Below are 461373 nucleotides of genomic sequence, written 5' to 3'. Positions count from 1 at the left end.
AAAGTGATGGCAAATGCTGCACATTATGGGGTGCTGTTAGGGCAAGGGCCACAAGCGATTGAGAGCCGTATGCCGACCATTCCCACTCGTAGTACACCTTAAATATTGGCCGTGACAACGTATCAGGTGTGATGTAATTCATGAAATTAAGCACAAGAGTCGGTCAACAGATTAAAACTGCATTGATGTTCATCAGTGCGGGATTGGCTGTGTCATCAAACTCATCCTATGCATCGCCTGTGGGTTTAAAAGGCTATGTGATGCAGGTGCAAATGACACCTGCTATTTGTACCATCGATACGAGCAAGAAAAAACAGCGTAAATGTTTGGAAGGCTATTCGTTGACCATTACGGGGCTTGTGCCTGAGATTTCAGCGCGCGATTGTAGTAGCCGTTCATCTGCAAAGTTGTCGCCTTTGCAAGCACAAGTGGTGGCGCGGGTGATGCCTGATGAATCTGCACGTTATTCGCTTTGGTCCAGTATAGGTGGGTGTACGCCCTTAACAGCCAGTCAATATTTCCGTGATATCATCAAAAAGGCCGAAAACTTAAAAATTCCTGCTGACTTAAGAGGGATGGAAAATAAAAGCATTCAATTGAGTAGCTTAAAAACACAATTTTTTAGCCTCAATCCGCGCATGCCGCGTGAAGCTATTCGTTTTAATTGTCAAAATCATCAAAATACCTCGGTGCTCACAGGTATACAAATTTGTTATAGCGCCCAAGGTCAGTACAAGCAGTGTTCGAATCAAATTGTAAACAGTTGTCCAAGTTTGGTTACAATTCGAGGTGCATACTGAGTTTTTTTAAATATTTAATTTATTTTTCCTATCATACTTTTGTGGAAATGCGTGGTGTTTTGCATGCATCCCTTGAATGATTGGAGTACAATCTTTCGCGTTTATGATCATTAGATTAGATAGAAACGCTATTTAATCGCATTGAATATCCTCAATTGGAGATAATTAGATGAAGCAAGCCGTTCGTGTTGCCGTTACAGGTGCTGCAGGTCAAATTGGTTACAGCTTACTTTTCCGTATCGCAAGTGGCGAAATGTTAGGTAAAGATCAACCCGTTATTTTGCAATTGCTCGAAGTTCCATTTGAGAAAGCTCAACAAGCGCTTAAAGGCGTGATGATGGAGCTTCAAGACTGCGCATTCCCTCTTTTAGAGGGTATGGTAGGTACTGATGATCCTAAAGTTGCATTTAAAGATGCTGACTATGCGTTGTTGGTTGGTTCGCGTCCACGTGGTCCAGGTATGGAACGTGCTGACTTATTGAAAGTGAACGGTGAAATCTTCATCGGTCAAGGTCAAGCATTAAATGAAGTTGCGAGCCGTGACGTTAAAGTTCTTGTCGTAGGTAACCCTGCAAACACGAATGCTTACATCGCAATGAAATCTGCTCCAGATCTTCCAGCGAAAAACTTCACTGCGATGTTACGTCTTGACCACAACCGTGCTGCATCTCAAATTGCGGCTAAAACGGGTAAAGCAGTTAAAGACATCAAAACACTTACAGTTTGGGGTAACCACTCTCCAACCATGTATGCAGACTACCGTTTTGCAACCATTAATGGTGAAAACGTAAAAGACATGATTAACGATCAAGAATGGAATGCAAACACATTCCTTCCGACTGTGGGTAAACGTGGTGCTGCGATTATTGAAGCACGTGGTTTGTCTTCAGCTGCATCTGCTGCGAACGCTGCAATTGATCATATGCGCGATTGGGCTCTTGGCACCAATGGCGAATGGGTAACGATGGGTATTCCTTCTGACGGCTCTTACGGTATTCCTGAAGGCGTGATGTTCGGTTTCCCTGTAACGACTGAAAACGGTGAATACAAAATCGTTCAAGGTCTTGAAATCGACCAATTTAGCCGTGAGCGTATCAACGTAACGTTGAATGAACTTGAAGAAGAGCGCGCAGCAATTGCTGACATGCTTAAATAATTTGATCATGTAGATTAAGTTAAAAAGCACTCCATTTTGGGGTGCTTTTTTTATGTAAACTAAAAACTTAGAACAAAAAATAACATCTGGTGATAAAGACGCAACTGAAAGCTGAAACAGATCAGTTTAGGGTAGAGGTGAACAATAAAAGCGAAAAGGATACGTCCATGTTTGATGAACAACCGACCTTAGAATTATTATTTCAACAACTTGGTTTAGATTCAGATCAAGTTGCAATTGAACGCTTTGTGAAAGAACATCAACTTGATCAAGACACGCCACTACACAAAGCCAGCTTCTGGACCAAGAACCAACACGATTTTATTCTGGATCATTGGAAAAAAGATGACGAGTGGGCCATTGTGGTCGACACCTTAAATGCGCTATTGCATCAGCATGATGGTGTAGATCATTCATAAAACAAATTGATACAAGAAACCTAGCCAAAGTGCTAGGTTTTTTATGCAATGTCTTATAAGTTAATTCAATAATAAGATACCAATTCGCTGATATAGGGGTGAAAATCATGACCAATAAGCCATCTTTAGCGTTACTGTTTTCTCAGCTCGGTTTAGCCAGTAGTCCAGCCGCAATGGAGCTGTATATCCGAACCCATCAACTTCCAGCGCATGTGAATTTGCACGAAGCACCTTTTTGGAATGTTTCGCAACGTGATTTTCTCATTCGTTACTTGGTGCAAGACGATGATTGGGCGATTTGGATTGATGAGCTCAATCAACAATTGCACATGGATGCCTATCACAAACTACAAATGGCTTACTCCTAGCTGTATCCATAGAGATCAAGCTAAATACTTAAAATTTATATTAAAAAAGCGTCCTAAATGGCGCTTTTTTAATATGTCTAATTACTGCATTTTCTGAGTAATCAGTTCTTGAAACCAGTCTTGTTGATGCAGAGACTCAAATGCATGATGTTCATTAAGTAAGAGTACATCGCATGCCTGTGTTTTACTGTACTTGGTGAGCCAGTGTCGGGTTAATGCTTTTTCTTCTTTCGACATCGTCGCATAAGCCAGAAAGAAATAAATGTCACCGAACTCGTCACTTACCCAAGGTTTTAAAATCTGCTCAGTAATAATTGCAAAACGTTTTTCGCGTGTAAGTTCAAAATACACCATATACGTTTTAGCAAGGTGCAATGAAAGATCAATAAACAACGCTTTCGAGATTTCATCAAATTCAATTCGAGCTTGTTCGAGAATGACAATGGCTTCTTGTAAGAAATGAATCTGCTCTTGGCGCAAATGACTTAAAGTCACCAACTCTAAACGAAGCTCTGCGCGTTCTATGGCGAGTTGTGGGTGGTTACCCTGCAGATACAGTTGATCGGTTTCACCAATACGCTGAATAATCTGTTGAGTGTTGGGTCGCATCGGTTACATCCTCATCGTGAATGTGCATTATATGAGGATGTTATGCCGAATTTAAAGCTTTACCAAATTGAGTTGTGACTACGTAGCCATGCGGTAATCGATAAACGCTGCTGTTTGGACAGCAAAACCTCATGTAGTAAATCACTTTGAAAGAGTGCAATACGATTCGGTTTCGGTTCGATGATATGCCACTGTTCATGTTTATCTTGCAAGCGCAGTTCACCACCCCAATCCGATTGCCAGTCTTCATGTAAATACAATACTGAAGAAATCATTCGACCATTTTTACCTTGAGGGTTGTCGCGATGTAAGGCATAAAACTCACCTGCGTTATAGCAAGCAAAATGCGCTTCAACCTCTTTAATACCGAGATAAAAATAACGATTAAATTCTTGAGCCAGCCCATTTAATTGTTCGATATGATGCTGAGCATGAACCAATTCATCATTGATCCAGAGTATATGATCGCTGCGAATATTGCTGACCACGCCATTTTGAATAGCCGCATCTCGAAAACGATCGAGATTAGATGTGCATTCTGTAACTAAATCACTTAAATAAGTTGATGAATAAGCTTCATCAATAAGGGCATAGCCGTGTTGATCTAAACTGTCGATAATCCTTTCAATATTCCAATTTGAAGCAAGGGCTATCGTTTCCATAAAATGGGTCAACATGATTAAAAATAATGTCCATACATTTTAGTGCAATCGATGGGCAGTGAAGAAATATTTTTTCGTGCTAAAATGCATATTGAACTTAGGAATTAATCTGAACATGAATTACCGTCACCATTTCCATGCAGGCAACTTTGCCGATGTCATGAAACATGTGTTATTGCTGCAACTATTGAACCGTTTTAACGCTAAAGATAAACCTTATCGCTATGTAGATACGCATGGTGGCGCGGGTAAATATGATTTGTCGACTGCTGCTGCGCAAAAATCAGGTGAGTTTTTAAATGGTATTCATCGTTTAGTTAAACTGGATGACTCAATTACACGTCAGGCTCCTGAAGGCGTTCAACAATATTTAAAGATTGTTGAAGCGATGCGCAGCACATCAGGTAAAGGTGCATACCCAGGTTCACCTTGGTTTGCCCTTGAAGGGATGCGTGAAATTGATAAAGCCACTATTTTTGAAATGCAGAAAGACGTATTTCAACAGCTTTATATGAATATTCGTGATCGCCGTGCAGGTCTTCATGAGCGTGATGCATATGAGGGTTTGTCAGGTGTGATTCCACCAGCAGAAAAACGTGGTTTGGTGATGATTGATCCGCCTTACGAACTTGAGCGTAAGGATTTTCCACAATTGGTTGAGTTATTGACCCTTGCGCATCGTAAATGGCCTACAGGTTGTTTTGCAGTTTGGTATCCAATTAAAGATCGCGCCATGATTGATCGTTTTGAAAAGAAAATGAGCAAAACAGGCATTCGCCGTCAGTTGGTCTGTGAAATTTGTGTATGGCCAGATGATACTCCAGTGGGATTGAATGGATGTGGTTTGTTGGTGATTAATCCACCTTGGAAATTCTCTGAAGATGCTGATGAAGCATTGCAGTGGTTATTTCCACATTTACGCATGACTGAAAATGGTGGTCATGCTGCAGTTCGCTGGTTAGTGGGCGAATAAGTTTAATTAACGGACAAGGCTACAGTTAGGACAATGACATGACAAATATAAATAAACCTGAAAGCGAGTCTTCTACACGTGATGTACCAGGTTTTGATGGCATCACTTTTGAAGTGGAAGAAGAGGAGCATACCCAAGAAGGGCAGAAGGTTAAACGTCGTGGTATCTATCTGTGGCCGAATCTCATCACCACAGCCGCATTGTTGTCGGGATTTTATTCCATCATTGCCAGTATGAATGGTGAATATACTCAAGCGATTTATGCCATTTTTATTGCAGCACTCTTTGATGGTTTAGATGGTCGTGTGGCGCGTGCCATTGGCGCGCAAAGCCCATTTGGTGAACAGTTCGATTCACTCTCTGATATGTTGGCTTTTGGTGTTGCACCTGCAATTTTAATGTATAGCTGGAGTTTGCACGATCTAGGCCGTATCGGTTTAGCCGCATGTTTTGTCTATACCGCGTGTGCTGCCTTTCGTTTGGCGCGTTTCAATGTGCAAATTGGTGTTGTCGATAAACGTTACTTTATTGGTGTTGCAAGTCCGCTGGCAGCCGTTATGATTATTTCATTGGTTTGGGTTGGACTAGATTTTCCAGACATTTTCGATTTACGAGAAAAGGGAATTCAAGCCATCAATGCCGCTGTGATTATTGCGGTTGGTTTATTGATGATTTCGAATATTAAATATTATTCATTTAAGACGGTAGAACGTAAGCGTGTACCTTTTGCAGTCCTACCAATTATTGTATTTATCTTCGCAGCAGTGACTTATAACATTCCTGTAGGTATTTTAGTGATTTCAATTATTTACGCATTATCTGGTTTTGTGACCACATTTATGGCTCGAAAGAAGCTTACATAAAATGAGATAAACATATAGAAAGGAGCTTGCTATGCAGTTGTTAATGAATTTGGTCGATGACTCTAAACAGCTGAATCAAGCTCAATTTCCTTTTAAGCTCAATTATCATGGACCGAAAGGTCGCTTTAAAATTATTCATCAAGGATTGATGATTCCGGGTTTGCCCGCACCGCTGCATTATTTTAATTTTTTGACCATTATTGGTCAGCCCAACGCTCCCATGCTGCGCAATGAATACGCCATTAAACACAGCGCACTTGATACAGTTTCGTTAATCAGTAGCATAAGCCCGCATATGGTGGGTCATTTTAATGCCTATTCGGTCGCTGATGATTGTGACTTTGAGCAAAATCAATTCAAATTTGGAGAGCGCGAATGCCTCAAGGGCAGTATTCCTCATTTTCAATTGATTCGCAGTGATGAAGAGCTATCGGTAAATCTTCATATAAACACCCAGCCAATCATTTCACATTTTACCAAATCTAAATTTGGACTTTTTGATCATTGGTCTTTGATGTGCCACTGCACAGGTGAAATCATCTATAAGGGGCAAAGTTATTCAATTAATCATTTGGGTAGTTTCGAATATGCCCGTGCAATGAATTTGCCTTATTTACCACTTTGCTTTTTCACCTATCAAATCATCAATTTAAACAATCAACGACAATTACTGTTGGCGCAGATTCGCAATAATTTCAACCAAATTATGCAGTCAAGAATTTATCTTCGAGATTTAACGAACCATACTTCGGAAATGTTTGATGAACAGGTCTACTTTAAAGTGCATCGTGTTTATCCCAAAGTGACTACGCCCAATCAACAAGACATGTATTTGCCGCGAGAGTTTGAATGGAACTTTAAAAATTCAAATCGAAGCATTGTAGTAAATGCGCAAAGCCGTGGAGATTATAAGTTTGGTTTAGCGGCGGGTTATGTCGGAAGTTTTAAATATCAAGTTGAAATTGATGGCATTCAAGAAAGTGGTGAAAGTGGCTACTGTGAATACATTGATTGTCGGCCTTTAAAGTGGCAAGAAAGGAATAATCAAGAAAAAATCTTGGATAAAATTCTCAATCCAGTACCGTGTACACTCAAAAAATAGAAAAAAAGGGCTATTTTGACTAATAAATAGCCACTCAGCGCACTTTTCTTAAAATAATTGAGAAAGGGGGTTGTATGGCGTTAGAAATGCTGTAGAATGCACATCCATCGGCGGTGATGTTGATTAAAACTTGTTGATAAACAATAGCTTAGTCCAAGTGGTTAAATTTAAGTTTATTGAACGAGTTAAAAAATAATTAGCAAAACCTGTTGACTATTCTTCGAAAGAGAGTAGTATAGCCGACCTAGCTTGCTGGTGACGAACCAACAAGAAGATCATTAAGAGATTATGAAGAACAACTTGTGTGGATTTTTACTGATTGATCGATCGAAATTATTTTCATTGATTTACTGGTAGAAATTACTCGAAGTTTATTTGAGAAATATTTGTCAGAAGATTGATGAGCCAAGATTGGTACCCTTTAAGGTACTAAGCAATATTAAACTGAAGAGTTTGATCATGGCTCAGATTGAACGCTGGCGGCAGGCTTAACACATGCAAGTCGAGCGGGGGAAGGTAGCTTGCTACCTAACTTAGCGGCGGACGGGTGAGTAATACTTAGGAATCTGCCTATTAGTGGGGGACAACAGTTGGAAACGACTGCTAATACCGCATACGCCCTACGGGGGAAAGCAGGGGATCTTCGGACCTTGCGCTAATAGATGAGCCTAAGTCGGATTAGCTAGTTGGTGGGGTAAAGGCCTACCAAGGCGACGATCTGTAGCGGGTCTGAGAGGATGATCCGCCACACTGGGACTGAGACACGGCCCAGACTCCTACGGGAGGCAGCAGTGGGGAATATTGGACAATGGGGGGAACCCTGATCCAGCCATGCCGCGTGTGTGAAGAAGGCCTTTTGGTTGTAAAGCACTTTAAGCGAGGAGGAGGCTACTTGGATTAATACTCTGAGATAGTGGACGTTACTCGCAGAATAAGCACCGGCTAACTCTGTGCCAGCAGCCGCGGTAATACAGAGGGTGCAAGCGTTAATCGGATTTACTGGGCGTAAAGCGTGCGTAGGTGGCCAATTAAGTCAAATGTGAAATCCCTGAGCTTAACTTAGGAATTGCATTCGATACTGGTTGGCTAGAGTATGGGAGAGGATGGTAGAATTCCAGGTGTAGCGGTGAAATGCGTAGAGATCTGGAGGAATACCGATGGCGAAGGCAGCCATCTGGCCTAATACTGACACTGAGGTACGAAAGCATGGGGAGCAAACAGGATTAGATACCCTGGTAGTCCATGCCGTAAACGATGTCTACTAGCCGTTGGGGTCTTTGAGACTTTAGTGGCGCAGCTAACGCGATAAGTAGACCGCCTGGGGAGTACGGTCGCAAGACTAAAACTCAAATGAATTGACGGGGGCCCGCACAAGCGGTGGAGCATGTGGTTTAATTCGATGCAACGCGAAGAACCTTACCTGGTCTTGACATACAGAGAACTTTCCAGAGATGGATTGGTGCCTTCGGGAACTCTGATACAGGTGCTGCATGGCTGTCGTCAGCTCGTGTCGTGAGATGTTGGGTTAAGTCCCGCAACGAGCGCAACCCTTTTCCTTATTTGCCAGCGGGTTAAGCCGGGAACTTTAAGGATACTGCCAGTGACAAACTGGAGGAAGGCGGGGACGACGTCAAGTCATCATGGCCCTTACGACCAGGGCTACACACGTGCTACAATGGTCGGTACAAAGGGTTGCTACCTAGCGATAGGATGCTAATCTCAAAAAGCCGATCGTAGTCCGGATTGGAGTCTGCAACTCGACTCCATGAAGTCGGAATCGCTAGTAATCGCGGATCAGAATGCCGCGGTGAATACGTTCCCGGGCCTTGTACACACCGCCCGTCACACCATGGGAGTTTGTTGCACCAGAAGTAGGTAGTCTAACCTTAGGGGGGACGCTTACCACGGTGTGGCCGATGACTGGGGTGAAGTCGTAACAAGGTAGCCGTAGGGGAACCTGCGGCTGGATCACCTCCTTAACGAAAGATTGACGATCGGTAAGAATCCACAACAAGTTGTTCTTCATGAAGATGTATCTGAGGGTCTGTAGCTCAGTTGGTTAGAGCACACGCTTGATAAGCGTGGGGTCACAAGTTCAAATCTTGTCAGACCCACCAATCTAACGAACGAAGATGAAGCAATTCATCGGAGTGAAGGATAAGAAGATATATCGAATCTATATGATAAGCTGGGGACTTAGCTTAGTTGGTAGAGCGCCTGCTTTGCACGCAGGAGGTCAACGGTTCGACTCCGTTAGTCTCCACCAAATTTCAAGACAAGAAAAGCATGCTTTTCCTTGAAATTTAAAGCAAGAAGCTATGCTTCGCGCAGGCTTTAATCAAACGAAGCGATGTTCGAATGCAAAACAAGCAAACAGCTAGATAGCTTATAGAGATTAACAAGTACAAGCATTAAGATATGCGGACTTGGTAATCTCTGTGATTTATCACAGTTTCTAGACCTGACGAAGGCTAGAGCAATCATTAACAGAATATATTTGAGTTGAAATAAATTGTTTAAGGCTCAGAACTAAATTGACATTGAATTGTTACACGCAAGTGAAACGATTGAATGAAAGTGAAGTGATGAGAAACTAGCGATTAACTGAATCAAGCGTTTTGGTATATGAATTAGATTGAAGCTATATAGTGTTTAAATACACGAAACAACGAACTGTATGAAGTAACGTAAGTGACTTCTGTCCTAGTACTGCTTGTAAAGTACTACGACTGTTTGGGGTTGTATAGTCAAGTAATTAAGTGCATGTGGTGGATGCCTTGGCAGTCAGAGGCGATGAAAGACGTAATAGCCTGCGATAAGCTCCGGGGAGGCGGCAAATATCCTGTGATCCGGAGATTTCTGAATGGGGAAACCCACTTACCATAAGGTAGGTATTGCAACATGAATACATAGTGTTGCAAGGCGAACGAGGGGAAGTGAAACATCTCAGTACCCTTAGGAAAAGAAATCAATTGAGATTCCCTTAGTAGCGGCGAGCGAACGGGGAAAAGCCCATTAAGTCATATAAGTTCTAGTGGAATGCTCTGGGAAGTGCAACCGTAGTGGGTGATAGTCCTGTACACGAAAGGGCTTATATGATGATGTCGAGTAGGGCGGGGCACGTGAAACCTTGTCTGAATATGGGGGGACCATCCTCCAAGGCTAAATACTCCTGACTGACCGATAGTGAACCAGTACCGTGAGGGAAAGGCGAAAAGAACCCCTGTGAGGGGAGTGAAATAGATCCTGAAACCGCATGCATACAAGCAGTGGGAGCCGGCATTGAGTCCGGTGACTGCGTACCTTTTGTATAATGGGTCAGCGACTTACATTCAGTAGCAAGGTTAACCGAATAGGGGAGCCGTAGAGAAATCGAGTCTTAATAGGGCGTTTAGTTGCTGGGTGTAGACCCGAAACCAGGCGATCTATCCATGAGCAGGTTGAAGGTTGGGTAACACTAACTGGAGGACCGAACCCACTGTCGTTGAAAAGCCAGGGGATGACTTGTGGATAGGGGTGAAAGGCTAATCAAGCCTGGTGATAGCTGGTTCTCCCCGAAAGCTATTTAGGTAGCGCCTCGGACGAATACCATTGGGGGTAGAGCACTGTTTCGGCTAGGGGGTCATCCCGACTTACCAAACCGATGCAAACTCCGAATACCAATGAGTACTATCCGGGAGACAGACTGCGGGTGCTAACGTCCGTAGTCAAGAGGAAAACAATCCAGACCGCCAGCTAAGGCCCCAAAATTATAGTTAAGTGGGAAACGATGTGGGAAGGCATAGACAGCTAGGAGGTTGGCTTAGAAGCAGCCATCCTTTAAAGAAAGCGTAATAGCTCACTAGTCGAGTCGGCCTGCGCGGAAGATGTAACGGGGCTAAAACTATATGCCGAAGCTGCGGATTTGCAATTTATTGCAAGTGGTAGGGGAGCGTTCTGTAAGCCGATGAAGGTGGATTGAGAAGTCTGCTGGAGGTATCAGAAGTGCGAATGCTGACGTGAGTAACGACAAAACGAGTGAAAAACTCGTTCGCTGAAAGACCAAGGGTTCCAGTCCAACGTTAATCGGGGCTGGGTGAGTCGACCCCTAAGGCGAGGCCGAGAGGCGTAGTCGATGGGAAATTGGTTAATATTCCAATACTTCTGTGTAATGCGATGAGAGGACGGAGAAGGTTAAGTCAGCCTGGCGTTGGTTGTCCAGGTGAAAGGTAGTAGGCATGCATCTTAGGCAAATCCGGGGTGCTCTATGCTGAGAACTGATAGCAAGCTAATTTATTAGCGAAGTGGCTGATACCATACTTCCAGGAAAAGTCTCTAAGCTTCAGTTACACAGGAATCGTACCCTAAACCGACACAGGTGGTCAGGTCGAGTAGACCAAAGCGCTTGAGAGAACTCTGCTGAAGGAACTAGGCAAAATGGTACCGTAACTTCGGGAGAAGGTACGCTGTCGACGGTGATGGAATTTACTTCCTGAGCTATTGATAGCCACAGAAACCAGGCCCCTGCAACTGTTTATTAAAAACATAGCACTCTGCAAACACGAAAGTGGACGTATAGGGTGTGATGCCTGCCCGGTGCTGGAAGGTTAATTGATGGGGTTAGCGTAAGCGAAGCTCTTGATCGAAGCCCCAGTAAACGGCGGCCGTAACTATAACGGTCCTAAGGTAGCGAAATTCCTTGTCGGGTAAGTTCCGACCTGCACGAATGGCATAATGATGGGGGCGCTGTCTCCAGCAGAGACTCAGTGAAATCGAATTCGCCGTGAAGATGCGGTGTACCCGCGGCTAGACGGAAAGACCCCGTGAACCTTTACTGCAGCTTGACATTGAACTTTGATCTTACTTGTGTAGGATAGGTGGGAGGCTTTGAAACTTGGACGCTAGTTCAAGTGGAGCCAATCTTGAAATACCACCCTGGTAATATTGAGGTTCTAACTCTGCTCCATAATCTGGAGCGAGGACCATGTCTGGTGGGTAGTTTGACTGGGGCGGTCTCCTCCTAAAGAGTAACGGAGGAGTACGAAGGTGCGCTCAGCGTGGTCGGAAATCACGCGTAGAGTATAAAGGCAAAAGCGCGCTTAACTGCGAGACCCACAAGTCGAGCAGGTACGAAAGTAGGTCTTAGTGATCCGGTGGTTCTGTATGGAAGGGCCATCGCTCAACGGATAAAAGGTACTCTGGGGATAACAGGCTGATACCGCCCAAGAGTTCATATCGACGGCGGTGTTTGGCACCTCGATGTCGGCTCATCTCATCCTGGGGCTGAAGCAGGTCCCAAGGGTATGGCTGTTCGCCATTTAAAGAGGTACGCGAGCTGGGTTTAGAACGTCGTGAGACAGTTCGGTCCCTATCTACCGTGGGCGTTGGAAATTTGAGAGGATCTGCTCCTAGTACGAGAGGACCAGAGTGGACGAACCTCTGGTGTACCGGTTGTGACGCCAGTCGCATCGCCGGGTAGCTATGTTCGGAAGGGATAACCGCTGAAAGCATCTAAGCGGGAAGCCTACCTCAAGATTAGATTTCCCTAGGACTATATGTCCTCTAAAGAGCCGTTGAAGACTACAACGTTGATAGGTTGGATGTGGAAGCATAGTGATATGTGAAGCTGACCAATACTAATTACTCGTGAGGCTTGACTATACAACACCCAAACAGTTGGTGTTGTTGATCTAATTGATACAAAAACCTTGATTTAGTAATCGCAAGTACCTAAACTGCAACTCAAATATTATTCTGTTAATAACTCTTTTGGTAGAACGCCTTGGCATCTAAATAAGACCAATGCAAGTATCCATAAACAGTTGTGCTGGCGACAATAGCAAGAGTGAACCACCTGATCCCTTCCCGAACTCAGAAGTGAAACCTCTTCGCGCTGATGGTAGTGTGGGGTTACCCATGTGAGAGTAAGTCATCGCCAGCTCATTAATTCCTAAAACACCCCCTTCATCTTAATGATGAAGGGGGTGTTTTTTTTGGACGAAATTTTGACGTATCAACTATAATCTTTCTTGTCCTTTAAGCATCGCCAAAGTCTCCCCACGTTCTACATAAACAAGAAGAGCCTGATCGGTGAGGATAGGCTCTTCTGTAAAATTTGGTAAATAGACTGTATCTTGAGTTCTAAGTGGATAGATCAGCACTTAATCCAGCTGTCTTTGAGCATGTTTTAAGGCTGTACGAATACCTTCTTCAAGGGTAGGGTGATAAAAAGGTTGTTCCAATATTTGATCAACCGTTAAATCATGAGCGACTTGCCAAGCCAGTAAGTGAGCCAGATGTTCTGCATGATCAACAAAAAGTTCTGCACCGAGTAACTTACGTGTAGTTCGATCCACATATACTTCTGCCGCCCCCACATTTTTCCCATTCACAATGGCTCGGCCTTGTTTCGCATATGAAACTTCGCCAACGACAAAATCAATTCCATGCTCTGTTAAGGTCTTATACGTTTGACCTAGACCTGCCATTTCAGGTGAACAGAACATAATTCCTAGGGGTACCAGTGTTGTTACTGAATTTGAATTTGCATAGTTTAAGCAATTTTTAACTGCTTTACGTCCTGCATGTGCAGCTTCGTGCTGGATAGGTGAGTCGGTATATGCATCTCCAGCCACGAAAATAGGATAGTCAGCCAGCTGATTCGTCTCTGCATCAAAAAGAAGATGATCTGCATCTTTAAATGCGGGGGCTATATTTTCCAATTGAAGTGTAGAGAGTAATGATTTTCGACCAGTTGCATTGAGAATATAATCCACCTCAATTTCTTTAAGTTCGTTATTTTCTTTAAAGGTAACTTTAACTTTATCATTTTCAAGGCTAACCTGTTCAGGCAACACCTCAAATTTGATTTTAAGTTCTTGGCTGAGTACATCTACTGCCAAGGCTTGTAGATTTGGGCTCGACAATGATCCAACTTTGCGGCTACGTGCAAAAACAGTGGTTTCTACGCCTAAACGATGCATTGCTTGTGCCAGCTCGATTGCGATAACACCACTGCCTATTACAGCTAAACTTTTTGGAAGTATTGGAATTTCAAAAACTTGATCTGAGGTGAGTAAGTGTTCTCCAATGTCTTTTTTCCAATCCCCATTGATTGTTGGCTGAGATCCGACTGCTAGAATAAAACTTTTAGATTGATAGTGTCGATCATTCACTTGAATGGTGTTGTGATTGATAAAGTGTGCTTTACCCGTGATTTTGTGAGACTCATCCCATGAGTTGACATCTTTTAGTGTTGCTTGAGTAAAACGATCTCGCAAAGACCTTACATGTTGCATGACATTTGAAGTATCGATTGTCGCATCAATGTGCAAACCTACCTTTGATGCTGTCTGTGCTTCATGCATTCTGTTTGCTGTAGAAATTAATACTTTGCTTGGCATGCATCCCACGCGGGCACAGGTCGTATCCCAGGGGCCTTCATTTATAATCAGAATATTTTGAGTATGTTTAATGGCTTCTTTATAGGCCGTGATCCCTGCCGTGCCTGCACCAATAATAATAATGTCGTACATGATATTAAGTTCTAAAAAATAAAAATAAATTAACATAGTATGAACATTTCGTAGCCTTATGTTTACACAAAGTCACAACTATGGTTACATAGTGGCTAATAACGAGTAGATCAACAGCTCTATATCAATAATCTTTCGGGGAAATTATGAATAATCATTTGGGATTAAAAATATCTATAATAGCTTTATCTATTATGCTTGCAAGTTGTGGTGGTGGTGGTGGCTATTATAAAGAAGAGTCTAATGATAATATCGATATTGAAGAACCCATAGAAAATTCAGAACAGGTTGCAAATTCTTTAAAAATAGAGCTTTCCAAGTTATCTTTAGCAGCAAGTAATGATAGTTTAGTGGTTACAGTCCGCGCCTTGGATGCAAATAAAGGTGGTCTAGAGGAAGTCGATATCAGTTTATCAATTATTGACTCAACAAATAATGTGGTAATAAATGGTAAATCAGTAGTAAGTAGTGATGAAAATGGAAATGCTATATTTATTATTAATACGCCAACAACCTCATCTAATATTACAGAATTAATCAATAAAGGATTCACGGTCAAGGCTTCTGCAAATGCTGGAAAGTTATCACAAGAACAGACGATTACTGTAAATGGTAATAAAGATACTACTTTAGATACTACAAGCATCGTGTTATTTGAAACTACGAAGTCGACATTAAATGTACGTGGGGATCAGACCACTCTTATTTTAACGGCAGTAGATGACAATGGTGCAGTATTACCCAATCAAGCTATTTCACTGAAAATTAAAGATGTTGCTCTTAATGGTGTTCAATATGTAGCAGAGGCTAGTCAAACTGACTTAAATGGTCAAATTCGATATACGTTAAAAATGTCGGAAAGTGCTCGTAGTGCAAATTACTCAGCAGAAAAGTTTATTAGTGATGGCTTAAATTTGGAGGCCAATTTTGGTCAATCTACAACTATTTATAAGTATAAATTGAACATTATTAATTCAGATGTACCTAAGCCAGTGGGTGCTATAACAGTGGCATACAATCCAACTACCATTGCCGACTCAGCTAATGGAGTTTATTACTATAAAAATATTTCTGTTCAAGTAAATGATATTGACGGAAAACCATTACCATATCGTGATGTTAGAATGGGTATAAATTCACTATTGTATGTAAAAGGTGGCTATAGTTTTGATGAGGTAGATGGCACTGTAAAATATGTTTATCATCCTACAGCAGGTTGTAATTCAAATAATTCTTTAAGTGAAATAGTTAATTTAGATGGTCAAGAAATCACGCAACTTAAACCTCTAAATGGGCAAACAGTGCAAGTTGTTTCATATATTAATAGGGAAGGTCAACCTGCCACAGATAATAAGTATACGACTGATGGAAATGGACGTTTTGATCTACAAATTCAGTATCCTAAAATATTTTCGAGCTGGTTAAATATTCAATTAACGGCGAAGTCACTAGTTTCAGATAATTTAATCGTAGGTACCACATCTTTAGGATTATCTTATCTATCTAACGACGTTGATATTACCTCTAAGAATGGACCTAATATGACCAGCCCCTTTGGTACAAGCTCAAGCTGTAATGACGCTAACTAAATTAACAGTGTGTGAAAAATAAAAAACAGCGCTTCGGCGCTGTTTTCAAATGAAGATGGGAATGAAAATTTAAATCGCAGTTCCCATGCTAACACCAACTGTAGGTCTTACATTCATTGAACTACAACTGGCCAATAAAACGACACTAAGTAAAACCAATAACACTTTATTCATGTAACAGTCCTGAAGATTTGGCGTGATTAAAGAGTACTGTAGAACGGCTTCCAGACTTGCATACTAAAAGTATAGGTTTTGGTAGGCTGTTGTAATATTTTGCAAACTCTTCAACATCTGAAGAGCGAATTTGACCAGAAATCACGGGCTGATAAATCAAACTAATCTGTGATTTTTCAGCCAAGCTACGCAGCTCGCTTGCTGTGGTCAAATTGCCTTGTTCCTGATCTGGACGGTTCACAATGACTGACTTAAAGCCTTGCTTCATCAGTTGTTTAAACTTTTCCGTGGTCATCTCACCTGACACGCTTACATTGGTATTGAGCGTTTTACTCAATCCATCTATGCTCGCATATGAGAATGATCCTGTTAAAGCCAATGCCATTAGAAATATGGAGCGAATGAAATATTTAGTCATCCAGCAAATCCATTTGTTTGGCAAGTTGGTATAAGTTATTTGAGCGATTACCGGTACGGCAGAACATTAAAATAGGTTTGGGCAATTCATTATAATGATTGGCAAAAGTACGCACATCAAGTTCCGTAATTTGTCCTGCAACCACAGGCTGATACACATAATCTAAACCTTGCTGACGTGCTTCTTCTTCTATTTGAGCGCTCGTCGGTTGTTCAGGACCACCTTCCATATCTGGACGATTATTAACGACAGATTTAAAACCTTTTTCGACAACTTGAGTGAGTTGTTCAGGACCAATTTGACCTGCAAAGCCAATATTTTCGCTCATGTGATCACTCCTAAAATAGTGAATTCAATAATGCCAATATCATAGCATCTCGAATAAATTTGGGTTTAAACGGACACAATAAATTTAAAAAAAACCATAGACGTAAACTGTGAGTATGTCGTTTGATCAATGTGTTTTTCAAACTAAAATTAGAGTTTAAGCGGATGACATTTCACTTTTTATTTACGATTTTATCTAAGTATTAGGGCTTGCTCTAATAAACTGTTTTGGTTGTTATTTTGAGAAGAATTAAGGACAAGTAATCTGAACTGAACTAAAATTCTCAATCAGTCTATTGGAGTATGTGAAATGATTATTGTCTGTCCATCATGTAATGCGAAAAACCGTGTACCTGAAGATAAGCTAGATGGCCAACCGAGTTGTGGCCAGTGTCATCAGTCACTCATTCCACTCGCACCAATCGATTTAAATGAGCAGAATTTCAGTAACTTTGTCAGCAATAGTGATTTGCCCATTTTGGTCGATTTATGGGCTGAATGGTGTGGGCCGTGCAAAACGATGGCACCACACTTCGCTGAAGTTGCAAAAAATAATCCTCAGGTTGTGTTTGCAAAGATAGACACTGAAGCTAACCCAAGATTGAGCAGCGCTTTTAATGTTCGAAGTATTCCTACATTGGTGTTGATGAAAAAAACCACTGAAATTGCTAGAATAAGCGGCGCGCTTCGTGCAAACCAACTGCAAGAATGGTTGGATCAACAATTGAGTGCACATCAATAAATGCCAATATGTGGAGTGAATGTGTCAGATTCTCAAGTAAAACCTGAAGGTACTCTATCCCTTCAAACCATCGCAATGCCTGCAGATACTAACTGGAGTGGGGATGTTTTTGGTGGATGGATCGTCTCACAAATGGACTTGGCGGGCGCAATTCACGCGGAGCGCTATACTAAAGGGCGCTGTGCAACCATTTCAATTAATCAGATGACTTTCTTGGTTCCTGTGAAAGTCGGAGATGTGATTAGTTGTTATACCAAAATTATAAAATTGGGCAATACCTCCATCCAGATGCAAATCGAAGTATGGGACAGTCATGACAGTTCACGTCCTGCAAAACGGGTCACTGAAGGTGTATTTACCTTTGTTGCGGTCGATGTCAAAGGTGGTAAGCGTCAAATTCCAGAAGATGTAAAGCAAAAGTTTCTAGCCGTTGAGTCACTTGGCTAAATCCGAAACCTAAAAAATCCCAACTTGTTTGGGATTTTTTTAAATTTTAATGGATGATTGTAGTTAAAACATCGTATTGGTATTGGCAGATTGTTCAGGAATATCTTGAATCACATCCCAATGTTCAATAATTTTGCCTTGTTTCAATCGAAAAATATCCACGATCGCTACACCGCGATCTGTTTTATTTTGCTTTGAATGTACATGCAGTACCACTAGGTCATTCTCTGCCACCACACTTTTGATGATATTCTGCGCTTCAGGATTTTCTTTAAAATAGCCTGTGAAATAATCAACAAAGGGTGCTTTGCCATCCGGTACATGTGGGTTGTGCTGAATATATTGTGAACCAATATATTGATCAGCATAGGCTTGGACTTGATGCTTGATAAAGACGCCATTATAAAAATCGGTAACGATTTTTTTATTGTGTTCAGTCGTATTGTGTTTGGATAAAGTAGACAGTGGTGCATTTGGATGATTATCTATCGTAGAAGGATTCTTCGCATACGCATTCAATGCCAATGATGCCAACAGTAAAACAATGAGTCGTTTTTTCATGGTGAAAACCTGAGATCTAAGAATGATTCAGACATCATCGGTTAATTTACACTCATGGCAATAGTGTAGAAATGTGTGCTATTTTTTGTAATATGGTTAAATTAAAACTTACCTAAAGGTAAGTTTTAAAAGAATTTATTTACTTATTTTTTTAAGTGTGATTTAGAAATCCAAGCCCACAGCATTTCGCATTGGATCGGTTCTTCGCCTGTTTCATCGGTGACGCTGACCTGAACCAAGGTTTCACCTTTTTCGGACTCTCGCATTTGTTTTTGCTGTTGATCGGTCAGTGTGGCAACTGCCGTCATGGCACCCTTGGTCGGGCGCTTAAAATCGACATGTAAGCTTTTAATTAACATAATCGAGCTGTCAGGTACATTCATTCCAGTCACAAAGCCTGTTGCAGTTTCTGCAATCAATGCCATGGCACAGGCATGAATTTGCCCAATGTGGTTCTGCATCGCTTTGTGGTTTTCAATTTTCACCACCACTTTTGCATGCGTTACCTCTAAATAACGCAGCTTTGCAGAACCCACCATAGGAACGACACGGCCAAAAGCTTTGCTCCATAACGCACTGCGAATCCCTTGTGGAAACTTAGACGTTGCTTTTACAAGTTTAGATAAACGATTGCCTTGAGCCATAATCCATTCCTATGATTGTGTACAAAGAGAGTTAGTCTTTGAAGTTATTAAATTGTAGCGGAACACCAAACTGTTGTTCTTTTAAGAACGCCATGACTTGTTGTAATGTATCGCGTTTTTTGTCCGTGATACGAATTTTGTCGCCTTGAATAGAAGATTGCGCTTTGATGCCGCTTTCTTTAATGGCTTTATTAATTTTTTTTGCAGTATCAGAGTCAAGTCCATCTTTCAATTTGATGACTTGAATCACATTTTTACCGGAAGCGGTCATCTTTTGTGGATCAAGGGCTTGAATGTCGACTTTACGTTTAAAGAAATGATTTTCAAGCATGTTATACACTTGTTCACATTGGAAATCACTTTCAGTGCTGATTTTGATTTCTTTATTTTTTTCGCTAATTTCAATTTTTACGTCGTGTCCACGGAAATCGAAACGCGTTGCGATTTCTTTTTCAGTGTTTTGAACTGCATGATTAACTTCAAAAATCTCTAATTCTGAAACAATATCGAAAGAAGGCATAGTTTAGACCTTTACAAAGGGAAAGAATATCTGAGATGCTAGGGATGTTTTCTTCATTTGCCAAGTGTTGTTTACATCAAAGGAGTGCACAATGATCCGTAAACAGGAAATTACGACATTTGAGTTCCCAGAAAATGCAATTATCTGGGATGTTCGCGATTCAAAAGCCTATGCTGAAGGGCATGTTAAGGGGGCACAGCATCAGCCCATTGACAGCTTAACTGCAGAGAGCTTGACTCAAGTGGCCTCGGATCAGTCGATATACATATTATGTGGTGGTGGAAGTAAAGCTCCACGTGCAGCTGAAAAGTTAGAAGGCTTTGATAGTTCACGTGATTATGTTGTGCTGATGGGCGGAACACGTGCAGTTCGTGATGCAGGTGGAACACTCGAGCAGGGTGCTTAAGATAAAAAGCGCCGAAAGGCGCTTTTTTATGATTCCAAATGTTATATATGAAAATATTGAACATCGAAAACAGCACGATCCGTTAAGAAATAGTGGATTCGTTCGCTTTAAAGTAGGGTTTCTTGGCTTTAAGTTTTTTTTGAAAACGTCTTGGATTTAACTTCTCTCTTAAGCGCATTGGCACAGGGCAAGCCTCACCTAATACTTCAGCTACTAAAATTTCACTACATAAAGGCGCAAATAAAAAGCCTTTTGAACCTAAACCTGCAAAAGTATAAATTTCTGCATCATCCTGCATTTTCCCAAGTAACGGAAAATAATCCAAACTTTGTGCACGTACAGATGCACGGCCTTGCCACTGATCAATCTTAGGCAGTGTTTTAGCATAGCTTGGAAATACGCTACCCATGAGCGCCAGATTATGTTGATGGTCTGCCATAAGCACTTCATCGTCATCACGATTGGGGTAAAACGATGCGCCCAAAATCAATTCTTGTGGATTTAACTGCATGCAATAACCGCCATAACTATAGGCATGCTTTAAGTCGAGTGGGGCGGTTTGATTGTTCACCCAACTCACTTGTCCACGAATAGGCTTCAATACAGGAAAATCTGCAAAGAATGTTTGACTTGCTTTGGCACAGCACACCACCACATGATCAAAAGTACCCAAAGCGCTGTGTTGAAGATCCATTAGCGTTAAATGATTCGATTGATCTGTTTCAATGCAATCAACATGCGCTTGTTTAAACTCAATCAGTGGATGTTCAAGAATTTGATCTTTAAGCTGATGGGGATAAATTGAACCCGCTTGAGTCAGTGTCACACTTGGAAATGTGGTTTCGACTTCTAAAGCATCATTATTTTGAGCATGGAGTACATTTTCGGGATATTGCTCAACGAGAGCCAAAAGATCAGTCGCATTCTTAAGCGCAAGCTGATGAACGGCAATAGGCCGAAAAGCTCGAAATTTTGAATAATGATTTAAGGCGTGTTGCCAAGCCAAGGTCATTAGATGCTCAGCACTTTGTTCAATCGGACATAGTTTAGGATTGAGCAGTGCCAAAGGATTGCCCGATGCTCCAGCCAATGGCGAGGATTGATCGAAAATAGTCACTTGATGACCGCGCTGTGCAAAGGCATGGGCACAGCTTAAACCCGCAATTCCTGCGCCTATAATTGCAATATGACGCAGCTCATTCTTGGATTGAGCAGGTGAACTTCGCGTATCAGCTAAATCTGCATTTTCTTGATCATTTTTAGCTTCAAAAATACCTTTTAACATTTCCCGTTTGTGTAAAAAACCACGCGGCCGTGAGACTTGAATGCCTTGCTCTCGCAGACCACGTTTGAGTACACCTGCCACACTAAACGATGTAAAGGTTGTACCAACTTTGGATAAGCGAACAATATTTTTCAGCACCTGTTCTTGCCAGATATCTGGATTACAGGCAGGTGCAAAACCATCTAAAAACCAAGCATCCACGGCGCAGGTTTTTGGTATGATCGGAAAAATATCATGAGCATCGCCTAACCACAGGTCAATACTGAAACGATCCTCTGGAAATGCTAAACGATGACAGCCTGAAATTGGTAAAGGATATTGAAGGATTAGCTGATCCGCTAAGGCTTTTAGTTCAGGCCAAACCTGTAAGGCACGGATTAAATCAGTTTGACTTAAAGGGAATTTTTCAACTGTGGTTACATGCAAGCGACTGTGATTATTGGGGTGAATACGCTGCCAAAGTTGCCACAGTGCCAGAACATTGAGACCTGTTCCAAAACCAGTTTCACCAACATGAAAGTAGGCATAATCCTTTAATTCAGCGAGACGCGCTTCCAGATCATTGGCGTTGATAAACACATGACGTGTTTCAAGTAAACCATTGTCTTGGGAGAAGTAGATATCTCCGAATTGCTTGGCATAGGGAATTTCAATTCCATCAATGCATTTCCACTCGAGATCCGCATTTTCAATGGCTTGGAACACAGCGATAAACCTTTAAATGCATCGAGTCAGCGGATTACCACTGACGGCGACGTTTGGTGTAAATATAACTGGCAATCAGAAAACCGAGGAAAATTCCCACAGCAATCGTGGCTGCACCGTAGAGAAACATTTGTGCACTACGCTCACTTTGTAGAACTTGCACCTGTACGCCTAAATTGTCATTTTTAAGTTGCAGTTCTTGGTTTTGCGAAAGCGCCTCAAGATTGGCTTTCTCTAACTGTTGTAAGCGAGTTTCTTGATCCTTCACCAAGGCTTTAACTTTAGCATCAGCCGCGGCTTTTTGTTTGGCCAATTGCTCAGCGGTGAGTGGTTTGGCAATCGGGTTTGCTGTTGTTGCTGTAGCCGCCTGTGGGGAAGCAGGCGCTGTCGTAGCAGGGGCAACTGCCGGCGCAGCATTGCTTGGTGTTGGCGCAGTTTCCACCGCCCAAGTGCTTGGACAGAGCAGGATACTCAATAAGACTGAAGCGACCAGTAGAGGATGCTTATTTTTCATGAGGAAGCGCTTTATTAAAAGGTTTAACATCAATGTGCGCATAGATGCCTTCTTTTAAGAAAGGTTCTTCTGCGAGCCACGCATCTAACGCTTCACGACTATCAAAGTCTAAAATTAGCGTGCTGCCATAAAATCCTGATTGTAGATCATCGCGGTCCTTAGGCATTGCACCTGCCACGATCACACGACCTTCATCTGCCAGTTTTTCAAGGCGAGCCAAATGCTGAGGACGTACGGCAAGGCGTTTTTCAAGTGTACCTTCATGGTCGGTACAGGTAATCACAAATAATGGCATCGGACTCTCTATTTCTTCATCTGCATGTTCAGCGGAAAATTATTCTTCTGAAGTTTTGAAATATTTACGCAATATTACAAACTGAATAATGATAAATGAAAACATCACCAGCATGTCACCAAATGCAGTGAATTCACCCCAGTATTTTCCTTCCATAAAAATAAAGGCAAAGAAAATATGCAGAGATGCCATACCGACGAACATGACCGCCCATGCCAAGTTGAGTTTTTTCCAGCCTTGTTCGGTCAAATTCAGTATAGGGCCAAATAAACGTTTGATGAGGGGCTTGCGCTCTTTACCAAAATACGGGGACACCAAGAATGCCCCAGCAAAAACAAAGTTCAAAATGGCTGCTTTTAAGCGAATATAGAAATCATCGCTGAGCATGAGGGTGATACCACCGAAAATCACAGTCATGAACAGTACAATCCACTGCTGTTTGTCCAGATGGAATTTTTGACGCACAAATAATGCACCATAGACCACTAACATTGAAATGATTAAACCTGTAGTAGCCACAAGAATATTATTGTTATCAACACCACCTGTAGAACCAATCCATTGTAATAAAGGATGTTCAGCATCTTTAGGGTCTACAGTTTTATATAACCAAAAGAAAATTATGAGTGGCACAAAGTCTAAAAGTGCTTTCATGTTAAAGTATCTATTCTGTTCAGGTGAATGGGGTAGTATAAGAGATGCAAGGCGTAGATTTACACACACACAGTAATATTTCTGATGGAACTTATTCGCCAGAATTACTGGTACAGGCAGCCCTTGAAAAAGGCATTCATACACTTGCATTGACTGACCACGATAGCATGGATGGTTTGGTTTTAGCTGAAAAAGTTGCAAAAAATCAACCGATTCAAATTATTTCTGGGGTCGAAATTTCAAGCCAATGGTCACGTCCTTCGACCAACAAAAGTTATGGCGTACATATTGTGGCGCTGAACATGCAAAATTTGGCTTCGTTGAATCTGTTGCTAGAAGAACAAAAGCGAATTCGCGCTGAACGAGCGAAACACATTTGTGATTTGCTCACGCCACTGATCCATATCGATATTTATCCAGATGTGTTGTCGAAAGTAGATGGTGAACCCGATCGAATTACGCGTACCCATATTGCCAAAACTTTGGTTGAAAAGGGTATTGTGGCAAGACCTCAGCAAGCGTTTGATAAATATATCAAAGAAGGCAAAAAAGCCTATGTGAAGTTTGATGGTTTAGGCTTGGCTGAAACCATTGAGGTGATTCATCAGAGTCAAGGTTTCGCCGTACTGGCACATCCAACACGCTATGATTTGTCTGCCACCAATGTACGTTATCTGATTGAGCTATTTGCAGAATATGGCGGTGATGCGGTCGAATTACCGCCTGCAATTGAACCTGCATCGACCCGCCAAATGGTCGATCGCATGATTGAACAATGTAACTTAAAAGTTTCCGTCGGGAGTGACTTTCACGGAGATAATATGCCTTGGATTCGTTTGGGCAATATTCCACGGGTCAAAGACGGACAAGTGGGGATTTGGGAAAGCTTTAAATAAAAGTTTTAAATAATCGATTCCCTCTCCAGTGAGGAGAGAGATCGTTCAGCGTGTGTTCGCCTGTTAAAGCAGGTTATGGTCTTGCGCTTGAATCGGCGGAGGTGTGGGTTTACCCAAAGTTCCTAAAAGCTCAATTTCAATGGTTCGAACCATTGAATCAAGCGGCAAGTCATTGCTTTGTGTACCAAATGGCTCCTCGATTTCAGTGCTGAGTGCATCAAGCCCCAAAAACGTATAAGCCAATATACCCACCAATAATGGCGTGGCTAAACCCAAAACCGAACCCAAACTAAAGGGTAATAAAAAGCAGAAGAAATAAACGGTACGGTTCAGTAGCACTGAATAGGCAAAGGGTAAGGGTGTGGTCGCAATACGATCACAGCCGGTTTGCACCAAACTTAAGTCAGTAACGTGCTGATTCATCTGGGTATAAATGATGTCAGAAATTTCACCTTCTTTGAGGGCCAGCATCAGCTCCCATTGAATTAAGCTTAAAGTGTACTGCGGTGCATTGGCTTGTTGATACAGTTGGGTCAGTGCTTGCTGGCTCATGCCACTGGTTTTATGTAGTGCATCGGGACTTACAGTTTGATGGCGCAAACGATCACGTAGTACGTTGGCAAAGACAATCACATGTTGTATTACGCGCTCACGTCGACCTTGCGGTAAAATACGACAATCTCGGTCAAAGTGACGCGCATTAGCAATTAAACTTCCCCATAGTTTACGTGCCTCCCACCAGCGGTCATAACAGGCGGTATTTTTAAAACCAAGAAAAATAGACAATACCACCCCAATCAGCGTAAAACCGACCAATGGGATTTCTGGAAAACGGTACAAGTCAATATATTCAATGCCACCGACAATGGCGGAGATCAACATCACCAGACCCAGCGGAGGTAAAACTTTAGGAAGAATGGTGCCACGCCATGAAAATAATAATTTTAGCGTGTCGTTTTGGTCACGAACTATCATTAAATTGGATCTTTCATTTTTTCAACGATCTTCTCGACTTCGCTCTCGCTTGTCAATCTACTTTACGCTTTTAACTCTATATATTCACAATATTTAAAATAACCATACCGCATAGTTTAGCCAAGCTGCTGATGCTCTGCAAAAGAATAGGTTTGCTCAGTTGAAATAATCAGATGATCAATCAGTTTTATCTCTAAAAGTTCGCAAGCTGTTAAAATTTGCTGCGTCAATTTCAGATCCTCTAAAGAGGGTTTAGCAATGCTTTTTGGGTGATTATGTGCAATCACAATGGCGGTCGCTTGATGATGTAGCGCATGTCTGAGCAGTTGATTGACTGAAATATTGCAATAATTCATTGAGCCAAAGAATAATTTTTTAAAATTGATTTTGCGCAGTTGGGCATCTAGGCACAGCACCGCAAAAACTTCTTGTTGTTCACCCACCAGTTCATAACGTAAATAATCTCGAATCAGGTCAGATCGGCTCAGATCCATGTTTTGATTTAAATTGTGTTTTAGATAACGCCGTCCTAGTTCTTTTACGGCCATGAGCTGTGAATATTTGGTCTGTGCAATGCCATGAAATTGGCTGATCTCATCGAGTGACGCATCAAAAATGGCATTTAAACTGCCAAAGTGTTGAATCAAGATCCGTGCAAGTTCAACAGCAGAATGTTGCTTGGAGCCTGAACGTAAAAAGATAGCCAACAGCTCTGCATCAGACAAGCTATGTGCGCCTTGTTGTAATAAGCGTTCTCTTGGTCGCTCATGTTCTGGCCATTGTTTAATGGATGGTTTAATGGATGGTTTAATGGATGGTTTGATAGATTGATTCATTATTATTCTCGGTTGCCCGTAATTCGGGCATTTAAGTTATTTTATTTTTCATTTTTTGCTGCTTGGGTCGCCGAATATTTAATGCTATTGTGAGCCCGACTGCAATAGAAAGGTGGCTTGATCGTGAGTTTCGATCTTAGTGTATTTTCCAATAAAAATATTATTCTTGCTGTGACAGGGGGGATTGCTGCGTATAAAAGTGCAATTCTAGTACGCCGTTTAAAGGATTTCGGCTTTAATGTGCGCGTGGTCATGACCCATGGTGCGCAAGCCTTTATTACCCCATTAACCTTTCAAGCACTGTCTGGAAATCCTGTGCATACTGCGCTTTTAGACACTGAAGCTGAAGCAGGCATGGGACATATTGAATTGGCACGTTGGGCTGATTTGGTCTTGGTTGCACCTGCAAGTTGCGATACGCTTGCCAAATTTGCAGCAGGTCTGGCAGATGATTTACTCAGCACCTTGTATTTGGCCACCAAAGCACCTGTGTGGGTTGCGCCTGCCATGAACCAACAAATGTGGGCGGCAAAAGCAACGCAGCGGAATTTAAATACTTTGGTTGAAGATGGTGTGCACGTGATTATGCCAGAAGCAGGTTCACAAGCCTGTGGTGACGTCGGTCTCGGGCGTATGCCTGAACCAGAAGATTTGGCTGAACAGGTACGCGAATACTTCCATAAAGCGCAGCGTGCCATTGCAGAAAAATTTGGTCTGTTGGCTGGAAAGCGCGTGACCATTACCGCAGGCCCAACACGTGAAGCGATTGATCCTGTACGTTATATTTCTAATCACAGCACTGGGAAAATGGGCTTTGCCATTGCGGCAGCCTGTTACTCGGCAGGAGCGAAAGTGACGCTCATTTCAGGTCCTGTGACTTTAGATACCCCAAATGGTGTGCGCCGTAAAAATGTATCGTCTGCCATTCAAATGCTTGATCTGAGTATGCAACAGCTACAAGAGGGTTGTGATGTATTTATTGCGACTGCCGCAGTGGCTGATTATCGTGTTGCAGAAGTGGCAGAACATAAGATTAAAAAAGCAGGCGATGAGCTTGCAGTCTCTTTGGTGAAAAACCCAGATATTGTGGCAACGATTGCTCAACAAGAAAAGCGCCCATTTATGGTGGGTTTTGCTGCTGAAACACGTAATGTCGAAGAGTATGCCGCAGCAAAATTGGTTAATAAAAAGCTTGATATGATTGCATGCAATGATGTATCACGTGCAGATATTGGATTTGCTTCGGATGAAAATGCGATGATTGTATTTTTTGCGGATCAATATGACATGGAAAAACGTGATTTAGAAAAAGCATCGAAACAGGAAATTGCACAGCAATTGGTAGAGGCGATTCATGATGCGATCACACAGCAGATTAAACCTGTTTGATCAACACAGCCAATAAAAAAGACCGTATCAGCGGTCTTTTTTATTGAGATTTATTAATAATTTCATTTTTCATTATTTGATCGTTCTGTTCTATCGTTAAAAATTCTGATTATTGAAATGATGCCTCCAATCAATAGACTCAAAATGCATCCCCAAAAAATCACATTATAATCTACAAGGTGAAGCATGGGATTGCTCATACTGAACGGGAAGAATGGATACATATCATGATGCATAAACGCATCCAATAAAACATGACTTAAGCTTCCAAAAACTGCACTTGAAATGGCAACCTTCCATGTGATTTTCCAATTTTTATAACTCAATTTTTTTAAAACAAATTGGCTACTTGGACGCCCGAATAGAGCGGCAATTGCTGCAATCAGTACTGCACCTAAAAGGTTGTGCGTGTAGAGGTGTAATGTATTCCACTTTAAAATAAGTCGCAACAATGGTTCGATATCCATCAGAACTTGAGTGCCTGCGAATACCATCAAACTAAATCGCTGAGTTTGAACTGCTTTTAAACTGGCTCCAATTCCTAGATGTAATGGCGTAAAAGGCATGTTTTTACTTTTTTGAGATTTTAATCTGTATATATGAAAGCATAAAGAGTAAAGCGTAAATCCGATATAGGCATTCATCATAAAATAAGAGATAAAAAAACCACAGTCTCGACTGTGGTTTTTTTGCAAGGCACAAAGCTTAAGCTTGACCTTCACCATCAGCGCCTTGAACGCGCTGCAAATTTGCTTCAAATTCCGCATCAAAATTGATTGGGGTAAGAAGCAATTGAGGGAAGCTACCTTTAGTCACAAGATCATTTACTGCTTCACGAAGGAAAGGGAACAAAATGTTCGGGCAGTAAGCGCCAAGAATATAAGGAAGACGTTCTTCTTCAACGCCATCGATCAGAAAAATACCTGATTGAGTCACATCAACGATGAACGCAGTCTCGCCCACATTCGTCGCTTGAACAACCACTTTTAAAGACACTTCAAAATGTGTTGCATCAACTTTTTCTGCAGCAGAAGATAAGTTAATGTTTAACTCAGGTTGCCATTCTTTGGTAAAAACACTTGCCCCAGGTACTTCAAAAGATAAATCTTTGGTGTAAATACGCTCTAAAGCAAGTTGCGGTTGAGCTTGTTGTTCTTCACTCATTCTTTATTCCTTCAATTTTAAAAGTGATTTATGCCAATAATTCGTCTAGTTTACCTTCACGCTCTAAAGCATAAAGCTGGTCGAAACCACCGATGAATTGATCTTTAATAAAAATTTGTGGCACAGTACGATGGTTGGTCTTTTGCATGAGTTCAAGACGAACTTCTGATGCTTCTTTGGATAAATTTACTTCTTTATATTCAATGCCTTTACGTTCAAGAAGTTGCTTTGCACGAACGCAATATGGACACATATTTGTAGAATAAATAGTCACTTGAGCAGTCATATTAAATTCCTTAAGCTTTCTTGGCTTTAACCAATGGCAGGCCTTGTGCTTTCCAGTTACTAATTCCGCCATCTAAGCGGTAACTGTCAGCATGACCCACTTGTTGAAGTGCAGTACCCGCAACTTGACCTAAGTTACAAATGAAGACCAAAGGACGGTCTGCAGTTTTTAATTCTTCAATATGGCTTGAAATTTGGCTATAGGGAATGTTGCGGCTACCGCTGACATGACCTTCACGGAAGTCTTTGGCATCACGTAAATCAATCAACATCGCATTTTTAGCTTTCACTAAAATGCCCAGCGATTGTGGTGAAATTTTACGACCATTACGTTGGCCTTCGAATACGAAGAACAAAACAATTAAGCCCGCTAAAATTGCAAACAAAAAGGGGTGATTCCCCATAAATTCGAACAAACGTTCCACAAATCACCTAATTACAAATTAAAAACTGCGCTGAGTATAGCGTATATATATGGTGATCAAAATCACTGCTTCAAGGCTTCCAACAAAGAAAACTAATTTTTTTGTTGCGCCTCAGTAATTTCATCGACCAAGCGTAAATAACTGTCCAAGCGTCGAGCTAAAACCTCGTTCGCTTCAACGGCCTGTTTAATCGCACATTGCTTTTCATGCGTATGCGTACAGTTGCGGTATTGGCAATGTCCAATTAAAGCTGAAATTTCAGGGAAACCGTGGTCAATTTTATGGTGATCTAAATGCCACAAACCAAATTCACGAATTCCGGGTGAGTCAATTAAAGCGCCATTTTCACCGAAACGAATGAGACGTGTTGACGTCGTGGTGTGTTGACCTAGAGCTGAGTTTTCAGAAATGATATTGGTCTTCTGCGCAGCATCTGGAACGATGGCATTAATCATGGTGCTTTTACCCACCCCTGACTGACCCACAAAAGCGACGGTTTCATTATCTAGACGTTGTTTTAACTCAGCAAAATCACTGTCAGCTTGGGTGAGCATACACTCATACCCCAAAGCTCTGTATTCTTCGAGCAGTTTCAGTCTCGGATCATCATTTTCCAGCAACAAGTCGCACTTGTTTAACACCAACAGAGCCGGGATATCTGCATCCGCACATGCCACCAAATAGCGGTCAATCAGCGTTGGCGCGGGTTCAGGTAAGGGTGCAATCACAATCACGATTAAACTGATATTGGCGGCAACAGGCTTCACTTTATGATAACGATCAGGCCGGGTCAGCAGTGAACGACGAGGCTGAATCGCGGTAATAATACCTAAACCGGTATTGGGGTCGGCTTGCCATTTAACCCGGTCACCAGTCACCAAAAGCTCTAAATTGGTCCGCGTGTGACAACGCCAGACACTGCCCAGTTCAATCGATTTCCAGAACGGATCGGGTTCACCGGCTTTGACTTCAGGCTGTAGCGGATGCTCTTCTGGAACTGAAAGTGCTTGTACTTCGAGTTGGCGTCCATAATGTTGTACGACAAGACCTTCTAAATCATCAGACGTATCTAAGTCTTCTTGACGTGTCTTATGTTGCTTCTGAATGCGGCGTTGCTGCTGTTCAGTCAAGCGACGTTTACGAATTAAAGCCATTCATAACCTGATAAAACCATGAAATTGAGATGGCAAAAATAGCATGATGAGCCATGGAATTACAGCCAAGATCTGTTTAATTTGCTAGTATTCATCTTTATTTAATTCCATAAGATTGTACTTTATGAGCAGCACGCCTGATACACGCTTAATTTGGATCGACCTTGAGATGACAGGTTTAGACACAGACAATGACAAAATCATCGAAATTGCGACGATTGTCACTGACGACAACTTAAATATTCTTGCTGAAGGTCCAGTGCTTGCCATTCACCAATCGAACATTACTTTAAATGCGATGGATGAGTGGAATACCAAACAACACGGTCAGTCGGGCCTCATTGAACGTGTTCGTCGTAGTAAATTGACAGCGCAAGATGCTGAGCAACAAACTATTGATTTCTTAAAGAAATGGGTTGATCCGAAAACATCACCAATGTGTGGAAACTCGATTTGCCAAGATCGTCGCTTTATGCACCGTTTAATGCCTGAGTTGGAACAGTATTTCCACTATCGCAACTTAGATGTATCCTCTGTAAAAGAGCTTGCAAAACGCTGGCGTCCAGAAATCATGAGTGGTTTAAAGAAAAATGCATCGCACTTGGCGATGGATGATATTCGTGACTCAATCGCAGAATTGAAATACTATCGCCAATATTTCTTTATCATGAATTCATAAGTTTAAATGTGTTTACGCCACACGATAAACACGGTTAAAAATTGAATTGAAAGTTAAATAGCGAAACAGTAGTGTTCTTTCATGAATCCGTTTGTTTGATCCTATAGGGGAGAATAAACAGGCCGTATCAACAAGGAAAGAATGCTCATGTTGCTCTATGTGTCAAAAATAAGGAGACTCTCGGGTCTCTTTTTTGATTTTGCCCAACTTCAGTTATAATGATTGAGCACAATATTTTTTTAAATCCAATTTACAAAAACAACTGGGGTATGGCTTCAATTCATGATGAAGTAGATCCAATCTTCCTCAGTGCCAGTTTTCCTCTATAAATGATAAAAAAGAGATCAATATGCAAAGTAATAACCCCATTTTAACCCGAGTTGAAACCTATAGTGACTTGAGCCAACCGATGACGGTTCAGGGTGCCATTCAAAAATCTATTTTACTCACCTTGATTGCGGCGGCCGTCGGTCTATCGTTATTTGTGTATTGCCTACTCAGCATGAACGTGTCGCTGGCTTATGGCGCAGCATTGGTCGGGGCAATTGGTGGTTTTGTTTTGGCTTTAGTGACCACCTTTAAGCCGAATACTGCACGTACGCTTGCTATTCCTTATGCATTATTCGAAGGTGCATTTTTGGGTGGTATTTCCATGATTTTTCAAATGAAATACCCAGGCGTTCCAGTCAAAGCATTGCTTGCCACTTTTATTACCACCTTGGTGATGTTCGGTCTGTACCGCGCGGGCATTATCCGTGCCACTGAAAAATTTAAATCGGTCATTATCTCAGCATCGATTGCCATTGGATTGGTGTTTATTGTTCAGTTCATCATGAGCCTAGCATTTAGTTCAAGCATTCCTTATGTGTTTGAAAATAACTGGTTGGGTATTGGGTTTGCAGCTTTTGTTGCGATTATTGCGTCACTCAGCTTAATTTTAGACTTCGACTTGATTGAATCTGCAGCAGCTCAGCAAGCGCCTAAAGCCATGGAATGGTTGTGTGGTATTGCATTACTGGCAACATTGGTCTGGATGTATTTTTCATTCTTACGGTTGCTGGGCTTTTTAGGCAGTGATGACTAATTTTTAGCTATGTTTTATTTATAGGCTAGCTTAAGTTATTGTATTATTTTAAAGCATTTATAAAAGACCAAGTGATTGATCATTTGGTCTTTTTTACTTTTTTGAGTTAAATTAAAAGAGTATTTGAATGTAGCCCACAAGACAGCATTTAACAAATTTTTGAAAATAGGCGCATTATGCAATTTCAGAATTGCTTTAGACTTGGCATGATGCATGAAAATTATTTTTGAGTGAGAGTCACATGGCACAAGGATTATTGGCGGGTAAGCGTTTTCTCATCGCAGGTATTGCAAGCAAGCTATCGATTGCTTTTGGTATTGCACAAGCTTTACATCGCGAAGGTGCGGAACTTGCTTTTACTTATCCAAATGAAAAATTAAAAAAACGTGTAGATGACTTTGCTGAACAGTTTGGTTCAAAACTGGTTTTTCCATGCGATGTTGCTGTGGATGCTGATATTGAGCAAGCGTTTACAGAACTTGCAAAACATTGGGACGGCTTAGATGGTGTGGTGCATTCTATTGGTTTTGCGCCAGCGCATACCTTAGATGGTGATTTTACCGATGTAACGGATCGTGATGGTTTTAAAGTGGCACATGACATCAGTGCCTATAGCTTTATTGCGATGGCTCGTGCTGCAAAGCCACTGCTTCAAGTGCGTCAAGGTTGTTTACTCACTTTGACTTATCAAGGTTCAGAGCGCGTCATGCCGAACTACAACGTGATGGGTATGGCAAAAGCCTCTTTAGAAGCAGGTGTACGTTACTTGGCATCAAGTTTGGGTCAGGACGGCATTCGTGTAAATGCAATTTCGGCAGGTCCAATCCGCACGCTTGCAGCATCTGGCATTAAATCTTTCCGCAAAATGCTTGACGTCAATGAAAAAATTTCACCCTTAAAACGTAATGTGACCATTGAAGATGTGGGTAATGCGGCATTATTCCTCTGTTCTCCATGGGCGAATGGCATTACGGGTGAAATCATGTATGTTGATGCGGGTTTTAATACCGTAGGTATGAGTGCTGAGTTAATGCTCGAAGATTAAAGTTAAAGATTAAGGTTCAAAAGTGATGTTTTAAAGATTAATATTTGAAAACTCATGTTTAAAATCAGGATTTAAAAATGAATCTTTGAACGTTAGTACTTGGCCTTTAAGTATTTGATTTGAATAAAAAGTCGGCTAAATATTGTCGACTTTTTTACATTTTAAAACAATTTAAGTGATTTAAAACCTATTTTTTAAGTCATTTTTTTGATTAAATAACGAAGATTAAACACTTTATTTGATATAGATAATAATTATGATTGCCAATATATTTTCAGCATTAGAGCAATTGGGGTTAAGCGCTCAAAAACGTGCCATTCACGTACAATTTTCTAATCCTGCATTAAACACTGAAGTATTTTTACAGCGTATAGACGGACAGCATGCATTGAACCAAGGTTCAACTGCCGAACTGATCTGCCTGTCCACCAATGCGACGATTTCTCTAAAACAGTTTATAGGCTGTCAAGTCGCAGTCGACCAAGTGACCGACCAAGGCATACTGTTTCGTAGCACCGGCATCATCACTGAAGCCGCTCAAGGGCAAAGTGATGGATCTCTCACCCTTTATAAACTAACGCTGTCAGACCCCACCGCACTCTGGCATAAACGCCGTAACAGCCGCGTGTTTATGAATAAGTCTGCGGTTGAGGTGGTCGAAACTTTGTTCCAAGAATGGCAAAACAAAAGTCCACTGTTTGCATCGAGCTTAAGTCTAGACCTCAGTGGTCTGCAGCAACACTACGATGTCCGTCCCTTCATCATGCAAAGCAATGAAACGGATTATGATTTTATTACGCGATTGCTCCGAAGCGAGGGTATCAATTGGCTTATTGACGAAGCCCAAGCCATCGTTGCCACATCAGCAAGCCCGATTGAAGCGCAGAAACTCCGCCTAATTGACGACAACAGCCAATACCAAGCGCTTGAACGTAGAAACATCCGCTTCCACCGCAGCAGTGCCACAGAACAACAAGACAGCATCACCAGCTTTATCGGACAACGCACACTCCAACCCACTGCTGTGCATGTACAACGCTGGCAATCTGATGTATTAGAACAAGAAGAAGGCGCAGGCACCGTCCAAAGCAAACACCAACACAGCAACAATCAAGACAATGCCAGTCTGGGCTTAGAACAAGCATGGCACGTCAGCCCAGCCTGGATGCAAGACCTGAAAGGTGAAGATCAAGCGACAGCTTCAAACAACAGCCAAATTGAGAAACTGAACCAAAACCTCAGCAACTACTACGATGCGCAAAGCAAACAATTCATTGCCCAATCTACAGTACGCGATACCCAAGTCGGCTACTGGTTTGAACTGAGCGAACACCCAGAGATTGATCAACATAGTGGTTCAGACAAAGAGTTTCTGATCACAGCGAAGCACTACTACAACCAAAACAACCTGCCCAAAGACTTGAATGAACAGATCAACCAACTGATCAGCCAAAGCCACTGGAACAGCAACTTCAAACGCGAACACCACCAAGCAGAACGCCAAGGCAACAGCTTAACGCTCCAACGCCGCAACATTCCCACTGTTCCAGAATATAACCCGCTCGAGCACCGCCCAGCAGCGCATCCACAACGCGCCAAAGTGGTGGGGCCAAGTGGCGAAGAAATTCATGTCGATGAATGGGGACGCATCAAAGTCCGCTTCCTGTTCTCAAGAGCCGAGGACAACCAAGCCGATGGTGGCGCAGGCTCCAACAACAACGACACCGATTCAGCCTGGGTGGATGTCTTAACCCCATGGGCAGGCGAAGGCTACGGGGCACGTTTCCTACCGCGTATAGATGAAATCGTGGTCATTGACTTCTTTGACGGCAACATCGACCGACCCTTTGTGGTGGGACGGATTCACGAAGCACAACGCAGCCCAACGAAGTTTGACATCAAAGGGCAACTCCCTGACACGAAAAAACTGGCAGGCATCCGTTCCAAAGAAGTTCAAGGCGAAGGTTACGGCCAACTCAGATTTGATGACACCACTGGACAAATCTCAACCCAACTACAAAGCAGCCATGGCGCAAGTCAGCTTAACTTAGGTAATCTCAGTCACCCCAAAGAGACCGAGACCAGTGAAGGACGCGGAGAAGGTTTTGAGCTGAGAACGGATCAATGGGGTGGAATCAGAGCAGGGCAAGGTTTACTGCTAAGCACACACGCCCAAGGTGAAGCCAGTGGCCATCACTTGGCTGCAAGTGAACCGAAGAGCCAACTTGAAAGCTCACATAACAACGCTAAAGCCTTAAGTGAAGTGGCGAAGAATCAGCAGACTGATCCGCTTGAGGTTTTAGAAAATATCCAAGGCTTTATTGAGAATTTGGCAAAAGAAGATCAAGCGAAAGCCGATGCATTCAAATCTGCGGTTATGGTCTTAGCCTCACCAAATTCGATTGCTGTAAGTTCTAATGAAGACATTCATCTTTCAGCAGATGGACAGATTAGCCAGAGTGCAGGGGATAGTATGAATATTTCCACGCAAAAATCGTTAATTGCTCATGCGAGTCAAAAGATCAGTTTATTTGCAGCACAAGAAGGTGCGCGGCTATATGCAGCTAAAGGTAAAATAGAAGTACAAGCACAGGGTGATGCACTGGATCTGATTGCCCGCAAAGGGATTCAGATTATTTCAACGGAAGACACGGTTTATATTACCAGCCCGCAAGAGATTAATTTAACCGCGGGTGGCTCACAGATTAAGATCAATGCTTCAGGTATATTTCCAACCACAGGTGGAAAGTTTGAGGCAAAGGCGGGGCAGCATAAGTTTATTAGTGGGGCTAAAAAAGAGTATAAAATTCCTCAATTACCATTAATAGATAAAGAAACAAAAAAATATAGTAATCGAATTGATTTTTCTTCAGCTGTTTTAGCACAAGACTTTTTAAATACTAGATACAGAGCTTATAAAAAAGATGGAAGTTTTTATGAGGGGTATTTAGATGAGCGGGGTAGGACGGCAAGATTTTTCACTAATGAAATGGATGAGCTAGAAGTTATTCTTGAAATTGATGATATGGATTTAGAAAATGAAAGATAGGTTTAAAATAAGATTTAAATATCATAAGGGTAATGGTGCTGTTCAGGGGATTGCTTATAGAGTTACTTTTCGTAAGAATCCTAATGCAATTTATAGTTCGATAATTCATTATAAAGAACATGAAGGGAAATTAAGCAATCACTTAGGAGAGACAGTTGAGTTTTTAGCACCAAGTGATTATGGAATTGTGGTAATTTCAGTTAAAGGAAAATCAAATAAATATAAAAATTGGACAATTGTTAGATTTGCGGTTTGGGATGAGACTAATGATGAATATAAACTAAAAACAGTGTCAGCATCTGTATTACGTGAATTTGAAATTGAGCTCCCTTTAATTAATACAAAATTTGAAACAAAAGTAAAAGAAACTAATGGAAATAATAAGAGCGATTTTTATCAAGTTAAAAATGGGGATACTTTGTTAACAATTTCTAAGAAATTTAAGAAAAATATTTCTGAATTGATGGAAAATAATAATATTAAAGATGCATCTCAGCTCCGCGTAGGTCAAAAAATTTATATTGGAAATAAAAAAGCACCGGAAATACAAATTTTTAAACCTGATAAGCAATATTATTTAGATCTTGATTATATTGTTAATTCTGAAGATACAGTCTCTAGTATTGCAAAAAAATTCTCACTATCCGAAGGGAATATAATAAAAGATAATAAACTTGCGAACGGAAATAACCTCAAAGCTGGTACATTATTAAAGTTAATAAATCATAGTGCCAAGTTATTTTATAAGACTGAAGAGGCAAAAATAAAACATGCCCTAACTTTGAAGGGATATCCTTCAATTTCTTTTCAAGCTGAATTCACACGTCAGATTGGTGTATCAATAGGCGCTTCAGTTTGGGAATTCCTAGGATCTTCCTTTGAGCTAGGCATTGCTTGGGATCAAAGGGGAAACTGGATGTTATATTATACAACGAGTGCTGCTGGAAACTTAGACAAAAAAGCTGTTAATTTACATGATGGTGAAAAGAAAAAAATTAATGAAGAGCTTTCTTTTAGCGTAACGGGTAGCAATGTGCGTGTCAATGCAAAACATGTGTCGGAGTTAACAGGAGCAGGAAAGAGTTTTTCAAATACTGTAAATATGGATATTTATGAAGCTGGGTTTGTGAATGTTGAATCTAAGACTAAAGATATAGATACGGGAGAAACAAAAGATTTAAAAGGACGAGGAGGGGTATCTAGTTTTGAACTTGGCAAAAAAAGTAAAGGCGATTTAATACCAAATCCTAAAGCCCAAAAAGCCATTGGGATTACTGTTCCTATTTTTATTTTAGAAACAGGAAAGCTCAAAAAAAATCCTAGTAGCTTTAAATAGTTAAAAAAGCACATTTAATTTTGCATTTTAAATGTGCTTGAGAAATTATTCTACTTTTGGGTTAGTGGAGTAAACTTCTTTCCAATAATTAAATTTATCGAGGTTGTTTTCGTTTTTATAAAGAATAGCTAAATTATACTGGGCTGTAGGTTCACCATTTTTAGCGGGTTTTTCCAGTAGTTTAATAGCTTTTGATATGTTTGTAGGAACTAGTAGGCCTTTTTCATAGTATCGGGAAAGTTGGATATAAGCTAAATCATAACCTTGATTAGCAGCCTTTTGATACCAATCAAAAGCAACTTTATAGTCTTGGCCAACCCCTTCACCGTAATAGTATGCTTGCCCCATGTTGAACTGACCTGAAGCATTATTTTTATCTGCAGCTATCTTATAACTTTCAACGGCTTTTTTGAAATTTTTAGGATAAATTAAGCCTTCATTATAGTAATTTCCGATAAAATTGTATGATTCATAATGGTTTAAAGTTGCAGCTTTAATAAATAAGTTGAGAGCTGTTTCAAACTCGCCATCAGTAGTTGCTTCCTTGTAAATCAATGCCGCGAGATTGTGAATCGCAACTGGATAATTTTGATTTACAGCTTGTTCTAGCCAATATTTTGCTTTAACAAGATCTATTGTGCTTTGTTGATTTATTCCGTACCCATATTGATACATTAAACCTACTTGATTTTGAGCTTTAGGATTACCAGCATTAGCTAACTTTATTAAAATAGGTAGAGCTTGCTCTTCTTTACTAGCGTTGATGAGATCAGTAGCCTGTTTAATTAAAACATCCTGTTGTGATTCAGAAATTGATTGTTTTACATTTAAATCAGTACCAGCAACAGAATTACTGTCACTACAAGCAGCTAAGAAAAAGCAAAATAACAAAGGATATAATTTTTTCATAGTTTAATTACTAGTTAACTTTTTCCAATAATTTTACATTAGATTGGATGTGTATTTGGTTGTTTTTTTATAAATGTTAAGGGATTTGTGTGTTTATTGAGATTTTTTATTGAATTATTGTATATATTTGATTTTAAATCATCTTTTCAGTTGGGTTGCTTAAGAATTTTTACTTTAAATTAAAGCCCTTTCGGGCTTTTGAAAATATCAAGGCAACTGTTGAATCGGGCTTCCACCCAAAGCTTGCAACAAGGTCACATAAGCATTGTATTGGGTCTGTTTAGTTTGAACTAAACTCAAACGTGCCTCACGTGTGGTACGTTGAGCATCAATCAAATTCTTCAGTGCCACAGCACCATTTTTATAACGTACTTGGGTCAACTGTTCAGTCTTTTCAGCAAGCTGAACATTACGCTCTTGTAGAGCCACTTGCTTATCGATTTCATTACGGGCAGACAAGGCATTTTCCACATCTGCAAAAGCTTGATACAGCGTTTGACGATACTGAATAATCGACTTTTCATACTCAAGTTCATTCACTTTCAAATCACGCTTCATATCATTCCACTGTAAAAATGGAAGAGATAAACCCGCACCTAATATTGCAGCAGGATTGGACAACACATTACTCAGTGAGGTACTTGAACCAGCCGTTGAAATACTACCTGTCAGACTAACAGAAGGGTAATAACTGGCTTTATTGGCATCTTTATTGGCAAGTGCTTTACGTAAACGTAGTTCAGAGGCATTTAAGTCAGGTCGGCGTGACAATAACTCCGCAGGTAACCCTGAAGCAATCCGTGGTAATGCATTGCGTGGCAGGCGCTGCGGTTCAGCCATATTTAGTTGCTGTACAGGTTGATTCAGCAATACTGCAATCGCAGTTCGAGTTTCAACTTTCTGCTGTTCAATTTGACTTAAGGTTGCACGTTGGCTTTGTACCGCTTGCTCAGCTGAGGTTAAATCCAGTCCAGAGACTGCACCTGCACGGTACTGAATGCGAACCAACTCATAGGTTTTTTGGGTACTGGCTAGGTTCTGCTGTGCAACGGCATAGCGCTCATTTAAATAACCCAACTGCCAGTACAAATTGGCGGTGGTGGCAATTAAACTTTGCGCTGTAGCTTGTAAGTCTTGCTCTGTGGCAAGCGCTTCCCACCGTGAAGCTTCGGTTTGATTGGCAAGCTTGCCGAACAAATCAAGCTCATAGCTTAAGCCCGGATAATTCAGCGAAATGCCATTGGATGAATCTCCATCGCCATCTAAGCTAAAACGATGTCCGACAGAAGCACCCGCAGATCCAATCCGAACCCCTTGCTGACTTTGGCTTTGTCTGGCTTGAATCCGTGCCTGCTGTAAATTGATTCCCGCCACAGCTAAATCTGAATTCACGCTTAAGACTTGATTCACAAGGCTATTCAACTGAGCATCATTAAACAGTGTCCACCACTGATCTGCATAGGCATCTGCATGTACTTGTTTCGCGGTCACTTTGCTATTTTCAAAGCCTTGCGGAATATTGACGGTCGGTTGTTCATAAGGCGTTTTGACCATAGCCACACACCCTACTAGAGAACTTGTGAGGATTAAGGCAGTGACAAGTTTCGTTAAATTCATATGATGATGCATAGTATTTTCCTTATTCTCTAGACAGGGCGTCGACTGGGTTCAAGCGTGCAGCATTACGTGCAGGAATAAACCCAAATACAATTCCAATCAGGCTAGAGCAAATAAATGCAGCCACAATCGAGGTAGTTGAATACGCCATTTGGAATGTTCCACCTGCAAAATGCGTAATCAGCTGACCAATACCTAGAGATAACAGCACCCCTAAAATACCGCCCAAAATACACACCAGTACCGCTTCAATCAAAAACTGTTGCAAAATGTCACTTTGACGGGCACCTACCGCCATGCGTACCCCAATTTCTTGCGTACGTTCTGTCACAGACACCAACATAATGTTCATCACCCCAATACCACCGACCACCAGTGAAATCACTGCAATTGCAGAGACCAATAGCGTCATTGTCTGGGTGGTTTGTTGAATGGTTTCACGAATACTGTCTGAGTTCTGGGTAAATACATCCTGTGCGCCATGACGCTGAACCAATAAATTCAAAATGGCATTTTCAGCAGCAGCACTCGGGTATTCATCTTTGACACGGACAATAATGCTACGCACATTCGATTGACCGAGCATACGGCTCATGACAGTCGAGTAGGGCAGATACACGTTTAAACTATCAGAATTACCCATCATGCTCTTTTGCGCATCAATCACCCCAATAATACGGCTTGGTACGCTACCGAGTAGAATCACTTGACCAACAGGATTACTGCCATCGGCAAAAAAGGTGTTCTTGGTGTTGTCGTCAATCACCACATCTTGTGCTTGCTGCGTTACGCTATGCCTATCAAAGGGTTGACCTGATTGAAAGGTTAAACCTTTGACATAGAAGAAGTCTTCGCTCACACCGTTAACAGTAGTCGAGGCTTCAATGTCTTTAAAGCGACCCGTGACACTGCTGTTGACCGAAGGACTGACACCATCGACATAGGGTTGTTCAGACAATGCGTCTGCATCGGCAGGAATTAGAGTTTTACTTTGAGAGGATCGTGAATTATCACCAAAACCACGACCTTGATACACGGTAATGGTGTTCGTTCCCAGACTGCTGATATTTTCTAAAATTTGTTTCTGTGAACCATTGCCCAGTGCAACGACAGACACCACCGAGGCGATACCAATAATAATCCCGAGCATAGTCAAGAAGGTCCGCATCCGATGCGCATTCATGGCAAGGAGTGCCATACGGAAAGCTTCACCTAAGCGATCAAATGCCGAACGCCAAGATGAGATTTTCTTTTGCTCGGTTCGCACCAGTGCGTGTTTTTCAAGTGGCGCATCATCTGTTTCGGGAATATTCGGTTCATCTGAAATGATATTACCGTCAGAAATTTCAATAATACGCGTGGCATTTTTAGCGACGTTATGGTCATGGGTCACCAAAATAATGGTATGACCCTTGGCATTGAGTTCACGCAAAATACGCATCACTTCTATACCGCTGTTCTTATCCAATGCACCTGTCGGTTCATCGGCCAGAATCACGTCACCGCCATTCATCAAAGCACGGGCAATAGAGACACGTTGCTGCTGCCCCCCCGATAACTGACTGGGACGGTTTTGGGTTTTATCACCCAAACCTAAATCGGTCAGGATATCTTTGGCACGCTGTTGACGTTCAGACGCATCTGCACCGGCATAAATCGAAGGTACTTCAACGTTGCCAGCGGCATTTAAGTCACCCAGCAGATGATAACGCTGGAAAATAAAACCAAAATACTCACGGCGTAACTTTGCCAGTTCATCGGGCTCAAGTTCGAGTGTTTCACGACCTTTGACTTTGTAACTACCGTGGGTTGGTTTATCGAGACAACCCAAGATATTCATGAGTGTTGATTTACCAGAGCCTGATTGACCCACAATGGCAACCAACTCTCCGGGGTAAATTTCTAAATTTACGCCTTTTAGAATTTGAACCGTAGATTCGCCCGCAGGGAATTCACGAATCAAATTCTTGACCTCAAGCAGAGGCTGCTGATGTTGAGTCATGATTACATTCTCATTGGACCAGCGCTACCACCGCGAGCACTACGTTTAGCGGCATCATTTGAGGTATCAGAACCATCTGCAATCACCACTTGATCGCCTTCTTTCAAACCACGAATCACTTGTGCTGTTGCGCGGTTGTTTAAACCAATTAAGACAGGCGTTGCTTTTGCTGATCCATCTGCTTGTAAAACGCGAACCATAGATACAGACGCTTTACCTTGTGCAACCAACTGTTTTTCCTGATCATTCAATTCTAGACGTTTTGGACGTTCCCCCACAGCACGTTCAGCGCTTTGCTCAGCATTACGTTCAGCGCGAGCTGGGCGTTCGGTACGTTCTGCATTTGAACCTTCTGTGGAATTTTGACCGCGTCCACGTTGTGGGCGATTTGATGTCTGTACTGCCGCTGATGGAATGGTCAAAGCATTTTTAGCTTCTGCCAACACAATATAAACCTGAGCAGTCATATCAATACGTAACTGACCATCTTCATTTGGCACATCAAATAACGCGTTGTAATATACGGCAGTACTTGATGAGGTTGAGCTGTTGTTGGTTTCAGTATTGATTGAATTCGGTGCAGGTTCAACTTGACGCAAAGTGGCATAGTGTTTTTTGTCATTGTTACCCAGTGTAGTGAAATAAACCGTTTGGCCTTCTTGCACACGCATCACGTCGGCTTCAGAGATTTCAGCTTTTACGGTCATGGTGTCAAGCTTCGCCAATTTTACAATGGTCGGTGCGCTTTGGTTGGCGTTTACGGTTTGACCTTCTTCAGTCACAATCGCAACGATTGTACCATCCATAGGTGCCACAATTTGGGTGTAGCCCAAGTCTTCTTTGGTGGTCGCTAAACTTAAACGCGATTGCTCGATCTGCGCGTTAATGGCCACAATATCAGCTTGCGCAGTTTTATAGCTTGCCAGAGCAGACTCGAGTTCTGCACGAGAGGTTGCATCTTGTGCATACATCGCTTGTTGACGTTTGTATTCTGCTTCCACTTTCGCCAAATTGGCTTGTTTTACAGTTAACTGCGCTTGTTGATTTTTAATGCTGGCTTCTGCTGTTTTTAAGTCATTTTCTTGACGAACCGAATCAATCTGAGCAATCAATTGACCTTGTTTGACTTGGTCACCCAATTTCACATACATCTTTTTGACTTGACCCGATACCTGCGCACCGACGCTCACCATTTTGGTGGCTTCAAGGATACCCGTTGCCAGCACAGAGTTTTCAATATCCCCACGACTGACCTCTGCAGTAATGTACTGCGGTTTTTCATCTTTAGGTTTGAAGAAATACCAAGCAGCAAGAGCCACAGCAACGACGACGGCTGCAATAATCAATTTCATTGGTTTTATTTTTTGCATGGCAATATTGAAAACATTAAAAAATTGTTCAAATTATAAGGTTGAAATAAGGATTAAACGTGAATTTTTTTAAATATCGCAATGAAAATTAATATGAATGTGTTTGGAGGTGTTTAGGATCTTTTACGCGGGAAATAAGGTTTTGCCACAGAGTTCGGCAATGCATTGCTGAATCAAATGTGCTGGATTTTCTTGGCTTTTGCCTTTAATTGCGGCATCAATTCGGAGTAAAAGCGCGGGCCAGCTTAAGAATTGCTGCGGGTTTAAACGTCTCAAGGCTTGTTGATACGTACTGACTTTGTTTTTCCAAATGCCCAGCTGTAATGCATTGTGCGGCTGCTCAAAAAGTTGCATCAATAAACGCATCTCTTTACTCAAGGTCCACAAAATCAGGCTATAGGGTTCGCCAGATTCAATCAGATATTGAAAGGTTTTAATCGACTGCGCAAGATTACCTGAAATCATGGCATCACTTAAGTCAAAAGTCGTATAGCGAGATTGATCCTGCAAACATTCGTGCAACTGTTCAATCTGAATCTGAGATAGCTCAGGAAAGGTGTCTGCCACACGCATCAGGCTATTTTTCGCGGCCAGTAAGTTATGCTCATGATGGGCTTCAAGCCATTGCCATGCATCTTGATTCAGCTGAATCCCCAGTTTTTCAGCTTCTACTGCCAAGATTCTTTGACGGTCTTGGGCGTAGTTTGCTGTGAGGGCAACCACCACGCCATTGGCTTCGACCACTTGAAAAAAAGCCGACTTTAAACTACCGCTGTCTTGCTTCGGCATAATGATCAACAGCAAATTGTGTTCATTATGCTGAATATAGTGTTTAAGCAGTTTGAGTGTGCTGGCATCGGGTTTGATATTGCCATGCACTTCAATGGCTAAATTTTGTGAAAACAGCGACAAGCTGTTAAGTGCATGAAACACATTTTTCCAATCACTGACGCTGTTAATGTCATAGCGTTCACGCTCAATTTGATGTGTGGCCCAGTTTTTACGAAAAGCATCCAGCAAATTTTGCTCAAGCAATGGCTCTTGACCATGTAAGATCCATGCGCCACGGGCTTGATCTAAGCGTTTCAGCGCTTGGAGATAATCTATTTTCATGCTAAATCGAACTTATGGGTTTTCAGATTGAGCAGGTTGAAAATTTTGCTGTACGGGCAGTTGAACATTCACCTGAGCTTTTGGTAGACGGTTGGCTGCAATTTGACGTGACATTTGCTGTGCAATGTCATCAATTAAAATCTGGCTTAAATATTTATTTTGTTGATCATCTGTGTTGACCGTTGCAACGTCGTATTGGTAACTGCGTGAAGCGGTTAAAGTACGTGGCTCGGTAATAGGGTTGCCTTGGCGGTCTTCAATTTGGAAGGTTACAGACAAACGTAATAACACTTCAATCAAACTGCCGTTCAACTCATGACGTACAGGCTTGTAGTCTAAAACACGCAGTACATAGGTATCATTGGCATTGCTCAATTGAACACCTGTTGCGGTTAAATACACGCTGAGTTTCTTTTCAAGCTCTGAGGTGTTGGCAGGCAAAATGAGTTGTAATTTGGTATAGACCAAGGGTGTAGCTGTTGGATTGGTTCCTTTTAAATGGAAGCCACAGCCGACAAAGCCCGCACTTAAGCCCAAAGTTAAAACAACAGCTGCTAAACGTTTGCCCAAATGCATGTTTGATCCTCTGTATATATTCCCAAAAAGGAAGATAAATTTATATCGTGATTGTATGTGCAAAGCCCGTTGGCTGGCAACGGGCTTTGTTTGGGAATTGTGAAATCACCCCTAACCCCTCTTTAATAAAGAGGGGAAAGCCTCCCTTTTTAAAGGTGAGAAGCGATGCTTCGCAAGAGGAGGGATTCCTAAACCACCAAATTCACTAACTTATTCGGCACCACAATCTCTTTCTTGGTCGGACCCGTCAAGAACTGCTGAATTTCAGGTAATGCTTTCGCAAGTGCTAGAATCTCATCTTTCGAGATATCAACTGCAACGTCTAATTTGCCACGAAGTTTGCCATTCACCTGAACCACAATGGTTTGCGTATTGCGTGTTAATGCAGACTCATCCACCGCAGGGAACAATACATTTTCTAACTCAATACCAAATTCAGCCAATAATGTTTGGCTTAAATGCGGTGCAAATGGGGCAAGTAAAGTTAAAAGCGTGGTGATTGACTCACGCGCAACAGCCACGTCATTGTCATCGTTTGCTTCAAATTTATTGTTCGCGTTGAGAAGTTCCATCATCGCTGCAATCGCAGTGTTAAATGCATGACGACGTTCGATGTCATCACCTACTTTCTGGATGGTTTCGTGCGTTTTACGACGTAAATCTTGTGCAGCAGTTGAAAGTGCAGCTTTGTCGATATTTGAGGCATTGTTAGCTTTTTCAAGGAAGCCTGTCGCCAAACGCCATACACGTTTCAAGAAACGGTTTGCGCCTTCAACGCCTGCATCTGACCATTCAAGCGATTGATCTGGTGGTGCTGCGAACATCATGAATACACGTGCAGTGTCTGCGCCGTACTGGTCAATAATCGATTGCGGATCGATACCATTATTTTTCGATTTCGACATTTTTTCTTGACCGCCAACGACAACCTCTTGATTGTCGCCTTGGTATTTGGCAGACAGAATACGACCTTTTTCATCACGCTCAAGATCAATATCCGCAGGGTTAAACCATGTTTTCTTACCTGATTCTGCTTCACGGTAGTAGGTATCTGCAAGCACCATACCTTGAGTCAGCAAATTGGTGAATGGCTCGTTGCCTTGTACCACCCCTTCATCACGCATGAGTTTATGGAAGAAGCGTGCATAGAGTAAGTGCAGAATTGCATGTTCAACACCACCGATATATTGGTTTACAGGCAACCACGTTTGACCCGCAGCAGGATCAACCATACCACCCGTAAAATCAGGTGATGCATAACGTGCGTAATACCAAGAAGATTCTACAAAGGTATCCAATGTATCGGTTTCACGACGTGCATATCCACCACAGCAAGGGCATGTGGTTTCATAGAATTCAGGCATTTTATTCAGTGGATTACCTGAACCATCTGGTACCACATCCGTAGGCAGTACCACAGGAAGTTGATCTTCAGGTACTGGCACTTGACCACATTTGTCACAGTTGATCATTGGAATCGGACAACCCCAATAACGCTGGCGAGATACACCCCAGTCACGTAGACGGAATTGAACTTTAGAATGTGCAAGTTCAGTCGGTTCTAGTTTTGCAAGGAAAGCATCATACGCCCCTTGTAAATCTAAGCCGTCAAATTCACCTGAATTGACCAATTTGCCATCTTTAGAGCCATACCATTCTTGCCAAGTGGTGGCATCAAAATCGCTATCTTCTGCGCCTTTGGCATCAATCACTTGCTGAATGCTTAAGCCATATTTGTTGGCAAATTCGAAGTCACGTTCGTCATGAGCAGGAACCGCCATCACTGCGCCTGAACCGTACGACATGAGGACGTAGTTGGCAATCCAAACAGGTACGTCTTCGCCTGTGACAGGATGCTTCACAGACAAACCGGTTGCCATGCCTTTTTTCTCAGCAGTCGCAAGATCTGCTTCTGCCACAGAACCCATACGGCATTCTTCAATGAAGGCAGCAAGTTCAGCGTTATTCTCGGCTGCTTTAAGCGCCATTGGATGTTCTGCTGCAACCGCAACATAAGTCACACCCATTAACGTGTCAGCACGAGTGGTAAATACAGTTAAGCTATCTTCATACAGGTCTGGGTTCGCTGAAGGGAAGGTGATGTCCATCCCTTGTGAGCGACCAATCCAGTTGCGCTGCATGGTCAGCACTTGTTGTGGCCAACCGTCTTTGAGCGTGTCTAAATCGTCCAGTAATTCTTGCGCATAATCTGTGATGCGGAAGTAATACATGGGAATATCGCGTTTTTCAACCAGTGCACCAGAGCGCCAGCCACGACCATTTTCAACTTGTTCATTTGCCAAAACGGTTTGATCGACTGGATCCCAGTTCACGGTTGAAAGTTTACGATAGATCAAGCCTTTTTTATAAAGCTGAACAAATAACCATTGTTCCCAGCGGTAGTATTCTGGGGTGCAGGTCGCAAATTCGCGATCCCAATCCACCGCTAAACCTAATTTTTTCAGCTGATTACGCATGTAATCAATATTTTCAAAAGTCCACTTTGCCGGAGCAACTTGATGTGCAATGGCAGCGTTTTCCGCAGGTAAGCCAAACGCATCCCAACCCATCGGTTGCATGACGGTTTCGCCTTTTAGACGGTGAAAACGGCTGATGACGTCACCAATCGTATAGTTACGCACATGACCCATATGCAGCTTGCCACTTGGGTAAGGGAACATAGAGAGGATATAGCGACGCGGACCTTCTACAGTGTCGGCAACTTTAAAGGTTTTGCGAGATTCCCAATCTTGTTGGACTTGAGGCTCAATCGCACTCGCTAAATATTCAGGGTCAATGTGATTAGTCATAAACGTATTAGTGAATTACGGTGAAAAGTTTGTTGCACAGCATAGCGCAAAACGCACCTAAAAGTGAATTTTGCAATGCGGATTATGTTTAAAAAATGAATTAAACGAGCCAATCGCATCTATTCAAGTCACATCGGGTCATTGAGGTGCTTGGATGGATCTTGAATCCGTGACAGGGTTTGCGCGTTGCAAGGCTTCATTGGCCTCACGTTGCTGCTGATCCATTGGAGGGATCGAACTGCCAGTTGGCGCAGGAGTTTGTTGATTTTCTGGGTTAGGACTAGAACTAGTAGGGCTAGGCGTGGTCGTTGTTTCTCCTCGCCAGCCATAAGTGTCGACCTTGCCCTTCTTTTTGGCAGTTTTGGGTGGTGGTGTGGTGGTGTAATGGTCGAACCCTTACTGTCGACCCATTTATAGTATTCTTTAGCTGAGCTGCTGGCGATGCTGAAAAAAGCGAGGCCAGTAAAGCTGGTGCTTAAGGTAATTATTTTTATCCAGTTGTTTATTTTCATCTGTATGACCTTAAAAATGCCAGAACGGCAGGGATGAGAAGCAAATCTAAAAACCATTATAAGATGCTTTCTTTGTCTGTGAATTCTGATTTTATTTTAAACGATTGAACGCAGTGAATTATAATTCCTTTTTAAATTTATAATCTTATAAGTCATTGAATTAATTTTTATAAATCATTCAATAAAAAGTTATAGGTTGTAAATCAGCCGCTTGGTAAATAAACAATAAAAACCACGATTGAAACCTTGACTTTGATCGTCAAAATAACTAAAAATGCTGCTCTAGTTTTATATATTTTATTCGATCACCCTTCGAATGAAGTCCATAGCTTGTAATAACATCTGCTCTAAGCCGAGAAGATGAAATCGCAGCAATATGTTTATCCCAACATCTTGATTATGCAGTCGCAACTCAAACGGTTGTGCACCAGAAAATTTTTTTATTACAGCAAAAACTAAGAAATATGTGTGCTATAACATTGCATACAAATGATTAATGAATCACGGTTTATGTCTCCCATAAACATCGTGGAAAAGATTAAGGGTGAATACGTTGGAACTTTTATCTGGTGGTGAAATGCTGGTTCGTGCATTAGCGGACGAAGGCGTTGAACATGTTTTTGGGTATCCAGGCGGCGCAGTTTTACATATTTATGATGCGCTTTTTCAACAAGAAAGAATTAATCATTACCTCGTGCGTCATGAGCAAGCTGCCGGTCATATGGCAGATGCATACTCACGCGTAACAGGTAAAACAGGTGTGGTTCTTGTCACATCTGGTCCAGGGGCAACCAATACCGTAACGCCAATTGCAACGGCTTATATGGACTCAATCCCCATGGTGATTTTGTCTGGGCAAGTTGCATCGCATTTAATTGGCGAAGATGCATTCCAAGAAACGGATATGGTGGGTGTTTCTCGTCCAATCGTAAAACACAGTTTCCAAGTTCGTCATGCAAGCGAAATTCCAACCATTATTAAAAAAGCATTTTATATTGCATCTTCAGGTCGTCCGGGTCCTGTGGTGGTTGATATTCCTAAAGATGTGACCAATCCAATTGATAAATTTGCTTACGAATATCCAGAAAAAATAAAGATGCGTTCGTATCAACCACCGCATCGTGGTCATACGGGTCAAATTCGCAAAGCAATTGATGAGCTGATCAACGCCAAACGTCCGATTATTTATTCGGGTGGTGGGGTGGTTCAAGGCAATGCCTCTGCTTTACTGACTGAACTTGCGCACTTACTGAATTACCCTGTGACCAATACCCTGATGGGTTTGGGTGCATTCCCGGGGAATGATCCGCAATTTGTGGGTATGCTGGGTATGCATGGCACATATGAAGCCAACATGACCATGCACAATGCAGATTTGATTTTGTGTGTGGGCGCGCGCTTTGATGACCGTGTGACCAATAACCCTGCAAAATTCTGTCCAAACGCAAAAGTGATTCATATTGATATCGACCCAGCGACGATTTCAAAAACTATTATGGCGCACATTCCAATTGTGGGTGCAGTTGAACCTGTGCTACAAGAAATGCTCGCGCAGTTAAAACAATTAAATGTATCTAAGCCGAATCCTGATGTAATCAGTGATTGGTGGGCGCAAATTAATGAATGGCGCAAAGTGCATGGTTTACGCTATGAGGCAGGCGTTGATGGGGTAATAAAGCCACAACAAGTGGTTCAAGCATTAGACAAAATTACCCATAGCCAAGCCATTATTACTTCTGACGTGGGTCAACATCAGATGTTTGGTGCGCTTTATTATACCTATACACGTCCTCGTCAATGGATTAACTCAGGCGGTTTGGGCACGATGGGTGTAGGTTTGCCGTATGCCATGGCTGCGAAGCTTGCATTTCCAGATCAACAAGTGGTGTGTATTACGGGTGAAGCATCGATTCAGATGTGTATCCAAGAACTTTCGACCTGTAAGCAGTATGGCTTAAATGTCAAAATTTTATGCTTGAACAACCGTGCTTTGGGTATGGTTAAACAGTGGCAAGACATGAATTATGAAGGTCGTCACTCTAGCTCTTATGTTGAGTCATTGCCTGATTTTGGCAAGCTTATGGAAGCGTACGGTCATGTGGGTATTCAAATTGACCATTCCGATGAGTTAGAAAGCAAACTTGCTGAAGCAATGGCGATTAACGACAAATGCGTATTTATTAACGTGATGGTAGATCGTGCTGAGCATGTGTATCCAATGCTCATTGCAGGTCAGTCTTTACAAGATATGTGGTTAGCAAAAGGGGAGCGCACTTCATGAGACATATAATTTCAGTTCTCATGGAGAACGAAGCAGGTGCGCTGTCACGTTTTGTCGGGTTATTTTCTCAACGTGGCTACAACATCGAAACGTTGAACGTTGCACCCACCGAAGACCCAACGATGTCGCGTTTGACTTTAACCACTTATGGTGATGACCATAAAATTGAACAAATCACCAAGCAACTCAATAAATTGGTTGAAGTGGTGAAAGTGGTTGATTTGTCAGAAGGTGCGCACATTGAACGTGAACTGATGCTGGTTAAAGTCAAAGCATTGGGTGCTGCACGTGATGAAATTAAACGCACTGCGGATATTTTCCGTGGACAAGTGGTTGATGTAACACCAACGACCTATACCATTCAGGTAGCGGGAACGACTGAAAAAATTGATGGTTTTATTGATGCTCTGGCAGAGAACACCATTTTAGAAGTTGTGCGTTCTGGTGTTTCAGGCATCGCACGTGGTGAAAAAGTTTTAACACTTTAAACTCATATTTTGAGATTAAAAAAGATTCAAAATTCTATTAACAGATTCTACCTCTCTTTTAAGGCGAGGGTTTAGCAAAGTGAATAACAAAAAATCACTGGGTTAAATATAAAGGAAACAAAAGCATTTTAGCGGAGACAGCAATGCAAATTTTTTACGATAAAGACACTGACTTATCTATCATCCAATCTAAGAAAGTAGCGATCATTGGTTACGGTTCACAAGGTCACGCGCATGCGCTTAACCTTCAAGATTCTGGCGTTGACGTAACTGTTGGTTTACGTGCGGGTTCTACTTCTTGGAAAAAAGCTGAAAACTCAGGTCTTAAAGTTGCTGAAGTTCCTGCTGCTGTAGCGCAAGCTGACGTCGTGATGATCTTGACGCCAGATGAATTCCAATCTCAACTTTACCGTGACGTGATTGAGCCAAACATCAAGCAAGGTGCAACGCTTGCATTTGCGCATGGTTTCTCAATCCTTTATAACCAAGTTGTGCCGCGTGCTGACCTTGACGTCATCATGATTGCGCCTAAAGCACCAGGTCACACAGTACGTTCTGAATACCAACGTGGTTCAGGTGTACCTGACTTAATCGCAATTCATCAAGATGCTTCTGGTAATGCGCGTAACCTTGCACTTTCTTATGCTTCAGGCGTAGGTGGTGGTCGTACCGGTATTATCGAAACCTCTTTCCGTGAAGAAACTGAAACTGATTTGTTCGGTGAGCAAGCCGTTCTTTGTGGTGGTGCGGTTGAACTTGTGAAAATGGGCTTCGAAACTTTGGTTGAAGCGGGTTATGCACCAGAAATGGCGTATTTTGAATGTCTACACGAGCTTAAATTGATCGTTGACTTAATGTTCGAAGGCGGTATTGCGGACATGAACTATTCAGTATCGAATAACGCTGAATACGGCGAATATGTAACGGGTACTGAAGTCATCAACGAACAGTCTCGTGAAGCGATGCGTAATGCGCTTAAACGTATCCAATCTGGTGAATATGCAAAAATGTTCATCCAAGAAGGTGCGCTGAACTACCCATCTATGACTGCGCGTCGTCGTCAAAATGCAGAGCATGGTATTGAAGTAACAGGTAACAAGTTACGCGGTATGATGCCTTGGATTCAAGCAAACAAAATCGTTGATAAAGAGAAAAACTAATTTCTCAAATCAATTGATTTGAATGCGAAAACCCACTCATGTTGAGTGGGTTTTTTACATTGAGCATTAGGTGCTTTACGCTTCACTCAAAGTAAATTCTTTAAATGAAAGGGTGTCAGCGAAATAAAACTTCGCTCTTGCACTCGGGCAGAGCAGTGCTCTGCTGACTCTCCTTCATTCCCTGGATTCAAGCGAACAAGATGGTAGACAAAGAAAAGAACTCAGCTCATACGTTTTAGACTTGAGTAATGAAAAAAATGGATTTACTTGAACAAGCTCATCGACAAACACAAAACGGCTGTTTCGATTGATTTGAATTAAATTGTGAATTGAAAGCCCACTCAAAAGAGTGGGTTTTTATGATTTTAGCCAATCCATTCCTGCATATATATTCCTGCATATATGACAGCCATGCTTCCATGCTCTTGATACTTCATAAATAACAGCTCTTATAGCTGGCTAACGAATATATAGCTGCTTAGCAAATCGTATAAATCGAGAAAGTAATGGCGAGTGAATAGCTTGTTTGCCTCGACCTATTTTGGTGTAGCATTACTTATTTACATGTTCGATCAAAAAATAACAGAAGAATATTTTACACTCATATTTCTAGTTTAATAAATAATCAATATTTATATATTATTCTTTTTAAATCGTTTAAAGAGTATTCACATAACACGTAGTCTAAGTCAAAACAAACGAGAAGAACAATGCCATGAGTGTCTCAACCACAAAACCACGGAAGAATAAAAACAGGATAGCGGTAGGGTTAGGGATAACCGTTATTTTTATTTTAGGTTTTTTACTGTTTTTTTATTTAAAACCCAATGTGTTAAGCGGTTCAGAGCAAGGAGGTTCTGTTCAACATAAAGCGAAGTCGCAGAGTGTAGATCCACCTCAAGACATTGCTCTAAAGCCTCAGCAGAATAGTCTGCTTGAAGTGAAACTTCCCACACCGTCAGCAAAGGGATCAGAAGCAATCGTTTTATATGATACGAAAAGCGATATGACCCAACAACCCGTGGATCCAGAAACAGATCCTGCCAATAAAATAGAGAATACTGAGGGAAAATATGAAAGCCAATAAAATACTCGCGATTTGTGTAGGCGCATTGCTGTTTTCAAATGCGGATGCCGCCTCACTAGACAGCGCACACTATAAAAATCTAAAGGTCGATGCTCGACAAAAAGTTGAAAAAGCACATATTAATCTGGAGGCTTTGCTGAGCAACACATCCAATGATTTGATTGTTGAATTAAAAGATCCTGCAATCAATGTCACTTTTGGGCAGCAGAAAAGAAATCAAATTGCAGATGATAAAACCCGATTTAAAAGTGCCTACAAACAGTTGCCTGGTCTGACGGTACTTAGAGATTATAATAGCCTGCCGATTACCACTTATCGCATCAGTAATCAGGATACTTTGGTTAAATTATTAAATGATCCAGAGGTCAAAGCGGTTTATCCCAATTTAATCAATAAAGCGAGTGGCGACTTAGAAAGCTTACCATTGATTGGCCAGCCACAGGCGGCGGTCAAAGGTTTTGATGGAGCGGGAACCAGTGTGGTGATTGCGGACTCGGGTTTGGATTATCGGCATGCTGATTTTGGTAACTGTACTGCAGTTGCAACCCCGTCCACCTGTCGGGTCATTCAAAACTTTGATACAGCTCTTGCGGACAACCAACTCGATGACAGTGTAAAACATGGAACCAATGTGGCAGGAATTGTGGCCAATGTCGCACCCAAAGCCAAATTGATTGGGATTGATGTTTTTAGAGGCAATGGCGCTTATGATTCAGATGTTATTGCTGCAGTAAATTGGGCCATCAATAACGCACAAACTTACAATATCAAAGCCATCAATCTGAGTTTGGGGACGCCAGGTCGACAGTTCACCAATGAGTGTAATAGTTCTTACACAACCGCATTTGCCAATGCACGAAATTCAGGGGTAGTACCTGTCGTTGCAGCGGGTAACGATGGATTCACCAATGGTGTATCGACACCAGCCTGTACGCCTGGTGCAGTTCGTGTTGGGGCTGTGTATGATTCAAACCTTGGTGGTGTGAGCTGGTCAAACTGTACCGATTATGCCACTGCCGCGGATAAGGTCACTTGTTTTAGCAATAGTGGAAACCTATTAACTTTACTTGCACCTGGTTCTTCAATTGTGGCTGCAGGTGTCACGCAAAGTGGTACATCTCAAGCTTCTCCGCATGTAGCAGGGGTGATCGCAGTCCTCAGATCCAACAAAGTGTCGCCACAAGAAAGTGTCGATCAAACCATTAAGCGTCTGCAAACCACAGGGAAACCGATTACGGATCACCGAAATGGTGTCCTAACCTCTAGAATTAATTTGTTGGCAGCAACTGCAGCCCTGAGTGTTGTAAATTAGCACGGGCTAAAGAGGGGATTACATTGTTGTCTAATATTATGATTGTCTAATACATTGTGGCTGTCGAACACAATACTCAGGATGATTTAATGCGAGCTATGACTTGAGGGTGATCCTGAGTAAATACCTTAATCTCTACTTTTAAGCGAAAAACCTCACCTATAGTGGGGTTTTTTGTGTCAGGACTTTGTGGATTGGATTGAGCATAGATTTGAAAACCATAGATTCCAAAACTATAAATTTGAAGATCATAGATTAAAAACCATAGATTAGAAATGTAGCTTTAAGATGTTGTTAAAATTCATTCTTATGCTGTGTCTTGTTCCAGATGTACTTGGTCTAACCCTATATGATTCGATCAAGCTTGAATCGATGCACAATGCGCAGTTTATACTCTGGAAATATTTGCCCTAGGGTTGCACTGAAATCAGTGTAGATTTTCAGTACTTGAAACACTTACCAACCCATTAAAGCAGCATGTTCCTTGGCGACAGATTGAAAACATTATATTAAACAAGCGCTCTGGCATTTTTCATGGATTGTACTAGGATTTTTAATGCTATGGATTTCTAGATTGGGCTGAATGCGAATGACGACATTGTTTCCAGATTGGGGGGTAAAAATGAGCTGTGCTCATATTCAACAACTCAAACGTCATTTTAATAAAGCTTAGCATGCGCTTATTTTTATCTGGATTTTTGCTACTGCACAATCTTAAATAGGATTGATTTGAGTGCCAATTGAGTTGTGATACAGTGGGGCTAATTTATTTTTTATAACATGTGGGAATTGATGAATTTCAAACGCTTACTTTCGATAGCTGCTTTATCGGTTTCTTGCTTAAGCCATGCAGAAGAGACCAGTCGCCCTGCATTGAATTCCTTAAAACCATTGAACAACGTGCGCGTTTCCATGCAGCGCATGTTGAAATCGACAGATGAACGCTATTTCCTCAGCATCTATGCGGGCATTGCTCAGCCACACGGAACGCTGTATGACCTGAGTGAAAACAAGAATATTGAGTTGCGTGGGACACAAAAAGGTCATGACCTCGACTTAAAAGCGTTGCAAATCGACTCGCTCGAAAAACATGATATTGCGCAAATTATGGGAAACCTCAATGTGAATTCAGGAGTGCTCAAGTCAAACCTGATTGATCAAGCAGGAACGAACCATCTTGTGCAGTTTGAGCCAGCATTTAAAGTTGAAAATAAACCTTTGTTCACTTTTAAATTTTATGGGGTAAAAGCCGATACCGAAGCACAAGAGCAATTACTGACTCGTGTCGATGTGATAGATAAAACCAACAACACCGTTGCGCAAACACTGACCGGATTTTCAGCTTATCCCAACAGTATTGGCTATCTGGATATTAATTTTGATGGTCATTATGACGTGATTTTGTCAGATCTGTCTCAAGATCGTAAAGTCACGGATAAGCGCTATATTTACTGGATGTATAACCCTAAAACCACCAAATATCAGCGTTCACCACAGCTTGAAAAAATCGTGGGCTTTCCAAAGTTACAGGGTGAAAAACAGCAGATTGATTTTGGTGGTCAGCGATACCAAGTCAATCAAGGGTTGCTACAAAAAATTGAATAAAGCGATTGGAAGGGCAAAGTGATCAGTAGTCTTTATTTTGGATAGGTCTTGTCATCATTTTTTAATCAAATGATCATTTTATTGACATTGTGATCTTGTATATTTTATGAAAAGATCATAATGAGCTGTTTTGATGGGAATCATTAAGGCTATATATACAAAACAAAAACAATACCTAGAATCACAATTGGAATCACAATTTTTTAGAAAAATGAATAAAACGCAATTTCAACTGTTGAGGCCATCTCACAACGTTCAGCTGAACGCTCGAAAGTTAGCACCGCAGATCTTAAGGCCTACGCATTTAAAAATAACGATAGTCACTGAAACTTGGGCACCAGAAATTAATGGGGTTGCAAATTCGCTGTTAAATTTATGCTTAGGCTTACAGTCTTGGGGACATCAGATTCAACTGATTCGACCCAAGCCGAAACAGCAATGTATGCGTTTTAAGCCAGAGAAAGAATGCTGGGTCAGGGCCCAAGCCATACCTAAATATCCAACATTACAATTTGGATGGCCTCAAATTTCCAAAATCTCAAATGCACTCGATGACTTTCAGCCAGATATCGTTCATATCGTGACGGAAGGGCCTTTGGGTTGTGCCAGTCTATTTGTCGCAAAGTCAAAAGGTATTCCAATATCAAGTGGTTTTCATTCCGCCTTTCAAGAGTTTAGCCGATATTTTGAGTTTCCATTATTGGTAAAACCCATTGCTCGATACCTGACATGGTTTCATAATCGAACCCAGATCACTTGCGTACCCAGTCAAGATACAGCTGTTGATTTGAAAAATATGGGAGTGCGAGGTCGGCTCCAAGTGGTCGGGCGTGGTGTGGATACCCAGCTTTTTAGTTCAAATAAACGATCACATGCTGTTAGGGCATCGTGGGGTGTTTCTGAGCAAACGCGAGTCTTACTTTCAGTCGGACGTTTATCCCCCGAAAAAGAAGTTGGATTGATCATAGAAACGTATAAAAAGATGTTCGATCAAGGCATTCAAAACATGGTGTTGGTGATTGTTGGTGATGGCCCTGATCGTGTCCATTTGGAAAAATTAGCAGGGGCGGCTCGGGTTATTTTTACAGGGAGTTTAGTTGGGGAAGCGTTAGCACAAGTGTATGCAAGTGCAGATGTTTTTGTTTTTCCGAGTCAAGTAGAAACCTTTGGGAATGTGGTATTAGAAGCATTGGCGAGTGGTTTACCTGTGCTTGCTTATGACTATGCGTGTGCCAAATTACACGTTAGACCTGAGCAAACAGGGTGGTTGATTCCGTTTGGAAACCAATCTGCGTTTATCCTTGCCTTATATGGTCTTCCTGAACAATCGGTTTTACAAAGAATGGGTCAACAGGCTGAGCAAGAAGTGGCTACAGCAGGATGGCGACAACCGATTCAGGATTTTGAGTCAGCGTTGTATATTGCCGTTGAGCATTTGCATGCTCATAAAAAGCTAAAAAGCTAAAAAGCTAAAAAGCTAAAGAATGTGATTATTTTTACCCACCTATACAGCGCGTTGGCTAATGTGACAAGAATTTAATCAAATCATCATCATAATGAAATTTTTGTCAGCTACAGTCTCAAGTATTAGAAAAATATATTGAGCTGTGGTGATGAGAGTCATGGACACTGCATTATCTAGACAAAGAAGATTATTTGAAAACAATCGGTTTCATTTCAAACGTCAAAATCATGCGGATTCAGAAGTACAGGTGGTTGAAGGCCTTGTTCGAGCAAGATTAAAAATCGCGATCGTCACCGAAACGTGGCCACCGGAGCTAAACGGTGTGGCGCTTTCCTTACTTCAGATTTGTAAAGGCTTACAGCGTCTGGGTCATAAAATTTTACTGATCAGACCTGATCAAAAACAAAAATGCTTAGATTTCGCCCCCAACAAAGAATGCTTGGTTACGGGACAGGTGATTCCCAAATACACTCAAATGCAATTTGGTTGGCCGCAGTATCGAAAAGTCTCGAAGGCTTTTGATGAATTTATGCCAGACATTGTGCATGTGGTGACCGAAGGCCCACTTGGTTTGGCAGTGCTGCAATCTGCAAAATCTAAAAATATTCCTATCAGTAGCGGCTTTCACTCAGCTTTTCAAGATTTCAGTCGGTTTTATGATTTGGCTTTTTTGGTCAAGCCGATTCAACATTATTTAAAGTGGTTTCATAACAATACTCAGCTCACATGTGTACCCAGTCAAGACACGGCACAGGCCATTCTGGATTTTGGAGTGACTTGCCCGATTGAGGTGATTAAAACAGGTGTAGATGTAGAGAAATTCTCACCGGTTTTTAAGTCAAGCGCACAACGACGAAAATGGGGTGCATGTGAAAATACCACAGTGATGCTTTATGTCGGGCGCATCTCTCCTGAAAAAGAAATACAACTGTTAATAGACACGTACATCAGTATGCGCCGTGAACCTGAAAGAAAACTAAAGCTAGTGATTGTGGGAGAAGGTCCAGATCGAGTGCGACTGGAAAAATATAGCCAGACGGCAGGTGTGATTTTCACAGGCAGTTTAACTGGTAATGTACTTGCGGAAGTTTTCGCCAGTGCAGATGTGTTTGTGTTTGCCAGTCAAGTGGAAACCTTTGGCAATGTGATATTGGAAGCGATGGCAAGTGCATTGCCCGTAGTGGCCTATGATTATGCCGCAGCAAAACTACATTTGGATGCAAACACTGCATGGCTCTGTCCTTTGGGGCAGAAACAGAATTTTATACAAAATATGCAGCAACTACCGAACAATAAAACCTTGCATGCCATGGGACAGCAAGCCATGAAAAACGTCCAAAGTGTTGGATGGAATCACTGTGTTCAACAGCTTGAGCAGGCATTTTATCGTGTCGTACAGGAGACTGAGATTACGGCATAAACCTATGGGAGTAGGTGAAATGAACTTTAAAAATACCAAAATAAGAATATTGGATCTAGACCTTAAAGGTTGTCTTTACCTGAATCACTTCTCACACCGTCAAAACATCGCACTATTTTTCAAAGTCATCAGCCGTTTAGGCGATGGTGCATTTTGGTATGCCATGCTGTCCATTGTTTGGGTGATGCAAGGCATAGCGTACAGTCTGCAAATTGTATATTTGCTGGTGGGTTCATCGCTCGGTACAGGTATATATAAACTGCTTAAAACCAAGACTACGCGACCCCGACCTTATCAAGTCCATCAAGTGATTCATTTGGGTGAGCGACCACTGGATCATTTTAGTTTTCCCTCAGGTCATACCTTACACGCCGTTATGGCAACCGTGGTGTTTGGTTCTATTCAACCCATGTTACTGCTACTGATGTTGCCTTTTACGGTATTGGTGGCACTGTCGCGTATGGTTTTAGGGCTGCATTATCCCACGGATGTCATTGTCGGTGCGTTGATCGGTGCAAGTGTGGCTAGCGCCATTATTTTGGCTGCGCCTTTTTTTCATATTCTGCTTTAAATAAAGTTTATCAATTAAATTAGGCGATAGCCTCTGATTTAATGAATGGGGATCATATTCAACTCGACAATAGCGCTATACGTTGGGGCTGGCTTTTTGCTAAAGTGGGGCCATAGATCACGACTGTATATAGAGGAATTGAAATGGGCTTACGTTGGACGGATACCTTAGATATCGCCGTTGAATTATATGAAGCGCATCCAGATGTAGATCCGCAGTGGATTCGTTTTACAGACCTACATGCATGGGTTTGTGCGTTGCCTGATTTTAGTGATGATCCTACAAAATCGACTGAAGGTCTGCTTGAAGGGATTCAAATGGCATGGATTGACGAAGCACGTTAATCTCGAATGTGAAAAAAACCATTTTTTTACACATCAAACGCAGAAAATAGCCCATTATTCGGTATAATGCGCAAAATTTTCATCTCAATTTGATCTAAGGAGCCAATCATGGCTATCGAACGCGCTTTATCTATCGTTAAACCAGACGCAGTTGCTAAAAATAACATCGGCGAAATCTTTGCTCGTTTCGAGAAAGCTGGTCTTAAAATCGTTGCAACTAAAATGAAGCATTTGACTCAAGCTGAAGCTGAAGGCTTCTACGCTGAGCATAAAGAACGTGGTTTCTTTGGTGACCTTGTTGCATTCATGACTTCTGGTCCTGTTGTTGTATCTGTTCTTGAAGGCGAAAACGCGATTCTTGCTCACCGTGAAATCTTGGGCGCGACGAATCCTAAAGAAGCTGCTCCTGGTACAATCCGTGCAGATTTCGCTGTAAGCATTGATGAAAACGCTGCTCACGGTTCTGACTCTGTAGCATCAGCTGAACGTGAAGTGAACTACTTCTTCGTTCAAACTGAGATTGCTCCACGTACTCGTTAATTCGAAGTATTGAAACCAGATAAGTGTTATCATACTTGTCTGGTTTTTTTATTCTCTCAAAATTTTATTGCTCAATTATTGAGCAGCTTGTTTAAATTAAACTTTTTCATCCCCCGACATGGTCTAGGTAATCCTCATGAATTCTGAAGTTGTCGCTTCATCCGCACATTTAGATGAACAACAGCCATCATCTTCTCATCCTGTTCAAGTTGATGCTGTGCAGAAAGTGAATTTATTGGGTATGTCACGTCCGCAAATGGAAAAATTCTTCGAAGAGATTGGAGAAAAGAAATTCCGTGCTGGGCAGGTGATGAAATGGATTCATCAGTTCTTCGTGACTGATTTTGCCCTCATGACCAATGTGTCAGGCAAATTGCGTGAAAAACTGGCAGAAATGTGTGTCATTACAGCGCCAGAAGTGGTGCATCGTAATTATTCAAAAGACGGTACCCGTAAGTGGGTGTTTCGTGTCGGTGAAGGTGCAGGCTCTTTGGTTGAGACGGTACTCATTCCAGCTGAACACAAATCAGGTTCACGTAAGACGCTGTGTATCTCTTCGCAAGTCGGTTGTGCGCTGGATTGTTCATTCTGTTCAACCGGTAAACAAGGCTTTCAACGTGACTTAAATCAAGCCGAAATTATTGGTCAGCTTTGGGTGGCAAACTACTCCTATATGGAAGATGTCCCTGTGGCAGATCGCGAGCGTTCGGTGACGAACGTGGTGATGATGGGTATGGGGGAGCCTCTGCTCAACTATGATGCAGTGCTTAATGCAATGCGGATTATGCTGGATGACTTTGCCTATGGCATGTCTAAACGCCGTGTGACGCTTTCAACTTCAGGTGTTGTGCCAAAAATCGATCAAATGATTAAGGACATTGATGTTGCACTCGCAATTTCACTACATGCACCCAATGATGAGCTTCGTAACGAGCTTGTGCCAATCAATAAAAAATATCCATTAGCACAATTGATTGCGGCATGTCAGCGTTATATTGCTAAAGACGGCAACGAAAGTGCGCGCAAACACGTGACCATTGAATATGTCATGCTTGATGGCGTGAATGACCATCCTGAACATGCTCAGCAAATGATTAAGTTGCTGAAAAACTTGCCAAGTAAAATTAATTTAATCCCATTTAATCCTTTCCCGCATGCGCCTTATGGTCGTTCAAGCCGAAATCGTATTATTTCTTTCCAAAAAACTTTGTCTGATGCCGGTTTTGTGTGTACGATTCGTCAGACACGCGGTGATGATATTGATGCAGCCTGTGGTCAATTGGTGGGACAGGTGGCTGACCGTACCCGCCGTGCAGAACAGTGGAAAAAGAAAGTCGAAGAAAAAAATGTGATTATGCGATCACCAGGCTGAATTATTATAAGTGCGAGATAAGGGGGGCGGTATTGAAACAACCTATGTATAAAAAATCAGTCGCTGTGATGGCACTGTGTTTGTCTGCATTGGTGTTACAAGGATGCCAGAGTACAGACTCAGGCACGATTGTTAAAAAAGACCCTGAAAAGGCAGCCAAAGTTCGAACACAAATGGCTGCTGAATATATTCGCACAGGTGATTTAGATGCCGCCAAGCGCGCATTGGATCAAGCCTTAGCCGCAGATTCAAAAGATTCAACGGCCAATATGATGATGGGCGTTTTACTCCAACAAGAAGGCAGTCAAATTAGTTTAGATCAGGCAGATCGCTATTTTAGTCGTGCCATTTCACTTGATCCAAAAAATGCGCAAGCGCGTAATAATTATGGAACATATTTATATCAAGCAAAACGTTATAATGATGCCATTCAACAGTTCAGTATTGCCGGTGCAACACTGGGCTATGAGCAGCGTTTTCGAGCTTTAGAAAATTTAGGTCGTATTTACCTGATTCAAGGTGATGTGGCGAATGCTGAAAAATCATTCAAACAGGCACTACAAGTCAATCGTGAATCGACCATTTCAATGATAGAGTTGGCTGAGATTTTTTATCTGCAACAAAATCATGTGGCAGCGCGTCAACTTTACCAATCTTTTGTTGGTAATGTCGGCCAAAAAAATCAAGGTGCGAGAGCGCTATGGATTGGTTTACGTATTGCGCGTGCCAATGGGGATAATATGGGAATGCATGTACTTGTGAATCAATTGCGTGCTTTGTTTCCAAATAGTCAAGAATATCAACGTTATTTGCAATTACAGTACAATACTGAGGCCGTATGGAAGTAAATCCTAATTCACAGCAACCTGCTGGTTCAAGCGTAGCACCTAATGCTTTAGGAGATATTCAACGCCCTGGCGAGTATTTACGTCAAATTCGTATATCACAAATGCGTGATTTGAAAGACGTTGCAGCAGATCTCAATGTGCCTGTGAAAACCTTGGAATCGCTTGAGCAAGATGCCTATACTGCTTTGCCAGAAGCCACATTTATTAAGGGTTATTATCGCTCGTATGCGAAATACCTGAAAGTGGATGCGACTGCGATTATCCAGCGTTTTGATGAAATTTATGAAAATGATACTGGCTTACTTCCCAATCATGCGTTGAATAATTCCCCGATTAAAATCATGGGTAAACTTTCAGGCTCCAATAGTGACCGTAACCGTAAATGGTTAAAGCGTTTATTGATTGCGATTGTTGCCATTGCTTTGATTTGGCTGGTGATTGCAGGCATTCAAAAATGGTCTGCAAAAGAAAGTTCAAACAACAACGCACCTTCACAATCTGATCATGTTGAAGTGTTAACCTTAGACAATGGTGCAAATGCAGGTGCAGTTGTTGCAAGCACTGGTGATCAAATGACCTTAGGCTTTAGCCGTCCGACCTCCGTACATATTGTGGATAGCACGGGCAAAGTACTGGCAACAGGTCGTCAAGCCACGACGTTGAATATCCAGGGTGAATCGCCTTTTCAAATTCGTTTGGATGATGCGCAAGCGGTGTCACTGCGTTTAAATAATGAAAGTATTTCATTATCACCATACACAGTAAACGGAAAAGCAGAATTCCGTTTGTCACGCTAATGGGATAAAGGTAATACAATGTTTGTAAATCCGATTAAACGCCGTCCTACACGTAAAATTCGCGTGGGTTCTGTTTATGTGGGGGGCGATGCGCCCATCAGTATTCAGAGTATGACCAACACTGAAACTTGTGATGTCGATGCAACTGTTGCGCAGATTCAACGCTGTGCGGACGTCGGTGCAGACATTATGCGTGTGTCCGTACCGAGTATGGAAGCCGCAGCTGCATTCGGTGAAATTCGTAAACGTGTCACTGTACCTTTGGTTGCAGACATTCACTTTGATTATAAAATTGCCTTGGCCGTGGCAGATTTGGGTGCAGATTGTTTGCGTATTAACCCAGGTAACATTGGCTCCGAAGCAAAAATTCGTGAAGTGGTGGCAGCCGCACGTCATAACGACATTTCTATGCGTATTGGGGTTAACGCTGGTTCCCTAGAAAAAGACATCCAAAAGAAATATGGTGAGCCGACAGGCCAAGCGCTGCTTGAATCTGCAATGCGTCATATTGATATTTTAGACCGTTTAGATTTCAACGAATTCAAAATTTCGGTCAAAGCATCGAATGTATTTTTAACCATGGATGCCTACCGTTTACTTTCAGCGCAAATTGATAATCCATTACACTTGGGTGTCACTGAAGCGGGAATTTACCGTACAGGTTCAGTCAAGTCTGCGATTGCGCTAGGTGGTTTGCTCATGGAAGGCATTGGCGACACCATGCGTATTTCATTGGCTGCTGAACCTGAAGAAGAAATTAAAATCGGTTTCGATATTTTAAAATCCTTAAGTCTTCGATCCAACGGAATCAACTTCATTGCTTGTCCAAGCTGTTCACGTCAAGAATTTAACGTGATTTCAGTGATGCAGCAATTAGAAGAGCGTCTTGAAGATATTCGGACCCCAATGGATGTCTCTGTCATTGGCTGTAAAGTGAATGGTCCGGGTGAAGCCAAAGAAGCGGATATCGGGATTGTGGGCGCAGCACCACGTTCATTGGTGTATAAAAATGGTGAAAAAAGCCATTTAGTTGATACTAATCAACTGGTTGACGAAATTGAAAGCATGGTTCGTCAGCGTGTGATTGAGCTTGAAGAAGCCAAATCCAAAGAAATTATTCGTACAAGTTTTTCTGAGTAGATCATGAGTTCAATAGTCGCAATTAAAGGTTTTAACGATACCCTTCCAACGCAAACAGCAGCGTGGAGACGCCTTGAGCAACATTTGGCCTCCATTATGGATGCTTATGGTTATCAACAGATTCGTTTGCCAATCGTTGAGCAAACCCACTTATTCAAACGTTCTATTGGTGATGCAACAGATATCGTTGAAAAAGAAATGTATACGTTCTTGGACAAGGGTAATCCGCCTGAGTCTTTGACTTTGCGTCCAGAAGGTACGGCCGGTTGTGTACGTGCCATGCTTGAACATAACTTACTTCGTGGTGCGACTCCGCGTGTTTGGTATGTGGGTCCTATGTTTCGTTATGAGAAACCGCAAAAAGGGCGTTATCGTCAGTTTCATCAGTTTGGTGTAGAAACCTTTGGTGTTGCAACCCCAGATATGGATGCAGAGCTGATTTTGATGACCGCACGTTTGTGGAAACGCATGGGTGTAGCAGACAAAGTTCAACTTGAACTGAACACTTTGGGTGAATCTGAGGAACGTGCTGAATACCGCGCTGCGTTGGTTGATTTCTTGACTGCACATAAAGCCGATTTAGATGAGGACTCGCAGCGCCGTTTGGATACCAATCCACTGCGTATTTTAGATTCAAAAGATGCCCGTACTCAGCAAATTCTTGAAAATGCGCCAAAATTGCATGACTTTATGGGCGATGATACCATGGCTCACTTTGCACAGTTACAGCAGTATTTAACCGATGCTGGGGTGAGTTTTGTCATTAATCAAAAACTGGTTCGAGGTTTAGATTACTACAACAAAACAGTATTTGAATGGACCACCTCGCATTTGGGTTCACAAGGCACCGTTTGTGCAGGTGGACGCTATGATGGTTTGGTCGGTCAACTTAAGGGTAAGCCAGATCAGTCTGTCCCTGCGGTGGGTTTTGCGATGGGAATGGAGCGTTTACTGCTTCTTCTTGAACAAGTCGGCGACAACGTGCCAGTCCGTGATTGTGAAGTCTTTTTGCTGGCTGACCCTGCAACTCAAGGTAAGGCCTTGCAAATCGCTGAGCAGATTCGTGACCAACTTGAAGCAACCAATAGTCATATTCGCTTAAAAACAGGTTCACAAGGGTCGATGAAAAGCCAAATGAAAAAGGCAGATCAATCCGGTGCTTTATTTGCTGTAATTTTGGGCGAACGTGAGTGGGATGCACAACAATTTGCAGTCAAAGATTTGGCAACAGCAGAACAAACAGAAGTTGCGGTGAAAGAGATTGTACCGTTTCTGATTGAAAAATTTTCTTCAAAATAATCCAAGAACATAAGGAAAGGGTAGTCGCATGAGCGCAATGAGTGATGAAGAGCAACTTGATGGTGTAAAGTCGTTTTTTAAGAAATATGGTTCTTCCATGATAAGTGCTGTACTGATTGCGTTGATTGCCTTTTTCGGATGGGAATATTGGCAGAAGAAAACGATTGCTGAAGATCAGATTCAAACCGCGAAAGTACAGTTGTTTATGGATGAAGCGAATCTGGCGAAAACGGATCCTAAAGCGGCAGCAGCGCTTGCTGTGTCTGCTGAAAAAATTGTGAAAGAAAATCCAGATTCTATTCATACGGTACAAGCTCAGTTTATGATGGCAAAGCTTGCGTATGATCAGCAAGATTATGCCAAAGCTGAACGCGAGTTGAAAAAGATTGAAAATACTCAGCTTAAAGATGAAGGTTTAAAGCATATTATTAAAATTCGCTTAGCCGATTCACAGCTGGCACAAAAGAAATACGATGAAGCCTTAAAAACATTATCAGGCCTTACTCTACCGGCATTTAAAATCACGGTAGAAGAAGCGCGTGGTGATATTTACGTGGCTAAAAATGACATTGAAAATGCAAAAAAAGCCTATCAAAGCGCATGGAACAGCTTAATTGAATCAAAACAGGAACGCCAAATCTTACAAATTAAATTGGAAAGTGTTGGTGTGTTGGTAGATGATCTTGAGCTTGAGCGCCCAATTATTGAAGTTCAAATGGATGAGCCTCAAATTAATCGTCCCGTAGTGGCTAAACAAATGGATGAGTCTTAATGCAAAGCAAGTATAAAATTCCGTTCACGATCGCAGTATTGGCATTTGCTATAACGGGTTGTTCTAGCAATAAAATTAAAGTGGAAAAGGTGAAACCTAATCCATTACCAAAACTTGCCCAATCGATGAGTTTGGCTCAAGTTGTTTCACACAAGGTTTCAGCGACCGATGCTGAAGATCCATTACGTTTAAAAATCGCCTCTGAACAAGGTGTGCTGTTTATTCTTGATCCAAAAGGTACAGTCAGTGCTTTTCAGGGCAAACAGCGTCTTTGGGAAAAAAAAATCAGTAAGCAAGGCCTAAGCTCTGGTGTTGCAGCAGGCAACGGCATTGTGGTGGTGGGCAATAAAAAAGGGCAAATTTTTGCGCTAGACCAAGCCACAGGTGCAGAGAAATGGACAGCTCAGCTTTCAGGTTCCCTGATTAGTTCAGCCTTGGTTCAATCCAATCGAGTGATTGTGGTTGCCAATAATGGCACAACTTACGGTTTAGATGATGCCACAGGTCAACAGGTCTGGACTTATAAATTACCTGGTGAACAGTTTAGCCTACGTGGTCAAGCATCTCCTGTGAGCCTCGATCCACGGACGGTACTGATTGCCTCTTCAAATGCGTATTTATATGCAATTGACAGCTTGTCAGGCACGCTTCGTATGCAGCGCCGTGTTGCAGTCAGTGATGGTCGTTCGGATATTCAGCGTTTAATCGATATTGATGGCGAGCCAACAGTTGCAGGTCAGTTCGTGGTGACCACGAGCTATCAAGGTCAAGTGACCGTGACTGACTTGGCATCACAGCGTGTGGTCTGGAGTGAAGACTCGAGTAGTATTCAGCGTCCTGAAGTTGCGGGTCGTCAGGTCATCGTTTCACAGACCGATGGCAAAGTCGTGTCTTATGACTTGCTCACTGGACAAGTGCTGTGGAGCAATGATCAACTGTTGCATCGTAATTTGAGTAATCCCGTGGTATTGGGTCAGCATATTGTGGTCGGTGATTTAGACGGCGTATTGCATCTTTTAGAGCCGAGCACTGGCAATATTGTCGGTCGTTCGAAAAGCAGCGGTGAAGTGCGTAATTTGCGTGTTTTAGACAATCAGCTTTATGCGGTGACGCGTACTGGTGCATTAAGCATTTGGCAGAATCGTTAATTTTTCTTCCGCTTATGTTAAACTAGACGCAATCTATTATTTTTAGCCTCGGGGTCTTTGATTTTTTCAGACCCCGAGCTTTTTATTCAGGTATTTTACCTATATTTCTTCCACAGTTTCTGATGTTCTGGCCACTTGAGTTGGCTGATCTTGAATAAAGGTTAATCTATGAAACCCGTAATTGCGCTCATTGGTCGTCCGAACGTCGGAAAATCAACGCTATTTAACCAGATTACCAAAAGTCGTGATGCACTTGTAGCAGACTTTGCTGGTCTTACTCGCGACCGTAAATACGGCGATGCGACTTATGAAAATAAATCATTCATCGTCGTTGATACTGGCGGTATTGGCGAAAATGAAGGTGGTATTGATACCTATATGGCTGAGCAGTCTAAAACGGCCATCCATGAAGCAGACATTATCGTATTTGTGGTGGATGCACGTGCAGGGCTGCTTGCATCTGATGAGCAAATTGCACGTGAAATTCGTACTTTAGGTAAAAAAGTGTATTTGGTTGCCAACAAAGTCGATGGTGTTCACGCGGAAGCTGCCGTGGTGGAATTCTACCAATTGGGCTTTGGTGAACCGATTCACGTTGCTGCAAGTCATGGTCGTGGCGTTGCACAAATGCTCGAAGAAGTGCTTGAAGACATACCTGAAGATGAAGACGACTCTGAGTTCGATAAAAACTCAGGTTTACGTCTTGCCATCATTGGTCGTCCAAACGTAGGTAAATCGACACTGGTGAATCGTTTACTCGGTGAAGAACGTGTGGTTGCATTTGATGAACCCGGTACAACACGTGACTCGATCTACATTCCGTTTGAACGTGATGGTCGTAAGTACACGTTAATTGATACCGCCGGTGTACGTCGTAAAGGTCGTGTAGATGAAATGATTGAGAAATTCTCAATTGTGAAAACTTTACAGGCGATTAAAGATGCACACGTGATTGTGGTGGTGCTGGACGCGCGTGAAGGCGTGGTTGAGCAAGATCTACATTTGATCGGTTATGCGCTTGAAGCCGGTCGTGCGATGGTGATTGCCATCAACAAATGGGACAACATGAGCGACTATGACCGTAAGCAATGTAAGTTAGACGTCGATCGTCGTTTTGACTTCATTCCTTGGGCTAAAGTTCATTTGATTTCTGCATTGCATGGTACAGGTGTTGGTGAGATGTATCCGTCGATCCACCGTGCTTATGACTCTTCACATTTGAAAGTGTCTCCTGCAAAAATCACACAAATTTTGAATGATGCAACTGAAGCCCATCAACCGCCAATGATCAGTGGCCGTCGTATTAAAATGCGTTATGCGCATATGGGCGGACAAAACCCACCGACGATTGTGGTCCATGGTAACAAAGTAGATAAAACGCCTGCGGATTACCGTCGTTATTTAGAAAACGTGTTCCGTAAAGTGTATAAACTTGAAGGTACGCCCGTGCGTATCGAATTTAAAACCTCTGAGAACCCATTCGAAGGTCGTAAAACGGCTATGGATGAGCGTATTGCAGCGCGTAAACGTCGTTATGTTCAGAAGTTTAAGAAAGCCGAGAAGAAATTTAAACGCTAAGGTTTAGATGAATCAATACGTGAAAAGCCCAAAGTGATCTTTGGGCTTTCTCTATATTTTAATTCTATATTTATTTTTAAATGTATATAGGATTTCTGCCCTCAAATGTTATAATTAGTTACAAGAGGACATTCTTTTTAACCAATAAATACATCGAAATTACGCTTTTAGGATCTGTATGATTCAGATTAATTTATCACATGTAAATTACTGTGATGTTCACGACAAACTAGATGCGATCGATATTATTCCCGCCATGCAACGCAGACGTTTGTCCAGTCTTGCAAAAATTGCGCTCAATAATTTGATAAAAACGAAACAGAATTGCGCGATCAACTCTATTGTTTGGGTCTCTCAATATGGCGAAGAAGAAAAAACACTCAAAATTTTAGATGATGTATTACAAGATCAAACCCCATCACCAACACAGTTTTCCACTTCTGTGCATAATGCAATCTCGGGTTTATATTCGATTTTATGTCAAGACAGTACGCCTGCGACAAGTTTGGCTGGTTCTTGGAATGATGCACTGGTTGAAGCTTATGCTTGGCTGAGAGCGACATCACATCATTCGGATGCCAAGGTCATGATTGTTTATTATGAAGCGCCGTTACCAGATGTGTATAAGGAGTCACAAGCTTTTGATTCTTTTTCCTTGTCAGCAGTGGTGGGTTTAGCACAGCCTAATCTTCAAGTGAATGCTTATGATTTTACTGATGAAGGGTATCACTTTAAGCAGGCCAAGCAATTTTTAAACTTTTGGCAGGGTGATCAAAAAAATTTTAAGGTCTGGTCAAAATGTTAAATCTCAACCAGCTCAAAAAAAATGGCAACTATATGTGGCGTGTTGCTGCAACAGGTTTGAGTTTTGCAAGTTTTGGTGTGGGCGGGGTCGTCATTGGAAGTATAATCACACCAGTGGTTAAACTGACGACCCAAGACCCTGTATTACGTCAAAAAAGAACACAAAAAGTGATTAAACATAGTTTCAAAGGTTTCACTGAAATGATGGTGAAACTGGGCATTATGACCTATGACGTACAAGGTTTAGAAAAATTAGAAAGTAGTCGGCAAGAGCTGGTGATCGCCAACCATCCAACGCTGATTGACGTGGTGGTCCTCATTGGCTTAATGCAAGAAGCAAATTGTGTGGTGAAACAGGCATTGTGGGCCAATCCATTCACCAAAGGTCCTGTGCAAAATGCAGGCTACATTTTAAATTCTGGATCAGAGCAATTCATTCAGGATTGTGTTGTCCGTTTGAAGCAAGATCAAGCTGCATCATTGTTGATTTTTCCGGAAGGAACACGAACTGAAAAGGGCTATCTGCTAAATCAGTTCCAGCGTGGGGCTGCCAATATTGCGTTACGTGCTCAAGTCCCTATTCGACCTGTATTGATTCGCTGTACACCATCGACTTTGACCAAAAATGAGAAGTGGTATCATATTCCATCTCGACCATTTCATATTCAAGTTAAAGTTTTAGATCCAATTTATTTAACTGATGTATTGGAAGACATGACGATCAACCCTAAAAATGTCCGTCATCTGAATCATTACCTACAACAGTTTTTTAACCAAGAGTTATTGAAAAAATGAGCAATCTTGCTGAAGAATTAAAGCAAATGATCATCGATGTTTTAGTCCTAGAAGACATCACTTGCGATGATATTGATACTGAAGCGCCATTATTTGGTGACGGTTTAGGATTAGATTCGATCGATGCTTTAGAGCTCGGTTTGGCATTAAAAAAACGTTACAACATTCATTTAAATGCCGAATCCGCAGAAACAAAACAACATTTTAAGTCAATTCAAAGTCTTGTGGCTTTGGTTGAAGCACAAAGAACAGTGTAAGAGGCCAATATGCTTAGCCAAGATCAAGTACTGAATCATCTGCGTGAATGGATGGAAGAACTGTTTGAAATTGAAGCTGAAGATGTTCAGCTTGAATCAAACTTAGCGACTGATCTCGATGTAGACAGTATTGATGCCATTGACCTAGTGGTTAAAATTAAGGCACTCACAGGAAAACAAGTCAACCCAGAAGATTTTAAGAGTGTGAGAACCGTTCAGGATGTCGTGACAGTCATTCAAAATATGACGACTGAATGAAAACTGTCTTAAAAGGGATTGGCGTGGTTGGATTGATCCTCTATCCCTGTGTTGTGGGGTATGGTTTATCGCAGGGTTACATGTTTTGGGTGGCTGTGTTTCTCATGATCATGGGTGGCCTTCGATGGGTAAGTGGGGGTAACACACTCATGTGGCCACTGACATTATTTGCTATTTTGTGTGGTGGACTCAGTCTTCTATTTAAAGATCAGGCCTGGTTAAAGTTGTATCCCGTACTGATGAGTATGGGTGCATTTTGTATTTTTACGATGACCTTGTTCAAGCCACCTTCCATGATTGAGCGTTTTGCACGACTGATTGAGCCAGATCTACCGCATGACGGGGTAATCTGGACCAAGAAAGTGACCCAAATTTGGTGTGTTTTCTTTGTGGTAAATGCTGTGATTGCTTTATATACAGTGTACTTTGCCAGCACTAAAATGTGGGTGATTTACAATGGTTTGATCTCCTATGTGCTGATGGGGATTTTACTGTTGGGTGAGTATCTTTTACGTAAACGTCAACAACGTTTAAATCAAATGCAGCACTAGAGGTGCTGTATGTATATGGATCACTATGTTTTGTCATTTTAAAAACTATTTGAACTCTCCGCTGACCTTATGCCTGAAAGCTGATCTGAGTGGTGTGAGTTTTCAAAAATTTTGGCAGGACGTGGCTCAGCAAGCAGCAGGTATTAAGCAGACGTCAGCTCCTGTTTGGGCACTTTGGGAGCAGGATAGCTATACATTCCTCGTGTTGTTTTTTGCTGCACTGAATGCAGGAAAAAAGCTGCTACTGCCTCCGCATCGTATTCGTGATTTAGAACAAGAATTAGCCCAGCAACAGATTTATTTTTTAAGCCGGACTGAACCACAATCAGATATTGAGCCGATTAAAATCAATATTGATGATCAGTTTTTAAAAGACGCTGAAGTATGTTTTTATACATCAGGTTCGACGGGGCAAGCCAAAAAAATACCTAGAAACTTAATGCAACTCTTCAATGAAGTGACAGGATTAGAGGCAAGTTTTAAGCTCGCAGAACACAGTATTGCGCTAGCAACAGTCAGTCATCAACATATTTATGGCTTATTGTTTAAGCTGTTATGGCCTTTGGCGAGTGGTCGGAGTTTTTATCAGCCACAACTGGCATTTCCAGAAGATGTAGTGGATGCGCAACAGAACATCGCGCATTTAAATGTCCCGAACTATGTTGTATCGAGCCCAGCATTACTCAAGCGATGGACGGCTGACGTGTTGTTGAAAGACTGTATCAACGTGTATTCGTCTGGCGGTAAGCTTGATTCTGGTATTCGTCCTCAACTGAATCGACCGATTATTGAAGTTTTAGGCAGCTCTGAGACTGGTGGAATTGCATATCGACAACAGGATGAGGCCGCATGGACACCTTTTCAAAATGTCGAAATCAAGTCAAGTGAACCAGGTGAGCTCGCTGTCAGAAGTAATCATGCGTGTGATCAGGATTGGATTTTGACTGGTGATCGAGTCAAAGTATTGGATTCTCGAAATGTTCAATCTGCATTTGAATTGTTAGGTCGTTTAGACCGAATAGTGAAACTCGAAGAAAAACGACTGAGTTTGGATGCGATTGAACAGGTATTAATGTCGCTGACAGAGATTGAGCAATGTCATGCCTTGCTCATCCAAAAGGAAAATCGTCAGATCTTGGCAGTCGTGGTGAAGTTGTCTACACAGGCTCGGCAAGATTTAATCGGGTTAGGAAAAGCCCGCTTTGTTCAAGGTCTCAAAACACAGCTGGCAGATAAATTAGAAGCACTTGCGATTCCAAGGCAATGGCGTTTTTTAACTGAAATGCCGCAGAATGCGCAGTCTAAACTCAATAAGCACTATTTAGCCTCTTTGTTTGCTCCGCTTTATGTGCCTGTCGTGTTATCTCAATGTTTTGAACAAGATAAAATGCAAGCACGGTTAGAAATATGTCCTGAACTTGAGTGTTTTAAAGGACATTTTCCCAAGCATCCTATTTACCCAGGGGTAGGACAAATTGGGTTTATACAACATTTTGCAAAGCAATATTGGGCGGATTTAAAGTGGTGTTGTGGATTTGAGCAGCTGAAGTTTCAAGATTTAATCCGACCTTATGATCAGCTTGAAATGACACTGACGCGTAAGGCAGACAAGGTCATTTTTGAGTTGGTCAAAACACAGAAAATAGTGGCATCGGGTCGATTGATCTTTGTTTCTGACACTCAAACCACATCGGAGTAAGGTATGCGCGCATGTTTTGTGATTCCGGTATACAACCACCCGCATTATTTGCAAGCGTTGGTAGAACATTTAAGTGGCTTTGACTTGCCGATTGTAGTCGTCAATGATGGAAGTGATGCAGAGTGCACGACAATCTTACGTCAACTGCGTTCGCAGTATAAGCAAGTTGATTTGGTTGAGCATCAAGTCAATCAAGGTAAAGGACAAGCAGTCATAACAGGGCTTATACATGCCTATAATTTGGGTTATAGCCATGCCCTACAAATCGATGCAGATGGTCAGCACGATTGGTCCGATATTCAACGGTTTTTAGATACAGCGAAACAAAACCCAGAAGCCATGATCATTGGGCAACCGATCTTTGATCAGTCTGTACCAAGAAAACGGTTGTATGGTCGTTATGCGACTCATATCTGGGTCTGGATCAATAGTTTATCTTTTGAGATTAAAGACAGCATGTGTGGCTTCCGTGTTTATCCTTTAGCACAAACGGTCAAGGTGCTGAATTCGGCAAAATTTCAGCCGCGTATGGGTTTTGATTCAGAGATTTTAGTGCGTTTAAAATGGGAGCAAGTTAAATTTATCAATGTTCCCACGCAGGTCATTTACCCAGAAGATGGCATTTCACACTTTAATGTTTGGCGTGACAATCTGGGGATGACACAGGCACATTCTCGTTTGTTTGCTGGCATGCTCTATCGTTTACCCACCTTACTGTATCGTAAAGTTAAAGGTGAGTAAGATGCAACGCAGCCAAGCTGAGACATGGAACACCATCAAAGAGCGTGGAGGTATGCTTCCGCTCATGTTGGTGCTGTTTTTCTATCGCTTGGGTGGTCGCTGGTTATGTCGAGTTGTGCTGTATTTTGTCATTTTGTGGTATTGGGTATTTTCAACAACAGCACGTCAAGCCTCTTTGTTGTATTTGCATAAATTACATCACTTTTCGGGTGTACATTCGCCCTTCGCAGCGTTGCCGCAGTTACCGCATACCTTTACCCATCTAATGCAATTTGGTGAATGCATTCTTGACAAAATTGAAGGTTGGTTGGGGCGAGTCTCTGATCAAAACTTGCAGTTGCATGGACATGAGCATTTTCGTGAACATTATCAAAAGGGGGCGATTATTGTGGTGTCGCACTTTGGTAATATTGAATTGCTACGAGCAATTAAATCTGAGCATCCACAAAAAATCAATGTGTTGGTCTATCAGAAACACGCGACTCAATTTAATCAGTTTCTTAAAAAGCTCAATCAACATGCCGATGTGAATTTGCTCTCAGTCGATGAATTGGGCATTGAAACCGCTCTGATCTTGCAACAAAAACTGGATCAAGGTGAATGGATTATCATCGCAGCAGATCGTGTACCGATTCAGTCTGATCGTATACAGCCAATTGAGTTTTTAGGTGAACATGCCGATTGGCCGGAAGGGGCATGGATTCTTGCCCATCTTTTAAAAGCGCCTGTGTTGGCAGTGTTTTGTTATCGTATACAGCATCATTTCGAAGTGCATATTCATAAAATTGCAGCACAACTTAATTTTCCTCGCAAAGATCGAGCGACAGCAATACGTCAAGTGATGCGTGTCTATGTCCATTTGCTCGAACAACATTGTATTCGGGCACCATACCAGTGGTTTAATTTTTATAATTTTTGGAATAAAAGGTGAGTTTAGTGTTAATTGTTGGGGAAGCACCACTCAGTATTGAAGATGTGATTGCTGTGGCTCGTAAAGAAAAAATGGTTTCATTACCGTCTTCTTTGACATGGAAAGAATTAATACAAAGAGGGGCTGATTTTCTTGATCAATTATTGCAAGACGAAGGTGTGATCTATGGGGTAACCACAGGCTATGGGGATTCTTGTCTGGTCGAAATCCCACCGCATCAAGTCAATGAGTTACCTTTGCATCTGTCACGTTTTCATGGCTGTGGACTCGGTCAGAATTTGGATATTATCACAGCACGGGCTGTGGTCGTGGTTCGTCTATGTTCATTGGCTCGAGGCTATTCAGGTGTTTCACTGGCACTCCTTGAACGATTGGTATGGATGTTAAATGAAGATGTGATCCCTGTGATACCATCTGAAGGTTCTGTTGGTGCCAGTGGTGACTTGACCCCATTATCCTATGTTGCAGGTGCTTTGGTCGGTGAGCGAGATGTGTACTATGGTGGAGCGATTGTTCCCGTTGCTGAGGTCTATGCTGAAAAAGCCATGCAACCGCATGTGATGCGACCTAAAGAAGGTTTAGCATTGATGAATGGTACTGCAGTGATGACGGCCATCGCGTGTATAAACTATAAGAAAGCAGAACAGATTAGCTTTGCCAGTACCTTAATTACGGCGTGTAATGTATTGGCGCTCGAAGGCAATCCAAGTCATTTTGACGAAGTGCTATTTGCCCAAAAACCGCATTCCGGGCAACAACATATCGCAGCCCAACTACGTGATTGGCTCAATACTGAAGTACAAACAGCCCATCAAAGTTCACGTTTACAAGATCGTTATTCATTACGTTGTGCACCACATATTATTGGCGTTTTTGAAGATTCAAAAATCTGGTTACGTCAGTTTATTGAAAATGAATTGAATTCGAGTAACGACAATCCATTGATTGATCCTATCAATTTACGCGTTTTACATGGCGGTCATTTTTATGGCGGTCATATTGCGCAGGCGATGGACAGTTTAAAGATCATGATTGCCAATATTGCAGATTTACTGGACCGTCAACTTGCGCAATTGGTTGATTATAAGATGAATAATGGATTGCCTCGTAATTTAACAGGTTCAAGCAGTGAACGCTTAGCACTGAATCATGGGTTCAAAGCGGTACAGATTGCAGTTTCTGCATGGACAGCTGAGGCCTTAAAACATACGCTATCTGCATCTATTTTTTCACGCTCTACCGAATGTCATAATCAAGATAAAGTCAGTATGGGAACCATCGCAGCTCGTGATGCTACTCGTATTATTGTGTTGACTGAGCAAGTGGTTGCCGCTTTGGCATGTGCGTGTGTACAGGCTCTTAAGTTGAAAGGGCTGAATACACAATTAACCCCTGTATTAACCGCTTTTCAACACTGGGTTCTTCAGAGCTTCACGTATGTCGAAGAAGATCGTCCTTTACAAAATGAGCTACAGTGCTTGGTGGATCGTTTAGAACAGTTTGAACTTTTAGGGCATCTAGATCAGCATCACGGTGAAGGAAGAGATTATGCATAGCGATGTCATCATTGAAGTGCCATTTCATGATGTCGATACCATGAACGTGGTCTGGCATGGGCACTATTTAAAATATTTTGAAATTGCACGTTGTAAGTTACTGGATCAATTTCATTACAACTATAATCAGATGCGGGATTCTGGTTATGCATGGCCAGTGATTGAAAGCCATGTACGCTATGCACATGGCATTGTGTTTGAACAGAAAATTCGTGTTCGTGCAATTTTAAAAGAATGGGAAAATCGTCTAAAAATTGAATATCAAATTTTTGATGATGTTTCTGGGAAAAAATTAACCAAAGGCTATACGACTCAAGTCGCTGTCACTATTCAAACGCGCGAAATGTGTTTTCAATCCCCTCAAGTTTTGTTGGATTGTTTAAATGCATGGTCTGAATTTAAAGCCGACTAGGTGATCAATATGTTAGATAGAATGCTCAGAAAAATTGGCGCGATTGCAATGCTGGTTCTGTGTAGCGCCATGCCCATCGTTTCATCAAATGCACAAACGCAAAACATCAAGCCTATCTTTACGCAACTTGCAGCAGTTCCCATGGTTCGTGCGCACTTTGAACAACATAAAAAGTTAGCGTCTTTAAATAAGACATTTATTTCGCAAGGCACGGTTTTGTTTCATCAAAAACAAGGGGTGTTATGGCAAATTCGTAAACCTGTCCAAGCAGAATTAATTGTTACCCAAAAAAAACTAGTACAGAAAACTCAACGTACCCAAAGTCAAATTGAGGTGGATCAGGCTCCCTATGGTTCAGTTGCGACGATGTTTTTGCAATTAATGTCAGGCAATGAAGCTGGATTGGCTCAGAATTTTAATATCGTTTCAGCACAATATAATCCGACCCAATGGAAGATGGTGTTAACACCTAAATCAGCCCTATTTAAAAAACTATTCGTACGAGTCGAAGCGCAAGGTCAACGCTATGTCGATCGAATTGTGATTTACGAAAAAGCCAATAACAGCACCACCATCCGCTTTAGTCAGCACACGGCTCAACCTCAATCTTTAACGGCAGCTGAAAGTGCACTTTTCCAACTGGCAAAATAAACTCAGCGCAATCTGGCTGGTGATCTTGTGTGTCATCGCGATTGCGCTCGGAATGGCTTGGTTGAAAAAAGATATTCATATCGAAACCAATATCTTTGCACTATTGCCTAAAGCTCATCAAGAGGATGGACTTGAAAGTATTCAGACCTATGTCAGTGATCAACTGAATCAGAAAGTTTTCGTGGTGGTTGATGCAAAAACAGATGCGCAGCTTGAGCAAGCGACCCAGTTGTTGAAAGATTCTGTCGCCCAGAGTGGGTTATTTGAAACCGTTCAGCCACAGTTAGATCAAGATCAGTTTGCACAAACACTGTATCAACATCGAGCGGGGCTGCTTTCTGCATCAGACCGTCAGCATTTACAACATAAAGATTACCAAGCACTGACTGAGCAAGGTATGTTACAGCTCATGAGTCCCGGAATGACTATTACTGCTGATTTGCTGAAATACGATCCTTTATTGTTGTTTCCACGTTATGCAATGCAACTCAGTGCATTACAGAATCATCCAGAGATTCAGTTAGAACAGGGCTTAGCCACGATTAGAGATGATCAAGGCATTTCTCGTTTGCTGGTGTTAACGCTCAAAAATAGCCCTTATAACATCGCTTATCAGCAACAGACTGCGGAATTTATTGACCTATTGAATCAAAAATTAGAGCAGATTCAGGTCAAACCGCATTGGACGGGAACCTTACTCTTTGCTCAATTTGGGACGACATCTGCCAAAAATGAAATTTCAACGATCGGCTTAGGGTCTACACTGGGTATTTTGCTGTTAGTGTGGTTTGGTTTTCGCTCAATTCGCCCGATGTTTACAGAGATGATTGCTGTAGGCAGTGGATGTCTTGTGGCTTTTGCTGCAACGTTCTGGCTGTTTGGTGAAATACATCTGATGACCTTGGTATTCGGTGCAAGCCTGATCGGAGTTTGCGTTGATTTTTCATTTTATTTTATGGCGATGCAGTCTCAGCATCGAACGGTTGATGGGTTTACAGTTTTAAAACCACTATTACCGAGTTTGTTTGTCGGGTTGATGACGACGTTATTAGCCTATGTGGTGCTCAGTTTTACCCCATTTCCAGGATTTAAACAGATCGCGGTATTCTCGATGGTCGGTTTGGCTTGCGCATGGGTGACAAGTATTCTGTTACTTCCACGTTTAAAGGCCTTAAATGCTGAACCTGCTATTCGTCGCCTTGGATTTATTGGTCGAGCACGTTGCTATATACAAGAGCGTCGCAATTTGCGAGTGGCTTTAATCATTGGCATTCTCGCGCTGACCAGTAGCAGTTTATTGTTCTTGAAAAGCAATGATGATATCCGTAATTTGCAAAGTATGGATGAAGGCTTGAAGCAGCAGGATCATTATATTCGTGATCGATTTATGCAGCAACAAGGCAGTGACTACTTCGTTGTACGTGGAAAGAGTGCGCAAGATCTACAACAAAAAGAGCAGCAATTGCTGAATGATTTGTCTAATTTACAAGCAGCAGCGAAGTTAGAGCATTTTCAGGCATTAGGTCAGTGGCTTGTTCCACAACAGCAACAGCAGCAAAATATTGCACTCCTGCAAGCTATTCCAAAAGCCGTATTGATCCAGTATGCCCATGACATGCAATTGGATGTAGATGAGGTCTTACAATGGCACAATGAATTGTCTAAACATGCATTGTTAACCGCAGATGCATTTGCAGATCATCCATTGGCCTTTTTGCAGATTAGTCCTACCGAGCGTTTAGTGATCTTACAGGACATTCATGATTTAGCGTCTTTGCAAAAGCTCAGTAATGAGCATGTTCAATTATTACGCCCGGTAAGTGAGTTATCAGCACTTTTTCAACAGCACCGACAACATGCTCAACATTTACTTCTAATCGCATTGGTCATGCTGGCTATGGGTTTAGGGCTATTGTATGGTCGAAAATCTATTTTGCCTCTTATACTTCCGGTAAGTTTGGCATTGCTAAGTACCTTTGCGGTTCAGGCGTGGCTAGGGGTTGAAATCAATTTATTTAGTATTATGGGGACGTTCTTAATTATCGGTATCGGAGTCGATTACGCGATCTTTTATCGTCATGGTCATGATCATCCTCAGGTGGTCGGTATGGCGTTATTTTTGTGTATGATGTCGACTTTGTTTGGATTTGGCTTGTTATCGTTTAGTCAAACTTATGCCATTCATTGTTTTGGTTTAACCGTACTCTTGGGCGTTATATTCGCATTTATTTATGCCACACTTTTTACATCTTCGGATGCAAGCCAAACTGTGGTTCAACAGATTCAGCACAAGGCTGAGTGATGAGGATCAAGTGCAATGAGCACCATGCAACAGACTGATGTCGTGATTATTGGGGCGGGACCTTCAGGGAGTTCAGCAGCCGCTTTACTACGAAAAAAAGGCTATCAAGTCACGATGATTGAAAAGCAATATTTTCCTCGTTTCTCCATTGGTGAGTCGCTGTTGCCACAATGTATGGTGTTTTTAGAAGAAGCTGGGTTATTAGAGACAGTAAACGCGCATGCTGAAGAATACGCCTTTCAGTTTAAAAATGGTGCAGCATTTTTGAGAGGTGAGCAACGTAGTTTTTATGACTTTAGACAGAAATTTAGCGATGGTCCAGGGACCACATGGCAAGTACGGCGTGCGCAATTTGATCATCTTTTGGCACAACAAGCCGAAAAAATGGGTACAGACATTCGCTTTGGACATGAAGTCACTGCAGTCAACATTGAACTTGAGCATCCTATCCTGGACGTAAATGACGAGCAGGGTGAGCATTATCAAATTCAGGTAAAATTTTTATTAGATGCCAGTGGCTTTGGTCGAGTATTACCTAAACTCTTAGATTTAGAAAGTCCTTCTAATTTTCCAGTACGCCGTGCTGTGTTTACGCATATTCAAGATGGCATATTGGATCAGCCTGATTTTGATCGGGAAAAAATCCTGATTACAGTTCATGCCAAAGATCATCGTGCATGGTATTGGTTGATCCCCTTTGCAGACGGACGTTGTTCATTTGGTGTAGTGGCCGAGCAAGATTTCTTCGACAAATATGGTTTTGAACACACTCAGGATATCGACCTAGAACAGCTATTTAAACGAATTTTAGCAGATGATGAAAGCTTATCTAGGCTTTTAAAAAATGCTCAATTTGATACGACTGTCCGTACATTGGTTGGATATTCAGCCAATGTTAAATATCTGGCAGGAAGAAATTTTGCCTTATTGGGCAATGCTGGTGAGTTTCTAGATCCTGTATTTTCATCAGGGGTTACGATTGCGCTGAAGTCTTCAAGCTTAGCAGTGCCATTGGTTGATCAGGTATTAAAGGGTGAATCTGTCGACTGGATGGAACAATATGAACAACCTTTACGTCGGGGGATTAAAGTATTTCGTGCTTATGTAGAAGCTTGGTATTCAGGGGAGTTTCAAGATGTTGTATTTTCACAGCGTCAAGATGAAAAAATCCGTGGAATGGTGTCTTCCTTATTGGCAGGTTATGCATGGGATGACACCAATCCAATTCATAAAAATGCCAAACAACGTTTAAATACATTGGCTGAGTATTGTCGTGAAGCAGAATCTCTTGAAGAAAAATCTCGTGAAACAAAGTAACGGGAAAATTCAATCCATGTTGATCTACCCTCGTATTCAACTCTTGATACTGCTGATGTGTGGCACTTTATTCTTCAGTGCTTGTCAACATGTTGTACCGCCAGCTCAAGGCTTAATTACGCCAGCATGGCAGGCAAAAAGCTATCAGCGTCAAGATCAAATTGAAGTGCAATGGAAAAATCAGGGCTTAAGTTTTTTACTATATCAACAACAGCGCGGACACACGCTTGAAATGTTGGCACTGACCCTAACAGGCCAGCAGTTGTTCCAGTTAACTTTCGATGGAAACAAAGTTAAGGTTCAACAACGTATTGATCCAATGAAGCGCTTACCCTTTGATTATGTGGTTCGAGACATTTTGTACGCAACCTATCCTGATTTTATGCAATTGCACAATAAACAAGTCATTCTCAAACAAGTGGATGATATCACTCAAGTTTATATCAAAGGAAATGCCGTTCTAAACATTCAAAAACAAAATGGTGTGATTGAACTGAATAATATTCAAGTGCCTTATCAGATGAATATTAGCCCTGTCAGCGATACATTGGAAAATAATGAGGCACAGCATGTCGAATAATGTTCAGCAGTCAACTCATGCGGTTGGCATTCAATGTGCTGTAGGATTATCGGCACTCGGTTCGCAGCAAGACGACATTCGAAATCATCTGACCAGAGAAACCAACACCTTAACGCTCATGCCGAATCTTTTAGCCGAACGAGAGGTCTGGGTGGGGCATTATCCACATGAGCTGGTCGAGGGTATCGATGTTCTCAAAGAGAGCATGTCACGTAATTTAAGGTTTGCGCTCACCGCACTCAAGCAGATCGAGTCGCAAGTGAAAGAAAAAACAGTCAATATCGAAAAACAGCGCCTTGCGATTGTGATGGGAACCTCGACATCAGGGATTCAAGACAATGAACAACCGCTAAAAGCGCATTTTCTTGGACTTTCGGACGAATTAATCTCATATCAAAAACAAGAAATGGGTTGTTTGGCGAAAGCGCTGCAACACTATTTGGGTTGGCAAGGACCAGCGTACACCATTTCTACCGCCTGTTCATCCAGTGCCAAAGCCATGGCAGCAGGACAACGGCTCATCAATGCAGATTTGGCAGATGTCGTTTTGGTCGGTGGTGTCGATACGCTGTGTAAACTGACCTTAAATGGTTTTAATAGCTTAGAAAGTTTATCAAATGGAATTTGTCGGCCCTGTGGCACACAGCGTGATGGCATTAATATTGGTGAAGCAGCGGCTTTATTTTTACTTTCAAAACAATCAGCGCCTGTGATGTTGTTCGGTACTGGTGAGTCCATGGATGCTTGGCATATTTCTGCGCCACATCCTGACGGAAAAGGGGCTGCTGAAGCCATGCAAAAAGCTCTGAATATGGCGGGTTTAAAAGCTGAAGATATTGGTTATTTAAATCTGCATGGTACTTCTACCCTTCAAAATGATGCGATGGAAATAAAAGCAGTTCAAACGGTCTTTAAAGATTATGCTGTGCCTTTAAGCAGTACCAAACATAAGACAGGGCATTGCCTAGGTGCGGCAGGTGCGATAGAAGCCTTTATTTGCCATCAGATTTTACAAGATCAGCTTTCACAAGATCAGCTTTCACAAGGGCAGTGTTGGTTGCCTGTACATCAATCAGGTGATATTGATCCTGAATTATCCGGACAAAATTATGTCCTTGAGCCATCCTCCACTTCCCGTATTCGCTATGTCATGAGTAATTCATTTGCATTTGGTGGAAGTAATATAAGTTTGATCTTAGGTTGTTCACAGTCATGATGGATGCTTTACCTTTTATACCGCATGTCAAGCCTATGGTATTTGTAGATCAGCTTATCGAAGCCAATGATGATTTTGCGATTGTAGAACTCAAAATTACACCTGATTTAATGTTCTATGAAGCAGAAGGTCTACCGACATGGACCAGTATTGAACTGATGGCGCAAACAGTCAGCGTCTATGCAGGCTATAAGGGGCATACCCGAGGAGAGTCACCTAAGGTGGGGTATCTATTAGGCACGCGTAAATTACAGTTGCCGCTTACATATTTTGGTCTGGGTGAAATTGTGAGAATCCGCGTGGAACAACATTATTTACATGATGGATTGGGTCAATTCAACTGCGAAATTCAATATCAAGCATATTGTTTTAGTGCGATATTAAGCGTGTATGAGCCTGCAAGTGATTTAGAACAGATAGGGATGTAAAAGTGAATAGAAGAATTTTAGTGACAGGTTCAAGCCGCGGAATCGGTAAGGCAATTGCCTTGGCATTGGCACATGCAGGGTTTGACGTGACTGTTCATGCGCGAACAAGACAGCAAGAAGCAGAGCAGGTTGCAAATGAAATCAAACAACTGGGTCGACAAAGTCATGTACTGATGTTTGATGTGAATGAAAGACGTCAGATTAACGATATTCTTGAACAAGACATAGCGCAATACGGTGCATATTATGGCGTTGTACTCAATGCAGGCTTAACCCGTGATGGCGCATTTCCAGCTCTGACTGATGATGATTGGGATGATGTAATTTCGACGTCACTGGATGGTTTTTACAATGTGCTCAAACCCCTGGTGATGCCCATGATTCGATTGAAAAAAGGCGGTCGAATCGTGACGCTTTCATCGGTATCAGGCTTGATGGGAAATCGTGGACAAGTCAATTATAGCGCTGCGAAAGCAGGATTAATTGGAGCAACCAAAGCGCTTGCCCTGGAGCTTGCCAAACGAAAAATCACAGTCAACTGTGTCGCACCTGGTTTGATTGAGACAGAAATGGTCACCGAAGAAGTCAAAGAACATGCCTTAAAAATGATTCCCATGCAAAGGATGGGGCAGGTCGATGAAGTGGCCAACGTGGTGAAGTTTCTATGCAGTGATGATGCGAGCTATATCACTCGACAAGTAATTTCGGTGAATGGGGGGTTAATCTAATGAAGCGAGTCGTGGTCACAGGCATGTCCGGTATCACCTCATTAGGTGAAACGGCGGATCAAATTTTTGCACAATTTGCGTTGGGTAAAAGTGGTGTGACATATATGCCAGATTGGGAGGTGTATACCGATCTGCGCAGTAAATTAGCCGCGCCAGTCAAGCATTATACGATTCCTAAACACTTTAATCGCAAAGTGACTCGCGGTATGGGAAGAGTCGCTTTAATGTCGGTGGTGTGTGCTGAAAAGGCACTTGAAGATGCAGGACTCTTGAATTCTCCATTACTGAGGAATGGAGATGCTGGGGTTGCATTCGGGTCATCCGCGGGGAGTGTAGACGCGGTGCGTGAGTTTGGTGCCATGCTGATTGAGAATCATATGAATGAGCTGAATGCCACCACTTATATTCGCATGATGTCTCATACCAGCGCAGTGAATATGACCGTTTACTTCGGTTTAAAAGGATTGACCTTACCCACATCAAGTGCTTGTACCTCAGGTTCTATGGCCATTGGGCAGGCGTATGAAGCAATCAAATACGGTAAACAAACCTTAATGCTGGCAGGCGGTGCAGAAGAACTCAGCGCAGCAGGTTCAGCGGTATTTGATGTGCTTTTGGCAACAAGCACCCAAAATGAACATCCTGAAGCTACACCACGCCCTTTCGATGCGAAACGAGATGGATTGGTGATTGGTGAAGGTGCAGGCTGTTTAATTTTAGAAGAATATGAGCATGCCAAAGCACGTGGTGCTAATATTTACGCGGAAATCGTTGGCTACGGCAGTAATACGGATGGTCAGCATGTGACACGGCCTGATTCTGAAATGATGGGGCGTTGCATGCAGTTGGCACTCAAAGATGCACAATTGACTGCAGAAGATATCGACTATGTGAACGCTCATGGTACTTCGACTGACCAAGGTGATATTGCGGAGTCGCAAGCCACAGCTCGGGTTTTAGGATATAAGCCGATCAGTTCCTTAAAAAGCTATTTTGGTCATACACTTGGCGCGTGTGGTGCAATCGAGGCATGGCTCAGTATTGAGATGATGTTACGTCAAGAGTTTATACCCACCTTAAATTTGGATGAGATTGATTCAGCATGTGGGGATTTAGATTATATTCAGCATCAGTCTAGACAGCTTGATGCAAATCTCATCATGAGTAATAATTTTGCCTTTGGTGGAATTAATACATCACTGATTTTAAAAAATATTTAAAATCATTATTAGACTCGTTTAGCATTTATTACATGACTTTAATCAAAGAATTACATTAGTTTAACCAAAGAGGGGGGGTCTCATGAGTTTAAAAAAAATGGCAATGACATTTACATTGTGTATTGGCGCGGCAATGGGGGTACATGCTGCTGATGATATGCACAATTTTAATTTTAAAGAAGCAGTTGATCGTGCAGTTGCCGATGGTTTTTTAGATGGTAGTGTGAAATTTTATTTGGCAGGGACAAAGTCAGGTGGACAGGTGATTGAAAAAGATTTAGTCACCAATAAAAAGACCAATGGTTTTGCAAAGCGTGCCAATAAGGCATGTGATCACGTACTTCGTTCAGCGCTGATTCAATTTCAGAATACTGCAAAAGCAAAAGGTGCAAATGCAGTCACCAATATTGTGAGTTACTATAAATCCAATGAAAACAAAAGTACGACCACTTACCAATGCGCCAAAGGAACTGCCCTTGCAGGTGTTGCACTCAAAGGGGATATTGTTAAACTATAAGTTGTCTTTATAGTTTATCCATTGAGCCGATGAAACACGTGGTCATTCAAATTCATGTTCAGCCATTGGCTCAATTTATTTTAGAACAAAAACAGCAATTTTCAAATTTTGCTGAATTTAATCAATATAAAAAAAATACCATTTACGCACAGAGAAATAGATTCATCTCGGATTTCTTACATCGAACAATTTGCAACCACGATATAAAGCATACCGAGTTTGGAAAGCCCTATTTGGCTAATGCGACACAATTTTCATTTAATCATTCCCATAGTCAACATCATTATGCCTTAGCTATATCAACCAACATCGTTGATTTAGGTGTGGATATCGAAGATTTGGATCGTCAAGTTCGCTTTGATGCTTTAGCGAAACATGCCTTTCATCCGAGTGAATATGAGACATGGCTAGCATTGGAATGTGATCCAGCGTATTGGTTTAAAGTGTGGACCACCAAAGAGGCGGTACTCAAAGCCAGTGGTTTAGGTATTCGGATGGATTTAAAAGATTTGAATACTCATGCTCATCCTTTACAAAATGGGGGATGGTGTGAACATGAAAAAATTGGCATATTCGCCTATCAGAATTTTAATCTGCAAAACTGTATGTTGACCATCGCTTGGCGCGCTGAGCATTCTTGTCAGGGGTTTGCATTTCCCAAAATTGAGATTCTTCAACATTAAATTGAGAATAAGCTTCAGAATATAAAACGGGCATTAAAAAAGCCCATCAATCGATGGGCTTTTTCTGAGTCAAAGCTTATTTGGGAATGTCGCTCTGTTGAACATCTTCTTCATCAAACTCAGGTTTCACTTGTACAATAAAGTCGTGACGGTTCAGACCACGCCATAATGCATAAGCAGTACCAATGTAAATTGAAGAGTACGTTCCGACGAAAATACCAATAAACATCGCAATTGAGAACCATTTCAGACCATCACCGCCCACAATCATCATGGCAAGGACGACCAGCATGAGGGTCATAGAGGTATGAATCGTACGACGTAAAGTCTCTGTTAAAGCAATGTTGACCACTTCAACTGGGCTTGCGCCACGAATTTTACGGAAGTTCTCACGGATACGATCCGATACCACGATGTTATCGTTGAGTGAGAAGCCAATAATCGAGAGCAGGGCAGCCAGTACGGTTAAGTCGAATGGCCATTGCATCAATGCAAAAATACCCAACGTCACCACAATGTCATGGAACAAAGACAGTACCGCACCAATTGCAAGTTTAAACTCAAAGCGAATAGTCACATAAATCAGCATAATCAAAAGTGCCAGTGCGACTGCACCCGCAGACTTCAGATACAGCTCATTGCCGACTTGACCACCTACCGCATCGACTTTAGACACTTCAGCAGCGTTGTTGGGCAGCTGTACTGCTTTGGTGATGGCATTGCTTAAGTCTTCAACAGCCACGTCTTGTTCAGGCATACGAACCAAAAGGTCTTTATTACTACCGAGGGTTTGCACCACAGCATCTTTAAAGCCTGCTTGATCGAGTGTCTTTACCACATCCGCTTGAATCACTGCTTTTTCGTAATTCAGCTCAGCTGAAATACCACCCGTAAAGTCTAGACCTAAGTTTAAGCCTTTGGTTGCGATAAAGAACACACTGACTAGGGTCAAAATAATCGAGAAGATTGCAGCAGGTTTTGCAATCTTCATGAAATTTATGACACGTTCATTGTCATCGCGACCATATTTTTTTGAATCATCAGGTTGAGTCATATCAGTCATCTTCGATCTCCTTATATGCTCAACTTTTTCAAGTTGCGACGTTTACCATAGATGATCTGTACAATACCGCGCGTGACTGTAATGGCAGTGAACATAGAGCACACCACACCAATCATCAAGGTTACAGCAAAGCCTTTAACAGGACCTGAACCAATCGCAAACAGAATAAATGCCACCAAGAAGGTGGTTAAGTTCGAGTCAAAAATGGTGTTATAGGCTCGATCATACCCCGCCACAATGGCTTGTTTGGGTGATGCACCCCACTTCATCTCTTCTCGTATTCGCTCACAGATGAGGACGTTGGCATCGACGGCCATACCAATACTGATCACGATTCCGGCAATACCTGGCAACGTCAACGATGAGCCAATCCACGACATGACGGTCAAAATCATCGCAAGGTTGATTACCAATGCAACGTTTGCAATCAAGCCAAAGACACGGAAGAAAATCACCATCCAAATCGCCACCAACAAGAAGCCCAGTTGAGTCGATAGGACACCTTTATCGATGTTTTCTTGACCTAAACTTGGACCAATTACACGCTCTTCAACGAAATACATGGGCGCAGCCAGTGCACCGGCACGAAGCATCAATGCAAGTTCAGCGGCTTCTTGCGGTGAATCTAGACCCGTAATACGGAACTGTGAGCCCAATACGGCTTGAATGGTAGCGGCATTGATCACCACAGATTCGGTAAACGGTGTACGTACTTCAGTTTGTGTGCCCGTTGCAGGATCATTCACATAGCTAATTTTTTGTTTATTTTCAATAAACAATACTGCCATGCGTTTACCCACTGCTCCACGTGTCGCATCTGACATCAGCTTGCCGCCCGCCGTGTCTAAAGTAATATTTACTTCAGCACCACCGCTGTCTTGGCTAAAGCCACTTGATGCATTTTGAACACGCTCACCGGTCAAAATGCGACTACGGTTAAGCAATAACTCACGACCACTGTCTAAAGATTCAAAAGCGAATACTTCAGTACCCGGTGGTAAGGGTTGACCATTCGATTTACCCGTAAAGGAATCGATATATTGATCGTTTAAATCGGATACCAATCGGAATTCTAGGTTTGCAGTACGACCCAAGACACGTTTTGCTTCAGCTGTATCTTGTACACCCGGGAGTTCAACCACAATACGGTTGCTGCCTTGGCTTTGTACCAGCGCTTCGGCTACACCTAACTCATTAATACGATTACGTAATGTTGTTAAGTTTTGATCTAAAGCATAGCTTTGAATTTCTTGTTTGGTCGCATCGTTATACGTCAAGCGAAGGGCTGCACCAGATTCAGAGGCAAGCGCTTGCTGTGTGTATTTGTTGCCATCACGGCGCAACTGATCCATTGCTGCTGCACGATCTTCGCTATTGGCAAATTGCACAGTAATGGTGTTGTTGGTTAATGAAAGACTGTTGAATTTGATTTTATTGTCACGAAAGTCACGGCGTAAGTCTGATGCAGATGTTTCCATACGCTGTACAATAGCTTTGTCCATATCCACTTCAAGTAGGAAATGAACACCACCACGTAAGTCTAGACCCAACTTCATGGGTTTAGCACCAATTTTTTGCAACCACTCAGGCGTGGTTGGCGCAAGGTTCAGTGCGACCACGTAATCATCCCCTAGACCTTGTCTAAGTGCTTCTTTTGCTTTTAATTGCGCTTCAGATGAGCTTAGACGGAGTAGGGCTGCATTTTTGGTGAAACTATTATCATGTGACGCAATATTATCAGTTTTTAATATTTGCTCTGCTTTTTGAATCACTGTCTCATCAATGAGAGTCCCTGCTTTAGCGCCAGAAATTTGAACAGCAGGTTCGTCAGGATACAAACTTGGCAGGGCATATAAAGTACTGATCACCAATACCACGAGGATCAGTAAATATTTCCATGCTGGGTAACGCATTTGATTTCTTCTTAAAATGAAAAAGTCGTACTTTCGCACGACTATTTGTGATTAAAGGTTATTTAAAGTGCCTTCAGGAAGCACAGAAATAACGCTTGCACGTTGGATTTTTACTTCGTTGCCGCGGTTCAGTTCAACCACTGCAAAGTCACCTTCAAGTTTAGTGATACGGCCCATTAAGCCACCCGCAAATACAACTTCACTGCCAACACCTAAGCTTTCAACCAAGGTGCGATGTTCTTTTGCACGTTTAGCTTGAGGACGCCAAATGAGAAAATAGAAGATGGCAACGAATACAGCAATCATCAAAAGGTTGGTCACTAAACTCGGTTGTTGTGATGCTTCACCAGCCGCATGTGCTGTAGCAATAAAAAGGCTCATTTCAATTTCCTAAACTAAAAAAAAGATATCAAAGACATAACAATAAATAGGTTTGTTCAGCAATTTACCTTGTCTTTTTCTTCAGCGCAAATGCTGATGAATTAATCTTGTGGACAAGGCGGCACTTCTAAGCCACGACGTGCGTAAAAATCTTCAACAAATGCATCAAATGTGCCCTTATCTAAGGCATCACGCATTGTTTCAGCAAGACGAAGGTAATAGCGTAAGTTATGAATCGTACCCAACATTGATGCTAGCATTTCTCCGCATTTTTCTAAATGGAACAAATACGAACGGGTAAAATTGGTACAGGTATAACAGTCACAATGTGGATCAAGTGGACCTTGATCATGACGGTACTGTGCATTACGAATACGCACCAAACCATCGGTCACAAAATAATGACCATTACGTGCATTACGTGTTGGCATGACACAGTCAAACATATCGACACCGCGGCGTACCGCTTCGACGATATCTTCTGGCTTACCCACACCCATCAAGTAACGCGGTTTGTCGGCGGGCATTTGCTCAGGCAAATAATCCAATACCTTAATCATTTCTTCTTTTGGTTCACCCACCGACAGTCCGCCAATGGCATAACCATCGAAGCCAACATCAAGTAAACCTTTCAAAGACTCTTCACGCAGGTCCTCAAACATACCACCTTGAATAATACCAAACAGCGCATTACGGTTTTTGAGTACATCATGATGCTGCGTCTTACAACGTTTTGCCCAGCGTAATGAAAGTTGCAATGATTTTTGCGCTTCTTCATGCGTGGCAGGATATGGCGTACATTCGTCAAAAATCATCACAATGTCAGAATTCAAGGTATGTTGAATATCCATTGAAATTTCTGGTGACAAGAATACTTTTGAACCATCAATAGGAGAGCGGAACGTTACACCGTCTTCTTTGATTTTGCGCATAGCACCCAGACTGAAGACTTGGAAGCCGCCTGAATCGGTCAGAATGGGCTTGTTCCACTTCATAAAACCATGTAAACCGCCGTGCTCTCTAATGACATCTAAGCCTGGGCGCAAATATAAGTGGAAGGTATTGCCCAAAATAACTTGAGATTTAATTTCCTCAATATCACGTGGCAACATGCCTTTAACCGTACCATAAGTGCCGACAGGCATGAACATTGGCGTTTCAACCACACCATGTTCAAGGGTTAAGCGACCACGACGGGCACGACCCGACTGCGCTAATTTTTCAAACTTCATAGAATGTCCAAATCGAGGCGAAAAAACAGTTCGCTGATTGATTGCGTTAAAGCGCTCTATTTTCCTAGATTACAGCTGTAGATGCTAGAAAAATTACAATAAGCTTAAGCAGTAGAGTTGGGGTGAACAACATAAATTCAATCTAAAATCGTATTTTTAAACCATTATTTTAAGAATGGAACTGTTTCATACGTTGTAAAATGTCATGTTTGGTCATCACCAAAATCCCTGCATCCATAGCGGCAATATCGTTGATTAAGCGCTGAATAGATGGACTGGTTTCTAAAAAATAAGGCTCTAACGTTAACATATAAGCCTGCTGAGCCACTTGAAGATCATCATAAGGCTCAATTTCGAGCAATTGTCCCAAGTCAATCAACAGGTCTTTATCAATTTGGCTTAAACGTGTTTTGCTTCTGCCTTTGGAAATCAGACTGGATTTCAAATGGGCAATCGCTTCAAACAAATTTGAAGAGGGTGGATTTAAACGCTCAAGAGAGCTCAACGCAATCTGTGGATTTGAGGACAAATGAATCAAGAAGGTGATTTTATCTGCACCCAGATTAAATTGATCTAAAATATGATCTTTGACTTCTTGCATGCCATGGATATAGAAGTTCAGCGCATTGTCATTAAAGCGCTCTTTGGCACTGATCTGGGTGGAATTTAGCCGTGTTTTTTGGAAATATTCACTCATTTTACGGGAAAATAAGGCCACGCCCTGTTGGGTTTGAGCGCGATAATGCCATTTATCGACGTTCCACTGATCATTTTCAGACAAATATTGAAACTTATTTTCGGCTTCACTGAGTAAACTTTGCCTGGTCGAAACAGTGGTGTACTGGGCAACCAATAAGCCATCTAAAACCAATGCGAAAGCGTAAATTCCCTGATTTTGATGCTTTTTGTACAAAGCGTCAAACTCATTCAATAAAGCCATTTTTAAATCCGATAAATACTCAGATTGGCTCAAGTTCAAATCAAACATGTTGTTCTCAATTTTGATTATTTTTTATTGTGTTAAATGAATTGTGGATTACTCGATCAATAAAGTAAATCCTACTGCACGATGCTTTTTAGAAATTTGGTCGGTAATCAAAGTTTTGTGTTATCACTGCATCAGAAAAAGGACGAATCGCCTTTTTTGAAAGTGTCAGACTGTTGACTAAATTATTTGGAAAAATCTGGATCAGGTTATTAAATTCCTCAACATTGCGGTTAAAGATGCTAATGGCAGCACCGACATTTTCATTCTGTTCTTGAATATCATCCATCATTTTTGCATAGAGTGTATCGGCTTTAAGTTCAGGGTAATTTTCAACCACAACATTTAAGCTTTTCATCAAGTCTTGATTGAGTTTTTCAATGTATTGTAATTGCGAGATATCTGCATGATTCAGGTTAAGATTTAAAATTTGCTGACGGAGTTCAGTCACTTTTTCTAAGGTCGATTTTTCAAACTGTGTGTATTGTTCTAAGGTGCTTTCTAGGCTGTTTAGCGTTTGCACTTTTTGACGTTCAAAGTTTGCTACTTCCGACCAAGCACGTCGTGTTGCATTAAAATAACGCACAATATGATTGCGAACGGATACGCCCCAAATCACGATCAAAACAAAAATCGCCAAAAAAATAAGTAAGCCCATCGGATTGATCCAATATAGTTATTATGAAAGAAATTTTAACATGCTCTGCTGAAATTGTTGATATGCCGGCATGTTTAAAGTGCGTAAATATCCACGCAATTCTGAAATATTACGAATATCATCGGCTTGTTTTTTATTGCTTCGGCGTAGCAGATTATTTTCACCCATAAAAAAAATGATACTTTCTTGAAAATGAGATATCAGATCACCTGAATTTTCTTCAAAAAAATCAGCCAATTTTAAAGTCATGCTTGGGCTAATGTTTCTTGCCAAGTGCTGCTGAGAGTCACCAAACAAATGAATTTTTTGATTGAGTAAAATGTCACTACTTTGCCATTTAAAATGATAAGGATAAAAAAAAGTTTTTCGTTTATCGCTAGCTGCAAAAGCCAGTGCTGGGGTTTGAAAAATAAAAGCGCCCCAGAGGTCTTGATGAATTTCTTTGATTTTTTGCAGTTTACCGTCTGTACTCGGCATTTTAAAGTCTGAAACATAATGATATTGAAACAACATCACAGGACGTGAAACACCAGTCTCATCTACCCAAGTGGTCGAAGCGTATAACCCTATTTCATTGGAAAGTGAACCTTGCGTAAACAGCGGGAAAAGCTGTTTCAGTTGACTGAGCATTAAGGTGGAGTTTGAGGTTTTTGCAAAAATACTCGGCATACTTTGAAAATGCAGATCAAACTTTAGCAACATGATGCGTTGTTCTAAGTATTCAATCACTTCTTCAATGGGATCGTGAGATTCATAAATTAAAAATGCCAGAAAAAAACAACCTGCGCCAGACAATGCGCTCAATACATAGGGTAGATAAGGATGTAAAAACCAACCCAAAAGAATACTGCAAATACCCAGTATGACCAGAATTTTGGGCAGGGTATTGTAAAACTTCAGTTCGTTATGCTTTCCCCAAGGATGTAAGCCATCCAAGATCTCTTGTTCAGTTTGGGCGTGGCGCCCTAGTTCCCACAGCCGAGCAACATTCTGCAAAATCTGCTGATTTTTTTGGGTTCTCAGATGAATCAGTCTTTGTACAGTTTTGATCGGCATGGGTTATTTTATCGAGTAGGACTAAATTGAGTTTATAGTTCGGCCTTATCGATCAACATCGCATCGCCATAACTAAAGAAGCGGTACTGGCTCTCCACTGCATGTTGGTAGGCATGCATAATATGCTCGCGATTTGACAGTGCAGACACCAACATGAGTAAAGTCGATTCAGGTAAATGGAAATTGGTAATTAAACGATCTACCGCGCAGAACTGATAGCCTGGATAAATGAAAATTTGCGTATCACCTGTCCAAGCGCCAATTTGACCACCACATGCTTGTGCTGCGCTTTCTAAAGCTCGTGTCGCCGTTGTACCGACAGCAATCACTTTATTGCCACGTGCTTGGGTTTCTCGAATCAGTTGTGCTGTTGCTTCAGGCACATCACACCATTCGCTGTGCATGATATGGTTTTCAATATCATCAGTACGAACTGGTAAGAATGTACCTGCACCGACATGCAAAGTGACGAATGTGCGCTGAATGCCTTTGTCATGTAACTTGTTCAGTAAAGCTTCGTCAAAATGTAAGCTGGCTGTTGGCGCGGCCACACTGGCAATTTTAGTGGGATCATGAAACACGGTCTGATAACGCAGCGTATCAATCTCTTCAGCTTCACGGTTAAAGTAAGGTGGAATCGGTAATGCGCCGTATGCGTCCAAAACCGCTAAAATGGGCTGCGAAAATTCAACCACAAACAAATTTTCATGACGTCCTGTCACGGTGACTTTAACGTCATCGACACCGATGAATAGCTCTGCACCCGCTTTCGGCGAATTACTTGATTTGATGTGACAATGTGCAATATAGGGATCTAGCATCCGTTCAACCAAAACTTCAACTGCACCGCCGGTCGCGCGCTTGCCTTTCAGGCGGGCTTTCATCACTTTGGTGTCATTGAGCACCAACAGATCACCTTCATCGAGCAGGTCGACTACATCGGTGAAATGTAAATTTGCATATGTTCCATCCGCTTTTAAGTGCAATAGGCGTGAAGCACTACGACTTTCCAAAGGGTAACGGGCAATCAATTGATCTGGGAGTTTAAAATTAAAATCTGAAAGTTGCATCATGAAATAGGGCTTAAACAGCAAAAAAATCTGTGCCTAGTATAATCTTTTTTGGTTTTTTGGGTTGGAATTGATGTTTATTAAGGCAAAATCAAAGTGATTGTTTTAAAAGTAAACACTTGTTGAAACATGTTGTTGACAAGAAAAATAAAATCGCTAATATACGGAGCACAACCCCGAGGTGGTGAAATTGGTAGACGCGGTGGATTCAAAATCCACTATCAGAGATGATGTGTCGGTTCGAGTCCGACCCTCGGGACCAAATTCAGAATCGTAAGATTCTCCAAAACCCCGAAGCCTTTATATATAAAGGCTTCGGGGTTTTGTCGTTTCAGTACATATGGTTTATTTAAGGTATTATTTGGAATATTGAGGTATAACAACCCACACTTTTTCCACATTATTATTTGTGGGATTTCTTATTTAAGTTATTGGGATTAATAGCTTTATGAGTTTGTCTATTTATAAACAAGATAATGGTAGTTGGAGAGCGGATCTCGATTCGTATGGCCAAAGAAAAAGTAAGGTTAAAAAAACAAAAGCTGAAGTGAAAAAATGGGCTGAAGAGCAGGAGCGTGAATTATTTTTAAATTATTCTACTCAAGTCGCTTTAAATAAGAAAATTATTCTCACGATGGATGAAGCTTTAAGCCGTTATGCTAAAGAAGTTTCTTTGTATAAAAAAACGGCAAAAAAAGAATCACAAAGAATTAAATATTTTCAAAACAACCTACCTCATGCGGATTGGCCACTATCTGAATATCGTCCTGAGTTTCTGAAGGAATGGGAAAATTCAGTGATGAAACGGTCTATACGACCGTTAAAGGCTTCAAGTGTATTAAGAGATTATTCAATGCTTTCAGCCTTTTTTAATTGGTGTAGGAAGGACAAAGGTTGGATTGATTTCAATCCTGTTGAAAATATTCGAAAGCCTAAAAAGCCTGACCATAGGGAGCGTCGTACCGAACTAGATGAACTTCATGCAATTCTTGCTGCTTTAAAATATTCCCCTGGTTCTATTCCCACAACCAAAATGCAAGAGGTTGGTTTGATCTGGCTTATCGCGATGGCTACGGGCATGAGATCTGGTGAAATCGTGAATAGACCAATGCATGATGTATTTTTAGCTAAAAGATTTATTTATTTGCCTGATACAAAAAATGGATCTGCTCGTAAGATTCCTTTAGATGATTTTGCTCTACATCTCTGGTCTTTGGCCATGAAAATTGATCGTAAAAACTCACCAAAAGTTTTTACAGTTTCAGATGCTTCAAGGGATGTATTATTTAGAAAGGCTCGAAGTCTTGCAGGTTTGGATAATGCAGATATTACGTTTCATGATTCACGTCATGAAGCTGCTTCACTTATGGCCAAGCGTATAAAAAATGCTTTAACGCTTTGTAAAATATTTGGATGGAAAGATCCTAAACAGGCATTGGTTTATTACAATCCGACCAATGACGAGATTTTAGAAGAGTTAAATCAATCTCAAGGACTCAATAAACTTATTTCATAACAAAAAAAGGAGCTATTTATGCTCCTTTTACTGATTACTTTATTCAATAATGAATACTTGCTTTATCAAAAGCCATTGCAAACTTTATAACATCTGTGGCTTTCCAACGGGGTACGGTTCTTTCACCATTTACAGACGTGGGTAACTGCCGACTTGGAGGGAAATGATGATTCTTAATGATGTGCTTTTTAGTGTAATCTTCTGAATATTTAAAATATTGTGCAATATCTTTTTCATCCCAAAGTTGATGCTCGATAGGGATGATTGGCTTATTAGTAAGTAGTTTAGCCATTTTTAATAAATATTTATCTAAAACGGATTCATTCATGCTACTTGCTCCATCTTTTTTGATTTCTTCGACATTGTGCATTATTTAGTCCCTCTGGCTATGTACTTTAAAATTATTTGGTTGGGGTTTTTTGTTGATAATAAGGATTGGTAAATAGCCAACATTTCACAACACGTTCACGTATGTCTGACGTGGCATTTTTAACTTCATCTGCAGGGAAGTTTTTTGACTTCACTGGTTTATTCATTTCTAAAAATTTATAGCGTCGACTTGAGCGGAGTAGGGTTCGCATCTCATTGATATCAGGTAGCGATTGATAGTTTCGAGCTGCTACTTTGTAAACTTCATTGAGATTGATTGCGATGCACTGGGCATCGTGATCATGATGGTTCAAATTGAATGATGCACTACGGCTGACATTCATATATTCAAAGGCATCCCAGAACTGCTGTACCATCGGATGATCGCTTCCCAATTGCTCTACACGCTCTCGTGCCATTAATTCTAAAATGCGTTTTGCATCGCAGATTTCTTCTAGATCGATCACACCTTTTAAAACGTGTTGTTCAAGTGCATCGATCATGGCTGATACTTGGGCATGACACAGAGCAATACGAGTATGGGTGATACCTTTTTGATGAAACTCTTCTTCGAGCACCTGAATATTTTCTGTATAGGTTTGCAGAATTTTGGCTTCATTTTTTAAGCAGTGCGTCATGTAGGTACATGCGTCTTCTAAGGAAATACGGGTTAGACCATCGGCAATTCGTTTCTTTTCTAAATTATGACCTTTGGTCGTCACTGTAATGTGTAAGGTACGGGATAGAATCGCTTCAGAGGCTTGAATTGGCGTGTTTTGGCTAATCATGATTGCACCCACGGAAAGGAGGCTCATAGGTCTCATTACCTGCTGTTTTTAAGCCCTTAGAGCGAATTGCTCGACCGTTGAAGGCATCTTTAAGTTCATCCCAACTAAATTTGGCTTTTTGGACATTGCCATTTGAATCATTACGATCGCCCTCAATCAGGACAATAGGCATATTTGAGGCTTGAGCAAAGTTACGATAAATTGCCACACTGGTTGATTTGTTAGGGTCAAAGCCCTCATAAGCTTCACGACCGCTAAACTTCCATAACAATTCAAGTAGCGTCGATTTACCTGCACCGGCTTGACCCACAAATTCAAAAATGGATATGAGGAGTTAAGTGCACGGATCTGCTCTGCAAAGTATGTTCCTGTCCACCATGCGAGAATGATCAGGCCATTTGCACCATTTAAGCTGTAGAAGTCTTTCCACCATGTGGCTTGAAATTCTTTCTTTGGATTGAGGTGAATAACAGGGGAGTTGGCTAAAGATTTAAGCTCTTTCTTTCCTGTTTTATAAAAATCATGTTCATTTTTGGGGATAACTTGCCCGTTATGCACAGCGTATTGGTCAAAGATATAGGCTTGATAATCTTTACTGTAGCCAATGAAATCAATTGTTTTAACTTCTCGTAATTTTTCAGTTTTACGTTTAATAAATGTTTCTAGCTGTTGATCACTGCCTGTCCACATGGCACCTGAAAGCACAGACATGACACGGGGCTTAAATTTACTGCGTGAAGCCATGTGTTCTGCAGTAAACGTCGTTTTGGTTTCACCCCATGGGCTTTGTAGGTGGAAGTAATACCAAGATTCATCTGTGATTTCATTGCGTTGAAAATATAGGGGTTCAAGCTGTGCATTACAGATTTCTTTGGCTGAAGAACAGGTTTTTAATGCCTGAATGCGTACTTCCTCTTCAGAGAGCATTTGTTCTTGTTGGGTTTCCTCAACGTATTGGACAGCTTTGTTATATTTTTCATAATCGAGTTCCCACCAGTAGGTACGGAACTTATGATTAAAAAAGAATTTACTGAGGTTGCTACCATAAAAATTGTAGATGAGTAGTCCTGCTTCTTCAGGTGTTTCTACAATTTGAAGCTTGCCAAAATGGAGATATTTCTCCTGGTCTTTTTCGTTGAGTTGATCACGCTGAAAAAGATCATTCCAGTCGAGTGATTTTCCATTGATGGGTACAGGTGGTAGGGCAGCGGTTGAGATCCAACCTTGATCGATGGCATGTTTATGGTGTTTAGGTAAAAACTTTTTACCTGCTTGATCATTGTCTAATGCCCATACCAAACGTGGTTTAGCTTTATTCAGTTCATGACAGCGTTTATTGATGGCATCCAATATTTGCGATGGATAATTGCCACTGTTCATATTACTCATGCTGATAATGCCTGACTGTGAAAGGGCAATACTATTGAATATACCTTCTGTAATCCAAATACTACCTGCATGACAGAGTTCATCTAACTCATGTATTGACCATGCTAAGCCTGTCCATTTTCCTATGAAATTGGCTTTCTGACGACCAAAGCGATCTGGACGGTCGATGATACGTTCCCAATAAATACCTTCAGCTAATTTAAAGCGAACTGTGGCACTGACCAGGCTTCTATTTTTAGGGGATTGGTAAAGTTCCTGTGTGTATCTGCCTTTTAAGTTTTTGAGGTCGAAGCTACGGCCATCTCTCAAATATGCATCTGCAGCCGCATTTGGATTCTCAGGTGTTTTAGGGTGATATTCTGACCAATCTTTAAAAAATTCTTCACAGATATCTTTAACGTATTCTTCATAGCCACATTTATTGATTCGTCCACATTTCACCATGCGTGGTGTTTCTGCATGGGTGTAGAGTTCTTTTTCATGACAGTTTGGACAGCGACCTTGGCGATACCATTCACCGACTCTTTTAAAGTTAAAAAGTTGGTTGAGTCTGTCATCGATACGACGTTGAAGATCCATTTAAAAACCTATAAGAGTTTAATTTGTTGAAGGCGATTGCGATATGTCGATGCTCTGGTCAAATCAATGGTTGATGAATGAAATAGCGCAGAGATAAAGCCTTCAACATAATTTTTTTGATGTTCATCAATTTGGGTTTGTATTTCTAAACTTGTTAAATGATGTTCGAGTTCCGTCTCCCATTGACGTTTGTGCTGTGGGAGCCCTGTTTCAATTTCAGGGTTTGGGTTGATGCTGTTTTGTATTGGTCGAGTCATTTCTAGGCTTGCTGCAAAACTTGCAAGACATTGATCATTACGACAAGACACAATGAGTTCATGAAGAAGAGGGGATGGTCTTTTACGACTTGATACGTGCATACGAATGCCACAGTGGGGGCAATAAAAACCAATTGATTTACTCATCGTTCAATTCCTTAACTGTTTTGATTAAACGACTTGGAGCAATCACATTTGTTATTTGAATGTGAAAATGAACCAGAGTCATGCATGTCAGCTCCCGACACTCACCTACATAACCTTTGGGATTTTCCAAATAAACCACCGTTCCCAAAATCTTTAATGGCTTGTCACAGACTGGACAGCAAATTTTTTCATTAAAAATGTGTCCATATGTTTCAGAAAGGCTACTTGGCATGAATCCCCCAGAACCCGTAATTTATGATTGTTTTTGAGCAGGGGAAGAAATTTTAGTTGTAGTGAAATTTGCTTCGACTAAATGTTTGATCCACTCATTTAGGCTCATGTCTTGTTTAGCTGCTTCGATACGGGCAAGTCTTTTGATTTCGGGAGTAGTCCGAAAGCTAATTTGAACTTCTTTTATTGGGTCAGTTGAGATCATGATTTTTTTACCTTTTTTAATCTGTTGACAGGTTTTTAACTGTGGTTAAGTTAGAACTTTGTTAAAATGTTATATAGATAATATTACTTCGATATACAGAAGTTTACAATGGTGATTATTCGATGAATGATAATTTTTCTACAAAAAATCGTGCAAATCGTCTGAAAGAAGAAAGAAAGCGTCTTAAACTTCTTCAAGTTGGTGCTGCTGAAATTGTGGATGTGCGTGAGGCTTCATGGATTCGTTATGAAAAGCATGGGGATCCACTTAATCAGGATCAAATTTATGCTTTGGCAAATGTTGGCTTCGATATGTCGTATGTTTTGTTTGGTGAAAAAGAAAATATAAATTCTAAAAACATCTTGACCGAATTATATGAGTTAGTAGCTGATGATCAGAAAGAAGGGCTTGTTTATTTAGCTAAAGCATTTGTAGCTGCTTATCCAAAATGCTGATTATTATAGTCTGTGCATCAATATGATTTTTATTCTTATTACTAGGAAGTAGCTATTATGTCACCAGAATCTATTGCTGCATTGGTGAGTGCGTGTGCGGCTATTTCAATGGCTTTATTAAAGAGCAAAGAATTAGCTAATTTTCATGAAAATAATTTAGAGAAACGATTTAAATCTAGCTTGGAATATGATGAAAAATTTTTTAAAAAAAATGATCATCAATATTCTAAAATAGTTAAAGATAATGCTGCACGTGATGCGGTAGGAAATAAAAATGTAGATTCTTTTTTGGTCGATTTGCTATTTATGTTTCATGAATACAAGCTGATTGAATTGGATGAGATGATATTTTTATTTGAGTCTGGGTTTAAAAAAGGTTACTTAAAATATAATCGAACTGAGGACCTACAGAATTGTTTTGAATTTCAATTTAGTAATAAAAATAGTCTTTATTATTTAGATAATAAATTAAAAATAAAAAAGACAAAAAGAACTTCAAAGATTTTATTTGTTATTTTATTTTGGTTGTTGATGTTTTTAAGTATTTTCTTTGCTTATATGATGTCAGTTTCTACAAATATTTTAGACTTTATTTTTTCCTTTATTTTTTATGATTATTAGTTTTCCAACAGGTTTTCTATTTTTAAATTTGAATTATACTATGGATAATACTGAACTATTTTTAGAGAAATTTTATAAGGCAGAACAAGAGCATAGAGTATTAAAGATTGAAAAAGAAGCTAGGGTTTCAGCTAGTCAAAAGAGCGGGGGGATTTCGAATTATAGTGATTATATTCGGTCAAAAATTTAAAGTAGCTCCCTTAAAAGGAGCTTTTTTATCGACTTATATTTTGCTTAAAATTGAGTGAGCATCATCTGATAAGCTTTCAAATATTTTTTCTATTTCAATTGGTTTGATTGAAGGATCAATAGAACATTTTGATAAAAAGTTAAGTTTAATGAGTAATTTCTTGATTTCATAAATTGTTTCTTCATTGATTTCATTATTCGGTAGTGCATGAATACGACGTGATAAAAATAATAAGTTATTGATATTAAAATATATAAATGAATTATTACACGTTGGTTTTTAGCACTACCCATTATTCATTGCGTTACCCTGATTTGATTGTTAATTAATGGTTGAAAAACCAATGTTTATGAGATCGGATAATTCATTGAAAAGTGACCAACTTCTTTCCGTATTTTCAAGTATTAGAATGGCTTGAACTGCGCTGATGCTTAAATTGTAGCAGTCAAATTGTTGATTATAATGGTAATCAATTTTTGCTCTTAACTTTGACCAGGTAACATTGGTTTCAATAAAGGTTTTATAAGACACATCTGGATTGATGAGATTATAAAGTTTTTTTGAAGAAACAAAGAGTTGTCGCTTATTGTTGTGCGGATTTTTAACTCTAAGAATTATTTTTGAAATTGTCATTTTTAAATCCTTATCAAATGTGCAGGCATGACTTGTTCAGGCGTGTGCCATTGCCATCTATTGATATTGAGTCGGTTACTTGCTGAGGCTACATAAGCAAGTACTTCCCGATGATGATTTTGCCAATCTAAGAGCAGGGGATTGTCATAAGCAATGTCGAGTTTGAACTTGCGTAATTGGCGGTAAAGCTGACGATTGATTTCAGGCATGGTGCTGATTTGTTCAGATGTCGCTTCAGGAGTTTGTGGTTGGTCAGTGCCCTGAGGTTTTTCAGTCTGAGGAACTGGCCTAGGTTCATGTTTTGATTTGGCTACACAGATCCCGAATAAATCTTTTAGTTTTTTATAGTTGATTGCGTAGTAATTGACTCGCATAGATTTGTTTGAATCTAGCTTATTGATTTCAATTAAACCCAATTCTTTCAGCTTTGCCACGGCACGTTTGATGGTTGAAAGGCTGAATAAACCGAGTGTTGATGCCCATTCCTCAAATGTATGAAACCACCACTTGCGGTTGTTGTGTTGGGTTAGATTTTTCTTACGTTTGTATTTGCCTGTTTCATTGAGTAAGTAATAGAGCTTTTGTAAGAAAGATGCAGCAGGCAAGCCTAGCTCTTTGCAGAGCATAGGCGAGGCAATAATGGGATATTCTTTGTTTTGAAGGAGTATGTTTTTCATATGTCATACCCCGTACGATAAGACTGCATGTAGCAGTCTTTGCAGCGAGCCGCCCACTTTTGAACACCGTTTTTAAAGCCATTTTTAAAATAAAATTCTTCGTCAAAAGGGAAGTAGTCGTTACACATGGGGCAACATTTTTCAGTGCCTAGTTCGGTTTGAATATAGATTTTTCTAGGCATGATTTAACCTCGTTTTTTAGAACGAAGAAATTTCAAAATTTGAGTGCTGAGTTTTTGAGGTTGGGCGAAATCAGACGCATGTAAGCGTTGAATGCAGAGGGTGTCTAGGTTTTGATATGCAGGTGCTGAATGCACACTTTTGTTTTGAGTGTTCATGGTCATTTTCCGTTTGATAAGTTTTAAAACCCATCATCATTACTTCTCACGGTAATGGTGACAGACTACACAGGGGTGAGAATATCGCTCAAACGGTTGCGACCAGCACAAGGCTGCCCTGCATAGCCTGTCATAACGACTGACTAAACAGTGGGCAAAAAAATGCCGCTTAGTGCGACTTTATTTTGCACCGTTTGATGATAAAACAGGTTCTCACGCCCGTTCACAGTTTCGCTGTGATGTTTGCAATATAACGATGATTTTTTTTTAAGTCAACTCAGGTGTGAAAATTTCATTCTTTTATATCTCTATTCTTTATTCTATTTATATAAAGAAGAAAGTGTCAAAATGAGCTCATGCATAGTGTCATGATGACCTTATCCATTGGTTCATTTTGAGCTAATGCATAGTATCAATTTTAATTTAGTTGTTGTAAATTCAACATTGTTATAAATCGTGCAAAGTTAGAAAAATGACAAAAAAACAAATAATAGATAGCTATATGGCAAATGCCATTAAAGATAAAAATATCAACTCATTTTTAGGCTTTATTGAGGGGATTGCGATTGATGGAAAAATAAATGTTAAGGAAATTGAGGCAATAATCGAATGGCATAATAGTTTGGCTGAGCTGCATGACCCTCATTTTGAAAGACTATTTAAAAAATTGTCCGAAATAACAACTGTTGATGGTATTTCCGATGAAGAAAAGAATAATTTTTTTAAAGTTTTACAGCTATTCAAGTCAAACGAATTTTATAAGAAGCATACGGCTGATGTGCAAAGGTTGCATGGCATCTTAGCAGGCTTGGTTTGTGATCGGAGCCTGACAATAAGTGAGTTATCTTTTTTGAATCTGTGGTTAAAAGATAATGATCACTTGGAAGATGATTTACTTTATCAAGAAGTATTTACCGCATTAAAACCTTTACGAATTAATAAGGATTTAACTGATGCTCAGATCAGTTCGATTAATAAACTCATTGCTCGTTATGTTGATGTTGACAATCATGGTCAGCTAAAAAAAGTTGTTGAAAGTGAGGATAATCCTGATTTTTATAAAGGTCAGTTACAGCTTGAAGATGCTGTGTATTGTTTTACAGGTGCTTCGTCACGGTTTAAAAAGAGTGAATGGAAGGATTTGGTTCAGAATAATGGGGCTAAGTTTGTTGATGATATGACCATGAGTGTGAATTACCTTGTGATCTGTAATAAAGGTAATACAGCATGGGCGCATGTAAGCTACGGTCGTAAGTTTGAACAAGCAAAGAAGTGGCAAAAGGATGGAGTGAATATCAAGATCATTACTGAAGATGATTTTGTAAGATGGGTTGGAATTGAATAATGAGAGAAAAATTACAAGAATGGATGGAATTTCATTCTGCTGTGATGAGTAGATTCCCTGGTCCTGGTTATTTGATGATATTGAGCTGTTTGATTGTGATGGGAGTAAGTTGGCTTTATCCAAAAATTATTTATGCAATTGCTAATTTTCAAATTATGGGGACTACACCTTATCAAAATTTTATTATTAAACATTCCAATTACGTAGGCTTGGGTATGTGGATTGTACCTATTGGTATTTTAGTTGTGTTAATGTTTATTAGTTGGAAAATTCATCAAAAGAATGTTGAAAAATATTATAAATAAGCCCTCAAATATGAAGGCTTATTTATAATGGAATAATTAATTTTGAATTTTTACTATGGCTGATGGAATAGCGCCATAGAGTGGATCATCATTTTGATTGGGATAAACCCCCCATGTATCCTCACTGGATAAACACAATAAAATATTACCCGTGTGTGCACTCAATGCGAAATATTTTTGTTCTGCTACAACGTCATTACTTGAATTAATGAGCTTTGAAACAATTCCATTTTTGATTACTTTAAATGATATTTTATAGTCTTTAAGTTCTTCATTGGTTAAGTCACCAAAAAATCCGTTAAAACTTTCACCGTAACGACTACCAGATTCAATAGATCTTGAAATGTGTAACCCGTTCCAACTTAAGTAAATTGGGCTTTCAAAAAAAATCAATTCTGCTGCGGATGCAGCCGATATAACAAATGACATATTCCGAATGCTTGAGAGTCCGAGCGATAAATCAAGAATAATTTCTTTGTTAATTGCTGCTGTTACATATAAATAAGCACTTTGTTTCCCTGTATAAGGCTTAGAAATTTCCGTCGGTGCATATGTTAATAGTTGGTCAACATAGGTGGCATTGATTGTTTGAATAGTACCTTCATTAATTTCACGACCACTGACCAGCGCATCAACTTCTGACTTATTGTAATAATTTGAATAATCAACTTCAGGAAGCTCAAACCACTTTGAGTTCTTGCGACAATACAGTTTGTTGTCAGCAGGTGTGTCTTCGATGTTGTTTGAATTCATAATTAAAACGTTGCCGAACGGAACACTTAAAACAATATCAGGATGATCAAGTTTCTGATCCACAGGCATTGGACTATTTGTCCAAAACAATTTAAGTCCAATATTCATTATGCTGTGATACTCCGCAGAATCTGAAATTGAATATTTTCAGAGTGACGAACACGATCATTTATCTCTAATTTGATATCAAGCTGTGCAGTACCGATTTTCCAATCTTTAGTAATTGAAACAGGTACTTCAAGCAAGATCATGCCAGCTTGTTCAAGTAAAGTTACGACTGGCTTTGCAATAACGTGTTGTGAAGAATTGATAATTGTTGCCGAAATTTTCATATCATCATTCAGCATCATGCCGAGATTAGTTTTAGTGTCGTAGAATTGAATGGGTACAGCAAAACTATCACCTATTTTTATAGTGGCCTTCATATTGGTTTACCTCAATTTAAATTTGATTCAAGTTCTAATTGCGTGATTAATCCTTTGGACTTGTTGTATGTATGCGTAGCTTTTTCAACGATCCATTCCAATCGATCAATTTCCTTTTTAAAACCATCTAGTTTGACAGGGGACTCTGTACTGATTTCAGGCATGCCCAATGCAAGGTTGATGCTGAACTTTGCCATTTGGCGTTTAATCTCTGCCATTTTTGCTTGTGCTGCACGTTCAGCTTCGGCTTTATTGGCAAACGTACCTTTAATTCTTTTTACTTTTCCTGCCTGACCTGAATGAGCGATTTCACGTTTAGCCTTGCCAGTATTCTGATAACCTGCAGTCACACCGGTGTAATCTGATTCACGATCGTGTTCACTGTATCTGAACTGATCTCCATCGCTCCTGGTCAAAGTGATCGAAGCTAAATCTTGACCTGAAGCGGATTTGGCTGTACCTGCTTTAAATATCAATAAACGATCTTTCTTCACCGCCATTTCAGCACCATTGAGCTTGGCTAACCGTGCCAGTAGATTGAGATCTGATTCATTGGTTTGGTCAATATGATGTAGATTGATGGCTTTTAATTCGCTGGTCATGATCAATTGCAAGCTATGTTTTTGTGCAATATTAGTGGCAACTTCACCAAAGGTTTTACGGTGATAAGATTTGGACTGAGCGACTTTGATATCACTTTTAAAATTGGCACTCGATGCTTTGATGGTGATTTGATCGGGTGAACCTGACCATTCTGTCTCATCAACAATAAAGTCGCCTTTATCGTGCAGTTCTTCACCGATAAAACCCATTTTACAATTGAGTCGTACGCCACGTTTTGGTAACTCTAAAATGCCATCACTGTCATCAAGCACAATGCTGAGCTCATCGGCCTCATTTGCACGATTATCCGTTACAGTTACGCTGATAATTCGACTGAGAATTAAATCATTTAAAGGCTTATTGTCTGCAGTAATCAGGCATGTTGGCGTCTTGATCATGTCACCACCTCATTGGTGGTTTCAGGTGCGGTTTGCTCCTCGATGCGCTCATCATCGGTTCGAGAAAGTTTTATAGTGAAATCGACTTTTCGAGGAACGCCATTGTCTAAAAGATAACTCTTGGTTTCATCAATATTGTCGATGACGTAGACACCGTATAAATATCCACTGCCATCCATGAGTACAAAGCCTTGACCTGTACTGGCCATGCTTGCAAGTTCATCAATCGCATATCGACGCCCGAATCCATATTCTTCATAAATGAGACCCGGTAAAGTAACGGTATCTGAGCCTACACCTGTGTATTGCTTTTTGGCTCTGCCTGTAGCCACTTCATTTTCAGCATATGTCCACGCACGTTGCCGCTGAATTTCGGTGAAACTCAATGTATCGATTTTAAATAAAAACTGTCCGAGGCTCATTAACATGGTATGTCCTTAATCATTATCGCTATAACTGCGGTTTTGCGCTGCGCCTACAGATTGTTGCCATTTATTTAGTTTTTGATCCATCAATACAGCAACGGCTTGCGTATCTGCTACACCTGAAATATGAATTTGTGCAGGGGCAAAATGATTGACGGATGTCTTAGTTTGAGGCAAGCGTAAAGGAGTAATCGGTTGAGTCTGAATGGTTTTAGTTGGGACACCCGTTTGAGTCGTTGCAGAATTACTAAACTGGGGTATTTGTGGAATCTTTGGAATATTCACAAAGGGGATTTTATTCAGTCCCGTAATGAGCATATTGACAGCGCCAATCACTAATCGGATGGGTGAAAGTAAATGATCGACAATGGTTGCGCCAACACTGACTACACCATTTTTAAAGCTTTCCCAAGCGACCATGGCAGCACCTACAAATATCACAATTTTGGCTGCAGTCTCACCAAGCCAAGTTCCAATGCTCATAAATGCTTCAGCAAAAATTCCGACTAAAACGCCAATAAATTGACCTAAGGTTTGACCATAACTGGTGGCATTTTGAAGTTCTTGATTGGTGGCTTGCATAGGTGTCAGCATTTCGCCCAAAACCCCTTTAAAGATACTCCATGCCCCAACTAGGGCATCCCAAATAGGCTGTAAAGGCGAAAGAGTTGTTTTAAGATTATTAAATGCAGTACGAAGGCTATCCATGAGTGGTGCAAGACCAATTTTGAGTCCATCCCAAAAACCTTTGAAAAATGCTTTGATGGGTTGCCAATAGCGATAGATCGCAAGTGCTACTGCTGCAATCAACACGATTACACCTGTAAGTGGGTTAGTCAGCAAAGCTATCGCCATTGCACGTAAACCAGTTAGAACTAAGGGGATAGCTCGACTGGCCAAGAAAGTAAACGCACGACTGACCAATTGAATGGTTTTTGCAATTAAGGTAAATCGAGTTGGTAATCCAATGCCGAGTTTGTCTGCCACAGTCCGAATGACAAACATTAAAATTGCTAACTTGGTAATGCCTGCAATTACGCTGACGATTGCCCCGAAGAAAAGGTTAGTGGTATATCGAACCCCGAGTAAGGCAACTTTAAATAGAAGTAGCTGCATCGCAATTTTGGCAAGTGAACGTACTAATTCTGGATTGGCTTTTGCCCATGTACTGATTTTTTCGGCGATGGCACTAATATGATTTACAAATATTTTTAAATCAGGTGCGATCGCTGCTACTAAGTCAACCATGACATTGGTCATTGCACCTTGGGCTTGTTCCCAGAGGTTTTTTTAAGTGCCGAGCTGTTCATTAATCCGTGTTTGTAGATCTGCTTGACGATTCATTTTTTCAATCGTGTCGTCATAACCTTTTTTATTTTTATCAATTAATAAATTCAGGATCTGCATATTTTCAGCATCATTACCGAAAATGTCTGAAATGATGCCATTTCGTTGTTGGGTGGTCATCGATTTGAGTTGATCGAGTTGCTTAAACATCTTGTCTAAACCACCAAACTCGCCTTTGCCATCACTAAAATTGAGTTTTAATTTTGTGCCCTTTAATGCTTTATCTATTTTGGATTGATCTAACATGGCTTTGAAGGTTTTAGTTAAGGCATTACCTGCGCTACTTAAATCTGTCATGCCACTTTGATCTGCCATGACCAAAAGGGGAGCCATTGCTTTAGAACCCTCAAGTCCTGCTTGCTTGATCATTTTCATGCCTGCACCAAGTTTGGCGAATCCACCAAGCATATTGGTTGGATCTACACCTAAGTAGGCAGTACGTTGAATGGTGTCCATTAAACTGAGCATGTCTGATTCTGCGGTTTGAGTCGCATCTTGCATTTTGGCTGCAAAGGTTGCTGCTTCATCAAATGGCATTTTGAGTAGAACTGCTAAATTACCCGCAGCCTCACCAGTTCCACCTAAAATTGACTTAAAACTAATGCCTTGTTGAACCAAGTTGGTCATCATATTTTGAAAGTCGGCATTTGAACCAGGGAGTTGTGCTCCAAGCTTTGTTGCAAGTTGATTGATTTTTTCAAATTCAGGTGCAACTTTTCCAGTGCTATCCATCATTGATACTTTAAGTTTAGTGCTCGCCTCTTCAGCATCAGCAAATGCTTTGATGGGTACAGAAGCCGCAAAACCGATGCCCACTAAACCCATAGCCGTGTTTTTAAGTTCGGCATGCATGGCTTGGCGACTTTTTTTGAGTTGAGCATCCCATTGTTTGGTTTTATTAAGAAGTGTAGATAATGCATGATCGGCATGACCATATTCAGTGGCTAACATCTTGGTTACTGAACGGACAGCATGAGAGTTTTTTTCAGTTTGTTGCAAGGATTGGTTATAGCGCTGTGCATCTGAACCACCTAGAGTTCTATTTAGATGGTCAATACTACGAGTCAGATCCTCAATTGAGTTTTCAGTATTATCTGAAAACTGACGAATCATTTTAAGGGGGCGAGTAGCTTCATCTACGATGGTTAAAATGGCACTTAGACTTAGACTACTCATATATTGACCTGTTTTATTGGCTTACTTCTGATCGAACTCGGGCACGTTCATTCCATTGCATGAGTTCCTCTATTTCCCAGTGTTCACATTCTTTCGGTGTCCAATGAAAAACCACGGCAAGATTGGCTATGACGTCATCAACGCTGCTTGGGATTTGGCTTTCGCACTGACTAAAAAACTCGTCAGTTCTACGGTTAAAGTGGTGTAGTCCGATACATCCATGGCGTTTAATTCAGCGACATTCAGGGTGGGTTGCGTGACTCGAGTCAGCACGGTATTGACTGCGTTAATGTCCCACTTGAGCACATCTTGTAGACTTAAATTTCGTAATGTACCGACATTCGGTTTACGAATTTGAATCTCTGTAATCGCAATTTCACCTCGCATAATCGGATTTTCTAAAGTCGCTGTTTTGACGTTCGGATCAGCAATCGCTGAAGTATTCGTTTCTTGAGATGCTTGTCCAGTTGGTTTACTCATGATTTTCTCTGATTTAAATTTTAAGATAAGTGAAGCTTGGTCTGATTAAAGACCAAGTAGTTTTTTGATATCTGCGACAAGATCATTGCTGCCGAAGCGTTCAATACCTCGAATGAAATCAAGTTCAACTTCGACTACGCCATCTACTTCCATACGGAAATAGGTATAGTTGTAAGTCATTTTAATTTCAGTTTTATCGCCATTTTTTGATGCACCAGGATCAAGCTCAAGTGCCTGGCCACGCATATAAATTTCGATGTTTTGAATGCTGCATGTATCTTGGTTCTCATAAATACCGACATAGCGCACGGGTAAGTCATTGGTACCGCAAACCCCAAGTTGACGATATTGTTTAACGTCAAAACCTGCATAAGTCACTTCACCTTCTAGTTTTTCATAACCCATTGCTAAAGCAATATCACCGATCATGCCTGCACCACGGAAGTCTTCAGTTTTTTTAGTGATTTTCGGAATATTGAAGCTTTCTGCTACAGTTGCCCACGAATGCATATTGACGAAGACATTAAAATTTTTAAGCGTTCTTGGTAGCATGTTTAAACTCCTTCAGTGGTTGAGTTGGCGCCATTAATCATTTGGGCGAAGTCCACTAAGTAACGACCTGTAATACGTTGGTTCAAGCCAAGATTTTCAAGTGGCGGAACAGGGGTGTAGTTATAATCGACCCACATTTGTCCTTGTTGTAACTGGGTCGTTGAGTTTTCATTTGGGTCATACCACACTGAAGCACCTAACAAGCGTTTAGCCCCGACGTGCTCTTGAAGTTCAGCATCAATTGAGTCAATAATGTCTTTTGCCAAGAACGGAGTTAAAGGCTCATCAACAAAGGGGAAGCAGCCATTAATAATCGTATCAAGCAGAAACTGTGCTGTTCGGGTTGAGACTTCAAATGCAAAATCGGGATCTGCAGAACAGGTGCGATTGCCCCAAAAACGAAACCCTTGATGTTGTATGAGTGTCGTAATTTCTTTACTGTTGAGATAACCTGCATCTGTGTCAGGATCTTCTAAGTCCCAAGTAATAGGGCGACTGATACCTGTCGGTCCAGTTAGTGGAATATTAGAAAGGGATTTGTGCCATCCCACTTGTTTATCTGTTTCAGCACGAAGGGCAGCAGCTGCAACAACAGCGGTCAGAATGCCTGCGCCATATAGATAGGTCATTGATAAGACTCCTCGGTTACATGGGATAAAAACAAGAAATATTAGGTTTACCACGCGTCAAGCTAGCCGCACTGAAAGTATTGCCTTCATCTAAAATATAAAAATCAGGTATCTGGGATAATGTTGAAAGCCCACGGTTATAAGGAATACCAATTTGAACCGCTTCACCGTGATTTATCCCTGTTTCAGCATATAAGCCATACTGTGCGAGCTGTGCCGTCAAATTATTTGTGATGGTGAGGTGAGGTTGTTCACTCCCTGCTCCTGAAAAATTGACGGTAAATGATTGTGTAATAGAGGGACCATTTTCAGTTAATGCAATCGGTACATAAACCTGCTGTATCCCTGTTAATTGATCCCAATAGGCATTTAATTCGCTAAAACATAAATAACCATCTGTACAATTCAATTCAGTCGCTGCTAAACACACGCCCACATGACGATGATTAAATTGCATAATGCTTGGGTTCTCGAAAGCAAAAACTAAAAGATCTTCGGTAGTAGTCTTAATTTCAATTCGATGGTTTTCTAAATCCGTATTTGTACAGAGAAGTCCTACATCAACCCACTCATAGCCCAGCGGAGGTGCAGTATCAATCAAGTGCAATACTTCAACTTGAAGCCAGATCGGTTGGACATTAATCTCATTAATTTCTATACCATCAATCAATATTGTCGGCTGAGCAGGAGTTGATGGAACTTCAGATGGATTAATTTTTCTAGCAAAGTGAAATCTGAATGAAGAAGTAGCCCCTACACAACTGATGTTGCTAAGGCTAACTGCTTTCCCAGAAAGACATTCCCACTGGTAAATTCAGGCCAAATCAACATAATTTCACGGTCTGAAAGCGTGTCACGGTAAGCGCTAACAAGCTGCATGGTTTCTAACATCACGCCATACTGATCACGTGGAGTGACATAAGAAAAGGCACGAAGTTTTTTATTGACAGCAGCGAGGGCTTGCACCACTGAAGGGCTTTCTACATCCGGTGCAATGTTAATTTTTGGCGTGATTCCCAAGATTGATTTTGCAGTCAGTAATGCTTGGATACCTGTACGCTGACCTGTTGGCAATGTTGTACCAATGACCAAGCTTTGGTTAAAAACCTCGCCTTTAAATGGGTCTTGAATACGAATAACCACCAATGTTGGAGAAGTAATAGCAGACATGGTTTCTAAACAAGCTCTTAAATTACCTTCAGTGCCTGAAGCTGCAAGTGCTCGATTGATTGATGTCACTAAAGTCGGCGTATCTAGTGGGAAAATATCTTGATCTGCATCGTCTGAAAAGGCAATCAGTCCGATGATATTGGTATCCGCATCACGCATTGGAATGATGCCTGAAGTGGGTTCTTTTTTAGATATTCCGTGATGAAATTCAGCCATGATGACTCCAAATTTGTGATGTAACAGTTCTGGAATCATCATGCTGTTTCAGATTTTATTATTCTATAAGGAGAATCCTGTTTAAGTCTTAATCAGGATTTTGGTTTTATGTGGTACGAATCCAAACATCGATTACAATTGATTTCTGAACGATGTTATGGGCTTGATCAGCTCCAATTTCCTCTGTTTTTAAATTGGCAGGAGCATCAGTTGTAAAATTAAAAGAGGGACGTGCGCTACCTCCGCTATCGCTGGTTGTCGCATCGATTGGGAGTCTATGTTTTGGTAACTCTTCAATGGTTAGTTGATGCTTAAATTTACCACCGGTACTCCCCATGATTTTCATAAATGTTGGTGCTTCTTCATTACTATCCAATGCACGGCTGACTAATGCATGACCATCACCATATTTTTGCCATGAGCCGTAACCCTTGTGTTCTGCCACTTCATCAGAGTTGTTGAACAATAGGGTGGTGATAAAAGGGTCACCAACAGCAATATCATGGCGACTGAGCATTAATTCTTTGATGCTATTGAGTTGGTCTAACACCCATTGTTTATTTGCAGTGACTACATTTGAGTCGATTTGAATTAAAACTTGTGCACCTGCATCTGCCTTGATATCTGTGACAATTTCAAGTTCACCGCCTGCACCTTCGGAAATGATAGGCTTATATGCCCCATGAAAATTGGCAATATAGACCAATTGGCCCGTGGTATCGATAAAGCCATATTCATGCATATTGAAGCCACCAATATGAGCTTCTAATGTTGCTGATACACGAGCAATTTGACCCTCAATTTGAACGGACTGAATGGGAACTCGGGCACGTTCATTGACTAAAGTTGTTCGGTTTTTTTGATCAATCGGTTCATAAGGTTGATTATTCGCATCCCCAATCACCATAGCAGTGAGTTGAATACTGACAACATTATGAGCTTGTGCAATTAATGATGAACCGTAATCAGTCAAAGTGACATAGTATTTTGCAGCCATAATTCGAACCTTATTAAATTGTAGATAAATAAACGGTTTCGCCCGTATGTGACGCACCGACAACATTAAAATGACTTTCTGTTTTAACTTTTGCGGTGATTGAATATGCATCTCGTGCAGATTTTGTGGCTTCAAGTGCAGTTAATACTTGAAGTAATTGATCGATGCTAAGCAGATAACTGGTGGGGATATTTACTATAAAAGTAAAAGGCGGTTGCTTTGGTGTGAGCTCATGCCAAGAGATTAATTGGAATTGTGGGACGACAGTTGAAAGTAAACTTTCAATGGAAGACCGGGTGCCACGTTGAGCATTGAAAGCCTTACTTTCTGTGATGGCATTGCGTTTCTGTGACTCGGCCCAATTCGGTTGCCAATACTCGACCCGATGCTCCCATGCAAGCCATGGTAAGTGAGGAACCGGGCAAAGATGAATGCGATGTAAATCAATAAAAGGGACTGGAAGTGCAGTCATTTTTTCACCAAGTTGCTCAATATTTTTTTCAAGTTTTGTAGCATTTGGAGGCAAGAGTTTAGACATCTCGGAACTCCGTAATGGTTAGTGAAATGCCTATGCATTTGGCATAACGGCTTTTGGCTAAAATGATGTCATTTGCAGGCGATGCCAAAATCACATTTTGTACGCCTGCGACATGCAGTGCATGATAAATTCCGCTACGAGTAACGTCATAGCCCAAAGCATTGACCATTTTGATGTAAGTATTTAAAGCCTCTTCAGCAGCCGTTTTAACCACAACAGAATCGGGACCAGGGAACAAAACCAAGGTGGCTGCTACAGTCCATTCAAATGGTGTCGCTGCTTTTACGGTGACGAAGTCTGAAAGGGGGCGTCTTGTGGCTGGATCCAGTTCGAGATCGACAATATTGAGTAAAGCTTGAGGTGCAACATCATCAATATGACTTTGCACAAATATGTCTACATGACCTGACAATGGTGTTTCAACCGCAATGTCTTTGACATGACCATGCGCACCCAAACCCCAAAATTGATATGCGCCGACTGATCCTGCAGATTTACTTTCTGGTTCTAATTGAACTCTACGACGCAAATCCTCATCGCTTTCCATGACCGCTTCGACTGGTGGATTGGTTGTTGGATTTGCTTCAATAATGGTTTTACGGTAAACATTTCGGTTTGCAGCTAAATGGTCTAAATCTGCACCTTTTGCATATGCCAACATGAGGGCTTTAGCTTTGGCATTAATTTGAGAAGTTTTAAGCAATAAGCGATATGCAAAGGTTTCCAATAGTTTAACGATTGGCTCACTTTCAAAATTTAATACTGGCGCTAGTTCAGGATCTCTTACTATGAGATCTTGTTTGCATGCATCTAATTCAGCTTCAAAGTCGAGCTGCTCTATAACATTAGGGAAGGGTAATGCAGAAAGATCAATACGATTTGAGCTCATGCAGCTGCTCCAATTAAAAATTCTTGTTTAACTGTCTGAGTACCTACCATGGTCTTAATATTGCCTAGAATGGTAATCAGCCAATATCCGACAACGGCAGTGGCTTGACTCACTTGTACTTGGCTAATCTTGATACGAGGCTCAAACCGAATCAGTGCGGTCGCAGAGGCATTCATAATTTGAAGTTTGGTAAAGTCATTACAGGGTTGATCGATCAGATGCGGAACAAGAGAGCCGTAATTTCTTCGACATAATCGAGTGCCGATTAAGGTGCTGAGAATGTCATGGATAGATTGGTATAAATGTTCGGGAAATGAATCATGATCTGTAATTGTTTTACCCGTACTGCGATGCATGCCTTTCATGGAATGGGTCCTCCAGAATTTTCTGATCCACCTTTGACACCTGATGTTTTGTGTTTGGTTAAGCTAATATTTTGAGCAATTACATCTGTATCAGAGGTGATATCTGCATTCGATGAAATGGCTTTTTCGGCATGCAAAGTGCCAGTAAAAACAGTTTCAAATACATCAAAAGTGCATTTATTGAGTTTAAAAACAGCCTCACCTGAAGCAATATTCACCACAAAAAAATGTTCACCTAACTGGATATACACCTCGTCAGGGTCGGTACTTGGGGGAGGGAACTCTTCAGAAAAAAGGCTGATTTGTGGTACCGCACTGGTGAGCTCACCACCTTGGGCTGAAACTGAAAACTGTTCTCCGATGGATGGACAGCGCCAAACTTTGACGACACCTGCAGCCATCGTCGGAATGGGTATCCAATCTGTTTCATTTTCATCAATTTTTAGACGAATTTTCCATGCTGAAGCATCGACTGCGATCACGGTGCCGATACTTGATAGGTTTTGAAATTGTCTTAAAAGTTGACTACTCATAATGATTTAAACGTAAAAATGCCCATGATTGAAAGCATGGGCATTTTGTTTTTAAAGTGCGAGGAGTTGAATCCTGTTTAGGGCTTAATCAGGAATTTCATAATTGGTGATGATCAGTTCTTTGCCATTATTTTCATCATGTGTTTTGCTGTTTAATGACCAACGGATTTGCTTTGAGTGAAAATAAAAACCATCAAATAACTCGCGTACTTCAGGTATATCATTCAGGCTTAAGATAAATTTGCCTTTAATATTTTTCAGTAATTCACGTAATTTAATAAAATCATCACGGCTGAATATATCTTTGCCATAGTATTTTTCGCAGTTGTAATACGGTGGATCTAGATAGAATAAGGTATCATCACGATCCATTTTTTGAATCAAAACGTCATAATTTCGATTTTCGATATTCACTTTTTGCAAACGCTGATGAATTGCAGAAAGCACAGTCTTTAAGTCATCACCCAATTTCAAATGCGGTTGACGCTCTACATGAGAAAAGAAATTCGGTTCTGCAACTTTTGCTCCAAAGCAGGTGCGTAGCAAATAATAAAAACGCGCTGCGCGTTGCACGTCAGTCAGTGAAGTATTCTTTTCAGCTTTTAAGCGTTCAAACTCTTCACGGCTAATCAGTTGTGTCTCAAATTCTTTTTCTAGTGCATCAGGATGGTATTTAAAGACACGGTACAGATTAATTAAATCCCCGTTCACATCATTGATGGTTTCGAGGGGAGAGCTTGATTTCTTAAATAGAACCCAGCCTGCACCGCCAAACACTTCACAGTAATGTTTATGTTCGGGCATCATGTCGATGATGGTTCGTGCCAGTTGAGATTTACCGCCCAACCAACCTGAAAAGGATCGGCCTGAAGCGTTATAAGTGGGTTTTGTTAAGGTGTTAGGGTTAGTTTTCGGGGACATAAGTCAACTCCGTTGGTAGCTCTGGGCTATCTAACCTGACGCTCTAGGCGTTCCAATGATTAAGTACTCGACATCGAGGACATTTTATTTCTAGTTTTACTGTGAGTTTTTCAATGCGACACAGTAATTTTCCGCATTTACATCTGAGTTCGATCATATTATTAAAAACTTTTGTATTTCAGATTCAATCCATTTTTCATCGTCTTTGCTAAAACCGACCAATGCACGAATAGGATACTTGGTGGCTTTGGCATAACGACTAGGCTTAATGGTTTTACCTTCTTGATGGACTTCCGCAATTTGTGCAGTACGTCCACCAAAACCAACTGCAGCATGATCTGCAGAATATTCAGTTTTTATGTCTCTACCAATCTTTTGAAATAATGCGCCTTGACGCTTTTTACTTCCAATTTGATTGCGTTTACGTGGAATAAAACGATTACCGTCTGGATCTCGCTGCTGATTAATTCTGTCTTTAGAGCGTATTCTTAATCCTTGTGAAATACGACGCATCAATTCTCGACGTTGTGCTGGTTCAAGATGCTGAAGAAATTGATCAAGCCAGTGATTTAATCCAGAATAAGCATCCATTATTCAGTCCCTACAGGGATAAATTTTCCAGATATATCGCTCCACTCCAGTTCTGGGCAAACATGGTACCCATCTTGGTCCATCACGATTTTATCGCGCTGTGGAAAATCAACTTCAAGATCAAAAGTATCGGTATCAATAATTTCAGAGCTAAATGAAATTTGAACATCATTACCTGTGACGTCTAAATGCAGCTTTTTAAGCTTGAGCCATTCCCGAATCTGCATAATGACTTCAATCGGATCACCGCGATAATCCAAAAACAGCAATCGAGCCGTATATTCCATATAGCCTTTTGCCTGTGTACCATTCACAATAAATAGATGACATTTATCTGCAGTCATTAAAGGCAATTTTTCTTGCAAATAAGGCTTTAATGGAATTAAGGCTTTCATGATTAATTGTCCATTGCTGCATAATTAAGTTGACCTGCGACACGTAAAGTCCAACCTTTGCCGTAGCGTGGCCAAGTGCTTAAACTGGTGTAGTATTTCAACCGTTCTGCATTAAATTTCAATAAAATATCATTCAATTCAGCTTTGTTGATGGCTTTGATGGTGAGATTACCGATGATGCCATCATCCAATACACCAACAGCCAATTGTAGTTTTCGTTTGGCTGTTCCCATACCTGCATTAATGGCAAAATCCCAAACTTGAAATATGATCGCTGAGTGGAGTGATTCAGCATTGATCTTGTCCCACCAATCTCGCTTATAGATATTTTTGGCTTGAACAAGGCTTAAATTTTTGATATCCAGATCAGGATAAGTCATGGCAGAAATACCATACTTTGTGCCTTTGAGTTCTCCTTTACCAATAACACCCGTCGTCCAGTTACCACGGTCTTGTCGATCATTGGTAAATTTACCTTCATGACCGATGAGACGTTCAAAGGCTTGATCAAATGTGAGTGACATAATGATTTCCTTATTTGTTAAACATCGCTGCAAATGCAGCTTTCACTTCAACAATAATTTCACTGAAAGTTTTACCTTTGAGTAACTGCATGGACTGATACCAAATCCCAATCAGTAACATGCCAAATACTGCAAAAAGCAACATCACAAAACCTTGAGTCATGTGTGAATATTGCTGTAATTGGTAATATTCAATGCATGCAGCTCCACCATATAAACTGATGGTTACACTAATCGAAAATTTTAAAATCACACCGATGGTGATTTTTATACGGCCTTGGGTATCGATATCACCACTTAAGATGAGAGCGAGAATTGCACCCATGATCGCTGCAATAATTTTTAAAAGCCAAGGTAATCCCTTTATTGACAGCGGATCATTCATCGGGTTCCCCTTGAGGAAAGTTAAGCGTTCAAACATAACTAATCCCATAATTTGATGGTCTGTGGTCGTTGAGCTTGAACCAGTTCAGGTAAATTAATGACTTGATGTTCTTGTAAAATGACTTGTTGCAAAGTTGAGTTTGCTTCAAGTAGGGCAGGTAACATCACCACTGACTGATTGCCGTAATAGCGATAAGCAATTGAATCAAAGGTATCGTTTTGCATGGCTTTGATTTGATTCATATCAAGCTCACTCGATTTCGTCTTGGTCTGCCTTTACTGATTAATTTACCGATGCTGTAATTCACTGTTCGACGTAAAGCCTGTGTTTTGACTTGTTGATTTTCAGCACGAGTTTGCCCAGTGGTGGTGGTGTCAAAATCTAGATTATCTTCACAAATCAATGCAGCTGCTTCATAGCACACTGCACGTCTGTAATATCTAATCTGAGTTTCAGTTTCGATATTGAGTAAAAGTGTTTGGTCATTAATGTTATCCATCGCAAGCATGATTTTTTCAGTCAGCAGAACTTCACCCTTGGATTGATCTAAACGCACCTGTCCTAACAAATCTGAAATACTGATATTGGGACGTATTGGATCAGGATTTTGCACTTCACTATCGGTTACAGGTGCGTTGAGTAGCATTTAACTTACTCCGTAGCTGTGGAGTCGGTGGACGCAGGTACTGAAGCATCCGCAGTTTGATCTGCAGATGTATCAGCCTGCGAGCCGACAGTGGCGTCGGGAGACGACTCGGTTGTTTGCTTCGTTAATAGTTTTTCAAGGGCTGTCATGTCTTTTTTACAACCCACTTTACTATCAAGTCGCAAAGCATTTTTATAAGCATTGAGCGCTTCAATCGGTTGTGCTTCTTTTAATGCATCCCCTAATGCACGGTAAATTTTGGCGCGGGCTTGATCCACCATTTGTTCACCGACACCGAGTTCAATGATTTTTTTAATCAGTTCAGCATGGGCAATAGCAAGGTCGGAATCATCACAAAAATCTATCGCACATTGCTCTGTTACAAATTCTGCAATGCCTCGGCTATAACCTTCAGGCATCACCATTTCATTTAAGATTGCATATTCAGCAATACGAACTGCAAGTTCATATTCGCCTGCATCGACTGCCCAAATCATTAAATTCACTAATGTTGTATTTTGAGCTGATGGAGAAACTGCTAGGCAACCATCGATGTAACCCAGATATTCAGGCAACCATTGCTTTTTCTTCTCAATACGATCTTGAATAGATTTAGTTTCTTTCAATTGGTTCATGTGACTGAACAAGCGCAATTCAATATTTGCCGTTGGTGAAGGTGGAACGGTTGCGGTTTTATCCGCTTCTGCCGTTGCAAGATCAATACCCATAAACACTTTTTTATTTTTCAAGCGTGGGTCTTGGCTTTTTGCTTGGTTTTGCGCTTTAATTGCGAGCATTTTTTCACGATGCTCACGCATTGAATTTGTTGACATTAGGCCTGCACCTCAATATTTTCGATCAATACACATTTGGTGTAATCTTCAACTACGAAATCTTCATTTACTGATTGAAAATCGACTGCACGATCCCATTCAGGCTGTTCTGCAATAGAACGGACCAAAGTGCCTGACTGAAGATAAATCGACAGGTTTTTAGGATGAGTGATCAGAATTGTTTTTGCAGGGAAGTTAGGTACATGTAGCGCAGGTAAAGTTCCGAGCTGCTTATTGGCGTAAATGGTACGTGCTGCCAATTGTTCCGTTGGATCTTGAATGGTATTCAGCAATGGCAAGTATTTATCGCTCAATACACCACGACCACAAATAGCGACTAAGCCACTTTCACGGTGTTGTACAGCAATATATTCTTCAACGGCATATTCGACTAAACCATCAAGCGTTTTGAACTCATTGCCTGCACCAATTTGGGTGACCAATTTGCCCGTACCGTCATCGATCCCTTCGTAATGTTGCTCAGGGGCAATTTCCCGAATTTTTTGCAACCAACCTTTTTTAACATCTTGTAAAAGTGGATTGACTACTCGGTCAGAGGTTGGAGCACGATATATACCGTTCCAACCAATACAAAGCTTATCTAATGCAACGGCATTGATGACCATTGCTTGAAGCTTGGCTTTGAATTCTGGGTGGTGTTTCCATGCATTGAGTAGTGACCAATAATAAGCAACGTCATAATTGGTTTGAGTACAGTCATATTCATCCAGTAAATCGAGCGTACCGACTGCTGTAGGTGTACGTGGTTTGACACGGGTGTCTGTGGTACCTGCAATGGTGGTACCGATCAGTAAGCCAATTTTTTGACCTTTGGCATTATCGACGGGATAAACATTAATTTGCTTTAAAAAGTCCGCAGACTCTTGATAAGCAGCAATGATTTTTTGTTCAGGTACAGGCTGAACGGCAAAACTATGTTTAACATCTTCTACTTGATTGGCACGGGCAATATCAGCCATATAAGCGGATAATTTTGTACGTGCGATGGGACTAAGAACGACTGCCATAATTGAAAAATTCCTTATTTAATAATCAACACGGTCAGCATCACCGCCTGCAGCTACAGGTGGATTATTGACTGGAGTCGTTGAAAGTTGAGTGAGCTGAGTTTGTAAGCCTTGAATCGATTGCAAAATAGGTGTGAGTACTTGGCTCAACGCATCTGATGACGTATTTGACTGTTCTGTATTTGGGGTAACAGGTGCGGGCTGACTTACTGGTGCTGTGGCCACAGGAGGTGTTGCATTTAAGGTGCTAAATTTTTCATTGAGGTCTTTAATACCATTTAAAGCCGTCACTAAACCTTGAGTCACGACTGCTTTAAAATCTTCTTCAACTTCAGGCAGCTTTGCTGTGGGTGTAAGTAAAGTTTTTAATTGTTTGAAGAAACCTTTTTGATCGGTTGGAACTGAATGGTTTGGTTCAGTGGGAGCTGTCAGTGACATGTAAATCTCCGAATCGGGTTGAGTGCGTAATGAAAATTGATTTGATGAAAACTTAATGGCTTGGGTTCCCAGTGATGCAGGTTGATCAGTCATGCCAAGACCGACTTGATAGGCTTTATTTGTGCCTGCAAAATTGCGATAAAATTCAATTGAAGGAAATATTTTCTGTCCATCTTTATTCATGGCCACAAAATTGGGCAGTGCAGAAATAGTGTTGTAAAGACAAAGTTTTCCACCTTCTTCAACTGCCTCAACTTTGATGATGTCGCCATACGCATTGAATGGTGGTTCAGGCGACCAGCCAGCAAAATGCTCAATGTTGATGCGCCCTGCATAGTGTTCAGTATTGTATGTATCCGCCATGTCTTGAATTTCTTGACGACTCAATTCACGACCATCGACCGTTTGACCTTCACGGGCAACACGAAAGCGTTTTTCTACACGTCCTTCTCCTGGTAGTCCCATTATTTAAATTTCCGTCTATGTTTCTGATATATGCAGTCTGCTTGTGAAGACAGTGATGTCGCAACGACTTGAATCCTGCTTAACGCTTAAGCAGGATTTTGTTATTCGTTGAAAATGAGCACATAGCGCTACATTAAGCGCATGAATACAGCACATCCTTTGACTTTTGAGAATCTAAACCCACGCCAACATGGACGAATCCTATTTGCCATGGGCATGACTGTGTCTGAAATTGCCAAACAAATTGATGAAAATCGGGCGACAGTTGAAAGTTGGAAACAACGTGAAGGATGGGAGAAATCTGATTTATTTGATGATGTAACACTTGGGCTTAAAGTTCGATATTTAGTACTGACTTTTATGGAAAATAAAAGCAATGCAAATTACAAAGAAATGGATTTTATTGGTGTTCAATTTGAACGATGGGCGAAAATTGAAAGATACCGTCAAGGGGGAACTCAAGCGGATCTCAATCCAAAACTTGAAAATCGTAACGATAAGCCGAAGAAGAGAAAGCTTAAAAACCAAATTACTGAAGAAGATTTAGTTTTACTTGAACAAGCATTTAATGATTTTCTATTTTTATATCAACAAGAGTGGATGGATGCAATTTCATGGTCAAGAATCTTTATTTTGTTGAAATCACGCCAAATTGGGGCGACCTATATTATTGCGTTATGGGCATTTATTGACTTACTTAAAACAGGCAAGAATAAAATCTTTATGTCTGCTTCAAGAGCACAAGCCTTTCAGTTTATTGAATACATCAAAGCGTTTTGTTTAGAAGTGATCGGGGTTGAACTGACTGGAGATCCAATCGTTGTCAACGGACCAAATGGCCAAGCAAGTTTATATTACTTAGGAACAAATGCTTTAACAGCACAAGGTCGTCATGGTGATGTCATCATGGATGAATTTTTTTGGATTCGCAGTTTTTTAAAGTTCAAAAAAGTCGCATCTGCAATGGCATCGCAGAAGATGTATAAGCAAATATACATGTCTACACCTTCCAGTATTTTGCATGAAGCCTATGCATTTTGGACAGGTACAGACAGTAAACGTAAATTGCCGATTGAAATTGATGTCAGTAAAGTCGCTTTAAAATTACCTTTGAAATGCGCGGATAGAAAGACGCGTCAAATTGTGACTCTGGATGATGCTGAAGCTAAAGGGTGTGACTTATTTGATCGGGATGACTTATTCGCAGAATATGGCGACGAAGAATTTGCCAATTTATTTGATTGTGATTTTATCGATGATTCTGGTTCTTATTTTCCACTAAAGGACATCATTCCTAATATGGTGGATTCATGGGAAATCTGGAACGATTTTAATCCCAATGAAACACCGCATTATCAAGGCGAAGTCTGGATTGGCTACGATCCATCTTTCACAGGAGATAATGCTGCACTTGCCGTGATTGCACCACCGCCCACGTCTTTGTCACCGTATCGAGTACTTGAAGTAAAGCAATTCAAAGGCCAAACGGCACAAGAGCAATCCTTATATATTAAAAAAGTCTTTGGACGCTATAACGTTACCTTTATTGGGATTGATAACACAGGGAATGGCCTTGCTGTTTCAGAGTATGTTTCTAAATTTTTTCCTGCACTCACTCGACTGAATTATAACCCCGAATTAAAAATTCGAATGGGTCTTAGAGCGAAAGAATTATTTCAAAAACGACGACTTAATTTTGATGCTGGCTTAACGATCGTAGCAAAAGCTTTTCTTTCAATTAAAAAAGCCATGACCAGTGGAGGGGGCAACAAAACCTTAGTCACCAGTCGCTCTGCGGAAAATGGCCATGGTGATATAGCTTGGGCAATTATGAATGGTTTAGAAAAAGCACCGATTATCGATATTACAGATCCATCTCAACAAGGCGCAGCACGTAGCCGAATCAGAGTATTTAAATCATGAATATAAAATCAATGCTACATCAGCAATTGGATCGGTTTGGTTTGTTGCAAAATCAAGAACGGGCTGCAGCTGCTCCTAGAAGCAAAGTGATTTGCAGAAATTTTGGGGAAGCAGAACCAGTACTGGATGGCCATGCTTTGTTTGAATATGGCTATTGTCCAAAATGGTTAGATTGGTATGAATTACCTTACGATATGTTGGCTACGGCAAAGTTGTTTCGAGCAACCAGTCACCACACTAGTGCCTTGATTGTGAAACGCAATATTTTGACCAGTGATTACATTCCTCATCCGTTGTTAAGTCGACATGAATTTAATGCCTTAGCTCTGAATCTTTTAACCTTTGCCAATTGTTATGTACATGTAAAACGTAATCGTTTTGGTGGGATTGTCGGACTTGGATCTAGACCGGCACTGAATATGCGAAGGGCATTGGACTTATCAAGTTATTATCAATTGGGCTATGACCAGATCAATAACCATAAATTTGAATCTCAAGATATGATTCATATTTTTGAAACTGATATTGGTCAAGAAATTTATGGCATCCCCAATTATTTGAGTAGTGTGAATGCAATTTTACTCAATGAGGCTGCAACACTGTTCCGTCGTCGTTACTATAAAAATGGTGCACATGCAGGTTTTATTCTACACATGACTGATGCGCTTCAAACTCAGCAAGATGTAGACGATTTAGAGGACTCGTTAGAAAACTCAAAAGGCGCAGGCAATTTTAAGAATTTATTGGTGTATACACCAGGTGGAACTAAAGATGGAGTCAAAGTCATTCCACTGGCTGAAGTTGCGGCAAAGGATGAATTTTATAATATTAAGATCGCCAGTCGTGATGACCAACTTGCAGGGCATCGAATTCCACCGCAACTCATTGGAGTTGTTCCACAAAATGCAGGTGGATTTGGTGATATTGAAAAGGCTGCAAAGGTTTTTTATTACAATGAAATAGTTTTTTATCAAAACTTACTGAAACAGATTAATGAAAGATTGGGGATTGAAGTCATAAGGTTTAAAGAATACGAGCTTTTATCACTGAGTGAGTAGTCTAGTTATTTATCTATAGAAATTTTTGAAAATAAAAAAGCCCAACATCCTGTTGGGCTTTTTTACATATTTGATGCTTTCGGTATAACTCCTGTCGTACCTGCATTCTCCGTTGCTGTCTTTTCTTATTCTTATCTGGAGCATCCTGCTCTCTATGTCCTCATGATAGGAAATAAGGGGATGGTCGTATAGACGCAAAACCCCTAAATCACTGTACGCTTTGGCGTACAAAATTGAGTAAAAACTATCCCTATTTTATCCGCGGAAATTGGGGATATTTTTGGCAATGGATGGATTGATAACATAGAAAAAAACTTAAAATTGATTAAATGGTGATCATTTTTATTGGCAAAAGATACCAGTTTTGCTTAAAAAAAACCGACTTGTTTCTAAGTCGGTTGAACGAGGTCGTTCTAGAGGATATGACTCAATGTAAGCTACTGATCTTAAATAAATCTTAAAGATGCGTTTCGTATAATGCCCGTTATATTAAATGGAACCAAAATTAGTGGAAATTTCACTAAACTCTAAAGCTGTAGTTTGAGTATTGGGAATATGGCCAAACACGTATTCATCTTTGCTTTGAAAGAAAATATCGAAGCTCTGACTCATCAAGGAATCTTGTAGGCTTTGCTTTTGATAGATCGGTGCAATTCGATTGATGTAATAATTCATCCAATCTATTTTGTTTGAAAAGGCTGAGTAATCTTTAAGATCGAGATATAAGTTTTTTAAATCTGCTGTAATTGTTTCCACATTAGGATTGAACATCCATACAGTAATATCCATGGGCTCTATAGCTGTCATCGTATAGCTTTTATCATTATCGATCCGTTCGATTTTATAAAGCTGAGCACCACGGTTGCTATAGCTGGAACATAGCAGCTTAGTAATCTCAACCTGAAAGTAGCCTGCACCTATTTCTAGCTCTCTTATTTGCCTTGATATTTCTAAACATTGAGGCAATTTATCAATATCTGAATGAGCTAATTTCTTAAATAGTTCCATAGATCGACTGATCACATAGCTTTCACCTGTACCAGTGATGATCCCATTGCCCCAAGCATTCAGTTTCAATGTATGCCGTTGGTTAAAATTGCCTATTTCTTCTGCCTTTAAAACGACTTCTTTATTGTCTGCAGCAACAACGATGCTATCATTCAGTTGAATGGCGATAATGAAAGTCATATTTAAGTTAAAAGCATTGAATTGATAGGTGTTTATATTAAGCCAAATTTGCGCTTAATTTTTGAATTTTATAAAGATAGGTAGACCTATGGCTGGTGGTTCTCAAATTATTATTAATAAAAATGGTATTACAGTGATTACACCTGGAAAGTTCGAGGCTAAAGCTGGACAGCATCTTTTTAAGAGTGGCGAACATACAAATTACGAACTTCCTATATTACCCAGTGTAAAAGAAATTGACAGAAAAAGTATGAGATTTGATCTAAGTCAGTTAGATTCTTTATCTGATTTTTCCAATACAAAATATAGGGTTTATAAGAATAATGGTAGTTTTCATGAAGGACTTTTAGATTCTAGAGGAAGAACAAAAAGAATATTTACTGAAGATACACAAGAGCTAGATCTTTTTATCGATCATCCTAATTTTATTGTTGAAGAGGAATTTTTTGTAGAACCAAATGATGATCAAGGAGATTAAACAGTGGCAGATTTAAATTGTCGTATCACATTTTATTATTTTGGTTCTAAAGATATTGTTCCTAATTTAGAATATAGAATTCAAACTAGTAAAGATCTTCTGAAGTGGACGCCAGATTTTGATAAAAAATGGCCAACTATAAAAAATATTCCTTTAAAATTTATAAAAAAAACAAATATAAAAGGGGAAACAGAAGCCCTTAAGGTACCAGGAGTATGTACCATTGAAGTGCTAGTTAAAGGAAAACCGACACCATTCAATCAATGGACATTAGTGAAAAAAATACACGTGAATGTAAATTTCCTTAAATTGAAAAGCATTGAATACCCTTTAATAGTAGAAATCCCTGTTAGTAAACTTGGAAAGGCTGTAACAGTATCTAATAGTAGTTCTAATCATGTATCTGATTATTATCAAGTGCAGTCAGGAGATACTTTAGAAATTATTGCTAAAAGGTTTAACAAGAATCTTCAGCAGCTTATGAGGAATAACGATATAAAAGATCAAAATAAGGTTAAGATTGGGCAAAAAATTTATATTGGTAACTTAAAAAAACAAGAAAAAGTATCAATTAAACCTAGTAATCCGAATGATTTTGTAGATATCAAATATGAGGTTCAATCAGGGGATACTTTATCAAGCTTAGCAAAGAAATTTAAGGTGAGTCCAAGTTTGATTGCAATGCAAAATAATATCCTTTTATCTGAAATGAATAAACTTCAAGTAGGGAAAATATTAAAAGTAAAAAATAATCGATCCCAATATATTTCTGAAATTATGAAAAAAGAGCTCCTTTTTTCCAAAAACGATGGATTAGCAATCACACAGTATCAACCAAAAGAACCATCAGCAAAACAGATTTTTATAACTTTTAGTGGTGCTCTATATTTTATTGGAAGTGCATTGGATATAGGTATTGCTTATGATGATAATGGTGATTGGATGTTATTTGCCTCTGTTGGAGCTAGTGGTGAAATTGATCCAAGTAAAATGCCTCATTTAACTAATAATGGAAATGCTAAGGAAATAGCTGAATTACTTAAAGATGAAAAAAAACTTAAAGAAAGTTTGAAAAAAGATGTGAGTGTTTCAATGGGAAGCACAACATTGAATGTAAAAGCCAAGCATGTCTCAGATTTAACTGGAAGTGGTTTAACTTTGACGAATACATTAAATGTGGGTAATTACTCTATTAGTCGGGTAAATGGTTACGCTACAGTAGATGATGTCGACACTCACGGAAATGCGGTAAAAAGGGATGTTAGAAGTAGAGGAATTCAGGACACTTTTGATGTAAGTGCTAAAAAAGTTAAAAAAGTAGTGGAAGGAAAACCAGTTTCAATAACTCACTCTGTCGCCAAATCCTATACTATTCCTATTTTATTATATGATCGAAATGAGCGATTGATGAAAGGTCAAGGAAAGGGGATTGAATATGTGGATTAAGACTAAAAAGAATTTTTTTTCCATTTTTATTATTTTGGTTTTATCTTTATTTTTTTCAGTGGCTTGTAGTAACTCTACTAATACGGAAAAATTACAAAATAATAGTAATCAACAAGAAGTAGATGCCTTATTTAAAAAAGCACAAAATTTATTTGATCAAGATAAAAATGATGATGCTTATAAAATACTTAAGCAACTTGCGGATCAAGGTGATACTAAAGCCCAAAATGCCTTAGGGAATGGATACCAACATGGTTTTTGGGGTGAGACTGATCTAAAACAGGCTAAATATTGGTTTAGTAAAGCAGCAGATCAAAATTATGCTGGAGGGATACACAATTTAGGAATACTTGAATTTTTACAAGGGAACTATAAGCAAGCTTTACCATATTTTGAAAAAGCGGCAAGAATGAATCATGCTGATTCTATTAATTTGTTAGGGACTTACTATTCAGAGGGGATTGTATTTCAACAAGACCATAAAAAAGCATTAGAATATTTTTCTCAAGCTATAGATATTGATACTAATAATGCAAGTGCTTTATTTAATATTGGACAAGCCTACTATTATGGTGAAGGTGTTGAACAAGATTATAATAAAGCTTTTGTGTGGCTCACTAAATCTGCAAATCAAGACTATAGCTTAGCGCAAATTCAATTGGCCGAAATGTATTTTAGTGGCAAAGGTGTGAGTAGGGATGTGGCTAAAGCAATTGAAATGGTTAAACCTTTAGCTGAGTTAGGTGACCCTAAAGCACAAGAAAATCTTAAATGGTATATTGAACATCCAAATGAATATTAATTAGCTTATCTAAAATTAACATAATACACCTCATACGAAATCAAAAATGGGAGATTTAATCTCCTATTTTTGTGAATCTTGTTAAACCTTGAATTTAATTTTCTCAATCTAAACTTAAAGAGTTTTCAATTTTAACAGCATTTTTCCAACTATCTAGCTTTGTTAAACCATCTACATAACGGTTAATATACGGATAATTTTCAGCCTGATTTAGTTGGTAAATTAGACTATTTAATGCGAAGCCCATCATAAAATCAGCACCAGTTAGACGATCTGCAACGAAGTATTTTTTATCTTTTAAATAGCCATTTAAAAAACTAAAAACTTTGTCAAATTCTACTTGGGCATAATTTTCTAAAAATACTAATTTAGTACCATGCTGACTCTCAATAGAATTAAATATTTTTAACAAGTAGGGCACCATTGCCGAACTTTCTGAAAAATGAATCCACTGTAAATAGTCGACATAATCTGGGTCATCAAGATCAGGTGCTAGCTGAGGCGCTAATTTTTGAATTAATAATTCAACAATTGCACCAGACTCAATAACTACTTTTCCATTCCATTCAATAACTGGAGATTTACCTAACGGGTGAATAACTTTTAAAGATTCTGGTGCTAAATGTGTGATTAAATCTCGATAATATTTTTTTAATTCATATGGTTGTTTAATTTCTTCCAACAACCAAAGTATGCGAAAAGAACGTGACTGGTCTAAATGGTGTAATGTAATCAAAACAATTTCTACCTTTTAAAACTTGAGTGGTGTAATTAGCTAGATAATTTTTACAAGTCGATCGATTTTTTATAAAAATATTTTAAATCATGGGCTTGGGTAGTAAATAGATGGAATATTTAAGTGGCTTTTGCTAAGGATTGCACTAAAGACTGTATTTCACTTCTTAATTCACTAATATCAGATATATTTAACTGTTCAGAAAGTTTATTAGGGATATTTACAGCCAGTTCTTTTATCTCTGATCCTTTAGCCGTAAGCGAGACTAGAACTCTTCGTTCATCATTTGAATCTCTTCGACGGTTAATAAAACCTGAGTTTTCCATCCGCTTAAGTAATGGTGTCAAAGTTCCACTATCTAAATATAAGCAATGGCCAAGATCACCCACACTTACAGAATCACGTTCCCATAACACAAGCATTACCAAATATTGAGAATACGTAAGACCCAAAGGTTCCAGTAAAGGTCTATATACTTTTACTAGCAAGTTTGATGCAGCATATAGAGGAAAACATAACTGCTTATCTAGCTTTAGATGATCATTAGACATATAGAAATCTTTATCGAATTTTTACAGTGATAGTAACTTCTATATTACCCCGAATTGCATTGGAATAAGGGCAAACCTTATCGGCTTCACTGACAATTAACTCTGCAGTTTCTTGATCTAGATCTGTAATCGTTACTTCTAATGCTACTGTTAGGGCAAAGCCACCATGGTCATTTGATTTCAATCCAACTGTGGCAATTACTTCAATATCATTATCTCGAACCTTATTGTTTTTATTTCGTGATACATGAATAACAGCATTACCAAAACAAGATGCATAACCTGCTGCAAATAATTGTTCAGGGTTTGTTGCATCACCTTTACCACCTAGTGCTTTTGGTAAAGCAAGACTAAGATTTAATAAATCATCTTCGCTATGTACATTTCCGTTACGACCGCCAACTGCTTTAACTTGTGTTGAATATAGAGTACTCATTATGGTGCCTTATTTAGCTAGCAATTAAATTGATAGCAATATAATTGCTTAATATTATAGCTATGTCAAATTTTAAAAACTATGCTTTATAAATTTTCTTTAAGTTCAAGGTTATATAACAAAAACTTTGGAGTTAATCCAAATGCAGTTCCCTCTCGCCTCCACAGTCTTTCTAAAAGTCATTATTTTGATGCAGAAGAAAAAATAGTCTAAACCAATAGTACATAAGCCTTTAAAGACATATTTAGGGATTAGATTTGATGCAAAGTGATGCGATCTGATGCACTTAAAATGACTTTAATTAATTTGCGACATTTGATCAATTTAATAAGTCTAAAAATAAAAGTTCAATTTAGGTTACCAATATTTGAAACAGTACATAAGTTATTAATATTTAATAAAATAAGTGGTAACCTTTATAAGGTTACCACGGGTTACCAAGACGATTTTAAAATTAAATAATTATTAATAATCATAGGGTTAATAGGTTACTGATGGTAACCTAAAAAACGGGTTACTGGTAACTCGGAAGTAACCTAAAAGTAACTTTTATAAATAGTAAATAATCTTATTATATTCATATAGATAACTGTATAAAATAATATTGGTAACCAAAGTAACCTATTTTTTTTATGACCTGAAATTTTAAAAAGTTTTCTTACTCATCTTTGACAATAGCCTCATTCTAATTGTCAATTTGATGCAGTTATCTACAATTTACGTCCACGTATTTCCACAATAATGTGATAATTCTTTGATATTAATATCTATTAAGGTTCTGACCCTCGGGACCAAATTCTAAAAAACCCCAAGCACTTTCAGTCTTGGGGTTTTTTATTGCCGATTAAAAATGGATGGATATAAAGGGTCACTTTTTAAATCAGTCGGTTGTGCATTGATATCGATTAAACGGACCTCATCTTTATGGCGCAGCGCTTAATTGTTCATCTTTTTTAAATACAGTTATTTAAACCATTTGATAAATTTCTTTGGGTTTTACAAACAAATGATTTCAATTTAAATTAATAAAAATCAATAAGATAAAATGGGTAAATTGGACAATGTAAAATGTCTTTAAAAATGTAATTTTATGTATTAATCTTAGAACAATTCGTACGCTTTTTTTTGCTTGGTTTTAACAGTCGCAAAATTGGACAAGACGCGTGGCGTTGTATCAGTTTGTCATATCAATCTGTATTTTCCTTATAGGTTCAAGCATGAAATTACAACTCATAGAAGTAGATCAAGCGGATCAACTCAGTGCTTGCAAATTATCTTTGTTATTGGGCGTATTTACGCCAAAAAATCAAATTGATGGTTTTTTAAAGTTTACCCGAAGTATTTTAAACGCAGACTGTGCTGTTTTGGCATTTCATCATGAACCTTATATTTGGTATTCTTCATCAAACGGGTTTAAAGCATTTCATGCAAAAAAATCGGTTGATTTGCTCCAGTATTTTGATGGACAAACGACGCTTGGCGCACAACATCAAAATTATGCCAAATTTTCAGCGTATATCACGCAATTAGGTGTTAAGCATTATCGTGTTATTGCCTTTGATTTAAAACAAGAAGACGGACATTCTATTGGTCAAGTGCTTTTATTTGATGACGCCATTGAACCATTTTTAGAAGATAAATTAGAAGTGGTACATGAGTTTGCAAATAGTTTGATTCGAATTATTGAAATTCGTTTGGAAAATGAAGAGCTTAAAGAGCTTTATGAACAGCAATCTGCGTTAAATTTTAGTAAGACCAAATTCTTTCAAATTATCGCGCATGACTTACGTGCTCCGTTTCATGGTCTATTGGGTTTTTCAGAGGTTTTGGCCCAAGAACGTGAAACCTTAGATGAGTCCAGCATTCAAAATATTGCAGATTATTTAAATGACACTGCGCATTCAACCTATAACTTGTTGGAAAGTTTACTCAATTGGGCCATGGCAGAAGGCGGTCGATTTGTTTATCACCCGATTAATTTTGAGTTGAAGCAAGCCACGCGTATTGTTTATGAGGTGTTGAACACATTAGCAATGAAAAAAAATATCCAGTTGATTGAAACCACGCCCAGCCATTTAAAAGTCTATGCAGATATCAATATGATCACCTCAGTGATTCAAAACTTGGTGTCGAATGCATTGAAATTTACCAATGTGGATGGCAGTGGTTGTGTCTATATAGAAGCAGCCGAATGTGTTGAAGGTATTGAAATTACCGTACGAGATACAGGTTTAGGGATGACGCAGCAGCAAATCGATGGTTTGTTTCAACCCAATTTACAGGTCAGCTTAAAAGGTACATCGGGTGAGAAAGGTGCAGGCTTGGGCTTGGTGTTATGCAAGCGCTTTGTCGATTTGAACAAGGGGCAAATTGAAGTGATTTCAAAAGAGGGAGACGGAACCACCTTTAAAGTCATTTTACCCGCAGCAATGAATGCTCATCAAAGTCTGATGCCATCAAAAAAAATGATGAACAATTAGATTTAACCTGCGTGGAAATCTTGAATTAATTTTTCCAAAACTGCTTTTGAGCTGTTATAAAAGATTCATAAATACAATCGAAGGCAATTTTGGATGAATGCTGCACAATTGCAAAAAACATTAAGAGCCAGTCAGTATGCTGAGCAGGTTCTGAGTTTACATCGAGAGATATTGGAACAAGATTATGCAGTTGATCAGTTTCAAAGTTCGCTTTCAACTGACCATATTCATCAGTGGGTGCACACTGAGTTGTTCGATATTCAGAATGAAACCCAATGGATGCGCAGTTTACGTCTACTTCGTGCGCGGTTAATGTTCCGCTGGATTTGGCAAGATGCCAATGTGCTAATCGATGTGGTCACACTGACTCGTGAGCTTTCAGATTTTGCCGATGCCAGTATTAATGCCGCGAAAGATTTTGCTCGTATTCCTTTGGTCGCCAAACACGGTGAGCCGATCAGTGTTAGCGGTCATGTTCAAGATTTAATTGTGGTGGCTATGGGGAAATTGGGCGCACAAGAGCTCAACTTGTCCAGTGACATTGATTTGATTTTTGCTTTTGATGAGCAAGGTGAAACCAATGGTCGAAAATGCATTGATGTTCAGCAATTTTGTATTTCTTGGGGGCAAAAAATCATTTATCTGCTCGAGCATATAACCGCCGAAGGTTTTGTGTTTAGAGTGGATATGCGACTTAGACCATGGGGTGATGGCTCTGCACTCGCCATTAGCCATGTGGCACTTGAAAAATACTTAAGTCAGCATGGGCGAGAGTGGGAACGCTATGCATGGATTAAAGCGCGGATCGTATCAGGAGGTCAGCACGGTAAAGATTTACTGAGCATGACGCGACCTTTCGTATTTCGTAAATATGTGGATTACACCGCATTTGAAGCCATGCGTGAAATGAAGGTCATGATTGCGCGTGAAGTGGCACGGCGTAATATTGAAGATGATATTAAGCTGGGTGCAGGCGGAATTCGTGAAGTCGAGTTCATTGTACAAGTCTTTCAGCTTATCTATGGTGGATCTAAATTAGAGCTTCAAGATCGCCAATGCCTAGTCAGTCTTCAACATCTGGGTGAAGTCGGTTTGCTCGATGAGCAAGCAGTGATTGATCTTAAAGATGCTTATCTATTTTTAAGACGTGTCGAGCATGCAATTCAAGCGTTGAATGATCAACAAACCCAAAGTTTGCCGACGGAGCCAGATTTACAAGCACGTATTTTTGAAACATTAGGTTTTGAAAATTGGGATGCCTTTAAAATTGATTTAAATGATAAACGTCAAAAAGTTATTTACCAATTTGAGAACTTGATTAAAGACAAAGCGCAAGATTCACCGACAGAGGGCTTTGAGCATTTAGAGCAAAAACTGAATGATCTTTTAGATGATCATGCCAAGAACTTGATTCATGAGTTTTGGTATGGTCATGCCATTAAAAAATTACCTGCTAAAGCGGTTCAGCGCTTAAAAGAGTTCTGGCCACATTTGATTGAAGCGATTTTACAGTCCAATAAACCTCAAGTTGCGTTACTTAGACTAATGCCTTTGGTTGAATCTGTCATGCGCCGTACGGTGTATTTGGTGATGTTGATTGAGAGTAAAGGTGCATTACAACGCTTGGTGAAAATGTCGACCGTGAGTCCTTGGATTTGTGAGGAACTCACCCATTATCCAGTGTTGTTGGATGAATTTCTCTCGATGGATTTTGAACTGCCTAAACGCCAAGACTTGGAAGACTCTTTAAGACAACAATTGCTGCGTATTGAAATTGATCAAGTCGAAGATCAAATGCGTGTGCTACGTTTATTTAAAAAATCCAATGTATTGACAGTTGCAGCCAGTGATGTTTTGGCAGAAAGTCCACTCATGCGCGTCTCAGATGCCTTAACCGATATTGCTGAAGTATCTGTTCAAGCCAGTTTGAATCTGGCTTATCAAATGATTGCCAAGAAGCATGGTTATCCGCTGGATGCTGAGGGGAAACGCTGTACACTTGATTGTACTGCATTTGCTGTAATTGGTTATGGTAAGCTCGGTGGAATTGAGTTGGGCTATGGTTCAGATTTGGATTTGGTGTTTATTCATTATATGGATGAACAGTCCGATACAGATGGTTTAAAGCCAATTAGTGGTTTTGAATTTGCCATGAAAGTTGGACAGAAACTCATGTCTCTGATGACCACGCAAACACTGGACGGGCGTGTCTATGAAATAGATACACGCCTTCGACCATCAGGTGAGGCGGGACTGCTGGTCACCAGCTTAAAAGCATTTGAGCAATACCAAATGAAAAATGCGTGGGTGTGGGAGCATCAAGCCATTGTACGTGCAAGATCGATTGCAGGTGAGCAAAGCTTACGCGAAAAATTTGAGCAATTAAGATGTCGAGTTTTAACATTGCCACGCGAAGAAGAAAAAGTACGTGCTGAAGTTTTAAACATGCGTCAAAAAATGAAAGATCATCTTGGCTCATCTAAGGAGCAGAAAAAAGATGGAATTTTTCATTTAAAACAGGATGCAGGTGGTATCGTTGATATCGAATTTATGGCACAGTATATCGTGTTAGCCTGGAGTGGGACGAATCCTGATCTCGCCCATTATTCCGACAATGTACGAATCTTAGAAGATGCTGCCAAAGCACGTTGTTTATCCAGTGACGATGCTTCAGCCTTGATTCATGCCTATCTGAGTGAACGAGTCGAGAGTCACAGCCTAGCCCTTGCAAACCAAAATATGCAAGTCAGTGCTGCGCAGTGGTTTGATACCCGAGAGGTCGTTTGTAAATTGTGGCAAAGATTAATTGATCCAACTGCGGTGTTCGCATTGGATAGTGAATAATTCAGTATACATTTGGAGTTTAAGTCATGAATTTGGCTGATCGTGATGGTTTTATTTGGCAAGATGGACAATTGGTTGACTGGCGTGAAGCGAAAACTCACGTCCTAACACATACTTTACACTATAGTATGGGTGTGTTTGAGGGTGTCCGTGCTTATGAAACTCCTAATGGAACGGCTATTTTCCGTTTAAAAGAACATACCAAGCGCCTACTTAATTCAGCAAAAATTTATCAAATGAAAGTTCCATTTGATCAAGCAACATTAGAACAAGCGCAAATTGATGTGGTACGTGAAAATAAACTCGCATCTTGTTACTTACGTCCAATTATTTTTATCGGTTCAGAAAAACTCGGAATTGCCGCAACAGATAACACCATTCATGCCGTGGTTGCTGCATGGAGCTGGGGTACATATTTGGGTGAAGAAGCAATGGAGAAGGGGATTCGTGTGAAAACCTCTTCATTTACCCATCACCATCCAAACGTGACCATGTGTAAAGCAAAAGCGTCGGGTAACTACACGCTGTCTATTCTTGCACATCAGGAAGTGGCACATTCGGGCTATGACGAAGCCATGCTTCTCGACCCACAAGGTTATGTATGTCAAGGTTCTGGCGAAAACGTCTTCTTGATCCGTGATGGCGTCATTCATACTCCAGATGTTGCAGGTGGTGCGCTAGACGGTATTACTCGTCAAACCATTATCACCATTGCAAAAGATTTGGGTTATGACGTAATTGAACGCCGCATTACTCGTGATGAATTTTACATTGCAGATGAAGCATTCTTCACAGGTACTGCTGCCGAAGTGACACCAATCCGTGAATATGATGACCGTCAAATTGGTGAAGGTACACGTGGCCCGATTACCACACAAATTCAAAAAGCGTATTTTGATGCTGTGCAAGGTAAAGATCCGAAATATGCACATTGGTTGACTTACGTGAAGTAATCCAAATTGATTAAAAAACCTCTCATTTGAGAGGTTTTTTAATCAAAATAATAAATGATTAAACATCAATAATATTCTAAAAATCCAATCATTGCGTATAATGCTTGCGCTATTCCTATGAAATCTGAATTCATGTTTGAAAATATAATTTATAAATTTAAGTCATTGAGGGTTAATTTTGTTTCTGATGAAAAATATCTAACAAAACGTTTTATTCAAAAATTAGGCTATGTACCAAATTTCAATCAACCGCAGAGCTTCAATGAAAAAGTAACAGCACGAATGATTTTTGATCGAGATGCTACGCATACCCAACTCGCTGACAAATTGGCTGTTCGACAATTCGTCATTGATAAAATTGGTGAAAATTATCTTGTCCCGTTACTTGCGGTTTACAAAGATTGCAAAGAGATAGATTTTGATGCTTTACCAGATCAATTTGTTTTAAAGTGTAGCCACGACAGTGGAAGTGCGGTCGTGTGCAAAAATAAGAATAACTTCGCATTTGATTGCTCGAAGCAGAAACTTAAACAGCATATGAACATGAATATGTATGTCATGAAACGTGAATGGCATTATAAGAATGTTCCAGCAATGATTATTGCTGAGACCTATATTGCGCTTTATCGAGACGCTTCAAAGCTCTATACCATAACGACTTGTCGCGTACATTGCTTTGAAGGTCAGCCTGAGTTCGTTGAGATTGATATTGAAAAGGCTGACTCAGAGTGTTATTCAAATATTTATGATACCCAGTGGAAATTGCAATCGTTCAAGGTTGATCTTAAAAATAATGCACCAGATGAGATTGCTAAACCTTCGCAATTTGAAGAAATGATCGGATTGGCTAAAAAACTCTGTTTCGAATCAGGGTATAGCCGAATTGATTTTTTACTTTCCCAGGATAAGGTCTTTTTTAGTGAAATTACGCTGACACCCAATGCAGGTCGTATGGTGATTGAACCCAAAGAGTGGGATTTAAAACTGGGACAATATTGGAAAAATCAATAATTTAACTTTCTAGACTTTGTCTGAGAATTCAAGTCATAAAAAAAGTCCAATAAGAGAATTGGACTTTTTTATTGCAATGTAAATTGGTTTTAAACCTTATAAAAATCTCGGTACCAGTCAACAAATTGTTTGACACCATCATGAACAGATACTGATGGCTTATAGTCTACGGCTTGTTCAAGGGCAGTACTGTCTGCAAACGTATCAGGAACATCACCCGGTTGTAATGGCAATAAATCAAGAATAGCGTCTTTGCCGACCGCTTTCTCAATGGCATGAATATATTCAATCAGCTTCACTGGATTATTATTGCCAATATTAAAGATTCTAAAGGGCGCATGACTGGTCGAAGGATCTGGATGCTTGCTGTTCCAATCCGGGTTGGGCTGAGCAATTTGATCGCTAGAACGGATGACACCTTCGGCAATATCAGCAACGAAGGTAAAGTCACGCGTGTGATTGCCGTGATTAAACACTGGAATGGATTTATTGTCGATAATATTTTTAGTGAACTTGAACAGCGCCATATCAGGACGCCCCCAAGGACCATACACAGTGAAGAAGCGTAAACCTGTGGTGGGAAGCTGGAACAGATGACTATAACTATGCGCCATCAATTCATTGGCACGTTTGGTTGCTGCATAAAACTGAATGGGGTGGTCAACGCCATGATTTTCACTAAATGGCATGGTGGTATTGGCACCATATACACTGCTGGTGCTTGCATAAGTTAAATGCGGTGTTTTTGCATAACGAGAGGCTTCAATAATGTTGGTAAAGCCAATAATGTTGCTTTCTACATAACTTAACGGGTTTTCGAGCGAATATCGCACACCTGCTTGCGCGGCAAGATGAATGACACGGTCAAATTTATGTTGTGTAAAGCAGTCATCGATTATCGATTTATCTGCAATATTGCCTCGGATCAAGGTAAATTCACCGATGTTACTTTGGGCAGTCAGTTGAAGAAGTTCAGCACGAGCTTCTTTCAACGCAGGATCGTAATAAGCATTAAAGTTATCAATACCGACCACGTCATCGCCACGCTCAAGCAGTTTTTTTGAGACATGAAAACCAATAAAACCCGCGGCACCTGTCACTAAGACTTTCATTCGTCTCCTCCAAAAATATCTCGTGTGTAAATTTTATCAGCCACATCACTTAAATCTTGCGATAGTCGATTAGCAATAATCACATCGCTGCGTTTTTTAAATATATTCAAATCGTTTACCACCTCAGATTTGAAGAAGTCAGCATCGCTCAAAGTCGGTTCATAAACAATAACGTCAATCCCCTTGGCTTTAAGACGTTTCATCACGCCTTGAATCGCTGAGGCACGGAAGTTGTCTGAGCCACTTTTCATCACTAAACGATAAATCCCAACGGTGGATGGGTTTCTTTCTAAGATAGAATCCGCGATAAAGTCTTTACGAGTTCGATTCGAGTCTACAATCGCTTGAATCAAATTGCTGGGGACTTGATTGTAGTTTGCGAGGAGTTGTTTGGTGTCTTTAGGCAGACAATATCCACCATAACCAAAAGACGGATTATTATAATGATTGCCAATTCTTTGGTCTAAGCACACACCTTCAATAATTTGTTGGGTATCAAGTCCAAAGGTTTGCGCGTAAGTGTCTAATTCATTGAAGTAAGCAACACGCATGGCCAGATAGGTATTGGCAAATAACTTGATGGCTTCAGCTTCAGTCGAATCGGTAAATAACACCGGGCTATCTTTCTTAATCGCACCTTCAATCAACATGTTTGCAAAAATTTGTGCACGCTCAGATTTTTCACCCACAATAATCCGTGAAGGATATAAATTATCGTGTAATGCTTTACCTTCACGTAAAAACTCAGGTGAAAAAATAACATTATGGGTTTGATACTGATCTTTGATTTTTTGCGTAAAACCGACTGGCACTGTGGATTTAATGACCATGATGGCATCAGGATTAATCTTAATCACATCACCAATAACACTTTCGACACTTTGCGTATTAAAATAATTGGTCTTTGTGTCGTAGTCGGTCGGCGTTGCCACAATGACAAAATCCGCATTTTGATAGGCGAAATGTTTGTCAGTGGTCGCTGTGAAATGAAGTTGTTTTTGTTGTAGAAAATTTGAGATATCTTGATCTTGAATGGGTGAAATTTTATTGTTCAGCATCTCAACTTTGCTATCTAAAATATCCAAGGCAACAACCTCATGGTGCTGCGCAAAGATCATGGCATTAGATAATCCAACGTAACCGGTTCCTGCAACTGCTATTTTCATATTAACCTGATGGCAATGATATGTATGACCTGTATGGCACATGATGACTTATGTGCTGAAAAAGGCGGATCTCTTCATAATATCATATTCTTTTCGTGCAAATTATGATGTGAGTAAATCGCAAGGCAATAACTTTTCCAAACTTAATGGTATGATATTGGCAGAAGATTGGCGGATGAAAAATACATGCAGGTAAACGACAATACCACACTGTCACATAGCGCAGATGACCAAGAGCAAAATATTGTTCTTTGCATGAAGTGGGGAACCAAATACGGGGCAGATTACGTCAATCGTTTATACAACATGGTCAAACGCCATACCACTGTTGATTTTAAAATGGTCTGTTTAACCGATCGTACTGAAGGTATCAATCCCGAAGTTGAATGTTTTCCTATTCCACCACTTGCATTACCAGAAGGTAGTCCTGAGCGGGGTTGGAATAAACTTTCTACCTTTGAGCCAGATTTGTATGGTTTAACAGGCAACGCTTTATTTTTGGATTTAGATGTTGTGATTGTTGATAATATTGACAGTTTTTTCACACACCCTGGTGAATTTTTAATTATTCATGACTGGAAGCGTCCATGGCGTATTACGGGCAACAGTTCAGTCTATCGATTTAAGCTCGGTGCATTTCCAGGGTTAATGCCTTATTTTCGTGAGAATTTCGATGAAATTCGTCAAAGATTTCGCAATGAGCAAGCTTATCTGTCTTGGTATGTAGATCGTGAGAGCAAACAAAGCTATTGGCCAGATAGTTGGTGCAAAAGTTACAAGTATCATTGTTTGCAAAAAATCCCGCTGGCATTTTTTAAACCACCGATTAAGCCAGAGGGCGTTAAAATCATTATATTCCATGGTGAAATCAATCCACCTGATGCGATTAATGGCGGAGGCGGTAAGTGGTATCGTTACGTACTTCCATCGCAGTGGATCAAAGATGCTTGGCAATAATTGATTTATTTTATTAAATAAAGTTTGAGAATCCTATCGATGCAAAATCTTGATATCGTGATTGCTTGGGTCGATGGCAATGATGTTGAGTTAAAACGTAAACGTCACAAGTATCTTACCGGTCAAGATGCCTCAGATGCGGTGAGTGATACGCGTTTTGCCAGTAATGACGAGATTTATTACAATATCGCATCGATATTGAAATATGTGCCTTTTAGTGGACATATTTATATTGTCACTGATCATCAGCAGCCTGAATTTTTAAATGAATTCGTCACCCAAGGTTTGTGTGCTGCTGATAAAATCCGTGTGGTTGATCATCATGAAATTTTCGCAGGGTATGAGCAATATTTGCCGACGTTCAATACCCGCTCGATTGAGAGCATGTTGTGGAATATCCAAGGGCTTTCAGACTATTTTATCTATTTAAATGATGATTTCTTTTTTAATGCTCCCGCTAAAATCGAAGATTTTTTGCAAGGAAATAGTATTGTTACTTATGGGCATTGGCAATCGAATTTGATCTTAAAGGCCAAATTAAAGTACCGCCAGTTCCTCCAAGCCCAGTTCTCTAAACCGATTCAGCCGAAACACATGATTGCACAGATGTTAAGTGCAGACATTTTGGGGATGCGTCAATTTTTTGAAATTCATCATTATCCACATATCGTAGACCGTAAAATACTTCGTGACTACTTGCTCAGTCATCCTGAATTACTTGAAAACCAAATTAAATTTAAATTTCGCAGTGTTGAACAGATTAATCCGATTACCTTGATGAATCATTTGAAAATTCAGCATCAGCAAGCGATCTTAAAAGCAGATATTGAATTGGCTTATTTAAAAAATGAACAAAGCGTAGAAAGCTTTGTGGCGACATTAAATAATGATGCGGTGCAGTATGGTTGCATCCAAAGTTTAGATCAAATCACTGCAGATAAGGCTGAATTAGTACGGCAAGCAATGATTAAAAAATTTTGTGATTATTTACCGCAGTCTGTTATTTCAGCTCAAGCAGTGTCATAGGAAAGCGTATGAAAGTTGAAACGTATCTGATTAATTTAGAAGGTAGTCACGATAGACTCGCGCGGGCAACTGAGCAATTACAGGCAGTGAATTGGTCGTTTGAGCGCTTTGCTGCTTATGATGGTCGTGGTAAGGCATTGTCTTCATTTGACGATTATGATGATGCAGCCACCCAACAAAACTTAGGCAGAAGATTACTCAATTCAGAAATAGGCTGTTATCTCAGCCATTACGGCTGTGCGGAAAAATTTTTAAAAAGCGATGCCGATTATTTGGTCGTACTTGAAGATGACATGAAAATTTCAGCTGATTTTAAAAAATCAGTAGATCAACTCATTCACTATTTACATAGTCATCCAGAATTAGAGTGGTATCTGATTAATTTAGCGTCTAAAAAGAAAAAGTTTGCCAAAGATATTGTTCAGTTGAATGATTTTTCGTTATGGCATGCCTATTATTTTCCTATCCGAGGTTTGGGACTAATATGGTCAAGACAAGGCGCTCAAGCTTTCGTTCAAGCTGGTCGAAAAATTGAGATGCCAGTCGATGTCTTTTTCCAAAGTTGGTTGAGCCAAAATGGCAAGGGCTTAGGCGTATGGCCGCCATTGGTTAAACCAGCAGGTATTGATAGTGATATTCTGGGGACGGTTGCAATCGAGGGTATCTCGCGCAAGCAAAAAGAAAATAGATCATCATCTTATGGTTTTAAAAAGCAAAAGCGGATGTGGCGTGATCGTTATTATGCGCTCAAACATATGTTAAATTCTTGAAATTCAGGGTATATCTTCATCACTGAATATTATTTATTGATCAAATCCCATTGATAATAAAATATAATATTCATTATTCAAGGAATAAGCCAATGCGTATCTTGGACATAATTAAATGAAAATATTTAAAAAAACTTATTATATGCTTAAGTTTTATCTGATGTATTTTTACAAGATTAGAGGCACGAATTCAAACATTCATAACTATGCAAATATGATTACCCTTAATCCAAAGCCCACAGCGGCGAAAATACCGAAGCTGATTTGGTTGTATTGGGAAGGGGATGTACCATTATTTGTTGAAAATTGCATAGAAAATATAAAGCAAAGAAATACAGATTATACGGTTCATTTTTTAACACCAAAAACTGTTGAGCAATTTATACAGATAGATTTTGATGCGTTAAATATTCATCTACCACAGCATAAAGCTGATTTAATCCGATTCAAATTACTTCATGTTTATGGAGGAATCTGGTTGGATGCAAGTATTATCGTGTATGAAAATTTGGACTGGATTCAAGAGTTAGTTTCTCAAAATCAGACCGAAAGTTTTGCCTATTATCGTAAAAAAAACACCACCAATATTGATTCTCCAGTCATAGAGAATTGGCTTTTAGCCACGATTCCCAATAATCGTTTTTTTAAAGACTGGTTTGATGAGTTGGTGAAGGCCATGCAGGTTGGTCCTAAAAACTATATTCATGAAATTAAACGTACTGTACCAAATCATGAAAAAATATTTCAAAAGATTAGTAATTTAGAGTACCTGATTTCCTATGTGGTGTGTCAGGTGATCATGCTGAAAACATTGCCTAGTATTACCTTGATCGACTGTGATCAAAATGCTTTTTACTATCAGGTAAAAAATAAATGGGTGAAGGAAAAAACCTTAATTGAAATGGCAATCAATCATCATTCAGGTGAATATCCTAAATTGATTAAATTTGCCGGTAAAGAGCGTAAACATGCAGGCGAATTTTATGAAAAAGGAATGTATTTTCAAGATTCACTGCTAGATTTCCATCATGATCCGAGTAATCCCTTACCTTAACTTTCAATCAAATTGGATGATCTGAACCGTTTAGAGGATGGTGTCTTGGTCGAGTGTTAATTTCTCAAATGATTCGATGAGACTGTATGGGGAAAGATTATAAACAGACACATTTTGAATTTTAAAGAAATAAGCTGCTGTTTCAAATGCTGCTAAGATTGATTGGGTATGTTGGTTTAATAGAGTCGGTTGTTTTGCATCTAAAGTTTCATAAAAGCGTGGTAAGTTAAAGTTATTCATATCTAAACCTGCGATATAGATATATGGGTAATTTAATCCAGACATAATCTGTAATGCGGTATAAGCCACGGTGTAGTAGTCAAATACTGTGTCATACATCTGCGTTGAAAAACCATAACCATTGTAAAAGTAAGGGCTTTTAACTTTTTCATCAACAAGAACGGTGTTTCCCATAAAAAGTTCATTTTTACCGTGACTTGTGATTTCAATAATTTTAAATTGACAGCGAATCTGTTCAATTTTTACTTTTCTTAAGATGTAATCTAAGCAACGTGCAGTGGTAAAAAAATTACATGCTGTGTCTAAAACCCGCTCAACGAGATCAAAACGGTTTTGTACAAAATCATGATCAATAATGACATAATGCTGAAAAGTGACCTCACTTAAAGCGATTGCGCCGTTGACGCCAATGTAGTCTAGTTGCTCATGTTTAAAAAAATGCTTAGGGATCTTTTTAATGGACGGGCCTGTTGCGATCAGCATGCATTTTGAATGTCTATTGTTTAGTTTAAGCCTATGGTCTGCAATTAAGGTATTCCTAAAGAAAACCTGATCAATATGTCCCGCTGTATTACGAACCACACGGTAAAAAGGCCAATAGCGCCTGTTGTGTTTATATGTAGCTGGTTTTAAAATTTTGTAGGCATATTTTGTCAAATTTCGAACAAAATAATTAAACACTAAATCACGCATGCTCCTGCCTCTTTCATCGCTTATCTTTATGATTCATATCAAGTTAATGAGTCAAAAATCTCATTAAAACCTAAATTGATTCAACTCATTAGCAGATTATTGATCTAAATGAAATGAATTACGCTTGCTTCTAAACTTGTTCAGGAATTTCTTAAACCAAGGCTGAGATTTTTCTGAACGAGTAATGCTGTTGCCTGAGTATTTTTTTTGCGATGCTTTATGAAAGTTACCATAAGGCGTAATTGCATAATCTTCAAGTTGGTACCCAGCAGAAAGGGCTTCTTGATAATATTGATCAAAAAGTGCTGTCAGATCAGCTCGCGGGTGAGGAAAAATTTCGCCATCAAACCAGTGTGTTGCATGATTCTGTTGCAGACGAGGAATTGAATATTTGTGACTAAACTGGGTGCCCATATCCGAATAGTGCAAAATTTTAATCTCATTAATACTTAAACCTTCACCATCGATGCAATTAAAATGATCATTATAGGGTTGAACCAATGAAGGTTGTTTTTGAATCTGTTTCATCAGATTTTGATGACTTGCAGGATTACTTTTTAATTCCTCAATTTTGGGAAGAAAACTTTTGGCTTTTTCACAATCCCAGACACAGGTGCACAAACGTGCTGAGCTTTTCCCTCCTTTGGCTGCCACAATCGCATTTGCTTCAATAGGATGCTCCCATAGGAGTGCAAGATCATCGAGTACAATCACATCGGTATCCATGTAAATGGCTCTACCTTGAAATTGACAAAACTCTGGAATTGCCCAACGAAACCCGGAAAAAGGGGTCGCCCAGTTTTCTGTTCTCCAGCCTTGATTTGATTTCGGGTCGGAATACCAATAGCTAGAGGGATCATGCGAAAGCTGCATCCAGATGATATCTACAGGCTGTTGGGTATGTTTATTTATACTGTAGTCTAAAACCATCATTTGTTCTAAATCACAGTTATTAGGATCGCAACCTACAAATATTTTAAGAGTATCATTTTTCATGAGAACTAACACCAGACATATCTAAACTTCAAATTTTAATAAACTCATTTCTAGAATTGATATTTTAAAAACATCTTTATAGCATAAGTTTAGTTTACGGTAATGCATGTTACATATTCATATAATCACTATTTGCTTGGTAATGAAAACATATATGCAATTATTTTTCGATAATTTTATGATAAGACTCTGGTAATTCTATTTGTTGATAGGAGGAGTGGTCTAGCAGGTTATTGATCCAGTTGCTAAAACTATACTTTTCTAGAATCTTCTTACTCAGTGAGACAAAAGGAGTGGCTAAGAATTCTTTAAGACCAGCAAGATCCTGACCATTCCATACGAAAATATTATTCGGATGGTAAAAATCGTAGTTTTTTATTGTAGTGTTATTGGTTATTAATTTTTTCTTATAATATAGTGCTTCAAATGTGCGAAATGAAAGACCATTATGAACCGGATTAACTACATCAACTAAAATATCTGATTGGTTAATTCGATTTATATTTTCATCGAAATCAATATTTCTTTCTATAAACTTAATATTTTTATTTGTATATCGAGCTTGTGCATTCTGTTTATCACGTAGACATCTAATATTGAAATCTAATGATACTCCAAGCTTTATTAATTTTTGTGCACATAAGTCGACTGATAATGATCGTTCATCGAAATGCAAACCTACAAAATAAGCGGTTATACCTTGATGGGCTATGGGGTGAGGTTGAAACATATCAAAATAAAAATTAGTTGTTCCTAATAAATTATATTTTTTATAATCGGGATTTGATATATCCATTTGATCAAAAACGAAAAATCGATCGAATTGATCAATACATGGGAAAGTATTAGGAAAGCGGCTCAAGCCATTCCATTGATAACCTATAAACTTTCGATCAGTTTTACTCCTTAAAAGTTTTAAATGTTCCAAAGAGAATAAATCAGGTCTAATGACTAGTGTGTGATCAAAACGTTGATTACCCATTTTTTCTTGAATTTCTTTATAGATAAGTTGATCCTTAAGTTCGCTCCTAACTTTATCTTTTAATGAGGAGTCACCAAAGAAAAGATTTCTTAAAAAAATGTAAGCAGATGTTTTAAATGGAATTTTTATGCGTCTTAAGTGTTCTGGCGAACTATTGATAAATGTTATATCAAAATTATAATGCAGGATATTTTTTTGAATGGGAGTTGCGAAATTACTATGACTAGGCATAGCTAGAACAATTTTGATTTTTTTCAAAAGGGGCTTCCCTGAATTTTAACTATGATTTTTTGGATGTGTGACTGTAAATTTCTTTGTTCTGAGGGCTGCCTCTAAACCGTTTATACGTCCATAAATATTGTTCTGGGGCAGCATTAATCATCTGTTCCATTTCTTGGTTTAAAGTATCTACCGATAGTTGAAGATCTTTGGATAAAACATCCTGTGAAATTTGATTCACAAAGATTTCAAAACCATCGAGCTGATTTGTTCTTCTACAACTTAACCCAATGACTGTACATTGCGTTTTCGAGGCTAGCTTAGAAGCTAAGGTAGAAGAAAGTGCATTTTGACCATAAAAAGTCGAGTAAATACCTCCAGACTTCTTTGGTACATGATCAGGTAAGATTACGGTTAATCCGCCTTGTTTTAAATGTTTAAATATTGCTCGGACACCTGTTTCATCCGTTGGAACCAATTTCGCATGGAGTCGTTGGCGGGCTTCTAACATGAAGCGATCCAAATCTTTTTGCTTACAGGGTTTGTACATAATCACGGGCGATGAATGCTGGTTTAACCAAACATTGAGCAACTCCCAAGTTCCAAAATGTGGAACCACCACAATCACGCCTTTTCCTGCATTGATTGCATCAAAAAAGATATGTTTGTCATGTATTTTTGTAATGAGTGACAATGCATAATCTGTACTCGAACCCCAAATCTTAATGGATTCTGCGTAGGTCATACACTGGCTTTGTAGACTGTCTTTGATGAGTTGTTCGCGCTGCTGATCATCCAAATGTGGATAAGCAATTCGCAAATTCGTTTCTGTGGTTTTTCTCGCAGATGAATGGGTACTAAATAAAAGACGTCCAACGACTTTTGCAAGGGACTGAATGGCAACCAATGGAAGCTTAGAAAAAGTTTTTAAGGTTAAATACATCACGAGAAATTTGGCTACTCTAAAAAATCAGAAGGCAGAAAAAATTAAGATTTATCAGAATTACCTTTAACCACCATATATATGAGAGCTGAAATCACACCAAAACCTGCAACAAAACTACTGCCACTAAAATAAACGATGCGCTCATAAGTCGTTAAATTAAACATTTGCTCATTTAAAATGTAACGCATGAAGGCCCATTGTGCAACTGCGAAGACAATAATAATAATTGTATGACGACGGACATCTGGACGCATAGCCATGAGATTACACCTTTAACTGAATATCGCTATTATGCCATTGATGAGGATTTTTCTCAATTTTGTTATTCAGTTAACAAAAAAAAGCCCTACACGAGGTAGAGCTTTTTGACTTAAAACGAAGGATTATTTCGCTTCTTCTGCTTTTGGTTTTTCACGTAAGCGAATACCTAAATCACGTAATTGATTCGCTTCAACTGGCGCAGGCGCTTGTGTTAAAGGACATTCCGCAGTTTTGGTTTTCGGGAATGCAATCACATCACGAATAGAAGATGCACCGGTCATCAGCATTACAAGACGGTCAAGACCAAACGCCAAACCACCGTGTGGAGGTGCACCGAATTTAAGTGCATTTAGCAAGAAGCTGAATTTTTCTTCTGCTTCTTCTTCATTGATGCCTAATGCTTCAAAAATTGCTTTTTGCATTTCAAGGTTATGAATACGTAAAGAACCACCACCTACTTCAGTACCGTTCAAGACCATGTCATACGCCACAGACAATGCTGCGCCTGGATTGCTCTTTACTTCTTCAACACTAGATTTTGGTAGCGTGAATGGGTGATGCACAGAGGTCCATTTGCCATCATCAGTTTCTTCAAACATTGGGAAATCAACCACCCAAAGTGGCGCCCACTCGCAAGTCGCAAGCTTCATGTCGTGACCGACTTTAATACGTAACGCACCCATCGCATCATTTACGATTTTGGCTTTATCCGCACCAAAGAAGACGATGTCACCATTTTCAGCACCCACACGTTTCAACAAATCAAGCACGATTGGTTCGATGAATTTAACGATAGGAGACTGAAGACCTTCGATGCCTTTTTCAAGTTCATTGACTTTAATATAAGCCAAACCTTTCGCGCCATAGATACCCACGAATTTAGTATATTCATCAATTTGGCTACGTGGCAGTGAACCAGCACCGGGTACGCGAAGTGCAACAATACGGCCTTTAGGATCTTTGGCAGGGCCTGCGAATACTTTGAACTCAACGTCTTGCATCATGTCTGCAACGTCAACCAGTTTCAAAGGAATACGCATATCAGGTTTATCAGATGCGTAATCTCGCATAGCATCTGCATAGGTCATACGTGGGAATTTATCAAACTCAACGCTTAAAAGTTCTTTAAACATCTTAACAGTCAACGTTTCCATCAAATCCATGATGTCATCGTCACTCATGAACGATGTTTCAACGTCGATTTGGGTAAATTCAGGCTGACGATCCGCACGTAGGTCTTCATCACGGAAACATTTAGCAATTTGGTAGTAACGATCGATACCGCCCACCATTAACAACTGTTTAAACAATTGTGGTGATTGTGGCAGTGCATAGAAGCTACCGTTAGATACACGGCTTGGCACTAAATAGTCACGTGCACCTTCAGGCGTTGCACGTGTCAAAATTGGCGTTTCAACATCTAAAAAACCATTCTCTTCGAAGTAGTTACGAATCAGGTTGGTGAGTTTAGAGCGGAAACGCAAACGATCTAACATTTCTGGACGACGGATGTCCAAGAAACGGTACTTCAAACGAATTTCTTCTGAAATATTGGTATTTTCGTCATTTAATGGGAATGGCGGCGTTTCAGATTGAGCCAGCACTTCAATCTCTTTGCCTAAAACTTCAATTTGACCACTGACCATATTTGCATTTTCTGTACCTTCGTAACGACGACGTACGCGGCCAGTGATTTTTAATACGAATTCTGAGCGTACTTTATCTGCAGTTGCGAATGCTTCTGGGGTATCTGGATCAATCACCACTTGTACTAGACCATCACGGTCACGCATATCGAGGAAGATCACACCACCGTGGTCACGGCGACGATGAACCCAACCGCATAATGTTACGGTTTGGTCAATTTGAGTTTCGGTTAAAGAACCGCAGTAATGAGTGCGCATCATAGCGTATAAAATCCAACTATATGGGTTAAAGAAAGCGGCTACGTAAACAGCGTAACGCCTTTATTCGAAGCCTGAATTATGCCTCTTTGAGAACTTTGTCACAAGCGCAAGATCAAGAAACAACAAGAATTCAAGCCAATATCCTTTATATCGAGCTTGATCCGTTCTGATTATTCAAAATAGGCTTTACGATCTAAAATTTGAAAAATAATACAACCGAGTGCAAACACCATTAAAAATGCACTAAAAGAATGATTAATCGACTTTCCAATAAACCAGTACAGATCATTTTGCCAAGCTGCTGGGCCTAAAGGCTGTGCAAATGAAATATAGCCAAAACATCCCGCAAAAAATGAAACAGCTAGTAGGCTCAGAGCATAGATTTTAATTTTAGGATGAATCGGTGGGTTTTGTGCATATCTTTTTTGATGTTTGAGTGCCATCCATAGCAAAACAGGTAATGCTAAAATAGATGTACCCACTTGCAAGACTCGATGCATGGAGTAGGTGTGATTAGCCAATAAGATATTTTGACTTAAAAAATCATGAAAAGCCAATGTGCGAAAGTCGACATGGGTTAAACCATCCCATATAAGATGCGTGGCTGTGCCAATGATGAGGGATAAAATAATCCAAAAAATAAAAATGATGGATTGTTTGAATGATGAAATGTTAATTGGCTTTTGAATACCTATAAAACGAAACAACGCTGGACGAAAAACCAAATACCACAGTAGACAAAACGCGATGCCGATCAGTAGGTTTGGATACAGCCAAGCACTCCACAGATGTGTGCTGTTAATCTGTTCTGAGGTAAATAATCGCACCAGATCAGGTACCATACAACCAATGGCAAGAGCAGAAATAGGTAGTCGTTGCCCAGACCATTTTGAGATGGGCGGAGCAAGAACGGCATGAGAGATGGTAAAAGGCATTCAAGAAAGTGAATCAATGAGTATGCTAGATTGTTGATTTGAAGCTGAATTAAATCAATGAAAAATATGTAAACATGCAGTAAAATGAATCGATTTGGGTAGAGATGACAGTGATTGCTGATAAGAGCCTCTTATTCAGTTTAAAAGACCATTTAAAAGACAATGCTTTAAAAATCATAATTCTGGTGTTGTTTGCTCTCGTTTATATGCATTATTTCTTTAATGCGTCTTTTAGACATTTTAATATTTCAATTGTTTTCATTTTATTATCTGCATACTGTATTTTTAAATCAAAATTTATTAAGCCGAATCAATATTTAATTCTGTTTTGCAGTATTGGTTTTTTAGGGGTGACCCTGATGAACCACCTGACCATCAGACTTGATCTGATTCCTGAGCATTTGTATCGTACATATAAAGCGATCATCAATCAGTACCTTTGGTTTATCCCTTTTATTTTGTTGCCGACCATTTATCACTACAGCCGTTTTAAAGTCACAGACTTTTTTAATATCATTGCCGCTATCATTTTCATACTGATTTTATATTTGGCTTATTGGGGCATCGCTTTAGAGTTTGATCGTGGTCGATTTGCTGAATTTTTTAATCCGGTGATTAGTTATGATATTGGCTTTATATCCTTAAGCCTGCTGTTACTGTGCTATTCATTTGGTTCATCATCTAGAAAGTCTTACCTTTATTTAATCTTAAGTATGTTATGCATATTTTTGCTGGTTTTACATGGCTCAAGAGGAACCTGGGTCGGGCTACCTTTTGCCTTTCTTGTCATTACGATCCTGTATTTAAAATCACAATTAAAGAAGACCCTATTGATGTGGGTATTAGCCTGTACTTTTATTTTAGGAAATTTAATTACTCCAAATTCTCCCGTGGTTCAAAGAATGAATCATTTTCAAGATGATTCGCAGCATATTCAAAACAATAATTATCAAAATAGCTCAGGAATACGATTATACCTTTGGGAAAATGGCTTAGTAATGTTTAAGCAAAATCCTGTGATTGGCATCGGTATGCATGAAATTGAGTTAGAAAACTGTCGTCTTTATGAGCGAGGTGATTTACCCCATTGTTTTCAGCATTTACATAGTATTTATGTCCATGAATTGGCAGCCAATGGACTCATTGGGTTACTGACTCTTTTATCTACTTTCTTCGTAGCAATAGCCTACTTTCTAAAAAATATGTGGGTTAAAGACGAATTGACTAGGAATCTGTCGGTAACGGGAGTAGTGTTTGTAGTCTATTATATGTTCTGCGGCTTAACAGAATATTATCTATTTTTTAATAATACGACATACATTTTCTATTGGGTTGTCGCTTCAATTATGAGCTTTATTTTGATCAGGGATAAAGTTTGACGGAACTGAAATAATAAAAATGACAACATAAGTTGTCTTTTTTATTGCAAAAAAAATGGAATGTTATATTATAACATTATTCAAAATTCAGCCCTTTGAGCCAACCTCATGTCATTTCATAAGAATTTAATTACGCTTTCGATTTTCTCAATCTTAAGCCCTATTGCTTTTGCAGAAGATCAAGCCACAAAACTAGAAACCATTCAATTACAAGCACATCCTTTGGTACAAACCGCCGCAGATTTCGCAGTTGCCGATCATGTGATTGACAGCAAAAAACTGAAAGAACGTGCCACCACCATCGGTGATGCTTTGGCAGATGAACTTGGGGTCTATTCAAATCAATATGGTTCAGGCTCAAGCCGTCCAGTGATTCGTGGTCAAGATGGCCCACGTGTGAAAGTTTTACAACATGCATCTGAGACCGCAGATGTTTCAACCTTATCACCCGACCATGCCGTGACCGTTGACCCCATACTTGCAAAACAAGTAGAAGTGATTCGTGGTCCCTCAACCTTGCTGTATAGCGCAGGAAATGTGGGGGGGCTTGTGAATGTCACAGATCAAAAGATTCCCACTCAAATGCCGCAAAATGGGTTGGAAGGGCAAGTCGGTCTACGTTACAACTCTGGTAATGATGAAAAATTGGCAAGTGCAGGTGTAACCGCAGCGGTAGGAGACAGTTTTGCTTTACGTGTCGAAGCTTTAAAAAATAAATCGAATGATTATATTGCACCAGACTATGCTGTAGAACATCCGCATGGTGATCATTCGCATTTTGAAAAAGAACGTCGAGTAGGCAATACCTTTGCCGAAGGGCAAACAGTCAATGTGGGTGGGTCATGGATTCATGATCGTGGCTTTGTCGGTCTGTCTTATAGCAATCGTCAAGATCAATATGGTCTGCCAGGACATAGTCATGAATATCATGGCTGTGAATTACATGGTGATCATTTTCATTGCCCTGAATCTGATGAAGATGCTCATCATGATGAAGAACATGGTGGACCATGGGTAGATTTAAAATCTGAACGTTATGATCTTCGAACTGAACTCGATCAGCCTTTTAAAGGGTTTGAAAAATTACGTGCGCATGCCAGCTTTACCGATTATGAACATGATGAACTGGAAGAAAACAGCGTTATCAGTAATTTTAAAAGTAAAGGCTATGATGGACGCTTAGAGTTGGTTCATGTTCCGGTTGCTGGGTGGGAAGGCGTGATTGGCACACAAATCTCACAGCAAAAAATTAGTCTTTCTGCACCTGAAGCTCATGCCCATGAAGACGTTGATTTAGATGATCACAATGATCATGAACATCAAGACCACAATCATGATGTATTGATGGCTGACACCAAAACGCAAAAGTACAGCCTATTTGCACTTGAACACACGCAGATCGGTGATGTGCATGTTGAACTCGGTGGACGTGTAGATCATCAAAAAATTGAGGTTGATTCAAGTCAAAAAAATTATTCGGGAACTGGTGTATCCGCATCAGCCACTGCCAATTGGGCCTTTGCACCCAACTATAAATTGTCCATTGTGGGGTCGCATCAACAACGCTTGCCGCTCGCTCAAGAGTTATATGCAGATGGTTTGCATTTTGCCACCAATACTTATGAATTGGGTAATGATCAACTCGATAAAGAAACCTCAAACAATCTAGAGCTGGGCTTACACTATGAAGGTGCTAAGCTTGATTATCATGCTCATATTTATCATAACTGGTTTGATGATTATATTTATGGTGCGACGGTTGCTCAAACAGGAAACTTGAGAGGCGTAGAATATACTCAGGATAAAGCCAAGTTTTATGGTGCAGAGGCTCAGATTGGCTATGCCTTTAGTGACTGGTACAAGATGAGCGTATTTGGTGATTATGTCCGCGGTAAAATTGACGGGCAGAATGCACCTCGCGTACCTGCGGGTCGTTTAGGAAGCAAAATTGAGGCAGATTTTGCCGATGGTTGGTCAGGTTCGGCTGAGTATTATCATGTGTTTAAGCAAGATGATATCGCAAGTTATGAAAACCAGACTCAAGGCTATAATATGGTCAATGTTGGTGTGTCGTATGCAGGTCAACTCAATAATCGCAATGATTATCGGGTCTACTTAAAGGCAAACAATTTACTGGATGATCAGGTGTATTCGCATACCTCATTCTTATCCAATATTCCTCAAATGGGACGTAACTTCAGTATTGGTATGGAGTTTGGTTTCTAATTTAGGGTAGTTCAGCTTGGTGTGATAAACACAATTCCCCTTGAAAATGAATGCAATAAAACCTAGTCTGATGCCATTGGACTAGGTTTTTTGTTATGCGTATTTTTCAGCGAATTCATCGAAAATTGAACTGGTCAGGTCGTCAATACTTTGGCTTGATAGTGGGTATGTTGGCTTTGGGGTATTTATCTTCAGCGCTTTATCATATGTATAAGCCTTTGCCTGAAGGTTTAGATTATACAGGCAAGCTTCGACATGCCGAAGTGAAGTTTATTGCAGACTCAACTTACTTAGATGCAAATGGCAAGCAGCAACAAGATCATCATATTTTTAATGAAATGTTGAGTTTGATCGATCAAGCGCAAACCACCATTGTGGTGGATATGTTCTTGTTTAACCAAGCATTGGGAGAGTCTAAAATTCAGCATGATGCTTTGACTCAAAAGCTCACCGATGCCTTGGTGCAAAAGCGTAAGTTTAACCCCCAAATTGAGATTAAATTTATTACAGATCCGATTAACTCAGTCTATGGGGGCATTGCGCCTGATCATTATCGTGCCTTACGCCAAGTGGGTGTCGAAGTAATTGAGACAGATTTGACGCCACTACGCGCATCGAACCCACTTTGGTCAGGTCTATGGTATTTGTGCTGTCAAGGCATTCCAAATAATCCTGAAAAGGGTTGGCTCCCCAATCCATTTGGTGATGAGAAAATCACCTTACGCAGTTATTTGACTTTATTCAATTTTAAAGCGAATCACCGCAAAACGATGGTGGTGGATAGTGTTGATGGTTGGAAGGCATTGGTAACCTCAATGAATCCACATGATGGCAGCTCACGTCATTCTAATGTTGCACTGATCGTGAATGGTCATACTGCAATAGACGTTTTAAAAACCGAACAGGCCGTCAGCTTAATGTCTAAAGGCTCAGTGCCGGGCATTGTTGCGGGCGAGTTTGAAGGTGAGAAGACCTTGCCACAAGTGCAAGTGCTAACTGAAAAAGCGATTTTAGATGCCACCTTGAATTTGATTGAAACTGCCAAAGCCAAAGAAAATATTGATTTGGCAATGTTTTATTTATCTGAGCGCAAGATTATTAATGCTTTAATGGATGCCAAACAGCGCGGAGTCAAGGTACAGGTTTTACTGGATCCCAATAAAGATGCATTTGGGCGCCAGAAGAATGGTATACCGAACCGCCAAGTGGCTTCTGAGCTCAATGATGCAGGGATAAGAGTGCGTTGGTGCAACACCCAAGGCGAGCAATGTCACAGTAAAATGATTTTAAAATCAAATGCTCAACGTAGTGAGTTAATTTTAGGTTCAGCGAATTTTACTGCACGTAATTTGAAAAATTATAATTTGGAAACCAATTTGCGGGTGGTTGGCAAAACAGATGCAGCCGTGTTTACAGATGCACAGCAGTACTTTAATACCGCTTGGTCAAACCTCAATGGTAAAAATATGAGTGTGGATTATGTGCAATATGCAGATGAGTCCAAACTCAAATATGGCGTTTATCGCTTTATGGAGTGGAGCGGTTTGTCGACCTTTTAATGAATAACATAATCTCCCTAAGTCCCTCTTTGATAAACAGGGACTTTTAGCCTTGTCACAAAAGGGAGGAAGATTTCCCTCTCTTTACAGAAGAGGGTTAGGGAGAGGTGTAAACGGTCGTTTGGAAGGGATTTTAACGATCAGGATGAATAAGTCAAAATTATGTCTCAGGATGCGGTGGAACTAAGGCATCTAAATCTTTATCTGTCATGCTGTTTAACTCGTTTTCCAGCTCTTTAATATCGGTTTTGATTTTCCAGCTATTTTCATCTTCAACAGGTTGTGGTAAACGTGCCTCAAGCCAATTGCAGACGACATCTGGTGAAAAGTCAGCATGATTACATTGAATCACCCAAGCCAAGAATTGTTTGGCTTCACCATTCATATAAGGTGGTGGAGACACCGGTAAAAACTGTGTCGGTAGACGTTCATTTTTAGAAATATAGTTCAGCACATGACCCAGTTCTTGCACCGTTTGCCATGCCAGGGGATGCTCAATATTGATTTGAAATTTAAACCACCATGCATGTTTGCCATCTGAACCATAGCTGTCAATAAATGCTTTTTGCACACTGGGTACTTTACAGAAAAATTGATGCAGACGATCGAAACTCATTTCAGGCATGATTTAAATTCCCGCAAAATGTAAAAAAGCTATTTTAACAGAAGCGTGCTCCCCAATACCTAATCTTCTCTATATCTGCATGTGCTTGGTTAATAATTGTATAATTACCATCCATGCTTTATCTTTAATTGAGCTGTAAATTTGGCAAAGACTAAGACACTCTAGAGCTGAAATGGGGGAGCGATGAACCTTAAATATACGAGAAAATACATTCAGCCGATATTATTAGGCGCTATAGCTATGGCTGTGATGTCCATATCGATGTCGTCTCTCGCTGCCAATGATTGGGCAAATTATACAAGTGGGGACAGGAAGTCGTATGCGCCGTCTCGACTTCATGCACCGAAAAGTCCGTATGGCTACTCAACCTATAAAGGCTATGCAGATCCATATGGCACGCCGTTACCGCCACAGCATTATCCCATTCGTCCGCCTGTTCAGCAGTATCCAGCTTATCCAAGCAGACCGTATCCAAATCGAGGAGCTTATCCAAACCAGCATCAGCATCGAGCTTATCCGCAGCAAAGCTATCCACAACAAAATGGCATCAGTATTATCTATCAGCAGTCCTTTCCTCAACAAACGCAGTACCATTCAGAGCAAAAAGGCTTTGTTTACGGGGATGCAAACAGTCATATTGAAAGTTCAAATTATATGTTGATCTCGGACTGGCGCCGTTATCATTTGCCAGATCCAGCGGTGGGCATGCACTGGATTTACCAAAATGGGCGTTATTTACAAATTCCCAATGATCGTTAAAAATGAGGACCTTTCATTCCAAAGTAATGATTGTCGCTTGCAATGCGTTTAAATACTAAGCCAATTCATCGTCTTCAGGGCGTGGGGTTTTTCCGATAGGCACTGGTTGCTCATTGTGCTTGTCGCGCATGACCGACGGGAAGTTCCAAGATCCGAAGCGCACCACTAAAATGGCAAAAGCCAGAATTAAAATTGAACCTGTTATGATCACCAAATCCATATCGGCTTTATGGTCGTGTTGGATGTCAGAAATCAGCAGACGGGTCAGCGCCGTAATGGCGATATAAATCAAAAAGCGAACAGGCATATGATTGGTCTTGAAATAAATACCGACCATTGCACCAAGTTCTAAATAGATAAATAACAATAAAATATCATCAATGGTCGCATATTGTTTAACCGTTAAAATGTCAAATATAGTATGTGTAGCAGACCAAATGACCATACAGCCAATAATAAACAGCGCAACGTAGTGAAAGCTTTCCACGGCAGTATTGCCGAAACGATCTAAGAGGGATTCTATTTTTTCAACTCGTGGGCTTTTATTGCTCATACTGTCCGCCTAATTGTTAGGGTGGAATGATGAAATTGTACTAACTTTCATGACTATGCAATTTTCATGCACATTACATAGCAAATACCTTTAAAATTATGTGAATATTTGATTTATAGTATTTTTTTTATTCAAAAATCATGTTGAGTGTTGTTTAACTATAAGGAAGAAATCATGTTAAATAAAATTCAAACAAAAATTGATAGCTTAGAGCATGGAAAGAAACTTATTTTGGGCTCAGGCATTGAAGCAGAGGAATTACACAAAGTGATTACACTGTGTGAAGAGCTACATTCGAACGGACAGATTAAAATTGTCAAAATTAAAAAAACACCTGATTCAGCTCAAGGTTTAGTGACGGGGATTATTCTCGAAAAGCTTTAAAGTGAATGAAAGTATGTAGGGTTTCAAGCGTAGTGTCATCATACATGCTTCATTGAAAATATAAAAAAATGCCTGATCCTCAAATATGAAGATCAGGCATTTTTATGATGACCCGATTAAGACTGCTGTGTAAAGTAGTCTTCACTAAAGCCCATCACCGTATCTGAGCTGGCTTTAATACGTGCAATACGTGTATTTAAGTCAGGCAGAATACGCTGGATAAAGTAAGCAACTAAAGCCAATTTGTTTTGGAAAAATTCGCCTTGTTTCGCATTGGCTGCTTTAGCAATTTTAGCAAACATATAGCTAAAGCTAAGTAGACCCACTGCGTGTAAATAATCTACTGCTGCGGCATTTGCGTAGTCTGGGTTTTCACTCGCACGTTCTAAAACGATTTGAGTCATCACTTCAAGTTCAGTTGCTGCATCTAAAGTCGCGTCTTTAATGAAATTCAGCTCAGAATCCAAATCATTGGCAAAGTCACGAATTTCAGCGATATATTCAGCAATGAATTGACCTTGACACTTAATGGTTTTACGACCAATTAAATCTTGGGATTGAACGCCATTGGTGCCTTCATAAATCTGGGAAATACGTAAGTCACGGATGCATTGCTCCATACCCCATTCACGAATATAACCATGACCACCAAACACCATTTGAGCATCTAAAGTTGCGTTAAATGCAGTGTCGGTTAAGTATGCTTTGGCAATGGGTGTAAGCAGCGCGACACGATTGTTTGCTGCAGCGACTGCTTCTGGGTCAGTTGAGTACTTGGTAATATCAAGCTGTTGACCCACATAGACGGCAAAGGCACGTGATGCTTCGTTATTGGCACGTGCATTTAATAGCATGCGACGCACATCACCATGAACTAAAATACTGTCTGCTGGCTTCTTAGGAGTTTTTGCACCAGTTGCACTGCGACCTTGCAAGCGATCTGTCGCGTATTGCGCGGCATTTTGATAGGCGTATTCAGAAGCACCTAAGCCTTGAATACCCATCGACAAACGCTCGTAATTCATCATCACGAACATCGCTGCCAAGCCTTCATTTTCTTTACCGACCAAATAACCCTTGGCTGCATCGAAATTCATCACGCAAGTTGCAGAGGCTTTAATTCCCATTTTGTGTTCGATTGAACCTGGGCCTGCAGTATTACGCTCGCCTAGAGAGCCATCTGCATTCACGATAAATTTAGGCACGATGAACAGTGAAATACCACGTGAACCCGCAGGCGCATCTGGTGTTTTTGCCAAGACCAAATGAATGATATTTTCAGCTAAATCGTGATCACCACCCGTAATAAAAATCTTGGTGCCTGTAATATTGTAAGTACCATCTTCATTGCGTTCAGCTTTGGTTTTGATAATGCCTAAATCTGTACCCGCATGCGGCTCCGTCAAACACATCGTACCTGACCATTCACCTGAATAAATTTTAGGTAAATAGGTTTCTTTTTGTTCTTGCGATGCATAGCTGTTTAACGCCATACCTGCGCCTACAGAAAGCAGCGGGTAGAGCATGAAAGAGGGGTTGGTGGCAAATAGCATTTCATCTGCAAGGACAGTGAGCATTTTTGGCATGGCTTGACCGCCCCATTCCTCATCTGCTGCTAAGCCAATCCAACCCCCATCGGCATATTGTTTAAATGCTTCTTTAAAGCCAGCAGGGGTGGTAACTGCACCATTATTATAGGTTGCACCTTCTTCATCACCCGTGCGGTTTAAAGGCAGTGTGACATTTTGAGCAAATTTTGCCATTTCTTCTAGAATTGCTTCAGCTGTTGCAGCATCGACATGGTTTAGATTTTCATTGGCTTGCCAGAATTGTTCTGCATTGAATACATCATTTAAGATGAATTTCATGTCTGCAAGAGGCGCATTATAAATTGGCATTTTCCGTCACCTATTTTTTGTTAAATCTATTTTGAATACTCAGCAGTCTAAACAAGCAAATCGGTTGTGGTTAGACGACCAAAGGTTAATGTCTTGAATCATTTATAAAGAAAAAGGACGGCCAAATCTATGACTGTCCCTTTCTTTTTTACGCTTTTTGATCAGCGCCCATTAGAATGCGAAATGTTCTGCATCTAATGACATGAGTGGTTCTAAGCCACTTGCAATCACGTCTACATGCGAACGTACACGTGGCAAAATTTTCTTGAAGTAGAATCGCGCAGTCGCAATTTTAGCATTGTAGAAATCCACTTCAGTTGAACCGGCAGCCAATTGTTGCTGTGCAACAAGTGCCATACGCGCCCATTGGTATGCAAGCGTGATATACCCTGAGAAATACAGGTAGTCGACTGCTGCAGCACCCACTTCATCTGGATTTTGCATGGCACGCATACCAATCTGCATGGTCAAATCGCCCCATTCTTTGTTCAGTAAAGCAAGCGGCTCAACAAATTCTTTCATTGCCGGATTGTCTTGATTTGCTTCATTGAATTTGTGAATGATCTTGGTGAAATCTTTCAGCATTGCGCCTTGAGTTTGCAGGACTTTACGACCCAATAAATCAAGTGCCTGAATTTCAGTTGTACCTTCATACAAACATGCAATACGTGTATCACGTACAATTTGTTCCATGCCATGTTCTGAAATAAAGCCATGACCACCAAACACTTGTACACCATGTTTCGCAGCTTCTGAGCCGGCTTCAGTTAAGAATGCTTTAGCAATTGGCGTCAGGAGCGACAACAAGTTGTCTGCCACTTTACGCTCTTCTTCGGTTTCGCCTTTTTCAGCAGTATCTGCATACAAGGCTAAGTTATAAACCAAAGCACGCGCGCCTTCTGCAAATGCTTTTTGAGTCAACAGCATATTACGAACAGCAGGGTGAACAATAATTGGATCAGCTTCTTTTTCAGGCGCTTTCGGACCTGAAAGGGCACGCATCGCTAAACGATCTTTAGCATACGCCAGCGCACCTTGGAATGAACTTTCAGATGCAGCCAAACCTTGAACCGCAGTACCAATACGCGCGGTGTTCATAAAGGTGAACATTGCATTTAGACCGCGGTTTTCAGGGCCAATCAGATAACCCGTGGCACGATCAAAGTTGATGACACAGGTCGCATTACCATGAATACCCATTTTGTGTTCAATCGAACCACAACGCACTGCGTTACGCTCACCGACCTCACCATCAGCGGTTAAGTTGAACTTCGGTACGATAAACAGTGAAATACCTTTAGTGCCTTTAGGTGCACCTGGAAGACGTGCAAGTACGATGTGGACAATGTTGTCCGCCATGTCGTGCTCACCAGCAGAGATAAAGATTTTCTCACCCGAGATTGCAAAGCTACCATCAGCATTGGGTTCAGCTTTAGTACGGATAATGCCTAAGTCAGAACCAGCATGGGATTCTGTTAAGCACATGGTACCTGTCCACTCACCTGAAACCAATTTGGTCAAATAGGTTTGTTTTTGCTCATCTGTACCATGATGCTCAATCGTACGCACCGCACCATGAGAAAGACCTGGGTACATACCCCAAGCCCAGTTAGATGAACCTATCATTTCAGAAATGATGATGCCGAGTGAGTTCGGTAAGCCTTGACCGCCGTATTGTTCTTCTGCAGCAAGTGAAGGGAAGCCAAGCTCAACATATTTTTGATAAGCTTCTTTAAAACCTGTTGGCGTGGTGACAATGCCATCATTCCAAGTACAACCTTCACGGTCGCCCACTTGGTTCAGTGGTGAAAGTTCATTTTCACAAAAGTCAGCCGCAGCCTCTAAGTATTGATCAACCAATTCACGGCTTACGTTTTCGGAGAATGCAGGGAGCTTTGCATAGTGATCTTCAGCATTTAATAATTCATGCAACACGAATTGCATGTCACGTAAGGGCGCTTTGTATTGTGGCATATCGGTTTCCTCAATACTGGTTAGACCAGATTTATAATCTTAATAAAAAATGTGTAGTGTCTTCAATGACACCTATAGTTCTACTACATCGTGCAATAACTTATGGCTTGCTACAAGTTTTATAGCCACTTTCTGTGTGACTGTAAAGTCAAAGAAAAAATGATAAAAAAAGCTAAGTATTTAGAGTATATAAATATTTGAGGTAATTCATGTGAAACATATGGTCAAAAACGTAAAAAGATATGTCCATAAAAAAAGGCGCATTCAGCGCCTTTTTAAATATTCAGAATTTATGCAGCTTTGGTGCTGGCTTGATTGTGCATTTTTTCAGGGTGAAAGCGTACCAGACATTGACCATTTACGGTTTTTTCACCGACTTTAATCTGTACAGCTTTGCCATGACTTTGACCCACACAAGCTTTAGCCAGCGCTTGTTGCTGTGCTTGACGTTGTGCCAAACGTTGATCATAGGCTTTGGTCAATTCCGCACGTTTTGCATCTGTTAATGCTTCGCCACGGTTTTGTTTAAAACTGCGTACTTCACCTTTCATCACGCCGTGATGTTCGCCTTTCATGCTACGGTGTTCACCGCGCATGTGTTTCATGTCTTTACGGTCTGCTTTAAAATGAATTTCACAGCTGCCGTTGATGACTTTTTCACCCGCTTTAATTTGTACTGCAGTGCCGACAGCTTTGCCATCACAGGCTTTTTTGACTTGCTCAAACATCTGCTGACGATCAGCACGCTTTTGCTTATATAGCTCGCGTTGTTCTGGTGTCATACGATCTTGTTTATGATGGGCTTTCACGTGACCTGAATTTTGCTCTTGAGGTGCTGTCGTGGTTTGACAGGCGGTTAATGCACCCATCGAGATGAGTCCAGTGGTGAGCATTGCGATTTTAGTCATAGCATTCATTGTTGTTATCCCCATTGCTGTAGATTTGATTTCAATTACATCAGCACACAAGACTATATAAAAAAAATGAAGAAAGGATGGAGTTGGGTTAAATCGCTGTAGGCGCACAGGCTGCACGGATAGCCATCTCAATCATTGCAATCACTTAAATATAAACTTGAAACAAAGATGAAGAAACAATGAAGGGTTTTTTATCGATTGCTTCTATACAATAGTTAAAATGAGCTAAAAATGATGAGTTAGATTTTGAATATACGCCGCGTGCCGATCGCCTTACGCTTATTTTTAACTGTGCTATTAACCACATTGTTAATCACCACAGTCAGCTTAAGTGTGTTGCATTGGACCATGCAAAAAAACTTCACCCAATATGTGGCGGATGTTGAAATGCAAAAGCTGGATTTTATGATTGAAAATTTGGCAGGGGTCTATGGCGTATATCAAGATTGGGGTAATGCTGTTCAAGCGCAAATTTTACAAATTGAAGGGACTGCTGCACCTGATGACTATGATCGACTGTCACGCTGGTGGCTGCGTCGTCAATATGACATTGCACTGCAACAACGGTATTTTAAAGAACATACCTTAATGAGTGAAATTGAGTCACAGCGCACGCAAACGGTTAGCCCTGAAGAACTCAAAGTTTTAGAGGAAAATTTACCGTCAGCGTATCAGCCTTTCGAAGGCTTAAAATTTCCCCTGAGCTCCAATCAAAACCAATTTAGATCGACTTATAAAAAGTCTAAAAATTCAGCCATTGCCGGTATTCGTACCTCAGAGCAGCATGAAGGTAAGAAGTTATTTATCTCGATGTCGGATCACTTGGGATTGAGTTCACGGTTATCACTTTATGATGCTGATAAACAATTTATTTTGGGTGAGCCATCAGAAAATCCGGTGTCTTTTAGAGCGGTTGAAGTGAATAACAAAGTCGTGGCGTATTTGGGTTTACGTCCGGTATTGGATCAAGATGATGCGTTGAGTATTAACTTTTTTAGCAATCAAAAACGTTATTTATTACTGATTTATATTTTATCGTTTTTGACCAGTTTAGTGGCAGCATCGTTGCTTGCGACCTACTTTAAAAAGCCGATTCAACGTCTGCTGAATGCGACACGTGAGCTGACCAAAGGTAATTATCAGCATCAAGTTAAAGTGAATCGTAATGATGAGCTGGGCGACCTATCTACTGAAATTAACCAGTTGGCAGTGATTCTAGATCAACATGAACATTCACGTCGTCAATGGGTGGCAGACACCTCGCATGAACTGAAAACCCCACTTGCTGTTTTACAGGCGCAGATTGAAGCGATGCAAGACGGCATTCGTAAACCGACGCCAGAGCACTTTGCATCGATGCTCGGTCAAGTGAACAGTTTGAAAAAACTGACCCAAGATTTAGCAGATTTGGCACAAGCGGAAGCCCAGCAATTGAGTTTTTATTTTTCAGAGATTGATCCTTGGGTAGTGGTTCTACAGGAAGTTCAAAATTTCCAACCGAAATTTGAACAAGCCAATCTAAAGATCACGACACAGGGTCAATCTGCCGATTTACAATTAGATGTAGATCGCTTTAAGCAAATCATGGTCAACTTATTGGGCAATAGTATTCGTTATACCCAAGCAGGCGGTGAAGTTCATGTGCATACGCTTCAAGATGAGCGGACATGGTCTGTGATTGTAGACGACAGTCCATTTGGCTTGACCGATGAACAATTGGCGCATTTGGGTGAACGGTTTTATCGGGTGGATGATTCACGTACACGAAGTACTGGTGGCACAGGTTTGGGCTTGGCATTATCCGTTAAAATTGCGCAAGGTCTACATGGCACACTGAGTTTTGATCATTCACCATTGGGTGGTTTGCGTTGCAAATTGACCTTTCCAAAACAGAGCAAGATATAAAAGGAAGATACATGAAGCACATAATGCTGGTTGAAGATGAAGTTGAACTTGCACAATTGGTACGCGATTATTTAGAAGCAGCAGGCTTTGAAGTCAGTATGTTTCATGATGGTCAAGAAGCCTATGACAGCTTCCAACAACGTAAACCGAGTCTGATGATTTTAGACTTAATGGTGCCACGCATGGATGGCTTGACCATGTGCCGTAAAATACGTGAACAATCTGACTTACCGATTATTATGGTCACAGCCCGTACAGAAGAAATTGACCGTGTTTTGGGTCTTAATATGGGTGCAGATGATTATTTGTGTAAGCCTTTTAGTCCCAAAGAATTGGTCGCGCGTGTTCAAGCAGTACTCCGCCGTTTAGCACGTAAAATTGAACCTGAAGAAAACAATTTATTCCGGATTGATAAAGCCCAGCAACGTATTTGGTATCAACAAAAAACCTTAAATTTAACGCCAACAGAGTTCCGATTACTCGAACTATTTTTAGAGCATGTCGGTCAAGTGTACTCACGTGCGCAACTCTTGGATCATATTAATCCAGACAGTTTTGAAGTGGCGGATCGTGTGATTGACAGCCATATTAAAAATCTACGTCGTAAAATTTCTGATGCAGCCGAAACAGGCAACCGTCATGAGTGGGTTCAGGCGGTGTATGGTGTAGGGTATCGCTTCGAGTATCCTGAAGACTGATCGGTACCAGTGCCTAAAAAAAGCGGATAGATTATGTTTATCCGCTTTTTTATGATTAAAATATTAAGGGCTAATTTTAGTAATTTATTTCAATCAATCAGATACTTAATCATTAAAAAACCTAGATATGAACAAAAAATATTCTCCTATAGTTCAGACTCGCAATACGCTAACTAGGCTATAGATTATAAAGCGACTACAATCCCCTTTTTTATAAACGAAGAGATTATGTTTTGAACAGCGAGACGCCTACATTACAGCGCCGTTTAAAGAATCGTCATATTCAGTTGATCGCTTTGGGGGGCGCAATTGGTACAGGACTATTCTTGGGTTCAGCACATATTATCCAATCGGCAGGTCCTTCAATTATTCTGGGCTATTTGATTGGTGGTTTGATTGCGTTCCTGATTATGCGCCAATTGGGTGAAATGATCGTGCATGAGCCTGTGACGGGTTCATTTAGTTATTTTGCCTTTAAATATTGGGGTAAATTTTCAGGATTTCTAACCGGTTGGAATTACTGGATTCTTTATATTTTGGTCGCAATGACTGAGCTCACTGCTATTGGGAAATATATCAATTATTGGTTGCCGGAAATTCCAGCGTGGGTATCGGTCTTATTTTTCTTTATCGTGGTAACGCTTGCTAATCTCGCCAATGTCAAACTGTATGCCGAATCTGAGTTTTGGTTGTCGATGATCAAAGTGCTCGCGATTATTGCGATGATTATCTTTGGTGTGTATTTACTCATGACCGCAGATGTGGACTCTACGGTATCGATCAGCAACCTTTGGTCGCATGGAGGATTTTTCCCCAATGGCTTCGAAGGCTTATTTTATATGCTTGCCTTTATGATGTTTGCCTTTGGTGGGATTGAATTGATCAGTATGGCTGCAGCTGAAACCGAAAATCCAGATCAAAATATTCCCAAAGCCATTAATCAAATTGTGCTACGGGTATTTCTATTTTATATCTGTTCTTTAGCTATTCTTTTGTCTCTTGTGCCGTGGAATCAGCTGAACTTAGGTGATTTAGAACATAGTCCTTTTGTCATGATTTTTAGCCAAATGGGGATTGGTTGGGCAGCACATTTGCTTAATTTTATTATTCTCACTGCATCGCTTTCAGTGTGTAATAGTGGCATGTATGCCAATAGTCGCATGTTATTGGGCTTGGCAGAACAGGGCAATGCACCGCAAATTTTTAAACAGCTCAATAAGCAAGGCATTCCGATTCCAGCCGTTTTATTCTCAGCATTGTTGATTTTTGGATGCGTACTACTGAATTACTTCTTGCCTGAAAAAGCACTGAGCTATTTAATTTATATCGTGGTGGCAGCAGCGGTGTTGAATTGGATGATGATCAGTTTGATTCATTTGAAGTTTAGAAAAGCCATGCAGAAAGCAGGGATAAAAAGTAAGTTTCCAGCTGTGTTCGCGCCTTTCACGAACTATCTCGTTTTGGCCTTTATGTTGATGTTGCTTTACATCATGTGGACGCAAGGCTTTATGTTGTCGGTATTAATGTTACCCGTGTGGATTGCAGTTTTGTTTGGTGTGTTTAAGCTTGTGAAGAAACAGGCTTGATCATTAGTACTCTTTAGTAGAATAAATCATGATTGTTGTGGTAAACCAGTCGTTTTCTATTTGTAAAGTATGAAAAATCTGTTAAAGCGCCCAAGTAAAACTGCTTGGGTGTCTTTTTGTGTCAAAAATTATGATCTATATTAGGTAGTGCATGAATACGACGTGATAAAAATAATAAGTTATTGATATTAAAATATATAAATGAATTATTACACGTTGGTTTTTAGCACTACCAATAAAAAACAATTTTGTATAACGTTTATTATGTTAATTCTAGTAAATCTTAACTTCTTAATGCGACCAAAACCAAAGTGTTTAGGTATTTTAAATCTGAATAGGTGAAATTTCATTCCTCATGAGCTTGTCAAAATTTCTTTGTGATATTTCTTTAGCTATTTGTTGTCCCTCAATTCGACCTTTCCACATAAGTAGAAAATAGTGATTATCTAATTGATACAAAATAAATGGATCAGTTTCTCTTGTAAGCTTTGGATAATTTTTCAATTCTGGGAAATCAACTGGAAATTTATCTCTACCCACCATATATTTATAGTATATAACATCAGTAAATTTTAATGGATTACTAAGCAAAGTTCTAAAGTCTTCTTTACTGATTCCATGAATCCTTTCCCCTCCCATAAAACCAGAATCAAATTGATAGCTTATATAGAAATAAGTATCTACTTTATATAAATAGAACTGGTATTTCGGGTCCAAAAGTTGTCTGATTTTAATATCCATATTCTGTGCTCTAATATCCATTTCTAACATAAAGCCTCCTATTCGAAATGATTTCCTACTTTTAAATCAGAGTATTTCGACATTTCTCAAAAGCTCAACCCGCATCCTTTCAATTTTACCTAACTTCTTCACCACCAATGCATAAGAGTCTTTCACTAAATCCTCAACCAAAAGTACATCTATTTTTTCCCCTGCATAAACTGAAATCCAATGCTTTTTATTCATGTGATAACCCGCTCGAATCGAAGGGTAGAGCGTTTTGAGTTCTTCTGCATAGGATTGGATCGCATTTCAAATTGACCAAAGGCTGTTGCGAATATTCAGTGGAGAGTAAAAAGACTTTATCCATTACTTTGATTACATCACAGCCTTCACCAAAAGGCTGGCTTAAGCGAGTTTCAGGTAAAGTTAACGCAATCTTTAAAGCAAGTTTTTGAATCTCTAATCCATTCATTCTTTAGTTCCTCTTTGCCATTTTAATTTATTGTTATGGAGCGATTTCAATAGCAGTTCCATTGTCCACCAATCTCCAAAGTTCATCCATATCGATGTTTCTCACCGCCACACAGCCCCAAGTCCAATCGCTTCGAGGCATATAATCCATCAATTGAGGTAAGGCTTGGAGTTGCTTGTTGTTGGCTGAACCATGAATCATCACGTCACCCCCAGGTGATACGCCCAGCGCTTTAGCAGTGGCTTGATCTTGAGCATTGGGGTAGGAGATGTGCAAGGATTTATAAAATTGACTCTGTGGATTGCGCCAATCAATGACATAGCTTCCTTCTGGTGTTTTACCATCACCTTCTTTGACTTTATGACCGATAGGGTTGAAACCTAAACGCATTGAGTAGGCTTTAATGACCTGATCATCATGCAGCAGTTCAAGTGTGCGCTTGGCTTTGAAGACTCTAATCAACGTAATCGGCGTTTGTGCTCGAATTTTTTCAATTTCAAGTTGCGATAAAGTGGTAGCTTGAGATTGATCAAGCATGGGTAAATAGCGATTGTATTTAAAATAAGCGTAAGTGATACCGACTGCAATAATCAGTAGTAAAAAAATACTCCAGCTTATTTTTTTAGACATTGTGTGCGATCGTTTCTTGTTATTTATGTCGATTATTTTAATTGAATTAAATAATCGTGCGGTATTCATTTTGAAAATCACTGTGAATCATATTTCAAATGATCCACAGTGATTTAGATATATTAAGAAGAACAACTCACCATCACCTCTGGTACATCACTCGGTAATGGTTGCAGATCCGCAGAAGTTTCGAATTTAACTTGCTTTTTAAAAGGTTGACTGAGCAAAGTAAATAAACGCTCTACTTCTGAAAAGTCATTTTTTTCAGCCAACTCAATCGCTTTCTGCATCATATGGTTTCGTAAAATATAAACAGGATTGGCTGTTTGCATGGCCGCATTGAGTTCAACTATATCTTGTCCCTGACGAATATGTTCATACTGGCTCAAAAAACTTTCAAACTGACGACGGTCTAAGCAATCATCTTTAATCACCTCATATTTTTTATTTTGCAGACGAATAAAGCTTTGCGTATAGTCCAATTGCTCTGTTTGCAAAATTCTCAAGAAAGCCATTGCACAATCAAAACTATCTTTATGAAAACTTGGTAATCCCATTTTCTGACTTAAGCCTAGTTTATAGTGCTCCAGAAATGTGGGCTCATAATGTTCCAAGCATTCAGTTAAAGCCTCTTTCCATTGTTCTTTTTCATAGTTTTCTGGTCGAAGCGGAGCAAGATTATTCAGCCAATTCCATAGGTTCCAATGTCCAATGCTGGGCTGCTGCTGATAGGTATAGCGCGCATGATGATCGGAATGGTTATTGATCCAATTGGGGCGAAAACGTTCCATAAAACCATAAGGACCAAAATCTAGCGTTGAGCCTGTAATATTCAAATTATCCGTATTCATCACGCCATGAGCGAAACCCACCAATTGCCACTTTGCAATCATTACCGCCGTGCGTTGAATCACTTTATGGGCAAAAGCTAAAATTGGCTGTTCTGCTTCAAGACATTCAGGATAGTGCCATTCGATACATTTTTGGGTAAATTCAGGCAAAAGCTCTGATTGATACTGATTGATCCATTCAAAATGTCCTAAACGAATATGACAATCTGATGTGCGTAGTAGCATTGCACCACGTTCTAATTTTTCACGTTGCACACCTTGCTCTGAAGAGGTAAATCCAACGGAGTGACTCGAAGGTACACCTAAGTTATTTAAGGCATGACCTGCCAAATATTCACGAATCGTAGAGCGTAAAACCGCACGACCATCGCCCATACGAGAGTAGGGCGTTGAGCCAGCACCTTTTAAATGTAAATCTATAGTTTGATTATTTCGATCTAAAATTTGAGCAATCAATAGTCCACGACCATCTCCCAATTGACCGGCCCATTGACCAAATTGATGACCTGCATAGACCATCGCTAAGGGTTCAAATTCAGCAAAGGTTTTTTGACCACTACAAATTTCGATCCACGATTGCTTATCTTCTTCTGACCAATTCAGTTGATTGGCAAGTGCTTCATTAAAATGACCCGATTTAGCGCCTTTGAGTGGGACGGGTTGCTGATGGTGAAACAACTTTGGGCTGAGCGTAGGGTAGCGTGGATTAAATTGCATAGTGATTGAAAGCTTTTAGAAACTTAATTTCACTATAGCAAAGTTCTGTTATGAACAGTGTGTGCTTCGTTTTACTTAATCGACAATAAACAATTTAGCACCCAGAACAGTAGATGAACGGTGCGCTTCGGTATTGTCTGCAACTTGGTAGCTCATCCCAGCTTTTAAGGTAAACGAAAGTCCATGATCAAGTTCGGTAAAAAGTTCACCCTCTAAGCAAAATAGGATATGACCCTTGTTACACCATGAACGAGAATAAAGTTCGCTTTATTCAAAGTGCAAGGGTTAAATATCCTGTAGAGTATTCCACAATTCTTACCCGTATATTGTCAAACTGTTGAGTACGCCAAAGTGCATAACCTGTTTCACCTAAATGTTTAATTGTTTTTATTTCAGCCCAATCCGTTGTGCCAAATGGAAAATTATTGAGGTTCATGGACATGCCTTTGTCTTATTAAAATGATCTAATCTGATACTACCTACACAGAATAAAAGCTCCATTTGGAGCTTTTATTCTGTGTTTAAACCATTAGTTTGAAACGGCATTCTTCTTGATGGTACGCATCAAAATTTGCAAGGTATTGCGATGATGCGCAAGACGTTGTTCAACCAATTGGAAATCAACTTTGAGTTTACTGTCCATTTGATGGAATTTTTCAGCAACTGAAGCTTTCTTGGCTTGAATCTCTTGCTCTTTCAGTTTCGTCCAATCATTTAAGGTCTGGGTAAAAGCTTCATATTCCTGCGCAATACGGTCTTTTACAGTCGCAATATCATCATTTACGTTGTGACCGTACACTGCTAAATCTTGTTGTGCGTATTTAAAACGCATCGCAAGTTCCGCTTTTTTAATATTAAAGCTTGGAATACGGCGTAAATTTTTTGCTAAACCGAGTTTAGAACAACTCCAAATTAACCATTTGGTTGGGTCGTATTGCCACCATTTCACACCATTACGATAGTCGTATTGGAAAATGTGGTGGTAGTTATGATAACCCTCACCCCAAGTGGCAATGGCAAGCCAAAAGTTATCACGGGCAGTATTTTCGTCGGTATAAGGACGTTTCCCCCACATGTGACACAGTGAGTTAATGAAGAAAGTCACATGATGGCTCAAGATTAAGCGGACTAAACCACCCAATAATAAAACACCCCACATATCGCCTACAGCCCAACCGACAGTGGTCAAAATAACCACATGTACGGCAACCACTAAAGGCACATAGTATTTGTCTTGAAACATCACCACTTTATCATTTAACAAATCTGGTGCATTTTTATAATTCGCTTCTGCTGCTGGATAGTTACGAAGCATCCAGCCAATATGTGCATACCAAAACCCGTTATTAATTGAATACGGATCTTGTTCAATATCATCTACATGACGATGATGCGTACGGTGACCTGAAGCCCAAAACAGAATACTGTTTTGAACGGCAAAGGTACCCATAACCATTAAAATAATTTTTAAAGGCAAAGTTGCTTCATATGCACGATGTGCCCATAAACGATGATAACCCGCTGTAATACCTAGACTACTAAATCCGAGTAAAACAAACATGCTGATCCAAGCACCAAGACTAAAATCATGGTGATAGGCATAAAGTGGAATCGCAATGATGGCAACGATAGGTAAAAAAACCAATGCAAAAACTGCAACCCAATTTATTGGGGCTTTGGGTAAGGGAGCATTCATCTCCAACAGCACTCCTAGAACCTAAGAAGGTAGGTATTAACGAAATCTTAACCATCGTATTAATAGGTTAAGATTTGGGCATATTAGCATGAGCGAACAAATGTTCACTAGCATTATTGTACAGATGTATTGTACCAAACCGTAACAGAATAAATAGACTGCTGAGTTAGATTTTTTGTGGTTAAATTTTGAGTTGAAATAGGTGTCCGATGGTCAATCATAGTCGAGGTTGTAGTTGAGTTTATAATGTAGGTCAAAACTATAGATTAAAAATGAAGGCTTGGTCGCGCTATTGCAACCAAACGTCAAATCCTGAAAATGGTTTTAGGTCTGCTTACTCTGACGGAGCATGCTTATAAGTGTTGCAGCATGAGTTTGGGTACATCGGTAATTAAACCTGTAATCCCTAAGTCTTTGAGTTGTTTAGCGCGTTCCACGTCATTGACGGTCCATACACTAATATCTAATTTGACCGCTTGAGTGGCTTTTATGATTTCATCAGTCGCCAATGGATTCATCCATCCAATTTGACAGCATCCTAAACTCAAGGCTTGATCAATGGCTTTAAACTTCACGTCATGTTCAATGAGTAAACCACGTTTAAAACTTGAATTTTGCTGTTGTAGAGAGTGATGGATTTTAGGATCAAAACTGGTAATAACTGCAGTGTGTTCAAACCCTTTAAGTTGTTGTTGTAAGCTCAATGTGAGTCGATCTGCTTCTTGCTGTGTTTGAACCGCTTTTACTTCAACTTCTATATGATCAAAATTTTCAATGATTTTTAAAGTTTGAGCGAGCAGGGGTGTGGTTTCGACCTTATTCCATTCTGACCATGTCACCGCATGGTTATAGTGCTCTAAGTCTTCACTGGCGCATTCATAGACATATTTGTCTTGACCTGTGGTTCGAATAAACTGGTCATCATGCATAACAATCAGCGCATGATCTTTAAGCTGGCGCACGTCAAACTCAACTGCGCGAATACCTAAATCTTGAATGTACTGAAAGCCACCCAAGGTATTTTCTGGTGCTTCGCCACGCGCACCACGATGTCCAATTATACGCATATTGCGTTCATCAGTTGAAAAGCTAAGCCTATTGTTGACATAGAATGTTGCATTGAAATGACATGCTTTATTTTCGTCGGATGAAACGGAAAAACAAGCCCCAACCGACGAGAATTTTCAGATACAAAATCAAATCATGATTTTAGTTTTCGATGGTGTCATTGATGTTTTTCTGCCACAGCACTTCAGAACCACCTTCCGCACGTTGTAATGCACGTGATGCAACGAACAACCAGTCGGAAAGACGGTTGAGGAGTTGTAGTGATACCGCTTGAATATTTTGATCACGTGCATGTACGGTCATGAGGCTGCGCTCTGCACGGCGACAGACTGAACGCGCTTGATGTGCATAGCTACATGCCAGTGTTCCTGCGGGAAGAATAAAGTCTTTTAGCATGGGTAAATCTTCATTCATACGGTCAATTTCTTTTTCCAGAAATTCAACTGAAAGGGGCAAAACCATATTGTAGTTTGGAATGCACACCTCACCACCTAAATCAAAAAGCCAATGTTGAATTAAGCTCAGTGATTTATCCCATTTGGCTTTATCTTCAATCGAACTCAACGCAACTTGTGAACGCAAAGTACCAATACATGAATTCAGCTCATCTACATCGCCTAAGGCATGAATACGCAGGTCGTCTTTAGATACGCGTGAACCATCCCCCAGTCCAGTTGTCCCTGAATCGCCTGTACGGGTATAAATTTTACTTAAACGGTGACCCATGATATTTGTTCCTTAAATTGTTAATGTATTTGTCTAGAGACTAAAAAGGATAATGCCATTTTCATGACATTATCCTCAAATTTTATGTACTTAGATTGTGCTTTAAAATCTCAGCATTTATCTTAGTACTTAAAGGTCACACCAACAGATGCTTGACGTCCGCTATTGATATACCAATCTGTTGTTGGATAAGTATTGAGTACTTCACGATATTCTACATCGCCGATATTTTGAATATTGGTAAAGAGTTTTACATTCGGTGTCGCATTCCAATACGCATTCAGGTCTATAGTGGCATAACCTTGTACACGTGTTATATTTGCCGTATCAGCATAAGCATGGTTACGTGCAATCAGTGAAGCACTAATACCATAGATTTCATTTTCTAACCCTGTGGTCAGTGTCAGTGTTTGGCGTGGACGATAGGCAATTTCGTTACCTGTTTTTTTATTTTCAGATTTCACATAGGCATAGCCTGTAGAAATAAATAAATCATCTTGATGCCATTTTACTTCGGCTTCACCACCGGTGAATTCAGCTTGATCTACATTAATATTACCTACAGGGTAGCTATAGCTAATTAAGTTTTTGACCTTGGTGTGGTACGCAGACAGGCTTGTGCTGAGTTTTGCATTGACATCATAGTCGAAACCAAGTTCATACGATGTGCTTTCTTCAGGGTCTAGATTTTCATTTCCACCCCATTGTGAATAAAGCTCATTCAATGTTGGTGCACGGAATGCACTGCCGATATTGGCATAAATACTTGCATTTGGAAGGAAGTGATATCGCACTGCACCTTGTCCAACGGTATGTGTACCAAAGCGCTCATTGTCTTCTGTACGCACACCCACTTGGGTATCAAAAAGATCATTTTTGAATTGGTGTTGTAAGTAATAACCTGTGCTTTCTACACTTTGCTCATTATTTTTAATGGTATTGGTTTGGTAGTTAGCATCATTGTATGTTGCACCAACCAAAATGTTTTGGTGAGGTGTAAATTTCCAACGTAGATTAAAATCACTTTGATTATTTTCAGTATTGTACTCTGTACCATATGAAGGCACATTTTGCTTATCTTGAACATTGGCGAATTGAGCACCTAAAATCAAGTTATCCAAAATGTTGTAGTCGACTTTGGCATTGATGACACGGTTTTCAAACTCGCGTGGTGCTGAATTGACAATATAGTCATTGCTGAAAATACTTATGCCTTTATTTTCACTGATTGACGCAGAAGCATTTATATTATTTTCTTGGTAATAACCAACTTTTGCATTATAGCCTTTTTGGTCGTAACTTGCGTTTTCGCTTTTCGGTTGGCTTTCAAAGATGCGTGTACCATCGCTTTCTAAACGTTGACCACCAACTTGAGCGTAAAAGCCTTGATCAGAAACGTAATCTACTTTTGTAATGGTTTTATAGGTATTATTTTCCCCATAAATACCAGTCAGTTCAGCGCCTGTTTTTACAGGTTTTTTTGAAAGTAGTTGCACGACACCACCAATCGCATCACTACCGTATTGTACAGATGCAGGTCCTTTCAAAATTTCAATTTGTTGAATGTCTGAGGTATCTAAAAATGAAGGGTATAACGGACCGAGTTCATTTTGGCTATTTATGCGAGCGCCATCTTTCAATACAAGTGTATGAACGGCTTTCATACCTCGTAAACCAATTTCTGAAATTTGTCCCATGCCACCACTTTGTTTAATATAAACAGATGGATCTCGTTGAATAATATCAGAAACATTGAGTAGAGGATTTTGTTCAAGGGTTGCTTGATCAATAACAGTAATTCGGACAGGTACGTTTTTTAGATTTTCTTCAGAGCGTGTCGCCGTAATCACAATCGGTTGTAATTTACTCGAGCTATTTACAGAAGATTCAGCAGAAACGGTGGTAGAAAATCCCATTGCAAGCGCAATAGCACCTACAAGTGCGGTAGGTTTAAAAAGAGTAGACATGTTTTGCTCCATACATTCACCCCTCGTGAATGATTGAGTTAAAGAACACAATAAGCAGGTATCCGGACTTAAATATAAATGTTGCAGCATAGATGGCTTCAACATTGGTATATCCGCCTTCCCACACCGTGGTGCAGTGGCGTAAATCTAAAGATTTAAAGCGATATACGTTTCATTTTTACCGTTGCGAGGGCAGTGTTGGATTCGCATCAACTTCCCTAAAGCCGTAGCTTGAACTCATTGCAAGTTGCGCGCAGTATAGTATTTGAGCCTCATTTAAACAATGCGTCGCTATAAATTTCAGGATGAACTTTACTCAAGCCAAAAAAATTGCATTACAATGCTTTTCGCCTATAGTGATCCATTGCCTTTAAATCAAATTTTTTATTGCGCCATAGTTGAGCCAGTGTATATGCGAACGCGTGCCAAAATTTGTGGAATAACCCGTGTAGAAGACGTTTACTCAGTTGTTCATAGCGGAGCAGATGCGATAGGATTGGTGTTTTACCCGCCCAGTCCACGTCATGTTTCCATCGAACAAGCAGAACGTCTCATTCAACATATTCCTGCCTATGTGCAAACTGTCGGATTATTTGTCAATGCATCACTTGAGCAGATTCAAGAGGTTTTAAAGACCGTAGCGCTTGATCTGATTCAATTTCATGGTGATGAAACACCAGAACAATGCCAATATATTGCTCAGCAAGTACAGCGTCGTTGGTATAAGGCCATTCAAGTCAAACCTGATTTAGATTTAATTCAAACAATTGAGCAATATCAACAGGCCGGTGCGAGTGCTATGCTTTTAGATGCTTGGCATCCTGAGCTTAAAGGTGGCACAGGGCATGCATTTGACTGGGCACAATTTCCAAAACTCGATATCCCTTTAATTTTGGCAGGCGGTTTAAAGCCTGAAAATGTTGAAGACGCTATAACGACGACAAGCGCATATGCAGTCGATGTTAGCGGAGGTGTAGAATCCGCAAAAGGTATAAAAGACCAACAACTCATTGAACAATTTATGCAAGGAGTCCATCGTGGATCAGCAAACTGACTATACCCAATTCCCAGATCAAAATGGGCATTTCGGTATTCATGGCGGACGTTTTGTGTCAGAAACGCTTATGGCAGCATTACAGGATTTAGAGAAACTCTATTTCCGCATGAAAGATGATGCTCAGTTTTTGGCAGAATTCGACCGAGATTTAGCCCACTATGTAGGTCGTCCGAGTCCACTTTATCATGCTGAACGATGGTCAAAAGAGTTAGGTGGTGCGCAAATTTATTTGAAACGTGAAGATTTAAACCACACGGGTTCACATAAGGTCAATAACACCATTGGTCAGGCGCTACTTGCAAAATTGTCGGGTAAAAAACGAATTATTGCGGAAACAGGCGCAGGTCAGCACGGTGTAGCTACAGCCACCATCGCAGCGCGTTTGGGACTTGAATGTGTGGTGTTTATGGGTGCAGATGACGTTAAACGTCAAGCCATGAATGTCTATCGTATGCGTCTACTCGGTGCAACCGTTGTTCCTGTAGAAAGCGGGTCTAAAACACTTAAAGATGCCATGAACGAAGCCATGCGTGATTGGGTGACCAATGTCGATTCAACTTATTATGTGATTGGTACTGTGGCAGGGCCGCATCCGTATCCACAATTGGTTCGTGATTTCCAATCAATCATTGGTCGTGAAGCACGCAAGCAAATTCAAGAGCAGGCAGGGCGTTTACCTGATGCGCTTGTGGCTTGCGTGGGTGGTGGTTCAAATGCGATGGGCTTGTTCTATCCATTCTTAAATGATCACGATGTGAAAATGTATGGCGTTGAAGCTGCGGGTCTGGGAATCGAGTCGGGTAAACATTCAGCACCACTGAATGCTGGTCATGTTGGCGTGCTACATGGCAATCGTACGTATCTCATGTCAGATGAGCAGGGTCAGATTATTGAAACACATTCAATTTCTGCGGGCCTAGATTATCCAGGTGTTGGACCCGAGCATAGCTTCTTAAAAGACATGAACCGTGTGCAGTATGTGCCCATTAATGACAATGAAGCGCTGCAAGGTTTCCGTGATTTAACCCAAATTGAAGGGATTATTCCAGCGCTTGAAAGTGCACATGCGATGGCATATGTGACTAAGCTTGCACCGACCATGTCGAAAGATCAAATTATCATTGCGACTGTTTCAGGTCGTGGTGATAAAGACTTGATGACTGTTGCGCGTATTGATGGCGTGGAAATGGTTGAGATGTAAAATATTCAATTAAATCTCTGTGAAACCTGAAAAAGCCCCATTGATGGGGCTTTTCTACGAATGGAGTTTAACAATACAAACAAAAATCATATAGATCGAAAAGCTCACGATCGACACAATACGCAAAATTTAACACTTATTCGATCTATAAAATGACTTTTACCGATGTGGTACGTGCCGAACACTTTCCAACACATATTCATTGGCAATGGAGAGACACATTTGCCCTATGTATTATTCCACTTATTTTTCTCAATGGTTATTTGCTGGAGTCCATGTTTGGCAGTTCAGTCAATACTGCAATAGGTGATACTGTTTTTCGAGGCATACTGTTTATCATCGTCTGTACGTTGTATAAGACCATGTTGATTGAACATTGGCAGAAGTATAAGCAGGCATTCTGGCGGTCAAATCTGTTGGTTATCGTTGGTGCTGTGATGCTTCAAATGATCATTTCTTTAGCGCGAAGTGTACTACCCGTGGGCACAGTTGAGCCAAATCAAAATCAACTTGATCCGAGTCAGATCGCCTTTGTCAGTTTGATTATTATTAGTTTGGGACCCTTATTTACGGCGCTGCTAGAAGACATCATCTTTCGCTATACACTGTTGCAAAATTTGTTTGTAAAACCCTGGCTTTGGCGTGTGGTTTTAGTACTGATGAACTCAGTTTTATTTGGGCTGATTCATTATCATAATTTCGATGGCAATTTAGTCGCTACAGTGAGCTTTATGGCAGCAGGATTATTTTTAAATCTCATTTATTTATGGACACGTAATATTTGGCATGTGCTGTTGATTCACTTTGTGAATAATGCCGTATTATCTTTGGGCGCTGTGATTGTTTTAGAAATACTACAAACTTTAGCTGCTGTCTGATGGAAGTTATTAGGGGAATATGATGCCAAGTCTTTTTATCGTCATGCTGGGTGGTCGTCATGCACGTGCCAATACAGAAGTACATGATGTGGTTATTGCTGTGGGTGAATCACTTGAACAGACTTACCCACAACTAAAAAATGCATGGTTTGGTGAGCGAAAAGGGTTACATATTGATGCTTGGGCGCAAATTCATGGTGTGGCCTTTGAAGGTGTAAAATACCGCTTACAGTTTGTCGACGCAGCACCGAATCCATCCAATCAAAAACTCTTTCTCATTAATTTAGGCGGTTATGACGCCCGTGAATTTGGCGAGCTGCATCGCTACGTGTTGGTGGTTGCACAAAATGCAATGGTCGCAAAACAGCGTGGCAAAGCCTATTTTGCCACACACTGGCAAAAACAACATACTGATCGCGTGTTAGAGGTCGATGATTGTATTGCGATTGATCAAGTCTATGGGCGTTATGTCGAATTGGTGGAAGGTGAGTTTGAGCCGAACCATTGGGAAAATACTTATCTGCAAATTTAACTTTTGAGTGCATAAGCATAGTGCATTACATCTGTGTTCAATATTGGATTTTATCGGCAGTTGGCTTAGCTGAAATCGTGATATCTAATTGAAAATTGGATCAATTGCTCGAATCAAGCAGCGTTTGGCTAAAAAGACCTTGTAAAATAAACAGATATCGAATCCTTATCAATAAAACAGCTATTAAATATGTAAAAAACACATTTTATTGATAGTTGATTAATCGTTATGCTGTGAGCCGTTATAATTAAACTACTAGCTGTACGCCATGTATTTATATACTGATTTCGACCAGCAACTGGTCAATGAACGTGTTGCACAATTTCGTGATCAAACGGAACGTTATTTAGCTGGAAAACTCACGGAAGATGAGTATCGTCCATTACGTCTGCAAAATGGTTTATACGTGCAGCGTTATGCACCGATGCTCCGTGTTGCAGTACCTTATGGTTTGATGAACTCAAAGCAACTGCGCAAAATCGCAAGTTTGGCAAAAGAGTTTGACCGTGGCTATGCCCATGTCTCAACACGTCAAAACATTCAGTTTAACTGGCCTGCACTAGAAAATGTACCGGATATGCTAGAAGAACTGGCATCTGTTCAAATGCATGCGATTCAAACGTCTGGTAACTGTATTCGTAATACCACCACTGACCAATATGCAGGTGTTGTGGCGGGTGAAATTGCTGACCCACGTCCAACCTGCGAATTGATTCGTCAATGGTCAACCTTCCATCCGGAATTTGCTTTCTTACCGCGTAAATTTAAAATCGCGGTGTCGGCATTGGCAGAGACCGATCGTGCTGCGGTGTCATTCCATGATATTGGTGTGTACATTGTCAAAAATGAAGCGGGCGAAATAGGCTATAAAATCAAAGTCGGTGGCGGTTTAGGTCGTACTCCAATCATTGGTAGTTTTATTCGTGATTTCTTACCACGCGAAGATTTGATTGCTTACCTTGAAGCGGTACTTCGTGTGTATAACTTACATGGTCGCCGTGACAACAAATACAAAGCGCGTATTAAAATTCTAGTGAAAGCTTTAACGCCTGCGGTGTTTGCTGAGAAGGTTGAAGCTGAGTTTGAACATACGATTAAGACGTTGAAAATTCAGCCTGAAATTCTGCAAAAATTAGATGAGGAATTTACCCCGTTTGATTATCAAGATTATGCAGATGAAGACTTCACGGAGCAGTTTGCACAATATCCGAAATTCAAACAGTGGTTCAATATCAACACCAATGCGCATAAAGTCACAGGTTATCGTATTGTGACCATTTCCCTAAAACGCACTGGTATTGCACCGGGTGACATGACCACTGAAGAAATGAACTTGATTGCAGATCTTGCAGATCAATACACATTCGGTGAGCTACGTACCACGCACGAACAAAATATTTCACTTGTCGATGTTCCACAAAAAGATTTATTTGCGGTCTGGCAAACGCTTGAAGCCAATAACTTGGCACGCGCGCATATTGGTTTTATTACCGATATCATTTGCTGTCCAGGAGGGGACTTCTGTTCACTTGCAAATGCAAAATCAATTCCCATTTCAGAAGCGATTTCACGTCGTTTTGATGACTTAGATACCATTTACAACTTAGGTAAATTAGATCTGAATATCTCAGGGTGTATGAATGCCTGTGGTCATCACCATGTCGGTAATATTGGCATCTTGGGTGTGGACAAAAAAGGCGCTGAGTTCTACCAAATCACTTTAGGTGGCAATGCCGACCATGATGCTTCAATTGGCGATATTTTAGGCCCATCATTTGCAGCAGATCGTATACCTGACGTCGTAGAAGAAATTTTAAATACCTATCTCGATTTACGTCAAGAAGGTGAAGAATTTGTTGAAACTTATCGTCGTGTCGGCATTCAACCCTTTAAGGAGCGCGCATATGCTTAATATAGCACTTCAAGTCCTGTCTAAAGATGGAACGATTGCAGACAATACCTATCAAGTGATTGCTGAAGATAGTGTGCTACCACAAGGTGATGTGGTTTTAACTACTGCGCAATTGGATCAATTGGCCAATATCTCAGGTAAAAAGGGTCTTTTGATCACGGTTGATGATTCGCCAGAAGTCAATCAATACCCACTCGATCAGTTAGATACCATTTTTATTGAATTTGCAGGCTTTAACGATGGTCGTGGTTATTCTTTTGCTGCGCTTTTACGCCGTCAAGGTTTCCAAGGTGAACTTCGTGCAATTGGTGATATCTTCAAAGATGTTTTGAACTATTTAAAGCGTTCAGGCTTTGATAGTTTTGTGATTAAAGAAGGTAAAGACATTCAAGAAGCTGCTGCGGGCTTAAATGATTTTAAAAACCCATATCAAGCGTCAACCGCGGTTGCACAAGCAAGTTATCAAACTGGGGCTTAATCAGCTTGAGTTATAAGTATGAAAAAGCCTCCGATTGGAGGCTTTTTCATCTTTTTAGTGAATGAATTAAGTTTCTTCAAGCTGACAGTTAATCATCCATTTAATGCCAAACTGATCGGTAAAAGCACCGTATAGCGCACCCCAAAATGTTTTTTCTAAGGGCATTTCAATTTGACCATTGATCGATAAGGCGTCAAATAAACGTTGTGCATCCTCTTGTTCATGGGCATTAAGATTAATCGAGATAGAGTGATTATTACCTTTGCTGAAACCGATATTGTGATTTACACAAAATTGATCATTGATATCGGAGCCCATCAATTCAGTAAACTCATTGATAGGAAGTGATACATGAAGAATAAGATTTTTCTCTGCTTCAGATAGCGTGATGCCTTCTTCAGGCGGTATTTCACCATAACGAGTCAGATTAGAAAATTGACCACCAAACACTGATTTATAAAATTTAAAAGCGACTTCAGTTTCGCCTTGAAAATTGAGATAGTGATTGAGCTGCATAATGTAAACCCATTTTTATTCTCTGAAAGATTGAATCTAACAAAACAAGACGAAAATAAATGTGGGCAATACATATGAATTTGTAAGTAAAAATCCCCACCAATGGGTGAGGATTTAATTGCAACAATTTATAATTTAAAATGAAATCAGACCTAGATCAACTCAATCGCTACAGCAGTTGCTTCACCACCACCAATACATAACGCCGCAATACCACGCTTACCACCTGTACGTTTTAGGGCATGGATCAAGGTTAAAATAATACGAGAACCTGTAGAGCCAACAGGGTGACCGAGCGCACACGCACCGCCATGAATATTGACTTTTTCAGCATCGAGTTTGAAATCATCAATTGGACACATGGTGACCATGGCAAAAGCTTCATTGATTTCCCAAAGATCAACCTCAGAAGCCGTCCAGCCTGCTTTGTCCAGCGCTTTTTGAATAGCGCCCACTGGCGCAATGGTAAACTCAGATGGATGTTGAGAGTTTGATGCGTAGGCTACAATCTTCGCTAAAGGCTTTAAACCTTTGGTTGTCGCATTTTCAATTGACGTTAAAACAAGAGCAGAGGCACCATCTGAAATTGAACTTGCATTGGCTGCGGTAATGGTTCCGTCTTTGGCAAAGGCAGGGCGGAGTGTCGGAATTTTATCGATATTGGCATTAAACGGCTGTTCGTCTTTATCAACAATCACATCGCCTTTACGACTTGAAACAGGTACAGGCACGATTTCATCGGCAAAATAGCCTTCAGTAATTGCGTTCTGTGCACGTTTTAATGAACGAATGGCGAAATCATCCATTTGCTCGCGTGTGTAGCCGCGTGTATTCGCCATATCTTGGGCAAATGAACCCATTAAACGACCTGTTTCAGCATCTTCCAAACCATCTAGGAACATGTGATCTTTAATTTCACCATGACCCATGCGGAAACCGCCACGCGCTTTTGGTAATAGATACGGAGCATTGGTCATGGACTCCATACCACCAGCAACCACAATACTTGCAGAACCTGCTTTAATCATATCTGCCGCTTGCATCACAGCTTTCATGCCAGAACCACAGAGTTTATTAATGGTTACCGCACCTGTTGAATCAGGTAGTCCAGCAAGCCGCATGGCTTGACGTGCAGGGCCTTGCTTTAAACCCGCAGGCAGTACGCAGCCCATAATCACTTCTTCAACATCGGATGCTTGCAAGCCCGAACGTGCAATCGCTTCTTTAATCGTAATAGAGCCGAGTTGTGGGGCGGTCACACTGGCAAGACTACCTTGAAAACCACCCATTGCAGTACGGGCACCATTGACAATCACGATGTCAGTCATTGTTATTTCTCCAATATTTTCTAATCAATTTTTAATCTAATTGTCCAAACACTAGCAGTATATTGAAAATTGCAATTGAATAAAGCCTATTCTGGATCTAGATGTAGACTGATCAGTTAAGCTCTATTCACACGTACTGATATTTTCAATACGGGTATGTCCCATAGGACTAATTGGAATACGGCGATGGTTATGATTGGTTTTAAAACTGCAATAACGATATGAACCTGGTGAACCCAGCGGTAAGCCTGTATCACCTTGAAATGTGACCGTTTTAGGACTGGTTGCTCCGCCATCCCACCTTAAAGATCCGTATTTAAAATTGGTCTGAGTGACTTGATGAACACGCTCAGTGGCATCAATACTTTTATTGTTGTTTAAATCTGAAAAAACCAGAATGCCGCTATTCCACTGATCATTTTCACATTGAGTCATATTGGATGTTGAACAGATGACCACGCGGGTCTGATAAACCTTCGCTGTATTTTTGGCAAGTTGAACATGCTGACGGATCACAGCGTGCAGTTGAGAGACTTCTTGTTTCTCTCGAAAGTTATGAAAATTGGGCAGGGCTATCGTGGCAATAATTGAAATAATAGCGATAATAATGACCAGTTCAATCATCGTAAAAGCGCGTTGTTTACAATCTAAATACATTTTTGGCTACTTTTATTTTTTAATTGTTTGAATTTAATAATAATTTTTTTATTTTTTATCCGGAGATAACACCGTAAAAAATGATTACTATCGTTTCTGATTGCTGTTAATATAACAGCAATGAAAAGATAAGTTATTCACAAGAAGAAATTGAGTGAAAAATTACCGAATTACAACGGAAATTGTAAGTAATTTTGTCAATAATTTACTTGATTAAAGTAATCAAGCACTTGGAAAATGTTTCCAGTGTTTGTATGATTCAACGTGAGTAGCTTAAAAAAAATACTGGGGTATAAAAAAGCTTATCTCAGGAAGCCCTAATATTTTAGGCTGAGCTTGAACAACAATTTTTATCTCTGGAGGATATCCATGAAATTGAGTCGTATCGCACTTGCTATGCTTGTTGCTGCACCTTTAGCTGCTGCTAACGCTGGCGTAACCGTTACACCATTAATGGTCGGTTACACTTTTCAAGACTCTAAACACAACAACGGTGTTGACCATTTAACTTCTGGTCCTGAGTTACAAGACGATTTATTCGTTGGTGCTGCACTTGGCATCGAATTAACACCTTGGTTAGGTTTTGAAGCTGAATATAACCAAGTTAAAGGTGATATCGATCCTATCGCTGGCGCTGAGTATAAACAAACTCAAATCAATGGTAACTTCTATGCTACTTCTGATTTGATCACTCAAAACTATGACAGCAAAATCAAGCCATACGTACTTTTAGGTGCTGGTCACTACAAATACGAGTTTGATGGCGTTGCTAAAGGTGACGACGAAGGTACTTTAGGTAATGCAGGTCTTGGTGCTTTCTGGCGCTTAAACGATGCTTTGTCTCTACGTACTGAAGCGCGTGCAACTTATAACATCGATGAAGATTTCTGGAACTACACAGCTTTGGCTGGTCTTAACGTAGTTCTTGGTGGTCACTTGAAACCTGCTGCAGCTGTTGTTGAAGTTGCTCCTGTAGAGCCAGCTCCAGTAGCTCCAGCTCCACAAGAGTTGACTGAAGATTTGAACATGGAACTTCGTGTGTTCTTTGATACCAACAAATCAAACATCAAAGATCAATACAAGCCAGAAATTGCTAAAGTTGCTGAAAAGTTAGCTGAATACCCGAATGCGACTGCTCGTATTGAAGGTCACACAGATAACACAGGTCCACGTGCACTAAACGAACGTTTATCATTGGCTCGTGCTAACTCAGTTAAATCTGCTCTTGTAAGCGAATACAATGTTGATGCTGCTCGTTTAGCAACTCAAGGTTTCGCATGGGATCAACCGATTGCTGACAACAACACTAAAGAAGGTCGTGCTATGAACCGTCGTGTATTCGCGACGATCTCTGGTAGCCGTACTGTTGTTGCTCAATAAGTTTAACTCAAGTTTTTGAGTAAAACTGAATAAAAAAACGACTCTTCGGAGTCGTTTTTTTTCTCTCTATTTTGCGTGAATTAGAGTTATCCAATTAAGTTTAAAAATAATCTATGCTATATTTTCCATAAATACATTTTAAGATCAAAAATAAGAGTTTATTATGAAAAAAATTATATTTACCATTCTGGCTGCTACGATTATTTCCGCAGGCTGTACCTCTAACGTTGTTGATACTCAGGTGTCGAAGCAGGATGCTGCATCTCAACAAGTGCTGAATGAATTAAAGAATGGTGTGTCTATTTATTTTGATCGCAACTCAAGTCAAGTTGAAGCAAGATATCATGCGTATTTAGCAGCAGCGGCTCAAGGTCTTGCACAAAACAGTAATTTTATTTTGGAGCTTGAAGGGCATACTGATAGTACAGGTTCTGTAGCGCGCAATAAAAAAGTCTCGCTTGAGCGTGCAAATTCGGTACGCAATAAACTGGTTTTAGACTATAACGTGAATCCGCAGCAGGTGAGAACACTGGGTGCTGGCTCTGCAAAACCGATAGACAGCAACGACACTGCTGAAGGGCGTGCTAACAACCGCCGTGTGAGTGCGACTTTAAAAATTCAGTAAGATATTTATAATTCAAATTTTATTGCAAGCGATTGACTCTTATAAAATAAAGTCACAAAAAAACAGCCCGCAGGCTGTTTTTTTCTAAATGACTTATTCTTTGTCGATGTTCATGGGTTGAACATCCATTTGATCATAGGGAATAAGCTTGGTTTTATGCTTCCATTTATAGCTTAACCAAATGACCAAGAACAAAGGAATGCTGATATAAGTCGATAAAACACTCAGCCATTGACCTTCCATAACCGCTTGGTAGTTTTGACCTAATACAACGATGGTACATAAAATGAATGCAAACCACGGAGCAAATGGGAAGAACTTTGCAGTATAGGCCAAATCTTCAAGTTTATTGCCTTGCGCAAGATAGCCCTTACGAAAGCGGTAGTGTGAAATGGCAATACCGAGCCAAACAATAAAGCCGCACATGCCTGACATATTGAGTAGCCAGTTGAAGACTTCTTGTTGACCAATAAAAGTCGTGAGGAAACACAGTGCAGCAACAGCCGTCGTTGCATATAAAGCATTCATTGGTACGCCGCGCATATCGAGTTTAGCGAACCATTTTGGAGCACGACCTTCACGCGCCATATCAAACAGCATACGGGTTGATGAATACATGCCCGAGTTACCCGCAGATAAGATAGCCGTTAAAATAACCGCATTCATTAAACTGGCTGCAAAGGCAAAACCTGCTTGTTCATAAAGCAAAGTAAACGGTGAAAGTGCAATATTTTCATCTGATGCAGCTTGCAATAGTCGTGGATCATCATAAGACACCAATGTCCCGATAATGAAAATACACACCACGTAGAACAATAAAATACGCCAGAAGATTTGCTTGATCGCAATCGGAATGGTTTTCTTCGGATCTTTAGATTCACCTGCCGCAACACCAACCATCTCAGTACCTTGGAATGAGAATCCAGCGATCATAGCTACACCAATCAGCGCTTGGAACCCCCCAACAAAGGGTGCTTCACCTTTGGTCCAGTTACTAAATGTCACCATACCGGGTGTCATCATGATTTTGGCAATCATTGCGATACCAATCACAATGAAGATCACAATCGCAATAACTTTGACCAAAGAGAACAGGAATTCACTTTCGCCAAAGCCTTTAACCGTTAAGGCATTAATCCCAAAAACAATCGCAAGGAATATGGCACTCCAATAAACACCGGGAATATCGGGGAACCAAAACTTCATGATGAACTGGACGGCAACCAATTCGAAAGCCACGGTAATCGCCCAGTTATACCAATAGTTCCAACCGAGGGCGAAACCAAAACCACCTTCAATGTACTTTGTACCATAGGTGAAAAAAGCACCTGAAGTTGGATTGTGCGTTGCAAGCTCACCTAAACTGGTCATCAAGAAATAAATCATGATTCCAATTAAGCAGTAGGCCAGTAGTGCACCGCCAGGACCTGCATTAGCAATTGTTGCGCCTGAAGCGAGGAATAAGCCCGTACCAATAGAACCACCAATGGCGATCATATTGAGATGGCGCGCTCCAAGCTTGCGCTTAAGTTGACCTGTTTCGCTCATCGTGTGTTCCTTATGATTTCTTTTGAGTACTTGCGAATAGCACTTTAAAGCCTTGTTGATCCGCCTTGGTCACACACTGACCAAAGTTTTGCTCAATTAATGTTGGGTAATTTAAAAAACGGTTTGCCACAATCCATAGCTCCCCACCAGATTTCAAATGACGGCGTGAAGTCTTGCATAAACTTTCGCTTGCATTATAGTCGGTTTGGATTCCAGAATGAAAAGGGGGATTACTTACAATGGCATGAAGAAACAAGGGGGCATCTTCAATACCTGTAACCGCTTTAATTTCCAGTTGTTCGGGTGCTAAATTATTTTTTTCAAAAGTCATTCGGGTTGATGCTAAAGCAAATGCATCGACATCCATCGCAAAAATTCGATTTTTAGGGTTTAGCTTGGCTAAAAATGCACTAATTACACCAGAACCGCAACCGAAATCTGCAATCTTACCCGAAGTCATTTTGGTCAGCTCCGGCAGTAAAACGGCTGTGCCTATATCTAAACGATTTTGGCTAAATACACCGGGTAATGAACAAATCTCGATTTCACCATTGGGTGTTGCTACAGGATACACTTGCGCCCAGTCCGCAGTCGTACGAGCTTTAGGTAGTGTTTCGACCTTCAAATGCCACATTTGACAGTGACGCGCACTGTCAAGTTTTGTGGTTTGTCCATACGGGGTTAACTGCTTCGATGCACGTTCAACGCCCGCTTTTTTCTCGCCGACCAAAAACACTGATGCACCTAAGCCTAAGCGCTCGACCGCATAATGCAAAATATAGTTCAACAGCTCTTTTGATTTTGGTACAAAAATAATCGCTTGATTAAAATCATGTTCAGGTAACTCAATACCAAAATGAACATTGGCTTCTAGCTTTTGAAAATACTGATATTCGTTAAAATTCCAAGTCCATACCGAGGCTTGGATATTTTCGCCTAGATTAGATAATAAATCATCGGTCGGTGCATTAATCAGTAATACACGCCCAGAAAGATAATCATGCTGTCGAATGACAACTTCACTTCTAGGATCCATATTTTATCTCTCCATTGAACAACGATGCCCAGACAATGCTGGGCAGTGCTGTAACTGAAATGAAATTATTTCTTCGTTTCAGGAAGAATAATATTTAAAAGTAATGCAGCAATACCGCCCGTCGCAACGCCCGAACTAAAGATGTTGCGGAATAGTTCAGGAAGGTGCTCTAAAATCTGTGGAACTTGTGCTACACCTAAACCCAGTGCCAATGAAATCGCAATGATGAGAAGCGCACGGCGATCTAAATGAACACCCGAAAGAATGTTAATCCCAGAGGCGGCAACTGCACCGAACATCACCATCACAGCGCCACCAAGAACCGCTTGAGGCACAGCTTGAATCACGCCAGCAACAGCAGGGAATAACCCTAAAATAACCAAAAGCACTGCAATCCAAATACCAACGTAACGACTGGCAACACCTGTCAGTTGAATCACGCCATTATTTTGCGCAAATACTGAACTTGGGAAAGTGTTGAAAATACCCGCTAATAATGAATTTGTACCGTTCACTAACACACCGCCTTTAATACGTTGCATCCACTGAGGACCGTCTACAGGCTGATTTGAAAGTTTAGATGTTGCAGTGATGTCCCCAATGGCCTCTAAAGAGGTGACGAGGTAAATAAAAGCCATAGGAATAAACAAACTCCAAGAGAAGTCTAAACCAAAGTGCATTGGTGTGGGCACTTGAATTAGCGGTGCATCATGAAGACCTGAAAAGTCCAAATGCCCCATAAAACCCGCTACCGTATAACCGACAATCAATGCAATTAAAATGGCTGAGCTTTTTACCCATGTCACACGAATACGATTTAAAATAATGATCAATGCCAAAACAGTACATGACATGACTAAGTTGTCGGCATTGGCAAAGGTATTATTGCTCATGGCTTGATAGCCACCGCCCATGCTGATTAAACCTTCCTTAATTAAGGTTAAACCAATCAACAACACCACAATGCCGGTCACTAACGGTGTAATCAGCTTTTTAATCCACGGCAAAATCTGAGATACACCCATTTCAATGAACGAGCCTGCAATCACTACACCAAAAATAGCCGCCATGACCGATTCAACAGGTGTGCCTGCTGCGACCATTGCTGAACCAATACCAATGATTGGACCAATGAAGTTAAAACTGGTGCCTTGAACAATTAAAAGACCTGCACCAAATGGACCGATTTTTTTACATTGTAGGAAGGTTGCGATGCCTGAGATCACCAATGACATGGAAAGAATCATATTGGTGTCTTCTTTTGAGACACCCAAAGCCAAGCAAATCAGTAAACCGGGTGTAACAATAGGGACAATAATCGCGAGGAGATGTTGAAAAGCGGCTAAAAATGCAACAAAAGGTTTCGGACGATCATTCAGACCGTAAACCAAATCTAATTGCTTATTTTGCTCTGAAGGTGTGTTTAAATCAGACATTAGTCATCATAGTTTTGGCAGAATGGCGCTATTCTAATCGAGATACACAGCTTTACAAAACGAAAAGGATGTCATTTGTCAAAAAAAAATGTGATTGTCAATAAACTGTCACTGTCAAAAGTCTGGAATTTTCTGTATAATTTGCCCTCAAATTACATACGCATTGAATTTACATGTCAGATATTAAAACTCTCCGTAACATCGCCATTATTGCGCACGTCGATCATGGTAAAACTACTCTTGTAGACAAACTTTTGCAACAATCAGGTGCACTCGGTGATCGCGCGGGTGAGATTGAGCGTGTCATGGATTCTGGCGCTATTGAAAGTGAACGTGGTATTACCATTCTTGCAAAAAACACTGCAATTAAATGGACAGACGCGCGTACAAACACGGAATACCGCATTAACATCGTGGATACCCCAGGACATGCTGACTTCGGTGGTGAAGTTGAACGTGTAATGTCAATGGTTGACTGTGTATTGCTTCTTGTTGACTCTCAAGAAGGTCCAATGCCACAAACGCGTTTTGTAACGCAAAAAGCGTTCGCACGTGGTTTAAAACCAATCGTTATTATTAACAAAGTAGACAAGCCAAGCGCACGCCCTGATTGGGTAATTGACCAAGTTTTTGACTTGTTTGATAACTTAGGTGGTTCTGACGAACAGTTAGATTTCCCAATTGTTTATGCATCTGGTCTTCGTGGTGTTGCTGGTCCTTCTCCAGAAGAACTTGCTGATGACATGACGCCATTGTTCCAAACCATCGTTGATATCGTTGAGCCACCAAAAGTTGACGTTGATGGCCCGTTCCAAATGCAAGTGTCTTCACTTGACTATAATAGCTTCGTTGGTGTTATAGGTATTGGTCGTATTCAACGTGGTTCAGTAAAATTGAACACACAAGTGACTGTGATTGATAAAGAAGGCAAAACACGTAACGGCCGTATCTTAAAAATTATGGGTTACCATGGTTTAGATCGCGTTGATATTGAAGAAGCAAATGCAGGTGATATCGTTTGTATTACCGGTATTGATGCACTTCACATTTCTGACACGATTTGTGATCCGAAAAATGTTGAAGCTTTACCGCCATTGTCTGTAGATGAGCCTACAGTGACCATGACATTCCAAGTAAACAACTCACCATTTGCTGGTAAAGAAGGTAAATTCGTGACTTCACGTAATATCCGTGAACGTCTAGACCGCGAATTGATCCACAACGTAGCTTTACGTGTTGAAGACACTGATTCTCCAGATCGTTTCAAAGTATCTGGTCGTGGTGAACTTCACCTTTCAGTTCTTATTGAAAATATGCGTCGTGAAGGCTTCGAGATGGGTGTTTCTCGTCCGCAAGTGATCATGAAAGAAGTTGATGGTCAAACTCAAGAGCCTTTTGAGAACGTGACTTTTGATGTTGAAGAACAACATCAAGGTTTCGTAATGGAACAAATGGGCTTCCGTAAAGGTGAAATGACCAATATGGAAGTTGACGGCAAAGGTCGTATCCGTATTGAAGCAACTGTTCCTTCACGTGGTCTAATTGGTTTCCGTTCTGAATACCTAACCATGACTTCTGGTACAGGGATTATGACGTCAAGCTTTTCGCATTATGGTCCAGCGAAAGCAGGTACTGTTGCGCAACGTCAAAACGGTGTCTTAGTGTCAATGGTTCAAGGCGTATGCTTGGGCTATGCATTGTTTACGTTACAAGACCGTGGCCGTCTATTTGCTCGTCCACAGTTAGAAGTTTACGAAGGCATGATCATCGGTATTAACTCACGTTCTGACGATATGGCTGTGAATCCAACGAAGGCGAAGCAGTTAACGAACGTACGTGCATCTGGTACAGACGAAGCTTTAACTTTAGTTCCAGCAATTGAATACACGCTTGAACAAGCACTTGAATTTATTCAAGATGATGAATTAGTTGAAGTAACACCTAAATCAATCCGTATCCGTAAACGTTGGTTGACAGAAGGCGAACGTAAGCGTAACCGTGGTAAATAATTTTTAAAATTATGAACATGGACTATGTTTAGTCAAAAAAGCCATCAATTCGTTGATGGCTTTTTTGTTTAGAATTGGCAATTAACCCTATTAAAAAAATTCAATTCTGAGTAAATTACATGGGATTTTTGGGGAAATCTGTTCTGTGCTTAAAATGAACAATTCCTTGTATAAAATTTAAAATAATGAGCAAAATATTTTTTGGAGTATTAGATGAGTATTGTTCAAGAGTTTAAAGAATTTGCTGTAAAAGGCAATATGATGGATTTAGCCATTGGTGTCATCATTGGTGGTGCGTTTGGTAAGATTATTGATTCATTGGGTGAAAGACATTATTATGCCTTTAATCACTGTGATCACCGGTGGTGGTGTTGATTTCACTCAGAAGTTTTTTGTATTGGGAGATAACCCAAATAACTTATCTTCGCTCGATGAGTTAACCAAAGCAGGCGTAAACGTTTTAACCTATGGTAGTTTCTTAACAGTGTTATTGAACTTCCTTATTTTGGCATGGGTGGTTTTCTTATTGGTTAAAGTGTTGAATCGTATGCGTAAAACTGAAGAAGCTGCACCAGAAGCGACTCCAGCAGATATCGAGTTACTGCGTGAAATTCGTGACGAATTAAAAAAACGTCCTCAAATCTAATCATTAGGTTTTGAAGTTTAAAAAACGGCACCTAAAGTGCCGTTTTTTTAATCCATACGAAATTTGATTTCGAGTAAATGCCAGCCAAATTGGCTCTTAATGGGTCCATGAAGTTCACGCTCAGGTAAAGTAAATACAGCTTTATCAATCGGAGCGACCAACTGACCTTTTTTAATATCCCCCAGTTCTCCACCCTTTTTATTTGATGGGCAAGTTGAATATTGTTTAGCAATTTTAGAAAAATCAGCACCTGCTTTAATTTTCTTTTTGAGCTGCTCACACAAGTCTTTGTCTTTGACCAAAATATGTCGAACAATGGCTGATTTCATGCTTTTTTACTCTTAATTGCTTTCTTGCTGGCGATTTTAACTTGTTTTAAGGGTTGGCACTGCGGACAAAAAACCGAAGCACGTTGTCCGAGTTTTAAATTTTCCATAGTGGTTTCGCAGTTCACACACATTTCACCCGCCCGGCCATAAGCAAGTAGCGTTTGCTGGAAATACCCATTTTCACCCATGGCATTGGTATAATCTCTTAAGGTGGAGCCACCCAAATCAATCGCTTGTTTTAATATCCGTTTGACTTCAACAACAAATGTTTCAATTTGCTGTCGACTTAAGCTCGAAGCGGGTTGTGCAGGATGAATACCTAAATTGAATAAGCTTTCTGTGGCATAAATATTTCCAACCCCCACCACAATATGATTGTCCATAATCGCAACTTTGGCACCCACATTTTTATTCTTAAATTTAGCTTCCAAATAGTCAGCATTAAAGGCATCACTTAAAGGCTCAGGTCCCAGTGTGTCGATGAGTTTGGTTTGCGATGATTCATCTAACCATAAGATACAACCAAAACGGCGTGGGTCATGATAACGTAGTTCAGTGTTTTCGAATTGAATCACTAAATGATCATGTTTACGCAGTTCAGTCTGTGTATCACATAAACGAAAGCTTCCAGACATTCCCAAATGCCAAAGCATGGTGTCCTGTTCAAACTCAGCAAGAATATATTTTGATCTGCGGGTGAGTCGAATCAGTTTTTGCCCCACCAATTTATTCAGGTCATGGGGAATGGGCCAGCGCAAACTCGAGTTATTGACTTCAGCACGACAGACGGTTTGATCAACCAGCGGTAACAGACTGGTCTTGGTGGTTTCAACTTCAGGTAATTCAGGCATGCGCTTTTATTTGCAAAAAGGATGTGTTTAATATCGGGTTCAGCACTTGGAATTACAAGTCTGGTTCATAACCCTTTAATAGAATTTATTCGATTTCTCTCTTATGAAACACTCATGAGAGGAATAAGGATTTCATTTTTAAATTTTAGTCTCTGGTTTGAGATGAGATATTTTCTAAAGAGCGTTATAAATGAATATTAAAGTCGATCATTCACAGTAACTGGGTCTGAAATATTTAGGATTGGTGGTTTCATCGCCGAATGATATCTTGGGTTTAGCGTTGAACTGCGTATATGTGAACGAGTGTTTTGCAGCAGGCAAGGCTGTTTTTGATGTCAGTGCGGATATCATATTGAGCTTAACTAAAGCGATAACCCAATGCCGTGGTTAATGCTACGCTCATCATATTCAATATGTGATTAACACAAGCCCAAGTCACAAGGTGAATAATGAGTTGGTATTGGGTTTGGGGTCACGTATTATTTTAATGTAGTCTTCAAAAACATTACATTTTTAGCACTCAAACACAGACTCATAAGCAGGTCTGTTTCTTTTTTGCCGTTGAATGAGGTGAAGAGTATTTGCTATAGATTGAATACGCACAAAGGAGTCATCGCATGTCATTATTATTTCAACCGATTCAGCTTGGATCGCTTCATTTAAAGAACAGAATCATTATTGCACCTATGTGCCAGTATTCGGCATCTGAGCAGGGCGAATCGAGCTACTGGCATGAACAACAATGGGCGAATTATGCATTGTCTGGTGCAGGCTTATGCATTGTTGAAGCAACTGCGGTACAACCTGAAGGACGGATCAGCTATGCAGATTTAGGGCTTTGGAATGACCTACAACGCGCCCAAATCAAAGCCTTATTGGTCAAAGTTAAATCTTTGTCTCCCATGCCGATAGGCGTGCAACTGGCGCATGCTGGTCGTAAAGCTTCTACAGATAAACCTTGGGATGGAAAAGGCCAATTTTCTCCAGAGCAGACCCATGGCTGGCAGACTGTTTCAGCAAGTGATTTACCGTTTAACTCTTCCGACAGTGCACCGCATGCATTAACGTCTGCTGAAATTGATGAATTGATTGCTGATTTTGCCGATTCAGCTGTTCGTGCCGTAGATGCAGGTTTTGATTTGATCGAAGTACATGCCGCACATGGTTATTTGTTGCATCAATTTTTATCACCATTGTCGAATCTGCGCAGTGATGAATATGGCGGCAGTTTGGAAAATCGTATTCGACTGACCTTACAAGTGGTACAAGCCATTAAAAATGTTGTTCCTGAAGGCTACCCAGTCGGGGTTCGAATTTCAGCATCGGACTGGATGAATGAACAGGGGGGATGGGATATAGACTCATCCATTGGTTTGTCTAAAGCCTTAGAGCAATTGGGCGTGGCTTATATTCATGTATCGTCGGGTGGCTTACATCCTGAGCAAGACATTAAAATCGGGGCGAATTATCAAGTGCCTTTTGCTGAAGCGATTAAACGAAATGTGAGCATTCCTGTGATTGCAGTCGGACTGATTACAGAAGCTCAGCAGGCTGAAGATATTTTAATACAGGGTCAAGCAGATGCGATTGGACTGGCACGGGCAATGCTTTATGATCCAAGATGGCCATGGCATGCAGCAGCCAGCCTAGGCGCAGAGATTGAAATTAGTCCACAGTATTTACGCTGTCAGCCACATGGTTTGAAAGCGCTATTTAAAGCTTTTTAAATTTAGAGTACGACTTACCACTTTTTAAAACTCGCTTTTCCTTATGAATTGGATCAGACTGGGTTTTAAAGTGGTTTTTTATTATCGCTTAAATTGAATATTTTGAAGGGGATCGTTTTACATGGTTTTTGCAGTCATCATGCCTATTTTTTTGTTACTGGCTCTAGGCTATTCTTCTGTAAAATTCCATTTTCTCTCTAAAGAAAACGTTGCGACTGTGGGTGCTTTCGTAATCAAAATTGCATTGCCTGCGCTATTTTTGCAGTCACTCGCCTCTAAAGATTTACATGAAATTTGGTATCCCGGATATTTCTTTGTTTATAGTATTGTGACCTTGCTGCTCTATGTCGTGGCATTTTTTCTGGTCTCGCATTATTTTAAAAATAATCAATCTCAATCTGCGGTGTTGTCTTTGGGCGCGTCCATGTCCAATACAGGACTGATCGGAACGGCTGTCTTGACCTTGCTGATGGGTCAAAAAGCCATGACATATACCTCATTGGTGGTGATTATTGAAAGTTTACTGCTGATACCGACTGTATTGGTCTTGGCAGAGCTGAGTAGGCAAAAACAAGCCAATCTTTGGTCTATTTCAAAACGAACGGTTTTGACTTTGCTTAAAAACCCCTTGTTTATGGGCGTCATCATCGGCATTGGCTGCGCCATTTTACAGATCAGAATTCCGCGTTATCTCGATGATGTATTGGCACTGCTTGGACAAACCGCCTCACCATTGGCTTTATTTTCTATCGGCGGTGGCATTGTTGGACTCACGCTAAAATACGTCAATACACAAAGTCTTTATTTGGTAATCTCAAGTAATTTGATCATGCCTTTATTGGTATTTTTAGGTTTGACCTATTTAACCGATGCCAGTCAGGAAATGATTTATGCAGGGACCATTATTGCCTCCTTACCGATGCCGACCATTTTTGGCATGCTGGGGCAGGCCTATGGTCTAAAGGATCAAGCGCTTACGCCACTACTCATGAGCACGATTTTCGGCTTTATGGTTTCCGCCTCACTCATTACCTTATGGTGGAGTTGAGATTTACTCTTGTTTGAATTTCAAATCGCTGTAAAGAAGATGATAAGAAAGCCCTGATTTAATCAGGGCTCTTTTTTAAGATCAGGCTGGTATTAATCAAAACATGAATTTAAGATTTCGCTTTAGCCACAGGTTTCTTGGCATTTTCAGCGATCATTTTATTCACCACATCTAGGCCTTGTTTGGCTTGTGGGACGTTTTGTTGAGCCAAAGCAGTAAATATTTTTTTCGCTTCAGGCAGATTTTGCGGCACGATATTACCATTCACAAACATATTGCCAATGGCCATGAGCGCTGGAATGTAACCTTTTTTTCCAAGATCTTGAATGCTAGCTAAGCCTGTTTTAATCGGCGCTTCTTTTTTGGTTTTAAAACCAACTGAAATGTCATACAAGGCTTTGGCATGAATGGCAGGGTAGCTGCCTTTTTTAATTAAAGGGTCAAGCTTTTGTAGCGCAAGCTTATCTGAGCTGTCTTTGCCTTCTGAGAACAGTATCACTGCCAGTTCTACAATGGCATCATCAAAGCCTTGAGCCGCGGCTTTTTCTAAATACTCGCGTGATTTTTTCTCATTTTTTAGTAGCCCTAAGCCACCCGTTGCGTAGTTTTGAGCCAACACATAGTTCGCAAGTGCATAGCCTTTAGCGCCTGCTTGTTCATATAGTTGAACGGCTTTTTTATTGTCTTGTTTGGTACCTTGACCTGCTTGGGTGAGGTACGCCAAATTATAAGTAGCTTGTGCATTGCCAGATTTTGAAAGGCGTTCAAGCTCCTGATAAGCAGCATTAAAATTTTGAGCTTTAATGAGTTCTTGAACTTTCGTGAATTCAGGTCCAACACTTGGCGCAGCAGAAAAAGTCACTGAACTTGCCAATGCCAGCAAAGCACCACATAGAATTTTTTTCATATTTTTATAACCTTATATACGGCAACCTATTCTCATGCATAAACACAATATAGGCGTTTAAATTTCACTTTCATCATAGTATCTATTGTGTGAATGTAAATATACGATATGTACTTAAACTGAGTTATTTGTTCATTTTGTCTTGTTTGAATATGTCTATACTGCTCAGATGAGTTTTATGTATTGCATCAAATGAGTGAAACCGACTTTCAAGAGCAATTGTATAAATGAAGGACTATGTATAGCTCAAACAGATCGATGAAATGTTGCTTTAAGCTTGGTTTAGCAAGCAGAGTCTGATTAAATTGTCAGGTATATCATCTGTGAGAAAACCATGTTTATTAAAAGTATTAAACGTAACTATTTAAGAGTTCTTGAGGATGAATCGATTCCTGAGGAAGAAAAAATTGATGCACTTTTAATGAAGTTGGGTGGTCAGTTTTTAGTGAGTAAAGATGATCGCGTTTATATTTTTAAAGATGGTGAAACTGAAGCGAAATTTGATGCAAAGCATGCACGTGCTTATCATTTTAAAGATTATGTTTGTAAAGACATGAATAAGCTTTTTCATGATTTTTGATACTTAATATTCATTGAAAATGAGTGAACTGTTCAATAAGGCTCTAAAAATGGTTTAAGTACTTGGATGAGTCTTTTATCCAAGTACTTCAAAAAAAGAAGGTTACTGTTCATAATATGAATAGAGATATACTCTAAAATGATAAAAATATTCTTAAGCTTATTCATATGTTTAATGGGGTCAATGGCCGTTTTAGCTGAACAGCCAGATCTTGTTCCTCATCAAATCAACTTGAAAAATGGCAAGCGCTTTTCTTTAAACCTTCCAGCAAATTACGACATCATTCCTGCGGCTGAGGGTTTAAAACGCGTTCGTTTTTTTACCAAAGCGCCCGATGGTAGAATGTTTGTCACGGATATGCACGATTTGACCGACAATAAAAAAGGCATCGTTTATAGTTTGGATGAATGGAATGCTGAAACTGGGAAATTCGGCAAAATAACTCCTTATATGGTGGATTTGAAAAATCCAAATTCAGTCCAATTTTATACCGACTCGAATGGGCAAGATTGGTTATATATGGCTGAAACTCATCAGTTAACCCGGCGAAAATTTACCCGTGGCGAAATCAAACCAACGACTCAGGTCGAAGTTTTAGTGAATTTTCCTGATTATGGCTTAAGTTATAAATATGGTGGTTGGCATTTAACACGAACCATTGCAGTTGGTGGAAATGGAAAAATTTATGTGTCCGTGGGTTCAAGCTGTAATGCATGTGTGGAGAAAGAAAAGATTCGAGCGACAGTGTTAGAGATGAACCCTGATGGTTCTGAACAAAAGATTTACGCCACAGGGTTACGAAATGCCGTTGGTTTGAAGTGGATTGGGAAATTTTTATTTGCCACCAATCAAGGTTCAGATCATTTAGGTAAAAATAAACCTGATGAGACTTTTTATGCACTGAAACGTGATGCTGATTATGGTTGGCCATCTTGTTATTCAACCAATGGTAAGGTTTATGCAGACCAGAAGTTTAAACGTGCCTCACGGTGTAAAAATGTACCATCACCTTATGCTTATTTTTCATCGCATTCATCTGCACTAGGTTTTGATTATTTTGATGATCCAAACACAGACGACACAATCAAAAATGCTTTTTTAGTCGCTTTGCATGGTTCAACCGATGAGTCGATTGGTCATGGTTACAAAATTGTGATTATGCGCAAAGGGCAAAAATTAGAAACCTTTATGGATGGTTTTTTAGTCGGTAAAAAAGTGAATGGACGACCTGCAGACATTTACCGTATTGATGCAAATTCCTTTTATTTTTCAGATGATAGAAGTGGTGTGGTTTATTATGTCAGAAAGAAAAATTCTTCCTGACATGTATGGACTTATTGCGGTCTCGCCACATCACCATTTAAATATTCAGGTAAATCCAAAACTCTAACATCAAGTTCAGCTAATGCATCAGGACGTGCAACCACCAGTGCCACATAACCATTTTCAAATGCTGCACTGTTTACCACTTGCACGCTTTTATGCAATTGTTCCGCTTCTACAGGAACTGCGCCAGTGCCCTGAATCACATGCAACCACGCTTTTGGCTTTGCTTTAAACCATAAACGTGCAATGACTTCCTGACCCAAATAACAGCCCTTGTCATAGTGAACGCCTTCACGTTGATGTAGGCGTAGTTCTTGTGGTTGAAACACATGCTCAATGGCTTGATCTATATAGGCTTGCCCGTTTTGAATGGCTTGAACTTGCCATGCGTCAAGATCGGTTGTTTCCGCTGAGAAAGTGGTCGTGCCATCTTGAACAGTAGGGTAAACCTGACCAGTTTCTTCAAGCTTCATTTTTGAAAATGCACCAAATTTCTTAATGTGTTTAGCAAATTCTTCTGCTTGATCTTGTGTGGTCACAATTTCAAAATGTTCAGGATTGATTTTGGTCAGCCATAAACCAAAGTGAATACGACCTTTTAAATCACAGATCGCGGTATAGCGGGTGAGATTTTCTGCAAGGCGTTCAACATGTAAGGTCACTTGACCTTGAAGGAATTTTTGCGCATCTACACCAATTAAAGTGAACTGAGCAAAACCAAGTATCTCTTGAGACATATTCAAATCCAAATTGATATCAAGTGATGAGGAACTATCTTATTTTACGACAGAGTCAATAGTATAACTTGATTGTGCGATTGGGGTTAACGAATCTGTCATTTGATAAAATTTAACGTCATATCTGCCAGGTTGCCAACCTTTACTAGGAACAGCACTGACCCAATTCTGTTGTGAATTCTCAACAATGTATTTAGGTGAAAATAAAACAAGTTCTTGCGTATCCTGATTGACCCATTTCACAAAAACTTGCGTGTTAGGCGGGACTTTTCCAAATGTATCAAAATGTGCATAAATGAACTGTTGTTCATGAACTTCGTTGAGTGGCGTTGAAGCATTTGGCAGTGTAGGCGTGGTTGAAATCAGGACTTTACCCGATAAAGTATTCGATTCATCCTGATCTTGATTCATTTCTTCAAGCAATCTTTCGGCGAATTTTCTTTTATTACCAATGCCTTCAAAATGCTGATCAGGGAATGCTTGTTCCAGATAATGATCAATTTTGGATTCAGGTAAATTGTTTAAAATTTCAATAATTTTTTCTTGGTTGTTTTGACTGAGCATCACCACATTCGATGAATTTACCTGATTCAAATTATTACTCAGTTGATTGATTAAACCTGAGTCTGCGGTTGGTAAGTCATTGTTTGCGTTTGATGGGAATGCAGATTCTAAAGTTGGAGAAGACAATGTTGACGTAAAATACCCCAAGCTAAAGCTTACAAGAGCGATTATTATTATTGTTAGTGACTTTGACATACTCGGTTCAATTTTAAAAAATAGATTTAGCGATCAGTATTATTTCAATCTTTATTCAACCCCTATCCAACCATCATCGGAAAAACCAAGTCAATCATTGGATAGGAGGGATGTTGAGTGCTGAATTTAATGCTTAAAGATTAAGCGCAGACATATTTCATGCCATTGATTGAAATAGCTGTACCACTAAAGCTACTGCCGCCATTGATCACTTCGCTTGCAGTTTTGTTGGTTCCGGTCAGCATTTTAAGTGTTTGTGAACTTCCAGATGCTACGCAAACAGCAGTTTTAGGATTGGTTCCAGAAGTCACGCAACCTGTAGCGGTCACTGACAAAGTGGAATTTGCTTCTACACACTGTGCAGTAACCACAGCGGAGTTGTTATTATTTGAGTTGTTACCCGTGTTAGAGCCAGTAGTGGTACCTGAATTACTGCCACTATTATTGCTTTGAGCAGTGCCTGAAGAACTTGAATTACCATCCCCACCACCACAAGCACTCAGCACTGAAGCTAAAATAAAAACACTAAAAAAACGCATTGAATTTGACATAAATAGACCTATTATTTCTTAAATTTTGTTATTGAGTGTTAAAACTATATTTCTTGAAAAATGATATTAACATAAATTAATACAGAGTAAACACGTCGTAGGTCATTATTTTGGTTGATTGTTGTGACCTAATTTGCATTTAGATTGGGGTTCAAATTGAGAGTGATTTTTACAAAAAATCAAATTAAATGAGCATAACGATATTATTTTTAATCCGAATAAGGCTTTTAATACTAAAGAATTAGCCTAATTTTCCACTATTTTAAGAAAAAAAGCACATTTAGAGCAATTATTCCAAAGTTTATGTAACAAATTATGTCTAAAACCCCATTTTTTATATATAAGTATATGAAATATATATGATTTGGGAAATGCTATTTTGACAGCGTACAATGCCCCAACTGTGATTGAAATCAATCAACAATAAATACAGTAAAGAAAAAAGGCAGGATCGCGATGAATAACAATTACCGTAAACCGTTGCAAGGCACCCAGCTCGAATACTATGACGTGCGTCAAGCCGTTGAAGATATCCAGCCAGGCGCATATGCAACCTTACCCTATACGTCCAAAGTCTTGGCTGAGCAATTGGTACGCCGTTGTGATCCTGCGATTTTAGAGCAATCTTTAAGAGAACTGATTTTTAATAACCAAGACCATGATTTTCCATGGTATCCCGCACGTGTGGTCTGTCATGACATTCTAGGTCAAACCGCACTAGTCGACCTTGCAGGTTTACGTGATGCGATTGCAGAGCAGGGCGGTGACCCATCCAAAGTCAATCCTGTGGTTCCTACTCAGTTGATCGTCGATCACTCGCTAGCAGTCGAGTTCGGTGGTTTTGACCCCGATGCATTTGAGAAAAACCGTGCGATTGAAGACCGTCGTAATGAAGACCGTTTCCATTTTATTGAATGGACCAAAACTGCTTTTGAAAATGTCGATGTGATTCCTGCGGGTAACGGCATCATGCACCAGATCAACTTGGAGAAAATGTCTCCAGTGATTCAAAACCGTGGTGGTTTGGCGTATCCAGATACCTGTGTGGGGACAGATTCACATACACCGCATACTGATGCGTTGGGTGTGATTTCGATTGGAGTCGGCGGTTTAGAAGCTGAAAACGTGATGCTGGGTCGTGCTTCTTGGATGCGTCTACCTGACATTATTGGTGTGGAATTCGTCGGTCAGCGTAAGACTGGCATTACCGCAACCGATATCGTGTTGGCTTTAACCGAGTTCTTGCGTAAAGAACGTGTCGTGGGGGCATATTTAGAATTCTTTGGTGAAGGTGCAGACAGCATGTCAGTCGGTGACCGTGCCACGATCTCGAACATGACACCGGAGTACGGCGCAACGGCTGCGATGTTCTACATCGACCAAAACACCATTGATTATTTAACGCTGACTGGTCGTGAGCCTGAGCAAGTCAAACTTGTTGAAACGTATGCTAAAGAAATTGGTCTTTGGGCGTCAAGCATGACACAAGCGAAATACCCACGTGTACTTCATTTTGATTTATCGAGCGTAACACGTAACATTGCAGGGCCATCGAATCCACATGCACGTGTATCAACATCCGACTTAAAAGCCAAAGGCATTGCAGGTAACTTGGATGCTGCTCGTGCGCAAGAAGCTGAAGGCTTAATGCCAGATGGTGCCATCATTATTGCAGCCATTACTTCGTGTACCAATACCTCTAACCCACGTAATACGGTTGCAGCAGGTTTGCTTGCTCGTAAAGCCAATGAACTGGGTTTAATACGTAAACCTTGGGTAAAATCATCGTTTGCACCGGGGTCTAAAGCAGCTGCGCTTTACTTAGAAGAAGCAGGCGTGTTGAAAGATTTAGAACAGCTCGGTTTTGGGATCGTGGGCTATGCTTGTACCACCTGTAACGGGATGTCGGGTGCTTTAGATCCAGTCATTCAGCAAGAAATTATTGATCGTGATTTGTATGCGACTGCGGTACTTTCGGGTAACCGTAACTTCGATGGTCGTATCCATCCTTATGCAAAACAAGCGTTCTTGGCTTCACCGCCATTGGTTGTGGCTTATGCGATTGCGGGTACGATTCGCTTTGATATCGAAACGGATTCACTAGGAAACGATAAAGACGGTAATCCAATTTACTTAAAAGACATTTGGCCGTCGGATGAAGAAATTGATGCATTGGTGAAGGTTGCGGTTAAGCCTGAGCAATTCAAAAAAATCTACATCCCAATGTTTGATTTGGGCGTGAATGCCAAATCTGAAAGTCCGCTTTACGACTGGCGTCCGCAAAGTACTTATATCCGTCGTCCGCCGTATTGGGAAGGTGCACTTGCAGCACCACGTACACTCGCCAATATGCGTCCACTTGCGATTTTAGGTGATAACATCACCACAGATCATTTATCTCCATCGAATGCGATTGTGCTCGACAGTGCTTCGGGTGAATATTTGAAGAAAATGGGCTTGCCTGAAGAAGACTTTAACTCATATGCAACGCACCGTGGCGACCATTTAACCACGCAACGTGCGACATTTGCCAACCCGAAACTGTTTAATGAAATGGTAGTCCGTTCTGATGGTACGATCAAACAAGGTTCGAAAGCGCGTGTAGAGCCTGAAGGCGAAGTGATGCGTATGTGGGAAGCGATTGAAACTTATATGAACCGTAAGCAACCACTGATCATCATTGCAGGTAAAGACTACGGTCAGGGTTCTAGCCGTGACTGGGCTGCGAAAGGTGTGCGTCTTGCAGGAGTTGAGGCGATTGTGGCAGAAGGCTTTGAGCGTATTCACCGTACTAACTTGGTCGGTATGGGCGTGTTACCGCTTGAGTTTAAAGCGGGTATTGACCGTAAAACCTTGAAGTTGGATGGTACTGAGCTGTATAGCGTGATTGGGAACATTGCACCGCGTTCGACCTTGACTTTGGTGGTTGAGCGTTCAACGGCGGATGGTCAAAATGAAATCTTAGAGATTCCTGTGACCTGTCGTTTGGATACCGAAGAAGAAGTGCATGTGTATGAAGCGGGTGGGGTATTGCAACGCTTTGCACAGGATTTCTTGGAAGGGAATGTGGCTTGATAAATTAAGCTGAAAGTATTTGATATTGTTTTAAAAAGACCCTACATTTGTGTGGGGTTTTTTGTAGGAAATATTGAGAGATAATAGATGAATTACGATGATGATATAAATGAATTAAAATTGAGTGATTTTGACAAGAATGGATTACAAGTATATAGAAATTATAAAACTAGCTTTCACAAACATGAAATAAAACTATTTATTGAAGAGTGTGATAGAGGTATTTACGAAAATTTAAAAGATTTAGAACAAGTTTTAGACTTGATCATTCAAGAAGATATAAAATATTTACCAATAATTTTGTGCTCTTTTGCTGATGAGTGTTTTGAAAGACTTCTTAAAAGAATTATACCTGAAGGTGTTCCTGGAGGTTCAAAGTCTATTTTAGATGGCTTTGGGAGTGTATCTAGTTTTTCCAACAGAATTCAAATTGCATATATTTTTGATCTTCTTAGTAAAGATATTTTACTTGAGCTTAATAGCTTTAGAAAAATAAGAAATGATTTTGCTCATCAGTGGAATTTTGAAGAAAGTAAGAAAAAGTTAAGGACTATAATTAACTCTAGATCTATAAAGATTGAGGAACTGCTAATAGAAAATGGAAAAATTAGTGGCGACTTGGATGAAGATGAACAGTGGAAGTGCCATCTGGTTTTTTTTGTTGGAAGAATCTATTACGAATCAGAGCTTTATTATAATTGTATAAAAAAAGGGTTAAATCCAAGTACTGTACTTTATAGTGGTGAACAAACACCTAAACTCTTTAAAGAAGTAACAAAATTAGTTCATGAGTGCTTACAGAAGCATAAAGTTTAATTATATAAATAATGTGCGATTTAAAGTGCTAATAGGAATAATAATTGGTTGTAATTTAAACTTTTGGTACTTGGCATACGATATACCCCAAAACTAATGGAGTAGTTTCATGACTACTGCAAAACTTTTTATGACAGGTCTCAGTTAAATCACTTGTTTGCCTAAAGAATTTCGCTTTGAAGGCAAGGAAGTCGAAATCTTTCGTCGTGGTGATGAGATCATACTGCGAGAAAAACCAATCATAGTAGATCATCTATTTAAAGTTTTGTCACAAATGCCAGACGACTCTTATGAAGAAACAACAGTAGATGAAACAACACAATAACGAGAATTTATCTAAATTGAAAAATAAAAAGAATTTTTACGAGTAGAAGGACTTTAAGTAGAAAATCGGATCAGCAAATCTCTAAAGTAGTAAAATTTTATAGCGAAATAATCGTTAACCGATCTGCCATCATCTTGTAACAATTAGGTCAATTACAATCCATTTGCCTAAGTTATACTCGATGCACCATTTCTAAAACAACACGGAGAACGAAAATGGTTATAGCTGGCTCTAAACCTGGAACAGGCTTCTATTTTTGCGTTCAGTGCGGTCACCGCGCTTACTTAGAAATTGGTACAGACCGTTTACCCCCGTGTACCAAATGCCAAGGCAATCAATTTAACAATAAGAATGTCTAAGCGAAATATAAAAAACAGATAACCCTGTTTTTAAACAAAAGCCCTATTATCCAATAGGGCTTTTTTGTTACCCTCAGTTTATATTAACACCCAATAATCAACAATAAAGAAAGGTCAGCACATGGAAACAATCTTAGGTTTATGTATTGGCATTGGACTTAGCGCAGCATGTGGATTTCGCGTATTTGTACCCTTACTGGTCATGAGTGTGGCATCTCTCATGGGGTGGTTCGAACCGATGACAGGTTTTGAATGGCTCGCGATGCCATCGGTATGTATTGCACTGGGTATTGCCACATTCTTTGAAATAGGTGCTTACTATGTCCCTTGGGTGGATAACTTGCTCGACACCATTGCCACACCTGCGGCATTGGTGGCAGGGACACTTACTACCATGGCGGTCAGCACAGGGGAAATGTCACAGTTTGCTGGTTGGGCATCTGCACTGATTGTCGGTGGTGGAACAGCAACAGCGGTGCAAATGAGTACGGTGGCAGTGCGTGGACTGTCTACCGCAACCACAGGCGGACTTGCAAACCCTGTGGTGTCTACAGGGGAATGGGTCAGTGCATTGGTCATCTCGATTTTATCGTTCATCGTACCCGTGTTGGTGGTCATCGTCTTTGTGATTGCTTTAATTTGGGTGGTACGCTGGATTAGCCGAAGAAAACGTGAAAATACTCAGACGGATCCTATTTAGCTTTTACTATTCAATTTTGTGAAATCATGCTGTGATAGTCGATTGTTTCATGGGTGCAAGGGTATTTGGGTGTAGGGGAGTAATTAAGATCATGTTGAGATGGTTTTAAATTCCATTATTTTCCATATTTACTCTTTAATTTTTTCATAAAAGACAAGATTTGGTAATTTTTATTGAAATATGGTTATATTTGGAAAATATTTTTTAAAAATAAATAGAATCAATCGATCTTAGGAAATTAATCCCGATCACGATTGGCTACTATATATCTCAAGGGTGTGACGGGAATCGAAAAGAGTAGCATGCTGTGAGCGGCGCAAAACGCGAGTGCAGTACTTACCCAAAAGGTCTCGATTCGGCTTAGGACGCTATAGATTATCCATTTATAGGCACATGGTTATAACTTACAAAGTTAGACTCGTTGAAGTAAAACATGATATGTTTTTCCCAACACCCTTAAAATTCTCATAGAAAAATAATAATTTCTCAAATCTCAAATCTCAAATCTCAAATCTCAAATCTCAAATCTCAAATCTCAAATCTCAAATCAAATAAGCGATGTAAATTGACATGCACAGACTCAATTGCTATTTTTCCGCATCTTTTTTAATGTGCTGGATCTAATGGCTCGAAACGGTAATTTTGTCTATATGCCTCAGCAAGAACCACTCAAAATAATCTATGAAGATGAGGATTTGGTGGTGATTGATAAACCTGCAGGATTATTGTCTGTACCTGGACGTTTACCTGAACATCAAGACAGTGCCTATTTAAGAGTGTTGGCAGAATTTCCTGAGGCAAAAATCACGCATCGTTTAGATATGGCGACGTCCGGCATTTTGATGTTTGCCAAGCACCGCGATGCAGAAGTTGCGGTGAGTAAAATGTTCCAAGCGCGCAGCGTCCATAAAAACTATATTGCGTTGGTACAAGGTCATTTAAAAGGCGAAGGACGTGTAGAAGTACCCTTAATTACCGATTGGGAAAATCGCCCGCGTCAAATGGTACATTTTGAACTGGGTAAACCCGCGCAGACGCTTTATCAAGGGCAGTCTTATGATGAAGATCAGGATATTACGCGGGTATTATTGACACCTATCACCGGACGTTCACATCAGCTGCGTGTACATATGCAATATATTCGGCATCCGATCATAGGAGATCAGTTTTATCATCCTGATTATCGCCAGTCAGCATTAAAACGGATGGCATTGCATGCCAGTGATTTGGCATTTAAGCAGCCACTCAGCGGAATTGATGTTGCAATAAAAGCGCCTGTGCCTTTTTAATCACATCTCACACTATTCTATGCAGCACTACGCCGATTTTGGCTATCCTTTATTTTTCTAGATTGCATCTGCAAACTGATTCTAAATGATGATTACAAGGTTTAAGAATGAACCTAAATGACGCGGATTAAAAAACCCAAATCGTAAAATTGAAACAATTGTGATTTAATCTAAGTAGAATGCTCGTGCCGCATAATGATGAAGATAAGGAATCCCACATGAATCGTGACTTTAAACTGTATCCAGATGATGACAATGGCAATGTACTTTGGCAAATGGCGCAAGATGGTGACGACCTGACCGAAGCGCATGAGATCGAATACTCCATTGCCTTTACCAGCAAAGAGCAAGCTGAAAAATGTGCACTGTTTTTACTCCAAGAAGAACAAAAAATCAGTTTGTTTATCGATGAAGAAACGGATGTTGCAGAATGGATTGTGACCATTTACGTGTATATGGAACCTGAGTATTCAGACATTGTAGATCTAGAAGAATGGTTCACCAAAATCGCCAATGATCATGGCGGTGAGTATGATGGTTGGGGATGTATGGCCTATGTCTATGATGATGAAGACGAAGATGATTCGACCGCTACAAATGCAGAGTTTCAAAGTTAATTGAGCTAGACCCTGATTCAATGCTTTATGCATGATTAAACCTGATATTGTGAAAAAACCTAAGCCAATATTCGACTTAGGTTTTTTTTGAAGTCTAGCCAATATTGATGTGTCTCAATTAATCCTTAAATTTAATAAGGGTATGGGCTGCTTTTATACGGAAAAATGCTATATTGCACGCAAGTGTAAATTTAATGTGGATTTTTTATGTCTTTGCCTGGTTGCCCAAAATGTAATTCAGAATATACCTACCAAGATGGTGAGCTGCTGATTTGCCCAGAATGTTCACATGAATGGAAAGAGGATGAAATCTCTGAAGATACCGTGATCATTAAAGATGCTAACGGCAACGTCCTCGCAGATGGTGATACGGTCACTGTGATCAAAGATTTGAAAATTAAAGGCTCATCTTCAGTGGTGAAAGTAGGTACGAAAGCCAAAAATATTCGTTTGCTGCCCGATGCTTCAGATGGTCATGACATTGACTGTAAAGTCGATGGCTTTGGCGCGATGAAGCTTAAATCTGAATACGTCAAAAAAGCATAATTTTCAGGATGATTTAAGCGCTAAATTTTCTAAAAATTTAGCGCTTTTTTATGTAAGTTATAGTTTTGAAAAGGTATCTTTGATCAGTGCAAATAGGATGAAAAGTGAGAATAAATAAATCTTTAGATAGATTTTAGAATTTAAATATACATGGATATTGAAGCATAGAGCAAAAGACAACAATATTTTGCTTAACTTTAAAATTTGCATCTGAAAACCATAAATCCACTGCTTCAATCACTCAATTTTAAAATAATTCACTATGGTTAAGATTCCAAGAAGAACATGAAATAAAACTTCTATTGATTGAGTCTAAATGTATTAGTTTTAATTTTTATTAATTTAAACGGCATAAAAGCCCATAAAAACAAATTAAATTAAAATATAAGTAAAATTCTCTTATCAAAAATATTAAAAAATGCTAACTTCGTCACAGTATAAGAGCGAGAGGCAGTGTTTAATGTCTATTCAAATTGATGGCGATCCAATTGCGGCAAAAGAGGTTTTAGCGCAAGTCAAAATTTGGGACAAAGTTATTATTGGTCATAAGGTTTCAGACCTTGTCCAACAGTGCGCCAATGATGTGAGCATGTTTGACATCAGTACTCAGCAAAATGGTGTGGAGGAATATAAAAGTGCATGGGAAAAATTTAGTCCTTATTTTATAGAAGGCACACAAATCACTCGACGTGATGTAAAAATTTATGCCAGTGAAGAACTTGCTGTCATGCATTGTCATTCAAAAGTCGAACATGAAGCACTCAAAGGCAAACTTCAAATGCCTTGGTGTCGCACCACATTGTGTATGCAAAAACGAGACAATCAGTGGTGTGTTGTCCATCAACATATTTCAATACCAGTCGATCTGACTACAGGAAAAGCCATTGTGCTTAAAGATAAACCGAAATTAAGATTATTAACCTAAGGTCTGTTTGCCTTGATGAGAAAACTGATGGTTTTATAAATCGACACCTTTAAAAGTGATGCTTTTAAAAGTAATGCTTTTAGAAAATGATCATTTGAAAGTTGTGAGCTTTTAAGCTTTGTTCTTCAAACAAAGCTTTTTTTATACCTATAGTATTTTAATAGCGATAGGCTTGGTTTGAGTGTGCTGCAGATACTTCGGTTTTAGACACCATTTTATAGCTGGATTTAAATTTTAAGCTACATTGCCTTCAAGCCTAAATCGAGCGCTTCTTCTATGTTTTTGTCAAAACGGACAGCGATACTTTTAACTTTGGATTTTAGCACTGACCATGCTTTTTCAATTGGATTTAAATCTGGACTGTAAGCAGGCAAGTACATGATTCTACAGTTAAAGTCTTTGGCTAGTTTTTTGATATCTCCGTTCTTATGAATCGAAGCGTTATCTAGAATCAGCAGATGTCTTTTGGTCTTATCTTGATTATCTTTGGTTAAATTTTCAAGTAGATATCTCAACCATCCCGTGAACATTGCTCGATCGCATGAACCTTGAAAAATCAAAGGGTAAAGGAACTGATACGCTGAATTAGACCTCACAGCACTGATGATACTTAATCTTTTACCATGACCACCCAATTTTAAAGCAGCGCAACGACTGCCTAGTTTAGACCAACCATATTGCGCTGTATCTGTGGTGTTTATCCCAGACTCATCAATATAAAGAATCTGATCTTCCCCAAACTCCTCTTTCCATTGCGGAAGAAACCAGTTGAATACAGCCCTTGTTATTTTGTCGGCTTGCTTATAGAGAAAACTCTTTTTTTACGTGTCCAACCAAGTCTATGAATGGCTTTTAACAGGGTTGAGTAAAGGATTGGATACCCAAACTTTTGTTCAAATAAAGGGATGAGATCTTTCACTTGAGAAAATTCAGTAGTTTCAATAAAGTGTTTGAAAGCATCCATATCCTTGATTTTAGTGGGTCGACCTGCATTGATTTTAGGCTGTTTCAATTCTCCAGTGGTGTTTTGAAGAAGAATCCAATCATCCAAAGTGGTTCTAGATATTTTAAAGGTTTTACATGTATATGATTTGTGATTATTTTCTTCATAAAACTGCATGACTTTTTCACGTAAATCCACTGAATATACTTTAGGCATGATCTTGAACAAATTAATTTTTTATCATTGTATCCTAAAATAAGATTGCAGCTATATCTTGTTTAAGTGAGCAATGATCGGCACACTTTGAGTTGATCTTTTACTGAGCGTAAATAGCTTATGGCATTTGATGATTTTTATCGCATGAGTTCACATGCAGTCATCCAAAATGAATTTGGTCAGATTCTATTGCTTAAAGCCAATTATGCTGATGCCTCTTGGGGTTTACCGGGTGGTGGTTTGGATCATGGAGAAACCATTCATCAAGCCCTATACCGTGAATGCTTTGAGGAACTGGGTTGTCACGTAGACATTAAATATTTGTCTGGGGCTTATTTTCATGCAAATGTGAATGCGCATGCTTTTATCTTCAAATGTCAATTAAAACCGCCGTATCAGATTCAGCTGAGTCTTGAGCATTCAGCCTATGCATGGTTTGAACTTGATCTGCTTTCTGAAATACAAAAAATACGCGTGCTGGATTGTTTAAAGCATGAGGGCACTGTGATCAGCCGAAGTTTTTAGGTTTTTAAATTTCTAGATTTTTAAGTTTTTAGCTTTTGAGAGAGGCTCATCTTATGATTTCAACAATAAACGATTTAAATGATCAAGAGGCATTAGAGATTGCCACTCAAATGATGAATGAGGTAATGGATGCATCGACCCAAAAGGACTATGCACGACATATTCGGCATTTCTCTAAACGTGCGCAAAGTATGTTGGATGAAAAGCAGTTTGAAATTGTCTGCGAGGTCTACCAAAAAAAATACGGCTTCTTTCAAGATCGAGAGTTTGTCGCCTTATTTCGTCGAGCTGATTCGATTGCTTTTATTTGGCGGCAGCGCTATAGCAAAGCACAAGGAGATTTTGTCGCAGAGATGGTGATGATTCTTGAAGAGGGTGAATATAAGGTGGATCATGCCTATGTATTTTAAGCTGATTTCATGATTGACATGATTAATCTACAGTGCTGAGCTTTTACACTTTAATACAACTTAGTGACCATTATCACTATTCAAAGCAAGCTTAATTCTGATTAAATGTGAAGTTAAATTAAAGAATTTATTCATAAAGATAACAATGATGATTGCTAATATATTTTCAGCATTAGAGCAATTGGGGTTAAGCGCTCAAAAACGTGCCATTCACGTACAATTTTCTAATCCTGCATTAAACACTGAGGTGTTTTTACAACGCATCGATGGACAGCATGCATTGAACCAAGGTTCAACTGCCGAACTGATCTGTCTATCCACCAATGCCACGATTTCTCTGAAGCAATTTATTGGCTGTCAAGTCGCAGTCGACCAAGTGACGGACAAAGGCACACTGTTTCGTAGCACCGGCATCATCACTGAAGCCGCTCAAGGGCAAAGTGATGGATCTCTCACGCTTTACAAACTAACGCTGTCAGATCCCACTGCACTGTGGCATAAACGCCGTAACAGCCGCGTGTTTATGAACAAGTCTGCGGTTGAAGTGCTCGAAACCCTGTTCCAGGAATGGCAAAACAAAAGTCCACTGTTTGCATCGAGCTTAAGTCTAGACCTCAGTGGTCTGCAGCAACACTACGATGTCCGTCCCTTCATCATGCAAAGCAATGAAACGGATTATGATTTTATTACGCGATTGCTCCGAAGCGAGGGTATCAATTGGCTTATTGACGAAGCCCAAGCCATCGTTGCCACATCAGCAAGCCCGATTGAAGCGCAGAAACTCCGCCTAATTGACGACAACAGCCAATACCAAGCGCTTGAACGTAGAAACATCCGCTTCCACCGCAGCAGTGCCACAGAACAACAAGACAGCATCACCAGCTTTATCGGACAACGGACACTACAACCAACAGCTGTACACGTGCAACGCTGGCAAGCCGATGTTTTGGAACAAGAAGAAGGCGCAGGCACCGTCCAAAGCAAACACAAACATAGCAACAACCAAGACAATGCAAGTTTAGGTTTAGAACAAGCATGGCACGTCAGTCCAGCCTGGATGCAAGACCTGAAAGGTGAAGACCAAGCCACAGCTTCAAACAACAGTCAAATTGAAAAGCTGAACCAAAACCTCAGCAACTACTACGATGCGCAAAGTAAACAATTTATTGCCCACTCAACGGTACGCGATACCCAAGTCGGCTACTGGTTTGAACTGAGCGAACACCCAGAGATTGATCAACATAGTGGTTCAGACAAAGAGTTTCTGATTACAGCGAAGCACTACTACAACCAAAACAACCTGCCCAAAGACTTGAATGAACAGATCAACCAACTGCTCAAACAGAGCAATTGGACAGTAGGCAACAGCACAAACACCCATAACTCAAATCAAAAACCGAATCAACAAGAACGCCAAGGCAACAGCTTAACGCTGCAACGCCGCAATATCCCGACTGTTCCAGAATACAACCCACTCGAGCACCGCCCAGCAGCACATCCACAACGCGCCAAAGTCGTCGGTCCAAGTGGCGAAGAAATTCATGTAGATGAATGGGGACGCATTAAAGTCCGCTTCCTGTTCTCAAGATCCGAGGACAACCAAGCCGATGGTGGCGCAGGCTCCAACAACAACGACACCGATTCTGCATGGGTGGATGTACTGACCCCATGGGCAGGTGAAGGTTACGGGGCACGCTTCCTGCCACGCATTGATGAAATCGTGGTCATCGACTTCTTCGACGGCAACATCGACCGACCATTTGTGGTGGGTCGTATTCATGAAGCACAGCGCAGTCCAACCCAATTTGACACCAAAGGCCAACTGCCAGAGACCAAAAAGTTGGCAGGCATCCGTTCCAAAGAAGTTCAAGGCGAAGGTTATGGACAACTGCGCTTTGATGACAGCACAGGACAGATCAGTACTCAACTGCAAAGCAGTCATGGCGCAAGTCAGCTTAACTTAGGTAATCTCAGTCACCCTAAAGAGACCGAGACCAGTGAAGGACGAGGTGAAGGCTTTGAACTCAGAACCGATCAATGGGGTGGAATCAGAGCAGGGCAAGGTTTACTGCTGACGACTCATAGTCAAGGCGAAGCCAGTGGCCATCATTTGGATGCCAACGAAGCGAAGAGTCAGATCGAAAGTAGCTTAAACAATGCCAAAGCCTTAAGTGAAGTGGCGAAGAATCAGCAGACGGATCCGCTTGAAGTACTGGAAAATATCCAAGGCTTTATTGAAAGTCTTGCAAAAGAAGATCAAGCTAAAGCGGATGCGTTTAAGTCTGCTGTCATGTTACTTGCTTCGCCAAATTCGATTGCGCTTGCGACCAATGAAGATATTCATATCTCAGCAGATGGTCAGATCAGTCAGAGTGCAGGCGATAGTATTAATATTTCTACACAGAAGTCACTTGTGGCTCACGCAAGCCAAAAGATTAGCCTATTTGCAGCGCAAGAGGGTGCAAGGTTATATGCAGCTAAAGGTAAAATAGAGATACAAGCGCAAGGTGATGGCGCTGATCTTATTGCACGTAAAGGTATTCAGATTATATCGACGGAAGATACCATTGAGATTAAGAGTCCTAAAGAAATTATTTTGACGGCTGATGGCTCGCAATTAAAGATTAATGGATCTGGTATTTTTCCTACCACTGGTGGGAAGTTTGAAGTGAAGGCAGGGCAGCATTTGTTTGTGGGTGGAGCTAATCAAACATTACGATTACCGAAACTACCTCAATTAGTCCTTGCTGAAGGCCCTTTCTCTGGAAGATTTCAGCTTTTTAAAACAAACGGTCGAAATTTCGAAGGTTACAAATATTTTATTAAAGATAAGAATGGAAATGTTTTAAAAGAAGGTATCACCGATAATCAAGGTTTTACAGAACAGGTCGTGACCGAGAAAAGTATAAAAATAGAGACTTATAAATCTGTTATGAGAGAAAGTGAGCGTATTACTGAAAATTGGGAAAGCAAATTGGATTCAATGGTTAAACGCACAGGAGAAGATTAATGGCAGTTCCTGTTATATTAGGGATTATTAAAATTGCTGGTTATGCGATTGCAGCCTATGAGCTTTATCATGTGGGAATGAATATATATACGGAAGTTGAAGCATATAAAAATAATATTAAAAAAGCTAAAGATGAAATGAAAAAAATGATGAAATCTTTAGATTTAGAGATTTCAGATAATATTGATAAAAGAACTGAATTAGCTCAACTTAATGCTATAACAGGATCAGATAAACAAAGTCCAGTTACAAAAAATCCTTCAGGTCGAGGTGCAAGTGTGGCTGGTATACCTGTTGCGATTATGCAAAAAATTCCATTTAGACCTGTGATTAGTAAAGTATGTGAAACAGCTGATCAATTACCTATGGTTCAATTACGTGCGAAGAAAGGTCAAAAATTTAAGGATGCTATTCCAAAAAGCAAAGTGACTATTGTCGCTAAATTATTGAGTATGACTGTCGAAGAATTCACAGATGCTTCAATTGAAGAATTTACCATTGTTAGATTAAAGCAGCTGGCTGTTAATTTCATGATTGAATGTATGGATGAACTACTGACATGGCGCGGTCCTTTAAAAGTTGAAGTTTGTTTTCCTTTTAATGCGAGAATGAATCAATTTCAAAACCCACCTATGGATGGAACAACACGTCTAAAACGTTCTGGTAGTGATATTAATCCATTTTGGCCGATGCCAAGTCGCGCACGTGGCACGATCAGTGCTGATATTGCAATACCAGAATATAGGGCTGAAGCACTTTCACTAACGAATATTTTTGCTTTGGTGGAAATTAAATTTCAAGGGGATAGAATTCAGGAAGAGCAATTTAATAAATATAGACAACTAAATGTACAATGTAAAAGTGCTAAATATTTGAGTGGCGTTACAACAAGCGAAGGTTTTAAGCTATCGTTATTTCGGTATCCTGAAGACAAGACACCAGAAGGATCAAATAATGAGAAACCACAAGCAGGTTCATCTAATAATCGTCGTGGAAGAAACTAGCTGGTTAAAAAATAAGGATCTATAGATGAGCACGTCAAATTCATATTTAAATGAACAAGAAATTATAGAATTAGTTAGGGATATTCCTCTTGATACATCCATACTTTACGGGGAGGAAAATAATGAATTTGGAGTTTGTCCATATATCACATTTTATATTTATCATCAAAATGAAAGTATTGATCAGATAGGCAATAAAATAATCGAAATTTATGAAGAATTTGAAAATTTAATTATAGATAAACCATTTAAATTAAGGTATCAAAGTGATCCAAGTGACTGGAAGGATGCTATTAAAACCAAAAAGAATAAACAACAACTTATTGAGATTATGAAAACTAGTCTATATAAGCATATGGTTTACTTCATTGGAGCCACTACTGCTGATTCTAATCTTCAAAGTCCACGATGGGGTTTTAAAGGAAGTCTTCAAGAAATCAATACAATGTATTCACAAGTTAAATTTAATTTTGGAGATAAATGGTATAAATCCAATCAGGCAATTTGGAATTCGTTTATTAAAAAATGCCTAGTTAAACTTAATCCAATTCAAGCCTATAGTGGATATGAGATTGGTAATGTTGGTCAGTTTTCTTTCATTTCACCAGAATTTGAAACGGTTGAACGAACCTTTTCAGAATTTTTTTATGGACTAGATATTGATCATCAAAATATGGACTTATCTCATGAAAATATGTTTGTAGAAGAGGATCGCGATGCTTTAGGTGGTGGTATTCGTACCCCTACCTGGTGCTTTTTACTTTCACCGTATTGGTTAGCAAAGTTGGGTTTAAGTGAAGAACAAATTCGAGAAAAGCTGAATGATCCACGTATTGAAATAACGAAAATAGAGGATTCAGAAAATCCTAATCAATATAGTTTATGGATACATTTGGGCGAACTCTCACTTTATCCAGTTGAAGAGGGTGTACCTGATTTATTAGTCATGGCGAATGAACTCATTAAACCTATTCGTTGTGACAATTTAAAACTCACGACTTTAGACGCGTGGGATGATGACCCAAATCCACGCTTTGATGCGGTAAGTGCGAAACAGTGGATTGCACGATTTGATGAAGACAGTACTTGGCCCGAATTAAAACGAGTGGACATCGAAGTCCAAGAACAAGAAAGAATTGATATTGTTACAGCAGGAAGCCCATGCCCACACGAAGGCTATTGGCACACCTTTGCCAAAGAAAACACACGTCAATACTTTAAACAGGGAGATATTTTCCCTAACTTTGAAAGTGATTGGGGTGATGTTTATTGGCAGTTTGATGCGGAAGAATAATTAATGACCCTCCAAAAACTCTTCACCCAAACTCAAGAAAACTATGAGCTTATTCCGCAGTTTCTCGACCAACTTTTGGAATCTGAGGTTTACTGCCTCGGGGTTCAAGACGCTGACAATACCATCCAATTTCAAGTTTTAGAAACTGCTGATGGTGAACAAGCCATTCCCTTTTTTCTAGGACTTGAAAGCATTTACAGTGCCTTTGGTTCACAGGTGGAACATTTCACTATCAATACTCGAAAAATGTTGGAAATGACCCAAGGTGCCACTTTAGTTTTAAATCCTACATCGGAACTCTCTAAAGAATTTTCTCCAGAAGAAGTTCAATCGATCCTGAATATGGATACTGAATAAATGATTTTGAAAAGCCTTTGAACACGTCAAAGGCTTTTGTTTATAGCAAAGTGATAATCCATGACTATTGAGTTGCTTTGAGCTTTTCAAGAATTTCAGTCAACTGCTTAATTCGCTTTACTTCATTCCAAAGCAATTTCGCTTCAGGGTAATGCTTCGACATCATCCCAATCCATTGCTTATAGCGCCCAACCATATTGATTTCTTTTTTATAGGGGCCACTCAAAAAGCGCACTTGAAGTGCGACCAATTCATCCCAAGTGATCAATGGTTCATTGGTATTTTGACGGATACATTGCGTGATATCTGGGGTGGTTACAGCTGCTCGACCAATCATTAAATCTTCACAGCCTGACTCATTTTGGCACTGTTTCGCATCGGCATTGGTCCAAATTTCACCATTGGCAATTACATTAATTTTTAAAGCGTCTTTAATCGGTTTGAGCTGATCCCAAAATGCCGGTGGCGTATAACCCTCGGCTTTAGTCCGTGCATGAACGGTGAGCCATGAGGCGCCTGCATCTTCAATGGCATGGGCATTGTCCAAGGTATAGTTTCGATCCATATAGCCCAAGCGCATTTTTGCCGAAACTGGAATATGATTTGGAACTGCATCACGCACGGCTTTGACCAACAGATGTACCGTTTCAGGCTCATCGAGTAGAACCGAACCCCCACGGTGTTTATTTACGGTCTTGGCAGGACAGCCAAAATTTAAATCAATTGCGGGCGCACCCAATGCCACAGCACGTAATGCATTGGCAGCTAGCATTTCAGGATCATTACCTAAGAACTGAACGTGTACAGGTGTGCCTGCCGCTGTTTTACCGCCAGTTAAAAGTTCAGGACAATAACTATGATAAACATGATCAGGCAGCACAGAATTGGTCACACGAATAAACTCAGTTACACACCAATCGAAGCTGCCCACATGCGTCAACACATCACGCATAATTGGGTCGGTTAAACCTTCCATGGGGGCAAGGATGAGTTTCACAGCAATTACCTGATTAAATCAAAAAGAGGGTTATACGTTTTTTTGCAGATGAAGTCTAGAAAAGGCGTTTAAATAAGCTAAATGAACTGACGCCCTGAAGCATCAAATTATCTAAATAAAGCCAATTTTAAAATATAGATACGTGAGAATAAAACTTAATATTTAAGGTTTATTTTTTAGGGAGATGTATTCAATCTCATCGACTAACCATGATCGCGTTAATTTTACATTGATCTACGATTTAAGATTAACGTCATCAAAAGCTTGCTGATTTTGGCAAAATGGCATGGTTTGAGTACCATCTACATACTTGACTATCCACTTCCTGCATCCACCTCGGCTCCCATACTTTCTATCGACTAATTCAACAGTCGCCACTTCAGATTTCGACAGCGTCAGACTGACTAAGGCTAAGTAATATAAGCTCATATTTACCAAAAGCATGATCACTAAAATTAACCCTAAATAAGCGAAAAAATTCTTGAAAAGACTGCGCCAACCGTTGAACATTATTGCAATAATGAACGTTAATAGTATGCACAAACCTGTAATAATTTTAGCTACAAGTAGCGTGTTTTCATGAAAGGCATAGGGTGGAGGCGCAAATTTAGTGATGAGTGCCCATACTACGGGCAAAATGAGCGCAAGTGAGGTAGTCATAGTTATAATTACTTTTTTTAAATTAGAGGTCATTCTGATTGCTCAATTCAGTACTTTTAAGTGTTTTTATTTTTGAATAAAAGATAAATAGACGTTTCAATCTGTTTTATTGGACTTTATTTATGATGAGTTAAGTCAGAAATATAGGTGAAAATAGTATTTTAGTGTATGGCTCTGGGTATTTCTTTTATCGAACGAGATGAATTTAGATGTGATCTAAACTCATCTGCCGATGACCATTTCCAAAATAAACTTAGAGCCTATAAAGCCAATAGCCAATAAAATGAAACCAACGATGGTAAAACGTCTGGCTTTTTGCCCCCGCCAGCCAAATTGATAATGACCAAACAGTAAAGCGCCATACACAAACCACGACACAATACTAAATGCCGTTTTATGCGCTAGGTGTTGGGCAAAGAAGTTATCAATGGTGAAGAAGCCAAACAGCAAGGCAGCAGTTAACAGCGCAAAACCGGTAATGAGCATATCAAACAGTAGAGATTCCATCGCTTGAAAAGATGGAAGCAGATTGACCCAAACGCGATGTTTTTGTTTATTGCGTAATTCACGGTCTTGTAGCCATAACAGCACAGCATGGATGGTGGCCATGAGTAAAACCGCATAAGCCGATAAGGACAGAATAATATGTAGATCTAAACCGAATGAATTTTGTTTTAATTCTAAGATGGGTTGGCTCATCGCGAAGCCAAAGATTAGACCCAAAGCAGCCACAGGAATGCCAATCAGATTCAGTGCAATCACAGGTCGATAGGTGCTATAGAGCAAACTCAGTAACAGCATTAATGCCGAGGTAAAGGACATCAAATTGAAGACATTATAGTTAATGCCCAGCGGTGTATTCAAGTCAAAATATAAAACCACCGCATGTAACAGCAGACCTAAACCAGAAATAAGACCGATAAACCAATGGTTTGGTGTACGTTTTGACATTAAGTGTAAAAACAAATACCAAAAAGATGTGGTATAAGCAAATAATGCTAAAATTGTGTAAACCAAAGGGAGGCTAATCATGTCAAACCTTTTTCTGGATGCTGAATATTCATGTGATGAGATATAAATTCCATGTGAACTACAGTATCCTATAGCATCTTATGCATAAATTTTCTATTTTAAGAAAGATTTTTTTGCAACAACCATTTTAAGCGGATTTTGCAATGTTTGATACCTTAACAGAACGACTCACGCAGAGTTTAAGAAATGTTACTGGCTCAGGGCAACTGACCGAAGACAACATTAAAGATACGCTACGTGAAGTACGTATGGCCCTGCTAGAAGCTGACGTTGCCTTACCTGTAACTCGTGAGTTTATCGCGAAAGTTAAGGAAGAGGCATTGGGTCAAGAAGTGATGACTCAGCTTTCTCCCGGGCAAGCTTTCGTCAAAATTGTTCATGATGAACTGACCAAAATGATGGGCGCGGCGAACGAAAGCCTAGACCTTGCTGCGAAACCACCGGTTGTGGTGTTGCTTGCAGGTTTACAAGGTGCGGGTAAAACCACGACGGCGGCCAAACTTGCACGCTTCTTAAGTGAGCGTCAAAAGAAAAAAGTGGCGATGGTGTCTGCCGACGTATACCGTCCAGCGGCGATTAAACAGCTACAAACGGTTGCGGGTGAAGTCGGTGCAATTTTCTTAGCATCCAGCGCGGATGAAAAGCCAATTGACATTGTTCATCGTGCGATTGAACAAGCAAAAATCCAATTTGCAGATGTGCTCATTGTCGATACTGCAGGTCGTCTGCATATTGATGATGACATGATGGACGAAATTAAAGAACTTCACGCCGCAATTAACCCGACTGAAACCTTGTTCGTGGTCGATGCCATGACGGGTCAAGATGCGGCAAATACTGCCAAAGCCTTTAATGATGCATTACCTTTAACCGGTGTGATCCTGACCAAAACTGATGGTGATGCACGCGGTGGTGCTGCACTTTCTGTGCGTGCCATTACCGGTAAGCCAATCAAATTCTTGGGTATGGGCGAAAAGCTCGATGCCTTAGAGCCATTTCATCCTGAACGTATCGCACAGCGTATTTTGGGCATGGGTGATGTCCTGTCTTTGGTCGAAGAGCTTGAACGCAAAGTCGATAAAGAAAAAGCCGAAAAAATGGCGCAGAAATTGCAAAAAGGCGGAAGCTTCAACTTTGAAGATATGCTGATGCAGTTTGAACAAATGAATAAAATGGGCGGCATGATGGGCTTCTTGGACAAGCTGCCGGGCATGAGCAACTCAGGTATTCAAGATGCGCTTGCGCAAGCCAACCCTGAAAAGCAAGTGAAAAAGATGGAAGCGATTATCCAATCGATGACCATTAAAGAACGCCGTAATCCAGACTTGATGAACCCAAGCCGTAAGAAGCGTATTGCTTCAGGCTGCGGTATGGATGTGGTGGAAGTGAATAAACTGATTAAACAGCATGCTCAGATGGCAAAAATGATGAAGAAATTCTCTAATCCATCAGGTATGGCGAAAATGATGAAATCATTGACGGGCATGCAGAAGAAATTCGGTGGCGGTGGGGGTATGGGTCCGTTATTTGGTGACAACACACCTAAAAAATAAGCGGATACATTAGCCATGATAAAAGGTGCCTTGTGCACCTTTTTTTATGATGAGCATTCTATGATGGCTATTATATGAGTCACATTGTATGAGGGATATAAAAGGGCGAGTCACTTACAGTTTTTAGCAAAGTCCCCACATTTTCCGAAGACGGGTTCAGGCAAGATAGAGTCTATTCAGGATGATGAACAGGAGTACCCATGGCGCAAGTGAATGTCATACACGGTTATACCGCAAGTCCAGAAGAAAACTGGTTTCCATGGTTGCAAGCGAAGGCTGATCTCCACGGCATTGATCTGAATGTTTTACGTCTTGATCCTTCAGAACGGCCAAAATTACAGGTCTGGGATCAGCAGATTCACGATCAGCTGGGATCTTTGAATGAAGACAGTGTACTGATCGCGCATAGTTTAGGCTGTCTAGCGACATTGCATTATCTGAGTCATGAATTACAGCAGCAACGCATCCGCAAGCTGATTTTGGTGGCCGGTTTTAATGGTCGTCTGGGGCGGCTAAATGAAGTCAATGCTTTCATTGATGCAGCGGTCATCGATTTTGAGTTGTTAAAGCAACAGATTGCAGAGCGGGTGGTGATTTATTCCGAAGGGGATGACCGAGTCTTGCCAGATTTTAGTCTGGAACAGGCACGAAGTCTGAATGCCAGAGTGATCGCTGCACAGCACCAAGGACATTTTATTGACTCGGAAGATTGCACTGAATTGCCTGAAGTTTGGCAGGAAATTATGGGTGTGATTCCTACTGAGTAATAGGTTTAATGATCCTATGCGCGCAGCACTCAGTCTCTGTATCGGACACAGCTTGAATGCGCACATGATGGCAATGAGGCAGGCAGGATATTTTGCAAGCAGTGATGGTGATGAGGCGTTCCCTCAGTCATCGCAATACGTGCAACCTATTTTATTACACGCCAAGCCATGACAAAGATTAAAAAAAAGCAGCGATTCGACGCTGCTTTTTTAAGAATCTAAGAATGTAAACATAGAGATGCTCAGGTTGAAGATGAGTTGATCTCTTCTTCTAATTCGGCATAAATCGCATTGATGATTTCAGATTTTTGTTCATCATCCTCGACCAATTGACCTTGCTTATCCCAAATTTTGCTCTCGACCCACTCATAGTCTTCATTATTTTTTAAGCTAATTTCAGCCGCTTTTGTACCTGATGAATACCAAAGACGCTGTTTGATCAGTTCCGCTGTGGTTTCACTTTCAAGTCCGAGCTTACCATTGCTGTAAAAAGATTGAGAGGGGCCAACTTCTTTGCCGTCTTCAAATGTACCTGTGTAAGAGACTTTCCCATTTGGATGATATAGCGTTACAGGACCACTCACATAGTCGTTTTCAAAGCTGAATAATCCGATCGGATCTTTAATCCAAAGTGGAGAAGACTGCTGAGTTTGCGTCTTTTGATAGAAGTCTTGAACCAAGAAGCGTCCGTCTTTATCACGGCCCAATAGCTTACGGTAATAGCCATCTTCAATAGGAATAAGTGAATAGCTTGGGTCAATGGTGGATGCACAGCCACAATCTTGCTCATTCGGGGTTTTACTAAAATAGGAAATGATGGGCTGATTCGTGCTGAGCTGTTGTTGAACAGCTGGCGGAATTTTTTGCGCATTCGGCGCCATACTGGTACAGCCGGTAAATAAGACATTCATACCTAGAAGGACAGATGAAAAGATGGTGCTTTTATTCATAATTATTACTCGTAAGTCTTAGATTAAGTACACTATTTTTGGATTATTGTGCTGTACTTGACAAAGTATAAGTGAAAAAAAGCGATCAACCTTTTAAATCATTTAAAAATCACAAAAATTCAACAATTTCGTGGCGCAATATTTGGCTGGTTTTACGTGGGCTGCTGTGCGATATAGATTTTTAAGCCTTTAAGCAATAAATCTGGCTCAATCCTTGGATTAAAATCATTCAGATAGGCTGCAAATAAAGCAGCATCGCCTCCAGTGAGGATCAACTGGCGTGGGGATTGCAACATCACTTGACGAATGGTACTGAGCAATCCAAAGAAAATGCCATGATGAACTGCATCAATGGTATTCCTTCCAGGACTGAGTTCAGAGAAGGCCATATCGGGAATTTTAATGCCTTTGGTGTTTTGAATGAGCGAGTTACGCTGTAAATACAGATTGGGTAAAATATAGCCACCCAAGTGCTGCAAGCCTGCAGTCAAATCAATCGTCAACGCTGTACCACAGCTCACCACACATAAATTCTGCTCAGCGCTCGCCACCGCCAAGACTTGTAACCATCGGTCGATACCGAGTTGACCGATATTGTCGTAACCACAAATTAAACCTGAATATTCAGCATGTACTTTGGCAAAGGTCACAGGCACATCTAACATTCTTAAAATGCGCAGAATACGATCATTGTTTTTTTTGTCTTGAACTGAAGAAATACCCACATGATCCAGCTCTAAGGATTTGAAATGCTGAATCAAACCCAGCATTAAATCTGCAGGGGACTGAAGATGAAGCTCAGCAGCCTGTTCAATCACCTGTTGGTCTTCAGTGATCCAGTATTTTAGACGGGTATTACCAATATCAAGCCAAAGACGTTTCATGCTGTATTCCCTAGATTTATTGCGCTACTTTAAGCCGTAGGCGACCTTGATAAAAGCCTTCCAGGCTTTGGTTGATCAAAATATTGATGCGACCATCGTCTGAGATGCCCTTAAAGATACCTTCAATGGTTTGATGACTTTGCTCAAATTCAACCGCTTGATTCATAAAGGCAGCATAATGATTAAAGCGAGCTGACAGGTTGTAGCTGCCGTGCTCAAACCATTGTCCAGCTTGTTGAATGGCCAAGTAAAGCTCACTGATGATTTGAATCCGATTCGGGTACTGCACACCCAGTTGCATCAATGAGGTGGTGTGCTGATCGGGCAGTGGTGTTTCTAAAGGAAACAGATTAATCCCAACACCAATGATCGCCTGATTCGAACCAATCGGTTCAACCAAAATCCCGCCCCATTTGCCTTGTGAGCTGTACAGGTCATTGGGCCATTTGATTTGTATGTCGCTGAGGCTTTTTAAGCTCGGGGTCTGCAAAATATTTAAGGCAATTTCAAGAGACAAGCGCCCGTCTAAGGGTGTTCGTGTTTCCAGTAATGTGCTTAAATAAATATTGCCTGCAGGCGAGACCCATTCTCTTTGATGCTGACCCCTACCTTGGGTTTGCATTTCACTACACACCAAAATGCCTTGAACACCACGATTGGCCAGCGCTCTGACTTCATCGTTGGTGGATGTGGTGATTTGTTTGAGCAAGAGAACTTCGGGAAGTTGCTGTGCATCACTGAGCAGTTGTCGAAGATGACGAGTCTCTAAATCCATATTGAATATGAGAAGAGTAAAAGATTGATGGAGTTAATCATATATTTAGCCATTGGTGCAATTGCTGGATTTGCCGCAGGTCTATTTGGCGTCGGGGGTGGATTGATTATTGTACCCATTTTATATGTGGTGTTTACCCAAATGGGCTATGACCCGAATGTAGTGATGCACATGGCACTAGGGACCTCACTTGCGACCATTATGGTGACCTCTATCAGTTCTGTGACTGCACACCATAAAAAAGGTGCGGTACTGTGGTCTGTTTTTAAAAATTTAGCACCGGGTTTGATCTTGGGTTCATTTTTGGGTGCGGGTATTGCTGGTCTACTGTCAGGCAACAATTTACAATTAATCATTGGTGCTTTTGCGCTTTGGGTGGCTTATCGCATGTTGCGAACGGCGAATGTGCAAGTGGATGAGTCGAAACGCTTACCTTCTGCTGTAGCACAGACTTTAGCGGGTGGGGGAATTGGCGTGGCGTCTGCCATTTTTGGTATTGGCGGTGGAAGCTTGACCGTACCATATTTGAATAAAAATGGCGTGGTGATGCAAAAAGCGGTGGCGACCTCTGCGGCCTGTGGTCTACCGATTGCGATAGCAGGTGCTTTGGGCTTTATGTACTTTGGGGCAAAAGCACAAGCCCCCATTGAAAATGCGATTGGCTATGTGCATATTTATGCATTCATTGGCATTAGCGTCATGAGTTTTATCACGGCGAAATTCGGTGCAAAAGTGGCACATGCTTTATCCCCTGCACGTTTAAAACAATGTTTTGCCGGGCTACTCTCAAGCGTGGGACTGTATTTCATTTATCAGGGAATGATTGCTTTTTGGGTTTAAAATTTAGCTCCATTTTCCTGTAATTGACTTAAATTTTCTAAAATTGTCCGACAAGGACATAGTCAACGCCTAGCCTGATCGTATAAAAACAAAGATACACGCTCAGGTTGGTTTGAGCAAAACTAGAAAAATAAATAGGAATATTATGCAATTGGAAGATGTGGATAGCCTTTCAGAGCAAATTGCCAAACATATAAGTGAACAAATTATCAGTGGTGAGTTGGTCGAAGGTGAGCGGATACAGGAATTAAGGATTGCCAAAGAGCTTGACGTGAGTCGTGGATCTGTACGTGAGGCGCTTTTGCTTCTGGCGCGTACGCATTTGATTGAGATTTATCCGCGTCGTGGTGCAATTGTCTCTGAAATGTCCGCACAGCAAGTTCGTTCACTGTTTGATACCAGTGCATTATTGTTGGGTCAAATTGTCTATCGCATGGCTGAAACGTGGCGCAGTTATGAAGCTGAAGCGTTGCAACAACTCATGCAGCAGTTAATTGAGCAAGTCAAGCAGGCCAATACTGAAAAATTTTATGATGCAGTATTTCAGTTTCTAGCGCAGCAACAAGATATGGTCAGCAATCCCTACCTGATGAAGTTCTACAAAGAATTGCTTCCGTCTATTCGCCGCTGTTATTTTTTAACCTTAAATACCTCAAAGCGTGAGCTTCAAGAGGCTTTAGATTTAATAAAACTGGTGATTGATGCAATTTTAATCCGAAAATCACAACAAGCCACTTTATTTATGGATGATTTTTGCCGACACTTGCGTAACCTAGTGTTAGAGTCTTTAACACGTATGAAACAAATTGAATTGGCTTGGGCGCGGAGATCGCGCAGATAATTAGGACACTATGCGTTTAAGCAGCTTAAAACTTTCTGGCTTCAAATCTTTCGCCGACAGCAGCACCTTACAATTTAAAGCCAACCGGACTGCGGTGGTGGGGCCAAACGGCTGTGGCAAATCCAATGTGATTGATGCCATTCGTTGGGTGATGGGGGAGTCAAGCGCACGCCAACTGCGTGGCGGCAGTATGCAAGATGTGATTTTTACAGGGACAGCCAAGCGTAAACCTGTGGGCATGGCCAGTGTAGAGCTACGCTTTGAAAACACCTATGGAAAATTGGGTGGGGCGTATAATGCCTATAACGAATTGGCTGTTCGACGCCAAGTCAACCGTGACGGTAAATCTGAATATTTCTTAAATGGCAGCAAATGTCGCCGCCGTGATATTACCGATATTTTCTTAGGTACGGGACTCGGTCCACGTTCATACGCGATTATTGAACAAGGCATGATTAACCGCTTGGTCGATGCCAAACCTGAAGAAATGCGGGTCTACATAGAAGAAGCAGCAGGGGTTTCTCGTTATCAGGCACGTCGCCGTGAAACCATGCAGCATTTGGAACATACCACACAAAATTTAAGCCGTTTAGATGACATTGCGCTCGAGCTTAAATCTCAGCTTAAAACTTTAAAAAGACAAGCCGAAGCGGCCATACAATACAAAGCTCTAGCGTCTGAAATTCGAACCTTAAAAATTGAAATATTATCTTTTCAATGTGAGCAAAGTCAGCGTATTCAACAGGAATATAGCGCTGAAATGACCGATTTAGGTGAAAAGTTTACATTAGTGCGTTCAGAGTTGACCAAAGTTGAGCATGATTTAAGTGCCACCAGTGAACTGTTTCAGCGCCTAATTCAACAGTCAACGCCCTTACAAAATGAATGGCAGCAGGCAGAGAAAAAACGCTCCGAATTGAAAATGACTTTAGAGCAAAAACAAAGTCTATTTCAACAAAATACCGAAACTTTAGCGCAACTTGAACAGCAAAAAGGGCAAACCAAAGAACGGATACAGTTGATTGAGCTGCAACTTGAAGGTTTGTATAATCAACAAGAATTACACACTGAACATTTGCAAAGTAGTGAAAGTGATGGACAGCAGTCGCATCAACAATGTGCCGATCTCAAAGCACAACATGCTCAAGCACAGCAGCGCTTTAATCAAATAAAAGATCAAGTTGAAAAACAGCAACAACAAAAAGCACAGATGCTGGCGCAAAGTGAGCAACTGGCTAAAAATATCCTGCGCATTGAACAGCAAAAAAACACCCTAAAAGCGCAATCCACTCAGATTCAACAGCAGTATCAAGAGCAAGATCTTGAAGAATTGAATTTGGACAAAGCCAAGGTTCAGCTGCAATTAGAATCGCTTGAACAACAGCTTGTTCAAGTTAAAACGGCGTTAGAGCAACAACAGCTCAGCATTCAAGAACAAAAGTCAAAAATTACGACCTTAAAATCTGATCTACAGGTGTTGCTGTCTGAGCAGAAAAATTTAAATCAGTTGTTGGTAAAAACCACAAGCAAAGGGCAAGCTGATCTCACACCATTGATGAATGTGTTGAAACTCAATGATCAGGCCAAACCACATGCCAATCTCATCGAAAAATTTTTGGCAAAATGGTTATCCGCGCATGTTGTGGAAGATGCTGAATCTTTCCAAGAGCGTATTGCGCGTCAAATTAAAGCCAATACCACTACAGATCGCATTGCGATTTCGGATTTGCATTGTTTAGCCGATTGGATTGAAACACCCCAACATTCACTTTGGCAGAGTGTCGCTGTCAGCACACATTTAAAATCAGCTTTAGATCATCAACAAGCGCTTAAAAATGGGCAGTCTATTTTAAGCCTCGATGGGTATCATGTCGGGCGAGATTGGGTGATTGGCTTATTCTTTGATGAAGCCAGTCAGTCTGCACAAGGCGCGCTGAGTCATCGCATTCGCTTAGATGAGATTGAGCAGGCTTTACGCGAGTTAACACCACAAGTGCAAGAGGCCGAATCACGACTACCTCAGCTAAATGAACAACTTGTCGAACAACAACAGCAACTCAATACAGCACAGCAGTCGCTGAAACAATACCAAACGCAGTTACAAGGCTTAGATGTTAGCATTGCCAAACAACAGGCGGCAATGCAGGCCTTCGATATACAAAAGCAACAACTCCATTCGCAACTGGCACAGCTCGATGCTCAGTTTGAAGAAGATGCAATGCAAAAAGATGATCTTGAAATTGATTTGCATGCACTGAATTTAAAGCTAGAGCAAAATTTACCTGTCTTTAAAACCGCACAGTGCCAATTGGATGAGTTCACTGAACAGCTTGAACAGTTGCAACAGCAGATCCAGCAAAAACAAACTGATTTAAACGCATCACGCCGTCTAGCCGTGCAAAATCAACAGCAAATTGAATTGCTTGAAAAAGATCTATCCTTCTTAAAATCACAATATCAACAGATTGTGTCGCAAATTGAGCAGGCGAAAAAATTGATTGATCCGATTCAGCTTGAATTGCCCAGCTTACACAGTCAGTTTGCTGAGCAAGACCAGATCACCGAAAAGTTGCAAAAGACCTGGTCAGAATGGCAAGTCGAACTGAATAATGTTCAAGCCAAGCAGCAAAATTTGACTGAACTTCGTCATCAGCATCAGCAAAATGATGAACGCTTAAGAGCCCAGTTAGAAGAAAAGCGCTTGGCGTGGCAAGTGGCAAAATCTGATCTACAGCATTATTCAGAACAGCTCAATGAGTTGAACAGCGAGATTGTTGAACATCTTCATATTGAGCTGACAGCGCATCAGGCCAAGCTTGAAAAAGCTCAGCACAGTTTTGATAAACTGGGCGCAGTCAATTTAGCCGCATCAGAAGAATATGAAGATGTGTCCAAGCGTTATGAAGAACTTAGTCATCAAATGCAGGATCTTGAACAGACCGTGGGTCAATTAAAAGATGCCATGAAAAGTATTGATCAGGAAACCAAAAAGCTCTTCATGACCACCTTTGATCAGGTCAATGCAGAGTTGCAACATCTATTTCCAAAAGTCTTTAATGGGGGTGAAGCACATTTAAGTCTAGAAGATGACTGGCAATCAGGTGTTAAACTGATGGCACGTCCACCCGGAAAACGAAACAGCTCTTTGGCGCTGTTGTCAGGCGGTGAAAAGGCATTAACTGCATTGGCATTGGTCTTTGCCATTTTTAGATTAAACCCTGCGCCGTTTTGTGTGCTCGATGAAGTGGATGCCCCTCTTGATGATGCCAATGTAGGAAGATTCTGTAATTTGGTAAAAGAGCTTTCTGATCAGGTGCAATTCATTTACATTACCCATAATAAAGTCGCAATGACGATGGCCACTGATCTTTTGGGCGTGACCATGCCTGAAGCCGGTACATCGAAACTCGTCACTGTGAATTTGGAAGAAGCAAAAGAATACGGTCTAGCCGCGGAGTCATAATATGGAAACCACCACAATTATTGGTATTGTAGTCGCAGTCATCATGTGTTTAGTGGGTTTAAAAATGATGTTGCGTAAGCCGAATGACGCTGCACCTTCTTTAGACTCTGAACTGCATATCAATCAAGATACTCAAAAGCCAGTGATTCCGCGTCATGTACGTCATCAATTACAGGCTGAAGAAAAAAGTATTGAGCCAAATGCGAGCAAGCGGGTTGAACCGAGTTTAAATACAGCAGAGTTACACAGATCTGATGCTGAGCTTAACGCTGTCACTGCACAGCCAGAGCCGACAGCTGTACTGCAAAATGCAGATCAGGATCAAGCAGATATAGCATCGAATCAAACTGAAAATATCTCAATAGCTGCATCAGATCATGATTCAGTTGACGCTATCTCAGCGGACACTTCGGCACCGTTGGGTGAGAAGTCGGTAGATAGTGAAGCGGATAGCAACGCAAATAACCCAGTAAATATCCAACTAAATAACCAGGCAAATCATAAGCCATCAACTGATTCAAAAGATCAGCCAAAAACTGAGCCTGAGTTTGTCCTGAATTCAAATATTACTCCTGCTGAAATTCAAGATTTTGATGAAGAAAGCAGTATCTTGGATGTGCATTTACATGAACAGCAGCGTTTTGATGACGAAAGTACCTTAGCCAATGCTGAAACCATTATTGCTTTAAATGTTTATCCCAATCCCCGTAAAGCATTGTCTGGCGATAAAACCCTGAAAGTATTACTCAAGTATGGTTTACGTTTTGGTGAAATGAATTGCTTCCATCGTTATGAAGACCCTGAAAACACCAGTCCACTGATGTTCTCTGTGCTTCGTATTACCGATCAAGGGCCAGCAGGTTTTGATTTGGAAGCTTTGTCCGTTGAGCAGGTTCAGGGTTTGGCATTCTTCTTGGCATTGCCGCATCCAAATGTGCAAAAAGGCTATGACAGCATGGTCAGTATTGCAGGCTTAATCGCACGCGAAACCGATGGTACGGTCTATGATGAAAACAACTTAGAGTTCACCCCACAGCTCAAAGAACATTGGCGTCATAAGGCGATTGATTATCGCCCAGGTCAAGCGATTTAATGAGTAGTGACTTTATAAGCGAGGCTTCTTTCATTGGTCCTCGTTATTTTTATTTATGCAAAAATGTAAAAATGAAAAAAATAAAGCGGGCAATACATCAGGATGAAAGAAGTCTACGATAAAAATTGATTTATAATGTGTGGTCGAGAAACTTTGGGCGGAATTTTCCGCCCTTTTATATGGTGAAATTTTCATGGATCAAACTGCTGTAGTGGCGCAAATGCGTCAGCTCATTCAACTGCTGGCGCAACATAATCATGCCTATTATGTGATGGATCAGCCGACAATTGAAGACAGTGAATATGATCAACTCTTTCATCAGCTCAAAGCTTTAGAACAACAATATCCAGAATTTACGCAGTCAGATACACCGACCCAAACTGTCGGTGCAAAAGCATTATCTAAATTTGAAAATATCACCCATACCGTTCCGATGTTGTCATTGGGCAATGTCTTTAATCAAGATGACCTGAATGATTTTGCCCGTCGGATTGAAGAGCGCTTACCCAATCAAAAGATTCAATATGATGTCGAACTCAAATTTGATGGCTTGGCGATTTCGGTGTGGTATGAGCATGGTGTATTGATCCGTGCAGTAACACGAGGTGATGGAGAAACAGGCGAAGTGATTACCGAGAATGTGAAAACCATTCGCAATTTGCCTAAAGTATTATCGTCAAAAAATGGATGTGTACCTGAACTTTTAGAAGTGCGCGGTGAGGTTCTAATGCCTAAAGCGGGCTTTGAAAAGCTTAACACTGAAAACCAAACCAAAGGTGAGAAAACCTTTGCCAACCCACGAAATGCCGCAGCAGGCAGTTTACGTCAGCTTGACCCAAACATCGCTGCATCACGTCCTTTGGCATTTTATGCCTATGGCATTGCTCAATGTGAACCGCATCATGCTCAAAGCAGCATGTCCGCAAGTCTTAAATGGCTGACCCAATTTGGGTTTGCGATAGGTGAACAACACTTTGTCTGTGACAGCATCCAAGAGGTGCAAACGGCTTATGAAAAAATTAATCTCGAGCGTCCAAATTTAAGCGTAGACATTGATGGCATGGTCATCAAAGTGGATGATCTGAAACAACAAAAACAATTGGGCTTTTTAAGTCGTGAGCCACGCTGGGCGACTGCATATAAATTTCCTGCGGTGGCCGCTTTAACTACCGTCGACAATATCGATTGGCAAGTGGGGCGTACAGGGACCATTACTCCAGTGGCGCGTTTAAATCCTGTCGCGGTGGGTGGGGTAACAGTCTCCAATGTGACATTACACAATATCGGCGAGATCCACCGACTTGATGTGCGTATTGGCGATACAGTCAGCGTGTATCGTAGTGGAGACGTGATTCCCAAGGTTGAAAAAGTCTGGCCAGAGTTTCGTCCTGTGGATGCCTTGGAAGTGCATTTACCGCAGCACTGTCCTGTCTGTGAATCACCAGTGGTGATGCCTGAAGGTGAGGCCTTGGCACGTTGTTCAGGCGGGTTATATTGCGCTGCACAGCGTATTGAAGCGATTCGCCACTTTGTTTCGCGTAAAGCCATGGATATTGAAGGTTTGGGCGATCGTTGGGCAGAATCATTACTTCATCTGGATTTGCTTAAAAATGTGGCTGATATTTATCAACTGCATGAACACCGTGAAAAACTTCTCAGCATTGAAAAGATGGGGGAGAAGTCCGTGCAAAACCTCATTGATTCGATTGAAAATAGTAAGAAAACCAGCTTTGCCAGTTTTATTTTTGCTTTGGGTATACGCGGAGTGGGAGAAACCACTGCACGAATGCTGGCCAATACCTTCCAAACCTTAGAGGCTTTAAAAGCAGCTGATCTAGAAGCTTTAAAGAAAACCCCAGATGTCGGTGCGATTACCGCAGAATGGATTTTAGACTTTTTCCAAGCTGAACATAATGTCGAAGTGGTTGATCGTTTAATCGCTGCGGGTATTCATTGGGATGCACCGATTGCTCCAACACGTCAGCCTTTAAATGGCGAAAGTTGGGTGGTCACGGGAACGCTAAGCTCAATGGGGCGTGATGATGCAACGCAAATGTTGCAAGCTTTAGGTGCGCGCGTGAGTGGTAGTATCTCGAGTAAAACCAAATGCTTAGTCGCGGGTGAAAAGGCAGGATCAAAGCTTGATAAAGCTGAAAAATTAGGCGTGAAAGTGCTCAATGAAACTGAATTTTTGGTCTTAATGGCTGAATATGGGCAGACCTTGGAGTCTTAATTTTAGTTGTTGAAATATAAATTTAATCACAAACTAGTTAGGCATCTTCGGATGCCTTTTTTAATTTTGAGCTTAGGATTAACATTATCTTTGAGACCGTCATCTTTAGATCAAATCAGAAATGATTGGTGAGGTATGGGCTTTCTTTACATCATACGCAGCGTTAAATTTATATAGGATTAACACTAGCGCTAAGCGCGCATGATGGTTCCACTGTATGTAAAAAAAGCCCACAGGATGGGCTTTTTTACATGTGAATTTAACTGCGTTTTTTCACAATACCATCGTCAATCAACTGCTGAAAATGCTCCACCAAACTGCCTTCAACATCACGATATTGCACATCCAATTCATCCATACTTTTTTGCGCATTGAAATAAATCGGATAGCCAACATTGAGCTCAACATATTTACGTGAATGTCCAAATAAAGGGCCAAACAATTTAAATAGTGGTTTTGGTGCATGCATTTTCGGGAATGGGTATTTGTTGCCAAAATGCCGTGCCAGCACTTGACCCATTTCCAGTAAGGTCAGTGATTTTGAGCTGATAATATAACGCCCCTTGGCATTCGGCTGAAAAGCGGCACGTAAATGTGCATCTGCAACATCGCGTACATCGACCAAAGCACTCCACAGCGGTGGAACACCAAAACGCGTCATGCCATTACCAAACTGTTGTAACACTTCGACACTGCCAGACTGCGTTGACGGGGTAAGCGATGGACCAATCACCAGTGCAGGATTAATACAAACCAAATCCCAACGTGATTGCTTCTGCTGCATATCCCAAGCCTTACGTTCCGCTGCAACTTTTGAATAGTAATACGGCTGATGTTCAGCGCTGCTGGTGGTATTCCAGTGACTCTCATCAAAGGCATTGTTTTCAGTTTTTAAAATATCAATCGCATCACCATAGGTCGAAGCAATACTTGAAGTGAGCACCACACGTTTAACTGATTCCGTGCGATTGACACTGTTCAAAACATTTAAGGTGCCTTTCACCGCAGGATCGACGAGGTCTGCAATCGGATCTTTAAAATTGGTCACCAAAAAAGGCGATGCCATATGAATCACCACTTCACAACCTTGCATGGCTGGTTCAAATGAGCCTTCATCAAGTAGATTGGCTTGGAAGAATTTCAATTCACCACTACTTTGCACTGCAATTTTCTCTAAATGTTGCACACTGGCTTTTTTATTTAAGTCGCGCACTGTGGCATGTACGGTGTGGCCTTGTTCAAGCAATTGTTTAATCACCCAACTGGCAATATATCCTGTTGCACCCGTGACCAAAATGGGGGTTGTTATTGTCTTGGTATTCATATTCTTTCAACTTTGATCCATCAATTTTGTTTTTATCATATTGAGAATCTCAAGATTTGTCTTTGACTAATTTGATAAAGCTTTAACATTTCTAAAGGGATTTATAATTGAGTGAAGCTCTGGGATAGTCGACTTCAGACGAGCCAGCATACTTCATTATGGTGCAACATCCTTGATATGTCTGGTTCACTGAGGTGGGCCTTTGATACGCATTTGCTCGCCATCTCTGAATTTAATTCACGTACAATGCCAGTTCTTATGCAGGACTAAATCCTGCATAACCAAGATATTCTCGTTCTCAGTTAATGATTGGCATAAAAATGGCGCAACCCAAGAAATCCTTTTCGAAGCAAAAGTCGGAATTACATCCACGAAACCTGCATCGCAGTCGTTACGATTTTCCTCAGCTAATTGAGAGCTGTCCAGAACTTGCTGCTTTTGTATCGCTGAATCAATATGATGACCTTTCCGTTGATTTTTCTGATCCTGAAGCAGTGAAAATGCTCAATAAAGCGCTACTTAAGCACTTTTATCATATTCAGTACTGGGACATTCCTCAAGATTTTCTTTGCCCTCCTATTCCTGGACGGGCAGACTATATCCATTATTTGGCAGACCTACTCAGTGCCTGTAATGGCAATCAGATCCCACGAGGCAATGCCGTTCAGGTACTGGATATTGGCGTTGGGGCGAACTGCATCTATCCTATAATTGGTCATCGTAGCTATGGCTGGAAATTTGTCGGAGCAGATATTAATCCTACATCGGTGAGTAGTGCTAAGCTGATTACACAAGCGAATCCTCGTCTGACGAAAGCGATTGATATTCGTCTGCAAAAATCTCCGAAGAACATCTTTAAAGGCATGATTAAACCGACAGATCGTTTTGATCTGACCTTGTGTAATCCACCGTTTCATGCTTCGCAAGAAGAAGCCGATGCCACAGCAACAAAAAAACTGCGTAATCTCGGCAAGCACGAGCACGGTGCTAAATTGGTATTGAATTTCGGGGGCAAAAAAACAGAGTTATGGTGTGAAGGCGGAGAAGAGCGTTTCGTATGCCAAATGGTCGAAGAGAGCGTGGATTTTGCTGGGCAATGTTTCTGGTTTACCACGCTCGTCTCGAAGAAAACCACCTTGCCGGCTCTGTTGCATGCCTTACGCTCTATGGGTGCAAAGGAAGTCAAAACGATTCATATGACTCAGGGGCAAAAAGCGAGTCGATTTGTGGCTTGGACTTTCCTTGATCCGCAGCAACAGAAAGACTGGATGCGTGCTCGCTGGATGCAGGCCTAAGTCGTCGATTTTTGACCTGATGAAGTGGGTGTTCGCGGGTTTTTGGGCGCGACTTCGCTAACTTAAGCTAAGTTCTATGAAAATAGTGCCGAGACGCTATGATGTCATGGATCAATTTGAAGTGATTCGTGTAGGACGCGATAAACGGAATATGGCAATCATTTTGAATTTGGTTACAAAAAATCCATACAACCTAAAAGTGCTTTTATGGGTAAAGGCTTGGTGTTGTGCTTGATGCAAGATGTTCTTTTATATATGTTAATTGTGTGGTTGATCTATGTAAATGCGTATGTTTCTCATTTTAATTCCATATAAATCATAGATTTACACTAATTAATCTTTGCAAAGCTTGACGCCTTTCTTCATAATGATCACAAAGAAATGGAGATATTGAAATGCGTGGCAATCCAGAAGTAATAGATTATCTAAATATGTTGATCGGTGGTGAGCTGGCTGCACGTGATCAGTATTTAATTCATTCTCGTATGTATGAAGATTGGGGCCTGACCAAAATTTTCGAACGTATTGATCATGAAATGCAAGAAGAAGCACAACATGCAGATGCGATTATTCGCCGTGTACTTTTCCTTGAAGGCACACCGAATATGAACCGCGAAGACATCGATGTCGGTCAAGATGTGGTGACATGCCTTAAGGCAGATTTGAAACTTGAATATGAAGTGCGTGAAAAATTGGCCCAAGGTGTGAAGCTGTGTGAAGAGAAGGGTGACTACATCACACGTGATATGCTTCGTCAGCAAATGTCAGATACCGAAGAAGACCATACCTATTGGTTGGAAAAACAACTGCGTTTGATTGAGCTGGTGGGTCTGCAAAATTATATCCAATCACAAATGTAAGTTTTGTACTTTAATTTATAAGCGTTAAGCTTTAAAAAAACCCAGTGAATACTGGGTTTTTTATGCTTTCAATTTTATCCATATTTGTCACATTAGAAAGCATTGAGTTCTTGAGGAGCTTTAGGAATACTTTTGAATATCTTGTAAAACTTTTTGCGCATGAGTTTGCGTGTTCACACTGGTGTAGTGAAAGACAATATTGCCTTTGGGATCAATCAAAAAGGTCTCTCGTTTTGCAATTTTTGTGATGCCTAGATTTCGTACTATTCCAAATGCATGCGCAAGTTGTTGCTGGTGATCCGCCAAAATAGGAAAAGGCAGTGCCAGTTTGTCAGAAAATTTTCGATGTGACGCAATGTCATCTAAGCTTACACCCAACACCACGGCATTATTTTTAATAAATTGGGGGTATAAGTTTTTAAATTGACGGGCTTCTTCGGTACACCCTGGAGAATTATCTTTGGGATAAAAATAGAGAACGACCCATTTACCTTTATATTGTTTTAATTCATGCCATTTAGCGTGTTGATCTTGCAGTTTAAAGTTCGGTGAAGGTTTACCGACCCACTGTTTTTGATTATTTTCATTTTGAGTAAAAATATTTTTTTCAGCATGACTTGCGCTCATTACGAAGAGCGTAGATACGCAGAGTAGGCAAATGCGTGCAATTTTTATATTCATGATCCTTCGACACTGTAGGCGAGTTTGGTCTTGATCATCCTAACAAAAATGATGCTTATAAAATGTAGTTGTTGAAGTAATCTTGATCGAATCTTATAAAAATCAATGAAAGGATAAGAATATGGATGTCGGCGCTGTGTTGATCAAATTAAAATCAAATGCCTTGGATCATGTTGATTCGTGGAAAAATGAATTGAATGAACGTAAGCAAGAGGCGATTGAAACATTACGCGCAGAAAATGTTTCTATAGAATCGTGGTTTCATGTGTCATTGCAAGGACAGGATTATCTGATTGCGTACATGAGAGCAGAAGATATTCCTCGCGCACAAGCAATAGGCAGAAAAAGTCAGTTTCCTATCGATCAGGTTCACAAAGCCTTTAAACAAAACTGGGAAAAAGTGATTCCTGCGACTTTACTCATTGATCTGATTCATCCCAAGTGACCTTAAAAAGCCCATGACGATATTATAAATTTAGCTTTTATATCAATTAAAATCCTGTATTTTGTCGCATTTTCTCAATGTGGTTTCAGTATGAGCTTTATATACTGCAACTTAAACCACAGCTAAGGAGTGGCACGCGTGCAGAAAATTTTATTGATGAGTGGGTGGGGAGTGGGAACTCGTCCGCTTGAGGAGTTTCAAACGACATTGACCGATCAGGGTTTTCAAGTCGATTTAATCGATATTTTTGATGCTTTAGATACTATATGTTTGGCGAAGCACATCGATTTAGCCGAAGGTTATGATGTGTTAATGGGCTGGTCATTGGGTGGACAACTGGCGACACTTTTGGCTCAAGGTGTTTTTGAAAAAACAGGTAAAAATAAAATCTTAATGACCATTGCATCAAACCCTTGTTTCGTTGCGAATGATGCATGGGATGTCGGCATGTCAGCATGGACCTTTTCAAACTTTCAGCAATCTTTTGAAAAAATGCCACTTATGACCTTAAAACGGTTTTGTTATTTAGTCACACAAGGGGGCACAAAATCCAAGCAAGATTGGCAATCCTTGCAAACTTTAGTGAATGAAGATAATAAGAATCTTAAAATTCAAGGCTTAGAGATGCTGCAACGCTTAAATACGGTCAGTATCTTAAAAAATTACCAAGGACAGCAGTATCATCTCTTTGCTGAAAATGATGGACTGGTTGATTACCAAATTATAGAAAATATAAAGAATTTAAATGCAAAGTTTTTAAAAACTGAACTGGTTACTGGTTCTCACGGTGTTATTATTTTTCAAGCCAAAGCGATAACTCACAAAATAGTTCAATATTTAAAGAAAAATTAAAAATTATAGAAAGAATGTCCGATCAGGCAATTAATCTTTTCACTCAAAATGGTTAAGATAAAGACAAGAAGGAGCTTGGTTTGGTCACAGCCAAATCATGAGTCAGACTTTCGTGCTCTGTTATTCAGGTAGCTGCGAAATGCTGAACATTTAAAATTGAATATTGAGGCATGAATGACGGATACATTCGATCTAGAACATATTTGGCATCCCTATACATCCATGACCCATCCACTACCGACCTTTAAAGTTAAAAAGGCCTATGGTGCGATGATTGAGTTAGAAGACGGACGTCAGTTGATTGATGGTATGTCTTCATGGTGGTGTGCAATTCATGGCTATAACAACACCGCTTTAAATCAAGCCGTGACGGATCAACTCCAGAATATGTCCCACATCATGTTTGGTGGATTTACTCATGATCCTGCAATTGATTTGGCTAAACTGCTGTTAAAAATCTGTCCGCCCAAGCTCGATAAAATTTTTTATGCAGACTCAGGTTCTGTAGCGGTTGAAGTGGCTTTGAAAATGGCCGTGCAGTATTGGTCAGCACGAGGCAGAACAGAAAAAAGCAACTTTGTGACCACACGCTCAGGCTACCATGGTGATACATGGAATGCGATGTCGGTGTGTGATCCTGTGACAGGAATGCATCAAATTTTTGGCAAGAGTTTGCCCAATCGTTTCTTCGTACCTGCGCCAAGCGTAGGTTTCTATGATGAGTGGGATCAGGCAGATATCGCTGAGCTTGAACGTCTTTTGGCAGCACAGCATGCATCCATCGCGGCTTTAATTATCGAGCCGATTGTGCAAGGTGCAGGCGGAATGCGCTTTTACCATCCTGAATATTTACGCCAAGCGAAAAAGCTTTGTGAACACTACCAAGTCCTCATCATCTTTGATGAAATTGCCACGGGCTTTGGACGTACTGGAAAGTTGTTTGCTTGGGAACATGCACAGGTTGAACCCGATATTATGTGTATCGGGAAGGCATTGACTGGCGGTTATATGACACTCTCTGCAACACTGACGACGAAGCATGTGGCAGAGGTGATTAGTCAGGGTGAGGCAGGTGTATTTATGCATGGTCCGACCTTTATGGCCAATCCACTGGCATGCGCAGTGGCATTAAAAAGTACGGAACTACTGTTGGCACAAGACTGGCAGACCAATATTCAGCGCATAGCACAGCAGTTAAACCTGCATTTAGCCCCTTTGATTCAACATGACCATGTTCAAGATGTTCGGGTTTTGGGGGCAATAGGCGTGGTGGAACTTAGTTTCAATGTGGATATGAAAACGCTGCAACAGCAATTTGTTGACCGAGGAATTTGGATCAGACCTTTTGGAAAATTGGTCTACGTGATGCCACCGTATGTGATCACTGAAGCTCAGCTTGAAACCTTATTAATTCAGTTGGTTGATGTGGTCGGATCATTGCAAGAGGTGGCTGCATGAGCTTGCTTGATCACTTTGCACAGCAAATAGATGAGCTGAAACAGCAGGGCAATTTACGCCAATTGAGCGCCTATACTCAACAAGATCGGCATATCTATATCAATGGTCAGCAGATGCTCAATCTATCTTCTAATGATTATTTGGGCTTGGCATCAAATGTATTATTAAGAGAAGAATTCTTTGACCTAACGCCGCTTAACCAGCGTCATATGAGTTCTTCTTCATCACGGCTTTTAACGGGAAATTTCCCTGAATATGAGCAGTTGGAAGCCAGCCTCAGCCATGCTTTTGATGGACGGGCAGCGCTGCTGTTTAACAGTGGCTATCATATGAATATCGGGATTTTACCCGCAGTCTGTGACAAACGAACACTAGTGCTGGCAGATAAACTCATTCATGCCAGCATCATTGATGGAATTCAGTTGTCGAGTGCTAAATATATTCGTTATCGACACAATGATTTAGAGCATTTAAAGCAGTTGCTTAGTCAGTATCATGCGGATGAAAATTTTGATCGGATCATTGTGGTGACCGAATCCATTTTTAGTATGGATGGTGACGAAACCAATTTGACCGCATTGGTTCAGCTCAAAAAGCTTTACGCTAAAGTGATGTTGTATGTCGATGAAGCCCATGCCATCGGTGTGCGTGGAGAGCAAGGTTTAGGCTGTGCTGAACAACACCAAGTGATTCCAGAGATTGACTTTTTGGTAGGCACTTTTGGTAAAGCGATGGCATCGATTGGGGGTTATTTGATTTGTCATTCTATTATTCGAGAATTTTTAATCAATAAAATGCGCCCCTTGATTTTTAGTACCGCACAGCCCCCCCTATGTATGGCTTGGACAAACTTTATCTTACAGAAAATATTGAGCATGCATGATCAGCGTGAATACTTAAAAGGTCTGAGCGAAAATTTGCGTACTCAAATTCTCGCAAAAAATTATCACTGTCCATCGAGTAGCCAAATTGTCCCTGTGATTGTGGGTGATTCTATGCAAACAGTGGCATTAGCAAAGCACATCCAACACGCCGGATTTTATATCATGCCCGTGCGTCCACCGACTGTTCCACAAGGTGCATCTCGTTTAAGAATTTGTCTCAATACGCGGATTGATCAGCATGATCTTGATCGCTTCGTTTCATTGCTCTGAGGTTTGAATGGAATTACTGCATATTGATACGTTTCAAATCGCACGTCGCTTTGCGCAAGCAGGGCAAAGCTATGATGAGCATGGGGTGATTCAAAAAAAAATTGCGCATCGATTGATGGAGCTGATTGCTGAATATGATGCTGCTGATGAAAGTAAGGTTCAAAACCCTGATCAAGCTCATGATCAAAAACGTGTGTTTGAGATTGGCTGTGGCTCAGGTAATCTGACTAAGCTTTTGATTAAAAATCAGTCCTTTGAAAAATTGTACTTGAATGATTTGTACCCTGAAGTCAAAAAACATTTTGATGCTGATCAGTTGGAAAATGAGCAAGTGAATACTCAGGAAATGAAAGCTCAGGAAATGAAAGCTCATGATGCAATTGAATGGCGCATGGGTGATGCTGAGGTCATTGAATTTCCACAACAACTGAATCTGATTATCTCAAGTTCAGTCATGCAGTGGATGCATGATTTAGACGGTCTTTTTGGGAAGTCCAATCAGGCTTTATTGAATCATGGCTTATTGTGTTTTTCGACTTTTGGGGAAAATAATTTAAAAGAAATTAAGGCCTTAACCAAAAAAGGTTTAGTTTATTGTAACCTCGCCGACATTCAACAGAAACTTGAGCAACAAGGCTTTGAAGTTCTCTATATTTCAGAGCAGGTCAGTGTGTTAAATTTTAAACATCCAAAACATGTCTTACAGCATTTAAAAGCGACTGGTGTCACTGCAACGGCTGCGAAATTTCGCTGGACCAAGCAATCCTTAGACAATTTTTATCAGGGTTATCGTCAATTTATCAGTACGGATGAACATGAAAATTTAGTTTATCCCTTAAGTTATCATCCGATTTACGTGATTGCACGGAAGCAAGCCCAATGAAAAATGTTTTATTTGTGAGTGGAATCGATACGGGCATTGGTAAAACCTACGTTACAGGCTATTTGGCAAAACTGTGGTTTGAACAAGGTCAGTCTGTTATCACACAAAAATTGATACAGACCGGTAATGTTGGTATTTCAGGGGATATTGAAAAGCACCGTGAGATTATGGGGCGAGGATGGTTTGAAGAGGATGAATTGAAGCTGACCATGCCTGAAATTTTTAGTTATCCTGCATCACCGCATTTAGCCACACAAATTGATGTTCGAGAAATCGATTTTCAAAAGATCGAATCTGCAACCCAGCAGCTGGCGGAAAAATACGAGATAGTTTTGCTTGAGGGTGCGGGTGGACTCATGGTGCCGTTGACGAAAACGCTGCTGACGATTGACTATTTGGTCGAGAAAAAATATCCGATTATTCTGGTCAGTTCAGGACGTTTGGGCAGTATTAATCATACTTTATTAAGTTTAGAGGCTTTAAAAACGCGCGGTCTTGAACTCTTTGCTTTGGCATATAACTTAAATGATGAATCACAAGATCCGATCATCTCAAACGATACATCAGCGTACCTTAAGCATTATCTAGCGCAAAACTTTCCTCAAGCGCAGTGGATCGATATTCCAATCATTTAATCGTGAAGCTTTAATTAAATGATGCTTGATGTATCAGATCAAAAAAGCCACTCAACAGAGTGGCTTTTTTGAATGCTAAGCTAAGAATTAATTACTCATTAAAACTTTTTAAAACCTTTGTTGGTGCCAAAAGGTTTGCGTGCACCAAACTTATGTTCTTTCGGACTTTGGTAATCAACTGAGTTACCGTTGACTTCTTTACGTTCAGGACGATTACCGCGATTTTCATCGGTATTACGATTGTTATAACGGTTTTCTTGACCTTCAGGACGCGGTGTGCGGTTGTTGAAACGATTGTCTTGACCTTCAGGACGAGGTGTACGGCTGTTGAAACGATTTTCTTGACCTTCAGGACGCGGTGTACGGTTATTGAAACGATTTTCTTGACCTTGACCTTGGGCGCGAGGCGCACGGTTGTTGAAATGGTTTTCTTGACCTTCAGGACGCGGCGCACGAGGAGGGAGGCGGTTGTCGCTGCGACCTTGTTCTGCACCCGCTGGACGAGTATCACGGCGCTGTTCAGGTTGAGCATCACCTTCGTCACGGCGCTGTTGACGTAAATAACCGCCACGACGTGCAGCCAATGGCTTATCTTGCATACGTTCGTTACGACGCTTCGCCATACCAAACAAGCCAGTTCCTTGACGTGGCTTAAGCTCAACCGCTTTGGTTAAGTTGTCGATATCGTTTTTGTCCAATTCTACCCAACGACCTGTACGAAGTTCACGTGGAAGAATTACGGTGCCATAACGGGTACGAAGTAGACGGCTCACTTTCAGACCTTGTGATTCAAAGATACGACGTACTTCACGGTTACGACCTTCTTTGACCACAACTTGGTACCAACGGTTAATCCCTTCACCACCAATTTCAGAGAACGATTCGAATTTCGCAGGACCATCATCAAGGACTACGCCCTGAGTCATGTTCTTTTTAATCTGAGGTGTCACTTCACCCATCACACGCACTGCATATTCACGTTCAATTTCGTTCGATGGGTGCATGAGGCGATTCGCCAACTCACCATCGTTTGTGAACATGAGTAGACCGGTTGAGTTAATGTCAAGACGACCGACCATGACCCAACGATCACCTGGAATCGATGGCAGTTGTTCAAATACCGTTGGACGGTTTTCTGGATCATTACGTGAACAGATTTCGCCTTCTGGTTTGTAGTAAATCAACACACGACGACGAATTTCATCTTCAATTTCAAACGCAACTTTACGACCATCGATGCGAAGCTCATCTGTAGGTTCAATGCGTTCGCCCACTTGAGCAATTTGACCGTTGACACTAACACGTCCAGCCGCAATGACCTCTTCCATATAACGGCGAGAGCCCAAACCAACGCGTGCCAATACCTTTTGCAATTTTTCACTCATAACAGCATAACCTTAGAAATAATCATCAACAGTTCACCTATTTAAGACTTGGGTGCTTGCACATCCAAAGCCATAAAAGCTTCCTTGGCATCCTGAAGGGGAGGCAATTGACCTAAAGAATTTAGACCAAATGCGTTCAAAAATTGTGGCGTTGTAACTAACAACGCAGGTCTTCCTGGAAGCTCACGAAACCCAGATTCTTTAATCCAGTTCCACTCGAATAACGTTCTCAGTAATTGACTGTTATTCGTCACTCCACGAATTTGCTCAATATCGGCACGGGTTACGGGCTGATGGTAAGCAATCACTGCCAGAGTCTCTAACAGTGATGGTGATAATTTGGTTGGACGCTCTGGCCAAACTTGTGCAATGGTATTTCTATATTTTGCACGTACTTGAAAACGAAAACCTTGAGCAATTTCGACCAGCTCAATAGAACGACCATGTTGTAAAACCGCGAGCTGTTGTAAATAAGCCCGCAGCTGTTGTTTCGAATATTGGTCTTGAAACGCTTCTTTTAAGCGAGCGACCGATACCGGTGCATCGCTTGCAAAAATAATCGCTTCCATTTGCATTAAAACTTCATGATGAAGTTCATCTGCATTAAATACCTGTGTTTGATCAATCGTCACGCCGTCATTCCTTGAATCATGAGGGGCGCTTCAATACCTGAAGCCACAATATGAACTTTCTGCTGTCGAGTTAATTCCAGCACCGCCATAAATGTGACCACGAGACCCATACGACCTTGACTCGGTCTTAACAATTTTTCAAAACTCAGCACTTCACCTGATGCCACCATCTGCTCAATATAAGCAATCCGTTCTTCAAGTAGCACAGGCTCTTGAGGAATATGATGCATCAGCGGTTCTGGCCGGTTAAAAATACAAAACAAAGCATCACGAAGCATGTCGGCTTCATAACCTTCATAAACGGTAGCTGTTTGGCCAATCATGACATTGGTCGCAAATGTATCACGCTCTAAAATGGGCATTTGCCCTAAGCGTTCAGCTGCTTGTTTAATCCGTAAATAGGTTTCTAAACGGTCGATCAATTCTTGCTTTGGATCTTTTTCAAGATGCACCGCTTTTGGTTTAGGCAGTAATAAACGCGATTTTAAATCTGCCAAGAGTGCAGCCATCACCATATAGTCAGCAGTCAGTTCAATATTTAAAGATTTCATGCTATCGATATACGATAAATACTGTGTAGCAATGGGTGCAATATCCACTTGTAAAAGATCAAAGCCGTTTTTTTGAATCAGGTAAATTAAAAAATCGAGTGGTCCTTCGAAATGTTCCAAAAGGATTTCGAATGCTGCAGGCGGTATGTACAAATCCGCTGGAATGCTATCTTGCCACTCATCCAATACACGGATGTGTGAAGAAGGTTCCATCGAATTATGGATTGCTTGAGTCATTACAGTTATTAGCCACGCGAATTTTCAAAAGCATGTTGGGCGATTCAGGAGATCACTTATCGAAATCAGTACAAAAGACAGTGATTCGAATTGCATAAAAATATTAAGCCTATTCTAAAGGAAAACGAGGTGTGAATAAATTGCTAAAACCGTTATTACGAAAAAAAAACAAAATAAAGAGACATTTTGTGTCGAGATCAGCATTTTGACTAAATTTTATTCATTTGGTTCGGCCTGATAAAAAAGTCCAACCGATGTTTCAAGCGATTGGACTTAATAAGTAGCTTCTAAATAAGGAGCTTCTAATTTAATGTCATGCTCATTTATTCAAAAGCACTGACGTCACCTACACCCCGACGGATAATTTCTGGATTTGCACCCGTTAAGTCCACAATACTGGTGGTGGTGAGTGTACCTAAGCCACTATCAATAAAAACATCTATGCGTTTTTCAAGTTGTTGTTCAATATCATAGGGATCATCTAAGGGATCAGTATGACCCGGTAAAATCAGGGTGCTGGTCAAAAGTGGTTCGCCCAATTCTTTGAGCAACATTTGACAGACTGTATTGCTGGGAACACGTAATCCAATGGTTTTCTTCTTAGGATGCATTAAGCGACGTGGTACTTCACTGGTGGCAGGTAAAATGTACGTGGTCACCGCAGGGGTATTGGATTTCAATAAACGATAGGTGGCATTATCGACTTTGGCATAGGTGGCAAGGTCGGATAAATCGGCACAGATAATCGCGTACTGATGTTTTGCACCCAAGTCACGAATTTGCGCAATGCGCTCCATGGCATTTTTATTTCCAATTTGGCAGCCAATGGCGTATGCAGCGTCCGTTGGATAGACCACAACATCGCCAGCACGAATTCGTTCAACCGCTTGACTAATGAGTCGTAGTTGTGGATTTTCAGGATGTACTCTTAAATGCAGCATAATTCTTCTCTCCTGATGAGTGTTGTTGGTATTTTCAACATTATCACTTGAGTCAATCTATGGTTTCAATGCGCGAATCTTGCTTTATGTAAATTAATCCAGCATTTCTCTATGAAACTCATCACTTTGTAATGTTTTGCCACCACGACAGCACATACAAATGCAGTCAATGAAGTATTTTGCATCACGAGGAAGTTTGGTCTCACCCTTGAAATAGCGCTGCACTTGAGCAAAGACCTGATCTTTAAAGCCTGACCCATCGCCACCTTCACCATTGAGGTTGTCCAGTGAGATACGGAATTTGCGACCAAACGCGGTGGCAAATAACCATTCTATGGCTTGGGGTTTAATTTCGACCTGTTCAAACAGTGCCTGCTGTTCGGCTGTACGACCATCGGGTGCATACCAATAGCCTAAATCAGGAAGTCGTCGGCGTTTGTCACCGGCAATGGTCCAATGGCTAATTTCATGTAGAGCGCTGTTGAAAAAACCATGTGCAAACTGAATTTTTGCAGAAGTATTTGATGTTGCAGGGAAATATTCTGGCTCAAAATCACCTTTTAGCAAAGTCACATTTAGGTGGGAAAACCAATGATTAAAGTGTAAGATAAGCCAATCTACCTGTTGAGCTTCAGTTTGAGAAATTACCCAAGGTGCGAGTTGCACGCGGTCTAAGTAATCTACTGAATTGGAAGTCGAAAGATAGTTTAACTGTAATGAAGTGGTGACTTCAGGTTGCGGCTGCAACTGATGCATGACTTGTATTACCCAAATGATCTGTCTGAATAAGTGCAAAATTGTATCTTAATCTTTGACAGAGTACTTATGAATTTGTAGAATTGCCGCCTTAATTATGTCAGCAAATACCTTTCCGGCACAGATTGAGCCGTTTAAATGGGCAGAGCAAGGCTTTACATGGGCAGGAACCCTGCCGTTGTCACGTTTTGTTCGAATTTCCCGTGAAGCTGTTGGATCAATTGATAATCAATTGATCAACATAGACTGTAAGCTATCAATGGATGCGTATCATCGTATCGTTTGGTTAGATGGCAGCGTCGAAACGAAAGTACCAATGGAATGCCAACGTTGTTTGGATACTGTTGAAATTCCTCTCGTTTTAGATTTTCATTTAGCCTTGGTCGATGATGAGTCACTGATAGAGCGCTTGGATGAGGATGCTGATTTCATCGTTTTAGGTGAGAGTGAAGCAACGACTAAAGGAGCATTTAATGCACCTGCAACCGCTGATTTGCTCGCACTGATAGAGGATGAGTTGTTATTGTTGATGCCTTTGTCACCTAAGCATGACGCTTGTGTGCATAAGCATCAGCCTACCGCAGAAGAGCTTGCCGAAGAAAAACGGGATAATCCGTTTGATGTTTTGGCAGGTTTGAAGGGTAAACTTAACTAATTTTTGTGTTATACTGTTTAGTATAAGACAACTGAATTTGTTCTGATCCATTTTTTCGATCTTTGTAAGGAGCCATCATGGCCGTTCAGCAAAACCGTAAAAGTCGCTCTCGCCGTGACATGCGCCGTTCACATGACGCTTTAACCGAGAATGCATTAACTGTAGACCAAACTACAGGTGAAATCCATCGTCGTCACCACGTGACTAAAGATGGTATTTACCGTGGTCGTCAATTATTCGCTAAAGCATCTGCTGAATAATATACGGTTGTATTAAGCGTCAAGCTTAGTAGAAAAAATGGGGGCCTTAGCTCCCTTTTTTTTGTCTGCTTAGATTAGCACTTGAAGTGCAACACCATGTTCTTGGAGTAATACCTGACTCGGACTTTTAAATCCGAGTCTTTTTCTTGGGCGATGATTCAAACGCTTAGTAATCTCTGAAATATATTCATCCGTGTAGTTATTTAGATCACTTCCTTTTCTGATGTATTGCCTGATCAGACCATTCGTATTCTCATTTGTGCCTCTCTGCCATGCACTGTAAGGATCTGCAAAGTAGAATTCTATTTCCAGTTCATTCGCGATTTGTTCATGTAGGCTAAATTCCTTGCCATTATCAGCAGTAATCGTCTTTAACTTCTCTTTGATTGGAGCCAGCAAGTCAACAGTGGCTTCACAAACCGCCTGACTCTTGCGAGTGCTACATTTCTTTAACCAAAGATAGCCTGTTTTCCTATCTACAATTGAAACTAAAGACTGCTGCTGATTTTTGCCCACAATCGTATCTATTTCTAAATCACCAAAACGTGATCGCTTCTCAATGATGTGTGGCCTATCGTGAATGCTTTTACGGTTACTGAGCATCCCACGAGTTTCTGGTTGTCCATACTTTCTTTTTCGTTGATTTCTAAAACGTAAATGAAGATAAAGACTGCCTCCTTTGAGTTTATCTTGCTGAATATATCGATAGATTGAATGCATACTGATAGCTACGTGAGAAGCGATTTGTTCGGGACTCCATTGCAAAGCAAGATAGCTTTCGATCTGTTGCAATAGGGAGGAACTTACAGTTCTATGATTCGAGATATGGCGTCTTTTAGCCAGTTTATGAGCATGTTTAGCAAAGTAGCCATTTCTATTACGATTACGTTTGATCTCTCTACAAATTGTAGAGGGAGCACGAGCCAATCTGAGGGCAATATGACGCGTAGAAAAACCTTCGCGTAGTAATGTATAAATCTGATATCTTTCTTCTTGGGTAAGATGAGTATAGTTCATGATGCAACTTTGACTTTGGTCGGTCTGGAAGCAGAATGCTATCTCATTTTACTTCCTACCTAAAATTAATCTCTGTTGCACTTCGTTTGAGAATCTAAGCTGTAAAAAAGTGAGAAGAAGTGCGGTAAATAATGAAAAAGAGTAACTAAAGCAAGGAACAAAGCGGACCCTTTAAGTTAATGAAAAAAATAAGATTAAATAGCGCTGCCTAAAAAATGAGTATAAAAATGAATAAAATTTTAACATTGGGTTTGTGGTTGTTGACATGCATGGGGCTAAATATGAGCCTGAATGATCCCGTTTTTGCACAAGTTTCTGAAAAAATCTCACAACTTTCTTCTCATGATTATGTAGCTCGAGCAGAAGGTGAGGCGTCTCAGACTGTATTGTTGGGAAAAGTGCTGAGTACAAACCAGTTTCGCAAAACCACACAATATTCAAACAGCAAAGCCATTTCGAATCCAATCGATTTTTGTGTCGGGATCATCGATGATGAAGAGCAAGCCCTGAGCCTAGAGGGCATAAACTATCGTCAATATCAAAACCAATATGCGATTGATCAAATTATTTTTGTAAGTAGAACACAAAACTTTAAAGTGCTTTTTGACTCGATGGTCTTGGATAAAAACACCCGCACCAATCATATTAAAAAACTAAAGGCTGAAGTGTTTGCTCATTCTGAAAAGGGACATTTAATGGATGGATTGAGCCACCATCAATATCCGTATACGTCGAGTTATAGCATTCGAAAATGGAATCAAGATGAGTTAATTTATGCGTATTTTAATCACGAAAAATTGATTGGATTAAAGCATATGATGCAATGTTAATAATAAAAAATTTTAAAAGATAAGGGTTTAGCATTTGAATATATCGACATTCCTTAAGTTGTCTGGCATCTGAACAATCCCAAAAAACGGTATTTTTTGCGATAGCGACAGCCAATCAAGCTTGTTAAGCTATGCCTCAATTCAGTTTAGACAAACAAGATGGAAAACAGATGTCCATTTTAGAAGGTTCAAATTTAGCAGTAGCAACGAAAACTGCTTTTATATTTCCGGGTCAAGGCTCTCAAAAAGTGGGTATGTTGGCTGAACTTGCAGAACAATTTAGCAGTGTGGAAGCGACTTTTGCTGAAGCATCAGAAGCGGTTGGTTTTGATTTGTGGCAGATTGCACAAACAGGTGAAGGCTTAAACCAAACTGAATTTACTCAACCTGTACTCTTAACCGCAAGTATCGCTTTATGGCGCGTATGGTTGGAATTGGGTGGAGTTACACCAAAATATCTCGCAGGTCATTCACTGGGTGAATACAGCGCATTGGTTGCAGCTGGTAGCTTAAGCTTGGCTGATGCAGTTAAGCTGGTCAACTTACGTGGCAAGCTGATGCAAGATGCTGTTCCGCAAGGGCAGGGCGCAATGGCGGCTATCTTAGGTCTAGATGACGCGAAAGTGGTTGAGCTTTGCCAACAAGCCAGTGCTGAAGGTAAAGGATCTGTCGAAGCTGCGAACTACAATGCACAAGGTCAGGTGGTAGTTGCTGGTTCAACTGCACACGTTGAAGCAGTCATGGCTCTTGCAAAAGAAAATGGCGCGAAAGCGATTGCGCTGCCTGTCTCTGTTCCTTCGCATTGTTCACTGATGAAACCTGCTGCTGAAAAGTTTGCAGAAGCGTTAGAACAAACAAATATTGTAATGCCCAACATTCCAGTCATTCAAAACGTCAATGCTGAAGCGGCTAAAGATGTAAATGCGCTGCGTCAAGCATTAACCGCACAGTTGTATCAATCTGTGCAGTGGACCAAAACATTGCAATATTTACAAGACCAAGGCGTTGGCTTTGTGGCTGAATGTGGTCCAGGCAATGTGCTGAGTAATTTGGCTAAACGTTTACCGAATATTGAAAAAGCACTTCCACTAGACACTAAGTCGCGTATGGAAGACGCCTTAAATACGATTTTAGTTGCAGAAGGGAAAATTGCATGACACAAGAACGTAAAGTCGCACTGGTGACAGGTGCGAGTCGAGGGATTGGTGCTGCTGTTGCCAAGCAACTGATTTTAGATGGATTTTTTGTGGTGGGTACCGCGACCTCTGAATCAGGTGCTGAAAAGCTATCTGCAAGTTTTGCGGAGCAAGGTACAGGCGCTGTGCTTGATGTACGTGATCTAAGCGCGATTGATGCTTTGGTGAGTGACATTGAGCAGAAGTATGGTTCAGTGATGATTTTGGTGAATAACGCGGGTATTACTAAAGATAACTTGCTGCTACGTATGTCAGAAGATGATTGGGATGACATTTTAAATATTCATTTAAAAGCAGTGTTCCGTTTATCTAAGCGTGTATTGAAAGGCATGACCAAGGCGCGTTTTGGTCGCATCATTAATATTAGTTCTGTGGTTGCGCATTTTGCAAACCCAGGACAGGCAAACTATTCCGCTGCCAAAGCAGGCATTGAGGCATTTAGCCGTAGCCTTGCTAAAGAGATGGGCAGTCGTCAGATTACGGTGAATAGTATTGCACCGGGCTTTATTGCGACAGAAATGACGGAGCAATTGAGTGAAGAAATTCGCAAGAAAATGAGTGATCAAGTGGCCCTAAGCCGTTTCGGTCAACCACAAGACATTGCCAATGCTGTAAGTTTTTTAGCTTCTGACAAAGCTAGTTACATTACAGGTACGGTTTTACATGTGAATGGAGGTTTATACATGGCGTAATGCGATGTATAAACTTTTAAAAACTTTCAGATTCAATTAAACTATAGGCATTAAAAAGCCGCCACGAGCAATGAGGAGAATTCCTGTGAGCGATATCGAACTTCGTATCAAACAAGCAGTAGCTGAGCAACTTGGTCTTAAGGCTGAAGAAATCAAAAATGAAGCATCTTTTATGGATGATTTAGGTGCTGACTCTTTAGACTTAGTTGAGCTTGTTATGTCTTTCGAAAATGATTTTGACATCACTATTCCAGATGAAGATTCTAACGAAATCACAACGGTTCAATCTGCAATTGACTATGTTTCTAAGAAACTAGCTTAATTGTTGATGTTTCAGCTTTGCTGAACATGAAAAGCCATCCTTTGTGATGGCTTTTTTATGAGCATTCATTTGTATCTTTACATATAGTTACGTTTAATTCACCAAAGACAACCTTATCTCGTATAAATTTTAGGTATAAAAATAGAGTTCTAATTTTTAAAGCATGTTTTACAACATGCGATTTAAAACAATAGTCATTTTAATCATAACGGAGAATAACAATGGGTCTTTTTGATTTTGTAAAAGGCATTGGCAAGAAAAATACAGCACCAGCGGAACAACAAGCAGCGCCTGCAACACCAACTGAGCCATCTGCACAAGAAGTTGCAAACAAACTATTGGGTCATGTAAAAGCTTTAGGTTTGCCTGTAACAGGCTTGTCTGTCGGTTATAACGGTGATTCAGACCTTGCGACCATTAAAGGTCAAGTACAGACACAAGCGGATCGTGAGAAGATTATTCTGGCTGTAGGGAATGTTGATCATGTTGCAAAAGTGGATGATCAATTGACGGTGGCAACGCCTTCAGCTGAAAGTAAGTTTTATACGGTTAAATCTGGCGATAATTTGTCAAAAGTAGCTAAAGAATTTTATGGTGATGCGAATCAATACAATAAAATTTTTGAAGCAAACCGTCCGTTGTTGAAAGATGCAGATGACATCTATCCTGGGCAAGTGCTTCGTATTCCTGCTTAATTAATTATTATAAAAAAGGCGCTTAGTGCGCCTTTTTTTTTATGTGGGAAAAACTTTTAACCCATAGCCTAGGAAATTTTTACCAACAGAGTGACGACCACCTTTACAATAAAATTTTGACTCTAAGCTTTTGAAATTTTGATGATTTTTTTCAGGTCTCATGAACCGGTATTTGATTGGTTCTGCAACTAAATCTGCAATTTGTAAACCAGTAGAATTAGACTTTTTACTTATAAATTCGATTTCAAATTGGAATTGTGTTTGATTCCAATTTTCGCCCTTCTTTATAAGGTTAAAGGCATTTTCTAGTTTTTGATTTGCTTTTTTATCTCTACTCTCAATTGTGATGTGAGTGGTTTTGTTTGACTGATTTCTCTCTTGCATGAATTTATGAATTCTCTCCAGTGAATATTTTAAAGCTAAGTCATAAGGATTCTGTGCAATTGGATATCTTTCAATTAGTAACTTTTATCAATCACGGCTTTGTTGCACAAATATTTAAAAATTAAAGTTTCCCATATCGCCTCAAATTTAAGTGACAACTTGGGTATGAGGTCGACCTAATTCAGTGAATTTATTAAGGACTGCTACACGTGCATGAATCTCATTGACTTGGCTTTGAAAATTTCTTGCACCCAGTTTATCGCCCAATAATTTAATGCAATGCATCTTGGTTTCTACCAAACTTCGACGGTGATACCCAGACCACTTTTTCCAAATGGTTCTTCCTAGGCGTTTGACTGTTTTCAATAATTCATTTCTCTGTATAGATCTTAGAGTTTTATCTTTCCAGAGCTTCGCATTTTTTCTTGGCGGAATCACCGCATGTGCTTGTCGATCTGAAATGACTTGTCTTCAGTATTTTGTGTCATAAGCGCCATCTGTATAGAAAGAATCAATTTTCTCATCTGGTGGGATTTGATCAAGTAAATCCCCAAGTACTTGCGAATCACTGACATTGTTCGTAGTCAACTGAACAGCCCTTATTTGCAGGGTTTTAGCATCTATACCGATATGGAGTTTGCGCCATTGACGACGATATTCAGGCTAATGTTTCTTGCGGTTCCATTCGCCTTCACCTAAAAACTTCAAGCCCGTAGAGTCCACAAGTAGATGAAGTCCATCACTACTTTTCTGATAGCTAATCGCAATATCAATATGCTTTTGCCTTCTACAGAGGGTGGAATAATCCGGAGCTATCCAATCTAACCCACTGAGTTTAATGAGGCTCTGAACAAAACCTGTAACCATGCGTAAAGAGAGTCGAAATAGAGATTTGATCATGAGACAGCATTGAATAGCTGTATCAGAATAAGTTTGGTTTCTCCCTTGTTTACCTTGTAGCTGAGCATACCATTGAGTAGTAGGATCAAACCAAATCGAGATATTTCCTCGATTTATTAAGGCTCGATTATAAGAAGACCAATTCGTTGTACGGTAGATTTTAGGTGTAGGCTTATTCATTTGGAAATTATATTGTTGAATAAGCCTTCGATGGTAGGTTTGTGCAACAAAGCCGTGTAAAACTCACATCTTGCTATATAACTTATTGGACATTTTAAAACTAAGCCTAGATCAATCGTGTAGATATTATAATACGATTTTTTTCGAGAAAAACTGAGACCTAGACTTGGTAGAATAAGCACGCTTATTAGGAGTTTACCATGAGCAAAAAATCGAAATTTTATATAGCTGAATTTAAAACTGAAACAATAAAAACGGTCGAAAAAATAATGACAATATTTCAGAAATAGTTAAGGGAGTCAATATTGCAGTCATGAATATCAAAGTATGTTTGAAAAGTATTGTTTTCAAAGTTCAATGAGTAAAAAGGGTGATTATTACGATAATGTACCAATTGAGATTTTCTGGGGCGTACTCAAAATGATTTTTTCATCATTGTAATTGTAAAACAAAGGAAGAAGCCAAAGCAGATATTACAAAATATGGTAGTGCATGAATACGACGTGATAAAAATAATAAGTTATTGATATTAAAATATATAAATGAATTATTACACGTTGGTTTTTAGCACTACCCAAAATATATTGAGCTATCTTATAATCTTTAAATAATTTAAAAGGATTAGGTATTTAAAATACCAAATGAAATGATAGAGCGCTTTCATAAGTTAGCTGCCTAGAGTTTCCTAAGTGAAAGTATCCTGTTAACTCAGACACATCAGCGCAACGTATTATGTCAATATGGAAATGAGTAAAAATGATTTTGTGCGAGAGGTCTAGTAGTCCCATATACTTAATATGGGACTACTTTTTTATATTAAATCAATAACTGTAGAGGCAATCACATCAATTTCTACAAGAGTACCAGGAAGCGGCAGTGAAACAACTTGAACAGCTGTTCTTGTTGGCTTGGTCTGCACATTGTGTTCTGGAAAGAACTCTACATACGCTTCTTGAAAGCCTTTAAAATCAAGTTTTCCATCAAGTTCAGGTATACCTACCAAAAAAACACGCATTTGAATGATGTCTTTCATTTTTAAATTTTTTTTCGCTAGAATATTCTGTATTTTCGTTAAGACTGAATGGGCTTGAACTTTGGTATTACCATAAGAATAAGTACTTCCAAGTTCAGCGTTGTCGTCGTATATGTTTGGAAGAATTCCACTAACATATACTAACGAAGCATTACTTGGAATTGTAATTGATTCGGCATATTGAGCTTGATCAGAACCCATTCGTGTAATTTTATTCATATAATTTACCGTTTTATATTTAATGATTAGTAAAAGATTCTATTGACGTTGTAGCGAATGCAATGATACATTAATTTGAACGACTGTTCCAGAATTGGATTAATATGAGACCTAAAGAGTTTGAATTAGAAGCCATAGCCGAATTAGCTATGAAAGTTTTTTGGCAACGTGGTTATGCTGCTACTAGCATTCAGGATCTAGTAGACGCTACTGGTATTGGTCGTGGCAGTATTTACAATGCCTTTGGTAGTAAACATGGCATCTATCAGTTTTCTTTGAAGCAATATTATAAATTAACGGCTAGCAATATTGCCCTTTTATCGGAAGAAGGCACTGCCAAAGATTTAATTCGCCGCTTACTTATGAAAATAGTATCGGAGGAACTAAATGATATTGAAAATATTGGTTGTATGGTAGCGAATGCATCACTAGAGATGGCGAGGCATGATCAAGGTATTGCAGAATTAGTAGCCAAGAATTTAATGCGAATGGAAAGAGCTATTAGTACTTTAATAATACGTGGACAAGCTAACGGGGAAATCGATTCTAATAAAAATTCAGACGCCTTAGCCCATTTTATTGTTAGTACAATTCAAGGAATTCGTGTGGTAAGTAAAGGTGCGGGGGAAGAAAAGCAAGCATCTCGTTTAGAAGATATTGTAGAAATTGCACTAAGTGTAATTTAAAGAATTTATTTTGAGTATATATCTGAATGTGAATGATATTTATATTCAGATATATACTTGGGTAATGACACAAATTTTCACTGCTTAACAAATGTAATTTTTTTTGCAAAGTATTGGAATGGTCGTTACAGGTGTGTATTTATTGGAGATATTTTTTTAATTTATCTAAATCAAATTTTAATATTTAACAAACATTGGAGGTAAAAATGAACAAGCCGGTAAACGTAAATGATTTGACAGTTGCAGTTTTAGGTACTGGAGTTATGGGTGCTGCAATAGCAAGAAACTTACAAAAAAATGGTTTTGAAGTTAAAGCTTGGAATCGTAGCTTAGACAAAGCTAAAGCATTGTTGGATTCTGATATTTCAGTTTATGAACATGCTAGTGATGCGGTTCGTGGTGCAGATATTGTTTTGACTATGCTTACTGATGGTCCAGCTGTACTAAATGCAATGAAATTAGCTTTGCCTGCTTTGGCAAAAGGGACCATTTGGATCCAATCAAGTACAGTTGGGATTGAAGGTAATGCTGAACTTGAGAAATTTGCTTTAGACAATGGTTTGAAGTATTACGATGCTCCAGTGCAAGGTACAAAAGGGCCAGCAGAGCAAGGTAAATTAATTATTATTGCTTCAGGTCCTAATGAGGACAAAGATATTGCTCAGGGTGTCTTTGATGCGATTGGTCAACGAACTGTATGGGTATCAGATAAACCAGGCGAAAGCAGTAAGCTTAAACTTGCATTAAATAGTTGGGCTTTTGCACTGACTCATGGTATTGCAGAAGCATTATCAATCGCAGAGGCTCTTGATGTAGATCCTGCTAATATCATTGAAGTAGTTAAAGGTGGACCAATGGATAATATGTATTTTCAATTAAAGTCAGCCGCAATTTTATCTGGAAATTTTGACGCAAGCTTTTCACTAGATAATGCTGTCAAAGATGCTAATTTAGTGATAGATGCATCTAAGAAAGCTGGTGTAAAAGTTGATGGTGTTGAAGCTGGCTTAGCTCGTTTCAAACGAGCTCAAGATGCAGGACATGGTGATAAAGATATGGCAGCAACTTACTTCGCAAAATAAAAATAAGCACCAATCTTTTTAATAATTATATTTTTAAATGATGCCGATATTATATATCGGCTTTGAGAGATTTTAATGAGCTTTTCACTAGGTTTTCGTTTAAAAATGGGTTTAATCCTACCCTCGACAAATACCTCTATGCAACCTGAAACTGAGGCATTACGTCCTTATGGTGTAACTAATCATACAAGTAGAATGTTGATTAAAGATCGATTGATGGAACAACAGCCTGGTTTCCAGAATGTAATTAAAGATATCAGACTTTCAACTGAAGCTGCTATTGAAAGTTTAGCTACATGTAAACCAGATAGAATTATTGTTGGGGTATCTCCAGAAAGTTATTGGGATGGATTCGGTAGTCATGAAAAGACTGTAGGGTCTTTTGAGTCTATGAGTAAAGGTATCCCCATTACAACTAGTCCAGATGCATATAAAGCGGCCTTGAATGTATTAGGCAATATAAAGCGTATTGCTGTATTAACACCCTATTTACCTGTAGGTGATAATACAGTTAGTCGTTTTTTTACTGAAAATGGCTATGATGTTGTAGCTATTAAAGGTTTGGGGGGAGCTAGTCCTGAACGTATTTCACATATCACTGAGCAACAAATATTTAGTGCAATTAAAGATGTTGATACGCAGTCTGTTGAGGCAATTGTTCAAGTTGGAACGAATGTGACAATGGCTAGAGCTGCCATGATTGCTGAAAAGTGGTTAAATAAGCCAGTGATATCTAATAATGTCGTCTTATATTGGCATGCGTTACGCGAAAGTGGAATTCAAGATAATTTAAGTAATTTTGGTAGTTTACTTGAGAGACACTAATTTTTTTGCCAAGTACTGGAATGATCATTCCAGTACTAAGTAGAAATTATCAAACATAAATATTACCAATATAGGAAGTATCGGTGTTTGTCATTCAATTATTAATTGACAAAATAAATTAGGAAACAATACCTATGTCAAATAAAGTTTTACTAGAGCAAGAAAGTTCCCTAAATATTGATTATAAAGATGAAAATCTTAATATGTTATACCCAAAAACAGTTATGGATTTATTTGAAATCCAAGTGCGATTAACTCCACAAAAAACAGGAGTCATAACAGAAAATGGAAATTTAACGTTTAAGGAATTAGATGATCAAAGCAACCTAGTATCACAGGCGTTAATAGCAAAAGGTGTAACACAAGAAAGTTGTGTTGGAATTTATGTAGAGCCCTCTATTGATATGATGGTTGGTACATTTGGAATACTTAAAGCAGGATGCTCATATCTGCCTTTAGCTCCAGAATATCCGGAAGATCGTATTCGCTACATGATTGAAGATTCAGGTTTAAAAATTATTTTTACACAGTCAATTTTTCTAAAAACCCTGAAAAATCTTGGTCTAAAAGATGTAATCTTTTTAACAATAGAAAGTTTAGCAACTAATAGTGAAATAAACGAAGAAAAGCAGTTTACTGACACTGAATCACTTGCTTATGTAATTTACACATCAGGAACGACAGGCCGACCTAAAGGAGTAGAAATTCAGCATAAAAGCATAGTTAATCAACTGCTTTGGCTAAACACAGTATATCAAATTAATAGTCAACAAATTATTTTGCGTAAAACCCCAATGAGTTTCGATGCGGCACAGTGGGAATTATTATCTGTTGTTCTAGGAGCAACGGTAGTAATGGCTGCACCAGGAGCTTATCGTGATCCGTTTGCGCTGATTGAAACCATAAAAAAACATAACGTAACCGTTTTACAGTGTGTTCCTACATTGCTTCAAGCATTAATCAGTGAACCTGAATTTACAGAATGTAATTCATTGAATTATATATTTAGTGGAGGAGAGGCTTTAACAAGAAAATTAGCTAGATCTTGTCTCAATATAATGCCCGAAACTATTCTTGTTAATTTATACGGACCAACTGAGTGTACAATCAATAGCTCCGCATTAACTGTAACTTCAGAATATTTAGATAAATCTCCCAAAGTAGTGTCAATTGGCTTTCCAGTTTCCAATACTCATTACTATATTCTTGACCAAGAAAATAGAAGTTTGGTAGAGGATTTCAATACTATTGGTGAATTATATATTTCTGGTCTTCAAGTTGCTCGCAGTTACTTAGCTAAACCTGAACAAACTGCAGAAACTTTTATTACAATAAATATTAATCAAGAAACAGTAAGAGCTTATAAGACTGGGGACTTAGTTAGTAAAAATACTGATGGCACTATTCAGTTTATTGGTCGTGCAGACAATCAAATTAAATTACGTGGACATCGGATAGAGCTAGATGAAATTCGAGTTGCTGTCGAAAACCACGATTGGGTTAAAAGTGCTGCTGTTTTTGTCAACAAAGATGATGATACTCACATTGAAAATTTAGTTGCTTGTATAGAACTTAATCCTCGTGAAGCAATACTTATGGATCAAGGCGATCATCATCTCTCTAAGACTAGTCGTACCCAAGTAAAGGCTCAATTAAGCCAACTAGGAATACGCCATACTAATAATTTAGATAATTTAACGATCCCACTTTCAGGAAAACAAGCTAATCAAAAACAACATTCTCGAGCATTTGCTCGAAAATCATATAGGTTCTATGAGGGAGATGAAATTAGTCAAAAATGTATAACTGACTTACTTAATTTCGAAATTAAAAATAAGAACTTAATAGGAACGCAACAAATATCTTTAGATCTATTAGGTGAGATTTTAAGGAATTTAGGACCATTCTACAGTGAAGAACGTTTATTGCCAAAATATGCATATGCATCACCTGGGGCATTGTATGCAAATCAAATGTATCTACAGATTGAGGGCTTAAATGGTATTGAAGCAGGGATATATTACTTTAATCCACTATCTCATGAACTGATACAGATTAGTAAACTAACAATGAACAGTAATTTTGAAAAAATTACTGTTCATTTAGTTGGTAAAGAAAGTGCCATCGAAGCTGTCTATAAAAATAATGTAATAGAAGTGCTAGAAATGGAAGCTGGTCATCTTTTAGGTCTATTAGATAATGTATTACCAGAATATGGCTTAGGTGTTGGAACGGGTTTTCTAGCCCCGGAAATCATGGATACGCTATATTGTGGAGCTGGACATAAATATCTTGGTAGTTACCCATTAATTCAATATGAACATATTGATAATTATTCAAATTTAGATTTTTTTGTTCAAGCAGATACAGTCAGTGATTTGCCAAAGGGTCTTTATCATTATGATCAAGGTAAATTAAAAAAAAATTCTGAAGACGTAATACAAAAAAAACACGTTATTGCAATCAATCAAAGAACTTATGAGCAGGCAAGTTTCGGGGTCGCTATAGTCAAATTAAATGAATCGAAATGGGATGATTATATTCAGTTTGGACGGAGTTTACAGACATTACAAATGAATGATCAAAGAATTGGTTTGATGTCTTCTGGATATAGCTCCAAAACTGGAAATGATTTGGCAACTGCTAAACGCTTAGAGCATTTACTAAGTCAGAGTGGGTTAAAACACCATGCTTCATATTTTGCATTGGCTGGAGGCGTTAGTGAAAAACAACTGCTTAACGAATGTATGAAAGAAGATTCGATTCATGCAAAAGGTCCATCTGAGATATTAAAACAAGATTTAGAAAATATACTTCCAACTTATATGGTGCCTAGTCAGATCGTTATACTTGATGAAATCCCCCTCACTGCGAATGGGAAAGTCAATGTCGAGCAATTGAAGGCGAACATTAAGTACGTGCAGCTTAAGCGAGATATAGTTCTACCACGGAATACCATAGAAAATAAAATTGCCGATATTTGGAGAAAGGTAATGGAGATAGAAGAGATTTCTATTTTGGATGATTTCTTTGAAATTGGTGGTGATTCATTGTCAGCTGTATCAATAATTCATTTTATTAATAAATCCCTAAATATCAAACTTCCTCTTCAAACTATTTTTAGTAACTCTACTATTGAATCTTTAGCTATCAAAGTAGATGAGACAACCCAAAATCAAACTTCTCGACTTGTTAATCTCAATAATGGGAAGTATTTAAAGCGTCCTATATATTGTTGGCCAGGTTTAGGTGGCTATCCTATGAATCTTCGATCACTTGCTTTTAAGATTGGAAGGAATAGATCTTTTTTGGGTATTCAAGCATTTGGTATTAATGATGGTGAAGAACCCTATTCATCTATCGCTGATATGGCAAAAAATGATGTAGCAATGCTTAAGCAACATCAGCCACATGGTCCCTATACACTATGGGGGTATTCATTTGGAGCTCGTGTTGCATTTGAAGTAGCTTACCAGTTGGAAGCAATGGGGGATATTGTAGATAATCTTCTATTGATCGCACCAGGTTCTCCAAAAATCAGAACAGCAGCTTTTAAAGAAGACGGACAATACTGTTATTCAGATGATGCTTTTTTATCGATTTTATATTCAGTATTTGCAGGCAGACTACCCGATAATAAAATAGCTGAAACTTTAGAAAAAATAGATACCAAAGCTAAATTTATTGAATTAATTATTGATCAATTATCTGGTCTAGATCGCGGCCTAATTCAAAAAATTTCTAACATTGTCGAACTTACATATGAGTTTAAATATACCTTTACAGAAATGTTAGAACATAAAGTGAATGCGCCTATAACTATTTTTAAAGCCGTAGGTGATGATTATTCATTTGTTGAGCAAGTCATAGAGCATTTAACAGAAAAGCCACTTGTACTAGATATTTTAACAGATCACTACAAAATTTTAAAACCAGATGGTGTTGATGAGATTATCGATCTAATCGAAGAAATTGAAGTTTTTAAAAATCAAAAAAATAAATTAGCTTAGAGAATTAATTAATGCCACATATCAACATTAAATATTTTGAACAACCTTTAACGGATGATCAATTACTAAAAATCAATGAGGGAATCTCTCAGGTATTTTTAAGCATTTTTGAATGTGAGGCTGGTGCTATCTCCATTGCACTTGAACCAATCAAAGCAACTGAATGGAATCAAAAAGTTTATATACCTGAGATTCTTAATCGTGCAAATTTATTACATAAATCTCCAAATTATTAGGATTGCTAAATGAGTACTCAAAATAATACTTTGGAAAGTAGTGGAGCAGAAAATAGTTTGAATGGTAAAGAGAAATTACCAATATTAAAATTATTAGCCTTTGCTTTAGCTGGTTTTATCACCATTATGACTGAAACCATACCAGCTGGCTTGTTAAGCTTAATAAGTTCAGACTTAAATGTATCGGAGGCTTATGCAGGGCAATTAATTTCAGTGTATGCATTAGGGTCCGTAATTGCTGCAATCCCTGTTGTCGCCTCAACTCGTAGTTGGTCACGTAAACCTTTATTTTTATTTGCAATAGCTGGTTTACTAATTTTCAATACGATAACAGCCTTGTCCTCTAGTTATACCGTAATACTAATAGCTAGGTTAATTGCCGGAATGGCTGCAGGCATTATTTGGGGGTTACTTGCCGGATATGCTCGGAATATAGTTTCACCAAACCTACAAGGAAAGGCTTTAGCAATTGTTGGAGTTGGGCAACCTATTGCTTTATGCATGGGAGTTCCACTTGGAACATGGTTGGGGAGTCTTTTAGGATGGAGAGGGGTATTCTGGATAATTTCAGCCTTAGCTATACTTTTATTGGTATGGGTTCAGACGATTATTCCAAATATACTTGGGCAAAAAGTTGAAAAAAGACCATCTGTTAAAGATGTATTTTTACATCCGGGTATTCGCTCAGTATTAGCTGTAATATTTTTATGGATATTTGCTCACAATATACTTTACACCTTTATTTCACCATATTTAACATATGTTGGACTAGGTGCGAAACTTGACTTAATACTTCTATTGTTTGGTATCTCATCAATTTTTGGAATTTGGGTTACAGGTGCTTTTATCGATAGTTCTTTACGTGCTCTTACGATAATAAGCTTATTTGGCTTTGCTTTATCGGCTATTTTAATCGGCATCGATATAACTCAAACTTGGTTTGTATTAGCTGGCATTGTATTGTGGGGTGTGTCATTTGGTGGAGCACCTACACTGCTTCAAACAGCAATGGCAGATACTGCTGGAAGTGAAGCCGATATAGCACAAGCAATGCTTGTTACCATTTTTAACCTTGCAGTTGCTAGTGGTGGGATTTTAGGGGGGATTTTACTTCAGAAAGTGGGTCCATCTTCATTCACAATAACAATGAGTATTCTATCAATAATTGCTATTTTTATAGTATTTAAAAATAGGAAGCATGGTTTTAAGATAGGCCATAGAGCTTAAAAGTTCACAAGGCCTCACACTTAAGTGAGGCTTTTTCTTTGATAGAACTTTTCTGTTCTGAAATAAGTTTACACATGATCTTGAATCAAAATTACACTTAATTGAATCGTAAATCTTACATACTGATAGAAGTTATGACTTTAAAAGCTTTACAAATCATAATGGATTTATTGCACAAACTTACCCTTAGAGATAATTTAATATGAATTTAGGCTTAAAAGAACTTATAGCTGAAATTGCTATTTCCTCATCAATAAAAGAAGCAGCAGAATTATACAAAATGTTTGAGGGTATATTAAAAAACTATGTTTTCATCTTAAGTTTTGACAAAACTTCAGCTGCTATTCCTGGTCTTGCAGTAGATAAAAATTTGGTAGTGCATGAATACGACGTGATAAAAATAATAAGTTATTGATATTAAAATATATAAATGAATTATTACACGTTGGTTTTTAGCACTACCAAAAATATTAATGTTTCACTTTTACTCGGCTTTGTTGCACAAATGCTTGAGAGGCAGAGCTATCCCAAAGGATCCAAATTTAAGATACAATTTGGGTATGAGGGCGGCCTAATTCCGTGAATTTATTCAAGACTGCTACACGTGCATGAATCTCATTCACCTGACTAGAGAAACTCCTTGCCGTTAATTTATCTCCCAATAATTTGATGCAATGCATCTTGGTTTCTACCAAACTTCGACGATGATAACCGGACCATTTTTTCCAAAGGGCTCTTCCTAGCCGTTTTGACTGTTTTCAATAACTCATTCCGCTCTATAGACCTCGCTTGTTTGTCTTTCCAAGGCTTTGCATTCTTTCTTGGCGGAATCACAGCATGCGCTTGTCGATCTGAAATGACTTGTCAGCAGTGTTTCGTGTCATAAGCCCCATCTGTATAGACAGAGTCAATCTGCTCATCCAATGGAATTTGAGCAAGCAAGTTGCCAAGAACCTGAGAGTCACTCACATTGTTCGTCGTGAGCTGAACAGCACGTATTTGCAGGGTTTCAGCATTTATACCGATATGAAGTTTACGCCATTGGCGACGGTATTCAGGCTGATGTTTCTTACGTTTCCATTCACCTTCACCTAGAAACTTTAAGCCAGTGGAGTCTATAAGTAGATGCAGTCCATCACGGCTCTTTTGGTAACTAACCGCAATATCAATGTGCTTTTGTCTTCTGCAGAGGGTAGAGTAATCTGGTGCGGTCCAGCCTAATCTACAAAGTTTAATGAGGCTTTGGACAAAGCCTGTGACCATACGTAAAGAGAGTCGAAATAAGGATTTGATCATTAAGCAGCATTGAATAGCTGTATCGGAATATGTTTGATTTCGACCTTGTTTACCTTTTGGCTGAGCATACCATTGAGTGTTAGGATCAAACCAAATGGAGATATTTCCTCGGTTGATTAAGGCTCGATTATAGGAAGACCAATTGGTTGTCCGATAGATTTTAGGTGTTGGCTTATTCATTTAGAAATTATATTGATGAAGATGCCTTTAAGAACAGCTTTGTGCAACAAAGCCCTCTACAGTCGATAAAGAAATTTTTGATCATAAGCAAGTGCAAAAGTTTTCTAACAGTATAGATAACGATAAAATTGCATTAAAACTTCATTCTCCACCTTCTGGAAATCATAGCCATGCCAAAGTGTTGGCTTGGGATAAAAATCATATTGTTGTCACAAGCTTAAACTGGATGTCTTCTGATTCTTCAGGTAACTATAAGAATAACGATCTCTATCATGAATTAGGTATTTATTTAGAGGCTGATAAAATTGAACAGAAATTTTATTCAAATTTTTTTAATAATTTAAATCATGCATAAGTTTTAACTAATATAAGGGTTGTTAAGTTAAAAAAACCGCCATTAATGGCGGTTTTCTCAATGACAACTTATGTGTCGTGTGACGTCATGCTACATAGTTTTATGACAAACAATGTGTCGTTTATGACAAACCTTGTGTCGCGTGACGCGCGTGACGAAAAACTTACCAGCTTAACGCACCACCGGTTTGATAATCCGTCACACGCGTCTCAAAGAAATTCTTCTCTTTACGCAAGTCCATCATCTCAGACATCCACTGGAATGGGTTATTCACGCCAGCAAACTGCTCAGGCAAGCCCAACTGCGCCAAACGACGGTTTGCAATGAACTTCAAGTATTCTTCCATCATCGCAGCATTCATACCGAGTACACCACGTGGCATAGTGTCACGTGCATATTCGATTTCAAGTATTGTACCTTCAAGAATCATTTGAACGATTTCTTCTTGGAACTCAGCAGTCCATAGGTGCGGGTTCTCAATCTTGATTTGGTTAATCATGTCGATACCAAAGTTCAAGTGCATTGATTCATCACGTAAGATGTATTGGAATTGCTCAGCAACACCATTCATCTTGTTACGACGACCCATAGATAGGATTTGAGAGAAACCACAGTAGAAGAAGATCCCTTCAAGTACACAGTAGAACGCGATCAAGTTGCGCAGCAAAATTTGATCGTTTTCAGGTGTACCTGTTTTGAAAGTAGGGTCACACAAAGATTGTGTGTACTTCAAGCCCCAAGCTGCTTTACGTGCAACTGATGGCACTTCACGGTACATGTTGAAGACTTCGCCTTCATCCATACCTAGCGACTCGATACAGTATTGGTAAGCATGGGTATGAATCGCTTCTTCAAATGCTTGACGCAAAATGTACTGACGGCATTCAGGGTTGGTAATGTGACGGTAAATCGCAAGTACCAAGTTGTTTGCAACCAAAGAATCCGCAGTCGAGAAGAAACCAAGTGAACGCATCACAATGGTACGTTCGTCTTCAGTTAAGCCATTCTCAGACTTCCAAAGCGCGATGTCGTGGTTCATGTTGACTTCTTGAGGCATCCAGTGATTTGCACAACCATCTAGATACTTCTGCCAAGCCCATTCATATTTGAATGGTACAAGTTGGTTCAAGTCAGCACGACAGTTAATCATCGCTTTGTCGTCAACTTGCACACGCTGTGCGCCCATTTCTAGTTCTTCTAGACCAGGTGCGACATCTAGCGTTTCTAAGGCGTTAGATGCTCTTGCCAACGGATCGGTTTGATCTGTTGATCGACTTGAAGCGGTGCGAGCGGGTTGTGTAGCTGCCACACGCGTCGGTTCGTTGCTTGCATTAGGTACCACCTGCGAATGAGCCGCTTTTTGCGGTTCGACGGGCGCAGACTGGTGTTCAGGTGTAGCCGGTTTTTGCGAATCATCTTCGAAATCGTCCCAACTTAGGATAGACATATCAATTCTCTCTTCGTTGCTTATATCTGTTTTTGCGACATCTCGCAAACGAGGGTGTCTTTACTATACGCTTTTGTTTACGAATGGCCAAAAATGTATAGACCATTGGGGTGTAAAAGAAAATAAAGCAAAAGACCAGAACAGCGAGTCCTAACGTGTAGTTATGGGTCATATGTAACATGGTCTTTTCCTTGTATTTATTTTTAATCTCCCTAAATCCCTCTCTTAAAAAGAGAGTTGGGGAGGATTTAAAACCTGTCAGATTACTGACACGCCTCACAATCAGGATTGTCAATTGAACATGCCAACGGCACTGGTGCAGCTTGTGCGAAATCTTCATCAGCAGTTTCAGCTTTTGCTTCAACTACAGGTGCAGCCGCTGCAACAGGTGCAGAGGTTACAGCACTGTTTTTAACGGCATTTAATGCGCCAGTGTTAATGGTTGATTTCTCAGCAGATGTTGCACCCAATGCACGAAGGTAATACGTCGTTTTAAGACCACGTAACCATGCCATTTTGTAAGTCATATCGAGTTTCTTACCATTTGCACCAGAGATGTAAAGGTTAAGCGACTGTGCTTGATCGATCCATTTTTGACGACGAGACGCAGCATCTACAATCCAACGTGGCTCAACTTCGAACGCGGTTGCAAAGATGGCTTTTAACTCATCTGGAATACGAGAAATCTTTTGAACAGAACCTTCAAAATGTTTCAAGTCATTCACCATCACAGAATCCCAAAGACCACGATCTTTTAACGCACGTACGAGGTACGGGTTGATCACTGTGAATTCACCTGACAGGTTAGATTTCACATACAAGTTTTGGAAGGTTGGTTCGATAGACTGAGATACACCACAAATATTAGAAATGGTTGCTGTTGGTGCAATCGCCATCACGTTTGAGTTACGCATACCGTCTTTTTGAACTTTGGCACGTAACGTATCCCAATCCAAACGAGTGGTGCGGTCTACTTCAAACATACGATCTGGACGCGATTTCGCCACGATTTCTAAAGAATCAATTGGGAGAATACCTTGATCCCAAAGTGAACCTTTAAATGTCTCATAAGCGCCACGTTCAACAGCCAAATCACTTGATGTCGAAATTGCATAGTAAGAAATCACTTCCATTGATTCATCTGCAAACTCAACCGCCGCATCAGAACCATAGGCAAGATTCATTTCATACAATGCATCTTGGAAGCCCATGATCCCCATACCCACTGGACGATGCTTCATATTTGAAGTACGTGCTTGTGGAACAGCGTAGTAATTGATGTCAATCACGTTATCGAGCATACGAACCGCAGTTTTTACTGTGCGTGCAAGCTTTTCACGATCGAGTACACCACCTTTAACGTGTTGTACTAAGTTGATTGAACCCAAGTTACAGACTGCAATTTCATCTTTATTTGTGTTTAAGGTGATTTCAGTACACAAGTTAGATGAATGCACCACGCCTACGTGTTGTTGTGGTGAACGTAAGTTACATACGTCTTTGAATGTGATCCACGGGTGACCTGTTTCAAACAACATCGACAGCATTTTACGCCACAAGTCTTTCGCACGAATAACTTTGTGTAGCATGTTGTTTTCTTTGGCAATGCCTTCGTAGTAAGCATAACGTTCAGCAAATTCTGCACCCATCAAATCATGGAGATCTGGCGTTTCAGAAGGAGTGAATAGTGTCCACGCGCCATCTTCAAATACACGTTGCATGAACAAATCTGGAACCCAGTTTGCTGTGTTCATGTCATGGGTACGACGACGGTCATCACCGGTGTTTTTACGTAGCTCTAGGAATTCTTCAATGTCCAAATGCCAAGTTTCAAGGTATGCACAAACAGCACCTTTACGCTTACCACCTTGGTTTACGGCAACTGCAGTATCGTTCGCCACTTTCAAGAATGGAACAACACCTTGAGATTTACCGTTTGTGCCTTTGATGTACGAGTTTAAGGCGCGAACAGGTGTCCAGTCGTTCCCTAAACCGCCTGCCCATTTAGACAACATGGCGTTATCACGCATTGCGCCATAGATGTCATACAGGTCATCATCAATCGTGGTTAAGTAGCAGCTCGACAACTGAGGACGTAAAGTTCCTGAGTTAAATAGGGTCGGGGTAGACGCCATATAGTCGAAACTTGACAAGAGGTTATAGAACTCAATCGCACGATCTTCACGGTTTTCTTCGTTGAGGGTTAGACCCATCGAAACACGCATGTAGAATAATTGCGGTAATTCGAAACGTACGCCATCTGAATGGATGAAGTAACGATCAAATAAAGTCTGTAGACCTAAGTAGGTAAATTGGTTTGAGCGTTCAGGTTTGATCGCAGCAGCCAATTTTGCAAGGTCAAAGTTAAGCAGTTCTGGAGATAAAAGATCAAGCTCGATCCCTTTATTCAAGAACGTTTCTAAAGCTTCGCCTTCAGGGGTATCTGTCGCTAAACCTAAGAACTCAAGACCTGTTGCAACCAAGTTGTCACGAAGTAAACGTGCAGTCACATAGGTATAGTTAGGTTCTTGTTCAATACGAGTACGCGTTGCCATCATCATGGTGGTTGAGATGTCTGTCGCTTTTACACCGTTATAAAGGTTCTTGACCGTTTCATCAATAATCGCTTGAACGTCAATACCTTCTAAGTCTTCACTGGCTTTAGAAATCGTTGCTTCAAGACGGCTTAAATCCAGCGGCTGTAACTGACCATCTGTACCCGTGATTTGTAAGGTCGGGTGATGATGTGCACCCAACTGTTTACGCGCTTCAGAACGTTGTTCACGGTAAATGACATAGGCACGAGCAACTTTTTGTTCGCCAGTACGCATGAGTGCCAATTCAACTTGATCTTGAATTTCTTCAATATGAATCGTGCCGCCAGACGGTAAACGACGGTTGAACGTGTTCATCACCATATCTGTTAATTGCTCGATACGATCGTGAATACGGCTCGAATCTGCACTCGGTTGACCTTCAACAGCCAAAAAAGCTTTACCAATGGCTACAGAAATTTTCTCTGCATCAAAAGAGGCAACGTCACCAGTGCGTTTAATCACTTGAAGTTGACCAGGGGTTGTATTAGCGCTCATTGTCAGCGGTGCTCCATTGTCTTCATTATTATGTTTATAGACCATTTTAATCAGACAAAATCGGTAGATTTTAGATCATGACTTTTCACGGGTAAACACAAGACTTAGTGGTTTAATTTAATATAAGGCACAAGATACGGTAAATTTCAGAGTAGATCAATATTGACATTTTGATATTTTTTTTCCAAAAAATTTGGTTCTATTTATTGGTGTTTTTTAGAGCGAAAATCCGTTTCGGTATCGTTTGATTCTACGGGTGCTCAGCATAACAGAGAGTTCATAGAGTGCTTATAGATAAGATTGTGGATAACTCAAAAACTGATGAAAGCGTCACTCAAATAGATTTTATGAAACAATTTGTTTAAAAGATGCTCAAGACAAATCGAACTAAGTGTTCTTCAGTGTTGTGATCAAATTGGCAATTCAGTAAAAGCCTCTATAATTCAATGGCTAATAAAATTTAACAAAATGCTACGCTCGTGTATCAGTTTGGTGAATGGGATCTTGTTTACAATGTAAACGTGTGTATATTGCATATCATAGCGTGTTAAATCTGTGAACGAAATTCAACGGATATCTAAACAAATACAGGGGCAGCATATGAGCCAAGAAGAAAAGTTACCTAAAATTCTGATCGTTGAAGACGATGAGCGCCTTGCACGCTTAACGCAAGAATACTTAATTCGTAATGGGCTTGAAGTTGGGGTTGAACCTGATGGTAATCGTGCGATTCGTCGTATTATTGCTGAGCAACCAGATATGGTGGTGCTTGATGTGATGCTTCCAGGTGCAGACGGTTTGACAGTTTGTCGAGAAGTTCGTCCACACTATCATCAACCAATTTTAATGTTGACCGCACGTACTGAAGATATGGACCAAGTTTTGGGCCTTGAAATGGGTGCAGATGACTATGTAGCGAAACCTGTGCAACCACGTGTACTTTTAGCGCGTATTCGAGCATTGCTTCGTCGTACAGACAAAACCCCTGAAGATGAAGTAGCACAGCGTATCGAATTTGATGACTTGGTCATTGATAATGGTGGTCGTTCAGTCACCTTAAATGGTGAATTGGTCGATTTCACCAGTGCTGAATATGATTTATTGTGGTTATTGGCATCAAACGCAGGTCGAATTCTTTCACGTGAAGATATCTTTGAGCGTCTTCGCGGTATTGAATATGACGGTCAGGACCGTTCAATTGATGTACGCATCTCGCGTATTCGTCCAAAAATTGGCGATGATCCAGAAAATCCTAAACGTATTAAAACCGTACGTAGCAAAGGTTATTTATTTGTTAAAGAAACCAATGGAACTTAATATCCCTTTGGGTTATTTGCAGTGCAACTTGCTAAGGTTAAACTTACGTGTCTAAACACAGTATTTTCTTGCGTATCTATGCAGGACTTGTCATTTTGGTTGTTCTTGTGGCAATTTTTGGTTATTTGTTGGTACAAATTATCAATTATCAGCGCGCGCAGGAGTATCGAGAGTCTTTAACCGATGGTATTGCTTTTGTCATTAGTGAAGGCGTTGCACGACAGCAAAATACTCAACAAAAAATGGATTGGATATCGGATGCTTCAGATCTACTGGAGCTCCCGATTTATTATCTCGAAGCCGCAAAAGTCGATTTATCTCGTGCTGAAGTCAAGCGGGTAAAAAACCAGCAGGCCGTGGTACGTTATGATGCCAAACAGGGTGTCGCTTTTGTGGTGATGGGGATAAAAGATGATCCTTCTCATTTTTTATATTTAAAAATTGATGGAATTGGTGAGCGCCAAATGAAAGCGCTGCCAATCTTTATCTTAGATTATTTGGTTTATTATCCGGGCCAAGAAAAAGAATACTTAGAAAAAATTCAAAAGCATTTCTATTATAAAGTCGATATTCAAAATATTTCGCAGTTAACTTTAGATTCCGAGCAAATTGGTCGCTTGCGTTCAGATCAGGGCGTGATTTTATATCAAGATAGCGCCAGTGTTCGAGGAACCACCATTTCGATTCTTTCTCCAATGCCTAATGCACCAGGTGAGGTTTTGGTGATGGGTCCAATCCCGATGTTTAACTGGATGCCATTTCAATTAGCAGCGGGTATTACCTTACTCAGTATGTTTATTTTGTGCTTAGGCGTATACGGCTTAATCGTACCGATGCAGCGAAAACTAAAACAGGTGAATAATGCGCTGAATGTAATGCAAAAAGGTGATATGTCGATTCGTGTTCCTGTAGAAGGGAATGACGAAATGGCAAGTTTGGCATCGAGCTATAACAGTATGTCGGATCATATTCAGCGTTTAATTGAAGCACAGCGAGAGTTGATGCGTGCGGTGTCTCATGAACTGCGCACACCTGTAGCGAGAATTCGTTTTGGTATGGAAATGTTGGTGGATGAAGAAGAGTATGAGTATCGCCAGCAACAGGTTGAAATGATTGATAAAGATATTGAGGAACTGAATACTTTAATTGACGAAATCATGACTTATGCCAAACTTGAGCAGGGCATGCCCTCACTAGACCTTGAAGAAATTGTACTCTTTGAGGTTTTAGATCAGGTTGTGGTTGAAACCGAAGCCTTAAAAACCAATAAGAATATAGAACTACTGTCACCGCCGCTCAATTTAACAGTAGATGCTGAGCGCCGTTACTTACACCGTGTGGTGCAAAACCTAGTCGGAAATGCGGTGCGTTACTGTGAAAATACCGTGCAAGTCAGTGGTGGAATTAACGCGCAGGGTATGGCTTATATTTGTGTGGAAGATGATGGAGCGGGTATTCCAGAGGAAGATCGCGCACGTGTCTTTGAAGCCTTTGCGCGACTTGATGATAGTCGTACCCGTGCTTCAGGGGGGTATGGTTTAGGACTTTCTATTGTGAGTCGAATTGCATATTGGTTCGGTGGGAGTATTTGTGTTGATCAAAGCCCGAAACTCGGTGGGGCGCGTTTTGTTATGGAGTGGCCTGCACAGCGCTTTAAAAAGAAAAAATAAGCAGTACCTCAAATCATCGCTCTGATTTGAAAAACATCAAACCTTAGTGTCACAATATTAAAAAAAGCGCCATAGGCGCTTTTTTTTCTTTTGGATAGAGCTTATTCATAGTTATTTGCTTCAGGTTCGATAATGCGTTTGCCATCTTTAATGGCAGCTAAAGCATCTGCGTCAAAGTCAATCAATAAGCTATTGTTCGTGGCATCAATTTTATATTGGCTAATCAGTTTTTTGTCCCCGTTAATTGTTTCAACGGCATATTCATCGGCAATATTTAAAATACCGTCTAAATTGGTCGTGGTTGAAGCAAGATCTTGACGAAAAATTTGATAAATATCGCGTAAATCGAAAATCGCATTGCTCGCATCTGGATGTTTTTTGATATAACTTTCAAGATGGCGAATAATGAGTTGAGCAAATAAAAAATAATTGGGTTTATGTGTAAATTCTAGGCTCATATATGTGCTCCTTATTATTGGTTTTTAGCATACACTGATTTTAATGTTCAATTGTATAAAGTTAATTAAAAAAGCGCACAGTAAAACAATTCATTTGAAAACGATAAGATAAGGCTTGGGTGTCTTAAATGAATCCGATAGCACTTCAAGAAGCAAATTTTAAGAAGCGAATTTTGTTGATGCAGGTCAATATAATTTTAAAATCATGAAACAGTATTTGCATCTAATCCTGCTTAATTTAATGAATGCAGAATTGATCGTTTGATTAAAATATTGCTTATAAAAATCTAAGATGTTCGGAAAAAATAATTAATAAGATAAAAGCGATCATGTTTCACGATTAGGTAGGCGTATATTGGCTTGTTTTAACTGAATCAAGTGAAAAAGCCTAAAATTCATCCTAAAGACTTAGAGTGATTGGCTAGCAAGAGAAATCATAAATCAGGTACAATTGGCGGGATTAATTTTGTGTTTGGTGTATTTAAAGGCCAATACATACATTCTTTTGTTAATACATAGGCCTGCCAGGAGTTATCCCCGCATGAGTGCCATTACTCCATACGATTGGGCGATTATTGCCTTCGTGATCGGCGTTACATTTTTATGCGTCTTTATGCTCACTGTTCCATTACTCCTTGGGGGTAAATCATGGGGCCGTGCTAAGCAAGAGCAGTTCGAGTCAGGCGTAGTAGGTGCGGGTGGCGCACGTATTCGCTTGTCTGCAAAATTCTATTTGGTTGCAATATTCTTTGTCGTTTTCGACTTAGAAGCACTCTACCTATACGCATGGTCGGTTTCTGTTCGTGAAGTGGGTTGGGTCGGTTTTGTAGCCGCTGCTGTATTTATTTTAGTTTTGCTCGTTGGGTTAATTTACGAACTATCGACTGGCGCGCTGAATTGGGCACCATCAGATAAACGTAAAGCAGCTGGGATTAAACCTAAAGTAGGTTCACCAATGATGGACCTTGCTGAAATTACTCGCTTTAACACTATTGAGGAGTTGGTGATTGACCCTACAGGTCAAATTCCAGCGCAATCATCTGGTCGCGTGAAGACTTCACCGACTACATCATCTGACAAGGAGTAATACGGGATGAAATATACATTAACCCGTGCGAATCCGGATGCTGACCAATATCCACTTCAAGAGCGTCAAATCGTCACCGATCCGCTTGACGAAGAAGTGAATAAAAATGTGTTCATGACTCGTTTAGAGGACTTGGCGCATACAGCAGTAAACTGGGGGCGTAAGAACTCGGTTTGGCCGTTTAACTTTGGTACATCTTGCTGTTACGTAGAGTATGCGACGACTTTAACTGGTGTGCATGACTTGTCTCGTTTCGGTGCTGAGGTTATTCGTGCATCACCTCGTCAGGCGGACTTGATGATCGTTGCAGGAACCTGCTTCGTGAAAATGGCACCGGTGATTCAACGTTTGTACGAACAAATGCTTGAGCCTAAATGGGTGATTTCAATGGGTGCGTGCGCTAACTCTGGTGGTATGTACGATATTTATTCTGTTGTACAAGGTGTGGATAAAATCATTCCTGTCGATGTGTATATTCCAGGTTGCCCACCACGTCCTGAAGCACTCATTCAAGCGTTAATGTTATTACAAGACCAAATTCAGTTAGAGCGCCGTCCGCTTTCAGCGGTCATTGGGGATGATCTTAAGCCAATTTATAAGCCAAAGATGCAGCCTGAACGTGATCGTAAGAATGCTGAACGTATAGCTGTAAAAAACTTACGCTCAATGGATGAAATTAAATAATCTAAGCGATGCAGTATTGATGCGCCCATAAGGGTGTAATTGTCGTTTGGGTTGAATGAATTTGTATAAAATAGGAAGCCAAGCCAATGGCTGAAACTGAAATTGCTATGCCAGAGTCAACGCCTGTTGATTCACGCCCTGCATTTGCGATTGTAGAAGATCTCAAAACCAAATTTGGTGAGAATTTCTATGTGCAAAAGACGTTTGAAGATTTTCCAACAGTTTGGGTTGAGCGCGCACGTGTACAAGACGTCTTAATGTTCCTACGCAAAGTCGCACGTCCTTATGTGATGTTGTTCGACTTGTCTGCGACAGATGAGCGTTTACGTACCCATCGCGACGGTTTACCTGCGTCTGACTTTACAGTGTTCTATCACTTACTGTCATTAGAGCGTAATTCAGATATTCGTATTAAAGTTGCCTTGTCAGAGAGCGATCTCAATCTCCCGACTGCAACCAACATTTGGCCGAATGCCAACTGGTACGAACGCGAAGCTTACGATATGTTCGGGATCAATTTCGAAGGGCATCCTATGCTCCGTCGTATTTTGTTGCCAACCTATTGGGAAGGTCATCCACTTCGTAAAGAATACTCTGCACGTGCAACTGAATATACACCGTACATGCAGAACCAAGCGAAGCAGGACTTTGAGCAAGAACACTTGCGTTTTGTACCTGAAGATTGGGGTCTAAAACGCGGCAATGAAGATGAAGACTTCATGTTCTTGAACTTGGGTCCGAACCATCCATCTGCGCATGGTGCATTCCGTATCATTTTGCAGCTTGATGGTGAAGAAGTGAAAGACTGTGTGCCTGACATTGGTTATCACCACCGTGGTGTGGAAAAGATGGCTGAACGTCAAACGTGGCATTCATTCATTCCGTATACAGACCGTGTTGACTACTTAGGTGGTTGTGCGCAGAACATGCCTTATGTGATGGGTGTGGAGCAAATGGCGGGGATTACAGTTCCTGACCGTGCGCAGTGTATTCGTGTGATGATGTCAGAATTATTCCGCATCAATAACCATCTCTTGTTTATAGGTACGGCAATTCAGGATGCTGGCGGTATGACGCCTGTATTCTATATGTTTGCCGATCGTCAAAAAATCTATGACGCGATTGAAGCGATCACAGGTTACCGTATGCACCCAGCATGGTTCCGTATTGGCGGGACTGCGCATGATTTGCCAAACAATTGGCAGCACCTGATTCGTGAAATTCTCGATTGGATGCCGAAACGTATGAATGAATACTACACGGCTGCTTTACGCAACTCAGTATTCATGGGTCGTACTCAAGGTGTTGCGCAATATGATGCTAAATCTGCATTGGCTTGGGGTGTTACCGGTACAGGTCTACGTGCGACAGGGATTGACTTTGATGTTCGTAAATACCGTCCATATAGTGGTTATGAAAACTACGACTTCGACGTTCCTTTAGAATACGAAGGCGATGCCTATGCACGTGTCATGGTTCACTTCCGTGAAATCGAAGAATCATTGAAAATCGTGAAGCAATGTTTAGATAACATGCCGTCTGGTGCGTATAAAGCAGATCATCCACTGGCTGTGCCACCACCAAAAGACAAAACATTACAAGACATCGAAACGTTGATTACGCATTTCTTGAGCGTATCTTGGGGTCCTGTGATGCCAGCAGGCGAAGCGTCTGTGATGGCGGAAGTGGTCAAAGGTGCGTCGAACTACTACTTGACTTCAGACAAGTCAACCATGAGTTACCGTACCCGTATTCGTACACCAACTTTCACACATTTACAGCAAATGCCTTCTGTGATTAACGGCAGCTTAATGTCTGACTTAATCATTTATTTAGCGACCATTGACGTCGTAATGGCTGACGTGGATCGCTAAGGGGTAAACGCATTATGATGATTTTGACTGATAAAAAACCACGTGTGAACGTTGAAGGAATTTTGACTGCGGACGAAATTCACGACATCGAACATCACATGGGTCACTATCCGTATCCACGTGCTGCGTCGTTAGATGCGCTCAAGTGTGTGCAACGCCGTAATGGCTGGGTAGATGATGCACAAATGAATGCAATTGCGCAGTTGTTAACAATTAGCCTTGCAGATTTAGAGGGTGTTGCAACCTTCTATAACCGTATTTACCGTCAACCTGTGGGTCGTAATGTCATTTTACTGTGTGACTCGATTGCATGTTTCTTGATGGGTGCGGAAACTTTGGCTGAAGCATTCCAGCGTGAACTCGGTATTCAATTTGGTCAAACGACTGCGGATGGTCGTTTTACGATTTTACCGATTTGCTGTTTGGGGAACTGTGACAAAGGTCCAACCTTGATGATTAATGAAGACACTCACGGTTTGGTTGAGGTTTCATCGGTTAAACAGCTCTTGGAGAAGTATGTATGAATACTGAACCAAAACCAATTTATGGCGACGGTAACCCAGAAACACACCCACTCACTTGGCGTTTGAGCAAGCAAGAGCATGTGCGTAGTGCAGATGACTACGAAGCACTTGAAGGCTATGCAGGCTTTAAAAAAGCGATTGAGCTTAAACCTGCGGAAGTGTTGGATGTGATTAAAGCAGCGACTGTGAAAGGTCGTGGTGGTGCAGGTTTCCCAGCAGGGATTAAATGGTCATTGATGGCGCCAAATGATGGCGGTCCTCGTTACCTGATCTGTAATGCTGATGAAATGGAACCAGGGACCTTTAAAGATCGTTTGTTGATGGAGAAACTTCCACATCAATTGATCGAAGGGATGTTGATTGCAGGTTATACCCTAGAGGCAACTCAAGGTTATATCTTCATCCGTGGTGAATACATCGAAGCGGCTAGCTACTTAAATGAAGCGCTTGAGCAAATTCGTGCCAAAGGTTACTTGGGTGAAAACATCCTTGGAACAGGTTGGAACTTCGATATGCATGTGCATACTGGTGCGGGTCGTTATATTTGTGGTGAAGAAACTGCATTGATTAACTCGCTTGAAGGTCGCCGTGCAAACCCGCGGACTAAACCACCATTCCCACAAGTTGCGGGTGCTTGGGGACGTCCTACGATTGTCAACAACGTAGAGACCTTCAATAACTTACCTGCAATTATTTTACGTGGTCCAGAATGGTACGTCGGTTTATCTGAAGGTAAGTCGAAAGATCCAGGCACAAAAATTTACGGCGCTTCAGGCAAAGTGAAATTCCCGGGTCTATGGGAGCTTCCTTTTGGTACCACTGCACGTGAAGTGATCGAAGACTATGCCGGTGGCATGCGCGATGGCTTAACGCTTAAAGCATGGTTACCAGGTGGCGCTTCAACAGACTTCTTGGCGGCTGAGCATATTGACCTGCCTATGGATGCTGAAAGCATCATGAAAGCAGGTTCGCGTTTAGGTACGTGTTTGCTGATGGTGGTCGATGAAACTCAGTGTATGGTTTCTGCAACACGTAACTTAGAAGAATTCTTTGCACGTGAATCGTGTGGTTTCTGTACACCGTGCCGTGATGGTTTACCTTGGGCAGTTAAAGCGCTTAAAGCAATTGAAACGGGTGAAGGAAAGATGGAAGACATTGAACATCTCCAAGAGCTCACCAAGAAATTGTGGATCGGTAAGACATTCTGTGCGCATGCGCCGGGTGCGATGGAACCATTAATGGGTGCACTCAAATATTTCCGTAGCGAGTTTGAAGCAAAAGTGACGAATAGTCCGATTGCACAAGCAAGCCACGTAGAACAAGCTTAAGGAATTCGACTATGGCTACAATTCATGTCGATGGCAAATCGTATGAAGTCGATGGCTCAGAGAACTTGCTACAAGCATGTTTGTCTTTGGGTATTGATATCCCGTACTTTTGTTGGCATCCGTCCTTAGGTTCTGTTGGTTCTTGCCGTCAGTGTGCCGTTACTCAATATGCGAACCCTGAAGATACTCGCGGTCGCTTAGTAATGTCATGTATGACTCCAGCATCTGACAATACCTATATTTCGATTGAAGACAAAGAAGCGACAGATTTTCGTGCATCGATTGTTGAATTCTTAATGACCAATCACCCTCACGACTGTCCAGTCTGTGAAGAGGGTGGTCACTGTCATTTACAAGATATGACGGTCATGACTCAGCACGATCGTCGTCGCTATCGTTTCACCAAACGCACCCATTACAACCAAGAGCTTGGCTCATTTATTTCTCACGAAATGAACCGTTGTATCGCGTGCTACCGTTGTGTTCGTTACTATAACGATTACGCTGGCGGTACAGACTTTGGTGTGTATGCAAGTGCATCCCGTGTTTACTTCGGTCGTCCAGAATCAGGCACTTTAGAGTCTGAATTCTCAGGTAACTTGACTGAAGTCTGCCCAACAGGTGTATTTACCGACAAAACCCATTCAGAGCGTTATAACCGTAAATGGGACATGCAGTATGCGCCAAGCGTATGCCAAGGCTGTTCTTCAGGCTGTAACATTTCTCCGGGTGAGCGTTATGGCGAATTACGCCGCGTCGAAAACCGTTACAACGGTGAAGTGAATCAGTACTTCTTGTGTGACAAAGGTCGTTTCGGCACGGGTTATGTGAACCGTGCAGATCGTCCACGTCAACCCCAGTTCCGTAAAGGTTCAACTGTAGATACTGTTTCAGTCGATACAGCGCTTGATACCGTGATTGCAAATATCCAAGGCAAAAAAGTCTTAGGTATTGGTTCACCACGTGCATCTATCGAGTCAAACTTTGCACTTCGCGAACTGGTGGGTCAAGACAACTTCTCGACTGGCTTGTCTCAAAAAGAGCAAAACTTGGTTGAGCTTGCAGCGTCAATCATGCAAACCGAGGGTGTTTACAACCCGAATATGCGTGAGATTGAAAGCTATGATGCAGTGCTGATTTTGGGTGAAGATTTAACCCAAACTGCACCACGTATGGCTTTATCTGTTCGTCAGGCGTCAAAGAACAAAGCCAAAGAAATGGCAGCAGAACGTCGTACGCAAGAGTGGTTGGCTGAACCAGTTCAACGTATTGGTCAAGATCATAAGTCTCCAATCTTCATTTTGGCTGCAACACAAACCCGTTTAGCGGATGTTGCAACAGGTGAAGTGGTTGCCTCTCCAAATGACATCGCACGTTTAGGTTTTGCCGTGGCTGCTGCAGTGAAAGGCGAAAGCATTTTAGGTCTAGATGACGATGCCAAAGCATTTGCTCAAGGCATTGCAGATACCTTAAAAGCTGCGAAAAAGCCACTCATTATCTCGGGGACTAGCTTACAAGATCCTGCGATCATGGAAGCTGCTGCACAAGTGGCACAGAACCTTGGCCATGCAGGTCTGACTTTGACGGTTCCTGAAGTGAACTCAATGGGTATGGCAATCTTCGGTGGTCAAAGCTTAGAACAAGTATTCGCCAAAGATTACGATGCCATTATTGTGGTTGAAAATGATCTTTACCGCCGTTTACCTGCGAAACAGGTTGATGCTGCACTGGCTAAAGCCAAAGACCTGATTGTTCTTGATCACTCAGAAACTGAGACTGTGAAAAAAGCAACGGTTGTGCTGTCTGCTGCAAGCTTTGCTGAAGGTGACGGTACGGTGGTATCACAAGAAGGCCGTGCACAACGTTTCTACCAAGTGTATGACCCAAGCTACTACAAACCAGAACTTGCGATCAAAGAGTCTTGGCGCTGGTTACACGCTATTGAAACAGGTCTTAAAGGCCAAGCAATTTCGTGGACACTACTGGATGACGTGATTGAGGCGGTTGCGAAAAATGTGCCTGCTCTTGAGGCAATTCAAGATGTTGCACCTGATGCGGGCTTCCGTGTCCATGGTTTAAAAGTGGCACGTGAACCACGTCGTTACTCTGGTCGCACTTCGATGCGTGCACCACTGTCTGTACATGAACCGAAACAACCCGTGGATAAGGATTCTGCATTAACTTTCTCTATGGAAGGTTACGTCGGTAATCAAACACCATCTCCGCTTGTACCATTTGCATGGTCAGCAGGTTGGAACTCACCACAAGCTTGGAACAAATTCCAAGATAAAGTGGGCGGTCACTTAAAAGGTGGTGATTCGGGTATTCGTTTATTCGATCGTTTAGCGAAGCGTCCTGTACGTACCTTTGTTGCACCTGCACCCGTCCTCATCAATGCTGAAAGCTTCCGTTTAGTTCCGATGCACCATATCTTCGGTTCTGGTGAATTTACCGTGAAAACCCCTGCGATGGAAACACGTATTCCTGAGGCAGTGTTTGCGGTAGGTGAACAAGATGCAGCACGTTTGAATGTTCAAGACGGTCAGACAATCACTGTGAAAGCAGGCGATACATCTATCGTTCTTCCTGTTCAAGTGATTGAATATTTACCTACAGGTTATATTGGTTACCCAGTTGGTCTTGCACCGACGGTATCTCTTGCTGAGCCTGTATCAGTCGCGGTAGGAGCATAATTCATGGAACAAGAATTAATCCGTCAAACGCCGTTTTGGGCTGAGAACTGGCCAGTTGCCTACTCAGTTGTTCAAGCGATTGTGATCTTGCTGGTTGTGGTATTGATCGCTGCGTTGATGTCTTTTATTGAACGTCGTTTACTCGGCCTCTGGCAGGACCGTTACGGTCCTAACCGTGTAGGTCCAGGTGGTATGTTCCAGATCGTTGCAGACATGCTGAAAATCATGTTCAAAGAGGACTGGACACCAAAGTTTGCAGATAAGCTGACGTTCCGTTTAGCGCCAGCAGTTGCGATGGCAACTGCGGTACTCTCGTTTATGGTCATTCCTGTATCGCCTTATTTAGGTGTTGCAGACATGAGCATTGGCCTGCTGTTCTTTATGGCAATGGCTGGTATTGCAGTGTATGCAGTGCTGTTCGGTGGTTGGTCGTCGAACAACAAATATGCATTACTCGGTGGTTTACGTTCTGCAGCTCAAACCATTTCGTATGAAGTGTTCTTGGGTATTTCCCTGATGGGTGTAGTTGCGATTGCAGGCTCATTCAACATGCGTGAAATTGTAGAAGCACAGCGTGATGTTTGGTTTGTGATTCCACAGTTCTTAGGTTTCTTAATCTTTGTGGTTGCGGGTGTTGCGGTTACGCATCGTCACCCATTTGACCAACCCGAAGCAGAACAAGAATTGGCGGAAGGTTACCATGTCGAATACGGCGGTATGAAGTGGGGAATGTTCTTCGTTGCGGAATACGTCAACGTGGTTCTGATCTCAGCACTGATTGTGACCTTATTCTTTGGTGGCTGGCTTGCGCCGTTCAACCTAGAAATTCCATTTATCCCACCAACTTTCTGGTTCGTGATTAAAACAGCATTCTTTGTGATGATGTTTGTCTTGGCACGTGGTTCGCTTATGCGTCCGCGTTATGACCAAGTCATGAACTTTGGTTGGAAGATTTGTTTGCCTTTGGCGTTGGTCAACTTGTTGGTGACTGGTGCTGTGATTCTGATGAATCAAGCGGCCTAAGACAGCAAGGAGTAGGAAATGTATAAAATTCTAGCTGGGTTCGGGTCAATTGTACGTTCACTGTGGATGGTCTTCTCACATGTGACACGTAAACGTGACACCATTTTATATCCAGAAGTCAAAGGTGAAGATATCGTTCCACCGCGCTTCCGTGGTCGTATCGTGTTAACACGCGACCCAGATGGCGAAGAGCGCTGTGTTGCATGTAACTTATGTGCAGTTGCTTGTCCTGTGGGTTGTATTTCTTTACAAAAAGCAGAAAAAGAAGATGGTCGTTGGTATCCGGAGTTTTTCCGAATCAACTTCTCTCGTTGTATTTTCTGCGGTATGTGTGAAGAAGCGTGTCCAACGACTGCGATTCAAATGACACCAGACTTTGAGCTGGGTGAATATGTTCGTCAAGACTTGGTCTATGAGAAAGAAAACTTGCTCATTTCAGGTCCGGGGAAATACCCAGATTACAACTTCTACCGCGTAGCCGGTATGGCTGTAGCAGGTAAAGACAAAGGTCAGGCTCAACGTGAAAGCGCGCCTGTGGATGTACGGAGCTTATTACCATGATGTGGCCATTTTATTTGATGGCACTTGTGGCCATCGTATCGACGATTCGCGTTGTGACCAACGCGAACCCTGTACACGCTTTGTTGAGTTTAATCGTATCGCTTCTTGCTGTTGCGGGTATGTTCATGATCGTGGGTGCGCCATTTGCTGGCGCGCTTGAGATTATTGTGTATGCGGGCGCGATTATGGTGTTGTTCGTATTCGTGGTGATGATGTTGAACCTCGGTGAACATACGGTAGAGCAAGAGCGTAAATGGTTAACCTCAGATGCCTGGGCGTATCCAGCGCTGATGAGCTTCTTGATGGGTCTGGTCCTAGTTTGGACCATGACTTCAGAATACAGCATCTCTGGCCCGCTTATGGGGACTGAAGTTGTTGGTCCAAAAGAAGTGGGTATAGCACTCTTTACACAATATTTATTATTGGTTGAAGTTGCCGCGATGTTATTGCTTGCAGCTTTAGTTGCAGCATTTCACTTAGGCAAACGTGAACCAAGTGCAGAAGGGGAAAAAGAATAATGGGTAATATCCCTTTAGAACATGGTTTGATTGTTGCAACCATTCTTTTTGCACTCGGTTTCTACGGTGTGATGGTGCGACGCAACCTTCTATTTATGTTAATGAGCCTTGAAATCATGATGAACGCAGCAGCGCTTGCGTTCGTACTGGCTGGTAGTGCATGGGTACAACCAGACGGTCAAATTATGTTTATCTTGATCTTGACTCTTGCTGCGGCAGAGGCATGTATCGGGCTTGCGATCGTCCTTCAGTTCTATCATCGCTTCCATCATTTGGATGTAGATGCTGCTAGTGAGATGCGCGGATGAGTTTATTAGCATTAACAATTTTATTCCCGCTCATTGGTTTTATCCTTTTAGCGGCAGGGCGTAACAAGCTGCCTGAATCTGTTGCTGCCATTATTGGTGTTGGTTCAGTAGGTCTTTCTGCATTATTTGCTTTACTTGCTGGGATGCAGTTTATTGGCAGTGGTGAGACTGCTCAAGTCACTCATCTTTGGACATGGTTCAATGTAGGCGGTTTCGCACCGGGCATGAGCTTACACTTAGATGGTTTGTCTTTACTCATGCTTGGCATGGTGACAGGTGTGGGTTTCTTAATTCACATTTTTGCATCATGGTATATGCGTGGTGAAGAAGACTTCGCGCGTTTCTTCTCTTACTTCAACCTATTCGTTGCAAGCATGTTGCTTCTGGTACTTGGCGATAACTTAGCGTTATTATTCTTGGGTTGGGAAGGTGTAGGTCTATGTTCATACCTGTTGATTGGTTACTACTACCAAACCCCATCCAATGGTGTTGCAGCAATCAAGGCATTTACCGTAACGCGTATTGGTGACGTATTCTTACTGATCGCTTTGTTTTTAATCTTCCAACAATTTGGAACATTGAACATCGCTGAAATCGTAGCTGCGGCTCCGACAGTCATGACGCAAAGCTCATCACTCACCATTTGGACAGCACTGATGTTGTTCTTGGGTGCTGCGGGTAAATCTGCACAAATCCCATTACAAACCTGGCTTGCAGATGCAATGGCAGGTCCGACACCTGTATCAGCATTGATCCACGCCGCAACAATGGTGACCGCAGGTATTTACCTGTGCTGCCGTATGTTCTCTGTTTTTGAAATGGCACCAGAAGTCATGGTGTTTATCTCAATTACTGGTGCAGTAACATTGCTTGTTGCTGGTTTTGCAGCCTTGGTTCAAACCGACATCAAACGTATTTTGGCTTACTCAACCATGAGTCAGCTCGGTTATATGTTTATGGCAGTGGGCGCAGAAGCGTACCAAGCGGGTCTGTTCCATATGTTGACTCACGCATTCTTTAAGGCGTTATTGTTCTTGTCATCAGGTGCAGTGATTCTTGCCTTCCATCACGAACAAAACATTTTCAAAATGGGTGGCTTGTTCTACAAGAACAAGTTCTTATTTGCTTGTTTCGCGATTGGTGGCGGTGCGTTGGCGGCGATTCCATTCTTAACGATTGGTTACTTCTCTAAAGATGCGATCTTGGCAGCTGTTTGGGTTCAAGGTAATGCAATTCCAGTATATGACTACTTATATTGGGCTGGTGTTGCTGGTGCATTCTTAACATCAATCTATACGTTCCGTCTGATTTGGATCGTATTCTTCGGCAAAGAAAACACACCGTATCACGAAATTAAAGGGGCAACCTATTGGGCGCCTTTAGCGATTCTTGCGGTGCTTTCTACAGGTCTTGCGATCGTACTTAAAGCTCCTGTCATGAGCATTTTAAATGCGGCTCAAATTCCAGCATTCGTTATTCCGCCACAACATATAGCTGGTGCACATGGCGCTGAATATATCGCAATTGCCGTTGCATTGACTGGTTTAGTCGTAGGTGTGGTGTTATTTGCCTTTGCTTATGGTGCAGTTCAAAAGTTTGCCAAGACTTGTTTTGGTGCAGGACTGGTCAACATCTGTCGTAACGCCCTCGGTTTTGATGCGCTATATGACATCATCTTTGTGAAACCTTATTTACTTATTGCGAAGCTTCTAGGTCGTGATCCAATTGATAGTTTCTGGTTAGTCCTGCCTGCACTTGTGAAAGGCGGTCATAGCTTTACCAGCTCACGTCAAACAGGTTCTTTGCGTAATTACGCATCGAGCATGGCATTCGGTATCATTGTGTTAATCATGATTCTGATCGTGACTCAGATCGTGGGGAAATAAAATGGAAATCACAAACAACTGGTTTTTACCCGCGCTGATCCTTGTACCGTTCATTGCTGGTTTTATTTGTTGGTTGGTCGATAAAGTCGACCAACATCTTCCACGCTACATCGCTTTATTTGGCATGCTCATTACTTTGGGTTTGACATTAGCGTTATGGCAAAGTGGAACGTATAGCTACGAAGTGGGTGCTGCGACACCTACTTGGTCTGCAGAATTTTTAGTGCCTTGGATTCAAACCCTCGGCATTAACATTCACTTAGCGGTGGATGGTTTATCTTTACTCATGGTTGGTTTAACTGCATTACTGGGTGTACTTGCAGTGGGTTGTTCATGGGGTGAGATTCAAAAGAACGTTGGTTTCTTCCACTTAAACCTTTTATGGTCTTTGGGTGGTGTGATCGGTGTGTTCTTAGCGATTGACATGTTCCTGTTCTTCTTTTTCTGGGAGATGATGCTGGTTCCAATCTACTTCTTGATCGCACTTTGGGGTCATAAAGGGGCAGATGGTAAATCGCGTGTGTATGCAGCGACCAAATTCTTTATCTATACCCAAGTTGCTGGTCTGATCATGCTAGTGGGCATCTTAGGTTTGGTTGTCTATGGTTTCATGATGACCGAGACCATCAGCTTCAGCTATAACCATTTACTGGGTGTGGCGAACGCACTTGATGCAAACCCACAAACAGCTTCAATTGCATTTGCATTCATGCTGTGTTTATTCGTTGGTTTTGCGGTGAAACTTCCAGTTTTCCCATTGCACGGTTGGTTACCCGATGCACATGCCCAAGCGCCTACAGCAGGTTCTGTAGACTTGGCAGGGATCTTGATTAAAACTGCGGCATACGGCTTACTGCGTTTTGTGATTCCGTTCTTCCCAGCGGCTTCTGCACAATTTGCAGATGTGGCCATCATTTTGGGTCTCATCGGTATTTTCTACGGTGCGTGGTGTGCATTCCAACAAACAGACATGAAACGTCTTTTGGCGTATACCTCGATTTCGCACATGGGCTTCGTGCTCCTTGCGATCTATGCAGGTAATATCTTAACCTTCCAAGGGTTGATGATCATGATGTTGGCGCACGGCTTGTCATCTGCTGCATTGTTCATTATGTGTGGTCAAGTGTATGAACGTCTTCATACCCGTGATTTACGTTTGATGGGCGGGATTCGTGGTCAATTCCAATACTTATCTTTCTTCTTAATGTTCTTCGTTGCAGCACTTGTGGGTATTCCAGGTCTGGGTAACTTTATTGGTGAATTCCTGATCCTCATGGGTTCATTTGCGAAGTTCCCAACCTTCACCATTTTGGCTGCAATCAGCTTAGTCTTTGCAGGTCTGTACGGTTTAATTCTGATTCATAAAGCTTTATTTGGTACGCCAAACGAAGAACAGAAACAGCACTATACAAGCCCACTTAAAGATTTAAATGCGCGTGAACTGGTGATTTTACTGTTATGTGCGTTTGGTCTTTTATGGCTCGGTCTATATCCACAAACCTTCCTTGATATGTCAAATTCAAGTATGGCGTGGATTGCAAACAGCTATATTCCAGTACAAGAGGTTGTAGATGTGACAGAACAAGTCGTATTACAACAAACTGTGGAGATGCAATAAGTCATGAACTTCACACTTTCTTTTTCTGAGCTAATGCCTTTAGCTCCCGTGATGATTGTTGCTTTGACAGCAATCGTCGTGATGATCCTGACTGCGATTAAACGTCATCATAATTTGATTGCAACCGTTTCAGTAGTGGGTCTAAACCTTGCTTTACTGAATATCTTGTTCACTTTGTTTGGCGGGACTCAAGCTTCGCCAAACGTGATGAACTTGTTTATGGTTGACGCATTTTCACTGTACTACCAAATCATCATTTTATTGGCTGCTTTGGCTTGCTGTACTTTGTCTCATGCTTATATCGAAAGCTATAAAGACAACCGCGAAGAACTTTATCTATTAATGTTGATCTCTGTTTCAGGGGCAATGTTAATGGTGTCAAGTTCACACTTTGCATCACTCTTCATCAGTTTAGAATTGATGTCGATTCCTGTGTATGGCTTGATTGCATATACGCATCAACGTGCTAAGTCTTTAGAAGCTGGCGTAAAGTATTTGGTACTTTCAGCTACCGCTTCTGCGACGTTGTTGATGGGTATGGCTTATGTTTACTCAGTGCTCGGTTCATTGTCATTTGCAGGTCAAGTCGATGAAATGTTCTGGGAATTGGCAAAGACTCAAGATCCACAATTGGCAATGGCGCTTCAAGCGTATATTCCACAGTTCGCTGACAAGCTCACAACTGTATTTGGTATTTTAGGTTTAGGCTTAATCATTGCAGCTATTGCATTTAAATTGTCACTTGCGCCATTTCATAAATGGACACCTGACGTTTATGCCGGTGCACCAGCGCCAATCGCAACATTTCTTGCGACGGTGGCTAAAGTTGCCATGATTGGCGTATTCGTACGTTACTTGTTGTCTTCTGGCGTCATTGGAGTTGAGTCAATTAAAACGATCTTGATCGTGATTGCCGTGATGTCTATTTTGGTGGGTAACTTACTTGCGGTGAAGCAAGTCAATGTTAAACGTATTTTGGCATACTCATCTATTGCACATTTTGGTTACTTGATTTTGGCTGTGGTGACCACGTCATTCTTAAGCTTAACCTCGGTAAATCTTTACATACTGACGTATGTATTGACGACCATCGGTGCGTTTGGTGCTGTAGCATTGATGTCGAGTCCATACAACAACACAGATGAAGCTGAAACACTGGCGGATTACCGTGGTTTATTCTGGCGTCGTCCAGTATTGACTGCGACTTTAACCGTGATGATGTTGTCATTGGCAGGTATTCCTTTAACTGCCGGTTTCATTGGTAAGTTCATGCTGGTGATGACCGTTGTCTCTGAAGCACACTGGTTCTTTGCAGCAATGATCATTGTTGGTTCGGGTATTGGTCTGTACTACTACTTGCGTGTAATGATTGTGATGTATATGACACCACCTGAAACACCACGTATCGATGCTGACAAGCATTGGGGCCAAAAAGTGGGTGGGATCATGGTGTTACTTGCAGCGCTTGCAGTCTTAGTGATTGGTATTTATCCAGATCCTGTGATCGCAATCGCCAATCAAGCACAAATGATTGCACCTTTACACATTGTGTTGCAGTAATCTAAAAAATCTATAGTGATTAACAAAAAAAGCCCTCATTGATTGAGGGCTTTTCTTATTTCTTATATAAAAAACATTTATAATAATGAAAATTTACTTTTATGTTTTAGGTGTTCTCCCGTGCCCATTCAAGAAATCCGTCATCCGCTCATTCGTCATAAATTAGGTTTATTGCGCCGTGCAGATATCAGCACCAAGAATTTCCGTGAACTTGCACAAGAAGTGACCATGCTTCTGACTTATGAGGCAACCAAAGACTTGCAAATTGTTGACCATGAAATTAATGGTTGGAATGGTAAAGTGACTGTTGACCGCATTGCGGGCAAAAAAATAACGGTTGTCCCGATTTTACGTGCAGGTATTGGCATGTTGGATGGTTTCTTGAATCTCATTCCAAGCGCAAAAGTGTCTGTCTTAGGTCTTGAACGTGATGAAGAAACACTAGAAGCACGTACTTACTATAAAAAATTAGTCCCCGATGTTCAAAACCGTTTGGCCATGATCATTGATCCAATGCTTGCAACAGGTTCATCGCTAGTTGCAGCCATTGATGTGCTTAAAGCAAGTGGCTGTAAAGATATTCGTGTCATGGTTTTGGTTGCTGCACCAGAAGGCATTAAACGTGTTGAAGCCGCGCATCCAGATGTCATCATGTTTACTGCGTCGATTGACCAAGGTTTAAATGAACAAGGCTACATTATTCCAGGATTGGGCGATGCAGGCGATAAAATTTTTGGTTCAGTGCAAAAAGATTAAGATTAGATTTTGAGCAAAAAAGGAGGCATCGAGCCTCTTTTTTCATATAATGTTATTGAAGTGCTTAAAGAATAGGGCAAAGATCATGAAGTTTGAATATCAATTCGGTAAAGTGGTTAAATATAACCCAGAGAAAGGTTTCGGGTTTATTTCTATGGCTGGAGAGGATGTATTTTTCCATATTTCTGATTTTACAGAAGGCGCTGAAGAAGAGCCGAAAAGAAATGATAAAGTGAAATTCGTACTTGAAGAAAATGGTGAAAAACTCAAAGCTACACGCATTGAGAAACTTGATCCAAATCCTGCGAAAACCAAACAAAGAAAAATTTTGCAGCACAATGAAGCCATTACCACGGATTTATTATCGAAGTTTTTAAAATAAAAGCTTAACTTTCTAAAAAATTAAAACGACTGGACCTGGCTTTTGATGATGGATATTCTTATCACCCGTTAAGATTTTGTTATCAGATTGTGATGGAGTCGATATTTCTGATTTTATCTGTACAAAATCACTGAAAAGTGATTAAAATAAAAAGGAGACTTTAAGTCTCCTTTTTATTTTAATATTTTCAATATGTTGTCATGAGGAATTGGTCATAAATATAAATCAAAAAATTTAAAATGGGGGATCAATATGTTTTACAAAGGCATACTTAAAACCTATGATGCCAAAACCAAGCGTGGCAGCATTTTTTTAACAGATACTGAAATTGATGTTCAGTTTGATGCCGATGATTTGTCTAGTTTGGCGCTAGAGCCTGTCATAGGAGAGCGTGTTAAATGTAGGTTCTGTCGCATAGGACTAACTTAGCTACTATAGGATTTTATAGGAGCGAAATATGTTGATTGCCGGTGCGTTTAAACGCTTACATTATCCAATTGATGTGATCGCCCAATGTGTTCGATGGTATTTGGCTTATTCTCTCAGCTTACGAAATTTAGAAGAAATGATGTCAGAACGAGGAATTGACGTTGATCACTCGACTTTGCACCGTTGGATCCTCAGAGTCACCCCTGTCTTCAATAAAATCGCTGCCAAATATAAAAAACCAGTTACTCAATTTTGGCATATAGATGAAACCTACATTAAAATTAAAGGGAAATGGCATTATCTGTATCGAGCCATCGATACAAACAGTAAAACGATAGACTTCTTACTGACAAAACGTCGTGATCTGCAGGCTGCTCGTAGATTCTTTAAAAGTGCGATCAGCAAACATGCTTGCCCAATTAAAGTGACGATAGATAGAAGTGTAGCAAATAAAAAGGCTGTCGAAAGCTTCAATACCGGGTTTACTCGATTTAAGCCAATTACGATCAGACAAAACAAATACTTAAATAATCGAATAGAACAAGATCACCGGTTTATTAAAAAAAGAGTCAGAGCAATGCTAGGTTTCAAGTCGTTTAGAACTGCAAAGATTATTTTATCAGGGATAGAATTGATGCATATGATCAGGAAAGAACAATTCAACTTATCAAAAGAATTTCAAAATACTCTAGGATTCTTTTGTCTAAAATTTAGATAACAGAAGTGTTCAACTCATGATTGCGACTAGTATTTCTTAATGCGACAGAACCTTAAAAAAAGCCCCTTTTCTAAGGGGCTTTATGATTATGCATCACAGAATTTCATAAAAGCTTTTAAGCCAGGACCTTGGTATTTTTGACGATGCACCAACATGTACAATGGACGGGTCAATTGCCAGAACGGTGTATTGATAATCACCAATTGCTTTTTTTCAAGTAAAGGATCAATTGCGAGTTTAGAAATGCACGACAGACCTAATCCCCCTGCGACAATTTTTAAAATCGCTTCGTTATGACCCAAGGTTAAACGAATATTGGCATCTGGCACATCTTTTAAAATGGCATTGTCAAACACTTCGCGTGTGCCCGAACCCTCTTCACGTAAGACCCATTCAGCATCAATAAAATCGTCTATCGTAATTGGGCGATTGATTTTTGCCAAAGGATGGTTTGGCGAACAGCACACAGCCAATTCATCATCACGCCAATGAATCGATTGTAATTGAGGTAAATGGCATGAACCTTCAATTAAGGCTAAATCAAGTTGAAACTGATTGACTGCTTCAATCATCTGGCGAGTATTGCCCACCTGAAGCTGTAAATGCGCCTGAGGCTGTGCTTGTAAAAACTCTGCCATTAAGTCAGGCATCAGATAATCACTAATGGTGAGTGTCGCCCCAATACGCAAGTCAATGCTTTGTAATTCACCTTTAGCGGCTTGCTCAAAAGATTCACAGCGACCCAAAATTTCGAGTGCTTGCGGAAGCAAAAAACGTCCAAGATCATTTAACTGTAAGCGTTTGCCTAAACGATCGAATAGCGGTGCGCCTAAGCCATCTTCAAGATCTGCCAATGCCATACTTGCAGCACTTTGAGTCAGTCGAACAGCGTCGCTCGCCTTCGTAACTGTGCCTTCTTGAGCTACGGCCACGAAAACAGCCAGTTGGCGTAATGTCATGCGCATGGATGAAGCCTTAATGTGAAAAAATATTAATAAATTACCCGGTCATGCTACCATGAGCGCAGTCAGTCGTGCCACGTAGAAATTATGTCAATTGAGAAATTTAGCCTAGAAAAAGTGTTGTCTGTACATCGCTGGACTCATACATTATTTAGTTTTACCTTAACGCGTCCTGCTCATTTTAAGTTCACAGCAGGTCAGTTTGCGCGGATTGGATTAAAAGTAGGGGATGAGTTAGTGGTACGCGCTTATTCTGTGGTGTCTTCTCCCTTTGACGAAACCTTAGAGTTTTTCTCGATTGTAGTGCCAGACGGCGCATTCACTTCTAATTTACAACACCTGCAAGTGGATGATGAACTTTATTTAGAAAAAGCCCCTTATGGCTTTTTGACTTTGGCACGTTATCAACAGCCTTTGCCACAAGATCTCTGGTTACTTGCAACGGGCACTGGTTTAGCACCCTTTCTTTCGATGTTACAAGACTTTGAAACTTGGCAGAAATATAGCCATATTCATTTGGTCTATAGCGTACGCACAGCTTCAGAACTGGCTTATGCAGATCGGATTCAAGAGATTGCAGAAAGCTTTGGCGAAGAGCATACCGGCTTTAAGTTTATTCCGATTATTACCCGCGACCCCAATGCAGGCTTACACGATCGTCTGCCTATACTCATTGAAAATGGCGAACTCGAAAAAGCCGCAAACTTAAACTTTAATGCTGAAACCACCCATATCATGTTATGTGGTAACCCAGAAATGGTAGAAGACACCAAAGAAGCCTTAAAAGCGCGCGGACTCACCATGAACCGCCGCGGCGAAGGAAACATTGCCGTTGAAAATTACTGGTAAGTACTTTGGTATTTGCTCTCTTTGAAAGTAGGTGAGCATCGGTTTTAAGTGCATTTTCCTGAGAGTTTTTGCACCAATCCTCTTTCGAATCGTCACTTACATAACCTAAGTTACTTCTTGTAAAAGAAGAGATCTAGTTGTAAAAGAAGAGATCTAGATAGGTGTGGTATGCAAAGATGTCCTCTTGCTTTTTCGAAATCATTTGCTTAGCCCTAAGAAAGAAGGAGCTTTCAATACTCATTTAAATAGTAATCAATGATCGTCATTTGACCGATGAAAGAGATATATTGAATCCCTCTAAATCGCAGCTTAAAAAGCAGGATTTAGACCTCTCGAATTCATCTAGAACAAGAATCATAAAAAAACCTCCAAATAGGAGGTTTTGCTGTATTGGAGTGTTTAAAGGTTAATGCACAAACATATCCACAAATTGACGGATTTCTTGGATCGCGGTTTCAACATCACTGGTCAGCCAAGTCGGCTCAAAGAGACCTGCATAATGCTCTAAACGATCATGCGGAACCACCAAGCGAATAGGGCAATCCTCTTCCAGTAAACGCCATGGAATAATGGGCACTTCATTGTCTAAAAATGCCGCGATATTACGAATGTCAATAATCATCGCACCCACGCATTCAGGAAAGGGCATCACAGAAAATTCTTCAGTTTTTCTGCGGAAGTATTCTAAATCACCCCATTTCAAAATATAGCTTGGTTTATTGAATTCAATAATTCCAATCAAATGCTCATCGCGAGTGCTATGTAAATAACATTGATGAGTGACATCTGTGTCTAAATCTAAAGAGACACTTTGCCGAGGATAGGTCATAAAGTTCAACAGCGAAAAGATCGGGGAGCATATTATAGCCCATTTTTTGAGTGAACCTAGCAAATTTGCAATGCTACGAATGGATAATGATTATTCACACAAAACAACATAAGTGCTTGTTATTATAAAAAGGGTAAACATCATAATATCAACGCGGGGGAAAGAAATATGACACATGATTTTAATAAGCCACCCCATGTGAATAGTCCTGAAGACACCAATAGAAAAAAACGAATCCCAGTATTTATCTTAATTATCGTGGGTATTTTTCTAGCTTCATTGATTTTTTACATGATTGCAGATCGAGATACGCCACCAGTCGATCAATCTATTCCAGCGACCTCATCTAATAGTCCAAATACAGCAACAGCGACTGCAAACGATGATTCATCTGTTGCCAATACCACTGAAGCAGTCGCACAAGATACTGCAACCGCTGTCGCTAAAGATGAATAAAGGTGATTCGAAGCACCTGTTTTTAGAAAAGCCTTAGAGTTTCTAAGGCTTTTTTTATGCTTAAAACCTTGATGTAGATGAAATGTAGTTATTATGCTATTAAAGGTTGAATGGAAATTATACTAAAACTATGGTGTATAAATACATCAAAAACGAGTTCAGTCATAACAATACCAAGATCACACCATCAGTACAGTACCAAGGCAATTCTAACGAATCAAATATCATAAGAAGAGGGTTGAGAATATGAATGACTTTATCAATGACCATCCATCTCGTGGAGGTTTTGATGCCATGTATTATTGGGAGCAATTCCATCCTATTTTAGCCGCTGTGGCTATTTTAATTGTCGGTTGGATCCTTGCTTTAATTATTGCAGCAGGCGTTAAAAAAGTATTGGCTAAACTCAATACAAACAATAAATTATCTAATGCAACAGGTCATCGCTCAAATATTGAAAATATCCTGTCCCGAGTGGTTTTTTGGGTGGTGATGATCATTGCTGTGATTGGCGCACTCAACATACTCAATTTGACCAGTATCAGTGGTCCATTTAGTAACATGATCCAACAGTTCTTGTTGTTTATTCCACAACTATTGGCTGCACTTGCTGTGGCTTTTATTGGTTGGATCGTGGCCAATTTGGTCAAAGTCGGTCTAACCAAACTACTCAGCCGTACACAGTTGGATGAAAAACTGAGCCAAGATGTCGGTGTCAGTGCGGTAAGTCAAAATATAAGCGAAATAGTCTATTGGTTGATTCTACTTTTATTCTTACCGATAGTACTGTCGATTTTAGGACTCAATGGTCTGTTGTATCCTGTACAGAATATGGTGAATGAAGCAGTGGGGTATTTACCGAATATCTTCATGGCGGGCATCATTATTTTCGTCGGTTATATTTTGGCGAAAATTGTACGCGGCATTGTAGAGGGTTTGTTGGGTAGTTTAAATGTACAACAGCAAGCTGAAAAAATTGGTCTGTTCAAAAGCTCAAATTTGCCCAAAGTCTTGGGTTCTTTTGTCTTTGCCATTGTCATTATTACGTCATTGATTATCGCATTTGAAGCTTTGGGTGTAGACGCGATTTCTCAACCCGCAACTGCCATGCTGTATGAAATTATGAATGCGATTCCGCATATTATTGCGGCGGGTTTAATCTTAGTTTTATCTTATGTCGTGGCACGTTTTGTGGCCAATTTAGTGGTAGAAGTGGTTTCGGGTACAGGCGTGGATGAGATTCCTGCCAAATTAGATCTACAACGTTTCTTGGGTACAACAAAAGTATCCTGCATTGTCGGTTATCTGATTGTATTCTTTACCATGCTGTTTGCTGTATCTGAAGCTGCAAATCGTTTAGGTTTCCAACAAATCAGTGAACTGATTGCAATGTTCATCTATTTCGGTGCCAATATTTTGCTGGGCGCTGTGATTTTAGTGATCGGTTTTTGGTTGGCAAATATTGTGGCGAATGTGGTTCAGCGTGGTGAAAACAACAGTTCGCGTTGGTTAGGTAACTTGGTTCGTGTCTTGATTATGGGCCTAGTGGTTGCGATGGGTTTACGTGCCATGGGCATCGCAGATTCAATCGTCAACTTGGCTTTCGGTCTCACCTTAGGTGCAGTCGCGATTGCATTCGCTTTGGCATTTGGTCTCGGTGGTCGTCAGCCAGCAGAGCGTTTACTCAGTGATTTGATTGATAAAGCTAAAAAAGAAGCAGACCAGCCAAATCCACTGGCGCAACAAGTAACGAAAACTGCTACAACGGCGTCAAATCCAGCAGCGACTTCGACAACAGCTTCAACCGCAGCACCTGCGGCTGCACCGATTCAGGAGCAGATGGACGCTGTGCCAGTCTCAGAAGAATATTCTCACACAGATGTTCCTCCGACTCAGTTGGATATAGATCCTGAGCATAAACCTTTAAACAATCCGTTTGGATCGACGGGTGAGACAGAGCCTGAAATTGACTCACATTCACCGAAGGATGACCCAAAATAACTTGAATCTTTAACCCAGAATCATCCACTATACGGTGGATGATTCTTTTTCAACTGGAGCATAAAAATGAATAAACCATCCAACTCATCATCAAATACTCAATCAAACGCTCAATCAAATAATGTATTTCACGAGACATCTCAAAATCAGGTCAGGAAAACACCAAATAAATTTTTAGCCCCTGTAGTCATTGCTGGGGTAACCATTGGCTTCTTGGCCAGTGCCTACAAATTCGTTTTTACAAAGCCTAAGCCTGTTAAAAGCTTGCAGGACAAACCACGCATAGATCAAAAAACAACTGCAAACCATTAAGATGGATTGCATATATCCCTATCTCCTGAGGCATTTTCTAAGCTATACCTTTTTATAAGTTGTATCTTTTTCGAGTAGATAAATGGGTTTAAAAGGGATTTTAATCAAATTTTGAAAGAAAAATGCAACACTGCAAACTTTAATAATATCTAAATCTAAGATGAAAAGAGCGTGTTGATTAGGTATACAGTTTTAAGGACATTAAGAGCAACACTAAAATCAGTTCAATTGAAGTCACTGAATGACTTAATTAAAACTACGTGTGTGCAGCTTATGCGAATCAACGTGACGACAATAAACAGTACGAAACATATCGCTTTATTTCGTACTGATTATTGAGACTAAGCTTCATTGAGATATAACACGACGCTTTCTTAAAACGTTTTAGATTATCGTCTTAAACATATTGCGATGCGGCATGCGCAGATGACCATGCCCATTGGAAGTTAAAGCCGCCTAAATGCCCAGAGACATCAAGCACTTCACCGACAAAGTACAGACCTTTTTGCTTTTTACTTTCCATGGTTTTAGAAGAGACTTCAGTGGTATCTACACCACCCAAGGTCACTTCCGCGGTGCGATAGCCTTCAGTGCCTGAAGGTTTCACTTCAAAAGCCTGTAAACGTGCGGCAATCTGTTCTAGTTTTTCATCGCTGATATTACCGAGTGAAATTTCTGCGCTCTCTAACCAAATCAGGTTTTGTAGCTCTAGCACCACACTTTTCGGCAAATGCTCAACCATTAAAGTCCGCAATAAAATTTTCGGTTGACTGGCTTTTTTAGATTTAAAAATTTCCAATACATCGACATAAGGCAGGAAGTTAATTTTAAAGCTCTGTCCTGCTTGCCAGTAGTTCGACAATTGTAGTGAGCTTGGGCCACTCAAACCACGATGAGTAAACAGCAGTGCTTCTGTAAAACTATTGAGTTCATTTGACAGCGTTGCATCCACAGCATTGCCACTTAAGCGCGTAGTGACTTCTTTAAAACCATCCGAGAAGGTAAAGGGCACTAGTCCTGCACGTGTCGCATACAGATGATGGCCAAACTTTTTTGCAATCTCATAGCCTATGCCTGAACCGCCGAGTGTGGGAATAGACAAGCCACCTGTCGCTACCACCACAGATTCACATTCAAAGTAACCGATCGACGTGGCTACTTGAAAACCTTGATCAGCAACCGCATTAACTGCTTTAACTTCAGCGCCCGTTTTGATCTCAACCAGACCTGTTTTTTCACACTCTGCCAACAGCATGGCTAAGATTTCTTTAGCGCCGTTTAGGGTAAACAGTTGACCGTGTTTGCGTTCTTCATAGGCAATCCCATGTTCACAGACCAAACCAAGGAAATCCCAGTGGGTATAACGGGTCAGGGCGGAAATCACAAAATGTGGATTATGGGAAATGAAATTTTCATGTTCAACATACAGGTTGGTAAAGTTACATTTACCGCCGCCCGACATGAGGATTTTTTTGCCGACTTTATTGGCTTTTTCTAAAACAACAACTTTACGTCCACGCTGAGCAGCCATATACGCAGTCATTAAACCAGATGCACCAGCACCCAAAACAACAACATCATACTGATTGGAAGACATGACACACTCACGGGTACTAAAAGCCAAGCATTATAGACAATAACATCCGTAAATAGATAACTTTAACTGCTTTTTAAATATCGACTACAGCGAAGCTAAACGTCCTTGTAAACCACCGGTATGCATCACTAAAATTTTGCTGTAAGCAGGAAAATGCTGCTGATCAATTAAATCAAAAAGACCAAAAAAGAGCTTTGCAGTATAAATATGCTCAAGCGGAATGGCATAAGTTTGCTCAAAGCCTTTAATAAATTGAATCAGTTGATGCGTGGTTTTGGCATAACCGCCCTGACAATAATCATCTATCACGCGCCAATTGCTTTTTGGCTTGATCAAAAGCTGCGCAACCTCCTGCTGCAAAAAGTCTCCCTTTAACGCTGAAAAACCCAGCACGTGTTGATGAGGCAGACTTGCTTCAATCATCCCCGCTATGGTTCCGCCTGTACCGACTGCACAGCAAATCACATCAAAGTTTTCCTGATCATACTCGCTTAAAATTTCTTTACAGCCTTGAATCGCAAGCGCATTGGTACCACCTTCTGGAATGACATAATGCTCAGGAAATTCTGTATGTAGTTCAGCTAAATACTCTACCTGTTGCTTTTGTCTATAGACCTCACGGCTCACAAATACCAAACGCATGCCAAACTGCTCTGCGGTACTCAATGTTGCATTTAAAGGCTGGTTTGCCAGTTCCTCACCGCGAATAATACCAACACTCTTAAAACCAAACAGATGAGCTGCATATGCCGTTGCTGCGATATGATTTGAATAGGCACCACCAAAGGTCAGTAAGCGAGTCCTTCCCATGTGCTGTGCTGCCAACAAGTTGTATTTCAATTTAAAAAACTTATTGCCTGAAATCTGCGGATGCACCCGATCTAAGCGTTTGACCGTTATAGTTATATTTTTATATTGGAGGTGTTGATAGGGGATGTGCTGTGCTATCTGGTCAAACATACAATCAAGTAATAAGAAAGAATCTACGAAGTGTATAGAATAGCGTAACAGATTCCAAAATAATTAAGACTTGAAGAGAAACATGACCAAAAATAATAAAAACAAAAGCTGTAAAATCCATCACTATAAAATCAATACTATACTGCTGTTTATGGCCTGCTCAAGTCTCATGGCCTGCCAACCCCAATCGACTACAGAATCATCAAGTGATACAGAAAATACTTCCAAGCAGGCGAGTCAGCCCTCCGACCAAAAATATTTAGAACAATTTGAGCAGTGGAAGAAAACGCAAGATCCAGAGAAATTACAGCAGTATCAGCGTTATTTTTCATCTCATTTGAAGCAAGCACCTACTTTATATGAGCTGACTTTTAACTCGCATCCATTAAACGCTGACTGTGCTCAGTTTCGATTTAGTTTGCCACCGCAAGACTATTGGAAAAATTTGCTGCCGACCTTAGAGTTGATTGAAAAATTACAGCTCAATGGGCTATTTGAACACTACAAAATCGTGTCAGTTTATCGAAGTCGCGAAGCCAATGATTGTGTACATGGCGCAAAAGGCAGTCAGCATTTAAAGAACTACGCAGTAGATTTTCAAACCCTAGATGCGCATAAACAGCCCTATGCAGATAATCAAATGATTGAGCAACAGCTCTGTCACTTTTGGCGTAAAGAAGGCAAGCGTCATGCACTCGGTTTAGGCATTTATGGCAAGCAAAGATTTCATATTGATACTCAAGGCTATCGAACATGGGGGATCGGCTATAAGTCAATTTCATCACCTTGTATCATTCAATCTAAATCATAAGATCACGCATGTTGATTAAATATGGTGAAAAAACAAACAAAGGTGCTATGCTGAAGATGTAAAAGAATAAAGAGGGTGGAATATGCAAAAGCGATCCCGAATACTCATACAAATATTCATGCTGATGTTTGTCGTGTTTATTACAGGCTGTGATGCAAAAGACAGCTTAAATAAACCCAAAACTGAGCTAAGAACCATGATTATTGGTGGAGTGCCAGTCCATGACCATGACTATATATTAGCAGATCCACATCAGGCCCTGAATGCGGTTCAGGTGAATTCAGTACCTTAAACTTTATATGATGATGGTTTAGCTGCCTTTAATTATTTGTGCACTAAGACGAGAAAAATAGGGTGGGCATATTGTCAGTACGTGGTCGTGAAAAGTACCTTGTAAAAGATAACAGATGCAGTGTGCGACGTCAGCGTTGTAAGCTTTTGAAGTAGACGTTTTACTTCTGCAATCGTTTGTTGAATTAAAGCCTTACAAACGAATAAAAGGCTGTGTACTCGCCCAATATGCCCGAACTGGTTACAGAGATAAGCTCTGAATTTGAGTGATCTATACTAATTCAACTTGCCAATTGGAGGCTTGAATTTCCAAGTTGTTTTTTCGGAGTTGCTGACTGATGGCATCGGCTTGCTTTTGTAAGTCCGCAACCGAAATGGTTTTCACCCAACGGATTTCACTGGAGCTATAACGACCATTTTCACGTCGAGAGCTATCAATCGCTTGCTGTAATACACGATGTTGCTGGGTGAGCAAATCTCGTTGATTCAGTACCGTCAGTAAATCATTTCCTTCAATCGATTTTGCCTGTGTATTTGTGAAATGAATCCGCTGAATCAGTTGATGCAATTGTTGATTGACTGCGAATGCTTCTTGAATCAATGCATTGGCATCTTCACTGGGTTGGTCACCCTCTTGAATTAACACATTGTTATTAATACGTTGTTGTAAGGATGCCAATTTGGTTTGAAGGTCACTACGGAGCAATAAAGCTTCGGCTAATTTCATCTTTGTTCTAATCTCAAAGTTCTAATCTAAAAATGCTGTAATTCATTGATCATGCATTGAATGAATAGGCGATTCAATCAATTTTTAGTGAAATACTCGGTAAAATTGTAAAAATGAATTGAAATATAGCGAGATATTCAATTTTTAAATCTATAGAATTGCCAGAATCAAATCGGGTTATGGTGTCGCGGTGGAATCATTTTGGATTTTAGGATCAATTGCATTTGCCCTCATGTTAGGTGCGATGAGTCCTGGGCCGACCTCTATTTATGTGGCTAAAAATTCAATTGCGATTTCGCGTAAGCATGGTTTATATACCGCATTTGGTACAGGTACTGGCGCTGCGATATTTGGACTACTTGCAGTACTGGGCTTACAGGCTTTATTGCTGGCTGTGCCTTCAGCGTATTTAGCGTTAAAGATATGCGGTGGTCTATACCTCTTATGGCTTGCCTATAAAATCATTAAACATGCTAAAGAGCCGATTGAAGTGGATCAAGCTGTATCATCGCAAATGTCTTTTCGTCGTGCATTCACCACGGGTTTAATCACGCAATTGGCAAATCCTAAAATTGCGATTGTCTTGGCTAGTATTTTTACTGCCTTGTTACCCAAAGACATTCCGACCTATTATTACTTCGTATTGCCATTGTTATGCTTCTTTATTGATGCTGGATGGTGCTCATTGGTTGCTGTGGCATTGTCTGCAGAAAAACCACGCCGTGTTTATCTCAAGTTTAAAGCGGTATTTGATCGTGGTGCAGGTGTAGTGATGACGGTGCTGGGTTTAAAGCTGATCTTTGGTATGAAATAAGTAATATGAAATGAACGTTATGAAATAAGCGTTACCAAGTCAGTGGCATGGAATACGCCTTATGCAATCATCGCTCTTCAAATTAAAAAAATGAAATAAAACCAGCTCGTTTCAAATGCTTGTGACTGGTTTCTTAGATCAGAAAAAGTGCATCCATTTAAAAATCTGTTCTGATTTAAATGTTCTAACTTAAAAAAATTGTCCTACAAAAACTAGAGTATGACCCCTAATCACATTCTCAAGTCCTGATTGGCTATGAACATCAAATCATCATATAAGTACTGTATAAGTATCTCATTCTCCCTGAGCAATACATGCATTCACTTTTAAGCAGTACACCGTCAAACAGAACTGCACAACAAAAAATAAAATACCGTCTTGGGCAATTGGGTACCAAGTTATTGGGCGCTGTGCCTGCACATCGGCAGGCCTCTCTGTCACGTGATTATAATTTTGATGCGCACGTGTTTCATGCTCAATTTGCCAGTACTCATTATGGAATTATGATTCCTGACTTGCCTGAGCCTTATCGTTATTTGTCCTATGCTTCCGTGATTGGCGATGTTGGCGCCAAGATCACCCAAGTTTCGCCAAAGCTGACGAGTTTAGCGCCTGAAAATACAGCAACTTTGGTGCATGGTACAGCGCTGTCTCAAACAAAAGATGCGTATAAAATTTATGACATTGAGCATCAATTAAAGTTCCAGCAGTCACCATTTCGGATCGATTTTGCTGAAGACTCTGCTTTATATGGGGAAGATGGCAATTATCGCCTTGTCTCTAACTTGGAAGATTTAAAAGTTGATCTGACCTTAACTCCAACTAAAGCGCTGACGTGGTTTGCGCATAGTTCGTTGTATCACCATTTTAGTGTATTGATGCAGTATGAAGGCACGCTGATGCAGCAAGGCAAAACCATTTCAATATCGGGTTTGTGTACGCTTGAGCATTGGAAGGCTTTCGCTGTGTCTATGCTACCCAAAGCATTTGTACCGGCTCAATTTCGCTTGCCTTTAAACTCATTTAGTTATCAGGTGATTAATTTGAATGCTGAAGAGCAGTTGGTTTTAGCATTTATTGGTTTTGCGGGTGAGCCTGCATATACCGCCGTGTCGTATCGTCATGTGGATGGTACGTCGACTCAGTATGAGCAAGCTGACTTTGAAGTGATCGCTTTAAAAGTACAGCCTTTGATGACGCCTGATGGTCATGCCATGGAAGTACCGCAGTCGTTTCGTTGGTTGGTGCATCATGAGGGGGAGATCGTCTTAGATATTCTTGCTGTGGTGGACACGCCGTATTGTTATGGTTTGGCTGCGGGTTATGTTTCTTCGTATCAATGGATTGGTGAGTTTAAAGGGCAGAAGGCTGAGGGTAGAGGGTATTTGGAGTTTATTGATCGGCGTTGATAATATTTGAGCGTTTAAAATTAATTCGAATAATTAATTTATTTTGCTGACGTGGATTGTTATTATTATGTTTAATTATAATGTAATTATGAAACTGAGTGAAAATGAAAAATCAATTACTAGCTGTCTTTTCTACAAGTTTAATATTATCAGCATGTACAACGACTGAGACATCAAGAACTATCCAAGCTCCTCAAGTGACAGCAGCAACCGCGACTGTTAAATATACAGGGGTCAAAACACCGGTATCGATTGGTAAATTCGACAATCGTTCAAGCTATATGCGTGGTATTTTCTCAGACAATGTTGATCGTTTAGGTGGTCAGGCAAAAACGATTCTAGAAACGCATCTTCAACAAACAGGTTATTTTTCGGTTTTAAACCGAGATAACCTATCGGAACTTCAACAAGAATCAGGTTTCAGCAAATCAGCGCAATCGATTAAGGGTGCTCGTTTTGTATTAACAGGTGATGTATCTGAGTTTGGTCGTAAAGAAGTCGGTGATCATCAACTGTTTGGTGTATTGGGTCGTGGAAAAACTCAAATTGCTTACGCTAAAGTCAACTTAAACATTGTTGATGTAAAAACTGCTGAGATTGTACATTCTGTGCAAGGTGCTGGAGAGTATGCGTTAAGCGAGCGTGAAGTATTGGGATTTGGTTCTACCGCTTCTTATGACTCAACGCTAAATGGTAAAGTTTTAGATTTAGCTGTACGTGAAGCAGTTAATAATCTTGTACTTGATTTACAAACTGGTAAATGGTCAAACAAGTAATAGGATTATTCTGTGAAATCTATTTTTCTAATAATTAGTGGACTTATTTCGCTAAGTTTAGTGGGTTGTGCAACTGCTCCAAAGCCTTTGTACAGTTGGGGGGCGTTTCCACAGCAAACTTATTTATCATTAAGTTTACCTGAGAAAGCGATGCCGCAAGATCAAGTGTTAAAACTTGAAAAAGATGTTGAAAAAGCAAAGGCTAAAAACTTGGCGGTTCCGCCGGGACTTTATGCACATTTGGGTCTGCAATACTTAAATATGAATGATGCTCCGCGTGCGATTCAATATTTTGAGCTTGAGCGTCAGGTCTATCCTGAATCGACCGTGTTGATGGATCGTTTATTGCACAAAATGACAGGTCAAACCTCAACAGGAGCGCAAAAATGAAGAATTTAAAAACTTTATTTGCAATGGTTACTGTTGTGGGTTTATTAACAGGTTGTGCTGCGACACCTAAAAATACACGTGACTTAAGTACCTATACTGCAAACATGCCAAAATCTATTTTGGTGATGCCACCTGTGAATGAGTCACCTGATACTCGTGCAACCAATAGTTGCTGGTCGACTGTGATAATGCCTGTTGCAGAAGCAGGTTACTACGTGTTTCCAATTACTGTTGTAGATACCATGTTCAAAGAAAATGGTGTTTATAATGGAGCAGATGCACAAACGGTTAGTCCAAAAAAACTGCAAGAGATTTTTGGTGCTGATGCTGCCTTGTATATAAAAGTGAAAGAATACGGTTCGAAGTATCAAGTTATTCAAACGGTTGCAACGGTTGCTGTCGAAGCGAAGTTAGTTGATTTAAAAACTGGTGAACTACTTTGGGAAGGTACTGAAAAACAAGTGCTTTCCAATGGCAATAACAATGCTGGTCTAGTCGGTATGTTAGTGGGTGCTTTGGTTGACCAAATCTCGAATCATTTAAGTGATAAAGCTTATGTGTTGTCGGGTACAGTCAGTCATTTATTGTATTCACCGCGTTTAAGTCAGCAAAAAGGTTTGCTGTATGGGCCTCGATCTCCAAACTTTGCACAGAATACATTAACTCCTCAGAGATAATAAAAAGCCCCTCACTTGAGGGGCTTTTTATTATCCTTAGATTCTCAAACGAAGTGCAACAGAGATTAATTTTAGGTAGGAAGTAAAATGAGATAGCATTCTGCTTCCAGACCGACCAAAGTCAAAGTTGCATCATGAACTATACTCATCTTACCCAAGAAGAAAGATATCAGATTTATACATTACTACGCGAAGGTTTTTCTACGCGTCATATTGCCCTCAGATTGGCTCGTGCTCCCTCTACAATTTGTAGAGAGATCAAACGTAATCGTAATAGAAATGGCTACTTTGCTAAACATGCTCATAAACTGGCTAAAAGACGCCATATCTCGAATCATAGAACTGTAAGTTCCTCCCTATTGCAACAGATCGAAAGCTATCTTGCTTTGCAATGGAGTCCCGAACAAATCGCTTCTCACGTAGCTATCAGTATGCATTCAATCTATCGATATATTCAGCAAGATAAACTCAAAGGAGGCAGTCTTTATCTTCATTTACGTTTTAGAAATCAACGAAAAAGAAAGTATGGACAACCAGAAACTCGTGGGATGCTCAGTAACCGTAAAAGCATTCACGATAGGCCACACATCATTGAGAAGCGATCACGTTTTGGTGATTTAGAAATAGATACGATTGTGGGCAAAAATCAGCAGCAGTCTTTAGTTTCAATTGTAGATAGGAAAACAGGCTATCTTTGGTTAAAGAAATGTAGCACTCGCAAGAGTCAGGCGGTTTGTGAAGCCACTGTTGACTTGCTGGCTCCAATCAAAGAGAAGTTAAAGACGATTACTGCTGATAATGGCAAGGAATTTAGCCTACATGAACAAATCGCGAATGAACTGGAAATAGAATTCTACTTTGCAGATCCTTACAGTGCATGGCAGAGAGGCACAAATGAGAATACGAATGGTCTGATCAGGCAATACATCAGAAAAGGAAGTGATCTAAATAACTACACGGATGAATATATTTCAGAGATTACTAAGCGTTTGAATCATCGCCCAAGAAAAAGACTCGGATTTAAAAGTCCGAGTCAGGTATTACTCCAAGAACATGGTGTTGCACTTCAAGTGCTAATCTAAGATCTAAAATCTAAATCTTAAGAAACTTTATCACCCGGTTTAGCACCAGATTCAGGTGAAATCACCCAAACGCCGTCACCATTACCCGCAGCTAAAACCATACCGTTAGAGATCCCAAAACGCATCTTACGTGGTGCAAGGTTTGCCACCATCACCACCAATTTACCTTTAAGGTCTTGAGGCTCATAGAACTCACGAATACCGCTAAATACGTTACGTGGTTCAGCTTCACCTACATTTAAAGTGAGTTGTAAAAGTTTATCAGAACCTTCAACCGTTGCAGCCTCAAGAACTTCAGCGACACGCAGGTCGATTTTCATAAAGTCTTCAATCGTGATGATCTCAGCTTCACCGACTTTAGGTTCAGGTTTCTTATCTTTAACTTTCTCTTTTTTCTTTTCCGCTTTTGGTGCTTCAGCAGGCGCAGCTAAAGAGTCTTTAGATGCATCCACCATCGCAGCCATAGCTTTCGGATCAACACGTTGCATGAGTGGTTGGAACAATGCAATTTCATGACCGATTAAGATTTGCTTACGAGATTCAAAGTTAAAGCTGTCTAACTGTAAGAAGTCTTGAACTTGCCCGGCAAGCGTTGGCAATACAGGCGCAAGGTAAATTGCCAATTGACGGAACAAGTTAATCCCAACAGAGCACACGTCATGCACTTGTTGTTCTTCGCCTTCAATTTTTGCTAAAGCCCAAGGCTTTTTCTCATCAATATATTGGTTGGCTTTATCCGCCAAAGACATTATTTCACGAATCGCAGCAGAGAATTCACGTGCTTCATATTGAGCGGCGATCGAGCTACCCGCATCAATAAAGCTTTGTACGAGTTCTGGTTCTGCACAAGTAGCACTTAACTTGTTATCAAACTTAGTGTTGATGAATTTTGCACAACGACTGGCAATGTTCACCACTTTACCCACCAAGTCCGAATTTACTTTCTGAACGAAATCATCAAGATTTAAGTCAGAATCTTCAACTTTGTCAGAAAGTTTAGATGCAAAATAGTAACGTAAATATTCTGGGTTTAAATGCTCTAAATACGTTTCTGCTTTGATGAATGTACCGCGAGACTTCGACATCTTCTGACCATTCACCGTCAAGAAACCATTGACGAATAAACCAGATGGCGTACGGTAGTTGGCACCTTCAAGCATTGCAGGCCAGAACAATGCATGGAAATACACGATGTCTTTCCCAATGAAGTGATAGACCTCGTTCTTCGAGTCTTTTTTCCAGAAATCATCAAAGCTCAGTTCTGGACGTTTGGTTTTAATATAGTTTTCAAAACTCGACATATAGCCTATAGGCGCATCGACCCAAACGTAGAAGTATTTGTTTGGTGCATCTGGAATTTCAAAACCGAAATAAGGCGCATCACGGGAGATGTCCCAATCATTTAAACCAGCTTCAAACCATTCATCTAACTTGTTCGCAATCGACACAGGCAGGCGACCTTCGTCACGGGTCCATTTTTGTAGATATTCACCAAAGTTAGGCAGTTTAAAGAAGTAGTGATCTGAAGATTTCTCTACAGGTGCAGCACCGCTTAAAGTCGATTTAGGATTCAACAATTCGGTGGCATTGTAAGTTGCACCACATACTTCGCATGAGTCGCCGTACTGATCTTCAGCTTTACATTTCGGGCAGGTGCCTTTAATAAAACGATCCGATAAGAACATGCTTTTTTCAGGATCAAATAACTGGGTAACAGGGCGAACTGCAATATTGCCTGCTTCACGGTTTTTGATATAAATCTCTTGTGAGCGATTTTTATTTTCTTCGCTATTGGTCGAGTCATAATGATCAAAATGAACACCAAAACCGTCAAAATCACGAATATGTTCTTTTTGTACATTAGCGATTTGCGCTTCTGGTGAAATACCGTTGGCTTCAGCACGCAGCATAATCGCCGTACCGTGAGCATCATCCGCGCAGACATAAGTCACGTCATGACCCATTGCACGCATGGCACGAACCCAAATATCTGCTTGGATATAACCGAGTAAGTGACCCATATGGATAGGACCATTGGCGTATGGAAGGGCGTTAGTGACTAAGATATTACGCACGGATATAACTCTCTCATTCGTCTTTTATGCAAGGTGAATGATTTTACATGACTTGCATGACAGATGCACAACGGAATAGCTGAATTCTGTTTAAAACTAAATTTTTATATATTCAACACGCATTAACAGCGATAATACTAAGCTAAAATGATGTAGATGAGTAAGCAGCCATGATCAATGACAATTTTGATGATTTTAAAGCAGATAAATTTGAGGAAGATGAATTTGATCGTGAAGTGACCCGTATTCCGCAGCATCAGCATGTTAAGCCACTGGGTAAAATGATCTTGGCGGAAGCCAATGACTATTTAAACAGCTTAAATGCCACCGAGCATGGTTATGTGATCAAAACTTTAAATGCATTTTCTCAGAATGAACCTTATTTTAAAGTGTTGATGGAGGAGCTGGATCAACCGACCGATGCCAAAGTTGCCAATGATGCATTAAATTTTATGCATTTTTGGAAGTTGATTGAGCAAAATGAAGCAGATTTAAACCGCTTTAACCTATTAGATTTGATCAATACAGATTACTTCCAAGCACAACTTTTGACGGCTTTTGATGCCTTAGAAATTGGTGAGCATAAAGCCCAGCGCCGTGTAGTCCTTCAAGAAGCATTTAAACTGTACGAGCACCATTATTTTGCAGGCTGTATTCCACTTTTATACGGTCAGTTAGAAGGTTTGCTGACCGACGTTTTAATTGCGCAAGAGTATTTAAAGCAAAACGACACCAAGTTTGTCGATGTTTATAAAATTGTACCGGGTTTGAAAGGCAATGAAATTAAAAGCTTGTGGCATAAAGCCAAAATTGCCTCTGAGCTGAATCGTTATTTTGCAGAAATTGCGGCTTACAAAATGGACAGTAGCTCAACGGTAACTATGACGCGCCATAATATTTTGCATGGTACAGATGTGAATCATTTCACTCAAGAACGAAGCTTTGTTTTGTTTATTTGGTTGTTCTCTGCGATCAGCTTTATGAGTACCTTAAGAAAGTAATGGTATGACGCAAGTCATAAAATAAGAGAAAAAATGAAGTGAGACCACTAAGTTCACTTCTTTTTTTTTGGAAAATAAAAATTTCGTTTCAGCTTTTATCCATAACGCTACGTTCTGTAGCTCAATTGTGTCTAATTGATAGTTTTGCACTTCATCTTTAAAAATCACTGTACTGTGTACATATTGTTAGACAATATAACTAGCGCTGAGGGCAAAATAATGACAAACGATAAACCATTAAATGACTTAAAGAACGACGTGAAGAACAAAGCATCAGAACTCGGTGACGACATTAAGCATAAAACACAAGAAGCAAAACTCGGTGGTGAAAAAGCGTTGAATGATTTAAAACATTCGGCTAAGGAAGCCAAGCTTGAAGGCGAGAAAAAGCTAGATGAGTTAAAACGAGACACTGAAGCTAAGCACGCGGAAAACAAAGCTGCAACAGAAGACAAAGTCGATCAAGCAAAGACCAAAGTCGATGAGGCAAAGATCAAGGCCGCTGACTTGAAAGACCAAGCACATGAGAAATTTGATCATTTAAAAACTGAAGCCAGTCAAAAATTGGATGAGGCAAAGCTTAAAGCCACTGAGCTTAAACATGATGCTTCGGTGAAACTCGATGAGCTTAAAGTTCAAGCCACAGAAAAATTTGATGATTTGAAGAAGAAGGCAACAGAAACATTAAACAAATTCAAAGGCAATGACAAAGCTTAATGCTTGAGCTGTTAGACTTTATTTTACCATTTAGACTTAAGTTGAATAATAAACAGGCTTAAGTTGAATGATAAAACTCAAAAGGAGTGATTGAAAAATCGCTCCTTTTTCACATTTCATACGGACACTTATTATCCACTTTATTTTTTATTTCATCGCCAGATGAATATCGCTGCGTGTCTTAACTGGCTTTTTGTTGCCCTTTAATGTTGCGCCTTGATCTTAAAACACTGTGGTGGAATAAAAAATTGAATAATATCATTGGCATAGGTCATAACATTGAGCTTTTGATATGCATACGTCCCAATGGTTGATTTCATCGCGCTAGAAGATTGCTGAGTTTTAATTCTGAAAAGACTCAACTAAACCAACCTTTTTGCTCGGATTAATGAATCCATTCGAGATTTAAGCTGCAAGTTGATTTAAACTGTGTCAAAGAGCCGTTAAACGAACGGTTTAAACTGTATGTTGGTTTTGGAGCAAAATTATGTCGTGGCTTTCTTCCCTAAAATCTGTGTTTTCACCTGCTCAAGAAGTGAATGAAGAAGAAGTCCAAAGCATTTTGCAAAGCTATTTATTGCCAAATTCCAACGACGCACTCAAAGATCGAATTACTCAAGTCAACGTTGAAGGTCGTGTATTACAAATTACGATCAACACATCGCCGTCAGAAGCAAACGATTTGCAAAAAATCCATGATGATTTAGCAGATGCTTTAGAGCCCTTTGGTATTCAAGAACTCAACATGCATGTCATACAGCAGAAAACGGGTCAAAAATCAAGCAAAAGTACGACAGGTGGTTGTGGTCATCAGCATGCTGCAGGGGAAAGTTGCGTAACGGAACCTCAAGCGCAAGTAGGATCAGAAAAACCACATTTACCTCCTGTAGTGGATGCATCTGCAACTACCGCACCTACTGCAGTGAAGGTAGAAGAGCCTGATCCAAATAATCCACCTATTCGAAAAGCCGCACCACAGCAGCGAGATGTGCCTAAACATCCTCGGATTAAACATGTGGTTTTGGTGTCTTCGGGTAAAGGTGGTGTAGGTAAATCGACCACTACTGTGAACCTTGCTCTTGCACTTCAAAAACAAGGTTTGAAAGTGGGAGTACTAGATGCAGACATTTATGGTCCAAGTATTCCGACCATGCTCGGCAATGCTGGGCGCACACCCATGATTGAGGCTGAACAGTTTGTCCCAATTGAAGCATATGGTATGGCGGTTCTCTCAATTGGACATTTAACAGGTGATAACAATACCCCTGTTGCATGGCGTGGACCAAAAGCAACGGGCGCACTGATGCAACTGTTCAATCAAACCTTATGGCCTGACCTTGATGTGTTAATGATTGATATGCCGCCGGGCACAGGGGATATTCAGCTGACGTTGGCACAACGTATTCCAGTGACGGGAGCTGTGATTGTAACCACGCCGCAAAACGTTGCATTACTTGATGCTGTTAAGGGTATTGAATTGTTTAATCGTGTGGGCATTCCCGTGATGGGCGTGATTGAAAACATGTCAACGCACATTTGTTCAAACTGCGGTCATGAGGAACAAATCTTTGGTACAGGGGGAGGAGACAAAATCTCTGAACAATATGATATTCCATTACTCGGTCGTCTACCGCTCAATGCACAAATTCGTGAGCATGCCGATGCTGGCAAACCTTCTGTCATTGCAGGTGATGATGCTGCTGAAAGTTATATGGCGATTGCGGAGAAAATTGCAGCACAATTACCGCAAGAGACTAAAGATCAAAATCGTATTTTCTAATGCGGCATACATAAAGACTTCATCGAGAATTGATTCAACGTTGATAACGTAATGGAATCTGCTACTTTTAAGCTCAATTTCGATTGGGCTTTTTTAAACTAAAATTTAAATCCAATTTATCTACTTTCTCTGATGAACGGTTGCAGATTTAATCATTTTAGGATTATTTACTCTAATTTTAATTCCTACAATACAGTACTCCCAGTGATCAATGTTTGAGAAATGATATGCGTATTCAAAAATATTTAGCAGTTGCGTTGTTTGCTTTAACATCAGTTTCTGTTCCAGCGACTGCTGCGATTATCAATCAAGTTGATTTCCCTGAAGCATTTACAGCGAATGATAAAGCTGTGGTGACAGAGCAAGAATCAATGACGGCTGCCGATACGCAAAAATAAGATTCTTAAAAGATCAAAAAAGAGAGCTTAACGTTCTCTTTTTTATATTCAATATATTCAATCATATCGGTTTAATCTGCTTTTAAGGCTCATAATGATCTTGCCTATACCCATAGATGACTGAGTCGTATAAAATAAATTAAAAGCTCAAGTGTTTGTAATATTTAAAAATTCAGGTTTTTTTAAACTCTTGAAAAATATGCTCACAAAGAATATTTTGCTAAGTGAAAACAACTGAATTAATCTGCATGGATTCTATAGTGAGGTCAGTTATGATTTCATGGCTATTTGTCGGCTTAGTGGTGACAATTTTACTCACCCCTGGCCCAACCAACACCCTTTTAGCTTCATCTGGTATACAGGTGGGCATGCGTAAATCTACCGCTTTAATTCCTGCAGAAGCAATTGGGTATCTGATTTCAATTACCTTTTGGGGCTTCTTAATTGGTAAAGTCAGTGGCCATTTACCGCTTCTTCCTACGATTTTAAAATTATTCAGTGCAGGCTATATTTTATATCTTGCGATTAAATTGTGGCGAACGGCCAATGTTGAACAGAGTTTTTTACAACCCAGTATTCGTGCACGCGAACTTTTCTTCGCTACACTGTTAAACCCCAAAGCCCTTTTATTCGCGTCAGCCATTTTCCCTACGATTGCATGGCGAAGTGCAGATTATTATGTATCGCATATGCTGACCTTTTTGCTTTTGATTGTGCCGATTGCCTTTTTTTGGACATTTATTGGTTCAATACTGGCCAACAATAAAATCAAATGGCTGAATCAATCCAATATGCAAAAAACTGCATCTTTGGTACTCATGAGTTTTTCAATTCCCTTAAGTTATTCGGCTATTTTAAGCCTGTAATTTGTGCAGAATAAAAGTAGGATACGGCCATATAGAATTAAGCGACATGCAGTTATAGACTTGCTTATTTCTATTCCTTAGAAATTCAGTTAAAGTACAGCGCAGTAATTGAAATCAGTATTTTGGGAATATAAACATGGCAATTAAGTCTGATCGTTGGATTCGCGAAATGAGCGAAAATCACGGCATGATTGAACCGTATGCAGAAAACCAAGTTCGTTTAGATGGAAATGGTCAAAAACTCATTTCCTATGGTGTTTCAAGCTATGGGTATGATGTTCGTTGTGCGCGTGAGTTCAAAGTGTTTACAAACGTTCATTCTGTGATTGTAGACCCTAAAAATTTCGATGAAAAAAGTTTTATCGATATTGAAGCAGACGTATGTATTATTCCACCGAATTCGTTTGCTTTGGCCCGTACAGTCGAGTACTTCCGTATTCCACGTAATGTATTGACAGTATGTTTAGGTAAATCGACCTATGCACGCTGCGGTATCATTGTGAATGTGACGCCACTTGAGCCTGAATGGGAGGGTCACGTGACTTTAGAGTTTTCAAATACCACCAATCTGCCTGCGCGTATTTATGCAGGAGAGGGTGTTGCACAAATGTTATTCTTTGAATCAGATGAAGTGTGTGAAACCTCGTATAAAGACCGTGGTGGTAAATATCAAGGTCAAACAGGTGTGACTTTACCAAAGACCTAATTCAACGGTTAATCGTGTGAATATTGCAACAAAAAGCAAACTTTCGAGTTTGCTTTTTTATTTTATTAATTTAAGCTTTTGAAATAAAGAGAGTTTTCATTTGTCGGAAAAATAGAGAACTAAGTGTCATTATTTTGCTTATCGAGTTTAAGTTCTATATTATTATAAAGTGTGATCTATTTTTAAAATTATTAGAGAAGCATGGATTTCTTCTCGCTCGAATCTACTTGAATTGTACTAAACTGAAATATCTAGAAATTAAAAAATATAAAATATGGTGCGGAGCATCGTATAAATAAGGAAGGTCAAGATGACTACACTCCATTATACGTTTAATGTAAAAAAGGCTTTATTTGCAGGGCTAATCAGTTGCTGTGCCTGTCAAAATGTACTGGCTTTACAGCCACTGTCTGATGAAACCTTAAGTTCGACCACTGGTGAAGGCATTGCTTTGGTACCGCAAGAGGCTTTTTTTGTATTTCAGGGTGAAAATTCATCTGCTTCAGACATTATGAATCGTAGTCAAGACACTGGTTATATCCATTTGGTTCCAGTAGGACCACTCACTACAGCTGCTCGAGACACCAATAAAAATGGGGTAGTGGATAGCGGAGATTACTCGGTTGGGAAAGCAGATATCTTTATCTATGGCTTGGCACTGTCTAAGTCCGATAATAACCATAATAACCGTCTAGCAGCATCTGACAGCAATGCAAAAATCGCTTCATGGGGTACAGCAACGAACCCTTGGCTCATTCGTGTGGGAACAGAAAACCAAGTCCCTAACTTTGATTTGACTAAAAACTGTGCCCAAGCTGATGTCAGTTGCCAAGTGCCTTACTTAGCGTTTGAAGCACCGCTTTATAACACCACATTACCGACCACAGTTGCAGATGGTGCAGATGCTTATCGTTTGAAACTTGCCATGTGGGCAGATGCTTTTGCACTTGATCCAAGTAAAAAAGAAGGTGCTACTGATCTATACCATTTGGGAGAGCGTGCTGGCGTGTCCGATGCTTCTCGTGCCAATCGGATACGCTTACAAGCCATTTGGAATGACTTTAGTATCAATGGCACGCGTCTACAGGTCTTTCAGACCCTTGCAGGCGCTCAAAACTCAGCAGGCATGAGTGAGTTTTATAACAATACTTTAGGGATCGCAGGCTTAGTTCGTCTCAATAGTGGTGATTCTGCAAATTTAAGAAGTTCAAGTCCTGGGACTAAAACCCTTCGCCTCAGTACTCGAGAAACCACCGATACTTCATTACTCAGTACACCGGCAATTAATAATTCATCTGCCGCTCCGATTTTTGATGCTAATGAAGGGTTATTTATTCATAACTTGAATACCAATTTGGTTTTAGGGTCACTGTATCAGCCCCTTATTTTAGGCTCCGATGGAACTAACTTTAGCTTAGAGCTGACGCGTATCCCAAATAAACCTGAAATTTATCAAAAGATTTATACCGACTATGACAATCCCAATTCGACAACCTATGCAGGATCAACCTGTAATGTCTACAAATGCGGCAATAACGGTTTAGCAGGCTATCAGGGAACCAATGCCACCCACAGTAGCATCACGATTGGTTCAACCATTTATGACCCACAAAAAAATAGCCTTCAAGCCTATAAAGGTTCTGATGCCATGGGTATTTCTTTTGGTGCAATGAATCCTGTAGCGCAAACTCCAAATGCTGCAGTACCAACAGCATCTTTTAAAAATTTAGGTTCAGCTGTGATTGATGGCGTGTTGATTCAACATATGAAAATCACCACCAAAGGACTGTAAGGAGCAATATGATGAAAAAGGCACTATTCCTTCTTCTTGCAAGTACTCTGCTTAGCCCTGCGTATGCCATGGATGCATTAAGTGATGAAGACTTGAAAATGGTTCAAGGGCAGTCAGGCGCTGATTTGTCGCTGAAATTGTCACTCAACCAAAAATATGATGAAACCAAAGGCAAATATGTTCTGGATGATGTCTTGTGCAAAGACGTTGAATACTGCCGATTGGCAGTGTCTGTCAATAATCGATATATAAAGAATGGACAAGCAAGCAGTTCCGATGGCAATAAACTTTGGCTGGTATTTAAAGGCATTCAAGGCACCATCAATATTGAAAAAATTGGTTTAGATGGTGTGGACTTAAGCTATAAAGCCAAAGGTGGGGCAGAAAAAATTAAAGCGGCCATGCAACTGAGTTTTGATGCCACCAAAGCCATTCAGATTCGTAATTTTGGTTTCGATGCACTTGCCTTTGGTCAAGACAAATTTAGCAGCAGTGCAGGTACAGAAGTGGGCAGTTCGGTGGCAGCAGATTATGGTTATTTGCAAGTTAAAAAATACGATGCTACCAATGCGCCAGGCTCAGTTTATGATCATGGTCGTGAAACAGGCTTTATGGGCGTACAAATGAATGGAAACCTTGCCTTACAAGGTAAGGTCATGGTCTTTGGGTGTGATGCTACGCATCCGCGCTGCTAATTGAGTCTGATTTACAAGGAGGCGTGATGAAAAATAAAAAAAACAGTCACAACAAAACACTTATGCTGAACACATTGGCTTTGAGTGTTTTTATGGCGAGTGGACATGTGTATGCACTGCAAGTCATAGCTGATGAAGACTTACGTTCGATCAATGGTCAGGATGGCGTACAAATATCGACCAGTCTTGCTGAGGCAAATATTGATCAATTGTACTGGGCAGATGAAGCAGGACGAGGTACCGCAGGCGCAACGAATTCAACGCTGAAAGCTACAGTAGATCAGGTCAAAATTCGCCAAAGTAATGCATCAGTTTTGCCCTTAGGCGCGGATATCAGTATCAATACTGGAAGTCAGGCCAATAATGCTGGGCTTGATCTTCTCATCAGTGCATCGCCTGCTTTAATTACTGCAGATTCCTTTCGTATTTGTAATAACGAAGCATCGAGTGCGTGTGGCCCAGCTATTGGGAATTTTGCGATTCAAACCAGCTCAAATATTGATTTAAGTTTAAAAACGATCAATGGGCTGTTTAGCAAAGAGAACTTGAGTGAAATGGCGATGGGCATTAAAAATGCCAACATTTACTTGGGTCAAACTGATGTTAAAAATGAAATCAATCAATTGGTTTTGAAAAACTTTAACTTCAATTTTGTGGGGCGTGGCGCGCTATTTGTAGATGCTGTTGAAGGTTTAAGGTTGCAGACCAACACACGCACAGGCAATGCAGACAATGTAGCAACGTTGAGTAGTAGTCCAAGTGACAGTTTGGGTTATGTAGATTTGAACCGTGTGGATGATTCTGCGTCAAAAAATACTGGATTCGTCAATACAGGAACCTATGGCAATACCAAATCAGGCGCTGAAGGTCAAACTACAACATCAGGTTTGAACCTTGAAATCATGCTAAATAAAAATGTCTCAGCCAGTAATCCTTATGCGATTAATGCCACTACGAATAGTCCAGAAGGTGCTAAAGGCTTAATCCGCGTGGGTGCAAGTGGACGTATGGTCAATTCATCTTTACAATTTCGCGGCTTGAAAGGCCAGGAAAGTGTTTTAGGAAATGCCAATAGTGCAGCAGGTGTAAGCTCCAATAGTAGTGTGATGGGCGACTCTGGTCTGGCATTTAGGATGAAAACAGAGTTCACCAAAGACAATGACGCCATGCTCGCAGGCGGTGGACAAGCCACCACTTTAGAAATTGGTGGGGCTGGTCTGAATGCTTATGGGTTTGAATTTGGCAATCTAACGGGCTTAATGCCCAGTACTAGAGCATCTTTTGACAGCGGTAATGTATATTTAAACTTAGCTGACACCAAGACACTCAGCCTACCTGTGAATAGCGTATTCCAAAGTAGCCGTTTTGGTAATGGTTTGTTCCTTACCTCTGCGTCAGATTACATCCAGAATATCCATAATCTCACTACGGGTGAAAACCCTTACAGCTTGATTGCAGCCATTCGCGGAGCAGAGTTCCAGTCAATTTCTAGACGTGGGCGTTTTACTACAAGTGCAGGCATCGCCAATAGTATCAACTTGTTTAGCCAAAGCGGGCTTGATAATCAGTGGGGGCTAGCACTGCCATTTTACAACCTGAATGCGAACCTTGCGATGTATGGCACCAAGGTGAAAGCGGATCAAGCCTTTTACTATACGCTTGCAGGTTCAAATGTGATTAAAAACATGATTGCAACCTCAGGTGAAACAGCACGTTTAGGGTTTTCTTTGGCCATGAGTACCGAAGGTATAGATAAGGTGAATGGCGTTGCTGCAGGGAACAAGACTACCTCGATTATGGTCATTGACGGCGGAAAAGTAGGAACGGGGGGCAATACAACTCCAACTGACTACTATATGGGCCTACGCAATATTGACATGCTACTCAAAGGTACAGGTAATTTGGGTGTGGAAAATGGCAGTTTGAACGTGAGCTTACGCGATATGCTCATTGTGATGTCTACAGAAGTTGCTGCGGGTTACTTACCAGGCACCATGTATAAAACCTGCAAAATGAACGCTGCTGCAGCAGGTTGTTCTACACAAAATTCAGCACCCTTGAATAACTTTGCACTGGCAGATGATGTACTTTTTGGCTTGAAGCTTAGGGTAGGTGGGGATATTGATTTCTCCTTACTTCCAACAAACTCAATTGATGAGGGTAGTCGCTTGACCGTCGTGGGTGATTTAGAGCTAAAAGGTGATGGCAACACCATTCAAATTAGTGATCCGCAAAATGGTTCAACCCTAGGTTTAGACCGTATTACGGGTAAAGTAGGTTTTAATAACGCCATTGTGGTCGCAAAAGATCAAACTTCAGGTCAAGGTAAAGTCGGATTCAATACCAGTTTATTTTTGAATCCACAAAAAACCACCACAGGTGTCTTTAGAGCGCGAGATATTAACTTTTATCCACCCAACGCAGGACCTGGAAAGCGCTTAGGTGAGCTTGCCATTACTGGTGGACGTCTATCAAGTGAACTTAGCATTATTCCTCGTAACTAGTTTTTAGAGCCTGCTTTTAGAGACTGATTTTGCGAGCTTTGAACTGTATGCTTTGAATTGTATACAAAATTTTTGATTAAATTTTACACAAAATCACAACCTGTTTTGGTGTTATTGTTTATAGTGTGATCGAGATAATACTTTGATAGTTTTCAGCCATATTGTCATAAGGATTATGCACAATGTATAAAAATATAAATGAAAAAAATAAAGCGCTCATGCTTTTGTTGGCATTGTGCCCAACAAGTTTGGCTTTGGCGATGCAGCCGCTTGATGATCAGAGCTTAGCGACGACCACGGGTCAAGACGGCATTCATATTGGTGTGGGTTTCAATAAAATTGATGTTGAACAAATCTCGCTGATTGACAAAGATGGGATTACAGCGCCGATAATGAATAAAGACTATAAAAGCCCTGCGGCTTTAGTGGTTGCTGGTGCTGTAAACAGCCCGATTAATGTGAGTTTTGTCGGTGCAGATGCTTCACCGACTTTGAATATAGTGATGGATACGGATGCTGGCAATGGTCAAGCGTTTGCCAATGTAGGCTTAAGTTTTGGCAATCAAATCTCTGCCCTTAAAGTCAGCCCATTTGCAGTTTATTTGGCCAGTACCAACTCGGTTTCAACAGCAAATGCATCTAAATCTATTTTTACTATCGCTGGTGCATTAAATACAGGTGTGAGTAAAATTTTTGAAGTAGGAAGTGCATCAAATAATTTTGAAATCACTTTTAGCAACACTAACCGTCCACAAATGAACGTGCAATTGGGTCATGTGCCACAAGGGCAAATGATCCAGTTTAGTGGTGCAATTCAAGCAATTTGTGGAACAGGTTCAGGTTGCCCAATCTCGATTATCTCAGGTGATACTGCTGCCAAATTTGATTTTCAAATGAAAGCGACAGATGCAGCCAATGGCTTTGCGCTGAATGGGTTCTATGCGGGTGTTGAGCCGACTGGTGCTGTGTTTGGTCATACAGGCAGTTCGAGTAAAATGAATGTCGCGCTAAATAATGTGATGCTGGGTCGTGAGGGCGCAAATGCAGCCAATACCTTTAATGGTCTAAGCAATGGCTCTATGGGAAGTTTTGGGGCAATTGGTACGTCCGTGAAAGATTTGAAAGTCAATATTCGAGGCTTGTGAAATTTAAATACAGGCTAAAAAATCCCGCACTTGGCGGGATTTTTTAAAGGAAGCTGATAATGAAGACGCCGTAAGAATTACTTGGCAATTTTAGCCAATTTAGCCAAAACCTCTTCTTTGCTGATATTGACAGATTCAGCATCACGGCGACCTTTGTATTCAAAGGTACCTGCATCCAAACCTTTTTCACCAATCACGATGCGATGTGGAATACCGGTAATTTCTAAATCCGAGAATTTGACACCTGGACGTTCATTACGGTCATCTAAAATCACATCATAACCAGCAGCTTGCAGTTCTGCATATAAGGCTTCAGCTGCTTCTAAAGTACGTGGTGATTTGTGTGCATTCATGGGAACAATCGCAACATCAAATGGCGCAATGGCTGCAGGCCAGATAATTCCCTTGTCATCAAAGTTTTGCTCAATCGCAGAGGCCACCACACGCGTTACACCAATACCGTAACAGCCCATGGTCACGGTAAATGGTTTACCGTCTGGACCCAATACTTTACAGCCCAAAGCTTCAGAATATTTTTGACCCAATTGGAAAATATGACCGACTTCAATCCCGCGTTTGATCAAGATCGTCCCATGACCATCTGGAGATGGATCGCCTTCAACCACATTACGTAAGTCATAAACTTCAGTGTACTTCGCATCACGTTCCCAGTTCACACCAGTCGCATGTTTATCTGCTTCGTTTGCGCCTGCCACAAAGTCAGATAACACAGATGCTGCACGGTCAACAATCACGCTCAAGCCTTTTTTAACCAGTCCTTGAGGACCAATGAAACCCACTGTTAAGCCCAGTGCTGAAATTTGTTCTTCAGTGGCAAAGGTCAGAGGAGAGGCAATTAAAGGATGTTTTTCAGCTTTAATTTCATTGAGCTCATGGTCGCCACGAAGGAACAGTGCCACCACAGGTGCCGCTTGACCTTCTTCAGTTGCTACACCTTGAACCAACAAAGCCTTAACAGAATCTCTCGCTTCGGTGTTTAAAAACTGTGAGACATCTGCAATCGTTTTTTGATTTGGCGTATAGACTAAAGTCAGTGCTTGAGTCGGAGCAGCGCGTTCGCCCACAAGCACTGCTTCAGCCATTTCGACGTTGGCAGCAAAATCAGATTCTGTTGAGAACGCGATATCGTCTTCACCGCTAGATGCGAGCACATGGAATTCGTGAGAACCTGAACCCCCAATCGAACCGGTATCTGCTTGCACTGGACGGAAATCCAAACCTAAACGGGTAAAGATGCGGCAGTAAGCGTCATACATCACATCATAAGTTTCTTGCAGAGATTCTTGATCTGCATGGAACGAATACGCGTCTTTCATGATGAATTCACGAGAACGCATGACACCAAAACGTGGACGAATTTCGTCACGGAATTTGGTTTGCACTTGATAGAAGTTTGCAGGCAATTGCTTGTAGCTTTTTAATTCGTTACGTGCAAGATCAGTAATCACTTCTTCATGCGTAGGTCCAAGCACAAAGTCGTTGTTATGACGGTCTTTAAAGCGTAGCAGCTCAGGACCGTATTGAACGTAACGACCTGATTCTTGCCATAAAGATGCAGGCTGAGTGACCGGCATCAACACTTGAAGTGAACCTGCACGGTCCATTTCTTCGCGTACAATCGCTTCCACTTTATTTAGCACACGAACGCCCATTGGCAGCCAAGAATAAAGTCCTGAAGCCAATTTACGAATCATACCCGCTCTTAACATCAGCTGATGAGAAATAACTTCAGCATCGTTTGGGGTTTCTCTTAACGTTGCAAATAAAAAGCGACTCGCGCGCATGGAAACTGTCCTAATAATAAGTGTTAAAGCATAAGATTATACGATAAAAAATGAGGTGCACATTTAAAATGTCACCTCATTATAAGCGCCAATATTATGACATGAATTTTCGTGTTTGACGCAGCATAAAATTCTTAAAGTCATCTAAGTAGGTAAAGATCACAGGAACCACCACCAAGGTCAGCAGGGTCGAGGTAATCACCCCCCCAATCACGGCATGGGCCATGGGTGCACTTTGTTCACCGCCTTCCCCTAATCCTAGTGCTAAAGGCACCATTCCCATCACCATAGCGCTGGTGGTCATCAAGATTGGACGCAGACGGGTTTTGCCTGCAGCAATGATGGCATCATAGCGCTCTTCACCGCGATCCATGGCTTTCTTAATAAAGTCGATGAGCAAGATAGCATTCTTGGTCACCAGTCCCATGAGCATGATAATCCCGATAATGGAAAATAAGTTCATGGTCGAATTAAATAAGAACAACGCCAAGAATACGCCGATCAGTGACAATGGCAGGGAAGCCATAATCGCAGCAGGGTGAATGAAGCTGTTGAACTGCGAACCCAGTACAATATAAATAAACACAATGGATAGGGTAATCGCAGTCATGGCATAGCCCGCAGATTCGGCCATATCCGCATTGGATCCTTGGGTATCAAAGCTATAACCCGTAGGCATTTCAAATTGATCTTGGAGTGCTGAAATATCTTTACCAATATCACCCGCGGGACGACCAGAAGTATTGGCTTCAACCAAAACTTCACGTGCCAGATCTCGGCGGTTAATTTGAGAAGCACCTAAACTTTCTTCAAATGTGGCAATGGTGGCCAGTGGAATCAAAATGGGTTGATTGTTGGCATCCATTTTCTGTGAACTTAAATACAGATTTTGAATATCGCTCGGTAAGCTTCGGTTATTTTCACTCAAGCGCAAATTCACATCGTAATTTTCACCCTTTTCATCTTTCCAAGTGGTGACATCATCACCTGCCAATAACGGTCGAATGACATTTGCTACTTGGTTAACTGAAAGGCCAACGTCGTTGGCAAGTAAACGATTCACATGAACTTCAAGGGTCGGTTTCGGCTCTTTCAGTGAACTTTCTAAATCGACAATGCCATCGACTTTAGCAATTTCAGCCATGAAGCGATCTGAGATTTTCTGTAATTCATCTAAGTCAGGGCCTTTGATCGAAATCATCACCGGTTTTTGACCGCCAGAAACGGTTTCATCCGCAGAAGCCACAGAGGTCACCGTAATTCCTGCCACGCTTTTTAAACGTTCACGGAATTCATTGTTTAACTCAGATAGGGTTTGAGTTCGTTCCTGACGGGGGGTCACGCTAACGCGAATACTCACATGGTTTTTACCGCGGTCGGTTACGCCGTTAATCACGGCATAGGTTGCACGAACATGCGGATGCTGACGAATAATTTGATCCACTTGCTTGAGTTTGGCTTGCGAATATTCAATCGAAGCATCAACAGGGGTTTCAAACTTGATCCGAATTTCGCCTTTATCAGGCACAGGGACAAACTCCGTCCCAATTAATTTGGAGAGTCCGAGCGCACCGACCAATGAGGCTATGGCAATTGCCAATGTAATCACTCTAAAACGCAGCGCCAATTTCAGCAACTTTTCATAGACCACTGTTAAGCGGTCAAGCTGATTGGAAATAGCGCTAAAGAAACGTTTTAACCGTCCTGGTTTTTTGTTGGGGTTTTTCTTCTCTGCCCAATGTGCAGAAAGCATCGGATCGAGAGTGAAACTGACAAACATTGAAATGAGGACTGCGGTACTGACCGTTACTCCGAACTGATAGAAGAAGCGCCCAATAATACCGCCCATAAACGCAACAGGCAGAAACACTGCCACAATGGTTAAGGTGGTGGCCAATACAGCTAACCCAATTTCTTTGGTACCGTCGAGTGCTGCGGTCACATGGTCCTTGCCCATATCTGCATGACGGACAATATTTTCTCGCACCACAATCGCATCATCAATGAGTAGACCAATACTGAGCGACAGTGCCAATAAGGTCATCATATTGATGGTGAAACCAAATATCCAAATAAAGGTCAATGTGCCAAGTAAGGCAATAGGAAGCGTCAGTCCTGTAATAGCCGTCGAACGGAATGAACCGAGAAAGAGCAGCACAATCAGTACCGCTAAGACACCGCCCTCAACAATGGTGCGCGCCACATCTTTAATGCTGGCACGAATCCCTTTAGACGTGTCGACCACCACTTTAAGTGTCGTGCCTTCTGGGAGTTGCTGCTTAACTTTATCGAGGGTTTTATACGTTGCATCCACCACATCAATAACATTGGAATCTGAACTACGCAGAATATCCAATGCGATCGCAGTCTTGCCATTTAAAAAAGCGCTGGATTCCAGTTCGGCTTGGCTATCCTCAATTTTTGCCACTTGCTTTAAATAAATCGGAGCACCATTTTTGGTTGCAACAATCAGGTCACCAAAGGCTTGTGGGTGAATCACGCGTGATTTAATTTCAACGACCAATTCTGAATTGGGCTGTTTAAGTGTGCCACCCGGCACTTCAATATTTTCACCCTTTAAGGTGTTCATGACTTGATCAATACCAAGACCAAAGCTTTGTAATTTTTGAGGATCGGCTTCAATACGAATCTGGCGCTGAGAGTCGCCCAAAAGGTTGACTGTTCCGACCCCAGTGACCGTTCTAAACTGCGGCACAATCCGCTGATCTAAATACGAGCTGAGTTCGCGTAAGCTCATGTTTTTCGACTCAAACACCACCGACATCACCGCACTGGCAGTCGGGTCATAGCGCTCTACAATCGGATCTTGAATATCGTCACGAAACTCAGCCGTAACGGGTGCGATTTTGTCACGCACATCTTGGGCTGCAAGGGTAGAAGGGACGTCTAAATTAAACTCGGCAATAATAGTCGACAAGCCTTCACTCGACTGTGAAATGACTTGTTTTAGACCCGAAATGGTATTGATCTGATCTTCCATTTTCTTGGTAATTTCTGATTCAACTGTCTCAGGAGATGCACCTGGATAATTGGTATAAATCACCACAAAAGGGAAGTCGACATCGGGAAACTCTTCAACACCCATACGCTGCCAAGAAGCAAGACCCAATACCATGAGACAAAACATCATCATAATAGTGAAAACAGGATATTTGACGCTAATTCGGGTGAGCCACATCGTAATAGTCCTGTTTATTCAGCTGAGATAACGACGGTTTTATTGATATCTTCAGGCACGAATTGAATGCGACTGACCCAATCCGTTGGATTTAAACCACTGACAATGGCAATGTTTGAATTCATTTGCTGATCGAGTACACGAATAAAGACTTGCTGAATTTTTTTTTCACGCACCACCCATACATAGGCTTTGTTTTGGCTATCTTGAATCGTATCCAGCGGAATTTGTTGCCCCTGAACCGTATTTGAACCGAGGATGAAACCCTCTACAAATGCCCCAATACTGAGCGAGTTGATGGTTTCATTCGGTCTTGCAAAAAATTCAATCTGACGACTCGTAGGGTCTGCAATTGGTGAAACTCGGGTCAAGGATGCACTTAACTTAGCTGGATTGCCTTGAATAGTATATTCAACTTTATTGCCCAGCTTTAAAGCGCTTTGCTGTTCAGCAGGTAGGCTGGCTTGAATCTCTAAACGTGATGGATCGACAATATCAAATAAGGTCTGTCCAGCCGCCACTGTTTGACCCGGCTCAACTTGACGCTTGGTAATGACGCCGGAAAGAGGACTTCGAATCAGTCCATCTCGATCCGCTTTCACTGCAATATCGACATTGGCTTGTTGTGCTTTAACCGTTTCTAACTGACCCGTGTAATCTACCTGACTTTGTTCATACTCTACTTTTGAAATAAAGCCTTGGTTGTATAAGCGCTTTTTGCGTTGCACCATATTGTTGGCTTGTTGTGCCTGCGCCTGTGCAGATGCTAAGTTGGCACGCGCTTGGGCTAAGCGTGAAGCATTATCTTGGTTATTCAGCTGAACCAAAATTTGTCCTTGACTGACATTCTGACCAACTTGTACATTGACTGCACTTGCTGTGGCCGTGACCTGTGCTTGAATGGTACTTTGGTTGACAGCACGTATAGTGCCCGAAAAAGCAGCTCGACTGACCGCCTCACCTTGTTTGACTTGAATAATATCTTGTTGGATCAGTTCAATGTTTTGATCAGATTTCGGTGCTTCAGTGACTTGTTTTTTTTGTTTTTGACATGCATTTAAACTTAAACTCAGGCACAGTACTGCCAAAGTTGGCATGATGATTTTAAACGGCGCCCTAGTGTTTTTGATCTGCATGTAAATATCCTTTGATCATAATAAAGCCCCATTATTCAAAGGCTTTTAGTCGTTTGATAATTGTGTCGTATTGTGCTTGCGTATTTCGATAGTTGCTTTGTAACGAATAAATATTTTTTTTGGTGTTGGTCAAGTTTTGCATGTTGTAATTTAAGCGATCTTTTAAGTCATTAGGCACAGGTTTGCCTTTACGGAAAAATTCCATTTCTTGGCGTTTAAAAAGAATTCGATCTTTTTGGATTTGTTGCAGTTGCTGCTTTTGTAGTGCAATCTGTTTGTTAATATTTTTTAAAGAATCTTCGCGTTTTTGTACCGCAGTTTGGCTTGAACCATAAGCTTTTTTAAGCTTTAAATCCGATGCTCTTTGACGGGATTGCTGTTCACGTTGCTTCGATTGACCAATGTCTTTTTCTATACTATAAGCGCGATTTCGGTTGATGACTTGCATGTTGCTATCCAGCGCTTCATAGCCATTTCGAATATGAGCAGGGGTCACCGAACTGCTGATATTCGCGACACCGCTCTTATCATAATAGCGATACCATGTCGCTTTCGGTGTTTGCGTCGATGCTATAACGTCTGTGGCTACAAAAATAGTCAAGATCACTGATAAAACGTACATTAACACCGTTTGAGAAGACACTTTGAATGCTTTAAAAAAATGAAAAAAAGTGCTCATTTATTCCCCATAACATCGAAAAGATATTTTTATTTTAGCTATAAACATTAGTATTTTAGGACGGGGGTCTAAATTTATAAATATATAACTTAAAAATATTACACAATTTGTATGATCAAGTTAACTTTTTTGATTTGCTTTATGACACACTAGCATTTGAAAAATAAATCAACATTGAAAAAGACAGTGTGTATATGTTAAATAATAAAGATTATTGTAAAAATAAATTAGTTCAGCGCTACTTAAAACTTACTGGGGAGAATCATTAAATGGACGATAAACTTCAAAATTTGAAAGTCATGGTTATTGATGATTCAAAAACTATTCGTCGTACTGCTGAAACACTCTTACAAAGAGAAGGTTTTAATGTCGTCACTGCAGTGGATGGCTTCGAAGCGTTATCTAAAATTGCAGAAGCAAATCCGGATATCGTATTTGTGGACATTATGATGCCGCGTCTAGACGGCTATCAAACCTGTGCGCTTATTAAAAATTCTCAAAATTATCAAAATATTCCAGTCATTATGTTGTCGAGTAAAGATGGATTGTTTGATCAAGCAAAAGGTCGGGTTGTAGGTTCGGATGAATATTTAACCAAGCCATTTAGCAAAGATGAGTTATTGAATGCGATTCGCAATCATGTAACCACTTAAAAACTGAACAAAAATAGTTGATTGGGGGAAAAAATGGCTCGTATTCTAGTGGTTGATGATTCGCCAACTGAAATGTTCCGCTTTAAAGAAATACTCACCAAGAATGGTTTCGTAGTGATTGAAGCTTCAAATGGTGCGGATGGGGTGACGCTGGCACAGGCAGAACTTCCTGATTTGGTGCTCATGGATGTGGTCATGCCTGGGGTGAATGGTTTTCAAGCCACCCGTCAAATTGCCCGTGGTGAATCCACAAAGCACATTCCTGTGGTGATTGTGAGTACCAAAGATCAGGACACTGACCGTGTTTGGGGTAAACGACAAGGTGCAGTTGATTATTTAACCAAACCAATTGATGAGTCTGAATTGATTAGTTTGATTAAGCAGTATCTCAGCGCGGGATAAGATATGGCAGCAAGTGGATTTATCGAATTACTTCGATTGTCGAAGCGGGGAAATAAAAACTACGCTGGCAACGATAAAGAAGTAAACCGATGGTCAGGCATTGCATTTGAAATGATGGGGCAATATTTCGTTGCCCCTCTTGGTGAGGTTTCAGAGGTTATTTATCCACCTGAATATACCACAGTCCCGAATGCAAAGGGCTGGGTGAAAGGATTGGCGAATATTCGTGGACGCTTATTGTCTTTATCGGATTTAACCCATTTTATTTCAGGTCAGAGCGTACCTTTTTTAACGACCCAAAAAGTTTTGTGCATTAGTCATAATGATCATTATGTGGGGTTGATCGTTGATCAAGTTTTGGGGATACAACATTTTAATAAAAAAAGCTTTTTTTCAGAAAATAAACAATTAGATGAAAAGCTTAAACCGTATTGTCAGGGATATTTTCAGCAGCATCATCAAGCATGGAATATTTTCTTGTTCAGTCGGTTGTTAAATGATCCACAATACATGAACGCATCAGAAAAATTTATAAACTAGTTTTGACGCCGACATTGATGTCGCGTATCGGGGGAGAGCTGAATGGGCTTTAAACTAAAAAAGAAGAAGGCAGAAGGGGCTACTCCACAGGGTAATTCATTTTCTGCAACAAATTTTAAGTCGAAAGTTGATCAATTTTCAAAGTTATTTGGTGATACAAATCAATCTAAATCTTACCTACAAATGGCTTTGATCAGTCTGGTGATCTCGGTTTTAATTTTACTGTATCTTTTTTACAGCATTCCTCGTACGAATGATTTAACAAGGAGTATGGGTGAGCTGCGCCTTTTGTCACAGACCATGTCGAATCAAGCCAATGAAGCTATGGCATCTGGATCTACAAAGGCTATTCAAGATTTAAATGCATCAAAACAAAAGTTTGAAGAAAACTTTGAAACCGTTCAAGACATTCATCCAAACAATGAAAACTTAGCCAAAGTTGAAGACATTTGGAAAAAAGTATCTACAGATGTGACTTTGGTTGCGTCGCAGCAAAAGTTGATCAATCAGCTCTATGATACCAATATCGCGATTTCGGAAACGATTCCTGAAATTCAAGCCGACTATAACCTTTTGGTAAATGATATGGCGAGTGCCAACATGCCAAGTAGTCAGGTGGTTATTGCGAAGAACCAAGTATTCTTGGCAGAACGTATTCTTCGTTCAATTGGTGCAGTACTCAGTGCTACAGCAAACACGCGTGAAACAGCGGGTGACTTTAACTTAGATACGGAAACCTTTGGTACGTATTTAAACGCACAGCTCAATGGTAGTGCGGATTTGGGTGTCGCGCGTTTGAATGATGAAGCGATGCGTGAATCACTGCTTCGAATCAAATCAGATTATGATGCCATTATTAAATCTGCTTCAAGTACCGTGCTGGCGAACTCTGAGCAAATTGCTAAAGTGGGGCAATCCGCAACAAATATTTCTGCGAACTCAGATCAACTGTTAAATGCCTTGAATAATCTATCTGCGCATTCAACCTTAAAAACCATTTTGCCAGGTTTATTATTATTATTTGCCTTAGTCGCATTTTTATACAGTGTATTTAAACTTCTGGTGTTACGTAGTCAGGCAGATCAAATTCGTGTAATACGTTTACAAGACGAGTATGACCGTAATCAGAATGCAATTTTACGTTTACTGGATGAAATTGCCGATTTGGCGGATGGTGATTTGAGTTCGTATGCAACGGTATCGGAAGACTTTACCGGTGCAATTGCTGACTCGATTAACTTTGCCATCGATCAATTACGTGATTTGGTATCGCGTATTAATGACACGTCGCAAGAAGTGGCACGTTATACCCAAAATACTCAAGAAATTACCCAACAGTTAGCAGAAGCTTCTGAACATCAAGCGCAAGAAATTGCGGGTGCATCAAACGCGATTAATGAAATTGCACAATCGATTGATGACGTATCTGCCAATGCGTCTGAGTCTGCCGAAGTAGCTCAGCGCTCAGTAAAAATTGCATCAAATGGTGCAGACGTGGTAAACCGTTCAATCCAAGGTATGGACACGATTCGTGAGCAGATTCAAGAAACCTCAAAACGTATTAAACGTTTGGGTGAGTCATCTCAAGAAATTGGTAACATTGTATCGCTGATTAATGACATTGCAGATCAAACTAACATCTTGGCATTAAATGCTGCAATTCAAGCATCGATGGCAGGTGAAGCGGGTCGTGGTTTCGCAGTGGTAGCCGATGAAGTCCAGCGTCTTGCAGAGCGTTCAGCGTCTGCAACCAAGCAAATTGAAACGCTGGTAAAAACCATTCAGACCGACACCAACGAAGCCGTGATTTCGATGGAACAAACGACGTCCGAAGTTGTGCGTGGTGCAAACCTTGCAAAAGATGCGGGTGTGGCACTGGACGAAATTCAGTTGGTATCAAATAACCTTGAAAAGTTAATTGCGAACATTTCTGAGTCGTCGAAATTGCAGTCAGCATCAGCAGGTCATATTGCAACCACGATGAATGTTGTACAGGAAATTACCTCTCAAACCACAACAGCCACTTTCGATACAGCACGTTCGGTGTCTGAATTGGCCAACATGGCAGACTCACTTCGTGATTCTGTAACTAACTTTAAATTGCCTGAGTAATAGTTCATTGCTCTTCGGGGAGTGGTATCTAGATGTGTGTAGATACCACTAAAGTTAAAAGAGAATCATTGGTTCGGTGGTTTTGATTACCGAAGTATAAGTTGATAGGTTCGAGTCCTGAATTGAGGACTAAGCATAGAAGCCTGAGCTATGAAAGAAATATTAAAATATTTAGTCGAAAAGACAGTTTTACCTGAAGACAGTTATCTTGATCAGGATGCAGAAATTTTAGAAATTTTTGTTGAAGAACTTGAAGAAATTTTTGAAAATTTACAGCCATTATTAAATCAATGGATGGATGAGCCAACACATGACGGAATTTTAGTCACGGTTCGTCGTAACTTTCATACCTTAAAAGGGTCTGGCCGTATGGTCGGTGCAAAATCATCTGCTGAATTGGCATGGATCGTAGAAGACACTTTAAATCGTGTAATTGCCAAAAATGTCGCGCTAACACCGGCAGTGCAAAAGTATGTTCGTGCGGTGTTTAATCTATACCAATTTAAATTATTTCAAGATTTTCAAAATAATAAGGCGCATACGCTAGATTTCAGACCTTTGGTCATATTGGGTCAGCAGTTACAACAGAATTTAAGCTTGGAACCCGCTTTAGACAGCTTACTCGATCTGGCTGACACCTTAACGCATACAGAGGCATGGACTGGGCTTGAACAAACTGCTGAGAGTCCAGCGCTTGTAGCATCTACAATGTCAGCGAACACTGCACCGCTTGATCAGGATATACTTATTCCTGAATTTAAGAAGAAAGTTGCTGCTAAGTCAGAGTCGAACTTGACACCTGTTGCGACTGAAGCTGAAGCCTTGTTGTCTGTCACGCTGTCTATTTTTGTGGAAGAAGCAGAAGAGCATTTGGTAGTGATTGATCATTTTGTTCAACATGAACAGCATACGCCAGAACAACATAATCGTCTGGTGCGAGCGCTGCACACCTTGCGTGGTAGTTCATCTATGGCGCATGTGAATGATATTTGTGAAGTCAGCACGAGAGTTGAGACGTTGTTTAAACAACTCTTAATACAAGACATTGAAACCAGTATCAATGAAAATTCGCTTTTGGTCAGTTATGCAGAATATGTACGTGATTACTTATATATTTTAAAATTAGGTACTCAAGATCAAGCTAAATTTGACTTCTTCCTGCAACGCTTTAACCATGCATTTGAACGTTGTGATCTGCATGTCAGCACCTTGGGGAGTGACGAAAATATTCAGAATATCGTCAGTCAACTGGTCAATTTGAGTATTGATCACTTATTGGATACCGAATTTGAATTTGATCAACGCGCACAGTCTGAGTACCCGGATTATTTTGAGAAATTAAGCCAAGAAGCTGAAATTTTGGTTGAAAATACCAATACTTTGGCTGCGCAAGGAATTCATGAATACAGCTTATTCTTGAAAACCAGCTACGATGCGATATTAAATAATAGAGACCTCCTCAATACTGATTATGTATTTGAGTTATTCGGTCGTGTGCACCAAGAATTTACTCATTTATTCGATCATTTGGCATCAGGCCAACGTGTAGTGGTGGGAGGTTCTGCACAGCGCGCGATGGAAGATTTAAAAGCGTATCTCTTACAAGATATTGATCAAGTGGTCGGGTACTCTGATCCGAAAGACAGGATTGATACTCCAGATACATTTGAGTTCAATATTCCTTCGGTTTTAGGAGACCTTCATTCAAATCTTCAATCAAATAATGAAGCTGAACAAACATCGCAAGTTTCAACTGAACATGTAGGTCTGAGTCTGGCATATGTGTCGAACCAAATTGCAGCGGATCGGAAACTGATTGACTCTGACACTTCAATTCGCGAGTTCGATCTGGAGGTACTCGACATCTTCATCGAAGAAGCGGAAGAGTTATTGGTTGAGATCGACCGTGATTTAAATACTTGGTCGGAAGACATACGAGATACACGTGCACTGAATAATCTGATGCGTCATTTGCATACCTTAAAGGGTGGGGCAAATATGGTGCAGGCGGAGCATATTGGTCTCATCGCACATGAACTTGAAAGCATTTATGAGCGTGTGATTAATGCGCAAATGTCAGTAAGTCATGAATTGGTCAAATACATTCGTCTAATGCAAGATGACGTTTCTGACCGTGTACAACTGATCCGTGACGAGCGTGTAGATTATCCTGCAACGCACATTGTGGCGGTGTTACATCAAATCAGTGATCCGAGTACTCAGTTACAGGATATTGAGGTCACTGAAGATCAGACAGTCACTGATCACACTGATATTGAAGTATCTGAAAATCTACACGCTGGCGTTGAAGACCGACCATCTCTTCAGCCTCAAGCGCGTTTCGATTCTTCAGGTAATCTGTATGATCTCTTGGCGCCAACCAGTTTCGGTTTAACATCTCAATCTGAGTCTGAGCAAGGATTAGCGTTTAAATCTGAATTAGAGCCAGAATCAGAATTAGCATCAGAAACAGCGCCAGAATCTGCTGAAGCCATCGCACGAGAAACTTTTGTTGAAGAAGCAGAAGAACTGATTGCTGAAGCAGAAAACATCCTGCCAAAATGGTTTGAACAGCGCAGTAGTCGCAGTTTACTGTTGCAATTACAACGTATTGCCCACAGCTTAAAAGGCGGGGCAAAAATGGTGGGCTGGGAACAGGTTGCAGAAATCGCCTACGAATTAGAAACTGCATTCGAAGAATTTGCGGTCAATAACTTCAACTCCAATGCCTATGATGCGTTATTGGAATCGGCATTTACATGGTTGAAAACCGCAGTTCTTGAACAGAATTATCAGCATTTCAATACGCTTAAATCAAGCCTGAGCAATATCCATTATTTGGATGTTTCAACACAGTTAACCGAAAAGCTTACACGTTCAGATCTATTGAGCGAACAGTATGTGATTGAGTCGATTGAAGGTGATGGAACAGAACCACCATCAATGCTCGGTGAATGGGATCAGTCGACTCAAGTTGAACAAAGCGATGAGATGATTCGTATTTCTGCTGATTTGATCGAGAAAATGATCGATCTTTCCGGTGAAAATGCGATTAACCGTTCGCGCATTGAAATGGATTTGAGCCAGTTGGGGCATACTTTGACCGATATGGAACTTGCCATTCAGCGTCTGGCTGATCAGCTGCGCCGAATGGAGGGCGAGTTAGAGTCACAAATTCTTGCCAAACATGATGATTTGGGTTCACGTTATGAAGACTTTGACCCTCTCGAGATGGATCAATATTCATCCCTCAACCAATTGTCAAAATCACTTGCAGAATCTGCATCAGATTTGGTCGACTTTAAATCGACTTTGGCTGAAAAAATTAAAGATACGGAAGGCGTGTTATTACAACAGTCTCGTATTCAAGCTGAAATTCAAGAAGGCTTAATGCGTGCCAGATTGGTTCCTTTCTCACGTCTGCTGCCGCGTTTACAGCGTTTAGTGCGTCAAGTCTCCACCACACTCAATAAGCCAACTGAGCTGTTTGTCAACAATACCGAAGGCGAGCTGGATCGCACCATTCTTGAAAAATTGGTGTCCCCTTTAGAACATATGCTGCGTAATGCGCTGGATCACGGCATTGAATCTACAGCCGAGCGTTTGAAAAACCATAAGCCTGTCAGTGGCAAAATTGAACTGGACATTAGACGTCAAGGTTCAGATATTTTGGTGTCCTTTACCGATGACGGTCAAGGTATTGATGCTGAAAAAATCAAAGCCAAAGCGATTGCCATAGGCTTAATGCAAGACAATCAAGCCATCACCAATGAAGAAATTTTGCAGTTTATTTTCCACCCAGGCTTCTCTACGGCAGAAAAAGTGACCCAAATTTCAGGTCGTGGGGTGGGGCTGGATGTGGTGCAAAGTGGTATTAAGTCACTCGGTGGTCAGGTCTCTGTGGCTTCACAACTCGGCAAAGGTTCAACCTTCACCATACGTGTGCCAACCACAGTAGCTGTCAGCGATGCCTTAATGGTAAAAGTCGGCGATCAACAGTTTGCGGTGCCGTTATCGCAAATTGATCGTATTGTCCGGATTGCGCCGTCTGCGCTAGAACAATATTTCAGCAGTAATGCAGATTACTTTGACATAGATCATCAGCGCTATAAATTACGTTATTTGGGTGAATTTGTGGCAGATCAACCTGTGCCAAAACTCAGTGGTGTCGGGCACTCATTACCCGTGTTGCTGATTAAAGGCAACATGGGGCAAACCACAGCCTTGCTGATTGACCAATTGATTGGTTCACGTTCGCAAATTGTGATGAAACCGATTGGCGGTCAGTTTGCTTCAGTTGGCGTGGTCGCAGGCGCAACTATTTTGGGTGATGGTCAAGTGTGCCTGATTTTAGATGGTCAAAACATTGCCCGTCAGATTCAGGCCACTCAGCGTGATGATCAGAAAATTGAGCGTCGTGATCCTTTACGTAAACGTGATCATCGTCATTTGGTGATGATTGTGGATGACTCAGTAACCGTACGTAAAGTCACTTCACGTCTGCTTGAGCGTCAAGGTTTTGATGTGATTACCGCAAAAGATGGTATTGATGCGATTGAGCAGTTAGAAAATGTTAAACCGGACTTGATGTTACTCGATATTGAAATGCCACGCATGGACGGATTTGAAGTGACCAGTTTGGTTCGACATCATGAAATTCATCGTGATTTACCGATTATCATGATTACGTCGCGTACAGGTGAAAAGCATCGTGAACGTGCCTTTAGTTTAGGTGTGACCAACTATATGGGTAAACCTTTCCAAGAGTCGATGTTGCTGGAAAATATTGAAGCTGCCTTGGAAACCAAATAGAGAACGATTATGACGAATACTCAAAGCAGGGGTGTGTTGGATCAGATCCAAACCGAAGAATTACAGCATCTCATCACGGTGTCCACTGGATTTATTGACGCCTATATTATTGAGTGTCACCAGACAGTGCCGATGCTGTTGCCACAAAATATTGTCCTGTCCGCCCTGAACAGTCCAAGCCATGTCCAGTCCATTGAGTGGCATGAGCATAATTTGCCTGTATTTCATGTGAATAATCCTGTACAGCGTGCAGGCGTGGCTTTGGTCATCGAAGGTGAAGCGGTGGATCAGCGTTTTGCTTTAATGTGCGATAGCATGCCCAGCAGTATTCGGATTCGAATTTCTGAGGTGGTCGATGAAGATCATCCACTTGAAGATCCCAGCATACTGCAATATGTGCGCTTGAATGATGCTCTCTACTATGTGCCGGCTATTGAATATATACAAAAAAGTATCGGCTTAAACGTCGAGGCATAAGCGATTTTAAAATCAACTGTCATAAAAAAGGGATGCTGATGCATCCCTTTTTTAGTTTTTCACAGTGCTTTACGTGAGTAGTTCCACCAAAATCTGTTCATAAATTTCAGCCAATGGCTCAAGCTCATCGATATTCACATGTTCATTGACCTGATGAATGGTGGCGTTTAATACGCCCAGTTCAAGCACTTGTGCACCTGTCGGCGCAATGAAACGACCGTCAGATGTACCACCTGAGGTAGACAGTTTAGTTTCGGTACCAGTGACCATGCGAATCGCATTTTTAGCAGCATTCACCAATTCACCCACGGGTGTCAAGAACGGTAGGCCTGAAAGTGTCCACTGAATGTCATACTCAACTTGATGACGATCTAAAATCTTTAAAGTGCGCGCTTTTAGCTCGTCTGCGGTCACTTCAGTTGAATAGCGGAAGTTAAATAACATATTCAGTGTGCCCGGCACCACATTGGTTGCCCCTGTACCTGCATTGATATTGGAGACTTGGAATGTGGTTGCAGGAAAATATTCATTGCCTTGATCCCAAACCGTCTCACACAGCTCTGCCAATGCCGCTGAAGCAGTATGAATGGGGTTGACCGCAAGGTGAGGGTAGGCAACATGACCTTGTTTTCCTTTCACGGTCAAATTGGCATTTAACGAGCCACGACGACCATTTTTCACGATATCACCTAAGGTATGTGTACTTGACGGTTCGCCGACCAAACACCAAGTTATTTTTTCTTGACGTGCTTCGAGTGTTTCAACTACTTTCACCGTCCCGTTGATGGAAGGACCTTCTTCATCCGAGGTAATCAAAAAAGCAATAGAACCTTTATGATTCGGGTGCTTTGCAACGAAACGCTCAGATGCAATCACCATGGCTGCTAAGGCAGTTTTCATGTCTGCGCTACCACGACCGTAGAGCTTACCATCACGAATTTCAGGCGCAAATGGGTCTGAGTTCCAAGCCTCTAAACTGCCTGTAGGCACGACATCGGTATGACCTGCAAAACAGAATACAGGTGCTTCAGTACCACGACGCGCCCATAAATTATCAACATCTTCAAAACGCATATTTTCTATATGGAACCCAATGTTTGACAAACGCTCCGACATAATCGTTTGGCAGTGATGATCGACTGGGGTGACAGAAGGTTGGCGTAACAGTTGTAAGCTTAAATCTAAGGTGGCTGATTGCGTCATTGGAGAGAGATCATGTATTCAAAGTCATCCTATCATAAAGCAAGACAAAACTGATTGAAAATGCAAATAAATGAAGGTGTTTATTCATAGAATCAATTTATCACACCAAAAAAAACCCCGATTAAAAAATCGGGGTTTTTTATTTCAACTTTTAACTTAATTTTGACGAATTTCGTTAGAAGTTTTTTCAGCAGTATTGGTTACAGTTTCCCCAGCTTTAGACACGTCTTTGCCTACGCCTTTAAACGTATTACAACCAGTTAATACAAACGCAACAACCAAAGAAGCAGCAAGTATTTTTTTCATCATCATCTCCAATTTGTAATTTATTTTGATGCATCAACAGCATAGAAATTAATCAGATAGATAAATATGAGAGTTTTATTATTTCTATGTTATGAAATGTATGTAAGTACTGCAAAAATTACATGACTCTTACACAGCTATGTGAAATCTCTGCTTGACGAAACATATAATCCGCTTGTGTGTTGAAATTACGATACAAACCATTCTGCCAGTAGGTTGCTTCTCTTGAGCTCTGCTGCAAATTCGGACAGATCCATTCTTGTCTTTGTACACGGTAATACTGCTTTAAACTCGAGTTTCCCCAGTGTCCAATACGTCGAGATGGGTTAATCCAGTCGGGTAGTGTACCCAAATGATTGAGTACGCCATCAATCTGCTCAGGTACATATAATTGCCCTTTCATTACAGCAAAACGCTTTTGAATTTCGTGCTGTTGAACCTGCTGAAACTGAAATTGCTTTTGGGTGAAGTGACTCAGTTTTCTCAGCAACGTATCACTGCGATTAAGCCCATACCAATTCGGGAGTAAGAGATCCGTTTCAGCCAGATAAAACTTCAGTGCCACTTCCCAGTGTTCAATGCAGTTCGTGTCTAAATTTAGAATTAAAAAATCCAGCTCACCAATGGTGTTTTTGCCTTCAATGATTTGAATGCTATGACCCAGCAGCTGAAAATGATGATATTCAGCGTCTTGTAGCCAAAACCAGATCAGGTGTTCAAAACGTAGACCCAAACGCGTGCTTTTGAGTGGTTTTAAAAAATCAATCAGCTCAGTTGGGTTTTGATCCAGTTGAATCAGGCGATCCACATATTTTGAAAAATGAGCTTGCCAAAATTGATCCTGATGAAGCGAAAAATGATGCTGAAGCTCTAGCGTATGAGGGAGACTTTTTAAAATATTCGGACTGGCAATACTAAAGGCAAGTTGTCTTACGATTGGATGTTTAAATTGCAACCAAGGCTCATAAAACAGGGTCATGTTATGCACTCTAAAAAGAACGTTAATATTTGAGAATATAAATAATCAAACAGAAACCGCTATAAAAACATATATACTAATGAAATTCATCCGAATGAGTTGCTGTATGAGAATATTGTTTTGGCGGAGCCTAGTGATCATCTTTGTGGTGCTGGGTTTTATTGGGGCAGTCTTGCCTGGCATGCCAACGACGGTTTTTCTCATATTGGCCGCATGGGCCGCATCTAAAGGTTGGCCACAAATGGATGCATGGTTACTGAATCATCCCCAATATGGCAGTACACTGCGAAACTGGCGTGAAAATGGCACAGTGCCACGCAAGGCCAAATGGTTTGCCACCATCATGATGTCGATCAGTGGGATGGTCATGCTACTCACGACTGCACCCTTTATGGTCAAGGTCTTTACCGACCTTACCATGTTGATCGTTGCAATTTGGTTATGGATGCGTCCTGAAACAGCGTCAAGCCAAATACAAAAAAACTCTATTGAATAAATGTAAAACTTATGCGCATCTCTACCCATCCATTAATGCGTATTGACCGAGATATCTGTAAGGACAAATCGCCCATGTATTCTATTGATCAAGCTGATGTTGTGATTGACTTGGTGTCGCAAACCTTATCTTTGCCTAAACACCATAAATTCTATTTAATTTCCAGCGGTGAAAATGGCATCGGCGAGCAAGAGAATTCAGGCAAGACCCCCCGTGGTTGGCATAAGATTGAGCAGAAAATTGGTGGCGAGATGCCACTGAATGCTGTTTTTAAAGCCAGACAGTGGACGGGGGAGGTCTTCGATACAGCGCTGGGCGAATCGAATCCACAGCGAGATTGGATTTTGTCGCGTATTTTATGGTTAAAAGGTTTGGAGCCTGATTTTAACTTAGGTGATGGCTGCGATACATTCAACCGTTATATCTATATCCATGGCACACCAGATTCTGAACCGATGGGTATCCCAAAATCACATGGCTGCATTCGCATGCATAGTCATCAAATTCAAGAAATTTATGATTTATTGCATGAGGGGGATCTGGTTTATGTGTCGGAATATAAAATAGAAGCTTAATTTGTGTCATTGAGTTGGCTCTTCTGGGGCAAAATTTTAACAAAAGCAAAAAAATAATTTAAAAATGAATGAGATAAATAGGCAAAAAACGTCCAAAAAATAGGTTTTTTCATCAAAATGATCTATTTTTTAATCAGTCAAACTGAAAAATAGAGATTCACATAGAAAAGCGTTTGACAGTGTCTGAGGATTCTCTATAATGCACCACACAAACGATGAAGTCGTAAAGGGCGCTTAGCTCAGTTGGTAGAGCGTCTGCCTTACAAGCAGAATGTCGGCGGTTCGATCCCGTCAGCGCCCACCAAGTCTTTACGTTAAATGTTTTAAGTGCAGCGGTAGTTCAGTTGGTTAGAATATCGGCCTGTCACGCCGAGGGTCGCGGGTTCGAGTCCCGTCCGCTGCGCCACTTAATTCAGATAACACATTGTTTGTACTTTAATAGCGATATTATGTAAGTGCAGCGGTAGTTCAGTTGGTTAGAATATCGGCCTGTCACGCCGAGGGTCGCGGGTTCGAGTCCCGTCCGCTGCGCCATTTACATGATAGACCTTTAAGGGCGCTTAGCTCAGTTGGTAGAGCGCCTGCCTTACAAGCAGGATGTCGGCGGTTCGACCCCGTCAGCGCCCACCAGATTTTTTGTGATGCAGCGGTAGTTCAGTTGGTTAGAATATCGGCCTGTCACGCCGAGGGTCGCGGGTTCGAGTCCCGTCCGCTGCGCCATCCCTAAAATCGAAATGTTTCACCCTTTAAGGGCGCTTAGCTCAGTTGGTAGAGCGTCTGCCTTACAAGCAGAATGTCGGCGGTTCGATCCCGTCAGCGCCCACCATATCTTCAGATTTAAAAATCTGAGATATAAAACTTATTGATAAGTTTGCCGTGCAGCGGTAGTTCAGTTGGTTAGAATATCGGCCTGTCACGCCGAGGGTCGCGGGTTCGAGTCCCGTCCGCTGCGCCATTTTCATTCCCTGAAATGAAATTGGTTATAATTTGCATAGACTGCGCACTGCGTTTGTCTTGCCTCAAAAATTCAATGCTTGAATTTTTTCCTCAGGGCGCTTAGCTCAGTTGGTAGAGCGTCTGCCTTACAAGCAGAATGTCGGCGGTTCGATCCCGTCAGCGCCCACCATTATTTCTTATTCTCAGAAATATATGATTAGAACATATTTTAAATCTCATCATTTATAATCTTTTTCAAATCCTGATTTATATCCCGCTACTTTAAATCTATAGATATCATTCTTCCCTTTTAGACTTGATTAAATCCTGACCTAAATTTTTATTTCAATTTTTTGTATTTACTATAATATGTGATATATGTCGCATTTATACTTACTATAAAAATTATGAGAAATCCTTATCAGCGTAAATCTGCAAGCTCTATTGCCAGTACGATCATTCCACCGCAACAGCAGTATAAAAATTTTATCGAAACCGTTGTGGCTCAAGCCAAAGTTTATGCCCTGTACCATGACGGTTGGGCGCTGTGTGCCACCCCTTCAGGACAGCAAACTCTTGCAGTGTGGCAAGCCAAAAGTATGGCACAGCTTTTAATCCGCGATAAATGGGCAGAGTATGAAGTGGAAGAAGTGGGGCTGATTCCGTTCGTTGAAAAAGTGATTCCCTTTTTACGTGAGCAAAACACGCATTTATCGCTGAATTTGATACCAGAAGGACAAAATGTTTTGGTCTCAGGACGGCAATTTTTGATTGATTTAAAATCTTATCTGTATCAGCTCTATCTGCAAGACCCCAGTATTTTCCAAAAACAAGCGTTGCCTTTACCTCGAAAAATCAGATTACATGATCACTAATCCAAAAATCTAAGCCGATCAGGAGGTATTGAGTTAAATGTACTTAATATTCGCCTAAAACCCAGCCACTGATATAAGCGAAATATTCTCTTAGCCATGCGTTATAGCGTGTTTCAAGCGGTGTCTCGGCGCCATAACAGAGGGTATCAAGATAGCCTAATTGCGCTGCGATGAGTTTTGCACGTGGACAATGAAAATCGCTGGTGACTATTGCAATCGGATCGTTTAAGTCAATCTGATGTTGTTTAAGGATCGCTTGGCTATTTTTTAAATTAAGTTCAGTGCTGGTGCTTTGGTCTTCAAGTAGGATTTTGGAGGCACTGATTTGATGGTTATCTTTTAAATATCGAGCCATAACGGTTGCTTCACTCAAATGCTGACCCAAGCCGAGTCCACCCGTCACAATGAGCATGGACTGAGGTGAATTATGATATAGCTCGGCTGCTTGATCTAAACGCGCTTGTAGCGTAGGTGAAGGTTTGCCTTGAATGAGTCCACTGCCCAAGACGATAATAGCTGGGTAGTCGTGCGTCTCTAAACTATTATTTTTATTGAGTTGGATATAACCGAAGAACAAGACCAATGTACATAGCCAAATGCTAAAGATTGCCCAACATGACTGCCATAGTTTTTTCAAAAATGCAGAATGGGTGAGTAGGCGCGCTAAAACTTGCCAAAATAAAGCATGGATGAGGAAGATAGCGCCAATGACTAGCGGTAAAATTATTCCAAGATGAATCTTACCTTGTAACAGCAGATACAGACCATCTGCCAAAAGAATGAAGCCTAATAGACCCAGTGTGATTCTTATTGTAAATTGCATAAAATAAACGATCATTTTCAATGAATGATCATCATACTTAAATTTACTGAAATGAAAAGCCGAGCAATCTTGCTCGGCTTTTCATGTTTAGCATATTGTTTTAACGTATCAATTTTAGTGACCTTATCCACCTAGTGAATATCAACATCATCAATTAATACACATCTCGGCGGTAGCGACCCGTTTGACGTAAGTCATCCACACAGGCTTCGCCTAAAATATCAATCAAGGCTTGATCAACATCGCTTGCCATACCTTCAATGCTTCCGCAGACATAGATCACCGCATCATTGGCAACCCATGTTTTTAATGCTTCTGCCTGATCTCGAAGTTTATGGTGGACATAGACTTTCTCGCTTTGATCACGGGAGAATGCAAGGTCAATGCGTTTGAGCATCGCGGTATTTTGCCAAGCCTGAATCGTGTCTTTATAGAAGAAATCATGGGCTTGTTCACGTTCACCAAAGATCAGCCAGTTTTCAGTGTAGTCTGAGCGAATACGAGCTGAAATGAGGCTCATCAGTCCTGCAATTCCTGTTCCATTACCAATACAAATAATCGGACGATTATCACCGATGAGATGGAAAGACTCGTTGGTGCGGATACGTAAAGAGACTTGATCGCGAATGGCTAAATGCTGGGTGAGCCAGCCTGAACCCAGTCCAAGTTCGCCTTGTGCATTGCTTTGTTGGCGGACCACCAAGCGTAAAACCTGTTGCTGTGGAATACTGGCAATTGAATATTCACGGGTCGGAAGATCGACCAGCTGCTCTAGCAGATGCTCCATATTGGCAAAGGGTTCAACATCAGCGTTTAAGTTCTTACTCCACAAGGCTTGCGCAATTGTGGTATTGAGTGAATCTACATGCGTATCTACTGAAATCTGATGCTGAGTCAGGAAGGCTTCGATTCTCTCATGACTATTGCCCGGTTGAATTTCTGCAATATCACCCGCTTGCCATTCGGCTTGATGTTCTGCTTGCAGTTCAATATTAAATGCAGGCGCACCTTGGCTGTTTGGATTGAGCAAATCACGCTTAAGTAATTTCCACTGATCAAATACTTTATCAATTGACATAGCTTGTAATTCAAGCTTTGAGGCTTGAGCCAGTGCGCTATTCCATTTTTCAATATCTTGATTGTCTGCGTTATTTACCTCAATGGTATTAAATAATGCTTTGGCCTGATTGTGTTTTAACCATGCCGAAATTTTATGTCCGAAGCTGCAATAGGAGTTAGGATATTCTTGTGAACCCAGTGCCAAAACAGCATATTGAAGATGACTCAGATCTAAGTTTTGATTCAAGATTTTCTTTTCAAAAGCAGACGCAAGATCTGGGGCTTCACCTGTTCCATAGGTACTTGCTACAAACAAAATTTGCTGGTTTTGTTTCAGGTCATCTAAAGTTAGCTGTTGTACAGATTTGACCGTCACTGGTTGACGAGCTTCTTGTAAGCTGGTTGCAGTGCGCCAAGCCAATTGCTCAGAGACACCTGTTTGGGTTGCGTAGGCAATCAGCCACGGCGTTGCATTTGGATCGATTTCTGTATGCAGTCCACCTCGTTTTGCTGCCAAAGTGAGTTTCTTTTGCTTGCGGCGTTTGAGATACAACATCCAACCAGTCACAAAGAATAATGGCATTGATAGTGCTGCAAACATCGCAATGAATTGATATACAGGCCCAAAGAAGCTACCACGGTGCACAGGTAGCATGCTGCCCATGATTTTTTCATTCAGTTTTTGATCTGCATATAATTCAAGTGATTCGATTTTTGAAGTCTGATAGTTAAATGTGGCCTTATTACGGGCACGTTCATGTTGTGGATTGACATCCACAAAGCTGAGTTCAAGTTTGCCATCATCTTTTTTCGGTAGAGTGAAGGTGAGGCTTGAGTACTCACGGTCCAATTGCGGGTTGAAACCCGACCATGTTTGGTTTAAAGCGCGATGAATCTGGACAGGTTCTAAGCCTTTTCCACGTTCACGTCGCTCTGAACGCGCGTCAGTCGAACGTGAAGTGTTGCTTGAAGCTGCTGTACTGTCAGGAGGGGCTGAGTTTGCACGTTCACCCCGATTTTCCATACCAGCCATATTGCGCTGCGGTGAATTGGGTTGTTGACCCTGACGGCCTCCTGCATTTGGGCTGGCTTGCATGGTAGCTTGTGGGCGTTCAACACCGAGCACTTTAAACATGCCATTACGCCACCAATCATAAGACCAATACAGACCCGTCATGGCAAAAATAAGATAGAAAATAATCACCCATGTGCCTACAACCGCATGCAAATCCCAAATAAAATTACGACCTCTTAATTTTGGCTTCACTGCAAACCATTGACGCCAAGTGTGTTTCTTTGGCCATCTTAAATACAGACCACTGAGCACAAAGAAAATGAGCATGAGGGTACAGGCCCCTGTAATTTGCTTGCCGACAGGGCCGACGGTCAAATTACGATGCAGCTGTTGTATAAAAGCAAAGAATTCACGACCTTTGATTTCAGGTAGCATTTCAGCACTATAAGGGTTGATCATCATGGTGAGACCACGACGTGCACCTTCTTTAGCCACATTGATGCTTGATGATTCAGACGCTGCTGAAGCTACAGTTATGCTGTTAATTTTCAGCTCAGGCGCTGTATTATGAAAATGCTGATAGATTTCAGCAGGGTTGAGCTTCGCACGGGTTTCGACCTGAACTGTATAGCTGTCCTGATTTATCCATTTAAGTATTTGTTGTTCATAAGAATAAATTGCGCCTGTAACACCCATCAGAGACAGGATTAATCCGGCGGTGATTCCTAGAAACCAATGTATTTGAAAAAAGGTTTTCTTTAGCATGTGGGTACAATCGGAATATGATTATTTTGGATGGCGCAATTATATCTGAAGATTGAGCCGAGAGCGTGATTTTTGAGGATAATATTTATTCTCATTATCAATCGCATTCGGGCAGGGGGTGAGCATTAAAAAACCTCCACAGCGGGAGGTTTGGGTACAGCTTAAAATCAGTTTAAAACTTATAGCGTCTTTGCAGGACCCACTGTTTCATTTAAATGCTTACGTACGGTTTGGAATGAAAAGTTTTTGGTATTCATACGCTTTGGCAGGATATATGCCCCTTGCTGACCTTTAACTTTAAAGTTCACCAAAATAAATTCTGGAGTGTTATACCACTCGTAAATGTCACTCCAACCAATTGACCCCACACCTTCTTGTAGACCCATTTTTTGACGCATCACAATCCCATGTGGTTGAACGCCAAGCTTAATGCCTGAAATCTGTTGCACTGGGAATTCGTTCATTTTGCGTTTGACATACCATTCTAGGCCGAATTTACGAACCAAGAAGTAGATCGCAACAGCGGCAAGTGCCACCCAAAAAATGATGGTGGAATAGTTTTTGATAAAAACTAAACCTAAAATAGACATTGCAACAACTGCAGCCATGATCGCCCAAGCTTTGGTTCCAATTTTATTGGTACTACGCCAAATCGCTAATTGAGCATTCCGTTGTTCAGCTTCTGTTACTTCATAAGGAACAGGTTGTAGGGTGTAGGCGTAAACGTTTTTCGCAGTCATAGTGTCATTAACAAGAAGTGTAAATCTCGGTAGAGTTTAGCATTAAATGAATACAATCAGGGAGTATATTGTACTAATTTACTGTGCAGATGCATTGCCTATTGAATCGCCTTTTGAATCGTCCTTTTATAATGACGCCAATTCTGTTGCTTGCTCATCGCGATCATGACTTAAACTTTGTTTAAGTGTGCTCAGCTGTTTTAAAATACTAAACATCAGTGAAAGTTGCTGCAAAATAATCAAGACTTGAGTGGATTCTTCATCACTAAAATTTTGACGTTCGCGCAAGGTCTGTTGCATGTTATGTAGGCTCAGTTCAGGCACTTCGTCATAAAGTAGTGCACCACGAATATCGGTCATTGCTTGTTTGAGTAAGTCTAAAGTGGCTTGGTCATGTAATTGTTCACGATGTGCGCCCAAAGCGGCAATATAACTAATAAAAGTATGGTTGAGACACAGAAATTCAAAGGCTTGAGTTTTTTGTATGGCATCGAAATCAGGTTCGGTTGCAAGGGTCGAAATAAGCGAAGCTAAATCTGCATCACGATTATGCGCAGTTCGACGCACGATACGATAATTTAAACTGTTATTTCGACCATGTTGGTATTGATCGACCACTTCTGCTAAATAATGACACTGCGCATCGAGTGCACGTGAAATAGTATGTGAAAGACGTCTAAATTTCCAATCTGGAAAAATAAAGGTCACACCCAACCACGCTAAGGCACAGCCGATGATGGTATCAAGCAGGCGAGGAAAGGCTGCTTCGAAACCTAAGCCATCTAAGTTAAAGTTTATTAAAGCCAAAGTGGTAATAAATGCGGTGGCCTGCGCATATTGCTTACTGCGCAATTCAAAAAATAACACACCACAGAAAATTAAGAGCAACAGTTGACCTTCGATAGAGGGCACAAAGTACAAGATTGCAAAACCTAAAATAATCCCCCCAATCGTGCCAAATATGCGTAAACGCAAACGACGTTTGGTGGCGTTAAAGTTGGGCTGGCTCACAAACAGTGCCGTCAGAAGCACCCAATACCCATATTCAATGTTCGTGAGTTGCACAAAGATATAACCAATCAGAAGCACGATCGACACACGAATCGCATGACGAAAGAGTACGGATTCGGGGGTTAAATTTTGCTTGATTCGGCTAACAATATCTTCCCAACCTTTTAAATCGTCGTCCTTAAGCTGGTTTTCAATATGTTTATTTTTATCAAGCTTGATATAACGTTCTGTTTCCACATTACGCAGCTGCGCATCAATGGCTTTTAAGTTTTGCATGAGGGCAAACAAGGCATTAATCCAAAGCAAATCATGTTGCTGATCATGACGCATTTTCTGCAATGATTTGGCTAAATTATTAAAGGCGTGCTCAAAACGCGGATTATGGGTATAGGTGCTGCGGTGTAAAATACTGTCACTTAAATCCTGACAGGCTTTGGCTTGTAAAGATAATACCCGCTGGAATCTGAACAAAATATCACTGTGTTCAAAGATCTTGGCCAATTTTTGATAATCAATATGTGCCGAATCTGCTCGTTCATGGATATCTTGCGCGACAAAATAATACTGCAAACTTCGACGCGTATCGCTTTGACCACGATCGCCTTTTAACCGAGTCAAAAGAGTGGAACGCATGGTGTTAAAAATTGCAATTAATTTGCCATTTTCCAGCGATAGACTAATCATACTTTGCTGATAGCTGTCTGAGGTCATATCGACATCAAACAAATTTGATTTGGCGAAGAGGAAGTCCCCCAGTGATGAATAACTATTTGCCAACTGATCCTGCACTTGGCGGGCAGGAAAAATGAGGAAACTTAAGGTCGAAATGAGTCCATACCACGCTGCACCGACCACCAAAAGTGCAGGCTGGGTATACCAGTCTTCGAATAAATCCACACCTAGCATGGCGTAGACCGAAATAACCAAACAGCCATAAGAAATGGTGGCATAACGCCGACCGAGTGATCCCAATAAGATGAGTGCAATACAGGATAAGATGAGTCCAGTTGCGAACAAAAAAGGATAAGGGAATAAAAGTTGAACCGATGCTGCCGCAATAAAGAAACCCATGTAGGTATAAATTAGGTTCATGATACGAACTGAAAAACGATCGTCAATATCACTTAAACCTGCTGCCACTACGCCCAAAGTTAAGGGAATAGTCATCAGCTGATAATCCAGCAGATAGGGAATAAAGGCGGTACCTGCAAATGCAATGACCATTCGCACATTGTACATAATCGATGTTTTATAGGTTGTTTTACGGAGTTTAATCAGCCAGCTATTCAAAATGCATCCTTATCCTACGATCAGGTGAAACACGATTCGATAACAATTAATTCAATAACCATCGATTTAATAACAATCAGAACAGTTAGATTGATGTGATTTCGATTATACAATTGCACTATTCTTGCTTATTTAATTGTCTATTGGAAAGGGCTTTTTAAGTTAAATACTTTTTTCACCGCTAAGCTGTTCTTTTAAACAATGCAATTGTTGTAGCGTACTTAACATGAGCGTGAGCTGCTGAATAATGACAGAAAATTTCGATGCTTCATTCTGATCATTATTTTCAATCAAGTTAAACCTCTGCTGCACGGAAATTAAAACTTCATCTGTAGCTAAATCATGCATTTTATTGAACAGTAGTGTCGCGCGAATATCATCGAGCACATGGTCGAGTAAATCGAGCATTTCAATATCGTGAATTTGCTCACGATGTGCACCTAAGGCCGCGATATAACTCAAAAATGTATGGCTTAAACATAAAAATTCAAAAGCCATTTCTTTTTGAACAGGGTCATAATCCGGCTCAGTTTCTAAAGTCGAAATGAGTGAGGCAATTTCTGCATCAATATTGTTGGCAGCACGTCTCACCAAACGATAATTTAAACTGTTATTGCGTCCGTGGTGATACTGCGTAACCACTTCGGCCAAATAGTTGACCTGTGCTTCAAGAGAGCGTTGAATGGTTCGCGGTAAATTTCGGAATTTCCAATCTGGGAAAATGAAGGTAATCCCAAGCCATGCCAAAAAACAACCAATAATCGTATCGATCAGTCTTGGAATAGCGGCCTCATAACCCACGCCATCAAAGTTGAAATTAATCAACGCTAAGATCGTAATGAAAGCGGTCGCTTGTGCATATTGTTTGCTGCGTAGAACCAAAAATAACGCACCGCAGACAGTCAGTATGAGGAGTTGACCTATAAGAGACGGCACAAAGTAAAGCACCAAGTAGCCGACAATAATCCCAATAAAGGTACCTAATATACGCAAATACATACGACGCTTAGTGGCATTAAAATTGGGTAAGCAGACAAAGACCGAAGTCAGCAAAATCCAAAATCCAGAGGGAATATCTGTAATTTCGACCAAAATATAACCGACAAATAAAACAGTCGATAAGCGAATGGCATGACGGAATAAAATGGATTCGGGTGTGAGGTTTTGTCTCACTCGAACTACAATATCTGACCAACCTTTGAGGTCATCGTCATTTAATTGATGGTAAATCGGGAGCTGTTGTTCATGTTGAATATGTCGTTCAGTATCAATATTGCTGAGCTGCGCATCTATCGCTTTTAAGTTGTGATAGAGGGAAAATAAAGCATTGATCCAGCTGTAGTGATAATCTGGATAATCATGTAATTTTTCTAAAGAAATTCTCAGATTTTGAAATTTTTGTTCGAAATTCTGCGAGTGCTCATAACCACGACCTTCTAAAATACTTTCACTTAGGTCCTTACAGGCTTTGGCTTGTAAAGAAATCACTCGTTGGAAGCGAAACATAATGTCGCTATGTTCAAATATTTTGGTAAGTTTTAAGTGGTCAAAATGAGAAGAATTGGCACGTTCATGAATATCCTGAGCCACAAAATAGTATTGTAAGCTCCGCCGTGTTTCCCGTCTCCCGCGATCGCCCTTTAAACGCGTGAGTAACATTGAGCGCATTTCATTGAACATGCCAACCAAATGGCTATTTTCCATAGAGAGCGCAATCATACTGCGCTGGTAGCTTTGAGTGGTCATTTCTACATCGAACAGATTTGATTTTGCAAATAACACATCTGCAAGTGACGAATAACAATGTGAAAGTTGGTCTTGAACCCGGCGAATAGGAAAAAGTAAAAAGAAAATCGTAGAGATCAGTCCGTACCATGCAGCGCCACAGACGAGTAACACAGGTTGCACATACCATGGTTCAAACAGGTGGACGCCCAACATTGCATAGACGGTTACCACCAAACACCCATAGGAAATAGAGGCGTAACGTCGTCCGAGCGATCCCAGTAAAATCCAGCCAATGCAGGCAACGATCAGACCACCAGCGAAAACAATCGGATAGGGAGAGAGTAGCTGTACGGCAGTTGCGGTAATGAAAAAGCCAATGTAGGTATAAATCATGTTCATGATTCTGACCGAAAAGCGATCATCGATATCGCCAAGACCTGCTGCCACCACAGCCAAAGAAAGCGGAATGGTTAAGATCTGATGACCCATCAGATAGGGGACAAATGCTGTACCCCCAAAGATAATGATCATACGTATGGTGTACAGAAATGTGGTGTTGTAGGTTGCTTTCTTAAGCTTCATCCACCAAGTATTCAAAACAGATCCTTAACCACGTTTTCTTTTGTGGCGAATTATAGTCTTATTAATTCGTGAATATTCACTTGTTATATGATTAATTTATCTGATCCTCGGTATAAACTGATCATAACTCAGCCTTTTGAATTAGAACCTGTATGTCTGAACCGCAATCTCGACAGCAATATGCCAATAGTTGGATTATTTTACTGGCGTTATTGACCTCGCTCGGTCCTTTATCCATTGACATGTATTTGCCTGCTTTGCCACAAATGGCAGATGATTTTGCAGTGAGCACACAGCAAATAGCCAATACCTTACCTGCCTACTTTCTCGGTTTAGCACTGGGACAACTGTTCTATGGACCTTTAAGTGATCGGATTGGTCGCAAAAAACCATTGTACTGGGGTTTAGGTCTATATGCCTTTGCCAGTTTACTCTGTGTGGTCGCACCCAATGATTGGGCTTTAATTGCAGCACGTGTATTACAAGCACTCGGTGGTTGTGTCGGTGTGGTGATTGCAAGAGCGGCTATACGAGATCGCTTAGATTTGCAAGGTTCAGCGCAGGCATTTTCAAGCATGATGATTGTGATGGGACTCGCGCCGATTTTGGCGCCTATATTTGGCGCGGTCATTCTGCAATTTTTTCCTTGGCAGGCGGTATTTATCACTTTAATGACAATTGGACTGTTTTGTTTGATCTGTGTGCATTTCTTTTTTGATGAAACACTGAGTGTTGATCGCCGTCTAAAACTGAGCTTTAAGCAAGTCTTATTGCTTTATGGGTCAATTATTCAAGACCGTAGTTTTCGCATACCCATGCTCGCAGGTTGTCTGACGGGTGCAGCTTTATTTTGTTATATCAGTTCAGCTTCTGCGGTATTTATGGGCGAATATGGCATGAGCCAGCAAGCATTTGCCTATGCCTTTGGATTTAATGCGTTTGGCATTATGGTCATGTCCTCTTTAAATAAATATTTAGCGAAAAAAGTCAGTGTGCTGCAGCGTCTTAAAATGGGTGGAATGCTTCAACTGACAGGCGCAGTGATTATTGTGAGCGCGGGGTTAATCAGTTATGCGCCACTGTGGTTCCTCATGCTAGGACTGTTTATGACCATATCAGGCATTGGTTTGACGGGACCGAATGCGATGGCACTTGCCATGTCCAAACAAGGCGCAAGAGCGGGTACTGCAAGTGCCATTATGGGCAGTGCTCAATTTAGCTGTGGTTTGTTGGGCGGGGTCGCTTTAAATTTCCTCTGGGGGAATGCAGTCATGAATATGGGCATACTCATGCTATTTTTTATCTGCTTAGGTTTTATGGCGATTTTAAACTTGGCTCGTGAGCAGAAGCCCCAAAGCAGTTAACCAGGCGTCAAAAAGCGAATCAACAAATACATCAGACTGGTTTGTTGATTCGCTTTTTGACTAGAACGTAATTTCATGACTCATTTCAAAATACTGAAAATTTTTCAACAGCTTCGCGTTGAGTTTTAAAACGATTTCCAATGTGATTTGGCTCTGCATAAATTTAAGCCATGCCACAAATCAGTTCTTCATAATTGTTTGCTTCCAATACAATAAGCAAAATCGAATGGAAATGACTCTATACCGCTTGCGGGCAGATATATAAACCCCGAGCTTTGGTGGCAATCATGATATTTTGCATGCGTATAGTGGTATCTATTTTCGATCCACTGCTCAGGGCTTTATCTACACTGAAAAATCGACCAACAGGCACGCCACATCCAACCATTGATCACTTCTGCGATGCTGTGCTGCCATTTTCTCTTTTTCGCCTGTTTGAATCCCCAATCAACCATAAAGCTCGCCACTATGTTCATGGCGACGCTCAATACAAAGAGAAAGACCTTATACTTAGGATTATAGGCAAAGGTTTCGATGTACTGTGCTATGCATTTAGGGTCTTTTACGGATTTTATTCGAGCGGTGCGGACTTGGGAGATTCATTCTTGTTGTTTTTGACCCGTGATCACATAGATTTTCCAGAGCGAGGTGATGGTACCAGAAGGCGCACGCGCGGATATGCTTAAAATATTGTTAATGATCTGAGTTGCCATAGGTTTATCTAAAAGTGCATGAATAGATTGGCGAGATATCTATAGCTTGATCAAGTCAATGAACTTGCTTTAAATGCATAATCCTTCCTATAAAATGAGATTTTTGTAAACTTTAACTATATACGATAGTCGTATATCACTCGCATTTTTTAAGAAAAGTAATTTGTAAGCTTAAGATATATAAGATTTTTTGAAATAGTAATCAAAAATTGTGTTCGAGGAATTGGTATTTAAGAATAAAATATATTTTCTTATTGTGAAGAAATTGTTAGATTAAGTAATGTGGTTTTACACATTATGTTACTTGTTGAGTGTTTTTAACAGAATATTTTCTATATGCAGTTGAGTGCGTTGTTTTATTAGAATTTTTCAATTTTTTAATTAAACAAAGGTTAAGGTTGAGATCAAAATTGATAATACCTAAATGCACGGATGCAGCTTAATTACAATTTTGGAGTTCTTTATGAATCAGTTTATTCGTCGTCAAGCTATTTTGAAGAAAAGCTTAGCCGTTGCCGTTACCGCAGTGATGATGAGCTCAGTGCATGCTGCAACAGAGAAAGAAGAAATTCAGCAACTTCGCCAAGAAGTTGAAGCATTAAAGTCGTTGATTCAACAGCAACAACAGGTACAACAACAGCAACAAGTTCAATTGGCTCAAGTGAATGCTGTAGCTGCACCAGCGGCTGCCCCGGCGCTTAAAACAAAAGCAGGCGCAAGTGTAAACCTATATGGTTTCGCTCGTGGTGATGCCAACTATATCATTGAAGGTGCGGATAACGACTTCAACAATGTGCATACCAGTACAGGAGCTGCGCAAGACAAACTACGTGCGACTGCGAAAACAACGCGTATTGGTTTAGATTTTAAAACTACGATTGAAGGTGCAGATGTCGGCGGTAAGGTTGAAGCGGACTTCGCTGGCGGGGATGCAGAGCAATTTCGTTTACGTCACGCTTACTTAACCTTAAATAACTGGCTATTTGGTCAAACCACATCAAACTTCTTGTCTAACCATGCACCAGAAATGATCGACTTCGGTACCAACGTTGGCGGTGGTACGGCACGTATTCCACAAGTACGTTATTCATATAAACTTGCACCTGATACGCAGTTATTGGTTTCTGCTGAAGAAGGTAATAGCACGGGTGCGGGACTTAAATACAGCCTTCCAAATTTAACCGCTAAAGTGACCCAAGGTTTTGCTGAAGGTAAGGGTAGTGCATCTGCTCGTGCTTTGGTTGAAAACTATAAATCAGAGACAGCGAATGATAAACAAACGGGCTGGGGCGTCGCAGCTGGTGCAAACTATCAAGTATCTGATCCACTTAAAGTCTCTGCAGATGTATCTTACGTGAAAGGTAACAGTAACTATCTGTATGGTGCCAATTCTGCATACAGCGTAACTGATGGCGAAATTGAACAAAATGAGTTTATGGGGCTGCAAGTTGGGGCGACCTATAAAATCCTACCGAACTTACGTTCGACTTTAGCGTATGGTGCATTATTTGCTGATGATGGTACGGATTATGCGAGTTTAAACACTTCGGCAAATGAAAAAGTGCAACAAGCGTGGATTAACTTGATTTACTCTCCAGTTAAACCTATTGATCTGGGTGTGGAATATGTAAACGGTAAGCGCGAAACTTTTAGCGGTGCAAGCTTTAAAGACAACCGTGTTGGTTTAATGGCGAAATACAACTTCTAATCAGTTGTAGACATGATTTAAAAAAGAGCCTTTAAGGCTCTTTTTTATACATCGTTTATGTTGAGATTTTTTATTGGAAAACCATGTTAGATCAAAGTTTGAACCATATTGATAATAAAAATACAAAATCAGGAGATTTTTTGTCAAAAATCTGCATAATTACGCTCTTGAGAATGGCGTCTCCCAAACTTCTGAACGTGATCAGTTGTAATTTCAAGCTGGATTTGAGCGTAAATGGAATTGAACGAGTGCTTGGTCAAAGCAAAGAAAATTTTATGTTGCCATAACTTTATGCGTAAAATTTGTAGGTTAGATAATCAAATATGCTAACTGGTTTTTTATCAATTCATTTTGCATGGATGTGATGTAGGTTTTTTATTAACAAGATTGAATGTTGATCGTTTTCACAATTAGTATGTATTTAAGCTAACGCATGCTTTGATGGTATGGCGAATGGAATACCATCAGATATTACGTTGAAGTTTGAAGTTCATATTAGAAAATCAATCTTTTTAATTAAAATAAGCAGAACATTAAATTAGGAAGTTTAATTATGGATTATGTATTAAATCCGACCTATACGTTATTGCTCGCAGTGGTCGTCCTTTATGTAGGGCGTATCCTGAATAAGCATATACCGTTTTTAAATAAATATAATATTCCTGAACCAGTTGCTGGTGGTTTAGTTGGCGCAATTATCTTTTATTTTGCACATCAATTCTTGAGCATGACCATCACGGTGAATAAGCCGATGCAAGATGTGTTTATGTTAATGTTTTTTGCCTCAATCGGTTTAAGTGCAAACTTCGCTAAGCTTAAAGAAGGTGGTCGACCGCTGGTGATCTTTTTACTTGCGATTTCAGTATTTGTATTGATTCAAAATGGCGTGGGTATGGCTGTTGCTTCAATGGTTGGGCTAGATCCATTGATGGGGGTGATTGCAGGTTCTATCGCTTTAGTGGGTGGTTTAGGTACTGCAGGTGCTTGGGGTCCAATTTTCGAAGCAAAATATGGCGTAGAAGGTGCGTTACCGATGGGTATCGCCAGTGCAACCTTTGGTATGGTTGTGGGGGGGCTGATGGGTGGGCCATTAGCGCGCTACCTCATTCGCAAACATAAATTGGCTTCACCTTTAAACCCTGAAGCACGTTTAGAAAGCGATGCAACACCATTAACAGATAAAGAATATGCATTTGAAGCACCGCAAAAGGTCCGTTTAATTACAGCGGATAATGCGATTACCACATTAGGGATGTTTGCTTTTGCACTTGGTTTTGCAGAAGTGATGAAAAACCTTACGATAGGTACAGCATTTGAATTGCCTACATTTGTATGGGCATTGGCCGGTGGTATTTTACTGCGTAATATTTTAGAAACAGGTTTCAAACTCGAAATTTTCGATCGTTCAATTGATGTATTTGGTAATACTGCATTAGCATTATTTTTAGCGATGGCTTTGGTTTCTTTAAAATTATGGCAGTTGGCTGACCTTGCAATTCCAATGATTATTTTGTTGTTGGCACAGTCAATCGCAATGTGGATTTTCGCAGTTTATATTTCATTCCGCGTCATGGGTAAAAACTATGATTCTGCGGTATTGGCATCAGGTTTATGTGGTTTCGGTATGGGGGCAACGCCAAACGCAATTGCAAACATGCAAGCGATTACCAATATGTACGGTCCATCTCACAAAGCGTTCTTGATCGTACCTTTGGTTGGTGCATTCTTTATCGATCTGGTAAACGTGGTCGTGATTCAAGGTATCTTGAAAATCTTTGGTTAATTTAAATTAATCCGAAAAGCCCCAGTTGATCTGGGGCTTTTTTATTGGGTTGATTATCAAAATTATTGACGGGGTATTGAAATGCGCGTGTATTCATAATTCATTCACAAGCCTGCATTTGCCGTAAATATTTCATACAGTATTTCAAGTTCAAGTGTGATTTGATAGTCATCACTTCAACACCATATACATTCAATTTATGAATCTTTTAAAGACGTTCAGCTTATGCTTAAGTTTTACACTGGTTGCCTGTCAACAGATGCCTTTAAAAGCAGAGCAAAGCTTGGTTCACACCCTCAGCGATGCTCGTTCTCAAATTGATTACACCGCTTTTAAAAAGCAGCAGCATAATAAACCTGTGCTGGCTTTGGTTCTAGGCAGTGGTGGTGCGCGTGGATATGCGCATATTGGAGTAATTCAAGTTCTGGAACAAAGAGGGATTAAACCCGACTTTATCGTGGGAACCAGTGCAGGCAGTATTGTAGGTTCGATCTATGCCAGTGGTAAGTCGGCAGCCCAATTAAAGCAAATCGCTTTAGATATGCAAGTGAATGATGTTCGTGAGTTTAACATTGGTTTACAAGGTTTCTTTGACGGTAGCAAGGTTGAAAATTATGTCAATCAACAGGTGAATCAATTGCCCTTAGAGAAAATGAAAATCCCGATGTTTGTGGTCGCCACAGAGCTCAAACAAGGTAACAAGGTCGTATTTAATCAAGGCAGTACAGGTCAGGCGGTACGTGCCTCTATTTCCATTCCGAGTATGTTTATTCCGGTCACGATTGCAGGCACGGAATATGTAGATGGTGGCTTGGTCAGTCCAGTCCCTGTGAATGTTGCACGTGAATTGGGTGCAGATATTGTGATTGCAGTAGATATTTTGGCGCAGCCCGTACACACTGAAACCAGCAATGTATGGGGTATGTTTAACCAGAATATTAATATTATGCAAAACAAATTGGCGGCTGAAGAATTAAAAAATGCAGATATCGTGATTCAACCAGATTTGCGTGAAAAAGCTCATATTTTTGAAGTGAAAGGTCGTCAAATGACGATTGATGCAGGGGCACAGGCAACGATGGAGCAAATAGACAAGATTCAAAATTTAGTGAAGACCAACCCAGTGTATAAACAGATACATTTTTCCGTACAGAATGATGAGATACAGAACAAGGGAATGAAATAGATCAAATCTGTTTGTTGATTCAGTCGCCGTGGTAAAGGCATGAGTCAGTATGTTAAATTTGTCTAGCTATTTGACGATTCAAGCTAAAACCATTTCTTAATTGTAAAATACTTAAAAAGATATTTCTTATAGTTATAAAATATATTATATCATTGGTTTGTGTTTATCATTTGGTATATTTTGAATCCACATAAAAGTATACGTATCCTGAAGATGCGTATAGTAATGCTGATAATCAAAATAATAGTAGGATTTAGAAAATATCTTTATTTCGTGTCGGGCAACAGGTGTATTTGACATCAAATTCAGGAATTACCTTTGAAATTATACATATTAATCTTGATCGAACTTTTGAGATTCAAGTAAAGGGTTCAGATTCAAATATGTTGAAATTTGATCATGTCTCCGCAGAAATGTTGCAGTTGGTGGAGTTAGCTGAGGCTGTGAGTTGTGATTAACTGATCATCATTTTTGGACTTAAGCATTGCAACTTAGATCTGTGATTTAAAAGTAATTAAGATTGCTTAATTCAACATTTTCTATGCAAAATGAAGTTATAATATGCATATAAAATCTCCTGTCTTAATCATATTTGAGTCTACAGCTTTATGTCTTCATTTGATCAAGTGCCACCACTTGCTGACGATCAGTCAGAATTAACGATGTCTGTATTAATGACGCCTGATATGGCCAATTTCTCAGGAAATGTCCATGGTGGAACAATTTTAAAATTGCTCGATCAAGTGGCTTATGCGTGTGCGAGTCGTTATTCGGGATCCTATGTGGTGACGTTGTCTGTAGATAAAGTGAATTTTAAAGAGCCGATTCATGTCGGCGAATTGGTGACTTTTCTTGCCAGTGTGAACCATGTGGGGCGCACTTCAATGGAAATTGGTATTCGCGTTGAAGCGCAAAATATTCAAAAGCGTACAGTGCGCCATACCAACAGCTGTTATTTCACCATGGTGGCCGTAGATGAAAATGGCAAACCTAAACAAATTCCAGCTTTAAACTTAGACAATGATTGGAAACGTTGCCGCTTTGAAGCAGCCGAGCATCGTAAAATTGCCCGTTTAAATGAAAATCATCATCCTTCATGCAGCATTTATAAAAAGTCGGTTTAGACTATTTTTTAGAAGATGATAAAAAGATCGCAATAGCGGTCTTTTTTAATGTCTAAAGATTAGACCTCTTTCATAAGTTAAAAATGATCATGAATGGGTATTTGAATGACCCATGAAAGTTCCTTCTCCCTCTAAAATCAACAAATTCTCTATAAGAAGCCTCTACCTAGGCCTCTTCTTATAGAGCAACTAACTTGCCTTTTGAATTTTATATGTGAGTTATCATTCACTTATATAAAATACTGTTTTTTGTCCATATTATTATGTCGCTATTTTTAATGGAAAAGCAAAAGAGGTCAAAAAGACTCTCGTTTAGCTGCGATGTATTTCATTTGAAAATTTAAAAGACACGCATAAAAAAATAGAGCCATAGCAGGGCTCTATTTTTAGACATTAAAAGTGACATGAAAAATGAGATGTTAGATCGCTTTCAATGACTTAATTTGAATGTTCATATAACAGCATTATTGTGCTGGTTGAACCGTCGTTGGTGTGCTTGAAGAAGATTCATCCGCCGCAGCTTCAGTCGCTGGTTGTGTGGTAGTGGGTTGTCCTACTGCAGAAGTTTCAGCATTAACAGGTTGCTCTTGAGAAGACGTGATCACCTGATGATCTTTTTTCTCTTCTTTGCTTGTTGCAGCAAATGTTGAAAAAGCACTGAGCGCAAGAGTTGTTGCAAGTAATGTTTTAACTAAATTCATGAGATGGCATCCTTTTTCATTAAATGATGGGTTGATCATTTTCTTTAGAATATTTTCAGTAGCAATTGAACATATTTTAAAAATCGTTAAACAACCCTGAACTAAAAATTGAATTAAACATAAAATCTGAATGCATGTAGCAAATAAGCAAACAGAGACAACGAAAATCATGCTAAAGCCAGATGGTTGTGGGAGCAACCTTATCAACAAAGCGAAACAGTCTGAGTTACGTAATCTGAACAAAGCATAACTTTATGTTTAAATTATGTGAAAAAAGTATAGGTTTTAGACCTTTGAAGTGTATGCAAATATGTCGATTTGACTGAAATTCAATCGATAAAGTTACCAAGTGAAAACAATACAGGTGTAAGGAGTCATAAATTACGATTGGAGTTGTGAATCTTTATAGATAAGTTCATTGAGATACTAGATAAGTAAATCTGTACCTTCATGAGAGCTGAACTAAGAATACTCTGCTTGGAATAATGTTATTGATATAGATATAAATGACTTAGAATTTTTGATGCAGCCAATAGGTTAAAGCATTGCTTAAAATATCTATTGATCTTGTTTTTAAGCGCTGAACATTTAACAATAGGCTAGAACGCGTTTAGTTCTACTCAATTCGGTCGATCAATTGCATCCATTGCTGCTTCGAGAGCCATTATTTTGAAATTAGTTGCTTCACAACCTGTCAAAACTCACATTATTTCTGGCTTTTTAGGGGCGGGGAAAACCACTTTACTTAAAGCATTATTGAGTCAAAAACCAGAGCATGAGGTTTGGGCTGTGCTGATGAATGAGTTTGGGCAAATAGGCATTGATCAGCAGCTCTTGCCAAGCTCAAGTGGTTATGAAGTCAAAGAGTTGCTCGGGGGCTGTTTATGTTGTAGCAGTCAGTTGCCCATGCAAATTGCTTTGTCACGTTTATTGGCTGAGGTAGAGCCTGATCGATTATTCATTGAACCTACAGGTTTGGGGCATCCTGCGCAGTTGCTCGAACAATTGACTGAACCGCATTGGCAGATGAGTATTGCTATGCGCAGTTTAGTGACCGTGGTCGATGGTTCTAGATTGAGCGATCAAGGTTGGACCAGTCAGCATTTATATGCAGATCAATTAAAAGCGGCACAGACTGTAGTAATCTCGCATGTGGACTTGATGACTGAGGCGGATGAGCTTGCATTAAAACATTTAAAGCAAGAGTACCAAGCCTATGCGCAAAACTGGTTATTTGCAGTACAAGGTCAAATCGAGATGTCACAGCTTGATCAGGCTTATAGCGGTACAACACGTAAAATTCAGCCGCTGTTGAAAATTCAAAAAACATTGCTTGATCATGAATCAGTTCAGATTAAACAGTTGCCATATCACTATATAGAAACAGCACAATGTTATAGCGTTGCGGGTTGGAAATTTCCCAAACGTTGGCAGTTTCATTTTTTAGATTTGCTCGATTTACTCTGTGAACAGCAAAACTGGCTTCGTATCAAAGCAATTTTTAATACCAACCAAGGTTGGCAAACCTTTAACTTCAATCCCGAACAATTTAATTATATCGGTGTTGAAGAAAATATCGATAACCGTATAGAAATCATTTATCAGTCGGAACGTGATTGGCAAAATTTCGAAAGCCAGTTGCTGGCTTGTCGTATGGATACTGAAGCTTAAATTTTTTATTTTGAAATCAAGATCATTTATATTTCCCACAAGTTTTCAATTCAAGAACATCATCGTGTTCAATGGAAACCAGATATTGATATTAAGCGAAATAGGGTGGGGTCAAATTTATAGATTTTGTCTTTAGAGCATTGCTTGAAAATCGAGTATGCTAGGCAGCAAATTTGAGGACACTTTCTATGGCGTTAAAAGCGACAATTTACAAGGCAGATTTAAACATTGCCAATATGGATGTACACCAATATGGTGACTACCAATTTACGATGGCACTTCATCCATCTGAGACCATTGAGCGGTTAATGGTTCGCGTCCTTGCCTATGCTCGCTTTGCCGATGAACGTTTAGAATTTACCAAAGATCTTTTTGAAACGGATGAGCCTGCACTTTGGCAAAAAGACTTAACCGGTCAGCTGGAAAAGTGGATTGAAGTGGGAAGTCCAGATGAGGACAAAGTTAAAAAAGCCAGTGCTCGCTGTAAACAAGTAGTAGTCATCACTTATGGCTCAAGCGTAGATGAGTGGTACAAGCGCAACAGTAAGTTGAAAACCTTGAAAAATGTTCAAGTGTTGCAACTGACTGAAAAAAGCACAGCTGAAATTCAAGGCTTGTGTGAACGCACCATGCAGTTGCAGTTGAATATTATGGATGGCGAATGGACTTTGATTTCAGATCAAGGACAAGCAGAGATTGAGTGGATTCAGTTACAATAAGTTCGGCAGTTGAACCTGATTGTAGATAAACGTTGAAGTCGCGGAGTTGAATATGAGCGCAGAATTAGAAATTATTGATTTAAAATTGGGTGAGGGTAAGGAAGCCGTGAAAGGTGCTTTGATTACCACGCATTACACGGGGTGGCTTGAAGATGGGACGAAGTTCGATTCTTCAATCGATCGTGGCAGCTACTTTGAAACCGTCATTGGTACTGGCCGTGTGATTAAGGGTTGGGATCAGGGCATTATGGGAATGAAAGTCGGTGGTAAGCGCAAACTGATGGTGCCTTCTCATTTGGCGTATGGCGAGCGTAAAATGGGTAAAGTGATTCCAGCACACTCAAATTTAGTGTTTGAAATTGAGTTATTTGATGTGAAGACGCGTGATTAAGCGGTCATCATTTTGATGATATGATTCTGAATGTAAAATTGTGATCTAAAAAAGCGCTCATGATGAGTGCTTTTTTATGGCCAAAAAATAAATAGATCTATAAATTCTGTGCAGATTGAGTGGATCATCGTTGATTTAGGTGTGATAGATCATAATATGTCTACCTATACACAGGAAATGACGATTCAGCGATAAAGTCGCCAAAAAACCTTATGAATATGAAGATTGTACCGTGTTAATGTCACAATTCTTCACAGAATATATGTTTGAATAGTGTTCTAATATTCCACTTGTTTATTCTACTTTGAATAACGTTTTTATCTCCTTTATCATCATTTCGTTATATTGCCATTTCTAGCCTTTTGATACTGTTCATTATTTTTAATATTGAGTTGTGTTTTTTGACCACAATTTAAATAGAACGGCAGGTCGTTACACCTGTGTAAATGGCGATAGGATTTATATTATGACATCTCATTTTTTAAAGCTCAGCGTCATGATCGCAATGACATGCGTGGGAGCTGGCTTAAATTCGGTCGCGATGGCACAAGATAAATCTCAATTGCAATTGACTCAAACCAACAGCGAAAATTTGACGGTTCTGTCCTACCATGAAGTAGTTGATACAAAAAATACGCTTATTCCTAAATATGCAGTTACAACGAATCAGTTTGAAACGCATTTGGATTGGCTGCAAAAAAATGGCTACCACTTTGTCAGTGTAGATCAGGTTTTAGCAGCACAAAAAGGCAAGAAAGCGCTGTCTGAGAAGTCTGTATTACTCACTTTTGATGATGGCTATCAATCGTTTTACCATACGGTATATCCGATTCTTCAGCAGCGTAAAATTCCAGTTTTACTTTCAATTGTCGGTGCATGGTTAGCGCCTAAGCCTGAGCAAAAGATTCAATTTGGTGACGCTGAAATTTCTCGCGAGCAGATGCTCAGTTGGCAACAGCTGAAAGAAATGCAAAAGAGCAGCTTAGTGGAGGTGGGCAGTCATAGTTATGATTTACATCATGGCATTGTGGGGAATCCGCAAGGCAATACCCAACCCGCAGCAACCACACGTTTGTATCAAGCATCGACCCAAAAATATGAATCAGACCGTGATTATACACAGCGTATTCAACAGGATTTGATTAAAAATAAACAACTGTTTAAGAAAAATGGTATTCAAGCCCCACGTGTGATGGTGTGGCCTTATGGTCGTTATAACCAGCAAACGGTGAAACTGGCACAGCAAGCCGGTATGCCAATCAGTTTAAGTCTAGATGATATTGCTACTCAAAAAAATAGCCCAGCTGGACAGATAAATCGAATTTTGATTCAAAGTGATACAGATACTGTACAGCTCAAAAAAGAGATCGAATCTCGGCAAAAGCAGTGGTCAGATCAGCATCGTCCACAAAAAATCATGCATGTGGATTTGGACTATATTTATGATCCAAATCCAGTTCAGCAAGAGCGTAACTTAAGTATATTGTTAGACCGTATTGAAGCGATGAATGTAAATACTGTGTATTTGCAGGCATTCTCCGACCCAGATGGCAATGGCTCAGCAGATTTGGTGTATTTCCCTAACCGTTATATTCCAATGCGTACAGATTTATTTAACCGCGTCAGTTGGCAAATTCAAACCCGCACCCAAGTGAGCCGTGTTTACGCTTGGATGCCTGTTTATGCATGGGAATTGCCAAAAAACAACCCCGTCTCAAAAGATATCGTGGTAACGCAGCAAGCAGTTAAAGCTAAGCATTTAAATATGGGGTATCACCGTTTAAGTCCCTATTCAAAACCTGCACAAAATGTAATTAAAGGCATTTATCAAGATCTTGCCAAATCATCTTCATTTAATGGCATTATTTTCCATGATGATGCGACCCTGTCGGACTATGAGGATGCCAGTGTCGATGCTTTGCAGGCTTATCGAAAACAGGGGCTGTCAACCTCATTGGCGGAAATTCGTGCCGATGAGAAAAAGTTACAGCGCTGGACAGCCTTTAAGACTCAAACGATTGATGACTTTGCATTAGAGCTGGCAGATGAGGTTCGTCATTATCAGCCATTTCTAATGACAGCACGTAATTTATATGCACAAGTGGCGTTGTCTGCCTATGCGGAAAATTGGTATGCGCAGTCTTTAGAGCGTTCTTTAGAAAACTATGACTTTACTGCGATTATGGCCATGCCTTACATGGAGCAGGTCGAAAATCCAGAGCAGTTTTTTAAAGACTTAGTATCGCGTGTTGAAAAATACCCCAATGGTTTAAAGAAAACCGTATTTGAGATTCAGGCAATCGATTGGCGCAAAAATGAAAAAGTGTCTTCTGAAGAAATGGCAGAGACTTTTAAATCCTTATATGCACAAGGTGCGTTCCATGTCGGTTACTACCCAGACAATCCGATTGAAGACCATCCAAACCCCAAAACACTAAAAGCTGTTTTTGATACGCAATCTTCTGATTTGGTTCCTTGAGGCATATGATCGCATAATGGAAACTTTTCAAGAATTTTGGCAATCTATTTTAAATTTTATCTTTTATTATCCGCTGTTTATGTCGTATTTGTGGATGATCGGGGCATTGATTTTTTGCATACGTGAACGTAAAGAACCTGCCTATGATAGACCACCGAGTTTAAGCGAATATCCATGGGTGGCGGTGCTGATTCCCTGCTTCAATGAAGGGGACAATGCCGAAGAGACAGTCGGTCAGGCCTTGGCGCTACACTATCCGAACTTTGAAGTGATCGCAATTAACGACGGCAGTTCCGACCATACCGCTGATGTATTGAACCGTATGGCAGCCCAGTATCCAAAATTACGGGTGGTGCATTTGGCAGAGAACCAAGGCAAAGCAGTGGCACTGCAAGCGGGCAGTTTAATGACTGAAGCTGAATATTTGCTGGGGATTGATGGTGACGCGCTGTTAGATCCCCATGCTGCACAGTGGATGATTCGACATTTTCAAAAACACCCGACGGTGGCTGCGGTCACCGGGAACCCACGTATACGCAATCGTTCAACTTTGTTGGGACGAGTGCAAGTCGGTGAGTTTTCATCGATTATTGGCATGATTAAACGTGCACAGCGTACGTTTGGGCGTTTGTTTACCGTCTCTGGCGCGGTGACTGCTTTTCGTAAAAGTGCTGTGCATGAGGTGGGGTATTGGTCACCCAACATGCTGACTGAAGATATCGATATCTCTTGGAAGTTACAGCGTGCAGGTTGGGACATTGAATTTGAACCGAATGCAATTGTTTGGGTGTTGATGCCTGAAACGCTTCATGGACTGTGGAAACAGCGTTTGCGCTGGGCGATGGGTGGGGCGCAGGTACTGACCAAAAATATAGATGTATTGTTTAAACCCAAATTGAATTTTTTGTGGCCATTGTTGTTAGAGATGAGCCTGACCTTGCTGTGGTCATATTTAATGTTATTTATCGTGATTCTTTGGGTGGTCAGCTGGTTGCTTCCAGTCATGGGCTTGCCTGAAGTCAGTTCACCTTTTTTGCCCTATGGCACGGGTATTTTTATCGGGGCGACTTGTCTGTTTCAGTTTGCAATTAGCATGTGGATGGACAGTCGGTATGAAAAAGGGCTAGCAAAAAACTATTTTTGGATGATTTGGTATCCGTTCCTGTTTTGGATCATTACTGTCTCAGCCACGATCGTTGCCATGCCAAAAGTATTGTCCAGACAGTCAGAAAAACGCGCGCGCTGGGTTAGCCCAGATCGTGGTATTCGTGAAGACGTCTAGGGCGTAGAGAAAATATTGTGAACATTCAATCTATCATTATTGATATTCGACATCAATTGCCGTGGCAAAAACGCTATTTAACCAATACCAGTACCTTTATGTTATGGGGCGCATGGTTGTTGTTGTGGGAACCACTCATGATGTGCTTAGGCATATTGGATCAGCATCATGACCATGATTTAGTCGATCAAATTTTGCGGGTGTTTTTTAGGGTACTGGAAAATGGTTTTATTGCCATCTTGGCCTGTGCTCTAATGCTGTGGTTATGGAGTAATTTTATTCCCGCCACATCTGTGAAATATGCGCAAGTCAAAGGTATTCAAGACTATGCTAGCCATTTTAACTTGCCCGCTGAACAGATCCATGGCTCCCGCGTGAAAAAGGTAGTGACAGTACACCACAATGCATCGGGTCAAATTGTGAAAATAGAATGATGCACCACTCTCAAAATCAAGAATTTTTTTTCTTGGTGCAATACAAGTGCTTACTAAATCTATCCAAGAGATTCGTTAAGCAGACAGGGAAACATAGGCGTAATGGTTAAATTAAATTCTGCTGAAAGTATTCGGGGTTTAGCATGTTTGGCGGTGGTGTTCTCTCATTTAAGCTTAAGTTTCTTTCCTTATTTGCATCATTTTGATGCCACTGAAAGCACAGACTCAGCGCTCCTATATTTTATTCACCATTCGCCGTTTGCCTTTTGGTATTCAGGCACGGCTGCGGTGTTCTTATTTTTTGTACTGAGCGGTTTTGTGCTCTCTTATGCAATTTTAAGAAAGCCCGATCAGATTAAGCCCAAAATCAAAAGTATGCTGATCAAGCGTTATCCACGTTTGGCGATACCTGCTGTGGTCTCGTGTTTGCTCATTTGGCTGATCTTTCAAGTGGTTTATGTGGATAGCAGTCAAGCCAATGGGTGGTTACAAGCCTATGTGACTCAAGAGATAAGTTTGCAACATGCACTTTATGAAGGCTTGATTGGTTCATTTTTCTTTGCTGAGAGTGATACTAACTGGGTACTCTGGACCATGCATATTGAGCTGTTTGGCTCGTTGGTGCTGTTTTTACTGTTGTATCTGTATCGAGTGAAGCGCATGTTGTTTTTTATTGGCTCTTTAGTGTTGCCTGCGCTGGCTTTTTATCTCAAAGGCGAAGGGTTTTTTCTGGGTATTTCTAGTTTTGTGATTGGGGTTTATGTTTATCTGTATGCCAAAACACTGCCGTATGCTGCCGCTATCTTACTATTTTTATTCGGTTTATATTTGGCAGGCGCACACAATAGCAGTTGGTCGTACCAATGGATTTATGCTCTTTTAGGTGAACGCACCTATGAATATGGCAACTTCTTTGGCGGCGTTTTCATTGTCTATAGTATTTTAATGAGTCCAAAACTTTCAAAGCAATTTGATCATCAAGTACTGGTTTGGTTGGGTAAATTATCCTTCTCCATTTATTTATTACATTTGATTGTGCTGTATGTGATTGGCTTGCCTATTTTTAATTATTTATTAAGTGTAGGTGTAGATTATGCATATGCTGTCATAGTTGCCTCTATTGGATTTATTGGCTTTACTTTATGGGTATCTGAATATTTCAGTCGTTGGGTCGATCAATTTTCAATTCGTGTCAGTCAGCGACTGGCTTCAAAAATTTTGGATTAAGCTGTTCTCACGATAAGAGTTAACTTGAGCTTGGGTCTTGTAAGAGCAGCTTAAATCTTCATCATCGGTTGATTGTTTTGAGCTATAGGATTTGATTCGTTTTAAATTTAAGTAGTCAAAGGATGCGCTCCATTCATCCGATTTAGTATGGATGGTGATATGGAAAATGGAGCTTTAAAAAAGCATCTGTGGCATAAACAAACGTAGTATTGAAATAACAAATATTTTCTAAAAAATAAAGATCAGTGATCTATTTAAGATTAATATGCAGAAAATCTCATTCAAATCATTTTAGTAAAACCTATTCGGGATAAACCTAAGCGATGTTTAAGTCATTTTTCCCCAATCCCAAGTGGTTTTTTTCCTCCTTGGTGCTTTGGTTTGTATTCAATGTATTGTTGTGGAACTTTGCCGGTGGAAAAGAGTGGGGCACGCTATTGGGCTTCGCTCAAGGCTATGCCGATGCTGAACTTCCAATTGGTGTCAGTCGATTTTGGGCGCCATCCTTCTTGTGGTTTTATGTTTGGTTCTTTGTTGCCACCATCATTTTTGCTTTGTTTTGGAAATGGCGTTCAAATAACCCATGGCAAGCATGGTCGGTTTGGGGCTCGGCGTTTATTCTGTTTAATATCTGGTTTGCCGTACAGGTTAACGTCGTGGTCAACGCATGGTACAGCCCGTTTTATGACTTAATTCAGAAAATGCTCAGTAATGGTGGTGGTGACGTGGGCTTGCTGTATAGCGGTTCAATGACCTTTTTATATGTGGCCATGGTCTATGTCACTATTGCAGTATTTAATCTGTTCTTTGTGAGCCATTATGTGTTCCGCTGGCGCACCGCAATGAATGATTATTACACCGCACATTGGGAGCAATTACGTCATATTGAAGGTGCGTCACAACGTATTCAAGAAGACACCATGCGCTTTGCCAAAACCACAGAAACTTTGGGTGTGAGTTTTATTCAAGCCTTGATGACGCTGATGGCATTTTTACCCGTACTGTTTCAGTTGTCTGTGCATGTCAAATCTTTGCCTATAGTGGGGGAGATTCCGCATGCCCTGATGTGGGCGGCGATCAGTTGGGCGGTACTGGGTACAGTCGTGCTGATGCTGGTAGGCTATAAATTGCCGGGGCTTGAGTTTAATAATCAGCGTGTCGAAGCGGCTTATCGTAAAGAGCTGGTCTATGGCGAAGATCACCATGAACGAGCAGATCCACTCACCTTAAAAGACTTGTTTAGCAAAGTACGTTTAAATTATTTCCGTTTATATTTCCATTATGCTTATTTCAATATGGTGCGGATTTGGTATATGCAACTTGATAATCTCTATGGTTTATTTGTGCTGTTTCCAAGCATTGCGGCAGGTACGATTACCTTGGGTCTCATGATGCAGATTGGCAACGTGTTCAGCAAAGTCCGTGAGTCTTTTCAATATTTAATTGAGTCTTGGCCGACCATTATTGAATTGCTTTCTATTTATAAACGTCTTAAAGCCTTTGAATCGGTTTTAGACGACAAATAAATTATTGAATAAATCGTTATAAAAAACCCGTAATTTACGGGTTTTTTAGGATGAATTTTATAAATAAAGTGCAGCAGAAATTGCGCCAAAAGCCATCACCCAAAGAGGATGTATCTTATTACTTAAACTGAGTAAAGTCGCAATAATCACAATACCAACAAGAAATCCATTATGCGCTGAAGCATCTGCAATGATAAAAGCACTCACGAGGACTAAGCCGACTGTAATCGGTTTTAAAGCCTTTTCAAAACGACTGCGTAACGGATGATTTTCAAACTGATTCCAAAACTTTAGTACAAATATGGTAATGATGGAAGATGGTCCAAACTTAGCGAAAGAGGTGGTGAGTAAGCCCATAGGGCCCGCAACATGCCAACCCACTAATGGGACAATCATCATGTTTGGACCCGGTGCAGCCTGAGCCATGGCAAACATAGCACTAAATTCTGTTGCAGTTAACCAATGGTGAACCTCTACAACTTGGCGTTGCATTTCGGGCAATATGGCATTTCCTCCACCAAAAGCAAGTAAAGAAAGTTGAGTAAAAACAATTGCAAGTGTAAGTAAAATCATGAACTTTTAGCCCCTTTGTTTACCGAAATAACCAACATGTTGATTGTCATGAGAATGATTAGTGTCAGTGCCAAAGGTATTTTTATGACCAGCATGAATATAAAGATCATAAAAATGGTGAATGCTGTTAAATAACTTTTCATAATAGGTTTGAGCATTTTTAAACCCATCGCAAACAGTAAACCTGCAGCTGCTGCAGCCAAACCTTCAATCATATGTTTAATGGTTGGAATGTTTTGAAATTGTGCATACAGTTCATACAGTAAAATAACAATTACAGTAGGGGCAAAAATCAGCCCTAAAACTGAACTTATGGATCCTTTTAAACCATGAAATTTGTATCCTATAGCGACAGCCATATTAATAATATTACCGCCAGGTAAAATTTGGCATACACCTAACAAATCAGTGAAATCCTCATTGGTCAGCCATTTTCGATCTTCAACAACCATTTGATGAGCGAGGGGCAGAACCCCGCCAAAACCTATTAGTCCAAGCTTCATAAATCCTGTAAATAATTCCTTATTATTTGGATGAATCTCTTGTACGAAAGGAATCACTTCAGTATTCATGTCTTGCCCCTTTATATTTGATGAGGCAATTATGCGCTTGTAGAATTATGATGAAAAATGCTATTTTTGCTCCTAGGTATACTTAAAAAGTATAGGTGTGGATTGAAGTCGAGTAGATTTTATAATGGACATTCATAAGCTAAAAGCATTTGTTGCTGTAATTGAAGAAAGTAATATTTCAAGGGCGGCGATACGCTTAAATATGCAACAACCGCCACTTACACGTATGATTAAAAGCTTAGAAGTGGAATTAAATGCGGAGTTATTAACACGGTTACCACGAGGTGTGGAAGCAACAGAAGCGGGGAAAGCATTGTATCAAGAAGCTTTGACCATTTTGGCGCATGCTCAAGCAATTCCGAAACGCGTACAAAATATCGCACAAGGAATGGAGGGTCAGATTAATTTTGGCTTTACCAACTCAGTGGGTTTGCATTCATTTTTACCTACATTATTGAGGCGCTTTCGAGAGCAATTTCCCGCTGTATCTATTCATTTGGAAGAAGATGGGAGCAGTTCTTTAATAGATTCAATTCTTAATGAAAAAAATGACATTGTATTTTTACGAAAACCTGCACCCATAAGCTTGGGCTTAACAAGTCTACATGTACTAGATGAACCATTAATTGTCGCCTTGCCAAATAACCATCCTTTAGCAACAAAAAAGGATAAGATTCATTTATTAGACTTGGAATCCTTTGATTTCGTGTTGTATAGGCGTTTAGCAGGGCAAGATTTATTTGATAATATTTTGGCAAATTGTTATTCGGCAGGTTTTAGTCCAAATATTGTACAAAAAGCACCGCGTTTAACATCGAGCTTAAATTTAATTGCTGCGGGTATTGGTTTGTCTATAGTGCCTGAATCGATTAAAAATTTTTGGAATAACCAAATTGTATATAAAGCACTAAAAGCAGATACACCGTGCATTGCCCCTATTTATGCAGTCTATAAAAATGATCGTTCAAATATAAGGTTAACGCATGTTTTGTCTTTACTTAAGTCGTTGGAAATCTGCACATATTAAAACGAGATGTGCTTACATCGTCAGTCATAATAGATATTCAAATCAGCTTTGTGATACAAAGAATTTATAAATTTATTGGAATTAAAAGAATGTCATATCCATTTTTAAAAAAGATTCATGCAACAATTTCTCGTGTAGCTGTTCCTGCTTGTATGGCAGTTGTTTTATGCGGAACAGCACAAATGACCATGGCCAGTCCAACCGTAGATCAGCTGAGTGATTGTTTGGTGAAGTCGACCACTGCAACCGATAAAACCGCAGTACTGCAATGGACTTTTTCAGCACTGTCGACACATCCAGATTTGAAAGCGCTGAGCAATGTGACCGATGCACAAAGAACCCAGTTGGATCAGAAGTTTGCTCAGGTGCTTCAGCGCGTGATTGTAGAGCAATGTGCGGCGCAGACCAAAGCCGTGATTCAGACGGATGGCCTGCAAGCGGTCGGGGATAGTTTTCAAGCGCTCGGACGCACCACAGGTGAAGAAATTATTCAAAACCCTGAAGTGAAACAGCAATTGAAAGGTGTGATTCGTTATGTGGATTTGAATAAGTTGGTGACGACTTTTTTAACGCCTGATCTTTTTAATAAGTTAGGGATAGTGAGAGATAAGTAATCAATTTTAAATTCTTAAAGCATCTGGTGGTTGATGGTTATTTTGCTTTTTATGTTAAAAATATGATTGAAATCACATTAAAGAGCTCGACTTTTAAAGTCGAACTCTTATAATTTGCATGTTTATATTAATAAATATTTCACTCATAAAATATTAAAAAGGTTAATAATGAAAAAACGATTTCTGATTGGAGCCTTGATTACCGTCGTAGGATTTACAGGTTGTGCAAGTACTCAAGAAATTTCACAAACTACAGGCCAATCACTGAAACAATTAAATGCTAGCTCGATTGTTATTTCGAAGCGGAAAGCACCAGATTTTCTAGCAACTACAGCAATGAATGTGCAGTTTGGAATGATCGGTGTGGCTCAACAGGTGTCTGCAGGTAATAAAAAAATTAAAGAAAATAGTGTGGAAGATCCTGCAGGTTATATCGCGAATGTATTGGCGACTGAACTGGGGCAAGCCCTTGGTATTAATACGATAATGTCTACTTCATCTGTAACAGAATCGACTAAAGTAAATGAACTTTCTGAGCAATATAAAGATGCTGATTTGTTGGTTGATGTTCAGACCGTTGGATGGCAGTCCATATATTACAATACAGATTGGAATAATTATCGTGTCATCTATAACAGTGTTTTTAGGTTAATCGACACCAAGAAAAAAACGGTTCTATTACAAAGTAAATGTTCAAAAAATCAAGATGATAAAGAAAATGCACCTTCTTATGATCAGTTATTTGAAAATAATGCCGCGGTATTGAAATCAAGTTTAAAAGCACATGCGGACGCATGTATTTCTGATTTTAAAACCAAAATGTTAAACTCAGCCTCTTAGTAAAGCCTGCTAAGTACATTATTTTAAAAAATGTAAAGCGTAAACATACGATAAGAGAATTATGTAATTGAAGATGAGTGAAACTTTATTTTTCACTCGTCTTTATATTTCAGAGTTTACGAAATTCTGATATTAAATTCCGAAATAAGTTAAAACTTATTCAAAAACTAAAACACTTTTACCTTGAGTGTGTCCGTCTAAAATATCGCTATAGGCTTGTTGTGCTTGCTCAAATGGATATTCCCGACTCACTGACCATTTGATTTTACCTTCAGCTACGCCATCGACGACATGTTGCAAATTTGCAGGGTTGCGTTTGACCCAAACAGGTTTGATTTTGTCAGAGGATAGCTTACGACCCGCAATGGTTGCCATAAATCCGCCTGCTTTTATTGTTGCAAGTGACGCTTGAGTGGCATCTTCATGTCCACTCATATCAATAGAGACATCGAAAGGTTTTGGATGAATTTCTTTTAAGCGTTCCGTTAAGCCTTCGCCATACACGACTGGCGTTGCACCTAAGTCACGAATGTAATCTTGGTTTTTGGCTGATGCTGTAGCAACCACCTCAATCCCTTGATTCACTGCCAATTGAATCAAAACGGAACCGACACCACCTGAACCGCCGTGGATGAGGAGTGACTGTGCAGGACCCATTTCATCGAGTATGGTCATGGCTGTTTGTGCAACACCTGCGAGCGTTCCTGCCACGTTCCAGTCGATATTCTTTGGTTTTTTGATGAGGTTCTCTAAAGGCACATCAATGATTGTGGCATGGGTGAATGCACCACCTGAACCTAAAACTTCATCACCGACTTTCCATGTGCTGTTGTTAGATACTTCGACAATTACGCCTGCATACTCTGTACCAAAGGTTTGTGGAAGGGCAGCATGTTTGAATTCGCCTGTCATACGGCGTGCATCAATCGGGTTAATCCCTGCGGCTTTGACTTGGATGCGTGCCATGCCAGATGCAAGTTGTGGAAGTGCGTGAGCTTCAAGTTCGAGGACCTCTGATGGTCCGTATGCATGTGCAAGGAGTACTTTAGTATTCATGTCTTTTGCCTAGTTTTATGTATGAGCTGATTATAGGAAGGCAAAAAGAGGGACTACAGTGCTAAAAATGGGACAGTGTTTTCTGAAGGTTTTATATTTATTTTAAGGATGCCTCTCCCTTACCATCTCTTAGAAGGAGAGGAAGTGTTTATTACAAAATATGTTACAGCATCTATGTAATAAAGGCGTAGGGGGAAGGGAATGTGAATAAATCTAAAGTCATAAAATTTAGTCATTGCGATTTTTTGAAATTTATATTAACGATTTTCAATTTTACTCTTTAGATACTGGGACGTGTTGTCAATGTTAGGGTAGATAGTACGCTTATTAATATTAAGTAAATCAAGTTCTTTCAGAATATCTGCTTTATATTCTGGTTTTATTCTTATTCTGTTAATAATAAAGTTAGTATCACCATTTTCATTTATTTCAGCTTCTAAACCAAATAATAAAAATGATCCAGATTGAGCAATAATTCTCTCATGTATTTTTTTAGGTTTAACACAAATAACTTTTTTTAGATCAGAAGTATCAAAATTTTGTGAAAAATAGGGTTTTTCATGTTGAATACAGTGTAAATATTGAGTAGTGACAGGGTCTAAAGGATCTAATGTGGAACCTAACAACATTTGAAATTGTATATTATTTTTTTGATTAGTATTAAGTTTTACTAGGTTTGATAGGCAAGAAACAGTATCAGAATCAAAAAATTTTACTCTGTCATTGGATATACTCAGCATAATAACTTCAGAATCAGCTAATTTTTTTTCAAGATATTGGTTATGACCATTTATTTTTTGTGTTATATATTCATCTGTCATTGGTGTTTTAGTTGATGTAATTATGTCATGCTCTTTAATATTTTCACATGCAAAATATAAAGCCGTAAGAGGGTTACTAGTTACATCTAATAATCTAGTTGGCATACCATAATGTTGCATTCGAGTTAATACATCTATACTGGTAATATCTTTATCGAATGAATGTGGTTCGGCGGCAATTAACTCTCTATAAAGAAGATTTTCTGCTTCAAGATAAATTTTACCTTTTGTATTAAGCTCACGAAATAATGATGGTTGAAGTTTAAACTTTGCTGCATTTCCGTGGCCACGATAAAATGTTTCACCGTTGAAATTTTTTGGTAGTTTTGTTTCATTTATTAAAATAACTTGTTCGATAAATTCAGATACATTCTTAATGTATATGATATTGTTATCTTTTTCTTCTAAGATTTCATCTAGCCATTTTAGCTCATTAATTTTATGAATATTACTGACTTTTGGGGACTGTATGCTTTGAGGTTTAATTTCTTGTGTTGCAGGTTTGAATGCGAAAACAACTGATTCATTATCTGGAAATTTTTCTGATTGCTCCAAAATATTTTCACTAAATTTTATTTGGTGTAAATTGTAAAAAATATTTCCTGTTTTTATTGCCCAATGTGTTCTACCACTTTCCCAACCATTAAAATTTAAAGCCTTAAAAAGATCATTGTAATTAATTTCAGGATCACAATTTTGGAAATATACTTTTTCGGTTACTAATTCAATGTCTGCAATGATAAATTGACCTAAATTATCGTAAAATATTTTCTCTATTTGACCTAAAGCCACATAATCTTTGAAATCTTCAAAACAAATTACGCATGGTAATTTTTTGACTAACTGTAATTTTTCATTATTTATGATTTTAAATGCTGTTCTAATATCTTCATCAGAGTATTCAGTAAACCTACTGGAATGAAGTTTTATTTGTATTTTATTATGGGATTTGTAGGTTATGCTTCCTTCACTATAATTCTGAATAACATTAAAATAATTCATAAAAACCCCACATTTAGTGAGGTTTTTATAACATAAAATCAATTCATTGGCGAATTAATCAACCAATCAATTTCTTCATCAATTCATTTACTTGCGCAGGGTTGGCTTTACCCTTAGACGCTTTCATCACTTGACCTACAAGACCGTTGAACGCTTTCTCTTTACCAGATTTGTATTCTTCAACCATCTTTTCGTTAGCAGCAAGCACATCTTTAATAATCGCTTCAATCGCGCCTGTATCAGTTTCCTGCTTCAAGCCTTTTTCCGCAATAATTTCGTCCGCCGTTTTGCCTTCTTCCCACATAAAGCCAAATACTTGCTTCGCGATTTTACCACTGATGGTATTGTCCACAATACGCGCGATCATACCGCCAAGTTTCTCAGCAGACACAGGGGAGTCTTGTAGTTCTAGGCTCGCTTTATTCAAAGCGCCAGAAAACTCACCCATGACCCAGTTTGCAGCCACTTTACCTTGAGCTGCACCGCCCGCAGAAGTCACCACAACTTCATAGAAGTCCGCCATTTCACGCGAAAGGGTGAGGACGTGCGCATCATATTCAGTCACGCCAAAGTCCGCGATGAAACGTGCACGACGGGCTTTAGGCAACTCAGGTAACTGAGCACGTGCAAATTCAATTTGATCATCAGAGATGATCACAGGCAACAAATCAGGATCTGGGAAGTAGCGATAGTCGTTCGCTTCTTCCTTAGAACGCATTGAACGGGTTTCCATTTTCACTGGATCAAACAAACGCGTTTCTTGGTCGATTTTACCGCCATCTTCCAAAATATCCATTTGACGTTCAATTTCAACATTGATCGCTTGTTCAATGAAACGGAATGAGTTTAAGTTTTTAAGCTCACAACGGGTACCAAATTCATTGCCCGGACGACGAAGTGATACGTTGCAGTCACAGCGGAACGAACCTTCCGCCATGTTGCCGTCAGAAATACCCAACCAACGCACCAAGGTGTGAATCGATTTGATGTAAGCCACCGCTTCTTCAACCGAACGCATATCTGGTTCAGATACGATTTCAAGCAGTGGTGTACCTGCACGGTTTAAGTCAATACCTGACATACCTTCAAACTGATCATGGATTGATTTACCTGCATCTTCTTCTAAATGCGCACGTGTCACGCCAATGCGCTTCACTGTGCCATCTTCAAGTTGAATGTCGATATGACCCAAGCCCACGATGGGATTGTCCATCTGGCTGATCTGGTAGCCTTTAGGCGAGTCAGGATAGAAATAGTTTTTACGTGCAAATACGGACGCTTGGTCAATATACGCATCAATACCCAAACCAAAGCGAATCGCAAGATCAACCACTTCTTTGTTTAATACTGGCAATACACCCGGCATTGCTAAATCGACAAGGCTGGCTTGTGTATTTGGATCTTGACCAAACGTCGTTGAAGAACCAGAGAAGATTTTAGTGTTGGTGTTGAGCTGGGTGTGAATCTCGATCCCAATGACCACTTCCCAACCATCAATCAGCAACGACTTTTGCGCAGGTTTTTGAGTGTTTGACATTATGCATTCTCCTCAGCAATTGCAGCGCGTTTGGTGTGCCAATAGGTTGCTTGTTGATACTGATGTACTACAGACAACAATTGTGATTCAGACCAGTAGTTACCAATCAACTGTAAGCCCACAGGTAGGTTGTTTTGATCAAAACCAACAGGCGCATTAATTGCAGGTAGACCTGCCAAGTTCACCGCGATGGTATAAATGTCGCCCAAGTACATCTCTACAGGGCTTAAATCCGCACCAATTTTATAAGCTGTGGTTGGCGCAGAAGGCGCAGCAATCACATCTACAGACTCAAAAGCTTTTAAGAAATCTTGTTGAATGAGACGACGTACTTTTTGTGCTTTCACATAATAAGCATCGTAATATCCAGCAGATAGCGCATAGGTACCAATCAAGATACGACGCTGAACTTCTGCACCAAAACCTTCTGAACGTGAACGCTTATAAAGATCCATCAAATCCACTGGATTTTCACAGCGATAGCCATAACGCACACCGTCAAAACGTTGCAAGTTCGACGATGCTTCAGCAGGTGCGATCAAATAATAGGTCGGCACATAGGCATCAGTCATGTTGAGGTCAATCTCAACCAAGATTGCGCCCATCTCTTCTAGTTTTTTCAGAGATTCTTCAACGCGCGCTTTAACCTCAGCATCTAAACCTTCAACATTAAAATACTGCTTTGGAATACCGATGCGTAAACCTTTGACCGATGTGCCGTTGAGGTTGGCAACGTAATCGTCCGCTTCTTTTTCAATTGAAGTCGAATCTTTTTCGTCATGCCCTGCAATCACATTCATCAGGTAAGCACAGTCTTCTGCAGAGCGTGCAATCGGGCCACCCTGATCAAGAGACGATGCATAGGCAATCATACCGAAACGAGACACACGACCATAGGTCGGTTTAAGACCAGTCAAACCACAAAAAGATGCAGGTTGACGAATTGAGCCACCCGTATCTGTACCGGTTGCAATCGGTGCAAGATCAGCCGCGACAGCCGCAGCAGCCCCCCCAGAAGAACCCCCAGGGACATGACCCAAATTCCATGGGTTTGCGGTTGCACCGTAATATGAGTTTTCAGAGGTTGAGCCCATGGCAAATTCGTCCATGTTGACTTTACCCAAGGTCACAATGCCCGCAGCTTTGGCTTTTGCCACCACCGTTGCATCATAAGGTGAGATAAAGTTATCCAACATTTTTGAACCGGCAGAGGTTTTAATGCCTTGGGTACAGAAAATATCTTTATGTGCCAGTGGAATGCCGGTCATGAGACCTGCCATACCTGACTTAAGTAAGCCATCTGCCGCAGTTGCTTCTGCAAGTGCCAACTCAGCGGTCACCGTCACATAAGATTTAACCTGTGGGTCAATTTTGGCGATACGGTTTAAATAATGTTGCGTCAATTCGTGAGAAGAAAACTGTGTAGTTTTTAAACCTTCAGCCATTTCACGAATCGATAAGCGATGTAAATCAGTCATAAGTTCAATTCTTTACGTTCAATGTTTAAATAGGTTTGCTGACTTGAAATTATTCAATCACGCGAGGCACAAGGTACAAGCCATCTTGGGTTGCAGGTGCAACAGCTTGGTACTGCTCACGGTGATTTTCTTCAGAAACCGAGTCTGCACGTAAGGGCTGCGGATGATCAAATGGGCTCTTTAATGGCTCAACACCATCGGTATTGATGCCTTTTAAGCTGTCCATCATTCCTAAAATTTTATTTAAACTCTGAGCATATTCAGCAGATTGAGTGTCATCCAAAGACAAGCGAGCCAAATGAGCAATGCTTGAAACGGTTTGTGCATTTAAATCTGCAGAATGCTGAGCATCTGAAGCTGACATGATGTCTCACCTAATCCGTATAAAAAAATATTCAAAATAACATGCGTTATAATAAGCGATTGACTTGTTCAAAGCATCACATTTAGTTAAAGTTGCCATCTTACGTCTATATAACGTTTAATCGAGAACGACCCGTGATTCTAAAACGACTAATTGGCTTGTTTTCGCCAGATCTTGCCATAGATTTAGGCACAGCTAATACACTAATTTATGCGCCAGGACGGGGCATTATATTAAACGAGCCGACAGTTGTGGCCATCCGTCATAGTGGTTCACAAAAAATTGTTGCTGCTGTAGGTTTAGACGCTAAGCGTATGCTTGGGCGTACACCTGCAAACATTTCTGCGATTCGCCCAATGAAAGATGGCGTGATTGCAGACTTTGAAGTGACCGAAACCATGTTAAACCAATTTATTGGCAAAGTGCATGAAAAGCGTCTGTTTCCACCTGCGCCGCGTGTGGTCGTGTGCGTGCCCTGTAAGTCAACGCTGGTTGAACGCCGTGCCATTCGTGAAGCGGTATTTAACGCTGGTGCACGTGATGTCCGTCTGATTGAAGAGCCTATGGCGGCTGCAATTGGTGCGGGCATGCCTGTTGAACAAGCCTGTGGTTCAATGGTGGTGGATATTGGTGGTGGTACCACTGAAATTGCCATTATCTCCTTACAAGGCTGTGTCTATTCAGACTCGCTACGTATTGGTGGCGATGTATTTGATGAGCAAATTATTCATTATGTACGTAAAGCCCACGGTTGTATGATTGGTGAAACCACTGCCGAAACCATTAAAAAAGAAGTCGGCATGGCAATCTCAGACGGCACAACTTTAGAAATTGAAGTACGTGGTCGTAACTTGGCAGAAGGTGTGCCTCGTGCCATTACCGTGACTTCTGATGAAATTACGCAAGCGATTTCAGAGCCATTACGTAGCATTGTGGCTGCGGTGAAATCTGCACTTGAACAAACACCGCCTGAATTGTCATCTGATATTGCAGAGCGCGGTATTGTGTTGACCGGTGGTGGAGCATTACTTCGTAATATTGACAAACTGCTTTCACAAGAAACAGGTTTGCCTGTGGTGGTTGCAGAAGATCCACTGTCTTGTGTCACCCGTGGTGGTGGTAAAGTGCTCGAGTTTTTCGACAACCCGAACCATGACATGTTGTTTGTAGGATAATTTCTGTAGGTTAAGTTAAGGAATAGGCGGTGCAACCGAATCTTTTTTCAAGGCAACCGCCATCTTTTCGCTCTTTCATCATTGCAGTTATAAGCTGTGTGGTCGTGCTGATGTTCAACTGGCGCATGCCACAAGTGGTTCAACCTGCAAGAGATGTCTTGTATGCGGCTTATAATCCGATATATGCCCTTGCAAGCTATCCGGTTTTATCGAAAGAATGGCTCAGTCAACAAACCAAATCTGAAGCTCAGCTGCGCCGTGAAAATACCGCGATGCAGGCCGAATTGCTTCAGGCTCAAGTGCGTCTGCAAAAACTCTCAGAACTTTCTGCCGAAAATACCCGTTTAAGAGGTCTACTCGATACGCCGTTAATCATTGATGGACGTATGGAAATTTCAGAAGTGATTGGAACCGATGCAGATCCACTGCGTCATATTATTATTATCAACCGCGGTGCAACCAATCAACTGAAAGTCGGTCAAACGGTACTCGACGACAAAGGTATTATGGGGCAAATCATCAATGTCTATCCGCATAGTAGCCGGGTGATGTTGTTGTCTGACAAAGAACATTCGCTGTCTGTTCGTTTAGAAAACTCAGGTATGCGCGCCATTGTCAGTGGGACAGGGGATTTGGGACATTTAAAAATGGAATATGTCCCGACCAGTTCAAATATTAAAGTCGGTGACAAAGTCTATAGCTCAGGTTTAGGGCAGCATTTTCCTGCGGGATATTTAGTGGGAACTGTGGTCAAAGTGAAACGTGAAAATGCAGGCGAGTTTGCCCAAATTGATGTGAAACCTGCTGCTCAATTGGCTGGTGGTCATCACGTTGTGGTTTTATTTTCAGACTCTCTGGCTATGGAGCAACCCAATGCTCAGCGCTAAAAAATTATCTTCAGATCAGCAAGGTAAAGACCCATTATTTATTATGGTCATCTCAGTGGTGATCTGTTCAGTGTTGGTGGTTTATCCCTTGTCGTACGACGTGGCAGGCTGGCGCCCGCTCATTATGCTGATGGTGACGCTGTTTTGGGTACTGTGTCAGCCCACCTGGTGCGGCGTATGGTTTGCTTTTAGCATTGGACTGTTCACCGATTTGTTATTAGATGCTCCACTGGGTCTAAATGCCTTAAGTTATGTGTTACTGACCTTTTCGATTCGTTATTTCGTTCGTGAAAGACGGGTCATGACCTTTAGCAATACTTGGATTATTGTGGGCTTAGCGCTGCTTGCGCATTTATTATTTATCTTGTTTGCTCAAGTGGTGTCAGGCATGCAGTTTTCAATTACACGACATTGGTTACCGCTGCTCAGTAGTATGATGCTCTGGCCCGTTTTGTATTATTGTTTAAGAAAATGGCGAATTTAATCCTCGCATCGAGTTCGGCTCGACGAAAAGAATTATTAGAACAAGTCGGGCTGAGTTTTGACATTTTTAGTCCAGATGTTGATGAATCCGTGAGGGCAGATGAATCGATTGACGCTTATGTTAAACGGTTAGCAGAAGCCAAAGCACAAGCCGTGTTGACTCAATGTCCAAACGCCACGGTCATTGCAGCGGACACCAGTTTAAGCTTAGATGGGCAGATCATTGGAAAACCCGAATCTAAGCAGCATGCCTTTGAAATTTGGACGGCACTGTCAGGTCGTCAGCATCATGTATTCAGTGGCGTGTGTGTGGCAAACGCAAAACAAGTCAAAAGTCGCGTGGTCACAACCGTTGTATATTTGCAACATTTAAGTCATGCAGATATGGAAAAGTATTGGGCAACAGGCGAGCCAGTGGGTAAGGCAGGTGGCTACGCCATTCAGGGATATGCTGCGCAATTTATTCCTGCTATAACAGGAAGTTATAGTAATGTGGTGGGATTACCCTTATATGAAACGCTACAACTTTTGGCAGAATTTCAGAACTGAGGTTAAGGCACAAAATTAACCCATTCAAAAAACAATTTTTATAATGTATTGAGTGTTATTTATGTCTGACGAACTGTTAATAAACGTCACACCGATGGAATGTCGTGTGGCCTTGGTTGAAAATGGGACGGTCAATGAATTATTCGTTGAGCGTTTAGCCAAGCGTGGTCTGGTCGGCAATATTTACAAAGCCAAAGTGGTTCGCGTTTTACCAGGTATGCAAGCAGCATTTGTCGATATTGGCCTATCGCGTACCGCTTTTTTACATATTAACGATATGATTTGGCCGCGTAATCAACCAACCCCGAATGTCTTTGAGCTGTTACAACCGGGACAGATTCTCACCGTTCAAGTCATGAAAGATATGCTCGGAACCAAAGGTGCACGTCTCTCGACTGATCTTTCCATTCCATCGCGCTATTTGGTGTTGATGCCTTATGGTCATCATACGGGTGTGTCACAGCGGATTGAATCTGAAGCAGAGCGAGATCGCTTACGCTCGATTATTGAACGCAATCAAGCAGAGCATAAGCTACCGGGTTCAGTGATTGTACGTACGGCAGCTGATGGCATTGAAGAAGAAGCCATTGCTCAAGATATGGCGTATTTAGCCAAGCTTTGGGAATTTATTCAGCGTAAACAAAAAAGCATGATCGTGCCCTCACTGGTTTTTGAAGAACTACCTTTGCCGCAACGTGTGATCCGTGATCTTGCGAACCATGAAACCGCTAAAATTCAAGTCGATTCACGTGAAGTCTATGCCAAACTGCAAGAGTTCGTAGAAGAGTTTGTCCCGATGATGAGCACTCGCTTGCATCATTATCCAGGTGAATGTCCCATTTTTGATCTATACAATGTCGAAACGGATATTCAAAAAGCGCTTCAGACACGCGTAGCGCTGAAGTCTGGTGGCTACCTGATGATTGATCAGACTGAAGCCATGACCACCATAGATGTCAATACAGGCTCATATGTGGGTGGACGCACGCTTGAGGACACGGTCTTTAAAACCAATATGGAAGCGACTCAAGTCATTGTACGCCAACTTAGACTACGTAATTTGGGTGGCATTATCATTATTGACTTTATTGATATGCAAGAAGCATCACATCGTGATGAAGTGTTACAGCAATTTGAAAAAGTGCTCGAAAAGGATCACGCCAAGACTAAAATCACCCAAGTCTCCGAGCTGGGTTTGGTAGAGATGACCCGGAAACGTACACGTGAGTCTTTGGAACATCTGCTGTGTGAGGCTTGTCCCACTTGTCAAGGACGAGGTTATGTCAAATCCCCCGAGACAGTGTGTTACGAAATATTTCGAGAAATTTTAAGATATTCACGAGACTTCCAATCTCAGACTGGCTTTACTGTTGTGGCACATCCTGCGGTAGTTGACCGACTTTTAACAGTAGAAGCAGCAGCCGTCTCGGATCTAGAGCATTTTGTGAAACGCATCATAAAGTTTCAAGTCGAAAATTTATACACGCAAGAGCAATACGATATCATTCTGAATTAAAATTGTAACAGGATATCGTTAAACAGTTGTTACATCTGAAATTTTACATTCCTGCTTGATTTTACAATACTAACCACATGCAATAAATCAGTAGCCAAAGACGATTTCAAGCTCAGTCTTAGCAAAGTGAGGTCAAGTATGAATGTTAGTGAACAAACCATGAATCGTGGAATAAAAAACGTTGTAGAAAGCCAGAAAAAAAATGCATGTGTGATGCTCAATGATCAAGGTCAAGAAGTGCATATCACAAAAGCAATGGTGGTTTCAGCATGTCAGCAGTTGCTGCGCCAATGTCGTAGCATTAAAAATTAAGGGGCAATATTCAGCCCCTTAATTGATTTTCCTGTTAAGCAGGTTTCTTGATTTTATCTTCTTCTGCTTCATCATCAATGATCAACGCCAATTCAATCGATGCTCCAGCATCTTTAGCAGGCTGGGTATTTGAACGTTGTTCCTGCATTTTTTCATGCATTAAGCTTTCAAAACGTTGGATTTCATCCTCTAAATGCGTCAGTAAAGTTTGCATTTTCGGTAACGCATTACGACATCCCAATAAACCCACTTCAAGCTTATCCAAATAACTGGTCATGGTAATATTCAGGGCTTGTCCATCGAGCACAATCGATGCAGGGTAAAGTGCTTCTAAGCGTGCACCATTCCAATACAACGGTTCACTGGGTCCAGGTACATTCGAAATTACAATATTAAAGGCCTGTCGCTTTGGCATAATACCTGACAAGATATTCAACCCTGCTGCACCATAGACAAATGCACTGTAATTCAAAATCTGATTCGGCGTCATCCGACGAAAGCGCTGTTTGGCGTTTTTGACGCTGCGAATAATAATATCTAAACGTTCAAGTGGCGATGCTTTGTGTGTGCCCAAATTGGCTAAAATCATGGTGATGCGATTACTCATATCCGATTGATCATCACGGACAGAAGCAGGAACCATCGCAATTAAAGGCTTCTTTGGTAAAGCATTTTGAGAAATCAAATACTCTCTTAAAGCACCTGAACACACTGCTAAAATCACATCATTGATGGTCACATCGAGTGCTTTGGAAATCTGTCTAAATCTACTGAATTCAAAGGATTGGGCTGCAAAACGGCGTGATGAACTTACCCGCTGATTGAGTAGGCTCGATGGTGCTTGGAAGCTTGACACATAGTCTGGGTTTTTACCCATTTCTTTAAAGACAGTTTGAAACAGCTCTTGGGTAACACGCGGCGTTGCTGCCACTTGATCTTTAATGGTATTTAATATGTTCTTAATTTTGCTGACTTTAGGTTCGGTCATACGTTTATGGCGGTTACCTTCAACACACCATAGCGGCACAATACTTTTGGTATTTGGATCTTTTGACAGTGATTTTTCAACCAAACGCATGCCTGCTACGCCATCCACCATTGCATGATGGATCTTGAAGTACATCGCAAAACGATTGCCTTCAATCCCTTCAATAATATGACAGCTCCACAGCGGTTTTGCTCGATCAATCAAGGTGCTATGTTCTTGCGAGATATAGACCAGCAACTCACGAATACGACCCGGGTGAGGCAGCGCGATATGACGGAAATGATGGTCAATATCAAACTCTTCATCTTCATCCCAAAATAAACCGTTTAAACGGTTATTAAAGGGGGGGATGGGTATCGTCTTTGATTCGCGAATGTCTGCAACCAAATCTTGAATAAAGGTGCTCGGTGCATTATTAGGGATTTGAAATAAAAATAATCCGCCCACATGCATGGGTTGTTGGCGCTTTTCTAATGATAGAAAAATATAATCGATAGGGTGTAATGGGCGCATAGTTGGGGTTTGCCTCACTGCAAAAGCTCTAAAATCTTTTTAGAATTATAAGTCCATTCAAAGAGTATAGACCTTTTTAATTCAAAATTGCCAAGCATTTTGTCGAATACAAGGTACAAAAAAGCCACTTCAAATCAGTGGCTTTTTTTGAATGGCTATTTGAGATTACCTGCATGTAGTCCACATTCTTTGTGTGTGGCTTCCTCCCACCACCAACGACCTTCACGTTCATGCTGATTGGGTAAAACTGGACGGGTACATGGTTCGCAACCAATCGAAATAAAACCTGCTTCATGGAGTGGATTGAAAGGCACCTCCATCATGCGAATATAACTCCACACGTCACTACTCGACCAGTTTGCAAGCGGATTGTATTTGATGAGCTGTTTACCTGCACCTGAAAAGCCGACATCCGCTTGAACCACAGGAATATCATCTCGTGTACTTGGGCTTTGGTCTTTACGCTGACCTGTAATCCAACCATCCAAAGTCGCCAGCTTTTTTCGTAAGGGTTGTACCTTACGAATACCACAACATTCTTTATGATCATCTTGATAAAAGCTAAACAAACCTTTTTCATTGACCAGTTTTTCTACGGATTCACTCTCTGGGAAGCAAATTTCAATCTGAATATGATAATGTTTCCGCACCGCTTCAATAAATTGATAGGTCTGCGCATGCAGGCGACCGGTATCTAGGCTAAATACACGAAAAGGTTTGCCTAGATGTGAGGCCATGTCAATCAACACAACATCTTCCGCACCTGAAAATGAAATGGCAATTTCACCAGGTTGGTTGAATGCCAGTGCTAAAATTTCACTGGGTGATTTATCTGCATATTCGGATGCAAGCGCATCAACAAGATCAATGCTTGGAATTATAGTCATGGGTGTCCTGGCGATAGGCTGGGAAACAGCTTCAGCCTATATTAAATGAAATCAAAGACATTTTAATAGAAATGAAATAAGTGACTTATCACTAAAAAATAAATACTTATGAAAAAAATAGATTTAAAAAACAGCAGTGAAAAGTATAGATCTTGAGCTATGATAACAAAAAAATTTGATAATCAACTGAGGGCGTGTTTATGGAAATCGTATGTCTTGATCTAGAAGGAGTTTTGGTTCCTGAAATTTGGATTAATTTTGCAAAAAAAACAGGAATTAAAGAACTTGAAGCCACCACGCGTGATATTCCAGACTACGATGTTTTAATGACTCAGCGCCTAAGTATACTTAAACAGCATGGTTTGGGTTTAAATGATATCCAAGCGGTCATTGCCGACATGGGGCCTTTCCCTGGTGCTCAAGAATTTGTAGAGTGGGTCAGTACACATTTTCAATTGATCATTTTATCTGATACGTTTTATGAGTTTGCACACCCATTAATGAAGCAATTGGGTTGGCCAACCATTTTTTGTCATAAACTCGAAACGGATGAAAATGGTGTCATTACTGCGTATAAACTGCGCCAACCTGATCAAAAGCGTGAAGCGGTCAAAGCCCTCCATGGTTTGAATTTCCGCGTGATTGCAGCAGGGGATTCGTATAACGATACCACCATGTTGGGTGAAGCCGATGCGGGCTTTTTGTTTGATGCACCAGATAATGTAATCGCAGAATTCCCACAGTTCCCAGCCATTCATGGTTATGCGGCTTTAAAAGAAGTGATTCGTCAGGCTTCAGTACGAGATATTCCTGCTTAATTCGAATGGGTTTTAGCACAGCATAAAAAAGGCGCTTAGAGCGCCTTTTTTATGCTGAAACGAGAGCTTAGAATTTGTAGCCCATTTTCAAGCCATAACCCATAGCAGTGTTATCTTCAAATTCAGCCTTTGGCGCACCACCTGTTTGCGCTGTTGCATCTCCAAGCCAGAAGTATTTCACACCGGCTTGAATAAATGTTTGTTCAGTTGGACTATATTGACCGCCCAACCCTACACTCCAATAGCCTTCAGTTGGACCCAATGTTGTGACGGGGTTACCTGCACCTGAATCATAGCCAATCGTTGTTGTACCTGACCATTTTGGATTGAATTTATGTCCAATGCCTACAGTCGCGGAGTATTGGTCTTTTGAATAATCGATTAAATTTTGATTAATAAGAGGGTGTGATAACAGGGATGGACTCACGACAAAGTTGTCCCAATGCACCCAACGAATATTGGCGAAAGCTAGGGTATTTGTAGCAATACCACTTTGTAAATCTATATTGACAGATTGGGGGGTAATCGCATTTACAGGACTGTTTACTTCACGTAGATCGATCGGCAAAGCATTTCCTACATATCCTGTGGGAATGTAAAGATTTGAGCTTTCTTCTGCAAATGCTTTGTGTTTAATTTCAGAGCGATACGTCACAGAAGCTTTTAATGCAATCTCAGGAATTTGATAGGCGAAACCAGCAATCCAACCATAGGCCTCTTCTTGATCAACATTAATATGATAGCCACTTAGCGTTGCACCAATGGGTTTACTATAAGCTTTTCCTTTTAACGAAATATCAGCTTCAACCGTTTGCCATACAGGTCCTGCATAAATATTCCAATTTTCTGTCGGCTGGTAACCGATTAAAGCGGTTAAGTTATTGGTGCGAACTTTAACTTGAGTGCCTTCATTTGCCGTGGCAAAGTTTGATCCATCCACTTGATAGCTTGCATCTGCACCAAAGGGTTGATCATAGATGAGACCTAAAGAAATCTTATCGGTTGCTTGAACTTTAATGGCTGCTGAAGGGAAGTAGTAGTCATCTCCCATATCGCCAACAGGGTTACCATCGTAATCTTGACCTTTCACGGTTGGATCTAAAACTGAAATACCTGCTTCAGCATAATTTCCTGGTTGTAAAAAAGCAGAGATAGATTGACCTGAACGATCAAGTCCAGCAGCAAAAACTACAGATGATGGCAGAGTGGTGAGCAAAATTGCAGTACGAATCACATTGAATGTCATGAATTTTTCGTCCTTGAGGCCAAAATACGGCTAAAAAAGTGAATGAAAAATAACATAATAAAAAAAAGAGTAAATACTCAGTCTGATTTAAAATTGATCGAGAAAGAAGAATAAAGAGTATTGCTAGAGTATTTATACTAATTATATGGTTGTATATTAATGATTTTTAAAGTAAAAAATAAACGAAGAGAAAAGTAATTTATATTTATATTGGATGAAATGAATGGTTGATTTAGCAACACTCAGTATTTTGTAATCAATTTTAGTCATTTAGAGGATAAAAAAGGCCATTACGAGCAATGACCTTTTTTAAAATCGCGATAATTAGAATTTATAACCCATTTTTAGACCATATGCCCAAGCATCGTTGTCTTCAAAGCTTGCAACATATTGGTTGCCACCTGCTTGAGCACCCGTTTGTGCATCAGCATCGCCGAGCATGAAGTATTTCACACCACCTGCAATGAATGTCGCCGGTGTCGGGCTGTATTGTAAACCTAATCCAACATTCCAGAAGCCTTCAGTAGGTCCTAGTGTTGATATAGGATTACCTGCACCTGAGTCATAGCCAACAGATACATTGCCTGCCCATAAGTCGTTAAACTTACGACCTACACCAACGGTTGCTGAAATTTGGTCGTCAGAATATTCAACCAAGTTAAACCCGTTTGGACGACCTACGAGGTTACCAATCGCTTCAGAGACTTTGCCAAACTGATAAGGTTGGATAGAAAAATTCGACCAGTCTACCCAGCGTACGTTTGCAAATGCAACAGTGTTCGCCATGATTCCAGTTTGAAAATCTAAATTCACTGACTGTGGCGTCGTGATTTTAGTTTTTCCAGGTTGTGTAAGGGACTGTAATTGAGCAGGAGTCACACCAATGCCACCAAGAACAGCCGTCAGTCCAGGAAAGTTCATCACTGAAAGCGATTCAGTTGCATCTACATCATGGTCGATTTCTGAACGATAAGTTGCTGAAACTTTTAAAGCAATATCTGGGATTTGAAAGGCTGCACCTGCTAACCAGCCTGTACCACCCGTTTCTTCAATACCTGCATCATAACCGTTAAATAAGCTATAAGCTTGACCACGGAGGCTGACGTGACCTTTGACGGTTTGATAAACACCACCACCATAGATGTTAAAGTTTTCTGTTGGTTGATAACCAAAGATGAGAGATAAATTTTGAGTATCTACTTCAACATTGGTGTTGCCTTCACCTAAATATGTATTGGCTGCAGCTAAGCCTGCTTGTAATCCTTGGACTGCAGGTGATGCAACGATTGCTTGACTAATTTTTGATATCGCATCTGCCTGACTAAGACCGCTTCCTATAAGTCCTGCAAGCTGTTGCTTGCCAAGATCTGTGGCCAAATGGTCTTGAATTCTTTTTTGGACAAGATTATTTACACTAGATGCGGGTAAAACTGTGTCAGTCCCTGGATTAGAAACAAATACATTGTCTCCAGAGTATGCGGCACTTGCCCCAAAAGGTTGGTCATACAGCAGACCAAATGAAACTTTGTCATGAATTTGTAATTTTAGTGCGGCTGAAGGGAAATAATAATCATCAGCCATATCACTAATTGGACGTTTAGTTACACTGTTACCAGATTCCACACCTTCTACAGTAGGATCGAGGATTGAAATACCCGCTTCAAAATAATTATCAGGTTGTAAGAAAGCCGAGATCGATTGGCCTGAGCGGTCAAGCGCAGCGGCAAATGCACCTGCAGTTGGTAGTGACAATAGAACTGCTGTTGTTAATGTCTTTAACTTCATTTGAATCTTTCCCTAACATTCTAAACGATTTGATTTTTTAGTTTTTTAAACGTTGTAGAAGTACGTAGATACAAAACTAAAATCTAACTTTACTCCTGTACACAAAATAACACATTAAAAATAAGAGTAAATACTCTAGGAAATATAAAAATTTATTTAGAAGATGTAGTGTGAGGTTTTATTAAAACTCACTATTTGATAATGCTATTATTTTTGTTTGATTTTCGTATGATAGAAACATTATCTATTATTGATTTTTCTTAAGGCTGAATAAAATCAGTTGCGTGAATAGTGTTCAATTAGTGTTTTTTTGACCGATCAGGTCAAAAAAAGAGCACATGAAGTGCTCTTCCGATTTTTGGGATTTTAGAATTTATAACCCATTTTTAGACCGAACGCTAAAGCATCATTGTCTTCAAAGTCTGCAAGGTAATTTTCTGTACCAAATTGAGATGAGATCTGAGCCTTGGCATCACCAAGCATAAAGTATTTAACCCCACCTGCGATGAATGTTGCAGGTGTCGGGCTGAACTGTGCACCTAGACCCACATTCCAATAGCCTTCAGTTGGACCCAGAGAGCTGACCAGTTCGCCTGCACCAGAATCCCAACCTAACGCAAAAGTACCTGACCATTTTTCAGAAAATTTACGACCTACACCGATAGTAGCTGAAATTTGATCATCTGAATATTCAATGATATTAAATCCGTTGGGTTGACCGACTAAAGGCCCAACTAATTCAGATACTGCTCCAAATTTTTCTGGACGAATTTTAAAATCTTCCCAATTGACCCAGCGGACGTTTGCAAAAGCTACTGTATTTGCCATGACCCCAGTTTGAAAATCTAAATTCACGGATTGAGGTGTCTTAAGTGAGGTTTTGGTACTTCCTTGTGCTAAAACTTGCGCAGCACCTGAAACATCTAAGCCTGCATTCGCCAAAAGAGGGAGGGCTGCTTGTGTGGTCAATGTTTCATTGGTGGTCACATCATGGTCAATCTCTGAGCGGTAGGTCGCAGAGATTTTAAGTGCGATTTCTGGAATTTGAAATGCAGCACCTGCAAGCCAACCTACACCCCCTGTTTCATCGAAAGTGGCATCGTAACCGTTAAATACGCTGGCTGCCGCACCACGTAAATTTAAAGACCCTTTAACAGTTTGATAAACACCACCACCATAAATATTAAAATTCTCAGTGGGTTGGAAACCAAAAATCATGGAAAGGTTTTGAGTATTTACATCGACTTTAGTGCCGCCTTGACCCAGCATTTTTTTAGTGCTGTTTAGAGCAGTATCCACTTGCGCTGCGACACCTGCATCAACCACATCTTTCGCGTTTCCAACACCGGGTATGGGTGCATTCGCTGCATACCAGCCTTGAGCTGTTGCGAGTGGTACGCCTGCAAGTGTTGCAAGCTGTTGAATACCTGCAGGTGTATTACGAGCAATTGCAGCTTGCCTTAAACCTGCCATTTGGGCAGCAGGTAAGATCGTATCGAAGCCCGGATTTGAGACAAGAACATTATTTCCCGTATATTCAGCGGCAGCACCAAAAGGTTGATCGTAAAGCAAACCAAAAGAGAGCTTATCTGTCATTTGGAGTTTAATTACGGCACTTGGAAAATAATAATCATCTGCCATGTCTTCAAACTTGCCACTCCCATAATTCGCTGTAGCAGTACCCGACACAGATGGATCTAAAATAGAAATTCCCGCTTCAAAGTAATTGTTAGGTTGTAGGAATGCACTGACTGATTGTCCTGAACGATCCATTGCAGCGGCATAGACACCAGAGATAGGTAAAAGTGCAAGTAATACAGACGAGCTGATGGCTTTTAATTTCATGTTATCTATCCTTAGATAATAAAATATTATATTTTTTGAGCTATTTTTGTACTTGTAACAAAGAGTAAGGAAATAATCATTTTTTAGTTTTTGGTTATTTTTCACCCTTCATTCAACATAGCATAAACTTAAGCAGATGCAACAAAAAAATGTTGACTCAAATGACAAATTAAATGAGAAAAATGGTCAATAAAAGTATGATTGTGTGATTGATTTTTCAAAAAAAAGAAGGGGTATGCGCTCTGAGGGACTCGAACCCACGCCGGTCGCTTAGGAGGCAACTGCTCTATCCAGTTAAGCTAAGAGCGCAAGGCGAGGGCTAATTTACTCTAATTCGAGTTAAAAAAAAAGTTATTGTCGGAACAATAACTTTTTTTAAGTGTCACTGACTAGTTTTTGTCTACATCTATGTCACTCAAATCTTTAGGATTGAGGAAGTTGAAAAGAATCAGCATCCCTGTAATCCATATCGGAATCATGAGCACTGACTCTTTAAATCCTTGAGTCCACATGATGAACAGGACCAATGCAATAAAGATCAAAACAATATAATTACTGATTGGAGCCCAAAGCGCAGGGTAAGATGTTTTAAAATTCAAAATACGTTTTGCACGTCTGAATTGTAAATGGGTCATGGTAATCATTGCCCAATTGAGGACTAAAGCACCCACCACAATGTACATCAAATGACCAAGTGCATCTTCCGGTACGAAATAGTTTAAAAGGACACAACCAAAAATTAACAATGCTGAAAGTAATACAGCAGGGATAGGCACACCTTGCTTATTGGTTTTAGTGAATACTTTAGGGGCATTGCCTTGTTGTGCTAGGCTATACAACATACGGCTATTGGCGTACATTCCACTGTTATATACTGACAAGGCCGCAGTTAAAATAATAAAGTTAACTAAACCCGCTGCCCATTCGATACCAATCAAGCTGAACACTTTAACAAATGGGCTTGTTTCCAAACTACCACCTGTAAACTGATCCCATGGAACGAGGGATAATAAAATGATAATTGAACCAATATAGAAGATCAGAATACGAGGAATAATTTGGTTAATTGCTTTCGGAATGGTCTTTTCAGGGTTTTCCGCTTCAGCCGCCGCCATACCGATCAGTTCAATACCACCAAAGGCAAACATGAGGAAGGCAAGCATAAAGAACAGCCCTTCAAAGCCATTCGGGAAGAAGCCACCATGGGTCCATAAATTACTAAATGATGCAGTAGAGTTCACATCTGCTGTCACGAGTAAATAGATACCAAATAAAATCATTGCAACAATGGCGGTCACTTTTATGATTGAAAGCCAAAACTCTGACTCACCATAAAAACGAATATTACCAAGATTAATCAAGGTAATCAGTACAAAGAACACCAGCACTGAAGCCCATGCCGGAATGAACGGCCACCAGTAGTTGATGTATTTTGCTACCGCTGTAAGTTCAGCCATCGCGACTAGAATATAGAGAATCCAATAGTTCCAACCTGTTAAAAAACCAGGAAATTTACCCCAGTATTTATATGCAAAATGGCTGAAAGAACCCGCTACTGGCTCATGTACAATCATTTCACCCAGTTGACGCATAATGAGAAATGCGATTAGACCACCAATGGCATAACCTAAAATAATAGAAGGGCCGGCAGATTGAATAACATGCGCAGAGCCTAAGAATAAGCCTGTCCCAATTGCACCACCCATGGCAATCAATTGAATATGACGATTCTTTAAGCCACGCTTGAGTTCGGAGGAATTGGTCGTCAAGTTACTCTTCCCTAGAATGGTTTAATTTTGTTAATTGTAATGTAAAGATTTTTTTAATCCTAGTAAATCTACGACTTGTGCGATCGAAGGACTGTATTGAAGATCTTTTTTTTTATAAAAATATTATTTAACAAACATTTAACTTTATAAAACCACGCATTTATTTTTTGTTTTGCTGATCAAGCCGCAAAAATCATTTTTATACTTAAGTCATCTGGTCAATGTATTGAATGCGAGGCACTATAAAATACGGCCTGATAACAAGCTTGAATTGAACAAAAAGCTTGAATTGAATAACAACGTGTAAGGATAGACAGAATAATGAGCTTTGCAGCACAAATCAAAATCCCGGCAACTTATATGCGCGGTGGTACCAGTAAAGGTGTTTTTTTTAAATTAGATGATTTACCAGAACGTGCACAAGTGGCTGGTGAAGCTAGAGATCGTTTGTTGCTGCGTGTGATTGGGAGTCCAGACCCTTATGCAAAGCAAATTGATGGGATGGGCGGTGCAAGCTCAAGCACGAGTAAAACCGTGATTTTAGCCAAAAGTACACAAGCCAACCATGATGTCGATTATCTCTTTGGACAGGTGTCTATCGATAAAGCATTTGTAGATTGGAGTGGTAACTGTGGGAATTTGACCGCAGCAGTTGGCTCTTTTGCCATTTCAAATGGTTTGGTCGCAGCAGATCGAATTCCAGAGCAGGGCATCTGTACGGTACATATTTGGCAAGCCAATATTAAAAAAACCATTATTGCACATGTTCCCATCACCGATGGTCAAGTTCAGGAAACGGGTGATTTTGAACTTGATGGGGTGACCTTTCCAGCGGCTGAAGTGCAAATTGAATTTTTAGATCCTGCCGATGATGGTGAAGACGGTGCTTCAATGTTTCCAACAGGAAATGTCGTGGACTCACTGGATGTGCCTGAGATTGGGACATTTCAAGCGACTTTAATCAATGCGGGTATTCCGACCATTTTTTTAAATGCAGCTGATATTGGCTATACGGGCACTGAACTGCAAGAGGACATCAATAGTGATGTAGCAGCACTGGCTAAATTTGAAAAAATCCGTGCGTATGGTGCAGTCAAAATGGGGATTATTCAGCATGTAGATGACGCGATTTCTCGTCAGCACACACCCAAAGTAGCATTTGTTGCCGCACCTAAATCTTATGTTTCCTCAAGTGGTAAAGCTGTTGATGCCTCTGAGATTGATTTATTGGTACGTGCGCTTTCTATGGGTAAACTGCATCATGCCATGATGGGTACGGCTGCGGTGGCTATTGGGACTGCAGCGGCTATTCCAGGAACGCTGGTGAACCGTGCAGCAGGAGGAGTAGAACGTGAAGCGGTACGCTTCGGTCATCCTTCAGGCACCTTACGAGTTGGCGCACAAGCAAACTTTGAACATGAGCAGTGGGTGGTTAAAAAAGCCATCATGAGTCGCAGCGCTCGTGTATTGATGGAAGGCTGGGTGCGTGTTCCCGCAGATAGTTTTTAAAGATTTATTGAGCTGAATCGAATGCCTCTTAAAATATAGAGGCATTTTAGGTTTTAATGGCTTAAATGTAATGAGAAAAGTGGATAGTCATGTGATTTTTGAGCATGTTGATACGGCATGAAGCGCCTTTTTTTTGTACATTTAAGCATGTTATATTCACAATATGAGTTATAGGTCAAGATGAAAGATCGGGATATTCAATGCGGCTCATAATGATGCCCTAATTGAGATCACTACATAACTATAGATAACTATAATGAAGAGAATGAGGTGTGTATGGAGTCATCAGAACAACATGAATCATCCTCTAAATTAGAGCGGTTTTTAGACATTTTAAAAAATACCGAGAAGCTGGATTTGGTTTCCGCGATTTCAAAATTTCCTGTACCGATCGCCATTTTTTCAGATAGTGCAATTTTTCTTGCTGTCAATCAATGCTTTGCTGATATTTATGAAAGTGATGCGATGTATTTGTTGGGTAAAAAATTCAATGAATTATCCACCGTGGTATATGCCCATTTCACTGCTGCCACTGCACATTTTAATCAAGATCCGTATTTAGATGATATTGAAAATGAATTTTATTCTAAAGGGCATTTTTATATCGTCTATTTTAGGGCACTAAGAACTTACGACAAGCAAATTAGCTCGATTATTGTAGTATGTGCCGACATTACTCGTTTAAAAAGACGGGAACGCGTGCTGATTCAAAACAATAAAAAACTGCACGATCAATTGTATATTGACCAAATTACCGGGTTAAAAAGTAAATTGGCTTTAGAGCAATTTATTGCTGAAAAATGTGTGGGGAGCATGCGTGACCAATATTCATTTATTAAAATTGATTTGGATGATTTTAAGAAATTTAATCAAATGAACAGCTATACCTATGGGGACGAAATTCTGTGCAAAATTGGTCGTTTCTTCAATGAAGAAATTTTAAACGATGTCGCAGAAATCTATCGAATGAATTCTGCCAGTTTTGTGGTGGTGGTCGAAGACTCCACGCCTTGGAAAGTGCTGACTTTGGCAGAGCGCTTACGTCAAAAAATGGTTAAATCGCATATCGCTTTCCAAGCGCAGCAAGATGAAATGCTCACGGCGAGCTTTGGCATTATTCACCCTACTGTGAGTGATCAATTTGCTGAACTTGATATTATGGAACAGCTCAATGTTGCGATCAAACAAGCTAAATTTCAAGGTAAGAACTCTATTTTTGTTTTGGAATAATGGCTTTATGCAATAAATCTTTTCAATCTGTTCAAGTCAGCTGCTAAGTGAACCAATGAATGATGTCGAATAGCGAAGGCTTCAGGTAGAATTGATCCTAGTCGATGCAAAACTTAAGATTTAGAGGCAAACGTGACATTAGCAGCAGATGTGAACACTGAAATTTTAAAAAACGCTCAGCAACAGATTCAACAAGATTTAAGCACCGCCTTAGCTGCTTTTTCGCTCCCTGAACCGTTAAAAAGTGCAGTACATCATACGGTGATGTTGGGTGGAAAACGTGTGCGTCCAGCTTTATGTTATGCCACAGCTGAGCTCAAGCCGAATCATCCGAATTTTGCTGCCGTGCGCCGTGCTGCAGTTGCCGTTGAATTGATTCATTGCTATTCACTCGCGCATGATGATTTGCCTTGCATGGACAATGATCTTTTGCGCCGTGGGCAACCGACCTGTCATGTGAAATATGGTGAAGACACTGCATTGCTGGCGGGTGATATCTTGCAGTCTATGGCTTTTGAGGTTTTAGGAAGCCGACTCTTCGATACACAGCAGAGTGTCGATGCTGGTATTGTACTGCGCCAAATGCAAATTTTAGCCACCTCAAGCTCGAAAATGGTCTGTGGTCAGGTATTGGACTTACAAGCTGAAGGCAAGTCGATTGATCAGACTCAACTGGAAAGTATTCACCGTAATAAAACGGGGGCATTGATCCAAGCTGCGATCATGATGTCAGCGGTGACTATTTTTGAAGGGAGAGATCCTGCCATTCCACAATTACGCCAATATGGTCAAGCGATTGGTTTAGCCTTTCAGGTGCAAGATGATATTTTGGATGTGGTGTCAGATACGCAAACTTTAGGCAAAACAGCAGGTAAAGATGAGCAAGTGGAGAAGTCGACATACCCTGCGCTGATGGGGCTAGACAATGCTAAGAGCTATGCGCAGCAGCTACACGATCAAGCATTTGCAGCGCTTGAATATTTTGAAAATGCACACGAGCTTCATCAAATTTCTCAGTTTTTATTGGCACGTAAAAGTTAAGCCAACAAATTAAAAAAAGGAGGACATTAAAATCCTCCTTTTTATTTCTTCTAGAAATTCTATTTTTTTTTACATTGAGATTCATGATTTAAGAAAAATGAACCTCAATGCTTCAAACCTTTAAAAATTATAAATTTAATTATTTGGTCGCTTGATAAAGACGATCTGCCTCATCAAAACGTTGGGTAATTGCTTTATTGGGTGCTTTACCACATAAGCTCACAATCACAATGGTCAGGAATGAACAGATGAATCCAGGAATGATTTCGTAAATGCCCGTATCCCCCCAGACATTTTTCCATAAAATCACCATCACTGCACCGACAATCATACCGCTCAGAGCGCCATTGAAGGTCATACGTTTCCAGAACAATGACAGTAAAATCAGCGGGCCAAATGCCGCGCCAAAACCTGCCCATGCATAAGCCACTAAACCCAGTACTTTAGATTCAGGATTTGATGCTAAGCCAATTGCCAACAGTGCAATCGCAAGCACCATAAAACGACCCACCCATACCAATTCTTTCTGTGAGGCATTTTTACGCAGTAAGGATTTGTAAAAATCCTCAGTCAACGTACTTGAGCAGACCAAAAGTTGGCAACTCAAGGTACTCATGACCGCTGCTAGAATTGCAGCCAATACAATCCCTGCAATCCATGGATTAAACAAAATTTTGGTTAATTCCATAAATACGGTTTCAGGGTTGTTGTTCACCACAGTCGCCAATTCAGGATTTTGTTGGAAGAAGGCAATCCCAAAGAAACCTGCTGCTACGGCACCACCCAAGCATAAAATCATCCAGGTCATACCAATACGACGTGCATTGGGAATGGATTTCACTGAATCAGCCGCCATAAAGCGCACCAAGATATGCGGTTGACCAAAATAGCCTAAGCCCCATGCCAACAATGAAATAATCGCAATGGTGCTTAGATCACCGATTAAGTCAGTTGCCTGAGGACGTGCTGCTTCAAGTGCTAGCGTGACTTGGGTCATATCAGAAAAGCTCATTAAAGCCACAACAGGTGTAAGCAATAATGCAAAAATCATGAGACCCGCTTGAATGGTGTCTGTCCAAGAGACCGCCAAAAAACCGCCAATAAATACATAGCTAATGGTCGCAATCGCACTGATCCATAGGGCAGTGCTATATGACATCTCAAACATACTTTCAAATAAACGTGCGCCTGCAACCATGCCTGAAGCACAGTAAATGGCAAAGAAAATCAAAATCACGAATGCAGAGGCAATACGTAAAATTTTCTTTTGATCATCAAACCGATTAGAGAAATAATCCGGTAAGGTCAAGGCATTGAGCTGCACTTCGGTATGTACACGTAAACGTCCTGCCACCAACAGCCAATTCAGCCACGCACCTATAATTAAACCAACGGCAATCCACATTTCAGATAAGCCAGACAAGTAAATCGCGCCGGGTAGACCCATGAGCAGCCAACCGCTCATATCAGAGGCGCCTGCAGATAATGCAGTCACGAAACTACCTAAACGACGGCCACCTAAAATATAGTCTGAAAAATTGTTGGTCGCACGATAAGCCATTAAGCCAATGACAACCATCGCGACTATATAGAATAGAAAAGTAATTAGGGTGGGGTTTAGGGAGCTCATACGATATCCATAATGATGTAGGCGTGTAGATTACAAAAAAACAAATCTAAATTTAGGGCAAATTTAAACATAATTTAGAAAAAAATGCTGAAGCTTTCAGAAGCTTGTACAGTCAAAATAAATAAAGGCAGCCAAAAGGCTGCCTTTATAAAAGGAATAATCAGGACTCATTCAGATTCGTTTAAGATGGATTACGACCCATCACACCACGAATCGTGTTCATAATGTCCGCAGGAAGAACCACAGTTTTCGCATTATTCGACTTGGCCATTTCTTGCATCGCTTTCACGTATTGCTCACCCAAAAGATAAGCAACAGGTACTTCTTTGTCGCCCACTGCATTGGTGACCATGTTGATGGCTTTTTCAGACGCTTCAGCTAAGACCACTTGTGCTTCAGCATCACGACGAGAGGCTTCTAAACGACCTTCTGCTTCCAAAATGGCTGCTTGTTTCTCACCATCTGCACGGGTTACTGTTGCACGGCGTTGACGTTCAGCGGCTGCTTGTGCTTCCATTGCAGATTGCATGGTGCTTGATGGTTGAATATCTTGAATTTCAACTGTTTTTAAGGTAATGCCCCAATCTGAAATGTCATCTGAAATGGCGGCTTTAAGTTTGGCTTTAATGTGATCACGTGAAGACAACGCATCATCTAGATCCATTTCACCCACGATCGAGCGCAGTGAGGTTTGTACTAAATTTTGAATCGCCCAAATATAATTTTCAATACCATAAACCGCTTTTACAGGCATGGTGATATTAATGTATGCCACCGCATTCATCAGCAAAACAGCGTTATCACGTGTAATTACTTCTTGAGATGGGATATCTAAAACAATGTCTTTGGTCGTTACTTTATAAGCCACTTCATCGACATAGGGAATCACAAAGTTTAAACCCGGACTTAAAGTGCTTTCGTATTTACCCAAACGTTGCACAATCCAGTTATAGCCTTGCGGAACAATACGAACACCTTTGAAAATGGTGATACCGACAAAGATTAAAATAGCGAACGCAATAATTGAACCAGACATGTCTGTTCCTCTTTTTGATATTTATGATTTTAAAATAATGATGAAGTGTATGCTTCAGATCGCTTTAGAAGAGACCAAGCCGACTTAAAGTGGTGAAGGTGCATTATTATGCGGCTGTACCAACAGCTCATTCCCCAGAATATCCACCACACGAACACGGTCTCCAACACTCACAGGGGATGAAGAACGACAGTTCCATTCATCTGAACCCAATACAGGCAGTGAAAAACGCACCCGAATCAGTTCGGCATCTAGTCCGACCTGGATCACCATACCGGTTTGCCCGATGGTGGCCTCACGAGGAAGACCTGCTTTAGTTTTATCAATGGACAAGGGTTTAATAAACTTAAACCAAAGTAATGTGCATGAGATAGACAAGGCAATCCAGCACAGCAGTTGCAAAGCTAAACCCATCTCTGGGAAAACCCACAACAGAATACTCACCACCACGGCTGCTACACCAAACCACAGTGCAGCAAACGCAGGCAAGATCAATTCGGACAAAATAAGCAATATGCCGAGTACAAACCAATGCCATGGCTCAAATATAAAATTCATACATCTACTCTATCGTTATCATGGATATAGATGAGGGATCATCTATACCAAGATAGCAGACTTCCTAGATTCTGAACATGTTTTGCGCAGATCAATCCATTTGGAAGAGGTGTTAGAAGCGTGGACGCGGAGCAGGCTTAAAGGCCGCAGGCGATTTTTTAAAATTGGCAATGGCAGCGTCAATAGACTTAATTTTTAGTTGAGCCGCTTTTTCACCTTCTAAAATCGATTGATTGCTGGCTTTTAAGTCTAGTGTACCGAGGTGTCCAACTTTGGGCTGAATCACCACATTGGCGCGGTTCAATTCATTGTTTATGCTTTGTTGACCCATAATATTAATGGTCTGATCGAGCAAACCAAACATGCTTAAGGATTTGCCTTCAACAGGACGTGCGGAAATATCCACCGCAATCACAATATCTGCACCCATATCTTGAGCAGTTTGTACTGGAATAGGACTGACCAAGCCACCATCCACATATTTCGTCCCCCCAATCGTGGTTGGAACAAAGACATTGGGAATACTGCAAGAAGCACGAACCGCTTGTCCTGCATTACCTTTAATAAAGTCAGCGCGTTTACCATTATCTAAACGTGTAGCAACGGCTGCAAAACGAATCGGGAATTGCTCAATCGGTTTATTGGCAATTTGACGGTTGACATAATCTTGTAGTTTTTGCCCAAGGACCACACCTTGGCGGTTTAAGGTTAAATCCCGAATATCGGACTCTTTAAGCTGTAGTGCAATTTGCTGTAATTGAAAGGGCGTTTTACCACTGGCATAGATACTGCCGACAAAACTGCCAGCGCTGGTGCCTGTGACAATTTTCGGTTTAATCCCATGCGATTCAAGGACTTTAAGAACGCCAATGTGTGCAAAACCTTTGGCACCACCACCCCCTAAGGCAATAGCAATCACAGGTTCACGCGCTTTGAGCGTGGTGGTTTGAGTCGGCGTTTTGCTGGCTTTGTCACAACCCGCAAGACTTAATGCGAGCAAGCTGACAAAACCCATTTTTTGAACAGTAGAACGAATGTGCATAACGGGAGATCTATAAATATACGGTTATTTTTAAAGCGTATCTGAACAGATTGTGGCTGAATTTTCTAGCTGTTTTTTAGCAAAGTTACAAAAGATTTTTCAGTGGTTTAGCCAGTCGATCTAAGTTTTTCGGTGAAAAATGACCTTTATAAAGCGCTAAAATTTTATTTAAATCCTGTTCATAGTCTCCCGTTGGATGCATGACACCCAAGCAACGTATGATTTTATGGTCATAATCAAAGGCGAACATCACAATTGGAATATGGGCACCGATTGCAATGTGATAAAACCCCGTACGAATATGCTCAGCGTTTTTACGTGTACCTTCAGGCGCCATGGCAATCCAAATTTTCTCATGGTTTTTGACCACTTCAATAATTTGTTGTGTCAGGCCATGCGGCGAATCACGTTTCACTGGAATCACACCACACCAAGATAAAAATTTGTCAAAAGGCGGTTTAAATAAACTGTCTTTTCCAAAAATAGTCACACGAATGCCTAAACCTAACATCGCCATAAAAGCATATAAACCATCGTAGTTAGAGGTATGAGGTGAAATGATCGCAACTGCTTTGGGCAGATTAGGAAATTCACCTTCGAAGCGCCAGCCTTGTGCCAAATATAGGCGTTTGAAAAATTGACGACTCAATAAAGAGCCACGATGCGGTGCCTGATCAGGTAAAATGGGAAAATTATTATTCATTTTTAAATTTTTTCTCACACATATATAAATATTTTATCTAGGCACAGAGTTTGATACATTGGCAAAATAATAAAAATGTCGCTGAACTTATTGCTTCAGTTCGGTCTATTTCTCTGCACGGTTTGCTATACACAGTGGTCGAAGCCTTATGTTTAAAGTCCCGCACACCTACGTGTTGTTATTTTCTTTGTACTGGGCACAAGGGCTACCTGTCGGCTTTATGAGCCATGCATTGCCTGTGATTTTACGGGCGCAGGGTGTATCTCTGACGCATATTGGTGGCTTTGGATTGCTTATGGCGCCGTGGGCGATCAAAGTACTTTGGGCACCGTGGGTCGATCGATATGGTAGTCAGGCTTTTGGGCATTACCGTACATGGATAATTCCGACACAAATATTGACTGTGACGATTCTGATCGTCTTGTCTTTTTTACCCATTCAATCTTTAAATCATCCTCAATATTTATTGGCATTTTTTATTGCCTTGCTGTGTATGAATAGCGTGGGAGCAACGCAAGATATTGCCACTGACGGACTTGCGGTCAATATTCTTAAAGGTAATCAGCAGCATGTGGGCAATATGTTTCAAGTGATCGGTTCTCGCTTGGGTTTCATTGTCGGTGGCGGTGCAATACTTTGGGCTTTGGATTTTTTAAACTGGCAAAGTACATTTTTGATTTTGGCTATCATTGTAATTCTCAATACTCTACCGATTTTGTTTTATCGTGAGCCTATACATCAAAACATGGCAGATTTAAAATTGTTGGATCAAACAAGTCTAAATCAAAATAAAATAAGCCGTTCAATACGCCAATATTTACAGTATTTTTTTCAATCCAAACGCATGTGGGCTTGGCTTTTGGTGCTGTGTAGTATCAAAGTGACAGATGGGCTGTCAGGTCCGATTTTAAAACCCTTGTTGGTTGATTTAGGTTTAAGTCTTTCACAAATCGGGGTGTATATCACCATGCTCGGTGCGTTTGCAGCCTTAGTGGGTGCTGGACTTGCTGGAATTGTTTTGAAATACATGCAGCGAAGTTTAGCGCTTATTTTATTTTCAATCTTAAAATTGGGGAGCCTAGTCGGTTTCATGTGGCTAGCAAGTTTATATACCCGACAACAGCCCATCGCACTTGGGCTGATTTATCTGATCAATGCCTTAGAAGATATGTTTTCTGCCATGTTATTGGTGGTGATTCTAACGTTGGTGATGCAATACAGTCGTAAGCAACATGCAGGCACGGATTTTACTTTTCAAGTCTCTTTGATGGCGATGGTGAGCGGGGTTTTATATACGCTCAGCGGAATTGTGGGGGATGCTTTGGGTTATCAGTACTATTTAATGGCAATTGTGATCATCGGCGCAGTGTTACTGTTACCTTTAATCTTTTGGCAGCAACAAGAAAAAAGGGTATCACACTCCGAATAGATTGAAGGTGGTTAAATATTGAAATATTGAAGTTCCGAATGTTGAGCTGCTGTGATGATCTGAACCTTTGGCTCAAATAGATAAGCTCATCCAATTGATGATTTGGTCAGCATGAATTTGAATATGTAAAAGCAGCAGGGCTTGTTAGACTTGAAGCATGCATTTTTACGGACACTTTGAATAAGCCATCGCTTTGATCCGTGCGACAGCATATTTTGATATTCACTGCCGATGCTTGGAGAAAATGATGACCATACAAGCGGTGCTTTTTGACTTGGACAATACCTTGACGCATCGCGACCAGAGTGTACAAGCATTTAGCCGTCATTTACTGAAATCATTTACGTCACAGCTCAATCATCAAAATGATGCAGAGGATGCGTTAAAAACCATAGACATCATTCGAAGAATCGATAATGGCGGTTATCCTAAAAAAGAATATTTGACGCATCCGAGTATCGCAGCATCCGTGGCTCATGCCCTAATTCAGGAACTCAAGTGGGATGTGCCGCCATCTCTAGCAACTTTAACGGAGTTTTGGTTTGAGCAATTCGGTTTGTCTGCCGTGGCTATGCCAGGTGCGGGCAGTTTGCTTAAACAGTTAAAACAGCGTGACTATAAGTTGGCGGTGATTTCAAATGGTGGACATGCCACGCGCTTAAAAATTCTTGAAGGGCTTGGTTTTAGACATTATTTTGATGACGTTTTTAGCTCGGAGTCCGTCGGTATTGCGAAACCGAAAGCCGAAATTTTTCTGCATAGCTGTGCTCAAATTAAAACTGTGCCACAGCAGAGTTTGTATGTAGGCGATCATCCGATCAATGATTATCAAGGTGCGACACAAGCGGGCTTACAGGCATTACTGTTAAATGGATTTCACCCAATGAATCAGACACAGGCTGAGAATTTAAAGGTCATTCAGCATTTAGACGAAGTCATGCATTATTTAGACTGAGACCCTCAATGCGCCCCTAATCAATGTCTTAACCTCCATGTCTTAAAGGGCTTTTAGGACATGGAGACTCATGGTGAATATTAAGATTCAGTTAATGGGTTCTATATTTTCTGGGTTAAAACATCGCATCTTCTGAGTTGGCAGAGACTTTATGAATCGATAAGTCTGCCCCTCGATATTCTTCTTCTTGAGTTAGACGAATGCCCATGGTCATTTTGAGTAGACCATACACCAAGAAGCCTCCTGCCAATGCCACCGCAATCGCTAAAAATGTACCAATAAGCTGGGATATCATTGAGACACCGCCTAAGCCTCCTAATCCTTGTTGACCAAATATTCCCACTGCAATCCCGCCAAATGCGCCACAAACGCCGTGCAGAGGCCAAACGCCCAGAACGTCATCGACTTTGAGTTTATTTTGTGTATAGGTAAAAAGTTTCACAAAAATAAAACCTGCAATTGCACCAATGACCATTGCCCCAAGCGGATGCACAATATCGGAGCCTGCGCAGATCGCGACCAAGCCTGCGAGAGGACCATTGTGTAAAAAACCTGGGTCTTCTTGACCAAAGAAATTGGCTGCCAACGTTCCACCCACCATGGCCATCAGTGAATTCATAGCCACCAAACCGGAAATAGCATCTAGGCGCTGTGCGCTCATGACATTAAAGCCAAACCAACCGACAATTAAAATCCAAGAACCTAAAGCCAAAAACGGAATCGAAGAAGGCGGATGTGCGCTGACACGTCCATCTTTTTTGTAACGTCCATGGCGTGCACCCAGCAAGATGACTGCAGCAAATGCAATCCATCCACCCATAGTATGCACCACGACAGAACCTGCAAAGTCATGAAAGCTTGCACCAAAGCTTTCACTTAACCATTTTTGTAGCCCTAGGTTTCCATTCCATGCTATGCCTTCAAAAAAAGGATAAATCAAAGCGACCAAAAATAAAGTGGCAATCGCTTGAGAGCGCATTTTGGCACGCTCAGCAATACCGCCAGAAATAATAGCGGGAATAGCTGCAGCAAAAGTCAGCAAGAAGAAACAGCGCATCAAGTTGTAACCGTGTTCTTCTGCCAAAATACTACTGCTATGAAAGAAATGTTCACCGTAAGCGATGTAATAGCCAATAAAAAAGTAAGCGATGGCCGAAATGGAAAAATCCGTTAAAATTTTACTTAAAGCATTTACTTGATTCTTATGACGAACCGTGCCGAGTTCAAGAAATGCAAAACCTGCATGCATGGCAAGAACCAAAATGGCACCTAAAAGAAGGAACAACAGATCTACGTTTTGCATAGTGACTCTTTAGTGTGCGTTATGTTGCAAATTTGTCCAGTATAGCGATACATTTTGTGGCGAGAAGGGGAAATTAATGTGGAAATAATGATCGACTTTTGTCAAAAAACATCAAGACTCGATATAAAGCACCGCAGTGCACCAAAATGGATAAAGTGCACTTAAATCAGGCGCTTAAAAAGATCCAGATTTACTGAGTATGTTGATTTCACTCAATATATTTTTTAATGATTGAATATGATTTTAGTTTTCTCTTAACGCCTAGCATCAGAGTGAGCCCAGTTTAAACTTAACCATAATCAAATTTATCTAATCCAGATTGAGCCTATTGCATCGTTTTTGAAAGCCGCATGGAACGCGTTGGGGCGAAGCATATTGCCTAAATTGAAAGTGAACTGCATGAATTCAGAATGAACTGCATTAAGGTGTACCGCACAATTTTCCTTTAAATTCCTGTCGATTTTTCACGAATCGACTTCCATCCCAACGGTAAACAGTATGACATTGACTGGGTGTTACAATGGCCAGATCAGGCCAACCATGTCGACCTATGCTTTTTAAGAAATTTGCTTCTCCAGGACTATTGAATATCCGTGTCCATTTATGATTGGCTTGTTTGGTCAACAGGTGAAATCCAACGCCTGTACTGGCATAACATTCTGTACCGCCGTCACGAATAATCGCATCTGGTCGACCATCACCATTGATGTCTTTAAAAACGGCAATATGTCCGAAACTACATTTCCCACGCCAAGTACCGTTAACAGGTTTAAAGCCTGCAGCATTAAAAATAGCCTCTTTTTCAGCATTAGACACGGTTGCTGCATGGCTATAGGAATGGACTGAAATACCGAACAACGAAATACCAAACAACATTGTAGAAATCATCATTTTTTTAAATTGTGAACTATCCATAGTTTTTAGTTGTTGATTGATTTAATTTATTGATGTAAGTCTCATTTTATTGAAAAAAACAGGATGATCAAGCAAAACAAGCACAAGTTGTATTTAGAAGCGCTGTAAAAGATCTCACCCATTCATCTAAGTCTATTATCTGACTTTACCTCACACGCTTTGAGGCCATAAAAAGATCAATAAAATGTGTAAAATAGGCACATCGTCGTCCAGCTTTTTTCAATTTATTTACATCTTTTGATGGTCATGCATTAAGCCTAAGCTGAGATCGCTAAGACAAAATTTATATATCAAATATTACAATTCATCAGCGTGTTGAATAATGCAAATATCAAAACAGCGAGAGGTTTAAATAAGCCAATTATGCACAGTATTCTGTTGTCACTTTTTCCGCTGATTGCGCTTATTTTTACGGGCTATATCTTAAAAAATCGACAGTTTTTCTCAGAGGGATTTTGGGCGGGTGCTGAGAAGTTAAATTATTATTTTTTATTTCCCGCGATGCTGTTTGGAAATTTAGCTTCGGCACGCATTGATTTAGACATGGTCAATACGATTTTGCTGATACTTACCGTCATGCTGAGCCTTGCTTGTACAGTGCTTTATATCATTCGAAAAATATACCGCATTCCTGCTGCACGTTTTGGGGTCTATACCCAAAGTAATGTCCGTTTTAACACCTATATTGGCTTAGCAATTGTCGCGTCATTATTTCATCAGCAAGGCATGACGCTGTTCGCCATTATTTTGGCCATCAGTATTCCGATGGTGAATATTTTATCTATTTTGGCATTGACCGAAAAAGAGGGGATGGATTTACGTAGCGTGAGCTTATCTTTGCTTAAAAATCCATTGATTATGGGCTGTGTAGTCGGGGTATTGTTTAATTTTTCCGGCTTACAGCTTTGGGGCGGTTTGCAGACTTTTATTCAACAGCTTGCCGGGTGCAGCTTACCGCTAGGCTTGATGTGTGTCGGCGCAGCACTACAATTTATGGCATTGAAAAATGATCTCTTACCACTCTTGATCAACACTTTTTCTCGTTTACTGATCATGCCAGCCTTAGCCTATGGCATATGCAAATGGCTGAATTTCTCAAGCCTAGAGACGCAGATTTTTGTCTTGTATTTTGCTCTGCCCACGACATCAGCTTCGTATATTTTAACCAAAGTGCTTAAAGGGGACAGTCAATTAATGGCAGGGATTATTAGCTTACAAACCTTATGCTCCGCATTGACCTTGCCCATTGTTTTGGCATTTGTTATCTAAAGATTTCCGCTGTATAAATCTCAAACCCTCGGGCAATTAATCGCTATAAACCATTGATTGCATTCGCAGCGCGGGCAGCATTCATTATGCTGTGTCAACATTTTGACATGCCCGCAATTGGTACACGCATAAAAGGTTTGCGGGGTGACAGATTGTTGAACCTCACAGGCATTTGGGTAAATAGGCAGTCCATAACGCACCTCCTCAGCCTTATAAAACAAAATACTAAATTGACCATCGCTTTCTAACAGTGCAGAACGAATCTGCCCCAGATGTTCAGTGCCTTGCTGACGCATTTCAGCAAAAAATTCGTCATGTGAATATTTGCCTTTTTTAATATCTTCAATCAGCAGTTCACCATCCTTTAAGATATACAACGCTTTACCTTCGAGTAAGTCTTCAAAAGGTTGATATTTCATCATCAGCCATGTGGTGACGCGGTACAGTAAAATGATGGTCGACATAATAATAAAGGCTTGAATCAAGGGCAGATCCTGAGTGAACATCGGATCGCCTGCAATCGAGCCCAACGATAAAATAATGGTGAGTTCAAAAATGGACAGCTGACGAACACCGCGTTTTCCAGTTAATCGCAGAAAAAGAATAATCATGCTGAACATGAAAAAGCAGCGAATTAGTATCTCAGCGATGAAGGCCCAACTGGTATCGTGAATAAAAATATGGGCAAAGTCCATATGCAGCTCCGTTATTCTTAATGCTCTGAATGTAGCATTGCTTTAAGCTGTATTTGACTGTTTTATATAAAGAGTTTTGCAAGATCTTGTATCGTAAATACCTGCTTCATGCTGATTTGTTTTGAGCATTTTTTCAGATTTAATCATGTCATTAGGTATGGGGTATTCTTCAGTAATTTTTGCAAGCCTAGATTTCAAGCGCTGATGTATTTTAATTCTGAATTTCATGGCAAATTATGCGAAAATACGCTTTTATATTTTGTCTAAGGACTCCCATGACTGATCATTCTCCTGAATCTTTAAGCGATATCGAAATTTTAGACGTTTTACAGTCAATGAAAGGCGATGAACTTGATGTTGAAGCGAAAGAGATCATTCGTAATGGTGGGAAAGCAGGTCGTCAAGAAGCGCATAAGCAAGCATTGGTGGCTTTAAACGCGTCTTTTGAAGATAAGTTCGTTGAAGCAGTCACTTTAGCGCTGCATCTTAACGAAGGTCAAGCAAAGAAAATCCGCTATAAGAAAGACCGTATTCGTATTTTAAAAGTACGTGGAATTGATTATATGGCACTTGACGGCGCTGAAACTGCACATGCGCTCTCTCAAATTTCTCAAGCCATTGTGCGTGAAGATGCCATTGTTAATGAAGGTCTGCACAATCTTTTCCCATTCTGGAAAGAAGGCTGGCCAATGGTTCAGTTTGACAATGCGTACACGATTCTAGTTGAAGATATTACCATTCATTATCAAGCGACTTTAGACAAGTTACTTGCGATATATGGTCGTTAACCCTTAGCTAATACTAATGTACTAATGAGATAAAGAACGAGTTGAGCTTCAAGCTTAACTCGTTCTTTATGTACTAAAACTAATTCAAAAATAAGAAAAATTATTGGAAAAATTTCAGGAAATAAGAATTTTCTGTTATTGTTAAGAAATACTTAAATATAAAATAAGGAATAACGATAATGATGGGTTTATCTATGGGTCATATTGTTCTATTTGCCATTATTATTTTGGTGATTTTTGGTACAGCAAAATTGAAGAATTTTGGAAAAGATGTGGGGGAGCGGTTAAGGATTTTAAAGACGCGGTGAGTGACGACAAAAATGATAAAAAAAATTATTAACATCATGCTTAATTTTATTCAATATCATATATAAACCATGTTTGATGTCGGCTTCGGAGAGTTATTCTTCTTTTTCATTATCATCATTATCGTAGTCGGGCCAGACAAATTACCTGACACGATTCGCTTTACGATAAAATCATTAAATAAATTTAGTCAAATTAAATCTGATATTAAACAGAAATTTGAGCTTGAAATTGAGCTTCATCAACTACGTGATGAGCTTAAAGAAGAAATTCAAAACGTCAAACAGCTTGAAACCCAAATGCAAGACTACTTTATGAACTTAGACCAGCAGGTTCAAAAGGATATGAAAAAGTACTATCCAATTGAGTCTTTCTCAATATCAGCACCCTTCAAAACACAATTTGTGATCACCCACTTAATGCAATGGTCTTTGCTTTAGTTTGAAAGCTGCTCGGAATCAATATGACTGAATCAACCGTTTCCTCGGCACAGAAAAAATTAGGTCAGTTTGGATTTTATTTTGCTGAGTTACGTCGAAATTTAATTCATATTTTAATTTGCTTTGGAGTCATATTTGCAGCTTTAGTACCTTATGCCAATTCAATTTATAATGTGATTGCGATACCGCTAAAAGCTAAGCTTCCTGCAAATGCACATATGATAGCGACAGATATCACCAGTACATTTATCGCTCCAATTAAGCTAGTCTTCTTTATTACCTTAATACTATTATTTCCTTTCATTTTTTGGCTTTGTTGCATAAACCTAGCATAGAAGGCTTATTGGGCAATATAATTTCTGAATGAACAAGCCTACGCCTAAAATTTATCGTACAACCAATTGGTCTTCCTATAATCGGACCTTAATCAACCGAGGAAATATCTCCATTTGGTTTGATCCTAACACTCAGTGGTATGCTCAGCCAAAAGCTAAACACGGTCGAAATCACACCTATTCCGATACCGCTATCCAATGCTGTTTGATGATCAAATCTCTATTTCGCCTATCTTTACGTATGGTCACAGGCTTTGTTCAAAGTCTGATTAAACTCTGTGGATTAGATTGGGCAGCACCAGATTATTCGACCATATGCAGAAGACAAAAGCATATTGATATCGCAATTAGCTATCAGAAAAGTAGTGATGGACTACATCTACTCGTCGATTCTACTGGTCTGAAATTTTTAGGTGAGGGTGAATGGAAACGTAAGAAACATCAGCCTGAATACCGTCGTCAATGGCGCAAACTGCATATTGGTATAGACGCTAAAACCCTACAAATACGGGCTGTTCAGTTAACCACAAACAATGTCAGTGATTCACAAGTACTAGAAGGTTTACTTGCTCAAATCCCCTTGGATGAGAAAATTGATTCTGTCTATACGGATGGTGCTTATGACACAAAGCACTGCCGACAAGTCATTTTAGATCGAGATGCACATGCGGTAATACCACCAAGGAAAAATGCAAAGCCTTGGAAAGATCAAACGCCGAGGTCTATGCAGAGAAATGACTCATTAAATACGATTAATCTTGCGAAGCAGTGCTTCTCAGGAAGAGCCATTTGGAAAAAATGGTCTGGATATCATCAACGAAGCTTGGTAGAAACCAAGATGCATTGCATCAAATTATTAGGCGATAAATTAACAGCAAGGAGTTTCCCTAGTCAGGTGAATGAGATTCATGCACGCGTAGCAGTCTTGAATAAATTCACAGAATTTGGTCGCCCTCATACCCAAGTAGTCACTTAAATTTGATTGGCCTAGGATAGATTTATCTTTCACACCTTTATGCAACAAAGTCTTCTAAATGCACAAAATTTACTGACTGAAGCTAAGTTGAACTATTCTACTGTGTTGACAGAGTTCTTGGTTGTCCGTTATCAATTACTCTCTAATATGGGGAATCTGAATGTTTGGTCAGAAACCCAAGTAAAATAAAAATATGCAATGTGCGGAATTGCTAAGCAAAAAAAGACCTTCATTTGATGTAAATGAAGGTCTTTTAAAATTGTAAATATTAGGTAGCCACTGAATAGAAGGGGAACATACCAAATACCAGCGCGACGATTAACATCACGAAACAGGTAATAATGGCCCATTTAATGGTGAATTTTTGGTGTTGCCCGAACTCAATGCCTGCCAAACCACAAAGTAAGTATGTTGACGGAACCAGAGGTGAAAGCAAGTGTACAGGTTGACCGACAATTGCAGCACGCGCCATTTCAACAGGTTCAATACCATAGTGCCCAGCGGCTTCAGACAAAATAGGGAGCACGCCATAATAAAAAGCATCATTCGACATAAAGAAGGTTAGCGGCATACTTAGCACTGCTGTAATCGGTGCTAAAAAAGGTCCCATACTGTCTGGAATAACTGCCACCAACTCTTTAGACATCGAGTCCACCATGCCAGTTCCCGTCAGTAAACCGGTAAAAATACCCGCAGCAAAAATAATACCTACCACATTCAGCGCACTACCTGCATGATGTGCCACCAAGTCTTTTTGCATGTCGATATCACGATAATTCACAAATAGTGCAATACATAGAGCAATCATGAATAAAATCGGCATAGGTAAAACACCTTTGACCAAGCAGATCATCAGCACCACAGTGAGTAGTCCGTTGAACCATCTTAAATGTGCACGATTTGCTTCTGGGTTGTTTGAGATTTGAATATTGTCACCATGACTAATATCCAAATCCATAATCCCTAAGCGTTTACGTTCCATACGGCCATACATAAAGCCTAAGAAATACAGCCAGCCAATTGCAAACAGCATCGGTAAAATCATGGGCACAAAAACATCACTTGGATCAACTTGTAAAGCACTGGCTGCACGTGCCGTTGGGCCTCCCCAAGGCGTTAAATTCATAATGCCACTTGCCAACATCATTAGACATGCCATAATTAATGGACTCATGCCTAAGCGTTTATATAGTGGCAGCATTGCGGCAACGCAGATCATGTAGGTTGTAGAACCATCCCCATCTAAGGATACAATAATCGTTAATGTAATCGTTCCTAATATGACTTTTAATGGATCACCCTTAACCAATCGTAAAATGAACTTAACCGATGGGTCGAATAATCCAGTATCAATCATGATGGCAAAATACAAGATTGCAAAAAGGAGCATCACACCTGTGGGTGCAAGTTTCTTTACACCTTCAAGCATCATTTCGCCCAGATCATTAAGTTGAATATGACTCAAGCTATCAAAGTAAAATCCGAGACCGTAAGCAATTAAAGCAAAAAGAACAGGAATGAGGGTTAAAGCAACGAGGGGAGTCATACGTCTAGACATAATTAAGTACATAAAGCACAAAATCATGCCCAAACCTAAAATGGTCAGCATGGATCAATCCTTTGAGGTTCTAAAAATATTGTTCTTGGTGTTACAGAGGACTGATCTTAAAGCGTTTAATTGAAAAGCTAAACTATGATATAAAAATACAAAAATTGAATGCATTGATTAAAAAAATACTCTATAAAAAATATAATCTTAGTGGAAAAATATTGTAATCATTGGCGTGCTTTAATGGATTTCTTTGCAGAATAAATTTCAATATGCGCCAATATATTCTATTTATATGCTAAAGAACCGAGTAATGGTGGTTATTTAATCACATAAAAGCCAAAAAAATACCTCACTTGAAGGTCAAATATTTGATTGAATACTGAATATAAATTATTCAGGAGATATTATGGGTTCTTCTGGTCGTTCTAATAAACGCGTCACCAAAAGCTGATCAATTTTAAAATGATCGACATCGACTACTTCAAATTTATAACCACTGAAAATTACGGTATCCGCAGGACGTGGAATTTTGCGTAATTTATACATCATAAATCCAGCCAAGGTTTCGTAATTTCCATCGCCTGGCATTTCATCAATTTCCAGCGCATGGGTCATGTCTTCAATGGGGGTGCTGCCATCAATCAGCCATGAATTATTGTCACGTTTAATGATTTGAACATCTTCATCTGTTGGCGTGACCCAGTCACCCATCACGGTAATCATAATGTCGGATAAGGTAATCACGCCGACCACTAGCGCGTATTCGTTAAACACTACCGCAAATTTTTCTTTGCTTGAGCGGAAACGATCGAGGAGTTCAGACAGTGTTAAAGTATCTGGAATGGTCAATACATTACGAATCGTGCTTTCATTGAGTTGTAGCAGGGACTGATTTTTTAAAATACGCACCAAAATATCTTTGGCATCGACATAGCCAATCACATCATCAATATTTTCGCTACACACTAAAAATTTAGAATAGGGATATTGTGCCAATTTTTGACGAATACTTTCTTCTGATTCGTTTAAGGCAAAATAAACGACATTCTCACGTGTGGTCATACTCGATGGAACGTTACGTTCTTCAAGCTCAAATACATTTTCAATGAAATGATGTTCTTGCTTTTGTAAAACACCCGCTTGCGCACCTGCATCCATGACCGCAGAAATATCATCAAAGGTGATGTTATCATCTCGAATGGTATTCACTTTAAATAAGCGAAACAAGATGTTGGCAATTGAGTTAATAAACCATGCCAAGGGACGGCAAATCGCAATGAAGACTTGAATCGGGTTAATGACTGACACGGCAATTTTTTCTGGCGCAATCATCGCTAAGCGTTTAGGCATCAAGTCAGCAAAAAGAATAAATAATGATGTTACGATCGTAAAGGATAAAACAAAGCCGATACTTTCCGTCCACTGATTCGGATAAATGCGTTCGACAAAGGCGATAATATAAGGACGAAATGCAGCTTCACCCAAAATACCCCCTAAAATTGCTACAGCATTTAAGCCAATTTGCGAGGCTGCGAAAAAGTTTGCAGAATTTGCTTGAAGGTCTAAAACTTTTTGTGCGCGTTCATCTCCAGACTCAGCTAAAATTTTTAATTTAACTTTGCGTGATCCTGCGAGGGCAATTTCGCTTAAGGATAGAAATCCTGCCCCTGCAATCAAAATGATAATGATCACCAAATTCTGAAAGAGACTCACAAAACACCTTTAATTTGAAATTATTATGGAAGTTTTAACACAAAAAGACTGGAGGTAGTGAATAAATCCACTACCTCAATATTATATCAATACGTTTTAAATTGTAAAAAGCTAAATCAAATAAACTTAGTACTGGGTAAAATTAGTATTGTTATTCGATAAAAATTCTCGATTTTCTTCTTCAATCATTTGGCGAGCCACATACAGAATCAACTGACGTAACCAACGATGTGCAGGATGATGATGCAATAAAGGGCACCATGCCATCTTCAATTCGAATTCTGGAATATAAAACGGCGGATCTTTGAGCATCAAGTTTTGGCTTTTGGCTTGTAAGCGCGCAATGCGTGAAGGCAAAGTCGCAATCAGATCTACATTTGCTGCTAACAAACCTGGCATTTGATAATGTCTTGTAAATACTGAAATTTTACGCTTCTGACCAATACGCTCTAACGCTTGATCAATCCAACCGAGTCCCGCTTGTTTTTCAGGATTCACCCCAAAGCCCACGCCCATACCTGTTTTAGAGACCCAAATATGCTGCGCATCTAAATAACTTTTTAAGTTTAAGTTAGTGACAGCAGGGTGCTTATGATTGAGCAGACACGAGAAACTGTCACGCCAAACCAAAACTTGATGGAAGCTTTGCGGAATTTCATTAAAACGGTTAATGGCTAAATCGACTTTACCTTGCTCCATGTCACGATAAGACACATCACTTGGTGTTAGAAAGTCTAAAACAACGTTGGGTGCTTCTGAACGTAGCGCTTTAACTAAACGGGGTACCAAAGTGGCTTCCGCATAGTCAGAGGTCATAATGCGAAAAACACGGTTTGATGTATAAGGACGGAACTCTGTACGAGGTTCCAAAATCATGGATAAATCTGAAAGTGCATCACGAATACGTGGTTGCAATTCTAATGCCCGCTCTGTTGGTGTCATACCTTCAGAAGAACGGATAAGCAGAGGATCGTTAAATAAGTTACGTAGACGTCTGAGAATATTACTCATGGCTGGTTGGGTGACACCCAATTGTTCAGCAGCACGAGTCACGTTTTTTTCACGTAAGAGTACGTCAAGGTAAATTAAGAGATTGAGATCAACCCGCTCCAGATTCATAAAAAAAATACCGAAAATAAATTCTTGAAATCACCGAAGATTATGCCACAAGCAGAGGCTCTTGTGTGAGAGGCTGATGAAAATATCAACAAAATTAAGCCACATATTTGCATTTACTTCGCTTAAAAATACAATCACCTAAAAAATCAATAATTGATCGGCTCATAATGTGGTTTGTAAAAAATGAATGTGTTTAACTCAAAACTCAAATTAAAACGCATTTATTATTTAAACAGTCATTTCAGTGCTAAACTGGCGAGCAATGATATTCAAAACAATGAAATTCGTTCAGTTTTAATCAAAAAATACAAACGCCAATAGGCTGATACTTAAGTCTAATGATTTTTTTATGAACAATATGCGCTTTATTTGATCAGGTTGTATTTTTTTAAAACTTTATAATACAGCTACTTGAAAAGTACTATAAATATTATCATACGACTTTGATCTACATATTTTTTAAATAAATATCGAAGATTCTTGCAGACTATTGGATTAATTATAACAGTCAAACTAAGCTAGGTTCATAACAACGAAGTGCTCTAAATCTGTACAAATGTATTTAAAAATAGATTTAGTCCTTCGATTGATGAAATCCTAAAATTATATACAGGAAAATATCATGACTACATATCAAACAGCGGTAGATGCAATCCGTGAATTAAAAGCAAAATTCGGAAGCACATGGCGCGATATCAGCCCAGAAGATGCTGCGCGTATGCAAATGCAAAATCAATTCAAAACGGGTCTTGATATTGCTAAATATACTGCTGCTATTATGCGTCGTGATATGGCGGAATACGATGCTGACTCTAGCAAATACACTCAGTCTTTGGGTTGCTGGCACGGTTTCATCGCACAACAAAAAATGATTGCGAACAAAAAATACTTCGGCACAACGGACAAACGCTACATCTACTTGTCTGGTTGGATGGTTGCTGCACTTCGTTCAGAATTTGGTCCATTGCCTGACCAATCTATGCATGAAAAAACTTCTGTACCTGCATTGATCGAAGAAATCTACACATTCCTTCGTCAAGCTGACGCGAAAGAATTAAACGATTTGTTCCGTGCGCTTAAAAAAGCAAACGAAGCGGGTGATACAGCCAAAGCTGCTGAAATTACTGCTCAAATCGATGGTTTCCAAACTCATGTTGTACCAATTATTGCGGACATCGATGCTGGTTTTGGTAATGAAGAAGCAACTTACTTGTTAGCGAAGAAAATGATCGAAGCGGGTGCTTGTGCACTTCAAATCGAAAACCAAGTATCTGATGCGAAACAATGTGGTCACCAAGCAGGTAAAGTAACCGTTCCACATGAAGATTTCATTGCTAAAATCCACGCATTACGTTATGCATTCTTAGAAATGGGTCTTGATGACGGTATTATTGTTGCGCGTACTGACTCTGAAGGCGCTGACTTGACTCAAAAAATCCCAGTAGTTAAAGAGCCAGGCGACATCGCTTCTCAATATATCGGTTTCTTGGAAACATCTGAAATTGACATTGCTGATGCGCAAGAAGATGAAATTCTAATTAAACGTGATGGTAAATTACACCGTCCTAAGCGTTTACCGTCTGGTCTTTATCAGTTCCGTGCTGACACTCAAATTGAGCGTGTTGTACTTGACTGTGTATCTAGCCTTCAAAACGGTGCTGACTTACTTTGGATCGAAACTGCGACTCCAAACGTTGACGAAATCGCTCACATGGTGAATCTTGTACGTGAAACAGTGCCAAATGCGAAGCTTGTTTATAACAACAGCCCGTCATTCAACTGGACTTTAAACTTCCGTCAACAGACTTATGACCGTTATGTTGCTGAAGGTAAAGACGTATCTGCATATGATCGTGCTAAGTTAATGAGCGCTGAGTATGACGAAACTGAATTGGCTGCTGACGCCGATGAAAAAGTACGTACATTCCAAGCAGATGCTTCTCGTGAAGCGGGTGTGTTCCATCACTTGATCACACTACCGACTTACCATACAGCTGCGCTTTCTACACATGAGCTTGCTAAAGGTTACTTCGGTGAAGAAGGTATGCTTGCTTATGTTGCTGGCGTACAACGTAAAGAAATCCGTGGTTCAATCGCATGTGTTAAACACCAAGCAATGGCTGGTTCTGACATTGGTGATGATCACAAAGAAATCTTCGCTGGCGACAATGCATTAAAAGCGGGTGATGATTCTAAAAACACAATGAACCAATTTGGTGGTTAATCCGCTCCATTGATTCAAAAAAACCCTGCGAAAGCAGGGTTTTTTTATATCTAATTTTTATATGGACAGTATCCCTATTTTGAATGCTTATGTTTAAATTTTCCTCTTAACGTAAAATCAATGATCTGATTATAGGGTGGACATGCACCGATTTGGACTCAAATTTAGACCTTCTTAAAGAAGGTCTAATATGATCTGATAATAGTTAAAATGTATCAGCATAGACAAAATATACACGCCTATAAAATCTGATCGAATTCGTCAGTTAAAGATATTTAATCATGTTTAAAATTGATACAATCCGCGCAAATTTGGATATTTGGTACTGCTGTGTTTGAAAAATTAGCTGAACAAACTTTAGGTTTAATGGGTTGGAAAATTGATAATCATTGGCCGCTTGATTTAGATCAATGCGTGATGATTGCAGCGCCGCATACCAGCAACTGGGATGCCTTGTATGCACGTCTTGCTTTAAAAGCGCTGGGTGTAAATGTCAAACTCACCATTAAAGACAGCTATATGAAATTTCCGTTGGGACCGTTTGTACGTGCATTAGGCGGAATTGGCATTGATCGTGGGCCTAAAGCTGAAGGTCAAGAGCGCCCAAGCATGGTTCAGGTCATGAGTGATTTATTTAAAGAACACCCTCAACTGGTAATGCTCGTGACCCCAGAAGCAACACGTGCCAAGCGGGAACAATGGAAAACTGGGTTTTATCACGTGGCAGTGACTGCGGGAGTTCCGATTGCTTTGGCCTATATGGACTACGCGAAAAAGAAAACAGGTGTAGGTAAAATCGTTTATCCATCCGGTGATATGCAAAAAGACATGGCGGAAATTATGGCATTTTATGCGCAGATTGACGCCAAATTTCCTGAGCAATTCAGTGTGGATCCGCGCTATCAGAGCGACATATAAAAAAAAGACAGGCTAAATGCCTGTCTTTTTTATTTAATTTGAAATGATTGAATTTGAAATTAAGGAAATTACAACTCAAGTTTAGTTTTATTGTTTATGTATTTCAGTCGTGTTTTCAACAGCATTGGTCACACCACCTAAATAATAACATGCTGATTTATAGGTGATAAATTGCTGCTGAATCACTTGATCCAAAGGGATTTCAAATAAAGTATCACCCGCTTTATAGCTGGCAAGATATTCAAGCGCCTTGTCTTTACTGATAGCAAGCGAGCGTTGATGAAAACCTGTGACAGGATTATACCCAAGTTGATCACTGTCAATATTATGGCATTCAAATTGATGAATCAGTTTTTCTGCGACTTTGATTTCGTTCGATGTGCTAAACGCACAACCTGTTAAAAATAGGAAGCTGATTAAAAATGAGGTTTTCATCACACTAATGGTTGTTAAATGAGTGCTTGTATTGTACGTATTTATTTCTAATTGAACAGGTTAAACCCATTAAAGCCTTGAAATGGATTTTATTTGTTTAAAATATAAACAATACGGTTTAATCTGAAAATCAAGAGCCGTCCTTTTAGCTTTCTCCTATCATTTAGAAGCATTAAGTCAGAAATGTGCTTATAGCGGTCAAGGTCAGAATACAGCCTGAAGCAAAGAGAAGGTTGAGCACAATCTGTTTGAATTGTTGTTCTGAAATTTTGTAAAAAAGCTGCGCACCCAATACGGCTGGTATACTCACTGCTAAGACCAGCACCACAACATAAGGAATATGTGACTGATCAAGTGTCCCTTGCCACAGATACACCATTATCGTGAATAGCTGAATCGCGAAATTGAAATGCCTCAAGATATAGCGCTGCTGGTCTTTGGGTAAGTTTCTGAGCATGACCCATGCAGAGGGGAGTGCACCACAAAACCCGCCCAGTCCGCCAAGAACTCCCCCTATAAAACCAATCGATGCATCTGCTTTTTTGTGAGCAGAATCCAATACAGAAAACTTGGGTGCAAAATACATAACAGGGCACCAAATCATTAAAAATAGTCCTAAGATGAATTTAAACAGTTCTGCATTCACCATGTGTAATAAAAATGTCCCTAAAGGTACGCCTATTAAACCAGCGATAATATAAGGCAAAACTATATGGTAGCCAAAATGATGTTTTTTTTCTTTGCTGAGTGAAATTAAATGACACCACAGCGAGGCAAACACCACAAGAGGCGCTGATATTTGAGGCGGGAGTATCCATACCCAAAAAGACATGGCAATTAATGCAAAGGCAAAACCTGTTAAACCTTGAACGAATCCTGCAAGGGAGGCTCCCAAAATAAAAATAAGCCATACGCTCATTGGACACAATTAAATATCAATAAATTTATAAAAAGGATCATGAGAGGCATAGTTTAGATAATTCTAAAGATGATTTTAGCGAGTTAAGCACAAGATTAAAACCACTCAATTCTGCTGAGCATATCGGTATGAGGAAATAAGAGGAGCTGTGTTTGAGATGTAGAGTTAAGATTTTGCTTCAAAATAAATTATTTTCATAAGTGATAAAAAACCCCTGAATGATCAGGGCTTTTTATTTAAAACATTTTTAATTTTTCAAATTTCTATTTCAGTACTTGTTCTGATTTAGGCTTCAAAGTTTGGGTCAAACCGTTGATGTCACCGCCATTAATGCCCAATTCATTCATTAGGCTGTCAATTAAAGGCGCTTGTGAGCGATAACGTAGTGCACTATTCACCACTTGATCGGATAATGCCACTTGACCTTGTTCACCATGGTCACCTACAGATGCTGAGCTTCCGCTTAAACCGCCCAAGCCATTCACTTGAAGAATTTTAATATCATCAATATTCTCCATGGGTTTAACACTTTCACGAATAATTTCAGGTAAGTACTTGAGCAAAGCTAAACGAATTTGCATTTCCACTTGTTCAGAAGACAAAATGTTATTGGCTTCGTTGACAGCGCGTGTACCTTCAGCATCGACTTGGTATTGTTTCTCTTGTGCTTCAGCCAGCAAGATTTTAGCATCTGCTTCACCTTTGGCTTTTAAACGCACTTTTTCAGCTTCCGCTTCAGCACCAATTCGAACCGCTTCTGCATCATCTGCCGCGGCTTGTTTTGATGCTTCTGCTGCAACCGTAATCGAAATTGCATCAGTTTCAGCGGCTTGTTTCGCAGCAACCAACTCAACCGCTTTCACACGTTCTGCACGTTGTGTTTCGCGTACTGTGATGACTTCTTCTTCCGCTTTTACGGCTTGAGCACGGGCTTGGTCAGCAAGTGCCTTCGCTTCTGATTCAGCACGAGACTTTTCAGCAATCGCAATGGCACGGTCTTGCTCAGCCAGTTCAATGGTTTTCTTTTGTTCAACTTGCGCTTGTTGAATAATTTGAGATTTTTGAATGTTTTGGTTTTCAACGTCACGTGCAGCAGTAATACGTTTTAAGTCAACCTCACGTTCAGCAGCAATTTGAGCTTCTTCAGCTTCACGTTTTTTAGCCGCTTCTTGTGTTGCTATTTCTGACATCTGCTCTGCTTTGCGAATCGAGATTTCACGCTCTTGTTGCATTTTCGCATATTCTTCTTCACGAAGAATTTGTAAGCGCGCTTGCTCAGCCTGTAGGTTCTTGGTACGAATGGCAAGGTCTGCATCTTGCTCAATATCGTTACGCTTTTTACGGCGGTCTTCAATGGTTTCAGTCAGTTTGGTTAGACCTTCAGCATCGAATGCGTTTTGTGGGTTAAAGAATTTAAAGCTGGTTTGATCCAGACCGGTTAAAGACACCGTTTCAAGCTCTAAACCATTTTTAAATAAATCTTCAGAGACCACTTGCTGAACTTTTTGCACAAAATCGACACGCTTTTCATGCAATTCTTCCATCGCCATTTCAGCAGCGACCGAACGAAGTGAATCGACAAATTTACCTTCAACCAAATCTTTGAGTTCTTGCGGCGACATGGTTTTTTGACCTAATGTTTGCGCGGCTGTCGCAATGGACTCTTCAGTCGGTTTTACACGTACATAGAACTCAGCCATGACATCGACACGCATACGGTCACGCGTAATCAGAGCTTGATCTGCAGCACGTTTCACTTCTAAACGCAGTGTATTCATATTGACAGGAATGACTTCATGCAACACAGGTAACACGATTGCGCCGCCACCTAAAATGACTTTTTCACCGCCAAAACCGGTACGTACAAATGAAACTTCTTTACTTGAACGTTTATAAAGACGGGCAACAATAGTTCCCATCACAATCAGTGCGGCTAAAATAATGCCGGCAATAATTAAAATTTGATAAAAAGTAGAATTCATCATTGAATGATCTCGAAGTGTTTATATTAAGTTGGAATGGCTTGAAAACCAATTTTCGTTTTATGAGTCAAAATTACACTTTGACCCTGTAAAAGCGTAATTTCTGTTGCAGGTTCAACCATCACATAGTGGGTTAAACCATGTTGATCTTTCACTTTGGCTTGCGCTGGATAATTGGGTTTGGCATTCCCTAAAATAATTTCAGCGGTCAGCCCAATCAACTCATCGCTATGGATGGCTGTGGTTTCATCTTGAGGTAAAATTTTGACGAAAATACTTGCGATCACCCGTACAATCGGCATGCACAAAAACAAAGTCGCGGGCGCAATAATCCATAAAGGAAAATAGCTCTCGGTGAAATGAAAGAATATTCCCTGAGTAATAAAACCAAAAAGGGCATAGGTGGTTAAGAATATAATTAACCAAATTAGAACGGGAATTCGACCCAAACAAAGCCAGTCTAAAAATTGAATCCACAGACCATGATCAGCATCGACATTAAAATCAGGATGATGGGTATCAAACAATGAGTCAGGAATAAATTGATCCAAGAAACCTTGAGAACTTGCCCCTACAATCAGTAAAATGCATTCGACAAGGCCTAAAAGTAGCATCAAACACAGACTAACGCTGAAAAATAAATTAGATGGATGAACAAACAAATCCCACATTGATGAATACTCTACTTTTTTCTTGTACGTGGTTCTAACGATTAAAAATGCTATTCTTATACGACCTACAGGTTTGAATTGAAAGACAAATTCTTCCAATTGAGCCAGTTTATAGATTCAATCAGATTTTGGCAAATGCTTATTATTTAATGTAAATTAACAATAGTTTAAACTTATTAATGCTGTTTAATAGATTAAATTAAATATCGGAATACTTTAAAAGATTCAGTGATTTTTAATCACTCAGATGGTTTTTTTCTATGAGCATATGAGTCTGGAACATGACGTTTGTGATAGACAAAAAAATACGCAATGATTGGGGTGATCATTGCGTATAACAACGACTCTGTTTTCACAGTTTCGGTTAAGGAGAAATGTTATGAACATTGGGGATGCTCATAACTGTTTAAAAATAATAATCAATCTCAATTAGATCGTCATATGTAATTACGTAAAGTAGTGTAAGTTCTCGTTAATATTGCTTAATGAAGGGTCTTGCTGATGATTAAAATTAAAAAACCTCTCGCAAGGAGAGGTTTTAACGATATCAATCAATGATGAGCACTTTAAATCGTCACAGTTTAAAAGTGGAAAACACCCAAACCAGATTTCACTTCATCTAAAGTTTGCTGGGTAATATCACGACATTTTGTAGTGCCAGTTTTTAAAATATCCATGATGTAATCCGGATCTTTAGCCAGTTCCATACGACGTTCACGAATTGGGGTGATCAATTCTTTTAATACGCTTTCTAAACGTTTCTTGACCGTGCCATCGCCCAACCCGCCACGACGATAATGCGCTTTTAATTCAGCTACTTCATCTGTATTTGGATCAAATGCATCAAGATAAGTAAACACCACATTGCCTTCGACTTGACCTGGATCTTCCACACGTAAATGGTTCGGATCTGTGTACATCGCATTCACGGCCTTCTTAATGTCTTTGTCCGATGCATCTAAGACAATGGTATTGCCTAAAGATTTTGACATTTTCGCTTTGCCATCAAAACCAGGTAGGCGACCGACATTTGAAAGGAGTGCTTTGCATTCTGGAAGCAGCTCACGACCAATTTGACGGTTGAGACGGCGCACGATTTCGTTAGTCTGTTCGATCATGGGAATTTGATCTTCGCCGACAGGGACAATCGAAGCTTTAAAAGCAGTAATATCAGCAGCTTGTGCTACTGGGTAGCATAAGAAACCTGCGGGAATATCACGTTCAAAACCACGCATCTGAATTTCAGACTTAATGGTCGGGTTACGCTCTAAACGAGATACCGTTACAAAGTTAAGATATAACATGGTCAATTCATTTAAAGCCGGTAAGCTCGATTGAACACAAATGGTGGTCTTGGTCGGATCAATGCCTACAGCTAAATAATCTGTAGCCACTTCAATAATATTACGACGTACTTTTTCGAAATTATCGGCATTGTCTGTAAATGCTTGTGCATCAGCGAGAAGTAAATGCTGATGATGTGAATCCTGTAAACCCACACGTGAACGTAAAGAGCCGACAAAGTGACCCAAATGAAGTTGTCCGGTCGGACGGTCACCCGTCAAAATAACTGGGCGATTGTCTGAATGACTCATAGCGCTTACCGAAAGAAAATAAATTTTGGTTATTGTAAGAAGAACTGTTCTGAATGCCTAGCTTTAGTTGTACTGATATAGAAATTAAAAAACTTAAGCTCTCACTTAACTCGAGAGGATGAGAATGTCATTATAAATTAATAGTAAATGATTCGGTTAAATTGCACTGTGATTTAAAAAAAACCTGAAAATTTACTGAATTACATCATTTAAGTGAATAAAATCTGTAAAATTAAGCCATGATTTTAAAAATTGGATAATAACAAATGGCAGGTAGTTTACTGATTTTACTAGATGATATTGCAGCGATTTTGGATGACGTTGCAGTAATGAGTAAAATGGCAGCCAAAAAAACGGCAGGTGTACTTGGGGATGATCTGGCTTTAAATGCACAGCAAGTCAGCGGTGTGTCTGCAGAGCGTGAACTCCCAGTCGTTTGGGCTGTAGCGAAAGGCTCTTTCCTAAATAAATGTATATTGGTGCCTTTGGCGCTTGCGATTAGCTTTTTTGCACCTTGGCTCATTACACCTTTATTGATGATAGGTGGTTTATTCCTGTGTTATGAAGGTGTTGAGAAGGTTTTACATACCATACAGCATAAGAAAGCAGCCACAGTTGAAGAAGCGAAAATTGAAAAAGAGTTACTCGAGAAAGATTTAGCTTCGCTTGAGAAAGAAAAAATCAAAGGTGCAATTCGAACTGACTTTATTCTTTCTGCCGAAATTATTGTGATTTCACTTGGGACAGTTGCTGCTGCTACCTTTGGGATTAAAGTTGCCACTTTATGTGTGATTGCAATCTTGATGACTGTTGGGGTGTATGGTTTTGTCGCAATGATCGTCAAAATTGATGACTTAGGTTTGTATCTGGTCGATCAAGCTTCAAGTTTCAAAAAGACTATCGGTCGTGGTTTGTTAGCATTTGCTCCTAAGCTTATGAAGACTTTAACGATTGTTGGAACTATTGCAATGTTCTTGGTCGGTGGCGGTATTATTAGTCATGGCGTACCTTGGTTTCATCATTTAACTGAGGAATCAGTGGACTATGCGGAGCATATTCCAACTTTTGGTCATATTTTTGGGGCATTAACGCCAACGTTGATCAATTTTGTGATCGGTTTTATTGCAGGTCTGATCGTGGTTTTAATTGTGACAGCAGGCAAGAAGATTTTCTCGAAAACCAAATCGGCATAATGAATTAAATAACGATAAAATATACATGAGACTAAAATAAGGATAAGACTATGCGTTGGAAAGGGCGTCGTGTTAGTAGTAATTTAGAAGATCGTCGTGGCGGTGGTGGGGCTAAAGCGGGTGGCTTTAGTATCTTGGGTTTAATTGTGGCTTTTATTGCATGGAAGTTTTTTGGTGTCGATCCTCAGCAGGCATATCAAGCCACCAAACAAGTGACTTCACAAGGTTCACAACAAGCTTCAGAAATTGCCAATCCTACGCCAGAGCAACAAGAAGCCTCTGCTTTTGTGGGGACGGTTCTCGCGGATACGGAAGATGCCTGGGTGCCTATTTTCAAACAAAATGGCATGCAATATATACCTCCTAAACTGGTGATGTTCAGTGGCGTGGTTAATTCAGGTTGTGGCGCGGCTGAGTCTGCAATGGGACCCTTTTATTGCCCAGCGGATCAAAAGGTATATATCGATACGCAATTTTTTAAAGATATGCGTACACAAATGGGAATTTCGGGTGAGCAAAATCAGTCAGAACTTGCCAATAACCAAGCCGCAGGAGACTTTGCACAAGCGTATGTGATTGCACATGAGGTCGGTCATCATGTGCAAAACTTATTGGGTATTTCAGATCAAGTTCAAAAGGCTCGTCAGCAATCTAATGAAGCCCAAGGCAATGCACTTTCGGTACGCTTAGAATTACAAGCAGATTGTTTAGCTGGGGTTTGGGCGAAAGATACCAATCAGCGCACACAGTTCTTAGAGCAAGGTGATGTTGAAGAGGCGATGGATGCAGCTCATAAAATTGGTGACGATTATTTACAGAAAAAAGCGCGTGGACACGTTGTTCCAGACAGTTTTACGCATGGAACCAGTGCACAGCGTATGCAGTGGTTTAATCAAGGTATGCAAACGGGCGACATTAATCAGTGTGATACCTTTAAAGCCACTATTTAATTTTATATAAGACGTAGCATTATGATAAGTCCAGTTCAAGATATCTATTTGACTGGGCTTTAAATATCTTTCCACAAAACAATAATTCATTGTTCTTCATATGAATGCGCAAAAAATAATAAACATGCCTTTTTACTGGATTTAAATCATTTTAAAATGTTTTCACTCAATTTATTTATTTATTTACTAAATATCTGTATTTATCAAAGCTATAAAAAATCTATAGGCGCAATATGGGCAATTATTTTTTTCTCCAAGTGTTTACAGTTGTTTTTGCGCTCTCCATTGCAACAACGATTTTCAATAAAAGAATTTTGGGTTTTCCGCAAGCGATTGGTGTGCCTATTGTTTCAGCTATTTTTGTCTTTATTTTACAATGGGCTGCAAATTTGTTGGGTGGTAATCAGTTCATTACTATTAATCTGGATAATATTGAGTCTGCGGTCAGACACATCGACTTCTATGATTTTTTGGTGAATGGTGTGATTTGCTTCATCCTAACGTCGTCAGCTCTAAAGTTTAAAGTTTCAGATTTAAAAGTATATTGGAAACCGATTAGTATTTTGGCCACCATTGCCTTGGTGATTTGCGCGGCTTTGTTTGGGGGGCTAATTTTTGGGTTCCAGTATTTGATTGGCAATCCTGTTCCGTTTCTAGTGTTATTGTTGCTCGGTTCTGCATTAGGCGCGACCGATCCTATCGGAATTAAAGGGGTGCTAAGTTCAGTTCGTGCGCCACATCATTTGATGGTGAAGTTAGAAGGTGAATCCTTATTTAATGACGCCATGTGTATCGCCGTTTTCATGACCTTACTCAACGTGCTAGAAGGTGAGCATTTTAGTCTGTTGGCAACACTACAAACTTTGTTGTATGAGATTGTGGTGGCTGTGATCATAGGTTGGATCTTTGGCTGGGCAATTCTGCGGATATTACGTGGCAAGCACGAGATGGAATCACTGATTCTCACCACAGCATTATTGGCGTGTGGTTCTTATTTGGTGGCATTGTTTGCCCATGCATCTGCTCCCATTGCCTGTGTCATTGGTGGTTTGATTGTGGGTAATCGCTGGAAAGAAATTTTAGAAACACGTGAAATTAGTGAAGTGAATCATTTCTGGCATACGGTTGAAGGGATTATCAATTCATTCTTGTTCACCTTAATTGGTCTAGAATTATTTATTCTCGATTTAAATGCCAGTATGATTTTGGGCGGTATCGTGGCCTTTATTATTTTGCACCTTTCGCGTTTTGCAGCCAACTATTTATCATTTGCATTTTTCCCTTCTTTTCGTAAAAAAAGCTACAACGGTAGTTTAGCGATTTTATCGTGGGGTGGAGTAAGGGGCGGTATTTCACTTGCACTTATTTTGGCTGTGGCGAATGTGCCTCAATTAAGTGAATACAGCAGTATTTTGATTGGTTATACCTTTATTGTGGTGTTGTTGTCTGGCTTGGTTTGCGGTTTGGGATTGCCTTCGGTTATGAATGCTTTTTATTACAATCCGAATGAAGAAACAGAAGGGTTCAAAGGATGGTATCAGCGCATGTGCCACAAAATGAACAGAAGCGGCGTGAAATACATCATTGTTGAAGACGCAAAAGGCAATGAAATTATTACGATTTATAATCCTGAAGCCATTTCTGATATTAAGACTGGAGATGGTGTTACGGCGGTGCATCACCCAAATAAAGTGCAGGAACTTAAACGGTTGGAAAATCCCGATAATTTCTAAATGAAATTGGAGTATCTGTGTAAAAAGGAGCGTGTAAAGATGGATTTACATTGCCCCTTTTATACAAAAATCGATGAGCTAATTTAGCTTGATTTAAACGATGATTTTTAAATTTTTGTCATGTTGGACATTTTACCCTGTCAAAAGTGATGTATCTGTGGGTTGGCAAAGCATGTAAAAATAACAAATAAATTATAAAAAATAGTCATTATTTTGGACTAAAGAAAGACTGAATAGAAAAATTGATGAGCATAATTGAACTAGATTTTTTCCATTCGATAGACGCTAATAAACTGCATTTCACCTCAAATCAGTCGAATTTTGAGATTTTTAATTACCAATTTTTTTTTAAATATACACAATAATAATTATGTATTATATAGAAATTCTGAAATGTAATTATAGCTAAATAATTGATTTTATATATTTTATTTTAATAATACATAGGTTTTATTTTTTGTTATAAGTTTTCAAATCACTGGATTTTATAAACATATCCTCCCAAAAAAATACTATTTACAAAAATGCACGCAAGCCTTCGGGAGCTTTTCACAAAAAATACATAAAGTGTGATATAAGTCTCAATTATACACAATAGTGTCAATCTTTTTTATCTTTAGTGATTTATAAAAGATCGATAAAAATAAAATTTATAAGAGAGAAATTTACCATGCCTAACATCTCCGTTATTTCGAAAGAGAGTCATCAGGTATTAGAGAATGTAAGTTCTAATAAGGTTGGACTGAACGAAAATTCTGTTGTTGTTGTTCAAGTTTCTAAAGATGACGTAGCTTCAATCACTCGCGAAAATAATAACGCTTTAATAAATTTAAGAAACGGTGAAGTAATTGTTGTTGAAAATTATTTCAATGCGGAATTTGCAGACAATAGTCTGGTTTTTCAAGATGAGAGCGGTCAGCTTTATTGGGTGAAATTTACCAATACAGATGGCACCATCGCTGAAACTATTTTGTATTACCCAATTGAAGAAATTGAACCGCTCCTTTACTCAGACAATTTCATCGGTGGAATTTTACCTTGGTTGGCGGGTGCGGGTGTTGCAGGTATTGCAGCAGCGGCAGGTGGTGGCAGTGATGGCGGAGATTCGACCCCTCCTGCGCCAACTGTTAATGCATTGCCAGCACCTACGGTGCTCGATGATCTTGAGCCTAAAATAGGCGTTGTAGCAAATGGTGAATCTACCAATGATACCGCTCCGACCATTGCAGGTTCTGGAGCGCAGCCAGGTGCAACAATCAAGGTCTATGATGGTGATCAATTACTGGGTGAAACTGTAGCGAAAGAAGATGGAACTTGGGAGTTTGTTCCAACGACTCCATTGGCTGAAGGTCCACATAGCTTGACAGTTACACAAACTGTAAACGGCCAAGAAAGCCCTAAATCACCTGTTAGTGATTTCACAGTGGATACTCAACCACCTGTGGTTTCTATTGATCCACCAGCGGATACCAATGACACGACGCCAGAACTTACAGGTAAAACTGAACTAGGTTCGACCGTGACGGTAGTGGTTAAAGATGCAACTGGGAATGTGGTTGCAACAGGTCCAGCAACTGTAAACCCAGATGGCACGTGGTCATTCACTCCAACGACAGAATTGCCTGAAGGTGAATATACAGTTGATGCAACTGCAAAAGATCCAGCTGGCAATGAACAAGCAGCTTTACCAGAACAATTAGTGGTTGATACAACTCCACCAGACATCTCAATTGATCCACCTGTTGATACCAATGACACGACACCTGAGATTTCAGGTCAGGCTGAACCAGGTTCAACGGTTGATGTTGTTGTTAAAGACAAAGATGGCAATCCAGTAGCGGAAGGTCCTGCAACTGTAAACCCAGATGGCACGTGGTCATTTACTCCAACGACAGAATTGCCTGAAGGTGAATACACAGTTGATGCAACTGCAACAGATCCAAATGGAAATACGGATATTGCAGCTCCAGAAGCGTTGGTGATTGACACTACTCCTCCAGTAATTACGATTGATCCTCCAGTATCAACAAATGACACGACGCCAGAACTTACAGGTAAAACTGAACCAGGTTCAACGGTTGACGTTGTTGTTAAAGACAAAGATGGCAATCCAGTCGCACAAGGTCCAGCAACTGTAAACCCAGATGGTACGTGGTCATTCACTCCAACGACAGAATTGCCTGAAGGTGAATACACAGTTGAAGTCACTGCAAAAGATCCAGCGGGTAACGAAGTAACAAAAGAGGTTGATGGGTTAGAAATTGATACGACCCCTCCAATCATAACAATTGATCCACCTGTTAATGGTGATGATGATGATTGGGATAACACCGAGTCTTCAACATTCACTGCAAAATTTTCAGCTTTATCTATTCAGTCTGATGCTGTTCAAGAAAAGCTTTTAAAAACGGAGACGAATGTGATTTTCCATATAAAAAACCCAGCGTATGTGTTTACTGGAACAACAAATCAAGATGTTGTAAAAGTCGATTTAGAAATCAAAGATAAAGATGGCAATACAATTGCTAAAGGTCCAGCAACAACCTTTGATCTAACAACAGATAAATGGACCTATAATAGTGGTGTTAAGCTTGCGGATGGTGATTACACACTGATCGCATACGGTGTGGACAGTGCTAAAAACCAAACCACAGATGTTATTCAATTTATCGTTGATACTGTAGCTCCACCTGTGGAGGTACAAGATTTTGGTTTAACCAATGATTCAACACCTACATTTACGGGTACCACTGAAGCAGGTATTCAGATGGTTCGTATTACTGTGAAAAATGAGGCTGGGGTAGTTGTAGAGAATGCAACGATTAAACCAAATGCGGATGGTACTTGGTCATTTACACCAAAAAATCTAGCAGATGGTAAATATACAGTTGAAGCAATCGCTCGTGATCTGGCTGGTAACGTAACGCCTGTACCAGATATTGCAGGTGTAATTGTAGATACGACTCCTCCTCCAGTTGCGATTGATCCAGTTGATCCTACCAATGACACCACACCTGAAATCAAAGGTACAACTGAGCCAGGTGCGACAGTTGATGTTGTGATCAAAGATGCAAATGGCAATCCAGTTGCCGAAGGTCCAGCGACTGTAAATCCAGATGGTACGTGGTCATTCACGCCAACAACAGAATTACCAGAAGGTAACTACACCGTTGAAGCGACTGCGAAAGACCGTGCAGGTAATCAAGCAACTGTAGATGCACCAGTAGATTTGGTGATTGATACTTCAATTCCAACAGACGTTACGATCAATGCAATTGATCTAACGAATGATGCAACACCTGAAATCACAGGTACAACTGAGCCAGGTACAACTGTTGTCGTGACTGTAATAGATGCAAATGGTAAAGAAGTTTCAGGCCCAGCAACTGTAAATTCAGATGGTACATGGTCATTCACACCATCAGAAAACTTAGCTGAAGGTCCGCAACAAGTTGTTGCAGTAGCGACAGATGAAGTAGGCAATACAGCACAAGCAACAGAAGACTTTGTTGTAGATACCGTTGCACCAGTAGTGACCATTGATCCAGTTGATCCTACCAATGACACCACACCTGAAATCAAAGGTACAACTGAGCTAGGTGCGACCGTTGATGTTGTGATCAAAGATGCAAATGGCAATCCAGTTGCCCAAGGTCCAGCGACTGTAAATCCAGATGGTACGTGGTCATTCACGCCAACAACAGAATTACCAGAAGGTAACTACACCGTTGAAGCGACTGCGAAAGACCGTGCAAGTAATCAAGCAACTGTAGATGCACCAGTAGATTTGGTGATTGATACTTCAATTCCAACAGACGTTACGATCAATGCAATTGATCTAACCAATGATGCAACACCTGAAATCACAGGTACAACTGAGCCAGGTACAACTGTTGTCGTGACTGTAACAGATGCAAATGGTAAAGAAGTTTCAGGCCCAGCAACTGTAAATCCAGATGGTACATGGTCATTCACACCATCAGAAAACTTAGCTGAAGGTCCGCAACAAGTTGTTGCAGTAGCGACAGATGAAGTAGGCAATACAGCACAAGCAACAGAAGACTTTGTTGTAGATACCGTTGCACCAGTAGTGACCATTGATCCAGTTGATCCTACCAATGACACCACACCTGAAATCAAAGGTACAACTGAGCCAGGTGCGACCGTTGATGTTGTGATCAAAGATGCAAATGGTAATCCAGTTGCCCAAGGTCCAGCGACTGTAAATCCAGATGGTACGTGGTCATTCACACCAACAACAGAATTACCAGAAGGTAACTACACCGTTGAAGCGACTGCGAAAGACCCTGCAGGTAACCAAGCAACTGTAGATGCACCAATTGACTTTGTCGTTGATACCACTGGTCCTGAAGTTACAATCGATCCGCTTGATATCACAAGCGATGCAACACCTGAAATCAAAGGTAAAACTGAGCCAGATGCGACAGTTGATGTTGTGATCAAAGATGCAAATGGCAATCCAGTTGCCCAAGGTCCAGCGACTGTAAATCCAGATGGTACGTGGTCATTCACACCAACTGCAGATTTACCAGAAGGCGAATATACAGTTGAAGCAACTGCGAAAGATCCTGCTGGTAACACAGGTTCAGCGAATGAAGACTTCACTGTCGATGTTGATGGTCCAGTTGTTACGATTGATCCGATTGATTCAACCAAAGATACAACACCTGAAATTACCGGTACAACTGAGCCAGGTGCGACAGTTGATGTTGTGATCAAAGATGCAAATGGTAATCCAGTTGCCCAAGGTCCAGCGACTGTAAATCCAGATGGTACGTGGTCATTCACGCCAACGACAGAATTACCAGAAGGTGATTATATCGTTGAGGCTGTAGGTAAAGATCCACTTGGTAACAAAGGTGAACCTGTTACAGAAGATTTTGATGTTGATACAACTGCACCAGTTGGTGTGTCAATTAATCCTTTAAATGACACCAATGATAATACGCCTACTATTACAGGTAAGACTGAACCAGGTACATCTGTTGTTGTAACTGTGACGGATGTCAATGGTAAGGTGGTATCAGGTGCAGCAACTGTTAATTCCGATGGTACTTGGACATATACACCTGAAAGCTTGGCTGATGGTAAACAAGATGTCGTTGCAGTAGCGACTGATGCTGCAGGTAACACAGCTCAAGCAACTGAAGATTTCATTGTAGATACAATTGGTCCAGTGATTGATGTATATCCAGTTTCATTAACGGATGAAATCAATGACAAAACACCAGAATTTACAGGTAAAACTGAACCAGGCGCGAAAGTAGATTTAACGATTACTCACGTTCCAAGTGGTTCTGTAATGACAGCAACTGTATATGCAGATGCTGATGGCAACTTTAAGTATGTTCCATTCTTCGAAGCACCCGAAGGTGACTACAATGTAACTGGTGTAGCAACTGACAAGCTTGGGAATAAAGGTGCACCAGATTCTGAAGAATTTAGAGTTGATATTACACCACCAACAAATGTATCGATTAATCCAACTAATGATACAAATGATGTAACGCCAGAAATCACAGGTACAACTGAGATTGGCTCTAGCGTAGAAGTAACCGTTACTGACTCTCAAGGTAAAGTTGTTAAAGGTCCAGCCACTGTCAATCCAGATGGTACTTGGACATTTACACCGTCTGAAGATTTAGCAGAAGGTAAGCAAAGTGTCGTTGCTGTAGCTAAAGACAAAGCAGGTAACACTGCCAATGCGACAGACGAATTCATTGTAGACTTTGGTGGTCCAGATATTACGATCGATCCAATTGACGAAACCAATGACACGACGCCAACTATCTCTGGTAAAACCGAGCCAGGTACTACTGTAGATGTTGTCATTAAAGACAAAGACGGTAATACAGTAGCGCAAGGTCCAGCGACAGTGAGTCCAGATGGTACTTGGGCATTTACACCAGCAACACCTTTACCAGAAGGTGAGTATGCGGTTGAAGCTGTAGCAAAAGACAAATTGGGTAATACATCTGAAGCTATTGAGGCATTTGAAGTAGATACAACTGCACCAGTCGTAACGATTGATCCAATTGATGCGACAAATGACACAACACCACAAGTAACCGGTAAATCTGAACCAGATGCAACCGTAGATGTTGTGATTAAAGACAAAGATGGTAATCCTGTAGCTCAAGGTCCAGCGACAGTGAATCCAGATGGTACGTGGTCATTCACTCCAACTACCCCATTACCAGAAGGTGATTACACAGTTGAAGCAACTGCGAAAGACCCTGCAGGGAATGCAGCTCCTGCTGCACCTGAAGCGTTGGTGATTGATACAACTCCACCAGTTGTTACCATTGATCCACCTGTAGATACCAATGACACTACACCTGAAATTAAAGGTACAACTGAGCCAGGCGCGACAGTTGATGTAGTGGTTAAAGACAAAGATGGCAACCCTGTAGCACAAGGTCCAGCGACAGTGAATCCAGATGGTACGTGGTCATTTACGCCAACGACAGAATTACCAGAAGGTGAATACACAGTTGAAGCGACTGCGAAAGATCCTGTAGGGAATGAAGTAACTGTAGAAGCACCAGTTGAGTTCGTCATTGATACGACAGATCCAACAAATGTAACGATTGATCCAATTGATCTTACAAATGATGCGACACCTGAAATCACAGGTACGACTGAACCGGGTACAGCTGTTGTTGTTAGCGTTACGGATGCTAATGGTAAAGTGGTTTCTGGCCCAGCAACTGTAAATCCAGACGATACTTGGACATTCACACCATCTGAAAACTTAGCTGAAGGTGAGCAAAAAGTTGTTGCAGTAGCAACAGATAAAGCGGGTAATACAGCAGATGCAACCGAAGATTTCTTAGTTGATTTCAGTGGTCCAGCAATTTCTATCGATCCAATCGATGCAACGAATGACACAACACCGGAATTAACAGGTACAACTGAGCCAGGTTCTAGTGTAGATGTAGTGATTAAAGATAAAGATGGTAAGCCAGTCGCACAAGGTCCAGCGACAGTGAATCCAGATGGTTCTTGGACATTCACACCGACTACTCCATTACCTGAAGGTGAATATGCGGTTGAAGCTGTAGCGAAAGATAAGCAAGGTAATGCATCCAATCCTGCTGTTGAAGCATTTGAAGTCGATACAACTCCACCTGTTATCACGATTGATCCACCTGCTGATACCAATGACACTACTCCTGAGTTATCAGGAAAGGCTGAGCCAGACTCAACTGTAGATGTTGTGGTTAAAGACAAAGATGGCAACCCTGTAGCACAAGGTCCAGCGACAGTAAATCCAGATGGTTCTTGGACATTCACACCGACTACTCCATTACCTGAAGGTGAATATGCGGTTGAAGCTGTAGCGAAAGATAAGCAAGGTAATGCATCCAATCCTGCTGTTGAAGCATTTGAAGTCGATACAACTCCACCTGTTATCACGATTGATCCACCTGCTGATACCAATGACACTACTCCTGAGTTATCAGGAAAGGCTGAGCCAGACTCAACTGTAGATGTTGTGGTTAAAGACAAAGATGGCAACCCTGTAGCACAAGGTCCAGCGACAGTAAATCCAGATGGTACGTGGTCATTCACACCAACTACGCCATTACCAGAAGGTGAATACACAGTTGAAGCAACTGCAAAAGATCCTGCAGGGAATGAAACTGCTGCTACGCCTGAAGCGTTAGTGGTTGATACAACTCCACCTGTCATCACCATTGATCCACCAGTAGATACCAATGACACAACGCCTGAACTAACAGGTCAAGTTGAACCAGGTTCAACTGTAGATGTTGTGGTTAAAGACAAAGACGGCAACCCAGTAGCGACAGGTCCAGCGACAGTGAATCCAGATGGTTCTTGGACATTCACACCAACTACGCCATTACCAGAAGGTGAATACACAGTTGAAGCAACTGCAAAAGATCCTGCAGGGAATGAAACTGCTGCTACGCCTGAAGCGTTAGTGGTTGATACAACTCCACCTGTCATCACCATTGATCCACCAGTAGATACCAATGACACAACGCCTGAATTAACAGGTCAAGCTGAGCCAGGTTCAACGGTTGATGTTGTCATTAAAGACAAAGATGGCGACCCAGTAGCGACAGGCCCAGCGACAGTAAATCCAGATGGTTCTTGGACATACACACCTGTAACGCCATTACCAGAAGGTGAATACACAGTTGAAGCAACTGCAAAAGATCCTGCAGGGAATGAAACTGCTGCTACGCCTGAAGCGTTAGTGGTTGATACAACTCCACCTGTCATCACCATTGATCCACCAGTAGATACCAATGACACAACGCCTGAACTAACAGGTCAAGTTGAGCCAGGTTCAACTGTAGAAGTTGTGGTTAAAGACAAAGATGGCAACCCAGTAGTGACAGGTCCAGCGGCAGTGAATCCAGATGGTACGTGGTCATTCACGCCAACTACGCCATTACCAGAAGGTGAATACACAGTTGAAGCAACTGCAAAAGATCCTGCAGGGAATGAAACTGTTGCTGCGCCTGAAGCGTTAGTGGTTGATACAACTCCACCGATCATTACCATTGATCCACCAGTGGATACCAATGACACAACGCCTGAATTAACAGGTCAAGCTGAGCCAGGTTCAACGGTTGATGTTGTCATTAAAGACAAAGATGGCAACCCAGTAGCGACAGGCCCAGCGACAGTAAATCCAGATGGTTCTTGGACATACACACCTGTAACGCCATTACCAGAAGGTGAATACACAGTTGATGCAACTGGAAAAGATCCTGCAGGTAATGAACAACCATCTCAACCTGTTGAGTTAGTTGTTGATACGACTCCTCCTCAAATCACTATTGATCCAATTGGTGATTCACAAACTAACGCGACTAATAATCAGCAACAGCCGATTACGGGTACAGGTGAACCAGGAACAACAGTTACTCTTTCAATTGTTGGTACTAAAGTTGGTTACAAAGAAGAAGGTGTGAATGTCACTGTTGATACAGATGGTAAGTGGAGCTATGTTCCTGCTCAGAAATTACCTGAAGATATCTATGTTATTACAGGTGTTCCTTCGGATGTTGCAGGTAATGTCGGCACAACGAAAACTGAGAACTTTGAAGTAGACACTACTCCACCAATAATCACAATCGACCCACCAGTTGATGGTGATGTTGATGATTGGTGGAATACTTTCAGCGATCAACCTTCAGCAGTAGCTTCTGATGAGCCTGCTGTAGCATTTGCAGCTCCAATGATGTCACGTATGGCCTTCTCAGCACCACTTGTAGAAGAGAAGACTACCGCTCAAATTGATTCAGTGTTGTTAAATGCACTATCTCCAGTAACTGCAGTTGTAAGCGAAGTGGTTACGGCAGTGGCTTCAGAAGTGAATTACTTCCTGAACACTAAACAGCCAACATTTAGCGGACAATTAATTGGTGAAGCTGTATCAATAGACGTGGTGATTGTTCGTGACGCGAACGGTAATCTTATAGAAACAGGCTCTGCTCTAATCGAAGGTAAGCGTTGGACATATAAGACTCAAAACGTCCTTGAAGATGCTATCTACAAGATTGAAGTTGTTGGTAAAGATGCAAGTGGCAATGATAGTAACCGTGTAGGACTTGTATTTGAAATTGATACAGTAATTCCTACAGTCGAAATTTTTGATACAGCAGCTACGGATGATGTTACACCGACCATCCTTGGCACAACTTCAGAACCGAATGCGACGGTCACTTTGGTGATTAGCAAAGATGGTGTACTTGTAGATAAGGGCACTGCGATTGTTGACTCAACAACAGGTAACTGGAGCTACACGACAAATGTTGATTTAACTGATGGGTCATACAAAGTTGATGCTTTAGCTAAAGATAAAGCTGGAAATTCAGCGAAAGACACCAATACAGTAACTGTAGATATTATCGCGCCAGATGCACCGATTGGGTCATTCAATGACGATGGTTCTGTACTTGACGGTATTGCTCAAGCGGGCTCATTGGTGACGTATACAGGTCCTAATGGCGAAATTTTGACGACGCAAGCAGACCAAGCGACGGGTGCATTCAAGTTTGAGTTCAGTCCAGCGATTGATCAAGGTCAAACTGTCACATTAACAGCAACTGATGTTGGTGGTACTTCAGCACCTACAACTGTATATGCACCTTATGTATCGCGTAATGATGCAGTGGATGATGTAGCTCAAGCATTTATTGATTATGATCACCCTGTCACAGAGCGTTTCATTGATAATGCAATTAGTTACAGCTGGAAGTTTGGTGTTTTAGGTATTGTTCTTGGACGTGATAGTGGCAGCACAACATTCAATGTCGGCGCAGGTAAACATGCAGATATTGAATTACAAATCAAAACTGGCTCATTAAAAGCAATCTTTGACCAAGTCAATATTGTATTGTCAAAATACAATACAACGACAGGCGGTTGGGACAAAGTAGCGTCTAACACTGATTCAGGTATTTTTGACTTCCTTGGCTTCTTTGGTGAAAAAGCGACAGTGAAAGTCAATGATCTTGCTGAGGGTCAATATCGCGTTGATATGGAAAGCTGGAGTGCGATCACGAAGTTTGGCTATGTTGAAACTGATATCGTTATTCGTGAAGTAAGTTCAGACTTTAAAGTTGAAGTTTCTGACATTCATGAAGCGAACGGTAATGTTCTAGCGAATGACACCATTGTAAGTGGTACCAAGTTAACAGGTGTTGATGGCGTAGCAGTAAATGCTGCTGGTGTTACGGTTAAGGGTGATTATGGAACATTGATCATTAAAGCTGATGGTTCGTATGTGTATAAACCAAATGCTGACTTAAACAACATCGGCAAAACAGAACTGTTTGAATACACCCTAACTGATGTAAATGGTAAGTCGACAGCTGCTGATTTAATTGTTCAGATTGGTACAAATTCTGGTATCGATTTAACATGGGATCCAACAGATCCTGCTAAACCAGCTGTGACGAACCTATCAGTTTCTGATGATGTGAATTCAGCTCAAACGACTGTTAAGAAAGCTGCGGATGTCACTCAATCACTCGTATGTGGTTCTGCGAAATCAGTTGCTTACTATGGTGGTCAGAAGCTGGATGGCGTAAGTAAACTTGCGATCCAATCATTGGCTGAAGGAAGTACAGCGAAGATTGCGATTAAATCTACGCTAGCTTTGAGCCAGACCATTACTGGCGACAAGTTCGGCTACCAAGTACAGTATAAAGACAGTGCTGGTAACTGGGTAAATGCATCGGGTGCTGGTTCATCTGGTACGGTTGTAGGTTCGGGTTATCATTCTGCGGGCACTGCCTTGTTTAATACGTCGTATCAAGCAAACGCAGCATTGTCTAAACAATGGCAAGTTGTGTTCACCACTTCAGAAGCGAACTACAACTTATGGGGTACGAACTCAACACTTATTAACACTTTGGTTCAATCCGTTATTTCAACTGATAAACTTGTAAGCGATGGCGTGAACAAAGCAGTCGGTAACGTCATTACTGATGACACAGGCTTCGGTGCAGATAAATTGGCAAGTAAAGATGACCAATTGTTTGTGAAGAATCCGAACACTGGTAATTTCGAGCTTGCTAAGGGTGACGTCATCACAGTTGCATCAGGTAAACTTGTATTGAATCAAAACGGTAGCTACGAGTTCACTCCAGCGGCGAATTCTACAAGTGCTGAAGTTAAGTTTGAGTACAAGCTAGTTGCGCCAAATGGTGTTGAGGAATCAGCGACGTTGACCATTGACCTAGGCAAAGCGTTTGTATCTACAAGTGCGAATGACACAGTCGCATTGGGTAATGCTGCAGATAAGCTGATCTTCAATGTACTGAACGCAACTGATAAAACTGGCGGTAACGGTCACGATATATGGACTGACTTTAAAGTTGAGAACAATGACAAGATCGATATTTCTAAATTGTTACAGGGCAGCGTAACTGAACAAAATATTGATCAATATGTTTCTGTGAAGAAAGTCGGTAACGATACTGTGATCAGTATTGATCGTGATGGTTCTGGTTCAACTTTCGCTAAAGCTGATCTTGTAACATTCAAAAATACAGATACGACACTTCAAGATTTATTGAACAACAATAACTTGTTGTACTAATAATCAAGTAGTGTGAAAAAAAGAGGATCTTCGGATCCTCTTTTTTTTTGTTCAAAATTTATTGAAAATACATATTTGCAGTATTGATTTCTAGATAAATTGATCTAATTGAAATGGCAATGCGAAAATCCAGTGCTCATCTAAGCTTATAAATATCATGCGAGCAAAAGGTATAACGAAAACTTAAAGTGATAAAAAGCGATCAAAATTTAAAAGATATTTGATGCGCTTTAGATGTTGAAATTTATTTTAATGGAGTCAGAAATTTTAAGTAATGCTGCACCAGAATTTGCTCTTGCTCAAGTAAAGGCATATGACCTACGCCTTTTAAAATAATCGGATCTTGAGCATTCTTGAGCAGTCCTTTTAACTCGGCTGCGGCTTCAACATTGATAATTTGATCTTTTTCACCCCAAATAATTAATGTGGGTAAATCAATAGATCTGGCTGCCAGTGCAAAGGTTTCAGGGGTATAACTTTTTGACATCAGGATTAATTGTTCAACCAGTTTTGTGGTATTGGCCACATTTGAAATCATCAATTTTTCTTGTTCGACTTTAAGCTCATTAGGAATGAATGGTGGAATTTGCGCCGCAATTTTAAATAATCGATCAAAATCTCCTGGTTTGGATACGATGAAATTTCTCAGCAGATTTGGATCTTTTAAATAGGGCGTATTGCCAGATTTAAATACCCCAGCGCTGTCTATAAGCAGTAAGGATTTAGTGTCTAACGGATACTGTGCCGCGTACAGTAAAGAGACAGCACCACCCATGGAATGACCTGCCACATGTAAACTTTTATCGATCTGTATTGCTTCAGCAAAGCGGCGTAATTTTTCAGTTAAATTGGGAATAGAATAGTCAAAGTCACTCGGAACACGGCTGTCACCTTGTCCTGGCAAGTCTGGAATAATCACATGGTAATGGAGTGTTAAATAACGTGCGACGCGATTCCAGTTATCTCGACTACCCGCAAGACCATGTACCAGTAGCAGTACAGGTTTGCCTTTGGTACCGCCTTCACTATAAGCCCAATCAATCTCTGCGACTTTCACGCGCTTACTGCTAAGTCCCGCCCAAGCACGTTCTTGTTGCAAAACACTTTGAATATTAATACTGGATGCGGCAAAGCTTTCGATAGGGGATACAGTCATTACCGTACCTAAGCTCAGTGATGCCGCGAATAAAAGATGCTGTAAATTCCGTTTCATTTTTATACTCTTGGATTGTTATATTATTAGAATATTGAGATTAGGCTAAGCATGCTCAAAATACATTTGCCAAGCGGCGTCACCCTTTTCGTTTCAGGTCAACTCTCATATGACAACACACAACTCTTCAGATGAATTGGCACAGATCATTTTAAGCACAGTTGCGCTAATTCCATATGGCAAAGTCGCAAGTTATGGTCAGATTGCTGCGCTGGCAGGATTACCTAGACATGCGCGATTAGTCGGGCGTGTCTTGAGTCAGATGGATGCTTCGAGTGAATTGCCATGGCATCGGGTGATTAATGCACAAGGAAAAATTAGCCTAAGTCGACTGGATGATTTTGGCTATAACGAGCAGCAAGCCAGATTGATTGCGGAAGGGGTAGGGATTGTAAACGGCAAGATTAGTTTTACAAAGTTTGGCTGGCATACAGAGTAAGGTAAAATTTTTAGATGCGTTTGATCTGGAATATAAAACATCCATCATTTTAAATGCATGTTGCATAATAAAAATCCCCAACCACGTATGGCTGAGAATTTTGGGTTTTGATTGATGTGATTTTTCTGGAAAGTTAAGATTGTTGCTTGACCACAAAGACAGGAACATTGACTTGTGTAATTAAGCTTTGTGCCACACTGCCCATCAGTAACTTTTGGAAGCCGCTACGACCGTGAGAGCTAATGACCACTAGATCGATATTTAGCTCTTCCACTGCTTTTATGATGGTACGGTGAATACTTTCGCCTTCAAGCATTTTTGTTTCGACCTGTACGCCTGCTGCTTCAAACTGTGCTTTGGCAGCATCGATATTGCCTTGAATAAATTCGCGAGCACGTTCAATCATAACATTGGACTGACCTTGAGATAGATATTCCGCTGCAATATATGGGTCTAAGGTCATAACCTGTACCACAGTGATTTTACTGTTGAATGCTTTTGCGAGTTCAGCAGCGTGTTTTACAACGTTAAGGGCAATTTCCGAACCGTCTACTGGTACGAGTATATTTTGGTAAGCCATGTCAATCTCCTTATCACCGTTATTAAAATCATTCACAAAAACTAAAATTAAAAATTATTCTTTCACCTTGATCATATACTTAATTTTTAGAAAATAAAACCAAGTAAAAACATAGGGATAATTGGTCTAAAGTTATTCATTTTATTAAATTTATGTTGAATATTTAATTTTTTTTTCACAATTTAATACATAGTAAATTATTAGAGTTAACATAAAAATTTACTATGGAAAATAATCAATTAAGCTGGGGAAAAGATGAGCTCTAATCCGCGTGAGAAGTTAGTACGAGAATGGAGAAATGGCGGAGTTGAAAATATTGAAGAGTCTATATGGAGTTCTTCGATTCAACAGTCTGATTTATTTAGAATTCGAGATTTTCTAAGAGTTAATAGTTTTAGATATTGTGATGTCAGTATTGTAAGACCACCAGATGAAAAGATCGAGCGAATTAAATTTAAAACTCATTATGATGTAAGTGGTCAATGTGATCCTAGACAGTATCGTGGACAATCGATCCCTCTAAACTCTTAAAATATTTCTGTTCAAAGGCTTCTGGGCTTAACCATCCGTTTGCAGAATGCCTTCTGACCCGATTGTAATAAATCTCCATATAGTCAAACAAGACAGCATTCACCTCTTTTCGAGTGGCAAATACACTGCCATGTATCACATGGCCTTTCAATGTATGAAAGAAGCTTTCGGTCACTGCATTATCCCATGAGCAGTATACTGCGCAAGGCCTCGTCTAGACATACTTTGAATACAATCATTTGTCAGTAATAGTGTTCTAAAATCACGACTACAGTACTGACTGCCTTGATCCGAATGAACCATAACACTTGTTGGATAACCCTGACGAGCAAGTGCATAATTAAACGTATCACATACCAATTGGCGGTCGATTCGATGGCTAGTTTGCCACCCTACAATACGACGACTAAATAAATCTAGCATTACACATAAGTACAACCAACCCTCTTTGGTTCGGATATAAGTAATGTCTGTTGTCCAAACTTTATTAGGTTGAGTCACTGTAAATTGGCGATCCAATAGATTAGGTGCTGTAGGCAAACGATGATTTGAATCAGTCGTATGCTTGTATTTACGTGTGATCTTGCTCCGTAAACCAAGCTTTTTAAGCATTCTTCCAACGGTTCGTTCACTCATGCGATAACCTAAATCATGCATGTCATGTACCAATGACGGTGCACCCAAGCGCGCATGGTGCTGCCAATATACGACTTTTAAATCATTGTATTTCTGCGCTGTATTCGCTTGGCGTTTCCGCCATGCATAATAGCCTGAAGTACTGACACCTAGGCATTTACAGGCAGAAGCAACAGAGATTTCCTTCGCATCCAAATCTTGAATTACCGTGTACTTTTCTTGGCATGATCTGTCAGAAAGTACACATGCGCTTTTTTTAAGATGTCATTGGCTTCCCTGAGTTGTTTGATTTCTTTTTCTAATTCCAATATCCGCTGTTGTTCAGGAGAAAGTTGACGTTTGCTTGAACCGACTGGATTGGTTTTACGAATCCATTTGTCTAATGTTGAATAACCCACACCTAATTTCTGGGCGATTGCAGCTACAGATTCATGTGAGTTTGAAAGTGCATAATCAATTGCTTGTTGTTTGAATTCTGGACTAAAGCGTTTAGCCATTTTTATGTCTCCAAAGTTAACATTACATTATCTTTAGAGGGATTTATTGTCCATTATTTTGGCTAGGATCAATGTTTCAATACAAATTATCAGATCTCAATTCCAGCAAATAGTAATAATTTAAAACTCACCATTGGGCTTGAGAGTGAATTAAAAAATCAACAGTGTCAGGATAAGACCCTTTATATAATTAACAGTTTAAGAATTTTATTTGGAGTACCTTTAGCTAGGGAATTAATGTTTACGACATTAAGTGATATAGATAAATTTATTACAGCAGGGTTTAGTTCGGAATTGGGTTATGCTTCAAATTTTGATACTCAGCATTTAAATTTTTTCAATGGTATTGAACATAGTCAATTAAGAAAATTGCCAATTGATGCTTTGATTCTATTGGATAAAGCCTTCTAGCAAAAATTCCCTAATGAACGTTTTATTCTAATGTGGGTTGCTTTTGAAGCAATAATTAACTCAATTTATGTATCGGATCAGAATGGAAGTAAAAGAGTTAAATACTTTAAGGAAGAATTAAAGTCTACTGTTGTTAATGATGAGGTGTATCGTTTATTCAAAATTAGATGTGATGTTTTTAAAGAGGGTAAATTTAAACATACTAAATTTGATGAAGAAAATTGGTCTTTATATAAAGCGATACAATTAGCGATTTTAAAAGATTGTCCACAAAGATTAGCCTTTCTGAAAGGCTATGAGAGTGAGATTATCGCTAGATTATAGTCTTTCCAAATATTGCACTAACTTGCTAACATCATCCGTCTGTAACTGCTCACGCATTCTTAAAAACTGCTTTTCATCTAAATCATACAGTTTTAGCGAAAGCAGTTTTTCTATATCTGCTTCAGGAAAACGATATTTAATGATTTGAGCAGGAACACCACCCACCACAGCATAAGGTGGTACATCTTTAGTCACCACAGCACCTGTTGCCACGACAGCACCTTCACCCAGTGTGACACCTTGCATAATCATGGCACGCGAACCAATCCAACACCCATCACCAATAATCGTATCGCCAGCAGGCACAAAACTACGGGTATCAAATGGAAAAGCAGAGATCCAATCCGTTTGATGCAACTGATTACCACCCATCATAATTACGCATTCCGCACCAAAACAAACGAAGTTGCCGATATAAAGCTGATCAATAGGTTTCTCAATTGTTGACTGCTTGTCATGTAAATAACGCACCACACAACGTTCAAATCCCTGATCCCAATACGCTGAATAATAAGAATAATTTCCTTGAATATGAATATTCGGATTTTTCACAGTTTTGGAAATAAATTCGAATTCGCACCAGTGTTTGACTGGGGAGTTGATCAGTTGTTGAGACATGGGATAAAGACGTTGGGAGGGTTGAGGGATTATAGCGTAGTTAAGCTCCTCTTTTCCAAAGAGGGATTTAGGAAGATTACTATACGCATTTCTACCCGACTCTCTGTTCAAAGCAGAGGAAATATCCATCCGAATCATGATTTATTTTTGAAATCCATCTACTGGCAACTGGATTTTAAGAAAATCATTTATATAGGTAATGAAAGCTCCCTCTACTTATGGGAAAGGGTTAGGGTGAAATATAAAAATAAAAAACCCCTCAAAAGAGGGGCTTAAAGTTAATAGCTATCTAAAAATTAAAGATATTCAACTTTTATGATTTCGTATTCAACTTCACCATTTGGTGTTTGAATTTTAGCATCGTCGCCTTCGCTTTTGCCCAAAAGACCACGCGCAATAGGTGAGTTCACAGAGATCTTGTTGATCTTAAAATCTGCTTCATCATCACCCACGATTTTGTAGGTCTTTTTCTCTTCCGTGTCTAAGTTTTCTATTGTGACTGTGACACCAAAAACAACGCGACCATTCTTCTCAAGAGAATGAACATCAATCTCCTGAACTGCGCCCAATTTACCTTCGATGTCTTGGATACGACCTTCACAGAAGCCTTGTTGCTCGCGAGCCGCATGGTATTCTGCATTTTCTTTTAAGTCCCCATGTTCACGTGCTTCAGCAATCGCTGCAATAATACGTGGACGGTCAACTGACTTAAGTTGCTGTAATTCTTTCTCTAAGGCAATTTTGCCTTCAGGTGTCATAGGATAACGTATCATTGTTGTCCCTCAAGTTATGTATTTAAAAAAATACGATGTCTATAAATGAAAAAAAGCCCGCCACCGATAAGGTGGCGGGTCTTATCGGAAGCGTATTAACCTACAGTTTGCAAGTCTTGCAAGCGGTATACATCCATTGGTAATTGAATTGCTAAAGCTTGGCACACAGCATCAGCGCCATTCAAGGTCGTTGTGTAATACACTTTGCCTTGAAGAGCAGAGCGACGAATCGAGAACGAATCTTCCTGCGCTTGTTTGCCTTCTGTGGTATTGATAATGAGGTGAATCTCGCCATTTTTCAAGCGGTCGACGATATTAGGACGACCTTCTGTGACTTTATTCACACGTTCACATTCAATACCCGCATCTTTAATCACATCATAAGTACCGCCGGTTGCGATCACTTTGAAGCCTAAATCTACCAGTTTCTGAGCAATACCGACCGCACGTGGCTTATCTGAATGACGCACAGAAATAAAGACGTGCTTCACTTCGCCAGCTGTTGGTTTACCTGGTAAACGGTCATTTGAGCCTAACACAGCTTTATAAAACGCTTCACCAAATGTTTTACCAACGCCCATCACTTCACCCGTAGACTTCATCTCAGGTCCGAGAATTGGGTCAACACCAGGGAATTTATTGAATGGGAACACCGCCTCTTTTACAGAGAAGTAAGTCGGGATAATTTCTTTGGTGAATCCTTGAGATTCTAAAGATTGACCCGCCATACAACGTGCAGCCACTTTCGCTAAAGATTCGCCAATACATTTAGAAACGAACGGTACGGTTCGTGATGCACGTGGGTTCACTTCTAGAATATAAACGTCTTCGCCTTTTACTGCAAACTGAACATTCATCAAACCAATCACGCCCAGCTCTTTTGCCATTGAGACTGTTTGACGGCGCATTTCATCCTGAACGTCTTTAGATAAAGAGTAAGGCGGAATTGAACATGCTGAGTCACCTGAGTGAATGCCAGCTTGTTCGATGTGCTGCATAATGCCGCCGATCACCACGTCTTTACCGTCAGACACACAGTCCACGTCCACTTCAATCGCGTCATCTAAGAAACGGTCAAGCAGGACAGGGGCTTCGTTTGATGCTTGAACTGCATCGCGTAAGTAGCGTTTTAGTTCTTCGTCGTTATAAACGATTTCCATCGCACGACCACCGAGTACATAAGATGGACGCACAACCAGTGGATAACCCACTTTAGATGCTTCAGCCATGCCTTCTTCAGCAGATTTAACAATGCTGTTGTTCGGTTGACGAAGTTGCAGACGTTGAATCATTTGTTGGAAACGTTCACGGTCTTCAGCACGGTCAATCGCGTCAGGCGACGTACCAATGATCGGAGCGCCAGCTTCTTCCAAAGCACGAGCCAATTTCAAAGGTGTTTGACCGCCGTACTGCACGATAATGCCTTTAGGCTTCTCAATACGTACGATTTCTAAAACATCTTCAAGGGTAATCGGTTCGAAGTACAAACGATCTGAAGTATCATAGTCAGTAGACACCGTTTCAGGGTTACAGTTAACCATAATGGTTTCATAACCATCTTCACGCATAGCAAGCGCTGCGTGTACACAGCAGTAATCGAACTCGATGCCTTGACCAATACGGTTCGGTCCACCACCAATGACCATGATCTTGTCACGGTTCGATGGTTTCGCTTCACATTCGTCATCGTAAGTTGAGTACATGTACGCCGTATCAGATTCAAATTCTGCTGCACAGGTATCTACACGTTTGTAAACAGGGTATACGCCCAAGTTCCAACGATGTTTACGGAATTGCTTTTGAGAAATGCCCATCAAGTCCGCAATACGAAGATCTGACAAACCTTTGCGTTTGAATGCGCGGATGTTGTCTGCGTTTAAGTCGCCAAAACCTAGCGTTTTAATTTGCTCTTCGGTTTTGATGATGTCTTCGATTTGAATCAAGAACCATTTATCAATATTGGTTGCTGCAAAGACTTCGTCTAGGGTGAAACCATGACGGAATGCATCACCAATGAACCAAATACGCTCAGGACCTGGTACTTTGAGTTCTTGAAGAATCTTGTCGTGCGCGCCTTCAGTACCCACTTCAAGTTTTTCGTCAAAACCACACACGCCGACTTCTAAACCACGAAGGGCTTTATGCATGGATTCTTGGAAGTTACGACCAATCGCCATCACTTCGCCCACAGATTTCATCTGCGTGGTGAGCGTTGCATCAGCTTGTGGGAATTTCTCGAAGTTAAAACGAGGAATTTTGGTTACGACATAGTCAATTGATGGCTCAAATGATGCAGGCGTTGTACCGCCAGTAATATCATTTTTTAATTCATCAAGGGTGTAGCCGACTGCCAGTTTCGCCGCAATTCGAGCGATCGGGAAGCCTGTTGCTTTTGATGCCAATGCAGATGAGCGTGATACACGCGGGTTCATCTCAATGATCACCATACGGCCATCTTTCGGGTTAATACCGAACTGAACGTTCGAACCGCCAGTTTCAACACCAATTTCACGAAGCACCGCTAAAGATGCATTACGCATTAATTGATATTCTTTATCCGTCAATGTTTGCGCAGGCGCAACCGTGATGGAGTCACCCGTGTGCACGCCCATTGGGTCGAAGTTTTCAATCGCACAGACAATGATGCAGTTGTCATTTTTGTCACGAACAACTTCCATCTCATATTCTTTCCAACCAATTAAAGATTCATCGATCAATAATTGTTTGGTTGGAGAAAGATCGAAACCACGTTCACAGATTTCAATGAATTCTTCGCGATTGTAGGCAATACCACCGCCTGAACCACCCATCGTAAAGGATGGACGAATGATCACAGGGAAGCCAAAACGTGCCTGAATCTCAAGCGCTTGTTCCATTGATTCTGCAATGTCGGCTTTTGGACATTCGAGACCAATTTTACGCATCGCGATATCGAACAGTTTGCGGTCTTCGGCTTTTTCAATCGCTTCTTTACTCGCACCTATCAATTCAACATTGTATTTTGCAAGAATGCCATGCTCATCAAGGGCAAGGGCACAGTTCAGCGCCGTTTGACCACCCATCGTTGGGAGGACAGCGTCTGGACGTTCTTTTTCAATAATTGCTGCAACAGTTTGCCAAGTGATTGGCTCGATGTATGTTGCGTCTGCCATTGAAGGATCAGTCATAATTGTGGCTGGGTTAGAGTTCACAAGAATAACGCGGTAACCTTCTTCACGAAGCGCTTTACATGCTTGAGCACCCGAATAATCAAATTCACATGCTTGGCCGATGACAATCGGACCTGCACCAATAATTAAGATGCTTTTTATGTCTGTACGTTTAGCCATGATCGCTTCCTTAATTACTTCTGAGATGCTTCGATAAGTTCGATGAAATGATCGAACAATGGTGCGCAGTCATGAGGACCAGGGCTTGCTTCAGGATGACCTTGGAAACTAAACGCTGGCTTATCTGTACGATGAATCCCTTGTAGGGTTTGATCGAACAAAGATTTATGCGTTGCTTTCAAGTTTGCAGGTAAAGAGTCTGCATCGACTGCGAAGCCATGGTTCTGAGAAGTAATCATCACGATACCCGTCTCTGTATTTTGTACAGGATGGTTGGCACCATGGTGGCCGTGAGGCATTTTCACAGTTTTTGCACCTGAAGCAAGTGCAAGAATTTGGTGACCCAAGCAAATACCAAATACAGGAATATTACGAGCGTCTTCTACAATTGTTTTTACAGCTTCAATCGCATAATCACACGCCGCTGGATCGCCAGGACCATTTGACAAGAATACGCCATCTGGATTCAAAGCAAGCACATCAGCTGCAGGAGTTTGCGCAGGCACGACAGTCAATTTACAACCGCGGTCTGCGAGCATACGTAAGATGTTGGTTTTGACACCGTAATCGTATGCAACGACGTGAAATTTAAGTTCTGGTTTCGAGAAACCTTTGCCCAGTGTCCAAGAGCCTTCCGTCCATTCGAAGCCGGTCGGATCACAACATTCTTTTGCCAAATCTAAACCGTTAAGACCACCAAAAGCGCGCGCTTTTTCTAACGCCTCTGCTTCTGTGATGTTCTCACCAGCCAAGATACAACCGTTTTGTGCGCCCTTGTCACGTAAAATACGAGTCAATTTACGCGTGTCTATATCTGCAATAGCAACAACATTGTGTTGCTCTAGGTATTCACCTAAGGATTGCGTTGAACGGAAGTTGCTATGCAATAAAGGAAGGTCACGGATAATTAAACCGTTGGCCCATACTTTATGAATTCGACCGGATTCCGCGTCTTCATCATTACAACCTGTATTACCAATATGCGGGTAAGTCAGTGTAACAAGTTGCTGTGCATAACTTGGGTCAGTCAAAATTTCTTGATAGCCAGTCATGGCAGTGTTGAAAACGACTTCGCCAGTCGTACTACCCGATGCGCCAATAGAAGTACCTTTAAAGATAGTTCCGTCGGCAAGGGCTAAAATTGCTGGGGTGCTCAAACCAAAGCTCCTGAAATTTAGGCTGTAAAAAAGCGAGAAGACGAAAAAAAGGAAGGCTATTTTTAAAACCCACCCTCCTATGTCTGCTCGCTTGAACTTAACACGGCATTATACGGAGTATGCAGGCTAAAGTCCATGCCAAATGCGAATGTCTGTTGATTTAAATCGCTTGTATTTTGATGAAAACTCTGTTTTTTATTAGATTGCTAAAATTTAAGAAATAGATAATCACTTTACAATTCAAAAGTTAAATTTTATCACTTCACGCTAAGCTGAAATTTTTAGCTTTAAAAACATCAAGATCATGAATGCTAAAGATAAAAAATCTGCTTTAAAAAGAAACGCAATAAACCGATATAGAAAACTCATGCTTAAAAGCCAGAAGCATTGGGTCAATACTTTGAAAATGCTTTAAAACACATCGATCACGTATATTGCATGAGGCTCAGAACAATTTGATCCATTTAACTAAGCAGTGGTTAGAAAATGGATAAAATTAAACGCAAACTTTAAAAAAATTTATTCGATAAACTCAAACGGATGAAAGAGTAGGTTGGTTTTTCGCAAAAAGATTCAATTGAGTTGAAACTTGGGTAAAAGACGAATTAAGTGTGGTTTTGGATGAGCTGAGTCAGTTGGTCAAAGCGTTTCAAGTAGACCTCATTCAAATTTCATATAAACGTAAAGTCCGTATTGCTGACGGTTGACACATTGAAGCGCTCAAAAGCACATATAGTGGATGCATGGCAAAAGGTTTCTACAAAAGACCAGAAGGGGGGTATCTACGCAGTGGCGCTGAGTCATCTTAAAATTCAGGCAAAAAAAAGTGAGGTAAAGCCTCACTTTTTGATCAATATCTACATTTAATTAAAAATGCCTGACATTAGAACACATGTAACCAGTCACGCTTATTATGAAAGTCCGCACTTGGACTGCTATGTTGCATCGCATAATAACGATCAGCATTTTCTGTTTTAAACACAGCTGATAAACCCAAAAACATATCTGACCATTTCAGCTTATGGTTCATCATAAAAGCAGATAAATCTACACTAACATTTAAACCATAATGGGTTTTTTTCAATTGATTGATGCCGATATCAAAAGCTGCCTGTGGTGGCATATCTTCAGGATAGCGATATTCTTCAAATTGATAGGCTTGCCACGCTTCTGAGGGAGAAAGATTAATCTCACGATAAAAATCTTCACCCCGAACACCGATGAAGATTTCAAAGCACGTGTCTTGCCAGAGGAAATCTTGACGTGGATTGTGAGCAATCAAATCAGGATAGATAATCATCTGATTCGGGTCGCGTACCCAAAAACCCACATTTAAGCTGGTTAAACCTTGTTGTTCAACCGCACCAACAACAGAAATCGATTGAAATCGGCGATCAAAATCGCTTAATTCGTAACTTGCCATAAAGCTAAATTAGTTCGCAGCGTTAGCGAAACGAACAAGATTCGAAAGCTTAGGATTTTGTTTCACTGCCTTTTTGTAAAGCAGCACAATTTTACCAATCGTTTGTACAGTTTCAGCTTCTGTTTTTACAGCAATGTCAGCAATGATCGCTTGACGAGCTTCGCGATCTTCACCTGCAACTTTCACTTTAATCAACTCATGGTCGTTTAAAGCACGGTTGATTTCTTCAATGACATTTTCACTCAAACCTTGACCGCCAAGCATAACCACTGGGCTAAGTGCATGTCCGATTTGACGCAAACGTTTGCGTTCTTGAATAGATAAAGCTGCCATAAAGATAAAACCTGATTTTGAAAACGACTCAGTATAGCAAATCCTAGATTCAAACGCTGTAGATTCTGTAGAAATATTCGATGGTGTTAATTTTAAAAATCATTCATTCAGATCTGCATTTAGATACAGATGGATACTGCATCATCACGTTTTTTCACGTACAATTAACGACTAATTGTTGTTAAGTAAATAGAGAGTTATGGCTACACGCATTACCAACCAAAAGTTATCTAAAAGTAGTCGTGATTGGATGAGAGAGCACTTAGACGATCCTTATGTGAAAAAAGCACAGAAGGAAGGCTACCGTGCGCGTGCAGCTTATAAACTCCTCGAGATGCAAGAAAAGTACAAAATTATTAAGCCTGGTATGACGGTGGTTGATTTGGGTGCAGCACCAGGAAGCTGGTCACAAATTGCTGGTAAATTGGTGGGTAGCAAGGGTTTATTGATTGCATCAGATATTTTAGAAATGGATGCATTGACCGATGTAACCTTCCTACAAGGTGACTTTCGTGAAGAGGAAGTTTTCGAAAAATTGTTAAATCTTTTAGATGGACGTGTCGTAGACGTTGTAATTTCAGATATGGCCCCCAATACATCAGGTAACAAAGCAGTAGATCAGCCTCGTCAAATTTACTTGTGTGAACTGGCGCTTGATTTTGCCAATAAGGTTCTAGGGCCAAAAGGGCAATTCGTGGTAAAAGTTTTCCAAGGAACTGGTTTTGATGAGTTTCGTAAGCAAGTCGTCGATAGCTTCGATGTGTTAAAAACATCTAAACCGTTGGCTTCACGTGCCCGTTCAAAAGAAGTGTTCTTAATTGGACAGGGACGTAAAAAAGCTTTACGTTAAAGTTTACTTGCCAAGCGCTTCGAAATTGTGCATTTTGTACAATTTTAAAATATTACAAGCTGTTTACTAGCTTTTGGTTAGGGTCATCCGCTTTTAGGCATGATCAAATTAGATTGATATGGGAATAAAGCTTTGAGCGATCTCTTCAAAAATGCCATTTTGTGGCTTGTTATTCTTGGTGTGCTGATTTTAATCTTCAGTAACATCAGTGACCGTGATAAGCCTGCTGCACTAAATTATTCAGAATTTATTGTGGCGGTCAATGCCGGTCAAATTAAGCAAGTCATCATTGACGGCGAAAGAATAAGTGGCGAAAAAACAAACGGCTCTCCTTTTGAAAGCATTCGCCCAGCAGTTCAAGACCCAGAATTGATGCCTAATCTCATCAAAAACAATGTCGTTGTTGAGGGTACTGCACCACAACGTCAAGGTTTACTGATGCAACTTCTGATTGCAAGTTTCCCTGTTCTTTTGATCATTTTGTTATTCATGTTCTTTATGCGCAACATGGGTGGCGGTGCTGGTGGTAAAAACGGCCCAATGAGCTTTGGTAAATCTAAAGCCAAAATGTTATCTGAAGACCAAATCAAGATCACTTTTGGCGATGTTGCTGGATGTGATGAAGCAAAACAAGAAGTTGTTGAAATTGTTGATTTCTTAAAAGATCCAACCAAATTTAAACGTCTCGGCGCAAGTATTCCCCGTGGTGTTTTGATGGTGGGTCCTCCAGGTACGGGTAAAACTTTACTTGCTAAAGCCATTGCAGGCGAAGCCAAGGTTCCATTTTTCAGTATTTCTGGTTCTGACTTTGTTGAAATGTTTGTGGGTGTGGGTGCGTCCCGTGTTCGTGATATGTTTGAACAAGCCAAACGCCATGCACCATGTATCATCTTTATTGATGAAATCGATGCAGTAGGTCGTCACCGTGGTTCAGGTACAGGTGGTGGTAATGATGAGCGTGAGCAAACATTAAACCAGATGCTCGTAGAGATGGATGGTTTTGAAGGCAATGAAGGTATTATTGTCATTGCTGCGACGAACCGTGCCGATGTACTGGATAAAGCCTTACTTCGTCCGGGTCGTTTTGACCGTCAAGTGATGGTTGGTTTGCCTGACATTAAAGGTCGTGAGCAGATTCTGAATGTGCATTTGAAAAAATTACCTTCAGTAACGGGTGTGGATGTACAAGTGCTTGCACGTGGTACACCAGGCTTCTCAGGCGCGCAATTGGCAAACTTAATTAACGAAGCGGCACTGTTTGCAGCACGTCGTAATAAGAACACTGTCGATATGCATGACTTTGAAGATGCAAAAGACAAGTTGTACATGGGTCCTGAGCGTAAATCGATGGTGATTCGTGAAGATGAGCGCCGTGCGACTGCGTATCACGAAGCAGGTCATGCCATTGTTGCTGAAATGCTTCCAGGTACAGATCCTGTGCATAAAGTCACGATTATGCCGCGTGGTTGGGCATTGGGTGTGACTTGGCAGCTGCCTGAACATGACGTGACCAGTCACTATAAAGACAAAATGCTGAATGAACTTTCTATCCTTTTTGGTGGTCGTATTGCCGAAGAAGTGTTCATTAATCAAATGTCGACAGGTGCATCAAATGACTTTGAACGTGCAACCAAAATGGCACGTGCAATGGTCACTAAGTATGGTATGTCTGACAAAATGGGCGTGATGGTCTATGAAGATGATTCACAGCAATCATTTATGGGCAGTATCGGTAGCCGTACTATTTCGGAAACCACACAGCTTGAAATTGACCGTGAAATCCGTCGTATCTTAGATGAGCAGTACAAAGTTGCGCGTGATATCTTGGAAAATAACAAAGATATCGCACATGCAATGGTGAAAGCGTTGATGGAATGGGAAACCATTGATCGTGATCAAATCCGTGACATCATTGAAGGTCGTGAGCCTCAACCGCCGAAAGTCTATATTTCGGATAATCCTGTCGTGGATCTGATTAAAGTAGATGAAGGTTTGACCACACCGCCACCATTGCCATCTTTACCTAAAATTTAAGAGCTGATTGAAAAAAACCACCTTCGGGTGGTTTTTTTATGCGTTCAGTTCTTCAATTTTAAATATCAAAAATACGAATCCAAACGATTGCTGTGGCTCAGCTCTAGCTTTTAATGAAAAACTATTTTGAAATTTGAATTAATCGTTAGAATAAGCTGTGTTTATTTTAAAAAGTCTGGCGTATGCAATTGGTACCTTTACCGCAAAAAAAGCTTCAATGTGGATCAAAACAACTTGATCTCTCACAGCCACAGATTATGGGAATCTTAAATGTCACCCCAGATTCGTTTAGTGATGGTGGACAACATAATGGTAAAGCGCAAGCAGTCGCACATGCAAAACAGATGATTGCAGATGGTGCGACCGTGATCGATGTTGGCGGAGAGTCGACGCGCCCAGGAGCGAGTGGCGTCGATGTAGCTGAAGAAATTAGGCGTGTTGTACCTGTGGTTGAAGCTTTAGCGAAATTAGATGTGATCATTTCAGTGGATACCTCACAACCAGACGTGATTCGAGCGGCAGTGAAGGCGGGTGCGCATATATGGAATGATGTGCGTGCTTTAACACGTCCACACGCACTCCAAACAGCGGTTGAGCTTGAGATACCTGTGATTATTATGCACATGCGTGGTGAGCCCACCACGATGAATGGCTTGGATCAATATGACGATGTCACGATTGATGTGATGCATGAATTACAACAACGTGTAGATGATGCACTTGCTGCTGGAGTGAAGTCAGAAAATATCATGGTTGATCCAGGCTTTGGCTTTGCCAAAAATGCCCAACAAAATCTAAAACTACTCCGCGAGTTATATCAGTTAAATCAGCTGGGCTACCCAATACTCTCCGCACTGTCACGCAAGCGCTTTATCGGTGAGGCTCTTGACGGTGCTGATGCGAAAGATCGAGCAATTGGTTCTGTTGCAGCGCATTTAATCAGCGTGCAGCAAGGTGCAAGTATGGTCCGAGTACATGACGTGAAAGCGATGTCGGATGCGCTGAAGGTCTGGATGGCAACCATGCGTGCCTAGTCTATTATTGAACAGCGTGTGAAGTATCAGGCATTGAATTTTGGTGTAGCCGCTTTGATTTTTTAAATAGGTCTAATTCATATAACAGCAATAGTGAAATATGGGCTTTTGTTGTTATATTTCATTAGCTACTAAACGTCTGCTAATCTCATGACACATAAGAGTGATACCAGTGATAAGAGCCATGTATGCAAATCATATTGCGCGTACTCAAGCTGTATTATAAAAATAGCCAAATAACATAAAAACCAAAGCATAATCCCATCAGAATCCAGTCAGAATCAAATAAAAAAGGATAACAAATGAATCAGTATCATCTTCTCCCTTTAACACTGCGTATGTTGAGCTTAAGTACTGCAGTACTTGCAATTTCAGCGTGCTCAACGCAGCTAAAAAATACTCAAACTGCACAAGAATCTGTTGCGATGATTGAAGTCGCTGATGCTTCAAGTGCTGCGACAGCACCGATGGTTCAGCCAATGGTGAGAGCGGCGCCAAGCCCAGTTTCGGCTAGAAGAGTGGGGATGGGTCGTCCTGATAGTGGTCAAGGTGTGGGTCGTGGTGGTTTGGCAAGCGTGGATGGGTATATCGTTCCGAGTGAGCGTGGGCATGTCCCGCAAATAGATAGCGAAAAGTACCAAAGCAATGCAGTTAATCCAGTGAAAAGTGTTACACACGATCCGGTTTCAACCTTTAGCATAGATGTAGATACAGGGAGCTATTCGAACATCAGACGTATGCTGCTCGATGAGGGGCGTTTACCTCCAGTCGATGCAGTGCGAATTGAAGAACTGATTAATTACTTCAATTATCAGTACCCGCAG

Annotated in this window: 425 protein-coding genes, 12 tRNA genes, 3 rRNA genes, 13 pseudogenes and 1 riboswitch (2 of these 454 running past the window's edge); of the genes and pseudogenes, 258 read left to right on the top strand and 195 right to left on the bottom strand. The window is 40.5% G+C overall.

The window, feature by feature from the left end; translation table 11 throughout:
- The 5 genes from AMD27_RS13780 to AMD27_RS13760 all read left to right on the top strand — a co-directional run.
- On the top strand, positions 1 to 102 hold the 3' end of the coding sequence (locus AMD27_RS13780) for a lytic transglycosylase domain-containing protein (RefSeq protein WP_228140757.1). The gene continues 1812 nt to the left of window position 1, outside the view; only the last 102 of its 1914 coding nucleotides appear in the window; its start codon lies off the left edge, out of view; it ends in the stop codon at positions 100 to 102.
- A 38-nt stretch (positions 103 to 140) separates the two neighbouring features.
- Positions 141 to 800, top strand: a complete 660-nt coding sequence (locus AMD27_RS13775) for a ribonuclease I (protein ID WP_067661544.1) — start codon at positions 141 to 143, stop codon at positions 798 to 800.
- A gap of 169 nt (positions 801 to 969) precedes the next feature.
- Complete coding sequence (locus tag AMD27_RS13770; RefSeq protein ID WP_067661542.1) at positions 970 to 1956, top strand: malate dehydrogenase; 987 nt, start codon at positions 970 to 972, stop codon at positions 1954 to 1956.
- Between the two features lie 167 nt (positions 1957 to 2123).
- The gene (locus tag AMD27_RS13765; protein WP_067661540.1) at positions 2124 to 2375 is read left to right on the top strand and encodes a DUF2789 family protein; all 252 of its coding nucleotides are present in this window, start codon (positions 2124 to 2126) and stop codon (positions 2373 to 2375) included.
- Positions 2376 to 2482: 107 nt separating this feature from the next.
- Complete coding sequence (locus AMD27_RS13760; protein WP_067661538.1) at positions 2483 to 2743, top strand: DUF2789 family protein; 261 nt, start codon at positions 2483 to 2485, stop codon at positions 2741 to 2743.
- Between the two features lie 81 nt (positions 2744 to 2824).
- Here AMD27_RS13760 and AMD27_RS13755 read toward each other — a convergent pair whose 3' ends face one another.
- Positions 2825 to 3352, bottom strand: a complete 528-nt coding sequence (locus AMD27_RS13755) for a hypothetical protein (RefSeq protein ID WP_067661536.1) — start codon at positions 3350 to 3352, stop codon at positions 2825 to 2827.
- 59 nt (positions 3353 to 3411) lie between these two features.
- The gene (locus AMD27_RS13750; protein ID WP_067663041.1) at positions 3412 to 4014 is read right to left on the bottom strand and encodes a 2OG-Fe(II) oxygenase; all 603 of its coding nucleotides are present in this window, start codon (positions 4012 to 4014) and stop codon (positions 3412 to 3414) included.
- A gap of 115 nt (positions 4015 to 4129) precedes the next feature.
- On the opposite strand from AMD27_RS13750, the gene AMD27_RS13745 reads away from it, so the two are divergent.
- From AMD27_RS13745 to rrf, 8 genes are all read left to right on the top strand, one after another.
- Positions 4130 to 4987, top strand: coding sequence for a 23S rRNA (adenine(2030)-N(6))-methyltransferase RlmJ (locus tag AMD27_RS13745; RefSeq protein WP_067661534.1), 858 nt, complete (start codon positions 4130 to 4132; stop codon positions 4985 to 4987).
- A 38-nt stretch (positions 4988 to 5025) separates the two neighbouring features.
- Entirely contained in the window at positions 5026 to 5850 is an 825-nt protein-coding gene (gene pssA, locus AMD27_RS13740) for a CDP-diacylglycerol--serine O-phosphatidyltransferase (RefSeq protein WP_067661532.1), read from the top strand.
- A gap of 31 nt (positions 5851 to 5881) precedes the next feature.
- Positions 5882 to 6952 (top strand): DUF6670 family protein, encoded by a 1071-nt coding sequence (locus tag AMD27_RS13735; protein ID WP_067661530.1) that lies wholly within the window; start codon positions 5882 to 5884, stop codon positions 6950 to 6952.
- A gap of 441 nt (positions 6953 to 7393) precedes the next feature.
- Positions 7394 to 8931 (top strand): 16S ribosomal RNA (locus AMD27_RS13730).
- A 61-nt stretch (positions 8932 to 8992) separates the two neighbouring features.
- Positions 8993 to 9069: transfer RNA gene (locus tag AMD27_RS13725), tRNA-Ile, on the top strand.
- Between the two features lie 73 nt (positions 9070 to 9142).
- Positions 9143 to 9218, top strand: a tRNA-Ala gene (locus AMD27_RS13720).
- 479 nt (positions 9219 to 9697) lie between these two features.
- Positions 9698 to 12592, top strand: a 23S ribosomal RNA gene (locus AMD27_RS13715).
- A 165-nt stretch (positions 12593 to 12757) separates the two neighbouring features.
- Positions 12758 to 12872 (top strand): 5S ribosomal RNA (gene rrf / locus AMD27_RS13710).
- Together the 16S, 23S and 5S rRNA genes with 2 tRNA genes alongside form the textbook arrangement of a ribosomal RNA operon.
- A 220-nt stretch (positions 12873 to 13092) precedes the next feature.
- Here the strand turns inward: rrf and AMD27_RS13705 are convergent.
- Positions 13093 to 14466 carry a dihydrolipoyl dehydrogenase gene (locus AMD27_RS13705; protein WP_067663038.1) on the bottom strand — a complete coding sequence of 458 codons (1374 nt, stop codon included), beginning with the start codon at positions 14464 to 14466 and terminating at the stop codon, positions 13093 to 13095.
- A gap of 146 nt (positions 14467 to 14612) precedes the next feature.
- Between AMD27_RS13705 and AMD27_RS13700 the strand changes: the two genes are divergently transcribed.
- Positions 14613 to 16055 (top strand): hypothetical protein, encoded by a 1443-nt coding sequence (locus tag AMD27_RS13700; RefSeq protein ID WP_067661528.1) that lies wholly within the window; start codon positions 14613 to 14615, stop codon positions 16053 to 16055.
- A gap of 69 nt (positions 16056 to 16124) precedes the next feature.
- Here AMD27_RS13700 and AMD27_RS19410 read toward each other — a convergent pair whose 3' ends face one another.
- From AMD27_RS19410 to AMD27_RS13690, 3 genes are read right to left on the bottom strand one after another with little or no spacing between them, the layout of a single operon-like run.
- Positions 16125 to 16229: a lipoprotein gene (locus AMD27_RS19410; RefSeq protein WP_416202793.1), complete on the bottom strand. Its 105-nt coding sequence runs from the start codon at positions 16227 to 16229 to the stop codon at positions 16125 to 16127.
- Positions 16222 to 16647, bottom strand: a complete 426-nt coding sequence (locus tag AMD27_RS13695; RefSeq protein WP_067661526.1) for a beta-lactamase hydrolase domain-containing protein — start codon at positions 16645 to 16647, stop codon at positions 16222 to 16224. The genes AMD27_RS19410 and AMD27_RS13695 overlap by 8 nt, the downstream gene beginning before the upstream one ends.
- Positions 16640 to 16975, bottom strand: a complete 336-nt coding sequence (locus AMD27_RS13690) for a TIGR01244 family sulfur transferase (RefSeq protein WP_067661524.1) — start codon at positions 16973 to 16975, stop codon at positions 16640 to 16642. The genes AMD27_RS13695 and AMD27_RS13690 overlap by 8 nt, the downstream gene beginning before the upstream one ends.
- Before the next feature lie 309 nt (positions 16976 to 17284).
- On the opposite strand from AMD27_RS13690, the gene trxC reads away from it, so the two are divergent.
- Complete coding sequence (trxC, locus tag AMD27_RS13685; RefSeq protein ID WP_067661522.1) at positions 17285 to 17716, top strand: thioredoxin TrxC; 432 nt, start codon at positions 17285 to 17287, stop codon at positions 17714 to 17716.
- A 75-nt stretch (positions 17717 to 17791) separates the two neighbouring features.
- The gene (locus tag AMD27_RS13680) at positions 17792 to 18163 is read left to right on the top strand and encodes an acyl-CoA thioesterase (protein WP_416202820.1); all 372 of its coding nucleotides are present in this window, start codon (positions 17792 to 17794) and stop codon (positions 18161 to 18163) included.
- A gap of 63 nt (positions 18164 to 18226) precedes the next feature.
- Here AMD27_RS13680 and AMD27_RS13675 read toward each other — a convergent pair whose 3' ends face one another.
- The 3 genes from AMD27_RS13675 to AMD27_RS13665 all read right to left on the bottom strand — a co-directional run bounded on the left by AMD27_RS13675 (position 18227) and on the right by AMD27_RS13665 (position 19888).
- Positions 18227 to 18724 (bottom strand): ester cyclase, encoded by a 498-nt coding sequence (locus AMD27_RS13675; RefSeq protein WP_067661521.1) that lies wholly within the window; start codon positions 18722 to 18724, stop codon positions 18227 to 18229.
- A gap of 143 nt (positions 18725 to 18867) precedes the next feature.
- Entirely contained in the window at positions 18868 to 19368 is a 501-nt protein-coding gene (locus tag AMD27_RS13670; protein ID WP_067661519.1) for a DUF4442 domain-containing protein, read from the bottom strand.
- A 31-nt stretch (positions 19369 to 19399) separates the two neighbouring features.
- Entirely contained in the window at positions 19400 to 19888 is a 489-nt protein-coding gene (locus AMD27_RS13665; protein WP_067661517.1) for a YajQ family cyclic di-GMP-binding protein, read from the bottom strand.
- A gap of 91 nt (positions 19889 to 19979) precedes the next feature.
- Here AMD27_RS13665 and AMD27_RS13660 point away from each other — a divergent pair, with 91 nt between their 5' ends.
- A complete protein-coding gene (locus AMD27_RS13660; RefSeq protein ID WP_067661515.1) occupies positions 19980 to 20294 on the top strand; it encodes a rhodanese-like domain-containing protein in 315 nt (104 codons plus the stop codon).
- Between the two features lie 82 nt (positions 20295 to 20376).
- Here AMD27_RS13660 and mnmC read toward each other — a convergent pair whose 3' ends face one another.
- From mnmC to AMD27_RS13640, 4 genes are read right to left on the bottom strand one after another with little or no spacing between them, the layout of a single operon-like run.
- Entirely contained in the window at positions 20377 to 22284 is a 1908-nt protein-coding gene (gene mnmC, locus AMD27_RS13655) for an FAD-dependent 5-carboxymethylaminomethyl-2-thiouridine(34) oxidoreductase MnmC (protein ID WP_067661513.1), read from the bottom strand.
- Positions 22285 to 22318: 34 nt separating this feature from the next.
- Positions 22319 to 22798, bottom strand: a complete 480-nt coding sequence (locus AMD27_RS13650) for a hypothetical protein (protein ID WP_067661511.1) — start codon at positions 22796 to 22798, stop codon at positions 22319 to 22321.
- The gene (locus AMD27_RS13645; protein ID WP_067661509.1) at positions 22788 to 23093 is read right to left on the bottom strand and encodes a YciI family protein; all 306 of its coding nucleotides are present in this window, start codon (positions 23091 to 23093) and stop codon (positions 22788 to 22790) included. Before AMD27_RS13645 ends, AMD27_RS13650 begins: the two co-directional genes overlap by 11 nt.
- Positions 23094 to 23132: 39 nt before the next feature.
- Positions 23133 to 23747, bottom strand: a complete 615-nt coding sequence (locus AMD27_RS13640) for an inner membrane-spanning protein YciB (protein ID WP_067661507.1) — start codon at positions 23745 to 23747, stop codon at positions 23133 to 23135.
- A gap of 44 nt (positions 23748 to 23791) precedes the next feature.
- On the opposite strand from AMD27_RS13640, the gene AMD27_RS13635 reads away from it, so the two are divergent.
- On the top strand, positions 23792 to 24643 hold the full coding sequence (locus tag AMD27_RS13635; RefSeq protein ID WP_067661505.1) for a PHP domain-containing protein: 852 nt from the start codon (positions 23792 to 23794) through the stop codon (positions 24641 to 24643).
- A 63-nt stretch (positions 24644 to 24706) separates the two neighbouring features.
- Here the strand turns inward: AMD27_RS13635 and AMD27_RS13630 are convergent, their stop codons facing one another.
- The gene (locus tag AMD27_RS13630) at positions 24707 to 25618 is read right to left on the bottom strand and encodes a bestrophin family protein (protein ID WP_067661503.1); all 912 of its coding nucleotides are present in this window, start codon (positions 25616 to 25618) and stop codon (positions 24707 to 24709) included.
- Positions 25619 to 25734: 116 nt separating this feature from the next.
- Positions 25735 to 26430, bottom strand: coding sequence for a RadC family protein (gene radC, locus AMD27_RS13625; RefSeq protein WP_171254861.1), 696 nt, complete (start codon positions 26428 to 26430; stop codon positions 25735 to 25737).
- Between the two features lie 147 nt (positions 26431 to 26577).
- On the opposite strand from radC, the gene coaBC reads away from it, so the two are divergent.
- Complete coding sequence (coaBC, locus tag AMD27_RS13620; RefSeq protein WP_067661499.1) at positions 26578 to 27843, top strand: bifunctional phosphopantothenoylcysteine decarboxylase/phosphopantothenate--cysteine ligase CoaBC; 1266 nt, start codon at positions 26578 to 26580, stop codon at positions 27841 to 27843.
- A gap of 62 nt (positions 27844 to 27905) precedes the next feature.
- Here the strand turns inward: coaBC and AMD27_RS13615 are convergent, their stop codons facing one another.
- The 5 genes from AMD27_RS13615 to rsgA form a co-directional block, all read right to left on the bottom strand.
- The gene (locus AMD27_RS13615; RefSeq protein WP_322843234.1) at positions 27906 to 28565 is read right to left on the bottom strand and encodes a DUF4184 family protein; all 660 of its coding nucleotides are present in this window, start codon (positions 28563 to 28565) and stop codon (positions 27906 to 27908) included.
- On the bottom strand, positions 28549 to 29007 hold the full coding sequence (gene secB / locus AMD27_RS13610) for a protein-export chaperone SecB (RefSeq protein ID WP_067661497.1): 459 nt from the start codon (positions 29005 to 29007) through the stop codon (positions 28549 to 28551). The genes AMD27_RS13615 and secB overlap by 17 nt, the downstream gene beginning before the upstream one ends.
- A 28-nt stretch (positions 29008 to 29035) precedes the next feature.
- A complete protein-coding gene (gene grxC / locus AMD27_RS13605) occupies positions 29036 to 29293 on the bottom strand; it encodes a glutaredoxin 3 (RefSeq protein WP_067661495.1) in 258 nt (85 codons plus the stop codon).
- Positions 29294 to 29303: 10 nt separating this feature from the next.
- Positions 29304 to 29717: a rhodanese-like domain-containing protein gene (locus tag AMD27_RS13600; protein WP_067661493.1), complete on the bottom strand. Its 414-nt coding sequence runs from the start codon at positions 29715 to 29717 to the stop codon at positions 29304 to 29306.
- 92 nt (positions 29718 to 29809) lie between these two features.
- Positions 29810 to 30871, bottom strand: a complete 1062-nt coding sequence (gene rsgA, locus AMD27_RS13595; protein WP_067661491.1) for a ribosome small subunit-dependent GTPase A — start codon at positions 30869 to 30871, stop codon at positions 29810 to 29812.
- A 124-nt stretch (positions 30872 to 30995) separates the two neighbouring features.
- Here rsgA and orn point away from each other — a divergent pair, with 124 nt between their 5' ends.
- The 5 genes from orn (at position 30996) to AMD27_RS13565 (ending at position 38064) form a co-directional block, all read left to right on the top strand.
- Positions 30996 to 31550, top strand: a complete 555-nt coding sequence (orn, locus tag AMD27_RS13590; protein WP_067661488.1) for an oligoribonuclease — start codon at positions 30996 to 30998, stop codon at positions 31548 to 31550.
- A gap of 349 nt (positions 31551 to 31899) precedes the next feature.
- Positions 31900 to 32634, top strand: a complete 735-nt coding sequence (locus AMD27_RS13585) for a Bax inhibitor-1/YccA family membrane protein (protein ID WP_067661486.1) — start codon at positions 31900 to 31902, stop codon at positions 32632 to 32634.
- A gap of 241 nt (positions 32635 to 32875) precedes the next feature.
- Positions 32876 to 33679 carry an enoyl-ACP reductase FabI gene (locus tag AMD27_RS13575; RefSeq protein ID WP_067661482.1) on the top strand — a complete coding sequence of 268 codons (804 nt, stop codon included), beginning with the start codon at positions 32876 to 32878 and terminating at the stop codon, positions 33677 to 33679.
- A gap of 256 nt (positions 33680 to 33935) precedes the next feature.
- A complete protein-coding gene (locus tag AMD27_RS13570) occupies positions 33936 to 36728 on the top strand; it encodes a type VI secretion system Vgr family protein (protein ID WP_067661480.1) in 2793 nt (930 codons plus the stop codon).
- Positions 36718 to 38064 carry a lytic transglycosylase gene (locus tag AMD27_RS13565; protein ID WP_067661478.1) on the top strand — a complete coding sequence of 449 codons (1347 nt, stop codon included), beginning with the start codon at positions 36718 to 36720 and terminating at the stop codon, positions 38062 to 38064. Before AMD27_RS13570 ends, AMD27_RS13565 begins: the two co-directional genes overlap by 11 nt.
- A 45-nt stretch (positions 38065 to 38109) precedes the next feature.
- Here the strand turns inward: AMD27_RS13565 and AMD27_RS13560 are convergent, their stop codons facing one another.
- The 8 genes and pseudogenes from AMD27_RS13560 to AMD27_RS19195 all read right to left on the bottom strand — a co-directional run bounded on the left by AMD27_RS13560 (position 38110) and on the right by AMD27_RS19195 (position 48955).
- Complete coding sequence (locus tag AMD27_RS13560; protein WP_067661476.1) at positions 38110 to 38973, bottom strand: tetratricopeptide repeat protein; 864 nt, start codon at positions 38971 to 38973, stop codon at positions 38110 to 38112.
- A 207-nt stretch (positions 38974 to 39180) separates the two neighbouring features.
- Positions 39181 to 40602 (bottom strand): efflux transporter outer membrane subunit, encoded by a 1422-nt coding sequence (locus AMD27_RS13555; protein ID WP_067661474.1) that lies wholly within the window; start codon positions 40600 to 40602, stop codon positions 39181 to 39183.
- Between the two features lie 10 nt (positions 40603 to 40612).
- Positions 40613 to 42592 (bottom strand): MacB family efflux pump subunit, encoded by a 1980-nt coding sequence (locus AMD27_RS13550; protein ID WP_067661472.1) that lies wholly within the window; start codon positions 42590 to 42592, stop codon positions 40613 to 40615.
- A gap of 2 nt (positions 42593 to 42594) precedes the next feature.
- Positions 42595 to 43962, bottom strand: coding sequence for a MacA family efflux pump subunit (locus AMD27_RS13545; protein WP_067661470.1), 1368 nt, complete (start codon positions 43960 to 43962; stop codon positions 42595 to 42597).
- Between the two features lie 123 nt (positions 43963 to 44085).
- Entirely contained in the window at positions 44086 to 45075 is a 990-nt protein-coding gene (holA, locus tag AMD27_RS13540; RefSeq protein WP_067661468.1) for a DNA polymerase III subunit delta, read from the bottom strand.
- Between the two features lie 12 nt (positions 45076 to 45087).
- Complete coding sequence (lptE, locus tag AMD27_RS13535) at positions 45088 to 45651, bottom strand: LPS assembly lipoprotein LptE (RefSeq protein WP_067661466.1); 564 nt, start codon at positions 45649 to 45651, stop codon at positions 45088 to 45090.
- A gap of 188 nt (positions 45652 to 45839) precedes the next feature.
- Positions 45840 to 48461 (bottom strand): leucine--tRNA ligase, encoded by a 2622-nt coding sequence (gene leuS, locus AMD27_RS13530; protein WP_067661463.1) that lies wholly within the window; start codon positions 48459 to 48461, stop codon positions 45840 to 45842.
- A gap of 138 nt (positions 48462 to 48599) precedes the next feature.
- Positions 48600 to 48955, bottom strand: a pseudogene (locus AMD27_RS19195) (DUF4124 domain-containing protein).
- 571 nt (positions 48956 to 49526) lie between these two features.
- Between AMD27_RS19195 and AMD27_RS13520 the strand changes: the two are divergent.
- From AMD27_RS13520 to AMD27_RS13330, 39 genes are all read left to right on the top strand, one after another.
- On the top strand, positions 49527 to 51254 hold the full coding sequence (locus tag AMD27_RS13520) for an acetolactate synthase 3 large subunit (protein ID WP_067661457.1): 1728 nt from the start codon (positions 49527 to 49529) through the stop codon (positions 51252 to 51254).
- Entirely contained in the window at positions 51251 to 51742 is a 492-nt protein-coding gene (gene ilvN, locus AMD27_RS13515; RefSeq protein ID WP_067661455.1) for an acetolactate synthase small subunit, read from the top strand. The genes AMD27_RS13520 and ilvN overlap by 4 nt, the downstream gene beginning before the upstream one ends.
- A 143-nt stretch (positions 51743 to 51885) precedes the next feature.
- On the top strand, positions 51886 to 52902 hold the full coding sequence (gene ilvC / locus AMD27_RS13510; protein WP_067661453.1) for a ketol-acid reductoisomerase: 1017 nt from the start codon (positions 51886 to 51888) through the stop codon (positions 52900 to 52902).
- Between the two features lie 715 nt (positions 52903 to 53617).
- Positions 53618 to 53989 carry a hypothetical protein gene (locus tag AMD27_RS13505; protein WP_067661451.1) on the top strand — a complete coding sequence of 124 codons (372 nt, stop codon included), beginning with the start codon at positions 53618 to 53620 and terminating at the stop codon, positions 53987 to 53989.
- Positions 53976 to 55301 carry a S8 family peptidase gene (locus tag AMD27_RS13500; RefSeq protein ID WP_067661449.1) on the top strand — a complete coding sequence of 442 codons (1326 nt, stop codon included), beginning with the start codon at positions 53976 to 53978 and terminating at the stop codon, positions 55299 to 55301. The genes AMD27_RS13505 and AMD27_RS13500 overlap by 14 nt, the downstream gene beginning before the upstream one ends.
- Before the next feature lie 792 nt (positions 55302 to 56093).
- Positions 56094 to 56906 carry an XAC2610-related protein gene (locus AMD27_RS13495; RefSeq protein WP_067663029.1) on the top strand — a complete coding sequence of 271 codons (813 nt, stop codon included), beginning with the start codon at positions 56094 to 56096 and terminating at the stop codon, positions 56904 to 56906.
- 130 nt (positions 56907 to 57036) lie between these two features.
- Complete coding sequence (locus AMD27_RS13490) at positions 57037 to 58371, top strand: glycosyltransferase family 4 protein (protein ID WP_416202792.1); 1335 nt, start codon at positions 57037 to 57039, stop codon at positions 58369 to 58371.
- Between the two features lie 157 nt (positions 58372 to 58528).
- Positions 58529 to 59791, top strand: coding sequence for a glycosyltransferase family 4 protein (locus tag AMD27_RS13485; protein ID WP_228140670.1), 1263 nt, complete (start codon positions 58529 to 58531; stop codon positions 59789 to 59791).
- A 19-nt stretch (positions 59792 to 59810) separates the two neighbouring features.
- Positions 59811 to 60362, top strand: coding sequence for a phosphatase PAP2 family protein (locus AMD27_RS13480; RefSeq protein ID WP_067663026.1), 552 nt, complete (start codon positions 59811 to 59813; stop codon positions 60360 to 60362).
- Positions 60363 to 60505: 143 nt separating this feature from the next.
- Entirely contained in the window at positions 60506 to 60706 is a 201-nt protein-coding gene (iscX, locus tag AMD27_RS13475; protein ID WP_067661443.1) for a Fe-S cluster assembly protein IscX, read from the top strand.
- A gap of 108 nt (positions 60707 to 60814) precedes the next feature.
- The gene (gene ndk, locus AMD27_RS13470) at positions 60815 to 61246 is read left to right on the top strand and encodes a nucleoside-diphosphate kinase (RefSeq protein WP_067661441.1); all 432 of its coding nucleotides are present in this window, start codon (positions 60815 to 60817) and stop codon (positions 61244 to 61246) included.
- Between the two features lie 136 nt (positions 61247 to 61382).
- A complete protein-coding gene (gene rlmN / locus AMD27_RS13465) occupies positions 61383 to 62618 on the top strand; it encodes a 23S rRNA (adenine(2503)-C(2))-methyltransferase RlmN (protein WP_067661439.1) in 1236 nt (411 codons plus the stop codon).
- Between the two features lie 44 nt (positions 62619 to 62662).
- Positions 62663 to 63466: a type IV pilus biogenesis/stability protein PilW gene (gene pilW / locus AMD27_RS13460; RefSeq protein WP_067661437.1), complete on the top strand. Its 804-nt coding sequence runs from the start codon at positions 62663 to 62665 to the stop codon at positions 63464 to 63466.
- Complete coding sequence (locus AMD27_RS13455) at positions 63457 to 64263, top strand: helix-turn-helix domain-containing protein (protein ID WP_067661435.1); 807 nt, start codon at positions 63457 to 63459, stop codon at positions 64261 to 64263. The genes pilW and AMD27_RS13455 overlap by 10 nt, the downstream gene beginning before the upstream one ends.
- A gap of 18 nt (positions 64264 to 64281) precedes the next feature.
- Entirely contained in the window at positions 64282 to 65403 is a 1122-nt protein-coding gene (gene ispG, locus AMD27_RS13450; protein ID WP_067661433.1) for a flavodoxin-dependent (E)-4-hydroxy-3-methylbut-2-enyl-diphosphate synthase, read from the top strand.
- Between the two features lie 3 nt (positions 65404 to 65406).
- On the top strand, positions 65407 to 66702 hold the full coding sequence (gene hisS, locus AMD27_RS13445; RefSeq protein WP_067661431.1) for a histidine--tRNA ligase: 1296 nt from the start codon (positions 65407 to 65409) through the stop codon (positions 66700 to 66702).
- Between the two features lie 28 nt (positions 66703 to 66730).
- Positions 66731 to 67474, top strand: coding sequence for a YfgM family protein (locus tag AMD27_RS13440; protein WP_067661429.1), 744 nt, complete (start codon positions 66731 to 66733; stop codon positions 67472 to 67474).
- A complete protein-coding gene (bamB, locus tag AMD27_RS13435; RefSeq protein ID WP_067661427.1) occupies positions 67474 to 68622 on the top strand; it encodes an outer membrane protein assembly factor BamB in 1149 nt (382 codons plus the stop codon). Before AMD27_RS13440 ends, bamB begins: the two co-directional genes overlap by 1 nt.
- Before the next feature lie 168 nt (positions 68623 to 68790).
- Positions 68791 to 70200 carry a ribosome biogenesis GTPase Der gene (gene der, locus AMD27_RS13430; RefSeq protein WP_067661425.1) on the top strand — a complete coding sequence of 470 codons (1410 nt, stop codon included), beginning with the start codon at positions 68791 to 68793 and terminating at the stop codon, positions 70198 to 70200.
- A gap of 178 nt (positions 70201 to 70378) precedes the next feature.
- Positions 70379 to 71005: a beta-ketoacyl synthase chain length factor gene (locus AMD27_RS13425; RefSeq protein WP_067661423.1), complete on the top strand. Its 627-nt coding sequence runs from the start codon at positions 70379 to 70381 to the stop codon at positions 71003 to 71005.
- Complete coding sequence (locus AMD27_RS13420; RefSeq protein WP_067661421.1) at positions 70999 to 71799, top strand: lysophospholipid acyltransferase family protein; 801 nt, start codon at positions 70999 to 71001, stop codon at positions 71797 to 71799. Before AMD27_RS13425 ends, AMD27_RS13420 begins: the two co-directional genes overlap by 7 nt.
- Positions 71796 to 72056 carry a phosphopantetheine-binding protein gene (locus AMD27_RS13415; RefSeq protein WP_067661419.1) on the top strand — a complete coding sequence of 87 codons (261 nt, stop codon included), beginning with the start codon at positions 71796 to 71798 and terminating at the stop codon, positions 72054 to 72056. Before AMD27_RS13420 ends, AMD27_RS13415 begins: the two co-directional genes overlap by 4 nt.
- A 9-nt stretch (positions 72057 to 72065) precedes the next feature.
- Positions 72066 to 72314: an acyl carrier protein gene (locus tag AMD27_RS13410; RefSeq protein ID WP_067661417.1), complete on the top strand. Its 249-nt coding sequence runs from the start codon at positions 72066 to 72068 to the stop codon at positions 72312 to 72314.
- Positions 72311 to 72865 carry a septation protein IspZ gene (locus AMD27_RS13405; protein WP_067661412.1) on the top strand — a complete coding sequence of 185 codons (555 nt, stop codon included), beginning with the start codon at positions 72311 to 72313 and terminating at the stop codon, positions 72863 to 72865. Before AMD27_RS13410 ends, AMD27_RS13405 begins: the two co-directional genes overlap by 4 nt.
- A 25-nt stretch (positions 72866 to 72890) precedes the next feature.
- Positions 72891 to 74564, top strand: coding sequence for an AMP-binding protein (locus AMD27_RS13400; RefSeq protein WP_067661410.1), 1674 nt, complete (start codon positions 72891 to 72893; stop codon positions 74562 to 74564).
- Between the two features lie 3 nt (positions 74565 to 74567).
- Positions 74568 to 75305, top strand: a complete 738-nt coding sequence (locus AMD27_RS13395; protein WP_067661408.1) for a glycosyltransferase family 2 protein — start codon at positions 74568 to 74570, stop codon at positions 75303 to 75305.
- Between the two features lies 1 nt (position 75306).
- Complete coding sequence (locus AMD27_RS13390) at positions 75307 to 76236, top strand: acyltransferase (RefSeq protein WP_067661406.1); 930 nt, start codon at positions 75307 to 75309, stop codon at positions 76234 to 76236.
- 5 nt (positions 76237 to 76241) lie between these two features.
- A complete protein-coding gene (locus AMD27_RS13385) occupies positions 76242 to 77792 on the top strand; it encodes an HAL/PAL/TAL family ammonia-lyase (protein WP_067663023.1) in 1551 nt (516 codons plus the stop codon).
- Positions 77785 to 78204, top strand: a complete 420-nt coding sequence (locus tag AMD27_RS13380) for an acyl-CoA thioesterase (protein ID WP_067661404.1) — start codon at positions 77785 to 77787, stop codon at positions 78202 to 78204. The genes AMD27_RS13385 and AMD27_RS13380 overlap by 8 nt, the downstream gene beginning before the upstream one ends.
- A gap of 21 nt (positions 78205 to 78225) precedes the next feature.
- Positions 78226 to 78855, top strand: a complete 630-nt coding sequence (locus AMD27_RS13375) for an outer membrane lipoprotein carrier protein LolA (protein ID WP_067663021.1) — start codon at positions 78226 to 78228, stop codon at positions 78853 to 78855.
- Complete coding sequence (locus AMD27_RS13370; RefSeq protein WP_067661401.1) at positions 78830 to 81157, top strand: MMPL family transporter; 2328 nt, start codon at positions 78830 to 78832, stop codon at positions 81155 to 81157. The genes AMD27_RS13375 and AMD27_RS13370 overlap by 26 nt, the downstream gene beginning before the upstream one ends.
- A gap of 15 nt (positions 81158 to 81172) precedes the next feature.
- The gene (locus AMD27_RS13365) at positions 81173 to 82474 is read left to right on the top strand and encodes an NAD(P)/FAD-dependent oxidoreductase (RefSeq protein WP_067661399.1); all 1302 of its coding nucleotides are present in this window, start codon (positions 81173 to 81175) and stop codon (positions 82472 to 82474) included.
- 16 nt (positions 82475 to 82490) lie between these two features.
- Positions 82491 to 83054 carry a DUF3261 domain-containing protein gene (locus AMD27_RS13360; protein WP_067663018.1) on the top strand — a complete coding sequence of 188 codons (564 nt, stop codon included), beginning with the start codon at positions 82491 to 82493 and terminating at the stop codon, positions 83052 to 83054.
- Positions 83032 to 84270, top strand: a complete 1239-nt coding sequence (locus AMD27_RS13355; RefSeq protein WP_228140669.1) for a beta-ketoacyl-[acyl-carrier-protein] synthase family protein — start codon at positions 83032 to 83034, stop codon at positions 84268 to 84270. Before AMD27_RS13360 ends, AMD27_RS13355 begins: the two co-directional genes overlap by 23 nt.
- On the top strand, positions 84267 to 84698 hold the full coding sequence (locus AMD27_RS13350; protein ID WP_067661395.1) for a 3-hydroxylacyl-ACP dehydratase: 432 nt from the start codon (positions 84267 to 84269) through the stop codon (positions 84696 to 84698). Before AMD27_RS13355 ends, AMD27_RS13350 begins: the two co-directional genes overlap by 4 nt.
- Before the next feature lie 2 nt (positions 84699 to 84700).
- Positions 84701 to 85426: a 3-ketoacyl-ACP reductase FabG2 gene (locus AMD27_RS13345; RefSeq protein ID WP_067661393.1), complete on the top strand. Its 726-nt coding sequence runs from the start codon at positions 84701 to 84703 to the stop codon at positions 85424 to 85426.
- Positions 85426 to 86646, top strand: a complete 1221-nt coding sequence (locus AMD27_RS13340) for a beta-ketoacyl-ACP synthase (protein ID WP_067661391.1) — start codon at positions 85426 to 85428, stop codon at positions 86644 to 86646. Before AMD27_RS13345 ends, AMD27_RS13340 begins: the two co-directional genes overlap by 1 nt.
- Positions 86647 to 86728: 82 nt before the next feature.
- The gene (locus AMD27_RS13335) at positions 86729 to 87163 is read left to right on the top strand and encodes an excinuclease (protein ID WP_067661389.1); all 435 of its coding nucleotides are present in this window, start codon (positions 86729 to 86731) and stop codon (positions 87161 to 87163) included.
- A 29-nt stretch (positions 87164 to 87192) separates the two neighbouring features.
- On the top strand, positions 87193 to 87846 hold the full coding sequence (locus tag AMD27_RS13330; RefSeq protein ID WP_067661387.1) for a 4'-phosphopantetheinyl transferase family protein: 654 nt from the start codon (positions 87193 to 87195) through the stop codon (positions 87844 to 87846).
- Positions 87847 to 87922: 76 nt separating this feature from the next.
- On the opposite strand, the gene secF is transcribed toward AMD27_RS13330, so the two are convergent.
- From secF to queA, 8 genes are all read right to left on the bottom strand, one after another.
- The gene (gene secF / locus AMD27_RS13325) at positions 87923 to 88909 is read right to left on the bottom strand and encodes a protein translocase subunit SecF (protein WP_067661385.1); all 987 of its coding nucleotides are present in this window, start codon (positions 88907 to 88909) and stop codon (positions 87923 to 87925) included.
- 11 nt (positions 88910 to 88920) lie between these two features.
- On the bottom strand, positions 88921 to 90822 hold the full coding sequence (gene secD, locus AMD27_RS13320; protein WP_067661384.1) for a protein translocase subunit SecD: 1902 nt from the start codon (positions 90820 to 90822) through the stop codon (positions 88921 to 88923).
- 51 nt (positions 90823 to 90873) lie between these two features.
- Positions 90874 to 91203: a preprotein translocase subunit YajC gene (gene yajC / locus AMD27_RS13315; RefSeq protein ID WP_067661382.1), complete on the bottom strand. Its 330-nt coding sequence runs from the start codon at positions 91201 to 91203 to the stop codon at positions 90874 to 90876.
- A gap of 101 nt (positions 91204 to 91304) precedes the next feature.
- Positions 91305 to 92435 (bottom strand): tRNA guanosine(34) transglycosylase Tgt, encoded by a 1131-nt coding sequence (gene tgt / locus AMD27_RS13310; protein WP_067661380.1) that lies wholly within the window; start codon positions 92433 to 92435, stop codon positions 91305 to 91307.
- A gap of 169 nt (positions 92436 to 92604) precedes the next feature.
- Positions 92605 to 93423, bottom strand: a complete 819-nt coding sequence (locus tag AMD27_RS13305; RefSeq protein ID WP_067661378.1) for a DUF4303 domain-containing protein — start codon at positions 93421 to 93423, stop codon at positions 92605 to 92607.
- Positions 93424 to 93511: 88 nt separating this feature from the next.
- A complete protein-coding gene (locus AMD27_RS13300; RefSeq protein ID WP_067661376.1) occupies positions 93512 to 94078 on the bottom strand; it encodes a LemA family protein in 567 nt (188 codons plus the stop codon).
- A gap of 21 nt (positions 94079 to 94099) precedes the next feature.
- Positions 94100 to 95134 (bottom strand): hypothetical protein, encoded by a 1035-nt coding sequence (locus AMD27_RS13295; protein WP_067661374.1) that lies wholly within the window; start codon positions 95132 to 95134, stop codon positions 94100 to 94102.
- 32 nt (positions 95135 to 95166) lie between these two features.
- On the bottom strand, positions 95167 to 96204 hold the full coding sequence (gene queA, locus AMD27_RS13290; RefSeq protein WP_067663016.1) for a tRNA preQ1(34) S-adenosylmethionine ribosyltransferase-isomerase QueA: 1038 nt from the start codon (positions 96202 to 96204) through the stop codon (positions 95167 to 95169).
- 175 nt (positions 96205 to 96379) lie between these two features.
- Between queA and AMD27_RS13285 the strand changes: the two genes are divergently transcribed.
- Positions 96380 to 96466, top strand: a tRNA-Leu gene (locus AMD27_RS13285).
- A 186-nt stretch (positions 96467 to 96652) separates the two neighbouring features.
- Positions 96653 to 97720 (top strand): tyrosine-type recombinase/integrase, encoded by a 1068-nt coding sequence (locus AMD27_RS13280; RefSeq protein ID WP_067661372.1) that lies wholly within the window; start codon positions 96653 to 96655, stop codon positions 97718 to 97720.
- A gap of 43 nt (positions 97721 to 97763) precedes the next feature.
- Here AMD27_RS13280 and AMD27_RS13275 read toward each other — a convergent pair whose 3' ends face one another.
- From AMD27_RS13275 to AMD27_RS13255, 5 genes and pseudogenes are all read right to left on the bottom strand, one after another.
- The gene (locus tag AMD27_RS13275; protein WP_416202791.1) at positions 97764 to 98090 is read right to left on the bottom strand and encodes a hypothetical protein; all 327 of its coding nucleotides are present in this window, start codon (positions 98088 to 98090) and stop codon (positions 97764 to 97766) included.
- A 31-nt stretch (positions 98091 to 98121) separates the two neighbouring features.
- Positions 98122 to 100845 (bottom strand): annotated as a pseudogene (locus tag AMD27_RS13270) (toprim domain-containing protein).
- An 8-nt stretch (positions 100846 to 100853) separates the two neighbouring features.
- The gene (locus AMD27_RS13265; protein ID WP_067661367.1) at positions 100854 to 101249 is read right to left on the bottom strand and encodes an ogr/Delta-like zinc finger family protein; all 396 of its coding nucleotides are present in this window, start codon (positions 101247 to 101249) and stop codon (positions 100854 to 100856) included.
- Entirely contained in the window at positions 101242 to 101481 is a 240-nt protein-coding gene (locus AMD27_RS13260; RefSeq protein ID WP_067661365.1) for a hypothetical protein, read from the bottom strand. The genes AMD27_RS13265 and AMD27_RS13260 overlap by 8 nt, the downstream gene beginning before the upstream one ends.
- Before the next feature lie 21 nt (positions 101482 to 101502).
- A complete protein-coding gene (locus AMD27_RS13255; RefSeq protein WP_067661363.1) occupies positions 101503 to 101685 on the bottom strand; it encodes a toxin-antitoxin system HicB family antitoxin in 183 nt (60 codons plus the stop codon).
- A gap of 122 nt (positions 101686 to 101807) precedes the next feature.
- Between AMD27_RS13255 and AMD27_RS13250 the strand changes: the two genes are divergently transcribed.
- From AMD27_RS13250 to AMD27_RS18785, 3 genes are read left to right on the top strand one after another with little or no spacing between them, the layout of a single operon-like run.
- Positions 101808 to 102140 carry a helix-turn-helix domain-containing protein gene (locus tag AMD27_RS13250; RefSeq protein ID WP_067661362.1) on the top strand — a complete coding sequence of 111 codons (333 nt, stop codon included), beginning with the start codon at positions 101808 to 101810 and terminating at the stop codon, positions 102138 to 102140.
- A gap of 57 nt (positions 102141 to 102197) precedes the next feature.
- A complete protein-coding gene (locus AMD27_RS13245) occupies positions 102198 to 102761 on the top strand; it encodes a hypothetical protein (protein ID WP_067661360.1) in 564 nt (187 codons plus the stop codon).
- Positions 102762 to 102801: 40 nt separating this feature from the next.
- The gene (locus AMD27_RS18785; protein WP_171254808.1) at positions 102802 to 102951 is read left to right on the top strand and encodes a hypothetical protein; all 150 of its coding nucleotides are present in this window, start codon (positions 102802 to 102804) and stop codon (positions 102949 to 102951) included.
- Positions 102952 to 103272: 321 nt separating this feature from the next.
- Here AMD27_RS18785 and AMD27_RS13240 read toward each other — a convergent pair whose 3' ends face one another.
- The 4 genes from AMD27_RS13240 to AMD27_RS18780 are packed head-to-tail and all read right to left on the bottom strand — an operon-like array spanning position 103273 to position 104599.
- Positions 103273 to 103584, bottom strand: a complete 312-nt coding sequence (locus AMD27_RS13240) for a hypothetical protein (RefSeq protein ID WP_067661359.1) — start codon at positions 103582 to 103584, stop codon at positions 103273 to 103275.
- A gap of 2 nt (positions 103585 to 103586) precedes the next feature.
- Positions 103587 to 104261: a hypothetical protein gene (locus AMD27_RS13235; protein ID WP_067661358.1), complete on the bottom strand. Its 675-nt coding sequence runs from the start codon at positions 104259 to 104261 to the stop codon at positions 103587 to 103589.
- Positions 104258 to 104443: a hypothetical protein gene (locus tag AMD27_RS13230; RefSeq protein WP_067661356.1), complete on the bottom strand. Its 186-nt coding sequence runs from the start codon at positions 104441 to 104443 to the stop codon at positions 104258 to 104260. Before AMD27_RS13230 ends, AMD27_RS13235 begins: the two co-directional genes overlap by 4 nt.
- Before the next feature lie 3 nt (positions 104444 to 104446).
- Complete coding sequence (locus AMD27_RS18780; protein WP_171254807.1) at positions 104447 to 104599, bottom strand: hypothetical protein; 153 nt, start codon at positions 104597 to 104599, stop codon at positions 104447 to 104449.
- 472 nt (positions 104600 to 105071) lie between these two features.
- Here AMD27_RS18780 and AMD27_RS13225 point away from each other — a divergent pair, with 472 nt between their 5' ends.
- Both AMD27_RS13225 and AMD27_RS13220 read left to right on the top strand, forming a co-directional pair.
- The gene (locus AMD27_RS13225) at positions 105072 to 105944 is read left to right on the top strand and encodes a BRCT domain-containing protein (protein ID WP_081405978.1); all 873 of its coding nucleotides are present in this window, start codon (positions 105072 to 105074) and stop codon (positions 105942 to 105944) included.
- Entirely contained in the window at positions 105944 to 106249 is a 306-nt protein-coding gene (locus AMD27_RS13220; RefSeq protein WP_067661352.1) for a hypothetical protein, read from the top strand. The genes AMD27_RS13225 and AMD27_RS13220 overlap by 1 nt, the downstream gene beginning before the upstream one ends.
- 36 nt (positions 106250 to 106285) lie before the next feature.
- On the opposite strand, the gene AMD27_RS13215 is transcribed toward AMD27_RS13220, so the two are convergent.
- The 28 genes from AMD27_RS13215 to AMD27_RS13090 all read right to left on the bottom strand — a co-directional run bounded on the left by AMD27_RS13215 (position 106286) and on the right by AMD27_RS13090 (position 123971).
- Positions 106286 to 107110 carry a hypothetical protein gene (locus tag AMD27_RS13215; RefSeq protein ID WP_067661350.1) on the bottom strand — a complete coding sequence of 275 codons (825 nt, stop codon included), beginning with the start codon at positions 107108 to 107110 and terminating at the stop codon, positions 106286 to 106288.
- The gene (locus AMD27_RS13210; protein WP_067661348.1) at positions 107110 to 107427 is read right to left on the bottom strand and encodes a hypothetical protein; all 318 of its coding nucleotides are present in this window, start codon (positions 107425 to 107427) and stop codon (positions 107110 to 107112) included. The genes AMD27_RS13215 and AMD27_RS13210 overlap by 1 nt, the downstream gene beginning before the upstream one ends.
- An 11-nt stretch (positions 107428 to 107438) precedes the next feature.
- Positions 107439 to 108428 (bottom strand): contractile injection system protein, VgrG/Pvc8 family, encoded by a 990-nt coding sequence (locus AMD27_RS13205; protein ID WP_067661346.1) that lies wholly within the window; start codon positions 108426 to 108428, stop codon positions 107439 to 107441.
- The gene (locus AMD27_RS13200) at positions 108425 to 108856 is read right to left on the bottom strand and encodes a phage tail protein (RefSeq protein ID WP_067661344.1); all 432 of its coding nucleotides are present in this window, start codon (positions 108854 to 108856) and stop codon (positions 108425 to 108427) included. Before AMD27_RS13200 ends, AMD27_RS13205 begins: the two co-directional genes overlap by 4 nt.
- A 9-nt stretch (positions 108857 to 108865) precedes the next feature.
- Positions 108866 to 110101, bottom strand: a complete 1236-nt coding sequence (locus AMD27_RS13195) for a hypothetical protein (RefSeq protein ID WP_150115781.1) — start codon at positions 110099 to 110101, stop codon at positions 108866 to 108868.
- A 42-nt stretch (positions 110102 to 110143) separates the two neighbouring features.
- Positions 110144 to 111376 carry a phage tail tape measure protein gene (locus tag AMD27_RS13190; RefSeq protein WP_067661340.1) on the bottom strand — a complete coding sequence of 411 codons (1233 nt, stop codon included), beginning with the start codon at positions 111374 to 111376 and terminating at the stop codon, positions 110144 to 110146.
- Between the two features lie 13 nt (positions 111377 to 111389).
- Positions 111390 to 111491 (bottom strand): GpE family phage tail protein, encoded by a 102-nt coding sequence (locus AMD27_RS18230; protein ID WP_228140668.1) that lies wholly within the window; start codon positions 111489 to 111491, stop codon positions 111390 to 111392.
- 11 nt (positions 111492 to 111502) lie between these two features.
- The gene (locus AMD27_RS13185; RefSeq protein ID WP_067661338.1) at positions 111503 to 111856 is read right to left on the bottom strand and encodes a phage tail assembly protein; all 354 of its coding nucleotides are present in this window, start codon (positions 111854 to 111856) and stop codon (positions 111503 to 111505) included.
- Between the two features lie 45 nt (positions 111857 to 111901).
- Positions 111902 to 112408, bottom strand: coding sequence for a phage major tail tube protein (locus tag AMD27_RS13180; protein ID WP_067661336.1), 507 nt, complete (start codon positions 112406 to 112408; stop codon positions 111902 to 111904).
- Positions 112409 to 112410: 2 nt separating this feature from the next.
- A complete protein-coding gene (locus tag AMD27_RS13175; protein ID WP_067661334.1) occupies positions 112411 to 113037 on the bottom strand; it encodes a phage tail sheath subtilisin-like domain-containing protein in 627 nt (208 codons plus the stop codon).
- A gap of 16 nt (positions 113038 to 113053) precedes the next feature.
- Complete coding sequence (locus AMD27_RS13170; RefSeq protein ID WP_067661332.1) at positions 113054 to 113707, bottom strand: hypothetical protein; 654 nt, start codon at positions 113705 to 113707, stop codon at positions 113054 to 113056.
- A gap of 83 nt (positions 113708 to 113790) precedes the next feature.
- Entirely contained in the window at positions 113791 to 114423 is a 633-nt protein-coding gene (locus AMD27_RS13165) for a hypothetical protein (RefSeq protein WP_067661330.1), read from the bottom strand.
- Positions 114424 to 114529: 106 nt separating this feature from the next.
- Positions 114530 to 115420 carry a phage tail protein gene (locus AMD27_RS13160; RefSeq protein ID WP_067661328.1) on the bottom strand — a complete coding sequence of 297 codons (891 nt, stop codon included), beginning with the start codon at positions 115418 to 115420 and terminating at the stop codon, positions 114530 to 114532.
- A 13-nt stretch (positions 115421 to 115433) separates the two neighbouring features.
- Positions 115434 to 115958 carry a phage tail protein I gene (locus AMD27_RS13155; protein WP_067661326.1) on the bottom strand — a complete coding sequence of 175 codons (525 nt, stop codon included), beginning with the start codon at positions 115956 to 115958 and terminating at the stop codon, positions 115434 to 115436.
- Positions 115951 to 116847 (bottom strand): baseplate assembly protein, encoded by an 897-nt coding sequence (locus AMD27_RS13150; RefSeq protein WP_067661324.1) that lies wholly within the window; start codon positions 116845 to 116847, stop codon positions 115951 to 115953. Before AMD27_RS13150 ends, AMD27_RS13155 begins: the two co-directional genes overlap by 8 nt.
- Positions 116844 to 117212, bottom strand: a complete 369-nt coding sequence (locus AMD27_RS13145) for a GPW/gp25 family protein (protein ID WP_067661322.1) — start codon at positions 117210 to 117212, stop codon at positions 116844 to 116846. The genes AMD27_RS13150 and AMD27_RS13145 overlap by 4 nt, the downstream gene beginning before the upstream one ends.
- The gene (locus AMD27_RS13140) at positions 117209 to 117745 is read right to left on the bottom strand and encodes a phage baseplate assembly protein V (protein WP_228140667.1); all 537 of its coding nucleotides are present in this window, start codon (positions 117743 to 117745) and stop codon (positions 117209 to 117211) included. Before AMD27_RS13140 ends, AMD27_RS13145 begins: the two co-directional genes overlap by 4 nt.
- 84 nt (positions 117746 to 117829) lie before the next feature.
- A complete protein-coding gene (locus AMD27_RS13135; protein WP_067661317.1) occupies positions 117830 to 118666 on the bottom strand; it encodes a DNA adenine methylase in 837 nt (278 codons plus the stop codon).
- A gap of 43 nt (positions 118667 to 118709) precedes the next feature.
- Complete coding sequence (locus AMD27_RS19405) at positions 118710 to 118823, bottom strand: Com family DNA-binding transcriptional regulator (RefSeq protein WP_081399729.1); 114 nt, start codon at positions 118821 to 118823, stop codon at positions 118710 to 118712.
- Positions 118820 to 119257 carry a phage virion morphogenesis protein gene (locus AMD27_RS13130; protein WP_067661314.1) on the bottom strand — a complete coding sequence of 146 codons (438 nt, stop codon included), beginning with the start codon at positions 119255 to 119257 and terminating at the stop codon, positions 118820 to 118822. Before AMD27_RS13130 ends, AMD27_RS19405 begins: the two co-directional genes overlap by 4 nt.
- Positions 119257 to 119652, bottom strand: coding sequence for a phage tail protein (locus tag AMD27_RS13125; protein ID WP_067661312.1), 396 nt, complete (start codon positions 119650 to 119652; stop codon positions 119257 to 119259). The genes AMD27_RS13130 and AMD27_RS13125 overlap by 1 nt, the downstream gene beginning before the upstream one ends.
- Positions 119653 to 119654: 2 nt before the next feature.
- Positions 119655 to 120176: a glycoside hydrolase family 108 protein gene (locus tag AMD27_RS13120; RefSeq protein ID WP_067661310.1), complete on the bottom strand. Its 522-nt coding sequence runs from the start codon at positions 120174 to 120176 to the stop codon at positions 119655 to 119657.
- 10 nt (positions 120177 to 120186) lie between these two features.
- Positions 120187 to 120561, bottom strand: coding sequence for a hypothetical protein (locus AMD27_RS13115; protein ID WP_067663012.1), 375 nt, complete (start codon positions 120559 to 120561; stop codon positions 120187 to 120189).
- A 38-nt stretch (positions 120562 to 120599) separates the two neighbouring features.
- Positions 120600 to 120803, bottom strand: a complete 204-nt coding sequence (locus AMD27_RS13110) for a tail protein X (protein ID WP_067661308.1) — start codon at positions 120801 to 120803, stop codon at positions 120600 to 120602.
- On the bottom strand, positions 120800 to 121207 hold the full coding sequence (locus AMD27_RS13105; RefSeq protein WP_067661306.1) for a head completion/stabilization protein: 408 nt from the start codon (positions 121205 to 121207) through the stop codon (positions 120800 to 120802). Before AMD27_RS13105 ends, AMD27_RS13110 begins: the two co-directional genes overlap by 4 nt.
- Positions 121208 to 121212: 5 nt before the next feature.
- Positions 121213 to 122040: a phage terminase small subunit gene (gpM, locus tag AMD27_RS13100; protein ID WP_067661304.1), complete on the bottom strand. Its 828-nt coding sequence runs from the start codon at positions 122038 to 122040 to the stop codon at positions 121213 to 121215.
- A complete protein-coding gene (locus AMD27_RS13095; protein ID WP_067661302.1) occupies positions 122040 to 123068 on the bottom strand; it encodes a phage major capsid protein, P2 family in 1029 nt (342 codons plus the stop codon). The genes gpM and AMD27_RS13095 overlap by 1 nt, the downstream gene beginning before the upstream one ends.
- An 18-nt stretch (positions 123069 to 123086) precedes the next feature.
- Positions 123087 to 123971, bottom strand: coding sequence for a GPO family capsid scaffolding protein (locus AMD27_RS13090; RefSeq protein ID WP_067661300.1), 885 nt, complete (start codon positions 123969 to 123971; stop codon positions 123087 to 123089).
- Between the two features lie 141 nt (positions 123972 to 124112).
- Between AMD27_RS13090 and AMD27_RS13085 the strand changes: the two genes are divergently transcribed.
- On the top strand, positions 124113 to 125894 hold the full coding sequence (locus AMD27_RS13085) for a terminase large subunit domain-containing protein (RefSeq protein ID WP_067661298.1): 1782 nt from the start codon (positions 124113 to 124115) through the stop codon (positions 125892 to 125894).
- Positions 125891 to 126952 carry a phage portal protein gene (locus AMD27_RS13080; protein ID WP_067661295.1) on the top strand — a complete coding sequence of 354 codons (1062 nt, stop codon included), beginning with the start codon at positions 125891 to 125893 and terminating at the stop codon, positions 126950 to 126952. The genes AMD27_RS13085 and AMD27_RS13080 overlap by 4 nt, the downstream gene beginning before the upstream one ends.
- Before the next feature lie 489 nt (positions 126953 to 127441).
- Here AMD27_RS13080 and AMD27_RS13075 read toward each other — a convergent pair whose 3' ends face one another.
- Positions 127442 to 128140, bottom strand: coding sequence for a hypothetical protein (locus AMD27_RS13075; protein ID WP_067661294.1), 699 nt, complete (start codon positions 128138 to 128140; stop codon positions 127442 to 127444).
- A gap of 88 nt (positions 128141 to 128228) precedes the next feature.
- Between AMD27_RS13075 and AMD27_RS18775 the strand changes: the two genes are divergently transcribed.
- The 3 genes from AMD27_RS18775 to AMD27_RS13060 are packed head-to-tail and all read left to right on the top strand — an operon-like array spanning position 128229 to position 130866.
- Positions 128229 to 128618 carry a hypothetical protein gene (locus AMD27_RS18775; protein WP_067661292.1) on the top strand — a complete coding sequence of 130 codons (390 nt, stop codon included), beginning with the start codon at positions 128229 to 128231 and terminating at the stop codon, positions 128616 to 128618.
- 3 nt (positions 128619 to 128621) lie between these two features.
- Positions 128622 to 130064: a LysM peptidoglycan-binding domain-containing protein gene (locus tag AMD27_RS13065; protein WP_067661290.1), complete on the top strand. Its 1443-nt coding sequence runs from the start codon at positions 128622 to 128624 to the stop codon at positions 130062 to 130064.
- Positions 130054 to 130866, top strand: a complete 813-nt coding sequence (locus tag AMD27_RS13060) for a tetratricopeptide repeat protein (protein WP_067661288.1) — start codon at positions 130054 to 130056, stop codon at positions 130864 to 130866. Before AMD27_RS13065 ends, AMD27_RS13060 begins: the two co-directional genes overlap by 11 nt.
- Before the next feature lie 103 nt (positions 130867 to 130969).
- Here the strand turns inward: AMD27_RS13060 and AMD27_RS13055 are convergent, their stop codons facing one another.
- The 3 genes from AMD27_RS13055 to AMD27_RS13045 form a co-directional block, all read right to left on the bottom strand.
- Positions 130970 to 131602 carry a glutathione S-transferase family protein gene (locus AMD27_RS13055; protein WP_067661286.1) on the bottom strand — a complete coding sequence of 211 codons (633 nt, stop codon included), beginning with the start codon at positions 131600 to 131602 and terminating at the stop codon, positions 130970 to 130972.
- Positions 131603 to 131721: 119 nt separating this feature from the next.
- Entirely contained in the window at positions 131722 to 132153 is a 432-nt protein-coding gene (locus AMD27_RS13050) for a MarR family winged helix-turn-helix transcriptional regulator (RefSeq protein WP_067661284.1), read from the bottom strand.
- 10 nt (positions 132154 to 132163) lie between these two features.
- Entirely contained in the window at positions 132164 to 132589 is a 426-nt protein-coding gene (locus AMD27_RS13045) for an organic hydroperoxide resistance protein (RefSeq protein ID WP_067661282.1), read from the bottom strand.
- A gap of 1217 nt (positions 132590 to 133806) precedes the next feature.
- Between AMD27_RS13045 and AMD27_RS13035 the strand changes: the two genes are divergently transcribed.
- The 4 genes from AMD27_RS13035 (at position 133807) to AMD27_RS13020 (ending at position 139877) form a co-directional block, all read left to right on the top strand.
- Positions 133807 to 135069 carry a sensor histidine kinase gene (locus AMD27_RS13035; protein WP_067661279.1) on the top strand — a complete coding sequence of 421 codons (1263 nt, stop codon included), beginning with the start codon at positions 133807 to 133809 and terminating at the stop codon, positions 135067 to 135069.
- A gap of 93 nt (positions 135070 to 135162) precedes the next feature.
- A complete protein-coding gene (gene glnE, locus AMD27_RS13030; protein WP_067661277.1) occupies positions 135163 to 137913 on the top strand; it encodes a bifunctional [glutamate--ammonia ligase]-adenylyl-L-tyrosine phosphorylase/[glutamate--ammonia-ligase] adenylyltransferase in 2751 nt (916 codons plus the stop codon).
- A gap of 26 nt (positions 137914 to 137939) precedes the next feature.
- Positions 137940 to 138866, top strand: a complete 927-nt coding sequence (locus AMD27_RS13025; protein WP_067661274.1) for a branched-chain amino acid transaminase — start codon at positions 137940 to 137942, stop codon at positions 138864 to 138866.
- A 132-nt stretch (positions 138867 to 138998) separates the two neighbouring features.
- On the top strand, positions 138999 to 139877 hold the full coding sequence (locus AMD27_RS13020; RefSeq protein WP_067663009.1) for an ATP-grasp fold amidoligase family protein: 879 nt from the start codon (positions 138999 to 139001) through the stop codon (positions 139875 to 139877).
- Between the two features lie 89 nt (positions 139878 to 139966).
- Here AMD27_RS13020 and AMD27_RS13015 read toward each other — a convergent pair whose 3' ends face one another.
- Together AMD27_RS13015 and AMD27_RS13010 are read right to left on the bottom strand one after the other, a co-directional pair.
- The gene (locus AMD27_RS13015; RefSeq protein WP_067661272.1) at positions 139967 to 140989 is read right to left on the bottom strand and encodes an NAD-dependent epimerase; all 1023 of its coding nucleotides are present in this window, start codon (positions 140987 to 140989) and stop codon (positions 139967 to 139969) included.
- Positions 140986 to 142155, bottom strand: a complete 1170-nt coding sequence (locus AMD27_RS13010; RefSeq protein ID WP_067661270.1) for a nucleotide sugar dehydrogenase — start codon at positions 142153 to 142155, stop codon at positions 140986 to 140988. Before AMD27_RS13010 ends, AMD27_RS13015 begins: the two co-directional genes overlap by 4 nt.
- A gap of 186 nt (positions 142156 to 142341) precedes the next feature.
- On the opposite strand from AMD27_RS13010, the gene AMD27_RS13005 reads away from it, so the two are divergent.
- The 4 genes from AMD27_RS13005 (at position 142342) to AMD27_RS12990 (ending at position 145962) form a co-directional block, all read left to right on the top strand.
- Positions 142342 to 143112 (top strand): glycosyltransferase, encoded by a 771-nt coding sequence (locus tag AMD27_RS13005; protein WP_067661268.1) that lies wholly within the window; start codon positions 142342 to 142344, stop codon positions 143110 to 143112.
- A gap of 39 nt (positions 143113 to 143151) precedes the next feature.
- Positions 143152 to 144138 carry a Stealth CR1 domain-containing protein gene (locus AMD27_RS13000; protein ID WP_067661266.1) on the top strand — a complete coding sequence of 329 codons (987 nt, stop codon included), beginning with the start codon at positions 143152 to 143154 and terminating at the stop codon, positions 144136 to 144138.
- An 8-nt stretch (positions 144139 to 144146) separates the two neighbouring features.
- Positions 144147 to 144908, top strand: coding sequence for a glycosyltransferase family 25 protein (locus AMD27_RS12995; RefSeq protein WP_067661264.1), 762 nt, complete (start codon positions 144147 to 144149; stop codon positions 144906 to 144908).
- Positions 144909 to 145023: 115 nt separating this feature from the next.
- Positions 145024 to 145962: a glycosyltransferase family 32 protein gene (locus AMD27_RS12990; protein ID WP_067661262.1), complete on the top strand. Its 939-nt coding sequence runs from the start codon at positions 145024 to 145026 to the stop codon at positions 145960 to 145962.
- Between the two features lie 30 nt (positions 145963 to 145992).
- On the opposite strand, the gene AMD27_RS12985 is transcribed toward AMD27_RS12990, so the two are convergent.
- The 7 genes from AMD27_RS12985 to AMD27_RS12955 all read right to left on the bottom strand — a co-directional run bounded on the left by AMD27_RS12985 (position 145993) and on the right by AMD27_RS12955 (position 153141).
- Positions 145993 to 146895, bottom strand: coding sequence for a lipopolysaccharide biosynthesis protein (locus AMD27_RS12985; protein WP_067661260.1), 903 nt, complete (start codon positions 146893 to 146895; stop codon positions 145993 to 145995).
- Positions 146896 to 146991: 96 nt separating this feature from the next.
- Positions 146992 to 147891 carry a glycosyltransferase gene (locus tag AMD27_RS12980; protein ID WP_067661258.1) on the bottom strand — a complete coding sequence of 300 codons (900 nt, stop codon included), beginning with the start codon at positions 147889 to 147891 and terminating at the stop codon, positions 146992 to 146994.
- 160 nt (positions 147892 to 148051) lie between these two features.
- Positions 148052 to 149131, bottom strand: a complete 1080-nt coding sequence (locus AMD27_RS12975) for a hypothetical protein (protein ID WP_067661256.1) — start codon at positions 149129 to 149131, stop codon at positions 148052 to 148054.
- Between the two features lie 22 nt (positions 149132 to 149153).
- Entirely contained in the window at positions 149154 to 150035 is an 882-nt protein-coding gene (locus AMD27_RS12970; RefSeq protein WP_067661254.1) for a lysophospholipid acyltransferase family protein, read from the bottom strand.
- A gap of 44 nt (positions 150036 to 150079) precedes the next feature.
- Entirely contained in the window at positions 150080 to 150298 is a 219-nt protein-coding gene (locus AMD27_RS12965) for a hypothetical protein (RefSeq protein WP_067661252.1), read from the bottom strand.
- 123 nt (positions 150299 to 150421) lie between these two features.
- Positions 150422 to 152206, bottom strand: a complete 1785-nt coding sequence (aspS, locus tag AMD27_RS12960; protein WP_067661250.1) for an aspartate--tRNA ligase — start codon at positions 152204 to 152206, stop codon at positions 150422 to 150424.
- Between the two features lie 170 nt (positions 152207 to 152376).
- The gene (locus AMD27_RS12955) at positions 152377 to 153141 is read right to left on the bottom strand and encodes a DUF4184 family protein (RefSeq protein WP_067661249.1); all 765 of its coding nucleotides are present in this window, start codon (positions 153139 to 153141) and stop codon (positions 152377 to 152379) included.
- A gap of 104 nt (positions 153142 to 153245) precedes the next feature.
- Between AMD27_RS12955 and AMD27_RS12950 the strand changes: the two genes are divergently transcribed.
- The 3 genes from AMD27_RS12950 to AMD27_RS12940 all read left to right on the top strand — a co-directional run bounded on the left by AMD27_RS12950 (position 153246) and on the right by AMD27_RS12940 (position 158305).
- Positions 153246 to 154520, top strand: coding sequence for an O-antigen ligase family protein (locus AMD27_RS12950; protein ID WP_067661246.1), 1275 nt, complete (start codon positions 153246 to 153248; stop codon positions 154518 to 154520).
- A 108-nt stretch (positions 154521 to 154628) separates the two neighbouring features.
- Positions 154629 to 156746: a zinc piracy TonB-dependent receptor ZnuD gene (gene znuD / locus AMD27_RS12945; RefSeq protein ID WP_067661243.1), complete on the top strand. Its 2118-nt coding sequence runs from the start codon at positions 154629 to 154631 to the stop codon at positions 156744 to 156746.
- A gap of 95 nt (positions 156747 to 156841) precedes the next feature.
- Positions 156842 to 158305: a phospholipase D family protein gene (locus AMD27_RS12940; protein WP_067661241.1), complete on the top strand. Its 1464-nt coding sequence runs from the start codon at positions 156842 to 156844 to the stop codon at positions 158303 to 158305.
- Between the two features lie 160 nt (positions 158306 to 158465).
- Here AMD27_RS12940 and AMD27_RS12935 read toward each other — a convergent pair whose 3' ends face one another.
- On the bottom strand, positions 158466 to 158930 hold the full coding sequence (locus AMD27_RS12935) for a hypothetical protein (RefSeq protein ID WP_067661239.1): 465 nt from the start codon (positions 158928 to 158930) through the stop codon (positions 158466 to 158468).
- Positions 158931 to 159113: 183 nt separating this feature from the next.
- Here AMD27_RS12935 and AMD27_RS12930 point away from each other — a divergent pair, with 183 nt between their 5' ends.
- Entirely contained in the window at positions 159114 to 159689 is a 576-nt protein-coding gene (locus AMD27_RS12930) for an RcnB family protein (RefSeq protein WP_228140666.1), read from the top strand.
- A 55-nt stretch (positions 159690 to 159744) separates the two neighbouring features.
- Here AMD27_RS12930 and AMD27_RS12925 read toward each other — a convergent pair whose 3' ends face one another.
- Entirely contained in the window at positions 159745 to 160242 is a 498-nt protein-coding gene (locus tag AMD27_RS12925) for a phosphate-starvation-inducible protein PsiE (protein ID WP_067661235.1), read from the bottom strand.
- A gap of 174 nt (positions 160243 to 160416) precedes the next feature.
- Between AMD27_RS12925 and AMD27_RS12920 the strand changes: the two genes are divergently transcribed.
- Positions 160417 to 160626: a hypothetical protein gene (locus AMD27_RS12920; protein WP_067661233.1), complete on the top strand. Its 210-nt coding sequence runs from the start codon at positions 160417 to 160419 to the stop codon at positions 160624 to 160626.
- A 116-nt stretch (positions 160627 to 160742) separates the two neighbouring features.
- On the opposite strand, the gene AMD27_RS12915 is transcribed toward AMD27_RS12920, so the two are convergent.
- The 3 genes from AMD27_RS12915 to AMD27_RS12905 all read right to left on the bottom strand — a co-directional run bounded on the left by AMD27_RS12915 (position 160743) and on the right by AMD27_RS12905 (position 165415).
- Positions 160743 to 162524 carry an acyl-CoA dehydrogenase C-terminal domain-containing protein gene (locus tag AMD27_RS12915; RefSeq protein WP_067661231.1) on the bottom strand — a complete coding sequence of 594 codons (1782 nt, stop codon included), beginning with the start codon at positions 162522 to 162524 and terminating at the stop codon, positions 160743 to 160745.
- A 171-nt stretch (positions 162525 to 162695) separates the two neighbouring features.
- On the bottom strand, positions 162696 to 164498 hold the full coding sequence (locus AMD27_RS12910) for an acyl-CoA dehydrogenase C-terminal domain-containing protein (RefSeq protein WP_067661229.1): 1803 nt from the start codon (positions 164496 to 164498) through the stop codon (positions 162696 to 162698).
- A 290-nt stretch (positions 164499 to 164788) separates the two neighbouring features.
- Complete coding sequence (locus AMD27_RS12905; RefSeq protein ID WP_067661228.1) at positions 164789 to 165415, bottom strand: hypothetical protein; 627 nt, start codon at positions 165413 to 165415, stop codon at positions 164789 to 164791.
- A 246-nt stretch (positions 165416 to 165661) separates the two neighbouring features.
- Between AMD27_RS12905 and baeS the strand changes: the two genes are divergently transcribed.
- The 3 genes from baeS to AMD27_RS12890 all read left to right on the top strand — a co-directional run bounded on the left by baeS (position 165662) and on the right by AMD27_RS12890 (position 169604).
- The gene (baeS, locus tag AMD27_RS12900; RefSeq protein WP_067661226.1) at positions 165662 to 167320 is read left to right on the top strand and encodes a sensor histidine kinase efflux regulator BaeS; all 1659 of its coding nucleotides are present in this window, start codon (positions 165662 to 165664) and stop codon (positions 167318 to 167320) included.
- An 11-nt stretch (positions 167321 to 167331) separates the two neighbouring features.
- Positions 167332 to 168018 carry a response regulator gene (locus AMD27_RS12895; RefSeq protein ID WP_067661224.1) on the top strand — a complete coding sequence of 229 codons (687 nt, stop codon included), beginning with the start codon at positions 167332 to 167334 and terminating at the stop codon, positions 168016 to 168018.
- A 233-nt stretch (positions 168019 to 168251) separates the two neighbouring features.
- Complete coding sequence (locus AMD27_RS12890) at positions 168252 to 169604, top strand: amino acid permease (protein WP_067661221.1); 1353 nt, start codon at positions 168252 to 168254, stop codon at positions 169602 to 169604.
- 324 nt (positions 169605 to 169928) lie between these two features.
- On the opposite strand, the gene AMD27_RS12885 is transcribed toward AMD27_RS12890, so the two are convergent.
- From AMD27_RS12885 to AMD27_RS12845, 9 genes and pseudogenes are all read right to left on the bottom strand, one after another.
- Positions 169929 to 170375 (bottom strand): hypothetical protein, encoded by a 447-nt coding sequence (locus AMD27_RS12885; protein ID WP_067661219.1) that lies wholly within the window; start codon positions 170373 to 170375, stop codon positions 169929 to 169931.
- Between the two features lie 36 nt (positions 170376 to 170411).
- Positions 170412 to 170799 (bottom strand): annotated as a pseudogene (locus tag AMD27_RS12880) (MmcQ/YjbR family DNA-binding protein).
- Between the two features lie 33 nt (positions 170800 to 170832).
- Positions 170833 to 171429 carry a L,D-transpeptidase family protein gene (locus AMD27_RS12875; protein ID WP_067661217.1) on the bottom strand — a complete coding sequence of 199 codons (597 nt, stop codon included), beginning with the start codon at positions 171427 to 171429 and terminating at the stop codon, positions 170833 to 170835.
- 122 nt (positions 171430 to 171551) lie between these two features.
- Positions 171552 to 172997 carry a protein adenylyltransferase SelO gene (locus tag AMD27_RS12870; protein WP_067661215.1) on the bottom strand — a complete coding sequence of 482 codons (1446 nt, stop codon included), beginning with the start codon at positions 172995 to 172997 and terminating at the stop codon, positions 171552 to 171554.
- A gap of 75 nt (positions 172998 to 173072) precedes the next feature.
- Positions 173073 to 173433 (bottom strand): annotated as a pseudogene (locus AMD27_RS12865) (DHCW motif cupin fold protein).
- Positions 173434 to 173526: 93 nt separating this feature from the next.
- The gene (locus AMD27_RS12860) at positions 173527 to 174693 is read right to left on the bottom strand and encodes an acyl-CoA desaturase (RefSeq protein WP_067661213.1); all 1167 of its coding nucleotides are present in this window, start codon (positions 174691 to 174693) and stop codon (positions 173527 to 173529) included.
- A gap of 353 nt (positions 174694 to 175046) precedes the next feature.
- A complete protein-coding gene (locus tag AMD27_RS12855) occupies positions 175047 to 175760 on the bottom strand; it encodes a glycerophosphodiester phosphodiesterase (protein ID WP_067661211.1) in 714 nt (237 codons plus the stop codon).
- 142 nt (positions 175761 to 175902) lie between these two features.
- Positions 175903 to 176487 carry a cob(I)yrinic acid a,c-diamide adenosyltransferase gene (locus tag AMD27_RS12850; protein ID WP_067661209.1) on the bottom strand — a complete coding sequence of 195 codons (585 nt, stop codon included), beginning with the start codon at positions 176485 to 176487 and terminating at the stop codon, positions 175903 to 175905.
- A 122-nt stretch (positions 176488 to 176609) separates the two neighbouring features.
- Entirely contained in the window at positions 176610 to 178466 is a 1857-nt protein-coding gene (locus AMD27_RS12845; protein WP_067661207.1) for a TonB-dependent receptor plug domain-containing protein, read from the bottom strand.
- Between the two features lie 23 nt (positions 178467 to 178489).
- Positions 178490 to 178710, bottom strand: a riboswitch (cobalamin riboswitch).
- 156 nt (positions 178711 to 178866) lie between these two features.
- Here AMD27_RS12845 and AMD27_RS12840 point away from each other — a divergent pair.
- The 6 genes from AMD27_RS12840 to AMD27_RS12815 all read left to right on the top strand — a co-directional run bounded on the left by AMD27_RS12840 (position 178867) and on the right by AMD27_RS12815 (position 184512).
- Positions 178867 to 179508 carry a phosphoribosylanthranilate isomerase gene (locus AMD27_RS12840; protein ID WP_067663007.1) on the top strand — a complete coding sequence of 214 codons (642 nt, stop codon included), beginning with the start codon at positions 178867 to 178869 and terminating at the stop codon, positions 179506 to 179508.
- The gene (trpB, locus tag AMD27_RS12835; RefSeq protein WP_067661205.1) at positions 179492 to 180712 is read left to right on the top strand and encodes a tryptophan synthase subunit beta; all 1221 of its coding nucleotides are present in this window, start codon (positions 179492 to 179494) and stop codon (positions 180710 to 180712) included. Before AMD27_RS12840 ends, trpB begins: the two co-directional genes overlap by 17 nt.
- Positions 180713 to 180864: 152 nt before the next feature.
- A complete protein-coding gene (locus tag AMD27_RS12830; protein ID WP_067661203.1) occupies positions 180865 to 181590 on the top strand; it encodes a CPBP family intramembrane glutamic endopeptidase in 726 nt (241 codons plus the stop codon).
- Positions 181591 to 181612: 22 nt separating this feature from the next.
- Entirely contained in the window at positions 181613 to 182122 is a 510-nt protein-coding gene (locus AMD27_RS12825; protein ID WP_067661201.1) for a DUF1543 domain-containing protein, read from the top strand.
- A 268-nt stretch (positions 182123 to 182390) separates the two neighbouring features.
- Complete coding sequence (locus AMD27_RS12820; protein ID WP_067661199.1) at positions 182391 to 184034, top strand: nitrite/sulfite reductase; 1644 nt, start codon at positions 182391 to 182393, stop codon at positions 184032 to 184034.
- Positions 184027 to 184512, top strand: a complete 486-nt coding sequence (locus tag AMD27_RS12815) for a DUF934 domain-containing protein (protein ID WP_067661198.1) — start codon at positions 184027 to 184029, stop codon at positions 184510 to 184512. Before AMD27_RS12820 ends, AMD27_RS12815 begins: the two co-directional genes overlap by 8 nt.
- 66 nt (positions 184513 to 184578) lie before the next feature.
- Here AMD27_RS12815 and AMD27_RS12810 read toward each other — a convergent pair whose 3' ends face one another.
- From AMD27_RS12810 to AMD27_RS12800, 3 genes are all read right to left on the bottom strand, one after another.
- On the bottom strand, positions 184579 to 185028 hold the full coding sequence (locus AMD27_RS12810) for a VOC family protein (RefSeq protein WP_067661196.1): 450 nt from the start codon (positions 185026 to 185028) through the stop codon (positions 184579 to 184581).
- 152 nt (positions 185029 to 185180) lie between these two features.
- Complete coding sequence (locus AMD27_RS12805) at positions 185181 to 186356, bottom strand: thiolase family protein (protein WP_067661194.1); 1176 nt, start codon at positions 186354 to 186356, stop codon at positions 185181 to 185183.
- Between the two features lie 123 nt (positions 186357 to 186479).
- Positions 186480 to 187013 (bottom strand): GspH/FimT family protein, encoded by a 534-nt coding sequence (locus AMD27_RS12800; RefSeq protein ID WP_067661192.1) that lies wholly within the window; start codon positions 187011 to 187013, stop codon positions 186480 to 186482.
- Positions 187014 to 187382: 369 nt separating this feature from the next.
- Between AMD27_RS12800 and omp38 the strand changes: the two genes are divergently transcribed.
- The gene (gene omp38, locus AMD27_RS12795) at positions 187383 to 188393 is read left to right on the top strand and encodes an outer membrane protein Omp38 (RefSeq protein ID WP_067661190.1); all 1011 of its coding nucleotides are present in this window, start codon (positions 187383 to 187385) and stop codon (positions 188391 to 188393) included.
- A gap of 163 nt (positions 188394 to 188556) precedes the next feature.
- A complete protein-coding gene (locus AMD27_RS12790) occupies positions 188557 to 189018 on the top strand; it encodes an OmpA family protein (RefSeq protein WP_067661188.1) in 462 nt (153 codons plus the stop codon).
- A gap of 93 nt (positions 189019 to 189111) precedes the next feature.
- Here AMD27_RS12790 and AMD27_RS12785 read toward each other — a convergent pair whose 3' ends face one another.
- The 3 genes from AMD27_RS12785 to AMD27_RS12775 form a co-directional block, all read right to left on the bottom strand.
- A complete protein-coding gene (locus AMD27_RS12785) occupies positions 189112 to 190566 on the bottom strand; it encodes an amino acid permease (RefSeq protein WP_067661186.1) in 1455 nt (484 codons plus the stop codon).
- 10 nt (positions 190567 to 190576) lie between these two features.
- A complete protein-coding gene (locus tag AMD27_RS12780) occupies positions 190577 to 191602 on the bottom strand; it encodes a class I SAM-dependent methyltransferase (protein ID WP_067661184.1) in 1026 nt (341 codons plus the stop codon).
- Between the two features lie 65 nt (positions 191603 to 191667).
- A complete protein-coding gene (locus AMD27_RS12775) occupies positions 191668 to 193038 on the bottom strand; it encodes a uracil-xanthine permease family protein (RefSeq protein WP_067661182.1) in 1371 nt (456 codons plus the stop codon).
- Between the two features lie 173 nt (positions 193039 to 193211).
- On the opposite strand from AMD27_RS12775, the gene typA reads away from it, so the two are divergent.
- Together typA and mscL are read left to right on the top strand one after the other, a co-directional pair.
- Positions 193212 to 195047 (top strand): translational GTPase TypA, encoded by a 1836-nt coding sequence (gene typA, locus AMD27_RS12770; protein ID WP_067661180.1) that lies wholly within the window; start codon positions 193212 to 193214, stop codon positions 195045 to 195047.
- A 213-nt stretch (positions 195048 to 195260) separates the two neighbouring features.
- Positions 195261 to 195693, top strand: a pseudogene (gene mscL, locus AMD27_RS12765) (large conductance mechanosensitive channel protein MscL).
- A 47-nt stretch (positions 195694 to 195740) separates the two neighbouring features.
- Here mscL and AMD27_RS12760 read toward each other — a convergent pair.
- Positions 195741 to 196022 carry a peptidylprolyl isomerase gene (locus tag AMD27_RS12760; protein WP_067661178.1) on the bottom strand — a complete coding sequence of 94 codons (282 nt, stop codon included), beginning with the start codon at positions 196020 to 196022 and terminating at the stop codon, positions 195741 to 195743.
- Complete coding sequence (gene mutM, locus AMD27_RS12755) at positions 196019 to 196873, bottom strand: bifunctional DNA-formamidopyrimidine glycosylase/DNA-(apurinic or apyrimidinic site) lyase (RefSeq protein WP_067661176.1); 855 nt, start codon at positions 196871 to 196873, stop codon at positions 196019 to 196021. Before mutM ends, AMD27_RS12760 begins: the two co-directional genes overlap by 4 nt.
- Before the next feature lie 617 nt (positions 196874 to 197490).
- Here mutM and AMD27_RS12750 point away from each other — a divergent pair.
- Positions 197491 to 198600, top strand: a complete 1110-nt coding sequence (locus AMD27_RS12750; RefSeq protein WP_067661174.1) for an NADH:flavin oxidoreductase/NADH oxidase — start codon at positions 197491 to 197493, stop codon at positions 198598 to 198600.
- A 121-nt stretch (positions 198601 to 198721) separates the two neighbouring features.
- Entirely contained in the window at positions 198722 to 199648 is a 927-nt protein-coding gene (locus AMD27_RS12745) for an AEC family transporter (protein WP_067661172.1), read from the top strand.
- A 109-nt stretch (positions 199649 to 199757) separates the two neighbouring features.
- Here AMD27_RS12745 and AMD27_RS12740 read toward each other — a convergent pair whose 3' ends face one another.
- Complete coding sequence (locus tag AMD27_RS12740; protein WP_067661170.1) at positions 199758 to 200555, bottom strand: tetratricopeptide repeat protein; 798 nt, start codon at positions 200553 to 200555, stop codon at positions 199758 to 199760.
- Positions 200556 to 200889: 334 nt separating this feature from the next.
- Here AMD27_RS12740 and AMD27_RS12735 point away from each other — a divergent pair, with 334 nt between their 5' ends.
- Together AMD27_RS12735 and AMD27_RS12730 are read left to right on the top strand one after the other, a co-directional pair.
- Positions 200890 to 201135 carry a hypothetical protein gene (locus tag AMD27_RS12735; protein ID WP_067661168.1) on the top strand — a complete coding sequence of 82 codons (246 nt, stop codon included), beginning with the start codon at positions 200890 to 200892 and terminating at the stop codon, positions 201133 to 201135.
- 183 nt (positions 201136 to 201318) lie between these two features.
- A complete protein-coding gene (locus AMD27_RS12730) occupies positions 201319 to 202458 on the top strand; it encodes a PQQ-dependent sugar dehydrogenase (protein WP_150115780.1) in 1140 nt (379 codons plus the stop codon).
- An 11-nt stretch (positions 202459 to 202469) separates the two neighbouring features.
- Here AMD27_RS12730 and AMD27_RS12725 read toward each other — a convergent pair whose 3' ends face one another.
- The 3 genes from AMD27_RS12725 to AMD27_RS12715 form a co-directional block, all read right to left on the bottom strand.
- Positions 202470 to 203198 carry a YgfZ/GcvT domain-containing protein gene (locus AMD27_RS12725; protein WP_067661165.1) on the bottom strand — a complete coding sequence of 243 codons (729 nt, stop codon included), beginning with the start codon at positions 203196 to 203198 and terminating at the stop codon, positions 202470 to 202472.
- Positions 203199 to 203237: 39 nt separating this feature from the next.
- Positions 203238 to 203909 (bottom strand): hypothetical protein, encoded by a 672-nt coding sequence (locus AMD27_RS12720; protein ID WP_150115779.1) that lies wholly within the window; start codon positions 203907 to 203909, stop codon positions 203238 to 203240.
- Between the two features lie 188 nt (positions 203910 to 204097).
- A complete protein-coding gene (locus tag AMD27_RS12715) occupies positions 204098 to 204508 on the bottom strand; it encodes a hypothetical protein (RefSeq protein WP_150115778.1) in 411 nt (136 codons plus the stop codon).
- Between the two features lie 456 nt (positions 204509 to 204964).
- Between AMD27_RS12715 and acnD the strand changes: the two genes are divergently transcribed.
- The 9 genes from acnD to AMD27_RS12680 all read left to right on the top strand — a co-directional run bounded on the left by acnD (position 204965) and on the right by AMD27_RS12680 (position 213160).
- On the top strand, positions 204965 to 207583 hold the full coding sequence (gene acnD / locus AMD27_RS12710) for a Fe/S-dependent 2-methylisocitrate dehydratase AcnD (RefSeq protein WP_067661159.1): 2619 nt from the start codon (positions 204965 to 204967) through the stop codon (positions 207581 to 207583).
- A gap of 87 nt (positions 207584 to 207670) precedes the next feature.
- Positions 207671 to 208399 carry a hypothetical protein gene (locus AMD27_RS12705; protein WP_067661157.1) on the top strand — a complete coding sequence of 243 codons (729 nt, stop codon included), beginning with the start codon at positions 207671 to 207673 and terminating at the stop codon, positions 208397 to 208399.
- A gap of 157 nt (positions 208400 to 208556) precedes the next feature.
- Positions 208557 to 208724, top strand: coding sequence for an antitoxin (locus AMD27_RS18220; protein WP_228140665.1), 168 nt, complete (start codon positions 208557 to 208559; stop codon positions 208722 to 208724).
- Between the two features lie 188 nt (positions 208725 to 208912).
- Entirely contained in the window at positions 208913 to 209083 is a 171-nt protein-coding gene (locus AMD27_RS18215; protein ID WP_228140756.1) for a zinc ribbon-containing protein, read from the top strand.
- Positions 209084 to 209204: 121 nt separating this feature from the next.
- Entirely contained in the window at positions 209205 to 209783 is a 579-nt protein-coding gene (locus tag AMD27_RS12700) for a DUF4126 domain-containing protein (RefSeq protein WP_067661155.1), read from the top strand.
- A 623-nt stretch (positions 209784 to 210406) separates the two neighbouring features.
- The gene (locus AMD27_RS12695; RefSeq protein WP_067661153.1) at positions 210407 to 211072 is read left to right on the top strand and encodes a pseudouridine synthase; all 666 of its coding nucleotides are present in this window, start codon (positions 210407 to 210409) and stop codon (positions 211070 to 211072) included.
- 218 nt (positions 211073 to 211290) lie between these two features.
- Positions 211291 to 211689 carry a ribonuclease E inhibitor RraB gene (locus AMD27_RS12690; RefSeq protein WP_067661151.1) on the top strand — a complete coding sequence of 133 codons (399 nt, stop codon included), beginning with the start codon at positions 211291 to 211293 and terminating at the stop codon, positions 211687 to 211689.
- A gap of 207 nt (positions 211690 to 211896) precedes the next feature.
- A complete protein-coding gene (locus AMD27_RS12685; RefSeq protein WP_067661149.1) occupies positions 211897 to 212235 on the top strand; it encodes a zinc ribbon domain-containing protein YjdM in 339 nt (112 codons plus the stop codon).
- Between the two features lie 460 nt (positions 212236 to 212695).
- Positions 212696 to 213160, top strand: a complete 465-nt coding sequence (locus tag AMD27_RS12680; RefSeq protein WP_067661147.1) for a nuclear transport factor 2 family protein — start codon at positions 212696 to 212698, stop codon at positions 213158 to 213160.
- A gap of 239 nt (positions 213161 to 213399) precedes the next feature.
- On the opposite strand, the gene AMD27_RS18210 is transcribed toward AMD27_RS12680, so the two are convergent.
- Complete coding sequence (locus AMD27_RS18210) at positions 213400 to 213948, bottom strand: IS630 family transposase (RefSeq protein ID WP_081405901.1); 549 nt, start codon at positions 213946 to 213948, stop codon at positions 213400 to 213402.
- The gene (locus tag AMD27_RS12670; RefSeq protein WP_067655598.1) at positions 213945 to 214319 is read right to left on the bottom strand and encodes an IS630 transposase-related protein; all 375 of its coding nucleotides are present in this window, start codon (positions 214317 to 214319) and stop codon (positions 213945 to 213947) included. The genes AMD27_RS18210 and AMD27_RS12670 overlap by 4 nt, the downstream gene beginning before the upstream one ends.
- A 120-nt stretch (positions 214320 to 214439) precedes the next feature.
- Here AMD27_RS12670 and AMD27_RS12665 point away from each other — a divergent pair, with 120 nt between their 5' ends.
- The 6 genes from AMD27_RS12665 (at position 214440) to AMD27_RS12640 (ending at position 220919) form a co-directional block, all read left to right on the top strand.
- Positions 214440 to 214844 (top strand): NUDIX hydrolase, encoded by a 405-nt coding sequence (locus AMD27_RS12665; RefSeq protein WP_067661145.1) that lies wholly within the window; start codon positions 214440 to 214442, stop codon positions 214842 to 214844.
- A 53-nt stretch (positions 214845 to 214897) separates the two neighbouring features.
- Positions 214898 to 215254, top strand: a complete 357-nt coding sequence (locus AMD27_RS12660; protein ID WP_067661142.1) for a hypothetical protein — start codon at positions 214898 to 214900, stop codon at positions 215252 to 215254.
- Between the two features lie 145 nt (positions 215255 to 215399).
- Complete coding sequence (locus tag AMD27_RS12655; RefSeq protein WP_067661140.1) at positions 215400 to 218264, top strand: type VI secretion system Vgr family protein; 2865 nt, start codon at positions 215400 to 215402, stop codon at positions 218262 to 218264.
- Positions 218264 to 219268, top strand: coding sequence for a hypothetical protein (locus AMD27_RS12650; RefSeq protein WP_067661138.1), 1005 nt, complete (start codon positions 218264 to 218266; stop codon positions 219266 to 219268). The genes AMD27_RS12655 and AMD27_RS12650 overlap by 1 nt, the downstream gene beginning before the upstream one ends.
- A 25-nt stretch (positions 219269 to 219293) precedes the next feature.
- The gene (locus tag AMD27_RS12645) at positions 219294 to 220562 is read left to right on the top strand and encodes a type VI immunity family protein (protein WP_067661136.1); all 1269 of its coding nucleotides are present in this window, start codon (positions 219294 to 219296) and stop codon (positions 220560 to 220562) included.
- 3 nt (positions 220563 to 220565) lie between these two features.
- Positions 220566 to 220919, top strand: coding sequence for an SseB family protein (locus AMD27_RS12640; RefSeq protein ID WP_067661134.1), 354 nt, complete (start codon positions 220566 to 220568; stop codon positions 220917 to 220919).
- A 64-nt stretch (positions 220920 to 220983) separates the two neighbouring features.
- Here AMD27_RS12640 and AMD27_RS12635 read toward each other — a convergent pair whose 3' ends face one another.
- From AMD27_RS12635 to AMD27_RS12625, 3 genes are all read right to left on the bottom strand, one after another.
- Positions 220984 to 221916 carry a tRNA dihydrouridine synthase gene (locus AMD27_RS12635; RefSeq protein ID WP_212846448.1) on the bottom strand — a complete coding sequence of 311 codons (933 nt, stop codon included), beginning with the start codon at positions 221914 to 221916 and terminating at the stop codon, positions 220984 to 220986.
- A 234-nt stretch (positions 221917 to 222150) separates the two neighbouring features.
- Positions 222151 to 222609, bottom strand: a complete 459-nt coding sequence (locus AMD27_RS12630) for a hypothetical protein (protein ID WP_067661129.1) — start codon at positions 222607 to 222609, stop codon at positions 222151 to 222153.
- Positions 222610 to 222798: 189 nt separating this feature from the next.
- On the bottom strand, positions 222799 to 223608 hold the full coding sequence (locus AMD27_RS12625; RefSeq protein WP_067661127.1) for a cytochrome C assembly family protein: 810 nt from the start codon (positions 223606 to 223608) through the stop codon (positions 222799 to 222801).
- A 143-nt stretch (positions 223609 to 223751) separates the two neighbouring features.
- On the opposite strand from AMD27_RS12625, the gene ffh reads away from it, so the two are divergent.
- Complete coding sequence (ffh, locus tag AMD27_RS12620) at positions 223752 to 225161, top strand: signal recognition particle protein (RefSeq protein ID WP_067661126.1); 1410 nt, start codon at positions 223752 to 223754, stop codon at positions 225159 to 225161.
- A gap of 200 nt (positions 225162 to 225361) precedes the next feature.
- The gene (locus tag AMD27_RS12615) at positions 225362 to 225928 is read left to right on the top strand and encodes an RBBP9/YdeN family alpha/beta hydrolase (protein ID WP_067661124.1); all 567 of its coding nucleotides are present in this window, start codon (positions 225362 to 225364) and stop codon (positions 225926 to 225928) included.
- A gap of 242 nt (positions 225929 to 226170) precedes the next feature.
- On the opposite strand, the gene AMD27_RS12610 is transcribed toward AMD27_RS12615, so the two are convergent.
- The 3 genes from AMD27_RS12610 to AMD27_RS12600 form a co-directional block, all read right to left on the bottom strand.
- On the bottom strand, positions 226171 to 226878 hold the full coding sequence (locus AMD27_RS12610) for a toxin-antitoxin system YwqK family antitoxin (protein ID WP_150115777.1): 708 nt from the start codon (positions 226876 to 226878) through the stop codon (positions 226171 to 226173).
- A gap of 152 nt (positions 226879 to 227030) precedes the next feature.
- Positions 227031 to 227762, bottom strand: coding sequence for a type III pantothenate kinase (locus tag AMD27_RS12605; RefSeq protein ID WP_067661120.1), 732 nt, complete (start codon positions 227760 to 227762; stop codon positions 227031 to 227033).
- Positions 227763 to 227778: 16 nt separating this feature from the next.
- Positions 227779 to 228537: a biotin--[acetyl-CoA-carboxylase] ligase gene (locus tag AMD27_RS12600; RefSeq protein WP_067661118.1), complete on the bottom strand. Its 759-nt coding sequence runs from the start codon at positions 228535 to 228537 to the stop codon at positions 227779 to 227781.
- 27 nt (positions 228538 to 228564) lie between these two features.
- On the opposite strand from AMD27_RS12600, the gene AMD27_RS12595 reads away from it, so the two are divergent.
- The 5 genes from AMD27_RS12595 to ligA all read left to right on the top strand — a co-directional run bounded on the left by AMD27_RS12595 (position 228565) and on the right by ligA (position 237007).
- A complete protein-coding gene (locus AMD27_RS12595; RefSeq protein WP_067661116.1) occupies positions 228565 to 229377 on the top strand; it encodes a sulfite exporter TauE/SafE family protein in 813 nt (270 codons plus the stop codon).
- Between the two features lie 145 nt (positions 229378 to 229522).
- Positions 229523 to 230218 carry a GntR family transcriptional regulator gene (locus AMD27_RS12590; RefSeq protein WP_067661114.1) on the top strand — a complete coding sequence of 232 codons (696 nt, stop codon included), beginning with the start codon at positions 229523 to 229525 and terminating at the stop codon, positions 230216 to 230218.
- Positions 230219 to 230228: 10 nt separating this feature from the next.
- Positions 230229 to 233681 carry a chromosome segregation protein SMC gene (smc, locus tag AMD27_RS12585; RefSeq protein ID WP_067661112.1) on the top strand — a complete coding sequence of 1151 codons (3453 nt, stop codon included), beginning with the start codon at positions 230229 to 230231 and terminating at the stop codon, positions 233679 to 233681.
- 1 nt (position 233682) lies between these two features.
- Positions 233683 to 234774: a cell division protein ZipA C-terminal FtsZ-binding domain-containing protein gene (locus AMD27_RS12580; protein ID WP_067661111.1), complete on the top strand. Its 1092-nt coding sequence runs from the start codon at positions 233683 to 233685 to the stop codon at positions 234772 to 234774.
- Between the two features lie 193 nt (positions 234775 to 234967).
- Complete coding sequence (gene ligA / locus AMD27_RS12575; RefSeq protein ID WP_067661108.1) at positions 234968 to 237007, top strand: NAD-dependent DNA ligase LigA; 2040 nt, start codon at positions 234968 to 234970, stop codon at positions 237005 to 237007.
- A gap of 259 nt (positions 237008 to 237266) precedes the next feature.
- On the opposite strand, the gene AMD27_RS12570 is transcribed toward ligA, so the two are convergent.
- Complete coding sequence (locus AMD27_RS12570) at positions 237267 to 238331, bottom strand: SDR family oxidoreductase (protein WP_067661106.1); 1065 nt, start codon at positions 238329 to 238331, stop codon at positions 237267 to 237269.
- A 320-nt stretch (positions 238332 to 238651) separates the two neighbouring features.
- Here AMD27_RS12570 and rlmF point away from each other — a divergent pair, with 320 nt between their 5' ends.
- Complete coding sequence (gene rlmF, locus AMD27_RS12565) at positions 238652 to 239626, top strand: 23S rRNA (adenine(1618)-N(6))-methyltransferase RlmF (protein ID WP_067661104.1); 975 nt, start codon at positions 238652 to 238654, stop codon at positions 239624 to 239626.
- Positions 239627 to 240021: 395 nt separating this feature from the next.
- The gene (gene ftn / locus AMD27_RS12560; RefSeq protein ID WP_067661102.1) at positions 240022 to 240486 is read left to right on the top strand and encodes a heteropolymeric bacterioferritin subunit Ftn; all 465 of its coding nucleotides are present in this window, start codon (positions 240022 to 240024) and stop codon (positions 240484 to 240486) included.
- A gap of 120 nt (positions 240487 to 240606) precedes the next feature.
- Here the strand turns inward: ftn and AMD27_RS12555 are convergent, their stop codons facing one another.
- Positions 240607 to 241113 (bottom strand): peroxiredoxin, encoded by a 507-nt coding sequence (locus AMD27_RS12555; protein ID WP_228140755.1) that lies wholly within the window; start codon positions 241111 to 241113, stop codon positions 240607 to 240609.
- A gap of 175 nt (positions 241114 to 241288) precedes the next feature.
- On the opposite strand from AMD27_RS12555, the gene AMD27_RS12550 reads away from it, so the two are divergent.
- The 6 genes from AMD27_RS12550 to bioD all read left to right on the top strand — a co-directional run bounded on the left by AMD27_RS12550 (position 241289) and on the right by bioD (position 246594).
- Positions 241289 to 241612, top strand: coding sequence for a DUF6176 family protein (locus AMD27_RS12550; RefSeq protein WP_067661098.1), 324 nt, complete (start codon positions 241289 to 241291; stop codon positions 241610 to 241612).
- 138 nt (positions 241613 to 241750) lie between these two features.
- Positions 241751 to 242464 (top strand): hydrolase, encoded by a 714-nt coding sequence (locus AMD27_RS12545; RefSeq protein WP_228140664.1) that lies wholly within the window; start codon positions 241751 to 241753, stop codon positions 242462 to 242464.
- Positions 242465 to 242638: 174 nt separating this feature from the next.
- Positions 242639 to 243922 carry an adenosylmethionine--8-amino-7-oxononanoate transaminase gene (gene bioA, locus AMD27_RS12540; protein WP_067661096.1) on the top strand — a complete coding sequence of 428 codons (1284 nt, stop codon included), beginning with the start codon at positions 242639 to 242641 and terminating at the stop codon, positions 243920 to 243922.
- Positions 243919 to 245076, top strand: coding sequence for an 8-amino-7-oxononanoate synthase (locus AMD27_RS12535; protein ID WP_067661095.1), 1158 nt, complete (start codon positions 243919 to 243921; stop codon positions 245074 to 245076). The genes bioA and AMD27_RS12535 overlap by 4 nt, the downstream gene beginning before the upstream one ends.
- A 7-nt stretch (positions 245077 to 245083) precedes the next feature.
- A complete protein-coding gene (locus AMD27_RS12530) occupies positions 245084 to 245959 on the top strand; it encodes a methyltransferase domain-containing protein (RefSeq protein ID WP_067661093.1) in 876 nt (291 codons plus the stop codon).
- Positions 245956 to 246594, top strand: coding sequence for a dethiobiotin synthase (gene bioD / locus AMD27_RS12525; RefSeq protein ID WP_067661091.1), 639 nt, complete (start codon positions 245956 to 245958; stop codon positions 246592 to 246594). The genes AMD27_RS12530 and bioD overlap by 4 nt, the downstream gene beginning before the upstream one ends.
- Before the next feature lie 503 nt (positions 246595 to 247097).
- Here bioD and rluB read toward each other — a convergent pair.
- The 5 genes and pseudogenes from rluB to AMD27_RS12500 form a co-directional block, all read right to left on the bottom strand.
- Positions 247098 to 247979: pseudogene (rluB, locus tag AMD27_RS12520) on the bottom strand (23S rRNA pseudouridine(2605) synthase RluB); the annotation flags it as partial.
- Positions 247980 to 248020: 41 nt separating this feature from the next.
- Positions 248021 to 248554 (bottom strand): SMC-Scp complex subunit ScpB, encoded by a 534-nt coding sequence (gene scpB / locus AMD27_RS12515; RefSeq protein WP_171254859.1) that lies wholly within the window; start codon positions 248552 to 248554, stop codon positions 248021 to 248023.
- A 53-nt stretch (positions 248555 to 248607) separates the two neighbouring features.
- Positions 248608 to 249399 (bottom strand): segregation and condensation protein A, encoded by a 792-nt coding sequence (locus AMD27_RS12510; protein WP_067661087.1) that lies wholly within the window; start codon positions 249397 to 249399, stop codon positions 248608 to 248610.
- Positions 249400 to 249722: 323 nt separating this feature from the next.
- The gene (locus AMD27_RS12505) at positions 249723 to 250340 is read right to left on the bottom strand and encodes an L-threonylcarbamoyladenylate synthase (RefSeq protein WP_067661085.1); all 618 of its coding nucleotides are present in this window, start codon (positions 250338 to 250340) and stop codon (positions 249723 to 249725) included.
- Between the two features lie 93 nt (positions 250341 to 250433).
- Positions 250434 to 251096: an elongation factor P hydroxylase gene (locus AMD27_RS12500; RefSeq protein ID WP_067661082.1), complete on the bottom strand. Its 663-nt coding sequence runs from the start codon at positions 251094 to 251096 to the stop codon at positions 250434 to 250436.
- 97 nt (positions 251097 to 251193) lie between these two features.
- On the opposite strand from AMD27_RS12500, the gene AMD27_RS12495 reads away from it, so the two are divergent.
- The gene (locus AMD27_RS12495; RefSeq protein WP_067661080.1) at positions 251194 to 251751 is read left to right on the top strand and encodes a YceD family protein; all 558 of its coding nucleotides are present in this window, start codon (positions 251194 to 251196) and stop codon (positions 251749 to 251751) included.
- Between the two features lie 77 nt (positions 251752 to 251828).
- Positions 251829 to 252011 (top strand): 50S ribosomal protein L32, encoded by a 183-nt coding sequence (gene rpmF / locus AMD27_RS12490; RefSeq protein ID WP_067661078.1) that lies wholly within the window; start codon positions 251829 to 251831, stop codon positions 252009 to 252011.
- 69 nt (positions 252012 to 252080) lie between these two features.
- On the opposite strand, the gene AMD27_RS12485 is transcribed toward rpmF, so the two are convergent.
- On the bottom strand, positions 252081 to 253028 hold the full coding sequence (locus AMD27_RS12485; protein ID WP_067656902.1) for an IS30 family transposase: 948 nt from the start codon (positions 253026 to 253028) through the stop codon (positions 252081 to 252083).
- A 227-nt stretch (positions 253029 to 253255) separates the two neighbouring features.
- Between AMD27_RS12485 and AMD27_RS12480 the strand changes: the two genes are divergently transcribed.
- The 5 genes from AMD27_RS12480 (at position 253256) to lysM (ending at position 256763) form a co-directional block, all read left to right on the top strand.
- Positions 253256 to 253858: a hypothetical protein gene (locus AMD27_RS12480; protein WP_067661076.1), complete on the top strand. Its 603-nt coding sequence runs from the start codon at positions 253256 to 253258 to the stop codon at positions 253856 to 253858.
- Between the two features lie 170 nt (positions 253859 to 254028).
- Positions 254029 to 255015, top strand: coding sequence for an ACP S-malonyltransferase (fabD, locus tag AMD27_RS12475; RefSeq protein WP_067663001.1), 987 nt, complete (start codon positions 254029 to 254031; stop codon positions 255013 to 255015).
- Positions 255012 to 255746: a 3-oxoacyl-ACP reductase FabG gene (gene fabG, locus AMD27_RS12470; protein ID WP_067661074.1), complete on the top strand. Its 735-nt coding sequence runs from the start codon at positions 255012 to 255014 to the stop codon at positions 255744 to 255746. The genes fabD and fabG overlap by 4 nt, the downstream gene beginning before the upstream one ends.
- A gap of 85 nt (positions 255747 to 255831) precedes the next feature.
- The gene (gene acpP, locus AMD27_RS12465; protein ID WP_067661072.1) at positions 255832 to 256068 is read left to right on the top strand and encodes an acyl carrier protein; all 237 of its coding nucleotides are present in this window, start codon (positions 255832 to 255834) and stop codon (positions 256066 to 256068) included.
- Positions 256069 to 256289: 221 nt separating this feature from the next.
- Positions 256290 to 256763 (top strand): peptidoglycan-binding protein LysM, encoded by a 474-nt coding sequence (lysM, locus tag AMD27_RS12460; protein ID WP_067661070.1) that lies wholly within the window; start codon positions 256290 to 256292, stop codon positions 256761 to 256763.
- A 39-nt stretch (positions 256764 to 256802) separates the two neighbouring features.
- On the opposite strand, the gene AMD27_RS12455 is transcribed toward lysM, so the two are convergent.
- On the bottom strand, positions 256803 to 257168 hold the full coding sequence (locus tag AMD27_RS12455; protein WP_228140754.1) for a DUF3800 domain-containing protein: 366 nt from the start codon (positions 257166 to 257168) through the stop codon (positions 256803 to 256805).
- A gap of 126 nt (positions 257169 to 257294) precedes the next feature.
- Positions 257295 to 258227: pseudogene (locus AMD27_RS12450) on the bottom strand (IS5 family transposase).
- 294 nt (positions 258228 to 258521) lie between these two features.
- Between AMD27_RS12450 and AMD27_RS18490 the strand changes: the two are divergent.
- Positions 258522 to 258711 (top strand): annotated as a pseudogene (locus AMD27_RS18490) (IS3 family transposase); the annotation flags it as partial.
- Between the two features lie 327 nt (positions 258712 to 259038).
- On the opposite strand, the gene AMD27_RS12445 reads toward AMD27_RS18490, so the two are convergent.
- Positions 259039 to 259479 carry a Rid family hydrolase gene (locus AMD27_RS12445; protein ID WP_067661066.1) on the bottom strand — a complete coding sequence of 147 codons (441 nt, stop codon included), beginning with the start codon at positions 259477 to 259479 and terminating at the stop codon, positions 259039 to 259041.
- Between the two features lie 104 nt (positions 259480 to 259583).
- Here AMD27_RS12445 and AMD27_RS12440 point away from each other — a divergent pair, with 104 nt between their 5' ends.
- From AMD27_RS12440 to AMD27_RS12410, 7 genes are all read left to right on the top strand, one after another.
- A complete protein-coding gene (locus AMD27_RS12440; RefSeq protein WP_067661064.1) occupies positions 259584 to 260165 on the top strand; it encodes a TetR/AcrR family transcriptional regulator in 582 nt (193 codons plus the stop codon).
- A gap of 206 nt (positions 260166 to 260371) precedes the next feature.
- Positions 260372 to 261247, top strand: coding sequence for an NAD(P)-dependent oxidoreductase (locus AMD27_RS12435; protein ID WP_067661062.1), 876 nt, complete (start codon positions 260372 to 260374; stop codon positions 261245 to 261247).
- A gap of 75 nt (positions 261248 to 261322) precedes the next feature.
- A complete protein-coding gene (locus AMD27_RS12430) occupies positions 261323 to 262072 on the top strand; it encodes an arylmalonate decarboxylase (protein WP_067661060.1) in 750 nt (249 codons plus the stop codon).
- Positions 262073 to 262206: 134 nt separating this feature from the next.
- Complete coding sequence (locus AMD27_RS12425) at positions 262207 to 266082, top strand: amino acid adenylation domain-containing protein (RefSeq protein ID WP_067661057.1); 3876 nt, start codon at positions 262207 to 262209, stop codon at positions 266080 to 266082.
- A gap of 11 nt (positions 266083 to 266093) precedes the next feature.
- Entirely contained in the window at positions 266094 to 266318 is a 225-nt protein-coding gene (locus tag AMD27_RS12420; protein WP_067661056.1) for a tautomerase family protein, read from the top strand.
- A gap of 9 nt (positions 266319 to 266327) precedes the next feature.
- Positions 266328 to 267545 carry an MFS transporter gene (locus tag AMD27_RS12415; RefSeq protein WP_067661051.1) on the top strand — a complete coding sequence of 406 codons (1218 nt, stop codon included), beginning with the start codon at positions 266328 to 266330 and terminating at the stop codon, positions 267543 to 267545.
- 202 nt (positions 267546 to 267747) lie between these two features.
- Positions 267748 to 267960 carry a hypothetical protein gene (locus AMD27_RS12410; RefSeq protein WP_067661049.1) on the top strand — a complete coding sequence of 71 codons (213 nt, stop codon included), beginning with the start codon at positions 267748 to 267750 and terminating at the stop codon, positions 267958 to 267960.
- A gap of 127 nt (positions 267961 to 268087) precedes the next feature.
- Here AMD27_RS12410 and AMD27_RS12405 read toward each other — a convergent pair.
- Positions 268088 to 269021, bottom strand: a pseudogene (locus tag AMD27_RS12405) (IS5 family transposase).
- A gap of 91 nt (positions 269022 to 269112) precedes the next feature.
- On the opposite strand from AMD27_RS12405, the gene AMD27_RS12400 reads away from it, so the two are divergent.
- Complete coding sequence (locus AMD27_RS12400; RefSeq protein ID WP_067661048.1) at positions 269113 to 269376, top strand: hypothetical protein; 264 nt, start codon at positions 269113 to 269115, stop codon at positions 269374 to 269376.
- Positions 269377 to 269539: 163 nt separating this feature from the next.
- On the opposite strand, the gene AMD27_RS12395 is transcribed toward AMD27_RS12400, so the two are convergent.
- The 3 genes and pseudogenes from AMD27_RS12395 to AMD27_RS12390 all read right to left on the bottom strand — a co-directional run bounded on the left by AMD27_RS12395 (position 269540) and on the right by AMD27_RS12390 (position 273915).
- Positions 269540 to 270823, bottom strand: a complete 1284-nt coding sequence (locus AMD27_RS12395; RefSeq protein ID WP_067661046.1) for a ribonucleotide-diphosphate reductase subunit beta — start codon at positions 270821 to 270823, stop codon at positions 269540 to 269542.
- Between the two features lie 67 nt (positions 270824 to 270890).
- A pseudogene (locus AMD27_RS19190) lies at positions 270891 to 271004 on the bottom strand (preprotein translocase subunit YajC); the annotation flags it as partial.
- 82 nt (positions 271005 to 271086) lie between these two features.
- Entirely contained in the window at positions 271087 to 273915 is a 2829-nt protein-coding gene (locus tag AMD27_RS12390) for a ribonucleoside-diphosphate reductase subunit alpha (protein ID WP_067661043.1), read from the bottom strand.
- Positions 273916 to 274515: 600 nt separating this feature from the next.
- Here AMD27_RS12390 and bfmR point away from each other — a divergent pair.
- Both bfmR and bfmS read left to right on the top strand, forming a co-directional pair.
- Positions 274516 to 275232: a response regulator transcription factor BfmR gene (gene bfmR, locus AMD27_RS12385; RefSeq protein WP_067661041.1), complete on the top strand. Its 717-nt coding sequence runs from the start codon at positions 274516 to 274518 to the stop codon at positions 275230 to 275232.
- Between the two features lie 47 nt (positions 275233 to 275279).
- Positions 275280 to 276902 (top strand): sensor histidine kinase BfmS, encoded by a 1623-nt coding sequence (gene bfmS / locus AMD27_RS12380; RefSeq protein ID WP_067661039.1) that lies wholly within the window; start codon positions 275280 to 275282, stop codon positions 276900 to 276902.
- A 101-nt stretch (positions 276903 to 277003) separates the two neighbouring features.
- On the opposite strand, the gene AMD27_RS12375 is transcribed toward bfmS, so the two are convergent.
- On the bottom strand, positions 277004 to 277360 hold the full coding sequence (locus tag AMD27_RS12375) for a hypothetical protein (protein WP_067661037.1): 357 nt from the start codon (positions 277358 to 277360) through the stop codon (positions 277004 to 277006).
- A 541-nt stretch (positions 277361 to 277901) separates the two neighbouring features.
- Between AMD27_RS12375 and AMD27_RS12370 the strand changes: the two genes are divergently transcribed.
- From AMD27_RS12370 to AMD27_RS12295, 16 genes are all read left to right on the top strand, one after another.
- The gene (locus tag AMD27_RS12370) at positions 277902 to 278447 is read left to right on the top strand and encodes an NADH-quinone oxidoreductase subunit A (RefSeq protein ID WP_067661036.1); all 546 of its coding nucleotides are present in this window, start codon (positions 277902 to 277904) and stop codon (positions 278445 to 278447) included.
- A gap of 6 nt (positions 278448 to 278453) precedes the next feature.
- Positions 278454 to 279131: a NuoB/complex I 20 kDa subunit family protein gene (locus tag AMD27_RS12365; protein WP_067661035.1), complete on the top strand. Its 678-nt coding sequence runs from the start codon at positions 278454 to 278456 to the stop codon at positions 279129 to 279131.
- An 86-nt stretch (positions 279132 to 279217) separates the two neighbouring features.
- The gene (gene nuoC, locus AMD27_RS12360) at positions 279218 to 281005 is read left to right on the top strand and encodes an NADH-quinone oxidoreductase subunit C/D (protein WP_067661033.1); all 1788 of its coding nucleotides are present in this window, start codon (positions 279218 to 279220) and stop codon (positions 281003 to 281005) included.
- 14 nt (positions 281006 to 281019) lie between these two features.
- Positions 281020 to 281529, top strand: a complete 510-nt coding sequence (nuoE, locus tag AMD27_RS12355) for an NADH-quinone oxidoreductase subunit NuoE (RefSeq protein WP_067661031.1) — start codon at positions 281020 to 281022, stop codon at positions 281527 to 281529.
- Positions 281526 to 282857, top strand: a complete 1332-nt coding sequence (gene nuoF, locus AMD27_RS12350; RefSeq protein ID WP_067661028.1) for an NADH-quinone oxidoreductase subunit NuoF — start codon at positions 281526 to 281528, stop codon at positions 282855 to 282857. The genes nuoE and nuoF overlap by 4 nt, the downstream gene beginning before the upstream one ends.
- Positions 282858 to 282868: 11 nt before the next feature.
- A complete protein-coding gene (gene nuoG / locus AMD27_RS12345; RefSeq protein ID WP_067661026.1) occupies positions 282869 to 285550 on the top strand; it encodes an NADH-quinone oxidoreductase subunit NuoG in 2682 nt (893 codons plus the stop codon).
- 3 nt (positions 285551 to 285553) lie between these two features.
- A complete protein-coding gene (gene nuoH, locus AMD27_RS18485) occupies positions 285554 to 286573 on the top strand; it encodes an NADH-quinone oxidoreductase subunit NuoH (RefSeq protein ID WP_067661024.1) in 1020 nt (339 codons plus the stop codon).
- Positions 286574 to 286591: 18 nt separating this feature from the next.
- A complete protein-coding gene (gene nuoI / locus AMD27_RS18480; RefSeq protein WP_067661022.1) occupies positions 286592 to 287134 on the top strand; it encodes an NADH-quinone oxidoreductase subunit NuoI in 543 nt (180 codons plus the stop codon).
- Positions 287134 to 287652, top strand: coding sequence for an NADH-quinone oxidoreductase subunit J (nuoJ, locus tag AMD27_RS12330; protein ID WP_171254854.1), 519 nt, complete (start codon positions 287134 to 287136; stop codon positions 287650 to 287652). Before nuoI ends, nuoJ begins: the two co-directional genes overlap by 1 nt.
- Positions 287652 to 287960 carry an NADH-quinone oxidoreductase subunit NuoK gene (nuoK, locus tag AMD27_RS12325; protein WP_004695395.1) on the top strand — a complete coding sequence of 103 codons (309 nt, stop codon included), beginning with the start codon at positions 287652 to 287654 and terminating at the stop codon, positions 287958 to 287960. Before nuoJ ends, nuoK begins: the two co-directional genes overlap by 1 nt.
- Positions 287957 to 289846: an NADH-quinone oxidoreductase subunit L gene (gene nuoL, locus AMD27_RS12320; protein WP_067661015.1), complete on the top strand. Its 1890-nt coding sequence runs from the start codon at positions 287957 to 287959 to the stop codon at positions 289844 to 289846. Before nuoK ends, nuoL begins: the two co-directional genes overlap by 4 nt.
- 7 nt (positions 289847 to 289853) lie before the next feature.
- Positions 289854 to 291464, top strand: a complete 1611-nt coding sequence (gene nuoM, locus AMD27_RS12315) for an NADH-quinone oxidoreductase subunit M (protein WP_171254853.1) — start codon at positions 289854 to 289856, stop codon at positions 291462 to 291464.
- A gap of 3 nt (positions 291465 to 291467) precedes the next feature.
- Positions 291468 to 293024 carry an NADH-quinone oxidoreductase subunit NuoN gene (gene nuoN / locus AMD27_RS12310; RefSeq protein ID WP_067661011.1) on the top strand — a complete coding sequence of 519 codons (1557 nt, stop codon included), beginning with the start codon at positions 291468 to 291470 and terminating at the stop codon, positions 293022 to 293024.
- Between the two features lie 120 nt (positions 293025 to 293144).
- Complete coding sequence (gene upp, locus AMD27_RS12305; RefSeq protein ID WP_067661009.1) at positions 293145 to 293780, top strand: uracil phosphoribosyltransferase; 636 nt, start codon at positions 293145 to 293147, stop codon at positions 293778 to 293780.
- Between the two features lie 85 nt (positions 293781 to 293865).
- A complete protein-coding gene (locus AMD27_RS12300) occupies positions 293866 to 294162 on the top strand; it encodes a cold shock domain-containing protein (RefSeq protein WP_067661007.1) in 297 nt (98 codons plus the stop codon).
- Positions 294163 to 294619: 457 nt separating this feature from the next.
- The gene (locus tag AMD27_RS12295; protein WP_067661005.1) at positions 294620 to 295309 is read left to right on the top strand and encodes an IS6 family transposase; all 690 of its coding nucleotides are present in this window, start codon (positions 294620 to 294622) and stop codon (positions 295307 to 295309) included.
- A gap of 86 nt (positions 295310 to 295395) precedes the next feature.
- Here the strand turns inward: AMD27_RS12295 and gigC are convergent, their stop codons facing one another.
- The gene (gene gigC, locus AMD27_RS12290) at positions 295396 to 296274 is read right to left on the bottom strand and encodes a LysR family transcriptional regulator GigC (protein WP_067661003.1); all 879 of its coding nucleotides are present in this window, start codon (positions 296272 to 296274) and stop codon (positions 295396 to 295398) included.
- A gap of 84 nt (positions 296275 to 296358) precedes the next feature.
- Between gigC and AMD27_RS12285 the strand changes: the two genes are divergently transcribed.
- Entirely contained in the window at positions 296359 to 297120 is a 762-nt protein-coding gene (locus AMD27_RS12285; RefSeq protein ID WP_067661000.1) for a ferredoxin--NADP reductase, read from the top strand.
- Between the two features lie 406 nt (positions 297121 to 297526).
- Here the strand turns inward: AMD27_RS12285 and AMD27_RS12280 are convergent, their stop codons facing one another.
- On the bottom strand, positions 297527 to 297949 hold the full coding sequence (locus AMD27_RS12280) for a hypothetical protein (RefSeq protein WP_067660998.1): 423 nt from the start codon (positions 297947 to 297949) through the stop codon (positions 297527 to 297529).
- Positions 297950 to 298117: 168 nt separating this feature from the next.
- On the opposite strand from AMD27_RS12280, the gene AMD27_RS12275 reads away from it, so the two are divergent.
- From AMD27_RS12275 to AMD27_RS19400, 3 genes are all read left to right on the top strand, one after another.
- A complete protein-coding gene (locus AMD27_RS12275) occupies positions 298118 to 298405 on the top strand; it encodes a hypothetical protein (protein WP_067660996.1) in 288 nt (95 codons plus the stop codon).
- Positions 298406 to 298651: 246 nt separating this feature from the next.
- A complete protein-coding gene (locus AMD27_RS12270; protein ID WP_067660994.1) occupies positions 298652 to 300406 on the top strand; it encodes a mechanosensitive ion channel in 1755 nt (584 codons plus the stop codon).
- 189 nt (positions 300407 to 300595) lie between these two features.
- On the top strand, positions 300596 to 300718 hold the full coding sequence (locus AMD27_RS19400; RefSeq protein WP_416202819.1) for a hypothetical protein: 123 nt from the start codon (positions 300596 to 300598) through the stop codon (positions 300716 to 300718).
- Positions 300719 to 301115: 397 nt separating this feature from the next.
- Here the strand turns inward: AMD27_RS19400 and AMD27_RS12260 are convergent, their stop codons facing one another.
- Entirely contained in the window at positions 301116 to 302315 is a 1200-nt protein-coding gene (locus AMD27_RS12260; RefSeq protein WP_067660990.1) for an NAD(P)/FAD-dependent oxidoreductase, read from the bottom strand.
- A gap of 84 nt (positions 302316 to 302399) precedes the next feature.
- Entirely contained in the window at positions 302400 to 303275 is an 876-nt protein-coding gene (locus AMD27_RS12255) for a 1-aminocyclopropane-1-carboxylate deaminase/D-cysteine desulfhydrase (RefSeq protein ID WP_067660988.1), read from the bottom strand.
- Positions 303276 to 303357: 82 nt separating this feature from the next.
- On the opposite strand from AMD27_RS12255, the gene AMD27_RS12250 reads away from it, so the two are divergent.
- Together AMD27_RS12250 and AMD27_RS18475 are read left to right on the top strand one after the other, a co-directional pair.
- The gene (locus tag AMD27_RS12250; protein ID WP_067660986.1) at positions 303358 to 304086 is read left to right on the top strand and encodes a D-Ala-D-Ala carboxypeptidase family metallohydrolase; all 729 of its coding nucleotides are present in this window, start codon (positions 303358 to 303360) and stop codon (positions 304084 to 304086) included.
- 82 nt (positions 304087 to 304168) lie between these two features.
- Complete coding sequence (locus AMD27_RS18475; RefSeq protein WP_067660984.1) at positions 304169 to 304378, top strand: NF038215 family lipoprotein; 210 nt, start codon at positions 304169 to 304171, stop codon at positions 304376 to 304378.
- 270 nt (positions 304379 to 304648) lie between these two features.
- Here the strand turns inward: AMD27_RS18475 and AMD27_RS12240 are convergent, their stop codons facing one another.
- Positions 304649 to 305104 (bottom strand): DIP1984 family protein, encoded by a 456-nt coding sequence (locus AMD27_RS12240; RefSeq protein WP_067660981.1) that lies wholly within the window; start codon positions 305102 to 305104, stop codon positions 304649 to 304651.
- Positions 305105 to 305294: 190 nt separating this feature from the next.
- Between AMD27_RS12240 and AMD27_RS12235 the strand changes: the two genes are divergently transcribed.
- The 6 genes from AMD27_RS12235 to AMD27_RS12210 all read left to right on the top strand — a co-directional run bounded on the left by AMD27_RS12235 (position 305295) and on the right by AMD27_RS12210 (position 310252).
- A complete protein-coding gene (locus tag AMD27_RS12235) occupies positions 305295 to 305918 on the top strand; it encodes a LysE family translocator (protein ID WP_067660978.1) in 624 nt (207 codons plus the stop codon).
- 314 nt (positions 305919 to 306232) lie between these two features.
- The gene (locus AMD27_RS12230; protein WP_067660974.1) at positions 306233 to 307327 is read left to right on the top strand and encodes a DUF6670 family protein; all 1095 of its coding nucleotides are present in this window, start codon (positions 306233 to 306235) and stop codon (positions 307325 to 307327) included.
- 104 nt (positions 307328 to 307431) lie between these two features.
- Positions 307432 to 308103 carry a CsgG/HfaB family protein gene (locus tag AMD27_RS12225; RefSeq protein ID WP_067660972.1) on the top strand — a complete coding sequence of 224 codons (672 nt, stop codon included), beginning with the start codon at positions 307432 to 307434 and terminating at the stop codon, positions 308101 to 308103.
- Positions 308104 to 308115: 12 nt separating this feature from the next.
- The gene (locus AMD27_RS12220; RefSeq protein WP_067660969.1) at positions 308116 to 308493 is read left to right on the top strand and encodes a DUF4810 domain-containing protein; all 378 of its coding nucleotides are present in this window, start codon (positions 308116 to 308118) and stop codon (positions 308491 to 308493) included.
- Positions 308490 to 309170, top strand: a complete 681-nt coding sequence (locus AMD27_RS12215; RefSeq protein ID WP_067660966.1) for a DUF799 domain-containing protein — start codon at positions 308490 to 308492, stop codon at positions 309168 to 309170. The genes AMD27_RS12220 and AMD27_RS12215 overlap by 4 nt, the downstream gene beginning before the upstream one ends.
- A gap of 134 nt (positions 309171 to 309304) precedes the next feature.
- Complete coding sequence (locus AMD27_RS12210) at positions 309305 to 310252, top strand: IS30 family transposase (protein WP_067656902.1); 948 nt, start codon at positions 309305 to 309307, stop codon at positions 310250 to 310252.
- Positions 310253 to 310269: 17 nt separating this feature from the next.
- Here the strand turns inward: AMD27_RS12210 and metG are convergent, their stop codons facing one another.
- Positions 310270 to 312327 carry a methionine--tRNA ligase gene (metG, locus tag AMD27_RS12205; protein WP_067660965.1) on the bottom strand — a complete coding sequence of 686 codons (2058 nt, stop codon included), beginning with the start codon at positions 312325 to 312327 and terminating at the stop codon, positions 310270 to 310272.
- A 170-nt stretch (positions 312328 to 312497) separates the two neighbouring features.
- On the opposite strand from metG, the gene AMD27_RS12200 reads away from it, so the two are divergent.
- The 10 genes and pseudogenes from AMD27_RS12200 to AMD27_RS12155 all read left to right on the top strand — a co-directional run bounded on the left by AMD27_RS12200 (position 312498) and on the right by AMD27_RS12155 (position 323931).
- A complete protein-coding gene (locus AMD27_RS12200; protein ID WP_067660964.1) occupies positions 312498 to 313328 on the top strand; it encodes a hypothetical protein in 831 nt (276 codons plus the stop codon).
- 219 nt (positions 313329 to 313547) lie between these two features.
- Positions 313548 to 314045, top strand: coding sequence for a hypothetical protein (locus AMD27_RS12190; protein WP_067660960.1), 498 nt, complete (start codon positions 313548 to 313550; stop codon positions 314043 to 314045).
- Between the two features lie 487 nt (positions 314046 to 314532).
- The gene (apbC, locus tag AMD27_RS12185) at positions 314533 to 315825 is read left to right on the top strand and encodes an iron-sulfur cluster carrier protein ApbC (protein WP_067660957.1); all 1293 of its coding nucleotides are present in this window, start codon (positions 314533 to 314535) and stop codon (positions 315823 to 315825) included.
- Between the two features lie 227 nt (positions 315826 to 316052).
- On the top strand, positions 316053 to 316223 hold the full coding sequence (locus tag AMD27_RS18770; RefSeq protein WP_171254806.1) for a hypothetical protein: 171 nt from the start codon (positions 316053 to 316055) through the stop codon (positions 316221 to 316223).
- 272 nt (positions 316224 to 316495) lie between these two features.
- A complete protein-coding gene (locus AMD27_RS12180) occupies positions 316496 to 317089 on the top strand; it encodes a LysE family translocator (protein ID WP_067660953.1) in 594 nt (197 codons plus the stop codon).
- 136 nt (positions 317090 to 317225) lie between these two features.
- The gene (gene dcd, locus AMD27_RS12175; RefSeq protein WP_067660950.1) at positions 317226 to 317795 is read left to right on the top strand and encodes a dCTP deaminase; all 570 of its coding nucleotides are present in this window, start codon (positions 317226 to 317228) and stop codon (positions 317793 to 317795) included.
- 310 nt (positions 317796 to 318105) lie between these two features.
- Positions 318106 to 319470, top strand: a pseudogene (locus AMD27_RS12170) (hypothetical protein); the annotation flags it as partial.
- Positions 319471 to 319598: 128 nt separating this feature from the next.
- Positions 319599 to 320282, top strand: coding sequence for a hypothetical protein (locus tag AMD27_RS12165; RefSeq protein ID WP_067660942.1), 684 nt, complete (start codon positions 319599 to 319601; stop codon positions 320280 to 320282).
- Between the two features lie 26 nt (positions 320283 to 320308).
- Positions 320309 to 322786 carry a DUF6160 family protein gene (locus tag AMD27_RS12160; protein WP_067660940.1) on the top strand — a complete coding sequence of 826 codons (2478 nt, stop codon included), beginning with the start codon at positions 320309 to 320311 and terminating at the stop codon, positions 322784 to 322786.
- Positions 322787 to 322968: 182 nt separating this feature from the next.
- The gene (locus AMD27_RS12155; RefSeq protein WP_067660936.1) at positions 322969 to 323931 is read left to right on the top strand and encodes a DUF6160 family protein; all 963 of its coding nucleotides are present in this window, start codon (positions 322969 to 322971) and stop codon (positions 323929 to 323931) included.
- A 77-nt stretch (positions 323932 to 324008) separates the two neighbouring features.
- Here the strand turns inward: AMD27_RS12155 and AMD27_RS12150 are convergent, their stop codons facing one another.
- The 4 genes from AMD27_RS12150 to AMD27_RS12135 all read right to left on the bottom strand — a co-directional run bounded on the left by AMD27_RS12150 (position 324009) and on the right by AMD27_RS12135 (position 330693).
- Complete coding sequence (locus AMD27_RS12150; RefSeq protein ID WP_067660933.1) at positions 324009 to 325736, bottom strand: proline--tRNA ligase; 1728 nt, start codon at positions 325734 to 325736, stop codon at positions 324009 to 324011.
- A gap of 94 nt (positions 325737 to 325830) precedes the next feature.
- A complete protein-coding gene (locus tag AMD27_RS12145; RefSeq protein WP_067660929.1) occupies positions 325831 to 328935 on the bottom strand; it encodes an efflux RND transporter permease subunit in 3105 nt (1034 codons plus the stop codon).
- A gap of 14 nt (positions 328936 to 328949) precedes the next feature.
- On the bottom strand, positions 328950 to 330071 hold the full coding sequence (locus AMD27_RS12140) for an efflux RND transporter periplasmic adaptor subunit (RefSeq protein WP_067660924.1): 1122 nt from the start codon (positions 330069 to 330071) through the stop codon (positions 328950 to 328952).
- Between the two features lie 31 nt (positions 330072 to 330102).
- Positions 330103 to 330693, bottom strand: coding sequence for a hypothetical protein (locus AMD27_RS12135; protein WP_150115813.1), 591 nt, complete (start codon positions 330691 to 330693; stop codon positions 330103 to 330105).
- 326 nt (positions 330694 to 331019) lie between these two features.
- On the opposite strand from AMD27_RS12135, the gene pilG reads away from it, so the two are divergent.
- The 6 genes from pilG (at position 331020) to AMD27_RS12105 (ending at position 339746) form a co-directional block, all read left to right on the top strand.
- The gene (pilG, locus tag AMD27_RS12130; RefSeq protein WP_067660918.1) at positions 331020 to 331403 is read left to right on the top strand and encodes a twitching motility response regulator PilG; all 384 of its coding nucleotides are present in this window, start codon (positions 331020 to 331022) and stop codon (positions 331401 to 331403) included.
- Between the two features lie 33 nt (positions 331404 to 331436).
- On the top strand, positions 331437 to 331805 hold the full coding sequence (locus tag AMD27_RS12125; RefSeq protein ID WP_067660915.1) for a response regulator: 369 nt from the start codon (positions 331437 to 331439) through the stop codon (positions 331803 to 331805).
- A gap of 3 nt (positions 331806 to 331808) precedes the next feature.
- Entirely contained in the window at positions 331809 to 332345 is a 537-nt protein-coding gene (locus tag AMD27_RS12120; RefSeq protein WP_067660912.1) for a chemotaxis protein CheW, read from the top strand.
- A 42-nt stretch (positions 332346 to 332387) separates the two neighbouring features.
- Positions 332388 to 334457, top strand: a complete 2070-nt coding sequence (locus tag AMD27_RS12115) for a methyl-accepting chemotaxis protein (RefSeq protein ID WP_067660909.1) — start codon at positions 332388 to 332390, stop codon at positions 334455 to 334457.
- Between the two features lie 150 nt (positions 334458 to 334607).
- Positions 334608 to 339269, top strand: a complete 4662-nt coding sequence (locus tag AMD27_RS12110) for an Hpt domain-containing protein (protein WP_067660906.1) — start codon at positions 334608 to 334610, stop codon at positions 339267 to 339269.
- Between the two features lie 9 nt (positions 339270 to 339278).
- Positions 339279 to 339746, top strand: a complete 468-nt coding sequence (locus AMD27_RS12105) for a hypothetical protein (protein ID WP_067660903.1) — start codon at positions 339279 to 339281, stop codon at positions 339744 to 339746.
- Positions 339747 to 339815: 69 nt separating this feature from the next.
- Here AMD27_RS12105 and dapE read toward each other — a convergent pair whose 3' ends face one another.
- The 3 genes from dapE to AMD27_RS12090 form a co-directional block, all read right to left on the bottom strand.
- Positions 339816 to 340949: a succinyl-diaminopimelate desuccinylase gene (dapE, locus tag AMD27_RS12100; protein ID WP_067660899.1), complete on the bottom strand. Its 1134-nt coding sequence runs from the start codon at positions 340947 to 340949 to the stop codon at positions 339816 to 339818.
- Between the two features lie 156 nt (positions 340950 to 341105).
- Positions 341106 to 341255, bottom strand: coding sequence for an entericidin A/B family lipoprotein (locus tag AMD27_RS12095; RefSeq protein ID WP_067660897.1), 150 nt, complete (start codon positions 341253 to 341255; stop codon positions 341106 to 341108).
- 118 nt (positions 341256 to 341373) lie between these two features.
- A complete protein-coding gene (locus AMD27_RS12090; protein WP_067660894.1) occupies positions 341374 to 342234 on the bottom strand; it encodes a DUF1853 family protein in 861 nt (286 codons plus the stop codon).
- A gap of 106 nt (positions 342235 to 342340) precedes the next feature.
- Here AMD27_RS12090 and AMD27_RS12085 point away from each other — a divergent pair, with 106 nt between their 5' ends.
- From AMD27_RS12085 to AMD27_RS12035, 11 genes are all read left to right on the top strand, one after another.
- Positions 342341 to 342730, top strand: coding sequence for a YbaN family protein (locus tag AMD27_RS12085; RefSeq protein WP_067660892.1), 390 nt, complete (start codon positions 342341 to 342343; stop codon positions 342728 to 342730).
- A gap of 74 nt (positions 342731 to 342804) precedes the next feature.
- On the top strand, positions 342805 to 343305 hold the full coding sequence (elsL, locus tag AMD27_RS12080) for a cell wall-recycling L,D-carboxypeptidase ElsL (protein WP_067660889.1): 501 nt from the start codon (positions 342805 to 342807) through the stop codon (positions 343303 to 343305).
- A 228-nt stretch (positions 343306 to 343533) separates the two neighbouring features.
- Positions 343534 to 343609 (top strand) — tRNA-Val (locus tag AMD27_RS12075).
- Positions 343610 to 343634: 25 nt separating this feature from the next.
- Positions 343635 to 343711, top strand: a tRNA-Asp gene (locus AMD27_RS12070).
- A 51-nt stretch (positions 343712 to 343762) separates the two neighbouring features.
- Positions 343763 to 343839, top strand: a tRNA-Asp gene (locus AMD27_RS12065).
- 20 nt (positions 343840 to 343859) lie between these two features.
- Positions 343860 to 343935, top strand: a tRNA-Val gene (locus AMD27_RS12060).
- 13 nt (positions 343936 to 343948) lie between these two features.
- Positions 343949 to 344025: transfer RNA gene (locus tag AMD27_RS12055), tRNA-Asp, on the top strand.
- A 30-nt stretch (positions 344026 to 344055) separates the two neighbouring features.
- Positions 344056 to 344131: transfer RNA gene (locus AMD27_RS12050), tRNA-Val, on the top strand.
- A 52-nt stretch (positions 344132 to 344183) separates the two neighbouring features.
- Positions 344184 to 344260 (top strand) — tRNA-Asp (locus tag AMD27_RS12045).
- A gap of 95 nt (positions 344261 to 344355) precedes the next feature.
- Positions 344356 to 344431 (top strand) — tRNA-Val (locus tag AMD27_RS12040).
- A 217-nt stretch (positions 344432 to 344648) separates the two neighbouring features.
- On the top strand, positions 344649 to 345116 hold the full coding sequence (locus AMD27_RS12035; RefSeq protein ID WP_067660888.1) for a DUF2750 domain-containing protein: 468 nt from the start codon (positions 344649 to 344651) through the stop codon (positions 345114 to 345116).
- A gap of 43 nt (positions 345117 to 345159) precedes the next feature.
- Here AMD27_RS12035 and AMD27_RS12030 read toward each other — a convergent pair whose 3' ends face one another.
- From AMD27_RS12030 to yccS (AMD27_RS12010), 5 genes are all read right to left on the bottom strand, one after another.
- Positions 345160 to 345939 (bottom strand): YdcF family protein, encoded by a 780-nt coding sequence (locus AMD27_RS12030; RefSeq protein WP_067660886.1) that lies wholly within the window; start codon positions 345937 to 345939, stop codon positions 345160 to 345162.
- Between the two features lie 154 nt (positions 345940 to 346093).
- Complete coding sequence (locus AMD27_RS12025) at positions 346094 to 348778, bottom strand: PepSY domain-containing protein (protein WP_067660885.1); 2685 nt, start codon at positions 348776 to 348778, stop codon at positions 346094 to 346096.
- Between the two features lie 179 nt (positions 348779 to 348957).
- Positions 348958 to 349518, bottom strand: coding sequence for a YcxB family protein (locus AMD27_RS12020; protein ID WP_067660883.1), 561 nt, complete (start codon positions 349516 to 349518; stop codon positions 348958 to 348960).
- Between the two features lie 126 nt (positions 349519 to 349644).
- Complete coding sequence (yccS, locus tag AMD27_RS12015; RefSeq protein WP_067660882.1) at positions 349645 to 351819, bottom strand: YccS family putative transporter; 2175 nt, start codon at positions 351817 to 351819, stop codon at positions 349645 to 349647.
- Positions 351820 to 351981: 162 nt separating this feature from the next.
- Positions 351982 to 354144, bottom strand: coding sequence for a YccS family putative transporter (yccS, locus tag AMD27_RS12010; protein ID WP_150115776.1), 2163 nt, complete (start codon positions 354142 to 354144; stop codon positions 351982 to 351984).
- A 137-nt stretch (positions 354145 to 354281) separates the two neighbouring features.
- Here yccS (AMD27_RS12010) and AMD27_RS12005 point away from each other — a divergent pair, with 137 nt between their 5' ends.
- Entirely contained in the window at positions 354282 to 355493 is a 1212-nt protein-coding gene (locus AMD27_RS12005) for a multidrug effflux MFS transporter (RefSeq protein ID WP_067660876.1), read from the top strand.
- A gap of 85 nt (positions 355494 to 355578) precedes the next feature.
- Here the strand turns inward: AMD27_RS12005 and AMD27_RS12000 are convergent.
- Positions 355579 to 356245: pseudogene (locus AMD27_RS12000) on the bottom strand (nitroreductase family protein).
- Between the two features lie 424 nt (positions 356246 to 356669).
- On the opposite strand from AMD27_RS12000, the gene AMD27_RS11995 reads away from it, so the two are divergent.
- The 5 genes from AMD27_RS11995 (at position 356670) to AMD27_RS11975 (ending at position 362007) form a co-directional block, all read left to right on the top strand.
- Positions 356670 to 357914 carry a DcaP family trimeric outer membrane transporter gene (locus AMD27_RS11995; protein ID WP_067660872.1) on the top strand — a complete coding sequence of 415 codons (1245 nt, stop codon included), beginning with the start codon at positions 356670 to 356672 and terminating at the stop codon, positions 357912 to 357914.
- 83 nt (positions 357915 to 357997) lie between these two features.
- Positions 357998 to 358201: a hypothetical protein gene (locus tag AMD27_RS11990; protein WP_067660870.1), complete on the top strand. Its 204-nt coding sequence runs from the start codon at positions 357998 to 358000 to the stop codon at positions 358199 to 358201.
- Positions 358202 to 358467: 266 nt separating this feature from the next.
- The gene (gene gltS, locus AMD27_RS11985; RefSeq protein ID WP_067660867.1) at positions 358468 to 359697 is read left to right on the top strand and encodes a sodium/glutamate symporter; all 1230 of its coding nucleotides are present in this window, start codon (positions 358468 to 358470) and stop codon (positions 359695 to 359697) included.
- A 199-nt stretch (positions 359698 to 359896) separates the two neighbouring features.
- Positions 359897 to 360883, top strand: a complete 987-nt coding sequence (locus AMD27_RS11980) for a patatin-like phospholipase family protein (protein ID WP_067660864.1) — start codon at positions 359897 to 359899, stop codon at positions 360881 to 360883.
- Between the two features lie 608 nt (positions 360884 to 361491).
- Positions 361492 to 362007 (top strand): acyl-CoA thioesterase, encoded by a 516-nt coding sequence (locus AMD27_RS11975; RefSeq protein ID WP_067660861.1) that lies wholly within the window; start codon positions 361492 to 361494, stop codon positions 362005 to 362007.
- A 464-nt stretch (positions 362008 to 362471) separates the two neighbouring features.
- On the opposite strand, the gene AMD27_RS11970 is transcribed toward AMD27_RS11975, so the two are convergent.
- Complete coding sequence (locus AMD27_RS11970; RefSeq protein ID WP_067660858.1) at positions 362472 to 362708, bottom strand: hypothetical protein; 237 nt, start codon at positions 362706 to 362708, stop codon at positions 362472 to 362474.
- Positions 362709 to 363377: 669 nt separating this feature from the next.
- Between AMD27_RS11970 and AMD27_RS11965 the strand changes: the two genes are divergently transcribed.
- The 8 genes from AMD27_RS11965 to sbmA all read left to right on the top strand — a co-directional run bounded on the left by AMD27_RS11965 (position 363378) and on the right by sbmA (position 372437).
- Complete coding sequence (locus AMD27_RS11965) at positions 363378 to 364379, top strand: CobW family GTP-binding protein (RefSeq protein ID WP_067660855.1); 1002 nt, start codon at positions 363378 to 363380, stop codon at positions 364377 to 364379.
- A gap of 188 nt (positions 364380 to 364567) precedes the next feature.
- Entirely contained in the window at positions 364568 to 365098 is a 531-nt protein-coding gene (locus tag AMD27_RS11960; RefSeq protein ID WP_067660852.1) for a YaeQ family protein, read from the top strand.
- 52 nt (positions 365099 to 365150) lie between these two features.
- On the top strand, positions 365151 to 365489 hold the full coding sequence (locus AMD27_RS11955; RefSeq protein ID WP_067660848.1) for an FKBP-type peptidyl-prolyl cis-trans isomerase: 339 nt from the start codon (positions 365151 to 365153) through the stop codon (positions 365487 to 365489).
- Positions 365490 to 365955: 466 nt separating this feature from the next.
- Entirely contained in the window at positions 365956 to 367968 is a 2013-nt protein-coding gene (gene pgaB / locus AMD27_RS11950) for a poly-beta-1,6-N-acetyl-D-glucosamine N-deacetylase PgaB (RefSeq protein WP_067660845.1), read from the top strand.
- A 16-nt stretch (positions 367969 to 367984) separates the two neighbouring features.
- The gene (pgaC, locus tag AMD27_RS11945) at positions 367985 to 369250 is read left to right on the top strand and encodes a poly-beta-1,6-N-acetyl-D-glucosamine synthase (RefSeq protein WP_067660842.1); all 1266 of its coding nucleotides are present in this window, start codon (positions 367985 to 367987) and stop codon (positions 369248 to 369250) included.
- Positions 369251 to 369267: 17 nt separating this feature from the next.
- Positions 369268 to 369684: a poly-beta-1,6-N-acetyl-D-glucosamine biosynthesis protein PgaD gene (pgaD, locus tag AMD27_RS11940; protein ID WP_067660839.1), complete on the top strand. Its 417-nt coding sequence runs from the start codon at positions 369268 to 369270 to the stop codon at positions 369682 to 369684.
- Positions 369685 to 369786: 102 nt separating this feature from the next.
- Complete coding sequence (locus tag AMD27_RS11935) at positions 369787 to 370911, top strand: acyltransferase family protein (protein ID WP_067660836.1); 1125 nt, start codon at positions 369787 to 369789, stop codon at positions 370909 to 370911.
- A gap of 323 nt (positions 370912 to 371234) precedes the next feature.
- Entirely contained in the window at positions 371235 to 372437 is a 1203-nt protein-coding gene (gene sbmA / locus AMD27_RS11930; RefSeq protein ID WP_067660832.1) for a peptide antibiotic transporter SbmA, read from the top strand.
- 57 nt (positions 372438 to 372494) lie between these two features.
- Here the strand turns inward: sbmA and AMD27_RS11925 are convergent, their stop codons facing one another.
- Positions 372495 to 373010, bottom strand: coding sequence for a chromate transporter (locus AMD27_RS11925; protein WP_067660830.1), 516 nt, complete (start codon positions 373008 to 373010; stop codon positions 372495 to 372497).
- Positions 373007 to 373582: a chromate transporter gene (locus AMD27_RS11920; RefSeq protein WP_067660828.1), complete on the bottom strand. Its 576-nt coding sequence runs from the start codon at positions 373580 to 373582 to the stop codon at positions 373007 to 373009. Before AMD27_RS11920 ends, AMD27_RS11925 begins: the two co-directional genes overlap by 4 nt.
- 121 nt (positions 373583 to 373703) lie before the next feature.
- On the opposite strand from AMD27_RS11920, the gene AMD27_RS11915 reads away from it, so the two are divergent.
- The 3 genes from AMD27_RS11915 to AMD27_RS11905 all read left to right on the top strand — a co-directional run bounded on the left by AMD27_RS11915 (position 373704) and on the right by AMD27_RS11905 (position 376063).
- Positions 373704 to 374609 (top strand): LysR family transcriptional regulator, encoded by a 906-nt coding sequence (locus tag AMD27_RS11915; RefSeq protein WP_067660826.1) that lies wholly within the window; start codon positions 373704 to 373706, stop codon positions 374607 to 374609.
- A 152-nt stretch (positions 374610 to 374761) separates the two neighbouring features.
- Complete coding sequence (locus AMD27_RS11910; protein ID WP_228140752.1) at positions 374762 to 375223, top strand: hypothetical protein; 462 nt, start codon at positions 374762 to 374764, stop codon at positions 375221 to 375223.
- A gap of 168 nt (positions 375224 to 375391) precedes the next feature.
- On the top strand, positions 375392 to 376063 hold the full coding sequence (locus tag AMD27_RS11905; protein ID WP_228140663.1) for a hypothetical protein: 672 nt from the start codon (positions 375392 to 375394) through the stop codon (positions 376061 to 376063).
- A 156-nt stretch (positions 376064 to 376219) separates the two neighbouring features.
- Here the strand turns inward: AMD27_RS11905 and AMD27_RS11900 are convergent, their stop codons facing one another.
- The 5 genes from AMD27_RS11900 to gatC form a co-directional block, all read right to left on the bottom strand.
- Entirely contained in the window at positions 376220 to 377119 is a 900-nt protein-coding gene (locus AMD27_RS11900; protein ID WP_067660821.1) for an NADP-dependent oxidoreductase, read from the bottom strand.
- A gap of 257 nt (positions 377120 to 377376) precedes the next feature.
- Positions 377377 to 378942 carry an FRG domain-containing protein gene (locus tag AMD27_RS11895; RefSeq protein ID WP_067660818.1) on the bottom strand — a complete coding sequence of 522 codons (1566 nt, stop codon included), beginning with the start codon at positions 378940 to 378942 and terminating at the stop codon, positions 377377 to 377379.
- A gap of 58 nt (positions 378943 to 379000) precedes the next feature.
- Positions 379001 to 380479, bottom strand: coding sequence for an Asp-tRNA(Asn)/Glu-tRNA(Gln) amidotransferase subunit GatB (gatB, locus tag AMD27_RS11890; RefSeq protein ID WP_067660815.1), 1479 nt, complete (start codon positions 380477 to 380479; stop codon positions 379001 to 379003).
- A complete protein-coding gene (gene gatA / locus AMD27_RS11885; RefSeq protein WP_067660812.1) occupies positions 380479 to 381957 on the bottom strand; it encodes an Asp-tRNA(Asn)/Glu-tRNA(Gln) amidotransferase subunit GatA in 1479 nt (492 codons plus the stop codon). Before gatA ends, gatB begins: the two co-directional genes overlap by 1 nt.
- Positions 381958 to 382006: 49 nt before the next feature.
- A complete protein-coding gene (gene gatC / locus AMD27_RS11880) occupies positions 382007 to 382321 on the bottom strand; it encodes an Asp-tRNA(Asn)/Glu-tRNA(Gln) amidotransferase subunit GatC (protein WP_067660807.1) in 315 nt (104 codons plus the stop codon).
- Positions 382322 to 382455: 134 nt separating this feature from the next.
- On the opposite strand from gatC, the gene AMD27_RS11875 reads away from it, so the two are divergent.
- The 6 genes from AMD27_RS11875 to AMD27_RS18765 all read left to right on the top strand — a co-directional run bounded on the left by AMD27_RS11875 (position 382456) and on the right by AMD27_RS18765 (position 387243).
- Positions 382456 to 383496, top strand: a complete 1041-nt coding sequence (locus AMD27_RS11875; protein ID WP_067660804.1) for a rod shape-determining protein — start codon at positions 382456 to 382458, stop codon at positions 383494 to 383496.
- 29 nt (positions 383497 to 383525) lie between these two features.
- Positions 383526 to 384383 carry a rod shape-determining protein MreC gene (mreC, locus tag AMD27_RS11870; protein WP_067660801.1) on the top strand — a complete coding sequence of 286 codons (858 nt, stop codon included), beginning with the start codon at positions 383526 to 383528 and terminating at the stop codon, positions 384381 to 384383.
- A complete protein-coding gene (mreD, locus tag AMD27_RS11865; protein ID WP_067660798.1) occupies positions 384370 to 384867 on the top strand; it encodes a rod shape-determining protein MreD in 498 nt (165 codons plus the stop codon). The genes mreC and mreD overlap by 14 nt, the downstream gene beginning before the upstream one ends.
- Positions 384855 to 385415 (top strand): Maf family nucleotide pyrophosphatase, encoded by a 561-nt coding sequence (locus tag AMD27_RS11860; protein ID WP_067660795.1) that lies wholly within the window; start codon positions 384855 to 384857, stop codon positions 385413 to 385415. Before mreD ends, AMD27_RS11860 begins: the two co-directional genes overlap by 13 nt.
- Positions 385416 to 385476: 61 nt before the next feature.
- On the top strand, positions 385477 to 386931 hold the full coding sequence (gene rng, locus AMD27_RS11855) for a ribonuclease G (protein ID WP_067660792.1): 1455 nt from the start codon (positions 385477 to 385479) through the stop codon (positions 386929 to 386931).
- Between the two features lie 138 nt (positions 386932 to 387069).
- Positions 387070 to 387243, top strand: coding sequence for a PA1571 family protein (locus tag AMD27_RS18765; RefSeq protein ID WP_171254805.1), 174 nt, complete (start codon positions 387070 to 387072; stop codon positions 387241 to 387243).
- 34 nt (positions 387244 to 387277) lie between these two features.
- On the opposite strand, the gene AMD27_RS11850 is transcribed toward AMD27_RS18765, so the two are convergent.
- Positions 387278 to 388744, bottom strand: coding sequence for a WS/DGAT/MGAT family O-acyltransferase (locus AMD27_RS11850; protein ID WP_067660790.1), 1467 nt, complete (start codon positions 388742 to 388744; stop codon positions 387278 to 387280).
- A gap of 155 nt (positions 388745 to 388899) precedes the next feature.
- Positions 388900 to 389631, bottom strand: a complete 732-nt coding sequence (locus AMD27_RS11845) for a phosphoadenylyl-sulfate reductase (RefSeq protein WP_067660787.1) — start codon at positions 389629 to 389631, stop codon at positions 388900 to 388902.
- A 200-nt stretch (positions 389632 to 389831) separates the two neighbouring features.
- Between AMD27_RS11845 and thrH the strand changes: the two genes are divergently transcribed.
- A complete protein-coding gene (thrH, locus tag AMD27_RS11840; RefSeq protein ID WP_067660782.1) occupies positions 389832 to 390449 on the top strand; it encodes a bifunctional phosphoserine phosphatase/homoserine phosphotransferase ThrH in 618 nt (205 codons plus the stop codon).
- 67 nt (positions 390450 to 390516) lie between these two features.
- Here the strand turns inward: thrH and AMD27_RS11835 are convergent, their stop codons facing one another.
- From AMD27_RS11835 to AMD27_RS11815, 5 genes are all read right to left on the bottom strand, one after another.
- A complete protein-coding gene (locus AMD27_RS11835) occupies positions 390517 to 391695 on the bottom strand; it encodes an OmpP1/FadL family transporter (RefSeq protein WP_067660779.1) in 1179 nt (392 codons plus the stop codon).
- 324 nt (positions 391696 to 392019) lie between these two features.
- Positions 392020 to 393480 carry an outer membrane protein transport protein gene (locus tag AMD27_RS11830; protein ID WP_067660777.1) on the bottom strand — a complete coding sequence of 487 codons (1461 nt, stop codon included), beginning with the start codon at positions 393478 to 393480 and terminating at the stop codon, positions 392020 to 392022.
- 366 nt (positions 393481 to 393846) lie between these two features.
- Positions 393847 to 395325, bottom strand: coding sequence for an outer membrane protein transport protein (locus tag AMD27_RS11825; RefSeq protein WP_067660774.1), 1479 nt, complete (start codon positions 395323 to 395325; stop codon positions 393847 to 393849).
- Between the two features lie 236 nt (positions 395326 to 395561).
- A tRNA-Arg gene (locus AMD27_RS11820) sits at positions 395562 to 395634 on the bottom strand.
- 80 nt (positions 395635 to 395714) lie between these two features.
- Complete coding sequence (locus AMD27_RS11815) at positions 395715 to 397094, bottom strand: amino acid permease (RefSeq protein ID WP_067660770.1); 1380 nt, start codon at positions 397092 to 397094, stop codon at positions 395715 to 395717.
- Between the two features lie 321 nt (positions 397095 to 397415).
- On the opposite strand from AMD27_RS11815, the gene prpF reads away from it, so the two are divergent.
- From prpF to AMD27_RS11800, 3 genes are all read left to right on the top strand, one after another.
- On the top strand, positions 397416 to 398603 hold the full coding sequence (prpF, locus tag AMD27_RS11810) for a 2-methylaconitate cis-trans isomerase PrpF (protein ID WP_067660767.1): 1188 nt from the start codon (positions 397416 to 397418) through the stop codon (positions 398601 to 398603).
- 276 nt (positions 398604 to 398879) lie between these two features.
- The gene (locus AMD27_RS11805) at positions 398880 to 399833 is read left to right on the top strand and encodes a sensor domain-containing diguanylate cyclase (protein WP_067660765.1); all 954 of its coding nucleotides are present in this window, start codon (positions 398880 to 398882) and stop codon (positions 399831 to 399833) included.
- Between the two features lie 132 nt (positions 399834 to 399965).
- The gene (locus AMD27_RS11800) at positions 399966 to 400874 is read left to right on the top strand and encodes a polyprenyl synthetase family protein (protein ID WP_067660762.1); all 909 of its coding nucleotides are present in this window, start codon (positions 399966 to 399968) and stop codon (positions 400872 to 400874) included.
- Positions 400875 to 401013: 139 nt separating this feature from the next.
- On the opposite strand, the gene putP is transcribed toward AMD27_RS11800, so the two are convergent.
- From putP to AMD27_RS11775, 5 genes are all read right to left on the bottom strand, one after another.
- Positions 401014 to 402504 carry a sodium/proline symporter PutP gene (putP, locus tag AMD27_RS11795; protein ID WP_067660760.1) on the bottom strand — a complete coding sequence of 497 codons (1491 nt, stop codon included), beginning with the start codon at positions 402502 to 402504 and terminating at the stop codon, positions 401014 to 401016.
- Positions 402505 to 402685: 181 nt separating this feature from the next.
- Positions 402686 to 403540 (bottom strand): SPFH domain-containing protein, encoded by an 855-nt coding sequence (locus tag AMD27_RS11790; RefSeq protein ID WP_067660757.1) that lies wholly within the window; start codon positions 403538 to 403540, stop codon positions 402686 to 402688.
- An 84-nt stretch (positions 403541 to 403624) separates the two neighbouring features.
- Positions 403625 to 404098 (bottom strand): NfeD family protein, encoded by a 474-nt coding sequence (locus tag AMD27_RS11785; protein ID WP_067660754.1) that lies wholly within the window; start codon positions 404096 to 404098, stop codon positions 403625 to 403627.
- Between the two features lie 112 nt (positions 404099 to 404210).
- Complete coding sequence (locus AMD27_RS11780) at positions 404211 to 405113, bottom strand: patatin-like phospholipase family protein (RefSeq protein WP_171254851.1); 903 nt, start codon at positions 405111 to 405113, stop codon at positions 404211 to 404213.
- Between the two features lie 112 nt (positions 405114 to 405225).
- On the bottom strand, positions 405226 to 405843 hold the full coding sequence (locus AMD27_RS11775) for a lysophospholipid acyltransferase family protein (protein WP_067660749.1): 618 nt from the start codon (positions 405841 to 405843) through the stop codon (positions 405226 to 405228).
- Between the two features lie 148 nt (positions 405844 to 405991).
- On the opposite strand from AMD27_RS11775, the gene AMD27_RS11770 reads away from it, so the two are divergent.
- Together AMD27_RS11770 and AMD27_RS11765 are read left to right on the top strand one after the other, a co-directional pair.
- Positions 405992 to 407272: an MFS transporter gene (locus AMD27_RS11770; RefSeq protein WP_067660746.1), complete on the top strand. Its 1281-nt coding sequence runs from the start codon at positions 405992 to 405994 to the stop codon at positions 407270 to 407272.
- A gap of 247 nt (positions 407273 to 407519) precedes the next feature.
- Positions 407520 to 408227 (top strand): HAD family hydrolase, encoded by a 708-nt coding sequence (locus AMD27_RS11765; RefSeq protein ID WP_067660743.1) that lies wholly within the window; start codon positions 407520 to 407522, stop codon positions 408225 to 408227.
- Positions 408228 to 408342: 115 nt separating this feature from the next.
- On the opposite strand, the gene AMD27_RS11760 is transcribed toward AMD27_RS11765, so the two are convergent.
- Both AMD27_RS11760 and AMD27_RS11755 read right to left on the bottom strand, forming a co-directional pair.
- Entirely contained in the window at positions 408343 to 409530 is a 1188-nt protein-coding gene (locus AMD27_RS11760) for an ammonium transporter (RefSeq protein WP_067660740.1), read from the bottom strand.
- Positions 409531 to 409950: 420 nt separating this feature from the next.
- The gene (locus AMD27_RS11755; protein WP_150115775.1) at positions 409951 to 410445 is read right to left on the bottom strand and encodes a hypothetical protein; all 495 of its coding nucleotides are present in this window, start codon (positions 410443 to 410445) and stop codon (positions 409951 to 409953) included.
- 363 nt (positions 410446 to 410808) lie between these two features.
- Here AMD27_RS11755 and AMD27_RS11750 point away from each other — a divergent pair, with 363 nt between their 5' ends.
- Positions 410809 to 411714: an AEC family transporter gene (locus tag AMD27_RS11750; protein ID WP_067662995.1), complete on the top strand. Its 906-nt coding sequence runs from the start codon at positions 410809 to 410811 to the stop codon at positions 411712 to 411714.
- 20 nt (positions 411715 to 411734) lie between these two features.
- Here AMD27_RS11750 and AMD27_RS11745 read toward each other — a convergent pair whose 3' ends face one another.
- Positions 411735 to 412409, bottom strand: coding sequence for a DUF421 domain-containing protein (locus AMD27_RS11745; protein ID WP_067660738.1), 675 nt, complete (start codon positions 412407 to 412409; stop codon positions 411735 to 411737).
- A 275-nt stretch (positions 412410 to 412684) separates the two neighbouring features.
- Here AMD27_RS11745 and AMD27_RS11740 point away from each other — a divergent pair, with 275 nt between their 5' ends.
- The 6 genes from AMD27_RS11740 to AMD27_RS18760 all read left to right on the top strand — a co-directional run bounded on the left by AMD27_RS11740 (position 412685) and on the right by AMD27_RS18760 (position 415443).
- A complete protein-coding gene (locus AMD27_RS11740) occupies positions 412685 to 413197 on the top strand; it encodes a hypothetical protein (RefSeq protein WP_067660737.1) in 513 nt (170 codons plus the stop codon).
- Between the two features lie 179 nt (positions 413198 to 413376).
- Positions 413377 to 413505, top strand: a complete 129-nt coding sequence (locus tag AMD27_RS18195) for a twin-arginine translocase TatA/TatE family subunit (protein WP_228140662.1) — start codon at positions 413377 to 413379, stop codon at positions 413503 to 413505.
- Between the two features lie 69 nt (positions 413506 to 413574).
- A complete protein-coding gene (gene tatB / locus AMD27_RS11735; RefSeq protein ID WP_067660734.1) occupies positions 413575 to 413943 on the top strand; it encodes a Sec-independent protein translocase protein TatB in 369 nt (122 codons plus the stop codon).
- Positions 413944 to 413966: 23 nt separating this feature from the next.
- A complete protein-coding gene (locus AMD27_RS11730; protein WP_067660731.1) occupies positions 413967 to 414278 on the top strand; it encodes a twin-arginine translocase subunit TatC in 312 nt (103 codons plus the stop codon).
- Between the two features lie 28 nt (positions 414279 to 414306).
- Positions 414307 to 415254, top strand: a complete 948-nt coding sequence (locus AMD27_RS11725) for an IS5 family transposase (protein WP_067660728.1) — start codon at positions 414307 to 414309, stop codon at positions 415252 to 415254.
- Positions 415255 to 415293: 39 nt separating this feature from the next.
- Positions 415294 to 415443 carry a hypothetical protein gene (locus AMD27_RS18760; RefSeq protein WP_171254804.1) on the top strand — a complete coding sequence of 50 codons (150 nt, stop codon included), beginning with the start codon at positions 415294 to 415296 and terminating at the stop codon, positions 415441 to 415443.
- A 79-nt stretch (positions 415444 to 415522) separates the two neighbouring features.
- On the opposite strand, the gene AMD27_RS11720 is transcribed toward AMD27_RS18760, so the two are convergent.
- The 3 genes from AMD27_RS11720 to AMD27_RS11710 all read right to left on the bottom strand — a co-directional run bounded on the left by AMD27_RS11720 (position 415523) and on the right by AMD27_RS11710 (position 419638).
- Complete coding sequence (locus AMD27_RS11720; RefSeq protein WP_067660725.1) at positions 415523 to 416863, bottom strand: CitMHS family transporter; 1341 nt, start codon at positions 416861 to 416863, stop codon at positions 415523 to 415525.
- Positions 416864 to 417196: 333 nt separating this feature from the next.
- Positions 417197 to 418519 (bottom strand): hemolysin family protein, encoded by a 1323-nt coding sequence (locus tag AMD27_RS11715; protein WP_067660721.1) that lies wholly within the window; start codon positions 418517 to 418519, stop codon positions 417197 to 417199.
- Between the two features lie 126 nt (positions 418520 to 418645).
- Complete coding sequence (locus tag AMD27_RS11710; RefSeq protein WP_067660718.1) at positions 418646 to 419638, bottom strand: LysR family transcriptional regulator; 993 nt, start codon at positions 419636 to 419638, stop codon at positions 418646 to 418648.
- Positions 419639 to 420260: 622 nt separating this feature from the next.
- On the opposite strand from AMD27_RS11710, the gene AMD27_RS11705 reads away from it, so the two are divergent.
- Both AMD27_RS11705 and AMD27_RS11700 read left to right on the top strand, forming a co-directional pair.
- Positions 420261 to 421862, top strand: coding sequence for an isocitrate lyase (locus tag AMD27_RS11705; RefSeq protein WP_067660715.1), 1602 nt, complete (start codon positions 420261 to 420263; stop codon positions 421860 to 421862).
- Between the two features lie 330 nt (positions 421863 to 422192).
- Positions 422193 to 422780 carry a 1-acyl-sn-glycerol-3-phosphate acyltransferase gene (locus AMD27_RS11700; protein WP_067660712.1) on the top strand — a complete coding sequence of 196 codons (588 nt, stop codon included), beginning with the start codon at positions 422193 to 422195 and terminating at the stop codon, positions 422778 to 422780.
- An 87-nt stretch (positions 422781 to 422867) separates the two neighbouring features.
- Here the strand turns inward: AMD27_RS11700 and AMD27_RS11695 are convergent, their stop codons facing one another.
- From AMD27_RS11695 to trpS, 5 genes are all read right to left on the bottom strand, one after another.
- Positions 422868 to 423215: a hypothetical protein gene (locus tag AMD27_RS11695; RefSeq protein ID WP_067660709.1), complete on the bottom strand. Its 348-nt coding sequence runs from the start codon at positions 423213 to 423215 to the stop codon at positions 422868 to 422870.
- 172 nt (positions 423216 to 423387) lie between these two features.
- A complete protein-coding gene (locus AMD27_RS11690) occupies positions 423388 to 424134 on the bottom strand; it encodes a sulfite exporter TauE/SafE family protein (RefSeq protein WP_067660704.1) in 747 nt (248 codons plus the stop codon).
- Positions 424135 to 424397: 263 nt separating this feature from the next.
- Positions 424398 to 426119, bottom strand: a complete 1722-nt coding sequence (locus tag AMD27_RS11685; protein ID WP_067660701.1) for a flotillin family protein — start codon at positions 426117 to 426119, stop codon at positions 424398 to 424400.
- A gap of 23 nt (positions 426120 to 426142) precedes the next feature.
- Complete coding sequence (locus AMD27_RS11680; RefSeq protein ID WP_067660698.1) at positions 426143 to 426787, bottom strand: YqiJ family protein; 645 nt, start codon at positions 426785 to 426787, stop codon at positions 426143 to 426145.
- Between the two features lie 581 nt (positions 426788 to 427368).
- Positions 427369 to 428382, bottom strand: a complete 1014-nt coding sequence (gene trpS, locus AMD27_RS11675; protein ID WP_067660695.1) for a tryptophan--tRNA ligase — start codon at positions 428380 to 428382, stop codon at positions 427369 to 427371.
- 266 nt (positions 428383 to 428648) lie between these two features.
- On the opposite strand from trpS, the gene AMD27_RS11670 reads away from it, so the two are divergent.
- From AMD27_RS11670 to AMD27_RS11655, 4 genes are all read left to right on the top strand, one after another.
- Entirely contained in the window at positions 428649 to 429575 is a 927-nt protein-coding gene (locus AMD27_RS11670) for a DUF808 domain-containing protein (protein ID WP_067660692.1), read from the top strand.
- A 50-nt stretch (positions 429576 to 429625) separates the two neighbouring features.
- Positions 429626 to 430525 (top strand): neutral zinc metallopeptidase, encoded by a 900-nt coding sequence (locus AMD27_RS11665; protein WP_067660690.1) that lies wholly within the window; start codon positions 429626 to 429628, stop codon positions 430523 to 430525.
- Positions 430526 to 430758: 233 nt separating this feature from the next.
- Positions 430759 to 432258, top strand: a complete 1500-nt coding sequence (locus AMD27_RS11660) for a cation:proton antiporter (protein ID WP_067660686.1) — start codon at positions 430759 to 430761, stop codon at positions 432256 to 432258.
- Positions 432259 to 432928: 670 nt separating this feature from the next.
- Positions 432929 to 444367: a BapA/Bap/LapF family large adhesin gene (locus AMD27_RS11655; protein WP_067660683.1), complete on the top strand. Its 11439-nt coding sequence runs from the start codon at positions 432929 to 432931 to the stop codon at positions 444365 to 444367.
- Between the two features lie 244 nt (positions 444368 to 444611).
- Here the strand turns inward: AMD27_RS11655 and AMD27_RS11650 are convergent, their stop codons facing one another.
- Positions 444612 to 445580: an alpha/beta fold hydrolase gene (locus AMD27_RS11650; protein ID WP_067660680.1), complete on the bottom strand. Its 969-nt coding sequence runs from the start codon at positions 445578 to 445580 to the stop codon at positions 444612 to 444614.
- Between the two features lie 109 nt (positions 445581 to 445689).
- Between AMD27_RS11650 and AMD27_RS11645 the strand changes: the two genes are divergently transcribed.
- Positions 445690 to 446019, top strand: coding sequence for an MGMT family protein (locus tag AMD27_RS11645; protein ID WP_067660677.1), 330 nt, complete (start codon positions 445690 to 445692; stop codon positions 446017 to 446019).
- A gap of 133 nt (positions 446020 to 446152) precedes the next feature.
- Here AMD27_RS11645 and AMD27_RS11640 read toward each other — a convergent pair whose 3' ends face one another.
- Complete coding sequence (locus tag AMD27_RS11640) at positions 446153 to 446599, bottom strand: universal stress protein (RefSeq protein WP_067660674.1); 447 nt, start codon at positions 446597 to 446599, stop codon at positions 446153 to 446155.
- 255 nt (positions 446600 to 446854) lie between these two features.
- Between AMD27_RS11640 and AMD27_RS18755 the strand changes: the two genes are divergently transcribed.
- Positions 446855 to 447130 carry a hypothetical protein gene (locus AMD27_RS18755; protein WP_171254759.1) on the top strand — a complete coding sequence of 92 codons (276 nt, stop codon included), beginning with the start codon at positions 446855 to 446857 and terminating at the stop codon, positions 447128 to 447130.
- Here AMD27_RS18755 and AMD27_RS11635 read toward each other — a convergent pair.
- A pseudogene (locus AMD27_RS11635) lies at positions 447090 to 448263 on the bottom strand (IS3 family transposase). The gene AMD27_RS18755 and the pseudogene AMD27_RS11635 overlap by 41 nt on opposite strands.
- 237 nt (positions 448264 to 448500) lie before the next feature.
- Here AMD27_RS11635 and AMD27_RS18920 point away from each other — a divergent pair.
- The gene (locus AMD27_RS18920) at positions 448501 to 448674 is read left to right on the top strand and encodes a hypothetical protein (RefSeq protein WP_212846447.1); all 174 of its coding nucleotides are present in this window, start codon (positions 448501 to 448503) and stop codon (positions 448672 to 448674) included.
- 30 nt (positions 448675 to 448704) lie between these two features.
- The gene (locus AMD27_RS18915) at positions 448705 to 448998 is read left to right on the top strand and encodes a hypothetical protein (RefSeq protein ID WP_067660668.1); all 294 of its coding nucleotides are present in this window, start codon (positions 448705 to 448707) and stop codon (positions 448996 to 448998) included.
- Here AMD27_RS18915 and AMD27_RS11620 read toward each other — a convergent pair.
- The 6 genes from AMD27_RS11620 to yhbY form a co-directional block, all read right to left on the bottom strand.
- Positions 448993 to 449616 carry a CatB-related O-acetyltransferase gene (locus tag AMD27_RS11620; protein WP_067660665.1) on the bottom strand — a complete coding sequence of 208 codons (624 nt, stop codon included), beginning with the start codon at positions 449614 to 449616 and terminating at the stop codon, positions 448993 to 448995. The two genes, AMD27_RS18915 and AMD27_RS11620, sit on opposite strands and share 6 nt — an antisense overlap.
- Before the next feature lie 296 nt (positions 449617 to 449912).
- The gene (greA, locus tag AMD27_RS11610) at positions 449913 to 450389 is read right to left on the bottom strand and encodes a transcription elongation factor GreA (protein WP_067660660.1); all 477 of its coding nucleotides are present in this window, start codon (positions 450387 to 450389) and stop codon (positions 449913 to 449915) included.
- A 95-nt stretch (positions 450390 to 450484) separates the two neighbouring features.
- Positions 450485 to 453718 (bottom strand): carbamoyl-phosphate synthase large subunit, encoded by a 3234-nt coding sequence (gene carB, locus AMD27_RS11605; protein ID WP_067660657.1) that lies wholly within the window; start codon positions 453716 to 453718, stop codon positions 450485 to 450487.
- A gap of 14 nt (positions 453719 to 453732) precedes the next feature.
- Positions 453733 to 454875, bottom strand: a complete 1143-nt coding sequence (carA, locus tag AMD27_RS11600) for a glutamine-hydrolyzing carbamoyl-phosphate synthase small subunit (protein WP_067660654.1) — start codon at positions 454873 to 454875, stop codon at positions 453733 to 453735.
- A gap of 883 nt (positions 454876 to 455758) precedes the next feature.
- Positions 455759 to 456298, bottom strand: coding sequence for a DOMON-like domain-containing protein (locus AMD27_RS11595; protein WP_067660651.1), 540 nt, complete (start codon positions 456296 to 456298; stop codon positions 455759 to 455761).
- Between the two features lie 9 nt (positions 456299 to 456307).
- On the bottom strand, positions 456308 to 456631 hold the full coding sequence (gene yhbY, locus AMD27_RS11590; protein WP_067660649.1) for a ribosome assembly RNA-binding protein YhbY: 324 nt from the start codon (positions 456629 to 456631) through the stop codon (positions 456308 to 456310).
- A 199-nt stretch (positions 456632 to 456830) separates the two neighbouring features.
- On the opposite strand from yhbY, the gene rlmE reads away from it, so the two are divergent.
- The 4 genes from rlmE to AMD27_RS11570 form a co-directional block, all read left to right on the top strand.
- A complete protein-coding gene (gene rlmE, locus AMD27_RS11585; protein ID WP_067660647.1) occupies positions 456831 to 457481 on the top strand; it encodes a 23S rRNA (uridine(2552)-2'-O)-methyltransferase RlmE in 651 nt (216 codons plus the stop codon).
- 132 nt (positions 457482 to 457613) lie between these two features.
- On the top strand, positions 457614 to 459515 hold the full coding sequence (gene ftsH, locus AMD27_RS11580; RefSeq protein ID WP_067660645.1) for an ATP-dependent zinc metalloprotease FtsH: 1902 nt from the start codon (positions 457614 to 457616) through the stop codon (positions 459513 to 459515).
- 182 nt (positions 459516 to 459697) lie between these two features.
- Positions 459698 to 460549, top strand: a complete 852-nt coding sequence (gene folP, locus AMD27_RS11575; RefSeq protein WP_067660643.1) for a dihydropteroate synthase — start codon at positions 459698 to 459700, stop codon at positions 460547 to 460549.
- 341 nt (positions 460550 to 460890) lie between these two features.
- Positions 460891 to 461373, top strand: the beginning of a protein-coding gene (locus AMD27_RS11570) for a vWA domain-containing protein (protein ID WP_416202818.1). It continues 1209 nt past the right edge of the window; only the first 483 of its 1692 coding nucleotides appear in the window; it begins with the start codon at positions 460891 to 460893; the stop codon falls past the right edge of the window.

Source organism: Acinetobacter sp. TGL-Y2 (assembly GCF_001612555.1).
Classification (GTDB): Bacteria; Pseudomonadota; Gammaproteobacteria; order Pseudomonadales; family Moraxellaceae; genus Acinetobacter.
Note: the sequence above shows the minus strand (reverse complement) of the source record. Positions and strands in the feature narration are given on the sequence as shown.

Coding starts and splice junctions, on each gene's coding strand:
- znuD (WP_067661243.1), top strand. CDS start 154,629: ATGTCATTTCATAAGAATTTAATTACGCTTTCGATTTTCTCAATCTTA.
- AMD27_RS11850 (WP_067660790.1), bottom strand. CDS start 388,744: ATGCGCCCATTACACCCTATCGATTATATTTTTCTATCATTAGAAAAG.
- AMD27_RS11665 (WP_067660690.1), top strand. CDS start 429,626: ATGCGTTGGAAAGGGCGTCGTGTTAGTAGTAATTTAGAAGATCGTCGT.
- AMD27_RS13220 (WP_067661352.1), top strand. CDS start 105,944: ATGAGAGAAAAATTACAAGAATGGATGGAATTTCATTCTGCTGTGATG.
- AMD27_RS12805 (WP_067661194.1), bottom strand. CDS start 186,356: ATGACTGACATCGTGATTGTCAATGGTGCCCGTACTGCAATGGGTGGT.
- AMD27_RS13335 (WP_067661389.1), top strand. CDS start 86,729: ATGAGTTTAAAAAAAATGGCAATGACATTTACATTGTGTATTGGCGCG.
- pilW (WP_067661437.1), top strand. CDS start 62,663: ATGTATAAAAAATCAGTCGCTGTGATGGCACTGTGTTTGTCTGCATTG.
- gltS (WP_067660867.1), top strand. CDS start 358,468: ATGGATTATGTATTAAATCCGACCTATACGTTATTGCTCGCAGTGGTC.
- AMD27_RS11670 (WP_067660692.1), top strand. CDS start 428,649: ATGGCAGGTAGTTTACTGATTTTACTAGATGATATTGCAGCGATTTTG.
- AMD27_RS13200 (WP_067661344.1), bottom strand. CDS start 108,856: ATGTTAATGAGCCTCGGACAGTTTTTATTTAAAATCGATACATTGAGT.
- AMD27_RS19410 (WP_416202793.1), bottom strand. CDS start 16,229: ATGAATAAAGTGTTATTGGTTTTACTTAGTGTCGTTTTATTGGCCAGT.
- omp38 (WP_067661190.1), top strand. CDS start 187,383: ATGAAATTGAGTCGTATCGCACTTGCTATGCTTGTTGCTGCACCTTTA.
- AMD27_RS13185 (WP_067661338.1), bottom strand. CDS start 111,856: ATGAGTAAACCAACTGGACAAGCATCTCAAGAAACGAATACTTCAGCG.
- dcd (WP_067660950.1), top strand. CDS start 317,226: ATGGCAATTAAGTCTGATCGTTGGATTCGCGAAATGAGCGAAAATCAC.
- AMD27_RS12885 (WP_067661219.1), bottom strand. CDS start 170,375: ATGTTAGAAATGGATATTAGAGCACAGAATATGGATATTAAAATCAGA.
- AMD27_RS13195 (WP_150115781.1), bottom strand. CDS start 110,101: ATGGTTGACTTAGTAGCAGCGATCGCACCTGATTTAAAAATATTTGTA.
- AMD27_RS12165 (WP_067660942.1), top strand. CDS start 319,599: ATGAAAAAGGCACTATTCCTTCTTCTTGCAAGTACTCTGCTTAGCCCT.
- AMD27_RS12215 (WP_067660966.1), top strand. CDS start 308,490: ATGAAGAATTTAAAAACTTTATTTGCAATGGTTACTGTTGTGGGTTTA.
- AMD27_RS13190 (WP_067661340.1), bottom strand. CDS start 111,376: ATGAGTAGTCTAAGTCTAAGTGCCATTTTAACCATCGTAGATGAAGCT.
- AMD27_RS12850 (WP_067661209.1), bottom strand. CDS start 176,487: ATGGGTCACCGTTTAAGTAAAATTTATACCCGTACAGGCGATTCAGGG.
- AMD27_RS12430 (WP_067661060.1), top strand. CDS start 261,323: ATGAGCTTTTCACTAGGTTTTCGTTTAAAAATGGGTTTAATCCTACCC.
- AMD27_RS12815 (WP_067661198.1), top strand. CDS start 184,027: ATGCTTAATATAGCACTTCAAGTCCTGTCTAAAGATGGAACGATTGCA.
- AMD27_RS12920 (WP_067661233.1), top strand. CDS start 160,417: ATGTTAAATAAAATTCAAACAAAAATTGATAGCTTAGAGCATGGAAAG.
- AMD27_RS13015 (WP_067661272.1), bottom strand. CDS start 140,989: ATGAAAGTCTTAGTGACAGGTGCCGCGGGTTTTATTGGTTTTCATGTC.
- glnE (WP_067661277.1), top strand. CDS start 135,163: ATGAATGCTGCACAATTGCAAAAAACATTAAGAGCCAGTCAGTATGCT.
- AMD27_RS12280 (WP_067660998.1), bottom strand. CDS start 297,949: ATGACCTATCCTCGGCAAAGTGTCTCTTTAGATTTAGACACAGATGTC.
- rlmF (WP_067661104.1), top strand. CDS start 238,652: ATGGCGCAACCCAAGAAATCCTTTTCGAAGCAAAAGTCGGAATTACAT.
- AMD27_RS18780 (WP_171254807.1), bottom strand. CDS start 104,599: ATGAACACTCAAAACAAAAGTGTGCATTCAGCACCTGCATATCAAAAC.
- AMD27_RS13670 (WP_067661519.1), bottom strand. CDS start 19,368: ATGGCTCAAGGCAATCGTTTATCTAAACTTGTAAAAGCAACGTCTAAG.
- typA (WP_067661180.1), top strand. CDS start 193,212: ATGTCAGATATTAAAACTCTCCGTAACATCGCCATTATTGCGCACGTC.
- AMD27_RS12365 (WP_067661035.1), top strand. CDS start 278,454: ATGAAATATACATTAACCCGTGCGAATCCGGATGCTGACCAATATCCA.
- AMD27_RS11650 (WP_067660680.1), bottom strand. CDS start 445,580: ATGAAACGGAATTTACAGCATCTTTTATTCGCGGCATCACTGAGCTTA.
- AMD27_RS11920 (WP_067660828.1), bottom strand. CDS start 373,582: ATGAATACTGAAGTGATTCCTTTCGTACAAGAGATTCATCCAAATAAT.
- AMD27_RS13705 (WP_067663038.1), bottom strand. CDS start 14,466: ATGTACGACATTATTATTATTGGTGCAGGCACGGCAGGGATCACGGCC.
- sbmA (WP_067660832.1), top strand. CDS start 371,235: ATGTTTAAGTCATTTTTCCCCAATCCCAAGTGGTTTTTTTCCTCCTTG.
- AMD27_RS13695 (WP_067661526.1), bottom strand. CDS start 16,647: ATGACTAAATATTTCATTCGCTCCATATTTCTAATGGCATTGGCTTTA.
- AMD27_RS12645 (WP_067661136.1), top strand. CDS start 219,294: ATGAGCACGTCAAATTCATATTTAAATGAACAAGAAATTATAGAATTA.
- AMD27_RS12940 (WP_067661241.1), top strand. CDS start 156,842: ATGCGTATTTTTCAGCGAATTCATCGAAAATTGAACTGGTCAGGTCGT.
- nuoJ (WP_171254854.1), top strand. CDS start 287,134: ATGTGGCCATTTTATTTGATGGCACTTGTGGCCATCGTATCGACGATT.
- AMD27_RS12860 (WP_067661213.1), bottom strand. CDS start 174,693: ATGAATGCTCCCTTACCCAAAGCCCCAATAAATTGGGTTGCAGTTTTT.
- AMD27_RS12225 (WP_067660972.1), top strand. CDS start 307,432: ATGAAAAATCAATTACTAGCTGTCTTTTCTACAAGTTTAATATTATCA.
- AMD27_RS12780 (WP_067661184.1), bottom strand. CDS start 191,602: ATGGATCCTAGAAGTGAAGTTGTCATTCGACAGCATGATTATCTTTCT.
- AMD27_RS12390 (WP_067661043.1), bottom strand. CDS start 273,915: ATGAGCGCTAATACAACCCCTGGTCAACTTCAAGTGATTAAACGCACT.
- AMD27_RS11825 (WP_067660774.1), bottom strand. CDS start 395,325: ATGAAATTAAAAGCCATCAGCTCGTCTGTATTACTTGCACTTTTACCT.
- AMD27_RS11955 (WP_067660848.1), top strand. CDS start 365,151: ATGAGCGCAGAATTAGAAATTATTGATTTAAAATTGGGTGAGGGTAAG.
- AMD27_RS13480 (WP_067663026.1), top strand. CDS start 59,811: ATGAACTTTAAAAATACCAAAATAAGAATATTGGATCTAGACCTTAAA.
- thrH (WP_067660782.1), top strand. CDS start 389,832: ATGGAAATCGTATGTCTTGATCTAGAAGGAGTTTTGGTTCCTGAAATT.
- AMD27_RS13025 (WP_067661274.1), top strand. CDS start 137,940: ATGAATTTGGCTGATCGTGATGGTTTTATTTGGCAAGATGGACAATTG.
- AMD27_RS12085 (WP_067660892.1), top strand. CDS start 342,341: ATGAGAATATTGTTTTGGCGGAGCCTAGTGATCATCTTTGTGGTGCTG.
- AMD27_RS13010 (WP_067661270.1), bottom strand. CDS start 142,155: ATGAAAATAGCAGTTGCAGGAACCGGTTACGTTGGATTATCTAATGCC.
- AMD27_RS13125 (WP_067661312.1), bottom strand. CDS start 119,652: ATGAAAGCCTTAATTCCATTAAAGCCTTATTTGCAAGAAAAATTGCCT.
- rlmN (WP_067661439.1), top strand. CDS start 61,383: ATGAATTCTGAAGTTGTCGCTTCATCCGCACATTTAGATGAACAACAG.
- AMD27_RS12200 (WP_067660964.1), top strand. CDS start 312,498: ATGATCAATGACAATTTTGATGATTTTAAAGCAGATAAATTTGAGGAA.
- lptE (WP_067661466.1), bottom strand. CDS start 45,651: ATGCATTTGGGCAAACGTTTAGCAGCTGTTGTTTTAACTTTGGGCTTA.
- AMD27_RS12550 (WP_067661098.1), top strand. CDS start 241,289: ATGGATGTCGGCGCTGTGTTGATCAAATTAAAATCAAATGCCTTGGAT.
- AMD27_RS13585 (WP_067661486.1), top strand. CDS start 31,900: ATGCAAAGTAATAACCCCATTTTAACCCGAGTTGAAACCTATAGTGAC.
- AMD27_RS13665 (WP_067661517.1), bottom strand. CDS start 19,888: ATGCCTTCTTTCGATATTGTTTCAGAATTAGAGATTTTTGAAGTTAAT.
- hisS (WP_067661431.1), top strand. CDS start 65,407: ATGAGTTCAATAGTCGCAATTAAAGGTTTTAACGATACCCTTCCAACG.
- AMD27_RS11755 (WP_150115775.1), bottom strand. CDS start 410,445: ATGGATAGTTCACAATTTAAAAAAATGATGATTTCTACAATGTTGTTT.
- AMD27_RS13250 (WP_067661362.1), top strand. CDS start 101,808: ATGAATGATAATTTTTCTACAAAAAATCGTGCAAATCGTCTGAAAGAA.
- AMD27_RS11710 (WP_067660718.1), bottom strand. CDS start 419,638: ATGAATCTGGAGCGGGTTGATCTCAATCTCTTAATTTACCTTGACGTA.
- AMD27_RS11770 (WP_067660746.1), top strand. CDS start 405,992: ATGTTTAAAGTCCCGCACACCTACGTGTTGTTATTTTCTTTGTACTGG.
- AMD27_RS18770 (WP_171254806.1), top strand. CDS start 316,053: ATGCGTATTCAAAAATATTTAGCAGTTGCGTTGTTTGCTTTAACATCA.
- AMD27_RS13240 (WP_067661359.1), bottom strand. CDS start 103,584: ATGACAATTTCAAAAATAATTCTTAGAGTTAAAAATCCGCACAACAAT.
- AMD27_RS13630 (WP_067661503.1), bottom strand. CDS start 25,618: ATGATAGTTCGTGACCAAAACGACACGCTAAAATTATTATTTTCATGG.
- AMD27_RS12595 (WP_067661116.1), top strand. CDS start 228,565: ATGGAGTTAATCATATATTTAGCCATTGGTGCAATTGCTGGATTTGCC.
- holA (WP_067661468.1), bottom strand. CDS start 45,075: ATGAAAATAGATTATCTCCAAGCGCTGAAACGCTTAGATCAAGCCCGT.
- AMD27_RS12930 (WP_228140666.1), top strand. CDS start 159,114: ATGAACCTTAAATATACGAGAAAATACATTCAGCCGATATTATTAGGC.
- bamB (WP_067661427.1), top strand. CDS start 67,474: ATGCAAAGCAAGTATAAAATTCCGTTCACGATCGCAGTATTGGCATTT.
- AMD27_RS12230 (WP_067660974.1), top strand. CDS start 306,233: ATGCATTCACTTTTAAGCAGTACACCGTCAAACAGAACTGCACAACAA.
- AMD27_RS13050 (WP_067661284.1), bottom strand. CDS start 132,153: ATGTCTAATGATCATCTAAAGCTAGATAAGCAGTTATGTTTTCCTCTA.
- gigC (WP_067661003.1), bottom strand. CDS start 296,274: ATGCGCATGACATTACGCCAACTGGCTGTTTTCGTGGCCGTAGCTCAA.
- AMD27_RS18755 (WP_171254759.1), top strand. CDS start 446,855: ATGAGCTCTAATCCGCGTGAGAAGTTAGTACGAGAATGGAGAAATGGC.
- AMD27_RS13245 (WP_067661360.1), top strand. CDS start 102,198: ATGTCACCAGAATCTATTGCTGCATTGGTGAGTGCGTGTGCGGCTATT.
- AMD27_RS12285 (WP_067661000.1), top strand. CDS start 296,359: ATGTCAATTGAGAAATTTAGCCTAGAAAAAGTGTTGTCTGTACATCGC.
- AMD27_RS12140 (WP_067660924.1), bottom strand. CDS start 330,071: ATGCAGATCAAAAACACTAGGGCGCCGTTTAAAATCATCATGCCAACT.
- AMD27_RS12870 (WP_067661215.1), bottom strand. CDS start 172,997: ATGCAATTTAATCCACGCTACCCTACGCTCAGCCCAAAGTTGTTTCAC.
- nuoC (WP_067661033.1), top strand. CDS start 279,218: ATGGCTGAAACTGAAATTGCTATGCCAGAGTCAACGCCTGTTGATTCA.
- AMD27_RS12695 (WP_067661153.1), top strand. CDS start 210,407: ATGGCTCGAAACGGTAATTTTGTCTATATGCCTCAGCAAGAACCACTC.
- AMD27_RS12485 (WP_067656902.1), bottom strand. CDS start 253,028: ATGAACTATACTCATCTTACCCAAGAAGAAAGATATCAGATTTATACA.
- AMD27_RS11725 (WP_067660728.1), top strand. CDS start 414,307: ATGAACAAGCCTACGCCTAAAATTTATCGTACAACCAATTGGTCTTCC.
- AMD27_RS13485 (WP_228140670.1), top strand. CDS start 58,529: ATGGACACTGCATTATCTAGACAAAGAAGATTATTTGAAAACAATCGG.
- AMD27_RS13355 (WP_228140669.1), top strand. CDS start 83,032: ATGAGGCACAGCATGTCGAATAATGTTCAGCAGTCAACTCATGCGGTT.
- AMD27_RS12420 (WP_067661056.1), top strand. CDS start 266,094: ATGCCACATATCAACATTAAATATTTTGAACAACCTTTAACGGATGAT.
- AMD27_RS13215 (WP_067661350.1), bottom strand. CDS start 107,110: ATGAATATTGGACTTAAATTGTTTTGGACAAATAGTCCAATGCCTGTG.
- tgt (WP_067661380.1), bottom strand. CDS start 92,435: ATGAAGTTTGAAAAATTAGCGCAGTCGGGTCGTGCCCGTCGTGGTCGC.
- AMD27_RS13550 (WP_067661472.1), bottom strand. CDS start 42,592: ATGACTCAACATCAGCAGCCTCTGCTTGAGGTCAAGAATTTGATTCGT.
- AMD27_RS12445 (WP_067661066.1), bottom strand. CDS start 259,479: ATGAATAAAATTACACGAATGGGTTCTGATCAAGCTCAATATGCCGAA.
- AMD27_RS11785 (WP_067660754.1), bottom strand. CDS start 404,098: ATGAATTTTATATTTGAGCCATGGCATTGGTTTGTACTCGGCATATTG.
- nuoN (WP_067661011.1), top strand. CDS start 291,468: ATGAACTTCACACTTTCTTTTTCTGAGCTAATGCCTTTAGCTCCCGTG.
- bioA (WP_067661096.1), top strand. CDS start 242,639: ATGACGGATACATTCGATCTAGAACATATTTGGCATCCCTATACATCC.
- AMD27_RS13210 (WP_067661348.1), bottom strand. CDS start 107,427: ATGAAGGCCACTATAAAAATAGGTGATAGTTTTGCTGTACCCATTCAA.
- AMD27_RS13205 (WP_067661346.1), bottom strand. CDS start 108,428: ATGATCAAGACGCCAACATGCCTGATTACTGCAGACAATAAGCCTTTA.
- AMD27_RS13660 (WP_067661515.1), top strand. CDS start 19,980: ATGATCCGTAAACAGGAAATTACGACATTTGAGTTCCCAGAAAATGCA.
- ffh (WP_067661126.1), top strand. CDS start 223,752: ATGTTTGATACCTTAACAGAACGACTCACGCAGAGTTTAAGAAATGTT.
- AMD27_RS18475 (WP_067660984.1), top strand. CDS start 304,169: ATGCAAAAGCGATCCCGAATACTCATACAAATATTCATGCTGATGTTT.
- AMD27_RS19405 (WP_081399729.1), bottom strand. CDS start 118,823: ATGATCGAACTCAGATGTAAATGCGGAAAATTACTGTGTCGCATTGAA.
- aspS (WP_067661250.1), bottom strand. CDS start 152,206: ATGATGCGCACTCATTACTGCGGTTCTTTAACCGAAACTCAAATTGAC.
- AMD27_RS11960 (WP_067660852.1), top strand. CDS start 364,568: ATGGCGTTAAAAGCGACAATTTACAAGGCAGATTTAAACATTGCCAAT.
- AMD27_RS11845 (WP_067660787.1), bottom strand. CDS start 389,631: ATGACTATAATTCCAAGCATTGATCTTGTTGATGCGCTTGCATCCGAA.
- AMD27_RS12610 (WP_150115777.1), bottom strand. CDS start 226,878: ATGAATAAAAGCACCATCTTTTCATCTGTCCTTCTAGGTATGAATGTC.
- AMD27_RS12990 (WP_067661262.1), top strand. CDS start 145,024: ATGAAAATATTTAAAAAAACTTATTATATGCTTAAGTTTTATCTGATG.
- AMD27_RS12715 (WP_150115778.1), bottom strand. CDS start 204,508: ATGTCAAATTCAATGCGTTTTTTTAGTGTTTTTATTTTAGCTTCAGTG.
- AMD27_RS11975 (WP_067660861.1), top strand. CDS start 361,492: ATGTCTTCATTTGATCAAGTGCCACCACTTGCTGACGATCAGTCAGAA.
- AMD27_RS12510 (WP_067661087.1), bottom strand. CDS start 249,399: ATGACTCAAGCAATCCATAATTCGATGGAACCTTCTTCACACATCCGT.
- AMD27_RS13060 (WP_067661288.1), top strand. CDS start 130,054: ATGTGGATTAAGACTAAAAAGAATTTTTTTTCCATTTTTATTATTTTG.
- AMD27_RS13455 (WP_067661435.1), top strand. CDS start 63,457: ATGGAAGTAAATCCTAATTCACAGCAACCTGCTGGTTCAAGCGTAGCA.
- AMD27_RS11970 (WP_067660858.1), bottom strand. CDS start 362,708: ATGAATTTAGTTAAAACATTACTTGCAACAACTCTTGCGCTCAGTGCT.
- AMD27_RS13405 (WP_067661412.1), top strand. CDS start 72,311: ATGAAAACTGTCTTAAAAGGGATTGGCGTGGTTGGATTGATCCTCTAT.
- nuoL (WP_067661015.1), top strand. CDS start 287,957: ATGAGTTTATTAGCATTAACAATTTTATTCCCGCTCATTGGTTTTATC.
- trpS (WP_067660695.1), bottom strand. CDS start 428,382: ATGAGTCATTCAGACAATCGCCCAGTTATTTTGACGGGTGACCGTCCG.
- AMD27_RS12980 (WP_067661258.1), bottom strand. CDS start 147,891: ATGAAAAATGATACTCTTAAAATATTTGTAGGTTGCGATCCTAATAAC.
- AMD27_RS13745 (WP_067661534.1), top strand. CDS start 4,130: ATGAATTACCGTCACCATTTCCATGCAGGCAACTTTGCCGATGTCATG.
- AMD27_RS12005 (WP_067660876.1), top strand. CDS start 354,282: ATGTCTGAACCGCAATCTCGACAGCAATATGCCAATAGTTGGATTATT.
- AMD27_RS13280 (WP_067661372.1), top strand. CDS start 96,653: ATGAGTTTGTCTATTTATAAACAAGATAATGGTAGTTGGAGAGCGGAT.
- AMD27_RS13750 (WP_067663041.1), bottom strand. CDS start 4,014: ATGGAAACGATAGCCCTTGCTTCAAATTGGAATATTGAAAGGATTATC.
- AMD27_RS13260 (WP_067661365.1), bottom strand. CDS start 101,481: ATGCCAAGTAGCCTTTCTGAAACATATGGACACATTTTTAATGAAAAA.
- AMD27_RS11720 (WP_067660725.1), bottom strand. CDS start 416,863: ATGCTGACCATTTTAGGTTTGGGCATGATTTTGTGCTTTATGTACTTA.
- AMD27_RS12155 (WP_067660936.1), top strand. CDS start 322,969: ATGTATAAAAATATAAATGAAAAAAATAAAGCGCTCATGCTTTTGTTG.
- AMD27_RS12425 (WP_067661057.1), top strand. CDS start 262,207: ATGTCAAATAAAGTTTTACTAGAGCAAGAAAGTTCCCTAAATATTGAT.
- ndk (WP_067661441.1), top strand. CDS start 60,815: ATGGCTATCGAACGCGCTTTATCTATCGTTAAACCAGACGCAGTTGCT.
- AMD27_RS12530 (WP_067661093.1), top strand. CDS start 245,084: ATGGAATTACTGCATATTGATACGTTTCAAATCGCACGTCGCTTTGCG.
- AMD27_RS13130 (WP_067661314.1), bottom strand. CDS start 119,257: ATGGATGCTTATTCTGGATTAAATCACTGGCTTGATCAATTTCTTCAG.
- folP (WP_067660643.1), top strand. CDS start 459,698: ATGCAATTGGTACCTTTACCGCAAAAAAAGCTTCAATGTGGATCAAAA.
- pilG (WP_067660918.1), top strand. CDS start 331,020: ATGGACGATAAACTTCAAAATTTGAAAGTCATGGTTATTGATGATTCA.
- smc (WP_067661112.1), top strand. CDS start 230,229: ATGCGTTTAAGCAGCTTAAAACTTTCTGGCTTCAAATCTTTCGCCGAC.
- AMD27_RS12915 (WP_067661231.1), bottom strand. CDS start 162,524: ATGCCAATTTATAATGCGCCTCTTGCAGACATGAAATTCATCTTAAAT.
- AMD27_RS13565 (WP_067661478.1), top strand. CDS start 36,718: ATGAAAGATAGGTTTAAAATAAGATTTAAATATCATAAGGGTAATGGT.
- ilvC (WP_067661453.1), top strand. CDS start 51,886: ATGCAAATTTTTTACGATAAAGACACTGACTTATCTATCATCCAATCT.
- AMD27_RS13390 (WP_067661406.1), top strand. CDS start 75,307: ATGCAACGCAGCCAAGCTGAGACATGGAACACCATCAAAGAGCGTGGA.
- AMD27_RS11830 (WP_067660777.1), bottom strand. CDS start 393,480: ATGAAGTTAAAGACATTAACAACAGCAGTTCTATTGTCACTACCAACT.
- AMD27_RS18915 (WP_067660668.1), top strand. CDS start 448,705: ATGTGGGTTGCTTTTGAAGCAATAATTAACTCAATTTATGTATCGGAT.
- AMD27_RS13150 (WP_067661324.1), bottom strand. CDS start 116,847: ATGAGCTCAAATCGTATTGATCTTTCTGCATTACCCTTCCCTAATGTT.
- greA (WP_067660660.1), bottom strand. CDS start 450,389: ATGATACGTTATCCTATGACACCTGAAGGCAAAATTGCCTTAGAGAAA.
- AMD27_RS13545 (WP_067661470.1), bottom strand. CDS start 43,962: ATGCAAAAAATAAAACCAATGAAATTGATTATTGCAGCCGTCGTCGTT.
- AMD27_RS11660 (WP_067660686.1), top strand. CDS start 430,759: ATGGGCAATTATTTTTTTCTCCAAGTGTTTACAGTTGTTTTTGCGCTC.
- AMD27_RS12370 (WP_067661036.1), top strand. CDS start 277,902: ATGAGTGCCATTACTCCATACGATTGGGCGATTATTGCCTTCGTGATC.
- AMD27_RS13410 (WP_067661417.1), top strand. CDS start 72,066: ATGCTTAGCCAAGATCAAGTACTGAATCATCTGCGTGAATGGATGGAA.
- ispG (WP_067661433.1), top strand. CDS start 64,282: ATGTTTGTAAATCCGATTAAACGCCGTCCTACACGTAAAATTCGCGTG.
- rpmF (WP_067661078.1), top strand. CDS start 251,829: ATGGCCGTTCAGCAAAACCGTAAAAGTCGCTCTCGCCGTGACATGCGC.
- orn (WP_067661488.1), top strand. CDS start 30,996: ATGAGCAGCACGCCTGATACACGCTTAATTTGGATCGACCTTGAGATG.
- AMD27_RS12555 (WP_228140755.1), bottom strand. CDS start 241,113: ATGAGCGCAAGTCATGCTGAAAAAAATATTTTTACTCAAAATGAAAAT.
- AMD27_RS12590 (WP_067661114.1), top strand. CDS start 229,523: ATGCAATTGGAAGATGTGGATAGCCTTTCAGAGCAAATTGCCAAACAT.
- AMD27_RS12415 (WP_067661051.1), top strand. CDS start 266,328: ATGAGTACTCAAAATAATACTTTGGAAAGTAGTGGAGCAGAAAATAGT.
- AMD27_RS13765 (WP_067661540.1), top strand. CDS start 2,124: ATGTTTGATGAACAACCGACCTTAGAATTATTATTTCAACAACTTGGT.
- AMD27_RS13645 (WP_067661509.1), bottom strand. CDS start 23,093: ATGCCATTATTTGTGATTACCTGTACCGACCATGAAGGTACACTTGAA.
- AMD27_RS13505 (WP_067661451.1), top strand. CDS start 53,618: ATGAGTGTCTCAACCACAAAACCACGGAAGAATAAAAACAGGATAGCG.
- AMD27_RS13760 (WP_067661538.1), top strand. CDS start 2,483: ATGACCAATAAGCCATCTTTAGCGTTACTGTTTTCTCAGCTCGGTTTA.
- gatA (WP_067660812.1), bottom strand. CDS start 381,957: ATGACTGATTTACATCGCTTATCGATTCGTGAAATGGCTGAAGGTTTA.
- acnD (WP_067661159.1), top strand. CDS start 204,965: ATGAATAACAATTACCGTAAACCGTTGCAAGGCACCCAGCTCGAATAC.
- AMD27_RS12705 (WP_067661157.1), top strand. CDS start 207,671: ATGAATTACGATGATGATATAAATGAATTAAAATTGAGTGATTTTGAC.
- AMD27_RS13115 (WP_067663012.1), bottom strand. CDS start 120,561: ATGAATGATCCGCTGTCAATAAAGGGATTACCTTGGCTTTTAAAAATT.
- AMD27_RS12300 (WP_067661007.1), top strand. CDS start 293,866: ATGAAGTTTGAATATCAATTCGGTAAAGTGGTTAAATATAACCCAGAG.
- AMD27_RS12570 (WP_067661106.1), bottom strand. CDS start 238,331: ATGAATACCAAGACAATAACAACCCCCATTTTGGTCACGGGTGCAACA.
- AMD27_RS12965 (WP_067661252.1), bottom strand. CDS start 150,298: ATGGCTATGCGTCCAGATGTCCGTCGTCATACAATTATTATTATTGTC.
- AMD27_RS12605 (WP_067661120.1), bottom strand. CDS start 227,762: ATGAAACGTCTTTGGCTTGATATTGGTAATACCCGTCTAAAATACTGG.
- AMD27_RS13365 (WP_067661399.1), top strand. CDS start 81,173: ATGAGCACCATGCAACAGACTGATGTCGTGATTATTGGGGCGGGACCT.
- AMD27_RS13160 (WP_067661328.1), bottom strand. CDS start 115,420: ATGGCTGCAAAATACTATGTCACTTTGACTGATTACGGTTCATCATTA.
- AMD27_RS13180 (WP_067661336.1), bottom strand. CDS start 112,408: ATGCTACCAAGAACGCTTAAAAATTTTAATGTCTTCGTCAATATGCAT.
- AMD27_RS13700 (WP_067661528.1), top strand. CDS start 14,613: ATGAATAATCATTTGGGATTAAAAATATCTATAATAGCTTTATCTATT.
- AMD27_RS11730 (WP_067660731.1), top strand. CDS start 413,967: ATGACTGAATCAACCGTTTCCTCGGCACAGAAAAAATTAGGTCAGTTT.
- AMD27_RS13770 (WP_067661542.1), top strand. CDS start 970: ATGAAGCAAGCCGTTCGTGTTGCCGTTACAGGTGCTGCAGGTCAAATT.
- AMD27_RS12025 (WP_067660885.1), bottom strand. CDS start 348,778: ATGCTAAAGAAAACCTTTTTTCAAATACATTGGTTTCTAGGAATCACC.
- iscX (WP_067661443.1), top strand. CDS start 60,506: ATGGGCTTACGTTGGACGGATACCTTAGATATCGCCGTTGAATTATAT.
- AMD27_RS12985 (WP_067661260.1), bottom strand. CDS start 146,895: ATGCGTGATTTAGTGTTTAATTATTTTGTTCGAAATTTGACAAAATAT.
- AMD27_RS12735 (WP_067661168.1), top strand. CDS start 200,890: ATGTTTATTAAAAGTATTAAACGTAACTATTTAAGAGTTCTTGAGGAT.
- AMD27_RS13140 (WP_228140667.1), bottom strand. CDS start 117,745: ATGAGTAGTCAACTTTTAAGACAATTTCAAAACCTATCAAGTATCGGC.
- AMD27_RS13000 (WP_067661266.1), top strand. CDS start 143,152: ATGCAAAATCTTGATATCGTGATTGCTTGGGTCGATGGCAATGATGTT.
- AMD27_RS12680 (WP_067661147.1), top strand. CDS start 212,696: ATGTCTATTCAAATTGATGGCGATCCAATTGCGGCAAAAGAGGTTTTA.
- ilvN (WP_067661455.1), top strand. CDS start 51,251: ATGAGACATATAATTTCAGTTCTCATGGAGAACGAAGCAGGTGCGCTG.
- AMD27_RS12950 (WP_067661246.1), top strand. CDS start 153,246: ATGACAGTGATTGCTGATAAGAGCCTCTTATTCAGTTTAAAAGACCAT.
- AMD27_RS12630 (WP_067661129.1), bottom strand. CDS start 222,609: ATGACCTCTAATTTAAAAAAAGTAATTATAACTATGACTACCTCACTT.
- AMD27_RS12495 (WP_067661080.1), top strand. CDS start 251,194: ATGTCAGCAAATACCTTTCCGGCACAGATTGAGCCGTTTAAATGGGCA.
- AMD27_RS18920 (WP_212846447.1), top strand. CDS start 448,501: ATGTTTACGACATTAAGTGATATAGATAAATTTATTACAGCAGGGTTT.
- AMD27_RS12255 (WP_067660988.1), bottom strand. CDS start 303,275: ATGTTTGACCAGATAGCACAGCACATCCCCTATCAACACCTCCAATAT.
- AMD27_RS12725 (WP_067661165.1), bottom strand. CDS start 203,198: ATGTCTCAAGAGATACTTGGTTTTGCTCAGTTCACTTTAATTGGTGTA.
- AMD27_RS12665 (WP_067661145.1), top strand. CDS start 214,440: ATGGCATTTGATGATTTTTATCGCATGAGTTCACATGCAGTCATCCAA.
- AMD27_RS12160 (WP_067660940.1), top strand. CDS start 320,309: ATGAAAAATAAAAAAAACAGTCACAACAAAACACTTATGCTGAACACA.
- AMD27_RS12020 (WP_067660883.1), bottom strand. CDS start 349,518: ATGACTGCGAAAAACGTTTACGCCTACACCCTACAACCTGTTCCTTAT.
- AMD27_RS12655 (WP_067661140.1), top strand. CDS start 215,400: ATGATGATTGCTAATATATTTTCAGCATTAGAGCAATTGGGGTTAAGC.
- AMD27_RS11765 (WP_067660743.1), top strand. CDS start 407,520: ATGACCATACAAGCGGTGCTTTTTGACTTGGACAATACCTTGACGCAT.
- AMD27_RS13095 (WP_067661302.1), bottom strand. CDS start 123,068: ATGGCAGTCGTTCTTAGTCCCATCGCACGTACAAAATTATCCGCTTAT.
- AMD27_RS13330 (WP_067661387.1), top strand. CDS start 87,193: ATGAAACACGTGGTCATTCAAATTCATGTTCAGCCATTGGCTCAATTT.
- AMD27_RS12935 (WP_067661239.1), bottom strand. CDS start 158,930: ATGCCTGAAATGAGTTTCGATCGTCTGCATCAATTTTTCTGTAAAGTA.
- queA (WP_067663016.1), bottom strand. CDS start 96,204: ATGCAACTTTCAGATTTTAATTTTAAACTCCCAGATCAATTGATTGCC.
- AMD27_RS12775 (WP_067661182.1), bottom strand. CDS start 193,038: ATGTCTGATTTAAACACACCTTCAGAGCAAAATAAGCAATTAGATTTG.
- AMD27_RS12700 (WP_067661155.1), top strand. CDS start 209,205: ATGGAAACAATCTTAGGTTTATGTATTGGCATTGGACTTAGCGCAGCA.
- AMD27_RS12660 (WP_067661142.1), top strand. CDS start 214,898: ATGATTTCAACAATAAACGATTTAAATGATCAAGAGGCATTAGAGATT.
- secD (WP_067661384.1), bottom strand. CDS start 90,822: ATGCGTTACCCAGCATGGAAATATTTACTGATCCTCGTGGTATTGGTG.
- AMD27_RS12760 (WP_067661178.1), bottom strand. CDS start 196,022: ATGAAATCAGCCATTGTTCGACATATTTTGGTCAAAGACAAAGACTTG.
- AMD27_RS12295 (WP_067661005.1), top strand. CDS start 294,620: ATGTTGATTGCCGGTGCGTTTAAACGCTTACATTATCCAATTGATGTG.
- AMD27_RS12580 (WP_067661111.1), top strand. CDS start 233,683: ATGGAAACCACCACAATTATTGGTATTGTAGTCGCAGTCATCATGTGT.
- AMD27_RS12110 (WP_067660906.1), top strand. CDS start 334,608: ATGAAAGAAATATTAAAATATTTAGTCGAAAAGACAGTTTTACCTGAA.
- AMD27_RS13495 (WP_067663029.1), top strand. CDS start 56,094: ATGAATTTCAAACGCTTACTTTCGATAGCTGCTTTATCGGTTTCTTGC.
- AMD27_RS11695 (WP_067660709.1), bottom strand. CDS start 423,215: ATGAAAACCTCATTTTTAATCAGCTTCCTATTTTTAACAGGTTGTGCG.
- nuoF (WP_067661028.1), top strand. CDS start 281,526: ATGAATACTGAACCAAAACCAATTTATGGCGACGGTAACCCAGAAACA.
- rng (WP_067660792.1), top strand. CDS start 385,477: ATGTCTGACGAACTGTTAATAAACGTCACACCGATGGAATGTCGTGTG.
- AMD27_RS13045 (WP_067661282.1), bottom strand. CDS start 132,589: ATGAGTACTCTATATTCAACACAAGTTAAAGCAGTTGGCGGTCGTAAC.
- scpB (WP_171254859.1), bottom strand. CDS start 248,554: ATGCAAATGGAAGCGATTATTTTTGCAAGCGATGCACCGGTATCGGTC.
- AMD27_RS13735 (WP_067661530.1), top strand. CDS start 5,882: ATGCAGTTGTTAATGAATTTGGTCGATGACTCTAAACAGCTGAATCAA.
- AMD27_RS12090 (WP_067660894.1), bottom strand. CDS start 342,234: ATGACCCTGTTTTATGAGCCTTGGTTGCAATTTAAACATCCAATCGTA.
- der (WP_067661425.1), top strand. CDS start 68,791: ATGAAACCCGTAATTGCGCTCATTGGTCGTCCGAACGTCGGAAAATCA.
- carB (WP_067660657.1), bottom strand. CDS start 453,718: ATGGCTAAACGTACAGACATAAAAAGCATCTTAATTATTGGTGCAGGT.
- AMD27_RS13400 (WP_067661410.1), top strand. CDS start 72,891: ATGTTTTGTCATTTTAAAAACTATTTGAACTCTCCGCTGACCTTATGC.
- AMD27_RS13255 (WP_067661363.1), bottom strand. CDS start 101,685: ATGATCTCAACTGACCCAATAAAAGAAGTTCAAATTAGCTTTCGGACT.
- AMD27_RS12030 (WP_067660886.1), bottom strand. CDS start 345,939: ATGCAATTTACAATAAGAATCACACTGGGTCTATTAGGCTTCATTCTT.
- AMD27_RS13275 (WP_416202791.1), bottom strand. CDS start 98,090: ATGCACAATGTCGAAGAAATCAAAAAAGATGGAGCAAGTAGCATGAAT.
- AMD27_RS13350 (WP_067661395.1), top strand. CDS start 84,267: ATGATGGATGCTTTACCTTTTATACCGCATGTCAAGCCTATGGTATTT.
- AMD27_RS12275 (WP_067660996.1), top strand. CDS start 298,118: ATGACACATGATTTTAATAAGCCACCCCATGTGAATAGTCCTGAAGAC.
- AMD27_RS13175 (WP_067661334.1), bottom strand. CDS start 113,037: ATGACCTATCTATATGGCGCAGGCATTCTGACCGCTGTTGTTGCAGCT.
- AMD27_RS11705 (WP_067660715.1), top strand. CDS start 420,261: ATGACTACATATCAAACAGCGGTAGATGCAATCCGTGAATTAAAAGCA.
- AMD27_RS12875 (WP_067661217.1), bottom strand. CDS start 171,429: ATGTCTAAAAAAATAAGCTGGAGTATTTTTTTACTACTGATTATTGCA.
- bfmR (WP_067661041.1), top strand. CDS start 274,516: ATGAGCCAAGAAGAAAAGTTACCTAAAATTCTGATCGTTGAAGACGAT.
- AMD27_RS12730 (WP_150115780.1), top strand. CDS start 201,319: ATGGCCGTTTTAGCTGAACAGCCAGATCTTGTTCCTCATCAAATCAAC.
- AMD27_RS12505 (WP_067661085.1), bottom strand. CDS start 250,340: ATGCTGCATTTAAGAGTACATCCTGAAAATCCACAACTACGACTCATT.
- AMD27_RS12115 (WP_067660909.1), top strand. CDS start 332,388: ATGGGCTTTAAACTAAAAAAGAAGAAGGCAGAAGGGGCTACTCCACAG.
- AMD27_RS11750 (WP_067662995.1), top strand. CDS start 410,809: ATGCACAGTATTCTGTTGTCACTTTTTCCGCTGATTGCGCTTATTTTT.
- AMD27_RS11775 (WP_067660749.1), bottom strand. CDS start 405,843: ATGAATAATAATTTTCCCATTTTACCTGATCAGGCACCGCATCGTGGC.
- tatB (WP_067660734.1), top strand. CDS start 413,575: ATGTTTGATGTCGGCTTCGGAGAGTTATTCTTCTTTTTCATTATCATC.
- AMD27_RS12905 (WP_067661228.1), bottom strand. CDS start 165,415: ATGAATGCTATGACTAAAATCGCAATGCTCACCACTGGACTCATCTCG.
- AMD27_RS13145 (WP_067661322.1), bottom strand. CDS start 117,212: ATGAAAGGCATGCATCGCAGTACGGGTAAAACAATTACAGATCATGAT.
- AMD27_RS12535 (WP_067661095.1), top strand. CDS start 243,919: ATGAGCTTGCTTGATCACTTTGCACAGCAAATAGATGAGCTGAAACAG.
- AMD27_RS12135 (WP_150115813.1), bottom strand. CDS start 330,693: ATGTACGTTTTATCAGTGATCTTGACTATTTTTGTAGCCACAGACGTT.
- AMD27_RS12740 (WP_067661170.1), bottom strand. CDS start 200,555: ATGAAAAAAATTCTATGTGGTGCTTTGCTGGCATTGGCAAGTTCAGTG.
- AMD27_RS13085 (WP_067661298.1), top strand. CDS start 124,113: ATGAATACAGCACATCCTTTGACTTTTGAGAATCTAAACCCACGCCAA.
- AMD27_RS13440 (WP_067661429.1), top strand. CDS start 66,731: ATGAGCGCAATGAGTGATGAAGAGCAACTTGATGGTGTAAAGTCGTTT.
- AMD27_RS12820 (WP_067661199.1), top strand. CDS start 182,391: ATGTATTTATATACTGATTTCGACCAGCAACTGGTCAATGAACGTGTT.
- AMD27_RS12240 (WP_067660981.1), bottom strand. CDS start 305,104: ATGAAATTAGCCGAAGCTTTATTGCTCCGTAGTGACCTTCAAACCAAA.
- AMD27_RS12410 (WP_067661049.1), top strand. CDS start 267,748: ATGAATTTAGGCTTAAAAGAACTTATAGCTGAAATTGCTATTTCCTCA.
- AMD27_RS13105 (WP_067661306.1), bottom strand. CDS start 121,207: ATGCTACTCAACGCACCTGTAACCGATAGTGAAGTGCAAAATCCTGAT.
- AMD27_RS13375 (WP_067663021.1), top strand. CDS start 78,226: ATGCTCAGAAAAATTGGCGCGATTGCAATGCTGGTTCTGTGTAGCGCC.
- AMD27_RS13775 (WP_067661544.1), top strand. CDS start 141: ATGAAATTAAGCACAAGAGTCGGTCAACAGATTAAAACTGCATTGATG.
- AMD27_RS12640 (WP_067661134.1), top strand. CDS start 220,566: ATGACCCTCCAAAAACTCTTCACCCAAACTCAAGAAAACTATGAGCTT.
- rsgA (WP_067661491.1), bottom strand. CDS start 30,871: ATGGCTTTAATTCGTAAACGTCGCTTGACTGAACAGCAGCAACGCCGC.
- AMD27_RS13575 (WP_067661482.1), top strand. CDS start 32,876: ATGGCACAAGGATTATTGGCGGGTAAGCGTTTTCTCATCGCAGGTATT.
- AMD27_RS12840 (WP_067663007.1), top strand. CDS start 178,867: ATGCGAACGCGTGCCAAAATTTGTGGAATAACCCGTGTAGAAGACGTT.
- AMD27_RS13110 (WP_067661308.1), bottom strand. CDS start 120,803: ATGAATCAAATCAAAGCCATGCAAAACGATACCTTTGATTCAATTGCT.
- AMD27_RS12910 (WP_067661229.1), bottom strand. CDS start 164,498: ATGCCACAATACAAAGCGCCCTTACGTGACATGCAATTCGTGTTGCAT.
- AMD27_RS13230 (WP_067661356.1), bottom strand. CDS start 104,443: ATGCCTAGAAAAATCTATATTCAAACCGAACTAGGCACTGAAAAATGT.
- leuS (WP_067661463.1), bottom strand. CDS start 48,461: ATGACTAATCACATTGACCCTGAATATTTAGCGAGTGCGATTGAGCCT.
- AMD27_RS12180 (WP_067660953.1), top strand. CDS start 316,496: ATGATTTCATGGCTATTTGTCGGCTTAGTGGTGACAATTTTACTCACC.
- AMD27_RS13090 (WP_067661300.1), bottom strand. CDS start 123,971: ATGGGACTACCAGGAGAAGGACGTGTAGAAAAACGCTTTCGTGTTGCC.
- AMD27_RS12845 (WP_067661207.1), bottom strand. CDS start 178,466: ATGGAGCAAAACATGTCTACTCTTTTTAAACCTACCGCACTTGTAGGT.
- trxC (WP_067661522.1), top strand. CDS start 17,285: ATGATTATTGTCTGTCCATCATGTAATGCGAAAAACCGTGTACCTGAA.
- AMD27_RS12810 (WP_067661196.1), bottom strand. CDS start 185,028: ATGCAGCTCAATCACTATCTCAATTTTCAAGGCGAAACTGAAGTCGCT.
- AMD27_RS13690 (WP_067661524.1), bottom strand. CDS start 16,975: ATGAGCGAAAATATTGGCTTTGCAGGTCAAATTGGTCCTGAACAACTC.
- AMD27_RS11760 (WP_067660740.1), bottom strand. CDS start 409,530: ATGCAAAACGTAGATCTGTTGTTCCTTCTTTTAGGTGCCATTTTGGTT.
- nuoE (WP_067661031.1), top strand. CDS start 281,020: ATGATGATTTTGACTGATAAAAAACCACGTGTGAACGTTGAAGGAATT.
- fabG (WP_067661074.1), top strand. CDS start 255,012: ATGACACAAGAACGTAAAGTCGCACTGGTGACAGGTGCGAGTCGAGGG.
- gatB (WP_067660815.1), bottom strand. CDS start 380,479: ATGTCAAACACTCAAAAACCTGCGCAAAAGTCGTTGCTGATTGATGGT.
- secB (WP_067661497.1), bottom strand. CDS start 29,007: ATGAGTGAAGAACAACAAGCTCAACCGCAACTTGCTTTAGAGCGTATT.
- AMD27_RS18775 (WP_067661292.1), top strand. CDS start 128,229: ATGGCTGGTGGTTCTCAAATTATTATTAATAAAAATGGTATTACAGTG.
- AMD27_RS13295 (WP_067661374.1), bottom strand. CDS start 95,134: ATGCCGATCAAAACTGTACAAAGACTGATTCATCTGAGAACCCAAAAA.
- elsL (WP_067660889.1), top strand. CDS start 342,805: ATGTATTCTATTGATCAAGCTGATGTTGTGATTGACTTGGTGTCGCAA.
- AMD27_RS11895 (WP_067660818.1), bottom strand. CDS start 378,942: ATGAATTATTTTAATGTTATTCAGAATTATAGTGAAGGAAGCATAACC.
- AMD27_RS11745 (WP_067660738.1), bottom strand. CDS start 412,409: ATGGACTTTGCCCATATTTTTATTCACGATACCAGTTGGGCCTTCATC.
- AMD27_RS12210 (WP_067656902.1), top strand. CDS start 309,305: ATGAACTATACTCATCTTACCCAAGAAGAAAGATATCAGATTTATACA.
- AMD27_RS13120 (WP_067661310.1), bottom strand. CDS start 120,176: ATGTCACTCACATTTGATCAAGCCTTTGAACGTCTCATCGGTCATGAA.
- AMD27_RS11900 (WP_067660821.1), bottom strand. CDS start 377,119: ATGAATACTAAAGTACTCCTTGCACATGCATACGGACCATCAGAGGTC.
- AMD27_RS12790 (WP_067661188.1), top strand. CDS start 188,557: ATGAAAAAAATTATATTTACCATTCTGGCTGCTACGATTATTTCCGCA.
- AMD27_RS12145 (WP_067660929.1), bottom strand. CDS start 328,935: ATGTGGCTCACCCGAATTAGCGTCAAATATCCTGTTTTCACTATTATG.
- AMD27_RS11690 (WP_067660704.1), bottom strand. CDS start 424,134: ATGAGCGTATGGCTTATTTTTATTTTGGGAGCCTCCCTTGCAGGATTC.
- AMD27_RS12745 (WP_067661172.1), top strand. CDS start 198,722: ATGGTTTTTGCAGTCATCATGCCTATTTTTTTGTTACTGGCTCTAGGC.
- yajC (WP_067661382.1), bottom strand. CDS start 91,203: ATGAGCCTTTTTATTGCTACAGCACATGCGGCTGGTGAAGCATCACAA.
- AMD27_RS11685 (WP_067660701.1), bottom strand. CDS start 426,119: ATGATGAATTCTACTTTTTATCAAATTTTAATTATTGCCGGCATTATT.
- AMD27_RS13235 (WP_067661358.1), bottom strand. CDS start 104,261: ATGAAAAACATACTCCTTCAAAACAAAGAATATCCCATTATTGCCTCG.
- AMD27_RS13265 (WP_067661367.1), bottom strand. CDS start 101,249: ATGAGTAAATCAATTGGTTTTTATTGCCCCCACTGTGGCATTCGTATG.
- AMD27_RS13500 (WP_067661449.1), top strand. CDS start 53,976: ATGAAAGCCAATAAAATACTCGCGATTTGTGTAGGCGCATTGCTGTTT.
- AMD27_RS11640 (WP_067660674.1), bottom strand. CDS start 446,599: ATGGCTTACCAAAATATACTCGTACCAGTAGACGGTTCGGAAATTGCC.
- AMD27_RS11805 (WP_067660765.1), top strand. CDS start 398,880: ATGGAGTCATCAGAACAACATGAATCATCCTCTAAATTAGAGCGGTTT.
- AMD27_RS13555 (WP_067661474.1), bottom strand. CDS start 40,602: ATGCATCATCATATGAATTTAACGAAACTTGTCACTGCCTTAATCCTC.
- AMD27_RS11620 (WP_067660665.1), bottom strand. CDS start 449,616: ATGTCTCAACAACTGATCAACTCCCCAGTCAAACACTGGTGCGAATTC.
- AMD27_RS11595 (WP_067660651.1), bottom strand. CDS start 456,298: ATGGCAAGTTACGAATTAAGCGATTTTGATCGCCGATTTCAATCGATT.
- bioD (WP_067661091.1), top strand. CDS start 245,956: ATGAAAAATGTTTTATTTGTGAGTGGAATCGATACGGGCATTGGTAAA.
- secF (WP_067661385.1), bottom strand. CDS start 88,909: ATGACTGATATGACTCAACCTGATGATTCAAAAAAATATGGTCGCGAT.
- AMD27_RS13080 (WP_067661295.1), top strand. CDS start 125,891: ATGAATATAAAATCAATGCTACATCAGCAATTGGATCGGTTTGGTTTG.
- AMD27_RS12650 (WP_067661138.1), top strand. CDS start 218,264: ATGGCAGTTCCTGTTATATTAGGGATTATTAAAATTGCTGGTTATGCG.
- AMD27_RS13755 (WP_067661536.1), bottom strand. CDS start 3,352: ATGCGACCCAACACTCAACAGATTATTCAGCGTATTGGTGAAACCGAT.
- putP (WP_067660760.1), bottom strand. CDS start 402,504: ATGAGCTCCCTAAACCCCACCCTAATTACTTTTCTATTCTATATAGTC.
- AMD27_RS12035 (WP_067660888.1), top strand. CDS start 344,649: ATGAGAAATCCTTATCAGCGTAAATCTGCAAGCTCTATTGCCAGTACG.
- nuoI (WP_067661022.1), top strand. CDS start 286,592: ATGTATAAAATTCTAGCTGGGTTCGGGTCAATTGTACGTTCACTGTGG.
- AMD27_RS11995 (WP_067660872.1), top strand. CDS start 356,670: ATGAATCAGTTTATTCGTCGTCAAGCTATTTTGAAGAAAAGCTTAGCC.
- AMD27_RS13425 (WP_067661423.1), top strand. CDS start 70,379: ATGATTCAGATTAATTTATCACATGTAAATTACTGTGATGTTCACGAC.
- apbC (WP_067660957.1), top strand. CDS start 314,533: ATGTCGTGGCTTTCTTCCCTAAAATCTGTGTTTTCACCTGCTCAAGAA.
- AMD27_RS11980 (WP_067660864.1), top strand. CDS start 359,897: ATGAATCTTTTAAAGACGTTCAGCTTATGCTTAAGTTTTACACTGGTT.
- AMD27_RS13300 (WP_067661376.1), bottom strand. CDS start 94,078: ATGGGCTTACTTATTTTTTTGGCGATTTTTGTTTTGATCGTGATTTGG.
- AMD27_RS13640 (WP_067661507.1), bottom strand. CDS start 23,747: ATGAAAGCACTTTTAGACTTTGTGCCACTCATAATTTTCTTTTGGTTA.
- AMD27_RS12925 (WP_067661235.1), bottom strand. CDS start 160,242: ATGAGCAATAAAAGCCCACGAGTTGAAAAAATAGAATCCCTCTTAGAT.
- AMD27_RS18195 (WP_228140662.1), top strand. CDS start 413,377: ATGATGGGTTTATCTATGGGTCATATTGTTCTATTTGCCATTATTATT.
- AMD27_RS12375 (WP_067661037.1), bottom strand. CDS start 277,360: ATGAGCCTAGAATTTACACATAAACCCAATTATTTTTTATTTGCTCAA.
- AMD27_RS12825 (WP_067661201.1), top strand. CDS start 181,613: ATGCCAAGTCTTTTTATCGTCATGCTGGGTGGTCGTCATGCACGTGCC.
- AMD27_RS12685 (WP_067661149.1), top strand. CDS start 211,897: ATGTCTTTGCCTGGTTGCCCAAAATGTAATTCAGAATATACCTACCAA.
- AMD27_RS11655 (WP_067660683.1), top strand. CDS start 432,929: ATGCCTAACATCTCCGTTATTTCGAAAGAGAGTCATCAGGTATTAGAG.
- AMD27_RS13420 (WP_067661421.1), top strand. CDS start 70,999: ATGTTAAATCTCAACCAGCTCAAAAAAAATGGCAACTATATGTGGCGT.
- AMD27_RS12855 (WP_067661211.1), bottom strand. CDS start 175,760: ATGCGTATAATTGGACATCGTGGTGCGCGTGGCGAAGCACCAGAAAAT.
- AMD27_RS11680 (WP_067660698.1), bottom strand. CDS start 426,787: ATGTGGGATTTGTTTGTTCATCCATCTAATTTATTTTTCAGCGTTAGT.
- ftn (WP_067661102.1), top strand. CDS start 240,022: ATGCGTGGCAATCCAGAAGTAATAGATTATCTAAATATGTTGATCGGT.
- AMD27_RS13635 (WP_067661505.1), top strand. CDS start 23,792: ATGCAAGGCGTAGATTTACACACACACAGTAATATTTCTGATGGAACT.
- AMD27_RS12830 (WP_067661203.1), top strand. CDS start 180,865: ATGACTTTTACCGATGTGGTACGTGCCGAACACTTTCCAACACATATT.
- AMD27_RS13675 (WP_067661521.1), bottom strand. CDS start 18,724: ATGAAAAAACGACTCATTGTTTTACTGTTGGCATCATTGGCATTGAAT.
- AMD27_RS11645 (WP_067660677.1), top strand. CDS start 445,690: ATGACAACACACAACTCTTCAGATGAATTGGCACAGATCATTTTAAGC.
- AMD27_RS11740 (WP_067660737.1), top strand. CDS start 412,685: ATGACTGATCATTCTCCTGAATCTTTAAGCGATATCGAAATTTTAGAC.
- AMD27_RS12435 (WP_067661062.1), top strand. CDS start 260,372: ATGAACAAGCCGGTAAACGTAAATGATTTGACAGTTGCAGTTTTAGGT.
- AMD27_RS12785 (WP_067661186.1), bottom strand. CDS start 190,566: ATGAGCGAAACAGGTCAACTTAAGCGCAAGCTTGGAGCGCGCCATCTC.
- AMD27_RS12800 (WP_067661192.1), bottom strand. CDS start 187,013: ATGTATTTAGATTGTAAACAACGCGCTTTTACGATGATTGAACTGGTC.
- AMD27_RS11905 (WP_228140663.1), top strand. CDS start 375,392: ATGAAAAAACGATTTCTGATTGGAGCCTTGATTACCGTCGTAGGATTT.
- AMD27_RS12480 (WP_067661076.1), top strand. CDS start 253,256: ATGAATAAAATTTTAACATTGGGTTTGTGGTTGTTGACATGCATGGGG.
- pgaB (WP_067660845.1), top strand. CDS start 365,956: ATGACATCTCATTTTTTAAAGCTCAGCGTCATGATCGCAATGACATGC.
- ligA (WP_067661108.1), top strand. CDS start 234,968: ATGGATCAAACTGCTGTAGTGGCGCAAATGCGTCAGCTCATTCAACTG.
- AMD27_RS12970 (WP_067661254.1), bottom strand. CDS start 150,035: ATGTATTTAACCTTAAAAACTTTTTCTAAGCTTCCATTGGTTGCCATT.
- AMD27_RS13570 (WP_067661480.1), top strand. CDS start 33,936: ATGATTGCCAATATATTTTCAGCATTAGAGCAATTGGGGTTAAGCGCT.
- AMD27_RS13650 (WP_067661511.1), bottom strand. CDS start 22,798: ATGAAAAATAAGCATCCTCTACTGGTCGCTTCAGTCTTATTGAGTATC.
- AMD27_RS12615 (WP_067661124.1), top strand. CDS start 225,362: ATGGCGCAAGTGAATGTCATACACGGTTATACCGCAAGTCCAGAAGAA.
- AMD27_RS12260 (WP_067660990.1), bottom strand. CDS start 302,315: ATGTCTTCCAATCAGTATGATGTTGTTGTTTTGGGTGCTGGTGCATCT.
- AMD27_RS18760 (WP_171254804.1), top strand. CDS start 415,294: ATGCAACAAAGTCTTCTAAATGCACAAAATTTACTGACTGAAGCTAAG.
- AMD27_RS13225 (WP_081405978.1), top strand. CDS start 105,072: ATGACAAAAAAACAAATAATAGATAGCTATATGGCAAATGCCATTAAA.
- yhbY (WP_067660649.1), bottom strand. CDS start 456,631: ATGGCAGCTTTATCTATTCAAGAACGCAAACGTTTGCGTCAAATCGGA.
- AMD27_RS12095 (WP_067660897.1), bottom strand. CDS start 341,255: ATGAAAAAAATACTTGCTGCTTCTTTGGTTGTTGCGTTTGTATTAACT.
- rlmE (WP_067660647.1), top strand. CDS start 456,831: ATGGCTACACGCATTACCAACCAAAAGTTATCTAAAAGTAGTCGTGAT.
- AMD27_RS13075 (WP_067661294.1), bottom strand. CDS start 128,140: ATGACTTTCATTATCGCCATTCAACTGAATGATAGCATCGTTGTTGCT.
- AMD27_RS12120 (WP_067660912.1), top strand. CDS start 331,809: ATGGCAGCAAGTGGATTTATCGAATTACTTCGATTGTCGAAGCGGGGA.
- AMD27_RS18765 (WP_171254805.1), top strand. CDS start 387,070: ATGAATGTTAGTGAACAAACCATGAATCGTGGAATAAAAAACGTTGTA.
- AMD27_RS13395 (WP_067661408.1), top strand. CDS start 74,568: ATGCGCGCATGTTTTGTGATTCCGGTATACAACCACCCGCATTATTTG.
- gpM (WP_067661304.1), bottom strand. CDS start 122,040: ATGTCAACAAATTCAATGCGTGAGCATCGTGAAAAAATGCTCGCAATT.
- lysM (WP_067661070.1), top strand. CDS start 256,290: ATGGGTCTTTTTGATTTTGTAAAAGGCATTGGCAAGAAAAATACAGCA.
- nuoH (WP_067661024.1), top strand. CDS start 285,554: ATGGAACAAGAATTAATCCGTCAAACGCCGTTTTGGGCTGAGAACTGG.
- fabD (WP_067663001.1), top strand. CDS start 254,029: ATGTCCATTTTAGAAGGTTCAAATTTAGCAGTAGCAACGAAAACTGCT.
- pssA (WP_067661532.1), top strand. CDS start 5,026: ATGACAAATATAAATAAACCTGAAAGCGAGTCTTCTACACGTGATGTA.
- AMD27_RS12105 (WP_067660903.1), top strand. CDS start 339,279: ATGACGAATACTCAAAGCAGGGGTGTGTTGGATCAGATCCAAACCGAA.
- AMD27_RS12500 (WP_067661082.1), bottom strand. CDS start 251,096: ATGCATCAGTTGCAGCCGCAACCTGAAGTCACCACTTCATTACAGTTA.
- AMD27_RS13135 (WP_067661317.1), bottom strand. CDS start 118,666: ATGTCCCCGAAAACTAACCCTAACACCTTAACAAAACCCACTTATAAC.
- AMD27_RS13560 (WP_067661476.1), bottom strand. CDS start 38,973: ATGAAAAAATTATATCCTTTGTTATTTTGCTTTTTCTTAGCTGCTTGT.
- AMD27_RS13020 (WP_067663009.1), top strand. CDS start 138,999: ATGTTTGAAAATATAATTTATAAATTTAAGTCATTGAGGGTTAATTTT.
- AMD27_RS12440 (WP_067661064.1), top strand. CDS start 259,584: ATGAGACCTAAAGAGTTTGAATTAGAAGCCATAGCCGAATTAGCTATG.
- AMD27_RS11925 (WP_067660830.1), bottom strand. CDS start 373,010: ATGATTTTACTTACACTTGCAATTGTTTTTACTCAACTTTCTTTACTT.
- AMD27_RS12995 (WP_067661264.1), top strand. CDS start 144,147: ATGAAAGTTGAAACGTATCTGATTAATTTAGAAGGTAGTCACGATAGA.
- AMD27_RS13415 (WP_067661419.1), top strand. CDS start 71,796: ATGAGCAATCTTGCTGAAGAATTAAAGCAAATGATCATCGATGTTTTA.
- AMD27_RS13340 (WP_067661391.1), top strand. CDS start 85,426: ATGAAGCGAGTCGTGGTCACAGGCATGTCCGGTATCACCTCATTAGGT.
- AMD27_RS11990 (WP_067660870.1), top strand. CDS start 357,998: ATGTTAGATCAAAGTTTGAACCATATTGATAATAAAAATACAAAATCA.
- AMD27_RS12895 (WP_067661224.1), top strand. CDS start 167,332: ATGAAGCACATAATGCTGGTTGAAGATGAAGTTGAACTTGCACAATTG.
- AMD27_RS12690 (WP_067661151.1), top strand. CDS start 211,291: ATGAATCGTGACTTTAAACTGTATCCAGATGATGACAATGGCAATGTA.
- AMD27_RS11790 (WP_067660757.1), bottom strand. CDS start 403,540: ATGTCTGGTTCAATTATTGCGTTCGCTATTTTAATCTTTGTCGGTATC.
- mreD (WP_067660798.1), top strand. CDS start 384,370: ATGCTCAGCGCTAAAAAATTATCTTCAGATCAGCAAGGTAAAGACCCA.
- AMD27_RS13680 (WP_416202820.1), top strand. CDS start 17,792: ATGCCTGCAGATACTAACTGGAGTGGGGATGTTTTTGGTGGATGGATC.
- AMD27_RS12625 (WP_067661127.1), bottom strand. CDS start 223,608: ATGATTAGCCTCCCTTTGGTTTACACAATTTTAGCATTATTTGCTTAT.
- AMD27_RS11860 (WP_067660795.1), top strand. CDS start 384,855: ATGGCGAATTTAATCCTCGCATCGAGTTCGGCTCGACGAAAAGAATTA.
- AMD27_RS13360 (WP_067663018.1), top strand. CDS start 82,491: ATGTTGATCTACCCTCGTATTCAACTCTTGATACTGCTGATGTGTGGC.
- AMD27_RS11835 (WP_067660779.1), bottom strand. CDS start 391,695: ATGACATTCAATGTGATTCGTACTGCAATTTTGCTCACCACTCTGCCA.
- grxC (WP_067661495.1), bottom strand. CDS start 29,293: ATGACTGCTCAAGTGACTATTTATTCTACAAATATGTGTCCATATTGC.
- mutM (WP_067661176.1), bottom strand. CDS start 196,873: ATGCCTGAATTACCTGAAGTTGAAACCACCAAGACCAGTCTGTTACCG.
- AMD27_RS12125 (WP_067660915.1), top strand. CDS start 331,437: ATGGCTCGTATTCTAGTGGTTGATGATTCGCCAACTGAAATGTTCCGC.
- nuoG (WP_067661026.1), top strand. CDS start 282,869: ATGGCTACAATTCATGTCGATGGCAAATCGTATGAAGTCGATGGCTCA.
- AMD27_RS11935 (WP_067660836.1), top strand. CDS start 369,787: ATGGTTAAATTAAATTCTGCTGAAAGTATTCGGGGTTTAGCATGTTTG.
- dapE (WP_067660899.1), bottom strand. CDS start 340,949: ATGACGCAATCAGCCACCTTAGATTTAAGCTTACAACTGTTACGCCAA.
- AMD27_RS12395 (WP_067661046.1), bottom strand. CDS start 270,823: ATGTCTATCCTAAGTTGGGACGATTTCGAAGATGATTCGCAAAAACCG.
- AMD27_RS12750 (WP_067661174.1), top strand. CDS start 197,491: ATGTCATTATTATTTCAACCGATTCAGCTTGGATCGCTTCATTTAAAG.
- AMD27_RS12190 (WP_067660960.1), top strand. CDS start 313,548: ATGACAAACGATAAACCATTAAATGACTTAAAGAACGACGTGAAGAAC.
- AMD27_RS18785 (WP_171254808.1), top strand. CDS start 102,802: ATGGATAATACTGAACTATTTTTAGAGAAATTTTATAAGGCAGAACAA.
- AMD27_RS12250 (WP_067660986.1), top strand. CDS start 303,358: ATGACCAAAAATAATAAAAACAAAAGCTGTAAAATCCATCACTATAAA.
- AMD27_RS12150 (WP_067660933.1), bottom strand. CDS start 325,736: ATGCGCGCGAGTCGCTTTTTATTTGCAACGTTAAGAGAAACCCCAAAC.
- AMD27_RS13005 (WP_067661268.1), top strand. CDS start 142,342: ATGCAGGTAAACGACAATACCACACTGTCACATAGCGCAGATGACCAA.
- AMD27_RS13035 (WP_067661279.1), top strand. CDS start 133,807: ATGAAATTACAACTCATAGAAGTAGATCAAGCGGATCAACTCAGTGCT.
- AMD27_RS11910 (WP_228140752.1), top strand. CDS start 374,762: ATGGCAGTTGTTTTATGCGGAACAGCACAAATGACCATGGCCAGTCCA.
- prpF (WP_067660767.1), top strand. CDS start 397,416: ATGAGCTTTGCAGCACAAATCAAAATCCCGGCAACTTATATGCGCGGT.
- AMD27_RS13155 (WP_067661326.1), bottom strand. CDS start 115,958: ATGTCTAAACTCTTGCCTCCAAATGCTACAAAACTTGAAAAAAATATT.
- AMD27_RS12270 (WP_067660994.1), top strand. CDS start 298,652: ATGAATGACTTTATCAATGACCATCCATCTCGTGGAGGTTTTGATGCC.
- AMD27_RS12955 (WP_067661249.1), bottom strand. CDS start 153,141: ATGCCTTTTACCATCTCTCATGCCGTTCTTGCTCCGCCCATCTCAAAA.
- pgaC (WP_067660842.1), top strand. CDS start 367,985: ATGGAAACTTTTCAAGAATTTTGGCAATCTATTTTAAATTTTATCTTT.
- AMD27_RS12670 (WP_067655598.1), bottom strand. CDS start 214,319: ATGCCTAAAGTATATTCAGTGGATTTACGTGAAAAAGTCATGCAGTTT.
- AMD27_RS13305 (WP_067661378.1), bottom strand. CDS start 93,423: ATGTTTGATTTGAACTTGAGCCAATCTGAGTATTTATCGGATTTAAAA.
- gatC (WP_067660807.1), bottom strand. CDS start 382,321: ATGTCAGCTTCAGATGCTCAGCATTCTGCAGATTTAAATGCACAAACC.
- AMD27_RS11780 (WP_171254851.1), bottom strand. CDS start 405,113: ATGGGTTTTGTCAGCTTGCTCGCATTAAGTCTTGCGGGTTGTGACAAA.
- AMD27_RS13380 (WP_067661404.1), top strand. CDS start 77,785: ATGCATAGCGATGTCATCATTGAAGTGCCATTTCATGATGTCGATACC.
- AMD27_RS12600 (WP_067661118.1), bottom strand. CDS start 228,537: ATGGATTTAGAGACTCGTCATCTTCGACAACTGCTCAGTGATGCACAG.
- AMD27_RS13165 (WP_067661330.1), bottom strand. CDS start 114,423: ATGGCTGAATTTCATCACGGAATATCTAAAAAAGAACCCACTTCAGGC.
- nuoK (WP_004695395.1), top strand. CDS start 287,652: ATGGGTAATATCCCTTTAGAACATGGTTTGATTGTTGCAACCATTCTT.